Here is a 450,400-nt window from a genome sequence, read left to right as displayed (position 1 = left end):
GAGCGCGAACTTCGGGATGCTCCAAACGTGATCGAAGGCGCTCTGTCGTAGGTGCTTTGAGCAGCGGCTTTGGAGCGAACTGGATGACGGCTCGGGGCCGAGGGCCGTGTGCAAACGCTCGGCTTCCAGTGTGCAGGCCATGACCCGGACGCGGCAAAGTTGCCAACAGCGGTTTGTCCAATCGGCAGTGCTCGGCAAGTGCGCCGGGGTCGTTTGAAGGTTCCGAGCACGTGCTCCACGGTGCATCTTCGCAGCGTCATGGCCATTGGCTTGCGATCCAGGCGTTGCTGGACACGCTCGAGCGCCACTCGATTGGCCTTCGATACTGAAACGGTCCTGGCGCTTTTTGAGCTCCGGCGAGGAGCGATGTCTGCAACACCCTGGAGCCGATCGTTGATTCTGATGTCTTCGCGGCCTCAGAATGTCCGCAGTCAAACTCGCAGCGTGAATTCGCCAAGCGGCCGCGAAGGACAGCAACCGCTGCTCACCCTGCCGCCCTAGCGGGTCGAACACGAAGTCGTTCACGTCCAGGATCCGCGGCAGAAGGCCCGGGGCGACTCGGCTCGCTAGCTGCGCTCGGCCTGCACACCGACGACCTTTGGCAGTTGTTCAACCAGCGCGTCCACCGCCAGCCGCAGGCGCAGCGGCATGTGCGACGAAGAGGGCCAGAGGGCATAACAGTCCATCGCAACGCCGGGCTGGTCGTCCAGCAGGCTGACCAGCGCCCCCGTGCGCAGGCGCTCCCGCACCAGCCATTCGGGCAGCCACGCGAGGCCCAGGCCGGCTGTGGCCGCGTCTGCGATGGCCTCCAGATCGTCGAGCTGAAGGCGTGAGCTGAGCGGCATGTCGGCGATGCGGCCCGTGGCGTCGGGTAGCTGCCAGATATTGACGCGGTCGGCACGCCGGTACAACAGGATGCTGTGTGAGGCCAGTTCGCCCGTGCTCTGCGGTCGCCCTCGTGCGGCCAGGTAGTCCGGCGAGGCGCACACCCGCTTGCGCTGCACTACCAGCTTGCGTGCGCGCAGGCCTTCGCTTTCGTGCCCCAGGAAGCCGCTGCGGACGGCGAGATCGAAGCCTTCGGCCAGCACATCCACAGGCCGGTCGCTGAAGCTCAGGAGCAACTCGAGCGATGGATGCTCGCGCGCCAGCTCCAGCAGGATCGGTGCGACGCAATGGCGGCCGAACAGCACCGGCATGGACACGCGCAAACGGCCTGCGACTTTGTGCCGACCGGACTCCATTTGCGCCTCGGCGGCCTGCAGCTCCGCGAGCGCGCGCAGGCAGTGTTCGTAGTAGATCTGGCCGTCCTCGGTGAGGTTTTGCACGCGCGTGGTGCGATGAAACAAGCGAACGGCCAGGCGAGCCTCCAGCCGCGCGATCGCCTTGCCCACGGCCGAGCGGGTGAGGCCCAGGTGCTCGGCTGCGCGCGTGAAGCCTCCGAGGCGCACGACGTCCACGAACAAAGTCACGCCGTCGAGCCGCTCTTGGCGCTCGGGAAGAGCCTTTACAAAGTGCATTGGTGAATTCAGATCATCTGGCATGGGAATGCACTTCTACATTGGATAGTGTTTTTCTACTTAGTATGCCTGCCGCAAGCGTTGGTGGGAATGCGGGGCAACAAGCTCCTCGAAAAGATTGGTGCCAAAACCTGGCACCAGCGTTGCCTAGACTGAGTTTCTCAGGCAACACAAGGAAAATATCGTGACCCAAGCTAGTAGCGCCGCGCTGGAAATTGCGCGCGTGGTGATCCGGGGCTTCGCTGAATCGTTCGCGAGGAGTAGCCTGCTATGAAACGCATTCAATACGGCATGTACGGTGGTCCGGAGCTGATGCGGCTCGACGACTTCGAGTTGGCCGCGCCGGGTAAGGGACAGGTGGCCGTGAAGGTCAAGTTTGCAGCCATCAATCCCATCGACTGGAAGCTGCGCAACGGCCAGATGAAGATCGTTACGGGCAATGCTTTTCCCCGCGCAATGGGGTTCGATTTCTCCGGCACGATTATCTCCGTCGCTCCTGGAGTGACACGCTTCGGCCCTGGCGATGCTGTCTTCGGGCTTGCGCGCTTCAAGGAAAGCGGCGCGCTGGGAGAAGCCGTGATCGCGAACGAAACTGCCTTGGCAAAGAAGCCCGGCAACATCTCCTTCGAGGATGCGGCTTGTCTAGGAACCCCCGGCGTCACGGCGTGGAACGGGCTGGTCGACAAGGCTAAGCTGACCGCCGGCCAGCATGTCTTCATCAACGGCTGTACCGGGGCCGTCGGCGAAGCGGCTGTCCAGATTGCGCGAACGCACGGGGCCGTTGTCTCTGGCAGTTGCAGCGCAGGAACCGTGGAGCGGGCACGGGCCCTCGGCGTCCAGACAGTCTTCGACTATCGGACAACGGATTTGTCCAGGCTGCGCGAGCGTTTCGACGTCGTCTACGACACGGCCGCCACGATGACGACCGAACTGGGCCTGGCCCTGCTGCGCAAGGAAGGCGTGTTCTTGGACATCGATCCAACGCCGGGCAAGTTCATTCGTTCGATCTTCAACCGACGACTGAAACCGATCGTCTGCACGCCGCGGCCCGACGTTCTCGACAGCCTGGCCCGTGCTGCAGAGGACGGCAAGTTCCGAATGCCGGTCGCCGAGATCGTCCCCCTGAATGAAGCGATAGGCCTCGTCACCGCTCTCGAAGCGGGCCGCAAGCTCGGCGGCAAAGGCCTCGTGGCAATGGCCTGACATGTCGCGAAGCCACCGCTTGTTCGATCTCATGCAGGTGCTTCGCCGGCATCGTGGAACGGTGTCCGGCGAAATACTTGCCCGCGAGACGGGCGTATCGCTTCGGACCATCCGCCGCGACATCGCCACGCTGCAATCCATCGGGGCGCATATCGATGGTGAGGCTGGCGTCGGCTACATACTGCGGCCGGGCTTTCTGCTGCCGCCGCTGTCTTTTACGGAAGAAGAGATCCAGGCGCTCGTGGTCGGTGCGCAGTGGGTCAGCCGCCACGCCGACGAAGCCCTGGCGCTTGCCGTCCAGAACGCGCTCGCAAAAATCGATGGCGTTCTCCCTCCCGAGATGAGAGCGGAGCTGGATGACAACACCGTCTACATCTTTCGCAAAAGAAAAGAAGCATCGGTCTTCGATCTGGCGCAGGTACGGCGGGCAATGCGTGAGCAGCGAAAGATGCGCATCGGGTACGCGGATGACAGCGGGGCGATTTCGCAGCGGACGATCTGGCCGATCATGCTCGGCTTCGTCGAATCGCAGCGTTTGATTGCTGCATGGTGCGAGTCGAGCGGCGACTTTTGCCGTATTCGCACAGACCGCATCGTGACGGTCGATTTTCTGGACGAACGCTACCCGCGTGCACGCCGGCAGCTTGTCAAGGAATGGCGAGAAGGGCTTCCCTGCAACCAGGCCGACAGCACCTAGCGCGGTCCGGCCGCGCGCCACTATGCCTGCGCTGATGGCTACGCACCCATTCCGGGGTGGGCAGCGTTCGACGAGCGCATTGGTGAATTCGAACCTTTCCGCTAGGGAATGTGTTTCTACATTGGGTACTATTTTTCTACCTTAGTATCGAATTCTCGACGAAATCGAGAATTCAGGGACACAAAGTGCGCTCAGAACTCTGTTGGTCTACGACCTTCCTCTCACGCCGCGACTACGGGAATCTTGAAATGGGAAAGACAAATGCTGATTCCGATCTTCCGTGACAGCGGCTGGGGCCACACGGCCAGGCAGGCCCGGAGCGTGGCCGAAGGTTCGCTTGGGGTGGCTGGCGCACAGGTGCACCTGATCGCTGTTTCCGACGGCCCCATTCCCTGGGATGTGCTCGAGGCGAGCGATGCCATCGTCTTCGGCTCACCCACCTACAACGGCTCGCCGAGCGCGCGCTTCAAGCAGTTCTGCGAGGAATCCATCAAGCCCGCCCGGAACGAAATGAAGTGGGGCAACAAGGTGGCCGCCGGCTTCACTAATTCGGGCGCGCAGAACGGCGACAAGCTGCACTTGCTGATCTCGATGGCGCTGTTTGCGGCGCAGCAGCACGGCATGTTGCGGGTGGGCCTCGACCTGAAGCCGGCAACGACAGCAGCCGCGGCAGCGTGCATGACCTCAATCGCCTGGGCAGTTGGCTCGGCGCGATGGCGCAGTCCAACGGCGACCAGGGGCCTGACGACACCCCCATGAACAGCGATCTGGAAACCGCCACCTACCTGGGCCGGCGCGTGGCCGATACCGTTCGCCGACTTCAACCCGCTTGATGAATTTTTTGACCAAGGAGTCTCAATGAAATTTCTTTGCCTCGACATCCCCCAGCCCGGTGCCACCCTGGAAAAGTACCAGCCGCACATGCAGGATGAAGCCCGACACGCCTGGCAGCTCTACAAGGGTGGCGTCGTGCGCGACATCTACTTCCGCCAGGACCGCCCCGGCGTTGCCATCATTGCCGAGTGCGAATCCGTCGATGCCGCCAGAAAAGCCCTGCGCGAGTTTCCGCTGGCCAAGGCCGGTCTTCTCGACTGGGACGTCATCCCGCTCGGACCGTTCCTGAACTGGGAATCGCTTTTCGCACCCGGCAATGCCTGAGACGGCTTGAAGACAGGAACGTACGATCATGACCAAGCAAGCTTCCGAACTCAAGCCCATCCTCTTCGTCGTCAGCAGCAACGCTGTGAAGGGCGCGACGGGTATTCCCACCGGCTACAACCTGGCCGAAGTCACCCATCCGCTGGAAAAGTTGCAGGCAGCGGGCATCCGCGTGGAGTTCGCCTCCATCCTCGGTGGCGATGCGCCGCTGGACGGGCTCGAGGACATGAAGGACCCGGTCATTGCCCGCTACTGGGCCGATGCCGATTTCCGCCATGCCATCTCCCACACGCTGTGCCTCGATGACGTGGACCCCTCGCGCTACTCGGCCATCTTCTTTGCGGGCGGCCATGGCACGATGTGGGACTTCCCCGACAGCGCCGCCGCGCAAAAGGCCATCCGCGAGATAGACGCGGCCGGCGGCATCGTCTCGGCGGTGTGCCACGGCCCGGCGGCCTTGGTCAATGCGCGCCGCGCCAACGGCAGCCTGCTGGTGGCAGGCAAGCGGGTGGCTGCTTTTACCAATGGCGAGGAAGAGGAGGTGCAGTCCACGCATGTCGTGCCTTTCCTGCTGGCGTCCACGCTCGAAGAACGCGGCGCACACCACCAGAACGCCGCCAACTGGGCCGACAACGTGGTCGTTGACGGACGGCTCATCACCGGCCAGAACCCGCAGTCCGCCGCGAGCCTGGGCATCGCGCTGCGCGACGCGCTGTTGGCATGAGCCCACTGAAGCATCCAGGGGAATAGCGTGAAGCTGATCTGTGTCGAAGAGCACGTGCTCGACCGTGCCATCGGTGGGGCCACCCAGGGTCTGGTGCGCGCCGAGGCCCCTTACTTTGCCGACTGGGGCAGCCGGGTGGTGGACGGCCAGAACGTGGCCGATCCGGGCCGCCCACATGTCATTGCGCCCAGCGAGTCCGCTCGCAAAGGGCTGGACATGGGCGCTGCGCGCCTGGCTGACATGGATGCGGCCGGCATCGACATGCAAGTGCTTTCCTATGGAGGCTTCCCCCAACTGCTGCCCGCCGCGCAGGCCATCGACCTGAACCGCGCCGCCAACGACAAGCTGGCCGAAACGGCGCAAGCGCATTCCACGCGCTTCGCAGGTTTTGCAACGCTGCCCTGGCAAGCGCCCGAGGCGGCCGCGCGCGAACTGGAGCGGGCGGTGAAGGAACTCGGACTCAAGGGCGCGCTCATCAATGGCCGCCCCGGAGACACGTTCCTGGACGATGCGCGCTACGAACCGATCCTTGCGGCCTTCAGCGAGTTGAAGGTGCCGCTGTACGTCCACCCCGGTCTGCCTCTGCCCGCCGTGCAGGGTCCGTACTATGGCGGTCTCGAGCGCGAGCTCAGCGCGCGGCTCGCCATGTTCGCCTGGGGCTGGCACAACGAAGCCGGCATCCAGGTCGTGCGCATGCTGCTCGCGGGCGCCTTCGACCGCCACCCCGGGCTGCAGGTCCTCAGTGGTCATTGGGGCGAGATGGTTCCATTCTTCCTGCAAAGGCTGGAGGACTCCATCCCGCAGGAGGCTTCGGGCCTTCGGCGTCCCATCGTGCAGACCTACCGGGAGCATGTGTACGTGTCGCCCAGCGGCATGCTCACACTGCCGCACTTCCAGTTCATACACGCGCTGATGGGGGGGGAGCGCATTCTGTACTCGATCGACTACCCCTACCAGAGCCTGGATGGCGCGCGAGCCTTCATCGATCGCCTGCCCGTCAGCGAAGCGGACAAGGGCCTCATTGCCCATGGCAACGCCGAGCGCCTCTTGGGCCTGTGATCCAACCTCAAGTGAGAACAGCATGATGCAAGGAATCGAAAACAAGGTTGTCGTCATTGCCGGCGGCAGCAGCGGCTTGGGCGCAGAAACGGCGCGACATCTCGTATGGGCCGGCGCCAAGGTTGTTCTGGGCGCGCGACGGCTCGCTCGCCTGCAGGCCCTGGCAGAGGAACTCGGCCTGGGCGCCGAGAGCATCGTGCAAACCGATGTCACCGATCACGCACAGGTCCGGGCGCTGGTGGCTCGCGCCGTCGAGGCACACGGCCGCGTCGACGTGATGCTCAACAATGCCGGGGTGATGCCGCTCTCGCCCCTGGAGATGCTGCGCGTGGACGAGTGGAGCCAGACCATCGACGTCAACATCAAGGGCGTGCTCCATGGGATTGCCGCCGCGCTGCCTCACATGAAAGCGCAAAAGAGCGGACAGATCATCAACGTCTCATCGGTGGCCGGTCACCTCGTAAGTGCCGGCGGAGTGGTCTACAGCGCGAGCAAGTTCGCCGTGCGCGCCATTTCCGAAGGTTTGCGCAAAGAGGTCAAGCCCTACAACATCCGCTCCACCATCCTCTCGCCAGGCGCGGTGGACACTGAACTGCCAGCCTCCACCAAGGCCGAAGGTATGGCGCAGGCCATGCAGACGTTTTACGAGCGCAACGCCATTCCCCCAATCAGCTTCGCGCGCTGCGTGCTGTTCGCCATCAGCCAGCCTGAAGAAGTAGATATCAACGAAATCCTCTTTCGCCCGACACGACAGGAATTCTGAGCATCGATCGCTCAGAAGAAGGAAAGAATCGGAAATGTCAGCAATCAAGATCACGGTAAACGGTAAGACGTCGCAGATCGATGCGGATCCGGACACGCCGTTGCTGTGGGCGTTACGGGACACCATGCAACTCACCGGTACGAAATACGGCTGCGGCATGGGCCTTTGTGGTGCGTGCACGGTGCATATGGACGGCAATCCGATCCGATCTTGCGTAACGCCTGTGTCTACGGTTGCTGGCAAGAAAATCACCACGATTGAAGGCGTGGGCCCTGCACGCGTGGCCAACGCGGTGCAGGCGGCCTGGGAGCGCCTTGACGTCGTGCAGTGCGGCTATTGCCAGTCTGGCCAGATCATGAGTGCCGTGGCGCTGCTTGAAAAGAACCGTAAACCGACAGACGCAGACATCGACGGTGCCATGGCCGGGAATCTCTGCCGCTGCGCGACCTATGTCCGCATCCGGACGGCCATCCACGAAGCTGCCCAGTCATTGGCCTGAGCCGGGGAGACACCATCATGACGAACACCATTCGTATCGAAAACGAAAGTCGTCGCCGCTTCCTGCACGGTGCCGCCGGGCTGACGCTCGCCGTCTACTTGCCTCAAGTGCAGAGCGCTGCGACCGGCGCCGATGCCCAGGCCTTCGAGCCGAATGCCTTTGTTCGCATAGGCATCGACAACACAGTCACCGTGATCTCCAAGCACTTGGAGATGGGGCAGGGCACGTACACGGGGTTGGCCACCATCGTGGCCGAGGAACTGGACGCGGCGTGGTCGCAAGTCCGCGTGGAGGGCGCGCCGGCAGACGCCAAGCGCTACAACAACCTCCGCATGGGGCCGGTGCAGGCCACCGGCGGCAGCACGGCCATGGCGAATTCGTGGGATCAGCTGCGCCGCGCAGGGGCATCGGCACGCTCCATGTTGGTGGCTGCCGCGGCGCAGCAGTGGAAGGTGCCGGCCGAGGAACTCAGCGTTAGCGACGGGGTCGTGATGCATGCGCGATCGAAGCGCAAGGCCAGCTTCGGTCAACTCGCGCAGGCGGCGGCCCAGCAGCCGGTACCGACCGACGCCCGGCTGAAGGATCCAAAGGACTTCAAGCTCATCGGCAAACGCGTCCTGCGCAAGGATTCACGTGAGAAGACCAACGGCACCGCACGCTTCACGCAGGACGTGCACCTGCCCGGCATGCTGACGGCCGTCGTGGCGCATCCGCTGCGCTTCGGCGGCAAGGTCAAGTCCTTCGACGCAACCCAGGCCAAGGCGGTAAAAGGCGTCGTGGACGTGGTCCAGATTCCCAACGGCGTGGCGGTTCTGGCCAAGGACACCTGGAGCGCCAAGAAGGGTCGGGACGTGCTGCAAGTGGAGTGGGACGACTCTGCCGCGTTCAAGCAGGGGTCAGACCAGATTTTTCAGCGCTATCGCGAACTCGCGAAATCGCCGGGCGCCATCGCGCGCAAGGATGGTGAACCCGATGCGGCGTTTGCGGCTCCGGCACGCGTGCTGCGGGCCGCCTACGATTTTCCGTATCTCGCGCATGCGTCGATGGAGCCGATGAACTGCGTCGTGCGCCTGGGCAAGGACGGATGCGAGATCTGGAACGGCGAGCAGGCCCACACGACCGATCAAACCAGCATCAGCGCGCTGCTGGGCCTTAGGCCGGAGCAGGTGACCATCCACATGCTCTATGCCGGCGGCAGCTTCGGCCGAAGGGCCAGCACGGCATCGGACTATGTGCTCGAAGCCGTGAACATCGCGAGGGCCATCGGCGGTCGTGCACCGGTCAAGCTCGTGTGGCTACGCGAGGACGACATGCGGGGCGGCTACTACCGACCGGCGTTCCACCATGCGCTCGAAGCAGCACTGGATGCACAGGGACGCCTGACGGGTTGGCGTCATCGGCTCGTTGGCCAATCCATACTGGCCGGCACACCTCTCGCGAGAAGGATCAGGGATGGCATCGATCCGGTGTCGGTCGAAGGAGCAGCCAACCTGCCGTACGCCATTGCGAACGTCCAGGTTGACCTGCACACGCCCCTCGACATCTCGGTACCGGTGTTGTGGTGGCGCGCGGTGGGCTCGACCCACACGGCCTTTTCGACGGAGACTTTCATCGACGAAGTGGCCGCCGGCGCCGGACGTGATCCCGTGGCGTTCCGGCTGTCGCTGTTGGAGAAGCACCCTCGGCATGCCGCTGTCCTGAAACTCGCCGCTGAGAAGGCCGGCTGGGGCACGCCGCTGGCCCCCGGCGCACCCGGCGATCGGCATGGCCGCGGCGTGGCTGTGCATGAGTCCTTCGGCTCCTGGGTCGCGCACGTGGCCGAGGTGACGGTCAAGCCCGACGGTAGTTTGCAGGTCGATCGCATCATCAGCGCGGTCGATTGCGGCATCGCGATCAACCCCGACAACGTGCGTGCGCAGGTTGAGGGCTCGATCGGCTTCGGGCTGTCGGCGGCCCTTTACGGCGAGATCACGCTGAAAGACGGCATCGTCGCGCAGTCCAACTTCCACGACTATGCGCCAATCCGGATCAACGAGATGCCGAAAGTCGAGGTCCATCTGGTGTCGTCCGCGGAAGCGCCCAGCGGGATGGGTGAGCCGGCCGTCCCTCCTGTCGCGCCCGCCGTCGCAAATGCGATCGCCGCAGCGACCGGCAAGCGGGTGCGAAGGCTGCCGATCCGCGCCGACGAGTTGAAGGCATGACGGCGTACCCAATCGCGGCCCGCAGCGGACGGAAGACTTGATGCCTGGTGTCCGCGCGGCACTGCGTGCCTTAACCCTCGCCGACTTCGTGCTCAGTGGTCGCAGCGTCAGTGTCAGTTCCAACGTCGATCACGGCGCGGTGTCGCATTGCGGAGTGATCCTGAGCCTACAGAGATAGATAGATATCGTGGTCGTGCGCTAGGCCAGGGGCCGCTCCCTCTTCGGTACCGGCGGGCAGATCGAGGCACTATCGCTCGGCAGTTGAAGTGTTGGGGCGGTGGCAGAATGCCGCGTCACCGAACCTAGGATTAGATGACACGTGATTCGATCAGTGACCTGCTGGCCTTCATGGCCGTGGCTCGCGAGCGCAGTTTCACACGTGCGGCTTCCAAGCTCGGCGTGTCCCAGTCTTCACTGAGCCACACCATTCGTGCCCTGGAGACCCGCCTGGGCGTGCGCCTGCTGACGCGCACGACGCGCAGCGTGGCGCCCACCGAGGCTGGCGAGCGCCTGCTGCAGACGGTGGCGCCACGGCTGCTAGAAATCGAAACCGAAGTGGCCGCAGTCAGGGAACTCGGCGCCAAGACGGCCGGCACCATTCGCATCACGGCAGTCGACCACGCGGTGGACACCGTGCTCTGGCCCCGGCTGAGGCCGCTGGTTGCCGAGTACCCCGACCTCAACATCGAGATCAACGCGGACTACCGCATGGTCGACATCGTGGCCGAGCGTTTCGACATCGGCGTGCGCTGGGGCGACCAAGTGGCCAAGGACATGATCGCCGTGCGCCTCGCGCCCGACCAGCAGATGGTGATCGTTGGCGCGCCCGGCTACCTGGCGGAGCGCGGCGTGCCGGCCACGCCGCAGGAATTGCTCGCTCACAACTGCATCACCCTGCGCCTGGCCTCCAGTGGCGGCCTGTACGCCTGGGAGCTCAAAAACGGCACGCGCGAGTTGCAGGTGCAAGTAGGCGGGCAGGCGACCTTCAACAGTGCCTACCAGATGCTGAACGCGGCGCTGAGCGGCTGCGGCCTTGCCTTCGTGCCGCAAGACTTGGCCTGGCCCCACCTGCAGGCAGGCCGCTTGCAGGTCGTGTTGCAGGACTGGTGTCCGGTCTTCCCGGGACTGCATGCCTATTACCCGAGCCGGCGCCAGTCGACGCGGACGCTGGCGCTGGTGGTCGACGCGCTGCGCTACCGCGCCTGAGGCCTCCCGCCTGCGTGCCGCGCGGCGTGCCCAGCAGAGTAGGGCGCACGCGCATGCCCGAAATCCAAACGATTCCGCGGCGCGTGTCGCCGCTCAACCGGGCCCGTCGCGCAAGCGCAGGGCGTCGATGACCATGGCCACCGCCTGCGTCTTCTGACGGCGGCTTGGGTAATACATAAAGAAGCCTGGCGAGGTCGGAAACCATTCCTCCATCACGCAGCGCAGGCGACCCGCCTGCAGGTGCGGCCGCGCCAGGTACTCCGGTGTGAAAGCGAGTCCGCAGCCATCCAGTGCGGCCTGCAGAATCTGATAGATGCCGTTGAACGTGAGCTGCCCCTGCACCTGCACGCGTTCCGCCTGGCCTTGATGCTCCAGCGGCCAGGCAAAGAGGCCGCCGCGCGTCGCCAGCCGCAGCGTGATGCAGTTGTGCTGCAGCAGGTCCTGCGGCGTTTGCGGCACCGGGTGGCTTTCGAAGTAGGCCGGCGCACCGACGATCATGCGCCGGAAGTCCGGCGTGATGCGCACCGACACCATGTCCCGGGCAATGGCTTCGCCGGTGCGAACGCCAATGTCGTAACGCTCCTCGACGATGTCGACCATGCGGTAGCTGGTGTCGATCTCGAGCTTGATGTCGGGGTACTGCTGCAGCAGCGGTGCGAGCCGCGGCCAGATGAACAGGTCCGCTACCGTGTCGACCGCGGTGATGCGCACGGTGCCGGCCGGCTTGTCCCGGAACTCGGCCAGGGCTTCCAGTTCAGTTTCGATCGCATCGAACTGCGGCTCCACTGTCGCCATCAGCCGCTCGCCCGCTTCGGTCGGCACTACGCTGCGAGTGGTGCGGGTCAGCAGGCGCACGCCCATGCGGCTTTCCAGCCCGCGGATCTTGTGGCTCAGCGACGATGGCGAAACGCCGAGCTTGGAGGCCGCGCGCGTAAAGCTGCGCTCGCGCGCCACCGAGAGGAACGCGAGCAGATCGTTGAAGTCGTCGCGCGGCATGCGGCCTCAAGGCGCGGGCGTCAACAGCAGCAGCCGGTCCGGTCCGGCCGAGCGGCTGGCCCGTGGCGAGGTGTTGGTGGTGATGGCATACAACGCATCGCCAACTGGCAGCAAGTCCCTGAGGCGGTCGTTCGAAGAGAAGACCAGCGGCATCGTCTTGTCGGCCACGACCAGTTGGTGCATGCCCCGACTCTGCAGCGCCGCGACCATCAGTTGCCCTTTGAAGAACGCGATGCCAGCTGGTGCCCAGGTTTGGGTACCCGAGTGCACCAGCGGCGGCGTTACGCCGGAGGAGCGCTGGTCGCCCAATGCGCGTGGCCAGCCATAGTTGCCGCCCGGCACGATGACATTGATCTCGTCGTGGCCCGAGGGTCCGTGTTCCGCGACGAACAGTCGGCCGTCCGCGCTCCATGCCAGGCCCTGCGGATTGCGGTGGCCGTACGACCAAACGTAGGAGCCGGCGAACGGGTTGTCGGCCGGCACGCCGCCGTCCAACCGCAGTCGCAGGATTTTGCCGCCCAGGCTGCGCAGGTCTTGCGCATACGCCTCCTCGTGGGCCCAGCCTGTGGCGACATAGAGGTGGCCATCGGGGCCGATCGCGATGCGACCGCCGTTGTACAGCGTGTGTCCCGGGATGCCCTGCAGCAGCACGCGCGTCTCGCGAAAGGTATCGTTCTCGCGTTGCACCTGTACGAGCTTGTTGGCCAGACCCGTGCCGCTGCGGTAGCTGTGATACAGGTAGGCTGTGCCGCTGCGCTCGAAGTCCGGCGCCAGCGCCATGCCCAGCAGCCCGCTGCCGCCCTCGTGCACGATGGGCGAGGAGGTTTGCACGGTGCGCCTGGTGCTTTTGCCGTCGCGCACCGTCACGACGGACCCAGCCACCTCGGTGATCAGCAGCGCGTCGCCGGAGCGCACGATGCTCCAGGGATAGACGAGGTCACTGGCGATGACTCGCTGAACCCAGGTGCCAGTACCCGCAGCCGTGCAAGGCAGGCCCGGCAACGCGAGCAGCAGTGCAGTCAGGTTGCGCAGTCCGAGCAGGAAGTCGGTTTTCATGACGTCAAGTCTAGGCGTGCCCTGGCATCCCGACCAGACTGCTGCGCCGCATGGGCTTATCGTCTCCGTTCATCAATCCGATTCGCCGCCCGGGATGATGTGCCGTAGGAATACCGCTCGCGATTCATGTGCCAGTTTGATAAGTGCATGCAGATCAGGGTGGCTAGTCATTGCGGGTTTGCCCGCTTACGCTTGGTCTCAGTCAACGGCAATGAGGCGCAGCGTCACGATGATCGAGCAAATGGGGGCGACCTCGTGACCGTGTCGTGTGGCAGGCTTGGCTGGAACTGAACGTCGCTCGATGAGGCTACTGCCAACCTGCTGGTGCGCACGGTAGCGCGACCAGGCGCTGCACCCATCAACCTGAAAGGTCTTCTGCATGAAATCATCCTTGTGTTGCGCCGCGATGTGCGCCGTGTCGCTCCAGGCTGGCGCCGTCGAACCGCAGCCCGCTGCCGCCCAGCAGGTCACGCGCGCGGGGAGCCAGCCCTCGGCGGTCGGCCCGGCTGACTACTTCACAGGCCGTGTTCGAGTCGACCCGGTGTGGCCCGCCAATGCGCAGATCAACGCCTCGGGCGGCATGGTGACCTTCGAGCCTGGCGCGCGCTCGGCCTGGCATACCCATCCCGCGGGCCAACGACTGGTGGTGATGTCGGGTGTAGGACTGACGCAGGAATGGGGCAAGCCCGTGCAGGAAATCCGCGCGGGCGACACGGTCTGGTGTCCACCGGGTGTCAAGCACTGGCACGGCGCGGCGCCGACCACCGCGATGAGCCACCTGGCCGTGACCGGCACAGTGAACGGCAAGAACGTCGAATGGATGGAGAAAGTAAGCGATGAGCAATACAACGCACGCTAAGCGCAGCACGGTGGCTGCCATGGCCCTGGCCCTGACTCTGACCCTGGGGCTAGCAGTCTCGGTCAGCCATGCATCTCAGAACCAGCAGGAGCCAGCCAGCATGACCAGTACACCCCAGTCCGAAACCTTGTCGGCCACACACCAGGCCATCGTTCCCATCGCGGCCTTCGCGGCCGCTGGCGACATTGCCAAACTGAACGCGGCTTTGAACCATGGTCTGGATGGCGGCCTGACCATCAGCGAGGCCAAGGAGGTGCTGGTGCAGCTCTACGCCTACGCCGGCTTCCCGCGCAGCCTCAATGCGCTGACGGAGCTGATGAAGGTCGTCGAGGCGCGCAAGCAGCGCGGTGTGCAGGATGCCCCGGGTCGCGCGCCCAGCCGCCCCATCCCAAAGGGTGATGCCCTGCTGGCCGCAGGCACCGCCAATCAAACCAAGCTGTCGGGTGCGCCGGTTCAGGGGGCGCTGTTCGACTTTGCGCCCGTCGCGAACGAATATCTTCGGACGCATCTGTTCGGCGACATCTTCGAACGCGACAACCTCGACTGGCAAAGCCGAGAGGTGGCTACCGTCAGCATGCTGGCCGCACTGCCGGGTGTCGAGTCGCAGCTGCAGTCGCACATCCGCATCAGCATGAACGTGGGCCTGTCGACGCGGCAGCTGCAGCAGCTCGGCAGCGTGTTGGCCGATCGCGTGGATGCAGACAGCGCCCGGCGCGCGCGTGAGGCGCTGGCGCGTCACCTGGCAACCAAGCCGGCAAGTTGACAAGAAGAAGCAAAAAGTGGCGCCGATGAGCCTGACGAATGGGCTTGTTGGCGTTCCGGAAGGATCACGCCGCCCATCCATATCGATGCGCTTGTCCCCTGACTGCGCTCCGAAAGCGGAGTTCGGTGCGTATCGAGATTCCCAAATGACAGGAGCCAACATGGCCGCACCCCACGACATCCCGATCAATCGCCGCGACCTTCTCCTCGTAGGCGTCGGGGCCACAGTGTCGACGCAAATAGCAGCCCAGCCAACCACGCCGGAGCCCGCCCTCGACATGCAGCCCGCCGCGCTGCACAGCGTGCAATTGCGCGTGAACGGCGAGCTCCGAGACCTTCAGTTGGATCCGCGCACCACATTGCTCGACATGCTGCGCGAGCACCTCGCGCTGAGCGGCACGAAGAAGGGTTGCGACCACGGTCAGTGCGGCGCATGCACGGTCATCGTGGATGGCCGCCGGCTAAATTCCTGCCTGACGCTGGCCGTTATGCACCAAGGCTCGAGCGTCACGACGGTGGAGGGGCTTGGAACGCCCCGACGATTGCACCCCATGCAGGCGGCGTTCGTGAAGCATGACGGTTTCCAGTGCGGCTACTGTACGCCTGGGCAGATCTGTTCGGCGGTTGCCGTCCTGGACGAGATCAAGCAAGGCATCCCCAGTCACGCGACAGCCGACCTGACATCGGCACCGTCGCTGAGCGCACAAGAGCTGCGCGAGCGCATGAGCGGAAACATCTGCCGCTGTGGCGCCTATGCGAACATCCTTGACGCCATCACCGAAGTCGGAGGAGCCGCATGAAGCTCTTCAGCTACCAGCGCGCGAGCACTACGGCCGAGGCAGCCACACTGGCCGCCCGGCATCCGGAGAGCCGCTTCATCGCAGGCGGCACCAATCTGCTGGACCTGATGAAGCTACAGATCGAGACGCCCGCGCACCTCATTGATGTCAACGGCTTGCCCCTGGACAAGATCGAGCCTACGCCCGAGGGTGGCTTGCGCATCGGCGCTTTGGTTCGCAACACCGACCTGGCGGCCGACTCGCGCGTACGCAAGGACTATGGCGTGTTGTCGCGGGCCTTGCTGGCCGGTGCCTCCGGGCAACTTCGCAACCGAGCCACGACGGCCGGAAATCTGTTGCAGCGTACCCGCTGTCCGTACTTTTATGACACCAACCAGCCCTGCAACAAGCGCATGCCGGGCAGCGGGTGTTCGGCCATCGACGGTTCCAGCCGATCATTGGGCCTTCTCGGAGTCAGTGAGGCGTGTATCGCCACACATCCGAGCGATATGGCGGTCGCGATGCGGGTGCTCGATGCATCGGTCAACACAGTGCGGCCCGATGGGCGGACCCGCACCATTCCGATAGCCGACTTGCATCGCCTGCCGGGGAACACGCCGCATGTGGAAACTGTGTTGGAGCCTGCCGAGCTGATCACGGCGGTGACGTTGCCCAAGCCGGTTGGCGGCACACAGATCTATCACAAGGTGCGCGACCGCGCCTCCTATGCGTTCGCGCTCGTGGCAGTGGCGGCGATCGTTCAACCGGATGGAAGGGGTCGCGTGGCATTGGGTGGCGTGGCGCCCAAGCCCTGGCGCGTCGAGGCGGCCGATGCCTCGTTGCCGCGCGGTGCAGGGGCCGTGGCGGAACAGTTGCTGGCCGGCGCCAAGCCGACCGAGGAAAACGCATTCAAACTGCCGCTGGCCACGCGCACGATCGCCGCCGTGCTGGCGCAGCCAAGAGGATAAGACCCATGCATTTCGACACGCCTGCGGGCAGCAATCCGATCGACCGCCTCAAGGTGGTGGGCCAACCCGTGAACCGTATCGACGGTTCGCTCAAGACCACCGGCACCGCGACCTACGCCTACGAGCATCGCGACATCGGCGGCAAGCCTGCGTACGGCTTCGTGCTGGGCGCGGCCATCGGCAAGGGTCGGATCTCCAGCATCGACGAGTCGCGCGCCCGGGCAGCGCCAGGGGTTCTCGCCATCGTGACTGCCCGCAACGCGGGAAAGCTCGGCGTCGGGGCGTTCTACGTCGACCGTGCGCTGGCTGGCCCGGCTGTCGACCACTACGGACAGGCCGTCGCCGTGGTAGTCGCCGAAACCTTCGAGCAGGCGCGTGCCGCCGCATCGCTGCTGGACGTACGCTACGTACGCGAGCAAGGCGCGTTCGAGCTGGCTGCGGCCAAGGACCTCGCCGTCATACCCAGGCCTGCGGCGTTCGGGCCACCGCCGCAAAGCGCCATCGGCGACTTCGAGGGCGCCTTCGCTGCCGCGCCTGTCATGCTGGACGAGACCTACACCACGCCGGGCCAGTCACACGCGATGATGGAGCCGCACGCCAGCATCGCCGTGTGGCGAGGCGACCAGCTGACCGTTTGGTGTCCGATCCAGCAGCTCAATTGGGGCGCGCGCGATCTGGGCTTGATCCTGGGAATCTCCAAGGAGAACATCCGCTTGCTTGCGCCCTATATCGGGGGTGGTTTCGGAGGCAAGGGCACCGTGCTGGCCGATACCGTGGCCGCGGCGCTGGCCGCGCGCGCCGTGGGACGCCCGGTGAAGGTCGCATTGACGCGGCCGCTGATGTTCAACAGCACGACACACCGGCCGGCCACGATTCAGCGCATTCGCATCGGCGCGGGGCGTGACGGCAAGATCACCGTGATCGGGCACGAGAGCTGGTCCGGCAACCTGCGTGGCGGCCGCACGGAGGCTGCCACGGCGTCGACACGCTGGCTGTACGCGGGCGCCAACCGCATGACCCGCCTGCGCCTCGCCGTACTCGACCTTGCAGAGGGCAATGCCATGCGCGCGCCTGGCGAGGCTCCCGGCATGATGACGCTAGAGATTGCAATGGACGAGATGGCGGAGAAATTGAGCATCGACCCTGTCGAGTTCCGCATCCTGAACGATACGCAGTTTGCTCCCGAGGAGCCCCAACGGCCGTTCTCCAAGCGGCAACTGGTGGAATGCCTGCGCCTCGGCGCCGAGCGCTTCGGTTGGAGTCGGCGCCAGCCCAGGCCAGGCATGGTGCGCGACGGGCACTGGCTGGTCGGCATGGGCACCGCGGCCGCGATCCGTGGTGCGCCGATCGCCAAATCCGCTGCACGGGTGCGGTTGGACCGCCATGGCGTCATCACCGTGGAAACCGACATGACGGACCTCGGCACGGGCAGCTACACCATCATTGCGCAGACTGCGGCCGAGATGATGGGCGTCGGCCTCGATCAGGTCGTCGTGCGGCTCGGGGACAGCCGCCTTCCGGAGTCGCCTGGGTCCGGCGGCCAGTGGGGCGCAGCGTCGGCGACTTCCGGTGTGTACGCCGCGTGCGTGAAGCTGCGCGAGACCGTGGCGCAGAAGCTGGGTTTCATTGCCGCCGACATCGATTTTACGGACGGGCACGTGCAGTCCGGCGAACGCCGCGTACCGCTGAAGGAGGCTGCCGCGCAGGGCGAACTCGTGGCGCAGGACGAGATGACCTACGGGGACCTGCCCAAGCAGTACGCGCACCAGACCTTCGGCGCGCACTTCGTGGAACTGGGCGTTAATGCGTTCACCGGCGAGATCCGCCTTCGGCGCATGCTTGCCGTGTGTGCTGCGGGCCGCATCCTGAACCCTAAAACCGCCCGCAGCCAGGTGATTGGTGCGATGGTGATGGGCGCGGGTGCGGCGTTGATGGAAGAACTGGTGGTGGACCCGCATGCAGGCTGCTTCATCAACCACGACCTGGCCGGCTACGAGGTACCTGTGCACGCGGATATTCCGCAGCAGGACGTGATCTCCTCGACGAGGTGGACAACACGATGTCCCCGATGAAGGCCAAGGGCGTCGGCGAACTGGGCTTGTGCGGCGTGGCCGCAGCCATCGCCAACGCGGTCTACAACGCGACCGGGGTACGAGTGCGCGACTATCCGATCACGCTGGACAAGTTCCTGGACCGGTTGCCGGGCCAAGCCTGAGTGGCTCGTCGCCGTGACATGGTCGCGACGGTCAGCTTTGCTCGTCATCCTCCATGTCTTGCTCCAGCTTCTGCCGCAATGACGCCATGATCTTTTGCATCGTCTTGATGTCATCCAGCGCAATCCCGTCCGAGAGGCTGTTGATCCAAGGAGCTTGCAAAGCCATGGCGGCAGCATAGGCCTGTCTTCCTCCGTCAGTCAGAACCACAAGTTGCGCTCGCCGGTGGTGAGGGTTGGTCTCGAATGCGACAAGTCCTTCCTTCTCGAGGTCGTTGACGATTCGCTGCACGTTTTGCCGATTGGCGCCCAGATTGCGAGCGAGCCACGCCACGGGCTGCGGGTGCTCGCCCTTGAAGATGGTGCCGAGAATCTGCCAGCGGGCGCTTGTCAGTCCGAGCGGTGCGACAAGCCGATCGCCGGCTGTCAGCAGACGGCTGTTGAGCCTGAACAGTTCGAGCATCAAGCTGCCCATCGCTTCACCGGAAGGGGTTCGCCTTGTTCTTGTCATACGTCTCTATAAAGCGTTGTTGACAACATAGTGTCATATTGGCATCATTTGATCGTACCAGAATGACAGCAGGCAGCCATCAACGGCGAAGGGCCAGGCGTGCCCGTTTCAAAAGACCAGAGCATGACATTGAGCAATAGCACGATCCTCATTACCGGAGGCTCCAGCGGCATCGGATTGGCGCTTGCGCGACGACTTCTTCAGCGTGGCAATCGTGTCATCGTCTGTGGCCGAGGGGCCGAGGCGCTGGCCCGCGCGCAAGCGATCGAGCCGGCGCTGATCACGCGAATCTGCGATGTCACGAACGCCGGGAGTCGAAGGGAGCTGGTCGACTGGATTGCTGCCGAGCACCCGGACCTCAGCGTCGTTTTCAACAATGCCGGAGTCCAATCTCGCCGCAGCTTCACCGGGGATCATGCGTTGGACGACCTGGAACAAGAGGTTGCGATCAACTTCACTGCGCCGGTGCAGCTTATCGGTGAGCTGCTGCCGCTGCTGCGTCGACAACAGCGGGCTGTCATCGTCAACGTCACGTCGGGACTGGCCTTCGCGCCAATGGCCGACGTTCCCGTGTACTGCGCAACCAAGGCTGCGCTGCACTCGTTTACTCTCAGTTTGCGGCATCAACTTCGCCACACCGCAGTCAAGGTCGTGGAAATGGTGCCTCCAATCGTCGACACCGGCCTGGGTGGCGACGCTCGCAGCGACGGTACAAAGAACGCCGGGATGATGAGCCCGGACGCTTTTGCGAGTGAAGCGTTGGCGCGCCTCGACGAAGACCGCGATGAAGTGCTGGTCGGCATGTCGATCAACACCCGCCAGCACGGCGAGTCGCTGTTCCAGCGTATGAATGGGGGTTGAGCCCATCCAGCCACTTCCAAGTCGGTGCGACTCGGCTCCTATGAACTTGGCTCAGTGAACCTCGGCGTCTGAACGGTACAGATCCAACAAGCGCTCCATGTCGCGGCGCGGCGGCGCACCGAACTGCCGGCTGTATTCGCGACTGAACTGTGACGGACTGAGGTAGCCGACCTGGAAGGCAGCGGCGGATGCATCCAACTGCTCTGTGAGCATGAGCCGGCGCGCTTCGTTCAGGCGCAGCAACTTCTGGAATTGCAGCGGGCTCATCGAGGTGAGTTGACGGAAGTGGTGATGAAGGCGGGAGGTGCTCATCTGCGAGAGTGCTGCGAGTTCCTCGATGTGCAGCGGCACTGCGAAGTTTGATTTCAGCCAGTCGATGGCCCGTGCGACCCTACGGCTCTGACTGCCGGCCGAGGCGAGTTGGCGCAGCAACGCGCCTTGATCGCTGACCAGAAGCCGATAGAAGATTTCCTTTCGGATGAGCGGTGCCAGAACGGGGACGGCCGCGGGTTCGTCGAGCAGCTTTACCAGGCGGTCGAACACTTCGAGCAACGCCGTCGTGGTCTTTCCCAGGCTGATGCCCCGGCCACTGGGCGGCTCGCGCGAGGGTCGAGGCAGCTCGGTTTGCAACATCACTTCTGCGATTGCACGCTCGTCCAACCTCAGCACCAGACTCAGGTAAGGGGCCTCGCGACTGGCTTCGACTGTTCGCAATACGACCGGAAGGTCGAGCGACGTAATCAGGAACCTGTGCCTGTTGTATGCAAACACATCGTCGCCGAGCAGCGCACGTTTGGCGCCTTGAATGGTGAGTGCAATGGCCGGCTCGAGCATGCAGCTCATGGCCTCCGTCGGCGCGTCATGCCGGTAGAGGGTAAGGCCTGGGCTGCCAGTGGCGAACTGCTCGACGCCGGCGGTCCACCGGGCGATGCGTTCAGCCAGCGACGACCGCACGGCCTCGAACCGTTCGGCCTCTTCGGAGCGACTTGTTTGCTTCCGCTTGTTCATTCGACGCATGGTAGTGAAGGAACGCCGCCGTAGTGCCCGACCGTCGCATCTTCAGGACGAATAGGCAAGAACACGAGGCAATTGGTCTAGTGCGAAACGAGTGGCGGCGTCGATAATGGGCGCATCGATTTCGGAGGCGTGAAAGCCCATGAATATTAGGCAACTCTTGATGTTGGTCACATCGGCGGCAACGCTGTGCCTTTGTCTATCCGCCGGCGCTCAGGAAGCGCTGGGCCCCGTCGTGCGCTGGGCGGACCTGGAAATCGATCCCGCGCAGCTGGAAGGATTCAGGGCAGCGGCTAGTGAGAATGCGGAGGCGACGCGCAGGTTGGAACCGGGTGTGCTGGCCTTCCATGCGGCGGCTGAAACAGGCAACCCGACGCGCATCCGTGTGTTCGAGGTGTACAAGGATGCAGGCGCATATCGAGCCCATTTGCAGACACCGCATTTCCAGCAGTTTCGCGCCACCACGGAAAAGATGATGACGGCCCGCAAGCTGTACGACACCGTGCCCATCCTGCTCGGTTCGAAGCCGCAGTTGCCCGCCACAGCGCTTGTGCGCATCGCCGAACTGGAGATCGACCCGGCACAGCTCGAAGCTTACAAGACGGCCGTAACGGAGGAGATCGAAGCGTCGATCCGCGCCGAACCTGGTGTGCTGGCCATCTATTCGGTAGCCTTGAAAGACAACCTGTCCCATCTTCGGTTCTTCGAGATCTATGCGGACGAGAACGCCTACCGGCAGCACATCGAATCGCCGCATTTCAAGAAGTATGTGGACCTCACCAAATCGATGATCACGGCGCGCAGGCTTTTCGAGGCCGAATCCATCGCCGCGAGCGCGAAGGCACGGTGAGGCGCGCTGTCACGCCAAGGAAAACTTTCATGAAGTCGAAACGATCTCTGCTGTTCGTGCTGTCGACCGCCGCCTTCATCGGCGGCTTGCCTGCAAAGGCCCTGCACGCTCAGCCGGTTCCCGGAACCAAGCCACCTGCCTACTACATCTCCGAATTCGAGCTCACCGATCCGGAAGGCATCAAGCCCTACGGCGCAGCAGTCGAATCGACCTTCGCGCCGTTCGGCGGACGCTACGTCGTGCGCGGCGGCAAGGTCGCCTCGCTGGAAGGCGAGCCCACCAAGCGTCTCATCATGATCGCGTTTCCGAGCATGGAACAGGCTCAGGCCTGGTACGACTCGCCCAGGTACCGGGAACTGATGCCGATCCGGCACAGATCGGCGAAGTCACGGGTCTTCATCATGGAAGGCTTTGCCAACTAGAGGCGCGCTCGGACGGTCGGAGCTTCAATCCTGCACAGACAGGCGATACACCCGTGCTGCGGTGCGACGGAAAAGCGCTGACTTCTCGTCCGCGGACGCGTCGCGGACTATGTGCTTGAGCGCATTCCACAAGGGGACGAATCCGGCTGCACGGCCATCGGGCGGATAGTTGCTCTCCATCATGCATCGCTCGGGGCCAAAGGCTTCAATCGCGGCCTCGACGTAGGGCTTCCATGCGGCGGCGAGCTCGAGATACCCGACCGGATCGGCCCGCTTCTCGAAGCCGAAGCCCCAGAACGGCAACCCGAGCCCGCCGATCTTGCAGGTGATGTTTGGCCGGCGACCAAGCTCTCGCAGGGAGGCGCACAGCTTCTCGAACACGTCCGCGCGTCCTCGGGCATCCAGGTCCATGGCCATGGCCTGGCCGACATGATTGAGCACGATGCTGCCATCGGGGAATGCATCGGCGAGCTGCGCCACTTCATCGAGCTGATGGTGAAACACGGCGGCGTCGAAGGTCAGGCCGCGGGCGACCACTTCGCGGAACCCCGCGTGGAACTTCGGATGCTTCATGATCCCGCGCGCCGGCCTATTCGTGACATAGCGGAACGGCGCGTCGCTCTCATCCTCGATCGTGATCTGCCGCACGCCGCGAAAGCGCTCGGGTGCGCGTGCGAGCGCCTGGTCGAGGAGTTCGCCGACCTGCTCGCCAAACCGGAGGTCGGCATGGCCGATGATTCCTGCACAGATGCGGCGGTCGCCGTATGCACCACTGGCACTCATTGCGCCGATGCCGTTCGCAAACTCAACCTCGCCCAGCGGCCGGAGCAGCTCCGGTCCGTCGGGTCGGCTGAAAGCGAGCGTTTCGACAAAGATGGACGCCACGATTCGATGGCCCGCGCGGACGTCCGCGAGGTAGTCCTCGAACATATAGCGCAGCGCAGGACGGTCGAACAGATGATGCGCGGAGTCGATGATCGCAAGTTCGGGGTCCAGGATCGGCTCATCGCGACCGGCGTGAAGCTGAGGGTAGGGGTGCAGGTTTGTCATGACAGTGGCTCGGTACGGGCGGTTCAGTTCTTGGTCGCGGCATCTGCGAATCGGATGCCGGCTCTCGCTTCGTACAGCCGCGAGAGTTCGTCGAGGTTGGCATCGCCTCCAAGCTCGTTGGCGCCGGCCTCGACCGTGCTGCGTACGGTGTGCGCGATGAGCATCGGAGCGCCGGCCTCCATGCCGAGTCGGCAAGCGAGGTCCAGATCCTTCACCATCAGCTCCAGCCGCAGCTGGGCCGTCTGGCCGCCGGAGGCGAGGGCGGGCATGATGCGTTCGAAGGCCTGCGTCCATCCCGAGCTCTTGTTGATGACCCGTTCCATGTCGCCGAGCTTCAGGCCGATCTTGACGCCGAGCGCAACGGTTTCGTAGGCGATCAGGCGGTTGCACGCCCCCAGGGTGTTCTTGATCAGCTTTGCCACGTTGCCGCTTCCACTGGGGCCGAAGTACACGACCGTCGGGCCGGTGCGCTGCAGGATCGCACGCACCCGGGCGAAGGCCTGTTGCTGTCCACCGCAGAAGGTGACGATCTTTCCTTCCGCGGCGCCCTTCGGTCCTCCTGAGACGGGTGCGTCGATCATCGCGACCCCAAGGGCCTCCAGTTCAGCGGCCATGGCCCGGGTGGCTGCCGGATCGCCGGTGGTCTGGTCAACCACGATCTTGCCCTTGGACAATCCTTCGCCGAGGCCACCATTGCCGAACAGCACCTTCCGCACAACGGCGGAGGTGGGCACGCAGATCATGATCACGTCGCAGGCCCGTGCCAGCGAAGGCAGGTCGGGAGCGACGACGGCGCCGGCCGCTTCAAGGTCCCGCACAGCGTCCGCGCGAACGTCGTGGATGTGAACCTCGCACGAGCTGTCGAGGAGCCGCCGCGCAATGGCGCCGCCCATGGCACCGAGGCCCACATAGCCGATGACGGGGTGCTGGGCCGACGCGTCGGCGGTGTCAGGCACCTCGACTTGATCGACGTCATCTCTCAGCCGCGTCGCTGCCATCGATTCGATGAGGCCGATCATGTCTTCGAGGCGGGCCTTCGGCCCCACGGTGTTGACGCCGATCTGGAGCAGAGCCCGGGCGACGCCGGCGATCGGGATTGGCGCTCCAGCTTTCATCGACAGGTGGATGGCTTGGTCGACGTCCTTCACCATGAGCGGCAGTGCGAAATCGCTCGAGGGCTTGCCCGCCAAGAGTGCCGGAAGTGCGACCTGAGAGATCCGGCTGCGTCCCGTGCTCTGGTTGATGGCCTCCGTCATCGCGGCCAGCGAGAGGCCTTGCTTCCTTCCCATGGCGACGACCTCAAGCGTTGCGAGGCGGCATGCGGCGTTCATCGCATTGTTGAGCATCTTGATGGCCTGTCCATCGCCCAGGCGCTCGCCGCAGCGCACGACTGTCGGGCTGATGGCGTTCAGGATGGGTGCGACCTGCTCGAAGGCCGAGTGTGGTCCGGACACCATCATCGTGATCCTGCCTTCGTCTGCAGCAGCAACGCCTCCGGCGACCGGAGCGTCCAGCATGAAAACGCCGCGCAAAGCCAACTCGCGTGCAATGGCGCGCGTCTCCTCGGGCACGCCGCTTGTCTGATCGATCACGATGGAGCCCGGCGCAAGTGCTTCTGCCATCCCCTCGGGGCCAAACATTAGCTGATGAACGTCAGAACTCCGGGGCAGGCACAGCAGGACGACCTTGCACTGCCTCGCGACATCTGCGGCGGTCGGCGCCACCACAGCTCCGGCGGCTTCGAACCTGCTTGCAGTCTGAGGGTTGAGGTCCCACACATGCAATCGACAGGTACCGACCAACCTGCGCGCGAGCGCGCCCCCCATGGCGCCAAGTCCGATGTATCCCACGTGCACGGCCGTCATTGCGAATTCCATTCTGATGATTGAAGCAGATACCAGTCTCCCAAGGGACCCTGTGGGAGCAACTGCAAATTGCGTACCGGCCTCTGCACGCTTGCTGCGCCCCGTCCACGCGGACATGTGTGTCCTGCACAAGGACATTGATGTCCTCCGCAGCGGCGCTTCGGGCCCCATCGGCGGCGGACGCGCGTGGCATGAGTGTTGCAGCCGGCGCTCCAGTTGGCATCGGCTCACACACAGACATCAGAGGTAATGCATGAATCACTACGGAATGTTCTACTTGGACGGGCAATGGGTGGAGGCACCAGGCGCCGCTCGCTTCACGCTGGTCAATCCCGCGACCGAGGCTCCCCACGCGACTGTCAGCCTCGGAAGCTCTGACGATGTCGATCGTGCAGTCGGCGCAGCGCGCAAGGCGTTCGCATCGTTCAGCAACACGACCAAGGCCGAGCGCATCGCGTTGCTGGAGCGCGTGGTCAGTGAATTCGAGGCGCGTGAGGACGACATCATGGCCGCGGTCTCCCTCGAGATGGGCGCTCCCCGCGGCATGAAGGCGCACACGCGCACGGGGATCGAAGCCTTCCGCCAAGCCATCGTCACCCTTCGCGAGTACGAGTTCGAGACTCGTCTCGGTACCAACCTCGTCCGGCGCGAGCCGATCGGTGTCTGCGGTCTGATCACAGCATGGAACTGGCCGGTCCAGCTGATCTGCACGAAGCTCTCCGCCGCACTGGCGGCGGGGTGCACCGTGGTGTGGAAGCCCAGCGAATTCACGCCACTGAGCGCCTTGGGTCTCGCAGAAGTCATGCATGCGGCCGGCGTCCCACCTGGGGTCTTCAATCTTGTCAATGGCGATGGCCCGACGGTCGGCAACGCGATCAGCCGGCACGCCGACATCGACCTGGTGTCCTTCACCGGATCCACACGAGCCGGCGTTCTCGTCGCGGAAGCAGCAGCAGCCACCGTGAAGCGTGTGTGCCAGGAACTGGGTGGCAAGTCCGCCAACATCATCCTGCCCGACGCAGACCTCGCGGCCGCAGCGAAATGGAATATCGCGCGGGGCTTCTCCAATAGCGGGCAGTCCTGCCACTCGCCGACGCGCATCCTTGTCCATGAGCAACAGCTTGATGAGCTGAGAGCTCTCCTGGTGGAGGAGGCCGGCAAGATACGCGTCGGCGACCCCCAAGATCCAGCCACGACCCTCGGGCCGGTGGTCAACAAGGCCCAATTCGATCGCGTGCAGAGCTATATCCAGATGGGGCTCGCCGAGGGTGCCGACCTGGTTTGCGGCGGAGCTGGCCGACCCGAGGGTCTGGATGCCGGTTTCTTCATCAAACCGACCATCTTCTCCAATGTGAACCCGAGCATGACAATCGCCAAGGAAGAAATCTTCGGCCCCGTCCTCGCGGTGATTCCCTATGCCACCGAGGCCCAAGCCATTGAGATCGCCAACGGCACACCGTACGGCCTCGGCGGGTACGTCTTCTCGTCCGACCGCCGCAAGGCCTATGACATCGGAGCGCAGCTGCGCGCCGGCCGCATCTTTTTCAACGGCGCGCCCAGCAACTACGTGGCTCCCATGGGCGGGTACAAGCAGTCTGGCAACGGGCGCGAGATGGGCGTATTCGGTCTGGAGGAGTACCTGGAAGTCAAATCGATGATCGGCTTCGACGAACCTGCAGGCGCCTGATCGTGATTGCCCCGAAGGTGGGGGCTCTTCGCGCGGCACGACGTCCAGCACTAGCCTTAGAACCGGCTGGCGCGTGCGGTGTCACCGTGCGAGATGACGGTCGAAGAAGGTCCGCAGATCGGCGAAATGTTGCCGGGTCTCCTGCGCGTCGGCGTTGAACATGTACTGCGCATGGGACATGCCCTCGAACACCACGAGGTCTGCCACGACCCCAGCATCGCGCAGTTTGCGGTGTACGCGCACTGTGTTGCTGAGGAAGAGGTCGCGCGTCCCTGTCGTCAGGAGGGTCGGTGGAAAGCCTGCGAGATCGCCGTACACAGGCGACAGCAGGGGGTCCTTGAGATCATGACCGTTGGCGTATAAGGCGGCGGCGTCGCCGAGCCAACCGTCGTGGCTGACCAGCACGTTGTCGACCATCTCGTTGGTGAAGTAGCTGTCGCCGGTCTTTGTCATATCGGACCAAGGCGTTCCTGGGGCCACGGCGGCGGGCAGCGGCAATCCCTCGCGCTTCGCGCGCAGCACCATCGCCAGTGCCATGCTGCCACCTGTGGAGGTGCCGAAGATCGCCACGCGGCTCGGGTCGGTCGATTTCACGACCTCTCTGTACACCGCCATTGCATCGTCCAACGCAGCCGGGTACGGATGGTCTGGCGGCATGCGGTAGTCGATGGAAACCACCTTGAAGTGGCCGAAGCCGGCCATCAAGATTGCCTCGTTGGTGCCGGCCTCGCCCGGGTTCAGCACATAGCCGCCTCCGTGAACATGGACCAGCACGCGGCGGAGATTTTCCGGCGAGGTCACCCGCGGCGCGACGGTGAACACCTTGACACCAGCGATGACGCTTGGCTCGACCGTCACTTCGAGCTTCTGCCGCAGAGCCGGCAGACCGCGGACAGCCCCTTCGGCGCGCTGCTGCACCCAGGTCCGCCATTCTTCGGTGCCCTTCGGATGCTCGTTCCAGATCGGCGAAGGCCCGCCTGCGATCATCGTGCGCAGTTGCGGACTCACCGTGCCGGGCACCGGCATCAGGCGGGCGGGAATCTGTCGGGCCGCCTTCTGATCGGTTACCGCCGCCACCGGCACCTGCGGACTGCGCACCGGGTCGATTGCGCAACCCTGGCCGGCCAAGATTGCCGTGGCCGCGGCGAACAGCAGCATGCTTCTCTGGAGCCTCATTGGGCTTGTCTCCTTCGTGGTTCTTGCCTCCAGTTCGATCTTTGGAGCGACACGCATGGCGCACCGCACTAGAACGACGGGATGCCCACCGTGTTGCCTCCGTCGACAGGGAGGACTACCCCGGTGATGAAGGCCGCGTCGGCGGAGAGCAAAAAGCAAATCGCTGCGGCAATGTCTTCCGGTTCGCCCGCACGGCCGAGCGGGTGGGCGGCACGAATTTTTCTGACGTTCTCCGGGTCCTCGAACATGGACGAGGTCATCGCGGTGCGAATCATCCCCGGTGCAACTGCATTCACGCGAATGCCCAGCGAGGCCAGCTCCAAGGACATCGACTTCGTGATGCCCGAGACGCCGAACTTCGACGCCGAGTATCCGAGGCGATTGGGAATGCCCACGATCCCGGCGCCGGACGTGATGTTGACTATTGCGCCTGGCGACTTTGCGTCGCGCAGCGCACGTGCGAAGGCCTGGCAGACATTGAACGTGCCATCCAGGTTGATCGACAGCACCCGGCGCCAGGCGTCCGGCTCGAGATCGAGTACGTTGCCCACGCTTCGGATTCCGGCACTGTTGACGAGGCCGTAGAGCTGTCCGAAACGCGCGGCCGCGCTGGCGATCAGCCCGGCGACCTGGTCACGGTCGGTCACGTCGACGCGCGCGGCAAGAATGCGGCCGCCATCGTTGAACTCGGCGGCGAGCTGTTCCACGTCCTCCATGCGCACGTCGGCCGCAACGACCGAAGCGCCTTCCGCAAGAAGGCGGCGAACGCAGGCTGCGCCGATGCCGCTACCGGCACCAGTCACCACAATGGTCTTTTCATCAAAGCGGCTCATCTTCGACTACTCCTTGGTCCAGCCAAGATCGGTGGCGAACTTGTGCAGCCGGGTGGCTTCAGTCCGTATGTAGGCATTGAATTCCGTCGGCGGCATCACCATCGGCTCAGTCGCTTCCGACTGCATCCGCTCGTTCAACTCGACGGTCGCGAGCGCGTCGCGCAATGCGGTCGAAAGGCGATTCACCACATCCGGCGGCGTGCCGGCGGGAGCGAAGAGGCCGAGCCAGTAGTAGTAGCTGAAGCCCGGCAAGCCCTGCTCGGCGAACGTCGCTACGTCCGGCAGCGCCCGCAGGCGAGTCCCCGATGTCACGCCAAGAGCTTTCAGCCGACCGCCCTTGAGGTTGCCGACACTGCTGCTGTAGGCGTCGAACAGCATGCTGACGCGCCCGGCAATCAAGTCCGGCATTGCCGCTCCGTTGCCCTTGTACGGCACATGCAGCAGTTGTACTCCCGCCTGCTGGACGAACATCTCCACCGGGATGTGGGTCGCGGAGCCGACGCCGGCGGAACCGTAGCTCAGCTTGCCCGGTTGAGATTTCGCTTGCGTCACGAATTCCGTCAGCGACTTCTCGCGGCGGTCCGTCGCAACCACCATGATCGCCGGAGAGCGTGCCATGGACCCTACGCCGGTGAAGTCCTTCAGCAAGTCATAGCCAGGATCCTTCTTTACCACCGGCTGAAGCATGATGGTGGCGCCGGTCGAAAGCAGGGTGTAGCCATCCGCGGGTGCGGACTTGACGTGTCGGATGCCCACCAGACTGTCGGCGCCTGGGCGGTTGTCGATGACGACCGGCTGTCCAAGGTTCTCGGACATTCTCTGTGCCACGAGGCGCGTGGTGTTGTCGCCCCAACCGCCCGCCGCGGTTGCGACGACGATGCGGACAGGACGGGTCGGGAACGGGTCTGCTGCAAGGGCAGGTGCCGTCGCGACCATGGCGAATGCAGCTGCAGCCGCGGCTCGAAGCCAATCATTCATGCTTAGTACTCCAGATATGCCGCTGCTGTTTCAAGACGTACCGATCTTCACGGTCTTGCTCAGTTCACGCCATTTGGCGAGTTCGCGCTCGAGGTACTGTCGATACTCTTCGGGTGGGGCGACCTTGGGTCGCAGGAACATCACCTCGCGCATCCGCTGATCGACTTCCGGCATGGCCGAGACCTTGTTGAAAGCCTCGTTGAGTCGCTGCACGATCGGTGCCGGCATGCGTGCCGGTCCCATCAACCCGAAGAACGTGTAGGAACCCATCGACTTGAGTGCCGAGCCGCCTGCTTCGGCAACGCTGGGAACGTTCGGCAGCGACTTGAGCCGCTGCGCTCCGGTCACCGCGATCGCCTTGACCTTCCCCTCATTGACGAGCGGGACGGCGAACTGCGCCGTGATCATCGACAAGTCCACATTGCCGGCCATTGCATCGCGCGTGATCTCCGCTTCGCTCTTATAGGGGATGTGGGTGAAGGACGCGCCCGTCACACTGATCAGATATTCCATCTGGAGGTGGTTGCCTGAGCCGATGCCACCGGAGCCGTAGTTGAGCTTTCCAGGGTTGGCCTTTCCATAGTCGACCAGCTCAGGCAACGAGCTCACCGGGACGCCAGGCTTCAGGATCAGCACGGCTTCCGCTTCGGCAAGCAGCGCAATCGGCGTGAAATTCTTGAGCACGTCGTAGGGCAGGTCCCGACGAACGCCAGGATTCTGCGCAAGCGCTCCGCCGGTCCCGATCCACAACGTGTATCCATCCGGCGCGGCATTCATGACTGGCTGCGCCGCAAGAAGTTCGGAGGCACCTGGTTTGTTGTCGATGACAACGGGCGTGTTGAGGACTTCCTGAAGCTTGGCCGCGTAGAGGCGAGCGAGACTGTCGGTCCCGCCGCCGGCGCCATAGCCGATCAGAATCTTGATCGGTCGTGACGGGAACTGTTGAGCATGCGCACCACCTGCCACAAGGGCGGCAGCGCAAGCCATGGCAAGGGTGCGGACAATCGCCCCCGTGAGTCGAAAGAGCCGAGGAACTATCGCATGGCATTGGATCTTCATTGTCTGTCTCCGGATGCAAAGGTTTGGTCTACGAAAAGGTGTCGGTCTGGTCTGCACGTAGGTAGGACCGGTGGGAACTTCCGCAGCGCTTACTTGGCCGCGGCCTCGAACAGGTCGAGCGCTGCCTTGCCGGCCGCGAGCCCGGCGGGCCAACCGGCGTAGAAGGTCACTTGCACGATCAGGCCGCGCAGTTCGTCGAGCGTGATGCCGTTCTCGAGGCCGCGTCCCATCCATACCTTCATCTCGTCGACCTTGCCGCCAGCGGCCAGCACGCCCAGGGTGACCAGAATGCGGTCGCGGTACGCCAGCTCCGGCTGCTTCCAAACGTCGCCCAGAAGGACCTGTTGGCGGATGCGTGCGAGCTGCGGCACATGTTCATACACGAGGGCGGCATCGGCGGTGGTGGGTTTCAATGTCATTTGATGTCTCGAAAGGGTAGGGATCTGGTCGGCTGTGCTGTGTAAACAAACGGGCGGGCGCTTGCCTCATTCCATGGTGATGCCGTTCTCCTTGACGACGCGGCTCCACCGCGCGTCTTCTTCGCGGATGAACTGAGCGAACTCAGGTCCGTTGCGGAGCTTCACGGTTAGCCCAAGCTTGACGAGTTGCTCGCGGACGCCAGGATCGGCTGCGCCCTTGGTGAACGCCTGATGCAGGCGGTCCCGAACATCCGCCGGCGTCTTGGCGGGCACCATGAATCCGTACCACACGGCCGGGTAGAAGTCCGCGAAACCAAGTTCCGCCATCGTCGGTACGTCGGGAAGGCCCGGCAGCCGCTGCTCCGATGTCACGGCAAGGACCCGAATGCCGCCAGTCTTCACCATCTGCATCCCCTCGAGGCTGGACACGAACATCAGATGAACCCGGTTGGCGGCCACATCCTGAATGGCCGGCGCTACACCTCGGTAGGGGACGTGGGTGCCTTGGATCTTCAGGTCACGCAGCAGACGCACGGGGGCGAGGTGCCCGAGCGACCCCATCCCGCCCGACGCATAGCTGAGCCCACCGGACATGGCCTTTGCGAACGTCACGAGATCAGGAATGGACCGGATGGTTGAGCTGGCCGGCACTGCCAAAAGCAACGGCACTGATCCGACACCGATAACGGGTGCGAAATCGCGCCCCAGGTCGTACGGGACGCTTCGCTGCAGACTGCCCACGATGACGGCGTTGGGAGTCACCTGCAGGATGGTGTATCCGTCCGCCCGCGCGCTGGCCGCGGCCTGAGTGCCTATTACGGTGTTCCCTCCGGCTCGGTTGTCGACGACCATGGACTGACCCAATTCCGCCCCGACCTTTTCTGCAAATACGCGTCCAAGGATGTCGCTGGAGCCGCCCGCAGCGAAGGGAACGATCAGCTTGATGGGGCGCGACGGATAGGTGGCCGTCTGCGCTGCGACGCTGCCCACAAGGCAGGTGGCTGCGACGACAGCCGCCAAGGTACGCGCAATGCGCTTCAATTCGATCATCAAGGTCTCCGCTCTTCTGGATGGGTGCTTCGCGATATGGAGCCTCTGCAAAGCCTGTGCCCGCGCCGTCGAGGCCATGGAAGCACGTAGGCACACCCTGGTGTACGGGCCATGCACATCGCCTGCTTTTGCCAAGGACAGAGTGGTCGGTGGGCGCACATCGCGGGCAGCGCGCGCGGGAGAAGAGGTGGGCTTGCGTGCACCGAGGGGACTGCACAGGAGCCTCTCTGGCATCGCACTTGCAACGGATGTCGCATTCGATGCAAGTGATGAACTTCGAATGAGACAGCCCTGAGCATGCGGAGGTGCAATGAGCAACCAGTCAAGAGGTATCGACATCCCATGAACGCTGTGCAACGCACGATCCTCGCCTGCGTCTTCGCGCTTATCGGCGGCATGGCCACGGCGCAGACTAACTGGCCTGCCAAGACCATCCGCATCGTCGTTCCGTTTCCGGCTGGCGGGCAGACTGACGTAGCTGCCCGGGTGATCGGTCAGGCGCTGGGCGAATCGCTGCAGACAGCGGTCATCATCGAAAACAAGGCCGGGGCGCACGGATTCATCGGTGGCGCGGAGGTGGCCAAGGCGCCTGCGGATGGATACACCTTGCTGATGGCGAGCACCGGAGCCATTGCCATCAACCCGCTGCTGCACGACCGGATGCCATACGACCCGAACCGCGACTTCACGCCCGTCTCGCTGCTGATGACGGTGCCCATCGTCATCATGGCAAACACGCAGTTGCTCCCCCTGCGAAGCGTGCAGGAACTGGTCGCGCATGTGAAGGCGCACCCGGGACAGGTCAACTTCGCCTCGGCTGGCAATGGGGGCTCCTCGCACCTGGTGGCGGAGTACTTCAAGCATCGCACCGGCACCGTGATGACACATATTCCCTACAAGGGGGAGGCTCCTGCGACGGCGGACGTGGTGGCGGGGCAGGTGCACCTGATGTTCAACACCCTGGTAAGCACGCTGCCGCACCTGAAGTCCGGCAAGGTGCGCATGCTTGCGACCACGACGCGCGAGCGGCTGCCGGAGTACCCCGAAGTGCCGACCGTCGCCGAGGCCCTGAACCTCAAAGATTTCGAGGCTTCGTCGTGGGCGGCCTTGTACGCGCCTGCGGCCACGTCACCGGAGATCGTCGCTCGTCTCTCGGCAGAGGTGGACGCTGCGCTCAAGCGCCCCTCGGTCGCGAAGCGCCTCAAAGAGTTGGGCGCCATGCCGGTCGGCGGGCCGCCCGAGCGCCTGGCGGTCCTGCAACGTGTGGAACAGGAAAAATGGGGGCGGGTGATCAAGGCTGCCGGGATCAAGGCGGACTGAGCTTGTCCGTGCAGGGCATGTGCTCGCGCAATGTGTCGGCGGCCGACCTGACTTTCGAACCTGGCTATTCGAACGTTGCTCGCGAATGCCTGACACGCTTGTACTTTCGCGGACATCGAGCCGCCTGCCTGGCAGGCGGACCGCGTCCGCGATTTCCCTTCACGTCAGAAGGCTTGTGTCTGCACCCAAGCCGGTGACGCCAGCTTCAGATCAGAACGCGTGACGGATACCCAAGTCGTATCCCGTCGAGGTTTTCGGAGTGAAGACGCCGCCCGGCGTGTTGAAGAAGGCCGGGCCACCCACGGTCAGGCTTGCGCCGTTCTTGTTGCGCACGCGTGCAACCGTGGCATACAGGGCCGTGCGCTTCGACAGGTTGTGCACGTAGCCGAGGGCAAACTTGTTGGCCTTCGGATCGCCAGCGAACGACAGCGGCAGATTGAAGTCGTACTTGACCTGCGAGTAGGCCACGCGGATCAAGCCAGGCCCCACGGGAACTGTGGCGCCGACCAGGTAGCCGTCGAGGTCGACATCGGGCGTTCCCCCGGGAAGCGGCGTAATGTCGTATTCGGTCTCGCGCTTGGCGCGGGCGACTTCGCCGAAAAGCTTGACGGGCCCGAAGTCGTACGAGGCGCCCAGGGTTGCGACCTTCAAGTAGCTGGTGGTCCCCGCGTAGAAGCTGTCGCCAGTCGTGGTGTTGCCGTAGGCAACTGCGACATCCAACGGTCCATTCTGGTAGCCGAAGCGGCCGCCGAAGTAGCGGCCGGCGCGCGTCGTGGCCACGGTGCCTGGATTCAAGAGACCGGCTGCGGAAATACCGGGCGGTGTAGCGGTGCCAGGGTCGTACTTTGTGTTCTCGTGCAGCGCGTACATCGCCTGACCATAGAAGCCGCCAAGATTGCGAGGCAGAAAATACCCAATGCTGTTGCTGTTGCGAACTGAGCTGTTCCCTGTGACGTTGGTGATTCCGGGAACGGGCGTGATGGTCGGGCCGAATGCTGCAAAAGAGCCGTTGATCACGGTGTGGATCAGGTTGGTACCGGCGCCATTGGTCCCGAATGGATCGAACACGGTTTCGTTCCAGAACGAAGGGGTGTAGTCGCGACCCAGGCGAAGCTCACCGAAACCGCCCGAAAGACTGACGGTTGAACGACGCGCGAAGGTCGAAAGGCCTTGCTGGCCATCGTCGTTCGTGATCGGCGCTTCGAGCCAAAAGCTCGCTGCCAGCCCGCCACCAAGGTCTTCAGTGCCTCGAAAGCCAAAACGGCTGGAGTTGTACGCCGAGTTGCGCAGTTCCGTGCGGCTTGTCTTGACGCTGCCACGGTTCAGGTAGGTCGGATTCAGAAGCGTGGGGCCATTGAGGTCTTCGGCACGGTTCGAAAAACCGCTGACGGAAGTATCGACCACGCCGAACATCACGACGGACGACTGGGCCGAGGCAGCGCCGGCCACGGCCAGGGTGGCCAGGGCCACGAGAGTTTTCTTCATTGCAAGTTTTCTCCAAAGGTTAAACATCGGGCTCCGACGGAATGAGCTCACCGCGACGGGCATTCGTTGCTCCATCGGACCCCTGGGTCAACCTCCTTATGGGAAGCTGTCGCTGTTGCGCATGCGGCGCTGTCTCGGCAGCGCATGTGCGTTTTTCCCTCGCTCCGGCTGTTGGCCGTCCTGCTTCTAATGAATGAAGCGACAGCGGCAGAAGGAGCAAGGGCGATGCCAGCCGTTCAGCGTGCAAATCGCCGGTGAAATGCCTCGCAATCCCGTTGCCGTGTCTCCGGCGAAGGCGCGTGTGTCTTGCTTGCGTACAAGTGCCGTTGATGGACGCAACTGAGCGGTGCGATCACGCTTCGCAAGCTCCGGGGAGCCGCTGGTGGCGGTGCTGGTGCCCGCCTGATCGCCTACTTCTGTTCCCGGAGTGCGGGATAGAGGTTGACGTAGCCGCGTTCCACACGCTTCGCCTGGCTCATGGTGGACCAGGGACCGTAGATCTCCGGGTATTGCATGAAGACGTTCGGCGGGCCAGCGTCGGCGGGGAGCGAGGGAAGAAATGGCATGGGAAACCTCCGCAGGAAGGTAGGTGCCCTGGCGCAGCGGATGCGCGGATGGATCGTGCTACTCGATCGCCTTGCCCATGTCCTCGACCACCTTCTTGGCGTCGCCGAAGACCATCATGGTCTTATCCATGTAGAACAGCTCGTTGTCCAGACCGGCATAACCCGCGGCCATCGAGCGCTTGTTCACGATCACCGTCTTGGCCTTGTAGGCCTCCAGGATCGGCATGCCGTAGATCGGCGTGCCCTTGGTGAGCGCAGCAGGGTTCACCACGTCGTTGGCCCCCAGGATGATCGCGACGTCGGCCTGCGCGAACTCGCCGTTGATGTCTTCCATCTCGAACACCTGGTCGTAGGGCACCTCGGCCTCCGCCAGGAGCACGTTCATGTGGCCCGGCATGCGCCCGGCCACCGGATGGATCGCGTACTTCACCGTCACGCCCTTGTGCGTGAGCTTCTCGGCCAGCTCGTTCACGGCGTGCTGCGCCCGCGCCACCGCCAGGCCGTAGCCCGGCACGATGATCACCGTCTCGGCATTGGAGATCATGTAGGCGGCGTCGTCCGCGCTGCCGCTCTTCACCGGCCGCTGCTCCTTGGCTCCGCCTGTCGCGGCCGCCGCCTCGCCGCCGAAGCCGCCCAGGATCACGTTGAAGAACGACCGGTTCATCGCCTTGCACATGATGTAGGAGAGGATGGCACCCGAGGAGCCCACCAGCGAGCCGGCCACGATCAGCATCGCGTTGTTCAGGCTGAAGCCGATGCCGGCCGCGGCCCAGCCCGAGTAGCTGTTGAGCATCGAGACCACCACCGGCATGTCGGCGCCGCCGATCGGGATGATGATCAGCACGCCCATCACGAAGGACAGGAGCAGCATCAGGAAGAAGGCGGTCCAGCTCTCGGTGGCCATGTACACCAGGCCGAGGCCGATGGTCAGCAGGCCGAGCGCCAGGTTCAGCATGTGCTGGCCCTTGAACTGGACCGGCGCGCCCTGGAACAGGCGGAACTTGTACTTGCCCGAGAGCTTGCCGAAGGCGATGACGGAGCCGCTGAAGGTGATGGCGCCGATGGCCGCGCCGAGGAAGAGCTCCAGCCGGTTGCCCGCCGGGATGGCGAAGCGCGCGAAGCCGTCGATGAGCACCGTGCCCGCGGGCGTGCTGCTGCCGACCACCGCCGGCACCGGCGGCGGCGTGATGCCGAAGGCCCAGGGCTCAACCACCGCGGCCACCGCGATGAAGACCGCTGCCATACCGATCATGCTGTGGAAGAAGGCCACCAGCTCGGGCATCTGGGTCATCTCGACGGTCTTGGCGCGCCAGGCGCCGTAGCCGCCGCCGACCACCAGGCCCAGGAGCACCCAGGCCATGCCGAGCGCCTTGCCGCCGGAGAGCTGCACGATGAGCGCGGCGGTGGTCAGGATGGCGATGGCCATGCCGGCCATGCCGAAGATGTTGCCGCGGATGGAGGTGGTGGGGTGGCTCAGGCCCTTCAAGGACTGGATGAAGCAGACCGAGGCGATCAGGTACAGCAGCGTGACGACGTTCATGCTCATGCTGCATTCCCCTTGTCGGCCGCGGGCGCTTGCTTCTTCTCTTTCTTCTTGAACATCTCGAGCATTCGCCGGGTGACGAGGAAGCCGCCGAAGACGTTGACCGCGGCCAGCGCCACGGCCAGCACGCCCATGGTCTTGCCCAGGCCGCTTTCGGTGAGCGCCGCCGCCAGCATGGCGCCGACGATGACGATCGCAGAGATCGCATTGGTGACGGCCATCAGCGGCGTGTGCAGCGCGGGCGTGACGGTCCAGACCACGTGGTAGCCAACGTAGATAGCCAGCACGAAGATGATCAGGTTGATGACGGTGTGCGAAACGGGATCCATGGTCTTTTTTCCTTCTCTCTCACTTCCGGGTCACTTGGCCGTCTTTGCTCATCAGGCAGGCGGCCACGATGTCGTCTTCGAGGTCGATGTGGAGCGCGCCTTCCTTGTTCAGGATGAGCTTGAGGAAGTCGAGCACGTTGCGCGCGTAGAGGGAGGAGGCGTCGGCCGCGACCAACGCCGCGAGGTTGGTCTCGCCGACGATGGTTACGCCGTGCTTGACCACCGTCTTGTCGGCCTCGGACAGCGGGCAGTTGCCGCCCACGCCGTCAGGGCCCTTGCCGGCAGCGATGTCGACGATGACCGAGCCCGGCTTCATCGACTTGACCATGTCTTCGGTGATGAGCGTTGGCGCCGCGCGTCCCGGGATCAGCGCGGTGCTGATCACGACATCGGCGGCGGCCACGCGCTTGGCGACTTCGACCTTCTGCCGGTCGAGCCAGCTCTGGGGCATCGGCCTGGCATAGCCGCCGACGCCCTGCGCCGCTTCCTTCTCTTCGTCGGTGTCGTAGGAGACGTCGATGAACTTGGCGCCCAGCGATTCGACCTGCTCCTTCACCGACGGGCGCACGTCGCTCGCCTCGATGACGGCACCCAAACGCTTGGCGGTGGCGATGGCCTGCAGGCCGGCAACGCCGACACCGAGGATGACGACGCGCGCGGCCTTCACGGTGCCGGCGGCGGTCATGAGCATGGGGAAGAAGCGCTGGTACTTGTCGGCGGCGATCATGACGGCCTTGTAGCCGGCGATGTTGGCCTGGCTGGAGAGCACGTCCATGCTCTGCGCCCGGGTGGTGCGCGGGGCGGCTTCGAGTGCGAAACCGGTGAGGCCCGCCGTCGCAAGCATTTGCAGGCCGGCGGCATCGAAGGGGTTGAGCATGCCCACGACGACGGTGGCGGGCTTCATTAGCGCCGCCTCGGCATCATCGGGCGCGCGCACCTTGAGCACGATGTCGGCGCCGAAGGCGCCGTTGCGATCGGTGATCTCGGCGCCGGCAGCCTGGAAGGCCGCATCGGTGAGGCTGGCTGCAACGCCGGCGCCGCTCTGGATGCGCACGGTGTGACCCTGTGCAACAAGCTTCTTGGCCGTCTCCGCGGTGACGGCCACTCGGGTTTCGCCCGCGATCGTTTCGGCGGGTACGCCAATTTGCATGATGTTCAGCCCCCTCGAGGAGCGTTGTGGTTGTTGTCGGGAGTTGCGCGCGCTCTGCGCGACTACACACGTTCCAGGATGACGGCGATGCCCTGCCCCACGCCGATGCACATGGTGCACAGCGCATAGCGGCCGCCCTGCTTGTGCAGCTGGTTCACCGCGGTGGTGGCAAGCCGCGCACCGCTGGCGCCCAGCGGATGGCCGAGCGCGATCGCGCCGCCGTTGATGTTGACGCGCGCGTCGTCGTCCTTCAGGCCCAGGAGGCGCAGCACCGCGAGGCCCTGCGCGGCGAAGGCCTCGTTGAGCTCGATGACGTCGATCTGGTCGAGCGTGAGGCCGGTGAGCTTCAGCACCTTCTCGGTAGCGGGCGCCGGGCCGATGCCCATCACGCGCGGCGGCACACCGGCGGTCGCCATGCCGACCACGCGGGCGCGCGGCGTGAGGCCGTACTTGGCCGCATGCGCCTCGTCGGCCAGCAGCAGGGCCGCGGCGCCGTCGTTCACGCCGCTGGCATTGCCGGCGGTCACCGTGCCGTCGGGCCGCACCACGCCCTTGAGCTTGGCCAGCGCCTCGAAGCTGGTATCGCGCGGATGCTCGTCCTTGTCGACCACGATCGCCTCGCCCTTCTTCTGCGGCACGCTGACCGGCACGATCTCGGCATCGAAGAAGCCCGACTTCTGCGCCGCGACGGCGCGCTGCTGCGAAGCCAGCGCCATGCGGTCCTGCGCTTCGCGCTCGATCTTGTAGTCGGTCGCCACGTTCTCGGCCGTCTCGGGCATCGAGTCGACGCCGTACTGCGCCTTCATGAGCTTGTTGACGAAGCGCCAGCCGATGGTGGTGTCGTAGACCGCATTGGCGCGGCTGAAGGCGCTCTCGGCCTTGGGGCTAACGAAGGGCGCGCGGCTCATGCTCTCCACGCCGCCGGCGATCATCAGCCCGGCTTCGCCGGCCTTGATGGCGCGCGCGGCGCTGCCCACGGCATCCAGTCCCGAGCCGCACAGGCGGTTGATGGTCGCGCCGCCGAGCTCCTTCGGCAGGCCCGCGAGCAGCGCCGACATGCGCGCCACGTTGCGGTTGTCCTCGCCGGCCTGGTTGGCGCAGCCATACAGCACGTCGCTGACGGCCTGCCAGTCGACGTCCTTGTTGCGTTCCATCAGGGCGCGGAGCGGCACCGCGCCGAGATCGTCCGCGCGCACGCTTGAGAGAGCGCCGCCGTAGCGGCCGAAGGGGGTGCGAACGGCGTCGCAGATGAAGGCTTGGTTGCTCATGGGTGTGGATCGATGCGAAAGGTTGGGTCAGGATCAGGCCGCTCGGTCGGGGGCGGACAGCGGCAGCGAGAGTCCGGCGCGACGTACCAGCCATGGTGAAGGCCGGTAGCGCTGATCGCCGAAGGTGTCGTAGAGGCCCTGGAGAATCGCGAGGATGCGTTTCGCCCCGATGCGGTCGCCCCATTCGAACGGGCCGGACGGGTAGCCAAGCCCCAACCGCACCGCGGCATCAAGGTCGGACGGCGAAGCAATCCCCTGTTGCGCCATCTCGCACGCGAGATTTACGATGCAAGCCATGACGCGCGGTGCGACGTAGCCGGGGGAGTCCGCAATCACGAAGGAGACGATCCCTTCGGCTGCAAACAGTTGCTCGGCGGCCTGAACGGCCGCTGCGCCGGTCGCCGGCGAGGTCATCAGCGTGACGCCGGTCCGGCCACTGAAGACAGGATCAATCGCCACCGCCTTGGTTGCGTCGATCGCCATGTTCGCGACGGTGGAGGAAAGATCGCGGCCCAGGGGCGCAAGCAGGATCACATCGGCTAGGCGAGGGTCAGGGCAGCTGCGGGCGGACGGCAGCAGCGCGGCAATTTCCGCCGGCAGTGCGCCGGCACCTTCCGTCGGCCACCAAACGACGGCTCCGTCCGAATCGCCTGCGGCGGCCGGCTGGGCTGCCTGCCCCTGTGCCGCGCCGCCACCGTACCGGTAGAAGCCTTCCTTGCTCTTGCGACCCAGAAGCCCCGCGACCATGCGTGTGCGCGCCAGCGCCACCGGCCGATACCGGTCGTCACCGTAATACTGAGCGTGGATGGATTCCATCACCGGCACCGAGACGTCCAGGCCGGTCAGGTCCAGCAGTTCGAACGGACCCATGCGGAAGCCCGCGCAGTTGCGCAGGATCGCGTCAAGTACCGGGTGCTCGGCCGCACCTTCGGCCAGCAGCTTGAGGCCTTCCGTCACGAAGGCGCGCCCGGCGTGGTTGACGACGAAGCCCGGCGAGTCGGACGTCACCACCGCCCGGTGGCCGACCCGTTTCGACAGCGCAACCAGCGACTCGATAACGCGGGAGGCGGTGCGAGGTGCCTGCACGACTTCCACGAGCCGCATGCGTGGTACCGGATTGAAAAAGTGCCAGCCGGCGACGCGCTGCGGCTGCGCGCAGGCTGCGGCGATGGCCGTGACGCTGAGCGACGAGGTGTTGGTCGCGAGGATGCATTCCGGCGAGACGATCGCCTCGAGGCTGCGGAACAGCTGCTGCTTGGGCTCGAGCTGCTCCACGATCGCCTCGACCACGAGGTCGCAGCCACCCAACTGAGCCAGCTCGGTGGCCGCCTGGATGCGCGCGAGTGTCGCGTCGGCGTCCTCCTGCGCCAGCCGGCCCTTGGCCACACCCTGCGCGAGATCATCGCGCACTGCATCGCTCGCGCGCGCCACTGCCGTTGCGGCCATGTCGAAGAGCTGCACATCGCAGCCCGCCGCTGCGCACACCTGCGCGATGCCGCGCCCCATGGCACCGGCGCCGATGATCCCCACTTTACGAATTTCCTGGCCCACCGCTTTGCTCCGTTTCAGATCCGTGTGGTGCTCTGCAGCACCGTCTTGCTGACAAGGTAGGCATCGAGGCTCTCGGCGCCACCCTCGCGCCCAATGCCGCTTTCCTTGACGCCGCCGAAGGGCGCGTCGGCGCCCGGGGTGGCGAAGCTGTTGAGGCTCAGCACGCCGCATTCAAGTTCGCGGCTGATGCGCTCGGCGTCGTGCAGCGAATTGGTGAAGGCGTACGCCGACAGGCCCACCGACAGGGCATTGGCCAGCTCCAGGCCTTCGTTCAGGCTCGCGACTGGCACGCACAGGCCAAGCGGGCCGAAGGGCTCGGTCGTCATGGCATCGGCCGCGAGCGGCACGTCGGCCAGCACGGTGGGTGCGTAGAAGTAGCCGCGCTCGCCGATGCGCTGGCCGCCCGTTGCGACGCGGGCGCCTCGGGCCCTGGCATCCTCGACGAGGGCCTGGATCGCCGCCAGTCGCCGGCCGTTGGCCACCGGGCCCATCTGCACGCCGGGTGCAAAGCCATCGCCGACCAGCAATGCGCCTGCCGCTTCCGCGAAGCCCGCCACAAAATCCTCGTAAACGCTCCGGTGGGCGATGAAGCGCGTTGGCGAGGCGCAAATCTGGCCGGCCATCCGCATCTTGGCGGCCGCCGCCATGCGGCCCACCTTGGCGCCGTCCACGCCTTCGCCGATCAGCACCGGCGCGTGGCCGCCCAGCTCCAGCAGAGTCGGCTTCATCGCCGCACCGGCCAACTGCGCCAGCTGCTTGCCGACCTGCACCGAACCCGTCAGGGTGATCATGCGAATGACGGGCGAGGCTATCAGCGTGGCCGAGATCTTCGCCGGCTCGCCGAACACGAGGTTCAGCACGCCGTGCGGCAGGCCGGCATCGGCGAAGCACTGCACGAAGGCGCACGCGGTGCCGGGCGTCTCCTCTGCGGCCTTGAGGACTACCGAGCAGCCCGCAGCCAGCGCTGCGCTGACCTTGCGGGCCGGCGAACTGAGTGGCACGTTCCAGGGCGTAAACGCCGCAACGGGGCCGACCGGCTGGCGCAGCACCATGCGCTGCTGCTGCGGACCCGAGGGGATCACGGTGCCATAGCTGCGCAGGCATTCCGCCGCGTCCCACTCGAGAAATGTGATGGCCCTGTCAACCTCGGCACGGCCGTCGCCGAAGGGCTTGCCCTGTTCCAGGGTGATGATGCGGCCGATCTCCTCCTGGCGCTCCTTCAGCAGCGCGGCGGCGCGCTGCAGCAGCTGGGCGCGTTCCTGGGGCGGCGTGTCGCGCCAGACCAGGAAACCCTTCTGCGCAGCCTGCAGGGCGTTCTCCAGGTCCTGGAGGCTGGCGCCCGGCACCGGGCCCAGCAAGCTCTCGTCGCTGGGATTGCGCACGTCATGGCAGGGCGGCCGGTCATGGATCCAGCGGCCGTCGATGAACAGGCCGATCCGGGGATAAGTCATGGGTGTCTTTCTTCGCATGCCGCAGCCAGGCGCCCATGTCCGCGGCGGCCACAGTCCGCCGGCCTTGACGAGGACATCGCTGACGAGCGGCGAGGATGTGGCAGCGCTCAGTCCGCCACGTACTTGAGCCAGCGGCCGCCGTCGACGATCAGGTTGTCGCCGGTGATGTAGCCGGCCAGGTCCGACGCCAGGTAGACCGCGGCGTTGGCGATGTCCGCCTTCGCGCCGAAGCGACCGAGCGCCGTCTTCTTCGCTTCCAGGTCACCCTTGCCTGACTCGATGTACATCCGCTTCACCCCTTCGGTATCGCCGATCGGCCCAGGGGAGATGGTGTTGACGCGGATGCCGTCACTGCCCCATTCGACCGCGAGGGTGCGCGACAGAGAAAGGATGCCGCCTTTGGCCGACGCAGCGTGCACGGCGCCTGGCCAGCCGCTGACCCCCAGCATCGTGATGATGCTGATGATGGAGCCGCCGTGCTTCGAAGCCTTCAAATGCGGGTACGCGGCATGACAGCCGTAGAACGTGCCATTCAGATCGATGTCGATGACGGTCCGGAAGCCATTCGGCGACAGCTCGGCGCTGGGGCAGACGAAGTTCCCGGCGGCGTTGTTGACCAGGATGTCGAGCGAGCCGAAGCGTTGCACCGTCGCTTCGACGGCGGCCTTGACCTCGTCGTAGTTGCGCACATCGCATTTCGCGGCCGCGGCCTCACCGCCTTCGCGATTCAGGGCATCCGCGGCGGACTGGACGCGGTCTTCGTCGCGGCCGACCAGCATGACGGCCGCGCCGAGGCGCGCGTAGGCAGTGGCGATCTCCAGGCCGAGGCCAGTGCCGCCGCCGGTGATGAGGGCGGCGCGGCCCTTGAGCGTGTCGTTGGTGAACATGCAGTTTTCTCCGTGTGTGACTGTTCCACTGCCTGCCTTACCGCAATCCATGTGCCAGCACACCGTGTCCCTGGGCGTTGGCGCTGCTGTACCCTGCGGCTCGTTGCTCCGCCTCGACCGGCTGGCAGGGAGCCGCACCCGAGGCCACGCTGCCCAAAGTGTCTTTTGCGAACACGGCGTGTTTTCGAAGAGGACAGAAATCCCGGCCGTAAGACGTGTTTGCCCGTCATCGCGCCGGAAATCCGCGTGGCATGTGGATTGCAGTAGACATCCATCGCTGCAACGGAACGCGGCGCGAAGGATCCAAAAATGAGCAACCAGTTGGTCAAGACGGTCAAAGAAGGCCACGTGCTAGTGGTGCGATTGGACAGCCCCGAGAACCGCAATAGCCTGACCACGGAGCTGCGCCGGCAACTGGGCGAAGCTGTGGCGCAGGCCGACGGCGATCCCTCCATACGCGCGATGTACTTGACCGGCGAGGGCCCGACGTTCTGCTCGGGCGGCGACTTCAAGATGCTGCAGACCCAGGTCGACCCGTGGCCCGTGCACCGGCGCTTCAGCAACCTCAAGAGCTGGCTCATTCCGCTGATCACACTGGCCAAGCCGGTGGTGGTGGGCGTGCGCGGCCCGGCGGTGGGAGGCGGTATGGGGCTGGCGCTGACCGGCGACGTGGTGATCGCGGCCGAGAGCGCGAAGTTCGTGGCCGGATTCTTTCGCGTCGGCACGATTCCCGACGTGGGCGTGATGTACTGCCTGCCCAGGTTGATCGGCATGGCCCGGGCCAAGAACTTCATCTTCAGCAACGGGACCATCCTGCCGCAGGAAGCGCTGGAGCTCGGCTTGGTGGCCAAGGTCGTGCCCGACGACCAGCTGGAGGCCGCCGGCCTGGCCGAAGCGAAACGCCTGGCCGAGGGCCCATCCGACGTGATGGGACTGGCGAAGAACCTGATGGCGCGCAGCTTCGAGACCTCGCTGCAGGACATGTTCGCCTTCGAGGGCCTGGGCGCGGTGCTGGCCATGTCCAGCCCCGAATTCCGTGAAGGCGTGGCCGCTATCGTCGGCAAGCGCGAGCCGGATTTTGCGGCCGCTGCCGGGGCGGCCTCGCACAACGCCAAGTTCACCTGAACGGGCGCAAGCTAAAGAACACAAGGAGAGATGTGATGGACGTATCGGCAGTGTTTCCCGAGTTGTCCCCGGAGATCGAGGCAGTTCGCGACATGGTGAACCGCTTCATGGAGACCGAGATCAAGCCGGTGATGGACGGCTACGAGAAGCGCCGTGAGTTCCCGCGCGAGCTGGTACGCAAGGCCGGCGAGGCGGGCCTCTACGGGGCCGTATTCCCCGAGGCCGTGGGCGGCAGCAACATGGGCTATCTGGCGGCGGCCGTGATCCAGGAAGAAATGGTGCGCAACGACGTGCGCTTTTCCTCCTGCAACAACCAGCAGGGCTCTACCTGTCCGAGCGCGATTTACTTCGGCGGCACGCCGGAGCAGATTGAGAAGTACGTGCCCGACCTGGTCGCGGGCAAGACCATCGGCATGATGTCCCTCACCGAATCAGGTGGCGGCTCCGACGCCGAGGGCAACATGAAGACCTTCGCCAAGCGCGATGGCGACGTCTACCGCATCACCGGACAGAAGATGTGGGCCTCGATGGCCAACGAGACCGATGTTGGCGTGCTGCTGGCTAAGACCGACCGCAACGCCGGCGCCAAGGGCGTGACTGCCTTCATCGTGCATCCCAAGAAGTACCCCGGGTGGAAGGCGACGCCGATCGAGTGCCTGGGTCTGTCGAAGTCCATGCGGACCAACGTCGTCTTCCTGGACGACTTCGTGGTGCCGGTGGAAGACCGCCTGGGCGAGGAAGGCGAGGGCTTCAAGATCATCATGCGGACACTGCAACCCGGCCGCGTCGGCGTCGCGGCCAAGGCCCTGGGCGTCGCGCGCCGCTGCTTCGAGGAAGCGGTGCGCTACTCGAATGAGCGCGAGCTGCGCGGGCAGCCGATCGGCCGCTTCCAGATGATCCAGGCCGACATCGCCGAGATGGCGGTGGCGATCGAGGCCAGCCGCGCGCTGGTCTACAAGGCCGCCATGCTGATGGACAACAGCATGCCGCACAACCGCTTCGCTGCCATCGCCAAGTACCACGCCTCGCAGACGGCCAAGATGTGCGCCGACAAGGCCGTACAGATCTTCGGCGGCTACGGCCTGGCCGAGGAGTACCCGGTGTCGTACTACCGCGCCTATTCCGACATGTTCTTTACCGGCGAGGGCTCGGCCAACGTGCAGAAGATCATGATTGCCGAGGACGCGCTCGGCTACAAGGTTGCCGACCGACACCACGGCAAGACAGGGCTACGCGACATCCGCAAGGACGACCCGGCCAAGCAACGCTAAGGAGGCGCCATGTCCGACCTGCTCAAGTACGACATTGCCGACGGCGTCGCCACGATCACGCTCAACCGGCCGGAGAAGCTCAACGCCTTCACCGGCGAGATGCTGGAGAAGTGGCTGCTGTCGCTGGAAGACGCCCGCACCAACCCCGAGGTGCGCGTCATCGTGATGACGGGCACCGGCCGCGCCTTCACCACAGGCGGCGACGTGGAAGGCTTCAGCGCCAGCGCGAAGCAGACTGCGGCCGGCATCCGCAGGCACCTGGTCGAAGGTATCCAGCGGCTGCCGCGCAAGCTGGCGGAGATCGACAAGCCGGTGATCGCGGCGCTGAACGGATTCGCAACGGGCGGCGGCCTGGATATCGCGCTGGCCTGCGACATTCGCTTCGCTGCCGAGAGCGCGCGCTTCGCCGAAACCTACGCCAAGATGGGCTTGATCCCCGGCGCCGGCGGCGCCTGGCTGCTGCCGCGCATCGTCGGCACGGCCAAGGCACTGGAGCTGTTCTGGAGCTGCGACTGGGTGGAAGCCCCCGAGGCCGAGCGCATCGGCCTGGTCAACAAGGTCTTTCCGGACGCCGAACTGATGGATGGCACTTATGCCTTCGCGCGCAAGGTGGCAGACGGCGCGCCGCTGGCGGTGCAGACCATCAAGCGCGTGGTGCGCCTGGGCTTGGACAAGGACCTGGGAACGGCGCTGGACATCGTGGCCTCCAGCATGCCCATCGTCCGCACCAGCGAAGACCACCAGGAAGCGCTGGCGGCCTTCAAGGAAAAGCGCACACCCCGATTCAAGGGCCAATGAGGACAAGCTGCCTGACGGTGGCTCACACACAGACATGACTGCACAAACCAATTTCTCCAGATTCCTTCAGCCCAGGAGCGTTGCCATCGTCGGCGCATCGCCTCAGGCCGGTACGCCCCGCAACGCCCTGGTGAAGAACCTCCTCAAGCACGGGTTCCAGGGCGCCGTCTACCCGGTGACGCCCAGCCACTCCGAGATCGAGGGCTTGAAGGCCTACAAAAACCTGGGCGAACTGCCCGAAGTGCCCGACGTCGCACTGGTGATCACTCCCGCGCATACCGTCGCCGGCGTGATCGCAGAGTGCGGCCAGAAGGGCATCCGCAACGCAGTGGTGTTCAGTTCCGGCTTCGAGGAGGTCGAAGGCGGCCAGGAGAATGCGCGCCAGCTGGCCGAGGCGGCCAGGACCCATGGCGTCGCGGTCGTCGGTCCCAACTGCAATGGCTTCTGGTCGGTTCGACAGAAGGCCATCATGACCTTCAGCGGCGCGGCGCTCAATATCGAGAAGATCAACCACGCCCCGGTGGCCGTGCTCAGCCAGAGTGGCGCATTGGCGGGCGCCATCGGCAATTCGCTCAACAACGCCGGCATGGGCCTGTCGTACATCGTCAGCGTGGGCAACGAGACCTGCCTCGACGTGCTCGACGCCGCCGATGCGATCATCGAGCAGGACGATGTCCGGGTGGTTGCGCTCTACCTGGAAGGTCTTGACGATGCGAGCCGGATGCTCAGGATCGCGGAGCGCGCACGCGAGCGCGGCGTGCAGATCGTCGCATTGAAAACCGGTCGATCGGCCGTCGGCCAGGATGCGACTGCCTCCCATACCGGAAAGATCGCTTCATCTCATGCCGTGTATGCCGCTGTCTTCCAACAGGCCGGCATCATCGAGGTCGACAGCATTGCCGAGCTGATCGACGCGGTCGAGGTGCTGGCCTTCATGCGGGATCCGCGTGACAGCCAGGACCCGAAGGGTGGCGTTTCGGTCCTGAGCGCGTCGGGCGGTGCCGGCGCATTGCTGGCCGACCACAGCAGCGAGCGCGGCATCACGATGGCCGAGTTCGATGCGTCCACGGTCGAGAAACTCAATGCGATCTTGCCCTCGTTTGCCCGCAAGACGAATCCGATCGACCTGACCGGCCAGGTCAACACGGTGCCAACCATGCTGAGGGACGCCTGCGAGGTCGTCGTGGCGGACTCCAGGACCGAAGCGGTCATCGTCCAGTTTGCCTCCACCGTGCGCCGCCATCTCGTGGCGAATGCGGAGGTTTTCAAGGCGCTGGCGCGCGAAGTGCCGGTGTTTCTAAGCATCATCGGGGAACCCGTCGAACCCGAGTTGGTCAAGGATTTGCGGGATGCGGGCGTGCTCCTGCGCGGCGATCCTTCGGCGGCGATGAGTGCCCTGTCTCTGCTGTACCGGCGCCGCGATGCGATGCGCCTGCCCAAGCTGAAGCCGCGCCAGCCGCTGTCGCAGCGGGCTGTTTCGGGCGACTGGTCGGACATGATGCAGTTCTGCGAGGACAGCGGTGTCACACCGGCCAAGTGGGTGGTGCTGGGGCCCGATGACCGTGCTGCTCAGGCGTGCGCGAATCTTTCCTACCCGCTGGTGGTCAAGGCGCTGCCTTCCGAGGCAGAGCACAAGACCGAGATGGGGCTGGTCAAGTTGCGCGTGGCCTCGCCTGACGAAGTCGATGCGCTGGCCGAACAGTTTCGCCAGCGCATGGGCAAGCCGCGAGCCGGCATCCTGGTGCAGGAAATGGTCGGCGACGGCGTCGAGGTGGTGCTCTCCTGCCTGCGCAACGCCGACTTCGGTCCTGTGATCTCCATCGGGACGGGTGGCGTCGCCATCGAGCTCTATCGCGATGTGGCTTACCTGGCTCTGCCTGTGTCCGAGGAACAGGTTCTTGCCGCGCTGCGCAAGCTCAAGCTGTGGACCCTGCTGCAGGGCTTTCGCGGAAAGCCTGCCGCGGACGTGGAGGCGCTAGCAGGCGCCGCAGTGCGCTTCGGCGACATGTTCCTGGCGAGTGCCGAGGTGCGGGAGTTCGAGATCAATCCCGTGATGGTGAGAAAGAAGGGCGAAGGCCTGGCTGCGGTGGACGCGCTGGTAACCACCGGCCCAGGCAGCGCGCACTGAAACCTCCATGAACCGGGGCGGCCGAGCGCTGGCAGCCCCGCCTGGCGAAGCCCGAGGTGTCCGCTCCGATATGCTAGAACGACGTGGACGTGCCTGTACAAAACAATGGAGCTTCGACATCTTCGCTATTTCGTCGCCGCGGCCGAAGAGGAACATTTCGGCCGGGCGGCCGAGCGGCTTCATGTCACGCGGCCGGCCGTCTCCAAGCTCATCGCCGACCTCGAAAGCGAGCTCGGCACGCCGCTCTTCGAACGGCTGGCGCATGGCGTGAAGCTCACGGAGGCCGGTCAGGCCCTGCTGCCGATGCTGCAGGTGGCGATCACCGACTTGAACGAGGCCTTCGCAGAGGCCAAGCGCGTGGGGCAGGGCCAGCGCGGTTCGCTGAGCATCGGGTACGGATCGCTCACATTGCTGCACCCGCTGTTCCGGATCGCGGTCAAGCAGTTTCGGCAGACCTATCCCGAAGTGACGCTGTCGCTGATCGAGGCGCCCAGTTCCGCCCAGCCCAAGGCGCTCGCTGCCGGCAAGATCCAGGCGGGATTCATGCACTTCGGTCCGCGCGCGGCGGTGCTGCGCAGACAGCGCAGCACCGCGAACCTGGCGCAGGATGAGGCGATGCTGGACTGGTTCCGCATCCAGACCTGCGGCCTGGGCGTGGCGGTGCCCAGCGACCATCCGCTCGCGCGGCGAAAGTCGGTCGCGCTGGAGGCACTCGCCGGCGAAAAGTTCATCGTGGTGCCCGGTTCCAGCCGCAGCCCCGCCTTCGGTCTGCCCCATGACCTGTGCCAGAAAGCCGGGTTCGAGCCGCAGATCGTGCAGGAGGTGAGCACCGTCACGTCTCAGCTGAACCTCATCTCCGTCGGCATGGGCATTGCCTTGATGCCGACCGGCCGCGACTTCGTCTATCCGGCGAGCGTGAGCGTCATTCCGCTGGAGAACGTGACCTATTCCACCTCGTTCATCTTCGGCTGGGTGAAGGGCAGAAGAAGTCCCGCGCTCGACCACATGATCGACATCGTCCAGAACCTGGCGCAGAAGCGGCAGCGCTCCGAGGCCGCCTGATCGACCTGAACTAATACTTCAGCTGGCGCGTGTCCCTCGTTCCCTCGAGGACGCTCAGTTCTCTACCTTGATTGCATTGTCCTGGATGACCTTGCGCCAGCGCGCCGCTTCGTCCTTCAGGAACTTCTCCAGTTCCACCCGGTTCTTCGCCATCACGCTCACGCCGAGCTTGCCGAGGCGCTCCTGCACGCCTACGTCGGCAGTCGCCTTCGCCAATGCCGCGTTCAGGCGGTCTATCGCCTGGGGAGGCGTGCCTGCCGGCGCCAGGTAGGCGTTCCAGGAAGCTGCGTGGAAGTCCGCAAAACCCTGTTCCTTCATGGTGGGCACGTCCGGCAGCAGCGGATGGCGCTTTTCGGCGGTGACACCCAGCAGGCGGAAGTCGCCGGACTTGGTGAGCTCGACGACGTCGGCCACGGTGGCGCAGATGAAGTGGACCTGGTCGCCCAGCAGTGCCTGTACCGCGGGACTGAATCCGCGGAAGGGCACGTGAGTGCCGTTGATCTTGAGTTCCCGCACCAGGCGCGCGGCTGCCAGGTGGCTCACGGAGCCGGCGCCCCCCGACGCGTAGTTCAGGCCGCTGGGCGTTGCCTTCGCCGTCGCCACCAGGTCGGCGACGGTCCGGATGTCCGATCTGGAGCGAACGGCGAAGACCAGCGGCGTGGTCGTGATGCCGAACACCGGCGCGAAGTCCCTGGTCCAGTCATAGGGCACCTGCTGCAGGCTGGGAAGGATCACATGGCCGGTCGCCATGAGCATCAGCGTGTAGCCATCCGCCTTCGACTTGGCCGCGGCCTGCGCGCCGATGATTCCATTGCCGCCGGAACGGTTGTCGATGACAACAGCCTGTCCGAGCTCGGCACTGGCCTTCTCGCCCACGATGCGCGCCACGACGTCTCCGGTCCCCCCGGCGCCATACGGCACGATGACTTTCACCGGCGCGGTGGGGAATGCGTCGGCGGCCATGGCGCCGCCGGCCAGCGCGAGCGCCATGGTCGCGACCGCAAAGCACTTTTTCAGATCAGGCATCGATGTCTCCTTGTGCCTGTGCAGATGCAACTTGCGAGCCAGTGCGCAGCGGCCCAGTTCATGGCGGATCCGACCACAGCGTGCGTGCCATGAACACAAGGTGTTTGTGCAAAACACACCTGTGCGGCGCGTCGGAGCGGCGTGCAGCTCACCGCGTCCGTGGCACGCGGATTGCACCACGTCGAATCCGCCACATGGCGGTGAAAAAGGAAGAGACATGAAACCACGTCAGGCACTCCATAGTGCGGCAGCCTTGATCTGCGCGTCCGCCACCGCTGCGTCGTATGCGCAGATAACGGACGACACCGTGAAGATCGGCGTCATCGTCGACAAGACCGGCGTCTACTCTGCGAACGGAGGAATGGGCGTGGTCCGGGCCGTCGAGATGGCCGTCAAGGACTTCGGAGGCAAGGTCCAGGGCAAGTCGGTCCAGGTCATATCCACCGACTATCAGAACAAGGTCGATATCGCAGCTTCCAAGGCGCGCGAGTGGTTCGACGTCGACAAGGTCGATGTAATCATCGAGTCGACGGACTCCGCCGCTGCAATCGCCATGCAGAAGATCGCCGCGGACAAGAAGAAGCCGATCATCTTTGCGGGCTCCGCGTCGACTGCTCTCACGAACAAGGAATGCTCGGCATACGGCATCCACTGGGTTTATGACACTTACGCGCTGGCGACTGGGACTGGCCGCGCGGTGGTCCGGAACGGCGGCGACAGCTGGTACTTCATTACCGCGGACTATGCGTTCGGCAACGCGCTGGAGGCAGACACCACGGCCATCGTGAAGGCCATGGGCGGCAAGGTCGTCGGAACGGCAAAGCATCCTCTGAACGCCTCGGACTTCGCATCCTTCCTGCTGCAGGCCCAGAACTCGGGCGCGAAGGTCGTCGGCCTGGCCAACGCAGGCAAAGACACGCAGAACGCCATACGCCAGGCGAACGAGTTTGCCATCACCACCAAGCAGACTCTGGCCGCACTCCTTGTCTTCGACACTGACGTCAAGGGTCTGGGCCTCAAGGCGGCGCAGGGAATGGTCTACACCACTGCCTTCTACTGGGACCAGAACCAGGAAACGCGTGAATTCTCGAATCGTTTCCACGCAATTCACAAAGGCATGCCGACGATGATCCATGCCGGGGCGTACTCCGCAGCCATGCATTACCTGAAGGCGATCGATGCGCGCAAGTCGGATGCTGCAGAGGGCGTTCTCGATCAGATGCGCAAGACGCCGGTCAATGACTTCTTCGCCAAGAACGGTGTGATTCGCAAGGACGGACGGATGGTGCATGACATGTACCTCGCGCAGGTCAAGACGCCCTCGGAATCCAAGGGCGAGTGGGACATCGCGAAGGTTCAAAGCACGATCCCGGGCGATCAGGCCTTTGCACCGCTCAGCGCCAGCAGCTGCCCCCTGGCCAAGACCTGAAAAAGCTCAGGCGGCGCGGGCCGCCGGGCGCGACGCACGCATCGACTCAGGGAATTCTGGAGCGCCGACCACTGAGTGGCGGTGGCATTTCGTTGGCCGCAGGGTCAATTGGCGTTACCGGGTCGGTGAAAGCTGGTTACCGTGATCCGCACTAAATGTGTCTTGACCCTGCCGGGGCGCGCATCGACCATTCCTGTATCCAAAGTAAGGCCGACACAGCATGACTCACCCACATCTACCCACCTCCCCCGAAACCGCGGCTGAGGCCTTCCGCAAGTCACCGGTCACGGGCCGCATGTTGATCGGCGGTGAGCTGGTCGAGAGCTCTGGCGGCGCGTGGATCGAATGCGTCAACCCCGCGACCGAGGATTACATCGGCAAGGTGCCGAAGGCCACCGAGGCGGACGTGCAGCAGGCGGTGGAAGCCGCCGAGAAGGCGCAGGTCAAATGGGCGGAGCTGCCGATGCAGGAACGCTCGAACTGCCTGAACCGGCTGGCCGACGCCTTCACCCGACACGCCGACGAACTGCTGATGCTCGAGGTGGCGGACAGCGGCAATGCCATCACCTCCATGAAGCCCGACCTGGCGAACTGCGTCGAGCGGTTGCGCTATTACGCCGGACTAGGCTTCGAGCTGCAGGGCCACACCATCCCTGGAACTTCGGACAAGTTGCACCTGACCCTGCGTGAACCCTATGGCGTGGTCGGCCGCATCATCGCCTTCAACCACCCCATCGCCATGGCGGTCCACGGCATGGCCTCGCCGCTGATCGCGGGCAACACGGTGGTGCTTAAACCATCCGACCAGTGCCCGCTTTCGGCCGTGCGGCTGGGCGAGATCGCCCGTGAAGTGCTGCCCCCGGGCGTGCTGAACGTCGTCACCGGCGACGGCTCTGCCGGCAATGCAATCGTGCGCCACCCGCGCGTGAAGCGTCTGTCCTTCATCGGTTCGGTGCGAACGGGCATGGCGATCCAGCGTTCGGCCGCCGAGGTGGCGGTGAAGAACATCTCGCTGGAGCTGGGCGGCAAGAACCCGTTCATCGTCTTCCCAGACGCGCCGGTGGAGAAGGTGGCTGCCGCCGCCGTTGCCGGCATGAACCTGGGGCTGCAAGGCCAGTCCTGCGGCTCCACCAGCCGCCTGTTCGTGCATGACGCGATCTACGACGCCGTGGTGAAGGCGGTCGCCGAGAAGTACAAGGCGCTGCGGGTGGGCGACCCATTCGACTGGTCCACTCAGATGGGCGCCCTCAACACGCGCGCCCACCTCGAGCGCGTCCAGCAGTTCGTGGCTTCGGCGAAGTCCGAAGGAGCGCGCCTGGTTGCCGGCGGCGAGCGCCCGGCTGGAAAGACCTTTGAGAAGGGCTACTGGCTGCAGCCCACCGTCTTCGCGGATGTCACGCCGGAGATGCGCGTTGCCCGCGAGGAGATCTTCGGTCCGGTGCTGTCCATCCTGCGCTGGTCGGACGTGGAGGAGGTCATCGCCATGGCCAACTCGGTGGAGTACGGCCTGACCGCCGCAGTCTGGACCAGCGACATCACCCAGGCCCTGCGCACTGCAAAGCGCGTGCAGTCCGGCTTTGTCTGGGTCAACGGCGTCAACTCGCACGTGCGCGCCGTGCCTTTCGGCGGCTACAAGAACAGTGGCACCGGCCGCGAGCGCGGCATCGAAGAGCTCTACTCGTACACCGAGGAAAAGTCGGTGCAGGTCTTCCTGTGAGCTTCCCGGCCATGGACAGCAAGCAATCGACGCCGCTCCATGCGCCCGATTTCATCGTCATCGGCTCCGGCTCCGGCGGTGGCGTGGTGGCTGCACGCTTGAGCGAAAGCGGAAAGTACAAGGTTCTGTGCCTCGAGGCCGGCACCAGGGGCGCCGGCTACATCTGGACCCGCCCACCGGTCGGTGGCGGAATGATGATCGAGTCCCCCGGGGTGAACTGGTGCCAGTCCGCGCAACCCAACCCGGATCTCGGCGGACGGCGCGTTTATGTGGCACGCGGCAAGATCCTGGGCGGCTCCAGTGCCATCAACGGCCTGATCTTCAACCGCGGGCAGCGCCTCGACTACGACGCCTGGGAGCGCATGGGCTGCACCGGCTGGTCGTACCGGGATGTGCTGCCCTACTTCAAGAAGCTGGAAAGCACCGACATCGGGACGGACGAATACCGAGGCCGCCATGGCCCGATGAAAGTGACGACGGCCAGCAAGACATCTCCCTTCTACGACCTCTTCATACAGTCCGCGCAGGCCGTAGGCCTGCCGCTCAACCCGGATTACAGCGGGCCCACCCAGCACGGCGTGGCGATGGCGCAGATCAACGTATGGAAAGGCCTGCGCCAGAGCACGGCGACGCAGTACCTGGAGCCCGCGCGCAAGCGGCCCAATCTCACCATCCTCCAGGGCGCGCACGTCACTGGGCTGCTCTTCGAGGGCAAGCGCTGCGTGGGTGTGCGTTACCGCCGCAACGGCGCAATGGAAGAGGTCCGTGCCCGGCGGGAGGTGATCCTGAGCGCCGGCGCCATAGGCTCGCCACAGCTGCTGGAACTCTCGGGCATCGGCAACCCGGCGATCCTTGCCAGGCATGGCATCCCCGTTGTCCATGCGCTGCCGGGCGTGGGGGAAAACCTGCGGGACCACTTCGGCCCATCAGTGCAGTGGAAGTTCAACCGCAAGGGCCTGTCGCTATGCGATCGGGGCCGCGGCTGGGGTCTGGTTCGCGAAGTGTTGTCCTACGTCTTCATGCGCAAGGGCTTCATCTCGCAGGGCCTCGCAACGCTGCGCGTGTTCACCCGCTCGCACGAAGGCATCGAGCAGTCCGACATCGCCCTGCTCGTGAATCCCTTCATGATCGAGGTCAGGAACAAGAAGCGCCTGATGTCGCCCGTCAACGGGTTCTTCGCCTTCGCCCAGATCCAGCGCCCGGAAAGCGCGGGCAGCTCGCACATCCAATCGGCCGACCCCTTTGCGGATCCGGCGATCCACTATCGCTTCCTGGCGACCGAGAGGGACAGGCGCACCGCGGTGATGGCCGTGCGCCGCGCGCGCGAGATCGCCGCCGTTGCGCCGCTGGCGGAGGTCATCGCGGAGGAACTGCAGCCCGGCGCGCAGGTGCAGTCGGACGAGGACATCCTCGCCTTTATCCGGCGGGCCGGTAACACCACTTACCACCCGGTCGGCACCTGCAAGATGGGCCAGGACCCGATGGCCGTTGTCGATCCGAGCCTGCGGGTGCACGGCATCGCAGGCCTGCGGATCGCCGACTGCTCGATCATGCCCATGATCATTTCGGGCAACACCAGCATTCCGGCCATGATGATCGGCGAGAGGTGTGCCGACATGGTGCTGGCCGACGCCGGGCGGCCGGCCTCCCCGGCGGTTCCGGTGGTTCCGGCGACTACGGCAGTTCCGGCGACGCAGCTCACCCCGGAACTCGTGCATCACTGATGACAAGCTGGCGTGCCGCCCAGGCACGTACGCCAGAGGGTCCCGCCCTTGGCTTCTCTCAATAGTCTGGATCGTCGCACGCAGCGATCGCGCCGCCCGAGGCCGAGCAAGGTTCGGGGCTCACGGGAGCAGGCGCGCACGCGGGGCGGTAACGGCAAGTGACCCTGAGGGGCACCAAATGCCACCCCCAAGACGCGTGCGGCGTTCCAGAATTCCAACGACTAAGGAGTGACAGAACCCATGCCTTCACATACGCGCCAGCTTTCCGAATTCGCGGCCAGGCTTCAGCTGTCGGACGTGCCGCCCGAAGTGGTGGCCCGTGCGAAATCCATCATCCTCGACGGCCTCGGCTGCGGCCTCTTCGGAGCGCATCTCAAGTGGACGGAGATGCTCGGCGATGTCGTCCAGCGCCTCGAGCCGCAGGGCGGCTCGGCTTCCATCTGGGGCGCGGGCAAGACGGCCTCCGCCACCAGCGCCGTCCTGGTCAACGGCACCATGATCCAGGGCTACGAGCTGGACGACGCCAATCCCGCCTCGATCCATAGCTGCGCGGCGGTGCTGCCCGTGGTGTTCGCCGCGGCCGAGATGGTCGGTGCCGACAAGGTCGACGGCGAGATGCTGTTGACGGCGATCATCGCCGGCTTCGAAGTGGGCCCGCGCGTGGGCCTGTGCATGAACGGCAACAGGATGCTCGGCAAAGGCTGGCACACGCCGGGCCTGTTCGGCGCGTTCCCCGCGGCCGTGGCGGCCGGCCGTGTGCTGGGGCTCGACAGCGAGCAGATTTTCCAGGCCCTCGGCATTGCCGGGCCGCAGGCCGGCGGCATCCTCGCCACGCAGTTCGGCTCCATGGTGAAGCGCATGCTGTCGGCGAAGGCCGCGCAGAGCGGCCTGTACGCAGCTCTGCTGGCGGCGGAGGGCTTCACCGGCATCGCGGATGTGTTCGAGGAGGAGTACGGCGGCTTCTGCACCACCTTCACCCAGAGCACCGACCAGTTCGATCTGTCCGAACTGACCGACGGACTGGGCACGCGCTGGGAGACCATGCGCATCTCGATCAAGCGACATGCCTGCGTGGGCACCAACCTGTCGACCATGGATGCGATCGAGGATCTGATGCAGGAAGGCCTGAGGGCGGAGGACGTGGAGCGCATCACGGTGAAGATGACCGATGACGCAGTCAAGCACTCCTGGTGGCTGCCCTACGAGCCCGTCGGTCTCACAGCAGCGCAGATGCACCTGGGCTTCTGCATCGCCATGAAGCTGATTGACGGCGAGGTCTTCGTCGATCAGATGGTGGAACAGAACATGGGCCGGCCCGACCTGCTTGCCTTCGCCAAGCGCGTCGATTGCCTGCGCGACGAGTCGCGCGAGCAGAAGGGGCGTTCGTTCGCGCGCGGGACCGATGTCGAGGTGCTCCTGAAGGATGGCCGCGTGATTCACAAGGTCGTCGACCACTTCCTCGGCAGCTGGCAGAAGCCCATGAGCGACGAGCAGATGGCCGCCAAGTACCGTCGCCTCGCCGCCAAGTCGCTGTCACAGCGCAACGTGGATGAACTCGAGCACCTGGTCAGGAACCTGGAGGCCCAGCCCGCAGTGGGAAGTCTCGTCCGGATCCTGCATGGGGACCCGCTGCACATCGCGGCGCAGCACCAGCAGGCCGCACTGGCCAAGTAGATCCAGAAGGAGCGAGACAGCAATGGACGCAGACGCACCCGTCCGGCACCCGGACAAGTTCTTCATCGACGGCCGTTGGACGGAACCGTCCAGCGCGAGCAGGATCGAGGTGACCAACTCCGCCACCGAGGAGCTGTTCCTCTCCGTCGCCGAGGCTCGGGAAGCCGACGTCGACCGCGCGGTGGCGGCGGCCCGCAAGGCCTTCGACCACGGCCCGTGGCCACGCATGGCACACGAGGAGCGCGCGAAGTACATGCGAGCCATGGCGGCGGAGCTGGACAAGCTGGCCGAGCCGCATGCGCGCATCTGGACCACGGAAGCCGGCGCGCTGCACGGGTTCACCAAGGCGCGCTGCGCCGGCATCAGCAACGACTACCTGTCCTATGCCGCGTTGGCCGAGACCTTCCCTTTCCAGGAACGGCACAAGCCCAAGTCGGGCGGCGAAGTGGCGCTGCTGGTGCGCGAGCCGGTCGGCGTGGTGGCCGCCATCGTGCCCTGGAACGCGGCGCCCGGCGCCATCTCCAGCAAGGTCGGCCCGGCGCTGATCGCGGGCTGCACCGTGATCGTCAAGGTCTCGCCGGAGGCGCCCGGTGCCGCCTATATCCTGGCCGAGGCCTGCGAAGCCGCGGGCTTCCCGCCCGGGGTGGTGAACATCCTCACGGCGGAGCGGGAAGTGTCGGAATGGCTGGTGCGCAGCCCTGGCGTGGACAAGGTTGCCTTCACCGGCTCCACCGCGGCCGGCCGACGCATCGCGTCCATCTGCGGCGAGCGCATCGCGCGCTGCACGCTGGAACTGGGCGGCAAGTCGCCGGCGATCGTGCTGGACGACTACGACGTCGCTGCCGCGGCGCAGAACATCGCCTCGCGGGCGATCTTCCTCACCGGACAGGTGTGCGCCTCGCTGACGCGCATCATCGTCAGCCGCAAGCGCCACGACGCGCTGGTCGAGGCCTTGAGCGAGAACTTCCGCAAGGTGAAGGTGGGGGATCCGTTCGACCCCGCCACCCAGATGGGTCCGCTGGCCATGCGTCGCCACCGCGAGCGTGTGGAGGGCTACATTCAGAAAGGCAAGGCAGAGGGCGCAACGCTGGCAACCGGCGGCGGCCGCCCCGCGCATCTGGATCGCGGCTTCTACATCGAGCCGACGGTGTTCGGCCACGTCGACAACAACCACACCATTGCGCGCGAGGAGATCTTCGGGCCCGTGCTGGCCGTGATCCCCGCAGATAACGACGAGCAGGCGGTGGACATCGCCAACGACACCATCTACGGCCTTAATGCCTCGATCTTCACCAACGACCTGGAGCGCGCCTATGCCGTGGCGCGCCGCATCCGCTCCGGCACCGTTGGCCAGAACGGCATGCGCAACGAGGGCAGCATCGCGTTCGGCGGCTTCAAGCAATCGGGCATCGGGCGTGAAGGCGGTGCGGAAGGGCTGCGGTCCTACCTTGAAACCAAGGTCGTGGTCCTCGACGGAATGCCCCGGACGGCGGGTCGCGTCACGGGCTGAGCGCTGCGCCACCGATACCAACATCAGGAGACAAAGACATGACTCACAGCTTCGAAGCCGGCCTGCAGCGCCGGCAGCTGCTCGCCGCGCTCGCCGGAGCCGGCGTGCTGGCAACGGGCATGGCGCGGGCGCAGGCCGCCTGGAAGCCTTCCGGCCCGGTCAAGATCATCGTTCCCTTCCCGCCGGGTGGTTCCTCTGACATCTTGGCGCGCTTCATCAGCGCGGGCGTCGGCGATCGCCTGGGCCAGCCGGTGATTGTGGAGAACAAGCCGGGCGCGACGGGCTCCATCGGCGCCGGCTACGTCTATGGCGCGCCGGCGGATGGAACCACGCTGCTGCTGGGCATCACCGACGTGAACTCGATCTATCCGCACTTGGCGAAGGGCAAGGTGGATGCGACGAAGTTCGTGCCCGTCTCGCCGCTCGCTTCAACCGGCTACGTGCTCCTGGGCCGCCCCGACCTGCCGGCTGCCAACCTGCAGGAACTGCTGGCCCTGATGAAGAAGCAAAACCTCAGCTATGCGAGCGCTGGCACCGGCTCCGGCCCGCAGATGATGGCGGTGGCCTTCGCGCAGGCGGCAAAGGCCGACAACCTGCTGCACGTGCCGTACACCGGCATGGCGCCTGCGCTGCAGGCGCTCATGGGCAGCCAAGTGGACATCATGCTCGTGGCCGTGGGCGGCGCTACGCAGTACCGCTCCAGGCTGAAGTTCTACGGCGTGAGTTCCGCGCAGCGCGTGGCCGCCATTCCGGACGTGCCCACACTGAAGGAGCAGGGGCTGAACGTTGTGGGCGAGGCGTGGATGGGCGTGCTGGCGCCACCCGGCACGCCGGTGGCCGCCACCACGACCCTCGCCGAGGCGATCAACCAGGCGACGTCCACGCCCGAATACAAGGCCAAGGTGGCGGAACTCGGCATGACCACTCTCACCGGTACCTCCGCCGAGTTCGGCAAGCTCTACATGGACGAATACCGCAAATGGGGCGAGGTAGTACGGGCGGCGAACATCAAACTGGAATGACGCAGGTGTACGGCACCGTCATCGTCGGCGGCGGCTCGGCGGGCTCGGTCCTGGCCAACCGGCTTTCGGCCCGTGGGACGCACGAGGTCCTGCTGCTGGAAGCGGGCATCGACACCCCGCCGGGCCACGAACCGCCCGAGCTGCTGGACAGCTACGCGGGCCGGCTGTTCTTCAACCCGCATTTCGACTGGCCCGATCTGCGCGTGACGACGCAGGCGCCCCGGCCCGGCGAAGAGGCGGCAAGCCGGCCGCCCCTGCGCAAGTACACGCAGGCGCGCGTGCTCGGCGGCGGCTCCGCCATCAACGGCCAGCTTTTCAACCGCGGCGCCCCCACCGACTACCGCGAGTGGGAGGCACGCGGCGCGGCCGGTTGGAGCTGGGACGACGTGCTGCCGTACTTCCGCAAGGTGGAGCGCGACCTGGATTGCGACGGCCCCCTGCACGGCAAGCACGGGCGCATTCCGGTCAGCCGCATCCCGCGCGAGCACTGGACGGGCCTGTCGAGCGCGTTCGCAGAGGCATGCAAGGAAGCCGGCTATCCGTATCTGCCCGACCAGAACGGCGAGTTCGTCGAAGGCTACTTTCCCGTGGCCTTCAACAACCAGGCCGAACGCCGCGTCTCGGCGGCAATGGGCTATCTGGACGCCGATGTGCGCCGTCGCCCCAATCTGAAGATCATGACCGGTACGCACGTGACGCGGCTGCTCTTCGAGGGCATGCGCTGCGTTGGCGTGAAGGCGCTGGTGAATGGGCAGGAGCTGGAGTTCCGCGGGCGGGAGGTCATCCTGTCCTGCGGCGCCATCCATACGCCCGCGCACCTGCTGCGCGCAGGCATCGGCCCGGTGGAACACCTGCGGCAGATGGGGATTCCCGTGCTGGCCGCCAGCGAAGGCGTCGGCCGCGGCCTGATGGATCACCCGTCCATCGGACTGTCGTCCTTCTGCCGGCCCGGCGCGCGAATGAACGGCCTGACCCGACGCCACTTCCAGGTCGCGCTGCGCTATTCCTCAGGGCTACCCGGCGTCCCGGCCGGCGACATGTTCTGCGCCGCGCTGAGCAAGTCGGCCTGGCATGCGGTGGGCCAGCGCATCGCCTCGATGCTCCTGTTCGTCAACAAGACCTACTCCGAGACGGGACAGGTGCGGCTCGCCTCTCGCGATCCGATGGCCGAGCCCGAGGTCGCCTTCAACCTGCTGTCGGACCCGCGCGACCTCCGACGACTGATGGATGGCTTCCGCAAGGCGGCCGCGCTGCAGGCGAGCGGTCCGCTGCGCGCGGTGACCGACAAGCCATTTCCGAGCGCCTTCTCCGAGCGGGTGCGCAACATCAGCCAGATCACGGTGAAGAACCGCATCCTCACCAGCATCGGCGCCGCGCTGATGGACGGTCCCGCGCCGTTGCGCCACTACATGATCGACCACCACGTGGTCGACGGCTTCACCTTCGAGCAACTCATGCGCGACGACGATGCACTGGAGGCCTTTGTCCGCAAGGAAGCCATCGGCGTGTGGCACGCCTCCTGCTCATGCCGCATGGGCGGCGAGGACGACCCGCTGGCCGTGGTGGACTCGCAGGGCCGGGTCAAGGGTGTGCAGGCGCTGCGCGTGGTCGATGCATCCATCTTCCCCGTGGTGCCCTGCGCCAACACCAACTTTCCCACGCTGATGGCCGCGGAAAAGATTGCCGACACCATGCTGGCCTCGCCGGAGATTTCGTGAACCAAGACAACACAAGGAAACCCTCATGCCTCATCTCGTCATCCAGCACACACCCAACATCGAGGCCGATTTCCAGGCGCTATGCCTCGCCCTGCTCGAGACCCTGCTTTCCATCCGCGATGCGCAGGGCCAGCAAGTGTTCCCCGAAGGCGGCACCCGCGTGATGACCTATCCCGCCACCCACTATGCGGTCGGCGACGGCAAGGGAAACTACGGCTTCATGTACCTGAACCTGCGCATCTTCGAAGGGCGGGGCGCAGCGGTGGTGAAGGACACCGGCGACAAGCTGATGGCCGTGCTCAAGGACCGTCTGGAGACTGCGCGCAGGGCGGTGCCCATGGGCATCACCTTGAACATTGAAGAAACGCCGAAGGAGAAGCCCGGCACGGTGGTGCTGTCGTACGAGGGCTTCCACAACAACCTGCGTGCCGTTTTCGGCCGCTAGCCTACTCCGGCAGCTTCACCGTCTTGCCGATCTCGCGCCAGATAGCCAGCTGGGCGTCGACGAACTGGCGGAAGCTCGCGGGTGTGCCGGTCACGGGTTCGGCGTTGAGCGTATTGCGCACGCGATTCGCGACGTCCGGAGATGCGGACGTCTTGTTGATCGCCTCGTTCAGTTTCGTCACCACGGCTGGCGGCATGCCCGCCGGGCCTACCAGGCTGGCGAAGGTGTGCGGATCGAGGGCGGTGAGGTTTTTCATCCCCGCTTCGGACAGGGCCTGGACGTCGGGCAGGTAGGGCAGGCGCTTTTCGGTCGTCACGGCGATCGCCCGGATCTGGCCGGCCTTGACGGCCTGCACCGTGTTGAGCGTGGTCATGATGCCCAGGTGCACGTTGCCGCCGACCACCTCCCGAATCACGTCGGCGTCGGCCTTGTAGGGCACATGCGTCATCTTCAGGCCGGTGGCGCTGATGAGTGCCTCGGCGGCCAGGTGGCCTGCCGTGCCGAGGCCAGCTGATCCATAGTTGAGCTTGCCGGGGTTCGCGGCGTCATATGCCACCAGCTCCTTGATGTTGTGGACCGGCAGGGCCGGGCTCACGAAGATCACGCCCGGGTTGGTAACGGTCATGCCGATAAGCGTGAAGTCTTTCAGCGGGTCGTAGGGCAGCCCAGGACGCAGCGCAGGGTTCTGCACCAGCGAGCTGCCGGTGGCTGCGTACAGGGTGTAGCCGTCCGGCGGGGATGCCATCAACGCGCGGATCGCCGTCATCTGGTTGGCTCCGGGCTTGTTTTCGATGATCACCGGCGTGTTCAGCAGCTCGGACATCTTCTGACCATAGAGCCGTGCGATCGAATCGGCGCTGCCGCCGGCGCCGAAGGCGACGATGATCTTGATGGGACGCGAGGGATACGGCTGCTGTGCCCAGGCGGGCAGGGCCAGCAGGGCGGCAACGCCGAGGAGTGCGAGCCGGCGGGTCGGTCGGGGAAGGGTCATGGTTTGTCTCTTGAGTTGGTGATGGTTCTTCAGTCCAGGCGATAGACGCGCCTGGCGGTGTCGGCAAAGAGCTTTCGCTTCTCGTCGGGCGAGTACTTGGCGGTGACCCGCTTGAACATGTTCCAGGTCGCGCCATAGGTCACGCCGGCTTTCTCGACGGGGAAGTTGGACGAGACCATGCAGCGGTCGGCGCCGAAGAGCTCGATGCAGTCCTCGATGTACGGCCGCCAGAGCATCGCGAGCTGCTCGGACGTGGGCGGCGCCTCCGCTTGGCTGAAGTCGAAGTTGCCCAGGCACATCAGCAGCCCGCCCATCTTGACGGTGACGTTGGGGCAGCGCGCCAGCTCCTTCATGCCGGCCAGCCAGTCGGCGTGCACCTGCTTCTCCTGACCCGCATACGAGCCGAAGCCCAGCGGGCTGGCGGTATGGATCACCACGATGCTGGCATCCGGATTCGCTTGCGCGAGCGAGATGACCTCCGGCAGCTGCGGATGAAAGATGCTGGCGTCGAAGGAAAGCCCCATCTTTGTCATCAGCGCGATGCCGCGTCGGAACTCCGTTTCCAGGAACAGGCCGCGCTTTCCCGCGCGGACCGGGCCGGCAACGATGGGGTCTGCATCCCACTTGGCGCGCTGGCGGATGCCGCGCAGGCGGCCGTTGGCGGCCTCGCGATGGGCCTCGAGCGTTTCGCGCAGCAGCCCTTCGTCCAGCGTCAGGTCCGCATAGGCGACGATGCCGGCCGCACCGCGCGCTGCGGTGTACTTTCCGCTGGCGGCCATCGCGGCCATGCCCACTGCGAATTCCGTTTCGCCGACGGCCTTCAGGTGCTCCGGCCCGCCGGCGCGGTACATCGCGTTGCACTCGACGAAGACCGTGGCCTCGATGTTGTGGCCGGATTCCTCGGCGTCGCGCGCGAACTCTTCGACGAAGTAGCGGTAGCCGCTCTTGTGATGCCAGAAGTGCAGGTGCGGGTCGATGATCGGCAGGTCCGGTTCGAGCGTCGGCTCGGGCTTCGCGCGCGCCAGCCACTCTTCGTTTGGCCGTTGCGTTTCGCTGAAGATGGAACCGGGGGAGGAGGGTGTTGCTGGAGCGTTCATGGCCGCACAAGTGCAAGAGCCGTGCCCCCGGGCCGGGAGCCTTCTGCCGCGGGCGTGCAGGCTCTTTGCGTGTCCGGCCCAAGGACACGTGCTTGTACGGCGGACGTAGATGGCGCGGTCGGAGGCACCCGCGCGGAAGTTGGGCGGTCAATCTAGTCAAAGCGTGTTGGCATCGGGCTTGCACTGTTGTTCCTGACGTGAGACACACGGGTAACCCCAGACATCAGGAGATGCAATGAGCAAGCAAGCGAGAGAGCAGACCGTCGCCTTCGTAGGCCTCGGGATGATGGGCGGGCCGATGGCCGAGAACCTGTTGAAGAAGGGCCACCCGCTGGTGGTCTACGACATCGACAAGGCCAAGGTACGGCGTTTCGTGGAGCTCGGGGCACTGGCCGCCAGGGGCCCGGCCGATGCTGCGCGCCAGGCGGGTATCGTCATCTCCATGGTGGACACGACCGCGCAGGCGGAGGAAGTGATTGCCGGTCCGGACGGTTTCATCCAGACGGCCCAGTCCGGCGACGTGGTCATCAGCATGGGTACGATCGACCTGATGGCGCTTCGGCGTCTTCATCCGAAGCTCGCGGCCAAGGGCGTGGAACTGCTCGATTCGCCGGTCACCGGTATGGAGAAGGGCGCGAAGGAAGGGACGCTGAACGCGTACGTCGGCGGCGACGCCGCGGCGCTTGAGAGAGTGCGCCCAGTGCTGCAATCCATGGCCACCAAGATCACTCATTTCGGCGCCATAGGCCAGGGCCTGGCGATGAAGCTGATCAACAACATGCTGTTCCAGGTGAACCGCGTGTTGATCATCGAGGGCCTGGCGCTGGGTGCCAAGGCAGGCCTGGACCCCCAGCAGATGTTCGAAACCATCAGCGGCACCACCGGAAACAGCGTGGCATTCCAGTACTCGGCACCGCGCATCCTGAACCGCGAATTCGACGGCATTCGCATGGACATCACCTTCAAGGATGTCGAGCTTCAGACCCAGCTCGCCAAGTCGCTGGGCATGCCCATGTTCATGGCCAACACGGCACTCCAGGTCTATCAGATGGCCCGGGCGCAGGGCTTGGGCGACAAGGACGGGGTCGCCGTGGTTCAGATGTACGAGCAATGGACGGGTGTGCCCGTCGAAGGACGCAAGTGAGGCCATGACCAGTCCTGCCCTCGGTTTTCAGCACCTCGCAGCTGAACTACGGCTGTATTGCGGCGAGGACAGCCTCGCAGCCTTGGCCAAGGAACTCAAGCGCAGCGGCAGCAAGCGCGCCGTGGTGGTGAGTGGCCGTTCTGTCAGCGCCTCGCCCGCGATGGATTTGTTGCGATCAGCGCTGGGCCCGGTGCTCGTCGGCGAAAGCCAGTCCGTGCGACCGAACAGCCCCGTGCAGGCGGTGGAGGAAGCTGTCCGCGAGCTGCGTGAACAGGAGGCCGATGCGATCATTGCCATTGGCGGCGGCTCGGCTGCCGTCACGGCGCGCGCCGCCGCCATCCTGCTGGCCGAGCAACGCCCGCCGCAGGAACTCTGCACCAGGCGCCTGCCCAGTGGCCAGTTCGACAGTCCTCGACTGGACGCGCCCAAGCTGCCGCAGTTCGTCATCCCCACCACGCCGAGCACGGCCTTCGTGAAGGTGGGCAGCGCGGTTCACGATGCCGATACCGGCCAGCGGCTGGCGCTGTTCGATCCCAAGACGCGCGCAAAGGCGCTGTTCCTGCATCCGGAGTTCCTGCGCACCGCGCCGGCGGACCTGGTGATGAGCGCGGCGCTCAACACGCTTTCCACGGCAGTGGAGGCATTGGAGTCGCCGAAGTGCGACCCGGTCTCGGAGGCGATGCTGACGCATGCGCTACGGCTCGTGGCACGCCACCTGGATCGCATGGCGCCCGAGGACATCGGCGCGCGCGAATACCTCGTCATCGCCGCGCTTCTATGCGGCCGCGGCACCGAGCAGGCCGGCGGTGGGCTTGCCTCGGTGCTCGCGCATGCCATCGGGCACCGCGCCCACGTGTCCAATGGCATCGTGAATGCCATCGTACTGCCGCACACCATGCGCTTCAATGAGCCAGCGACGCAGGCGACCAGCGCGCGCATTGCCGAGAGTTTCGGCCAACCGCCCGCAGCTGCTGCCGCCGACGTGCTGGCGTCTCTTCTCGCGCCGCTGCCGATACCGCATCGCCTGCGCGACATCGGATTGGCCCAGGAAGATCTAGATGCCATCGCGAGTGCGGCGATGTCGGACTTCTTCATCAGCCGCAGTCCGCGGAGCGTGCAGGGCGCAGCTGACGTGCGCGCCATCCTCGACGCGGCCTGGTAGCGGCCGGGGCGCTTCGGGGAAATCCTCAGCCTGCGGGCGCCGAACGCGTGAACTCCTCGTGTGCTTCACGCAGCCAGTCCAGGGCGCGCGCGGCTTCGCAGGCGAGCAGCGATACCCCCACTCCTGCCAGCAGGAGGCCTTCCAGCTGCGCGAGGGAGATCGACCGGGCCATCGCCCGCATCGCATGGACCTTGAAGGGCAGCTCGTGGCCGCGCAGCGCAAGCTGCATCGCGAGCACGGTTTCACAGGTGGCCGCATCGACGCCCGGCGCGGGCATCACCAGCGCGCGCATCTTCTTGTAGCGTGCGATGGCCTGCGGATTCACTTCTGCCAGCCGGACAGTAGAAGGCTTGACATCGGTCGTATTCACGGCAGCTCCTTGCTGTTGGCGCCGCCTGTGACGATGAAGGTACGGCTGTCGAATGTGCTCATGGGCTGTCTCGAAGTTCGTGTTCAATGACGGGCAGCAACAGGCATGCCACGGCAGGAGGGTCTGCTGCAGACATGGCGGGGAGAGCCGTCGGTGCTCCATGTGTCCTCGCTGACGACAGGTGTGTGCAGCAGGGACGCTTGCTGGCCTCATCGGACGCATGTGACAGGGCGCATGGCACGGGATTCGGGCGATGCGGGCATGGCATTCGACTTGCTGTCCATGCTTCGATGATTTCATCGGCGGAGATATGCGACTACATCGAGTCCGCCCTCATACGCCTGTGATCGCCATCGTTCCACCGGAGACCGCCAAAGTGAAGCCCCGAATCACACATACGCTGCTCGCGTTGAGCATGGCGTTCGCCGCAACGGCCGCCGCGGCGGCTGATGCCTTTCCGTCGCGTCCCATCCGCATCGTCGTGAACACGGCGCCGGGCGGCCTGACCGACATCACGACCCGCCTGGTGGCCCAGAAGATGGGCGAGAAGCTGGGCCAGTCGGTGGTCATCGACAACAAGGCCGGCGCCGATGGCCTGCTGGGCATCCGCTACGTGAAGACCCAGCCAGCCGACGGCTACACGTTGCTCGGCACGGCAGGCACCGTGGCTATTCAGCCAGCCGTGAAGCTGGATCCTGGCTACGACCTGGTCAAGGATTTCACGGGTGTCGGACCGATGGTTCGCTCGCCCGTGCTGGTGGTCGAGGGCACGAGTCAGCCGGACAAGACGCTTGCGGATTTCATGGCGCGCGCCAAAGCGACGCCAGACCAGTTGACCTACGCGTCCGCCGGGGTAGGGACGACGACGCATCTGGGCGCCGCGCTGTTCCTGCAGCAGGCCGGCCTCAAGGTGATGCATGTGCCGTACAAGGGCAACGGCGCCGCCATGGCAGACGTGATCGCCGGCCGCGTGACCATGATCTTCGAGGCCTATGGGAGTGGCGCGGGCAAGGTGAAGGCGGGCCAACTCAAGGCCCTGGCGGTGAGCTCGACCAAGCGCTTGCCTGGGCTGCCGGACGTCCCGACCATCGCGGAGCAGGGCGTGCCCGGCTACAGCTATTACCTGTGGCTCGGCCTGATGGCCCCCGCGAGCACGCCAAAGGATGTGCTGGCCAAGCTGTCGGACGCGTTGCACTTCGCGCTGAACAGCAAGGAGTTGAGGCATCGTATGCGGGATGACGGCTCGGAGCCGATGATCATGTCGCCCGACGAATACAACGAGTTCCTCAAGCGTGACGCCGTGCAGATGCAAAAGGTGATCAACGAACTGGGCATCCAGAAGCAGTAAGCGGCCAAGGTGTCCTCCACCCGCAGCGCCCGGCACCTGCGCGCGGCGCTCGCGCCGGTCATCGCCTCGCACATCTGCCTGCATGCCGCGATGACGGGCATGCGCATGGCCGCGCCGCTGTTCGCGTTGGGCCACGGCTTCGGCGAGGCCGCGGCGGGCGTGCTCGTCGCCCTGTTCGCGGTCACCCAGATCTTTCTCTCGCTGCCGGCGGGGCGGTTCGCCGACCGTCGCGGCTTCAAGAAGCCGATGGGACTGGCCGTGATCGCCACCGTGGTGGGTGTGAGCCTCGCCGCGACCTGGCCTGTGTATCCCGTCCTGTGCCTGACTGCGCTGCTGTGCGGCGGCGCCGCCGGCGCGGCGACCATCGCACTGCAGCGGCACGTGGGCCGCATGGCGGCAGGCGCCAGCGAACTGCGTGAAGTCTTCTCCTGGGTGGCCATTGCGCCGGCCGCCTCGAACTTCCTGGGGCCATTCGCGGCCGGCCTGATGATCGACCATGGCGGCTACCGCGCGGCGTTTGCGATGCTGGCTGCCATGCCCCTGCTGGCTTGGGCGCTGCTGCACTGCGTCCATGAAGCGCCCATCGAAGCCACGCCCGGCGCGCAGAAGTCGCCCGCCTGGGACCTGCTGCGCGATCGGGGCCTGCGGCGCCTGATGCTCATGAACTGGTTCATGAACTCATCCTGGGACCTGCATGGCTTCATGGTGCCGTTGCTGGGCCACGAGCGAGGCCTGTCGGCCTCGGTGATCGGCAGCATCCTCGGCGCATTCGCCATCGCCGCGGCCATCGTGCGCCTGATGATTCCAGTCTTCGCCCGCCAGCTGCGCGAATGGGCGTTGATCACTGGCGCCACCGCCGTGGCGGGGCTCATGTTCCTGCTCTACCCCTTCACGCGATCGGCGGCAACCATGGGCCTGTGCTCCATCGTGATCGGCATGGCCCTCGGTCTCGTGCAGCCGATGGTCATGAGCATGCTGCACCAGATCACGCCGAAGCACCGTCATGGCGAGGCGCTCGCCGTGCGATTGATCCTGATCAACCTGTCGAGCGTCGGCATGCCCATGCTATTCGGCGCGGTGGGCGGCGTGCTGGGCGCCAGCGGCGTGTTCTGGGCCATGGGGACGATCGTCGGCGTCGGCAGCCACCTGGGCACGGGGCTACGCGAGCTCGGGGAGGATGCCGCGGAGCACTGAGTGAGAGACGGTGACCGAAGCACCGCTCCCCGCGCTTCAGTCCATCGTGAGAACCAGCCGACCTCTTGACTGGCGTGCGTCGATGCGGCGGAATGCCTCTGCGAATTCCCGCAGCGGCAGTGTCGTGATCAGGCGCGGCCGCAGTGCGCCACGCTGCCACAGCGCCGCGAGCGCCGCATGGGCGCGCTCGACGCGTTGCGGCTGGCGGTCGCGGTAGTCGGTCCATTGCAGTCCCAGTGCGGAGATGTTCTTCACCAGGAGGTGGCCCGCCTTGATCTCCGGAATGCGCCCGGAGGCGAAGCCCACTGTCACGATGCGACCGCACCAAGCCACGGCCCGCAGCGCGGCGTCGAAGGCCTCGCCGCCCAATGTCTCGATCACCACATCCACACCATGGCCGCCGGTAGCGGCATGCACCTGCTCGCGCAGGCTGTTGCGCAGGTCGGGCGCGGAGAGGTCGACCAGACTGCACAGTGTTTCGCCCAGGACAGCACGCGCCCGCTCCAGGTTGCTGGCGGCGGCGAGCACGGTGCCGCCGAGCGCGCTGGCGATCTGCACCGCAGCCTGGCCCACCGCGCCGCTGGCGCCGGTCACCAGCACCCTGTCGCCGGGCTCGAAGGCGCCGCGCTCGAGCAGCGCGAACCACGCGGTCTGCGCGGCGAGACCGAGCGCGACGGCATCGACGAACCCCATGTCCGTTGGCAGCGGCAGGCACTGGTCCTCGCGAGCCAGGGCCTGGGTCGCGAAGGTCCCGTACTCGACGTGGAGCAGCACGCGATCGCCGGGCTTCACCCGTTTCACGTCCAAACCGACCGCGCGCACGATGCCGGCGGCGTCCTTGCCCGGCGTGAAAGGCAGCGGCGGGATCGTCTGGTAGCGGCCGGTCATCACGAGCAGGTCGGGGTAGTTGACCGCGGCAGCCTTGACGTCGACAAGGACCTGGCCGGGAGCGGCCGCGAGGTCGGGCACTTCCTCGACCGCATGTGTTTCAACTGGGCCTGGTTGTCGAACCTGGACGGCAAGCATGATGCGGGCTCCTGCGAGTGGGTGGATGCGCTTACAGGTGCAAGGCCTGTGCCGTCGTCCGCGCGTCCGGTCCGTCGAGGCGTCTCTGCTTGCTTGTGTGTACGCATGACACTTCCTGTACTCGTCACACACACACCGGCGTGCCCGCGCCGTGAGAACATGAGGAGCGCGATGGCACATGGCTTGCAACACCGGGGCATGAACTCGCAAAACTCTTCGGCGCAGCGTGCGCCTCTGGCCGGCGTTACGGTGATCGACTTCAGCACCCTCCTGCCGGGTCCCATGTGCAGTCTGTTGCTGGCACAAGCGGGTGCAGAAGTCATCAAGGTCGAGCGGCCTGGTCGTGGCGACGAAATGCGTTCCTACCAGCCGAAGTTCGGCGACGACAGCGTGAACTTCGCGCTTCTGAATCAGGGCAAGCGCTCGGTGGCGCTGGACTTGAAGGAGCCGGCCGCAGTGCAGCAAGCAATCGAACTGGTACGGCGGGCCGACGTGCTGGTCGAACAGTTCCGTCCCGGCGTGATGGAACGTCTCGGGCTAGGCTACGAAGCCATGCGCGCGATCAATCCCGGACTGGTCTATTGCGCCATCACCGGTTGGGGGCAGCATGGGCCGCTGGCCGATATGGCCGCCCACGACCTCAATTACCAGGCGGAAACCGGCCTGATGGCCCTCACCGCCGGCGCCGATGGCTCACCTGGGCTGCCCAATGTGCTCGCGGCCGATCTGGTGGGCGGGGCCTATCCAGCCATCATGAACATTCTGCTCGCCCTGCGCGCACGCGATGCCACAGGGCTCGGCTGTTTCATCGATGTCGCAATGGCGGACAACCTGTTCCCGCTGGTGTACTGGGGTCTGGGCAACGGCTTCGCTGCGGGCGAATGGCCCACGCCGGGCGGCGACCTCGTCACGGGCGGCACGCCGCGCTACCAGGTCTACCGCACGCGGGATGGCCGTTACCTTGCGGCTGCGCCGCTGGAGCAGAAGTTCTGGGAAAACTTCCTGCGCGTGCTGGAAGCGCCGCATCTGCTGGACGACGGGGCAGATCCCAAGGGCATACGCGAGACTGTTGCCGGCATCATCGTCAGCCGCACCGCGGACGAATGGCTGCAGCGCTTCGCTGGTGTCGATGCCTGCGTGTCGGTGGTGAAGTCGCTGCAGGAGGCGGTCGAAACGCCGCATTTTCGCGAGCGCGGGCTGTTCCAGGCGCGCATCACGAGCGGCGACGGGCGGCAAATTCCATCATTGCCGCTGCCGATCGCGCCGGCGCTGCGGCACAACGTCCACAGCACGGCGCCGGCGCTCGGGGAAGCGACCCCCGCTTCGCTGGCGCGGTAACGATCAGGCCTCGGATTCGGCGCCGAAGCCCATCTGCGCGAGCCGCTTGTACAGATAAGAGCGAGAGATTCCCAGCTCGACGGCGACCCTCTTCTTGTTGCCGTTGAACTTCGCCATCGCTTGGCGGATCATCTGCTCCTCGACTTGCTCGACCGCGCTGCTAACGCGCGTGTGCTCTTGCGGCCCGGCCCCGACGGCGACGGGTGCGCTGTCGGTGGGTCCGGCGAGGGGCGTAGGCAGCGCTTCGCCCGGCTCCAGGTCGATGGTGCCGAAGTCGCTCGGCTCGATCACGTCCGAATCGCTGAAGATCGCCGCGCGCTCCACCGTGTGTATTAGCTGGCGCACGTTGCCGGGCCAGCGCTGGCCCTGCAGGAAGGAGATCGCGTCCGCTGAGAGCTTCTTCGCGCGCTGCCCATGGCGCTCAGCGAACTGCTTCAGCGCCAGATCGACGAGCAGCGGAATGTCTTCCAAGCGCTCGCGCAGCGCTGGCAGGCGGATCGCGACGCCGCCGATGCGGTAGAAAAGGTCCAGGCGGAAGCTGCCCTCGGCGATCATGGCTTCGAAGTTGCGGTTGCTGGCACTGATCAAGCGAAAGTTGGACCGGCGCAGCTCGTTTCCGCCCACCCGCTGGAAGGTGCCGTCCTGCAATACGCGCAGCAGCTTCACCTGCACCTCAGCCGGCATGTCGCCAACCTCGTCGAAGAACAGGCTGCCGCGGTCGGCCTGCTCGATCTTGCCCTTGCGCCCCTTGCGCTCGGCGCCGGTGAAGGAGCCGGCCTCGTAGCCGAAGAGCTCGCTTTCCACCAACGTGGCGGGCAGGGCGGCTGCATTGACCATCACCATCGTGTCGTCGCGCCGCGGACTCAGCTTGTGGATGGCATGGGCCGCCAGCTCCTTGCCGGTACCGCTTTCGCCGGTGAGAAGCACGGGGACATCCAGCGGTGCCACCTTCACGATCTGTTGCTTGAGCCGCTGCATCGCCAGGCTCTCGCCGACCATCTGGTCCAGGCCGTAACTGCGGTTGCGCAGGTCGTCAAGCTCGCGCCGGTAGTAGGCCACCTCGGATTTGAGCTTGGAGACCTCGTTGGATAACGTCTGCAATTGCTCCGGGCCTTTGAACATGATCTGCCCGATGGCGCCGACCAGCTCGCCGCGACTGTTGCGGATTGGGTTGCGCGAGACGACGCGCGTGATGCCACGCATCTCATGCAGCAGGCCGATCTCCGCCTTGCCGCTCTTGACCACCTCATGCAGCCGCGAGTTCTCGATGACTTCTGTTGTGTGGCGACCCACGCCACCGCCGGGCCGCAGGCCGAAGAAGCGCTCGTGGACGGGGCTCATGTAGCGCACGATCGCGTCGCGGTCGACCACCGATAGCGCTTCGAAGGGATTGGTCAGGAAGTGGGCGAGGATGTCGCCGGCGAAGTCGACCGCGCCGACGAATTCAAACAAGGCGTCGCGACTGTCGCGCTCCATGGCGACGAGCACGGTTGCGTCAGGAGATGGAAGCACGACCACGACGATCGGCTGGTTATCGGGTCCATCGATGGTGAACAGACGGCGCTGGCGGCGGCGCGCGTCCTGCCATGCGGTCTCGATGCTGCGCGCCAGTTCCGGCTGCAGCGCGATGCCGTTGGCTGCCAGCTGTTTTCCGTCGGGTCCGAGTACAAGAACGCCGCGCAGGTCATTCAGGGACGCGGTTTCCCCGCTTGTGTCTTGTGTCTCCATTGCGGGCATGATACTTCTGTTGAATACGGGCCTGTCGTCGGTAAAGACACCAAGCCAGTTGGAAATGGGTCAGCGCCGTGGCGAAGGACGCTGGAGCCCTTTGTTTTTGCGGTTTCCCGGGGGACGGGCGATGTGGCACACCGCTTGCACAAAGCAATGCAATGTCCACGCCCGCAACCCAACTTCCACTGAATGGCCTTCCGCCGCGGTCTGCCCCCGCGCTCGACCTGCTCGCAGGCGTGAAGGTGCTCGACCTCACCACCTCGGTCGCGGGCCCCTATGCTGGCCAGCTGCTGGCCGACATGGGTGCCACCGTCGTGAAGGTTGAAAAGCCCAAGACCGGCGACGACGCGCGCGCATGGGGCCCACCCTTCCTGCATGGCGAGTCGCTCTGGTTCATGAGCGTCAACCGTGGCAAGCAGAGCCTCACGCTCGATATCGCTGCGCCGCAAGGCCAGGACATCCTGAGGAAGCTGGTGGCGCAATGCGACGTCATCCTGCTGAACCTGGTGGCGCGCGCGCAGCGCAAGCTGGGCCTGGACGCCATGTCGCTGCGGCCACTGAACCCGCGCCTCGTCCACGCGTCCATCAGCGGCTTCGGCCTGCAGGGCAGCCGTGCCGATCTGCCGTGCTACGACCTGATCGCCGAGGGCTATTCCAGCGTGATGGACCTGACCGGCGAGCCCGAGAACGGCCCGCAGAAGGTGGGCACGCCCGCGGCCGACCTGCTGGCTGGCAGCGACGCGGCAATGGCAGTGCTGGCCGCGCTGCTGCGACGCGAGCGCGAGGGCAAGGGCTGCGACATCGACATCTCCATGGTTGAGAGCATGTCGCGCTTTATGGCACCCAAGCTGATGCCGTATTTGGGCTCCGGCGAACTGGCGCGCCGCGCAGGCGGGCGCGACAGCGTCATTGCGATCTACCAGGTCTTCGAGACCGCCGACAGTCCGATGACGCTGGGGCTGGGCAACGACGCGATATGGAAGCGCTTCTGGGAGGCCGTGGGCCAGCCTGAAGTCGCCGCCGATCCCGCGTTTGCCAGCAACGCCGAGCGCCGTGCGAAGCGCGACGACATCGTGAAGATGATCGGCGAGCTGCTGCGCACCAAGCCGCGCGCGCACTGGCTGGGACTGCTGGGCCGGGCCCGCGTGCCGGCCGGGCCGATCCAGCAGGTGGACGAAGTGGCGCGGGACCCGGCGCTTCACGAGTCCGGCTTCATCTATCGCACCCAGGGCCATGACGGCGACATCCCCCAGGTGGGCCTGGGTATCCGCTTCGACGGCCTCACGGAAGGCACGGGCGCTCCGCCCCCCAAGCTGGGGTCGCACACCGAGCAGATCCTTGGCACGTGGCTCGATTGCGATGCCGCCCACATCGACCAACTCCGCACCCAACAGATCATCTGAGAGGACCACACCATGCAGTTCGAAGAAATCACCTACGCCGAAGACGGCCCCGTCGGCACGATCACGCTCAACCGGCCGCACGACGGCAACATGTTCACGCCGAAGATGTGCCACGAGATTCGTGACTGCATCAACGAGATCAGGCGCGAGACCCGGACCCGCGTGACTGTCATCACCGGCGCCGGCGACAAGTTCTTCTGCATCGGCGGCCGCAAGGAAGGCATGGAGGACACGCTGATGTACGCCGGCGTGCTGCCCACGCTGGAGATGTACGAGGCCATCGACAAGCTGCAGAAGCCGGTGATCGCCTCGGTCAACGGCTTCGCAGTGGGCGGCGGCAACGTGTTGCACGTGGTCTGCGACATGACGATCGCAAAGGAAAGCGCCGTGTTCCGCCAGGTCGGGCCGATGATGGGCAGCTTCGACGGCGGCTACGGCACCTGGTATCTCGAAGACCTGATTGGGAAGAAGCGCGCCAAGGAGATGTGGTACCGCAATCCCAAGCTCAGCGCGCGCGAGGCGCTCGACTGGGGCTTGGTGAACCACGTGGTGCCCGACGCCGAACTGCAGGACTTCACCCGCAAGATCGCCCTGGAGATCGCGGACCGAGGCGCCTTCGCGCTGGCGTCCATCAAGGCATCGTTCAACGCTCGCCACGGTGGCGTGTCGGGGCTGTCGCGCATGGCCCACGATCTGCTGCTGCGCGGCTATCTCGACACCAAGGAGCACGAGGAACTGGCGGCCTCCTTCGCCGAGCGCCGCGCGCCCGACAGCGACAAGTTCGGCCACTGAGCGAACCAGCATGAGAAGGGACCACCATGTCTCACCTGTTGACCTTGCATGACCCGGCCCGAGCGCGCGAGAACTATCTCTCGGGCATCTGGCAAACCGACACGCTCTATTCGCTGACCCGCCGGCATGCGACGGAACGCGGCAGCGCCTACGCACTGCGCGACGGCACGAGGCGTTTGACCTGGAGCGCACTGGCTGCCTGGGTGGACGCCGTGGCCGCGGACCTCCACGCCGCCGGCTTGCGCCGTGGCGACCGGGTGTCGATCTGGCTGCCGAACCGGTTGGAGAACGTTGTCATCCTGCTGGCCTGCTCACGCAACGGCTACGTCTGCAATCCGTCGCTGCACCAGAACTACACCGCGGCAGAAATCGTGACGCTGCTGTCACGCATCGAATGCCGAGCGTTGTTCGCGCAGCCCGGCTGGGGTGCGGACGCAGCCACTGCCGACATCTTCGCGCGTGCGCAAGAGCTCGGGCATATGAAGCGTGTCTATGCGCTGCCGCCCTTGCGCGCGACCGATGCGCAGATGCCGGCCGCGTCGAACCCAATGCCGATGCCTGCGCAGACTCCGCGCTTGGCTGGGCTGGCGCCCAGCACGCATCCCGACCAGATCGTGTATCTCGCCTTCACCAGCGGCACTACGGGCGCTCCCAAAGGCGTGATGCATAGCGACAACACCTTGCTGGCCAACGGGCGCGCCATGGTGGCGGACTGGTCCATGAACGAGAAGACCGTGCTGCTGACCTTGAGTCCGATGAGCCATCACATCGGCACCGTCGCGCTGGAACAGGTGCTGGTCGCTGGCTGCGAGCTCGTCATGCATGATCCGTCCGCGGGCGTTGCACCGCTCGATTGGATCGAGGAAACCGGCGCGACCTATGTCATGGGCGTACCCACGCACGCCATGGACCTGCTCCATGAGCTGAGCAAGCGCGGCGCCAAGCAGCTCGGGGCGGTCAAGGTTTTCTACATGGCGGGCGCGCCGATCCCCACCGAAACCGCGCGGCGGCTGATGTCGCTTGGCGCGAAGCCCCAGAACGTCTATGGCATGACCGAATGCGGCTCGCACCAGTACACGAAGCCGGCAGATCCCATGGACGTGATCACCAGCACGTGCGGCAAGTCGTGCGCCGGTTACGAGGTTCGGCTGTGGCAACCCGACAACCCGGACATGGAGGCGCTGCCCGGCGAAGTCGGCGAGATCGCCGGCCGCGGTGGCCTGCTGATGCTGGGCTACTTCAACAACCAGACGGCGACGGAATCCTCGTTCAACAGCAGCGGCTGGTTTCTCAGCGGCGATCTGGGTCGCTTCGACGAGAACGGGAATCTCGAGATCGTGGGCCGCAAGAAGGACCTGATCATCCGCGGCGGCCACAACATCCATCCGGCGCACATCGAGGAATATGCCCATCGGCATCCGGGCGTGAAGAAGGCCGCCGCCTTCGGCGTGGCCGACGAGCGGCTGGGCGAGAAGGTGTGTCTGGCCGTCATCGCTCAGGACACGCCGCCGGGAGCCGATGAGATCCTGGAGCACTTGGCGCGCGAAGGGCTTTCCAAGTTCGACATGCCCGAGTTCTTCATCGTCGTGCAGGAGTTTCCCCTGACCGCGAGCGGCAAGATCCTCAAGCGCGAGTTGATGCAATGGGTTTCGAGCGGCCGCCTGCAACCCGAACCCGTGCGCTACAAGGCGCCGGCCACCGCGCCATGATCGAACTCAGCCATGACGAAGAGTTCGCCGTCCTCACGATACGGCGTTCGACATCCCTCAATGCGCTCAACTTCGAGTTGCTGGAAGAGATGGGGGAGTACCTCGACCAGCTCAAGGCCTCTAGAGCGCGTGCGTTGATCATTACCGGCGAAGGAGAAAAGGCGTTCTGCGCTGGCGCCGACATCAAGGAACTGCAGCAGCGCGGGCTGGCAGCGCAGCGTGAAGGCGCGGAACTCGGCCAGGGCGTGTTCGCGCTGCTCGATCGTCTCCCGATCCCGTCGATCGCGCTGGTCAACGGCTTTGCATTCGGCGGCGGTTGCGAACTGGCACTGGCCTGCACCCTGCGTATCGCCTTGCCCAACGCTAAGTTCGGCCTGCCCGAAGTGAAGTTGGGCCTGATCCCCGGCTACGGTGGAACGCAGCGCCTGCCGCGGCTGGTGGGGCAGGGCCGAGCGCTGGAAATGGTGATGACCGGCCGAACCGTTGATGCCGAAGAGGCTCTGGCCATCGGCCTGGTGAATCGCATCGTGCAGGCGCCCGGCCTCGCCGCTGCTAAGGCCTATGCCCGCGAGTTCACCGGCCACGGCCTGCGTGCCTTGCAGTTCGCCCGTGAAGCGGTGCAGCGTGCGATGGACGTATCGCTGCACGAAGGGCTGCGCGTCGAAGCGGACCTCTCCACCCTGGCGTACCGCACCCGCGACGCCGAGGAAGGGATGCAGGCCTTTGTCGAGAAACGCAAGCCGGAGTTCCGCGATGAGTGAACGTGAATGCATTGTCGTCACCGGCGCCAGCCGGGGAATCGGGGCCGCCATCGCACTGGCGCTGGCACAGCAGGGCAGGCATGTGGCCTGCCTCTCGCGCTCAGGCGCGCTGCCTGCCAGCGCCGGCGCGGCTGCCGAGGTCATCGAACATTGGATTCCTGCCAAGGCCGACGTGACCGACCCGGTGGCGTTCGCCGCGGCCCTGCGCAAGCTGGCGGACGAAGGCTGGATCATCAAGGGGTTGGTGAACAACGCAGGCGTGCACATCGACGCCTCTTCAGCCGAGATGTCGCTGGAGCAGTGGCACCAGGTGATGGACACCAATGCGACCTCGGTCATGACCGCCTGCCAGGCTGCCTACCCGCACTTGGTCGCCGCAGGCGGCGGGATGATAGTCAACATCGGTTCCTTCTTCGACAAGTTGGGCGTGAAGCGCAACCTCGCGTATTGCGCGAGCAAGGCCGCGGTTGGCGCCATCACGCGCTGCCTGGCGGTGGAGTGGGCCGGCAAGGGTATCCGGGTGATGGACGTCGCCCCTGGCTACATCGTTACCGACCTGAACGCCGATTCGATGACCGAAGGCGGGCCGTTGCGTGCATACCTCGACAAGCGCATTCCGGGCCGCAGGCCAGGCTCCGCTGCCGACGTCGGCGCGCTCGTGGCATCGATGTTTACACCTGCCGGATCGTTCCTTACCGGCGAAACCATCTACGTCGACGGCGGCCAAGCCGTCGCTCACTGAAGCCATGAACATTCTCGAACGACTGGATTCCCGCGTCGCCCTCAACGACGAGGAAGGCATGCTGCTGGACAGCGTCCGGGCCCTGGCACGCGACCAGATCGCCCCTCGCGCCGAGCACTACGACCGCAGTGCCGAATTCCCCTGGGAACATGTGAAGGCCATCAAGGAGCTGGGGTTGAACGCCATGTTCATCCCCGAGGCTTATGGCGGCGCCCAGATGTCGTACACCGCCTACCTGACCTGCGTACGGGAGATCAGCAAGGCCTGCGCGGCCACCGGGATCATCTGGGCCACCAACTACCACGGCATGAAGCCGCTGATCGACTGGGGCACCGAAGAGCAGAAGCAGCGGCTGCTGCCTCGGATCGCGGAGGGCGGCCTGGGAGCGCTCGCCATCACCGAGCCGGGCGCCGGGTCGGACGCCACCGGCATGCGCACCACGTTCCGGGAGGAGGGTGATGAGATCGTCGTCAACGGCGGCAAGACTTTCATCACCAACGGTGACGTCGCCGACCTCTACCTGCTGTTCGGCAAATGGGAAGGCATTGCAGGCGCCAAGGAAAGCATCTCGGTGCTGATCCTGGAGAAGGGCACGCCGGGCCTGTCCGTCGTGCGGCTGGAAGACAAGATGGGCACGCGCGCTTCCAGCACGGCGACACTGGCCTTCGACAACTGTCGCGTTCCGCGTGCCAACCTGATCGGCAACCCAGGCGATGGCCTGAAGATCCTGTTCGCCTCGCTTAACAAGTCGCGCCCCAGCGTGGCGGCGCATGCGCTGGGCATCGCCCGCGGCGCCTTCGAGGATGCCACCGCGTACATCAACGAGCGCAAGCAGTCCGGCCGCAAGATCCTGGAGTTCCAGGGCATCCAGTTCATGCTGGCCGATCTGGCATCGGAGATGGCGCTGGTGGAGAGCTGGCTCTGGCAGGTGGCCCGCTGGGTCGACGCCGGGGAGAAGGATTTTGGCATCGAGGCTTCGCTCTTGAAGATGCGCGCGAGCGACCTCGCCATGCGCGTCACCACCGATGCCGTGCAGTTGCTCGGCGGCTACGGCTACTGCAAGGACTTCCGCGTCGAGCGCCTCATGCGCGACGCCAAGATCACCCAGATCTGGGAGGGGACCAACCAGGTCCACCGCCAACTGATCGGCCGCAGCTTCCTGCAGCGCTGAGCCATTCAAGGAGAAATCATGAGCGAGATCAAGACCATCGGTATCGCCGGCGCGGGCACCATGGGCGCCGGCATTGCCATCGTGTGCGCGCGCGCGGGTTTCCGCACCCGCGTGTTCGACCTGAAGCAGGACGCACTGGACCGCGCCCGCGGCCAGACGGAAGGCTTCCTGCGCAAGAGCGTGGAGCGCGGCAAGCTGGCCGCCGAGAAGCTGCCCGAGATCATGGGCCAGTGGAGCGGTACGACCAGCCTGGAAGACTTCGCCGACTGTGACCTGGTGATCGAGGCCGTGTTCGAGAGCCTGCCGGTCAAGCACGAACTTTTCGGCAAGCTGGACAAGATCTGCGGGCCGCAAGCCATCTTCGCGAGCAACACCTCCACCATCAGCATCACCGAGATTGCCGGCGGCTCGGGCCGGCCAGACCGCTTCGTCGGCATGCACTTCTGCCTGCCGGCGCAGCTGATGAAGTTGGTGGAGATGTCGCCCGGCCTAACCACCAGCGAGGAGACCTTCGCCCGCGCCTGGGCAGCCTGCGAAACCATGGGCCAGAAGCCGGTGAAGACCCAGGACACCCCCGGCTTCGTCCTCAACTATTTCCTGATCCCCTTCAACAACGATGCGATCCGCCTGGTGGAGCAGGGGGTGGCCGAGGCCGCCGACATCGACCTCGCTATCAAGACGGGCATGGGCTATGCGATGGGTCCGATGGAACTGCTGGACCTGATCGGCATGGACACGCAGAAGCTGCTGTGCGAAGCCATGCACGGCGTTACCAACGAACCGCGCGCCGCCTGCCCGCCGCTGGTGAAACGCATGATCGCCGCCGGCTGGCTCGGAAAAAAGAGCGGCCGCGGCTTCCACCGCTATGCAGACAGCAAGATGTACGGAGCCTGATGCCATGACCAATACATACCGCGTCGTCCCGTCGGGCGACAGCCGCTCCTTCCCTGCGACGCACGCCTTCCTTGAGCAGGCCGATGCCCAGGGTGCATCGCGCGTCTTCATCGGCCAGGGTGCCGGCGGCGCCTTCGCCGCCGCCGGCGAGCTGGGCGCCTGTCCCTTCGTCGCCATCGAACTGGGCCAGGAATGCCTCGGCGTGCATACCGGCGAGCAGAAAGGCCACGAAGGGTCCAATGTGGTGGGCTTTGCCCGCTTCCGCCTCGGCTGCGCCGATCCCACGCCGCTCGTGGAACTGGTGCGCCAGCCGCAGACTCGCGACTCCGCCATCACCGCGGCCAAGGCCGCCTTCGAGGCTGCCGGCCTGAAAGTGGCCGTGTGCGGCGATTTCCCGGGCCGCATCATCGACCGGCTGGTCCGGCCGTACCTCAATGCCGCGCTGCGCCGCCTGGACGAGAAGCTCGCAAGCGCCGAGGACATGGACAAGACCCTGTGCCTGGGCCTGGGCTACCCGGAAGGCCCGATCTCGCTGCTGGAGCGTACCGGCCTCGCTGAACACCACGACGTGACCCAGGCCTTGTACCAGGCCCTGGGTCAGGAACCCTATGCGCCGGCGCGCCGTGCCCAGGTGGCCAAGGCGCACGAAGGCCGAGCCTGATTCGAACGGAACATCGATGGACCAAGCCACACTCCCCAAGCCGGTCGCCAACGCCGATTCGAAGCCCTATTGGGACGCCGCTCGCGAACGGCGGCTTGTCATCCGCAAGTGCAAGGCCTGCGGCGAGCTTCACTTCATGCCCCGCTACCTGTGCCCCGTCTGCTGGTCCGACCAGCTGGAATGGGTGGATGCCAAGGGGACTGGCAGCGTGCACAGCTTCACCGTCATCCGCCGCGCCTCCGACCCCGCGTTCGCGCCGCTGGTTCCGTATACGGTTGCACTCATCGACCTCGACGAGGGGCCGCGCATGATGGCCAACATCGTGGGCGCGGACGCGCTCGCGGTAAAGATCGGGGACCGTGTCCAGGTGACCTTCGAGGACCGCGGCGACGGCGCCATGGTGCCGCAGTTCACGCCTGTGACAGCCTGAGGGAGGAACGAGACAATGAAGACGCCCGCATCCCTGAAGAACAAGATCGCCATCGTCGGCGTTGGTGAATCCGACATCGGCAAGGTTCCTCACATGTCGGGCCTGGGCCTCAACGCCCAGGCCGCGAAACGCGCACTGGAGGAGTCTGGCCTGAAAGTGTCGGACATCGATGGCGTGCTCACAGCCTATTCCTTCACCGAACCGTACTTCATGCTCGGCTCGGTGCTGTGCGAATACCTGGGCGTGAAGCCGCGCTTCAATGCATCGGTGGTCTCCGGCGGTGCCAGCCCGGTGGTGATGCTCAAGCATGCGGCCGAAGCGATCGCCTCCGGCCAGGCCGAGACCGTCCTGGTGTGCGCCGGAGAGAACCGCGCTACCGGCCTCACGCGCGACGCCGCGCTTTCGGCACTGCTTGCGGTGGGGCATCCGTACTTCGAGCAACCGTACGGCGGTTCGATCCCGGGCTACTACGCCATGATCGCCCAGCGCCACATGCACGTGCACGGCACGACGCGCGAACAGATGGCGCACGTTGCGGTCAACACCCGTGCCCACGCGCTGCTGCACCCCAACGCGCACATGAAGATGAAGCCGCTGGCGCTGCAGGAAGTGCTGGACGCCAAGCCGATTGCCGATCCTTTGGGCATGCTGGACTGCTGCCTGATTTCCGATGCCGGCGGCGCCTTCATCGTCACTTCGGCCGAGCGTGCGCGCGACCTCAAGGCCAAGCCCGTCTATCTGCAGGGCATCGGCGAATACCACACGCACGAACACCTGATGTGCGCGCCCAGCCTGACCGAGTTCGGCGCCACCGAATCGGGCCGCACCGCCTACCAGATGGCGGGCCTGGGCCCGCAGGACATCGACGTGGCGGAGCTCTACGACTGCTTCACCATCGTCCCCATCATCGAGCTGGAGGAACTGGGCTTCTGCAAGCCGGGGGAGGGCGGCGCCTTCTTCGCCGAGGGTCACGCGCGGATCGGGGGCAAGCTGCCGGTCAACACCCACGGCGGCATGCTCTCGCATGCCCATGCCGGCGCCGCGGGCGGCCTGTTCGGCATCGTCGAGGCCGTGCGTCAGCTGCGCGGCGGCCTGGGCGAGCGCCAGGTGCAGGGCGCCGAGGTGGCGCTGGTGCACAACGAGGGCGGCGTCCTGTCTTCGCACTGCACGCTCATCCTGGCCAATGACAAGGGCTGAGAGCCGATCCATCCAACACACAAGGAGTCATCATGAACATCAATGCCGAGCCGCGCGGCCGCTACTTCGAAGACTTCGAGGTGGGCCAGGAGGTCGTCACCCCAGCGCGCACGATCACCTCGACCGACATCGTCAACTTCGCCTGCCTGACGGGCGACTTCAACGAGGTCCACACCAATTTCGAGTACTGCAGGACCACGCCCTTCGGCGAGCCGGTCGCGCACGGCCCGCTGGTCTACGGGATCATGGGCGGGCTGCAGTACGCCAGCGGCATCAACGACGGCACGCTGATCGGCCTGTTGGGGATTGACGAGTGGCGCATGCTGGGCCCGGTCAAGCATGGCGACACGATCCGAGTGGCGCAGACGGTGGTGGAGAAGAAGGAAACCAGCAAGCCCGACCGAGGCGTGATCACGTTCCTGCGGCGATGCGTGAAGCAGGACGGCTCGGTGGTCCAGGAGATGAAGGCCACGCTCATGTACAAGCGCCGGCCCAGGGCCTGATCAAGCAGTTGACCCGGTTTGGCGCTTGTCTCTGCTTCAGGCCGAGTCGTCAGTATCGGACGGCTGGTCAGGCGCGACGTAGTACTCTGGCCAGAACCGCATCACCATCTCGCGGCTGCGACCGTATGCATAGCAGCTGTCGAGCTGGGGCGGCGGTCCGTCGCCGCTGTGCTTGCGCGCGGCGGCAGGCCGCAGACCGCGAATGCCCTGCATTGCGGTTGTGGCGAGCGGGATCAGCACCTCCATCAGGTGCGTGCAGCTGGCGGCGCCGCGCAGACGCTGCTTGACCGTTGCCGACCAGCCTCGGGCGATACGTTCTCCGATCAAAGCGCGCAAGGTTGTCTCGGCTTCCTTGCAGACCCCATAGGGCGTGACGTCGGAGGCCGCGCAGATGTCCCGCACAACGAAGTCGCCATCGACCGTGAGTCGCACCCACAGATCGTGCAAGGCCTGACCAGGCGGCACGGGCAGCGGTCGGCCAAGGCTTTCGAACAGAAAGGGTTTGGTGTCGATCAGATGGGCTTCGATGTCGTAGAGCCCGTCCTGCCGGGCGTACGCCTGCATGTCGATGACGCGCCGGTGGATGTCACGGCGCGAGGTGGGTGGAGGTAAAGGCATGGATGGACTCCCGGTTTTCACGCCGCCATGAAGCCGCCGTCTACGCCCTGCAGGCTCCCGGTGACGTAGCGGGCGCGGTCCGACAGCAGCCACACGACCAGCTCGGCCACCTCCTCGGGCTGCCCCAAGCGGCCCATCGGAACAGATGCGAGCAAGGCATCGCCCCGCGTCGCCAATGACGACTTGACGAACACCGTATCGATGAAGCCGGGGCACACGGCGTTCACGCGAATGCCCGAGGCGGCGTATTCGACGGCTGCGGTCTTGGTCAGGCCGTTGATGGCATGCTTGCTTGCACTGTAGGCACCCGAGCCGGCGCGGCCGACCAGGCCGGAGACGGATGAGGCGTTCACTATCGCGCCACCGCCGCGCTGGCGCATGTGCTCGAGTTCGGCCCGCATGCACAACCATGTGCCGGTGACGTTGATCTGCATGATCCGGGCGAATGCCTCTTCGCTGATCTCTCCGATCTTCTTGGAGGCTGCACCACACTGCCATTGGGCAACCGCGGCGTTGTTGAATGCGCCGTCGAGCCGGCCTAAGCGCTCGACTGCTGCGCCGACCATGGCATCGACGTCGCTCGATACGCTGATGTCTGCGCGCAGCGCCACCGCCGTGCCACCGGCCCCTGCGATCAACGATGCGGTCTCCTGGGTGCCCTCGAAGTTGAGGTCCGCCACTGCCACGCGCGCACCCTCGCGGGCGGCGGCCAAGGCCGTCGCGCGCCCGATCCCCCCAGCCGCGCCGGTGATGAGGATCACTTTGTCGTTCAACATTTCAGGTCCCTCGTTAACGTAATGTGCGCCGTCATGACCGTCCGGGTCGCGCGAACAGGCGGGTGATCTGCCGGACGTCCTCCACCTCCTCGAGATTCATGAGCAAGCCAAGAGAAGTTCTGGCGGTCTCGTCACCGAAGCTGCGTCCGACGAGGTCCAGGTATTTCTGCTCGATGTCGCACCGGCTCAAGGGGTTGAACGGCGAGCCGAGCGCATAGGCCGTGGCGGACAGGATCTTGCCATCGCGCATGTGCAGCGTGACCTTCCCCTTGGGAATCTGCGTGGCGCATTCCGGGTCGACTTCCAGGCGTACGCGAGCGGCAATGGCGGCCGCAGCCGGGTTCTGGAAGTTGTCAGCCTCGGCGTCCAGATAGGCGCCGACATCGTTGCGACCGTTGACGATGCGCATGGCGATGCCGTACTCGGCGCTGAACTGGGCGCCGACGATGTCCATGGGCCTCGGGCCGGTGGCGCCGGTGTGGACCAGGGTCAGCGGCTCGCAGCCGAGCACCACCTCCTCGATGTCGTCGGGCGCAATCGCCTGCGTCGCCCGAAGCTTGTCGTACGCCGCGAAATGATGGTGGATCAGCGCGCAGGACGCATGGGGCTTGAGCGCTGCGCGCTCGGGAAAATGCCAGTGCGATCCCAGCTGTTCGTGCAGGAAGCGCGCGTCGTGCGCGTTGCAAAATGCCTGCAGAAAGCCGCGCCTGCCTTCGAAGATCGTCGGCGGCCCGCTGAGGCCCAGGCGGGCAAGTCGCGCGGAACGGATGCCACCCGCGGCGCCGATTCCGGCATGGGCGCGCTTCACCTCGCCGCCGCTTTGCGAGTACTCCGTTGTGCCCGACGCGTGGCTTCCCGCGATGCCCAGGGCATTGACAGTGGTCTCGAGGTCGTATTGCTCCAGCATGGCCGTGACCAGCGCAACGCCGAACACACCATGCGCACCTGTCTGGTGGAATCCTCGTTCGAGCAACATCGAGGGCATGGTGGCCAGGGCCAGGCGGATGATGGTCTCGAAGCCCACGGTCGCGGCTCGCAGCAGGCTGGCGCCACTGGCGCCCAGCGTCTCGGCCACGGCCAGGCCGGCGGGAACGACGACGCAGCCCGGATGGGCATAGGCGCCGTTGCCGCCATAGTCATCGATCTCGAAGCTGCTGCCGGCCGTGCCGTTGACGAAGGCGGCGCCTTCCGCATCGGCCTGCAACCCGCTGCCGAGAATCGATGCCGGGCCGCTGCGGCCGAACTGGGTCACATAGGCCTGCGCAATGCGCGGCGCCGGCAGGTCGCAGCAGCTGACCTCGGCGCCGAACTGATCCAGGATATGCAGCTTCACCCGCTCGAGCACGGCGGCGTCGACATCGCGCAGTTGCAGTGCCAGTGCCCATTCGGCGAGCTGCTGCGCTACCGGTGGTATGGAAGAAGGTTCGTCGGTCATGCCTGTCAATTCCTTGGCGGATAAGGGCTGCTTGCTACTCGGCGCGCGCGCCGGATTTCTTGATGACCTGCGCCCAGGTTGCAATCTCGGTTTCCAAGAATGCGGAGAACTCCTGCGGCGTCGAGCCGACGACATCCGAAGAGACCCCATGCAGCTGGCTGACGACTTCAGGGCGACCGAGGATCTTCTTCGCCTCGCGCTGCAATTTGTCGACTACCTCCTTGGGCGTGCCGGCTGGCGCCAACAGGCCGATCCAACCAAGCAGCTCGTAGCCTGGAACGCCTGCCTCGGCCACCGTAGGTACATCAGGTATCAACGGGGATCTCTTCTTGCCGGTGGTCGCCAGGATCTTGAGGCGACCTGTCTTCATCTGGGGAAGCACACCGGGCGGCGACTGGATCGCCACATCGATTTGCCCGGCCAGCAACGCCAATGTCACGGGGCCGGTGCCGTTGTACGGCACATGCACGGCGTCGAATCCCGCCATGGTCTTGAGCAACTCCATGCCGAGATGGTTGCCCTGACCCGAACCCGCGGAGCCATAGCTCAGGTCCGTCTTTTTCGACTTGGCGAGCGCCAGGAACTCGCCCAGGGTGTTGGCCGGCGACCCAGCCGGCACCGCGACTACGAACGAGTTGCTCGTTAGCTGGGAGACTGGCGAGAAATCCTTGACAGGGTGGTAGGCAAGCTTGGAATACAGGTTGATGTTTGTGGCATGGCTCGATGCGGTCACCAACAGCATGTGACCGTCCGCCGGTGCCTTGGCGACGAACTCCGCGGCGATGTTGCCAGCGGCACCCGGCTTGTTTTCGACGACGGCCGGCTGTCCCAACGCCGCAGGCAGGTGCTGCGCGAGCAGGCGAGCAACTAAGTCGATGGTGCCTCCCGGCGGGGTCGACGCGATGATCCGGATCGGCTTACTGGGAAAGGCCTGCGCGATCGCCGATGTGCCGATACAGACTCCGGCTATCAGTGCCAGGGCCAGTCGAGCGAGGGTTGTACCAGTCTTCATCTCAGTCTCCATGTAATCGTTTAATGGCGCTCGAACTGCCTGGCGGCAGGCCGCCATTGGCATACAGAAGGGAGTCACCGCGTCATGGCGCCTGCTTCAGTGATGGGAAGTCCGACCAGCCGTTCCAGTTCCATGTGCGACAAGCCTTCGACGGTGTCGATAAGACGCAGGCCCTGCGGCGAACACTCCAGGGTGGCGAGGTCGGTGTAGATGCGCTTGATGCAGCTCACGCCGGTCAGTGGATAGGTGCAGCGCTCAACGACCTTGCTGACATTGTTCTTGTTCAGCAGATCCATCATCAGCCATGCGGCCTTCGCCCCGATGGCCAGGTCCATGGCGCCGCCCACGGACGGGATGGCCTGGGGGTCACCGGTGCTCCAGTTGGCGAGATCACCCGTGGCCGAGACCTGGAAGGCGCCGAGCACGGCGATGTCCAAATGACCGCCACGCATCATCGCGAATGAGTCTGCCTGGTGAAAGAACGCCCCGCCGGGCAACAGCGTGATGGGCTGCTTGCCGGCATTGACGAGGTCGTAGTCCTCCAAGCCCTCAATTGGCGCGGGACCCATGCCGAGGATGCCGTTCTCGCTCTGCAGGATGACCTCGCGCCCGGCGGGGATGTGGTTGGCAACCAGGGTCGGCATTCCAATGCCCAAGTTGACGTAGGCGCCCTCGGGAATGTCCAGAGCCAAGCGGGCTGCCAGTTGCGTCTTGCTGCGTGCTTGGTATCTCATCGTCAGGCGATCTTTCTAGTGCCAACCGAGGGGGTGGCCATGCGTGGCAGCCGGACCAGGCGTTTCACATGAATGCCCGGAGTCACGATGGCCTCGGGATCGAGTTCGCCCAGTTCCCGGACCTCATAGACGCTTGCCACCGTGAACTTCGCCGCGGCTGCCATCACGGGGCCGAAATTGCGAGCGGCCTTGCGGTAGACCAGGTTTCCCCAGCGGTCGCCGGCTTCGGCCTTGACCAGCGCGACATCAGCAACGATGGGGTACTCGAGCACGTAGTGCCGGCCCTGGATCTCGCGGGTCTCTTTCCCTTTGGCAAGCTCCGTGCCGTAGCCCGTGGGGCAGAACACCCCACCGAGCCCGGCCCCCGCCGCGCGGATGCGCTCCGCCAAGTTGCCCTGGGGCACCAGCTCGAGTTCGATCTTCCCGCTTCTGTACAAGCCGTCGAAGACATGGCTGTCGACCTGGCGCGGAAAGCTGCAGACGACCTTGCGCACGCGGCCGGCCCTGAGCAGCGCGGCCACACCATACTCGCCATTGCCGGCGTTGTTGCAGACGATCGTCAGGTCCTTTGCGCCTTGCTCGAGCAGCCCGACGATCAGTTCGTGCGGGATGCCCGCGGTGCCGAAGCCGCTGATCAGCACGGTCGAGCCGTCCTGTACACCGGCGAGCGCCTCGATCGGTGAGGCCGCGATTTTGTTGATCATTTGGATTGCTTCGCGGAGGTTGGTGACGCTTGCGGCTCAGTCGGCCCCGCCGCGAAGCCGGGGTAAAGATTGACGTAGCCGAGCGCCTTGCGCTTCTGCGCCTTTTTGGCGGCCGCTTCGCGAGACATCGCCTTGAAACCGTATGCCGCGATCAACCGATGCATGAAGGCGCCGCGTGCGGTCACGGCGACGGCGTCATGCAACGCATGTTCGCTCCAGCCCGCCTCGAGCACGGCGTCCACGTCGGCTTGCCCTATCGCGTTCGGGTCGGTCATCAGCTTTCGTACGTACCCCAGCAGCACCTTGAGCCGTGCGTCCACTGCCGCCTTCTCCGGATCCTCCAGCAACTGCTCGACCACCCCTTGCGGGATGCCCCATGCATAGGCCACCTCGGAATGGGCGATGTGCACGAGTTCGCATCCGGCGACCGCGCAAGCGTAAGCAAGGATCAGTTCTCGCTCGCCCTGGCTCAGCGGCGATGGCCCGTTCATCAGGGCTTCGCTCATGGTGGACCACGGTTTGTAGATCTCGGGATACTGGGTGTAGATGCTAGGAGGGCCGGCGTCGGCGGACAGCGATGCGAGAAAGGTCATGGAACTGGAACTCCTTGGAGGGGCGGGCAAAGTGACGCCAAAGACCGGCGAATTCCTGTCGAGGTTTTCTGTGTTCGGCGGTCGCGATGGCGTTATTCTTCAAAAACTATGTATAGCCGTCCAATTGTTATTGGGGAATCATTGATAGTTTTTTGGAATCGTCGGCCACCCTGCGCCGAGGCCATGCGACCACGGAAAGAGCCATGAAACTCCAGTTCTTGAGGTACTTCTGCGTGCTCGCGGAAGAATTGCACTTTCGACGCGCTGCAGACCGCCTGGCAATCTCGCAGCCTCCGCTCAGTACCGCCATCCGCTTGCTGGAGGAGGAGTTGGGCGTGCAACTGCTGCTGCGCAACAGCAAGATGGTCCAACTCACTCCCGCGGGTGCCGCGTTCCTGGTCGAGGCCAGGGAAATCCTCGAGCGCGTCTCGCGGGTCGGCAGCGTGGTGCGCGCGATCGACGGCGGCGCGCATGGGCGGCTGGACATTGGCTTCGCCGGCTCCATGCTCTACCGCGAGACCCCGGCCATCCTGGACCGGTTCAAGCGCGATGCGCCGGCCGTCGACGTGGTGCTGTACGAGCTCTACACCACCGAGCAGATCGAGAAGCTGATGCGCCGACAGCTCCATGCCGCGTTCATCCAAGCCTCCGTGCTGCCGGCACCGCTGGCCTCGATACCGCTGCGCAACGACGTTTTCGTGGCCTGCCTGCCGGAGCATCACCGGCTGGCGGAGAAGGCCAGCGTGGACCTGGGCGAGATGGCGGACGAAGCCTTCGTGATGTTCTCGCGCGAGAGCGCGCCGGCCAGCCACGACCATGTGATCGGCATCTTCAGCCAGGCTGGCATCCACCCCCGCACCGTGCACCAGGCGCGCATCTGGATGACGGTGGTGGCGATGGTGGCCAATGGCTGCGGCATCGCGCTGGTGCCGCAATCGCTGTCGCGCACGAACATCGGCGGTGTCCGTTTCATTCCCCTGGCTGGCACCTCCGCTAGCGCGCCGGCGCTTCTGGCATGGAATCCAAGCATGGTGCCGCTCGCCCTGGAGAAGTTCCTCGCCAGCGCTAGGGTCACGATCCGGCAACAGGCGAAGTCGCCGGCCGGGAAGGCGCACCGCTAGAGAAGGGCAAGCGGCTGGATCGCAAGGATCGATACCGCGCACGCGGCGGGCCGAGGAGATGGACATGAGAACAGATCGTGGCGTGGCTCTTGCTGCCATTTCTCTCATGAATCTCGGCGATGGCAGTCCCGCGTCTCCCTTTCCCTCCGCGACCGTCCTGATGCTGCGCGATGCACCGGCAGGGCTCGAAGTCTTTCTGCTCGAGCGCCATGGGCTGTCGGAGGTGCTGGGCGGCGCCTATGTGTTCCCTGGTGGCAAGCTGGATCGCGCGGATGCGGAGTTGCTTGGCATGCTCGACCAGCCGCCTTCCGCCTTGCCGGTTGCGCTAGGGGAGCCGGCGCTCGACGAGGGCAACGCGGCGGCGCTGTACGTCGCGGCGATCCGCGAAGTTTTCGAGGAGGCGGGTGTGCTCTTCGCCGATATCGGCCAGGATGGTGTGCAGGCGGCGCAGGCGCTGCATCGCGCTGGTCGTGCCTTCCGCGACGTGGCGGAAGGTCTCGGCGTCCCGCTGGCAGCTGCCAGCCTTCTGCCGTGGTCGCGCGGTATTTAAGAATAGTTGGCGATGCGAGATTCTTAACGGTATTTTGGTTCGATATCACGCGAGAAAGTTACGCGGGACCGGTCATCGATACCCCGAAGCGGCGAAGCGTAGACATGATGGCTGTCGCCGCCCGTCCGAGTGATCCCTATGGTGTAGTGCCTGGCCCTTGCTGGTGATCGTTCCGGTACGACGGGAAGGGAAGGGCAGGCCAGGGCAACCGGCGCGCCCAGCACCTCGTGCCGCTCGCGAAGAACGCCCAGGCTGCGCTGGCCACACGGTGGACTGCCTGCAAACCTTTCAGTGCAGGCTCCGCCGCAAACGCAAAGTTCACAACCTGCGGGTAGGGAGGCCAATCCCCTCTCCGTGGACGGCGCCGCATTGCTTGGCGGCGCGATAGAACTGGGACGCTATGTCCAGCATGCGACTAGGAGACGTAAGGTCGTCGGCTGGCATGGGCGCAGTGTATCCAGCCCGAGTGGCTCTCCCGGACGCACGCACAATGCGCGGCATGACCGACATCAGCCCTTCAGAAACCGACGAGGAATTCCGGGAGCGAGTTGTCGCTTCCCTTGAGCGAAATGACGCAGTCACCCGGCCCGAGCGCGCCGAGCGCCACATCTGGCTATCGCAGCACTACGTTCGCGTCGGCGTCTACCTCGAACGAACGGAGACGTCGCGAGTGCTGGAGGAAGCGCGCACCAGCTACATCCACGGCAACAACATCGCGACGCTGGTGCTCGCGCTCGCGTACGTGGAGCACATGCTGAATGATGCGCTGCCGCCGGTCCCCGAGCCCGAGCCCGGCCAAAAGAAAAAGCGCAGCCCGCAGATCACAGATGCGATCGAACAGGCGCGCGCAGCCCGCCTCTTTCCCGACAACCTGCTCGACGGCGCCAAGATTCTGAGCGACTTCCGCAACCCATTCATCCATCGTCGCGATGGTGGCGACCCGGACACCCTGGGGGCGCGCATCGTCAGCAGAAGGACGCACCCGACCACCATCCTTGAGCAGGACGCCAAAGATGCGCTAGAGATCATGTACGCATTCTTTCGCCACTCCCTCAGGCCGTGGCCGTGACCGTACGCGAACCCCGCACCGTCGTCCGCCCGGACTCATGATCATCACGCTCTGCGCGACGGTCAGCGGCAAGCTGCTGCGCATCGGCTGGGTCAGCTTGCAACCCAATGGCGACATATCGGTGGGCTTGAACGACCGGACCTTTGTCGCACGCGAGTTCGCCGCGCAGCAGTTCGTGTGGAGTGCCTTCAATCGGATGCGTGTGGCTTATTTGGTGCCCGACGATCCGAAGGCGGTGAAGCCGATTGATCAGCCGCACCTGACTTTTCACGTGCCGGCATATCTGCATCTGACCAGCAGGAGCAACAAGGTAACCTTTGAGGCGATCGCGGACATAGCGTTCGCTGTCGCTCAGCAGGGCGAGGTACCGTGGGTGCGTTTCACATCGAGGCCGCTGTCCACACTGAAAGAGGCCAAAGGCGGGGCCCGGGATGTTGCGCAGCGGAGTATCCAGTTCGCAGCTACTGCGGCGCATCGATCGATTGAACTAGCGGTGGACTTTGTGAGGCCCGGCGACACAACGGAGCTCCTCGGCGCGTTGCACTGCGAGTGGGTGGATCACGGCCCCTATCGCCTTCGGATCAGCGCGACCGAGCGCGACGCACAGCGACCCATGCTCGCCTGGTTTCACGAAAGCTAGCAGGGCGCGCGACTCCGATCGCGCAAAGACAAACGGCACCCGGAGGTGCCGCTCGCCTGCCTGCAGATGGGAACGCATGGTGCGGTGCAGTTCGTCTGGTCATCGGCCGACCCGCTGGGGGTAGCGCAAACGCTCGGTCGCGCCGGGCGCGCAGGCTAATCGTATCGCGCCACAATCTCGTCGTGCTCGTACTTTTCGCGCCCCGGGATGGGAGAGGCGCCGGAATGTGGATGCGCGTGTGGAAACGTCGGAAAAAAAAGATGAAGAGGGCCTCGCTAATGATTGGGAAACAAGGCCCTCAATGCCTGTAAGACTTGTAGTGGCCCCTCAGCCAGGGCTCGAACCAGAGACCTACGGAATAACACCCGGACACCCGGAGCCCGATCAACTGGCTGCCATTTTTCCGGCGTATCTTGTCGTTTGCGACAAGATATGCCGGAATCGACAACTGATTAAAGCCTGATGAAACTGGCTGATGGCCTGCCCGGAGGGGATCGAACCCCCGACAACCTGCTTAGAAGGCAGGTGCTCTATCCAACTGAGCTACGGGCAGATGGGGGCCGATTTTACGGTGGCGCCCCCGGCGTCGGCGCCGGACGACAAGGGCTCTGGCCTTTGCCTGAGGCTGGGGCGTGTCGCGAAGAGCGAATGTGGAAGCTCCGCATGGAGTTCAATATGAGCAACGACGCCACCCAACCCGCTTCGTCACGCCACCCGACCCTCGACGAGGAACCCGAGATCGGCTTCGAAGAATCGATCCCTTCGGACGGCAAGGACCCGGTGGGCGAAAAGATGATCGATGAACTCGATCAGGCCAAACCCGATCGGACCGAGCCCAAGAAGGAACCGCCGCCCGAACCGATGCCGGAGCAGTTGCCTGTGAGCTGAGGCGGAAGAAAGAAAGTTGGTCGGGGCGAAAGGATTCGAACCTTCGACCCTCTGGTCCCAAACCAGACAGAATTCTCAATTAGATCAATAGCTTAGGCCGATTTTGTCTACGCGATCATCGCCTTTTTGCCCCTCATTTCCCCAATGAAGGGGAATTCGGCGTAGACACTTTTTCAGCGTGTCGCACTGACCTTTTTCGCCTTCTTGTGGCGGATGTAGTCAGCCGTTTGCGCTTGGGTAGAGTGCCCGCCCATCCCTTGTGCTTCCTTGATATCGCGGTGCTCGTCGACGTCTGTCAGCGCCTTGGCGCGGAGGTCGTGGAAGTGAGCGTTTTTGACCCCGGCGCGGTCGCGTGCGCGCGTCCAGGCGGTGCTCGCGCCGTCGTAGGTATAGGGCGCGCCCTTGAGGGTGGTGAAGACGTGCGTGATGCTCATGGGCTTGGCCTTGCCCTTGGTGGTCGGCTGCGGAGGCGGATTCTTCAGGCGTGCGACCACATTGCGTAGCTTCGGCGTCCATTCAATCAGCACGCGCACCTGGGTGCTGTCCTCGAGCTTCGACGGCTCAAACAGGATGCCGTCCTTGCCGATCTGGCTCCATTGCAGGCGCAGCAGGTCGCCGAAGCGCTGGCCCGTCAGGTAGGCCATGTCGATGAAGCAGCACAGCGTGTGACCGGCGCGCGTGCGCTTGCCGTCCGCGCCGTAGTTCGCTGCCACCTTGATGCGGCGCAGCTCGCTGTCTGTGATGTAGCGGGTTCGCGCCTTCACGCTCATCGTCGGGATCGAATCGACCGGATTGCTGCCCGCCTTGCGAAAACCCTTGGCCTCGGCGTAGCGCATTCGCTCGCGCAGCGCGGCCCGATAGGCGTTGTAGCTGCGCGGCTGGGACGCCCATGTCTCGAGGAATGTGCTCACGTCGGGCGGCTCGATCTGATTTGCGCGGAAGTCGCGGAAGGCGTTGGTGATGGCCTTGTTGTGGGTGCGGTCGTCGGCCTGCGTCTTCGCCTTGTGCTTGACGCCCACCTCGAGCATCCAGTTCGCGACCAACTTGGGCATCATGTCCTCCAGGCCCTTCTTGTCGATCTTCAGTTCGGCCAGGGCGAGGTACATCGCTGGCAGGCCCGCCTTCACCCGGCAGAGCTTCGTCCACTTGCGCTTGCCGTCGACCGTGGCGACGTGCCAGTAGGACCCGTGCTTGATCGACACCAGCGGGGGGAGGGTCCGTTTCATCGCGCAGCCCTCACTTGCGGCCGGGCCTGGGCGTCGTTGGCTGGCTTGCCGCCGCCAGCGCAGATGTGTTCGTAGTGCGGCCGCTCCAAGATCACCTTGCCGTCGACCGGCCCGAGGCGCGCGCGGTAGAAACCCTGCGCGCGCAGCTCCTGCAGTTGCTCGGCCGGGCGCTTGTAGCCGGTGATCGCCTCGATGGATTGGGGGGAGAGAGTGTCGTTCACGTCTCGACCTCAGATGGCTGTTCAGGTTCTTCTTCCGGGGGTTCCATGCCGTGGCGGCAATTTTCCCGGCAATCGGCCTCGCCGGGGCCCCCGGGCTCGCCGTAGTCCCAGTCGTCGGAGCGCGCGCAGCGGAAGACCGCTTGCGAACAGTCCTCCCAGCCGATCGGGCACGCGCGGCCGCCAGCGAACTTCCACAGCCACCCCTTGTGCATGCGGCCGTCGTCGTTGCCCGCGATCGCACGCGCATCGCTGATGAGGGCGTCAAGCACACCGGTGCTCACAGCGCGAGCTCCAGATTGCCCGACTTCGCGCGGCGCGTGGCCTGCGCGTTGGCGAGGTGGTGCTGGCGGTCGTGCGCCAGGTGGTGCCGCTGGCAGTAGGCCGCGAGGTTGTCCGGGTCGCAGTCCTCGGGCTGGTGGTTCAGGTGGGCGATCGTGAGCACGATCACGATGGGCTTGGGCGGCAAGCCGAAGCCGGCAGCCCAGTCCTCCGCTGCGATCGCGCGAGCGGCGCTGTAGGTGGCTTGCGGCGCGCCGCACGGGTGCCAGCGGTCCAGCGCCCACGTGCCGGGCTCGTATTGCTGGCAAGTGCAGCCCGGAAATTCGCAACGGTAGCCTGCGCGCTCGAGGATCATGCCGCGGACCTCCGGCCACTTGGCCGGATAGCGGGCGCGGTTCTCAGCCTTAATGGGCATCGCCTTCACCCGTTTCCAGCGAGTCCAACTCGGGCAGCACCACCGCGGGCTCCACGACCCCGGCGCACAGCACCGCGTAGGGCCACTCGCCGAAGACGCGGCCGTAGATCTGCTCGTTGCCCACGATCGAGCACTGGCCGCCGCAGTGCGGGCAGCGCTCCGGTACCGGCAGCGGGTTCTTGACGCGCGCCGTTGCGCTGCGCGACGGGTTCCACGGGGTGATCGGAGCGATTTCAGCGGTCATACTGCTGCTCCACTCTGGAGTTCAACATGCCGAAGAAAGACGTGACACCCGATGAGTACCTTGCGCTGATGAACGCAGAATTGCAGAAGGCGCCCGGCTACGTGGCCGGCATGCGCTTTGTGTACTCCCCCCTGGGGAGCACCGCGGCGAGCGCAAGCGGCACTGACTTTGATCCGCCCGGTGCCTACCCCGCGATGGGCCGGGACATTCAGATTAAGTTCGACCAGCTTTACAACGTCGTGGTCTAGCTGACTCATACCCGCTCCAGCTTCCCGGCGATGGCCATCAGTTCTTCCGACGGGTTTTCGCCGAGCTTGCGCATGAAGGCCATGAGTTCGCGCGCCACGTAGACGTGCGGCTCGACGGCCGGCGCGCGCAGGCGCTCGGGCAGCTCGACACCAGTGGCGGTGTAGGCCTCGCGCACGGTGCTGGGCGAGACGGTCACGCCCACCACGGGGCTCGCGCGATCGGCGATCCACTGGTAGGAATGCGCTTCCTTCAGGTCAGCGGTCTGCAGCCAGGTGCAGAGCTTGAAGAACGAGATTTGGCTGATCTTGTTGATGGTCTTGGCTGGTGCGGTCATGGGTGCTGGTGCTGGTGGAGGTTGGACGGGGGCGGGCGGCGGCGCCGTCAGCTCGAGCTGCGGCGGCGGCGGCGGCGGGGGCTCGAGGTCGATCGTGATTCGCCGGCGCACACGCGGCGGCTCGATGACCTTGGCTTGGGTCAGGGCGAGGCCCAGGGCTGTTTTCGGCGGCTCGACCTTGGGGTTGGCCTTGGCGAAGCGCTTCATGCGCGAACTCTCGTTGAGGTCGCCGCGCACGTCGCTCGTGCTGCCATTCGACAGACTGAAGGTCTGCTCGCGACCGTTGGGCGCCATGCCCTCGCCGCAGATGCGGCCGCGGTGCGAGTAGATCTTTCCGGGCTCCAGGCCTGCGGCGGTCAGGAGCGTGAGCATGTCCTTGTGACGCTTCTCCATCAGATGCCTCCGAGGGTGAAGGGTCGGTAGGCCTGCTGGTGCTGCTGCTGGCCGAGCAGCAGCCCGGCGAAGCTGGGCGCCTCTTCGTAGACCATTTCGTAGTCGTCCAGCATCTGGCGGGCCAGCGCCGCGACCTCGATGAGGGTTTCCGCCTGGGCAACCTGCTGCACCAGGCCGTCGGACTGTTCCTTGATGAGCGAGGCGAAGAGGTTGTCCTCGCCCTTGCACTTCACGCTGCGCAGGCGCCGCGAGAGCTTCTTCTGGCGTTCGTGGTACTCGGAAATGGCGAGGCGAGCCTCGCCCTTCAACCTGTCGATGCAGTCGGCGACGAAAGGCACGATCGGGCTCCGCTCATCCAGCCCCGCACGGAAGAAGCGCACCAGCATGCCAACGGCCTCGGCCTTCTTCTGATCGATGCCGCCATCTGCGCTGCCGGTTGCGTCGTAACGCTTGCGCGCCTCGCGATCGAGCAGCACGTCCTTGGCCTCGTTGATCGCGCGCATGCGGGCCTCGCGGTCGGGCTCCTTGCTCACGTCCGGGTGGTACTTGCGCGCCAGCTTCCGGTAGGCCTTGCGAATCTGGTCCTCGCTGGCCGTCGGCTCGACGCCCAGTGTCTCGTAGTGGGTCATGCGCCCAGTCCTTTCGGTTGTTTCTTCTGCTCAAGCTCCGCGATCGCCCAGCGCAGTGCGGCGATTTCGGCCTTGTCGTGGTCGGCTTGCCGGTCGGGGTTCTCGGCGATGCGCCGCTCAAGGTGCTCGGCGCGGCGGCGCAGCAGCGCCAGCCGCCGCGCGGGCTTGCGGGTTTCGTCGGCGCTGCTGCGTGGCACGGTCAGGCCTTGCCGGTCAAGACCGTGTAGCCGCTCTCGGCGGTGACCTTCGCGACGTACTCCTTGAACGCCGCTTCGATGGCCTGCTCGTGGCGCTCGAGCTCAAACCAGAACTTCACGCTGGCAGAGTGCAGGCGGTACTTCAGGCGGGCGGTCAGCTTGAAGCCGTCACCGTTCTTGAAGAGGCGCAGGCCCAGCGTGAAGGTCTTCGGGATCTTGAATTCCCCGCTGGCGCCAGCCGTGGCGTCAATCGTCTCGTTGTAGACGAGCTGCGTCTGACCGTCCTGCAGGCGCTTGGCGGCCGAGAAGTTGATGCCGCTCGTGGCCTGGATGGTGGTGGCCACCGTCAGCAGGTTGGCGGCGTCCGCACCCTGCAGATCCGCGAAGTTGTCCTCGATGAAGGAGGCAAACGTGGTCTGGTCCATGTGCTGGTTGTTGCCGGCGATCCACTTCGCGGCTTCGGGCGTGAGCTCGGCCTTGAACGTCGCCTTGTGGTCGCGCCAGCCGGGCCCGGCCTTGGCGTCATTGAAGACGGCCGTCAGCGTGCGCGAGTCGACGTCGGCGTAGATGTAGCCGGTTTTCTCCGCGCCTTGGTCCTTGGCGTAGGTGATGAAGCTCGGCACGTCGCCGAGCACCACCGTGCCCTTCTTGCGATACGGCGCCGGCTCGGCCTTCTCGACCTCGGCGGTCAGGTCCAAGCGCTGATAGCGCTCCGGGACGACGACGTGGTGGGTCTTCTCGACTTTGATGGGCTTCAGGCCGGCGACGGCGAGGGCGGCGATGTGTTGCGATGTGGCTTGGTTGAGTGCTTCGGTCATGGTCAGGTCGCGGTCTTGAAGGAAACGGGGGGTTGGGAGGCAACGTCGCGCAGCTCGAGGCTGTGCTGGCGTGGGTGCTGGCGGGTGGTTTCGCCGTCGTCGGTCAGCCAGAAGAAGTCGGCCGGCTGTTCGGGCTTGGGCAGCTCGAGCTTTCGCTCGGCGGTGATGGTCACCTTGTCGACGCCGCCCTGGGTGCCCTTGATCGCGGGTGTGACCTTGATCTTCAGCGTGAGCGCGCCGGCGCGGCCGGTGTTCTGAACGGTCTGAAGGAGCTCCTTCAGGTCGGCAGTGAGCGCGGCATGCGTGCTGCCTTCGTTCAACTCGTTGATGAAAAGGGAGTAGGACTTCACTTCATGGTTTCCTTGGGTTGGTTGGGATGCGTGACAGCAAAAGGGCTTCGGGGGCTTTGTTATTTGTTGGCGGCGCGCAGCGCCCATGTGTTGGCCGCGATGGCGTGCTCGAGCGCGGCATCGGTGGCTAGCCACTCGGCGCTGCCGGGCTTGTGCTGCTCGCGCACCTTCTTGATTTCCAGCACCAGGGCGGCGGCTGCGCGCTTGATGTGAAGCGTGGTACCCGCGTCGTCAGGGCGCTGGTTCACGAGGTCGCGCGCGCCGCGCTCGAGGTCCGGGCGGTAGCTGCCGGCTGCGTCGTAGGTGCTGCCAGGCACGGCGTCCACCTTGTCATCGGCTGGCGGGACGCTCGGCACCGGCTCGGCGGCGGCGGTGGCTTGGAGCGGCTTCTCGCCGGCGCGGGAATTGATCGAACCGAACATGAAAAACACTCCTTCGTAGAGCTGGGTTCGAAAGGGGGTCAGGCCGCGTGCGCGAACTGGGGGTTGTTGGCGGCGGCGAGTGCGCGCAGCGCACGCTCATGGCTGTCGACCTCGGCCTTGAACTCAAGGAGGTCGGCTTCCATGGCGGCGATGTAGTTGTCGTCGCGCTTGATGCGAAGCAGATGCAGCGGGTAGCCGATCGCGCGCAGCGCGGGGCAATAGAAGCCCAGGTGCCACCAGTCGCGGCCGGTCACCCACATGCAGCCCTGCACTTGGTCCAAGACCTCATCGATGTTGTTCAGCAGCAGGACCGGGCGCAGGCTGGCCGGCGAGACGAAGCACTTGTATTCGCTGCCGCCCTTGGGGCCGATCAGGCCGTCGGCGCTGGCGCCGAATACGTTGTCCTCGGTGACCACGAACCCGGCGCGCTCGACCAGCACGCCCTCGAGGATCTGGTGCTCGGCGCGCGCCTCGGGCTCGAGCTCGTGGCCGCGCGACATCTGCCACGTCTCGTAGCCTTCGTCCATCGGCTCGCCGCTGATGCGCTCGAAGGCCACGCGGAAGGCGTAGTTCTTCGCGGTGTCGGAAATCTCGCCCACCTTCTCGCCGTCGAGCGCGCGCTTGACCGTCTCCGAAGTCGGCGCGGCCTTGTATCCGGCGATGACGCGCGCTTCTAGCTCGGACACGCCCTTGCGGATGGCGTCGACATACTTCTGCTGGCGCTCGTCCAGCCCGTTGACGCGCTGGCGGGCAATCTTGAAGTTGCTGGCGGTGATGACGCCGGCGCGGGCCTTGTGCCAGTCCTCTGAACCCTGCTCGCAGGGGATGACGCGGAAACTCATGTTGTTCTCCTGAAGTTGATGGGGATCAGCCGCCGAGCACGGCTTGGCGCTGCTCGAAGAGGGCTTCCAGGGCGGGCACCGCGTTGGCGTCCTGCACGTGGTTGATGAGGTCGGCGGCGATGTAGAGCGCGTCCAGATCCGGTGCGTCCTTCAGGCGCTGCTCGACCGTTGCGGCGGTGAAGACGGGCGCGCCGGTGGGCGCGGCCGCGGCCTGGCTGGGCGCCGGCGCCGCGGTGGGCTTCGGTGCTGGCGCTGGCGGCCGCGTGCGGCCGGTGGGCTTCGCGGGCGCATCGTTGGTCGCGGGCGCGGCGGTGGCCGGCGCAGCGGCGGGTGCCGTGGCTGCCGGCGTCTCGGTGGGGTTCTCGACGGTGCGCTTCGCATCGGCCTCGGCGCAGCGCTTCTGCAGGTCGTTGACTTCGCGCTCGAGCGCGCGGCGCGCCACGGGCAGCAGGCCCTTCCAGAAGTCGGCGAAGGCATCGCGGCCCTTGTCTGCGGCAGCGCGCGCGTCGTCGACCAGATCCTTGGGCGGCTCGGTCTGCGGCGGCACCACGTCGGCCGGGCCCATGAACACCGACGACGAAAGCTCGTCCGGCGTGTAGACGCCCAGGATCAACTCGGGGGTGTGCAGGCGGGCCCAGCGGTTGGTGCAGAGGTAGGCAATCTGCTGCCGCGGGTCTTCGGCCCACAGCGTCGAGTTGCGCGTGCGCGCCTGCGTCATCAGGATGGTGAGCTCACGCCACTCTTCCTCGCCGCGCACGAGGCCGCTCACGGTGACGCCCAGGCCCTGCTCGTCCTCGAGGCGCCAGTCCGGCACCATGTACTTCTTCGGGTTGCCGAAGTCGTCTTTCTTCGTGCGGCTCTCGACCTGCTTGAAGCGGCCGATGATCTTTTCCCACGGGCCGAACCACTGGTACTTCAGGCGCCCCTGCAGCAGGCTGCTGGTGTTGACCACGGCGGCGACGAGCTGCGCCTCGTAGCCCAGGTTGCCGTCGACCACGTAGGTCTTCTTTGCCACGACGAAGGGCGACATGCCCCAGCGCTGGGCCTGGAGCGCGACGGCCATGCAGTCGGCGATGTTGCCTTGCAGATGCTTCGGCACTGTCGCGCGACCCGACGCCATCATTTCGGCGAAGCGGTACATGGCATCCATGGCCGTGCTGTCGATCAGCGAGATACCGCTGTTCACGCGCGCCGGCGCAGGGAAGGAGGGAGCGGGGTTCAGCACTGCGGACAGATCCACGCGCTGGGCGGTTGCGGTTGTCATTTTTGGAATCTCCTGTGATGGGGGAAGGGTCAGAAGGGGAGCGGGTCGCCCGCTTCGGCGGCGACGAGGCGGTTGCCCGCGGCGATCAGGTCCAGGGTCAGCAGCCACTCGATGACCTTGCTTTCGTGCACGCGGTAGTGCAGCGACAGGACTTCGATGAGCTGGTCGTCGGTGGGGCGGAACTCGCGGCGCGGCGCGGCCGACGGGCGCAGCGGCGTGTAGCCGCCGAAGGAGCGCGGCGCGATCGCGGGCGCAGGGGCGGGAGCCGGTGCAGGCGCTTCCACGACGGCGGGGGCGCGCTCTTGCACTTCGTCCTCGTCCAGCAGGGCCTCGAGGCTGCTGGGCCCGGTGATCGTGGGCACCGGCTCGAGCTGCTGCTCGGCCTCGCTTTCCTCTTCCACCGCGGCGGTGAACAGATCCTGCAGATCGGGCAGCACCTGGGCGGTGATGCCGTAGGCCTCGCTGATGCGGTCCCCGTAGTCGTCGGCCTGCAGCTTGTTCAGCCCGTCGATGACCTCGCGCAGCACGGCCGCGCTGCTCTCCACGTGCGTGAGCGGCAGCGCGCGCAGCGCGTCGATCCGGTTGGCGATGCCCTCCCGCTTCGCCAGGGCCGCGGCACGACGGTCAAGCTCTTCCTGCTGGGCCTTCAACTGGTCGGCTAGGATCTTCGCGTTGGCGGCGGCGAGCTCGTTGGCTTCGGCCGAGGCCTGCATGCGCACCAGCCGGTCGCGCGTGCTCTGCCATGCGGTGCGTGCCTCTGCGAGCCGGGCCCCGAAGTCCTCTTCGGTCAGTTCGGTGTTGTCCAGCCACGCGATGGTTTCGCCGATGAACGAGGCCGGCTGCTCGGTGCACGCTTCGATGCGGCTGGTGATGTCGGCCAGGGCCTCATCGATGGCCTTGTTGCGCTCGGCTGCCTCGCGCTCGAGCCGCTCCTTTTCCTCGACGAGGCGCTTTTCTTCCGCCTTCACCTGGGAGTCAATCGGGTCTTCGACCGCTGCAATGCGCGCGATGATTGCCTCGCCGCGAAGTGCGATGGCTGCCTTCAGCGTGTTCAGCGGGCCCTTGGCGTTGGTGATCGCGTTCTGTGCTGCATAACGCGGCTTGCGCACTTCGGCGCGCGCCTCCTTGGCAGCCTTGAGGCCCTTGGAGGTCTGGATGTCGCCGAAGATGACGCCGCGATATTTCTTCTCGAGCGCTTGCAGGCCGGCCTCGACGGAATCGAACTCGGCGATGTTCTTGTTGACCTCGACGAGCGCCAGGGCGGTCGCTGTGGGCTTTGCTTCCACTGGAACGGCCGGTTCGTCTGCCGCAGCAGCAGGCGGGTCGACGTCGAAGGGCGGATCTTCGGCCGGGCGCGCAGTCGTGGAGTCGTAGACCACTTCGCCGTCGTCGTATTCCTGGGTGGCGAGAGTCATGCCAGTGCTCCCGGAGCGATGCGACGAAGGCGCAGCACCATGGCGGCGCCGAGCACCGTCACCAGCGCGCCGGCCAGGCCGTAGCCGCGAGCGGCGGGCACGTCGTACATGAAGGCAACGATGGGGTCGACATAGGCGCCGGCCAGGATGGCGATGCTTGCGAGAAGGGCGGCGAGGCCAATCAGGAGCACGGCAGTGCACAGGAACATCGCCACGTTCCAGTCGGTGCGCCCGTCGCTCGCGAACTCGCGGTAGCGCTGAATGTCGAGGCGTGGCTCGTTCGCTGCGCGGTGGTTGACGGCTACGAAGACGAACTCGCCTTCGCTGTGCTGGAAGGACGGCACCGCGCCCTCGATGGGCTGTAGCTCGAGAGGTTTGCTTTGGGCGTTCATGGTTGGCTCTCAGTGGTTGCGAAATGGGTGTGCTCGATGCGCTCCAGTCGGGCGCGGCTACGCGCGTCGTCGAGGGCATCGGCGGCGGCTTGTGCGGACGCCTGCGCGGCATCGGTTTCGGAGGGGGTTGCGTCGAGGTAGGCGCCAAGGCCGAGCCAAATCGCGAGGAAGAGGATGGCGAGGCAGACGTTCACGACCTGGGTGGCTATGGCTTCGAGGGCGGCTCTCACGGGGCGCCCGTCGAACTCAACACGGTCGGTGTCTTCGTCCCATACCGCGACAGCCATCAGCCGCTGCAGCGCCGTGCAAAGAGCGGCGCTCACAGCAGGCCGATTCCGTGCTGGGCATCCAAGCGCATCGCAGCGTCGGTGCACACGCGGTCATGGATGCCGTTGTTCTTGGCTTCGTTGACGGCGCGGTCGATCGCGAGAAGTTCATCTTCGGTCGACACCAACGCGGCGCGCGGTCCGGTTGTTGGCACTGATCCAGCAGCCCGGGCGCGCGCGCCGCGCGGGATGCGGCGGAACGGAATTGCCATCGTTCACTCCTTACTGCGCCACGGGATGCGGCGTCGGAGTGCAGTTTAGAACAAGCTAAACAGAGAGGTCAAGCAAAACCTAAACAATTGAAGCAAGAGAAAAACCCAGCCGCAAGATGGGCAAAAAAAAGCCCGCTCGCGGCGGGTTTTTGATCGTGTGTTGCTCAGAGGTGTTTGGTATCGGCCTGCACCCGCTCAGAACTGCTCGCTCTTCCAGACAGTGAGCACCTTGCCCAGCACGGCAAAGTCCATGTCTGCGGTGATGTCGAAGGGGTCGTAATCGGGGTTCTTTGATTTCGCCCGTACGACCAAGCCGCTGGCGGTCGGAATGCGCTGGAGCGTCTTGATAAACCCATGCTTGCCGACGCGGAAAAAATACACGGCGTCGGTTTCGCAGACGGTCACGCCGCGGTCGACCAACAGAGGGTCGCCAGGGTTGAACATCGGCCGCATCGATGGGCCGAAGCCCGTGACGATGCAGAGGTTTTGCGGCCCTGTGTGGTGCCGGACATTCTGGCGTAGCCACTCATGGTCTACATGCCAGCTTTTGATTACGCCAGGCTGGTCGTCAAGTAGCAGCTTGCCGCCGCCCATCCCGCCACCGGCGTCGAATTGAGGTATCACGAGGTCACTTGAGTTCTTAGCGATGCTGGGTAGGCCTACGAGCTTCACGGGCGCTGCGCTGTCACTCGTGAACCCCAGCTCGAAATACCGAGGATCGCCAAGTTCCAGCTTGATCGCGATGCGCTTCGCTGAAAGCTCCCCGAAGGAGTCCTGCGGGTCCAGCAACTGGGTGACGCGGCCCTTGGACAAGCCGGCCGCCGCCGCAAATGCTTGTTGATTCCCCAGGTATGGCTTGGCCGAAATGAGCTCGCGCAGGCGCCGCTTACGGTGGAGTGTCATGTCGTCCATGTTGAGCAAAGCATAAACATTCATGGTTTAGGAAAGTCTTGACGTCCGGGTTTAGGCAAAGCTAAACTGCTGGTCATGAACCTCAAAACTTGGCTTGACGAAGAGCGAGGGCGCTATACGGCCCTAGCTGCTCACCTTGGTGTTTCTGTCGGCCGCGTGAGCCAGATGGCCGACAACGGATGCCCGACGAAATTCATGCTGAGCGTCCGCGATTTCACTGGTGGCGGCGTGTCGCTGGAGGAACTCGTCGAGGCGCGCACTCCCGAGCTGGCTCACAGCGACCTCTCCAGGGAGAGCGCGTAGGTGCAGATCAAGCCCATTGCCTCCCTTACCAGCCTCGAGGTCGTCGACCTCGCGCGCCAAGCGGCTGAACGCGGGGAGCGCATCAAAGACGTGAATCCATTTCCCCGGGGGACGCTCCAGCGGCGTGCCTTCACCCGCGCCTACGTCCAGCGCGCCCTCGAGCTGCGGCCGCACGCCGCGCTCTAACCCCTCGTTGTCATCGTCGAAGACGAAAGTACTCATGCCTGAATACTCATTGAGCACGCCTGAAAGGGCCAGAAAGATCGTGACGCACATCCGTCAGGCGGTGCAAGGCGCTGAAAGCCAGAAGGCGCTCGCCACTGCAATGGGAGTGAGCGAAGCGACCGTAAACCGCCTGTTGAACGATCACCTGGACAACTTCGCAGCCGTCCTCGCGCAGCTCGGCCAGAAGGTGGTCCCGGCCGACCACAAGTGCGTCGACCCCTCGACCTACGAGTTTCTGACGCGCAGCCACGCGCGAATCATGGAGCGCGCGCCCCATCTGATTTGGGACGTGGAGGAATGAGCGAGGGGAAGCCCGCAGAGCGGGCCATCAAGGTCGACCAGCCCGCGCCGGGCCCGCGTCCCCAGGTCAGCCTCTACCAGTGGTGGAAGCTGCCCTCCGGCCAGGTCGTGGAACTGCGCCGCATCGCCGGCCAGCACAACCCCGAGGTCACGGTGCGCAACGTCAACGAGAACGGCGAAATGGCGCCCGGCGAGTACGTCCTGACCCTTCGCTTTCTTGTGAACCACGGTCAGAAGGTCAAGGGATGAGGATGACCAACATCAATGGCGGATGGCGCCCGCTCGCGATCGCGCGCGAGAACGCCGATCGCTTTACGCCCGAGTTTCTGGCCTACCTGCCGGAGAACCTGCACGTCTACGAGGCCTTTGAGCGCGAGGCCTTCCGCGTCGTCGCGAAGGGCTTCCAACACTACAGCGCGCGCACCATCATCGAAGTGCTGCGGCACCACGCTGCGCTCGCCGAAGTGGGCGGGCCGTGGAAGCTCAACGACTGGCACACCCCGTACCTGGCGCGCCTGTTCGCGCTCGCGAACCCGGCTCACCGTGACCTCTTCGAGTTCCGCGAGGCGAAGGCGGTGCGCCGGCGTGAAGCCGCCAACGCCGACCACATGCACACCTCCGCAGGAGGCTCCGCATGCTGACCCCTCAGTTCCAACTCGGCCTGGCCGCGGAGCTGGTCGTGGATCTGTTCGCCGGTGGTGGCGGCGCGTCGACCGGCATCGAGCAGGCCATCGGCCGCCACGTCGACATCGCGATCAACCACGACCCGGAGGCCATCGCGCTGCACCAGGCGAACCACCCTCAGACCCGGCACTACGTCAGCGATGTGTTCGAGGTCGACCCGCTGCAGGTGACCGAAGGCCGGCCGGTGGGCCTCCTGTGGGCCAGCCCGGACTGTAAGCACTTCAGCAAGGCCAAGGGCGGCAAGCCCGTGAGCAAGAAGATCCGCAGCCTGGCCTGGGTAGTCGTGAAGTGGGCGAAGGCTGTGCGGCCGCGGATGATCTTCCTTGAGAACGTCGAAGAGTTCCAGACCTGGGGCCCGCTGACCGAGGACGGCATGCCGTGCCCGAAGCGCAAGGGCGAGACGTTCCGGGCGTGGGTCCGCGCGATGGAGCAACTGGGCGGCGTAGTCGAGTGCCGCGAGCTGCGCGCGAGCGAGTACCGGGTGCCGACCATCCGGAAGCGCCTGTTCATCATCATCCGGTTCGACGGCGAGCCGATCGTCTGGCCCGAGCCGACCAGCGCGAAGCCCGACAGCCTGCCGGTGCGCGCGAAGAAGCTGAAGCCCTGGCGCACCGCGGCCGAGTGCATCGATTGGGACCTCCCGTGCCCGTCAATCTTTGACCGCAAGCGTCCGCTGGCAGAGGCCACGCTGCGCCGAATTGCCAAGGGCGTGATGCGCTACGTTGTGGAGGCAGCCGATCCCTTCATCGTGCCGCTGACGCACCAGGGCGGCGACCGCACCGAGGACATCCGCGAGCCGCTGCGCACGGTTACCGGCGCCCAGCGCGGCGAGAAGGCGCTGATCGTGCCGACGCTGGTCCCATTCCTGACCGAGCACGCGAACGCATCGAATCAACGCACCTTTGCCGCCGACGAGCCGCTGCGCACCCAGTGCGCACAGGTGAAGGGCGGCCACTTCGCGCTCGTCTCTGCGTTTCTGGCACAGCACAACAACCACCGCGGCGTGGTGCCGAGTGACGGCCGGCCCGCGACCGCTCCGATCAGCACCATCACGGCCAAAGGCGCGCAGCAGACGCTCGTGACCAGCAACCTTGTGAAGCTGCGCGGCACCAGCACGGCGCAAGGCGTCTACGAGCCACTGCACACGATCAGCGCTCAGGGCACGCACTTTGCCGAGGTGCGCGCCTTCCTGCTGAAGTACTTCGGCACCGACCAGGATCCGCGGCTCGACGAGCCGATGCACACCGTCACAACGAAGGACCGCTTTGCGCTGGTGACCGTGCACGGCGAGGAGTACGCGATCGTCGACATCGGCCTGCGCATGCTGACGCCGCGTGAGCTCTACCGGGCCCAAGGCTTCGACGACAGCTACATCATCGACATCGAGGTCGAGGACCGACTGAAGTCGCTGCTGCTGGGCGAAAAGTTCATGAAGCGGCTCTCGAAGACGGCCCAGGTGCGCATGTGCGGGAACAGCGTGTGCCCGCCGCTGGCCGCGGCGATCGTGGCGGCGAACTATCGCGAGCTCGGGCAGGAAAGGGCGGTTGCGTGACCCTGCCAGTTCCATATCCCGCAGACGTGCGCGCCAAGGGCTGGCGCTTCGAGCTCGACCACGAGCGCATCGAGCAGTCGGACACGTGGGCGCTCGCGCCTCCCGAGCTGCGGCCGTGGCTGCTGATGCTGTGGCTGACCGCGTGGAAGCAGAGCCCGTGCGGCTCGCTGCCCGACGGCGATGACCTGATCGCCGCGCGCATCGGGATGCCGCTCAAGGCCTTCCAGAAGAACCGCGCCGTGCTGCGCCGTGGCTGGTGGCTTGCCGAGGACGGCAGGCTCTATCACGACACCATCATCAGCTTCGTGGTCGACATGATGACGCGCCGCCGCAAGGAGTCCGACCGCAAGGCGCTGGCCCGTGCAAAGACTCTCTCGGATTCCCCCGCCAATCCAGCCGGAGTCCCGCCGTTGTCCCACGGGACAGGCAAGGGACTCCACCCTGAATCCAGCACCGGAACCGGAACCGGAACCAGTACCCAAGTAGATACCCCCCCACCAGATGTTCGCGCGGAGCTGGTGGGGGTTGACGGGCAAAGCCCGACGAAAGCGGGAGCCATCTGCCGCGCCATCAAGGCCAAGGGCGTTGCCGACGTGAACCCGTCCAACCCGACCTTGCTGGCCTACATCGCCCAGGGCGTTCCCCTTGAGGTCTTCGAGGCCGCGGCGCAGACCTGCATCGATGCCAAGCCGCCGAAGGGCATGGCCTACCTGTTGGGCATCGTCAAGCGCCAGCTCGGCGAGGCAGCCGCGATCGCCTCCGGCGTCGGCATGCCCGAGAAGCCGTGGGACGAGAACCGCTCGACGATCGAGGCCAAGGGCGTTGAGCTCGGCCTGGGCAAGTGGGACGAGCACGACCTGAGCGCGAACCGCGAGACGTTCCTGGCCTACACGGCGCGCGTGCGCACTGCCGTCGAAGCCAGGGCAGGGGAGCCGGCGTGACCATGGCCCTCCTTGCCGCGCAGTTGCTGCACTCGCAGCGCCTCACCCACATGGCCGCATGCGCGGAGCGCGAGTTGCATCAGCGCGGCTTCGCCACCTATCGACCCGTGCTCAAGCAGATCGAGGACATCCGCGCGGAGGCCCGCGAGCTCGCCGGCAACTTCGCTGCCTTCGTCGACTATCACCCCGCGGCCAACGATGAGCCGCCATCACCATGACCATCGAAGTCCTAGCCCACTTCCCCCGCGTGAAGCGGGTACCGGTGCAGCTCAACCGCGAGCGCGCGCACCAGATCCTCGACGGCATGACGCGCGGCAAGTACGTCTCGCGCATCATGGTCGACCACTGTCTCCGCGCGACCGGCGACCTGCCGCCCGAGGCCTCCAAGCCGTTCACGCCGCAGCAGCGCCGCTACGCCAACTACGGGCGGACGGCATGAAGCGACAGCAACGAGGCATCAGCCTGATCGAGCGCGCTGTGATCGAGAAGGAGGTCCGCGCAACGTTCACGTCGGCGCAGTTCCACGCGCTGGCCGGCGACAACAGCAAGGAGATGGTCAACAAGGCCGGGCGCATCTTCTTCGTGGTGCTGGGCGCCGCGATCGCCGATGGCCTGGACGCCGACCTGCCCGACATCCGGATCTTGCGCGGCGCCTGCAATGCGATGTACGACCAGGCCGGCGAGACGCTCATCCCGCAGGAGCGCCGCGCGTCAATCGTGTCGGGCCTGATGGCGTGCGAGCGGCTGCTGCGCGAGCTCGACTACGACAGCGTGGTGAAGGAGGCCTACAAGCTGCACGGGCTGCTCAAGACGAGCCATGTGAACTGGCACCACTTCCAGCACCTTCTCTCCGCGGTGGCCGCATGAAGCAGGACGACCGCATTGCCGCCGTGGTGCCAGAGGGCGACAACGGCATCACCGCGCGCGAGGCCGCAACCCTGGCCGGCTTGCCTCCGGACGCCGCACAGAAGGCCATCCAGCGCCTGCTCACTGCCGGCCGCGTGCGCCGTCAGATCCCGCCGAGCTATCCGGCGCGCTACCTGCGCAACCGGGCGCCGGCGCTCGAGGCCTACGTGCCCACCACCACCGTGCAGCACGCGATGCGCACGGTGCCCAACTCCGTCTTCGCGCTCGCCAGATGATCGAGAATCACCCGAAGGACGCACACGGGAACCTGCAGATGTTCCCGGGGGCGCCGGCGCCCGACCAGCGTGCGCACTACGCCGCCACGCTGCAGCACCTGGTGCGCTTCGCCGAGCTCGACGCCGCCTATGCGCGCTGGCGCGCCCGGCAGATGTCGATGAGCGATCCGGAGTGGTTCGCCGCACTGCCTGACGCGCTCGACGCGGAGCTGGGCGCCAGGGGCGTGCGCATCCCCGGCGCCTACGTCGACCCCCGCTCCAAGTTGCCCGCGCTGCCGAAGGGCCCGCGCGGGCTGCCCAAGCACCGCTTCTTCCACGACGCCCTATGACCCTGCACCTTTCGGTCCCCCTCAAGCTCGGCAACGGGCAGAACGATCGCGAGCACTTCCGCGCGCGGCACCGCCGCGTGAAGGCCGAGCGCGATGCCGTGCAGTGGCAGCTCAACGGCAAGACACCGCCCCGCGGACCGGTGCGCGTGCTGCTCGTGCGTGTGTCGCCGCCGTCGGCCACCGGCTGGAAGGGCCTGGACGCACACGACAACCTGCGCGCATCCATGAAGGCGCCGGTCGACCAAGTGGCGCAGTGGCTCGGCCGCGACGATGCGGACCCGAGCATCACATGGGAGTACGGCCAGCGGGAAGGGGAGTGGGGGATGGAGCTTCACGTGGTGCCCCTGCCATGAAGGCGCTGGTGTTCTGTTGCCTCTACGGGGCGCTCTTCCTGGGCGCCTACACCGCCGCCAAGGTGAACCAGGCGCGCAGGCGCGCCGCCAACGCAAAACGGAAAGCACGATGAGAACGTTCACCATCACCCACGGCCGGCAATTCGAGGATCTGGCTCGATCGCTGCTGCCTTCGGTCATCGAAGAGACCCGCGACGGCGGCAAGGTCGAGCTGACCGTCAAGCGGCGCCGCGACACGAAGAGCCGGCTGCAGGAAGAGAAGTACCACGCCATGATCGGCGACATCGCCATGCAGGTCCGCATTAACGGCCGGGTTCTGCTGGCCGGCTCGTGGAAGCGCCTGCTCATCAACGCCTTCAAGCACGACACCCGGGACGACGACGACCTGCGCGAGCACTGGCTGAAGTTCGGTGATGACCTCGAGCTGCTGCCGGCGCTCAACAACGATGGCTATGTGGCGGTGGGGGAGCAAAGCCGCCGCTTCACCATGCCGCTGGGCAGCGCCTTCATCGAGTGGCTGTATGCCTTCGGCGCGGAGCATGACGTGCGCTGGTCGACGCCGAAGGCCTGGGGCCAGCGGCCGGAGCGCTGATGCAGTCGAAGAACAAGAAGGCTCCCGCCGTCGCCGAGAAGCTCCACATCGAGCGCGTGAAGCGCCTGCCGTGCTCGCTGTGCGATGCCCCGCCGCCGAGCGAGGCGCACGAGGTCAAGCAGGGCCAGTGGTTCACCAGCATCGGTCTCTGCCCCGACTGCCACCGCGGCGACCACAACGGCCTGCATGGGCGCCGGCACATGTGGCTCATCATGAAGATGGACGAAACCGACGCCCTGGCGGTGACCATCCGGCGCCTGATGGACGCGGCCAACGATGCCGCGCCAAAGTGGTCACCATGAATTTGGCGTAGAGACCAGGCGCTCATCTATGGCAAGCACACCCTGGCATACCACCGTTCGACCCCCCGACCGCCACGAGTTCCCGGCTAGATCCGGCCGCTGCCGTGGTATCCGTCCACGGTGTCGCGCGCTGGCGCGTGTCGTGAAGGTGTTTGGCGCTGCGCACCCGCACCACGCTTACCTGTTTGCCAATCGCCGGGCCAATCGCATGAAGGTCCTCGTGCAAGATGGCATCGGCATCTGGCTGTTCGCGCGTCGGCTGCACCAGGGCCGATTCCTCTGGGCGGAATACCGTCGTAGCTCGAATCGACCTCGACCAACGGAAGATCGAGGAGTAATAGCGTAGCCGCGCCTCGCGCTTGGCTCCTTCGGGTAGAAGCGCCCGCAGTCGATCAGCGTCTTGTCGGTCCAGGATGCTGTGCCGACGAGGATGGCCATGGCTGTACTTAGTCGGGAATGCTCTGAAGCTCGGCAAGGGTCGCACGAAGCTTGCCGAGCCCCTGCACCGCCGCTGCAAACTCGCCTGCCTCGACGCCTTGCTGGCTTAAGGACTCCAAGACAAACCGCTCGAAAGCATTTCCCAACTCGCCTTCGAGCATCTCATGATCTTCGAGGATGACATTCCCGAGCAGCAGGAGTTCGGCCAACGCTCGTGCTGGCCGGCGGTGCGACCGCTTGAAGTCAGCTCTCAGAGCCGTGATTTCATCACTCGTGACGGTCATGGTCGGCAGAGCTCCTCTGATGCTCAGGAAACTCATTCTGCAGGCTTCTCTACTCAGCTCAACCTACGGCTTGAGCCGCTCGATGACCCGCCTCTGCGGGAGTCGGGGCGATCTGAAGACTTTGGACTTCATGCCGGCATGCGGCCCTACCAGCATGCGCGCTGACCATGGCTGACTTCGCCAAAAACCCACGTTTTCGTTGTAGGACCGAACCCCCAATGCAGATGCGCCGCCCATCACAGCCGTACGATAAGGCCCAAGAGGCCCTGAAGGGGCGCTTCGCAGAATCCTGGGAGTACTAGCGGTTGCCGTGGACCCGATCAACGGCTCGCGACTCCCTTGACGAACAAGGGTAAGGAACTCATGGCCACATCCTCGAGCTCGCTCAATTTGTTGGCAAAGGCGGTAGATACCATTGAGCAGGCGGCCCACGATATTTTGGACAGCGAGCCCGATGTACCGTTCACTGCATCGACCGATCTGCTTTCTCTTAGCCCGAATGAAGCAGAGCGCATCCGCAGCAAGGAGGAGGCAAGCTATCGGACACGGCCCACGCTGTCGGCCATCCATTTCTGCCTGACCTCATCCATGGCAATGCTTGCCATTTGCCAGTCACTGATCGAGCAACCACCGACCCAGTCGCCGCGCGAACGCGAACGGCGGTGGAAGCAGCTGGCCTCTGATGCCAAGACGGCAGGTCGCACCGCCTACCGCGCGGCGCTCGTTCTTTCAGATCCTGCTGCGAATGAGGGCCCCGGGGGTCAAGGTGGTGCGTCCCCTAATGGCACATAGGCTATGCCGAGGTCCGAAACCCCGCGCCGCTCTTCGCGGCCACGCCAAGAGTCCGGTGCCCGGTGAAATCGGAAAGCATTAACGACGTCGCCGTTGACGGCGTCGGGCCGGCCTTCACGATGGCATTCCAGCCGATCGTGGACGTCGAGCGGCGGGAAGTATTCGCGCATGAGGCGCTCGTGCGAGGTGTTCACGGCGAAGGAGCGCTCCAGGTGCTCGGCAGTGTAGAGGCGCGTCATCGGTTTGCCTTCCACGAGGCATGCCGCGTGAAGGCAATCGAAATGGCGTCGATGCTCGGCATGCAATCCAGGCTGAGCCTCAACGTTGCTCCCAACGACGTTGCGGGGCCCACGGAGTGTTTTCATACCGCCATTCGCACGGCCGAGCGGGTCCGCTTTCCCATCGATCGCCTGATACTTGAGCTCACTGAAGGCGAACCCGTCGCCGATCTGCCCGCGCTGGCCGCGACTTTCCGAGCTTTCCAAAACTTCGGGTTCGCCTCTGCCATCGATGACTTCGGTGCTGCTTATGCAAGCTTTGAACTGCTGGCTGCTCTTCAACCGGACATCGTCAAGCTTGATAGGAGCTTTGTTCGAGACATCCATCTCAGCGCCGTGCGGTTCACCATCGTGAAGGGGGTCGTTGCGATATGCGACGAGCTTCGGATCAAGGTGATCGCAGAAGGCGTGGAAACTCCGGAAGAGGTCCAGGTGCTTCGCGGGCTCGGCGTGAGGCTGTTCCAAGGCTTCTTATTTGCCCGCCCCGGCATTGGCATGCTGCCGACTGTTGCCTGGAATGCGGCCTGACCAGACGCCCCTTCGGGGGCGTCTGTCGTTCACCGCCTCGTTGAAGTCACCCACCATCGCGTAGATCCGCTCGGCGATCCGCCGTCCCGTGCTGTTCCTGATCCTGTCCAGGGTGTTGTCCAGCGCTGGCTTCCACACATCCCCATTGGGGCCGAACATTGGACCGCGCCTAGTCAGGGCGAGAAGTATCCCCGACCACTCTTCGCGAATGCTGGGCGGCACCTCGTCTTCGGACAGCATGCGCAGATACCGGTGCGCGCCGCGCAGGCGATCGCGAACGTCTCCTTCCCCAACGGCGAGGCGGTAAAGCGCCGCGTGCAACTTCTCGCGGCATCGTTTGTAGTGGAGCACGGGCGGGAGCATCGTCGTCTTCCTTGCATCTGGTAGGTGGCGCGCACTGTACCCCGACCCCCCTTGCAACCCGCATCGCCGATTGCTGCAATCAGCCTGCGTTTTGCGAGTTGTCTCCTGTGATGTGCCGGCCGACCGGGCATCACCTTCACCCACCGGCTAATCCCCGGTGGGCTTTCTTTGCCACAGAAGAAACCGTCCCCCGCTCAAACCGAGAAAAAGGCACTGCCCCAGCCGAAGGGCAAGCCATCCCCCAAGAAGCCTGTCACCCCCGCCAAGAAGAGCCGCAAAGCCAAGGCACCAGCACCGGCACCAGCCACGCCACCAGCCACGAAGTGGCGAGTGGCGTCCCCACAGCCAGCAGCCTCTGCGGAGCCGCAGCAGACCCCCGAAGTTCCAGGAAAGCCGGAACCAGGGCGGGCTCTGATGGTCATTCCGCAGCCCGAGCCGCTGTCGCCGTGGGCGCAGTTCAAGGCTGACATGCCGGCCAGCTACGACGACTTCATCACCTTCATCGTCAAGGGCGGGCACATGGCCGCTTTCTGCGACGAGAGGGGGATCAACTACACGACGCTTTTGGGGTTCGTGAACGCCGACCCGTCCCGTTCTGAGATGTACGCGCACGCGCGCGAGGCTCGGGCGGACGTGATCGCGGACGAAATCATCGCCATCAGCGACGAGGCGGAAGTGGTCGCGGTGACGCGGGGCAACCGGGTTGAGCTCGTGCTCGATGCGACTGCCGTGGCCCGCAACAAGCTGCGCGTGGACGCCCGGAAGTGGACCGCCTCGAAGCTCAAGCCGCGCATCTACGGGGACAAGATCGAGCTGGGCGGCACGGTCAACCACAAGACCATGAGCGACGAGCAACTCATCGAGCGCCTGGCCGCGTTCGGTGTGCACGTGACCAGCGTCACGCCGCAGCAGCAGGGGCCGAGCGACGATGCTTAGCCTGGCCGCTCCGACGCCGCAGCGCGGCGTATTCGACCTCACGACGCTGACGCCCGACCAGCGCCTGCAGCTCACCGGCCTGATCGATGAGCTCGAGCGCCGGCGCAAGACGCGCCTGATTGAAACGATGTTTCCGGACACGGGCCCGCTTCGCCGCGAGCTCTACCCGCGACACCTCGAGTTCTTCCTGTCGGGCGCGATCAACGATGAGCGCGTCTTCATGGCCGGTAACCGCGTCGGCAAGACCGTTGCGGCCGGCACCGAGCTCTCCTATCACCTGACGGGCAGGTATCCGCACTGGTGGCGCGGCCGCCGCTTCACCCGGGCAATCCGCGCCCTGGCCAGCGGCGACACGCACGACACCACGCGGGACATCATTCAGGACAAGATGCTCGGCGGCACGACCGACGAGACGCTCTACGGCACCGGCCTGATCCCCGGGGATTGCATCGTCGGCTGGACGAAGCGCATGGGCGTGCCTGGCGCCGTCGAGAAGATCACCGTCAAGCACGTCAGCGGCGAGAACAGCGAGCTCTGGCTGCGCAGCTACGTGCAGGGCCGCAAGATCTTCCAGGGCTTCGAGCTCGACGTGTTCTGGCCGGACGAAGAGTGCCCGGAGGACGTGTACGAAGAGGGGCAGGTCCGCCTGTTGACCACGGGCGGCATTTCCATGCTGACCTTCACGCCGCTGAACGGGCTCACGACGCTCGTTCAGGCGCTGACCAGCAACGACCCCGACAAGCCGGCCATCAGCCGCGACGTGATCCAGTGCGGGTGGGACGACGTGCCCCACCTTTCGGAGGTAGCGAAGGCCAAGCTGCTGTCGAAGCTCATGCCCCACCAGCGGGACGCGCGCACGAAGGGCATTCCCGCGCTCGGATCTGGCGCCATCTACCCGGTGCCCGAGTCCGACATCGTGATTCCGGACATGGTGCTGCCGGACTACTGGCCTCGAGCGTATGGCTTCGACGTGGGCTGGAACCGCACGGCAGCCATTTGGGGTGCGCTCAACCGCGAGGCGGACGTGCTGTACCTCTACAGCGAGCACTACCGTGCCCACGCCGAGCCCAGCGTGCACGTGGCCGGCATCAAGGCACGTGGCGACTGGATCCACGGCGCCATCGACCCCGCAAGCCGCGGCCGGCAGCAGAAGGACGGCGAGCAACTCTTCCAGTCGTATACCGACCTGGGCCTGCACATCGCGATGGCCGACAACGGCGTCGAGTCAGGCCTCTACGACGTTTGGGAGCGCATGTCAACCGGCCGGCTGAAGGTGTTCCAGTCCTGCCGGAATTGGATCGACGAATACCGGATCTACCGCCGCGACGACAAGGGCCGGATCGTCAAAGAGCGCGACCACTTGATGGACGCAACCCGCTACCTCGTGAAGACGGGCGTGCAGCTCGCTCGCGTGAAGCCGCGCCCGCGCGATGCCATGCGCAGCGGCTCATGGAGGACGGCGTGACCCCCAGGAAGCCGATGACATGACCGTGAACTACTTCGAGCAACACCTCCGCGGCGAGCCCGCCGTGACCCCTCCCAGCTTTGCAGAGCGCCCCGTCGTGCTGCGCCTGCCCATGCCGCCTATCCCGGTCGACGCGGAGCAGCGCCGGCACGAGGCCAACGAGCAGGAGCAGCGCCGCCGCGAAGCCCTCGCGTGGAAGCTGACCCACAACCGCCTCTTCCCCGGCTGGGCACTGCCCGTTTGACCACCAAGGAGTGCACCACATGAGCGACGTTTCCCTTCTCGGCCCGCGCGGCACGCCCTATGTCGACCTGAGCGGCCAGCGCGCCTGGCGCCAGTACACCAAGGGCGACATGGTGTGCAGCCTGCAGTGGCTCGACCTGCAAGCCCATGACCCCAACTTCCCCGAGGACGGGCCCATCCCCTGCATGGTGCTGCACCACGCCTTCCGGCGCCTCGAGGTGGGCGCGCACGTGATCCCGCAGCGCTACGCCTACCTGTACGGCGCCCGGGACGGAAAGCCCACCTTCCACTTCTTCCGCGGCGTCTGCGATGCCTGCGAAACGCTGGGCTTCGACAAGAACGACCGCCAAGCCCAGCACCGAATGATGGATCTGGTCATCGAGGCCATGCCCGACCTGATCCTCATGCCGCTCGAGCAGCCCCCCGCGCTCGAAATCAAGCGCCACCGCCTCGGTATCGAGGTCACGGCGCGCAACAACGGCAAGACGCTGCACAGCGAGGTCATCTGATGTTTGACGATCTTTCCAGCACCGTCTCCGCTCCCCCCGCCGAAGGCCAAGCCCGCGGCGAGGGCGACAGCCTCACCCAGTCGATAAAGGCCGCGAGCCCGCAGGACGGCACGCCCGACGCCGGCTCGCAGCACCGCCACCACGTGCTCATGGACCTGCTGGAGTACGAAGCGGAGCGCCAGGCTGAAGAGCGCATCCAGATGCAGATCGATGAGGACTACTACGACCATCTGCAGTGGCGCCCGGAGGACGCACGCGCGCTCATGGACCGCGGTCAGGCGCCGCTCGTGTTCAACGAAGCCCGGCAGACCATCGACTGGATTTCCGGCACCGAGAAGCGCATGCGCAAGGACTACAAGGTGCTGCCGCGCGAGCAGGACGACGAGCAGGGCGCCGAGCTGAAAACCAAGCTCATCAAGTTCACCGACGACGCCAACCTCACGCAGTGGCACCACTCGAAGTGCTTCAAGCAGGCCTCCACTGCTGGCCTGTCGTGGATGGAAGAGGGCATCAACCCGGACCCCGAGCAGGAAATCATCTACTCGGGCATGGAGGACTGGCGCAACGTCTACCGCGATAGCCACAGCCGCAACATCGACATGAACGTGGATGCGCGCTACCTGTTCCGGCGCCGCGTCATCGACCTCGACTATGCGATTGCGCTGTTGCCCAAGCACGAGGCCCATCTCCGCGCCATGGCCGGCCGCATGGACGAGGACCAGGAGGGCGATGACATCTGGTACATGGGCCGCAAGCTCACCGGCGCCAGCGAGACGGAGTGGGCGGGCGAGAACCTGAACGGCTTCGGTGATCGCGCGGCCTACATGGCGCGCAACGGCTACTTCGACTATGCGCGCCGGCGCAGCGTTGAGCTGCTCGAGTGCTGGTACAAGGTGCCCCAGCGCGTCAAGGTGTTCGCCGCGACCAAGCTCCAGGGCAAGGTCGTGAACCCGGCCGACCCGACTCACGCGCAGGCGCTGCAGGACAACACGCCGATCTACGAGGCGGTCAAGATGCGCATGCGCGTGATGATCGCCACGAAGGCGGCGCCGCTGATCGACATGGCGAGCCCCTTCCGGCACGGCCGCTTCCTGCTGGTGCCCGTGTATGCCTACCGCCGCGCGCGCGATGGCCTCGCCTACGGGCCGATGCGCGGCATGCGCGACATTCAGGACGACCTGAACAAGCGCCGCTCGAAGGCGCTGTATGCCCTGAGCTCCAACCGCATCGTCATGGACCACGGCGCGGTGGACGACATCGAGGACGTGCGCGTGGAGGCGGCGCGACCCGACGGCATCATCGTCAAGAACGTCGGCAAGGATCTGAAATTCGAGAAGCCGGTGGGCGACTACCAGGGCAATCTCGAGCTGGCGGCGCAGGACAGCCAACTGCTGCGCAACGTAGGCGGCGTGACCAACGAGAACCTGGGCCAGGACACCAACGCGCAGTCCGGCAAGGCCATCGGCCTGAAGCAGGACCAGGGCAGCCTCACCACCGGCGAGCTCTTCGACAACTACCTGCTGGCGAAGCGCCAGGCCGGCCGGCTGCGCCTCTCGCATATCGAGCAGTTCTACACCGAAGAGAAGGCCATCCGCATCGTGGGCACGCGCAAGCCCATCGAGTGGCTGACCATCAACCGCTTCGACCCCGGCACCGGCCAGATCCTCGACGACGTGACCGCGCGCGAGGCGGACTTCCACATCGACACGCAGGACTACCGCGCATCGATGGCGCAGGCCGCGCTCGAGCAGATGTTTGACCTACTCGGAAAGATCGCCCAGTTCGCGCCCCAGGTGGTGCTCAACGTGCTGGACCTGATCGTCGAAACGGCGGATCTGAAGGACAAAGACGAGTGGGTGGCGCGCATTCGCAAGCTCAATGGCCAGCGCGACCCGAGCAAGCCGCCGACGCCGGAAGAGAAGGCCATCGAAGAGGCCACGATCAAGAAGCAGCAGGAGCAGGAGCAGCTCGCCACCGACACGGCCAAGGCCACGCTCGGGAAGATCCAGGCCGATATCGACCTCGTGCGCGCGCAGATGAGCAAGATGGACGTCGAGAGCGTGCTCAAGCGCGTCGAGTCCATGTACAGCGCGCTGCAGGCCGCTCAGATCGTGGCCCAGGTGCCTGGCGTGGTGCCGGCAGCCGACGAAATCTCGAAGAGCGCAGGCCTCGAGGACAAGAACCCTGGCGGCATCCCTGCCTCGGAGGCCATGGCGAGCGCCATCACGCCCCCGCAGCTTCCCGCGCCCGGCCCGACCGACGGCGCACCACCCGACCCCATGGCCCCCAGCCCGCTCGAAGGCGCGCAGGGCGGCATGGAGACGCAGACCGGCGCCGACAACGCGCCCCCACCCGCAGCCATTGACCCGGCCGCACTTCCCCCGCAGTGACACCCGAAAGGCAAGACGCCATGAGCGAAAACAAGGTCATCATCCCCACCATCGGACGCCGTGTGTGGTTCCGACCGCCCACCAACTCGGCGCAAGCCGGCTTCGTGTGCATCGACGAGAGCCAGCCGATGGATGCGGGCATCGTGTTCGTGTGGAGCGAGCGCATGGTGAATCTCGACGTGACCGACCACGCCGGCAATCACCATGCGTTCACCAGCGTGGCCCTGCTGCAGGACGACGACGCCGTGCCCGCACACGGCCGCTACGCCCAGTGGATGCCTTACCAGAAGGGCCAAGCCTCGAAGCCGGACGACATCAAGGCGCTGGTAGCCACCGCTCTCGGCGAGCTGCTGAAGCCCGGCCCCATCGAGCTCATGCCGACCGCTGAGCTGCGCCCCGACGGGATCAGCACCATGTCACTCAGCATGCTGGGCTCTGCGCCGGGCAACCTGTACTGCGGCGACGGCACGGTGGACCGCCTTGGCGACCTCACTTTCGGCCGGGCGATCGCGCTGCTGAAGGCGGGGAAGCGCGTCACGCGCCTGGGCTGGAACGGCAAGGGCATGTTCGTCTACTACGTGCCGCCCGCGTCCTATCCGGTGCAGACCGGCGCCGCCAAGGAGCACTTCGGCGAGGGCTCGATGGTTCCCTACAACGCCTATCTCGCGATCAAGACGGTGGAGGGCCCGGTCAGCACCTGGGTGCCGGGCGTCAACGACTGCCTGGCTGAAGACTGGGTGGTGGTCCTGTGAGCGCGTACCGCAAGAAGGCCGTCGTGATCGCCGCAACCCAGTGGTTCAAGAACGGCGACCACCCCAGCGACTACGCCGATGACCAGCAGGGCCTCGAAGGAGGCGAACTGCGCACTTTCACCGGCGCCGAGCGCAAGGCCAACGGCTGGGAGGGCTCCGTGGTGCGCTACTTCCGGCACCCCGACGTGTCCGGCGAATCGGCGTGCAAGCACTGCGGCGTGCGCATGCACGAGCACGGCTGGATTGACACGCTGGAAGGCGGGCACATCGTCTGCCCTGGCGACTTCATCATCACGGGCGTGAAGGGCGAGCTGTACCCGTGCAAGCCGGACATCTTCGCCGCCACCTACGACCTCGAGCGCGCTCCCCAGCCCGTCACCGAGCAGGAGCTCGCCGCCAAGGCCGTCGCGCCGCGTGTCACCGCCCCAGGCCTGGATGCCGTGATCGTCGCGGAGTACTACTTCACGGCTGCCGACGGCGTGCATGGGGCCGATGAAGTGCCCTTGATCGATAACCACCCGCTTTGGCTACTGACATTCTGCGTGCTGGTGCTGAAGAACGGCTTCACCATCACCGGCCAGAGCGCGTGCGCCAGCCCGGCCAACTTCGACCCGGCCATCGGTCAGCGCCTGGCATACGCCAACGCGAAGGCGAAGATTTGGGATCTGGAGGGCTACCTCCTGAAGCAGCGCCTGCACGAGCAGGCCATCTCCGATCAAGCGCGCGTGGACATCGCCGCAAGCCAGTACGAGGACCGGCAGTGAAGTCGAGCCGCCTCTCCGTCATGCTGGCAGCGGCGGCGATTGCTGCCGTCGCTACCTCGAGCATGCAGCCCTCGGCTGGCTTCACCCGTGGCTCGCACACGACCCGGCGCCGCATCGACCCGGTGCAGCGCCACAAGCCGAGCAACGCCGACATCGCGCGCTGGAACGCAGAGGTCGACCGCCGCAAGGCCGAGCGCAAGGGCCGCGCATAGGTCGCGATGCCCCCATTCCCCCAATCAACATAGGAGCCCAAGATGGCGATTTCTGAAGATGACCTCCGCGGCCTGAGCGCCGTCGAACGTGAAACCCTGCTGGCTGCCGAGGCCGACGACACCGACGGCGATATCGCCCGCGAGCTCGGCCAGCCCGCGCCGCGCGACGACGCAGCGCCGGCCAAGGCCGCAGTGGTGCCCGGCGACGGCGTGGAAGATCCGGACGACGAGGCGGCTGCCGCGGCTGCTGCCGCCGCTCCGGCTGCTGCGCCGGCCACGCAGAAGGAGGGCGAGAAGCCCACTACCGAGCAGCCGACCGAGGAAGAGCTCGAGCCGGACGCACCCCCGCATCGCTCCACGCCGGCCGACATCGACGATCAGCGCAAGGCCCTGCGTGCCGAGAAGGCAGAGGCCATGCAGAAGTTGCTGGATGGCGAGACGACCCAGGCCGAGTACCAGGCAGTCGAAGACCGCGTGCAGGACAAGCTCGACGCCCTGCTGCGTGCCGAAGCTTCCGACCAAGCCGCCGTGAGCATCGACCGCGCCGGCATGATGCGCGACTACAACGCGGATCTGCGCGACACGCAGAAGGAGCTCAAGGCCGCGGGCCTCGACTGCAAGGGCGACGAGAAGCTCAAGAGCGAGTTCGACCGCGCCGTGCGCCTGTTCGCCCAGGAGGCGGAAGAGGATGGCCTCTCCGACGCGCCGGGCAACCTCGCGGCCAGCAAACGCGCGCTGGACGAGGCCAAGGCACTGATGCTGCGCCGTCACGGCAAGGCCGCTGCTGCAGCTCCTGCGCCGGCGCCGGCCGCAACGACCACGACGAAGGCCCCAGGACCGCGCCCGGCCCCCGATCGCTCGAAGCTCCCGCCGACCCTCGCCGCGGTGCCCGTGGCCGGCGATGCGCGCATCACCAGCGAGTTCGCCCACCTCGAGGGCATCACCGACCGAGCAGAGATGGAGCGCGCCCTGGCGAAGCTCACCCCTGAGCAGCAAGAGCGATACCTCGACGCATGAGCCGCATGTCGACCCTCATCCGCAACCTGCGCATCGGCGAGCACCTGTCCTTCGACAACGGGCGCATCGTGCTCGGCCTGGATGGCAATTCGCCGAAGACTGCCCGCCTGCGCCTCACGTTGGCCCAGGATGTGGTGGTTGACAAGCCGCGTGTGTCGGCCAACGATGAGCCGAGGGACGGGCTGTTGCCTTCGGCAGGTGCAACGTGAACGTCGGCTATCGAGATAGGGCGTAGGGCAGCTCTGGTCCCATTACGGTCTTTCGAGCTTGTTGAAACCAGACCTGCAACGTTTGAGCTGAGCCGACCCCGCCAGGCATGGCACCCTGGCGGACCGGTGCAACATGCTGACGCGCGCACCGGGCGGCCAGGGTGTCATGGTCTGACGCAGGAATGGGGTTCAAGACAACTCACCGCGTAACCTCGCAGCGCGAACGATTTCCAACAGCAAGTTACGGGCGACGTTACTTGCCGTCGATCCGCCGACCTGAGTAGATGCGCTATCGTACCCCGTGCTCACTGTTACCACCTTGGACGACACGGTGTACGACCCTGCATAGACCTTTCCGTCAACTTCGACGGAAACCTCTTGCGGCGGCGCTTGGGTTTTTGTTCGTCTCATGGGCAGCCTCAGTCTCGCGGGAGAAGGCCACTCTTCAGGCGTGGCGGGACAGGCACTTTCTTCTCGTTGAGCAGCGCAAGGAGCAGGGATTCGTGGTGCGGAGCCCATCCGTCATGGTTGCCTTTCCAGCAGGGATCGCACGCGAAAGCGCCACCGTACAGGAAAAGCTTGTGCCCTTCGTATCGATGTGGTCCGTGAAGATACTCGTGCCCGCAAACGTCGCACTTGAACTTCAGATATTCGGATGACATGGAACCTCTCACCTGGTGAATGATTGGGCCGGTATAAGGCCTGCGCCGGCGCTGCATCATTGCATATGCTGAATGCTTGGTCTTGGCCGGGTTCAGGCGATTGTGTGCCCCTTGTGGTTCGACTACGTAGTGTCGTCATCCATTTTGGGCCTGTAGTATTTGCCGCTCCCGGTTGCTCGCTCATAAGCATCCCATGCGAGTGCGTGTTCCTTCTTGTACCAGTGTGTGGCTAAGACGTAAGCCACGACTCCAACGCCCAACGCAATGAGCCAGGAGTTTGAGTAGAGATAGGCCGCCAGTGCAGCGAAGCTTGCAGTCGACCAGCCGAGAGATTCCGCGACGCCTAGTTTGGCATCAGCAATTTGGCAATTGGTCTCGAGTTCCGATTCCGTTGACATATTGAACCCTCTACCCCTAAGTGACGGCCCGGGAGCCTAGTGCGCGCGCCTCCAATGGCAGGCATCGACGGAATTCTGGCCGCATCTTGCCAGTTAGGACACGTTGAATCGGCCGCTCACGGACGTTGGCGGCGAGCGTCGACAATCGTCAGGAGGTGAGACGCCAGCAGAATCATCTCCCTTGCTTCTGCGGCCTCCAAGCCGACATGTCGGTGGCTCTGAGGGTTCTTGTAGCTGCCAAGCGCCCCCGTCATGAGGTTCATCAGTGCCTGCCGTTCTCCCGCTTCGGCTTGCAGGTCTGCGAGCTCTCCGTTCTGCGGATGAAATGCTCGCGCGGCCAAATTCGTGCCGATTAACTCCGCGCCCAGTCCTGCGGCGTCGCGGATGGCAATTTCTAGCAAGTGGAACGCTTCAAAAACCGCTAGGTCATAGCGCCCCTGAAGGAACAGGGGTAGCACATCCCTTATAAGGGCTGCGTGAAGAAAGTGTTGAGGAAGTTCCTGAGCAGCCAGCATTGACCGGACGTTCGCGTGGCCTCGGAGTTCTTCACCCTTTCGGGTTGAGATATACCAGTCGTTGTCCTGCTCAGGATGTCGGCAAATGAGCCAGCTCGACTCCAGCCACGACCACGCCTCAGCGCACGCGGCTGCAACTCCGCTGTTCTGGCCGTGCTCGTTCCCGTAGTCCCGGCTTGCCTGCATGCAAAAGTTGCGGCGGTTCCATTGACCGCGCTCCATTGGTCTGAGTGACAGAAGAACTTCCAACATGTACCCACCCAGGTCCGCTGGATGCAGTTGAAGTAGCGCGTGGGCATCAGGAACAAGCTGACGTAGCTGAGGCATTTGATGGTTCTGCGTCTTGATTTGAAGATTGGTCGCGAACAGGGCTGGTCCACCACTGGCAGCCCGTGGCCGCATTCTGCCGTAGCTCTTTGGCCTCCCGTCTTGGACCCTCACGGAGGGCGCTACGGTCGACAAACCGCGCGTGTCAGCCAACGACGAGCCGGACAAGCCCATACCGATGTTTCCCGCTATGTGAGTGCAAGGCCACCATTGGCGCCGCCATAATCGGCGCGCGCCGCTGGTGGCGCGCTCACAGGAGAAGACATGAAGAAGACGCTACTTGCCGCAGTGCTCGGCGTGATCGCCCTCGCGGGCTGCGGCACCACGGGCGTGCAGCCCATCGGCAACGGGATCTACATGAGCTCGAAGCTCGGCAGCATGCTCACGTACAACGGCGGGGAAGTGAAGGCCGACCTGTTCCGCGAGGCCGCGGAGTTCTGCGGCAAGCAGGGCAAGAAGGTCGATCCCGTGAGCTCGAGCTCGCAGGGCGCGGGCATCGGCACCTACGCATCCGCAGAGATTCAATTCCGCTGCGTGTAGCCGCGAAAGTGTTGCAGCGCCCCTCCGAGGGGTGTTGATTTCCGAGAAGTCTGTTATAGGCTTCTCGATGTCGGGCCCGCAGACGCATTGAGTCGGGAGCAGGCCCAGCCACTGGGGGTTGTCCCAGGTTTATGCGCAAGACGCGCTACCTACGCCGCAGAGTCGGCAAGGAGCGTGTCACGTGCGTACCTTGATCGGGGTCAACGACCCTCAAGCAGTCAAGAAGTGGGCCTCGTTGATGGCTGTCGCCATCAACAAAGCGTCCTACTGGTCCAAGAAGTTCGTCGGCGAAGGCAAGGATGCCCGCCTCCCCATCCAGCGCATTGACGACCTCGAGTCCGGCGCGGGTGATGAGGTCACGGTCGACCTGCTCATGCCCATGAACATGGAGCCGTTGGTGGGCGATGAAGTCCTCGACGGCAAAGAGCAGGCGCTGAAGTACTTCACCGACCGCCTGCGCATCGACCAAGTTCGCGGTGGTGCCGACCTCGGCTCGCGCATGACCAAGAAGCGCACCCTGCGCAACCTGCGCCAGGATGCCAAGCGCGTGTCCACCGACTGGTGGAAGCGCCTGCAGGACGAGCTCTACTTCATCTACCTTTCGGGCTCGCGCGGCACGGGCGGCGGCATGATCTGGAGCGCCGGCAACCCGATCTTCTCGGTGAACGCGCCGACCGCTCCGGACAGCATGCACCAGATGTACGGCGGCGCGGCCACGTCGAAGGCCTCGCTGGTTGTGGGTGACACCTTCAAGCTGCGCCTGATCGACAAGGCCGTGGCGAAGGCCGAGACGATGGGCGGCGACGGCTCCGACGAGCTCTCGATGATCCCGGTGTCGATCGAAGGTGGCGACCACTACATCGCCCTGATGCACACGTTCCAAGCGGACAGCATGCGTCAGGACGCTGGCACCGGTGGCTGGCTGGACATCCAGAAGGCCGCAGCGGCTGCCGAAGGCAAGAGCAACCCGATCTTCTCGGGCGCGCTCGGCATGTACAACGATGTCGTGCTGCACAAGCACCGCAACGTGATCCGCTTCAGCGACTACGGCGCTGGCTCCAACGTGAACGCGGCTCGTGCCCTGTTCCTGGGCTCGCAGGCTGCCCTCGTGGCCTTCGGCGACAACGAGACGGGCACCCGCTACCGCTGGACCGAGGAAACCAAGGACCACGGCAACTCCGTCGCCATCGGCACGCACTCGATCATGGGTGTGAAGAAGGCTACCTACAAGTCCAAGGACGGCGCGACTGTCCGCGACTTCGGTGTCATCGCGATGGACACCGCCAACGTCGACCCGAACCCCTGATGACCTGACACCCCCGCGCAAGCGGGGGTGTCGCATCGGCTCGACAGCCTCACCCCACCCATTTTCAGGAGCACAAGATGCCCAAGTTTCTTTCCGAAGTGCTGACCGGCAAGAAGTCGGTTCCGCAACCCGTCGACGCCTCGGTCATGCAAGTGGCCGTCACGCTCGTGATGCCCGCGGCCGCGCCCGTCGCCAACGACCTGCTCGAGCTGCTCGACCTGCCGCCTGGCGTGGATCTTGTCGACTTCGACATCTTCGCGCCGCAGCTCGACAGCAACGGCGCGCCGACCAACGCCTTTTCGCTCGGTAGCGAGAACGCTGGCGGCACCGACCTGGGTGTCGTCTACGAGGCCGGCCTGACCTTCGGCCGCGGCGCCAACGGCTCGGTTTCGCGCGCCTCGAGCGCCGCGCAGCTCGCCGCCGACAAGACCGTGGCTCGCCGCCTCGCTCTGAAGGTGACCACGGGCTTTGCGACCTACGCCGGCGCCGGCAAGACGGTGACCGTCGTCTTGCATCTGCGCGGATAAGCCGCACCGCCCCGGTTCGTGTGCAAGGGGGCCGCAGCGGTGTGGCCCCCTTTTTCTTGACCTCAACCCCCCCCACCCAGGACTGCAAGATGCAAATCCACGCCTACCGCCGCAACGACAAGGCCGTCGTCAATCTGTTCGGCGCTGACCTCACCTTCGTGCCCAACTCTGCCGGCCACGTGGTCGCGGAGGTCACCGACGACCGCGCCGTCGAGCGCCTGCTGTCGATCCACGAGGCCTACATCGAATACACCGGCGTGGGCGTGCCTGCACCGGCCCCGGCCGCGCCCGTGGCTGCCCCCGTGGTTGCTGCCGCGCCCGCCGTCCCGCCTGGTGGCAACGACGACGACGATGACGACACCGACAAGGAATTCGACAAGGTTCTGATCGGCTCGGAAGCGCTGCCGCCGACCTTCGACGTGCTGGGCACCGAGTACACGCAGGCCCAGGTGGTGGATCTGGCTTTCGCCCGCAGCGGCATGAACCGCGAAGAGTGGAACCTCAACGACGAGGACGACCGCGAGGCCCTGATCGAAGGCGAGGTCACGAAGCTCATCGTGGCTGCCGAGGAAGCAAAGGCCAAGGCCGAATCTGCGGCCGCGCCTGCTGCTGCCCCTGCTGCTGCGCCGGCACCGGCTCCCGAAGCCAATCCGCTGGTGCTGACGAACGGCGCCGGCGAGACGATCGACCTGGGCGCCATGAGCGGCCCGAAGGTGCGCGAGTTCGCCGAAGCGAACGGCATCGAGCTCCCCAAGGGCAACAGCGTGAAGGTGGGCGAGCTGCGCCTGCTGGTCGCGAAGGCTCTCACCGCCGCGGCCTGATGCGATGAAGGCCTCCCGCGTCATCACCCAGGCTCGCGTCCTGCTGAACGACCCCGACAAGGTGCGGTGGACGGACGCCGAGCTGCTGGGCTGGCTGAACGGAGGCCAGCTTCAGATCGTGGCCGTCCGGCCCGATGCGAAATCCTCGACCGTCGACCACACGCTGGTCGCGGGTGTCGAGCAGACGCTGGGCGCCATCGGCGTGCGCGTGCTCGACGTAATCCGCAACGTCGGCGGCCGCGCCATCACGCTGGTGCCGCGCGACCAGATGAACGAGTTCGACCCCGACTGGTACTCCGCGCGCCCTGGCCCCGCGATCAAGCACTACATGTTTGACGACAACGCGCCCAAGGCCTTCGAGGTCTATCCGCCTGCGACCGCGGGCATGAAGGTGCGCCTGCTGCAGTCCGTCGTGCCAACCGACTGCACGACCCTCGATTCCGACGTGGATCTGGTCAGCGCCGAGCTCTTCGAGAGCGCGCTGATCGACTTCGTGTGCTACCGCGCATGGGCTAAGGACGGCGACGTGGCACCGGACGCCGAGCGCGCGGCCAACGCGATCGCCACCTTCATGCACGCGCTCACCGGCAAGTCCGAATCCGACAAGGCCACGCGGCCCGCACGCAAATGAAAGCCTGGAGCAGCTTCCTGCGCGACGTGCGCCTCTCCGCGCCCGCCACGCCCGAGCCGATCGCCGAGCACGCTGTGCTGCGCGCCGCGCAAGAGTTCTGCCGCTACACGCGCGCGTGGGTGGTGGAGCTCGACCCGACCATCACCCAGGAGGGTGTGCGCGAGTACGACCTCGAGCTGGAGCAGGGCACCGAGCTCGTGCGCATCGAAAGCGCCACGTTCAACGGCGAGGACTACCCGGTGTGGCGCCCGGGTGAAGCGGCGACGTGCGATCGCTACCTCTTCACGCCCGACGCCCGCGCCATCGCGTTCACCAAGGCCGTCGGCGCCGGGCTGCCGCTGGTGGTGCGCTGCAGCGTGACGCCAGGCGAAACCGCCACTGGCCTCGATGACGTGCTCTTCGCGCGCTACGTGAAGGACATCGCGCTCGGCGCCGTGGCCGAGCTCACCAGCGACGACGCCAAGCGGACCTCCTTCATGAACCGCATGGACCGCATCAAGACGGATCTGTGGCGCGGCAACGCGGCCATCCGCCCGCGCGCTCGAGCGCACCTTTTCTGACCACCACCAAGGGAGCTGCCCATGTCCTTCAACACCACTTTCGCGAATGACCTCTTGAAGCTCATCCTTCAGGCAGTGGCCATCGCCAACCTCGCGGACAACGCGGTCACGTCGCCGCTGACCTCGCTATACCTGGCGCTGCACACGGCCGACCCTGGCGCCGGTGGCACCCAGTCGACCAACGAAATCGCCTACACCGGCTACGCGCGGGTCGCGATCGTGCGCACGGCCGTGGGCTGGACCGTCACCAGCAACACCGCGAGCCCTGCCGCGAACATCGACTTCGGCGAGATGACCGCGGGCGCGGGCGGCACCGTCACGCACGTCTCGGTGGGCATCGCCTCGAGCGGCGCGACCAAGATCTTGCTGCGCGGCACCCTGACGCCGAACATCGTGGTTGCGAACGGCGTCACGCCGCGCGTGAAGTCGACCAGCGTCATCACGGTCCTGACCGCTTAAGGCCTGGGGCATGGCCGCTTCGGTCGCAGCGTATGCGAAGAGGGGACTTTCGGCCGTCGCGACGATCAACACGTCGGACGACCCGAAGAACACCACGACGGGTCAAACCTTCGCGGTGTGGATCTTCTATGGCAACTCGACCGATCCCACTTCTGTCACGGACAACTTCGGCAACACCTACGTCCAGAAGGTAAAGCGGCCCCGCGGCGGACCCTGCGCCTGGCTCTACGTGTGCGAGAACGGCACGGGGGGCACCGGCCACTACGTCACGGTCAACGTCGGCGGCGGGACCGAGTACCCCTCGATCCACTTCGGCGCCGTCAATGGCGTGCTCGCAGCGTCCTACGACCTGAGCAACGCTGTCGAGCGCACCGCTCAACCCTGGAACATTGACACGGGCGTCCCCGGCACGCTGGCCCAGCCGGATGAGATTGTTTTTACCTTCGTCGGTCACGACGGCGACGGCGGTGTCGACCCCTTCACCGAGACCACCGGCAACTTCACAGCGCTCGGGCAGATCAACGACAGCTCGAGCTTCTGGATCTCGGCCCTGGCGTATCGGCTGGTCAGTTCCACCGCAAATGTCGCCTCGCAGTGGACGAACACCTCCAGCAGTGGCAATGCAGCGCTCATCATCGTCGCGTTCAAAGCATCCGCAGGCGGCTCGATCGTGGAGGCGGATGCGACCATCACCGCGGCCGTCAGCGCGGCGATGGAGAGCGCGAAGCTGCTGGGTGGAGTGGGTGCCATCAGCGCGGACGGCACGCTGGCGGGTGATGGCGCCAAGATCCTGGGCGGCGACCTCGCCACGTCCTCGGGTCAGCTCACCGGCGATTTCATCGCCACCGCCGTATCGAGCGCGGTGGCCGCGGTCAGCGGCGGCGCGTCAACCGCCTTTGTGTCCGGCTCGATCCTCTCTGCAGTGTGGGCCGCGACCGCTGACCTGCAAGCCTCCTTCGAGTCCAACTCGATCGCCAGCTCTGAGGCGGATTTCAGCGTCGAAGCGGCCGCTGACGTGCTTTTCGATGGCGGCGCCGTGGGCTCGGCCGTTGGCGCGATCGGCGCCGGCGCAGACCTCGAGGCGATTTCGAGCGCCATCGTCTCGTCCGCCTTCGACATGGAAGCGGCCGCCGACACCGATGCGCTGGGCACGCTGGTCCTGTCCGCTGTCGCCACGGCTGTGCTCGAGCTCTTGCTGGATGGCGTGGGCGAAGCGGTGCAGCAGCCAGGCACCGGTGGCGCGCTCACCCCGGCCGCGCTGCTGCGAGTCATGCGGCGCCCGGCCACCAATCGAACGATGAACCGACCGGCCGGCTCGCGCGTGATGCGCCGCACCGGCTAAGGAGAGAGCACATGGCCATTCTTGGCAAGCAGCGCAAGCAGCCCGGCGAAACCTGGGACTACGACGTCGACTACTCTGACGACATGCCGGTGGGCGATCGCATCGTTGCTGCCAGCGCGGCGGTGCAGTGCATCACCGACCCGACGAACACCGCGCTCATCAGGGGCGCCGTGACCTTCACGGATCTGCGCGCGAAGGTGTGGCTGGCGGGCGGCACCAACGGGCACGACTACAAGGTCACCATCCACGCCAGCACAGAGGGCGAGCGGCAGCTAGAGGACGAATTCATCCTCAAGATCAAGGAGGACTGAGCGATGCAGCTCACCCTCGCAGCGTTCGCCGGCGCCAATCAGGCCGTGCATCCGAAGCTGCTGCCCGACACCCTGGGCGTGCAGTCCCTCAACCAGAAGCCCGGCCGCGGCGACCTGCGCCCGTGGCGCGCGCCAGCGACCGTCGCGACCGTCCCCGCAGGCCGGCAGACCATCTATCGCATGGGCCGCGACGTGGCGAGCGATGCGAACTACTGGTTCTCGTGGACCGGCATCGTGCACGCCATGCGCGGCTTCATCACCGAGGACACCACCGAGCGCACCTTCTACACCGGCGACGGCATCCCGAAGCAGACCGACAACACGATCGCACTCGCCGGCACGCCCTATCCGAATGCGTGGCGCTACCTTGGCGTGCCCGCGCCCACCACGCCCCCGACGCTGGTGGCTCTCACTCCGGGCGTGGCCACGGACATCGAGATTCGCTACTACGTCTACACCTACGTGACCGACAAGGGCGAAGAGAGCGCGCCAAGCCCGGTTTCGCTGCCTGTGAGCGGCAAGACCGATGCCACGTGGACCGTGGACGCCCTGGCGGCGCCACCGGCCGGGCCCTACGGCATCAATCGCATCCGGATCTATCGCACGCAGACCGGGCAGGCCGGCGATACCGAGTTCTTCTTCCTGCGCGAAATCGTGAGCACGCTCACGACGACCACCGACGACGGCCGCAGCCTGGGTGAAGTGCTGCCGACCGACGGATGGCTGGTGCCGGACCCGGACATGACCTACTTGACGCCGATGTGGAACGGCATGGCCGCGGGCATCGTGAAGGGAGCCGTGCGCTACTGCGTGGCCTTCAAGCCCTATGCGTGGCCGATCCCCTACGAAACGATGCCGCCCGACGCGGCGGCCGTGGCGCTGGGCCGCTTTGGGCAGGCGCTGCTGGTGCTGACCACCGCGCGGCCGGTGCTGGTGTCTGGATCCTCGCCCGATGCACTCACCGAGGAACCGCTCGAGTTCGCGGAGGCCTGCATAGCGCCGCGATCGGTCGCGAGCCTGGGTCACGGTGTCGTGTGGGCCTGCGAGGACGGGCTGGCCTACTTCGGCGGCGGCGGGCCCAAGATCATCACCGCAGGCATCATGACCCGCGACGACTGGCAGGCCATCAACCCGAAAACGCTCATCGGCGCGAGCTACGAGGGCTTCTACCTTGGTAGCTATGTCGTCGGCGGGGTGAAGAAGGCCTTCATGATCGATCCGGTCAACCCGACCGGCATCTATTGGCTGGAATTCGGCTACGACGCCCTGTACTTCGATGAGTTGCAGGACGCGCTCTATGTGCTGGACGGCACCAGCGTGAAGAAGTGGGACGCTGGCGCGCTCCTGACCGCCACCTTCCGCTCGAAGGTGTGGCGCACCCGCGATGCGAGCTTCGCCGGCGCGCGCGTGCTGGCCGATGCCTTCCCGGTGACCGTGCACTGGGAGGCGCAGAACCTCGACCCTGCCGTGGTGACTGCGCGCCTCGACGCGCGCCCTGGCGTGTTCACCGCGCCCAACGCGACCACGCTGCGCTACACGAAGACCGTGCAGAACCGCAAAGCCTTTCGGCTGCCGGGCGATGTCCTGGCCACGGACTGGCAGCTCGAGGTGTCGAGCGTGAACGCGGTCCAGTCGGTTGTCGTCGCCACCAGCTACGGGGAGCTCGCCGACGCATGAAGCCCGACACCCGCAAGAGCCTGCCGACTGGCACGTCGGCCAACATCGTCGCCAGCATCCGCGAGGCCGTGCAGACCTACATGGGCCTGCAGGGGGACAAGCTCGACCGCGGCGTGACCGTGCGGGATCTGGCGAGCGCTGGCCTGATCGACGTCAGCAAGACCTACCTGATGGGGCAGAGCCGCAACCCGATCGGCGGCATCAACACCATCATCACGTCACCAGGTGGCGGCGGCAACGTCATCATCCCCGGCGTCACCTACGAGCCGGACCTCACGCCCCCGCCAACGCCCAGCGGCTTCGAGGTCAGCGCCGCGGTCAGCAGCATCTTCATCGAGTGCGCGCCGCAGATCTACACCGAGGGCCACGGCCACGGCGTGACCAACGTCTACGGCGTGAAGCGCACGGGCCCGGCCGTCCCGGTCTTCTCGGATGCGGTGCTGCTGACCAGCTTCGCCGGCACGGTGCACGCCTACCCGACGGACCCCGCGACCACCTACCACCTGTGGATAAAGTGGATGACCAAGGATGGCGTGGAGTCGGCCGCGCCCGCTGGCGGCACCAATGGGCTGGTGGCCACCACGTCTCAGGACGTTCGCACGCTCATCAACGCCCTGACCCAGGCCGCGACGAATTCGGCCGCGCAGTACACCAAGTTCGCGGTGCGCGCCGGCATGTTCTATGTGACCAACGATGCCGCGCCCGACGGCGCGCCGCTCTTCAGCGTCGTCTCTGCGCCTATCACGGTGGGCGGCGTGGTGGTGCCCGCGGGCGTCTACTTCTCCGACGGCTGGATCCAGAACGGCACCATCACCAACCTGAAGGTGGCAAACGGCGCGATCGACAACCTGAAGATCGCCAACGTGAGCGCGGACAAGCTCATTGCCGGCTCGATCGCTGTCGGGCAATACGTTCAGTCGACCGGCTACGTCGCCGCCGTGAGCGGCTGGCGCATCAACGGCCTGGGCAATGTTGAGTTCAACAACGCCATCTTCCGCGGCCAGGCCTTCATCGGCAACGGCTCGGTGGGCGGCATCCTCATCACCGCCACGGCGGTGCAGTCCTCCAACTACGACGGCAACGGCAATGGCTTCCGGCTCGGTGCGGACGGCACGCTGGATCTGCCGGGCGGCTCGGTCAGCGCGCAGCAGCTCAACGTCGGCGCCGGCGCGAACCTGCTGGCGAATTCGACCATGGTGGACCAGTCGGGCGGCGCCATCGCGGTCCCCGCGGGCTGGGAATATGGCTCGAACGAGAGCGTGCAGCGCATCTACCGGCTGACCGCAAGCCTGCCCACGTGGGTGCCCCCGGGGATGGAGGGCATCGGCTTCAACAGCGGAGGGGCCACCGCGAACGGCTACATGCTCATTCAAGCGCCGTTTGCGGTCTTCCCCGGGCGCCGCTACGAGGCGAGCGTCTACGCCGGCGCGCACCGCTGCCAGATCTACACCGACTTCGAGTGGCGCGACGCCAGCAACAACCTCATCAGCCGCACCGCCGACAACCGCATCCTGAACAATCAGGAGGCCGTGGGCGGGCAGCGCCTCGACCTGTTCAAGCGCATCGGCCACTTCGGCGTGGCGCCGCCCACGGCCGCGTCCGGGCGCCTGCGCATCGTCAAGGAGACGACGCTCTCTTCGGCGGACTCTTACGGGATGATCGTGGCGCCCTTCGTCGGCGCTGCCAGGCCGTCGCAAACCGCTTTCAGCGAATACAGCCCCAGCGGCATCGGCACGCGCGTCACGCCCCAGGGGATCAGCACGCCGAGCATCCAGGCGCTGACCGGCGTCCTGGGCGACATGTACGCCGGCAGCTTGCGCGGCGGCAGCTTCGCCGGCTACCAGTGGCCCGGTGACGGCGGCGGCGGCTTCTACCTGGGCCCGCCTGGGCTGCTGCTTGGCAACGCGAACACCGGGCGCTACTTTCAGGTCGACGCGGCCGGCAACGTCTACGCGCCAGGCTTCAATGTCGTGAACGGCGTCATGAGCATCGTGCAGCCCAACGTCATCAGCACGGGCAACATTGTGCAGGGTGCCGTGACGTTCGCGCTCCAGGCAGCGGGCAACAACCACGCCGACATCATCTTCGGCATCCCGGGCGGCGAGGTGTGGAACATCGCCCTGTTCGCCTCCTTCGGCGCGAGCAACGTCGTCGCCGTCGGCCAAGTGGGCGACATCAACGACGCAACGCGAACCATGACCTTGACCGCTGCCGCCGTCAACGACCACCAGTACGTGGGGCAAGTCGTGTTTGGCTACCAGTTCGGGGCCGGCTCCAACCTCTTCGCGCAGCTTGTGCTCGGGCCGGGCACGCATCACCTTCAGGCCCACGTCGCCTATTTCCGATACGCATTCAACACCCCGGTGAACCTGATGGCCTTCATCTTCAAGCGCTGACGCCATGCAAATCTTCCCCTACAGCGTCATCGGCCCGCACGGCGAGGTTCTCGGCACGGGCACCACCACCGACGTGAAGCTCATCCCCGGCGACGTGATCGAGCAGCTCGCGCCGTCGGCGCACTGGTGGGACGCCGCGAGCTCTGCATTCGTGCCGATCGGCCCCCAGCCGACGCCCTATCACACGTTCGACTGGCCCTCGCACCAGTGGGTCAGCCAGCGCACGACGGAGATGCACCGCGCCGACAAGTGGAGGGAAATCAAGGCTGCGCGCGAGGCCTTCATCACGGGTGGCGTCATGCTGCCGGGCCTGGGTCGCTTCGACGCCGACGCCGCGGCCGCGATCAACGTCACCGGGCAATACGCCGCCCTCGATGCGCTGCCCGATGACTGGACTGTCGAGTGGACGCGCTTCGACAACTCGGCCGTGACCCTCAACAAGGAGCAGTTTCGCCGGGTGGCGATGGCGGTCCTGACCCATGCCACCGATGCGCACGCGATCGGCCGTCGGCTGCGCGACCGGATCGAGGTTTCGTCCGGCGCAGCCCTCGAGGCCATCCAATGGGGCCCGTAAGCGGCGGATCGACCCCCCTTTATTTCCGGTTTTCCGTTGGGCCAAATCCACGGATGAACCTTCTTTCGCTGGTCTTGGCAAAGCACGTGGGCGAAGAGCTCACGCTGCCGCTTGCGACCGCGATCGCACGTGAAGTCTCGCCGGCGAGCCCGCTCTCGCCCTCGCTGTGGCCCCGCGGCGAGTTCGGGGACTACATCTTTCAGTGCGAGCGCCTAAACAGCGCCCGCGAAGAGCTCGAGGGCCAACGCATGCGCTACATCGCCGAGACGCGGCCAGGCGAGCGCAACGACCTTACCGACTGGAACCGACTGACTGAGATGCAGCGGCTCGGCCAGCACGTCATCTACACCGCGCGGTACCGACCCACCGGTGCCATCGTCGGCAGCCTGTGGCTTTTCATCGGGCGCGACATCGACAGCGGCGTCTACAGCGTGACCGACGACGTGCTGTACGTGGATCCGAACCACCGCGGCGGGCTCCTGGGCCTGCGGCTGGTGCAGTACGGGGAGCGCTGCATCTTCGCGCTGGGCGTGCGCTCGGCAACCTTCCACTTCCGGCTCGAGAACGGGGCAGACCGCATGGCGCGCTACCTCGGATACGAGCCAGTTTCCACCAGGGTTACGAAGACCCACGCCGGCGATTCGTTCGCCGACGTGCCCACGCGGCACAAGGGGTCTACCCATGATTCTTTCGTTTGAGCAGCGGCACTCTGCCGGCATGCGCCTCACGCCGATGGGCGGTGGCGGGGGCGGCGGCGCCGCGAGCTCGGCGCAGTTGTACACGGCGATGCAGCAGGCCCAGCTCTCGCGCGAGCAGTTGGACTGGGCAAAGCAGGTCTATAGCAACGAGGCGCCCGACCGCGCGGAGGCGCAGCGCATCGGCACCGAGGTGTCGAACGCTCAGATCGAGCAGATGCGCCAGCAGACGGACCTCACGCGGCAGGCCAACGAGGACTACCGGACCACCTACCGGCCGCTCGAGCAGGAAATCGTCGCCGACGCGAAGAACTACGACACGCCCGAGCGCCGCGCGGCAGAGGCGGCCGCCGCGAGTTCCGACGTGGAGCGCAGCATTGCCGCGCAGCGCGGCGCCACGATGCGCGAGATGGAGCGCGCCGGCGTCAACCCGGCCAGCGGCAAGACCGTCGCCATGCAGGGCACGATGGACCTGGGCGCAGCGAGGGCCAAGGCCGGCGCCGCGAATTCCGCCTCCAAGGCGGTGGAGCAGATCGGCTACGCGCGCCGCATGGACGCCGCGAACCTGGGCCGCAACATCGCGAGCTCGCAGGGCACCACGGCAGCGCTCGCGCAGCAAGCGGGCGCCGGCGCCATGGCCGCGCAACAGAGCATCCTGGCAGCCGGCCAAGCCGGCAACGCCAACATGAACGCTGGCTACGCGGGCGCCCAGCAGGGCCTCGCCGGCGCAGGCAACACCTACGGCGCAGTCGCTGGCCAGCAGGGCGCGGCAGCCGCTTCCAAGAACGCGACCACCGCGGCCGGTGTCGGCGCCGTCGCAACCATCGCAGTCGTCATCTGATGAACCTCATTGACCAGTCCCTCGTGGACGAAACCACCGCGCGCGTGCTGGAAAGCGGCGTGCGCGTCTTCAACGGCGCCCTGTTCGGCGACACCGAGGCCGAGCACGTGGCCGTGCTGCTCGAGGCGCTGGACCCGCCCGAGGGCGCGATGGTGCTGGACGCGGGCTGCGGTGTGGGCGAGATGGCCCGCCTGATGCACGAGGCCCGGCCGGATCTGCAATTCCTGCTGGTCAACACCAGCACGGTGCAGCTCGAGCACTGCCCGGAGGACTTTGACCGCCTGCACGCCGACTTCCACGAGCTCCCCGTGCTCGACGGCGTGGCCGACGTCGTGATCTTCAGCTACGCCATCTGCCAGTCCGGAGACTGGCCGCGCGTGCTGCGCGAGGCCTTCCGCGTGCTCAAGCCAGGCGGCAAGCTCTTCATCAACGACATGGCGCGCCTCGAGGGCGACAACGTGGAATTCGAGCGCGTGCTCGGCGCCCACGCCCACACGCCGGAGCAGGTCGAAGCCTGGGCAGCCGAAGCCGGCTTTCACATGGACTTCGCCATCGCGCCGGAGGTCAAGGTCGACCGCATGCGCGAGCTCATGAACGACGACGCGCTGGCGGACACCCTGATGACCGGCGTGGTTCCGACCATCTGGCGCTTCGAGTCCTTCGGTGGCCACCAGCGCACGCTGCACCGGCACAAGGGCCGCGTGGCCTTCCAGTTCAGCGGCGGGCGTGACAGCACGGCCGCGCTCTACGCGCTGCGCGACTTCTGGCCGCAGATCCGCGTCTACCACGTCGACACCGGCGACCAGTTCCCCGAGACGCGCGCCGTTGTCGCCCAGGTGGAGCAGGCGCTCGCCGAGGCCGGCGTGGAGCTGATCCGCATCGTGACCGATGTGAAGGGCAACCACCAGTACGCGGGCTACCCCACCGACCTCATCCCCGTCGACAACACCGCACTGGGCCAGATGGTGTCCGGCGCTCCGCTGCGGCTCCAGGGCCGCTACGACTGCTGCGCCGCGAACCTGATGAACCCGCTGCACGCGCGCATGCAGCTCGACGGCATGACGCTCCTGATCCGCGGGCAGCGCGCCGACGAATACGCATCCGCGCCGCTGCGCAGCGGGGAAGTCGCGGATGGCTTCGAGGTGCTGTACCCGATCGAGGACTGGTCCGCCGACACGGTGATGACGTTCCTGCGCGAGCTCGACCTGCCGGTGGCGCCGTTCTACGCCGCGGGCACGCGCCGCGCGCCGGAGTGCATGGGTTGCACCGCGTGGTGGGACGAGGGCCGAGCGGCCTACATGCGCGCGCACCACCCGAACGAGCACAAGGTTTTCATTCAACGCATGGCCGACATCCGACGCGAAATCGATCGCTCGCTGTCCTGGCTGAACACCGAAACGGAGGCCTGATATGGCTGGTGGATGGGGTCACGCTCTCGCGGCGGGTGTCGACGGCTACCTTCGCGGCAAGCGCATCGTGCGCGATCGCGAAGAGGACGAGGAAAACAAGAAGTGGCGTGACGAGACGCGCTCGCGGCAGCGCAAGGCATGGGCTGAAGAGGACGACCTGAAATCGTCGCTAAAGAACGCCTCGCGCCCGGTCGCGCTCGAGGAAGGCGCGGGCGGCGTGCTCAAGCCCGACTACATGGACAACCGTGACGTCGGGCAGGCCGGCGAGAAGGCGCTGAAGCAGCCGGTGACCGCGGGTGATGCGGCCTCTGCTGGCGCATCGTCGTTCTCAAACGCCATGGCGTCTGCGGCAGAAGGCGAGTCCGATCGCGCGCAGGCCGCGGTGCAGGCGACCAGCCGGGAGGGTGCGCGCATCGAGCAGTCCATGGCGGCGAAGGCCTCCAATGCGGTCGACCAGCAGGCCGCGGCGCAGGATGAAGCATCGGCCCGCATCATGCAGGGCGCCCAGGCCACCGTGCCCGCTGCTGCGCCGCCCCCGCTGGCGCTGCGCGTGGGAGGCAAGGACTTCAGCAACCGCGCGGAGGCAGAGGCCGAGCTCGCGCGGCAAAACTCGCCCGAGGCGCAGACCCAGCGTGTTGCCCAGGCCTATCGCAGTGCCGGCCAGGTCGAAAAGGCGATGGCTCTCGAAAGCGGCGACCGCCAGGGCGAACTGCAGAAGATGCAGTTGGCCGACCAGCGCTGGAAGCGCGACCTGGGCACGGCGATGCGCAAGGGGCACGCCGGCCTCGCGGAGCTCGCGACCAACTCCGAAGCGGGCCCGATGGCCGGCCTGAAGGTTCAGCCGGTCATCAGCGAGGACGGCAAGAGCGTCACCTACGCCGCGCTCGACAAGGACGGCAAGGCCGCGCCGATCCCCGGCCTGCCGCAGTTCAGCAACGACGAGCGCGGGCTGGTGCAGGCCGCGTGGATGCTGGACCGCACCATCGACCCGTCGGCGCGCATGGCGCACTACGACCAGCAGGAGCAGCGCGACCGCGCGCAGAAGAACAGCGATCGCAGCTACGAGCAGAGCGAGCGGCACTTCAATACGACCTCCGCTCGCGCCGACCGCACCGAAGACCGCCAGGGCCGACTGGCGGATACGCAGATCCGCACGGCCGAGCTTTCGCTAAAGGACGCCGAGCGCAGCGCCAAGATCCCGCCAGCCGTGAAGATGCAGGTCGAAGGCTGGCGCAAGGAGGCGGACACGATCAACGCGGCCGTCATCAAGGCGCAGGCCGACGGCACCTGGGACGTGAACAACCCGAACGCCAAGACGCTGATCGAGCGGCAAGCCGTCGTCAACGCGCGCATCAGCAAGGCGCTCACCCCCTATGTGGAGCGCGACACCGGCGCGGCGGACCCCTTCGGCCTCAAGGCGCAGGGCCGCAACGCAGGCGCGAACGGTGGCCAGGGCGGCGGCGCCGGCCGCGGCTCGACCCCAATCAGCTTCAAAGATCCGGTGTGGGACGGCGCCGAAGTGGAGGCCTCGAAGAAGACCGGCGTGCCCACCGAAGTGATGCGCACCATCCGCACCGTCGGCGAGCGCAGCAACAGCGATCAGGTGTCGCCAAAGGGCGCCAAGGGTGTCTATCAGTTCATCCAGAGCACGCGCGACAAGTTCCTGAAGAAGTACGGCGTCGACGCCTACAGCGAAGACCCCGAAGAGCAGGCGCTCGCCGCGGCCTACCACCTGAAGGAAAGCTACGACCGCACCGGCTCGTGGGACAAGGCCATGGCCGGCTTCAACGGTGGCACGTCGGCCGAGAAGGGCACGAACAAGACCCAGGAGAACCGCGCCTACAGCGCGCGGACCTCCGCGGCGCTCGCCGCTCAAGACCCCATGGCAGCGGTCTACAAGAAGCAGGTTGCGGAGCTCAACCGCGGCACGCGCACCGAGCTCTCGCCCGACGTGGCCGCGTGGAAGCAGCGCAGCGATGGCGCGGCTCAGAAGGAGGGCGAGCAGCGCTTCAACGCCGCGCAACAGGCCTACCTGCAGGAAGAAAAGCTCAAGGCGCAGAAGAAGGACAAGGAGCTCGCTGCTTCGACTCGCGCGTCCTGACATCACGATCAATCCAGCACCACCCCTCATGAACATCAACGAGATCCGCGCGAAAGAGCCCGACTGGGCGAACCTCGATGACCAACAAATCGTGCGCGTGCTGCACGAGGTCCACTACCCGGACATGTCTCCGGAGGACATCGCGAAGGCCATCGGGGCGAAGGCCCCCGAGGCGCCGGTAGAGCCGCGCTCGTGGGCGCGTGTGGCCGGCGACGTGGGCATCAGCGCAGCCAAAGGCGTGATCGGCGCCGGCGAGGCGCTGGTGGGCGTGGCCGACCTCGCGACGGGCGGCTACGCGGGCAAGGGCATGGAGGCGGTGGGCTACCGGCCGAAAGAGGCCAAGGCCATGCTGGACGACCTCTATTCGGACCAGCAGAAGCAGGCCTTCAAGAACGTGAGCGATGCGCCGGGCTTCGGCGGCAAGTTCGTCGCGGCCCTGGAGAACCCGTCGGTGATCGGCCACGCGGCCGTCGAATCGGCGCCGAGCATGGTTGGTGGCGCCGGCGTGGGCCGTGCGCTGCTGCAGGGCGCTCCGAAGATCGGCGGCGCGATGGCCGCGGCTGCCGGCGAGGGCATCATGGGCGCGGGCAGCCAGGCCGAACAGATCCGCCAGGAAACCGACGACGGCCTGCTGTCCAAGGGGCAGTCTGCTGCGGCGATCGCCTCCGGTGTCGGCACCGGCGCCTTCGGCCTGCTGGGAAACAAGGTCGCGAAGTCGCTGGGCATCGCCGACGTCGACACGATGCTGGTGGGCGCCGTGCAGAGCACCGCGAAGGCCAAGGGCATCGTCCGGCGCGTGCTCGAGGGCGCGGTGGCCGAGGGCGTGCTCGAAGAGCTGCCGCAGTCGATTCAGGAGCAGGTGCTCCAGAACGCTGCGCTCGGCAAGCCGCTGGAAGAGGGCGTGGACCAAGCCGCAGTACTCGGCATGCTGACCGGCGCCGCGATGGGTGGTGGTGCGAACGCGCTGAGCAAGCCGAAGCTCGTTGCGCCACCGACCCCGCCCGCGCCCGCTGCAGCGCCTGCGCTCGCGCTGCCGGCGCCGACCATCACCGTCGGCCCGGACGGCACCGCGCAGACCGTCGACCAACGCCAGGGCGTGCGCGATGACCTCGAGGCGCGCGCCGGCCAGATCGTGGAGAAGGGTCCGCTGGCCCGCGCCGCGCAGACCGCCACGGGCGAAATCATCGACGTGGAACCCAAGCCTGCGGGCGCACTCGCGAAGGCCGCAGCATCGATCAACCCTGAAGGAGTCCCCAGTGAAAGTGCGAGCGATCAAGCGCCGGCTGATGAAGTCGGCGAACAGCTTCCCGGTCAGAGTGGAGCGCAGCTACCGGACGCTGCTGCCGCGCCTGAGCAATCCGGCCTGGCTGGCGGCATGGCGGATAGCGTGCTGGCAGAAGGGGCGCCCGTCGGCGCTGACCAAACTGCTGAATCTGCCACCGCTGTCCCTGCCGACGTAGACCCGGCCAGCCCGCTCGCCAATGCCTTCCGCGCCGGCGCGATCGGCCCCGATGCAGAGGCCATCCGCGCGAAGGGCAAGCCGTTCGTGGCGCAGGAGCCGGCTGCACCGCAGAGCTTCGCCACCTACGAAGAGGCCGATGCCTACCGCAAGGAGCAGAAGACCCGCGGCGGCAATATCTCCGCGCTGCCCGTGCCCACCGAGGGCGGCTTCACGCTGGCCACCAAGGGCACGCCCGACTACGAGAAGGGCGAGGCGTTGCGCGACGAGCGCCGCGCCGCGAAGGAGCGCGCCGACGCCGGCGTGCTGGACGGCGACATCACCAACTCGAAGGGCATGCCCTTCACCATCAAACTGCCGGCCAGCAACGCAGCGAAGAAGGCCGGCCCCGGCCATGAAGTCGTGCCCGTCAAGGGCGGCTTCGTCGTGCGCAAGTCGGCCGTCCAACCGGAGGTCACCAGTGCGAAAGCCAAACCCCAACCCTCAGCCGAGCCCGCGCGTGCTGCTGCTGAAGCCGCACCAGAAGAAGGTAGCGGAGCAGATGCTGCGGCAAGCGGCGGTGCTGCAGCACTTCGACCAGCCGCTGATGCGGCTGCCGCGCCGGCAGTAGCGCCTGCCGACCGCGGCGAGGTCGTGGAGCACACCACCGGGCGCGGCCGCAAGCTGCGCGGCGTGTGGCGCGCCGACCTGTCGAAGGAGCAGGCCGAGGCCATCGACCCCTCCACGTGGAACGTGAAGGCCAAGGGCTACTTCATCCGTGAGGCCCACCTCGAGAAGCTGCCCCCGCTGAAGAATGCACAGGCGGACGCTCCGGCGCCCGCAACTCCGGCCGCGGTGACCACCGCCGCGGCACCGAAGGGCAAGGCGGATAAGCCCGCGGCGACCGTTGCACCGGCGCCGGAAGCCGCCCCGAAGGCACCCGCCGCTGCGCCGGAGCCGGCTGCCCCTGGCATCGACATCGAAGCCCAAGTCGCTGAAATGATGAAGCCCGGCAGCACGACGGAATCCGTCACGGTGCCGAACGGGGTCGACGTGCCCGAATCGATCATGCGAGCGCAGATGAATCGCCGTGCGGAGCCCGGCTACAGCATGAAGCCCAACGCGCAGGGCGATGTTGTACTGACGAAGAACAAGGCGCCGGGCGCCGCAGCCAACAAGATCTTCACCGAGGATGCGGCGGCCGCCGCGCGGGCCCGCATGAAGGCCAAGCTCGGCACGCTGCGCAGCGGCATCGACCCCGAGCTCCTGCAAGACGGCATCACCCTGGCCGGCTACCACATCGAGCGCGGCGCGCGCACGTTCGCGGCCTACGCCAAGGCCATGCTCGAGGACATGGGCGAGGGCATCCGCCCGTACCTCAAGCAGCTCTATATGGCGCTGAAGTTCGACCCGCGCGCCGCGGCGATCGAAGGCATGGACACCGCAGCGTCCGTCGAAGCTGCGGATTTGGACAGCATTGCACCCGTGGCCCCGGCCGCAGATACTGGAGCACCGAAAGATGGAAATGCAGCACGCGAATTGGATCGCCCAAGCGAGGGCGCACTGGAAGGAGCATCTGCCCAAGATGTTCGCCCGGCTGGAGAAGGCGGGCAAGCTCGAGCAGGCGCTGACGGAAGCCGCGGACGCGACGGCGGCGGGGATTCGGGTGCTGACGACGCAGGGCGCGACGTGGCAGGAAGCGTGGGAGCAGGTTCGCGAGACGTACCTGTTCCCTCCGGAGGAACCGGGGCAGGAGGAAAAGCTGCCAAAAAGCCAGGGCTATCGCGCCCACCGCGACCTGATTCGCGGCCTGACGGAGTTCGACCCCAACAAGCGGGACTGATCCCCGAGGGCGGGCCCAACGAGGCCCCCAACGCGCCCCCCATCGCGGCGCCGCAGATCAAGGCCGACGACTTCACCATCGAGGATGACCTCGGCCTGGGAGAAGGCGGGCAGAAGACCAAGTTCAAGAACAACGTCGCGGCCATCCGCCTGCTGAACGAGCTCGAGGCGAGCGGGCGCCTGGCTACGCCGGAAGAGCAGCGCGTCCTGGCGCAATACGTGGGCTGGGGCGGGCTGCCGCAGGCCTTCGATCCGAAGAATGCCGACTGGGCCGAGGAGCACGCGGAGCTCACCGGCCTGCTGTCCGAGCAGGATCTGGCCGACGCGCGCCGATCGACGCGCTACGCGCACTACACCAGCCGGCCGATCATCGTGGACGGCATCTACGCTGCGCTGCGCCGCTTCGGCTTCACGGGCGGCAAGACGCTCGAGGCCGGAGCCGGCGTGGGCAACTTCATCGGCCTCATGCCCGCGGACATGCGCAGCGCCGGCCGCTTCACTGCGATCGAGCGCGAGCCGTTCTCGAGCGCCATCGCGAAGCACCTGTACCCGCGCCAGATCGTGCAGCGCGCCGACTTCACCGAGTTCAAGGGCAATGACGCCTACTTCGACGCCGCGGTGGGCAATCCACCGTTCGCGAGCGACCCGCAGACCGACCGCAGCGGCCGCAAGCACCTGTCCGGCCTGAGCCTGCACAACTACTTCTTCGCCAAGGCGGTCGACATGCTGCGCGAGGGCGGGGTGATGGCCCAGGTGGTCACCAACTCGTTCCTCGACGCCAAGACCGACAGCGCGCGCAAGTACATCAGCGACCGCACGGTGTTCCTGGGCGCCATCCGGCTGCCGAACAGCGCCTTCGCGAAGAACGCAAATACCGAGGTCACCACCGACATCATCTTTCTGCAGAAGCGCCCGGACTCCGAGATTGGCGGCAAGGCCGCGAAGCAGGACGCCAAGCGCTGGCTGGGCACCGGCAGCTACACCGACCGCCAGGGCAAGCAGGTAGCGCTCAACCAGTACTTCATCGACAACCCGGACATGATGCTGGGCAACTTCGGCGCCTTCGGCACCATGTACGGGCCCGAGTTCCCCGCGCTGGTGGCGCGCGCTGGCCAGGACACGCTCGCAATGCTGCGCGAAGCGGTGGGCAAGCTGCCCGAGGGCGTCTACCAGTCGATCGCCGACACCGGCACGGCCGACAAGACCAAGGCGGCGATCGTCGCCCTGAAGAGCCCGACAGTGCAAGAAGGCGGCTTCTTCCTCGAGGGCGACAAACTCATGCAGCGCCTGCCCGACCTGGGCGGCGAGGCGCGCGGTACCGAAGTCACGCCGGCGAGCCAGTGGACCGAGAAAACGACGCTGGGCGAGGGCGGCTTCGCGCGCATCAAGGCGCTGGCCGGCATGCGCTCGACCCTGCGCGGCCTGATCGCCGCGGAAATGGCCGACGACGACAAGGGCATGGGCCAACTGCGCGCCACGCTGAACCAGCAGTACGACGCCTACCGCAAGGAGCACGGGCTCATCAACGACCCGAGCACCCTGCGCGTGTTCGACGATGACCCGGATTTCCCGCTGCTGGCCTCGCTCGAGCACAACTACACGCCCGGCATCGGCCCGGCCGCGGCGAAGCGCCAGGGCATCAAGCCCACGAAGTCGACCGCGAAGAAGGCGCCAATTTTCGAGCGGCGCGTGGTTGCAGCGCGCACCCAGGTGCGCCGCGTCGACACCGCAGCCGACGCCCTGGCCGTTTCCATGGCCGAGCGCGGCAAGCTGGATGCGGCCTACATCGGCAAGATCCTGAAACGCGACCCGGACGACGTGCTGCGCGAGCTCTCCAGCGGCGACAAGCCGCTCCTGTTCCGCGACCCGGCAACCGATGAGTTCGTGCTGCGGGACGCCTACCTCTCCGGCAACGTGCGCGCGAAGCTGGCGCAGGCCCGCGCTGCCGGCCTCTCGGTGAACGCTCGCGCCCTGGAGGAAGTGCAGCCCGAGGACGTCGGCGCCAGCCAGATCGTGGCGCGCGTGGGCTCGCCCTGGGTGCCTGAGAAGGCCTACGAGGACTTCGCGGCCAAGCTCTTCGGCGACGGAACCAAGGCGCGCGTGCGCTACATGAAGCTCAACAGCAGCTATCAGGTCGACGTCACGCCGGCGAACGACGTGGCCTGGCGCACCACCTGGGGCACGCCGAAGATGAACGGCGGGGAAATCCTGACCGCGCTGCTGAACAACCGCGCAATCAAGGTCACCTACCGCGACGGCGAGGGCAAGACCCACACCGACACCGAGGCGACCGAGCAGGCCAACACCAAGGCGCAGGAAATCCGCGAGGCCTTCGGGGACTGGCTCTTCGCCGATGCCGACCGCTCCGAGAAGCTGGTGCGCGCCTACAACGACACCAACAACAACTACGTCACGCGCGTCTACGACGGCTCGATGATGGAGTTTCCGGGCAAGGTGCCCGACATGCGGGAGCCGGGCGACGGCGGCGTGACTTTCCGCCGCCACCAGCGCAACGCGATCGCGCGCATGGTGCAGGACCGCACCGCGCTGTTCGACCACGTGGTGGGCGCCGGCAAGACCTACACGGTGGTGGCCGGCACGATGGAGCTCAAGCGCACGGGCCTCGCGAACAAGCCGATGATCGCGGTGCCCAACCACCTCGTGAAGCAGTGGGCCGCGGACTTCTATCGCCTCTACCCTGGCGCCAACATCCTGACCGCCACCAAGAAGGACTTCGAGCGGGCCAACCGCCGCAAATTCCTGGCGAAGATTGCGACCGGCGACTGGGACGCGGTGGTGATCGCGCACTCGTCGTTCGGCTTCATCAAGCCCGCGCCGGAATTCGAGGCTGCCTTCAACCAAGCGGAGGTCGCGAACATCGTGGCGACCATCAAGGCGGTGCAGGACGGCGACGGCGACAAGCCGCAGAAGAAGCGCACGGTCAAACAGCTCGAGGCACTGAAGGAGAAGCTGGAAAACCGCATCAAGGCGCTGCGCGACAAGCCGATGGACGACCTGCTGGACTTCGAGCAACTCGGCGTGGACCAGCTCGCCGTCGACGAGTTCCACATGTTCAAGAACCTGATGTTCAGCACGAAGATGCAGAACGTGCAGGGCCTGGGCGACTCGACCGGCAGCCAGCGCGCCTATGACATGTACGTGAAGATCAACCAGATCTTCGCGAAGAACGGCCGGGACCAGGGTTTCGTCGCCGCCACCGGCACGCCGGTGTCCAACTCGCTGGCCGAGATGTACCACATGATGCGGTACCTGATGCCCACCGCCATGAAGGAACTGGGCTTCGAGTCGTTCGATGCCTGGGCCAACACCTTCGCGAGCGTCGAGCAGGTATGGATGCAGAAGCCCAGCGGCGACGGCTTCAAGGCCTCGAGCCGCATGTCCAACTTCGTGAACACCCCCGAGCTCCTGAAGATGTTCGACCAGGTGTGCGACACGGTGACGATGGACGACATCAAGACCGCCTATCGCGAAGAGAACGACGGCGCCGAGTTCCCCCTGCCCAAACTGAAGGGCGATCGCCGCACGCCGGTGTCGCTCGACAAGACGCCGGCGCAAGTGGCCTACATGGAAGAGCTCGCCGAGCGCGCGAAGATCGTTGAGGCCCGCAAGGGCCCGCCCAGGAAGGGCGACGACAACGTGCTGGTCATCATGGGCGACGGCCGCAAGGCTGCCATGGACATCCGGCTGGTGGATCCGAAGGTGATCGAGCGCGAGAAGGGCGGGCGCGTCGACCGCGCCTCCGATGAGATCCTGACGCGCTACCAGCAATACGCCGCGGTCAAGGGCACGCAACTGGTGTTCTCCGACCTGGGCACGCCGGTGAAGCACGCCAAGGCCGAGCTCAAGGAGTACCAGGCGCTGCAGGAGCGCGTGGCTGCCGCCAGCGAGGACATTCAGGCATCGGCCGTGCTCGGCAACGAGGCGGCCCTGGCGATCGTGGAGGACGCCGAAGCAGCCCAGGAAGAGCTCGACGCACGGGGCCCGGACTGGCTCGACGCGGTGAAGGCAGCGGAGCGCGGCTTCAGCGTCTACGACGACCTGCGCGCTGCGCTCATCGAGAAGGGCGTCCCGGCCGCGGAAATCGCCTTCATCCACGACTACAACACCGACGACCAGAAGGCCAGCCTGTTCCGCAAGGTCAACGCCGGCGAGATTCGCGTGGTGGTGGGCTCGACGCCGAAGATGGGCGCCGGCACCAACGTGCATGAGCGGCTCGTGGCGCTGCACCATCTGGATGTGCCGTGGCGCCCGTCGGACGTCGAGCAGCGCGAGGGCCGCATCATCCGCCAGGGCAATGCGCTGATGAACGAGCTGGCCGACTTCGAGGTGGAAATCCTGGCCTACGTGACCAAGGACACGCTGGACATGCGCATGTGGCAGGTTCAGGAGACGAAGCTGAAGATGATTAACCAGCTTCGCACCCGCAAGGTGGGCCGCGAAATAGACAACGCCTTTGAAGACCTCGAGCTCTCGGCCGGCGAGATGCAGGCGGCCGCCACCGGCAATATCGACCTGCTGCACGAGATTCAACTGCGCTCCGACGTGAAGAAGCTCGAGCAGCGCAAGCGCTCCTTCGACGCCAACAAGAACGAGCTCGAGTCGCGCCGGCGCCGCAACGCCGAGCGCCTGGCCGAGCTGCCGCCCAAGATCAAGGCGGGCGAGGCCGGGGCCGCCCAGGTGAACGCCTACAAGGCCGACGCCCAGGCCCGGCTCTCCGGGTTCAAGGCGACCATCGACGGCAAGGAATACACCGACTGGCGCGAGGCCCAGGCCTACCTGCGCGAGAAGGACGACGCCAAGGTGAAGGCCAAGGACAAGGAGGGCAACGACACCGAGCGCGCGGCGCCGATCGACGTGGAAATCAACGGCGAGCGCTACACCGCGCGCGCCGCGATGGCCGAAGCGTTCTCGGATCTGCGCGGCGACGTGGACCCGATCGTGTGGCACGTCGGCGGCGAGGACTACCGCCGCCGTACGCGCATCGGTAGCGCCATCAAGCAGGGGGTCATTGACTCGATCGCCGATCAAGTCGAGAAGCCTGTGGGCACCATCGGCGGCTACGACGTGACCGTGGAAGGCTCGTTGGACAAGGCCGGCACCGTGATGATGGACGTGGTGCTGCGCCAGGACGGCAAGGTGGTGGCCAGCCGCGACTTCTACGTGCAGGACACCGGCAAGGCGCCGGAGCGGGTTGTCGCGCTGGTCGACGCCATGCTGCACAGCATCCCCGGCGAGCAGGACTACCTGAAGAGCCAGCTTGCCCGTGCGCAGAAGGAGAAAGCCGACCTCGATGAGACCGAGGACACCGGCGCGTGGCCCGACCAGGGCAAGCTCGAAGCGGCCCGCCTGAAGCACAAGGAAGTGCTGCAGCGGCTCGCCGGCAAGGGCGACAAGGCCTCCCAAGCGACGGTTGCCGAGGCAAGCCGCTCCGAGTACGATGCGGGCCATGACCTCAACGAGCCCGGCCAACCAGACGACGGAACCGCAAGTGACCTTGCAGGAGCCGGATCTGCCGCCGCTGACGCTCTGCGGGGGCCTGACGGCACCGTACAGCGTCGAGCCGGCATCACCGCGCTCGGGATCGCAGACCGCATCAAGCGCGTTGGATCGCAAGCCCTTGTCGGTCAAACCGTCCGCAGCGCTGACGATCTAGCCGCGCTCGCGCAGGTCTACCGCGACCCGCGCTACGAAACCACCCGCGTTTTCTTTGTCAAGGACGGCACGATCGTCCACGCAACGGGCGTCAGCGCTCGCATGCCCGGCTACTCGCCGCTGATCCCCGCGGACATGACGCGCGACGAGTACTTCGAGCTCTTCGCAGACCAGATGGAGGCGGTTGGCGCCGACGGCTACTACTTGCTGCACAACCACCCGTCTGGCGACCCCACGCCCAGCCAGGCCGACCTCAATGTGACGGAGAACGTCGCACGCGAAGTGCCGGGCCTGCTCGCGCACGTGGTCATCAACAGCAACAAGTACGCGGTCATCGACCTGCGCGACAGCGGCTCTGCAAAGTCGGTCGTCACCACTCGCGAGTTCGGCGAGGACAGGCTGCTGCAGGCCAGCAAGCCCGCGGCCGTGCTCGGCGCCAAGATCCTGAGCACCGAGGCGCTCGCTGTTGTGGCCAAGTCGATGCAGAAGCCCGGATGGATCACGCTGGTGGGCACCGACAGCATGGGCGGCGTCCGCGTGGTCGCGGAGGCTCCGAGTTCGATCCTGACGCGCAACTACCCGTATCTGGCTGCCATGGTGCGCCGCCTGCAACGCAATTCGGGATCGCAAATGATCTTTGCCACGGGCTCGAATGCAGACATGAATTCGGCGCCGGTGCTGGCAGCTATCAAGGCCGGCGTGCTGGTCGACGCGCAGCCGGAAGAGGGCGTGTCCCTGCGCAAGTCGGGCGTGGAGGCAGGGCCGGCAGCGCGCGTGGAAGGCCGCGATGTTCACGAGGACGCCGCAGCTTATGGCGTCAACGACGTGCGCGACTTTCGCGCGAAGGCCTCCGACCTGATGGGCGACCTGTTCAAGTCGCAGGGCGTCGTGGGCTGGTGGCATAAGACCGTCGGCACCATGCACGACCTCGCGCAGCGCCGGCCGGCCTTCAAGCGCGTGTACGACGCGGTGCAAACCTTCCTGCAGGACGTGAGCCTCTACGCCACCGAGGCGGCTGACCTCGCGCCCAACATCCTGCCGAAGCTCGAGACGTTCGCGGATCTGAAGAAGGGCGCGATGTCGCTGGCCGACACCAAGGCGCTTGCCGCTCCGGTTTTCGAGGGCACGCTGACCTATGCCCGTGACCAAGACGGCCGGCTTATCAAAATGGCCGACCTCGAGGCGCGCTACGCCGCGCTGCCGACCGAGGCCAAGGCACAGATGCTGCTGCGCAAGCGCATCGTCACGCCCGAGCAGCTCCAGCGCTGGCAGGCATCGAAGATCGACGTGTACGAGGGCGCCGTACGCAACCGCTTCGAGGCCGAATTCCTGAAGGCCGGCGTGGTGTTCACCGACGCCGAGCTCAAGGCGACCTTCGGCCTGAACGCCGACCAGATTGGCCTCTATCGCGAGTTCCGGGCTGCCGTCGACGTGAGCCTCAACAACCTGGGCAAGGCCGAAATTCTGCGCTTCGGCGGCAAGGACACCGACGCCCTGCGCCAGATGGTGTTCGACGCGCCGACGGCCGACGACGCAGCGGTGCTGCTGCGCGACCACCTGTTGCAGATGGCCGAGGACGACCCGGCGCGCTCTGCCGTGCTGATCGACAGCGCCAACACCATGATTGAGAAGGGCGACAAGATCAAGAGCCTGATCGACCGCGGCTACGCGCCGCTGTCGCGCTACGGCTCCTACACGGTCGACGTGGTGGACGCCGACGGCGAGCGCGTGCACTTCGGGCTCTACGAGTCGCGGCTGGACCGCGGCGCGGCCGCGCGGCGCCTGCGCGAGCAGTTCCCCGGTGCGACCATCACCCAGGGCACGGTCAGCCAGCAGGCCTACAAGCTCTTCAACGGCATCACGCCCGAGACGCTCGAGCTCTTCGGCGAAATGGTGGGCCTCGAGGCGCAGGGCGACGAGGCGCAGCACCAGATGTTCCAGCAGTACCTCAAGCTGGCGAAGAGCAACCGCAGCGCCATGAAGCGCCTTATCGAGCGCAAGGGCATCGCGGGCTTCAGCGAAGACGCTGGCCGCGTCCTGGCGGGCTTCGTCTACTCGAATGCCCGGCTGACCGCGCAGAACCTGCACGCCGGCGACATTGCCCGCGCCACGCAGGAAATCCCGAAGGAGGACGGCGAGCTCAAGGATATGGCCATCAAGATGGCCGACTACGTGCGCAACCCGCAGGAAGAGGCGCAGCAGATCCGCGGCCTGCTGTTCGCGCAATACATCGGCGGCTCGATCGCTTCGGCGATGGTCAACATGACGCAGCCCTTCGCTGTGACCATGCCCTACCTGAGCCAGTACGGCGGCATCGCCAAGTCGGCAGCCCGCATGAAGCAGGCCGTGGCCGACGTGATGAAGTCCAGCACCGGGGATGCCAGGCTCGACGCCGCGCTCACGCACGCCGAGGCCGAGGGCATCGTGGCGCCGCAGGAAGTGCACCAGCTCATCGCCCAGGCCCGCGGCAAGGCCGCGCTGCAGACCGGCGACGGCACGAAGCTGGGCAACGCGGTGGCCACCGCGCGGAATCTCGGCTCGAAGGTCATGGTGGCGTGGGGTAAGCCCTTCAGCCTGGCCGAGCAGTTCAACCGGCGCGTGACCTTCATCGCGGCCTACCGCACGGCGGTGGAGCAGGGCATCTCGAACCCGGCCAAGTTCGCCGCTAAGGCGATCGCCGACACCCAGTTCGTCTACAACAAGGGCAACAAACCGCAGTGGGCGCGCGGCGCGGCCGGCTCGGTCATCTTCACGTTCAAGCAATACAGCATCAGCTACGCCGAGCTGCTGCACCGCATGGCGACCCAAGGCGGGCCCGAGGGCAAGAAGGCTGCGCTCTTCGCCCTGGCCATGCTCTTCCTGCTGTCCGGCGCCGGTGGCATCCCCTTCATGTCGGACACGGAGGACGTGATCGACGGGATCATGCAGCGCCTGGGATACGCTTTCTCGACCAAGCAGGCGCGCCGCCAGTTCCTCATCAACACGCTGGGCGACGGCGGTGCGAACTTCGTGGAGCGCGGTATCTCCGGCTTCCCCGGCGTGCCGATCGACGTCGCCGGCCGGCTGGGCATGGGCAACATGCTGCCCGGCACCGGCCTGCTGGTGAAGAAGCGGGACCACGCCCGTGACGTGGCCGAGCTCCTGGGCCCGGCCGCGGATCTGGTGCAGCGCGGCTATGAGGGCGCCGGCAAGGTGCTGGACGGCGATGTGGTGCAGGGCGGCACGATGATGGCGCCGAAGGCAGCGGAGAACCTGCGCAAGGGCCTCGAGGTCATGCTCACCGGCGAATACAAGGACACGAAGGGCCGCAAGGTGATGGATGCATCGCCGGTCGACGGGCTGGTGAAGGCGATCGGTTTCCAGCCCTCCGACGTTGCCCGCGAGGCAGAGCGCACCTTTACGACGCAGGCTATGGTGGCGCAGAATCGGCTGGCCAAACAGGACTTCGCCGGGGACATGGCAAAAGCCGTGTACGAGAAGGACTTCGAGCAGCAGAAAGCGGTGCGCGATGCAGTGCGCGAGTGGAACCGCAAAAACCCTCACTCACCGATGACCATCGACATGGCCGGCGTCCGCCGCCGCGTGATGGCTATGCGCCAGGACCGCGCTTCGCGGGTTGCTCAGGCAGCCCCCAAGGCCATCCGGCGGGAAGTGAAACGGCAGCTTCAAGAAGGGGCGAACTGATGGCAGCAGCGAGTGTGGTGCTCGGGATCTTGATGGTGGCGACGGTGGACTGGCGCGTAGCGCTGGGCCTCGCCGCCCTTGGCCTGGGACTCTGGCTTTGGGGCCGGCAAGGACGCTAGCGCTGCTGCTGCAGTCTCAAGAGGACTGTCTGCATTCGGATCAACATGCGATGGGCATCCGTGGTGATGGAGTCCAACGTTTCTCGTCGGACTTCACCGAGCAGCTTCTCATAGTTGCTGTTGGCACCCACGACGTCCTGAAAGTCGAATTCCCGCTGCAACGCGATCTTGGCTTTATCGACTAAGTCCTGCCAAAAGTCCACGTCGAGTTTCGCATTCGCAATCTGTCGGGGCGTCGCGGCAGCCATAGTCTCTCCTGCGGTTCGGGAGGGACGAGCCTAGCACGCGAGCCTGGCCTTCAGCATGGCCGGTTGTCGGCGCGGCACAAATCGAGCTCCCGCTACGCAGCGGCCCACTCCACGGGCCCACGTAGGTGTTCAAAGACGCGCTTCAAGAAGTCCAAGTCCGCGAAGGTCATGTGCTCGTACGTGACGTTCACGTCGTGCGCGGTGCCAATGATTTCCCACCAGCCGGCCTCCGGATGTTGGAAGAGCATCGCGATCACAGCTCCGTCTTTCTTTGCACAGAATGTGGGATTCGCCCCTCTCATGCCCGCGTTAGGGTTGCGGAAAATGTGCGGGAGAGGGTGCTTGCTTTGAAAAGCCCCGTCCATGTATCCGTAGAGGGTGTAGAGGTCGAGAACGTTCGCCGAGTCGGCCGCGTTCTTCAGATCGCGCGAAATTGATGACGGGTGATACCAAAGCTGGACGTACATACCCTCCCGAACAACCTGCTCAATCAATGGGCAGAAATCCTGATCGCCTGCAAGGAAGCTGCACAGCGTCATGTTGCGTCGGTGCGTGTGCGAAAGAATGTCGACCGCGATCAATATGTCGACCTCTTTCTGGGTAGCGCCCGTGCGCCTTCGGTGCTTCGCGATTCCTTCGCTCACGTGCCAACCATCGAGAGAGCGCAAGCGTTCGAAATGCTGCTCTTTCGGTGCGCTCCGCTCTTTGTACTCTGCGTCTGACTCGTGTTCCCTCCGTGGGGGAAGACAGTCGTAGTAGAAGATTTTCCGATAGTTCCGACCTATGCCTTTGTAGTCGGGAGTCATCGGGGCGCCGCCGAACCACTCCCTGCTAACGTCCGCTAGAACCTGATCCAAATAGCCGGCATCGATGAAAAGGTATTGCGTTGTCATTGAGCGAGCGTAGCAGCTACCCCCCTTGCTGAGGGGAGGGCGCACGCCTATAAACGGCGAGCACACCTACCGGGGCAGTGCGGTCCACCAAGGACCGACATGCCCACCCAATCCGAGGCGACGGCCTTCTCCGTCGATCCCCAAGCCCTCCGAACGCGAGGGCTTTGTGCATGAGCCGCGAAGCTGTTCAGGCAGCCGTGGCGACCGCGGGCAGCAACGTCACCTACGGTGGCGCCGGCGCTTCCGTTGCGAGCTGGCTCCTGTCCTCTGAGTTCGGAGTGCTCGCCGGCTTGCTGCTGGGCCTCGCCGGCTTTCTGGTGAACCTCTACTTCAAGCGCCAGGAGAACCAGCGCCAGCAAGTCCGGGCCCGGCGCGAAGAGAAAGAGCACCAGGCGCGCATGCGCAAACTCGAGCGCGTGACGTCGCCGGGCTCGCTCGACAGCCGCGAGGCCGACGAATGAGCACGGTCGGCCGCGTCCCTGTGATGACCCTGAAGGTCACCGCGGCCATCGTGGCGGGCTGGATCGCCTACGAAGGCTTCTCGGCCGGCCCGATCATCCCCACCAAGGGCGACGTGCCCACTATCGGCCACGGGTCGACGCACTACGAGAGCGGCGCGCGCGTGACGATGGCAGATCCGCCCATCACGCGGCAGCGCGCGCACGAGCTCGCCGTGAACCTGCTCGAGCAGACCTACGCCAAGTGCGTGCGGGACTCGCTCGGCGACACGCCCATCCACCCCGTTGAGTTCGCCCAGGCCGTCGACTTCGCCGGCCAGTTCGGCTGCTACCGCTGGAAGCAGTCGTCCATGGCGAGCGAGACGAAGGCCGGCAACTACGCCCAGGCCTGCGATGCCTACCTGCTGTATCGCTTCGCCGCGGGCTTCGATTGTTCAACCCCTGGAAACAAGCGCTGCGGCGGCGTGTGGACGCGCCAGCTCGAGCGCCATCAGAAATGTGAGGCTGTCCAATGACTGACGACAACGAAGAGTCCCGTTACGCATCGCGCAAATGGATCTTGGCGATGCTGATCGTGGTCGCCGCCATCCTGCTGCTGCTGGGAGAGTTCATCAAGGAGGTCGCGTTTGTCGACCTCGTGAAGTGGGTCGCGGGCCTGTACTTTGGCTTCAACGTGACGCAGAAGGGCTTCGAGTGGCTCGCGGGCGTGCTGGCGGATATGAAGAAGAAGGGCGGTGCCGAATGAAGCGCCTCGTCATCCTTCTGGCCTTCGTCCTGGCCGCGTGCGGCGGTGGCGGATCTGGAGGCGGCTTGCCATTGCCGCCCGCGGCCGCTGCGCCCCCGAAAGCCGCGGGGCCGATGTATGCCTGCTCCGTCGTGATCTACGGCGACAGCATCCAGGCGCTGCAGGGTGCAAAGGGCGTCATCGAAGCGAAGCGGCCCAAGTGGCGCGTCGAAGACCGGGCGGTGGCGGGCACCACGCTGATGATGCTGTCGCAAACCTTCTTCGCGGAGGCGCGATCGGCGCGCTTCGTGGTTCTCGAAAACGGCGCGATCGACGCATGGCAGGGCGTCCCCATCGGCGTGGTGCTCGACACCTACACGCGCATCGTCGACCATGTGCGCGGCGAGGGACGCACGCCCATCGTGACCGGCTTCACCCACCAGCGGCCGCCGCTGGCGCCGGACGCGATCGCCAGGCGCGACCACTACAACGGCGCGCTCAAGACGCTGATGGCGTCGAAGAACGTGGCCTTCGCCGACTACGGCACCGTGACCTATGACCCGCTCGAGCTGTTCGACGAAGTGCACCCGGGGCCGGCCTACGCGGGGCGGCTGACCGAGCGCCTTATCGAGATCCTCGACAAGGTGGCGCCGGAGTGCAACCCATGATGACCGCCATCTTCGTGCCGCTGTGGTGGCGCCTGTGGCTCGACGCATGGGGCTGGCCCGACCTGCCGGAGCGCGATCAGTGAAAGCCATCTTCGGCGCGTTCAACATGATCCCTGGCGCGCTGTGGGCGCTGCTGCTGGCTGCCGCGGTGGGCTTCGGCCTCGTGAAGGAGGTCCAGGTGCACGCGGCGCGCGAGGCGACGGCGAACGTCCGCACGCAACTCGCCGACTACAAAGCCGCGGCTGCCGAGAGTGGTCGGCTTGCTGCGCGCGCGCGGCTGCTCGAGGTCGAACGCATCAATACCGAACAGAGAAAGGCAGTCGATGACGCTGCAAAAGAAACGCGCATTGCGCTGGGCGATCTTGCTACCGCTCGCGGTGCTGGTGACCGCATGCGCAAGCAAATTGCCCGATATGCCGAAGCCGCCCGCCGAGCAAATGAACGTGCCTCCGCTCTCGAGCGAAGCGCGGCAGGAGCCGATGCCGTCGGAGTGCTTGCCAACGTGCTCGGGCGCTGTAGCCAGCGAGTGGAATTCCTTGCTGCCTACGCTGACCGTGCCCGAATAGCCGGCAACGCTTGCGAGCGCAGCTATGACGCGCTGGGAGGCCCTTGATCCCTGCACTGCCAAGCGACTGGCAGGTTTGGGGCCCAGAGCTGCCTTTCAGAACACGGAATGGAAAGCCAGAAAGCAGTCGCTCAACGTTTGAGATCGGCCGCCCGCGGAGGCCGCAAACCGGGGCGGGTCGGCTGAAGCGAAGGGTTAGCACACAGTATCATTTACTCTTGCAAGAGGCGACGACCTCCAGATTCTCTCTATTGCTCCCCTTTAACATGCCGCTGAGCCCTTCGGTGCATTCCGTAAGCGATGCAGTCTCTAAGTCATAGAGGAAGCCAGCCGCTTTGTTTCGAAGGGTCGCACGGAACGGAAGTGCTTGAGACGCCGTGCTTTCGGTGCAGGCTGAAAACTTGTGGAAGTCTTTACCATCATCGCTTTTAAGCCAAAGCTTCAGGATGAAGGCGCATCCATCTGCAGTTGGAAACGTAAACTGTGCAGATACAACCCCATTCATGGGATTGCGTACTTGCAAGTAGCGTCCGGATGTGCCCCATAAGGAAGGCGGCGATGAGGTGCAGGCAGCGGCAAGGAACGATAGCGCGATGGCTGCGAGAGAGGCAAGTCGCTTCATAGGGGCCCATCGGTGTGATTGCTGGATGCTAACGGTAAAAATAACGGGCGGCCTTTAGGCCGTCCCTGTTGATTGCGTTGCTATGCACAATTACGGAAATGGCTCATCAATGCAGTACCACACACGCAGACCTTCACTCCTCGCAGCATCTGCAAGCTGTTTGTCAGCAGTAATGAGGATTGGCCTTGATTCGTTCTGAAACCTTGAAAAGTAATTCTTTTTCACCGATATAATTTGGAAGGCATCAGAAACATCAAGCTTGTGGCGCCGAGCTATCGTTTCAACCTCGGTGAATACAGTTCTTTCGCTAATCTCAACATCTTCTAATTCAATTGAGTCACAGGCTACGTAGGAAAACAGCTCATCACAAGCAGTAAGATACTGATCCTCAGATAGGGCTCTCCCTTTCCCGCTGTATTTATATTTGAGCAACCCAAGTACTTCGGCAAAGCAAATTGAAGTCGTGTAAAACACAGACTCACTTTCAAAGTACTTACGAAATTCGTCGCTTCCGGGTTCGTTCACGACCAACTTCGCAAGAGCGGAGGCATCAAGGTAATGAACTCTAATTAGATTCACACGGCCTCCCAAACGCAGGGGCATGACTTTGTTATCGGGCGACAGCCTTGCACAACTCGGAGGGCTGTCCCCTAACTCAACTCTACCGACGAACTCGAAACTCGCGGGCATTAAGTTTTTCCGTGCCTGACGCTGGGTTCAACTCGCGAATCTTTCAGACAAAAGCGCCAGCCGATTGATCATGACAGACTTTTCGGCAACTGAGGTTGCCAAGTGGCGGCTTCTGGCCGAGTGCCGGCACTTCGATCTATCCCAGCTTGTCGTCGGAACTTCTTCACGCGCGGGCCTGAAACGTAGACACTCGTCAAAAGCGTAGACAAACGGCTATCAAAGCAAAATGCCGGTAACGACGCTAAGTCATTACCGGCATTTACTTTTTCATGGTCGGGGCGAAAGGATTCGAACCTTCGACCCTCTGGTCCCAAACCAGATGCGCTACCAGGCTGCGCTACACCCCGACGAAGCCTGCGATTCTAGCCTGTGCGAAGCAGGCCTTTCTCAGCGCTTCGCGTATTGCGTCTTGCCAAAGAGGATTTCGCGCTCCTTGTCGCCGGTGATCGGCGTGCGCAGCTCGGCCAGCACCTTGACGCCGCGCTGCACCGCGGGCCGGGCAGCGATGCCCTCGAACCACTTCCTCAGGTGTGGGAACTCGGTGAGCACGATGCCCTGGTTCTCCCAGCTGCGCAGCCACGGGAAGATGGCGATGTCGGCGATCGAGTAGGTTTCGCCGGCGATGAACCGGTGGCTGGCCAGCTGCTTGTCGATCACGCCGTAGAGGCGCCGGGCCTCGTTGCTGTAGCGGTCGATGGCGTAGGCGATCTTCTCGGGCGCGTACATGCGGAAGTGATGCGCCTGGCCCAGCATCGGGCCGACGCCGCCCATCTGGAACATGAGCCACTGCAGCACCTCGTAGCGCGCGCGCTCGCCTTCGGGAAGAAACTGGCCGGTCTTGCCGGCCAGGTAGACCAGGATCGCGCCGGATTCGAACAGCGAGATCGGCTTGCCGTCCGGGCCCTCGGGATCGGTGATGGCCGGGATCTTGTTGTTGGGGCTGATCTTGAGAAAGCCGGCTTCGAACTGGTCGCCCTTGCCGATGTTGACCGGGTGCGCGCGGTAGGGGAGGCCGCACTCCTCCAGCATGATGTGAATCTTGTGGCCATTGGGCGTGGGCCAGGAATAAACGTCGATGGGAGCTTGAGACATGGACTGCGTTCCAGAGGAAAGAGACAGGGCCGGCCAGCATAGCGGCCGGTGGCTTTTCCTGCAGAACGCGGCCTGTTCCGGCCTCAGGCGGCCACGGCGCTCGGTGCCAGGTGCTTGTGGATCAGCGCGACCACGGCAGCGCCTTCGCCGATCGCGCCGCCCACGCGCTTGACCGAACCGGAGCGCACGTCCCCCACGGCGAACACGCCGGCGACGCTGGTTTCCAGCGCAGCCGCGGGCCTGGCAGGAAATCCCCCGCGCGCCGCTTCCCCGGTCAACACGAAGCCATGCTTGTCGACCGAGACGCCGCAGCCCTCGAGCCAGTCCGTTTCCGGCACCGCGCCGATGAAGAGGAAGATATTGCGCGTCGGGCATTGCTCTTCGTCGCCGGTGCGACGGCAGCGCCAGGTAGCCCCGTTCAATCCCGAGGCCGGGTCGCCGTGCAGGCTCACCAGCTCGGTATGCGGATGCAGCTCGATGTTGGGCGTGGCCTCGATGCGGTCGATCAGGTAGCGCGACATGGTGGCTGCGAGCGAAGGGCCGCGCACCAGCACATTGACCTTGGCGGCATGCTGCGACAGGAACACCGCGGCCTGGCCGGCCGAATTGCCGCCGCCGACCAGTGCCACCTCCTGCTGTGCGCACAGCTTGGCCTCCAGCGCCGAGGCCCAGAACCAGATGCCGCGGCCTTCGAATTCGGCCAGGCGCGGCACCTCGGGGCGGCGGTAGCGCGCGCCGCTGGCGATCACGACGGTTCGGGAACGCAGGCGCCGGCCATCGATGAGCTGGACCGTGAGCTCTCCCTTGGTATCGGCTTCGCTGCAGTCCATGGAGGCGACCTCGGCCGGGATCAGCATCTCGACGCCGAATTTCTGCGCCTGAACGAAGGCGCGGCCGGCGAGCGCGCCGCCGGAGATGCCGGTCGGAAAGCCCAGGTAGTTCTCGATGCGCGCGCTCGCGCCCGCCTGGCCGCCGAAGGAACGGCAATCGACCACGATCACGCGCAAGCCTTCGGATGCGGCGTAGACGGCGGTCGCGAGGCCGGCGGGGCCGGCGCCGACCACCACCACGTCGAAAAGCTCGTCGTGGTCGATGGTGTCGACCATGCCGAGGCAGCGCGCGAGTGCGTTGTCGGTCGGATTGACCACGACGGCACCGTCGGGACAGACCACGAGCAGTTCCGCCTCGCCGTACTGTTCGAGCAGTGCCGCCGCATCCGCGTCCTGCGTCGCGTCGACCACGTTGTAGGGATGGCCGTTGCGGCGCAGGAAGTTCTGCAGCCGCAGCAGCGCGGCCGACTGCGGCGGTCCGATCAGCACCGGCCCGCTGCTGCCCGATTCGATCAGGGCCACCCGGCGCAGGATCATCGCGCGGACCAGCCGTTCCCCGAGGTCGGCCTCGGCGATGATCAGCGCGCGCAGCTGCTCGGGCGGCACCAGCAGAGTCTCTACATCGTCCTCGGCGTGGCCGTCAACCAAGGCAGGGCGGCCGGAGAGTTGGGCGATCTCCGCCAGAAACTGACCCGGGCCCTGGCGTTCGATGGGCACCACGCGCCCGAGCCCGTCGCGCTGGGTGATCGCCACGATGCCGCGCAGCACGACGAACATCCCCGGGCCGGGCTCGCCGGCCCGGAAGAGGCAGTCCCCGCGCGCGTAGTGCCGCACGCTGCCGAAGCGCCTGATGCGCTCGATGCAGGCGGCGCCCAGCACGGGAAACATCTGATGACGGCGGGTCTCGACCTCGACCCTGACTTGGACTTCGGCGGCCATGAAAGAACTCCAGTTGGCGAAACGTCGGGATTAGACGCCGAAAGCAGGCGCCAATGGTTGCAAGTCACGCAACTGCCATCGGATTGACACGCGTGTTTCACCGCTGTCTCACAGACTCCGTCCGCAGAAAGGGTCTCGCATGAAAGAACTGCCCACGCCAACGTTTCCGTTCTCGCAGCTGGGACTGCGCGCCGCCCTGTGGCCGGCGCCGAACCCGGCCCGCGCACCGGCTTCGATTCCTGCAGTACCGGCTGCGGCAACCCCTGCCGCCGCCACCGAAGCCGGCGGCATCAGCGTGACCTGGGCACGGCACCAGGACGACGTCCGCGCGGCCCAGCGCCTGCGCTACGAGGTGTTTGCGGGCGAGATGGGTGCCCGCCTCACGACCCCGCTGGAAGGCCACGACATCGACCTGTTCGACGACTTCTGCGAGCACCTGCTGGTGCGCGAGCTGGCGACGAACCAGGTGATCGGCACCTACCGCGTGCTGACGCCGGCCCAGGCCCGGCGCATCGGCAGCACCTACAGCGACACCGAATTCGATCTGACGCGGCTGCGCGACTTGCGCGAACGCATGGTCGAGCTGGGCCGCAGCTGCGTCCATGCGGACCATCGCCAGGGCGGCGTGATCCTCGCGCTCTGGGGTGCGCTGGCCGGTTTCATGAACCGCAACAAGCTCGACACCATGATCGGCTGCGCCAGCATCCCGATGTGGCACAACGGCGTGACCAGCGGCGATGCGGCGGCCAGCATCTGGCGCCAGCTCTCGGCCACCCATATGGCACCGATCCAGTACCACGTGCAGCCGCGGCTGCCGTTGCCGGTGCATCGGCTCGACGGCGAACTCCAGATCGAGCCGCCCGCGCTGATCAAGGGCTATCTGCGGCTCGGCGCCAAGGTTCTGGGCCCGCCGGCCTGGGATCCGGACTTCAATACCGCCGACCTTCCGATGCTGATGCGCATCGAGGACCTGCCGGCGCGCTATCGAAAACACTTCCTGGGCAATTAAGACAGCACGGGAATGTCGTCATACAGTTGTCATGCAACTGTCACAACGGCGGTTGACACTGTCATGATTCCGTCTGCATACACTCCCGTGCCGGTTTCTCCAGAATTATTTTCCTTGTCGCCAGCCCTTTCCGACAGCGCGCCTGTCGCCGCTGAGCCGTCGCTGAGGCTGCTCGACCGCGACCACAGCATCCTGGCCTTCAACGAGCGGGTGCTCGACTGGGCCTATCGGCCCGAGGTGCCGCTGATCGAGCGCCTGCGCTACCTGTGCATCGTGTCGTCCAACCTCGACGAATTCTTCGAGGTCCGGACGGCGCCGCACCTGATCGCCAATGCCGCGGGCGACCGCAAGGGCAACTACACCGTGGAGTCCTTCGAGCGCTTGGCCGAGGTGGCGCATGCGCTGGTGGGGCGGCAGTACGCGCTCTACAACGACGAGCTGATCCCCACCTTCGCGGCCCAGGGCATCCACATCATTTCGCACGGCGAGCGCAACCCGGCGCAGCGCAAATGGGTGCACGACTACTATGAGCGCGAGGTCCAGCCGCTCTTGATTCCGGTGGGGCTGGATCCGGCGCATCCTTTTCCCCAGGTCGCGAACAAGTCGCTCAACTTCATCGTTCGCCTCTCCGGCAAGGACGCCTTCGGCCGCGAGAACCCGATCGCCATCGTCAAGGTCCCGCGCGTGCTGCCGCGCCTGATCCGCATGCCGGCCAAGGTGTCGGGCGGCAAGACGCTGTTCGTCGCGCTGTCGAGCATCGTGCGGGCCCACCTGTCCAGCATGTTTCCGGGGCGCGAGGTGGGCGAGTTCTCCCAGTTCCGCGTGACGCGGCACTCCGACCTGGCGGTGGACGAGGAAGACGTCAAGAACCTGCGCACGGCGCTGCGCCAGGGCCTGCAGCATCGCCACTACGGGCAGGCCGTCCGGCTCGAGGTCTCGGCCAGTTGCGCCGAGTCGCTGGCGAGCTTTCTGCTGGCCCAGTTCAACCTGCCGCCGCAGGCGCTGTACCGCGTGCGCGGCCCGGTCAACCTGGCCCGGCTGACGCAGCTGATCGACCTGCTGGAGGAGCCGCAGCTGCGCTTTCCGCCTTACCAGGCGTCCTACCCGGTGATGCTGACGCCGGGGCAGTCCTTCTTCGAGCGGCTGCAGCAGGGCGATGCCCTGATCCACCAGCCTTTCGAGAGCTTCGACGGCGTGCTGGCCTTCCTGCGCGAAGCGGTGCAGGACCCGCAGGTGCTCGCCATCAAGCAGACCATCTACCGCACCGGCACCGATTCCGAGCTCATGGACCTGCTGCGCGAGGCAGTTCGCCGCGGCAAGGAGGTCACGGTGGTGGTGGAGCTCAAGGCGCGTTTCGACGAGGAGGCCAACATCAACTGGGCCGAGATGCTCGAATCGATCGGCGCCCAGGTCGTCTACGGCGTGGTCGGCCTGAAGACGCACGCCAAGATGCTGCTGGTGACGCGCCGCGAGGGCAAGCAGATGCGCCGCTACGGCCATCTGTCGACCGGCAACTACAACCCGCGCACTGCCAAGCTCTACACCGACATCAGCCACCTGACCGCCGACCCCTTGCTGACCGCCGACATGGAGGCGGTGTTCGTGCACATGGCCAGCCAGAGCCGGCTGCCCAAGCTCCATCGCATGTGGATGGCACCCTTCGACCTGCACCGCAACATGATCGCCCGGGTCGATGCGCTCGCTGCCGCGGCGGCCGCCGGCGAGCCTGCACGCATCGTTGCCAAGATGAACGCGCTGACCGACGAGGCCCTGATCGCCGCGCTGGTGAACGCCGGCCAAAAGGGCGTGAAGATCGACCTGATCGTGCGCGGCGCCTGCACCTTGCCGGCGCGCGTGCCGGGCTTGACCGACAACATCCGCGTGCGCTCGGTGATCGGACGCTTCCTCGAGCATTCGCGCGTCTTCTATTTCCGCCGGGGCGAGGACGAATCCCTGTACCTGTCGAGCGCCGACTGGATGAACCGCAACATGCTGCGCCGCATCGAGCTGGCCTGGCCGGTGACCGATCCGGCGCTGCGCCAGCGGCTCATCGACGAATGCCTGGTGGCTTACCTGCACGACGGGCGGGATGCCTGGGATCTCGGCGCCGACGGCGCCTATCGCCGCGTCGATCTGCAGCCGGGCGCGGATGGCGCCGTCGTTCGCACCGTCGAGGCCCATGGCGCGCAGACCGCGCTGATGGTCCGCTACGCATCGCGAGGTCGCAGCCGCGCTGCCTCTCGGGAATGACGCAACAAGCCATGGATCTGATTTTTTGGCGCCATGCCGAGGCCGAGGACTGGACCGAGGGCTGCGACGACCTGCAGCGCTCGCTGACCCAGCGCGGCGAGAAACAGGCCAAGCGCATGGCGGCCTGGCTCGATCGGCAACTACCCGAGGGCACGCGCATCGTCTGCAGCCCGGCACGCCGCTGCGAGCAGACCGCGCTCGCACTAGGACGCAAGTACAAGCTGCGCAGCGAACTCGCGCCCGACACTACGGCGGATGCACTGCTGGCCGCGGCCGGATGGCCCAACGGCAAATCCGTGGTGCTGCTGATCGGGCACCAACCCTCGCTCGGCGAAGCCATTTCGCTGCTGCTCGGCCTCAAGCACGACAGCTGCCCGGTGCGCAAGGGTGCCGTCTGGTGGATCCGCACCCGCGAGCGCGACGGCGACGTGCAGACCGTGGTGGTCACGGTGCAGTCGCCCGAACTGCTCTAGGCGTCAGCAGCCCTTCAGCTCGAGCCGCCAGGCGGCCTTCTGCCAGGCCAGCACTTCCTCGCGCAGCAAGTGCGCGGATTGGGGGTAGGTCTCGGACCAGCCCGCACGGCACGCGATGGCGAAAAGCTGGCTGTTCGCTCGCCCCAGGCGCAGCCCCTCCAGATCCGGATCGCGTCGCGCATGGCACAGGATCACGGCCAGGCGCAGCGCCAGCAGTTGCGCGACGAAGGTCTCGTCGTTCAGAGAGGCCTCGATCTTGCGCAGCTTGCCGCGATGACCGAGCACCAGCTGGCTCAACCAGTGCATCTCGTTCACCGCGAAGCCCGGCGCGTCGGCGTTGTCCAGGATGTAGGCGCCGTGCTTGTGGTACTCGCTGTGCGAAATCTGGGCGCCGATCTCGTGCAGCTGGGCGGCCCAGCCGATCTTGCGCAGTGCTCGTCCGGCGCGGCTGGTGGTGCTGCCGCCGCGCGCGGCCGGCTCGAGCTGCAGGAACAGCGCAGCGGCGGTCTCGCTGACGCGCCGGACCTGCGCGGCATCGACCGCGAACCGGTTGGCCAGGCGCGCCACGGTGCTGGCGCGCAGATCGGCGACGCTCTCGTCGCGCTCGAGCAGCTCGTAGAGCACGCCATGGCGCAAGGCGCCCTGGGCCACCTTCATTTCCTCGATCTCGAGCAGGTCGAACACGGCGCGCAGCACGCTGACGCCGCCGCCGATCACGGCCTTGCGGTCCTCCCGCATGCCTTCGATGCGCAGGCGATCGGCGTTGCCGGCCTTGAGCAACCGGTCGACCAGCCAATCGAGCCCGTCGCGCGTGATCAGCCCCGGCTCGCCGCCGGCGGCCGCGAGCACATCGCCCACCGCGCCGATCGTGCCCGAGGCGCCGTAGGCCACGTCCCAGCGGTCCGGCACGTAGGTGGCGAGCGCGTCGTCCAGCACCGCCTTGGCGGCGATCTCGGCCGCCTTGAAGGCTGCGGTCGTGAACTGGCCTTCGGGGAAATGCTTCATCGACCATGCGACGCTGCCGACCCGGTACGACTCCATCACCTCGGCCTTCAGGCCTTGGCCGATGATCATCTCGGTGGAGCGGCCGCCGATGTCCACCACCAGGCGGCGCTCCCGGTTCGAGGCGTCGGTGTGGGGCACCAGGTGCGCCACGCCTTGATAGATCAGGCGGGCCTCTTCGCGGCCCGTGATGACATCGATGCCGAAGCCCAGAATGGTGCGCGCCCGCAGCAGGAATTCTTCGCGGTTGCGGGCTTCGCGCAGGGTCTGGGTGGCCACCGCGCGAACTTGCGAGCGCTTGAAGCCCGCCAGCCGCTCGCCGAAGCGGGCCAGCGCGTCCCAGCCGCGCTGCATCGCCTCCGGCGTGAGGTTGCGGGCGCTGTCGAGGCCGTTGCCTTGGCGAACGGTTTCCTTCAGGTACTCGGCGCGGTGGATCTGGCCGTGGTCGACCTGGCCGATCTCGAGCCTGAAGCTGTTCGACCCGAGATCGACCGCAGCGAGGCGGGTTCCGTTTTGCATGGTGAGGAGGAGATGGCGGGCCCCGATCGTAGCGTTTCGGCCGGCGCTGCCGCGCCAAGAGGGTGCCGCAACGAGCGCTCAAGGCTAGGCGTGGCGCATGACGATTGTGTGACAGCGTCACAGAGCGCAGGCCCCTGCGATGGGCGATTTCCCTCTGGAAAAGGGTGTCACACCGGTGTCACACAAGCTTCCTAGAGTCCCTGCCAAGCCCCCTGGAAGGGGTCCTCTGCACATCCAAAAGGAAGCTTCATGAAGATGACGTTCAAGTTTGCTGCCGCCGGCCTCGTCGCCGCGGCCCTGGCCCATGCTCCCGCTTTTGCACAAGAAGCCACCGGCGCCGGCGCAAGCTTCCCGGCCCCGCTGTATTCGAAGTGGGCCTCGGATTTCAACAAGGCCACCGGTGCCAAGATCAACTACCAGTCGGTCGGTTCCGGCGCCGGCATCAAGCAGATCGATGCCAAGACAGTCGATTTCGGCGCTTCCGATATGCCGCTGACCGACGACGACCTGAAGGCCAAGGGCCTGGTGCAGTTCCCCACCGTGATCGGTGGCGTGATTCCGGTGGTCAACATCCAGGGCATCAAGCCCGGCGAGCTCAAGCTCAACGGCCAGGTTCTCGGCGACATCTACCTCGGCAAGATCACCAAGTGGAACGATCCCGCGATCAAGGCGCTGAACGGCTCGCTGGCGCTGCCTGATGCGGCCATCGCACCGGTGCGCCGCGCCGACGGCTCGGGCACCACCTTCTTGTTCACCAACTACCTGAGCAAGGCCAACCCCGACTGGAAGGCCAAGGTCGGCGACGGCACGGCCGTCAACTGGCCCATCGGCGCGGGCGGCAAGGGCAACGAAGGCGTGGCCCAGTTCGTCAGCAAGCTGCCCAACTCGATCGGCTACGTCGAATACGCCTACGTCAAGCAGAACAAGATGACGTACGCCCAGATGCAGAATGCCTCCGGCAGCTTTGTTTCGCCGGACGATGACGCCTTCAAGGCCGCCGCTGCCGGCGCCGACTGGTCCAAGACCTTCTACCAGGTGCTGACCAACCAGCCCGGCAAGGACGCTTGGCCGATCACCGGCGCGACCTTCATCCTGATGCACAAGTCGCAGGACAAGCCGGCGCAGGCCACGACCACGCTCAAGTTCTTCGACTGGGCCTACAAGAACGGCGACAAGACCGCCGGCGACCTCGACTACGTGCCGATGCCTGACAAGGTGAAGGGCGTGATCGCGACCGCCTGGGGCGAGATCAAGGACGCGTCGGGCAAGCCCGTCGCCTTCAAGTAAAGCGGACCGGCGCGTATGAGCACTCCGCTCGAGCACGCGCCGCTTTCGGAGCGACCTGTGTCATCCACTTTTCCCGCTGCTTCCACCTCGCTCGAGCTTCCGGCCGAGCGTGACCGTGCGACCTCGAGCCCGCCGCCGGCCAAGAGGCCGCGCACTGGCGCCGCCACCGACCGCCTGTTCGGCTGGGCCGCCAAGGGCGCCGCGCTGCTGACCCTGGCGATGCTGATCGGCATCCTGCTGTCGCTGCTGGCCGGCGCCTGGCCCGCCATCTCGAAGTTCGGCTTGGGTTTCCTCACCAGCAGCGTGTGGGACCCGGTGCAGAACGAGTACGGCGGGCTGGTGATGATCTACGGCACGCTGGCCACCTCGCTGATCGCACTCGTGATCGCGGTGCCGGTGAGCTTCGGCATCGCGCTCTTCCTGACCGAGATGTCGCCGGCCTGGCTGAAGCGGCCGCTCGGCACAGCCATCGAGCTGCTGGCAGCCGTGCCCTCGATCGTCTACGGCATGTGGGGCTTGCTGGTGTTCGGGCCGATCCTGTCGACCTTCGTGCAGCAGCCGCTGCAGAAACTGTTCGACGGGGTTCCTTACCTCGGCGCGCTGGTGTCCGGCCCGCCTGTGGGCATCGGCATCCTGTCGGCCGGCATCATCCTCGCGATCATGATCATCCCGTTCATCGCCTCGGTGATGCGCGACGTGTTCGAAGTGACGCCGCCGCTGCTCAAGGAGTCGGCCTATGGCCTCGGCTCCACGACCTGGGAGGTGGTCTCCAAGGTGGTGCTGCCCTACACCAAGGCCGGCGTCATCGGCGGCATCATGCTCGGCCTCGGCCGGGCGCTGGGCGAAACGATGGCCGTTACCTTCGTGATCGGCAATACGAACCAGCTCAACTCGCTCTCGGTCTTCGAAGCCGCCAACAGCATCACTTCGGTGCTGGCCAACGAATTCGCCGAAGCCGGCGAGGGCCTGCACCAGGCTTCTCTGATGTACCTGGGCCTGGTGCTGTTCTTCATCACCTTCGTGGTGCTGTCGCTGTCCAAGATCCTGCTGCAGCAGATGAAGAAGAGCGAAGGAACCAAGTCATGAGCACCGCCGAACGCCTGCTGAGCGCCAAGGCGCTCGACGAAACGCGGGCGGCGAAGTTCGCCAGCCGCAAGCGCGTCAACTTCATCGCGCTCACGCTGTCACTCGCCGCGATGGCCTTCGGCGTGTTCTGGCTGATCTGGATCCTCTGGGAAACGCTGCGCCTGGGTGTGGGCGGCCTGGCGCTGGCCACCTTCACCGAAATGACGCCGCCGCCGAATGAATCGGGCGGCATTGCCAACGCGATCTTCGGCTCGCTCGTGATGGTGGCCCTCGCCACCTTCGTGGGCACGCCGATCGGCATCATGGCCGGCATCCACCTGGCCGAGTACAACCCCAAGAGCTGGCTCTCGAACGTCGTCCGCTTCGTCAACGACATCTTGCTGTCGGCGCCGTCGATCGTGATCGGCCTGTTCGTCTATGCGGTGGTGGTGGCGCGCTTCAAGTCCTTCTCGGGCCTGGCCGGCGCGCTGTCGCTGGCGCTGATCGTGATCCCGGTCGTGATCCGCACCACCGAGAACATGCTGCAGCTGATCCCGGCCGGCCTGCGCGAAGCGGCCTATGCGCTGGGCACGCCGAAATGGAAGGTCATCCTGAGCATCACGCTGCGCGCCGCGCGCGCCGGGGTGGTCACGGGCGTCCTGCTGGCGGTGGCGCGCATCGCGGGCGAAACCGCGCCGCTCCTGTTCACCGCGCTCAGCAACCAGTTCTGGACCTCGGACGTGACGCAGCCGATGGCCAGCCTGCCGGTGACCATCTTCAAGTTCGCGATGAGCCCGTACGAGAACTGGCAGCAACTCGCCTGGGCCGGCGTGTTCCTGATCACCGTTGCAGTGCTCGGCCTCAATATCCTCGCGCGGATCCTGACGCGCAACAAACTCTGAACATCATGCCAACCACCATCGCTGCACAGCCGTCGCGCGCCAAGATCTCGGTCAAGGATCTGAACTTCTATTACGGCAAGTTCCATGCGCTCAAGAGCATCAACCTCGAGATTCCCGAGAACAAGGTGACGGCCTTCATCGGGCCGTCGGGCTGCGGCAAGTCGACCTTGCTGCGCACCTTCAACCGCATGTTCGAGCTCTATCCGGAGCAGCGCGCCGAGGGTGTCATCGCGCTGGACGGGGAAAACCTGCTGACCTCCAAGCAGGACGTGGCGCTGATCCGCGCCAAGGTCGGCATGGTGTTCCAGAAGCCGACGCCGTTTCCGATGTCGATCTACGACAACATCGCCTTCGGCGTGAAGCTGTTCGAGAACCTGAGCGCCTCCGAGATGGACGACCGCGTCGAATGGGCGCTCAAGAAGGCTGCGCTCTGGACCGAGGTGCGCGACAAGCTGCAGCAAAGCGGCTCGGGCCTCTCCGGCGGCCAGCAGCAGCGCCTGTGCATTGCGCGCGGCATCGCGATCAAGCCCGAGGTGCTGCTGCTCGACGAGCCGTGCTCGGCGCTCGATCCGATCTCCACGGCGAAAATCGAGGAGTTGATCGCCGAGCTGAAAAGCGAGTACACCGTCGTTATCGTGACCCACAACATGCAACAGGCGGCGCGCTGCAGCGACTACACCGCCTACATGTACCTCGGCGACCTGATCGAATTCGGCGCGACGGAAGAGCTGTTCTTCAAGCCGAAGCGCAAGGAAACCGAGGACTACATCACCGGCCGTTTCGGTTAAACGTTACGGTTAAAGGAAGCACCATGACGGAAAAACATCTCTCCAGCCAGTTCGACAGCGAACTCAACGCCGTCTCCTCGCGCGTGATGGAGCTCGGCGGCATGGTCGAGTCCCAGATCCATCAGGCCGTCTATTCGCTGTCGCAGTTCGATTCCGAGGCGGCCGACCGCGTGATGGAAACCGAGCACCGCGTCAACGCGATGGAAATCGAGATCGACCGCGAGCTGTCCTCGATCATCGCGCGGCGCCAGCCGACGGCGCGCGATCTGCGCCTCTTGATCGCGATCTCGAAGACCACCGCCAACCTGGAGCGCGTGGGCGACGAGGCCAACAAGATCGCGCGCATGGTCAAGTCGATCATCGAAAGCGGTTCGGCGCGCGCCCTGCCTTCCACCGAGCTGCGCATCGCAGCCGATCTGGCCTCGGGCCTGCTGCGCAAGGCGCTCGACGCCTTCGCGCGCCTGGACACGGCCGCGGCGCTGTCGATCCTGAAGGACGACGACCTGATCGACAAGGAATTCGACGGCTTCGTGCGCAAGCTGGTCACCTACATGATGGAAGACCCGCGCACCATCTCGGCGAGCCTCGACCTGCTGTTCCTGGCCAAGGCGATCGAGCGCATCGGCGATCACGCGAAGAACATCGCCGAGTTCATCATCTACATCGTCAAGGGCGCCGACGTGCGGCACACTTCGATGCAGGAAATCGAATCGGCTCTTCAATAGGCCTGCACTTCAATCAATGAAGAAACCCCGCGTCCTGATCGTCGAAGACGAGTCCTCGATCGCCGAGCTGATCGCCGTCAACCTGCGCCACAACGGCTTCGAGCCGATTTGGGCCGAGGATGGCGCGGCAGCGCAGCGCGAGCTCGATGCCTTCCTGCCCGACCTGGTGCTGCTCGACTGGATGCTGCCGGGCCAGAGCGGCCTGCAGCTGGCGCGCCAGTGGCGCAAGGATCCGCGCACCAAGTCGATGCCGATCCTCATGCTGACCGCGCGCGGCGACGAGCCCGACAAGGTGGCCGGGCTGGACGCGGGCGCCGACGACTACATCACCAAGCCCTTCTCGACGCAGGAGATGCTGGCCCGCATTCGTGCCGTGCTGCGCCGCCGTGCGCCCGAGGCCGTCACCGAGCGCGTCGAAATCGGCGAACTCGTGCTCGACACCGCGACGCACCGCGTGACATGGCAGGGCACGCTGCTGAAGGTGGGCCCGACCGAGTTCAAGCTGCTCGGCTACCTGATGCAGCATGCCGAGCGCGTGCACAGCCGCGCGCAGCTGCTGGACAAGGTGTGGGGCGATCATGTCTACATCGAAGAGCGGACGGTCGACGTGCACGTGAAGCGTCTGCGCGAATCGCTCGGCCCGGCGGCGCCGATGGTCGAGACCGTGCGCGGCGCGGGCTATCGCCTGACGGCCCAAGCGACGGTTTGAGGGCGCGCTGGGCCAGGGCCCGGCGGGATAATGGGCCGGAATGCCGTTTCGTATCGCAACTTTTCTGATGGCCTCCTTGATCGGGGGCACTGCTGCCGCGGTGCCTTTCGGCTGGCGCTTTTTGTGGTTGGGCGCATGGCTCGGGGCGGTGCTGTGGCTGGTGCTCGACGCCTGGCGCGCGCAGCAGCTGTTGCATGTGTTGCGCAACGACGCGACGGGCCTGCCGTCGCGCGGCCCCGGCGTCTGGGGCGAGCTGGCCGAACGCATCCGCAAGCTGCTGCGCACGCGGGAGCAGCAGGCCCGGCAGGCCGAAGACCGTCTGCAGGAGTTTCTGGCCGCGATCCAGGCTTCTCCCAACGGCGTGGTGCTGCTCGACGAACAGGGGCGCATCGAATGGTGCAACCAGACGGCCGCCGGGCAGTTCGGCATCGACGCCGATCGCGACCTGCTGCAGCACCTCGCGAACCTGGTGCGCGATCCGGCGTTCGTGGCCTATCTCGCCTCCTGGAACTACAGCCGCGACGTGGTGATCGACGCGCCGTCGCAAGTCGGAATGCATCGCGGCCATCCGATCCGACTGTCGGTGCAGGTCCATCCCTATGCCGGCAATCGCCGCATGCTGCTCACGCGCGACATCACCTCGCTGGAGCAGGCTGAGGCCATGCGGCGCGATTTCGTCGCCAACGTCTCGCACGAGATCCGCACGCCGCTCACCGTGCTCGCCGGGTTCGTCGAGACCTTGCAGAACCTGCCGCTCGATGCCGAGGAGCGCGCCCGCTATCTGGCGCTCATGGGCCAGCAGTCGCACCGCATGGAGACACTGGTCAACGACCTGCTGACCCTGTCGCGCCTCGAAGGCAGCGCGGCGCCGCCGGCCACCCGCTGGACCCGCGTGCGGGCGCTGATGGCGCAGTGCGAGGACGAGGGCCGGGGCCTGTCGAGCCGGCTGGCATCGCAGGGCCATTGCCTGTCCTTCTCGGTGGAGGTCGATTCCGAGATCGCCGGCGCCCCGACCGAGCTGCAGAGCGCGATGTCGAACCTGCTGAGCAATGCCATCCGCTACACGCCCGGCGGCGGCGAGGTGGCGGTGAGCTGGCGCCTCCTGCCCGACGGCCGGGGCGAATACGCGGTGCGCGACAGCGGGCCGGGGATCGCGGCCGAGCACATTCCGCGGCTGACCGAGCGCTTCTACCGCATCGATCGCAGCCGCTCGCGCGAAACCGGCGGCACCGGGCTCGGCCTGGCGATCGTGAAGCACGTCGCGCAGCGCCATGGTGCCGAGCTGCGCATCGAGAGCGCGGTGGGCAAGGGCTCGCGCTTCGCGCTCGTGTTCCCGGTCACGCGCCTGCGGCAGACGGCCGCGCTCAGCGCCGTCGCCTGAGCGTCGACCCGAGCAGCGCGAGAAACAGCGCCGCGGTGAGCGCCAGGGCCAGCGCGCTCATGAGCCAGAACGCCAGCGGCGACTGCATGGCGGGCCAGGGCCCGATGCCGCGATAGGCCAGCAGATAACTGCCGCCGAGCCCCACGCCCCAGAGCAGCGCGCAGTAGAGGACCAGCGGCATCACCGTGACCCGGTAGCAGCGCAGCACGAAGACGCACAGCGTCTGCAGCGCATCCACGAAATGGTAGGCCGCCGTGGCCAGCAACAGCGTGGCGCCGAGCGCCACCACGGCGGGATTGCCGGAATAGACCTCGGACAATTGCCATCGCAGCGTTGCCATGGCCATTGCGAACAGCAGCGCGCAGACAACTGTCAGCTCGAAGCCTTTGACGCATGCGCGGCGCGCCAGCGCGGCGTCGCCGGCGCCGAGCCAAAAGCTCACGCGTGCGCTGGTGGCGATGGCGAGCGACAGGGGCACCATGTAGGCGACGGCCGTGAGATTCGACGCAATCTGGTGGGCCGCCGATGCGGCCGTGCCCAGGCGCGCGATGAACAGCGCCATCAGCGTGAAGGAGGTCACCTCGACCAGCACCGCCAGTCCAGCCGGGATGCCGAGCCGGGCGAACTGGCCGATCTGGCGCCAGTCGGGCGCCTCGATGCGCCGCCAGAAGCGGTACTCGCGGTAAAGGGGCTGGCTGCGCAGCAGCCAGATCGCGCAGGCGAGCATCGCCCAGTTCACCACCAGCGTGGCCCAGCCGCAGCCCACCAGGCCCATCGCAGGCCAGCCGGCGCCGCCGAAGGTGAACCAGATCGACAGCGGCAGCTTCAGACACAGCGAGCCCAGCTGCAGCCAAGTCACGAGCTGGGGCTTGCCCAGGCTCTGGTTCAGCGTGCTGAACAGGCGAAACAGCAGTGCCGGGGGCAGGGCGAAGGCGAGTACGCACAGGTAGGCTTCGACGTCGGCGCGCATGGCCAGCGGCACCTCGGCCCAGCGCAGCAGCGGCGTCGGGTACAGCAGCACCGCCATGCCGAGCACGATGGCGAGGCCGCACAGGTAGAGCGACTGCCGCACCGAGCGGCCGACCTCGGCCGTGCGCTGCGCGCCGTGCAGCTCGGCCCACACCGGAAGCAGGGCCTGCAGCATGCCGATCAGCGAGACGAAGACGCTGATGAAGATCGCCGAGCCCACCGAGAGCGCCGCGAGCGCGCCTTCGGCATAGCGGCCGGCGACGATGGTGTCGGTGACGCCGAAAGCCATCACCGCCAGCTGGCCGACCAGCACGGTTGCGGCGTGCCGTGCGATCACCCGCCGTTCGCTCGTCAAGGATTGATTCTTTGGTAGAGCAGCAGGTCGTCGCTCGCGCTGGTCGGGCGGCGCAGCGTGCCGATGAAGCGCCAGCCTTCGAGGTTCACGATCTTGTGCAGGCGCCCGATCGCCTCCGGGCTCGCCAGCAGCCAGGGGCAGGTCTGGGACCCGGTCAGCGGCTGCAGGTTGAACTGGCCGTGATGGCGCAGCGCCGCGATGTGGGGCCGGCTCAGCGCGATCTCAGAGATGCATACCGGCTGGCCGACCCGTTCCGAAATGGCGCGCACCTGGGGCACATAGCTGCGCGCGTAGTCGAGCACCGGCAGCCACAGCGTCATCAGCAGCATCCAGCACAGCGCCGCGCCGCCGCCCGGCAGTACCAGCGTCTTCCAGAGTGCCGCCCGATGCCGGCCGGTACGCCAGCGGACGAGCCAGGCCCAGGCCAGCGTCGCGGCCAGTGCGAACACGAAGGCGACCGCCGAGAACTCGGGCACGAAGCCGGGCGCCAGTTTCGCCACGTTGGCTGCCGTCTTGGAGGGCACGCCGGTCTGCATCGCGACCCAGATCACCCAGATGATGATCGCCGAGCCGCTGAAGAAAAGCAGCGTGAACCAGTCGATCAGCGCCGCGACGCTGCGCCTGAAGGTCGGCAGTGCAAAGGCCGCCAGCGTCGCGAAGGCGGGCAAGGCCAGCAGCAGCGAGCGCTCGGAAAAACTGGTGGTCCAGGTCGCGGCCAGCGGCACCAGCGCAAACCACAAGGGCAGCGCGACATGGCGAGCCGTAAGCTGCCGGCGCCAGCGCCACAGCGTCCACAGCGCGAGCGGCCAGGCCGGCCAGGTGAACCACAGCAGCAGCTTGGCCTGGCTGCGCAGCTCGCCGAAGACGCTGGTTCCGGGCTGACTCCCTGGCAGTTCGATCTTCCATTGCAGAAGGCCCAGCCAGGCGGCCAGCAGCCCGGCCAACACCGTGGCGCCAAAGATCGACGCGATCGCGCCGGTGGAATACGTGGGCTCGTCGTCCGGCGTGGTCTCCGGGCCACGCCGGCGTTCGGCGGCGAGCAAGACCACGCAGCCGATGCCCAGCGCCAGCCCGACGGTCGGCCCGCCGCCCAGGGTCATGCCGACGCTGCCGATCACCAGCGCGATCAGGGGGCCGACACGGCGGTAGGGCAGCGCTGCGACGCCATAGAACAGGTGCGAGGTGAAGAAAAGCTGGGCCAGCGCAGGCGTGGTTTCATGCCCCAGCTGGGCGAGCCCGAGGCAGGCGATCAGCGCCAGCAGCGCACCGTCCGCGATGGCGCGCGCGTAGTCGGTGGGGCGCGCCTCGCCGCCGAAGGCAAAGGCCACCGGCTGCGCCTGCGTCGTGCGGGCGAGGTAGTAGACCGCATACCAGGTCGCCGTGAAAGTGCCCCAGAGCAGGAGGGCGAAGGCGATGCGCACTGCAAGGTCGGGATGCACCCATGACGGTGCGATCTTGATCGCCCAGGCGCCGATCCAGTAGGGGATCAGGGCGGGCGTCTCGGGCCGCAGCCCGAGCAGCATCGGGTCGAACCAGCGCGCCAGGCCCTCGGCGCTGCGCGCCAGTTCGGCCATGTAGCCGAAGGCGGCGATGTCGGCGCTCTTCCAGGGTCCGCGACCCAGCAGGCCGGGCATCAGGTAGGCCGCGCACAGCAGCAGCAGCGCAAGGCGCGGCAGGCGGCGTACGGCGCTCTGTGCAACGATCGCTGGCGTCGGCTGGTTCAACGGAGGGTGAAGTGGTTGGAAGGAAAGAAAAAGGGCAGCGCGGTAAACCGGGCTGCCCTCGACCTGGAAGTGCCTGCCTTACTTGGAGGCGGCGCCGGTGGTCTTGCCGAAGCGGTTGCGGAACTTCTCGACGCGGCCGCCCATGTTGTCGACCGACTTCTGTGTGCCGGTGTAGAAGGGGTGCGATTCGCTCGAGGTGTCGAGCTTGAAGAGAGGCAATTCGCGACCGTCCTTGGTCTTGCCCATTTCCTTGGTGTTCGCGCACGAACGGGTCACGAACTCGAAGCCGTTCGACAGGTCGACGAACAGAATTTCGCGGTAGTTCGGGTGAATGCCTTCTTTCATGATCTTTCCTTTGGTCGATGCGAGAGCCACGTGAAGTTCCGCTAAGAGTTCGGAAACTCCCCCGGCACGGCGCCGGGCTGCACTTTTCGCTAAGCCCGCAATTATCGCATACTGGGCGTTCATAGTGCCAGACCCCCTTTTCCCATGAACTCCCGCCCCTTGCGCGCCGGCCTCGTCGGCTTTGGCTTCGCCGGCCAGACCTTTCATGCACCGGTTCTGTCGGCCGTTCCGGGCCTCCAGCTGGGCGCGGTGGCCAGTTCCCAGCCGCACAAGGTCCATGCCGATTGGCCCGGCGTCGACGTGGTGCCCGACGTGGCGGCCTTGCTGGGCCGCGCCGACATCGACCTGGTGGTGATCGCCGCGCCCAATGCGCAGCACCACCCGCTGGCCAGGGCGGCGCTTGCCGCGGGCAAGCATGTGGTGGTCGACAAGCCCTTCACGCTCGATGCGGCCCAGGCCCGCGAGCTGGCAGAACTGGCGCAGCGCAAGGGCCGCTTGCTGTCCGTCTACCAGAACCGCCGCTTCGATTCGGACTTCCTGACGCTGCAGGGGCTGCTTGCGAGCGGCGAGCTGGGCCGGCCGGTCTACTTCGAGTCGCACTTCGACCGCTTCCGGCCTCAGGTGCGCGAGCGCTGGCGCGAACAGCCGGTGCCGGGGGCGGGCCTGTGGGTGGATCTCGGTTCTCACCTGGTCGATCAAGCGGTTCGGCTCTTCGGCCGGCCCGACACGCTGCAACTCGACACCGCGGCGCTGCGCGACGGGGCGCTGGTCGAGGACTATTTCCATGCGGTGCTGCGCTACGAGAGTGGCGCGCCCGCGCCCTTGCGCGTCGTGCTGCACGCGACCACGCTGGCGGCCCATGCGGCGCCGCGCTACATCGTGCACGGTACGCGCGCCAGCTATGTCAAACGGGGGGTAGATCCGCAGGAGGATGCATTGCGAATCGGCGGACGTCCGGGCGGCGAAGGGTGGGGCGCAGATGCGCTCGTCGGCGAGCTCACCGTGCCGGCCGATGACGGCCATGCCATGACGCGCAAGGTACCGGCGCTGCCTGGAAACTATGTCGCCTACTACGCCGCGGTGCGCGACGCGATTCTGGGTCAGGGCCCGAACCCGGTGCCGCCCGAGCAGGCGGTCGAGCTCATGGAACTGCTCGACCTGGGCCGCCAGAGCGCCGCCGAAGGACGGGCCCTGGCGGTGGGCTGAAGGGGATCAGCCGCCGCGACGCATCATGTCGAAGAACTCGACATTCGTTTTCGTCGCCTTCATGTTCTTCAGCATGAGCTCCATCGCCTCGATTTCGTCCATGTTGTACATGAGCTGGCGCAGGATGCGGGTCTTCTGCAGGATTTCGGGCGGCAGCAGCAGTTCTTCGCGGCGGGTGCCGCTGCGGTTGAGCTGGATCGAGGGAAACACGCGCTTCTCGTAGAGGCGGCGGTCCAGGTGGATTTCGGAGTTGCCGGTGCCCTTGAACTCTTCGAAGATCACTTCGTCCATGCGGCTGCCGGTATCGATCAGCGCGGTGCCGATGATGGTGAGCGAGCCGCCTTCCTCCACGTTGCGCGCGGCGCCGAGGAAACGCTTGGGACGCTGCAGCGCGTTGGAGTCCACGCCGCCGGTCAGCACCTTGCCCGACGAGGGCACGACGTTGTTGTAGGCGCGGGCGAGGCGGGTGATCGAGTCGAGCAGGATCACCACGTCCTTCTTGAGTTCGACCAGGCGCTTGGCGCGCTCGATCACCATCTCGGCCACGTGCACGTGGCGCGCAGCGGGCTCGTCGAAGGTCGAGGCGATGACCTCGCCCTTCACGGTGCGCTGCATCTCGGTCACTTCCTCGGGCCGCTCGTCGACGAGCAGCACCATCATGTGGACCTCGGGATAGTTGGCGCTGATCGCATGCGCGATGTGCTGCATCATGACCGTCTTGCCGCTCTTGGGCGGCGCCACCAGCAGCGCGCGCTGGCCTTTGCCGATCGGCGCAATGATGTCGATGATGCGGCCGGTGATGTTCTCTTCGCCCTTGAAGCCGTCGCGCTCGAGCCGCATCAGTTCCTTGGGGAACAGCGGCGTGAGGTTCTCGAACATCACCTTGTGCTTGTTCTGCTCGGGCAGGCCGTCGTTGACCTTGTCGAGCTTGGTCAGCGCGAAGTAGCGTTCGCCGTCCTTGGGCGTGCGCACCTCGCCTTCGATCATGTCGCCGGTGTGCAGGTTGAAGCGGCGCACCTGGCTCGGCGAGATGTAGATGTCGTCGGTGCTGGCCGTGAAGCTGGTGTCGGGGCTGCGCAGAAAGCCGAAGCCGTCGGGCAGGATCTCGAGCACGCCGTCGGCGAAAACCTGTTCGCCGGCCTTCGCGCGCTTCTTGATGATCGCGAACATCAGCTCCTGCTTGCGCATGCGGCCGACGTTTTCGATCTCAAGCGCTTCGGCCTGCTTGAGGACTTCGGACACGTGGAGTGCCTTGAGTTCGTTTAAGTGCATGGAATGACCCCGTGCGGGGAAATCTTGTCGGAAAGAACCAGGGGGGAGGTTTGAGGAGAGGCGAGAGATGCCTCACAAACCGGGGAACTCGAACCGGGTGCCTGGAAGGGCCGGTGATCTGCGAGGATTATGACAGGAAAAACGAGGCTGCCGGCGCATTGCGCGCAGGCAGCCGGGAATCAACGCTCAGGCGAGCTGCTGGTCGATGAAGGCGGTGAGCTGAGCCTTGCTCATCGCGCCGACCTTGGTCGCGGCCAGCTGGCCGTCCTTGAACAGCATCAGCGTGGGGATGCCGCGGATGCCGAACTTGGCGGGGATGTCGCGGTTCTCGTCCACGTTCATCTTGGCGACCTGCAGCTTGCCTTCGTAGGTGTTGGAGACCTCGTCGAGGATGGGCGCGATCATCTTGCAGGGGCCGCACCATTCGGCCCAGTAGTCCACCAGCACGGGCTTGCCGGACTTGAGCACGTCGGCTTCGAAAGAAGAGTCGGAGATGTGTTTGATGAGTTCGCTGGCCATGGGTGTGTCCTTCTGCGCTGAAAGTTTCGGTGCAGCTAAAGTGCGGGTCATTGTGACAGAAACCAAGTGCCGGCGTGGTCGGCGCGGACGCTATGGCCTCGATAGCCAAAGCCCTACACCAACATCCGATGCAGTCCTCTGAGCGCCATCCCGCGCACGCGCTTTGGTGCGACCCGGCCGATGGCCTCGTCGGCCGGATCGCGCGCATGCTGGCCGAGCGCGGATTGCATGCCGCGCGCACCGTGGTGCTGGTGCCCTACGCGCAATTGATGCAGGTGGCGCGCGCCATGTGGGCCGCGTGCGGCACGCCGGGCTTCGCACCGCGCTTCGAGACCACGCGCAACTGGGCGCGCAGCGCCGGCGGCTTCGTGCCCGCCGTGGACGACATCGCCTTCGACATGGCGCGCGACCTGCTCACGGCGCAGTCGCTGCTGTCCCGCGCGGGCTTTGCGGCATCGCGCATCGCGCTGGCGGGCCGGCTGGTCGAGATCGCGCTGCAGCTCGCGCCGCTGGCCGCGGCCGAACATCCGGACGAACGCGCGGCCTGGGCCCAGCGCGTGCGAGGCGCCATCGATGCCGGCAGGGGCTCGGAGTGGTTCGACATCGAGAGCGCGTTGAACGGCATCGCGCTCGCCTGGGCTGCCAGCTCCGGTTATGCGACCGACGTGCTGCTGGGCGGCGGCGCGCTGGCCCAGGTCGACCAGTTGATCGTGCTCGACGGCCTGCAAAGCGATCCGCTCACGAACAAGCTCGCGGCGCTGTTCGGCGAGCGCGTACTGCACTTTCCGCTGGCGACGCTGGACGCGCCCGCGTGCACTGCGGCCCTGCATCGCGCGGCCGACCCCGAAGACGAGGCCCAGCGTGCCGCGGCCTGCGTGCTGCGCCACCTGGCCGAGGGGCGTGCGCCCGTGGCGCTGGTAGCCACCGACCGTGCGCTCACGCGCCGCATCAGCGCCCAGCTGGCCGCGCAGGGGGTAGCGCCGCGCGATGAAACCGGCTGGAAGCTCTCGACCACGCGCGCGGCTGCCACCCTGATGAGCGCTCTGCGCGCCTGCGCCCACGATGCCTCCAGCGACCAGGTGCTCGATTGGCTCAAGAGCGCCAGCGTCCTCGACGGCCGTTCGGTCCGGGCGCTGGAGGCACGTCTGCGCGATCGCGGCATGCGCGACTGGCACAGCTGGTGCGCCTTCGTTGCGGCGAGCGAGAAGCCGCAGGACCTGGGCCTGCTGCCTTTCACCAACGACGTCGAAGCCCAACGCTCGGCGCTGGCCCGCACCCGACCGCTTGCCGAATGGCTCGCCTCCACGCGCGCGCTGCTCGAAGCCGGCGGCCAGTGGGCCGCGCTGCATGGCGACGTGGTCGGCATCGAAGTCATCGCGGCGCTCTATCTGGATGCCGACGAAGGGGAGATTCGCGGTGCGCGCTGCACCCTGGCAGAGTTCACCGCCTGGGTGCGCGACGTGCTCGAAGCCGCCAGCGTGCGCCTGCCGTCCGACGCGGATTCGCCGCAGGTTGTGGTCCTGCCGTTGCACCAGTTGCTGGGCCGCACCTTCGGTGCCGTCGTGGTGCCGGGTTGCGACGACCAGCGCCTGCCCGCGTCGCCCGAGCCGCCCGGCGACTGGAATCCGGCGCAGCGCCTCGCGCTCGCGCTGTCGTCGCGCGAAGCGCTGGAGGCCGCCCAGCGCGCCGCGTGGGCCATTGCATTGCGTGCGCCGTACTGCGATCTGCTGTGGCGGCAGTTCGATGCCAGCGGCGAACCCGTGCGCCCCAGCGCGCTCGTGCAGATGCTGCATCTCGACCAGTCGGCGGCCGACGCCGATGACCCGCGCACGCCGGTGCAAGTGGCCGCGCGACCGACACCGCGGCCGCAGCCGCACGGCGATGCGCTCGTGCCCGCCACGCTGTCGTCGACGGCTTACGAGGATCTGCGCCGCTGCCCCTACCGTTTCTTTGCGCTGCGCCAGCTCGGCTTGCGCAGCAGCGACGAGCTCGATGCGGAAGTCGACAAGCGCGATTTCGGCAACTGGTTGCACGCGGTGCTGGGCCATTTCCATGAGGCCTTGAAAGAAGCGCCGACCGCCGAGCTGCCCGCCAGGCTCGCGCTGATGGCCCTCGCGGAGCAGGAGGCGACGCGCGAATTCGGCCTCTCGGAGGCCGAGTTCCTTCCTTTCGCCGCGGCCTGGCCTGCGGTGCGCGACGGCTACCTGGCCTGGCTGGCCGGGCACGAGGCCGGCGAAGGCGCCGTGTTCGTCGAGGCCGAGCCGTGGAAGGAGGTTGCGCTGGGCAGCGTGAAACTGGTCGGGCGCCTCGACCGCGTCGATGCCACGCCCGATGGACGGGCCTTCGTGATCGACTACAAGACCGAGTCCGTCGACAAGACAAGGGATCGCGTCAAGGACCCGATCGAAGACACCCAGCTCGCCTTCTACGCCGCGCTCTTCCCCGACGACAGCCTGCGTGCCGCCTACGTCAACGTCGGCGAGAAAGCCTCCGGCACGCGCACCGTCGAGCAGACCGACGTGATCGCCGCGCGCGACGCGCTGGTGACCGGCGTGATGGACGACCTCGCACGCATCGGCCGCGGCGCCGCATTGCCCGCGCTCGGCGAAGGCACGGTCTGCGAACACTGCACGGCGCGCGGCCTGTGCCGCAAGGATTTCTGGGAGCTGGCGGGATGAGCATTGCCGCCTACGAACACAACGGCGCCCCCGTTGCGCGCGAACGTTTCTACGCGATCGCCTGCGACCCGCGCCGCTCGGTTGCGGTAGAGGCGTGCGCCGGCGCGGGCAAGACCTGGATGCTGGTATCGCGCATCCTGCGCGCCCTGCTAGAGGAAGGAGAGGGCGCCTGCGCGCCGCACGAGATCCTCGCGATCACCTTCACGAAGAAGGCGGCCGGCGAGATGCGCGAGCGGCTGGACCAATGGTTGGAGGCCTTTGCCGAATGTCCGCTGGAACAACTCGTGCCCGAGCTCGTGATGCGCGGCATGGACCGCGCGGCTGCCGAAGCCGGCGCACCGCGGCTCCAGGGGCTCTACCGCGAGCTGCTGTCGAGCGGCCGGCCGGTGCAGTTCCGCACCTTCCATGCCTGGTTCGCCGGCCTGTTGCGCAGCGCTCCGGTGGCGGTGCTCGAACGACTCCGGCTGCCGGCCAACTACCAGCTGCTCGAAGACGATGCCGAGGCGCGCGCGCGCGTTTGGCGCCCCTTCTTCTCGGCCGTGGCGGCGAACGCCGAGGCCTCCGCCGACTACCGCGCGCTGGTTGCGACGCACGGCCGTTCGCAGACCGCCAAGGCGCTCGACGATGCGCTCACGCGGCGCGTCGAATTCGCATTGGCCGACGCGCATCACGCGGTCGACGAGGCCGTGGTGCCGATGGGCGTGATGTATCCGGCGTTCGAGAGCACCGATTCGCCCGACGAGGTTCTGCTTCACGACCCGGCCTCTCGCAGCACACTGATGGCGGCTGCCCGCGCGCTGGGCCGCGCGAGCGCGCCGACCTTTTCGCAGAAGGGCGTCGAGCTCGAACAGGCGCTGACCGAGGGCCGCGCCGCAGGCGTGCTCGACGCGCTGCTCACCCACAAGGGCGAACCGCGCAAGTTCAGCGAGAAGCTCGCGGGCCTGGCGGAGGTGCGTGCGGCGCAGGAGCGCGCGCTGCAGTACTGCGCCGCACGGGCCCAGCACGCCGCCTGGCTGTACCAGCAGCGCATGGCACGGCTGACGCGGCTTCTGATTCGCTGCTTTGCCGAGGTCAAGGCCGCGCACGGCTGGGTCGACATGAACGACGTCGAGCAGGCCGCTCATCTGCTGCTCGGCAACTCGGAACTCTGGGGCTGGGTGCAGGAGCGCCTCGATGCGCGCGTGCGTCATCTGCTCGTCGACGAATTCCAGGACACCAATCCGCTGCAGTGGCAGGCGCTCCATGGCTGGCTCGGCAGCTATGCGGGGGCCGGCGGGCGGCGTCCCGGCGTGTTCATCGTCGGCGATCCGAAGCAGAGCATCTACCGTTTTCGCCGCGCCGAGCCGCAGGTGTTCATCGCGGCCAAGCAGTTCGTCCAGCAGGGCCTCGGCGGCGACCTGCTCAACTGCGACCACACGCACCGCAATGCGCAGGCTGTGGTCGGCCTGGTCAACGCGGTGATGACGGACGCGCAGCAGGCCGGCGAGTTCGGCGGCTTCCGCGACCACACGACCGAATCGCGCGTGTCCGGCGTGGTGCGCAAGCTGCCGCCGATCGCGCGGGACGCGGTGGCTTCCGCCGATGAGGGCAACGGCCTCGACGAGCATGGCGCGCTGCAGTGGCGCGATAGCCTCGACACCCCGCGCGTGCTGCCGGAAGAGCGGCTGCTGCAGAAGGAATGCCAGCAGGCGGCCCGCTGGATCGCCGAGCGCATCGCGGGCGGGCTCGCACCCAGCAGCATCATGGTGCTGGCGCGCCGCCGCAGCCGGCTGGCCGTGCTGCAGGACGAACTGCGCAAGCTGCACATCGCGGTGCAGCAGCCCGAGAAGAACGAGCTCAACGACGCGCCCGAGGTGCAGGACATGGTGGCGCTGCTCGATGCGCTGGTCTCTCCGGACCACGACCTCTCGCTCGCACGCGCGCTGAAATCGCCGCTGTGGAGCATCGACGACGACGCCTTGGTGCAGCTGGCGCTGCGCCAGCGCGCCCGGCCCGCGAGCTGGTTCGAGCTGCTTCAGGCGCCCGACCTGCCCGAGCCGCTGGCCGGCATCGGTCCGCGCCTGCGGCAATGGCAGCAGTGGCTGGCCGCATTGCCGCCGCACGATGCGCTGAGCGCGATCTACCACGATGCCGACGTGCTGGCCAGGTTCGCGGCTGCTGCACCAGCCGCATTGCGCGCCGGGGTGCTGAGCAATCTGCGCGGCCTGGTGGCTGCATCGCTCGAACTCGACGGCGCGCGCTTCGCGACGCCCTATGCGCTGGTGCGCGCGCTGCGCGCCGGCGGTTTGCGTGCACCGTCGATCGCTGCGGCCGATGCGGTGCAGCTTCTCACGGTCCATGGCGCCAAGGGGCTTGAAGCCGAGCTCGTGCTGCTGCTCGACACCGACGCGGCCAGCCAGCGCGCGCAGACCATGGGCGTGCTCGTGAAATGGCCGGGCCATGCCGCGGCGCCCGAGCGCTTCGTGTTCGTCGCAAGCGAAAAGAATCCGCCGGAATGCACCGTGGACGACCTTGCAGAAGAACAGGCTGCCCGGCACCGCGAGGAGATCAACGCGCTCTACGTGGCGACCACGCGGGCGCGGACCGAGCTCGCGCTGTCGGCCGTGACCGCAGCGCGGCCGAATGCCCAGAGCTGGTGGGCGCGCCTGGAGTCACGTTGCGAGCCGATCGCCGACGTGTCGGGCGCAGTGCCCGTCGCTGCTCCGCGCGCGCCCGCCACTTTCGGCATGCTGAAGCTGCCTGCGCTGCTAACTGCAATGGCCGAGCGCACGCCATCCATCGAGCCCATGGTGCCGGCCGCCGACACGCGCGCCTCGGCGTTCGGCCAGGCCATGCACCGCCTGCTCGAATGGTCCCAGCCCGGCGCGCCGCTGCCGTCGGCGCATGTGCGCGCCGCGGGCCGCGAGTTCGGACTCGACGCCGCCGCTGCGCGTGCTGCGGCCACGATGGCGCAACGCATTCGTTCGGGCGCGGGCGCCTGGGCCTGGGACCCCGCGGCGCTCGACTGGCATGGCAACGAAATCACGCTGATCCACGGCGGGGAAACGCTGCGCATTGATCGCCTGGTGCAGCATCGCGAAAGCGGCACCTGGTGGGTGCTCGATTACAAATCCGCTGCCCGCCCGGAGCGCGACGCTGCGCTGATCGCGCAGCTGCAGCGCTACCGCGAAGCGGTGCAGGGCGCCTATCCCGGCGAGACCGTGCGTGCGGCCTTCCTCACCGGGCAGGGCGAACTGGTGACCCTCGAATGACGCAAGAAGAAAAGAAGGTCGCCGTCGTCGGTGGCGGCCCGGCCGGGCTGATGGCGGCCGAAGTGCTGAGCGCGCAGGGCGTGGAAGTGCATCTCTACGACGCCATGCCCTCGGTCGGACGCAAGTTCCTGCTTGCGGGGCGCGGCGGCCTGAACCTCACGCACTCCGAGCCCTTCGACAGTTTTGCCGGCCGCTTCGGCGAGCGCCGCGCGCAGATCGAGCCGCTGCTGCGCAGCTTCGGCCCCGAACAGCTGCGCGAATGGGTCCACGGGCTCGGCATCGAAACCTTCGTCGGCACCTCGGGGCGCGTGTTTCCCACCGACATGAAGGCCGCGCCCTTGCTGCGCGCGTGGATGCATCGCCTGCGCGCGGCCGGCGTGCGTTTCCACATGCGCCATCGCTGGCTGGGCTGGCCCGACGCGGCGTCGCCGTCGACCGCGCTGCGCTTCGCGACGCCAGCCGGCGAGGTCGAGGTGCAGGCCGAAGCCGTGGTGCTGGCGCTCGGTGGTGCCAGCTGGTCTCGACTCGGCTCCGACGGCGCCTGGGTGCCGTGGATCAGCGAGCGCGGCGTGGCGGTGGCGCCGCTCGCGCCGGCCAATTGCGGCTTCGATGCCGTCTGGACCGCGCATTTCGCCGAGCGCTTTGCCGGCATGCCGTTCAAGTCGGTCGCGATCGCCTTCACCGATGCTCGCGGCCGCCGCTTTGCGCGCAAGGGCGAATTCGTCGCGACCGCCACCGGCGTCGAAGGCAGCCTGGTTTACGCGGCCTCCGCGTTGCTGCGCGACGAGATCGCAGCGCAGGGCAGCGCCACCTTGCTGCTCGACCTGCTGCCCGATCGCAGTGCCGAGCAGGTGCGCACCGCCGTGCTGCATCCGCGCGGAGCGCGTTCGCTCGCCAGCCATCTGAAGAGCCGGCTCGGTCTCGAGGGCATCAAGACCGGTGTGCTCCACGAAGTGCTCACGCGCGAGCAGATGCATTCGCCCGAGAAGCTGGCCGAGACGATCAAGGCGGTGCCGCTTCGTCTGCTTGCGACCAGACCGATCGATGAAGCGATCAGCACGGCGGGCGGCGTGCGCTTCGACGCGCTCGATGCCCACCTGATGGGCAGCGCGCTCCCCGGCGTGTTCTTCGCGGGCGAGATGCTCGACTGGGAAGCGCCGACCGGCGGCTACCTGCTCACTGCCTCGATGGCCAGCGGCGTGGCGGCGGCGCGCGGCGTGATGTCGTACCGGAATACGAAACTGAACACTTCCGATTGACGTGCATTTGTTTGCAGGGCCGCGGACAATGCCACGCTCCTTGAACCTGACAAAAAGAACATGTACCCGCAGGTCGACATTCAAAAAATCAGAGAGAGATATTTCAACTACAGCGTGAGCATCGGCAAGTCCGACAAGCGTTATGCCCGGCAGGGCCTGCGGTCGATCGCGGAATGCCTGCACGATGCGGCGACCGCGCTGGGTCACCACTTCCCGATTGCGGCCCTCAGCTACGAGGGGCGCGCGCTGGGCTGCTATCACGTCGCGAACATGGAGCACAAGACGGTGGCGCTCGCCGACACGCTTCTTGCCAAGCTCGCGCGGGCGGAAACCGCCGCCTGAGGGCGATGCGGTTTCCTTGGATGTGAGGTTGACGAGCCTTACCCCCGGCACTGACTACGCAGTTAGGGCTGCTTGGTTCCCCACCTGACCCGGTTGGCCACTTCACCATGCGGGGAGGCCCGTCAACCGAGGATTGTAGGCCAGGGCCCGTTACCCCCATGAATCACCAAACCATCAGCGAAGTCTCGAGCGCTGCGTCGGCGTAGTAAAGACGCACGCCGACCAGGTAGTGGCGGCCCTTTTGCAGGCGCATGCTGACGCGCGCATTGAGGTCGGTGCCGCTGTCGTCGTTGCCGGCGATCTGCACGTTGCCGGCCGGCGTGACCTCGAACAGCACCAGCACCGTGTCGGAGGTGCCGAAGGTGCCGATGCTGTAGGTGCGCGTGCGAGTCGGTACGAGTTCGAAGTTGCGGGTTTCGCCGGCCTTGAGTTTGAGCAGTTGCGAGAGCCCGACCTTGAGTGCCGACACCGCCGGGGCCCTGACGCCGGGGTAGGTCTCCACCACCCAGGCCTTGTCGTCATAGGACAAGCCGCCCTTGGGCACGAGCCCGGCCTGGTACTGCGCCGGCGCATCGATGAGCCCGGGCTCGAACTGGTATTCCATGACCGAGTCCGGATCCCAGGTCGTGCCCTTGACCTCGGCCTGCGGGATCTTGCGCAGGATGTTCCACTCGATCTGCGACTCCTGCCAGAAGTTCGGCGGGCCCTGGAAATAGTCGATCACTGCCTGGCGGTTCCAGGTGATGCCGGCATGGGGGTTCTGATGTTCATGCTCGAGACCGAGCGTGTGGCCGATTTCGTGCAGCGCCGTGTCCTGGCCATAGGGCGTGGTGAGCGGCCAGCCGAAATTCATCGTGCGCTGCAGCGGGTCGCGAATGCCGAGCACATCGCGGCCGACGTAGGACCAGGAGCCGTCCTGCGCATCGAAGCCGATGCGCACCGTCGCGTCTTCCGGCGCCTCGACGCGCCGAAAGGCGATGCCGATGCCAAGCTTGGCCCAGGCCTCGAAGGACTCGTCGACCACCCCCGTGTCCTCGTTGCTGCCCTGCCATGCGGCGGGCACTGCGTCGCCGCGTTTGAAGCAGTAGTAGGTGAGTTGCGTGCCGTTCACCCATTTCTTGCTCGAAGCGATGATGGCGGAGGCGCGGCCCGCGGAGACGCTGCTGTCGAACTGCCGCGGCGCCTGCACCGGCTGGACGCAGTAGCGGCGAAGCCCGGCATCGCCGGACTGTGCTTTCCTGGCCGCGGCAGTGCGCGCGGCCTTGTGGGTCGCAGTGTGCATGTCGGTCTCCTCGAAGGGCCGTTTCATGCTATGCGCGGAACCGCGAAAATCTATAAGTAAAAAGGCCTATGCCTGGTCGGGCGTTGGCCTCCGGTGGGGCCCCTAAAATGCGTCGATGGCCTATCTCGTGCTCGCTCGCAAACACCGCCCCAAGACTTTCAGCGAGATGGTGGGCCAGGAACATGTCGTTCAGGCGCTCGAAAACGCGCTGACCTCGCAGCGGCTGCACCACGCCTATTTGTTCACCGGCACTCGCGGCGTCGGCAAGACCACCGTTTCGCGCATCCTGGCCAAATCGCTCAACTGCCAGGGCCCGGACGGGCAGGGCGGCATCACCGCCACGCCCTGCGGCGTATGCCAGGCCTGCAAGGACATCGACACCGGCCGCTTCGTCGACTACACCGAGCTCGATGCGGCCTCGAACCGGGGCGTCGACGAGGTCCAGGCCCTGCTGGAGCAGGCGGTCTACAAGCCGGTGCAGGGACGCTTCAAGGTCTTCATGATCGACGAGGTGCACATGCTCACCGGCCATGCGTTCAACGCGATGCTGAAAACGCTGGAAGAGCCGCCGGAATACCTCAAGTTCGTGCTGGCCACCACCGACCCGCAGAAGGTGCCGGTCACCGTGCTGTCGCGCTGCCTGCAGTTCAACCTGCGGCCGATGGCGCCCGAAACCGTGCTCGAGCATCTCACGCGCGTGCTGCAGACCGAGACCGTGCCGGCCGAACCGCATGCGCTGCGCCTGATCGCGCGCGCCGCCCGCGGCTCGATGCGCGACGCGCTTTCGCTGACCGATCAGGCCATCGCTTTCGGCAACGGCGAACTGCTGGAGACCGGCGTGCGCCAGATGCTTGGCAGCGTCGACCGCGGCCACGTGTTCCGCCTGATCGAGGCGCTGGCGCAGGGCGACGGCAAGACGGTGGTCGACACCGCCGAGGCGCTGCGCCGCGACGGCATGTCGGCCGCGTCCACGCTCGAAGAAATGACCGCCGTGCTGCAGGCCATGGCCGTGCTGCAGGCCGTGCCTTCGCGCGCAGAAAGCAACGATGCGACGGATCCCGACGCGGCCGAGACCGCGCGCCTGGCGGCATTGATGCCTGTCGACGAAACGCAGCTGCTCTACAGCCTCTGCCTGCACGGCCGCGGCGAACTGGGCCTGGCGCCCGATGAGTACGCAGCGCTCACGATGGTGTTGCTGCGGCTCCTGGCCTTCAAGCCCACCGGCGCGGCCGGCGCGGAAAAAAAAACTCTGAATGAAGCGCCGCGCGCCGCAGCGCCCGCGCCTCGCGCGCCGCCCGTCGAGGCGGTACGCCCTGCGGTGGCTGCGGCCGTGGCGACTGCCGGCCCTGTCGCGCCGCCCGGCCAGCGGCTGCCGGTGCGGGACGAACCCTCGCTCTCTGCAACGGCTGCCTCCAGGCCGGCGGCCGCTGCCGATCCGGCACCTGCCGCGAAGGTCATGGCCATGCAGGTGCGGGTGCAGCCGCCGCCCGGCGCACGCGAAGCACCGCGCGAAAGCGAATCGGCGCCGATCGTGCCCAGCGAGGAGGGCGACTTCTGGCATGCGACCGTGACGCAGATGGTCGCGGCCGAGGCGATCACCGCGCTTGCGCGCGAACTCGCGCTGCAGTCGCAGCTGGTGGCGCGCGATGTCGACCAGTGGCTGCTGCGCGTCGAGCGCGAATCGCTCAACCAGACGAGCAGCCGGGAGAAGCTGCAGGCTGCGCTCGCGGCGCTGGGTCACAGCGTGAAAATCGCGATCGAGATCGGCGCCGTGGTCGACAGCCCCGCGCGCCGCAACAAGCAGGCGGCCGACGAGCGCCAGCGCGTGGCCGAGGAAGCGATCCGCAACGACCCGGAGATTCAGTCGATGATGCGCGACTGGGACGCGAGAATCGTCCCGGGTACGCTCAAGCCCGCCTGAATCTTTTCTTCTTTTTTCATCCAACGATCGACAGGACCAACGATGTTCAACAAAGGACAACTGGCCGGCCTCATGAAGCAGGCGCAGGCAATGCAGGACAACCTCAAGAAGGCGCAGGAAGAACTGGCCACCATCGAGGTCGAGGGCGAATCGGGGGCCGGGCTGGTGAAGGTCGTGATGACCTGCAAGCACGACGTCAAGCGCATCACCATCGACCCGAGCCTGCTGGCCGACGACAAGGACATGCTCGAAGACCTGGTGGCCGCGGCCTTCAATGCCGCGGTCCGCAAGGCCGAGGAGACCAGCGAGCAGAAGATGGGCAAGCTCACGGCCGGCATGCCGGGCCTGCCCCCCGGCATGAAGCTGCCCTTCTAGGACTGAATGGCCGATTCCAGTTCGCTCGAGGCGCTGGTCGAAGCGTTGCGCCGCCTGCCCGGCGTCGGCGCCAAGTCGGCCTCGCGCATGGCCTTTCACATGCTGCAGCACGACCGCGAGGGCACGCAACTGCTCGCGCGCGCCCTGCAGCAGGCGGCCACCCATGTGCGTCATTGCGAACGCTGCAACACCTTCACCGAGGCGCCGGTCTGCAGCGTGTGCCTCGACACGCGCCGCGATGCCAGCAAGCTGTGCGTGGTGGAGACGCCGGCCGACCAGGCCGCACTCGAGCGCACGGGCGCGTTTCGCGGCTATTACTTCGTGCTGATGGGCAAGCTCAGTCCGCTCGACGGTATCGGGCCGAAGGACATCGGCCTGGCGCGGCTGTTCGAGCGCGCGCTCGACGGCACGGTGAGCGAGGTGATCCTCGCCACCAACTTCACCGCCGAGGGCGAGGCCACGGCGCACGTGATCGGCGAAGAGCTCAGGCAACGCGGCCTGACGGTGACGAGGCTCGCGCGCGGCGTGCCGGCCGGCAGCGAGCTCGAGTACGTCGACCTCGGCACCATCGCCCACGCGCTGGTCGACAGGAGATGAACCCACCCGCGTTGACGCTGGCGTACTGGTGCTTGCTGGTCGCGGTGGCCTTGCCCTATGCCGCGGCCTACATCGCCAAGATCGGGAGCTTCAGGCGGCGCGACAACGAGACGCCGCGCGAATGGGCCGCGCGCCAGAGCGGCTGGCGCGCGCGCGCCATGGGCGCGCAGTCCAACAGCTTCGAGGGCCTTCCCTTTTTCATCGGCGCGGTGATCATCGCCCATCAACTCGGTGCGGCGCAGGCGCAGTTGGACCTGCTGGCTATCGCCTATGTGATGCTGCGCATCGCCTATATCGCGCTCTACATCGCAGGCATCGGTACGGCGCGCAGTGCGGTCTGGGCACTCGCGTTTCTGGCCAACATCGCGATCGTGTTCGCCGGCCGCTAGCGGCTTCGTGTTTACGTGAAAACCCGCACGGGGATGTTCCCGATGCAGGCGCTGGGGGGCGCCCCTAAGCTCGATTCGATTCCGAAAGAAACCAAAAGGCCGCGGGTTCACTTCATGCTCAATCGCCGTACTTTCACCGCCGCCGCCACGCTGGGTGCTGCCTCCATCGCGACGCCGCTGGTCCGTGCGCAGGCCAAGCTGGAAAAGTCGAAGATCTCCATCGCCGTCGGCGGCAAGGCCGCGTTCTACTACCTCCCGCTCACCATCTCCGAACAGCTCGGCTACTTCAAGGCCGAAGGCCTCGATGTCGAGATTTCCGACTTCGCCGGCGGCGCGCGTGCGCTGCAGGCGGTGGTGGGCGGCTCGGCCGATGTGTGCTCGGGTGCTTACGAACACACCATCAACCTGCAGGCGAAGAACCAGTTCTTCCAGTCCTTCGTGCTGCAGGGCCGCGCGCCGCAGATCGCGATCGGCGTGTCGACCAAGAACATGGCGAACTACATGACCATCGCCGACCTCAAGGGCAAGAAGATCGGTGTCTCGGCGCCTGGCTCGTCCACCAACATGGTGGCCAACCTCGTGCTGTCGCGCGGCGGTCTGAAGGCCAGCGACGTGAGCTTTATCGGCGTGGGCGTCGCGGCCGGCGCGCTGACGGCGCTGCGCTCCGGCCAGATCGACGCCATCAGCAACACCGACCCGGTGATGACGATGCTCGAACAGAAGGGCGACGTGAAGATCATCAGCGACACGCGCACGCTGAAGGGAACGCAGGAGGTCTTCGGCGGCCCGATGCCGGCCGGCTGCCTCTATGCGCCGACGGAATTCATCCAGAAGCATCCCAACACCTGCCAGGCGCTCGCCAATGCCATCGTGCACGGGCTCAAGTGGCTGCAGACCGCGGGGCCGGGCGACATCATCAAGACCGTGCCCGAAACCTACCTGCTCGGCGATCGCGCGCTGTACTTGGCGTCGTTCGACAAGGTGCGCGAGGCCATCGCCATAGACGGACTGATACCGGCCGAGGGGCCGAAGACCGCGCTCGGTGCCATCGCAAGCTTCGACCCGACCGTGAAGGCCGACAAGATCGACCTCGCGAAGACATACACCAACGATTTTGCGCGGCGCGCGAAGGACAGGTTCAAAGCCTGACCCGAACGTTCTGCAACCCGGCTTCGGCCGGGTTTTTTTGTTTCCACCCCATGTCCAGCTACGCGCTCGAACTCCTCGACATCAGCTGCACCTTCCGCTCGAAGGACGAGCACGGCCAGCGCTACACCGCTGTCGCCGGCACGACGCTGCGCGTCCGTGAGGGCGAGTTCGTCTCGGTGGTCGGGCCCACGGGTTGCGGCAAGTCGACCTTGCTCAACGTCGGTGCGGGCCTGCTCGAACCGTCCTCGGGCACGATCAAGGTGTTCGGCCAGCCGCTCGCGGGCATCAATGCGCGGGCCGGCTACATGTTCCAGACCGAGGCGCTCATGCCGTGGCGCAGCACGCTCGCCAACGTGATGGTGGGCCTGCAGTACCGCGGCGTGCCCGATGCGGAGGCGAGGGCGCAGGCCGAGCAATGGCTCACTCGGGTCGGCCTCACCGGCTTCGGCGATCGCTATCCGCACCAGCTCTCCGGCGGCATGCGCAAGCGCACGGCGCTCGCGCAGGTGCTGGCGCTGGACCCGGACATCATCCTGATGGACGAACCCTTCAGCGCGCTCGACGTCCAGACGCGGCAGCTGATGGAGAACGAGGTGCTCGAGCTCTGGGCCGCCCCGAGCGCCGGGCGCCGGGCTGCGCCAAGGCCGGTGCTCACCCCCTCGGGGGGTGGGCGCGAAGCGCCCGGGGGCCCACAAGGACGAAAAGCGGTGCTCTTCATCACGCACGACCTCGATGAAGCGATCGCGATGAGCGACCGCGTGGTTGTGCTCTCGGCCGGGCCGGCCACGCACCCGATCGGTGAGTTCGCGATCGACCTTCCGCGCCCGCGCGACGTGGCCGAGGTGCGCACGCATCCGCGCTTCGTCGAACTGCACACGCAGATCTGGAACGTGCTGCGCGACGAGGTGCTCAAGGGCTATGCGCAGCAACTGAGGAAGGCGGCCTGAATGAGTTTCAGGCCCCATGAAGGCAATGCGCGCTTCTGGCAGATGGCGCTGCTGATCGTGCTGCTGCTGCTATGGCACCTGCTCTCGCGCGACCAGCAGTTCGCTTTCTTCCTCGGCGAACCGATCAAGGTCGCGGGCCGGGTGTGGAGCTGGTTCCTGCCTTTCGCCGTGCCGCCGAACCTGCTGTTTCCCGACGGGCTGCCGGGCAATGCCGACATCTACCGGCACCTCGGCACCACGCTGCTCGAGACCGTGCTGGCCTTCGGTATCGGCACGCTGCTGGGGCTGGCCTGCGGACTCTGGCTGGCGCTGGCGCCGACCGCAAGCCTGATCCTCGACCCCTACATCAAGGCCGCGAACTCGATGCCGCGCGTGATCCTGGCGCCGATCTTCGCGCTGTGGTTCGGCCTCGGCATCTGGAGCAAGGTGGCGCTCGCGGTCACGCTGGTGTTCTTCATCGTGTTCTTCAACGTCTACCAGGGCGTGCGCGAAGTGAGCCCGGTGGTGCTGGCCAACGCGCGCATGCTGGGCGCCAACCAGCGGCAGCTGCTGCGCACGGTGTACCTGCCGAGCGCGACCAGCTGGGTGTTCTCAAGCCTGCACACCTCGGTGGGGCTGGCTTTCGTCGGTGCGGTGGTGGGCGAGTACCTGGGTTCGGCGCGCGGCGTCGGCTACCTGATCCTGCAGGCCGAAGGCACTTTCGACGTCAACACCGTCTTCGCCGGCATCGTGGTGTTGACGGCGTTCGCGCTGGCGCTCGACGGCATCGTCGGCATCATCGAAACGCGCCTCATGAAATGGCAGCCGCGCAGCGGCGAGACCGAGAAGCTCTGACTCAGCGCTTCTTCTTCGAAGGCGCGCCGCCGCGCTTCTCGCGCACGATCTTGGGCGAAGAAGCCGTCTTCGCCGCGGGCGCGGCCTTGCCGGCACTGGTCTTGACCACGCCGCCGCCGCGTTTGCTGGTCACGATCACCGTGCTGGAGCGGGCGCCCCGGCCCACGCGTTCGGCGGCCGCGGCCTTCACCGGCAGGTAGACCACGACCTGGACGCCGCGCTGGAAGGCGTGGCTGGTCTTCACGTCGTTCCATTCGGCGACGCTGGCCGGGCTGAGGCGGTAGCGGCGCGCGATGCTTGCGACGCTGTCGCTGCGTCCGGCCTTCACGAGCGTGCGGCGCGTGACGATCTCGGGCTGGAAGCTCAGGTGGCCGGTGTCGGCCACCGCTGCATTGACGTCTTCCTGGACGCGCGCGCCGCGCGGCACGATCAGCGTCGAGCCGGCCTTGATGAGCATGCGCGGCGGCACGCTGTTGATCGCGCGCAGGTCGGATTCGCTCATGCCGGCGCGCTGGGCGGCATCGGCCACCGTCATCGTCGAGGGCACGGTCCAGGCGGTCCAGCTCGCGTACTGTCCCTGGGTGTAGGCCTCGAAGTTGCGCTGGAACACGGCGGCGTTGTCCCAGGGCAGCAGGATCTCCGGCGTGCCGGCGGCCAGCAGCAACGGCTTGTGCGCGGAGGGGTTGAGCGCGCGGAAGTCCTCGATCTTCACGTCGGCGAGCTTGGCCGCCAGGGCCACATCGAGGTCGCGCTTGAGCGTGACGGTCTGGAAGTAAGGGTGGTTGGCGATCAGCGGCAGGTCGGCGTTGAAGCGCTCCGGGTTGGCGACGATGTTCTTGACCGCCTGCAGCTTCGGCACGTAGAGCCGGGTCTCGGCCGGCATCGACAGGTCGGCGTAGCCGGTGGGCAGGCCGGCGCGCTTGTTCTTGGCGATGGCGCGGCCGACGCTGCCTTCGCCCCAGTTGTAGGCCGCGAGCGCCAGATGCCAGTCGCCGAACATGCCGTAGAGCTTCTGCAGGTAGTCGAGCGCCGCACGGGTGGAGGCGAGCACGTCGCGCCGGTCGTCGCGGAAGATGTTCTGCTTCAGGTCGAAGTCGGTGCCGGTGGCGGGCATGAACTGCCACATGCCTGCGGCCTTGGCGCTGGAGATCGCTTGCGGGTTGAAGGCGCTTTCGATGTAGGGCAGCAGCGCGAGCTCGGTCGGCATGTCGCGGCGTTCCAGCTCTTCGACGATGTGGAAGATGTAGCGGCTCGAGCGCTCGGTCATGCGCTGCATGTAGTCGGGCCGGGTCGCATACCACTGCTCGCGGTCCGTGACCAGGTCACCCTGCAGGTCCGGCATCTTGAAGCCGCGGCGGATACGTTCCCACATGTCGGCCGGCGGCGCGAGCGTGACGACGGAGCGCGACTTGGTGTCGCCCGAGGTGATGGGCGTGAGCGGTCCGTCGGGATAAACCGGCGCCGCCGCGGGGGCGCCGGAAGCAGTGGGCGAGGTAGGGGAAGCGGAGGAGGAGCTCGTGCCGGTGGTGCTCGCGCAGCCTGCGAGAAACAGGGAGCCTGCGAGGCAGGCAGCAACGATAAATTTCATCGGAAGTCGTTTTTCCATTGGCGCAGTGCGGCGAACACGTCGGCTTCCGCGGCTTGCGCGGAGAGGCCGGCATGAGCGTGGACTGCTCGGAGGACAGTGGCTTCGCGGCTGCGAAGAAAGGGATTGACCAGGCGCTCGGTGGCGAGCTGCGAGGGCAGCGTCGGTTCACCGCGTGCGCGCAATGCCTCGCAATGCGCGGTGTACTGAGTCAGATCGGCGTTGCCGGGTTCCACGGTCTGCGCGAATCGAAGGTTAGCAAGTGTGTATTCGTGGCCGCAGCACACGCGGGTGTTGCCGGGCAGCGCGGCCAGCGCGTCGAGCGAGGCCAGCATCTGCGCGGCCGTGCCTTCGAACAGGCGGCCGCAGCCGGCGGAGAACAGCGTGTCGCCGCAGAAGAGCAAGGGCGCGAGCTCGCCGGCGACTGCGTTGTGCGCATCGGCCGGCAGGAAGAAGGCGATGTGGCCGGCGGTGTGGCCCGGGATGTCGATCACTTCGAAGCGAAGGCCCAGCACCTCGGCACCGTCGCCTTGCGAGAGTCGCGTGAAGGGCGCCGGGATCGTCTCGCGCGCCGGACCGAAGACCCGCGCGCCGGTGGCCGCGTGCAGCGCTGCGACGCCGCCGGTGTGATCGGGGTGGTGGTGCGTGACTAGAATCGCGGCCAGCTGCAGATTGCCGCGCGCCAGTGCTTCGAACACCGGCGCGGCATCCCCCGGGTCCACCACGATCGCGTTGCGACCGTCCTGCAGCATCCAGATGTAGTTGTCGGCGAAGGCGGGCAGCGGAACGAGGGTCATGAGCGGTCAAATTATAGGTTTGCATGATTGGTTCGCGACCGCCCCCGGCCGCTACCTGCTGGCCTGGGAGCAGGCCCAGTTCGACCAGGCCGTGGCCGATGTGTTCGGCTACCACGCGCTGCAGCTGGGGCTGGCCGAGGTCGCCGGGCTGCGCGCCAACCGCATGCCGCATCGCTGGCTGGCGCTGGACGATCCCGCGCTGGCGGCGCAGAGCGCGCTGGTCACCGACTTCACGGCGCTGCCTTTTTCGGCCAACAGCCTCGATCTGGTCGTGTTGCCGCATGCGCTCGAACTCAGCCACGACCCTCATGCGACGCTGCGCGAGGTCGAGCGCGTGCTGGTGCCCGAAGGCCGCGTCGTCATCTGCGGTCTCAATCCGGCCAGCCTCTGGGGCATGCGGCAGCGCCGCGCGCATCTTTACCGGCGCCTCGGCTTCGGCGAGCTGTTCCTGCCCGAGTCCGGCGACTTCATCGGCTATCGGCGCATGCGCGACTGGCTGCGCTTGCTGAGCTTCGAGGTCGAGTCGGGCAACTTCGGCATCTACCGGCCGGCGGTGCGCAGCGAGGCCTGGCTGGAGCGCTGCCGCTGGTTCGACACGGCCGGCGAGCGCTGGTGGCCGATCTTCGGCGCGGTCTATTTTCTGGTCGCGGTCAAGCGGGTGCGCGGCATGCGGGTCTTGAGCGCCGACTGGCGGCGCGCGGCCCAGCGCGCCAGCGCGCCGGTGCCGATCGCGGGCAAGGTGCATCGCGACGCAGTCACCGATCACAACGAGGAAGTCTTTTTTTGAACGAAGTACAGATCTACACCGACGGCGCCTGCAAGGGCAATCCCGGTCCCGGCGGCTGGGGCGCATGGCTCAAGTCGGGTGCTACCGAGAAGGAACTTTTCGGCGGCGAGCTCAACACCACCAACAACCGCATGGAACTCAAGGCCGTGATCGAAGGCCTGCGCGCGCTCAAGCGCCCCTGCAAGGTCGTGCTCTACCTCGACAGCCAGTACGTCCGCATGGGCATCACCGAATGGATCCGCGGCTGGAAGGCCAAGGGCTGGCGCACCTCGACCAACCAGCCGGTGAAGAACGTCGAACTCTGGCAGGAGTTGGACAAGCTGGTGGCGGAGGGCGGCCACCAGATCGAGTGGCGCTGGGTCAAGGGGCACTCGGGCGACCCGGGCAACGAGCGCGCCGACATGCTGGCCAACAAGGGCGTGGAGCGGGCGCTGGGGCGGATCTAGAGAGGGCCGGGCAGGGTGTTGATGCGCTCGGGCTCGTCCAGTGCTTCGCCCATCCGCGCCCGGAACAGCAGCTCGTCGGTGATGCGCAGGCGACGGCTGAGCTCGCGGCCGATGTTCATCTGGATCAACGCGAATTGCTCCGCATCGTGCTCGAACAGGCGCAGCAGATTGTCCGACGTGATCCGGATCGCGCTGCAGTCCTCGTCGGCGCGCACCGAGGCGCTGCGAGGGAACAGATCGAGGAGCGCCATCTCGCCGAAGCAGTCGCCCTGGCCGAGGCGGCGCAGCAGCAGCTGACGGCCCTGCCAGCTTTTCGAGATCGTCACACGGCCGCTTTCGAGCACGTACATGCCGTCGGCCAGATCGCCCTCGCGGCAGAAGAAGTCGCCGGCGGCGACCCGGATCACGGGCGCGGGCTCCAGCAGGAATTCGATGGCCTCCGCGCCGATGGCGCCGAAGATCGGCATCTGCTGCATCAATTCGATTCGCGCTGCGAGCATGCGCATCTCCCGCGCGGACTAGCCCACGCCGTCGAACATCATCACGTCGACCGCGTCGCCCGCGGCCACGCTGCCTTGCTCATGGTGCAGCACCACCAGGCCGTTGGCTTCGACCATCGAGCTGAGCACGCCCGAGCCCTGGTTGCCGGCGATGCGGACCTCGGGCAGCGATCCCGGCACCGCCTCCACCCGGCCGCGCTGGTACTCGGTGCGGCCCGGTTTCTTGCGGATCGCGGCCACGCTCCTGGCGCGCAGCATGGGCGGCGGCGCGCAGCCCGCAGCGTGGCAGCCCATCATCCGCAGCAGGGCCGGACGCACGAAGGCGAGGAAGGTGACCATCACGGCAACCGGATTGCCCGGTAGGCCGAACAGCACGGCCGTGCCCTCGGCTTCGCCTTGCTTGGGAATCAGACCCACCGCCATCGGCCGGCCGGGCCGCATCGCGACGCGCCAGAAGGCCATGTCGCCCAGCTGCTGCATCACGGCGCGCGTGTGGTCGGCCTCGCCGACGCTGACGCCGCCGCTGGTGATGATCGCGTCGGCCTCGCGCGCGGCGCGGCGCAGCGTGTCGGCCAGCGCCGCGGGATCGTCGCGCACCAGGCCCAGGTCGATCACTTCGCAACCCAGGCGCGTGAGCAGGCCGAACACGGTGTAGCGGTTGCTGTCGTAGACCGCGCCTTCGCGCGGCAGCTCGCCCAAGCTCAGGATCTCGTCGCCGGTGGAGAAGTAGGCCACGCGCAGGCGCCGCAGCACCGGCACCATCGGCAATCCGAGGCTGGCGACCATGCCGAGCGCAGCGGGCGAGAGACGCTCGCCGCGTTGCAATGCGGCCTGGCCCTGCATCAGATCCTCGCCGGCCAGGCGGCGGTTGTCGCCGCGGCGCAGCACCTTGGCCGGGAAGCGGACCTGGTCGCCCTCGACGAAACAGAACTCCTGCGGGATCACGGTGTCGAGGCCCGCGGGCATCATGGCGCCGGTCATGATCTTGACGGCGTCGCCCAGGCCGAGCGTGCCGCGCCAGGCGGCGCCGGCCAGCGCCGTGCCGACCACGCGCAGCTTCACCGAGGCATCGCTCGATGCGTCGGCATGGAGCAGCGCGCCGTCGAAGGCGAAGCCGTCCATTGCCGAGTTGTCGTGCGGCGGCACGCTGACGGGCGAGATGATGTCCTCGGCCAGCACCCGGCCGAGCGCGTCGCGCAGTGCGATGCGCTCGCTCTGCGTGACGACGGCCGGTTCGGCGAGGCGAGCCAGGAAGGCCTGCACCGCATCGACGCCCAGGGCTTTCGGGTCGTAGCCGGCCAGGGCAGCGGCGATCTCGGCGATGCGGCTCATCGGTTTTCGAGCGCGTGCAGCTCGGTCAAGGTGTTGGCGTTGAAGAACGCGTCGGGCGCGTCGCCGGGCCGGTCGAAGGGCACCAGCACCGTTCGGTGCTGCGCGGTCCACTTGTCGATCTTGCGGCCGCCGTCCTGGGTGAAGCGCACCAGGCTTTCAAGCAGCGTGGCGCGCAGCAGGCAGAACACGGGCTGCGGGCGCAGCGCCGATGCACCATCGGACTCGGCGGCCATTTCGGGCGCGCTCACCATGGCGATCTCGGCCTGGTCGGCCAGCAAGGCCTCGCCCAATCGGCTCGCCAGGTCGAGCGGAAACAGCGGCGTGTCGCAGGGCACGGTCAGCAGATAGGGCGTTTCGCAGCGTTCCAGCCCGGTCAGGAAGCCAGCCAGCGGCCCGGCGTAGTCGGCCAGGCCGTCGGGCCAGACCGGTGCGCCGAAGGATTCGTAGGCCGACAGGTTGCGGTTGGCATTGACCATCAGCTCGCCGACCTGCATGCCGAGGCGCATCAGCGCATGCATCGCGAGCGGTGTGCCGTTGAAGTTCTGCAGGCCCTTGTCGACGCCGCCCATGCGCGAGCCGCGCCCGCCGGCGAGCACGAGGCCGGTGATCTCGCTGGCGGCAATGGTGGCGAGCGCGCTCATCCGCCGATGTAGCTCATCTCGACGCGGCGCGGCGCGGCCGCATCGGTGTCGGGCCCGCGCAATGCGCGCAGTTCGGAGTAGCGGTCGGTGCGCCCTTGCCAGATGTGGCCGATGGCGGAGGCGATTTGCGCATCGTCGGCATCGCCGCGCAGGAGCGGGCGCAGGTCGTGCCCGCTGCTGGCGAACAGGCACAGGTAGAGCTTGCCTTCGGTCGACAGGCGCGCGCGGCTGCAGTCGTGGCAGAAGGCCTGGGTCACGCTGCTGATGACTCCGATTTCGCCGCCGCCGTCGCGATAGGCCCAGCGCTGCGCGGTTTCGCCGGGCGCGCTGGCTTCGAGCGGCGCGAGCGGGAATTCCTCGGCGATGCGTGCCACCACCTCGGCCGAGGGCAGCACCTCGTCCATGCGCCAGCCGTTGGTCGCGCCGACGTCCATGTATTCGATGAAGCGCAGCACCACGCCGGTGCCGCGGAAGCGGCGCGCCATCGGCAGGATTTCCTGCTCGTTGGTGCCGCGCTTGACGACCATGTTGACCTTGATCGGGCCGAGGCCCGAGGCATGGGCCGCATCGATGCCCGCGAGCACCTGGGCCACCGGAAAGTCGACGTCGTTCATGCTGCGGAACACCGCGTCGTCGAGGCCGTCGAGGCTCACGGTCACGCGATTGAGGCCGGCGGCCTTCAGCGCCTCGGCCTTGCGCGCCAGCAGCGAGCCGTTGGTGGTCAGCGTGAGGTCCAGCGGCGCGCCCTGCGGGGTGCGAATGGCGGCCAGCTGCTCCACCAGCACTTCCAGGTTCTTGCGCAGCAGCGGCTCGCCGCCGGTGAGCCGGATCTTGTGCACGCCATGCGTCGCGAAGATGCGCGCCAACCGCGTGATCTCCTCGAAGCTCAGGAGGGCGCTGTGGGGCAGGTACTGGTAGTCCTTGTCGAACACTTCCTTCGGCATGCAGTAGCTGCAGCGGAAGTTGCAGCGGTCGGTGACGCTGATGCGCAGGTCGGTGAGCGGGCGCGAAAGGCGGTCGAGCAGCACGCCGGTGGCCGGCACGGCGCGCTCCGGTGCCGCCACGCGGCGGGCGCGGCCGATCTCGGAGACGTGGACGACGTGCTTGTTCATGGGAAGGGCAATTTAACGCATAGCCCGGCCGGACGCCTTTTCAAGGCTACTTGACCACGGCGGCGTAGATCATGTTGCGCAGCAGGCTGCGGTAGTGCACCCGGTGCTTGGGCGATTGCAGCATGAGCACCACGAACATCTGGTTCTCGGGGTCCACCCACATGTAGGTGCCGCCGGCGCCGCCCCAGTTGAACTCGCCGGCGGCGGCCGGGTAGGGTGCTTCGCCGTCGCTGCGGCGCACCGCGAAGCCCAAGCCGAAGCCGTAGCCCGAACCCGGCAGGTAGAGCGGCCCGGGCGCGATGCCGGCGCCGCCGTTGGCATGGTCGGACACCATGAGGCCCAGCGTGCGCGGGCCCAGATAGCGCTTGCCGTCGAGCGTGCCGCCGTTCAGCAGCATCTGCAGGAAGCGCGCGTAGTCGGCTGCTGTCGACACCATGCCGCCGCCGCCCGATTCGGCCTTCTGCACGACGCGCGGGTCGCTGAACTCGGCGCCGACGCCGAAGCTGCGGTCGCTCGCCAACGGTTCCGCGATGCGCTGCTGGCGCGGCGCATCGCTCACGTAGAAGCTGGTGTCCTTCATGCCGAGCGGATCGAGCAGGCGGGCTTTTTCGAACTGGTAGAGCGTCTGGCCCGACACCACCTCGACCACGCGGCCCAGGATGTCGGTCGAGTAGCTGTAGTCCCAGGTGGTGCCGGGCTGATAGGCCAGCGGCAGCTTGGCCAGACGCTGCGAGAACTCCGCATTGCTCGGATCGCCGGCATGCAGGTTGGCTGCGTTGTAGGCCTGCTTGACCAGCCCGGGCCCGAAGAAGCCGTAGGTCAGGCCCGAGGTGTGGCGCATCAGGTCGTACACCGTGATCGGCCGGCGTGCCGGCACGGTCTCGAGCACCGGCTTGCCGTCGCTGCCCGGCTTCTCGACGCCGACCGTCATGTTGGCGAACTCGGGCAGGTACATCGCGACCGGGTCGTCGAGCTTCATGCGCCCGTCTTCGACCAGCATCATCGCGGCGACCGTCGTGATGGGCTTGCTCATCGAGTAGATGCGGAAGATGCCGTCGCGCGGCATCGGGGTGCCGGCGGCCGGGTCGAGCCGGCCGATGGGCTCGAACCAGGCGACCTTGCCGCCCCGCGCCACCAGCAATACGGCGCCGGGGATCTTGTTGGCCGCCACGTCTGCTTTGAGCACGTCGGTGAGCATCTGCAGGCGCTCGCTGGAGAGCCCGACGCGCTCGGGGCTGGTGGTCGGCAGCGATTGCGCGGCGGCCAGCAGCGGCCCCGCGAAGAAGAGGCCGGCCGCGATGTGGCGCAGGCAGCGCTTGAATGGCTTCATCATTCTTGTCTCCTCGTTGCGGATGGGATTCGTTCGGGCGGTCTGCGCCGCCTTTTCCCTAGACGCAGCGCGCGCCGTCGACCTCGATGCAGACGCCGCTGATGAAGGACGCCTCGTCGCTGGCCAGGTAGAGCGCCGCATTGGCCACGTCGAGCGCGGTCGAGAAGCGGCCGAGCGGGATGGTGGCGCGGAACTTGGCCTTGCGCTCCTCGGTGATCGGCCCGCCGGCGAACTCGGCGGCCAGGCCGGTGTCGGGGTTGAACACCGGGTTGATGCAGTTCACGCGGATGTTGTCGGGGCCGAATTCGGCGGCGAGCGACTTGCTGGTGGTGATGACCGCGCCTTTCGAGCCGTTGTACCAGGTGAGGCCCGGACGCGGCCGCACGCCGGCGGTGGAGGCGATGTTGATGAAGGAGCCGCCGCCGTTGGCGCGCAACGCCGGCACGGCATGCACGGTCGACAGGTAGATGCTCTTCACATTGACCGCGTAGCAGCGGTCGAACTCGTCCTCGCTCACTTCGAGTGCCGGGCGGTTGCGGTGCGTCCAGCCAGCGTTGTTGACCATCACGTCGAGCTTGCCGTGGCGCTGGACCGCGGCCTCGACCAGCGCCTTGACTTCGGCCGACTTGGTGACGTCGGCGGCGAAGAAAGAGGCCCGGCCGCCGGCGCGCAGGATGGCTTCGACCACCTGTTCGCCGAGTGCGGCATTGATGTCGTTGACGACGACCTGCGCGCCTTCGGCTGCCAGCCGCTTTGCGATGCCTTCGCCGATGCCGCCGCCGGCGCCGGTCACGATGATGGATTTGTCCTTGACGCGCATTCGGTATGTCTCCGGGGAAATAGGAACGCGCAAGTGTAGGCACCTCGCCGGCGGCGCTCTATCGCCGGGATTGAATTTCCTGAAGCATGAACCAGATGAGAATTATTATCATTTGCTCATGGACAACAGCTCATCCCTTGCCAGCGCCGCCAAGCGCCCCGTGCTGCCGCTGCGGCAGTTGGTCGGAATCTCGATCGTGCTGGCCGGCGTGCTGGTGCTGGGTGCGCAGTTCTGGCAGTTCGTGATCAGTCGCCCGGTGGTGCTGCAGGCCTTGACCGGCGGCTCGGTGGCCGCGCTCGCGACCGCGCTGGGCACCTTGCCCATCCTGTTCTCGCAGCGTCTGTCGGATCGCGCGCAGGACACGCTGTTCGCTTTCGGCGCTGGCGTGATGCTGGCGGCCAGCGCCTTCTCGTTGATCATCCCCGGCATTGCCGCCGCGCGCGCCGCGGGTGCGGATGCGTGGGGTGCCGGTGGCATCGTCGGCGGCGCGATCCTGCTCGGCGCGCTCGCGCTGCTGGTGCTGGACCGCGTGCTGCCGCACGAGCATTTCATCAAGGGCGTGGAGGGGCAGAACGCACGCGTGCTCCGCCGCACCTGGTTGTTCGTGTTCGCAATTGCGCTGCACAACCTGCCCGAAGGCCTGGCGATCGGCGTCGGCTTCGCAGGCGGGGATGCGCTGCGCGGCAGCGCGCTGGCGACCGGCATTGCGATCCAGGACGTGCCCGAAGGCCTGGTGGTTGCGGTGGCGCTGCTCGCCGCGGGCTACCGGCGGCCTTTCGCGGTCGGGCTCGGCATGGCGTCCGGCCTGGTCGAGCCGGTGGGTGCCGTGCTCGGCGCAGCGATCGTGAGCGGGTCGGCCGCCTTGCTACCCTGGGGATTGGGTTTTGCCGCCGGCGCGATGCTGTTCGTGATCAGCCACGAGATCATTCCCGAGTCCCACCGCAAGGGCCACGAGGCCTTTGCGACGGGCGGGTTGATGGTGGGTTTCGTGCTGATGATGCTGCTGGACACCGCCCTCGGCTGATGATGATGATCAGCCGTGGCGCACGGCCACGGTCTTCAGCGTGGTGAAGCCGTAGAGCGCTTCGAAGCCCTTCTCGCGGCCATAGCCTGAGGACTTGACGCCGCCGAAGGGCAGTTCGACACCGCCGCCCGCGCCATAGTTGTTGATGAACACCTGGCCGCTCTTCACGCGCTTGGCCATGCGGAACTGGCGCGCGCCGTTCTCGGTCCAGATGCCGGCGACCAGGCCAAACTGCGTGGCGTTGGCGAGCGCCACGGCCTCGTCCTCGTCGCTGAACGCCATCGCGGCCAGCACCGGGCCGAAGACTTCTTCCTGCGCCAAGCGATGCCCCACCGGCACGTCGCGCAGCAGGGTCGGCGCCTGGTAGAAGCCGGTTTCCGGCGCCTCGTCGACCACCACGCCCTGCGCCACCATCGGAATGCCGGCGTGCTGGGCATCGGACAGAAAGTCCCAGACGCGCTGCTGCTGCGTCTGGCGGATCAGCGGGCCGACGTCGAGGTCCATCGCGGCGGGGCCGACGCGCAGCGCCTCGAAGGCATGGCCGAGCCGCTCGAGCAGCGGCTCGTAGATCTCGCGTTCGATCAGCACGCGCGAGCCGGCCGAGCAGGTCTGGCCGGCGTTTTGCACGATCGCGTTGATCAGCACCGGAATGGCGGCGCCCAGGTCGGCGTCGGCGAAGATGATCTGCGGGCTCTTGCCGCCGAGCTCGAGCGTGACCGGGCAGTGGCGCTCGGCCGCGACCTGCTGGATCAGCGTGCCCACTTTCGGGCTGCCGGTGAAGCTGATGTGGTCGATGCCCTCGTGGCGCGCCAGCGCATCACCGACTTCGTGGCCGTAGCCGGTCACGATGTTGATCGCGCCAGGCGGGAAACCGACCTCCGCCGCGAGTTGCGCGACGCGGATCAGCGACAGGCAGGCGTCTTCCGAGGGCTTGACCACGCAGACGTTGCCTGCGGCCAGCGCGCCGCCGACGCTGCGGCCGAAGATCTGCATCGGGTAGTTCCACGGAATGATGTGGCCGGTGACGCCGTGCGGTTCGCGCCAGGTGAAGACGCTGTAGCCCTCCTGATAGGGGATGGTCTCGCCGTGCAGCTTGTCGCAGGCGCCGGCGTAGAACTCGAAGTAGCGCACCAGCGCCAGGGCATCGGCACGCGCCTGCTTGACCGGCTTGCCGCAATCGCGTTGTTCGATGAGCGCCAGCTCGTCGGCGTGCGCGGCGATTCTCTGGGAGAGCAGGTAGAGCAGCCGGCCGCGGTCGGCCGCGCTCTTCTTGTGCCAGTGGGTCTCGAAGCAATGACGCCCGGCGCGCACGGCGGCATCGATGTCGGCTGCATTGCCGCGCTGCAGTTCGTCGAAGGTCTGGCCGTCGGAGGGGTCGATCACCGGTAGGGTGCGGCCGGAGGAGGAAGCGATGTTTTGGTTGCCGATGTAATGGAGTTGCATGGCCGAAATTGTGCGCGAAAGCGGCCGGCCGCCGCCCGCAGCACCCGCTAGCGGCTGGCGGTCGACTTCGCCAGCGCCTTCACGGCATTGAGCATGCGCTCCACGTGCTTGTCGGGATTGAGGTTCTGGTAGTAGTAGGCCACGGTGCCGTTCGGCGAGATCACGTAGGAAAGCCGGTTGGCGAAATCCGGGCGCGTCTGCATCAGCGCATCGAAACCCTGGATCACCGTCTTGGACTGGTCGGAGGCGACCGGGAATTTGCTCTGGCACTGTTTGACCGAGAAGTCCTTCAACGTGTCGACGTCGTCGGCCGAGACGCCGATCACCGTGGCGCCCACCGCCTCGAACTGGCCAATCGCCTCGGCGAAAGCGTGCGCCTCGATGTTGCAGTCCGTGGTGCCGGCCGCCGGGAAGAAATAAACCACCACCGGCCCTTTGGCCAGTGCGTCGGCCAGCGAGTAGCGGAAGGTCTTGCCGCCCAGCGCCGCAGTGGCCGTGAACTTGGGCACCGGGTCGCCGATGTCGAGAGCGGCGAAGGCTGGAGAAAGTGCGAGGCTTGCGAGCGCAGATGCGGCGATACGCGCGAGAATCCAGCGGGTCATGATGTAACTCCGGGGGGGGCATGGCGAATTCTAGAACCCGGACGCGTTGCGCGGGCAGAGGTGAAACCGGCAGGCGTGCGCTGCCGTATTAATAACAGATCAAAGAGGGGAAAGATCATGACCGCACTGGTCCATCTGCTGCGCATCGCGCTGCTGTGCGCGTTGGCCGCTGGGCTCGGCGCCTGCGGCTCGCTGCCGCCGGCCAAGGAGCGGCCCGCGGAGCATGCGGCGCCGGCGGACCCGTCGACCACGCTGGCGAAGATCGTCGCCGCATCCACGCCGCCGGACGAGCATTCCGGCTTTCGCCTGATGCCGCTCGGCGTGTACTCGCTCGATGCACGCATCCAGCTCGCACAGCGGGCCGAGCGCTCGCTGGTGGTGCAGTACTACCAGCTCGAGAACGATGCCGTCGGCCGGCTGCTGATGCGCTCGCTGCGCGAGGCCGCGGCGCGCGGCGTCAAGGTGCGCGTGCTGGTGGACGACCTCTACACGGCCAAGAGCCAGTACCTGCTGCTGGCGCTTTCGCAGACGCCCAACGTCGACGTGCGGCTTTTCAATCCCTTCTGCTGCGGCCGCGACGGTTTCCTTTCGCGCTTCGTCGCCTCGCCGCACGAGATCTATCGGCTCAACCATCGCATGCACAACAAGCTGTTCATCGCCGACGGCGTGATGGCGGTGGTGGGTGGGCGCAACATCGCCGACGAGTACTTCGTGCTCAGCGAAGCGCAGAACTTCATCGACATGGACGCGGTGGTGGTGGGCAAGGTGCTGCCGCAGCTCGAATCCATCTTCGACGCCTACTGGAACAGCGAGCAGGTCTGGCCGATCGAGGACATCGTGCGCGGCGAGGGCGGCCGAACGCCCGGGACGGCGGAGTTCGATTCCTGGATCGGCATGGCCGCGCCGCCGCCCAAGATCGTGCTGCCGCCCGCCGACATCCTCGGCTACGGGCCGATCGCCGAAGAGCTCGACGGCGGCCGCATGGGCCTGCTGTGGGGCTGGGCCAATGCGGTGGCGGATCCGCCCACCAAGCCCGCCACCATGACAGCCGACGAAGCCCTGGCCACCAGCGTCACGATGCGCATGTGGACCATCCTGCTGGGCGCCAAGAACGAGGTGCAGATGACCTCGCCCTATCTGGTGCCGGGCGACAAGGGCATGGCGGCCTTCGAGGAACTGGCCCAGCGCAAGGTCAAGGTCGTGCTCTTGACCAACTCGCTGGCCGCCAACGACGAGCCGCTGGTCCACACGGGCTATGTGCGCTATCGGCAACGGCTGCTGAGATCGGGCGCCGACCTCTACGAGCTGAGCCCCGAACGCACCACCGCGAGCAAGCGCTTCGGCTCCTTCGGCACTTCGCTGGGACGCCTGCACGCCAAGACCGCGGCCATCGACCGCACCCGCCTCCTCATCGGCTCGGCCAACCTGGACCCGCGCTCGGCCACCCAGAACACCGAGATGGGCGTGCTGATCGACAGTCCGCAGCTGGCGCGCGAGCTGCTGCGCGTGATCAACGTCAGCAGGGTGCAGAACTCCTACCGCCTGCGCCTGGCCAAGGACACCGGCGCCGTCGAGTGGCTCACCACCGACGGCGAGAAGGAGATGGTCCTCACCTCCGAGCCGGAGGCGACCTTCTTCCAGCGCTTCTACAACAGGCTGATCGCGCCGATCGTGCCGGAAATGCTCCTGTAGCCTCGCGCGTGGCAGCCACCTTCCAATCCTTGCCCGTCCTGCAGGTCATGCTGTGGGGCGTGGCCTTCTTCGGCAGCATCTACCTGCTCTTCGGCGCCGCCAACTGGCTGCTGACGCGCAGGCTATTGCCCGCGCTGGGCATCGGCCGCGAACTCGACCCGCGGCCGGTGTCGCCTGGACAGCTGCGCCGGGAGCTCGCGCAGTCGGCCGTGTCGGTGCTGGTCTTCGGCATCGGCATGGTGTTCCCATGGGGATTCCTGCAACTGGGCTGGGCGCGGCTCGATGCGAACCCGAGCGGACTGCAGATCGCACTGGAGATCCTCTCGCTGGCGGTCTGGAACGACGTGCATTTCTGGCTCAACCACCGTCTGCTGCACACCCGGCTCCTGCGGCGCTTCCATGGCCCGCACCATCGCTCGGTCGTGACCACACCCTTTGCCACCTACAGCTTTCATCCGCTCGAGGCGCTGCTGCTGGGCAACGTGATCCTGCCGCCGATGCTGGTGCACGACTTCAGCTTCTGGGCGCTGACCTCGGTGCCGTTGTTCAGCCTGTTCTTCAACAACGTCGGGCATTCGAACTACGACTTCTTTCCGAAGGTCTCGTACAACCACTGGTTCGCCGCCAGCCGCCGGCATCATCTGCACCACACCTGCCACAGCGGCAACTACGGCTTCCAGTTCACCTTCATGGACCGGCTGTTCCGCACGCGCATCGCGGCCGATGCGGCCGAGCCGCAGCTGCGCGCGTATCGCGAGCAAGAGAGAAACCGTGGCGTCTCGGCCTGATCGTCCAGCGCGCCTGCCGCGCCTGCGCCATTGGCGCGACTGGCAGAGCCTGGCCTACCTTGCCGCACTGCCTGCGCTGGCGGCCTGGCAATGGGTGCACGGCTTCCACTGGCTGCCGTATGGCGCGATGCTGTTCCTCACGCTCGGGGTCAGCGTGATCCATCACAACCATGCGCACCTGCGTCTGTGGCGCGGCCGCCGGGCGAACCGCTTCACCGATTGCTGGCTGACGCTGCTGCAGGGCCATCCGACCTTCGTGTTCTGGCCGGCGCACGTGGCCAATCACCATCGCCACCGGCACGGGCCGAAGGACGCTGCGCGCACCTACCGCTTCGGTGGCGACACCAATCACCTGCTGGGCTACCTCCTGCATCCGCTGCAGGCCGTGGCCGTGCTCTACCCGGTGTTCGTGGCCTGGCTGGGCCGGCTGCGGCGCCACTGGCCGGGCGCGTGGCGCTACTGCATGGCGCAGTATGTGCTTTGGCTCGGCAGCTGGACCGCGCTGCTGGCGCTCGATTGGCAGAAGGCAGTGCTGTTTGTCATCCTGCCGCAGTTGCATGGCCTGCACTGGCTGCTGGCCACCAACTACCTTCAGCATGCGCATGCGGACGGCCGGCCGCGCCCGGAAGGTGCTTCGCTCGATTACGCGCGCAACTTCGAAGGACTGATCAATCCGCTCCTGTTCAACATCGGCCTGCACACGGCGCATCACGAGAACTCGAAGGTGCACTGGTCGGCGCTTTCACGGCTGCACAGCGAGCACTACCGTGCGCGCGTCGACCCTGCGCTCAACGAGCGCGGCCTCCTCGTGTACATGGGGCGCGTGTTCGTCCTGGGTGCGCTCGTGCCGCGCTTTCGCAGTCGCTCGCTGATGTCTCCGAATTCCAATCCACAGTCCTGATCCATGCCCGTTTCCTTCCAGCGTGTCTATCTCGAAAGTGCCGGCTACTTCATGCCCGGCGCGCCCGTGTCCAACGAACGCATGGATGCCTACATCGCGCCGCTCAACCGGATGTCGGAGCGCATCAAGCGGCGCATCCTGGCCGAGAACGGCATCCGCGAGCGCTACTACGCGATCGACGCCGAGGGCCGCACGGTGCACACCAACGCGCAGCTCGCGTCGGGTGCGATCCGCCACTGCCTGCAGCAGGGCGCGGCCGAGATCTCGCGTGTGTCGCTGCTGGCCAGCGGCTCCTCGGGCGGCGATGCGCTGATGCCGGGCTTCGCCAACATGATCCAGGGCGAGCTCGCGGCACCGCCGATGGAGACGCTCTCGGTGCACGGCATCTGTGCGGCCGGCGTGTCGGCGATCCAGTCGGCGGCGCAGGGCGTGGAGCTCGGCGCGCATCGCTCGGCGCTGGCGGTGGCGAGCGAGATGCCTTCGCGCCTGTTCAAGCGCTCGCGCTTCGCGGCGCGCGGATACGACACCGATTTCGACTCGCACTTCCTGCGCTGGATGCTGTCCGATGGTGCCGGTGCGTTGCTGCTGTCCGATGGTGCGCCAGCGCTGGCCGGCGCGCCGGGCGTGCGCCTGCGCCTCAAGTGGATCCACCAGCGCGCTTTCTCGGGCGACTACCCCGTGTGCATGCAGCTGGGCTTGACCGAGGATCGCTCGCGCGGGCACCTGGACTTCGGCTCCTGGGGCGAGGCCGAGGCCGCGGGCGCCTTGTCGCTCAGGCAGGACATCCGGCTTCTGCCGCACCTGTTCGACATCGGCATCCACGAATACGCAGGGCTGGTGCGCGAGGGCTGGCTCGACCCGGCGCGGGTCGACCATTTCCTGTGCCACTACTCGTCGGAGAAGTTCATTCCCGTGGTCGACGGCCTGATGCACAAGGCCGGCCTCGCCATTCCGCGCGAGCGCTGGTACAGCAATCTGGCCTGGCGCGGCAACACCGGCGCGGCCTCGATCATGATCATGCTGGCCGAATTCCTGCAGACCAAGACCCTGAAACCCGGCGAGCAGATCTTCTGCTACGTGCCCGAGTCGGGGCGCTTCATGGCGGCGTACATGCTGTTCGAGGTCGAAGAGGCCGGCGCCGCTGCTGCCGCGGCGCCTGCGCCGGTTCGCGCGGAGGCGGCGGCCGAGGCGCCGACTGAGGTCATTGCGCCGCCGCACGACCCGGCCGCCGCGCCCGAGGGCCTGGGCGAACTGCTCACCGAGCTGGCCGCGATCTGGCACGACTACCGTTCGCGCGTCTGGCGCACGCCGCTGGTGCGGCAGATCCGCGAGCGCCGCTTCGCGCTCGCCGACTACTTGAACTGGATGGAGAACTGGATTCCCCAGGTGCGCGAGGGCAGCAAGTGGATGCGCGAAGGCGCCGCCTCGCTGGCCGAGCCCTACCAGGCGCTGGCGGCGCTGATCGGCGTGCATGCCGGCGAGGAGCAGGACGACTTCATGATCCTGTTCAACGACTACCGCAAGGCGGGCGGCAGCATCGCAGTCATCGATGCCCTGCGGCGCAACCCGGGCGGTGAAGCGCTCAACGCCTACCTGCATGGCCTGGCCGCGACGCGCAACCCGATCGGGCTTTTGGGCGCGATCTACATCATCGAAGGCACCGGGCAGCGCATCGTGCCGGCGCTGCTGCCGCTGATCAAGCCCGGGCTGAAGCTGCCGCCCGAGGCCTTCCGCTTCCTCGAGTATCACGGCCACAACGACGAGAATCACCTCAATCGCTGGCTGGCCGCGGTCGAGATGGCGATGGCGCTCGATGGCGAGGTCAGGGCCGCGCGCCAGATCGTCGACACCGCGCGCCACACCGCGGCGCTCTACCTGATGCAGTTCGAGCACGTCACGGAACGAATGCAAGCATGAGCACAACTCCGGACTTCCTGGCGCAGCAGCACGATCTGCGCGACCCGAGCCCCTGGCTCGCCCTCTACCTCGACCAGAGCACGCCGCTGCCCGACAAGGTGAAGGCGGCCTGGCTCGCCGATTCGAGTTCGGCCTCGCGCCAGTACCTGCTGCCGTTTTTGCGGCCGCTGGCGCGCGCCGCCATCGTGCTGTTCCAGGTGGTCAAGGTGTTCGTGCCGCGCAAGTGGGCGCATTCGCGGCTGCTGCACCGCCTGCTGGCCTGGGGCCTCCAACGCTTCGTCTCGCCCGAGGCGAATTGGCTGATCCTGCGGCACTTCCACCTGGGTTCGCAGGTGCTGGCCTTCATCGGCGCCAATTCGCCGGTGCCGGTCGCTACCGCGCCGCTGGAGCCGGCCGACATCGACGCGCTGAAGGAGGACATGTTCCTGCAGCACGACCTGAACCTCTTCAATTTCGTGATCCGGCTCAACCAGGCGCTGCGCGCGCAGGGTCTCCAGTTGCGCAAGGCAGAGCAGGTCGATTTCTCGATGATCCGCGAGCCCGCCTTGCAAATCGAAGACATGCCGCACGGCAGGCTCAATTTTCTCGACTTGCAAAGCGCGATCGAGCTGTTCACGCCGCTCTATCAGCTCATGCTGACCGACAACGACTTCTGGCGCGCTGCCAATTCGCTTCAGCTCGACGAAACCATCGGCATCTACGCCGCCACCGTGCTGGATGCGCCCGAGCACCTGATCCTGGTGAACAACAAGCACCCGCTGGTGCCGCTGTCGACCCTGCGCGCGGGGCACCGGCTGGTGATCCACGGCCTGTCCACCGAGATGCTGCACAGCCTCCTGATGAAGTTCCGGGATGCGCGGGCCGCCGCACCCTTGTAATCCGGCGTCCGTGCCCCAGATGCGAGCCATGAACGCTACCAAGACTCCGTCGCCCAAGACCGATCTGGCGGTGACGCACGTGCTGGCCCAGCTCCTCGAGCGGCTCGAGCACAGCGCCGTGCCGGTGGGTGCCGAGCAGTACCGGTCGGTCGTGATGCACCTGGTGGACGAGTTCCGCGAGGTCGAGCCCGGCACCGGCCTCGGGCAGTTGCTGGACGCCTATCCGGCCGCCGCCGAGGTGTACGAAAACCTCAACTACCAGCATGCCGGCCTGTGCCGCTCCGGGCTGGATGCCTCGCTGGCCGCCGAACTGGCTGCCAAGGACGCCATCACGCGCGCCATGCGCCATGCCGAACCCGACGCGACCCATGGCCAAGGCTGATGTCAAGACCGCCGTCGTGGCAGACGGCCTGCGCTACAAGGCCAAGGCGCCGGGCTCCCCGTTTCGCGCCTCGGCTTCGTTCAGTGGCGCGACCATGTCCTGCTTCATGTGCGGCAAGCACCGCGTGCGCTCCCAGATGCGGACCCGGCAGCTGCTGGGCAAGTCGCAAACCGTCTGCGCGCCCTCGTGCAAGGCGCTCGACGAGTTGATCGATCGTGACAGCGTTGCGACGTAGTTGACGAATTCGATTTGCCTCTTTAAATCGGCTACCAAAGCGGCGAATTTCGATCTACAGTTGGAAACAATTGATGCAATTATTTGCCTCAATACCAAAGTTCTAATTGATGGTCGATCAAATGATCCCGCTTAAAACCATTGCCTTCTATTGGTCGGAGCGCGTATGAGCAGGCCGCCCCGCCACGTCATCATGCAGGTCGTCAAGCGCTCGGGTGGCGCCACGCACCACGTCGAATTCAGCATGGACGACAACTTCGCCGATCGCCTGCGGCAGCTGCGCTCGCTGGTGCCGCCCCTCAACGCCCTCAACAAGCAGCGCGATCTCGTGATCGACAAGGTGCGCGTTCGCCTGCCCACCGCCGTATGGCGCTGCGGCGGCGACATCGACAGCCAGGTCGACGGCTCCTGCATCGTCATTGCCGCGGAAGGCTTCTTCAATTGCGGCGGCAAGGACCGCAAGACCAAGGAAAAACTGGTCACCTACACCTTCCCGATCGCACGCCTGATCGAATTGCATGCCGAGCGGCCTGCCGGCGAAACCTTCTACATCCGCGACGGCATCTTCACCAACGACGAGCCCGCCAACTCCGCGGCCGGCCGCTGGGTGGCCTCGCTGCACGAGCTGGAAGAGATGCGCATGCCGGATGCGCCGTCCGACTTCGACACGCTCCAGGGCGTGCCGCTGCGCACCGAGCAAGGCGCGCTGCCGACGCACAGCATCAGCCTGAACTGAGCGCCGCGTACCCCTTACCGAAGCTTCACTTCAACCCGCCGCGCTTCGGCCGGCGGCCCGTCGGCCTGCGTTTGCGCGGGCTTGGCTAGCTCCACCTTGTCGTCGGCCACGCCGGCCAGCCTGAGCGCGGCGCCCACTGCCAGGGCACGCTGCTTGGCGAGCTCGGCATTCCTTTCGGCATCACCGCTGGCGTCGTGGTAGCCGCTCACGAGCACGCGGCCGCCGCTTTGAACCGCCTTGACGATATCGGCCAGCGCGGCGCTCGAGCCTGCGGGCACCTCGGCGCTGGCGGTGGCGAAATAGAACTTGACCACGCCGTTGTCGGTCTTGATCGAGGCGCCCATGTCACCCGAGGCCGCCGGTGCCGTTGCGGGCGCCGGCGCAGGCGCGGTGATCGGAGCAGGCGCTGCAGCGGGCGTTGTCATCGCGGCCGCGTCGCCGGTGTGGAACTTGACCACCAGCGGCACGATCAAGAGCGCCACGATGTTGATGATCTTGATCAGCGGGTTCACCGCCGGCCCGGCCGTGTCCTTGTAGGGGTCGCCCACGGTGTCGCCGGTGACGGCGGCCTTGTGCGCCTCGGAGCCCTTGCCGCCGTGGTTGCCGTCCTCGATGTACTTCTTGGCGTTGTCCCAGGCGCCGCCGCCGGTGCACATCGAGATGGCGACGAACAGGCCGGTGACGATGGTGCCCATCAGCAGACCGCCCAGCGCCTTCGGCCCCAGCAGCAGGCCGACCACGATCGGCACCACCACGGGCAGCAGGCTCGGGATCATCATTTCCTTGATGGCCGCTCCAGTGAGCATGCTCACGGCACGGCCGTACTCGGGCTTGCCGGTGCCTTCCATGATGCCGGGGATCTCACGGAACTGCCTGCGCACTTCCTCGACCACCGAACCGGCCGCGCGGCCCACAGCCTCCATCGCCATGGCGCCGAAGAGATAGGGGATCAGGCCGCCGATGAAGAGGCCCACGATCACCATCGGGTCGCTCAGGTTGAAGCTGATGGCCTGCCCGTAGCTCTCGAGCTTGTGGGTGTAGTCGGCGAACAGCACCAGCGCGGCCAGGCCGGCCGAGCCGATCGCGTAGCCCTTGGTCACGGCCTTGGTGGTGTTGCCCACGGCGTCCAGCGGGTCGGTGATGTCGCGCACGCTGGCCGGCATTTCCGACATCTCGGCGATGCCGCCGGCGTTGTCGGTGATCGGGCCGTAGGCGTCGAGCGCGACCACGATGCCGGCCATGCTGAGCATGGCCGTGGCCGCCACTGCGATGCCGTAGAGGCCCGCGAGCCAATAGGACGCCATGATCGCGATGCAGACGCAGATCACCGGCCAGGCGGTGGAGCGCATCGACACGCCAAGGCCCGCGATGATGTTGGTGCCGTGCCCGGTGGTCGAAGCCTGTGCGATGTGGCGTACCGGCGAGTACTGCGTGCCGGTATAGAACTCTGTGATCCACACCAGTGCGGCCGTGAGTGCCAGGCCGACGAAGCAGGCGCCGAAGAGCTTGAGCTGGCTGCCCGAGGCCGCGATCGCGTTGTCGGGGATGAGCCATTGCGTCACGAACCAGAACGCGATCAGCGACAGGCCGCCCGCCACCGCCAGCCCCTTGTAGAGCGCCGGCATCACGTTGACCATGCCCGGCGAGGCCTTGACGAAGAAGCAGCCGATGATCGACGCGATGATCGATACGCCGCCGAGCGCCAGCGGGTACAGCACGGCGTTGACCGGCGCCGCCGCCACCATCAGCGCGCCCAGCACCATGGTCGCGATCAGCGTCACCGCATAGGTCTCGAACAGGTCGGCCGCCATGCCGGCGCAGTCGCCGACGTTGTCGCCCACGTTGTCGGCGATCACCGCCGGGTTGCGCGGGTCGTCCTCCGGAATGCCGGCCTCGACCTTGCCCACCAGGTCGGCGCCGACGTCGGCGCCCTTGGTGAAGATGCCGCCGCCCAGCCGCGCGAAGATCGAGATCAGCGAGGAGCCGAAGGCGAAGCCGATCAGCGGGTTGAGCAGGTTGGCGAGGTTCTTGTCCGGCGTCAGGTTGCCGTTGCCCACGAGGAACCAGTAGAAGATCGTGACGCCCAGCAGGCCCAGCCCCACCACCAGCATGCCGGTGATGGCGCCGCCGCGGAAGGCGACGTCGAGCGCCGGGCCGATGCCCTGGGTCGCGGCCTGCGCGGTGCGCACGTTGGCGCGCACCGAGACGTTCATGCCGATGAAGCCGCAGGCGCCCGAGAGCAGCGCGCCGACCACGAAGCCGGCCGCGGTGGTCGCATCGAGGAAGATCCCGATCAGGATCGCGAGCACGATGCCGACTACGGCGATCGTGCGGTACTGCTTGGCCAGGTAGGCCGCGGCGCCGGTCTGGATCGCGGCCGCGATCTCCTGCATTCGGGCGTTGCCCGGGTCTTTCGAAAGAATCCAGCTGCGCGCCCAGAAACCATAGCCCACGGCCACGAGGCCGCAGACGATGGCGAGGACGAGAGGGGTGTTGCCGATCATGCCTTGCTTCTCCATTCGTACGTTGTGACTTGTGGAGACGAAAGCACTTAGCCCTGCGCGCAACGCGTACGGGTCAGTGCTTCCGCCGCGTTGCTTCCTCGAAGCCCCGATGCCTTGCAAAAAGCCGGGGCCGATTGGCCAACGCGGCCAATTTACAGGCAAATGCCGGGTTTCGTGCGACCGGGCCGTGACACGGAAAGTAAACTTCGGGTTTGTCCGCATCCCGCGAACACTTTCAACTACTCCAAGACAGACCTATGTCCCTCGGCCAAGTTTCCCCCGGCAAAGACGCCCCCGAAGCCTTCAACGTCGTCATCGAAATCCCGATGAACGCCGACCCGATCAAGTACGAAGTCGACAAGGAATCCGGCGCGATCTTCGTCGACCGCTTCATGACGACCGCGATGCACTACCCGACCAACTACGGCTACGTGCCGCAGACGCTCTCGGGCGACGGCGATCCGGTCGACGTGCTGGTCATCACCCCCTGGGCGCTGGTGCCCGGCGTGGTGGTGCCGTGCCGCCCGATCGGCATCCTGATGATGGAGGACGAGGCCGGCGTCGACGGCAAGGTGCTTGCCGTGCCCACCGACAAGGTGCTGCCGATCTACAGCCACTGGAAGAAGGTCGAAGACGTGAACCCGATGCGCCTGAAGGCCATCACGCACTTCTTCGAGCACTACAAGGACCTGGAAGCCGGCAAGTGGGTCAAGGTGCTGGGCTGGGAAGGCATCGACGCCGCCAAGAAGGAAATCATGGACGGCATCGCCAACTACAAGAAGTAGGAGCGAGCAGGGCCGCCGCTCATTCGGCGGCGATCCCCGCCCGATGCGCCAGCGCGCGATAGCGCGAAATCTCCGATTCCATCAGGCTCCGGAAAGGGGCCGCGCCGATCATCACGGGCTCCATGCCCTGTGCGCGCAGCTGGTCCTGAATCGCCTTGTCAGCCATCGTGGCGCTTACCTCGGCCGCCAGCCTCTGGATCACCGGTGCTGGGGTGCCGGCCGGCGCAGCCAGTCCGTACCAGGCGTCGAAGGTGGCGTCGGGCATCTTGAGCTCGGCCATGGTGAGCACGTCCGGCAGCATGCTGGAACGCGTCGTACCCACGACGGCCAATGCGCGCAGCTTGCCCGAGCGCACATGCGGCGCGACGGCGGCCACGGTGTCGATGCCCATCTCGATCTCGCCGCCGATCAATGCGATCGCGCTCTGGCTGCTGCCCTTGTAAGGCACGTCCTGCAGCTTCACGCCCGCTGCCATCGCGAACATTTCGCCGGCCAGATGCGGGCCGGAGCCGCTGCCGAAGGTGGCGTAGCGGATGCCCTGGGGCTTGGCCTTGGCCGCAGCGGCGAGTGCCGCCACGCTGTGCCAGGGCGAGGCCGCATTGACCACCAGCACGAGCGGCGCTTTCGCGATGATCGCCACCGGCGCCAGGTCCTTCAGCGGGTCGTAGGGCAGTCGCGCACGCAGCGCTGCATTCACGCTGTAGGTGGAAGAACCCGAGACCAGCAGCGTGTAGCCGTCAGGCTGCGCCTTGGCGACCGCGTCGGCGCCGATGATGGTCGCTGCGCCGGGCTTGTTGTCGACGACGACCGGCTGGCCGAGCCGATCGGCCAGCTTCTGACCCAGCGCGCGCGCCACGATGTCGGTGCCGCCACCGGGCGGGAAGGGCACGACCAGCTTGATGGTCTTGGCAGGCCAGGCATCGGCGGCCTGCGCAAGGCCGGCAGCGGCGGTGAAGGCGATGGCGGCAAGGAGTTGGGCGAGTTGCTTCATGCGGCTTTCTGATGGGAAGTTGCAGCGATCGATCCAGCCTGCCAGGGTGTGTTCGCGGCGGCATCGCCGAGATCCCAGTACAGGCCAGCCATGATCTGCAGGCCCTCGCGGGCGAGTGGCGCAAGCAGGTGTTCGTTGGGCGCATGCTGTGCACAGGCCGGGTAGGAGTGGGGCACCCACAAGGTCGGCAGGCCCAGCAGGTCGGCGAAGACATCGTTGGGCAAAGAGCCGGCGAGGTTCGGCAGAAGGTCGGGGCGCTGGCCCGTGCTCGCCTCGATGGAGCGCTGGGCCCAGCCGACCCAGGGGTTGTCGAGGTCCAGACGGGTCGCGGCGCCTTCGAGCGTGACCTGCACCTCGACCTGCCCGAATCCATGTGCGTCGAGATGGGCACGCACGATCGACGCGAGCTCGCGCCAGGGCGTGCCCACCACGAAGCGCAGCTGGCAATGCGCCACCGCTTCACCGGGGATCGCATTGACCGGCCGCTGCGGCGAGCCCGCGCCGAGCGCGAGCACCTCGATGGTGTTCCAGGCCATCAGCCGCTCGGCCGGGTTCAGACCGGGCTCGCCCCAGCCGGCATCCAGCGCGGGGTCGTCCGCGCCGCCGCCGATCTCGATGGCCGCCAGGGCTTCGTGTACCGCGTCCGGGATGCTTCGCGGCCGAAGCGCGTCGACCAGGATGCGGCCCTTGGCATCCACCAGCGTCGCCACCGCATGGCTCAGCACCGTGGCCGGGTTGGCGAGCACGCCGCCCCAGTTGCCGGAGTGATAGCCGCGCGGCCGGGCGCGCAACCGCAGGCTGAAGTTGACCGCGCCGCGCGAACCGAGGAACAGCGTCGGGCGCCGGGCGTTCACGCGCGGCCCGTCGCAGGCGATCAGCAGATCGGCGCGCAGCTTGTCGGCCTGCTGCCTGCAGACCTCATGCAGGCCGGGCGACGCGGCCTCCTCGCCCATCTCGAGCAGCAGCGTCACGTTGTAGCCCAGCCGGCCGTTGCGTGCCCGCAGCACCTGTGCGAGCGCGCCGAGGTTGATGGTGTGCTGCCCCTTGTTGTCGGCCGTGCCGCGTCCGTACCAGCGCTCGCCCTCGATCGTCAGCGTCCACGGCCCGAGGCCTTCGCGCCATTGCGCGTCCTGGCCGCTGACGACGTCGCCATGGCCGTAGGTCAGCACGGTGGGGAGCTCGGCGCCCTCGATGCGGCGCGCAATCAGGAAGGGTCCGCCGCCGGGCGCCGGGTTGTCGATCAGCTCGCAGGCGAAGCCGAGCCGCGTGAGCGGTGCGCTCATCTCCTCGCGCAGGTAGGCGCCGAGCGCGGGCGTCGTGGCGCCGGTGTCGCTCTCGGTTCGGAACGCGATGCGTCGCCGCAGGTCGGCCAGGAAGCGGCCGTCGTCGAAGTAGGCGGCGGCAGCGGAGAGACAGTCGTTGCGTTGCATGGTCGTGGATGCGTGTGATGGCGAGGATGCAAGTAAAAGGCCTGAACAGCATTGCGTGAACCACCGAATTGGCAAGCTACCATTGCCTTCAAGGCAACGCTCGAGAACACGCCAATGACACCCTCGATCCTCAGCATCCCGATGCGCTACTTCATGGAGGTGGCGCTGCACGGGTCGGTCAGCCAGGCGGCGGCCCGGCTTTATGTCGCGTCGTCCGCCGTGAGCCGGCAGATCGCGAAGCTCGAGGATTCGCTGGGGACCGCGCTGTTCGAGCGCAAGGCGCGAGGCATGGCGCTCACGCAGGCCGGCGAGCGCCTGGCCGCCCATCTGCGAACGACGCTGGCCGACACCGAGCAGGTGGTCGAGCAGGTGCGCGGCATCGGCGGCCGGGAAGCGGGCCGCGTCCGCGTGGCTTGCACCGAGGGCTTCGCGGTGGGTTTCATGCCCGAGGTGATGCGCCGCTTTCGTGCGTCGCATGCGCAAAGCCAGTTGCAGCTCCATGTGGGTGCGCCTGACGAAGTCAGTGCCTTGCTGGGGCGCGGCGAAGCGGACATCGCACTCAAGTACGCGGTTGCGCCCGAGCGCGGTTTCCGCATCGAGCACTCGGCGCCCGCGCCGGTGTACGCGCTGATGTCCCCGGACCATCCGCTGGCGCGCCAGCGCGCCGTCAGCGTGGCCGAGGTGGTGCGCCATCCGCTGGCCGTGGGCAGCAAGGGCGTCACCGCGCGGCAGTTGTTCGACCTCAGTTGCAGCGTGCAGGGGCTCAGCTACGAGCCCGCCTTCGTCAGCAATTTTTCATCGGTGCTGCTGCCGTTGGTGCGCGCGCCCGATATCGTCCTCTCCGGCCATCTCACGGCCGTTCACCTGATCGAGAACGGCACGCTGGTTGCACGGCCCTTCGTGGAGCCGCAGATGCACCAGCGTCGCCTGCAGGTGCTGTCGCTCGACGGCCGCACGCTGTCGCCGCTCGCGCGGGCGCTCGTGCAGCAGCTGGTCGCGGCCATCGCCGGCGGCGGCAGGCGCAGACTGGGCCGAGCGCGGAAGATGTAGATAGCAGTGGCCGTTCTCTCGGCACTCATTCGGCATGGCGGAACGGGCTGCGTTCGCCGAGATGGTCGATGTAGTTCTCGATGCCCTCGCCCTCGCGCTCGAGAAATCGTTCCACGGCGTCGGCGAAGGCCGGATGGGCGAGCCAGTGCGCGCTGGTGGTCTTCACCGGCAGCAGCGCGCGCGCCATCTTGTGCTCGCCCTGCGCGCCGCCTTCGAAGCGCTGCACGCCGTGTTCGATGCACCAGGCGAGCGGCTGGTAGTAGCAGGCCTCGAAGTGCAGGCAATCCACGCGCTCGAGCGCGCCCCAGTAGCGGCCGTAGGCGACCGAGGCATCGTCCGAAAGCGCGATCAAGCTGCTGGCGATGGCCTGGCCCCCGCGCTCGGCGACGAAGAGCAGCCAGGCTTCGGGCAGCTTCGTGGCCATGCGGTGGAAGAAGTCGCGGCTCAGGTAGGGCGGGTTGCCGTGCTCGCGGTAGGTGCGGGCATAGCAGCGGTAGAAGAAGTCCCAGTCGGCGTCGCCGATGTCGGCGCCGCGCGACCAGCGGAAGCTCACGCCGGCATCGTGCACCTTGCGGCGCTCCTGCCGGATCTTCTTGCGCTTGTCGTGCGAGAGGCTGGCGAGGAAGGCGTCGAAATCCTTCCAGCCGGTTTCGCCGCCGGGCCGCTCCAAGGCGGAACGCGCCCCCTCGGGGGGCAGCGAGGACACGCCAGTGCCGAGCGTGGGGGCTATGTTGTTCCAGTGGAACTGGACGGTGTGCCTGAGCATCAGGCCCGCATCGGCGCAGGCGGCGATGTCCTCGTCGGCGGCGAACAACAGGTGCAGCGACGAGAGCTCCTCTTCCTTGCACCAAGCCACGAGCGCCTGCACCAGCAGGGCGCGGCTGCCGGCGTCGCGCGCGAGCAGGCGCGCACCCGGCACCGGCGTGAAGGGCACGGCAACGACCGCCTTCGGATAGTAGGCCAGCCCGTGCTGCTCATAGGCATTGGCCCATGCCCAGTCGAACACGTACTCGCCGTAGGAATGCGCTTTGATGTAGAGCGGGCAGGCGGCCGCCAGCTGCCGTCCGCGCCACAGCGTGACGAAGCGGGGCGTCCAGCCGCTGCGGGCCGAGGCGCTGGCGCTCTGGTGCAAGGCGTCCAGGTAGGCATGGCGCATGAAGGGGGAGGGCGCGGCCTGCGTGGCCAGCAAGTCGTCCCAGGCCGCGGCATCGATCTCGGATGCCGCGCCGTGAATGCGGATGACAGGGTTGGTCAAAGGAGCCTCGTCAACGCTTGCGTGTGCCTAGGGTTTCGGCAATGTAGATGCCGCCGAGCACCAGGGCCAGCGCCACCGCGTGATAGGTCGACAGCGCTTCGCCCAGCACGAGGACGGCCAGCAGCGGCCCGAAGATCGGCACCAGGTTGAGGAAGACGCCGGCCCGCGCGGGACCGATCAGGCCGACTACGTGGATGAAGCTGATCTGCGAAATGAAGGAGGGCAGAAGTCCGATGAAGAGGATCAGCGCCACGCCCTTCGGCGTCGGCATGAAGAAGTCGCCCATCGCGATTTCTGCCGCGACCAGCGGCACCGAGACGAGACAGGCCACTGCCGCCGTGGCGGCGAAGAACACGATGGCCGGCACTTGCGGGCGGCGGCGCAGGCCAAGCGCGTAGCCGGCATAGAGCAGGCTGGCGATGATCATCCAGACGTCGCCGATGTTGAAGGCCAGGTCCGCGAGCAAGGCCAGTTGGCCGCGCGAAGCCACCATGGCGATGCCCGCGATGGTGAGCACCACGCCTGCGAGCTGCAGCCAGCTGATCCGGGTACGGAAGAAGAACAGCGTGCCCACCAGCACGAGCACCGGGATGGTGCCTTGGATGATCGCGATGTTGATCGCCGTCGTGTGATGGGCGGCGGCGTAGAACAGCGCATTGAAGCCGGTGAAACCCGCCGTGCCCATGAGGGTGATGTAGCGCCACGAGGGCAGCAGGCTGCGCCAGTGGGCCGCGATCTGGCGGCGCGAACTGAGGCCCAGCGCGATGCAGCAGACGATCCAGCGCGAGAAGGTCAGCATCATGGGCGACACCTCGCCCACCGCGAGCCGGGCGGCCACCGCGTTGGCGCCCCAGATCAGCGTGGTGAATACCAGCAGCGGGTAGGCTTGGCCCTGGAGCCAGGGAAGGAAGGAGCCGAAAAAGCCGGCGGAAGAACCTGAGCGCATCGAGCGCCGAGCGTATCAGTCCCAGTCGCCGGGCGTGGAATGCGTTCGACAAGCCATGGCTTCCGAAGGCGAATGACATAATTTCGCAGCGGGTGGCCTCGCCGGCAACTCGCGAAGACGGCCGATGCGACGGCATCCTGGCACGCTACATGCAGGACGCCGAGAGCATCGACGAGATCGTCGCTGCGGGTTACGGATTGGCGCTACCCTACCAGCAAGTTCAACGAAACCGCCGGAAGAGAGACCGTATGAAGCAAATCACCGCCATCGTCAAACCGTTCAAGCTCGACGACGTGCGCGAGGCCCTGGCCGAGGTTGGCGTCACCGGGCTCACCGTGACCGAGGTCAAGGGCTTCGGCCGACAGAAGGGGCACACCGAGCTCTACCGTGGTGCGGAGTACGTGGTCGACTTCCTGCCGAAGATGAAGGTCGAAGTGGTGGTCAACGAGGCCGATGTCGAACGTTGTGTCGACGCAATCGTGAGCGCCGCCCGCACGGGCAAGATCGGCGACGGCAAGATCTTCGTGACCAATGTGGAGCGCGTGGTACGCATCCGCACCGGCGAAGAGGACGAAGCCGCCGTCTAGGGCGCTCAGAGCATCTCGGCGAGCTTGTCGCCACGCGGATGGCGGCCCGCTTCCTCGACCAGGGCTTCGAGCAGGGCCGGGGCTTCGCCGCCCGCTCGTATCAACCCCATCTGCCATTCGCCCATGAAGCCCTCGCGCACGCTGTGGGCAAGAAATTCGAGCAGGCCGGCGTAATAGCCCGCAACGTTCAGGATGCCGACCGGCTTGTCGTGGTAGCCGAGCTGGCGCCAAGTCCAGATCTCGAACAGTTCCTCGAACGTGCCGATGCCGCCCGGCAGGGCGATGAAGGCGTCGGCGCGTTCGCCCATCATGGCCTTGCGCTCGTGCATGGTGTCGACGACGTGCAGCTCGTCGCACAGTGGGTTGGCGAGCTCCTTGTCGACCAGGGCCTTCGGAATGATGCCCACCACCCGGCCGCCCGCCGTGCGCGTGGCCTCCGCCACCGTGCCCATCAGGCCGGTGCGGCCGCCGCCATAGACCAGTTGGCCGCCGCGTTCGCCGATCCAGCGGCCGACCGCCTGGGCCACGGCCGCGAACTCGGTCCGCTCGCCGGGGCGCGAGCCGCAATAAACACAAATCGAGAAACGAGGAGTCATCCCCCGATCATGCCGCGATCGGATGACGCTCAGCTTGCATTCAGGTCGCGAAACGTTGCCACAACGCGGCCGCCCAGACGCCGCAGCACAGGACGATCGACAGCAGCACCGCGGCGCTGCCCAGGTCCTTGGCGTTCTTGGAAAAAGAGTGCCATTCCGGGCCCACGCGGTTGATGGCGGCTTCGATGCCGGTGTTGAGCAGCTCGACGATCAGCACCAGGATCACGGTCGCGGCAAGCAGCGACACCTCGACCCAGCTGTGGCCGACCCAGAACGCAGCCGGAAGCATGACGATGGCGCACAGGACTTCCTGGCGGAACGCGGCTTCGCCCCAGCCGGCGCGGAAGCCGTCGAGCGAGATCAGGGTGGCATGCCAGATGCGGTCCAGGCCGCGTCGCGACTTCTGCGGATTGACGGGGTCGTTGATGTTGGCGCTCATCTGCGGCTGAGAGGCTTGGAGGGAATCAGGCGGGTACCGGCCCAGGCATCGTGCCAGAACTGGCGCTCGGGGTGGAAGCGCGCGAGCAAGGCCCAGACGATAACCCAGCCGAAGATCAGTACGGAAGATTCGCCGCCGCCGAGGTCGAAGGGTGCGATGGCGGCGAGCGGCGGCAGGAACCAGACCCAGCTCAAGAGGTAGCGCAGCAGCGCGCGGCCCTGCGTGAGCGGTCGGCCGAGCCGGTCCACCACGCGGATGCCCCAGGTTTTCATGGCCAGCGTCTGGCCTTTGGACCAGAACCACACGAAATAGACGCCGAACACGACGAACAGGAAGGCCTGCAGCAGGTGCCGGCGCGAATCCATCGCATCGCGCATCTGGCCGAGGGTGCTGAACAGCCAGCCGGCGACGAACACGACGGCGAAGAGCAGCATGCCCTCGTAGAGCCAGCAGGCCATGCGGCGCCACAGGCTGGGCGCGATCAGGGCGGTGGGTGCGATCGGTGCGGGTGTTTCGGCGAGACGCGGTCGGCCGGGGCCGGACCCCTCGGGAGAACTGGAAGCCATCGACACCTTGAGTCAGGGCGCGGAGGAAGGTTGCTCGGTGACGCGCACCGGCGGCGCGGCAGAGGCGGATGTTTCGGTCGAGGGCGTCGAGGAAGGAGGCGGGATCTGGGCTTCGGCCGAAACGGGCGGAAAGGCAGGATCCGCTGCCGGAGCAGGACGCGGCGCCGGAGCCACGAGCTGCGGACGCACCGGCAACGGCGTGGACGGCGCCAGCTGGATTCGCGGCGTGTGCTGGCCGTCGGGCGCGACTGCGGGAAGCGGCGCGAGCTTCTGGGGCGGCACCGGCCGGAACGTCGCGGCGGCGCCCGGCCGGGGCGTGGCGCGCTCGGCCAGCTTGCGTTTTTCTTCCTCGCTGAGCGCCTGATAGGCCTCCCACTTCGCCTTTCGCTCGTCGACCGGAACCTGCTTGACCTCGGCGAAATTGAACCTTGCCTGCGTTCGCTGGTGGTTGCTCAGTGCGGCCCATTCGATCATGCGGCTGTGCAGAATCTCCTGGTCGGCGGGTGGCAGCGCGGCGTAGTTGCGCGACAAGGCCAGCCATTTGCGCTTGTGGGGCTCGGTCAGGCCGTCCCAGTGGGGGGCCAGCGGCTCCAGGGCGCGCTGCTGGCGAGCGGTGAGGTCGCGCCACAGCGGCTTGGAGACGACTTGTTTCGCGGCCGGCATCGAGGCTACCGGCGGTGTTTCCTTGACCTGCGCCTTGACTGGGAGCGCAGCGAAGCCCGAGGCCGCGAGCAGCAAGGCGGCGCCCACCCAGGCGACTGCGCCCGACGGGATCGGGCGCAGCAGGGGGAGCGCTTTCGCGCAGGAGAGAGGGTGATACGGCATGCGGGGCAGGCGATCAGCGCTCGGACAGGGCCTCGGACTTCAGAAACTGGGCAAAACCGGGATCCGTGTAAGCGGCGGGTGGCAGATCGTCGGTCAGCAGGGCCGAATCGAGCTCTGCCAACTCGTTGGCGCGGTTGTCGTCTTGCATCGCGCTGATGACCAGGAGGCCCGCCACGAGGGCGATCAGCGGGACGACCGAGCCGATGCGCGTCCACCAGCCGGCCCCGAGCGCCGCCGTGCCGCCTTTAGCCACGACCGCCGGTGCCGTACGGAGCTGCCGCACCACTTTGCGGCGCCCAACGGCCTGCATGCGGGCGGCGCGCAGGCGTTCACCGATTTCGTGCGGCAGTTCGAGATTGCCGGCCGAAAGCCGACCGGCCACCCGGCGACCGAATTCCTCCTCGGCCGCTTCAGGGGTGTGCGAAAACGTTGTACTCATAGCGAAATTCCCTTGGCCTTGAGCGCCTTGCTCAAGGCGTGCACAGCACGCGAACAGTGGGTCTTGACGCTGCCTTCGGAACAACCCATGGCGGCGGCTGTCTCGGCGACGTCCATTTCTTCCCAGTAACGCATCAGGAAGGCCTCACGTTGACGACCCGGCAAAGCGGCGATTTGTTCCTCGATCGCATGAAAAATCTGTGCCCGCCGGGTGGTGTCCTCCGCGCTCTCGCTTTCCCGGGAGTCCGTCGGCATCACGAAGTGTTCGAGCAGGTCGAAGTCGCCGTTGTCGTCCACCGCCTCGAAATCGCTCAGGTTGGAGAACAGCGCCCGGCGGGTTTTCTGGCGGCGGAACCAGTCCAGGGTGCAGTTCGAGAGGATGCGCTGGAACAGGAGCGGCAACTCGTTGGGCGGCTTTTCGCCATAGTGCTCGGCCAGCTTCATCATGCTGTCCTGCACGATGTCGAGCGCCGCTTCCTCATCCCGCACGTGGTAGACCGAGCGCTTGAAAGCACGGCGTTCGACGCTTTTCAGGAAATCGGAGAGTTCTTGTTCAGTGGCCAAAGAGAGTCTGGCGCCGGGAAGGCGCCGCATGGGGATGTGTCTCGGGGACGCGTGAGGTTTTTGTCGCCGCGGATTATGCCTGCGCCCCTGTGGCAGCCATGCGTCGCGCGGGGACCGCCAGTCCGGTGTCATAATCCGCGCTGCAAGTCAAAAGGCAAACGGGTCACGGTCCGGCGGTACGACAAGTCCGCCCATGGCTTTGGCCTCAAGTTTCGACGCGGCTTCACAAGAGCTTGCGAAGGAGCACCCAAGGTTTTTCGTTCCCGAAAAAACGCAAAGGTTCATCATGGAAATCTCGAAGGCGGAACTCGCTTCCGCAGCAGCCGTCACCGGCAGTCAAACGCAGGAACTCATGGGCGCCGAAGTGCTGGTCAAGGCACTGCAGGCCGAAGGCGTGAAGTACGTCTGGGGCTATCCCGGCGGCGCGGTTCTCTACATTTACGACGCGTTCTACAAACAGGACACGATCCAGCACGTGCTGGTGCGCCACGAGCAGGCCGCAGTCCACGCCGCCGACGGCTACGCACGCGCGACTGGCGACGTCGGCGTGGCGCTGGTGACCTCGGGGCCCGGCTTGACCAATGCGGTCACGGGTATTGCGACTGCTTACATGGACAGCATCCCGATGGTGATCATCTCGGGCCAGGTGCCGACGGCGGCGATCGGGCTCGACGCATTCCAGGAATGCGACACCGTGGGCATCACGCGGCCGATCGTCAAGCACAACTTCCTCGTCAAGGATCCCAAGGATCTGGCCATGACGATGAAAAAGGCCTTCCACATCGCGCGCAGCGGCCGTCCCGGCCCGGTGGTGGTGGACGTGCCGAAGGACGTGTCCTTCAAGAAGGTCAGCTACAACGGCTACCCCGACAAGGTCGAGATGCGCTCCTACAACCCGGTGCGCAAAGGCCATGGCGGCCAGATCCGCAAAGCGCTGCAGTTGCTGCTGAACGCCAAGCGACCCTACATCTACACCGGCGGCGGCGTGCTGCTCGGCAACGCCACGAACGAGCTGCGCACGCTGGTCGACATGCTCGGCTACCCGGTCACCAATACGCTGATGGGGCTCGGCGCCTATCCGGCGAGCGACCGCAAATTCCTCGGCATGCTGGGCATGCACGGCACCATCGAAGCCAACAACGCGATGCAGAACTGCGACGTGCTGCTGGCCGTCGGTGCGCGCTTCGACGACCGCGTGATCGGCAATCCGAAGCACTTCGCTCAGAACGAACGCAAGATCATCCACATCGACATCGACCCGTCGAGCATCTCGAAGCGCGTCCGGGTCGACATCCCGATCGTCGGCGACGTGAAGGATGTGCTGAGCGAGCTGATCTCGATGATCAAGGAGAGCAACACCAAGCCTGACGCGGCGGCGCTCTCCGGTTGGTGGGACACCATCGAGGGCTGGCGCAGCAAGGACTGCCTCAAGTACGACCGCGGCAACAAGGACGTGATCAAGCCGCAGTACGTGGTCGAGACCCTCTGGAACATGACCAAGGACGCCGACACGTACATCACCTCGGACGTCGGCCAGCACCAGATGTGGGCCGCCCAGTACTACCGCTTCGACGAGCCGCGGCGCTGGATCAATTCGGGCGGCCTGGGCACCATGGGCGTGGGCATCCCCTACGCGATGGGCATCAAGCTCGCCAAACCCGAGTCGGAAGTGTTCTGCATCACGGGCGAAGGCTCGGTGCAGATGTGCATCCAGGAACTCTCGACCTGCCTGCAGTACAACACGCCGATCAAGATCTGCTCGCTCAACAACCGCTATCTCGGCATGGTGCGGCAATGGCAGGAGATCGAGTATTCGGGCCGCTACAGCCACAGCTACATGGATGCGCTGCCCAATTTCGTGAAACTGGCCGAGGCCTACGGCCACGTCGGCATGCTGATCGAACGCCCGCAGGACGTGGAGCCCGCGCTGCGCGAGGCGCGCAAGCTCAAGGACCGCACCGTGTTCATGGATTTCCGCACCGACCCCACCGAGAACGTGTTCCCGATGGTCAAGGCCGGCATGGGCATCACCGAGATGCTCCTCGGTTCGGAAGACCTGTAAACAGACGATAAGCCGATCCGCGATGCGGACCGGCCCCTTCATTAACTTTTTCGGATCAATCTATTGTCCGTCGAGCCTGCGCATTACCGTGTGCGGGGGAGGGCGGCGAAAAGAGGAGTCCTGCTGACATGAAACACATCATTGCCGTGCTGCTCGAAAACGAGCCCGGTGCACTCTCCCGCGTCGTGGGCCTGTTCTCGGCCCGTGGCTACAACATCGAATCGCTGACCGTCGCGCCCACTGAAGACGCGAGCCTGTCGCGCATGACCATCGTCACGGCCGGTTCCGACGACGTGATCGAGCAGATCACCAAGCACCTGAACCGCCTGATCGAAGTCGTCAAGGTCGTCGACCTGACCGAAGGCGCCTACACCGAGCGCGAGCTCATGATGGTGAAGGTGCGCGCGGTCGGCAAGGAGCGCGAAGAGATGATGCGCATGGCGGAAATCTTCCGCGGCCGCATCATCGACGTAACCGACAAGAGCTACACCATCGAGCTCACCGGCGACCACGGCAAGAACGACGCCTTTCTCGAGGCCATCGACCGCGGCGCCATTCTCGAAACCGTTCGCACCGGCGCCAGCGGCATCGGCCGCGGTGAACGCGTCCTGCGCGTCTGACACAAAGCCCGTTTCACATCCACCGAATCTACGAAGGAGCAACCATCATGAAGGTCTATTACGACAAGGACGCCGATCTGAGCCTCATCAAGGGCAAGACGGTCGCGATCATCGGCTACGGCAGCCAGGGTCATGCGCACGCGCAGAACCTCAACGACAGCGGCGTGAAGGTCGTCGTCGGCCTGCGCAAGGGCGGCGCTTCCTGGCCCAAGGTCGAGAAGGCCGGCCTCAAGGTCGCCGAAGTGGCGGACGCCGTGAAGTCGGCCGACGTGGTCATGATCCTCTTGCCCGACGAGCAGATCGCCAACGTCTACAAGAACGACGTCGCTCCGAACATCAAGCAGGGCGCTTCGCTCGTGTTCGCGCACGGCTTCAACGTGCACTACGGCTTCGTGCAGCCGCGTGCCGACCTCGACGTCTGGATGGTCGCCCCCAAGGCCCCCGGCCACACCGTGCGCAGCACCTACACCCAGGGCGGCGGCGTGCCGCACCTGATCGCGGTGCACGCCGACAGGACCGGCAAGGCGCGCGATCTGGCCCTGTCCTACGCCACTGCCAACGGTGGCGGCAAGGCCGGCATCATCGAAACCAACTTCCGCGAAGAGACCGAGACCGATCTGTTCGGCGAACAGGCCGTGCTCTGCGGCGGTACCGTCGAGTTGATCAAGGCCGGTTTCGAGACGCTGGTGGAAGCCGGTTACGCGCCCGAGATGGCCTACTTCGAGTGCCTGCACGAGCTGAAGCTGATCGTCGACCTGATCTATGAAGGCGGCATCGCCAACATGAACTACTCGATCTCGAACAACGCCGAGTACGGCGAGTACGTGACGGGTCCGCGCATCGTGACCGACGAAACCAAGAAGGTCATGAAGCAGGTCTTGAAGGACATCCAGACCGGCGAATACGCCAAGAGCTTCGTGCTGGAGAACGCGGGCGGTGCGCCCACGCTGATCAGCCGCCGTCGCCTGAATTCCGAGCATCAAATCGAGGTGGTCGGCGAGAAGCTGCGCGCGATGATGCCCTGGATCAAGAAGAACAAGCTGGTCGACCAGACCCGCAACTGATCCGGCTTTCGCCTCGACAAGGGCCACCCGCGCGGTGGCCCTTTTTCTTTGATGCCGCGCGAGCTGCTGAACTACACTGCCACCGATCCATGCATGACGACACGCTCCCCGACGAAGTTGCGCCGCGCAAGCGCCGCAAGGGCATCTACATCCTGCCGAACCTGTTCACGCTGGCGGCGCTTTTCGGCGGCTTCTATTCGGTGGTGATGGCCATGAATGCGCGCTTCGATCTCGCGGCGCTCGGTGTGTTCGCCGCCATGATCCTCGACAGCCTCGACGGCCGCGTCGCGCGCATGACCAACACCCAGAGCGCCTTCGGCGAACAGATGGATTCGCTGTCCGACATGGTGTCCTTCGGCGCCGCGCCGGCCTTGATCGCCTACGAATGGTCACTCAAGGGCCTCGGCCGCTGGGGCTGGATCGCGGCATTCGTCTACTGCGCCTGCGCGGCCTTGCGCTTGGCGCGTTTCAACGTCAACACCGGCGTGGTCGACAAGCGCTGGTTCCAGGGCTTGCCCTCGCCGGCGGCGGCGGCCTTGGTGGCCGGCTTCATCTGGCTCATGACCGACTGGGGCAAGCGCGGCGGCGAGGTGCTGTATCTCTCCTGGCATCAGATCACCTGGATCACCTTCGGCTTCACGCTCTATGCGGGCCTGTCGATGGTGACCAACGCGCCGTTCTACAGCTTCAAGGATATCCAGGTGAAGAAGAGCGTGCCATTTGCCGTGATCGTGCTGATCGCGCTCGCCATCGCAGTCGTCAATATCCATCCGCCGACGGTGCTGTTCGGCATCTTCGTGGCCTACGGATTGAGTGGCTACGCGGTCTATGGCTGGCGCAAAGCCAAGGGCCAGCATGTGAGCGTGATCAGCACCTCGACCGACGAGCCCGACGAGCGCGGCCTGCACAAGTGATTCGGGCTGTGCTACATTCCCCGCTCCCATGAACAAGATTTCGCTGGCCCTACTACTGATCCCCTACGGGCGGAGTCGGTAGCGCACGCGCAAATCCCTGACCACGGCCCGTTCGCACCAGCAACGGGCCGTTTGTTTTGGGGTTGCTGGTTGATCCTCCAACCAAGCGAGAAATACCAGATGTTGAAGCAACCCGACCGCAAGTACCGCGCCTTTGCACCCATCGGCCTCAAGGACCGCACCTGGCCCGATGCCGTGCTGACCCAGGCTCCGATCTGGCTGTCGACCGACCTGCGCGACGGTAACCAGGCGCTGGTGGAGCCGATGGACATCGCTCGCAAGATGCGCATGTTCGAGATGCTGGTGGCGATCGGGTTCAAGGAGATCGAGGTCGGCTTTCCTTCGGCCTCGCAGGTCGAGTTCGATTTCGTGCGCAAGCTGATCGAGGAAGACCGCATTCCCGACGATGTGACGATCCAGGTGCTCACGCAGGCGCGCGACCACCTGATCGAGCGCACCTTCGAATCGCTGCAAGGCGCACCGCGCGCGATCGTGCACCTCTACAACGCCGTGGCGCCGGTCATGCGCCGCGTGGTGCTCGGCATGGACGAAGACCAGATCGTCGAGCTGGCGACCACGCATGCGCGCATGTTCAACGAGCTCGCCGCCAAGCAGCCGGCGACCGACTGGACCTTCCAGTACTCGCCGGAAATGTTCTCCGGCACCGACCTCGCTTTCTCCAAGCGGGTGGTGGATGCGGTCATCGAGGTCTGGGCGCCGACGCCCGAGCGCAAGTGCATCGTCAACCTGCCTTCGACGGTCGAGCATTCGACGCCGAACATCTTCGCGGACATGATCGAATGGATGCACCGCCACCTCGCACGCCGCGATGCGATCGTGCTGTCGGTGCATCCGCACAACGACCGCGGCACGGGCACAGCGGCCGGCGAGTTCGCGCTGATGGCGGGAGCAGACCGGATCGAAGGCTGCCTGTTCGGCAACGGCGAGCGCACCGGCAATCTCGACCTGGTGAACGTGGCGCTCAACCTCTACACGCAAGGCGTATCGCCCGGACTCGACTTCTCGAACATCGACGAGATCCGGACGGCCGTCGAGCATTGCAATCAATTGCCGGTGCATCCGCGCCATCCGTACGTGGGCGATCTGGTCTACACCTCCTTTTCCGGTTCGCACCAGGACGCGATCAAGAAGGCCTTCGCCGCGCGCAAGGACGGCGACATCTGGGACATGCCTTACCTGCCGATCGATCCCAAGGACGTGGGCCGCAGCTACGAGGCCGTGATCCGCGTCAACAGCCAGTCGGGCAAGGGCGGCATCGCCTACCTGCTCGAAAGCGAGTACGGGCTTGAACTGCCGCGTCGCCTGCAGATGGAGTTCAGCCAGGCCGTGCAGCGCGTGATGGACGTTGCGGGAAAGGAGCTCACGGCGGCCGACCTCTGGCAGCTGTTCGAGCGCGAGTACCGCATCCAGGGCGAGACGGGCCCGCAGCACCGCGTGCTCGAAGAGCATGGCGAGGGTGCCGACGCGTCCGTGGTGCTGCGCGCCGACCTGCCGTGGGAGGGTGAAACTCGAAAGATCGAAGGCCGCGGCAACGGGCCCATCGATGCCTTCATCCATGCTTTGGCCGGCGCCACCGGGCACTCGATCCGCGTGATCGACTATCACCAGCATGCGATCGGTGCCGGGGCCGATGCGCAGGCGGTGGCCTATCTCGAACTGCGGGTCGACGAGGCGCAGACCCTGTTCGGCGTCGGCATGGACGCGAACATCATCTCGGCTTCGCTCAAGGCGATCGTTTCGGGCCTCGAGCGGGCCCGGGCACAGGGCGCACGCAGCGCACAATCCATGGCTGAAGCCGCCTGACAAGAAGGAGATCCACGATGGCCGACAAACTCATCATTTTCGACACCACCTTGCGCGACGGCGAGCAGTCGCCGGGTGCCTCGATGACCAAGGACGAAAAACTGCGCATCGCGCGCCAGCTCGAGCGCCTGCGGGTCGACGTCATCGAGGCGGGCTTTCCGGCCAGTTCGAACGGTGATTTCGAAGCCGTGATGGCGATCGCCAACGTGATCAAGGAGTCGACGGTGTGCGGCCTGTCGCGGGCCAACGACCGCGACATCTCGCGCGCGGCCGAAGCCCTGAAGGGCGCTGCCAGCGGCCGCATCCACACCTTCATCGCGACCTCGCCGCTGCACATGGAGAAGAAGCTGCGCATGTCGCCCGACGAAGTGTTCGAGCAGGCCAAGCTTGCCGTGCGTTTCGCGCGCAACCTGGTGGGCGACGTCGAGTTCAGCCCGGAGGACGGCTACCGCAGCGACGTCGACTTCCTGTGCCGCGTGCTGGAAGCCGTCATCCACGAGGGCGCGACCACCATCAACGTGCCCGACACCGTCGGCTACGCGGTGCCGGAGCTCTACGGCAACTTCATCAAGACACTGCGCGAGCGCATCCCGAACAGCGACAAGGCCGTCTGGTCCGTGCACTGCCACAACGACCTGGGCATGGCGGTCGCCAACTCGCTGGCGGGCGTGAAGATCGGCGGCGCGCGGCAGGTCGAGTGCACCATCAACGGCCTTGGCGAGCGTGCCGGCAACTGCTCGCTCGAAGAGATCGTGATGGCCGTGAAGACACGAAAGGACTACTTCGGCCTCGATCTCGGCATCGACACCCGACACATCTTGGCCGCCAGCCGCATGGTCAGCCAGACCACCGGTTTCGTGGTGCAGCCCAACAAGGCGGTGGTGGGCGCCAATGCCTTCGCGCACGCGTCGGGCATCCACCAGGATGGCGTGCTCAAGGCGCGCGACACTTACGAGATCATGCGCGCCGAGGATGTGGGCTGGACCGCCAACAAGATCGTGCTCGGCAAGCTGAGCGGCCGCAACGCCTTCAAGCAGCGCCTGCAGGAGCTCGGCGTAACGATGGAGAGCGAGGCCGACATCAACGCCGCGTTCGCGCACTTCAAAGAACTCGCCGATCGAAAGAGTGAAATATTTGACGAAGATATCCTTGCACTTGTAAGCGCCGAGGAGCATTCGCACGTTGCGGAACAGTTTAGTTTTGTATCCTTGTCGCAGCACAGCGAAACCGGCGAGCGGCCCCAGGCGCGAATCGTTTTCACGGTGCATGGCAAGGAGGTCACGAGCGAGTCGGATGGCAATGGCCCGGTTGATGCTTCGCTGAAGGCCATCGAGGCCCACGTGAAGAGCGGGGCGGAGATGGTGCTGTATTCGGTCAATGCCATCAGCGGATCGACGGAGAGTCAGGGCGAAGTCACGGTGCGTTTGCAGAATGCGGGCCGGGTCGTCAATGGCGTGGGGGCCGATCCGGACATCGTGGTGGCATCGGCCAAGGCTTATTTGAGTGCGCTCAACAAGTTACAGAGCCAAGCTGAGAGAGTGGCGGCACAAGGTTAGTTCTTGCGACGGATCCTTTGGTTCTAATGAAGAAAGGGATGCAAGTAACTGATATTGCGTGCCTTTTTTGATTTGGATACACTGCGGTTTCTATTCGTCCCGCTGGAGAGTTTTTGATGCCCGAAGCCCGTTTCTGCCGAGTTTCCAGCCAGCGGTTTCTTCCTGCATTCCGCCTCATCGCCGTCGCGCTCTGCGCCACGGCGTTTTTGCTGCCCGCAGCAGAGGCAGCCAAGAAGCCGCCGGCAGGCAAGAAGGTCCAGCAGGTGAGTGCCGACAGCAAGCGCAGCAGCGCCAAGTCGGCATCGAAACACAGCGTCAAGGATGACGACAAGGCCGACCGCGTCGTGAGCGGCGGGCGCAACGTGGTGGCTTCGATCCGCAAGCGGGGCGGCAAGACGGTGGTGGCGGTGCAGCGGCGGTCGGTGGTGCGTGTGGTCGAGGCGCGGCAGTCTTTCGGCCAGCTGGCCGGCCTGCACAGCACCGAAGATGCGCTCGACCTGAAATCCAGCGTCGCGCTGGTGATCGACCAAGACACGCGCGAAGTGCTCTTCAGCAAGAACGACCACGCAGTGCTGCCCATCGCTTCGCTGACCAAGCTCATGACGGGGTTGATCATCAGCGAGGCGCGCCTTCCTTCCGACGAACTGATCACCATCAGCCAGGATGACGTCGACACCGAAAAAGGAAGCCGCTCACGCCTGACGGTCGGCACCACGCTGCCGCGCGGCGAACTTCTGCACCTGGCATTGATGTCGAGCGAAAACCGCGCGGCGCACGCGCTCGGGCGCACCTATCCGGGCGGCCTCGCCACCTTCGTGAGCGTCATGAACGCCAAGGCCAAGATGCTCGGCATGAAGGACACGCGCTACGTCGAGCCCACCGGGCTCTCGAGCCGCAATCAGTCGAGTGCGCAAGACCTGGCCCTGCTGGTCAATGCCGCCTATGCCGACGCCACGGTGCGCCAGCTCTCCACCTCGCCCGAGTACCAGGTCGAAGTCGGCAGCCGCGTGCTGCAGTACAACACCACGAATCGCCTGGTCAAGAATCCGGACTGGGACATCGGCGTGCAGAAGACCGGCTACATCTCGGAAGCCGGCCAATGCCTCGTGATGCAGACCAAGATCGCCGGGCGCAAGCTGATCATGGTGTTCCTCGACTCGGCCGGCAAGTTCGGCCGCATCGGCGATGCCGAGCGCGTTCGCCGCTGGGTCGAAGCCACCCACAACATGGTGAATCCGGCTGCGCAGCAGCAGGCCGTCGCAACGCACGTTGCGGGCTGAGCCGCGCCGGCCTGGCGATCAGGCCGAAGCGGGCGTGTTCGCGTTGTAGCCGAGCGCGTTCGAGATTTCGTTGGCGGTGGCCTGCAGTTTCGGCAGCCACCCGTCGTCGAGCCGGTCTGCCGGCGCCGAGATCGACAACCCCGCAACCAGCTTGCCCTGATCGTCGTAGATGCCTGCGGCCATGCAGCGCACGCCGAGCTCGAGCTCCTCGTTGTCGCGGGCGATGCCGTACTGGCGCGCCTTGGAAAGTTCGCGCTCCAGCGCCGGCAGCTGCGTGATGCTGTTGCGCGTGTGGCCGGCCAGGCCGGTTCGCGTGGCGTAGCTGCGCACCCGCTGGGGTTCGTCGAGCGCGAGGAACAGCTTGCCGGTGGAAGTCAGGTGCAGCGGCGCCCGGCCGCCGATGGCGCGCACCACCTGCATGCCCGAGCGCTCGCTGTAGGCGCGCTCTATATAGACGATCTCGTCACCCTGGCGCATGCTGAGGTTCACCGGCTGCTGCGTGAGCTTGTGCAGTTCCCGCATCGGCGCCATCGCGGCATCGCGCACGTTGAGCCGACCCTTGACCAGGTTCCCGAGCTCCAGCAGGCGCATGCCGAGCCGGTAGCTGCCGGCCTCCGGCCGGTCGACGAAGCGGCCGACCGCCAGGTCGTTCAGGATGCGATGGGTGGTGGACGGGTGCAAGCCCGTCTTCTCGCTGATTTCCTTCAGAGAGATGGCTTCTTCCCGGGATGCCAAGACGTCGATCAGCGCGAACATGCGCTCGATCACTTGGATGACGGGCACGGCAGGAACGTCTGATTGGTGTTTTCTCATGGGCAACGCGGTGTGGAACCGGCTGCCATTTTACTTGGTGAAATGGGTCGGCGCTTGCCAGCGGCCGTCGATCAGCACTTCATGCGGGGCAAAACGGGCCTTGTAGTTCATCTTGGCGCTGCCCTCGATCCAGTAGCCGAGATAGACGTGGGCGAGGCCCAGCTTGCGGGCCTGCTCGATCTGCCACAGCACGCTGTAGTTGCCGTAGCCCGCGCCCGCCTCGGGCTCGTAGAAGGTGTAGACCGCAGAGATTCCGTCGTTCAGCACGTCGAGGATCGACACCATCTTCAAGGCGCCCGCGCTGCCGTCCGGCCGGGTTTCGCGAAACTCCACCAGCCGCGAGTTGACCCTGCTTTGCAGCAGGAACTGGGTGTACTGGTCGATGCTGTCGTGATCCATGCCGCCGCCGGCATGGCGGCCGTTCTGGTAGCGCAGGTAGAGCTGGTAGTGCTCGGGCACGAAGCAGAGCTTGAGCACGCGGGCCTGCAGATCGGCATGGCGTGCCAAGGCACGGCGCTGGCTGCGATTGGGCTTGAACTCGCTCGCCAGTATGCGCAGCGGTATGCAGGCGCTGCAGCCGTCGCAATGCGGCCTGTAGGTGAACATTCCGCTGCGCCGGAAGCCGGCGAGCACCAGGTCCGAGTACGCGTCGTTGTGGATCAGGTGGCTCGGCGTCGCGACCTGCGAGCGCGCCTGCCTGTCCGGCAGGTAGCTGCACGGATAGGGCGCTGTCGCGTAGAACTGCAGCGTGTGGAGCGGGAGATCCTTGAGGTGCGTCACGTCGTGAAGGAAAGTCGCGCAGGCAGGAGTTCGGACCAGTATACGGGCTCGAAACGCCACGCAGGGCCTGCTTGCAGGCGTGCGTCGGCCACATGCGACAAGAAACGTTCGCGCGGCACCTCGTGTGCGCCCAGGCTGGCCAGGTGGCCCGTGTTCTGCTGGCAATCGATCATCGCGATCCCGTGCCGCCGGCAGAACGAGACCAGGGCCGCCAGCGCGATCTTGGAAGCGTCGGGCCGGCGGGCGAACATCGATTCGCCGAAGACTGCGCGGCCGATTGCCACGCAGTACAGGCCGCCCGCGAGTTCGCCGTCGATCCAGGTTTCGACGCTGTGCGCATGGCCGGCGCGGTGCAGATCCGTGTAGGCGCGCACCATCTCGGGCAGGATCCAGGTGCCGGTCTGGCCGATGCGCGGCGCCTGCGAGCAGGCATCGATCACCGTCTCAAAACGGTGGTCGATGCGGATTTCGCAGCCCGCGGTGGCGCGGAAACGCTCCAGCGTCTTGCGCAGCGAACGGTGGAGCCTGAAGCCGGCGGTTTCGAGCACCATTCGCGGATCCGGGCTCCACCAGAGGATCGGCTGGCCGTCGCTGAACCACGGGAAGATGCCGTTGGCGTAGGCGTGAAGGAGGCTGGCGACATCGAGCCCGCCACCTGCGGCCAGAAGGCCTGGCACGGGGTCGGATTCGCCCCAGGCCGAAGCGGCATCGGGCAGGGGGTCACCAGGGGCAAGCCAGGGCAGTTGCATGGTCGAAGGTATACACGGCTTCCGCAGACGCGCTGTCGTCGCAAGCCGAATTTGCCTGAAGCCCCTATAGTCGTTCCCGCATTCGCAGCCATCGCTCAAAGCAAAAAGGACCACGGTGAGCACAGAAACCAATCCCATGCGCTTCGGCAGCGGCCAAGCCGTTCGACGACTCGAAGATGAAAGCCTCCTGGCCGGCGCCGGGCGTTTCACCGACGACGTCACGCTACCGAATCAGACCTTTCTGGCCTTCGTCCGTTCCCCGTATCCGCACGCGCGGCTGGCATCGGTCGACACCGCGTCGGCCGCCGCCATGCCGGGTGTGCTGCGCATCCTCACCGGTGCGGAGCTGCACGGCGCCGGCGTCAAGCCCCTGCCGGGCGCCGCGGGCTTCACGCGCGCCGACGGCACCGACTGCGCGGCGCCGCCGCGGCATGTGCTGGCGCTCGACCGGGTTCGTTTCGTCGGCGAGCCGGTCGCTGCCGTGATCGCTGAAACCGCGCGCGAGGCGCGCGATGCGGCCGAGGCGGTGATGGTCGACTACGAAGCGCTGCCGATGGTGGTCGACCTCGCCGGCGCGACGGCGGATGGCGCGCCCCTGGTTTGGGACGAGGCCACCGGCAACATCGCCGCCGAGATGCGCCACGGCAGCAGGGAAGCGACGAGCGCCGCCTTCGCCAAGGCCAGCCACGTGGTCGCGCTCGACGTCGTCAACCAGCGGGTGGTCGCGCTCACGATCGAGCCGCGCTCGGTGCTGGCCGATTTCGACGCCGCCTCGGAACGGATCACCCTGCGCATGAGCACCCAGATGCCCTCGGGCGTGCGCAATTCGGTCTGCGACGCGATCGGCCTGCCCAAGGAGCAGGTGCGCGTGGTCGTGGGCGATGTCGGCGGCGGCTTCGGCATGAAGACCAGCGCCTACCCGGAAGACATCGTCGTGGCCTTTGCCGCGCGCGCGGTGCGGCGGCCGGTGAAGTGGGTGGCCGACCGCAGCGAGGAATTCCTTTCGAGCTGGCATGGCCGCGACATCGAGGCCCATGCGGAGCTGGCGCTCGACGCCAGGGGCAAGATTCTCGGGCTGCGCATCAGGACCCTGGCCAACGTCGGCGCCTACGCGGGCGGCACCGGCGTCGTGATCCAGCTCCTGATCGGCCCCTGGGTGCAGACCAGCGTCTACGACATCCAGACCATCGACTTCCATTTCCATGCGGTGCTGACCCATACCGCGCCGACGGGCGCCTACCGGGGCGCCGGCCGGCCGGAGGCGATCTACACCATCGAGCGGCTGATGGACGAGGCCGCGCGCCAGACCGGCATCGACCGCATCGAGTTGCGCCGGCGCAACTTCATCCAGCCGGCGCAGATGCCCTACACGAACCCGATGCAGCAGACCTACGACACCGGCAAGTTCGAGTCGGTGATGGACCAGGCGCTGAAGCTGGCCGATTGGCAGGGATTCGATGCGCGCGCGGCGCAGTCCAAGCGCCAGGGCCGGTTGCGCGGGCTCGGCATCGCGACTTTCCTCGAATGGACCGGCGGCAACGTGTTCGAGGAGCGCGTGACGGTCTCGGTGCAGGCCGACGGCGTCATCGAGGTGTTCTCCGCCGTCAACGCCATGGGGCAGGGCATCGCGACCACGCTGGCGCAACTGGCGGTCGATGCCTTCGGCGTGCCGATCGAGAAAGTGCGCATCGTGCTGGGCGACACCGACCGCGGCGACGGCTTCGGCAGCGCCGGCTCGCGTTCGCTCTTCACCGGCGGCTCGGCCGTTCGCATCGGTGCCGAGCGCACCATCGACAAGGCGAAGGCGCTTGCCGCGCAGGAGCTTGAAGTCGCGCCTGCCGACCTCAGCTACGCGGGCGGCGTTTTCAAGGTCGCCGGCACCGATCTGCAGCTCGACCTGTTCACCCTGGCCGGACGCCAGCCGGATCGGCAGATCTTCGTCGACTCCACCAGCGCCGTCGCCGGCCCGACCTGGCCCAACGGCTGCCACATCTGCGAGGTCGAGATCGACCCGCCCACCGGCGATGTGAGCGTGCTGGCCTATGCCTCGGTCAACGACGTCGGCCGCGTGGTCAACCCGATGATCGTTCGCGGCCAGCTCGAAGGCGGCGCCGTGCAGGGCATCGGCCAGGCGCTGTGCGAGCGCGTGGTCTACGACATCGAAACCGGCCAGCCGCTGACCGGCAGCCTGATGGACTACGCCGCGCCGCGAGCCGACATCATCGCCTCGATGTTCAAGACCGAGATGGACCAGAGCACGCCCTGCCTCAACAACCCGCTGGGCGTGAAGGGCGTGGGCGAGCTGGGCACCATCGGCGCCACGCCGGCAGTCGTCAATGCCGTGGCCGATGCGCTGGCGCGCAACGGCATGGCCGGGCTCACGCCTCGCCTGGACATGCCGCTCACGCCCGCGCGCATGTGGGCGCTCATGCAGCCGGGGCCCTGAAACGCTTCAGAACTCTTCCAGCGGCAGCCCCACGTAGTTCTCCGCCAGCGAGGTCGAGGCGGCGCGCGAGTGCACCAGGTAGTCGAGCTCGGCCTCCTGGATCTTCTGGCCGAACTCCCCGGTTTCCGGGAAGCGGTGCATCAGCGAGGTGAACCACCACGAGAAGCGCTCGGCCTTCCAGACCCGGCGCAGGCACAGGTCGGAGTAGCGGTCGAGCGCCGAGGCGCTGCGTTCGCGGTAGAAGATCTCGAAGGCGCGCGACAGGTAGCCGACGTCGGCCGTCGCCAGGTTCAGGCCCTTGGCGCCGGTCGGCGGCACGATATGGGCCGCGTCGCCGGCCAGGAACAGGCTGCCGAAGCGCATCGGTTCGGCCACGAAGCTGCGCAGCGGCGCGATGCTTTTTTCGAGCGAAGGGCCGGTCACGAGCCGCTCGCGCGCTTCGGGGTCGAGGCGCAGGCGCAGCTCGTTCCAGAACGCCTCGTCGCTCCAGTTCTCCACGCGCTCCTCGACCGGCACCTGCACGTAGTAGCGGCTGCGCGTGGCGCTGCGCATGCTGCACAGCGCGAAGCCGCGCGGCGTGTTGGCGTAGATCAGCTCGTGCGATACCGGCGGCACATCGGCGAGCACCCCGAGCCAGCCGAAGGGATAGACCTTTTCGTAGGTGTGGATCGCCTGGGCCGGCACGCTGGCACGGCTCACGCCGTGGTAGCCGTCGCAGCCGGCGATGAAGTCGCACTCGATCTCGTGCGTGGCACCGTCCTTCTCGTAGCGCACGCGGGGCTTCCCCGTGTCGAAGTCATGCAGGCTGACTGGCGAGGCGCCGTAGATGGTGGTCAGGCCCTCCGCCTCGCGCGCATTCATCAGATCGTGGGTCACCTCGGTCTGGCCATAGACCGTGACCTGCTTGCCGCCGGTCAGGCCATGCATGTCGATGCGATGGCGCGCGCCCTTGAACAGCAGCTCGATGCCTTCGTGCGGCAGGCCCTCGGCCTTGGCGCGCGCGTCGACGCCGGCGCGCTGGAGCAAGTCCATCGTGATCTGCTCCAGCACGCCGGCCCGGATGCGGCCCAGCACGTAGTCGCCGGTCTGGCGCTCGATGATGATGTTGTCGATGCCGGCCTTGTAGAGCAGCTGGCCGAGCAAGAGGCCGGCCGGGCCCGCGCCGATGATGGCGACCTGTGTGCGCATGCGTGTCTCCTGATTGCTTGGCCTCAAGCGTAGGACGATGCGGACTCCCCGGCTCGCCGCGATGCCATCCTCTGTGCGATGATGAGGCGGCCTGCGCGATGATCGCGCAACACTTCGCGCCATGACCATAGCCAAACCCGACTTCATCGAGGGCATCGCCAAGGGCATGGCCGTGCTCGAGAGTTTCGACACCGAGCGCCAGCGTCTCAATGCCACGCTGGCAGCCGAGCGCGCCGGCCTGACGCGGGCCGCGGCCCGGCGCCACCTGCTGACGCTTGCGCACCTCGGCTACCTCGAAACCGACGGCAGCTATTTCTGGATGGCGCCGAAGGTGCTGCGCTTCTCGGGCAGCTACCTCGCGTCGTCGCGGCTGCCGCGCGCGCTGCAGCCCACGCTCAACCGGCTCGCGGCGCAGACGGGCGAATCCTTCTCGGCCGTGGTGCTCGATGGCGAAGAGGTGGTCATCATCGCGCGCAGCGGCAGCTATGGCACGCCGACCCGCGTGCTGGCCTACGGCCTCCACCTCGGGGCGCGCCTCCCGGCCCATGCGACATCGACCGGCCGCGTGCTGCTCGCCGGCATGAGCGCGGCGCAGCTCACGCAATGGCTCAAGGGCCGCAACCTGCCGCGCCTCACGCCGCGCACCATCACCCAGGCGCGCGTGCTGCGCCAGCGCATCGCGCAGGTGCGCAAGGACGATTTCTGCTTTGCCAGCGAGGAACACGAGCTCGGCGTGCAGGCGCTGGCGGTGCCGTTGCGCGACATGCAGGGCCACACGGTGGCGGCGCTCAACGTCGTGCTGTCGGGCACGCGCCACTCCGAAGAGGCGCTGCGCCGCGACATGCTGCCGCTGTTGTTCGAGGCGGCGCGCGAGGTCAGGGCGCTTCTGTGAACGCGCTTGAACTTCGCCGCCGCTACGATCTCGAACCGCCTTTGTGCGGATGAACGACGATGCGACTGCTGCTGCTCGAAGACGACGTGATGATCGGCGAGGCCGTGCTGGACCTGCTGCGCGCCGAGAACTACGCGGTCGACTGGGTCAAGGACGGCGACGCTGCCGACACCGCACTGCGCACGCAGCAGTACGACCTGGTGCTGCTCGACCTCGGCGTGCCGCGCCGCGATGGCCTTGAGGTGCTGCGTTCGCTGCGCGCCCGCAAGCAGCGCATGCCGGTGTTGATCGCCACGGCGCGCGATTCGGTGCAGCAGCGCATCGAGGGCCTGGATGCCGGCGCCGACGACTACGTGCTGAAGCCCTACGACCTCGACGAGCTTCTGGCGCGCATCCGGGCCTTGCTGCGCCGCGCATCGGGGCGGGCCGAGCCGGTCTACGAGCATCTGGGTGTCAGCATCAATCCGTCGACGCGCGAAGTCGCCGTGGGCGGCCAGCCGGTGGTGCTGTCGGCGCGCGAATGGGCGGTGCTCGAACCGCTGATCGCGCGGCCGGGCATGGTGCTCTCGCGCGCGCAGCTCGAAGAAAAGCTCTACGGCTGGAAGGACGAGATCAGCAGCAACGCGGTCGAGGTCTATGTGCACGGGCTGCGCAAGAAGCTCGGCGCCGATCTCATTCGCAATGTGCGGGGGGTGGGCTACATGGTGCCCAAGGAATGAAGTCCTTACGCGCGCGTCTTTTGTGGTTCCTATTGGCTGCCATCGTGCTTGCAGCAGGAACGCAGGCCTTCGTGGCCTATCGCACGGTGCTCAAGGAAGCCGACGAGATCTTCGACTACCACATGCAGCAGATGGCGTTCTCGCTGCGCGCGGGCCTGCCGCCCAGTGCGGCCGTGGGCGGGCTCGGCGGCGGCGAGGAGAACTTCGAATTCGTCGTGCAGATATGGACGGCCGACGGCGTGCGCATCTTCGAATCGGCCGCGCGTGCCGCACTGCCGCAGCGCGCGGTGCTGGGTTTCTCGAACGTGCAGGCGCGCGGCACCACCTACAGGGTGTTCTCGATCCAGAGCGCCGGGCTGGTGATCCAGGTGGCGCAGGACATGGCGGCGCGCCGCACCATGGCGGGAACGCTCGCGCTGCGCACCGTCGGGCCGATCGCGCTGGCGGCGCCCTTGCTGATGCTGGTGGTGTGGTGGGTGGTGAGCCGCTCGCTGGCGCCGGTGGCGCGCGTGCGCAGCCAGGTTGCCTCCCGGCAGGCTGACGACCTCTCGCCGGTCAGCGAGAGCGGCCTGCCCGAGGAGGTACGCCCGCTGGTGCACGAACTCAACCTGCTGTTTGATCGCGTGCGCCGGGCCTTCGAGGCGCAGAAGCATTTCGTGGCCGATGCGGCGCACGAGCTGCGCTCGCCGCTCGCGGCCTTGAAGCTGCAGGTGCAGAGCCTGCAGCGCGCGCCCGACGATGCCGCGCGCGAGCTCGCCGTCGGCCGTCTGGCAGCCGGCATCGACCGGGCGACGCGGCTGGTCGAGCAGATGCTCGCGCTGGCGCGGCACGAAGCCAGCGCCGCCACCGGCGCCAGCGCGGAGCCGGTGGACCTGCAGGAGGTCGCGCGGCTCGCGATCTCCGATGCCATTGCCGCCGCCCAGGCACGCCGGATCGACATCGGCATGGCGCGCGCGGATGCGGCCGAGGTACGCGGCCAGGCCGAGGCCTTGCGCACGCTGCTGCGCAACCTGCTCGACAACGCCGTGAAGTACACGCCCGAGGGCGGCCGCGTCGACGTCGGCATCGCGGCCTCGCCGGACGGGGTGGAACTCAGCGTGGAAGACAGCGGCCCGGGCCTGCCGGCCGAGGAGCGCTCGCGCGTGCTCGACCGCTTCTATCGCTCGGGCGAGCCGCAGGCGGCGGGCAGCGGTCTCGGGCTGGCGATCGTGAAGTCGATCGCCGACCTGCATGGCGCGACGCTGGCTATCGATGGCTCCGGCAGCCTGGGTGGCCTGCGCGTGAGCATGCGTTTTCCCAGAACTGTTTAAGGCGCGCTTAAGCGAGCGGACCGACATTCCTTTCATCGTGTTTCCAACTGACACCTCGAAAGGAACTTCAATGAATGTCCGTCTGAACTCGCCCCGCGCGCTCGTTCTCGCCCTGTCGGCCGCGGGCGTCATCGGCGCCGTCGGCGCGGGCGCCTACACCAGTGCCAATGCCGTGAACACGCCGGCGCCCGCCGTGGCCGCGCCGATGGTCACCATGCCCGATTTCTCGACCATCACCACGCGCAACGGTCCCGCCGTCGTCAACATCAGCGTGACGGGCACCATGAAGACTTCGATGGAGGGTGTGGCCGGCATCCCCGGCATGGATCCCGACGATCCGATGTTCGAGTTCTTCCGCCGCTTCCAGGGCCAGATGGGCCCACGCGGCAAACAGCAGCAGCAGCGCGAGATGCCGGTGCGCGGACAGGGTTCGGGCTTCATCGTGAGCGCCGACGGCGTCATCCTGACCAACGCCCACGTGGTGAAGGACGCGAAGGAAGTGACGGTCAAGCTGACCGATCGCCGCGAGTTCCGCGCCAAGGTGCTGGGCTCCGACGAGAAGACCGACATCGCGGTGCTCAAGATCGACGCGAAGAACCTGCCGACCCTGTCGCTGGGCAACACCAAGGAGCTGAAGCCGGGCGAATGGGTGCTTGCGATCGGCTCGCCCTTCGGTTTCGAGAACACCGTGACGGCAGGCGTGGTGAGCGCCAAGGGCCGCTCGCTGCCCGACGACAGCTACGTGCCTTTCATCCAGACCGACGTGGCCATCAACCCCGGCAACTCGGGCGGGCCGCTGATCAACACGCGCGGCGAGGTGGTGGGCATCAACTCGCAGATCTACAGCCGCAGCGGCGGCTATCAGGGCGTGTCCTTCGCGATCCCGATCGACGTCGCGATCCAGGTGAAGGACCAGATCGTCGCCACCGGCCGCGCCAGCCATGCGCGGCTGGGCGTCGCGGTGCAGGAGGTGAACCAGACCTTCGCCGACTCCTTCAAGCTCGACAAGCCCGAGGGCGCGCTGGTGTCGAACGTGGAGAAGGGCGGCCCGGCCGAGCAGGCCGGCCTGCGCTCCGGCGACGTGATCCGCAAGGTCGACGGCGACCCGGTCGTTGCCTCCGGCGACCTGCCGGCCCTGATCGGCCAGAAGAAGCCCGGCACCAAGGTCATGCTCGATGTCTGGCGCCAGGGCGCACGCCAGGAGCTCAGCGCCAGGCTGGGCGATGCGAGCGAAAAGGCGAGCACGGTGGCGAAGAACGACGAGCGCGCCGGCGGCGGCAAGCTCGGTCTCGCGCTCAGGCCGCTGCAGCCGCAGGAGAAGCGCGAGGCCGCGGTCGAGAGCGGCCTCCTGATCGAGGATGCGGGCGGCGCGGCGGCGCTCGCCGGCGTGCAGGCGGGCGACGTGCTGCTGGCCATCAACGGCACGCCCGCAAAGAGCGTCGAGCAGGTGCGCGAGGTGGTGAACAAGGCCGACAAGTCGATCGCGCTGCTCATCCAGCGCGATGGCGACCGGATCTTCGTGCCCGTGCGCATCGGCTGATGGAAGTCACAGCGGCCGCTGCGGCGTTGGCGAAGGCGCGTCACATGGAGCGCACATCGTGCAAAAGTGCCTTTGTGGATGATTAACCGGCTGTAACAATTCGCCCAAACAAGCTGAATAAGAGGTTTCCCTATGGTGCTTCGCGATCTCGCCCTGACTGTGCTCGAACTCGAGCCCTATGAATTTCATTGGGTTCTGATGGAGGCAGTGCAGGCGGATTCGGAGGAGTGCCTGGTGTACCGGCCCGTCGACTCCTCGACCCAGGGCCTGCCCGATTATTCGGAGGCGCTCATTCAGGGCGCCTCGGCACTGCGCGTACTGCAAAGGCTCGCACCCTTCGGCCGTCCCATGGCGCCGGTGGGCCTCGCAGAAGGCGTGCCGGAGCCGTCCGCCGCAGCCGCATCGACGATGGATGCGGATTCCTGCATGCTCCCCACCGGTCACTCGATGCTGTAAGCCTGGCAAGCCAGGCACAGCAGATCCGTCTATCTATCGAATCTGCGTACCGAAGTGCAGCGCGGTGACAGCGATCACCTTGGCCGCGTGCGCGCGGATCGTTCCCTGCTGCGAGACGCCGCGCAAGACCAGCAAGGGTTGCGCAGGCCCGCTCACGGGCTTCGAGGAATGCCCGTTCTCGCCGGACGCCGCAAAGGAGGCGCGGCATCGGGCTGCGAACTTGAGCAGTGATGGCATGGCCTCGAAGGTAGCTGCTGCGGCGCCATCGGCCAATCCGCCGAAGGTCGCATCATGGCCTGTCCAGGCGGCATAGGTCGGGTGTCGATCGGTCGTCGTCGGCGAAGCAGGCGCGCAAGCTCGCATACAGCGCCTTGAAGCGCGCATGGCGCGCGGCATGGACATCGGCCTTCGTTCCGGCCGGCTCGAAACGCTGCCGCACCGCCGGCCGCAGGCACACCCGGGCTTGCGTGCCGCCGTCCGCCAGCCAGGCAAGCCGGGCCGCACCGAGCGCGCCGCCGGCTTCGCTGCCTTCGCATAGCGCAAGAGGCAGTTCGAGGATGTCGGCCAGCAGCTGGGCCCACCAGGCGCTGCGCGCGCCGCCGCCGACCAGCACCAGATCGCCGGCCGGCCGGGCCAGCGTGTCCAGCCCGTCCCGCAGGCCGAAGCTCACTCCTTCCACCACGGCATAGGCGATGTCGGCCGGCCCGTGCGCATGCGTCAGGCCGAAGAGCACGCCCTGCGCATTCGCGTCGTTGTGCGGCGAGCGTTCGCCTGAGAGATAGGGCAGGAACAGCGGCGCGCGGCGGCGCGCTTCGGCATCGAGCGTGGCAGCCGCGGCAAGCAGCGTCGCCTCGTTGCCCAGGCCGAAGCTGCGCGCGGCCCAGCTCACGGCGCTGGAGGCCGACAGCATCACCGACATCTGGTGCCAGCGCCCGGGCAGTGCATGGCAGAAGGCGTGCACGGCGGCCTCGGGCCTGGGCTCGAAGCGCTCGCCGCAGACGAAGATCACGCCCGAGGTGCCGAGCGAGACGAAGCCCTCGCCGGCATCGACGAGGCCCATGCCGACCGCGCTGGCCGCATTGTCGCCGCCGCCCGCGATCGCGACCTCGGGCGCCAGGCCCCAGCGTCGCGCGAGCTCGGGCTTGAGCCGACCCGCGGTGGCACTGCCTTCCGCCAGCCGCGGCATCTGCGCGCGCGTGAGGCCGCAGGCGGCGAGCAGTTCGTCGGACCAGTCGCGCGCGGCCACGTCCAGCCACAGCGTGCCCGACGCGTCCGACATGTCGCTCGCGAGTTCGCCGCTCAAGCTGAATCGCAGCCAGTCCTTGGGAAGCAGCACGCAGGCGATGCGTGCGAATAGCTCCGGTTCGTGCTCGCGCATCCACAGCAGCTTGGGGGCGGTGAAGCCCGGCATGGCGAGGTTGCCGGCGATCGCGGCGAGGCGCGGCACGCGCGCCGTCAACGCGTCGCACTGGGCGGCGCTGCGGCCGTCGTTCCAGAGGATGGCGGGGCGCAGCACCCGGCCTTGCGCATCCATCGCCACGGCGCCGTGCATCTGGCCCGACAGGCCGATCGCACGCACGGACGACAGGGCGGCAGCGTGATGGCGCTGCAGTTCGGCCATGACGGCTTCCAATGCCTCCCACCATTGCGAAGGCGATTGCTCCGACCACAGCGGCGCCGGCCGGCTGACGCTGAGCGGGGCTCGTGCCAGCGCGACGATGCGGTGATCGTCGGCCAGCAGCAGCGCCTTCAGCTCGGAGGTGCCGAGATCGAGTCCGAGGTACAAGAGGGGGTCCTCACGCGCCGCCGCCAAAGCGATGGTCGCTCTGGCGCCGGAATTCGGTCGGCGTCATGCCCTTGATCTCCAGGAAGCGGCGGTTGAAGTTGGCGACGTTGTTGAAGCCGACCTGATAGCAGATGTCGGTCACGTAGTGATCGGTCTGCATCAGCAGGTGGCAGGCGCTGTTGATGCGCACGCGGTTCACGAAATCGGTGAAGCTGTTGCCGGTGGAGCGCTTGAAGAAGCGGCTGAAGCGGCTTTCGCTCATGCCCAGCTCGGCGGCGATGTCGGCCATCACGATCGGCTCGGCCAGGTTGGCGGTGATGCGGTTGACGATGACGTTGATCTGGTCGACCTCGGCATCGCCCTCCACGCCCTGCATCTGGACGTTGGAGAGAAGGCGGTAGTCGGTGCACTGGGCGAGGTCGGCCAGGTAGTTGCAGAAGAGGGCGAAGCGGCGCAGGCCGCGCGCCGCCTTGACCGCATCCCAGTGTGCCAGAGCGCGTTCCGCGAAGCCGAAGAATTCGATGCCGTGGCGGGCGCGTTCGAGCAGCTGAAGCACCTCGCGCAACTCCGGAATTTCCACGGCCGCGCGTTCGATCGGCTCATGCCGGAACTGGATCACGCGGTCGCGCCCGGCGGCGCCGCCCGCCGGCACATCGAGCGAAATCCAGTTGTGCGGCAGCCGCGGCCCGCACAGCACCAGGTGGCCGGGCTCGAAGGGCCCGATCCAGTCACCGATGAAGGCCTTGCCCGAGGTCTCGGTGATCAGGTGTAGCTCGTATTCTTCGTGGAAGTGCCAGCGCACCAGCGGGCTCGGAAAGCCGTGCGCCAGGCAGCGCACCAGGCCGGTTTCTTCGGGCGCCTCGTAGCCGAGCGAGGGCGAGCGCGTGATGTCGCGCTCGAGCTCGGGCTCCCGGTGGCGGGGGAGGTGGCGGTGGCGCACCGATGTCATGGCCGTGTCCTCGTCAGCTCATGACATTACCACCGTCGACATTGAGCGTCTGCGCGGTGATGTACCGCGCCTCGTCGCTGGCCAGGAACACGGCGGCGCCGGCAATGTCGTCCGGCGTGCCCATGCGGCCGAGTGGCACCTCGAGGCCGACCTGGCGCTTCTTCTCGCCGGGCTGGCGCCCCTCGTACTTCGCGAACAGCGCATCGACATGGCCCCACATCGGCGTGTCCACCACGCCGGGTGCGATGGCATTGACGCGGATGCCGTGCGGCGCCATCGCGAGCGCTGCGCTCTGCGTGTAGCTGATGACGGCGGCCTTGGTCGCGCAGTAGTGCGAGACCAGCGCTTCGCCGCGGCGGCCGGCCTGCGAGGCCATGTTGATGACGGAGGCACCGGCCGTGCCGGCATCGACCATGTGCTGCAGCACGCGCTGCATCAGGAAGAACATGCCCTTCACGTTGACTGCGAACAGGTGGTCGAAGGAGGCCTCGTCGCTCTCCAGCAGCGGCGCCATGTCGAAGACGGCGGCGTTGTTGACCAGGGTGTGGACCGGCCCGTTTGCGGCTTGCGCCGCATCGAGCAGGTGCGCGACCGCGTTCGTGTCGGTCACGTCCGCCGGCAGGTAGACCACGCGCGTCGAATGGGTCCGCTGGAGCAGCGCCACGCCGTCGGAAGGCGCGGGCGAGCGGTCGACCAGCGTGCAGCGTGCACCCTCGGCCAGGCAGGCCTCGGCAATCGCCAGGCCGATGCCGCCGCCGGCGCCGGTCACCAGCACGTGGCGCTGTGCGAGGCGGTCCGTCATGGTCTTACTCCTTCGACGAGTGTTCGAACGCGCGCGCCGGCTTCGCGCACGGCCTGCGTGAGGCGCGTGTCGCCCGCGATATCGCCCCAGAGGCCGGCATCGGCACAGAGCGCTGCAACCGGATCGACCGCGTCGCAGATCGCGTGCGCGGTGGCCTCGTCCATGCCCTGGTCCTGGTACGTGTAGGGCAGGGTGCCCTGATGCCAGCGCCGCAGGAAAGCCAGGAACAGAGCCGGCAGCATCGCCACGCTGGCGATGCGCTCGCCCTGCGCCAGGCGTTCGCGCACGGTCGGCGCGATGAAGCCCGGGATCTTCGAGAAGCCGTCCATCGCCACGCGCTGGTTGGTGTCGCGGATGGCCGGGTTGCCGAAGCGCTCGAGCACCAGGTCGCGGTAGGCCGGCAGGTCGACCGGGCTGGCGTGTCCAGGTGCGTTCAGGCAGGGGATGACGTCGTCCGTCACGTAGTCGTAGGCCATCTGCCGGATCAGCGGGTCCTGCGTGCCTTCGTGGATGAACTCCAGCCCGACCAGCGTTCCGGCCCAGGCGATACAGCTGTGGCTTGCATTGAGGATCCGGATCTTGGCCTCTTCGTAGGGCAGCACCGAATCGACCAGCTGCACGCCGACGCGCGCCCAGTCGGGCCGCCCGTTCGCGAAGTCGTCCTCGATCACCCACTGGATGAAGCTCTCGCCCATGACAGGTGCGGCATCGTTCCAGCCGGTCGCGGCCCGCACGCGTTCGCGCAGCTCGGGCGGCGGCCGCGGCGTGATGCGGTCGACCATCGCGTTGGGGCAGGTCGTGTGCGTGCGCACCCAGCCGAGCAGATCCTGTTCGCCGGCCTGCTCGATGAATTCCAGCAGCCCCTTGCGAAAGCGCTCGCCGTTGTGGCGCAGGTTGTCGCAGTTGAGCAGCGTCACCGGCCCTGCGCCGGCCGCGCGGCGCGCACGCAGGATCGCGCAGACCGCGCCGAAGATCGTGCTGCCGGCTTCGCCGCGCTTCGCGCGTGCGAGGTCTTCGGCGAGTTCGGTGGACGTGAAATCGAGCCGGTCCTGCGGATCGAGGTAGTAGCCCGCTTCGGTCACGGTGAAGGAGATCACGCGCGTGCGCGCATCGGCGCCGCGCGCGATCACTGTGTCGAGCGCTGGGCCGTGGTCCAGCACCTCGCGAATCGATTCGATGCGCTGGTAGCGGTATTCGCCCGCGGGCGACACGGTCTCCAGCGTGTAGCAGCCGCCCTGCGCGCGCAGGGCGGCGAGCACCTCGGCCATGTCGGGCCGCAGGTTGGCACCGGCGATGGACCAGCGCGTGTCGCCGGCCTCGATCAGCTGCTGCAGGTAGACCGCCTGGTGTGCACGATGGAAGGAGCCGAGCCCGAGGTGAAGCACCACGAATTCGGATGGAGTGGAAGATGGCATGGCGTGATGGAACTCAGGCGGCAACGGTGCGGCCTTCACGGTTGAAGAAATGCAGCACCGAGGGATCGAGCTCGACGCTCACCACGTCGCCGGCCTGCAGCTCCGTGCGCTCGTTCTGCCGTGCGACCAGCGGCACGCCGCCGACTTCGACGTGGATCAGGGTGTCGGCGCCGAGGGCCTCGATCAGCTCGACCTTGCCCGGCGCGCCGGCGCCGTGGTCGCGGTGCACGCGCAGGCCCTCGGGCCGCACGCCGAGGAAGCCGTCGCTCGGCAGCCGCCCGCCCGTCTGCGCCGAGAAGCTCGGGATCGCGCGCGCATCCACCATGTTCATCGAAGGCATGCCGATGAACTGCGCCACGAACTGGTTGGCCGGGCGGTCGTAGAGCTCCATCGGCGTGCCGACCTGCTCGATCAGGCCGTCGCGCAGCACCACCACGCGGTCCGCCAGCGTCATGGCCTCGACCTGGTCGTGCGTGACGTAGATGCTGGTGGCGCCCAGCGCGCGATGCAGCTTGTGGATCTCGACGCGCGTGTTGCCACGCAGTGCCGCATCGAGGTTGGAGAGCGGTTCGTCGAACAGGAACACCTTGGGCGCCCGCACGATGGCGCGCCCGATTGCCACCCGCTGCCGCTGGCCGCCGGAGAGCTCCTTCGGCGTGCGCGTGAGGTACTGCGTGAGGTTGAGCGTCTTGGCCGCGTGGTCGACCTTGGTCTTGATCGTGTCCTTGGCCACGTTCGCGAGCTTGAGCGCGAAGGACATGTTGTCGTACACGCTCATGTGCGGATAGAGAGCGTAGCTTTGGAACACCATCGCCAGGTCGCGCTTGCCCGAGGGGATGTGCGTGATGTCCTTGCCGTCGAGCATGAGCTGGCCGCTGGTGATGGGTTCGAGTCCGGCGATCAGCCGCAGCAGCGTCGACTTGCCGCAGCCGGAGGGACCGACGAAGACGATGAACTCGCCCTTGTCGATTTCCAGGTTTACGCCCTTGATGATGTGGGCGTCGCCGAAGCTTTTCTGGATGTTGTCGAGTTGGAGGTATGCCATGGAATGTCTCCGTTCCTTACTTGACGGCGCCGAAGGTCAGGCCCTGCACCAGTTGCTTTTGGCAGAACCAGCCGAAGACCACGATCGGCGCGATGGCCATCAGCGAAGCGGCCGAGAGCTTGGCCCAGAAGAGTCCTTCGGGGCTCGAATAGGAGGCGATGAGGACGGCGAGCGTGCCGGCCTTGGCGGAACTGAGGTTGAGCGCCCAGAAGGCTTCGTTCCAGCTCAGCACCAGGCACAGCAGTCCGGTGGAGGCGAGGCCGCCGACCGAGAGCGGCAGCACCACGTGGCGGAACTCGGTCCAGAGATTGGCGCCGTCCATGCGTGCGGCCTCGAGGATCTCGTGCGGGATGTCCTTGTAGCTGCTGTAGAGCATCCAGACCATGATCGGCAGGTTGGACAGCGTGAAGACGATCGTGAGTGCCGTCAGCGAGTCCAGCAGGCCGGCGGTCTGCGCGATCACGTAGATCGGCACCAGCGCGCCCACGGCCGGCATCATCTTGGTCGACAGCATCCACATCAGGATGTCGCGCGTGCGCTTGGTGCGGAAGAAGGCCATCGAGTAGGCGGCCGGCGCGGCGATCAAGAGGCCGATGATGGTGGAGCCGAGGCTGGTGATCAGCGAGTTGCGCGCGAACAGCACGTAGTCGCTGCGCCGCTGCACCTCTTCGAAGTTGCCGAGCGTGGGCTCGAACGCGAAGAGCGGCGGCACGGCGATCGCCTGCAGCTCGGTCTTGAATGCGGTCAGCACCAGCCAGCCCAATGGAAAGAACAGCAGCAGCGTGACCACCCACGCACCGGCGGCGCGCAAGGAAGTGAACAGAAAAGTGGGTTGCATGCCGTGGCCCTCAGTCGAGGCTCTTGCCGATGATGCGGATCAGGAAGGCCGCCACGATGTTGGCCAGCACCACCGCGAAGAGCGCACCCGCCGAAGCCACGCCGACGTCGAAGTTCATCAGCGACTGCTTGAAGATCAGGTAGGTGAGGTTGGTGCTTTCGTTGCCGGGGCCGCCGTTGGTCGTGATGGCGATCTCGGCGAAGACCGAGAGCAGGAAGATCATCTCGATCATGATCACCACCGCCATCGGCCGCGCCAGGTGGGGCAGGATGAGGTAGTAGAAGCGCTGGAACGCGCCGGCCCCGTCCATGCGGGCCGCTTCCATCTGCTCGCGGTCGAGCGACTGCAGCGAGGTGATGAAGATCAGGCAGGCGAAAGGCAGCCACTGCCAGGCCACCATGATGATCACCGACAGCAGCGGCACGTCGGTCATCCAGTCGATGGGCTCGGCGCCGAAGGCGCGCCACACGTCGGCCAGCACGCCGTAGATGGGATTCATCATCATGTGCTTCCACAGCAGCGCATTGACTGCCGGCATGACGAAGAAGGGCGAGATCAGCAGCACGCGCACGATGCCGCGGCCCGGGAAGGGCTCGTTCACCAGCAGCGCCAGCAGCACGCCGAAGACGACGGTGATCACGATCACGCTGCCGATCAGGTTCAGGGTGTTCGCAACGGAGGCCCAGAAGTCCGGGTCGGTGACGAAGTAGTGGAAGTTGTCCAGGCCCGCGAACGGATGATCGCCGGGCTGCATCAGGTTGTAGGTGACGAACGAGAAGTAGATCGTCATCGCCAGCGGCACGATCATCCAGAGAATGAGCGTGACCACGGCCGGCGCCATCAGCGCCCGGGGGAGGAATCGGTTCATATCATGGCCACCAGGTCTTTAGCTTCGTGAACTGCCGCGGAACCGGCTTTGCCGGGCCGCAGGCAGTGCCCCCTGCTGGGGGTGGCGAAGCGACACGAAGTACGCGCAGCCTGGGGGTTTACTTGTAATACCCGCCCTTTTTCATCTCGCGTTCGGCCGCCGTCTGCGAGGTCTTGAGCGCCTGGTCGACCGTGACCTTGCCCGACAGTGCCGCGCTCATCTGCTGGCCCACCGCCACGCCGATGGCCTGGAACTCGGGGATGGCCGCGTACTGCACGCCGGCGTAGGGCGATTTGGGCAGCGTGCTGTCGGTCAGGTTGGCCGTGTCGATGGCCTTCTTCTCGGACTCGGCGAACTTGGCGACCTTCTGGAACTCGGGATTCGCATAGGTCGACTTGCGCGTGCCCGTGGGCACGGTGGCCCAGCCGTGTTCCTTGGCCACCAGCTTGATGTAGTCCTTGGAGGTCGCCCACTTGACGAAGGTCTGCGCCGCTTCGGACTTGGTCGAACTGGCGGGAATCGCGAGGTTCCAGGACCACAGCCAGTTCGCACCCTTGGGCGTGACCGCGACCGGCGCCTGCGCGAAGGCCACCTTGTCGGCCACCTTCGACTGCTTCGGGTCGCTGATGAAGGACGCGGCGATGGTCGCGTCCACCCACATGCCGCACTTGCCTTCGTTGAAGAGCGCAAGGTTCTCGTTGAAGCTGTTGGCCGAGGCGCCCGGCGGGCCGTAGGCCTTCATGATGTCGACGTAGAAGGTGATCGCGTCCTTCCACGGCTTGGTGTCGATCTGCGGCTTCCAGCTCATGTCGAACCACTGGCCGCCGTGGGTGTTGACCAGGGTCGTGAGGAAGGCCATGTTGTCGCCCCAGCCCGGCTTGCCGCGCAGGCACATGCCGTAGACGCCGGCCTTCGGGTCGTGGATCTTGCCCGCGAGTTCCTTGACCTGCGCCCAGGTGGGCTGCTCGGGCATCTTGAATCCGACCTTGTCGGCCAGGTCCTTGCGGTACATGAGCATCGAGCTCTCGCCGTAGAAGGGCGCGGCGTAGAGCTTGCCCTGGTGCGACAGTCCGTCGCGGATGGCGGGCAGGAGGTCGTCGGCGTCGTAGGCGGCGTCGGTCGCGATCGGCTGCAGCCAGCCCTTCTTGGACCAGATCGGCGCTTCATAGAGGCCGATGGTCATGACGTCGAACTGGCCGCCCTTGGTCGCGATGTCGGTCGTGACGCGCTGGCGCAGCGTGCCTTCCTCCAGCGTGACCCATTTGAGCTTGATGTCGGGGTTGGCCTTCTCGAAGAAGGGTGTGAGCTTCTGCATCTCGATCATGTGGCCGTTGTTCACGGTGGCGATGACCAGTTCGGTCGCGGCGTGGGCGAGGCCGGCGCCCGCGAGCGCGAGCACCAGGCCCGCCTTCAGAAAACGCTTCATGTGATGTCTCCTTGTGGTCGGCGACGAGGCGATCGCCGTGCCCGGATTCTGGAGACTCTTGCTTGCGGAATTGGTACTCGCCAAGCCGATTTCGATACTTGGATGCACTGATTGATCAGTGACTTCCCTAATTTAGGCAAATAGGGATGGATGCGGCGTTCGAGCGAGTGCTAAGGATCGACGATGCCCTCGGCTTGGTCCTGCAGCGCTTTCTTCCCCTTGGGGGTGATGGCCAGCACCTGCGCCGGCTTGTGGCTCTCGCCGCAGGGCAGCGTTTCGGCGGGCGGAATGAAGGCGCTGACGAGTTCGGCGGCGCGCAGCACGCGCAGCTTGTCGATGTCGGCCGGTGCGTAGACCGTGTAGGGCAGCTTCTGGTCTGCGATGTGCCGAAGAAGTTCCATCGGCATGGGGTCTCCTTTCGGACGACGGAGAACTGTCAATTCTGCGCAATCGGACGGCCGGTGCAAGGCCTCAGGACATCTCGGCCGTCGTCCGACTGTCCGCCCATTTCATGGCTTGCTGCTCCGCGTGCCGCAGCGCTTCCGCTTCGGTTCTACAGAGGTCGGTGTCGCCGAGCAGGACAACCGTTTTTTCGCTCGGCCATCCCAGCTGGCGGATGAGCACCGGTCGAAACTGCGCGGGCTTCTCCTTCTCCGCGGTACAGAGAAAGTGATAGCCCCGATAGACGAACACGACGCTCCTTGGCATGGCGCGCTCCGCGCGGCAGATTTCCCACCTCTTACTTCCCGAGATAGTTGCGCACCGCCTGCGCCGAAGTGCCGGCAGCGGCGACGGCCGCCCGGAGCTGGGCCTCGGTGACTCCCAGTTCCTTGGTCCAGTACCGCAGCTCGTGGGTCTCGTTGACGTTCACGCGCGATCGGTCCTGCGGGCCGCGATTGCTCAAGTCATCTGCCATTTGCGCGTCTCCTGAGTCTGTGTGGCCCCAGTGTCGCGCGGCGCGCGTTGGCGAGCGCCGGACGTGGCCGCGATCAAGTGCGGGAATCCGGCTGACATCCGGCGCGGCCAGAACAGTCCAAACTCGCCCCCTCTGGGCCGGCAGGACGGAATACACATCGTGTGCCTTTATTTGGGGCAAAAGAAGGCGCTCAACACGGTAGTGAGACACCATCGTGACTGTCCGATCGCAACACGCAATCGCTACAAAGGATCTGTACCACCATGGCTCTGCCGAACATTGCGCAAGTACGCAAAATTGCCTCATACAAGCCGATGGCTTTCCGGCCGGCGCACGCGCCGCGCCCGTTTCGCCGCGGCGACCTGGCGCTGGTGCTGGGTGGCGGCGATCCGTCGCTCGTCGGGCAGATGGTGGTCGTCTGCATGTCCGACCGCGGCAACGATGGCCGCGACCCGGAGATCGCCGTCCGTTTCACCCGCGGCAGCAGCGGCCATGTGCGCGCGAGCAGCCTTCAGCTGATCGCTGCGGTGGATGCGCACGAGTACGGGCCGGCTTGCGACGATCTTCTCAGCTTCATCGCGGGCTGTGGGCCCGTGGGACTGGCGGATTTGCAGTAGCAGCCAGCGGCTGCCACAACGTTCGAGCATCAGCCGGGTCGACTCGCGGATCTCAAGTCTCGAATCGCGGCCGCTTCCAGGTGCTCGCGCGCCCAAGTCGCCATCGACTTGCGGGCGGCCGCGGCGGCCTCTGCGAACAGCGCTTTTTCACGAGCGCTCACTCGCACCTGAAACATCGCGAAATTCCGCCGCTCGGATGAAGTGTTGGTGGTGTTCTTCATTGGCGCAAGCATGGCCCATGGACCATGGCCCGCCACGATCTGTAGGAAGCAACCACACGCAACGCGCGGCGATTTTCCATTCGCGAAAGAGAAAGGCCCTGCTACCGATTGGATAGCAGGGCCTTTGTGCCTATGCGGCTTGTAGTGGCTCCTCGACCTGGGCTCGAACCAGGGACCTACGGATTAACAGTCCGGCGCTCTACCGACTGAGCTATCGAGGAACAAGCCTCAAATTATAGCGTGGTTTTTGAGGCCTTCCGGCCGGGCTCGATCATGTGATTCGTGACTTCATTGGCGGGTAGCAGCTTCGACAGCAGCCATCAGCCGCGCCGCGGCGGCCTCGGGCTCCGGGTCGGCCACCAGGGCGCGCACCACTGCGACCGAGCCGACGCCGGTGGCCAGCACGTCGGGCAGGCGCGCTTCGTCGATGCCGCCGATGCCCACCTGCGAATAGCCGCGCAGCAGGCGCGCATAGGCGCCGAGCCGCGCCGCGCCCTGCGGTGCGGTCGCCATCTGCTTCAAGGTGGTCGGGTACACCGCGCCCATCGCGATGTAGCTCGGGCTCACGGCATCGGCGCGCAGCATTTCTGCGTAGCCATGGGTGCTGATGCCCAGGCGCAGGCCGGAGGCGCGAATCGACTGCAGCTCCTGCGGCGTCAGCGCGTCCAGGTCTTCCTGGCCCAGGTGCAGGCCGTAGGCCTTGGCCGCGATGGCGGCGCGCCAGTGGTCGTTGATGAAGAGCAGGGCGCCGGTGCCGCGCACCGCTTCGACGGCCGCGTGTACTTCACGCGCAATGGCTTCCGTGTCGTCGGATTTGAAGCGCAGTTGCACCGTCGGCACGCCGGCGCGCGCCATGCGGCCGACCCAGGCGGCGTCGGGCAGCACCGCATAGAGACCCAGCTTCTGGGGACAGGGTGGGAAGGCATTGCGGCGTTCGGTAGGCGGAAAGGGCAGCATGCCGAAGTCCGCCGGCAGTTCGGGCCAGGCATGCGCATCGAAGCTGCCCGTGCGCTGCGTTTGCGCCCGCCAGGCGCGGGCCAGGCATTCGGCATCGACCTCGATGAAGCCGAGTGCGGCGCAGGCCGTCTTGGCGCCGCGATAGACGGCGTCGTCGGACGAGAAGGACGCGGGCGCTTGGGCCGTCTCGCCGAAGCGCGGCGCATGCGCCGCGACGATGGCCTGCGCGATGTTTTGGGGGGCGGTGGTGTTGCTCATGACGGGGTCACTGCGATGCAGCGTGGTGCCAGAACGGCGTGCCGAGCACCGGCGTGCTCGGCTGTGCCGATTCCTGTGCGGCCATCGCGCCCGCAAGGTGGGCGCTGCGGCCGGCCTGCACCGCATCGGCGAAGGCGCCGGCCATCGCGACCGGATCCTGCGCGAGCGCGACGGCGGTGTTGAGCAGCACGCCGTCGTAGCCCCATTCCATCACCTGGCAGGCATGCGAGGGCAGCCCGAGGCCGGCATCGACCAGCAGCGGCACGCTGAGCCGCTCGCGCAGCACCTGCAAGGCATAGGGATTGACGGGCCCGCGGCCGGTGCCGATCGGCGCGGCCCAGGGCATCACGGCCTGGCAGCCGACGTCGACCAGCCGCCGGCACAGCACCAGGTCTTCAGTGCAGTAGGGCAGGACGTGGAAGCCGTCGCGGATCAGCTGCGATGCGGCATCGACCAGATTCAGCGTGTCGGGCTGCAGCGTGTAGTCGTCGCCGATGAGCTCGAGCTTGATCCACGGCGTGTCGAAGAGCTCGCGCGCCATCTGCGCGGTCGCGACCGCCTCCTGCACGCTGTGGCAGCCGGCCGTATTGGGCAGCACGGGCACTTGGAGCCGCCGCAGCAGCTCCCAGAAGCCGTTGTCGCTGCCGGCGCCGTTCGGCGTGGCCGTCTGGCGGCGCAGCGAAGCGGTCAGCATCGCCGGCTGCGCGCGCCGCACGGCGGCTTCGAGCACGTCGGGCGAGGGGTAGCGCGAGGTGCCGAGCAGCATCCGGCTCTGGAAGGCCTGGCCGTAGAGCACCAGCGGGTCGTGGGATGGGGTTGTGGTCATGGCTTTACCTCAGCCGCCTGTCACGGGGCGGATCACTTCGATGCGGTCATCGGGTTGCAAGGCGTGCGACGCGTAGTTCGAACGCGGCACGAACTGGCGATTCACCGCGGCGGCGAAGGGCGGCGTCGCGTGGATGAGGGCCAGCGCGTCGGCCAGCGTCGCGCCGCTCGGCAGCGTCTGCGGTGTGTCGTTGATCAGGATGTTCATGGCAAGACGGTTTCCAGGCTGGGCGCCAGATCGAAACGGCTCGCGAGCGCGGAATGGCCGGTGGCGAGCAGTTCCATCGCGACGTCAAGGATGGCCGGCGCGATCATGAAGCCGTGGCGGTACAGGCCGTTGATCTGCATCACGCCGGGTCGCGGCTGACGGAAGGCCGGCAGATTGTCGGGCAGGGTCGGCCGGCATTGGGTCGCGATCTCGAGGATGCGTGCTTCGGCAAAACCGCTGTGCACCGAATAGGCGGCGCTCAGCAGTTCGAGCGTGGAACGCACGCTGGCCGGCGACATGTCGTCGGACTCGATCTCGGTGCCGCCGATCACGAATACCTGCCCGGGCTTGGGTGCGATGTAGAGCGGGTAGCGCGGATGCACCAGCCGCGTCGGTCGCTGCAGCGCGACTTCGGGAGCATGCACCCGGATGACTTCGCCGCGCACGCCGCGCAGGGCGCCCCACTGCGGGCGGGCGCCGAGGCCGCGGCAGTCGATGACGCGTTCGGGCTGGCCGGTTTCTCCGGCGTCGAAGTCGTCGATGCTGCGCGGTGCCTGCCAATGCAGTTGCACGTTGGGCATGGCCTGCAGCGTGGCGAGCAGTGCGGCGAGCAGTCCGCGGTTGTCGAGCTGGCCTTCTTCCGGCAGCAGCAGGCCGTGCGCGAAGCGCTGGCCCAGTGCGGGCTCCAAGGCGGCGATGCCAGCCGCATCGAGCGACTTCATTGGAGGCAGTTCGGGCACCACTTCGCCGGTGTGGGCCAGCATGCGCGCCAGCCGCGCGGCTTCGGGCGCATCCTGGCGGTGCCACAGCACCAGTGTGCCTGCGCGCTGGAAGAACACGGGCGCCGCCAGCGATTCGAGCAGCACCGGCCAGCGGTTGAGTGCGTAGTGGCCCATGCGCACGACCGAGGGTGGTGCGATCGCAGATTCGGCCAGCGGCGCCAGCATGGCGGCTGCGACGCGCGCGGCCGCGCCGTCGGCCTCCGGCCCGGCGGCGTCGAAGAGCTCGACCTTGCAGCCGGCCTGGGCCAGCGTCACCGCGAGCAGGCGGCCCATGAGCCCGGCGCCGAGGATGACGGCGGAGCGGAAAGGAAGGGTGGCAGCGTTCATAGGCAGATCATTCGGTAAGCTTGCTGGCATGACCCAAGCATTCTCTCGTTACGCCCGCGTGCTCTCGATCGCCGGTTCCGACAGCGGCGGCGGCGCCGGCATCCAGGCCGATTTGAAGACCTTCTGCGCGCTCGGCTGCTACGGCATGACGGCCATCACCGCGCTCACCGCGCAGAACACGATGGGCGTGTCGGGCATCCATGGCGTGCCGCCGGCTTTTCTCAAGGCGCAGATCCAGGCCGTGATCGAAGACATCGGCGTCGACGCGGTCAAGCTCGGCATGCTGCATGCGCCCGAGGTGGTGGAGGTGGTGGCCTGGGCCATCGATCACTACAGGCTTTCCAAGGTGGTGCTCGACCCGGTGATGGTCGCCACCAGCGGCGACCGGCTGATTGCCGAAGAAACCGTGCAGGTGCTGGTGCGCGAGCTGTTCCCGCGCGCCACCGTGGTCACGCCCAACCTCGACGAGGCGGCCCTGCTGATCGGCCATGCCATCGACGGCGTCGACGCGCTCGACGATGCCGCGAGCGAACTGCTCGCGCTGGGCGCGCACGCGGTGTTGCTCAAGGGCGGCCACCTGCCGGGAGACGATGTCGTCGATCTGCTGGCGGAGGCGAGCGGCGAGCGGCTGAGGCTGTCTTCCGATCGCATTGCGAGCCGCAACCTGCACGGCACGGGCTGCACGCTGTCCTCGGCCATCGCTGCACACCTCGCGCTGGGCTACGAACTGGCCGATGCCGTGGAGCGCGCGCGCGGCTATGTCGTGGCCGCCATGGCGGCCGGTGCGGATGTGAAGATCGGTGCCGGCCACGGTCCGCTCAACCACGGCTTTGCGCCAGTGCCGATGGTCCGTCTGCCGTCGCCGGGCGCGTGATCCATGCCAGCACGAAGGTGAGGGCGAGCGTCGGCAGCGCCGACCCGAACTGAGGCGCCCATCTGGCGCAGGCGTGGTAGATGGCGATACCCGCGATCCAGATCAGCGCCGCGACCCAGTCGATCTTGCGCGCGCCCACCGCGACCGCTGCGCCGCCCGTACCCAGCCGTCCGAGGATCACGCCGTAGAGCGGCACGAACACCGAGCTCAGGAGCAGCAGGAAGGGCTCGAGCGAATGCATCGGCAGCACCAGTGCGAAGGCGATGCACGCGACCGCGAGCCACAGGCCCCAGCGCCGCACGCTCCAGCGCGGCTGCAGGCTGTGGGCCGAGACCGAGCCCGAATAGACGTCGCCATACGCGTTGTCGAGTTCGTCGATCAGGATCAGGCCCAGCGCGACCAGGCCGCCCTGCGCCAGCAGCAGCGCCGCCACGAGGTTGGTGCCGGGTTCCGCCACGCTCACCACCATCACGCCGAGCGCGTAGCACCAGATGTTGGCGAGCGCGTAGCCGACCCAGGTGCCGCCGAAAGCGCCGCCGAGCCCGCCCGCGCTGCGCCTGCCGTGCCGCGCGTAGTCGGCCACCAGCGGCAGCCACGAAACCGGCATCGCGATTACCAGGTCGAGCGCGCTGAACATGCCCATGCTGCCGTTGCCCGGGCGCGACCAGAAGGCCTCCAGGCCCTTGGCCTGAAGCTGCGTCGCGAATTGCCAGCTCAGCCAGAGCAGCGAGAGCACCACCAGCGGCAGCCCGAAGCGGCTCACGAAGCGCCGCACCAGCTTGACCATCGAGCCGGCCAGCAGCGCGAGCAGCACCGCGCCCCACAGCAGCGTGGTCAGCACGGTGCCCAGCGTGCCCTCCAGCGACCAGCCGAAGGCCTGCTTGCCGATGGCTTGGGTGCCCTCGCGCATGATCACGATCTCGAAGGTGGTCCAGCCGATCAGTTGCACGATGTTCAGCACCACCGGCAGGCGCGCGAAGGCGCTGCCGTAGGTGGCGTGCATCAGGCCCGCGCTGGCCAGCCCGCTTTCGCAGCCGAGGCGGGCGGTCCAGGCCAGCAGGCCGGCGCCGATCAACGACCCCAGCACGATCGCGATCGCCGCCTCGCGCGTGCCGACCGCCGGCACCAGGTAGGCGCCGACCTGCATCACCAGCAGGCCGACGCCGAGGCTGAACCACAGCGCCATGTGGTCGTGCCAGTGGAAGACGCGGTTGGCGTCGCCGAGTGGCGTCAGCGCCTCGTTGGATTCAGGTGTTGTTGCCATCCATTTGCTCCATTGCAAAGTGTTTGGCAGGTGGGCGAGGCCACGGCGGCAAGACCGGCACGCGAGAAAACGTGGCGGTCGCCGGACCAGCTTCCCTGCGCGAGGATTACCTCAGGCCCACAAAGTAAAACGTCGTGGGACTCCAGTCTTGATCCTCTTGCGACGGCGGTGCGCAAAGAAGATCTCGACCAAACAGGTTCAAAGGGTTTTTTCTCAGCTAGACCGGCAAGCCGACCCAGCACCCCTAGCGAACGGCCATTTTAGGCTCGATAAGGCTGGCTTCGTGCGCCCTTATGCCGTAGGGCAGAATCCGGCCAGAAGCGGTAGTTGGGCCAACTGCTCTAAAGCGGTCAGTGAACGGGTACATGGCCACTCAACAGATACCACAGAGCGGCCGTCATCGGCAGATCAGCATCGCATCCCGCAGGCGCCGAAAGAAATCTATTGCAGCAGCGCGGCCGCGGCGGCGCGCGCATCCGCCACCACGTCGTAGGCATAGAGGCGCTTGCGGAATTCAGCGTGCGCGGCGAGCGCCGCGTCACGGGCACTGAGATCGATGTCGGTCGAGTCGAGACGCAGTCCATTCTGTCGGGCACCAAGCTGAATCTCCGCCACGCGCTTGCGACGCAATCGCTCGTAGGCAAGTAGCGACGCCGGTACTCCCGATGTGTCCACCTGGGCCAGGATCGTGGCGAGCGCCATGCCGTCCTCGATTGCCTGGTTGGCCCCCTGACCCAGATGCGGAAGCATCGGATGTGCCGCGTCGCCGAGCAGCGTCAACCGGCCCTTGGTCCAGGTCGGTAACGGCTCGCGGTCGTAGAGTGCCCAGCGAAATGTCTTGTCGACCTGCTGAAGGACATTGGCGATGCGCGGGTCCCAGCCTTCGAACTCGCGGCGCAGCACCGCTGGATCGCCGGGCGCGGACCACGATTCCTTCATTTCCTCATCGGTCGGCACGAACCCGACGTAGTTGACCATCGTTCCGTGACGAACAGGGAAGACCAGGAAATGCCTGGACGGACCGGCCCACATTTGCCAGCGGTCCATCGGCCAGTTCGGCAGGCGCTCCCGCGAGACCAGACCTCGATAAGAAATGGTGCCGTGAAAGACGGGCTTCGAGGGCGGAAAGACGTAGGAACGCAGTTCGGAATGTATTCCGTCGGCGGCAACCACAACGTCGGCCTCGGCGATGGCGCCGTTGGCAAATTCGACGCGGGCTACGTCGTCGGTCTGCTCGAAGGCGATAGCACGATGGCTGGTATGGACGATCCCGGCGGGCAGGTTGGCAGCGAGGAAATCGACAAAGTCGGCGCGGTGCATGCCAAAGGTCGCGTTCCAGCCGGAGGCATCCAACACCTGCACCGGGGCGATCGGCGTACCGTCGTGGCGAAAGTAGTAGGAGCCGGGACCGACTCGCGCACCCCATCTCTCGACGGCGGGCCCGAGGCCCACACGTTCCAAGTGGCGCACCGCATTCGGTGTCACAAACACACCAGCGCCGATCTCGCCCAGTGCGGACGCCTGTTCATAAACCGAAACACGCAGCCCCTGTCCGATCAGCGCATTGGCGGCGAACAAGCCGCCAATTCCGCCTCCGATGATCAGGACGTTTGGTCGAGATGCCATTTCAACCCAATCGAAAATCCTTCAACAGGGCATTGTGCGAGCGTGACGGGCAGAGGGCAACGGCAATTGACGAGGAGCTGATTCTCGCTATGCCGGGTGAGCGCGACTGAGGTGGGTCGAGAAGATCGCAGATGGCCGCTCTGATCCGCCGCCCTTGACTGTTTTGGGCCCGATGCGGCTGTTCGCTTTTCTCCGAAGCGGACCTTGCTGGTCGGGGTCTCGTGGAGTCCTGTCCTTGTATTACCTCAGTCAGGTTCAAAGGGACTCTCTCAGCCAAGCTGCAACAGGCGTTGCGAGCCGGCACCCCTAGCGTTGCTTCAGGCTGGCGAAGCAGTTCGGATTGTAGAGCCGTGCGCCGGCCGAGTGCGACACGGCGACGTGAAGTCGCCGCGGACCGGGCGGCGCCTCAGTGGTCGATGGCGGCCGACAGTTGCCTCGCGCCCGAGTGGTCGTGGCGAATGAGCGGCAGGACGAAGCGGCGCGCGAGCTGCTGAAGCGTCCAGAACGCGGCAGCGATCCCGCCGGCCAGCAGCAGGCCGGCAGCGATGTCCAGCGGGAAATGCACGCCCACGTAGATGCGCGCCCAGCCCGTGAGGACCGCGATCGCCACGACCGCCAGCCCGGTCTTCCGAAGCGATGCCCGCAGGCAGAACAGCAGCCCGATGGTGAACATCACCGAGGCGTGCGCACTCGGCAGCGAGCCGCGCGCGCCATGTTCGATGTGCGCCGGGCTCAGGCCCACCATGAAGGGGCGCGGCATCGCGATGGCGTCCGCCAGCGCGTGGGCCAGCATGGCCGCCGCGGCCGCGGCGGCGAGCGTCACCACCGCATAGACCCGCTGCGAGGGCCGGCGCCAGGCGACCCAGCCCATGAGGGCGACGCAAAGCCAGGACGCGCCCTCGGCCACGATGGATGCGAGCCACATGATTTCGGCATTCGGGGTGTGGCCAGCGCCAATGGCCTGGAACAGTGCGGTGTTCAACGCGAGCATGCCCGGCATCGTATGGCGATCTCGTGTCGAACGCGTGAATTCGGCGTTCAGCCTTCGTTCAGGGTGGTTGCTTTGTTCTTCAGCCCACGCCGAGCAGCTGGTGCAGCCGCGTGCTGGTGGTGGTGTACTGCAGCGGCACGGCCTTGCCCGGAAACACGATCGCGGTGGCGGCCCAGGCCGCCAGCGTCGCCTCGTGGAAACCGCAGACGATCAGCTTCTTCTTGCCCGGATAGGTATTGATGTCGCCGACCGCGAACACGCCGGCCTCGTGCGTCTGGAAGCGCTCGGTGTCGACCGGCACCTGCTTGCGCACGAGATCGAGGCCCCAGTCGGCCATGGGGCCGAGCCGCGGCGAGATGCCGAGGCAGGCGATGAGGGCGTCGAGCGGCAGCGTCACGGTCCGGGCGTCGGGCGTGGTGATCTGCAGCACTTGGCCGTCGAAAGCCGCGGGCTGGCCCACGGCGAAGCTCAGTGCGCCCTCGGCCACCAGTGCGCGCATGCGGGCCACGAGCGCGTCGTCGGCCTGGAAGCCGTCGCGCCGGTGCAGCAACGTGACCTGGCGGGCCTTGCCGATCAGCGCGAGGGCGGTGGCCAGCGCGGCATCGTCGCCGCCATTGACCACCACGGCCTGGCCGTCGAAGCGCTCCAGCGCCTCGGGGTGATAGAAAAGCTTGGTGCCTTCAAAGCGCTGGATGCCTTCGAGCGCGATGCGCTTGGCGACGAAAGCGCCGACGCCGGCGGCGATGAAGACCGTCTTCGCAAGGAAGGTGGTGCCGGCGGTGGTGCCCAGCAGCAGGCGCTGATCGGCCTGGCGCTCGAGCGTCGCGACCTGCTGCTCGAAATGGAACTGCGGCTTGAGGGGTGCCACCTGTTGCAGCAGCGATTCCGCCAGGCCGCGCCCGCTGGTCGCCGGGACGCCCGGAATGTCGTAGATCGGCTTGTCGCCGTAGAGCTGCACGCACTGGCCGCCCGCGGAGGGCAGCGCATCGACGACGTGGCAGGGAATTTCGAGCAGGCCCAGCTGAAAGGCCTGGAACAGCCCGACCGGCCCGGCGCCGATGACCAGCGCCTCGGTCTCGATGGGTGCCGGCGTCGTGCTCAGCGGACCAACTCCCCGATCTTGTCGGTCTTGTCTTTCCACTCCTCGGCATCGGGCAGCGCGGGCTTGCGCTTGGTGATGCTCTTCCAGCCGTCGGCCACGGCGAGCTCGGCGTTGAGCTTGATGAAGGCGATCTGGTTGGCCGGCAGGTCTTCCTCGGCGTAGATCGCGTTGACCGGGCACTCGGGAATGCAGACCGCGCAGTCGATGCATTCGTCAGGGTCGATCACCAGCATGTTCGGCCCTTCGCGGAAGCAGTCCACGGGACATACGTCGACGCAATCGGTGTATTTGCAGCGGATGCAGGATTCGGAGACGACGTGAGTCATGTTCTTGGCTGGCGGGGAATGATCGGGAAACCGCGAATTTTAGGCTTTTGCGAGAGCGGGCCTTACCAGCACGGCGGCCGAGGTCTTGTGGGAGGCGGTATCGACCAGCACCAGCGAACCCAGCGCACGCGATTGCGTGAAGGGCAGCACGGCCAGCGGCTGCTGCAGCGAGAGCACCACGTCGCCGATCGCATTGGCTTCGAGTCGGTCGGCCGGTTCGGAGTCGAGCGTCGTGATGTTCACGCGATCGACGATGCGCGCCACCTTCGCCTTGACCCAGCGATGGCCCTGCAGCGCCCAGTAGACGCGGCCCGCGACCAGCGGCTCGTCGTCGAGCCACGCGATGGTGGCGGTGATCTCGCGCGCGGGCTCGAAGGCGTCCGGCGCCAGCAGCCAGTCGCCGCGCGAGACGTCGAGCTCGCGGTCGAGCACGATGCCGGCGCTGTGGCCCGCGTGCACCGTCTTCGGCTGGCGCGTGTGGCTCAGCACCTGCGCGACGGTCGCCGTCTGGTTGCTCGGCAGCACCGTGACGCGCTGGCCCGGCTCCACATGCCCGCTGGCCACGCGGCCCCAGAACACGCGGCGGCCTCGGGACGTGTCGGCCGAGGCCGAGAACTTCTCGACCCACTGCACCGGGAAGGCGAAGGGCACGGCTTCGTCTTGCTGGGTGACAGGCAGTTCCTCGAGCAGCTCGATCAGGCTCGGGCCTTCGTAGCCGCACCAGTTGCCGTGGCGCGAGGCCACGTTCCAGCCCTTGAGCGCCGAGATCGGCACGGTGGCGGCGACCTGCACGCCTGCAGCTTCGGCAAAGTCCGCGAGCGCGCCCGAGATGCGTTCGAAGGCGAGATCGGCATCGGCGATCGCATCGAGCTTGTTGACCGCGAAAACGATCGACTGCACGCGCAGCAGGTGGCACAAGAGCGTGTGGCGGCGCGTCTGCGGCAGCAGCTCGCGCCGCACCACTTCGCCGTCTTCTACCTCAGCGGCCCAGGCCAGCTTGGTGGCATCGACCAGCACCACGGCAGCATCGGCGCTCGATGCGGCCGTGACCATGTTGCGCGTGTACTGCTCGTGGCCCGGCGCGTCGCCGATGATGAACTTGCGCCGCGCGGTCGAGAAGTAGCGGTAGGCGACGTCGATCGTGATGCCCTGTTCGCGCTCGGCCGACAGGCCGTCGGTCAGGAGCGCCAGGTCGGTCTCGCCGCCGCGCTGTACGCCGGCCAGCTGGTCCTGCAGCACGGTCTTGCTGTCGACCAGGAGCCGCCCGATCAGCGTGCTCTTGCCGTCGTCGACGCTGCCGCAGGTGATGAAGCGCAAGGCCGTGCCGGTGTCGCCGTGGATCGCTGCCGCTTCGGCGGCGGGGGTGGAGGTGCTCGCACTCATCAGAAGTAACCGTCTTTCTTGCGCTTCTCCATCGAAGCCTCGGATGTCTTGTCGTCCATGCGCGTGGCGCCGCGCTCGCTGACTTCGGCTGCCAGCGTTTCCACCACCACGTCGGCGGCGTCGGCTGCCAGGCTGTCGACCGGGCAGGTGCAGGTGATGTCGCCCACGGTGCGGAAGCGCACGTCGCGCACCTGCACCTTCTCGCCGTCGCGCGGCGGCGTGAGTTCGGTCACCGGTACCAGCAGGCCGCGGCGTTCGACCACTTCGCGCTGGTGCGTGTAGTAGATCGAGGGCAGGGCGACGTGCTCGCGCTCGATGTACTGCCAGACGTCGAGTTCGGTCCAGTTCGAGATCGGGAACACGCGGAAGTGTTCGCCGGGCGCCAGGCGGGTGTTGAACAGGGTCCAGAGTTCGGGCCGCTGGTCCTTGGGCTGCCATTGGCCGAAGGCGTCGCGATGCGAAAAGATGCGCTCCTTGGCGCGGGCCTTTTCTTCGTCGCGGCGCGCGCCGCCGATCAGCGCATCGAAGCGGAATTCCTCGATCGCCTCCAGCAGCGTGACCGACTGGTGCACGTTGCGCGATTCGCCCGGATGGGCGAGGCGCACGGTGCCGCGCGCCATCGAGTCTTCGACGCTGCGCACGATCAGCTCGGCGCCGAGTTCCTGCGCGCGGTGGTCGCGAAAGGCCGTCACTTCGGGGAAGTTGTGGCCGGTGTCGATCATCAAGAGCGGGTAGGGAATGCGGCCGGCGCCGAAGGCTTTCTCGGCGCACTTCAGCAGCACCAGCGAATCCTTGCCGCCCGAGAACAGCAGCGTCGGGCGCTCGAAGGAGGCGGCGACTTCGCGCAGGATGAAGATGGTTTCTTCTTCCAGCGCGTCGAGCTGCGTGTTGGACAGGCGCGCGGGCAGGTGCGTGCCTTGCAGCAGCAGTTCGTATTCGGTGCGGGCGTTCATGAGGAGTATTCGAAGATCAGAAAATGAGGTTCAGGCAATGGCGCGAATCGGAATGACCGACGACACGGCGCCGTCGACATGCAGGCCGCATTCCTTGGCGCTTTCCTGCTCCCACCACCAGCGGCCCGAGCGGAAGTCTTCGCCCAGGGTCACGGCGCGGGTGCATGGCGCGCAGCCGATGCTGGGATAGAACTGGTCGTGCAGCGGGTTGTAGGGCACCTGGTGCGTGGCGATGTAGTGCCAGACGTCGCCCCAGGTCCAGTTCGCCAGCGGATTGATCTTGACGCGCTCCGCCTGCTCTTCGATGAGCTCGACCTCGGCCCGCGCGCCGGACTGCTCGCGCCGCAGGCCCGTGATCCAGCCGCGCTTGCCCGCGAGCGCGCGCTCCAGCGGCTCCATCTTGCGGATATGGCAGCAGGACTTGCGCAGCTCCAGGCTGCGGTACATCGCTTCCTCGCCGTTCTCGGCCACGAAAGCGGCCGCCGCTTCCGCGACGGGGCGATAGATCTCGACCTCGCGGCCGTAGTGGGTCTGCAGGCGTTCGAGCAGTTCGAGCGTCTCGGCATGCAGCTTGCCCGTTTCGAGCACGAAGATGCCGGACTGCACCTGAAAGCGGTGCAGCAGGTCGGTCACCACCATGTCCTCGGCGCCCAGGCTGGAGGCCTGCGTGATCGGCGCGAACTCCTGCGCCGCACCGCGCAGCAGCGCCACGCTTTCGGCGAGCTTGGTCTCGAAATCGGCGGAGGGCTTGGCGTAGAGCGAGATGGCGTTCATGGCGTTCAGGCCGTTTCGCGCTTGAAAAGAGGCGTGGTCTGCACCGCGTCGCCCTGGTAGAAGGCGGAGAAGCGGTCGAACTGGCGCTGCGCGGCGGTGGCGTCGACGCCTTCCCTGAGCACGGCGCTGGAGAAACCGGTGCGTTCCATCTGCACCAGCTGGTCGATCAGCACGTCGCCGGTGGCGCGGATGTCGCCCTTGAAGCCGAGGCGGCGACGCAGCAGGAAGGCCTGGCTGTAGGCGCGGCCATCGGTGAACTTGGGGAAGTTCAGGTCGATGCGGTCGACGTCGTCGAGGCAGACCTCGATGGCCAGCGGGTCGGCGTCGTTGGGCAGTTGCAGAACGTTCGGCTCGCCGTCGTCCACGTGTTCTTCCGCTGAAAGGATGCGCAGCGTCTTGTTCATGCCGCCTCCTCCACCTTGAAGCGCGCACCGTTGGCCGCGGCCTTGAAAGGCTCGATGCCGACGCGGCGCAGCGCGTCGATGAAGCTCTCGCCGCGTCCATCGATCACAAGGCGCGTATCGCGGTAGGTGTTGAGCACGGCCTCGATCACGTCCGGCACTTCGGCCGCCGAGAACGAGGGGCCAACCACCTTGCCGGGCTGCGCCGCGCCCGACAGCGCCGAACCGTCGGAGCCGCCCAAGGTGACCTGGTACCACTCCTTGCCGTCCTTGTCGACGCCGAGGATGCCGATGTGGCCGCTGTGATGGTGGCCGCAGGAATTGATGCAGCCGCTGATGTGCAGGTCGATCTCGCCCAGGTCGTCGAGCTCGTCGAGATCCTGGTAGCGCTCGGTGATGGCCTCGGCGATCGGGATCGAGCGCGCGTTGGCCAGCGCGCAGAAGTCGCCGCCGGGGCAGGCGATCATGTCGGTCAAGAGGTGCACGTTGGCGCTGGCGAAGCCGGCCTCGCGGGCACTGAGCCACAGCGCGTGCAGGTCTTCGGCATGGACCCAGGGCAGGAGCAGGTTCTGGTCGTGCGTGACGCGCGCCTCGCCGGCGCTGAAGCGGTCGGCCAGCCGTGCGGCGGTATCGAGCTGGTCGGCCGATGCGTCGCCGGGCGCCTGCCCGATGCGCTTGAACGAGAGCGTGACCGCGCGCAGGGCCGGGTTCTGGTGCGGCGCCACGTTGCGCTGCAGCCAGCGCGCGAACATCACGTCGTCGGCCGCCTGCGCGCGCAGCTCGGCATCGGTCTCTTCGGCGCTCTGGAACACGCGGGTCGCGAGCGTGGGCGGCACGAAGGAGGCGGCCACGCGGTCGTACTCGGCCTGCGTGATGGTGTGCGGCGCGCCGTCGTGCTCGAGGATCTGCTTGTACTCGGCCTCGACATCGTCGATGTAGCGCTGGCCTTCGGCCTTCACGAGGATCTTGATGCGCGCCTTGTAGATGTTGTCGCGCCGGCCGTAGCGGTTGTAGACCCGCACCACGGCCTCGAGGTAGTTCATGATCTGGTTCCACGGCAGGAACTCGCGCAGCACGGTGCCGATGATCGGCGTGCGGCCCATGCCGCCGCCCACCTGCACGCGGAAGCCGAGCTCGCCGGCCTCGTTCTTCACGAGCTTGAGGCCCACGTCGTGCCAGCCGGTGGCGGCGCGGTCTTCGGCCGCGCCGGTGATCGCGATCTTGAACTTGCGCGGCAGGAAGGCGAACTCCGGATGCAGCGTGCTCCACTGCCGCATGATCTCGGCGAAGGGCCGCGGATCGGCGACCTCGTCGATCGCGACGCCGGCACGCTCGTCGCTCGTGATGTTGCGGATGCAGTTGCCGCTGGTCTGGATGCCGTGCATGTCGACCGAGGCCAGCAGGTCCATCACGTCGGCCGACTTGGCCAGCGGGATCCAGTTGTACTGCACGTTCTGGCGCGTTGTGAAGTGGCCGTAGTGCGTGGGTAGCTTGTGCGTGCCGAGCTTGCCCTGTGTCTTCAGCGCAGTCTTGTAGACCTCGGCTTCGGGCTCGTCGTACTCGCGCGCGATGCGGGCCAGCACGCGCAGCTGGGCGCTGGAGAGTTCGCCGTAGGGCACCGCGACGCGCAGCATCGGCGCGTAGCGCTGCACGTACCAGCCGTTCTGCAGCCGAAGCGGCCGGAATTCATCTTCGGAGAGCTTGCCGGTCTGCCAGCGCTCCAGCTGGTCGCGGAATTGCGCGGCGCGCTGGTGCACGAACTGGCGGTCGAAATCTGTGTATTGGTACATCGTGTGTCAGTTGCTGGAAGGCGGTGCGTCCACGGCCCGTCAACGCGAGCCGGGGAATGTAAAAGCGCGCCTTATGGAAACAAACTATTTTTTGGTTCGCGCCTTATGCGGATAAGCTTATTCGCCAGTCGCCATGCGGGTTGCCGGGCGATGCGTTGCTTATTCGGGATAAGGCCGGCGGCGGTTGCCGCGTGTCGAACACCGGTCGATTCTAGGAAGGCCGGCGGCGCCTTGCCCGGCGCTCACTGAGTGGCCGTGATGCCGCCGTCGACAAAGGGCCGGCTACGGAGCAGCTGGATTTCTCTTTTGCTCTTCGAGAAGTTGCTGCCGGCGCACCGCGGTGCATTGTGCGTGCGCCCTGAACTCTGCCTTCTCGCATTGGGCGGCCATGCATCGGGCTGCCACGACGAAGTTCATGCCCGAGCATGCCTGGCCGGGCGCGGTGGTGGCCGCGCTGCGCGGAGCTTTGACGGACTTCGCCTGTGCCGGCTCGCTTGTCGCCCGGACCGGATCCGGCGCTTTCGTTGGCGCGAGTTGCACTTTTTCGGTCTGTGGTTCCGTGACCATGGCAGGCGCTTCGGCCGTGGCGGCGGGTGAGGCAGCACGTGCCTCCGCCTGCGTCGAAGGGTCCGTGCGAACGGGATGCACCTGTGCCTTGCCCGCCGTGTAGAGATACCAGCCGCCGGCACCCGCCACCAGCCAGCCCGCGGCCCCCACGATCAACGCGACGCTGAGGGCAGCAATGCTGACCCACATCCCCTTGGAAAAAGTTTGCGCTGCCTCGGCAACTGCAGGGGCCGCGCCAACGGCAGCAGGCCCCTGCGACTGCTCGGCTCTCCGCATGAAACCGAACAGGGAATTCGCGGCGCTGGCGCGCGGCGCGTCAGCGCTGGCGAACGCAGTGGGAAGCGTGCCGATGCATTCGATGCAGAACTTGGCGGCAGATCGATTCTTTGTCTTGCATTGGGGGCAGATCAGGGCCATTGCTAAAGGCCCTCAGTGCGCAGTCGCATCGTCGCGTGCTGCTTGTGGAAGCTGCGCCGCGACGAGATTCCTCTGCGCTGCCATGATGAGCGTCGCACGATAGACCGATCGGCTGGCTGATTTCGTCAGCTCAATCAGCGTCTTCCATTCGTGCTCCAGTTCGTCAGGCGCGGCGTCGACACGCGGCGTTCGCATCAAGGAGCGGCTGGCATCCAGCAGCGCAGCGGCCGAGTTGAGACAGATGTGAAGGCTGGACTGCGCGGGACTCGCGCGACTGCCCTCCGCGAGCAGCAGCCGCTCCACGGCGGCCAGGGCGCTTTCGAGAAGGGCGAGATCGGCACTCGAATGGGTCATGTCGCGAGGTTCGCAGACAGCAGCCCGATTCGAGGTGCGAAAACCTCACACTTTTAAGAAATGTTTGCTTTAGATGTACTTCGAGCGTCTAAGACGCCGTCCCGCGCCCGGCATCCAGCAGGTCCTGGATGTCTTCGAGGCCGCGCCCGCGCGTCTCGATGCCGCTCTTGATGAGCATCAGCGCCGCGACCGCCATCGGCACAGCAATCAACAGGGCCGAGACGGTGAAGTGGCCGAACACGCCCAGCACGCCGAAGCCCGCGCCCAGGATGCCGCCGAACTTGGAGCTGGCCGCGATCACGCCCGAGCCCGTGCCGCGCAGGTGCACCGGGTAGATCTCGGCGGCATAGGGGATGAGCATCGCAATCACGCCGCTCGAGCTCACGAGCAGCAGGGCGGTGGTGAGCACCATCGCCAAGGTCGACTGCACCTGCGCCAGGCCAAGGCCGAAGAACACCAGCAGCGTCGCGGTCGTGAGTGCGATGAACAGCACCAGCGCCTTGATGCTGCTCCAGCGGTGGTAGAGCCAGATCACGATCGCGATGCCGGGCAGCGCCAGCAGCGCCGAGCGCGCGAGCAGGGCGCTCGCGGCCGTGGCGTCCATGCCCATGCTGCCGAGGTTGGTCGGCAGCCACAGCAGAAAGCCGAAGTTCACCAGGCCCCAGGCCACGCCGCAGACGATCAGGCCCCAGGTGATGCGCGCATGGCTGCCGCGCAGCAGCTGCGCGATGCCGCCGGCCGGTGGCTCCTGCTCGGCGACGACCACGGCCGCCTGCGCATTCGCTGCCGCCGCTGCGCCCGTGCCGGCGAAGCGCGCCAGCACCGCGCGAGCCTCGTTGTCGAGCCCGGCGTTCGAAAGAAAGCGCGGCGATTCCGGGATGTAGCGGCCCAGGAAGATGATCACCAGGCCGGTCGGCAAACCCAGCAGCCACAGCGCGCGCCAGCTGAATTCCGGCACCAGCAGCGCGGCCGAGCCGGCCGCGAGCAGATAGCCGGCCGAGGTGCCGACGCCGCCCAGCGCCACCAGCAGCCAGCCGCGGTGCGCGGCGGGCACGGTTTCCGCCATCAGCGTGAAGGTGATCGGCAGCAGGCCGCCGGCCGAGGCGCCCATCAGGAAGCACATGGCAAGGTTCCAGCCGAAGGCCGGCATCGCGCCGCAGATCGCGGTGCCGATGAACATCAGCGCCGACAGCAGGATGGCCGCGCGCCGGCCGAAGATGTCGGCCAGCCGGCCCCACACCACCGAACCCACTGTCGTGCCCGTGAGCGCCACCAGCGCCAGCACGCCGGCAGTCTGCTTGCTGATCTCGTACTCGGTGGTCATGCCCGGCATCACGAAGCCCAGCGTGGCCGGCTTCAGCACGTCGACCGCCAGCGCGATCACCAGCACGATCACCAGCTTCCAGTGTTCGCCGTTCAGCGGCACGCCGTCGGCGACATGGAACTGCAGGTGGCTGTCGCCGTGCAGGCTCTTGTGCATCTGCGCGATGCGCGGCATCAGGCCGTACATGGCCAAGAGCACGCCAAGCGGGATCATCGCCATGCCGGTCAGCATGGTGGCGTCCATCTCCATGCCGACCATCTGGTAGCCCGTGTGCCGGCCCATCATGAACATCGGCACGTGCGCGAGCACGCCGCCGATGATGGCGATGCAACCGGCCCAGAACGCGATCGGGTGGTGGAAGGAGAGGTTCTGGCTTTTCATGCGAATGCTTCTGGGCGAGGCATGTTACCCAAGCCCGAAGCACTGCCGCCGCCCGCAAGGCGGCGCGCGTTGCTACAACACGAAGTGCGCCACCGTGACGTAATGGCTCGCGGTGCCGGCCAGCACGAACAGATGCCAGGTGCCGTGCGCATGGCGCCAGCCGAGGGGGTTGCGGTAGAAGATCGTGCCGGCCGAGTACAGCACGGCGCCGGCCATCAGCCAGGCGAGGCCGGTGCTGTCGAGCCGCGCGATCAATGGCACGGCGGCGATCACGCCGAGCCAGCCCATCCCCAGGTAGAGTGCCAGCGAGGGCGCAGGCGGGTTGCCGGGCCGCAGCTCGCGGGCGATGCCGAACAGCGCCGCGCTCCAGGCCGCGATCAGCAGCGCCCAGCCCCAGGCGCCCTGCAGCGTGACCAGGGCGAAGGGCGTATAGCTGCCGGCGATCAGCAGGTAGATCGCACAGTGGTCGACGCGTTGCCAGAACAGCTTCATGCGGCCGCGCGTGCTGTGGAACAGGACCGATGCCGCGTAGAGCGTCACCATCGACAGCGCGAACACCAGCGCGCTCGCCGTCTTGGCCGGGTCGTTGACCGGCATCGTCTTGGCCAGCAGCAGGGCGGAGCCGGCCGTGGCCAGCATCAGCCCGAGCAGATGGCTGTATCCGTTGAAGCGTTCGCCCTGGTACATGGTGGTCACCCTGAATTGATGTGTCGTCGAGTGGGCCGCGACTTTGCTGCGCCGTCATGACATCAGACGCCGATCGGCGGCCTTGCGCATCCACCGTTGGATTTAGGCGTTGGCCGTAGCGCATGCGCGGGATCGCCGGAAGGCCTACCGCCGCGCGGGCCGCCGCCATAGGATCGAATCCACAAGGAGACACCCGTGCCCACCTTCAACACCGTTCTGATCGACAAGGACCCGCAGCACCCGCGCATCGCGCGCCTCGTGCTCAACCGGCCCGAGAAGCTCAATGCCATCGGCAACACCACGCCGGCCGACATCCGCCACGCGGTCGAGTGGGCGCAAGCCGAGGACGAGGTGCACGTGATCGTGGTCGAAGGCGCGGGCCGCGCCTTCTGCGCCGGCTACGACCTGGGCGAATACGCCGAGGGCAAGGCACAGGACGGCACGGCCGACCATCCCTGCAGGCAGGAGAAGACGCCGTGGGACCCGATGCTCGACTACGCCGCGATGAAGGGCAACACCGAGGACTTCATGTCGCTCTGGCGCTGCACCAAGCCCACCATCGCCAAGGTGCACGGCTACGCGGTGGCCGGCGGCAGCGACATCGCGTTGTGCTGCGACCTGCTGGTGATGGCCGAGGACGCGAAGATCGGCTACATGCCCACGCGCGTCTGGGGCTGCCCGACGACCGCGATGTGGACCTACCGGCTGGGCGCGCTGCGCGCCAAGCAGCTCATGTTCACCGGCGACACCATCGACGGCACGCAGGCCGCCGAATGGGGCCTCGCCAACTTCGCGGTGCCGGCCGAAGAGCTCGACGTGGCCACGCTGAAGCTGGCAGAGCGCATCGCCGGCGTGCCGCGCTCGCACCTGATGATGCACAAGCTGGTGGTCAACCAGGTCTGGCTCTCGATGGGGCTGGAGCAGAGCCAGATGTTCGCCACCGTGTTCGACGGCATCACGCGCCACAACCCCGAAGGCATGTGGTTCCGCCGCCAGGCCGAGGTCGAGGGCTTCAAGAGTGCGGTTGCATGGCGCGACAGCGGCCGGCCGATTCCTGAAGGCGACGAGGCGCGCGCCCTGGTGGCCGAACTCGAGGCCCGGGCCGCTTCAGCCCCGCAGCGCTGAGACCGCCTGCCCGGCCAGCACCACGCCGAGCACCAGCATCACCAGGCCCACGAGCGCATCGAGCCAGCGCCAGGCCACCGGCTTCGCGAACAGCGGTGCCAAGAGCCGCGCACCGGCGCCGAGCCCCGCGAACCAGCTCGCGCTGGCCAGCGCGGTGCCCGCCACGAAGGCGCCCTTGCCGAGGCCGGCCTGCTGCGCGCCGACGGCGCCGACCAGGAGCAGCGTGTCGACGTACACGTGCGGATTGAGCAGCGTGAAGGCGGCGGTCTGCGTCATCACGCGGCGCAGCGAGTTCCGGCCCGCACCGCCCGCGGCCGCATGCAGCGCAGCAGGGCGCAGCGCACGCCGCCAGGCGAAGGCGGCATAGACCAGCAGGAACAGCGCACCGCCGACGGTGAGCGCCGGCGCCACGAGCGGCAGGCGGTCGAGCACCTGGCCCATGCCGACCACGCCGACGGCGACCAGCACCGTGTCGGCCAGCGCGCAGAACAGGATCACCGGCCACACATGCTCGCGCCGCAGGCCCTGGCGCAGCACGAAGGCGTTCTGCGCGCCGATGGCGACGATCAGGCCCAGGGTCAGGCCGAAGCCGGTGGCGAATGCGGGGAAGGCGAGGGGGGTCATGCGCCGATGATTGGCGCTGCGGCAGAATCAGTCCAGTTAACTTTTCTGCGGCTGCATTAGGAATACTTCATTGCTCGACTACCTGTCCCTGGCCGCCGTTGCGCAGGTGGTGCGCGAAGGCAGCTTCGAACGGGCGGCGCGCGCGCTGCACGTGACGCCGTCGGCGGTGTCGCAACGCGTCAAGCTGCTCGAAGATCGATTGGGTCTTGCGCTGATCGTGCGCGGCTCGCCCTGCGTGGCGACCGAGGCGGGTGCCTGGCTGTGCCGGCATGTAGAGCAGGTTGGCATGCTCGAGCGCGATCTCCAGCGCGCCATGCCTGCGCTCGGCGCGCTCGACGCCGGCGATCAGCGCGTCACCTTGCGCGTGGCGGTCAACGCCGACAGCCTGGACACCTGGTTCGTCCCCGCGATCGCGGCCTTCAGCGCGAGCGAGCCGGCGCTGCTCGACCTGAGCCTCGACGACCAGGAGCACACGGCCGAGTGGCTGCGCACCGGCGCCGTGCTGGCCGCCGTGACCGCCAGCGCCAAGCCCGGCCAGGGCTGCCGCAGCGTGCCGCTCGGCCACATGCGCTACTTCGCCACCGCGAGCCCGGCCTTCAAGAAGAAGTACTTCGCGGACGGCGTGACCGCGCAGGCGTTGGCCGCGGCACCGAGCCTGGTTTTCAACCGCAAGGACAAGCTGCAGGCGCAATGGCTGCGGGCGGCCTGCGGCAAGCCGGTCGAAACGCCGCGGCACTGGCTGCCTTCGCCGCAGGCCTTCGTGGCGGCCTGCGTCGCGGGCATCGGATGGGGCACGAACCCGGCGAGCCTGGTCGAAGCGCAGCTGCGCGACGGCTCGCTGGTCGAGCTGGTGCCAGGCGTGGACCTGCGGGTGCCGCTCTACTGGCATCACGTGCGCCTGAAGATCCCGATGCTCGACCGTCTCACCGAGGCGGTGGTGGCAGCGGCGCAGACCGGGCTGGAGCCGCTCAGGGCCACCAGTGACGCACGGTGACCGCGATCACGCGCGCCGCATGGCGCCGGATGTCCGTGTGCGGTGAGGGCGCGGGGTTCGAAAGCGGGCGCCGCGAGGTCGGCGTGATCAGGAAGAGACGAGGGACTTGCCGGGGAGCAGGGCTCGGAAGATGAGGGAATGACATGGCCGGGCGCCTTGGGTTTTTCTTGGAGGGCGCCCCATGTTATCTGTATAAAAATACAGTGTCATGACACGCTCCTGCCAAAGTCGAACTTCAGCCCGCGGTGCGCTTCACCTGAACCGTCGCTTCCAGGCCTTCATAGGCTTGCGCCTTGCCATACCAGCTGCCGCTGATCGGCGCGGCCTGCGACGGGTCGCGCGCCACGCCGACGCGGATCAGCTGGCCGCTGCCCATCAGAAGGTTGTTGGTGGGATCGAAAGCGACCCAGCCGGCGCCGGGCAGGTAGGCATGCAGCCAGGCATGCGTCGATCCGGCGCCGGAGACGGATGAGCCCGGCTCGACGCTGCCGGTGTCGAGCGCGGCATCGTAGATATAGCCCGAGACGAAGCGCGTGGCCACGCCGAGCCGGCGCGCGGCCTCCATCATGAGCAGTGCGTAGTCGCGGCAGCTGCCGCTGCCCAGCGCCAGCGTTTCCAGCGGCGTCTGCGTGCCTTCCTCGTCGCGGGCCGCGTAGGTCAGGCTCCGGCCGATGTGCGCATTCATGCGTGCGAGCACCTCGCGCGTGCTGTTGGGCTTGTCGGTGTGGAGAAACTGGTGGGCCCAGCGGATCAGCGTGCCTTCGGGGTCGTCGTGGTGCGGGCGCAGATAGTGTTCGAGGTCGAGCCGCTCCTGCACCGAATAGGCGAAGGGCAGGTACTCGGCGGCCGGTTCCAGCGGCAGTTCGTTCATCGGCGCCGGCACGTGCTCGATGGTGAAGGCGCAGACGATGCGCAACTCGGTCGCCTCGCCCATCGGCTGCACCAGCGCCACCGAATTGGAGTGCGGGTCCTGGATCATGCGCACGTAGGCCTCGGGGCTGACCTGCAGGTCGGTGGCCAGCACGCGCAGGTCGTGGCTGTCGCGCGGCCTGAACATCACGCGATGCAGGCCGAAGCTCACCGGCTGGTTGTAGCGGTAGATCGTGGTGTGGGTGATGTCGTAGCGGATGGGCATGGCGAATTGTCTACCGTGTATGAGGTAGACACCGTCCGTTTGGAGGGCGCTTTCCGCCGAACGACACATTGTGAAGTCGAAGCGCGTCCCTAGACTGCACAGCGAAGGGGGTCCTATGGAAAAGGATTCCAGGTCCGGGCTGGGCGGTCTTTCAGGCAACGGCCTCATCGCGGTGATGCTGCTGCTCGCCGGTGTGTTGTTCGTGCGCGAGGCACCGCTCGAAACCACCCGTCTGCCGGCCGGCGAATCGCGCTTCGCGCAGCATTTCTCGCTGCAGGATGTCGAGGCGCGGCTCTGGCAGGATCCCTTCGGCGCCGTCGCCAAGGGCCGGGTGGAGGCCAGGAAGAACGACGCGAAAAGGGCGGAGGCGGACGACGCGCGGCGCACCGCCGCCGACCTGGCCCGGGAGATCCGGTCCAGGCAGCCGGTGGAGATCCTCGCGGTCATGCTGCCGGGCGGACCCTACTCGGAGAACGTGGAAAGTCGCAGGCGAGGACGCTATGCGGTGCTGGCAGGCCTCAACGCAAGCCGGCTCTCGCCCGTCGATACCGAACATCTGGGCTACTTCTTTCCGCCGGTTCGTCCCGGTCCGTACGCGAGATCGCCGGAGCCCATACCCTACGAGTGGTTCGAACCCACACTGGATGCGCGCGGGAACAACGATGATCTTCGGCGCGTGCTCGTCATGTGGCTTCGGAGCGAGGCTTTCGACAATGCACCGTTCGCGCGGATGGCGGAACTGGCGCGGCCCTTTCTCGAATCCGGCGCGAGCTGGCGCGTCATTGGACCGAACGGTTCGGACGGGCTCAAGGCCATGATCGACGAAGCGGCGAAGTCCAGCCTCAAGGGCAAGGTGCCCGCGCCGCCGATGCGCTTCTATTCGCCGTACGCGACCGTGCCCGACGATGTCCTGCTTCCGGACGCCGAGTCGAGCCTTGCCGACTTCTTCGAGTCCAGGGGCGCGCTGCTGGTGCGCACCATCGGCAGCGACGGAGGTCTCGCCACCAGGCTGATCGATGAACTGGAGCTGCGCGGCCTGAGGCCGCTCACGATCGAGGCGCTGGGGCCGGACCGCGGCGAATCGGATCCGCCCCCGACGCTGACGGCGCAGCAAGAGGTGGAGGCCTACCGGAAAGCCTGCCGTCCGAGCGACGGGGAGAAGCCGGACCCTGCGCCGAGCCATGTCGCCGTGGTGGCCGAATGGGACACCTTGTACGGCCGCAGCCTGCGGCGCGAATTCCGGCCCGCGGCGAACGAGCGCGGTTTCTGCATCAACTCCTTCAACTATGTGCGCGGACTCGATGGCCAACTGCCTGCGGGCGGCCAGGGAGCGTCGGATTCCGCCAGCGGCGGCAAGCAGGCGCCAGGCGACAAGGATGCGACCCGTCGCAAGGACGGTACCTTCATCGAGCGCGCCGAAGGCCAGAGCCAGTTCGACTATCTGCGCCGTCTCGCCGTGCAGATGCGCGAGAAGGACCGACGCGTACGTGCCGCCAGTGCCGACGGCATGGGTCTGCGCGCGATCGGCGTGTTGGGCAACGATGTGCACGACAAGCTGCTGGTGCTGCAGGCGCTCAAGCCGGAGTTTCCGAACGCCATCTTCTTCACCACCGATCTGGATGCGCGCTTCCTGCATCCGCGCGAGCAGGCCTGGACACGCAACCTCATCGTCGCCTCCAACTTCGGCCTGCGCCTCCGGGACGAGCTGCAAGGCGGCGCACCGCCGTTTCGCGACAGCTACCAGGTGTCCACCTTCCTGACGACACGGATCGCCATGGACGACGCGCGGCATCCCACGCGGCCGTTATCGCAGGTGGCCATTGCCCGGTGGTTCAAGACACCGCGGATCTTCGAGATCGGCCGCACCGAGGCCTTCGAGTTCTACGGTCGTCCGGCGAACGAGGGCCCGCAGAAGGCCACATCGAATCCGTGCCGGGGCGAGGGCTGGACCGCATGCGAAGACGTCCATCCGCCCGCATCGGCCCGCTATCCGATGCCGCGGGAGGCCACGCTGGTCCTGATCGCGAGCCTTCTCGTGCTCGCCCTGTGGGCGCCCGCGCTCTTCATCAGCCTCGGCGCACGGCGCTTCCTGGGGCGCTTCGTCGCCCGCGCACCTGACGGCTCCGCGCTGCTCGCGCGCTATTCGGCACTGGCGGTGCTTGCCGTGCTGCTGCAGCTCGAGCTGCCGCTCTGGCTGGCCGCCCACTGGCAGCCCTTTGCCGAGTGGCTCACGCGCGAAGGCAAGCCGCTGACTGCGTTCGAAGGCATCAGTCTCTGGCCGACGGAAGCCATTCGCGTGCTCAATCTGGTGCTGTGCCTGTACCTGCTCTTCCGGGGCTGGGGCGCGCTCACGCGCAGCCTCGACGAGATCACGCGCGAATTCCACCTGGGCCGCACGCGCCGCGAACTGATTGCCGAGCAGCGCGAGGCCCAGGCGCGGCTGCGCTGGTGGCAGAAGCTGGCCCAGGTGTTCTCGATGCGCTTCGTGCCCGCCGCCAGCGGCTCAAAGCAGGCCGCGCACGGCATGTTGGCACCCGCGCTCGACTTCTGGAAGCGCTACGTGGCGCAGAACAGGCTCAGCGCGCGGCTGTTGCGCACCACGGCGTATGTGGCCGCGGCGCTGCCATGGAGCTACCTGATCGTGCTGGCCTTCGACGAAGAGCGCTCCGTGCCGTACCGCGGCGATCTGTCCCTCGCGGTGCACGACGGCCTGCGCATTCCGTCGCTGGTGGCGATGTACTTCCTGGTGTTCTTCGTCGTCGATGCGACCGCCTTCTGCGTCGGCTTCGTGCGCGGCCTGCGCGAGCAGGCCGCGAACTGGCCCGAAGCCACGCTGGATCTGTTCGAGGCGCAGACCGGCATCCCGCGGGCCCACCTGGACAACTGGGTCGACCTGCAGTTCATCGCGCTGCGCACGCGCAGCGTCACGCACCTCATCTACTACCCCTTCATCGTGATTTCGCTGCTGCTGCTCTCGAGGAGCGCGGTGTTCGACCGGTGGACCATGCCGGTGAGCACCATCGTCCTGTCCGTCGGCGGGGCGGTCGTCGCGCTGGGCTGCGCGCTGGCGCTGCGCCTTGCCGCCGAGGCCTCGCGCCGGCATGCGCTCGACCTGGTCAAGGATGCGCTGATGCGGGCGAACGCCAAGGCGCCGGCCGCGCCCGGCGAGGCCACACCCAAGCAGCTCGAACTGCTGCAGTCGCGCATCGAGAGCTTGCGCATGGGCGCCTTCGCCCCGTTCTGGCAGCAGCCGCTGGTCAAGGCGGTGCTGCTGCCTTTCGCCACGCTGGGCGGCTCGACGCTGTTGGACTATCTGGCGCTGGCGAACATCTGAGCGCTGGAACGCTGCGCATCCAGGGCCCGCGCTTGCGATGCCGAAAGCGGCAAGGGCTCGCCGTGCCACTGTGCCGCAAGCAGTTCGGCACACAGCGCGGCGAATGTGAGGCCGCGCGAGCCCATCGCGGTGCAGAGCCACACGCCCTGCGACGATGCCGGGTCGAGTGGGCCGACCAGCGGCCGGCGGTCGCCCGACGCGCAGCGCACGCCGGCCCATGCCTTCGCGTCGCCGCGCTCGAACGCCGACGAGAGCTGCAGCGCAGCATCGGGATGGAGCCTGGCGAGCCGCTCGCGGTTCGATTCGGTGTCGGCGCCGCGTGGCGCGGCATCGCTGCTGTCGCGGTCGAAGGTGGCGCCCGTGAGCCAGAGCGCGCCATCGGCGTCGGGTACATGCGCAATGAGATGGCCGTCGCCGTTGATCGGCACGCGAGGCAGCTGCGTGCCGTCGTCCATGCGCCCCCAGGCGACTTGGCCGCGCACGGGCTGCAGCGCCAGCGCGGGCGCGAACGCACGGCTTTCGAAGCCGGCGGCGATGACCACGCGTTCGGCTTCGGCCAGCAGGGCGCCTTGGGCGTCGTGCAGCGTCCAGCAGGCGAGCCCGGGTTGCGGCGCTTCGATGCGTGCCACGCGCCGTCCGGTGGCGAGTTCGATGGCGGGCTGCGCCAGCCAGGCCTGAACCAGCCGCGCCGGCCGCACCCAGCCGCCGCGCGCATGCCAGAGTGCAGGCGCATCGGCCGGCAGTCCGGTTTCGCGAATCTGCGCGGCCGAGGCGTGCCACGATTCATTGGGGCCTTCGGCCGTCCAGTCGGCGGGCAGGCGATCCTGGCCCGCGGCGCGCCGTTCGAGGACGCCGCAGGCCCGCCAATCCCTGCCTTCCGCCAGCAGCGCCTCGAGCTGCTGCCACGTGGCTCGCACGCCGGCGCGGGTCAGGCGCGACAGCAGCGCGTCGTCGGGTGACACATGCGGCGCGAGCACGCCGACGGGCAGGCCCGAGGCCCCGGCCGACGGGCGATCGCCGGCATCCAGCACCGTGACCTGCCAGCCGCGCCGCGCCAGGCTGGCCGCCACGGCTGCACCGGCCAGTCCCGCACCGATCACCGCGCAGCGCCCCGGCGCCGCGATGGGCGCGGGCAGCGGCGCGCGGCGCCGAATCTGCCAGGCCGGCTCGAACACGCCCTGCAGGCAATCGCGCTTGGGCGGCAGGCCGGGCGCCCTGCGGAGCTGGAAGCCGCGCTGCGCCAGCGCGTCGCGCACCGTCCGCGCGATGGTCCAGCTCGCGATGCGGGTGCCGCGCCGCGCAAAACGTGCCACGGCCTTGAGTGTCTCGGGCGACCACATCTGCGGATTGCGCTCGGGGCTGAAGCCGTCCAGAAAGATGCTGTCGGCCTCGAAGTGCTGCTGCGTGCGCAGCATGGCCTGCACATCGCCGATGCACAGCGTGAGCAGCACGCGGCCTTCGTCGAAGACCAGTCGATGGAAGCCGGGCAACAGGCCCCACCACTGCGCGCCCAACTCGGCGGCCAGCGGGGCAAGTTCCGGATAGGCCGCGGCGGCGCGCAGCAGATCGTCGCGCGACACCGGGTGCGCTTCGACCGAGACGAAATGCAGCAGGCGCGGGCGCTGAGGATCGGCTCGCCAAGCCTGCCAGGCTGTCAGAAAAGAGAGGCCGAGACCAAAGCCGGTTTCGAGAATCCGCCATTGTGGGTGCCCGGCCCAGGCCTCAGGCAAGCCGCAGCCGGCCAGAAACACATGCCGGGCCTGCGCCAGCGCGCCGCTTTCGGAGTGGTAGATATCGCCAAAGCGCGCGCTCTGCGGCACGCCGTCGGCCCGCCAATCGACCGGCTCGGTCATGGCGCGGGCAGGCGATCAGTTCGTCGGGGGAACGTAGCCCTGCGCGACGTCAGCGCCCTCGCCGAAGAAATGCTTCTCCATCTGGCGCGCCAGGTACTGGCGGGCACGGGCATCGGCCAGGTTCAGCCGGTTCTCGTTGACCAGCATGGTCTGCTGCTTGAGCCAGGCGGCCCAGGCTTCCTTGCTGACGTTCTCCCACAGGCGTTTGCCGAGTTCACCGGGGTAGGGCGGGAAATCGAGCCCTTCGGCCTCTTTGCCGAGCTTGATGCACTGGACCATGCGTGCCATTTGGATTGCCTTCGTGTGGGTTGCTTAGTTGATTTCGCTATTTAGAACTGAGAACTCGGTCGTTCCAGTTTCCTTATGCGCTCTTCAGAATTCGCAGCTTCACTGTTATGCCCTCCTGAGCACAAGACCATGAGCTTTCGCCGCGACTTTATCAAGCTTTCCCTCGGCGCCGCCGCTGCCGCCAGCATCGCCCTGACGGCATTGCCGTCGTTCGCGCAAAGCGTGACCTTGCTCAACGTGTCCTACGACCCGACGCGCGAGCTCTACGTCGACTACAACAAGGCCTTCGCCAAGTACTGGAAGGGCAAGACCGGCCAGGACGTGAGCATCAAGCAGTCGCACGGCGGCTCCGGCAAGCAGGCGCGCTCGATCATCGACGGCATCGACGCCGACGTCGCCACGCTGGCGCTGGCCGGCGATACCGACGCGCTGGTCAAGCATGGCGGCCTGGTCAAGGCCGACTGGCAGAAGCGCCTGCCGCACAACTCGGCACCGTACACCTCGACCATCGTCTTCCTCGTGAAGAAGGGCAACCCCAAGGGCCTGAAGGACTGGGACGACCTGGCCAAGCCCGGCGTGCAGGTGATCACGCCCAACCCCAAGACTTCGGGCGGCGCGCGCTGGAACTACCTGGCCGCATGGGAGTTCGCCAAGCGCAAGTACGGCGGCGACGCCAAGGCCCGCGAGTTCGTCGGCAGCCTCTACAAGAACGTGCCGGTGCTCGACACGGGTGCGCGCGGCTCGACCATCACCTTCGTGCAGCGCGGCGTGGGCGACGTGCTGCTGGCCTGGGAGAACGAGGCCTTCCTGGCGCTGAAGGAATTCGGCCCCGACAAGTTCGACATCGTCGTGCCCTCGGTCAGCATCCTGGCCGAGCCCACGGTGACGGTGGTCGACAAGGTGGTCGACAAGAAGGGCACGCGCGCCGTGGCCGAGGAATACCTCAAGTACCTCTACTCCGACGAAGGCCAGGACATCGCCGGCCGCAACTACTACCGCCCGACCTCCGACAAGGCCAAGGCCAAGTACGAGAAGCAGTTCCCCAAGCTCACGCTGTTCACCATCGACCAGGCCTTCGGCGGCTGGGCCAAGGCGGACAAGGAGCACTTCGCGGACGGTGGCTCCTTCGACCAGATCTACACGGCGAAGCAGAAGTAACCAGCTCGCCCCCAGGCTCCCCGCACTTCGTGTCGGTACGCCAACCCCCCAACCGGGGGCGGGCCGGCCGCTTCGGGCGGCCGGGCGCTGCGGCCCCCTGAAAAAGAACCACCTTCGAACGAAAGCAATCGTGACTGTTCTACTGATTGCCGGCAGCCCGTCGGCGCCTTCGCGCTCGGCCGTGCTGCTCGATGCGGTGGCCGCGCGGCTCGCGCTGCGCGACGTGCCGGCCGATCGTCTCGCGATCCGCGAGCTGGCAGCACATGCGCTGCTGCTGGGCGAGGCTTCGCATCCCACCGTGCAGCATGCGGTCGAACAGGTGCGGCGCGCCGACGTGATCGTGATCGCGACGCCTGTCTACAAGGCGGCCTACAGCGGCGTGCTCAAGGTCTTTCTGGATCTGCTGCCGCAGTCCGCGCTCAAGGGCAAGACGGTGCTGCCGCTGGCCACCGGCGGCAGCCCGCACCACATGCTGGCGCTCGACTACGCGCTGCGGCCCGTGCTGCAGTCGCTCGCGGCACGGCACATCCTGCCCGGCGTGTATGCGACCGACGGCCAGGTCACGCTGCAGCCCGAGGGCGCGTACCAGCTGCAACAGGAGCTCGCCCAGCGGCTCGACGATGCGGTGGAGACGCTGGCCAGCGAAGGGCTCAAGCTGCCCGCCACCAGCGGCTTCGAGCCGGTGCCCTTCTCGCGCGTGCGATGTAGCGTCTGAGCCCGGGCCGGCCGGCCCGGCGCGAGAGCGCCTCCCCCTTCTTTTTCCACATTGGTTTTTCGCCGCCGGCGCGCGGCGCGGGACAACTCACGCCTGAAAGACATCCGCCATGAACCCTGTCAGCACCGAAGACCTTGCCATCGATGCGCCGCCGCGTCCGCTGTGGCGCGCGCTGCGCGACCTCGCCGTCAGCGTGGTCGTGGTCGCCGCCATTGCGCTGATCGTCGGCTTCATTACCGCCACCTGAGCCGCTGGCTCCATCCATCGAAAGCATCACCATGACATTGCATTCATCGAAGCGCCGCCAACTGGTCCAGGGCGCCGCGGCCGCGATCGCCTTGCCTTCGCTGGCGGCACTTGCCCAGGCGCCGGCGCGGCAGTTGCGCATCGGCCATCAGAAAGGCGTGCTGAGCCTGCTCAAGGGCCGCGGCACGTTGGAGAAGCGGCTGGCACCGCTCAAGGTCTCGCTCAAGTGGACCGAGTTCACGGCCGGGCCGGTGCAGCTTGAAGCGCTCAACGTCGGCTCGATCGACTTCGGCGACGTCGGCGAAGCGCCGCCGATCTTCGCGCAGGCCGCGGGTGCGCCGCTGGCCTATGTGGCGGCGACCGTGCCGCGCCCGCAATCGGAAGCGGTGCTGGTGCCAAAGGGATCGGCGATCCGTTCGGTGGCCGACCTCAAGGGTAAAAAGGTCGCACTCAACAAGGGCAGCAACGTCCACTACTTCCTGGTCAAGCTGCTGGAGAAGCACGGCCTCGGCTACGGCGACGTGAACCTCGCCTTCCTGCCGCCCTCGGATGCGCGCGCCGCCTTCGAGAAGGGTTCGATCGACGCCTGGGTGATCTGGGACCCGTTCCTGGCCGCGGCGGAGAAGACGCTCGAAGCCAAGGTGCTCGCCGACGCCACGGATGTGGTGGGCAACCGCGCCTACTACTTCTCCTCGCTCGGCTATGCAGAGAAGAACGCCGACGTGATCCGGATCCTGACTGAGGAGATCGACAAGGTCGACCAATGGGGCCAGGCCAACAAGAGCGCGTTCGCGGCCGAGCTTTCGCAACTGTGGGGCATTCCGCAGCCGGTGGTCGACGTCGTGGTGGGGCGCGCGAACTACGGCACGAGGCCGATCACCAAGGCGGTCCTGGCGGAGCAGCAGAAGATCGCCGACACCTTTTTCTCGCTCGGGTTGATCCCCAAGAAGATCAACGTGCTCGATGCAGCGGCCGCCGGTATTGCCTGACAGCGCGCTGTTGCGGCTTCGCGCCGTGCGGGTGCTTCGCACCACGGCACTGGCGTGGGGCCTGCGGCGCTTTCTCTTCGCCATCTGATCGAGATCACACCATGCAAGTCTTCTGGTTTCTTCCCACCCACGGCGACAGCCGCTACCTCGGCACCACCGAGGGCGCGCGCCCGGTCGACCTGGCCTATCTGCAGCAGGTTGCCGGCGCGGCCGACCAGCTCGGCTACGAGGGCGTGCTGATTCCCACCGGCCGCTCCTGCGAGGACCCGTGGGTGATCGCGGCCAGCCTGATCGGCGCGACGCGGCAACTCAAATTCCTGGTCGCGGTGCGGCCCGGGCTGCACCAGCCCAGCCTGGCCGCGCGCATGGCCGCGACCTTCGACCGGCTCTCGGGCGGGCGCGTGCTCGTGAACCTGGTGACCGGCGGCGATCAGTCCGAGCTCGAGGGCGACGGCGTCTTTCTCGACCATGCAGCGCGCTACGAGCAGTCGGCCGAGTTCATCCGCATCTGGCGCGAGATCATCGCGCGCAGCCATGAAGGCCAGAGCTTCGACTACGAAGGCAAGCATCTGAGCGTGAAGGGCGCGAAGCTGCTGTACCCGCCGACGCAGAAGCCTTATCCGCCGGTGTGGTTCGGCGGCTCCTCGGCGGCGGCGCACGAGCTCGCGGCGGAACAGGTCGATACCTACCTGACTTGGGGCGAACCGCCCTCCGAAGTGGCAAAGAAAGCGGCCGACGTTCGCGAACGCGCCGCACGCAAGGGCCGCACGGTGAAGTTCGGCATCCGCCTGCACGTGATCGTGCGCGAGACCGAGGACGCGGCGTGGAAGGCTGCCGAAGAGCTGATCAGCCGCGTCGACGACGCCACCGTGATCGGCGCCCAGGCCGCCTTCGCGCGCATGGACTCCGAAGGCCAGCGCCGCATGGCCGCCTTGCACGCTGGTGGTGCCAGGCGCACGCGGGCCGAGCTCGAGATCTCGCCCAACCTCTGGGCCGGCGTGGGCCTGGTGCGCGGCGGCGCCGGCACGGCACTGGTGGGCGATGCGAAGACGGTGGCGGCGCGCATCGAGGAGTACGCGGCGCTGGGCCTCGACAACTTCATCCTCTCGGGCTACCCGCACCTCGAAGAGTCCTACCGCTTTGCCGAGCTGGTGTTCCCGCTCTTGCCGCGCAAGCGGCGCCCGAGCCTGCCGGGCGGGGCGCTGACCGGTCCCTTCGGCGAGGTCGTCGCCAATCTCGATGCGCCTTCGCGCCTCGTTTCGCAATGCTGATCAAGGCAAAGGACTCTCTTCATGACTGAACAAGTGCAGCCATTGCCGGTCGCGGCACCTTCGCTGGGCTCGGCGCAAGCCTTCGGGCTCGGGGTCGCCAAGCGCCTCGTGCCCTGGCTCGTGCCCGTGGGGTTGATCGTCGCGTGGCAGATCGCCTCGTCGCTCGGCTGGCTCTCCACCCGCGTGCTGCCGGCGCCGATCGACGTGGTCAAGGCCGCGTGGGCGCTGGCCGTCTCGGGCGAACTGTGGACCCACGTGAGGGTCAGCGCCGGCCGGGCCTTGTCGGGCCTGGCCATCGGCGGCGGGCTCGGCCTTGCGCTGGGCCTGCTCACCGGCTCGGTCAAGTTCTTCGAGACCCTGCTCGATTCCACCATCCAGATGGTGCGCAACATCCCGGCGCTGGCGCTCATTCCGCTGGTGATCCTTTGGTTCGGCATCGACGAATCGGCCAAGCTGTTTCTGATCTCGGTGTCGGTGTTCTTTCCGATCTATCTCAACACCTTCCACGGCATCCGCAACGTGGACCCGCAGCTGATCGAGATGGGCCGCACCTACGGGCTCTCGCGCTGGCAGCTCTACAAGGAGGTGATCCTGCCGGGTGCGCTGTCCTCGATCCTGGTGGGCCTGCGCTTCTCGCTCGGCCTCATGTGGGTGATCCTGATCGTGGCCGAAACCATCTCGGCACAGGCCGGCATCGGCTATCTCACGATGAACGCGCGCGAGTTCCTGCAGACCGACATCGTGCTGGTGGGCATCCTGCTCTATGCGTTGCTCGGCAAGCTGGCCGACGTGTTCGCCCGCGGGCTGGAGCGCTGGTGGCTGCGCTGGCATCCGGGCTACCAGGCGGCGAAATGAAGGAGGAGGGCGAGATGACTTCTCTCACTCGGCGCGCCGCGCTCGGCGCATTGGCTTCACTGGCCGGTGGCATGGCCTATGCGCAAGGCGCGGCCCCGTCCACGATCCGCATCGGCTACCAGAAGTCGTCGACGCTGACCGTGGTGCTCAAGACCCAGGGCACGCTGGAGCGGCAGCTCGCGCCGCTGGGCGTCAAGATCAGCTGGCACGAGTTCACCAGCGGCTTGCCGTTGCTCGAAGCGCTCAATCTCGACAACCTCGACTTCAGCGCCGACGTGGCCGACACCGTGCCGGTGTTCGCGCAGGCCGCGGGCGCGAAGCTGACTTTCGTCGCGCAGGAGGCGCCGTCTCCGGCCGCGCAGGCGATCGTCGTGCGGGCCGATTCGCCCATCCAGTCGGTGGCCGATCTCAAGGGCAGGAAGGTCGGCTTCGCCAAGGCGGCCGGCGTGCACTACCTGCTGATCGCCGCGCTCGACAAGGCCGGCCTCTCGTTCAAGGACATCGAGCCCGCGTACCTCACGCCGGCCGACGGCCGAGCCGCCTTCGAGCGCGGTGCGATCGATGCCTGGGTCGTGTGGGACCCGTTCCTCTCCGCGGCGCAGCGCCAGTCGAAGCTGCGCGTGCTGGCGGACGGCACCGGCATCGCGTCGTACCAGCGCTACTACCTGGGCGGAACGCCGTTCGCGAACGCGCGTCCCGACGTGCTGCGCGTGCTCTACGGCGAACTGCACAAGGCCGGCCTCTGGGTCAAGCAGAAGCCCGCGGAAGCGGCCGCCCTGCTGGCGCCAGTGTGGGGGCTCGATACCGCCACGGTCGAGCATGCCAATGCGCGGCGCAGCTACGCGGTGCGTCCGGTGGTGGTTGGCGGCCTGGCCGAGCAGCGGCGCATCGCCGATGCCTTCTTCGCCGAGAAGCTCCTGCCCAAGAAACTCAACGCGCTCGACGTGGCGCTGTTCAACCCCGGAGTCTGAAAAAACATGAGCGCCATCCTCCAGCAAGGCTTTGCCGGCGTGCGGCTCGAAGCGCGCGGTCTCCACAAGCGCTACGGCACGCGCGAGGTGCTGCGCAACACGCAGCTCACGATCGAGCCGGGCCAGTTCATCGCCATCGTGGGCCGCAGCGGCTGCGGCAAGAGCACGCTGCTGCGCCTGATCGCGGGCCTCGAGGAAGCCTCCGAAGGCGGCCTCTACACCGACGGCAAGCCCGTCGACGGGCTGCACGACGACACGCGGATCATGTTCCAGGAGGCGCGCCTCCTGCCGTGGCGCCGCGTGCTCGAGAACGTCACGCTGGGCCTGCCGACGGCGGCGCGCGTGCGCGGCGAAGAAGTGCTCGCGCAGGTCGGCCTGCCCGACCGCAAGGCCGAGTGGCCGGCGCGCCTGTCGGGCGGGCAGCGCCAGCGGGTCTCGCTGGCGCGTGCGCTGGTGCATCACCCTCGGCTGCTGCTGCTCGACGAGCCGCTGGGCGCGCTCGATGCGCTGACGCGCATCGAGATGCATCGCCTGATCGAGAACCTGTGGCAGCGTCACCGTTTCACCGCCCTGCTGGTCACGCACGACGTGCAGGAAGCCGTGGCGCTGGCCGACCGCGTGATCCTGATCGAGGACGGCCGCATCGCGCTGGACGAAAACATCGCGCTCGCGCGGCCGCGCTCGCAGGGCGATCCGGCTTTCGCGGCGATCGAGAAACGCATCCTCGACCGCGTGCTGCAGAAACCCGATGGCGAGCCGGCCAACGACACGCGCTGGGCCGACGGGCCGGCGCACGTCCTGCGCTGGGCGGTCTGATCTTCTTCTTCCTTCTTTTTCAACAGGAGTCCCTCCATGTCCATCCAAGCCATCAACGTGCGCAACCAGTTCAAGGGCAAGGTCCGCGAGATCATCCGAGGCGACGTCGTCTCCGAAGTCGACGTCGAGACCGCCTGGGGCATCGTGACCTCGGTCATCACCACGCGCTCGGTCGACGAGCTGCAGCTCAAGCCCGGCTCCGACGTGGTCGCGCTGGTGAAATCGACCGAAGTGTCCATCGCCAAGCTCTAAACCCTTCCGACGCCGCGTTTGCTCCCGATGCCGCAACAATGTGCGGAAACAAGGAGCAAGCCATGGCCGGATTCGATGTAAGTGAAATCGTCAGCGCGCTGCACGAGGTGCGCGACGAATGGCGTGATTCCCAGAAGCGTTCGCGCGAACCGGGCAGCCGCGAGTTCCCCTCGCGTGATGCGCTGGCCGGCATCGTCGAATCGCTGAAAGGCGCGCTGTTCCCGATGCGGCTTGGGCCGCCCGACTTGCGGCACGAGAGCGAGGACTTCTACGTCGGCCACACGCTGGACTCGTCCCTGCAGTCGCTGTTGACGCAGGCCCGGCTGGAGCTGCGCTACAACGCGCGTCACCAGCCGCGCGATGCGGCCGAGATCGATGCGGAGGCCGGGGAGGCGGTGCGCGCTTTCGCAGCCGCGCTGCCCGGCATTCGCCGCCTGCTCGACGGCGACGTGATCGCCGCCTACCAGGGCGACCCGGCCGCGCGCAGCGTCGACGAGGTGTTGCTGTGCTACCCCGGCATCCTGGCGATGATCCATCACCGCCTCGCGCACCAGCTCTACGACCTGGGCCTGCCGCTCTTGGCACGCATCGTGGCCGAGCTCGCGCACGGACAGACCGGCATCGACATCCATCCGGGCGCGCAGATCGACGCCGGCTTCTTCATCGACCACGGCACGGGCGTCGTAATCGGCGAGACCACGGTGATCGGCAAGCGCGTGCGCCTCTACCAGGCCGTGACGCTGGGTGCGAAGCGCTTTCCGACCGATGTCGACGGCAACCTGCAGAAGGGCCTGCCGCGCCATCCGATCGTGGAAGACGACGTGGTGATCTATGCCGGCGCCACCATCCTGGGCCGCGTGAACTTGGGCAAGGGCGCGACCATCGGGGGCAACGTCTGGATCATCGACGACGTGCCGGCCGGCGCCAGCGTGACGCAGGCGAGCCTGCAGAACGCGCCGCAGCACCGGCTGCCGTGATTGGGCTTTTCCGGAAAAGGTCATAGGCGCTTCGGATAATTCCTGGCGCTTCCCGTCAACCCCGTTCAAAAGGAGTTTTCATGAGCTAGACCCGAATCGCCGTCATCGTCGGCAGCCTGCGCAAGGATTCGTTCAACCGCAAGCTCGCACTCGCGGTCGCGCACCTCGCGCCCTCGGACTTCAATTTCGAGCACCTGCGCATCGACGACCTGCCGCTCTACAACCAGGACGACGACGGCAACCAGGCGCCCGCGGTCAAGCGGCTCAAATCGGAAATCGCCGCGTCGCAAGGCCTCTTGTTCGTGACCCCGGAATACAACCGCTCGTTGCCCGGCGTGCTCAAGAATGCGATCGACAATGCCTCGCGGCCCTACGGCCAGAGCGCCTGGGCCGGCAAGCCGGCCGGCGTGATCGGGGTGTCGGTCGGCGCCATCGGCACCGCGGTCGCGCAGCAGCACCTGCGCAACGTGCTGGCCTACCTCGACGTGCCCACGCTGGGCCAGCCCGAGGCCTTCCTCCAGAACAAGGAGGGCCTGTTCGACGACAAGGGCCACATCGCCGAGGGCGGCACCAAGAAGCTCCTGCAGACCTGGGTCGACAAATACGTGGCCTGAATCAAGAGCCACGCATAGTTCTTCTGCAATGCCTCAGGCGGCGAGGGTGGCGACGTCCTGATTGGCGGCTTCGCCCGCCACGTTGGAAATGTCGGCGCGGGCGGCGCCGAGTGCGGCCGCCTTCGGCGCTTCGCCCATGGCCAGACCTTCGGCGCGCACGAAGCGCACGTCGGTGACGCCGAGGAAGCCCAGGACCACCTTGAGGTAGCTTTCCTGGTGCTCCATCGCCTGGCCGCCTTCGCTGGTCGAGTAGATGCCGCCGCGGGTGATGGCGACGATCACCGTCTTGCCGCCGGCCAGGCCCACAGGTCCCTTCTCGGTGTACTTGAAGGTGCGGCCGACTTGCGCGATGCGGTCGATCCAGGCCTTGAGCTGGCTCGGGATCGAGAAGTTGTAGAACGGCGCGCCGATCACGACCACGTCGGCCGCGAGAAACTGGCTCACCAGCTTTTCGGAGACCGCGTTCTCGTTGCGCTGGCGTTCGGTGAATTCGGTGCCTGCCGGCGCCCGGAAGCCCAGGGAGTGGGCATCGAGGTGGCTGGGGGCGGAAACCGCCAGGTCCAGGTAGTCGACTTCGGTGCCCGCGTGGTTGCGGCGCCATTCGGCCACCACTTCGGCCGTCAATTGACGCGAGACGGAGTTGTCGCCCAGGACGCTGGAATCGATGTGCAGCAGTTTCATGATCTATCGCTCTCTTTCGATGTTGGCGCCGGCACGGAAGCGGTCGGCATGGGAGATAGTCTATTTTTGAGTCGACTGATTGATAAGTCGGCAAAATTGACACAGATCGTCCTGTTAGTAGGACAATCGTGGCCATGCAAGATCTCAACGACATGGTTTTCTTTGCCGAGGTGGCCGAGCGGGGCGGCTTTGCGGCGGCAGGCCGCGCGCTGGGCGTGCCGAAGTCGCGGCTGTCGCGCCGCGTGGCGGATCTCGAGGCGCGGCTGGGTGTGCAACTGCTTCAGCGCAGCACGCGGCGGCTCTCGCTGACGCCGGCCGGTGAGCTCTACCTGCGGCACAGCATCGCGATGCGCGACGCCGCCGAGGCGGCGGCCGAAGCCATCGCGCAGGTGCAGACCGAGCCGCGCGGCGTGGTGCGCATCAGCTGTCCCATCACGCTGGCGCAGAGCGGCATCGGGGTGCTGGTGGCGCAGTTCATCCTCCGCTATCCGGCGGTGCAGATCGAGATGCGCATCCTGAATCGGGCCGTCGACCTGATCGAAGAGGGCATCGACCTGGCGCTGCGCGTACGGCCGGTCATCGAGGACAGCACGACGCTGGTGGCCAAGCAGTTCGCCACTGCCCGGGGCGTGCTGGTGGCCAGCCCGGACCAGCTCCGGCGCCAGGGCCCGGTACGGACGGTGGATGAGCTGGGGCGCCTGGACACGGTCTCCCAGTCGGCCGCCGACGGGCGGGCCAGCTGGTGCCTGGAAGGCCCCGGCGGGGCGATGCACACGATGCAGCACACGCCGCGCTACCTGGCGGATGACCTGCTGACGCTGAAATTCGCGGTGGTGGAAGGCGTCGGCGCCAGCATGCTGCCCGACTACATGTGCAAGGAAGATCTCGAAGCGGGCCGCCTGGTCGAGGTGCTGCCCGGCTGGGGGCCGCCGCCGGGCATCCTGCATGCGGTCTTTCCTTCGCGCCGGGCGCTGGTGCCGGCGATTCGCCAGCTGATCGACTTCTTCGCCGAGCACATCGGTGCCGGGGGCTTCAGGCTCACGGTGTAAGAAGCTCTTATTCACCAAACGCCATATCGAAACAAGTAGATATTCGTTTGTCATCGAAGCGATGCTTTGCAGAATCGGCGCTCCCTTCCATCCACGGAGCGACCATGGCGACCCTGCGACTCGGCGATACGGCCCCCAACTTCACGCCGTCCGGGCGTACCTGCGCCTGACGCCGCAGCCCAACAGATAAGCGCTGCGTGACGAAGCCGACCATCATCATCGTTCCGGGCTGGCGCGACTCCGGCCCCGGCCACTGGCAAAGCCTGTGGGCGGAACGCATGCAGGGCGCGGTGCGGGTGCTGCAGGACGACTGGGTGACGCCGAAGCGCACAGCCTGGGTGGCCGCGCTCGAGAAGCTCGTGCTGGAAAGCCCGGGCCCGGTGGTGATCGCCGCGCACAGCCTGGGTTGCATCACGACCGCGCACCTGTCCGAGGCGGCGGCCGCGCGTATCCGCGGGGCCCTGTTGGTGGCGCCGGCCGACCCGGAGCGCCGCGCCGTGCTGTCCGATTTCGCGCCCGTGCCCTACGCGAGGCTGCCGTACCGCAGCATCCTGGTGGCCAGCAGCAACGACCCTTATTGCCCGGTGCGCCTGGCCGGCGCCTATGCCCGCGCCTGGGGCAGCGAATTCGTTCGCATGCAGAATGCCGGCCACATCAACATCGATTCGGGGCATGGCGACTGGCCTTTGGGCCTGGCTCTGCTCCAATCGCTGACGGACGAGCCCACGCCCCTGATGGCCGGCCGTCCCCAACTCGAAGCAAGACCATGACCTCCAGAACCATCAAGACGATCTTCGGCGCCCTGGCGCTCGCCGCTGCCGGCGCGACCTCGGCCCAGACCCTGCTCAACGTGTCCTATGACGTGGCGCGCGAGTTCTACAAGGACTACAACGCCGCCTTCGTGGCGAACTACAAGAAGACCACGGGCAAGGAGGTCAAGATCGACCAGTCGCACGCCGGCTCCAGCGCACAGGCGCGTGCCGTGGCCGACGGGCTGGAGGCCGACGTGGTGACGATGAACACCAGCACCGACATCGAGTTCCTCGCCAACGCCGGCGTGGTCGCCAAGGACTGGGCCAAGCGCTTCCCGAACAATGCGGCACCCACCACGTCCACCATGCTGTTCCTGACGCGCAACGGCAACCCGAAGGGCATCAAGGACTGGGACGATCTCGTCAAGCCCGGCACCCAGGTCGTGATCGTGAACCCCAAGACCGGCGGCAACGGCCGCTATGCCTACCTGGCCGCCTGGGGCTACGTGAAGAAGAAGGGCGGCAGCGACGCGCAAGCGGCCGAGTTCGTCGGCAAGCTGTTCAAGAACGTGCCCATCCTCGCGCGCGGCGGCCGCGATGCGACCACCGCCTTCCTGCAGCGCAACATCGGCGACGTGCTGATCACCTTCGAATCGGAAGTGGTCTCCATCGACCGCGAGTTCGGCGCCGGCAAGGTCGATGCGGTGTACCCCTCGATCAGCATCCTGGCCGAGAACCCGGTGGCCGTGGTCGAGCGCACGGTGGTGAAGAAGGGCACCGGCGAACTGGCCAAGGCCTACCTCGACTACCTCTATTCGGACGAAGCGCAGGAAATCGCGGCCAAGCACGCGCTGCGCCCGCGCTCCGATGCGGTGCTCAAGAAGTACGCGGCGACCTTCAAGCCGCTGCAGCTCTTCACCGTGCAGGAGCTGTTCGGCAGCCTCAGCGAAGCGCAGAAGGTGCACTTCAACGACGGCGGGCAGTTCGACAAGCTCTATACGCCCGGCGGCAAATAAATGAGCGCCGCGCCGAACCGCTTCAAGCAAGCGAAAGCCCCCTCGGGGGGCAGCGATGACACGTTAGTGCAGAGCGTGGGGGCACGATGAGCAGTGCCATCTCTTCGGCGCTGCCGTCCGCGGCGGCGCCGCTTGCGCGTGCAGGGAACACGGGCGCCTCGCGGCGCGTGCTGCCGGGCTTTCACATCACGCTCGGCTTCTCGATCCTGTACCTGAGCCTGATCGTCCTGATCCCGTTGTCGGCGCTGGTCTTCAAGACCTTCACCCTGAGTTGGGAGCAGTTCTGGGTGGCGGTGACCGCGCCGCGCGTGATGGCCTCGTACCGGCTCACCTTCGGCGCCTCGCTGATCGCCGCGCTGGTCAACCTGGTGTTCGGCCTGCTCGTGGCCTGGGTGCTGGTGCGCTACAAGTTTCCCGGCAAGCGCATTGTCGATGCGCTCGTCGATCTGCCTTTCGCGCTGCCCACGGCCGTCGCCGGCATTTCGCTGACCGCGCTGCTCGCCGGCAACGGCTGGATCGGCCAGTTCCTCGAACCGATGGGCATCAAGCTGGCCTTCACGCCGGCCGGCGTGGTGATCGCGCTGATCTTCATCGGGCTGCCTTTCGTGGTGCGAACGGTGCAGCCGGTGCTGGAAGACACCGAGAAGGAACTCGAAGAGGCCGCGACCAGCCTCGGCGCGACACGGCTGCAGACCTTCACCAAGGTGATCCTGCCTTCGATCACGCCGGCGCTCCTGACCGGCTTCGCGATGGCCTTCGCACGCGCGATCGGCGAGTACGGCTCGGTGATCTTCATCGCCGGCAACATGCCGATGATTTCCGAGATCACGCCGCTGATCATCATCGGCAAGCTGGAGCAGTACGACTTCGCGGGCGCCACCGCGGTCGCGCTGGTGATGCTGGTCATTTCGTTCCTGCTGCTGCTGGTCATCAACGGCCTGCAGGCCTGGCAGCGCCGCAGGGGGGCATCGGCATGAGCGCGGCTTCATCGAGAACGATTCGCCGCGCGCAGGCCGGCACCACCGAATCGGCCTGGGTGCGCTGGACCCTGATCGGCCTGGCGCTGGCCTTCATGTTCCTGTTCCTCGTGCTGCCGCTGGCCGCTGTGGCGACCGAGGCGCTGCGCAAGGGCATCAACGCCTACATCGAAGCGCTCAAGGAACCCGATGCCTGGAGCGCGATCCGCCTCACCCTGATCACGGCCGCGATCGCGGTGCCGATGAACCTGGTGTTCGGCGTGGCGGCCGCATGGGCCATCGCCAAGTTCGAGTTCCGGGGCAAGGCCTTTCTCACCACGCTGGTCGATTTGCCTTTTGCGGTCTCGCCGGTGGTCGCCGGCCTGATCTACGTGCTGATCTTCGGCGCGCAGGGCTGGTTCGGCCCGTGGCTCGCGGCACACGACGTCAAGGTCATCTTCGCGGTGCCCGGCATTGTGCTGGCCACCGTGTTCGTGACCTTTCCCTTCATCGCACGCGAACTCATTCCGCTGATGCAGGCGCAAGGCACCGACGAGGAGCAAGCCGCCATCGTGCTCGGCGCGACGGGCTGGCAGACCTTCTGGCGCGTGACGCTGCCCAACATCAAGTGGGGGCTGCTCTATGGCGTGATCCTTTGCAACGCGCGCGCCATGGGCGAGTTCGGCGCGGTGTCGGTGGTGTCGGGCCACATCCGCGGCCAGACCAACACCATGCCGCTGCACGTCGAAGTGCTCTACAACGAGTACCAGTCGGTCGCCGCCTTCGCGGTGGCCTCGCTGCTGGCCATCCTGGCGCTGGTCACGCTGGTGATCAAGTCGGTCATCGAATGGCGCCACGAACGCGAAATGAAGGCCATCGCCGAACTGCCGCCGGAACGGCCGCAACCCGCCGTCGCGGCCTGAGGAGAAAAGATCATGAGCATTGAAATCCGCAACGTCAGCAAACGCTTCGGCGACTTCCACGCCCTGCGCGACGTGAGCCTCGACGTCGATTCGGGCGAACTGGTCGCGCTGCTGGGCCCCTCGGGCTGCGGCAAGACCACCTTGCTGCGCATCATCGCGGGGCTGGAGACCGCCGATACCGGCAGCATCCTCTTTGCCGGCGAAGACACGACCGACGTGCATGTGCGCGAGCGCCAGGTCGGCTTCGTGTTCCAGCATTACGCGCTGTTCCGCCACATGACGGTGTTCGAGAACGTGGCCTTCGGCCTGCGCGTCAAGCCGCGCGGACTGCGCCCGAGCGAAACGCAGATCAAGACCAAGGTGCACGACCTGCTCAAGCTGGTGCAGCTCGACTGGCTGGCCGACCGCTATCCGTCGCAGCTCTCGGGCGGCCAGCGCCAGCGCATCGCGCTGGCCCGCGCGCTCGCGGTGGAGCCCAAGGTGCTGCTGCTCGACGAGCCCTTCGGCGCACTCGACGCCAAGGTGCGCAAGGAGCTGCGCCGCTGGCTGCGCCGGCTGCACGACGAACTGCACGTCACCAGCATCTTCGTCACCCACGACCAGGAAGAAGCGCTCGAAGTGGCCGACCGCGTGGTGCTGATGAACAGCGGCCGCGTCGAGCAGGTCGGATCGCCGCAAGATGTGTGGGACCACCCGGCGAGCCCCTTCGTCTACGGCTTTCTCGGCGACGTCAACCTGTTCCACGGCCGCGCGCACGAGGGCGAGGTGCATGTCGAAGGCCTGCGCATCGATTCGCCCGAGCACCGCGAGCTGCGCAACGGCAGGGCGCTGGCCTATGTGCGGCCGCACGACCTCGACATCGAACGCTACACCCCGGGCGCCACCGGCATCGTCGCGACCTTGAGCCGCGCCATCGTGGTCGGCCCGATCGCGCGGCTGGAACTCGAACCGGTGGAATCGAATCCAGACAATCCTGGCTCCGGAACCATCATCGAAGCGCAACTCCCTGCGCAACAGTTCCGGGACCTGGCCCTTGCGGAAGGCGACACCGTCGTCGCCAGGCCGCGCAAGGCCAGGGTATTTGTCGAAGATTGGGTTTCTCCGTGATCGATTGGTATTTCGGCGCACCGCGCCGCGCTCTTGCGCTGATCTGCGCCGCCTGCGTGGCGATGCTCGCCTTCGGGCTCTACCTGCAGCACGTGGTCGGCCTCGAGCCGTGCCCGATGTGCATCGTGCAGCGCTATGCGCTGGTGCTGGTGGCGGTCTTCGCGGGGCTCGCGGCCGCCAGCCGCAGCCGGGGCCTGCAGCTCACGGGCGCGCTGCTGGGCCTGGTGATGGCGGTCGGCGGCGCCTACACGGCCGCGCGCCAGAGCTGGCTGCAGTGGCATCCGCCGGAGGTCGTGTCCTGCGGGCGCGACCTCTACGGGATGATCGAGACCTTCCCGCTCAAGCGCGCGCTGCCGATGATCTTCCGCGGCGGCGGCGACTGCACGCAGATCGACTGGACCTTCCTGGGCCTGTCGATTGCGAACTGGTCCTTCATCGCGTTCACGGTCTTCGGGCTGCTGCTGCTGGTGCTGCTGTTTCGCCGCAGCGCTCAGAGCGGCAGCGTGTCGAAGGCTGCGTAAGAGGTCGCCAGCCAGCTCTTGACGCGCTGGCGCTCCAGCAGCCCGAGCGCGTGCTGGCCGTCGCGGTCGTTGACCGCCTTCCAGAAGCTGGTGTTGCGCCCATCGATCTTGCGCATGCTGGCCTCGTGCAGGCGCGGCAGCGCGATGACGCGGGCGCCGTGCGTGGTTGCCTTGCCGAGCGATTGCGAACCGAGCAGCAGGCCGAAGTCGCTGCCGCGGCCGTAGTTCTGCACCACGATGTAGTTCGGCCGGTTGCTGAAGGTGTCGACCAGCGCGCCGAGCAGGTCGCTCGAGTCCTTGCCGTCATCGAGCACGTGCCAGAAGTTGACGGTCACGCCGAGCTCGGCGAACACGTCGAACAGATCGGACTCCTTGATCCAGCGCGCCAGCGGCGCCAGCGTTTGCGCTGCGAGATCGACGATCACGCTCTGCTGCGGATTCGTCTCGAAGCCGTTCACGACCGTGTCGAGGCCTTCGTAGCTGTCCACCACCACCGGCGAGGCGAAGCCCTCGTAGAAGCGGGTGAAGGAGCTGTGCGAGCGATCGGTGTCGAAGCCGACGAAAGGCCGGCTGTGATCGATGAAGTACTGCGCCAAGACCCGTGCCGTGACGGATTTGCCGACACCGCCCTTTTCGCCGCCGATGAAATTGAGGGAGCTCATGAGGTTCCTGGGGATGGAGAAGTGCGAAGCATTCTAGGGGTCGTCGGGAGGGCGAGAGGGTTGGCTTATGGTTGACCGTGTGCTTGCACAATAAAATATGCAATCAATGATATGAGCACTATATTGGGCAAATAAGCTTGACCTTGGTGGCGAACATGCTCAATATGATGTGCATATATAATTTTTGCTCAATGAGTTGAACATGACGACTCTCGCCGAAGTCGGCAGCTTCCTGCGCCAGGCTCGAAAGGATCGCGCCATGACGGCCTCCGAACTCGCCCTGAAAGCAGGTGTCTCCAGAAACACCTTGGGTGCTCTGGAAGCGGGGCGGGGGAACGTGGAACTGAACACCTTGCTCGCCTTGCTCAAGAGCCTGGGCCTCGAACTCCAGTTCGTTCCGCAGGTGGTCGCGGACCTGACCCGGGCCGGCAGCGATACCAAATCCACCAGCCTGCAGGATGAAGTGAGCAGCTTGATGCCGAAACCGGCGAGGCGCGGCAGATGAGCGTCGTACGCTCGCTGCGGATCCGGCTGGGAAGAACGAACGTCGGATCGCTCTTCGGGCTCGACGACGGGCGGGTGTATTTCAGATTCGACGACGAATATGCGAAGAACCCGGCACGGCCGGTGCTGTCGCAGCTCTATGTCGTCGCGCCTGCGACCTCGGGCAGCGCCGAAAGAGTGGCCCAGGCGATCGCCGAGGCCGAAGCGGCCACGGTGGCTCAGCTGCTGGACCCGGCCCTGGACGTCAACCGCGGCGACGGCAATTTCGGGTTGCCGCCTTTCTTCCAGAATTTGCTTCCGGAAGGGCCGCTGCGCAAGCAATTGGTCGGCGACCTGGGCCTGGACGCGAATGACGAACTCGGTTTGCTGGCAGCCTGCGGCGGCGATCTGCCCGGCGACGTCTGGGCGGACGCCGAAACGCTCGACGAGGTCGCGCTCGGCCGGTTGATCGGCCAGAGCCGGGACAGCTACGAAATGAGCTCCGGGCAGGTGCCCACCCCCCAGCAGACCTCGATTTCGGGTGTGCAGCCGAAGGTGGCGCTGGTTCTGGGCGGCCCCGGGCGCTACGTGATGCGGTCCAAGCAATCGGACGAGCAGCATTTCATCGGCAAGCTGCCGACGGGCGAATACGACCGGCTTCCGCAAGTGGAGTACAGCTCGCTGACGCTGGCCGCTGCCGCCGGCGTGAACATCTGCGAATTCCGGCTGGAGCCCTTGTCCGCCATCGCCGACCAGTTGCCCTATGCGCTGCAAAAGGACGAGCGAAGTTTCCTGCTGGTTTCCAGGTTCGACCGCGACGTCGATACCGAAACCAGGCGCCTGCACATGGAGGACTTCGCCCAGGTCACGGGGACACCGTCGGAATACAAGTATTCGGGTACCTACGCGGCCATCGGCCTCCTGCTCAAGCGGCGCTCGGCCAAGGGCGAAGCCGACGTGGCGGAGCTGCTGCGCCGCATCAAGGTCTCGGAGCTGCTGGGCAACTATGACGCGCATCTGAAGAACTTCAGCCTCGTGTACTCGCCCGGCCAACCCAGGCCCGAGCTGTCCAAAGCCTATGACATCGTCGCCTACGGCGTGTACCTCAGCGGCTCGGGACATGGGCTGCCGTTCTTTCCAAACCAGACGCAGCGCACGCTGCTCACGCCCAAGACGCTGCGCGAGCTCGGAAACGCCTGGGACATCCCTGAAAAGCAACTGCGCGAGGTCGTCGCAAGCTGCGTCGAACAGGCGATGAAGACCTGGCCGAGCCTGTTGAAGGCGTTGCCGCTGTCTGCCGCACACCGAACGCGGCTGGCCGAATACATCCAGACCAACCCCAGCGTTGCGTCATGGCGCAAGCGGCATCCGAACGCCGAGTGGTTCGACTAGAAGCTCACTATCGCTGGATCATCGAGAAGAAGGGCACCAGACTGCCGAGCAGCCAGTTCTGGCTGAAGTCGAGCGCGGCACGGCGGTACTTCTCGTCGGCCTGCGCGGCCATCAGATCGAGCCGCGCAACCACCTTCGAAAGCTCGCGATCGACCACCAGGTTGCGGCCGCGATCGCTGATCTCGGTGGCCAGCAGCAGGGGCTGGCCCTCGGGATTCGTCTTGGAGCTGATGAGCCAGAGCGAGATCTCGACGTTGCGCGCGGCGCGGTAGCTGTTTTCCGCGTTCACCGCGTCGAGCATGCTCTGCTCCCAGGTGCCGCCATTGGCCTGCTTGAGCATCGATGCCCATCCGACCACCAGCGCGGCCACGCGGTCGCCTTCGTAAGCCTTGGGTTTGGTTTCGAAAGCCAGCCGGATCGCATCGATGCCGGTGGCGCCTTGCAGGCCCGGCAGGGGACTTTCCTGCGAGATCGCGTCCCAGGTGCGCTGGATGGCGTCTTCCGCGCTCGCGGCCCATTTGCGCCATTCGCGCGGATTGCGGCGGTAGAGCGAGAGCTGCACGCGCCGGATCGACTGCAGGTTGTCGCGCAGCGCCAGGTTGGCGATGCGGTTGGCGCCGGACTGGAGCCACTCGTTGCCGGCATAGGGTTCGGCGCGCTCGGTCGTGCCGCAGGCGGCCAGGCCCATCAAGGCCACGGTGCTGCCCAGCAGCCATACACGAAGCCCGGCGCGGGGGGAAACGGGGAAATCGCTCATGGCTCGCACGTTATCATCGTCGCCTCGGGTGGCCGCCGGTCCTCGAGCTTCGGGCCGGCAAATTTCTCCTTGCAAATCAACACCTTGGCAAATAACCAGGCTTAAGGCCGACCAGTCGTGCGTCTCAATTCCATCAAGCTCTCCGGCTTCAAGTCCTTCGCCGAACCCACCAACTTCCTGCTGCCCGGCCAACTGGTGGGCGTCGTCGGCCCCAACGGCTGCGGCAAGTCGAACATCATGGATGCGGTGCGCTGGGTGCTCGGCGAATCGCGCGCCTCCGAACTGCGCGGCGAGTCGATGCAGGACGTGATCTTCAACGGCACCACCACGCGCAAGCAGGCCAGCCGTTCGAGCGTGGAACTGGTGTTCGACAACGCCGACCATCGCGCCGGCGGCCAGTGGGCGCAGTTCACCGAGATCGCGGTCAAGCGGGTGCTGACGCGCGACGGCAATTCGAGCTACTACATCAACAACCAGCCGGTGCGCCGGCGCGACGTGCAGGACGTGTTCCTCGGCACCGGCCTCGGCCCGCGCGCCTACGCGATCATCGGCCAGGGCACGATCAGCCGCATCATCGAATCCAAGCCCGAAGAGCTGCGGCTCTTTCTCGAAGAGGCCGCCGGCGTCTCCAAGTACAAGGAGCGCCGCCGCGAGACCGAGAACCGGCTCGGCGATACGCGCGAGAACCTCACGCGGGTCGAAGACATCCTGCGCGAACTCAACAGCAACCTCGAAAAGCTCGAGAAGCAGGCCGAAGTCGCCGCACGCTACAACACGCTGCAAGGCGACGCCACGCGCAAGCAGCATCAACTGTGGTTCCTGAAGCGCAGCGAGAGCGAAGCCGATCAGGCCAAGGTCAAGGCCGACGCGGAAAAGGCGATCAACGACCTCGAATCGCGCTTGGCCGATCTGCGCCACATCGAGGCCGAGCTCGAAACCGTGCGCCAGGCGCACTACGCGGCCGGCGACCAGGTCAACCAGGCGCAGGGCAAGCTGTACGAAGCCAGCGCGGAGGTCGGCCGGCTCGAAGGCGAGATCCGCTTCGTGGTCGAGGGCCGCCAGCGGGTGGAGCAGCGGCTGGTCCAGTTGAGCGAGCAGATCGCGCAGTGGAACACGCGCCGCGAAGATGCCGAGGCGGAAATCGAAACCCTGGCCGGGCAGGGCGTGAACGCCGAGGAACAGGCCGAACTGCTGGCGGCGCAGCTCGAGGAACACGACGCACGCATGCCCGGCCTCGAAGAGGCGCAGCAGCGCGCACAGGGTGAAGCCAACGCCCAGCGCGCCAGCGTCGCGCAGGTTCAGCAGCAGATTCAGGTGCTGGCCGCCGACCAGCGCAACATCGAAGAACAAAGCCGCCAGCTCACGCAGCGCGCCGAACGCCTGCGCAGCGACCAGAACGCGCTCGCGGCGCCCGACGAAGCGCGGCTGCACGACCTGCAGGAGCAACTGGCGGCCGCGCAGGAGGCGTCCAGCGAAGCCGACGCGCGCCTGCACGAGCTGCAGGAATCCGTTCCGCAGCTCGACGACGACCGCCGCACCCGCCAGCAGGCCGTCAATACCGAAGGCGCGCGCCATGCCGAACTCTCCGCGCGCCTCGAAGCGCTCAAGGCGCTGCAGGAAAAGGTCAAGACCGACGGCAAGCTCGCACCCTGGCTCGCGAAGCACGGCCTCGAAGGCTTGCAAGGCCTGTGGAGCCGCATCCACATCGAGCAAGGCTGGGAGAACGCGCTCGAAGCGGCGCTGCGCGAGCGTCTCGGCGCGCTCGAAGTCAGCCGGCTCGACATGGTCCGCGCCTTCGGCAGCGATGCGCCGCCGGCCAAGCTGGCCTTCTACAGCCCGCCGGCTGCCGGTGCGCCGCAGGGCCAGAGCGCGCTGCCGCGTCTGTCGGATCTGCTGCGCCTGAGCGATGCGGGCCAGCAGGCCTTGCTGACCGACTGGCTGCATGGCTGCCTGACGGCGCAAACGCTCGAAGAGGCCTTGGCGCAGCGCGACAAGCTGCAGCCCGGCGAGGCGATCTACGTCAGGAGCGGCCACGCGGTCACCGCGCACAGCGTGAGCTTCTATGCCCAGGACTCCGAGCAGGCCGGCCTGCTGGCCCGCCAGCAGGAGATGGAGAACCTCGATCGCCAGCTGCGCGCCCAGACCCTGATCGCCGAAGAGGCGCGCACCGCGCTGGCGCGTGCCGAAGCGGCTTACGGCGATGCGGCTTCGCGGCTCGTCACGGCGCGCCGCGAAGCGGCCGAAACGCAGTCGCGCGCGCACGAGCTCCAGGTCGAAACGCTGCGGCTCTCGCAGCTGGCCGAGCAGACGCGCGCACGCAGCGAGCAGCTTTCCAACGATCTCGGCGAAGTCGAGGCCCAGCTCGAAGACCTGCAGGAAAAGCGCGTGAACGCGGAGGCGCGCTTCGAAGAGCTCGACATGCAGCTCGCCGACAGCCAGGAGCGCCACGCGCAGCTCGACGAGCGCGTGATCGAGGCCGGTCGCGCGCTCACCGCGAACCGCGAGCAGCACCGCAGCCTGGAGCGCCAAGCGCAGGAAGCGACCTTCGCCCAGCGCACTCTCGAAGCGCGCCGCGCCGAACTCAATCGCGCGATCGAAACCGCGACGCAGCAGACCGTCTCGCTGGCGGAGGAAGACGAGCGCGCGCGCGCCGAATTGGGTCGCTTGTCCGACGCGGCCGCGCAGGCGGGCCTGCAGGACGCGCTGGCGCTCAAGCTCGAACGCGAAACCGCGCTCGGCGCCGCGCGCAGCCAGTACGACGACCTCACCCTCAAACTGCGCGCGAGCGACGAGCGCCGCCTGCAGCTCGAACGCGAGCTCGACCCGCTGCGCCAGCGCATCACCGAGTTCCAGCTGAAGGAGCAGGCCGCGCGGCTCGGCTTCGAGCAGTACCAGCAGCTGCTGACCGATGCCGAGGCCGACCTCGAAGCGATCGCGCTGTCGATCGAAACCGACAAGGTGCGGCTCACCGGCCTGCAAAGCGAAATCGATCGCCTCAACCGCGAGGTGGCTTCGCTCGGCGCCGTCAACCTCGCCGCGCTCGACGAACTCGCGGTGGCCAGCGAACGCAAGACTTTTCTCGACGCGCAGTCGGCCGACCTGAACGAGGCGATCGGCACGCTGGAGGACGCGATCCGCAAGATCGACGCCGAAACGCGCGAACTGCTCGGCGGCACCTTCAAGATCGTCAACGAGCACTTCAGTCGCATGTTCCCGGAGCTCTTCGGCGGCGGCAATGCCAAGCTCATGATGACCGGCGACGAGATCCTCGATTCCGGCGTGCAGGTGATGGCGCAGCCGCCCGGCAAGAAGAACCAGACCATCCACCTGCTCTCGGGCGGCGAGAAGGCGCTCACCGCCATCGCACTGGTGTTCGCGATCTTCCAGCTCAACCCGGCCCCCTTCTGCCTTTTGGACGAAGTGGACGCGCCGCTGGACGACGCCAACACCGAACGCTATGCCAAACTCGTGACCGCCATGAGCCGCGAAACCCAGTTCCTCTTCATCAGCCACAACAAGATCGCGATGGAGATGGCCGAACAACTGATCGGCGTGACCATGCAGGAGCAGGGCGTTTCGCGCATCGTGGCGGTCGACATGGAATCCGCCGTGTCGATGGTCGAAGCAGCCTAGACGTACAGCGTCGATGAGCAGCCTCACCGTCGCCCTTGCGATCCTCGGCGGCCTCGTACTGGCGGCCGTGGTCGGCTACAACACATGGATGTCGCGCCGCAATGCGCCGCGGCAGCCCGATGCGCCGCAGGACAGCGCGCCGCCCGAGACCGCGCCTGCGCCGGTCACGCGCGACGAAGAGCCCGTCCTGCACATCGATCCGCACCAGAAGCTGGGCAGCGAACGCCACGAGCCGCTGTTCGACCCCGACCTGCCGGCGCCCAGTGCGTTGCCGGTGCCGACGGCCGAACGCCGCGGCGGCCTCGATCCGCTGATCGACGTGATCGCGCCGATCTCCCTCGACGGCCTGGCCTCCGGCGACGCGGCGATCGCCGGCATGCCGGCCACGCGGCGCGCCGGCAGCAAGCCGGTCGCGATCGAAGGCCTCAACGAGCACACCGGCGAATGGGAGCCCGCGGCACCCGGCCAGCGCTACGGCGCTTTTCAGGCCGGCGTGCAGCTGGCCAACCGCACCGGTGCGCTCAACGAGATCGAGTACTCCGAATTCGTCGTCAAGGCGCAGGCCTTCGCCGATGCGGTGAACGGCGCGCCCGAGTTTCCGGAGATGCTGGACGAGGTGGCGCGCGCCCGCGAGCTCGACCAGTTCGCGAGTTCGCACGACGCGCAGCTGAGCTTCGTGCTGCGCGCGCTGCACGCGGCCTGGAGCCCGGGCTATGTGCAGCAGAACGCGGCGCGGCTGGGCTTCGTGGCCGGCATCATTCCGGGCCGCATGGTGCTGCCCGCGGGCGAAGTGGGGTTGCCGCCGATCCTCGGCCTGTCCTTCGACACCCAGGCCGCGCTGGCCGACGATCCGGCGCAGTCGGCCATCCGCGAACTCACGCTGAGCCTCGACGTGCCGCAAGTCGACCGCGCCGAGCGGCCCTTCGAACGCATGCGCGAAACCGCCGCCACGCTGGCGCGCGAGATGGACGGCATCGTGACCGACAGCGACGGCCAGCCCTTGCGCGAAGACACCATGGACGTGATCGGCGCCGATCTCCAGCAGCTCTACGACACGCTCGATTCACGCGATCTCTCGGCCGGCTCGCCCCTGGCGCGCCGTTTATTCTCGTGAAGTTGACTATTCTTTCTTCCGCCAGGAATACCGCGGAACCGGCTTTGCCGGGCCGCTGGTATTGCCCCCGGCGAGGCGGTGGGCGGCCACACGAAGTGGGCAAGCCTGGGGGTGAGCTGTGACCATGCGCGAAGACGCGGCTCGGGAAGCCGCTGCACTGGGCGAGCAGCTGCGCCGCCACGCCCACCTCTACTACGTGCTCGACGCGCCCGAGTTGCCGGACGCCGAGTACGACAAGCTGTTCCAGCGCCTGCAGGCGCTGGAAGCCGAGCATCCCGAGCTGCGCACGCCCGATTCGCCGACGCAGCGCGTCGGCGGCAAGGTGCTCGAGGGCTTCGCCAAGGTCCGCCACAAGGTGCCGATGCTGTCGATCCGCACCGAGACCGACATCACGCCGGGCGGCGCCAGCGCCTTCGATGCGCGCGTGCGCAAGGAACTCGGCCTGGCCGAGGACGGGCCGCAGGTCGAGTACGTCTGCGAACTCAAGTTCGACGGGCTGGCCGTCAACCTGCGCTACGAGCAAGGCGTGCTGGTGCAGGCGGCGACGCGCGGCGACGGCGAGATCGGCGAGGACGTCACGCAGAGCATCCGCACGGTGCAGCAGATTCCGCTGCGCCTGCATGGCGATGCCCCGCCGGTGGTGGAGGTGCGCGGCGAGGTCTACATGCGGCGCGACGATTTCGAGGCGCTCAACGAACGCCAGCGCGAGAAGATCGCCGCTGGCCAGAAGAACGAGAAGGTGTTCGTGAACCCGCGCAATGCCGCGGCCGGCGCCGTGCGCCAGCTGGATCCGGCGATCGCGGCAAGCCGGCCGCTGAGCTTTTTTGCCTATGGTCTCGGCGAGGTCTCTTCGCCCGAGCAGGGCGGGCCCGACTGCGCGACGCAGTTCGACTGGCTGCAGCAGTTCCACGCCTGGGGTTTTCCCATCGGCGCGCAGACGCAGCGCGCCCGCGGCGCCATCGAGCTGATCGCCTTCCACGAGACCATCGCCCGCCAGCGTGACGCGCTGCCCTACGACATCGACGGCGTGGTCTACAAGGTCGACAGCCTCGAGCTGCAGCGGCGGCTCGGCTTCGTCTCGCGCGAGCCGCGCTGGGCCGTCGCGCACAAGTACCCGGCGCAGGAGCAATTGACCGAGGTGCTCGGCATCGAGGTGCAGGTCGGCCGCACCGGCAAGCTCACGCCGGTGGCCAAGCTGGCGCCTGTGTTCGTGGGCGGTGTCACCGTGACGAATGCGACCTTGCACAACGAGGACGAGGCGCGGCGCAAGGATGTGCGAGTGGGCGACACCGTCATCGTGCGGCGCGCCGGCGACGTGATTCCCGAGGTGGTCGGCGTGCTGCCCGAGAGCGCGGCCCGGCCGGCGGAACAGCGCGGGCCCGTGTTCACCATGCCTCGCAAGTGCCCGGTCTGCGGCTCCGACGCGCTGCGCGAGGAGGGCGAGGTCGACTACCGCTGCACCGGCGGCCTCTTCTGCGCTGCGCAGCGCAAGGAGGCGATCCTGCATTTCGCGGCGCGGCGCGCGCTCGACATCGAAGGCCTGGGCGACAAGCTGGTCGAGCAGCTGGTGGACGCCAACCTGATCCGCACGCTGCCCGATCTCTACAAGCTCGGCTTCACCACGCTGGCCGGCCTGGATCGCATGGCCGACAAGTCGGCGAAGAACCTCGTCGATGCGCTGGAGGCGTCGAAGAAGACCACGCTGCCGCGCTTCCTGTTCGGCCTCGGCATCCGGCACATCGGCGAAAGCACGGCCAAGGACCTGGCCAAGCACTTCGGCAAGCTGGATGCGATCATGGACGCGACCGAGGAACAGCTGCTGGAAGTCAACGACGTGGGGCCCGTGGTCGCGAAAAGCCTGCGCACTTTCTTCGACCAGGCGCACAACCGCGAAGTGGTCGAACAGCTGCGCGCCTGCGGCCTGAGCTGGGAAGAGGGCGAGCCGGCCGCGCGCGCGCCCAAGCCGCTCGCGGGCAAGACCTTCGTAATCACTGGCACGCTTCCTACGCTCAGCCGCGACGAAGCGAAGGACAAACTGGAGACGGCCGGCGCCAAGGTGGCCGGGTCCGTCAGCAAGAAGACCGATTACCTCGTCGCCGGCGCGGAGGCCGGAAGCAAGCTCGACAAGGCGCTCGAGCTGGGCGTGGCCGTGATTGACGAGGCGCGACTGCTCGAAATTCTGGAGAATGGCCTGTGACCGGGCCGGCTGCTTTACCGGGCGTTACGCGACTTCATACAAACGCAGTCAACAAGGCCTACAACCGGACGTTGAACAAGGGTGCCGACCAGGAGTCCATCATGAACAGAATTCGTCTACTCGGAACTTGCTTCGCCCTCGGCGGAGTGGCCCTGCTCGGCGGCTGCGTCGCTTACCCGGCGGGCTCCTACGGCTATTCCGAACCCTACTACGTGGATCCGGGCCCGGCCGTCGTCCAGCCGAACGTGTACATCGACGGCACCTACTATTCGCGGCCTCGCTATCCCTACTATGGCCGTCCCGGCTACTACGACTACGGGCCGCGCCACGGCTATGCGCATCCGGTCCCGGTCCCGGTTCCGCGTCCAGGATTCGGCCCGCGGCCTGGTGCAGGTGCGCGGCCTGATGCGGGTGCGCGGCCCGGCGGCGGCGTGGCCGGCAACATCGTCCCGGTTCCGCCCGGCCGCTCGCCGCGCGAGATCAATCAGATGCTGACCTCGCCGGATTCCCGCAACCAGACGCCGCCCTGAGCTCATTCGCGGCCGCGGTGGCGATAATTGCCTCATGACGGTACGCGAGATTCTCAAGATGGGTGACCCGAGGCTGCTGCGCATCGCGCAGCCGGTTGCCGCATTCGACACCGACGAACTGCACCTGCTGGTGCGCGACATGTTCGAGACCATGCACGCCGTCAACGGCGCCGGCCTCGCGGCGCCGCAGATCGGCGTCGATCAGCAGTTGGTGATCTTCGGCACCGACACCATCAATCCGCGCTACCCGGACGCGCCGATCGTGCCGCGCACGGTGCTCGTCAACCCGGTGATCACGCCGGTCGGCGACGAGGAAGAGGAGGGCTGGGAAGGCTGTCTCTCGGTGCCGGGCCTGCGCGGCGTGGTACCGCGTTTCGCCACCATCCGCTACACCGGCTTCGACTCCTACGGCGATCCCATCGATCGCACGGTGAGTGGCTTCCACGCCCGGGTGGTGCAGCACGAGGTGGATCACCTGCTGGGCAAGCTCTACCCGATGCGGGTGCGCGATTTCTCGCGCTTCGGCTACACCGAGGTTCTGTTCCCGGGCCTCGATGCGGCCGAAGACGACTAACCCCGCCCTTAGTTGTACTTGCCGCCTGTGCCGCCGATGCTGAAACGGCCGGCGCCCAGGAAGGCGACTGCCAGCGCGCCGAACAGGTACATGCCCTGCAGCTCGAGCGCCCAGCCACCTTGCTTGTTGAGCAAGCCGAGCTCCTTCATGTGCACCAGCCAGATCGCCACCAGCATGTTGATGACCATGATCCATGCCGCGGGACGCGTGTACAGACCGATGATCAGCAGCACCGGCGCAACGATCTCGCCGATGTAGACCAGGTAGGCCAATGCGCCCGGCAGACCATGCGAGGCCAGCGAGCTGGACAAGAAGCCCACCCCACCGTTGATCTTGGCGATGCCGTGGAGCAGGATCAGGATGCCAAGTGCCAGGCGCAGAACGAGTTTGCCGGTGTCGTCGGAACGGATCATGTCGAAGCCTTTCTGTTGTTAAAAAACAGGGCGATTGTGGTCGATAAAATTCGTCCCGGCGCCGCTCGGCGGCGGGTTTGCGCGGCCCGCTCAGGCTGCGAGCGCTTCGAGCAACTCGGTTTCGATCGCGAGTTGCGCCCGCTGGCCCTGCAGTTCCGAGCCGCTGATCAGGAAGGTGTCTTCCACGCGCTCGCCCAGGGTCGTGACCTTGGCCAGCTGCAGGTTCAGGTGATGGCGTGCCAGCACGCGCGCCACCGAATACAAGAGGCCCGCGCGATCGCTGGCCGAGATGCTGAGCAGCCAGCGCTGCGCCTTGTCGTCGGGCAGCAGGCTGATGCGCGGCTTGATCGGGAAGCTGCGCACCCGGCGCGATACGCGGCCCTTGCTCGGCGGGGGCAAGGGGCCGGCCTCGTCGAGCGTCTTGGCCAGGCCGGTCTCCACCATGTTGATCAGGTCGCGATAGTGCTCGGGGATGAAGGTGGTGACAACCTGGAAGGTGTCGAGCCCGTAGCCGTTGGTGGCGGTGTGCACCTTGGCGTCGAGGATGCTGAAGGAAGACTGGTCGAAGTAGCCGCAGATGCGCGCGAACAGGTCCGGCTGGTCGGGGGTGTAGACCACCACCTGCAAGCCCTCGCCCACCGGCGAGAGCCGCGCGCGAACGACGGCCGGCGTTTGCGGGTCGACCGGCACGTCCTTGTGCGGCACATGGCGCGACAACTGCATGGTGTGCCAGGCGATCTCGGATGCGTCGTGCCGCATGAAGTAGCCGACGTCGAGCGTCTCCCACAGCGCCTTGTGCGCCTCGAAAGGCTGCGCATGCAGCGCGAGCTGCACCAGCGCCTCGCGCTTGCGCGCCTCGACCTCGGCGCCGGGGTCGGGCATGCGGCCGCCCAGCGCGCGCAGCGTCGAGCGGTAGAGGTCCTCGAGCAGCTTGCCTTTCCAGGCGTTCCACACGCGCGGCGAGGTGCCGCGGATGTCGGCGATGGTGAGCAGGTAGAGGGCGGTCAGGTAGCGTTCGTTGCCGACGCGCTTGGCGAAGTCGCCGATCACCTTCGGATCGCTCAGGTCCTGCTTCTGCGCGACCTGGCTCATCACCAGGTGCTCGGCCACCAGGAATTCGATCAGCTTGGCGTCCTCGCGCGCGATCTCGTGCTGGCGGCAGAAGCGGCGCACGTCGCGCGCGCCCAGCTCCGAATGGTCGCCGCCGCGGCCCTTGGCGATGTCGTGGAACAGGGCCGCGACATACAGGATCCAGGGCTTGTCCCAGCCGGCCGCAAGCTGCGAGCAGAACGGGTATTCGTGCGCATGCTCGACGATGAAGAAGCGCCGCACGTTGCGCAGCACCATCAGGATGTGCTGGTCGACCGTGTAGACGTGGAACAGGTCGTGCTGCATCTGCCCGACGATGCTGCGGAACACGCGCAGGTAGCGCCCCAGCACCGAGGTCTGGTTCATGAGCCTGAACGCGTGCGTGATGCCGCGCGGCTCCAGCAGCATGCGCATGAAGGTCACGTGGTTCACGCGGTCGTTGCGGAACTTGCTGTCCATCGCGTGGCGCGCGTTGTAGAGCGCGCGCAGCGTGCGGGCCGAAAGGCCGTTGACGCCGATGGTCTTCTGGTAGAGCAGGAAGGTCTCGAGGATCGCGTGCGGGTCCTTGAGGTACAGGTCGTCGCTCGCCACCTCGATCAGCCCGGCCCGCTCGAAGAAGCGCTCGTTGATCCGCGTCGCCTCTTCGGCCAGCGGCTGCAGCCGCTCGGCGATGTTGAGCAGGAGGATCTGGTTGAGCTGCGTGACCGCCTTGGCCGCCCAGTAGTAGCGGCGCATCAGCGCCTCGCTGGACTTGCGCTGCGACTCGCCGACGTAGCCGAAGGTGGCGGCGACGGCGGTCTGCAGGTCGAACACCAGCCGGTCCTCGCGCCGGTTGGCGGTCACGTGCAGGCGCGCGCGGATCAGGCTCAGGAGCGCCTCGTTGCGCTTGATCTGCTGCACCTCGAAGGCCGTGGCCAGGCCGTTCTTCGCCAAGTCGTCCCAGCGCTTGCCGAAGCCGGCGGCCTTGGTCATCCAGAGGATGGTCTGCAGATCCCGCAGGCCGCCGGGCGATTCCTTGCAGTTGGGCTCGAGCGCGTAGGGCGTGTTGTCGAACTTCTGGTGCCGATGCCGCATCTCCTGCGACTTGGCGGCGAAGAAGGCCTGCGGGTCGATGGCGGCGACGAAGCGCTTCCGGAAGCCCGCATACAGCTTCTTGTCGCCGGCGATGAGGCGGGATTCGAGCAGCGAGGTCTGGACCGTGACATCCTTCGCGGCCTCGGCCAGGCACTCGTCGACCGTGCGCACGCTGGAGCCGATCTCGAGCCCGGTGTCCCAGCACTGGCCGATGAAGGCCTCGATCCGCGCCGGCTCGATGGCCATCGCGTGGTCCTGCGGCAGCAGCAGCAGCACGTCGACGTCGGAATAGGGGAACAGCTCGCCCCGGCCGAAGCCGCCGACCGCGACCAGCGCGAACTGGCTGCCGAAGCCGGCATCGGCCCACAGCGCGTTGAGCGCCTCGTCGGCCAGGGTGGCCAACTGGCGCAGCACGGTGTGGACGCTGCGCGTGGGCGCGCGCGCGCAGCGCAGCTGGTCGAACAGCGCCAGCTTGTGCGTGCGGTAGGCGTCGCGCAACGATGGAATGTCCACCATGGCAGCCCTCAGAGGCCGGGCCGGCGTCAAGCCGCGGCGTTGACGAAAGCAGGAGGCGGCGGGCTGCCGGCCGAGAGCGTGAGCACCTCGTAACCGGTCTCGGTGACCAGTACGGTGTGCTCCCACTGTGCCGACAGCGAGTGGTCGCGCGTGACGATGGTCCAGCCGTCGTACTGGCCGCCGCGGGCGTCTTCCTTGATGTCGCGCTTGCCGGCGTTGATCATCGGTTCGATGGTGAAGGTCATGCCGGGCTTGAGCTCGTCCAGCGTGCCGGGCTTGCCGTAGTGCAGCACCTGCGGCTCTTCATGGAAGCCACGGCCGATGCCGTGGCCGCAGAACTCGCGCACCACCGAGAAACCGTTGCTTTCGGCGAAGCGCTGGATCGCCCAGCCGATGTCGCCCAGGTGCACGCCAGGCTTCACCTTGACGATGCCGTGCCACATCGCGTCGTAGGTGAAGGCGCACAGCCGCTTGGCTGCGATCGAGGCGTCGCCGACCACGAACATGCGGCTGGTGTCGCCGTGCCAGCCGTCCTTGATGACAGTGATGTCGCAGTTGACGATGTCGCCCTTCTTCAGCGGCTTGTCGTTCGGGATGCCATGGCACACCACGTGGTTGACCGAGGTGCAGATGGACTTGGGGTAGGGCACGCTGCTCGCGCCCATGTAGTTCAGCGGGGCCGGAATCCCGCCCTGGACCTGCGTGATGTAGTCGTGCGCGAGCTTGTCGATCTCGTTGGTGGTCACGCCGGGTTTGACGTGCGGGGTCAGGTAGTCCAGCACCTCGGAGGCGAGGCGGCACGCCACGCGCATGCCGGCCACGCCCTCGGCGTCTTTGTAGGTAATGCTCATCCCGGAATTATCCCATTCACCCCGCTAAAATTCAGGGGTGGCGCGGATGGCCCCAGTCAGCGGCCGCCGTCTCCTTCTCTTGATTCTCAAACGCGGCCGCCCGGCCGATCCGACCGTGACGTTGCCCGTGAACCCGCCTTCCCATCCCGTCGCCCCGGTGGTGACCTTCTTCGAGGGCGGCAGCGCACTCAGCGAATTCAGGGCGCGGCAGCTGTTGCCCCGCCTTTCGTCCGTCGAGCCGCGCATCGAAGGCATTTCCGCCCGTTTCGTGCACCTGGTCGTGACGGATGCGGCACTCGAGCACGCCGAGCGCGACCGCTTCGCCGCGCTGCTGGGCTATGGCGAACCCTTCGTGGCGCCTCCCAAGGCCGGGCCGAGCGTCGTCGTCACGCCGCGCCTGGGCACCGTGTCGCCCTGGGCCTCCAAGGCGACCGACATCGCCCACAACTGCGGCCTGGCGCTGCGTCGGGTCGAGCGCGTGACCCAGTACCACCTGGCGCTGAAGGCGCCGCTGCTGGGCAAGGCACCCACGCTGGAAGGCGACAAGCTCGCCGCGGTTGCCGCACTTCTGCACGACCGCATGACCGAATCGGTGCTGGCCGAGCTCGACCAGGCCGCCAGCCTGTTCGCCGAGCTGCCGGCCCAGCCGATGGCGCACGTCGACGTGCAGGCGGGCGGCCGCGCCGCGCTCGTCGCGGCCAACACGCAGTTCGGCCTCGCGCTGGCCGAGGACGAGATCGATTACCTGGTCGAGGCCTTCACCCGGCTCGGCCGCAATCCGAGCGACGTCGAACTCATGATGTTCGCGCAGGCCAACAGCGAGCACTGCCGCCACAAGATCTTCAATGCCGACTTCATCGTCGACGGCGTGGCGCAGCCGCAGAGCCTGTTCTCGATGATTCGCCACACCGAGCGCCAGAACCCGCAGCACACGGTGGTGGCTTACGCCGACAACGCGTCGATCATGGAAGGCACGCAGGTCGAGCGCTTCGTCGCCGGCTCGGCCTCGGGCAGCTATCAGAAGCAAAGCGCCCAGAGCCACGTGTTGATGAAGGTCGAGACGCACAACCATCCGACCGCGATCTCGCCCTTTCCGGGCGCCTCGACCGGCGCCGGCGGCGAGATCCGCGACGAGGGCGCGACAGGCCGCGGCTCCAAGCCCAAGGCCGGGCTGACCGGCTTCACGGTGTCGAAGCTCTGGCCCGAAGAGGGCAGCTACGGCAAGCCGGCGCACATCGCAAGCCCGCTGCAGATCATGACCGAGGGCCCGCTGGGCGGTGCCGCCTTCAACAACGAGTTCGGCCGACCCAACCTCCTGGGCTACTTCCGCGAGTACGAGCAGGCGATCGAGAGCGACGCCGACACCGTGCAGCGCGGCTACCACAAGCCGATCATGATCGCGGGCGGCCTCGGCAGCATCGACGCGACGCAGACGAAGAAGATCCCGTTCCCCGCGGGCTCGCTGCTGATCCAGCTCGGCGGTCCCGGCATGCGCATCGGCATGGGCGGCAGCGCGGCGAGTTCGATGGCTACCGGCGCCAACGCGGCCGAGCTGGACTTCGACTCGGTGCAGCGCGGCAACCCGGAGATCGAGCGCCGCGCGCAGGAAGTCATCAACCATTGCTGGCAGCAGGGCGCCGCGAACCCGATCCTCGCGATCCATGATGTGGGCGCGGGCGGCCTGAGCAATGCCTTCCCCGAGCTCACCAACGATGCGGGCCGCGGCGCGCGCTTCGACCTGCATGCGGTGCCGCTCGAGGAGTCGGGCATGGCGCCCAAGGAAATCTGGTGTAACGAGAGCCAGGAGCGCTATGTGCTGGCAATCGCACCGGAATCGCTCGTGCAGTTCCGCGCGTTCTGCGAACGGGAGCGCTGCCCCTTCGCGGTGGTGGGTGTGGCGACGGAAGAAAGGCAGCTGCTGGTCGCCGACGAATCTGTCGAGGCGCAACCCGTCGACATGCCCATGGACGTGCTTCTGGGCAAGCCGCCCAAGATGCTGCGCGACGTCAAGTCGGTCGCGCGCCGCTTCAAACCGCTCGACCTCAACGGTGTCGATCTGCAGAAGGCCGCCATCGATGTGTTGTCGCACCCCACGGTGGCTTCGAAGCGCTTCCTCGTCACCATCGGCGACCGCACCGTCGGCGGCCTGAGCCACCGCGACCAGATGGTCGGCCCCTGGCAGGTGCCGGTGGCCGACTGCGCCGTGACCCTGGCCGATTACCAGGGCTTCGCCGGCGAGGCCATGAGCATGGGCGAGCGCACGCCGCTCGCGGCCATCGACGCGCCGGCCTCGGGCCGCATGGCGGTCGGGGAGGCCATCACCAACCTGCTGGCCGCGCCGATCGAACTCTCTCGCGTCAAGCTTTCCGCCAACTGGATGGCGGCCTGCGGCGAGCCCGGCGAGGATGTGGCGCTGTACGAAACCGTCAAGGCGGTGGGCCTCGAACTGTGCCCGGCGCTCGGCGTCTCGATCCCGGTCGGCAAGGATTCGCTGTCGATGCGCACCCAGTGGCAGGACGACGGTGTGCCGAAAAAGGTGACTTCGCCCGTGAGCCTGATCGTGAGCGCCTTCGCCACGCTGGCCGACATGCGCGGCACGCTCACGCCGCAGCTCGACGCCACCGAGCCCGACACCACGCTGGTGCTGATCGACCTCGGCCGCGGCAAGCAGCGCATGGCCGGCAGCATCCTGGCGCAGACGCTGGCGCAGAGCGGCGACACGGTGCCCGATCTCGACGATCCGCAAGACCTGGTCAAGCTGGTGGCGGCAGTGAACGCGCTGCGCGCCGAGGGCAAGATCCTCGCGATGCACGACCGCAGCGACGGCGGCCTGTTCGCCGCGGCCTGCGAGATGGCCTTTGCCGGCCATGTGGGTGTGGCGCTCAACGTCGACCTGCTCGTGACCGAGGGCGACGGCATCAGCGACAGCCGTGCCGAGTACGGTGATGCCAAGAACTGGGCCGGCCAGGTCAGCGCGCGGCGCGAAGAGCTCACGCTCAAGGCGCTCTTCAACGAAGAGCTCGGCATGCTGCTGCAGGTGCGCACCGCCGAGCGCAACGAGGTCATGCAGACCTTGCGTGCGCACGGCCTCAGCGCCCACAGCCACTTCGTCGGCAAGACCCGACCCGCCGCTTCGACCATGGACGCGGGCAAGGGCAAGCTCGAGGTCTGGCGCGATGCCAAGGCCGTCTTCAGCGCCAGCCTGCACGACCTGCACCAGGTGTGGGACGTCGTCAGCTGGAAGATCTGCCGCGAGCGCGACAACCCGGCCTGCGCCGATGCCGAGCACGCGGCCGCCGGCGAGCCGCAGGACCCGGGCGCCCATGTGCTGCTGGCGCCGGGCGCCGAAGAGAACGTGGCCGCGCCCTTCCTGAACCTGGCGCGTCCCAGGGTCGCGATCCTGCGCGAGCAGGGCGTCAACTCGCATGTCGAGATGGCCTACGCCTTCAACGAGGCCGGCTTCGAGTCCTTCGACGTCCACATGACCGACCTGCAGGCGGGCAGGGCAGACCTGGCCGATTTCAAGGGCGTGGTGGCCTGCGGCGGCTTCAGCTACGGCGACACGCTGGGGGCAGGCATCGGCTGGGCGCGCAGCATCACCTTCAACCCGAAGCTGGCCGAGCAGTTCAAGAGCTTCTTCGGGCGCGGCGATACCTTCGGCCTCGGCGTGTGCAACGGCTGCCAGATGTTCGCCGAGTTGGCCGACGTCATCCCGGGCGCGGAGGCCTGGCCGCGCTTCACCACCAACCAGAGCGAGCGTTTCGAGGCGCGCTTGTCGATGGTCGAGGTGCTCGAATCGCCGAGCCTGTTCTTCGCCGGCATGGCCGGCAGCCGGCTGCCGATCGCGGTCGCGCATGGCGAGGGCTATGCCAACTTCAAGCATCGCGGCGATGCCGCCCGCGCCATCGCCGCGATGCGCTTCGTCGACAACCACGGCCAGCCGACCGAGCGCTACCCCTTCAATCCCAATGGCAGCGCCGGCGGGCTGACCTCGGTGACCACCGCCGACGGCCGCTTCACCGCGCTGATGCCGCATCCGGAACGCGTGTTCCGCAACATCCAGATGAGCTGGACTTCGGGTGACAAGAGTGCGCTGAGCCCCTGGATGCGCATCTGGCGCAATGCCCGTAAATGGGTTGGCTGAGGACGCCGACGCCATGAAAAAAGCGGCCCGCGGGCCGCTTTTTCGTTGGAGCACGCAGGCCGGTGTTACTCGACCTTTGCCTTGGCGCGCAGTTCTTCCTGGTACTTCTGCAAACGCTGCTGCTGCAGCTGCTGCACGATTTGCGGCTTGACCTCTTCGATCTTCGGCAGTTGGGCCTGGCGGATGTCGTCGACACGGATGATGTGATAGCCGAACTGCGACTTGACCGGGGCCGACGTGGTCTCGCCCTTCTTGAGCTTGATCATCGCTTCCGAGAACTCGGGCACGAAGCTCGCCGGCGCGGCCCAGTCGAGGTCGCCGCCGTTGGCGCCCGATCCCGGGTCCTTGCTCTGCTTCTTGGCGATGTCCTCGAACTTCTGGCCCTTCTTGAGGTCGGCCAGGATCTTCTGCGCCTGCTCTTCCTTCTCGACCAGGATGTGGCGGGCCTTGTATTCCTTGCCGCCGTTGGCCGCGACGAACTTGTCGTACTCGGCCTGCACGTCGGCGTCCGACACCGCGTTGGTCTTGCGATAGTTTTCGAACAGCTGGCGGATCAGGATGGCCTGGCGCGCGAGTTCGAGCTGGTTCTTGTAGTCGTCGGTGGCGTCCAGGCCCTGCTTTTGCGCTTCCTGCATGAAGATCTCGCGGGCCACCACTTCTTCGCGCAGCTGGCCCTGCATTTCCGGCGTGACAGGACGGCCGGCGGCCGCGAGTTGCTGGGCCAGCACGTCCATGCGCGCCTTGGGCACCGGCTTGCCGTTGACGATGGCCGCGTTCTGGGCGAATGCGGCGGGAATGGCGCCCAGAAGGGCAGCGGCTGCGACGGCCTGCAGGAGTTGTTTCTTCATAAGGGGAGGGTACTTTTGCCGCCCTGGCGGGCGGGAATCAAAGCGCTTCAAAGCGTCTCGATGGCGATGGCGTGAAGGCCCTGTGCGATGAAAACTTGCAGCGCATCATACACAAGCCGATGGCGCGCCACGCGGGCTTTTCCGGCGAAGAGGGGCGAGGCGATGCGCACGCGGAAATGGGTGCCGTAGCCTTCGGCGCCGGCACCCGCATGGCCAGCATGCGCGGCGCTTTCGTCGATCACCTCGAGCAGCGTGGGTTGCAAGGTGTTACGCAGGCGGGCCTCGAGGTCCGCAGAGGTCGGAAGGCTCATGCCGCAGGCTTGTCGGACTTGAGGTAGGGCGAGATGTAGAGCCCTTGCGCCACCAGGAAAACGATCGGGAAGGCATAGCCCCAGAGCTTGAAATTGACCCAGGCCTCGGTGCTGAAAGACGCGGCCACATAGCCGTTGATCGCGGCCATGAACACGCAGTAGGCGATCCATGCGATGTTGAGCCGGCCCCAGATCTGCGTCGGCAGTTCCAGCTGCGCGCCGAGCAGCATCTTGAGAAAGTTCTTCTTGAAGATCCAGAGCGCGACGGCCAGCGCCAGGGCCATCGCGCCGTAGAGCACCGTCGGCTTCCACTTGATGAAGCGATCGTCGTGCAGGAGCAGCGTGAGCGAGCCGAACAGCAGGATCAGCACCAGCGTGGCCTTCTGCATCGGCGCCAGGCGGCGCTCGTTGAACCAGACGATGCCCGTCTGCAGCACGGTTGCCGCCATCAGCACGCCGGTGGCGGTGTAGATGTCGTAGAGCTTGAACGCGCCGAAGAACAGCAGGATCGGGAAGAAATCGAGAAGCAGTTTCATGTTGTTTCGTCTGCGTCACGCGTCGCGCTTGTGGAAGTCCAGCGAGGCCGAGTTCATGCAGTAGCGCAGGCCGGTTTCGGTGGGGCCGTCGGGAAACACGTGGCCCAGGTGGGCGCCGCAATTGGCGCACACATTTTCGGTGCGAACCATGCCGTGCGAACGGTCGGCGATGTTCTTGATGGCGCCCGGCACCGCTTCCTGAGAGAAGCTGGGCCAGCCGCAGCCGGCGTCGAACTTGGTGGCGGATTCGAACAGCTTGGCGCCGCAGCAGATGCAGTGGTAACTGCCGTCTTCCCAGTGCGCCTCGTACTTTCCGGTGAACGGGCGCTCGGTGGCGGCGTGGCGCGTCACCTCGAAGGCGCCGCGCTCGGCGCCTTTTTCGGCCAGGATGGCTTTCCATTCGGCTTCGGTTTTCTGAATGGGTGTGGTCATGATGAGCAGCTGATTTCGATCGTGGAAGCCCAGTCGGGCGGGAAGCCGGCATAGGCCTCGTGGCCGGCATGGTCTTCAAATGGGGTTTCGAGCAGCTTCAGCAAGGTGGCGACGCCCGAGAAGTCTTTTTGCTGCGCCGATTCGATCGCCTGCTGGCCCAGGTGGTTCCGCAGCACGAACTTGGGATTACTCTTGCGCATCAGGTCGGCGGCCTGCGCCGCCGGCGTCTGCGCATGGCGCTCTGCAAAGGATAGCAGCCAGGTGTCGAAACCGGCGCGATCGAGGAACAGGTCGCGCACCGCCTCGGGGCTGCCGCCGGCCATGTGATCGGACAGGCGGCGCCAGAAGATGGTGTAGTCGACTTTCTCCTGTGCCAGCAGCTTGAGCACGCCTTCGATCAGCGCGCGGTCGGCCGGCGCGGCGTCCATCAGGCCGAGCTTGGCCCGCATGCGCGCCTCGAACGCGTCCGGGAACACCGTCTTGTACGACTCCAGCGCGGCGACCGCGACCTCCTGGTCGCCGATCAGCGGCAGCAGCGCCTGGGCCAGGCAGAACAGGTTCCAGTACGCGACATTGGGCTGCTGGTTGAAGGCATAGCGGCCGGCGGTGTCGCTGTGGTTGCAGATGTGGCGCGGATCGAAGCCGTCGAGGAACTGGAAAGGTCCGTAATCGATGGTGAGCCCGAGGATGCTCATGTTGTCGGTGTTCATCACGCCATGGCAGAAGCCGATCGCCTGCCACTGGGCCAGGAGCGCCGCCGTGCGCTCGCTCACCGCTTCGAGCAGGGCCGCATAGGCGTTGCCGTTGAAGTGATCGGTCGTGCGGCAGGCGGGGTAGTAGCGGTCGATGACGTAGTCGGCCAACGCGCGCAGTTCCTCGTCGCGCTGCTTGGCCGCGAAATGCTCGAAGTGGCCGAAGCGAATGAAGCTCGGCGACGCGCGCGTCACGACGGCGGCGGTTTCGAGCTCCTCGCGGCGCACGCGCGCATCCGAACCCGTCACGCCCAGCGCGCGCGTGCTCGGGATTCCTAGCGCATGCATCGCTTCGCTGCAAAGGAATTCGCGGATGCTCGAGCGCAGCACGGCGCGGCCGTCGCCCATGCGCGAGTAGGGCGTGCGCCCCGAACCCTTGAGCTGCAACTCGAAGCCGCGCTCGGTTTCACCCAGCATGATGGCGCGGCCGTCGCCCAGCTGGCCGGCCCAGACGCCGAACTGGTGGCCGCTGTAGACGCTGGCGTAGGGGCGCGTGCCGGCGACCGGCACATTGCCGGTGAAGGCGGCCAGGCCTTCGGCCGAATGCAGCCAGGCTTCGTCCAGTCCGAGTTCGCGCGCCAGCGCGGTGCTGCGGCCGACCCAATAGGGTTCGGGCAGCGGAGTGGGGCGGAGCTCGGTGAAGAAGGCAGGGCCCAGTGCGGAAAAGCCCGGGGTCCAGTCGAGGCCCAGGTCGACGATGTCCGCCTCGTCTGCAAGCATGCTCATGTGCGGATTGTCCCGTACCCGCCTAAACCCCTGGCTGCAGGGGCCATCGCGCGGGCGCCGGAAATTGCTGGACAAGTGTCCTGATTGAAACTAAAGTGCCGCCGTGTCCGGAAGCGGCCACCAGCGAAAAGCACCTATTGGAGACAAGACGATGATGACGCCTGGTCAAAGCAGGATGAAGGCCATCATCCGCGAGACTTCGGCATGAACGCGCTCGCGGTCGATCTCCTGGGGCGTGATCGTGGACTTGAAGAGCAGCTGGTGAATCATGCCGAGCATGAGCGAAGCATCGATTGCGGCGTTGCGGCCGGAGAAACGCCTGATCAGGTTGGCCAGCCGGTTCAAGAGCATGCCCCGATAGGCTTCGATGTGCTGCCTGATCGGCTTGTCCGAACGATAGACGTAGAGGAAGTTCAGCTCGACCGCCACGCCCACCGGGTGCTCGGTCGCCTGGCGAAGAATGAACTCGGCGAGCCGCTGCGACAGCAGCTTGTGCAGCGTGCGGCGCGCGCCCGGCGACAGGGGCCAGGTCGTCGTGCGGCTGGCCATCAGCGCGTCGAGCTCTTCCAGGTGCTTGACGTTGTCGTCGGCCGCCAGAACGGTGAAATGGATGAAAGCCTGCTCCAGCAGGTCCGGCAGGCTCGAGAAGAAGTAGGTGGTGAGCGACTTGGGGACGCCGGCTTCCGCGGCGATGGAGCGATGCGTGATCGAGTAGATGCCTTGCTTGGCGATCGACACCAGCGCCGCATCCAGCAGCAGCTTTTTCGACTGCTCTCCCTTGGTGCTTTTCACGCGCTTGGGTTCGGCAGCAGGCGCTTCGGTGTTCGGGCTCGGATGCCCGGCCTTGCCGGGTCTCGCACTGCGGGTTTCTGTCATTGTGTGATGGGCCGAAGATTGAATGAATCTCGAATCAGGCGGACACCAAAGCCCGCGAAATTTTCGAACTCTATTTGAATAGGAGCTTACAGATGCTGGGTTTGATGCAGGACCAACCGTTGCTGATCTCGTCGCTGATCGAGTTCGCCGAGCGCCACAACGGCGACGCCGAGATCGTCTCGCGGCGCGTCGAAGGCGACATCCACCGCAGCACCTGGCGCCAGATCGCTGCGCGCGCGCGCCGGGTCGCCAGCGCGCTGGACCTCGAGCAACTGCTCTTTTCCGACCGCATCGCCACGCTGGCCTGGAACGGCTACCGCCACCTGGAGCTCTACTACGGCGTGAGCGGCAGCGGCCGCGTGCTGCACACCATCAATCCGCGCCTGCATCCCGACCAGATCGCCTGGATCGCGAACCATGCCGAAGACCAGGTCCTGTGCTTCGATCTCACTTTCCTGCCGCAGATCCAGGCCGTGCATGCCAAGTGCACCACCATCAGAAAGTGGATTGCGCTATGTGATGCCGACAAGCTTCCGGCCGACAGCGGCATCCCCAACCTAGTGAGTTACGAGGCCTGGATCGCGCCTCATTCCGACACCTATGCCTGGCCCAGCTTCGACGAGAACTCGGCCTCGAGCATGTGCTACACGAGCGGCACCACCGGCAATCCGAAGGCCGCGCTCTACAGCCACCGCTCCACGATGCTGCATGCTTATGCGGCCGCCTTGCCGGACGTGATGGCGATCTCGGCGCGCGATTCGGTGCTGCCGGTGGTGCCGATGTTCCACGTCAACGCCTGGGGCATTCCGTACTCGGCCGCGCTGGTCGGCGCCAAGCTGGTGTTTCCCGGCCCCGCGCTCGACGGCAAGTCTGTGTTCGAGCTGATCGAATCCGAGAAGGTGAGTTTTGCCGGCGGTGTGCCGACCGTCTGGCAGATGATGCTGGGCCATATGCAGGCCAACGGCCTCAAGTTCTCGACGCTCAAGCGTACCGTGATCGGCGGCTCGGCCTGCCCGCCGGCCATGATCAACGCCTTCCAGCAGCAGTACGGCGTCGAGGTGCTGCATGCCTGGGGCATGACCGAGATGTCGCCGCTGGGCACCTTGTGCACGCTGAAGAACAAGCACCTCGCGCAGTCGCCCGAGCAGCAGACGGCCATCCGCATGAAGCAGGGCCGCGCCATCTTCGGCGTCGACATGAAGATCGTCGACGGCGACGGCAAGGATCTGCCCTGGGACGGCAAGACCTCCGGCGATCTGCTGGTCATGGGGCCGTGGGTGGTCAAGGAGTATTTCAAGGGCGAGGGCGGCGACCCGCTGGTGCCCGACCAGCAGGGGCGCGGCTGGTTCCCTACCGGCGACGTGGCGACCATCGATGCCGACGGCTTCCTTCAGATCACCGACCGCAGCAAGGACGTGATCAAGTCCGGCGGCGAGTGGATCAGTTCGATCGACATCGAGAACATCGCCGTGGCCCATCCGGCGGTCGCGATGGCGGCGTGCATCGGCGTGGCACACCCGAAATGGGACGAGCGCCCGATCGTGATCGTGGTGAAGAAGCCGGGCGCCGAACTCACGCGCGACGAGCTCTTGGCCTTCTACGGCGGCAAGACGGCAAAGTGGCAGGTTCCCGACGACGTGGTTTTCGTCGACGCCATTCCGCTCGGCGCGACCGGCAAGATCCTGAAGACGCGCCTGCGCGAGCAGCTGCGCGACTACAAGCTGCCCGGGTGCTGAAAAGGCGTCGATCCTACCGGCGGGTAGCACCAGCGCAGTGCGTCCTGTCGCATGAGTGATAGAAACCGCCCCCGCCGCGGAACGCTTACGGGCATTCCCTGACGGGCGGGGTCAGAAAGACTTGTAATCTCGTTGCGCATTGCAGCACAGAACAGGAGACATCGAATGAAATACGCTCTGAAGATCGCCAGCGCGGCCATCCTCGCCGCCACCGCCACCGGCGCCCTTGCCCAGAAGGGCGAGACCGTCCGCATCGCGATGATCGAAGGGCTCTCGGGCCCGTTCGCCAACGTCGGCCAGAACCAGCTCAAGAGCTGGCAGCTGGTCGCGGAGAAGCTCAGCGGCGCCAAGAACGCGGCGGGCGTCAAGTTCGAGGTCATCGGCATGGACAGCAAGAGTTCGCCGCAGGAAGCGCTGAACCTCCTGAAGGCAGCCAGCGACCAGGGCTTTCGCTACGTCACGCAGGGCAACGGCTCGAATGTCGCCGTGCCGCTCGCCGATGCCGTCGCCAAGCACAACGAGCGCAATCCCGGCAAGGAGATCATCTACCTGAACTATGCCGCGGTCGACCCGGTGCTCACGAACGAGAAGTGCAGCTTTGCGCATTTCCGGCTCGACGCCGACACGTCGATGAAGATGGCCGCGCTCACCTCCTTCATGAAGGATCAGCCCAAGATCTCGAAGGTCTACCTGATCAACCAGAACTACTCCCATGGCCAGCAGGTCTCGAAGTACTTCAAGGAAGGCATGGCGCGCAACCGGCCCGACGCCAAGATCGTGGGCGACGATCTGCACCCGCTGGGCCAGGTCAAGGACTTCGCACCCTACGTGGCCAAGATCAAGCAGTCGGGCGCCGACACGATCGTCACCGGCAACTGGGGGCAGGACATGACCCTGCTGATCAAGGCGCTGAACGATTCGGGCCTGAAGCTGCCGATCTACGCCTACTACGCCGGCGTGTCCGGCACGCCGACCGCACTGGCTTCGGGCGGCGAACTAGAGGTCTACCAGATCGCCTACAACCACTCGAACTACACCGGCGAGCTGGGCACCTTGATGAACGAGTTCAAGACCAAGTTCGGCGACGACTTCTACACCTTCTCGATCTACAACGCGATCCTGATGATGGGCGAGGGCATAGCCAAGGCCAAGTCCACCGACCCCATGAAGGTCGCCGGGGCGATGGAAGGATTGAAGTTCAAGGGCTTCAACGGCGAAACCGAGATGCGCAAGACCGACCACCAGCTGCAGCAGGGACTCTGGATCTCCAAGTGGCAGAAGGTCGATGCCAAGTACAAGTACAGCGTGGAGAACACCGGCTACACGTTCGCGCCGGTGAAATACCTCGAGCCCTACATCGCAAGCACGCCGACGTCTTGCGAGATGAAGCGGCCGGCACCGTAATACCGGCACACCAGCGAAACGCCGGTGGGTGATGGAAGTCGCTCACCGGCGCTTTTTTTGACTTCGCCCCTCGCGGCTGCAACGACGACGACGACACCGTGGAATTCTTCGCCATATCCTTGCTGAACGGCCTCAGCTACGGGCTGCTGCTGTTCATGCTGAGCTCGGGCCTGACGCTGATCTTCAGCATGATGGGCGTGCTCAACTTCGCGCACACCAGCTTCTACATGCTGGGTGCCTATTTCGCCTACACCATCTCGGGTGTGCTGGGCTTCTGGACCGCCCTGGTCGTCGCGCCCCTGCTGGTCGGCGTGCTGGGCGCGCTCTTCGAGCGCTACAGCCTGCGGCGCGTTCACAAGTTCGGCCACGTGCCCGAGTTGCTGGTGACTTTCGGTCTGTCCTACCTGATCCTCGAGCTGGTGCAGCTGGTCTGGGGTCGTGCGACGGTGCCGTACGGGCTGCCGGAGCAACTGCAGGGGCCGCTGTTCACCCTGTTCGGGACGCAGTTTCCCAAGTCGAGATCCTTCATCATGCTGCTCGCGCTGCTGATGCTGCTGTCGGTCTGGCTCTTGCTGACCCGCACCCGCATCGGCCTGGTGATCCAGGCTGCGCTCACGCATCCGGAGACGGTGGAAGCGCTGGGCCACAACGTGCCGCGGGTGTTCATGCTCGTGTTCGGCGGAGGCGCAGCGCTGGCTGCGCTGGCCGGCGTGATCGGCGGGAACACCTACGTCACCGAGCCTGCCATGGCCGGGGCGGTCGGGTCGATCGTGTTCGTGGTGGTGGTGGTCGGCGGGATGGGCTCATTGGCTGGGGCCTTCCTCGCATCGCTCCTGATCGGCGTATTGCAGACCTTCGCCGTGGCCATCGACGAGTCCTTGGCGTCCGGGCTGCAGGCCGTGGGCGTCACCGTGACCCCCAGCACCTTCGGGTACGAACTGCTTCAGCTCAGCGTCGCGCAAATCGCTCCGATCCTGCCGTACCTGTTCCTGGTGCTGATCCTGATCTTCCGGCCCAAGGGGTTGCTCGGAAAGCGCGAGGGCTGAAAACATGACGACCCATGCAAGCACTTCTGCGGCGCGCGCCGACGACACGCCGGTGTCCGGCGCCGGTACGCGGAAGACCGCCTACTATCGCTTCAAGCCCTGGAACATCGGGCGCGTGCTGATCTGGACGCTCTTCGCCCTGAGCCTGATCATCGCGCCGCTGGTGTTTCGCAGCAGCCTGGCGCTCACCATGCTGTCGCAGATCGGCTATCTCATCATCATCTGCCTGAGCTACAACATCCTGCTCGGGCAGGGCGGCATGCTGAGCTTCGGCCACGCCGTCTACACGGGGCTGGGCGCCTTCGTCGCGGTGCACGCGATGAATCTCGCCACCAAGGGTGCCATGCCGCTGCCGCTGGTGACGATTCCGCTGGTCGGCGGCGTGGCGGGCGTGCTGTTCGCGATCCTGCTGGGCTATGTGACCACCAAGAAGTCCGGCACCACTTTCGCGATGATCACGCTGGGCATCGGCGAGTTGGTCGCGGCCATGTCGCTGATGTTTCCGGGCTTCTTCGGCGGCGAGGGTGGCGTCACGACCAACCGGGTCTACGGCTCGCCTTTCCTCGGCTTGAGCTTCGGGCCGCAGATCCAGGTGTACTACCTGATCGCGGCGTACTGCTTCGTCTCGACGGCGCTCATGTTCGCGTTCACCGGCACGCCGCTGGGCCGCATGCTCAACGCGGTGCGCGACAACCCCGAGCGCGTCGAGTTCATCGGCTACGACACCCAATGGGTGCGCTACCTCGCCTTCATCATTGCTGGTTTCTTCGCCGGCATCGGCGGCGCGCTGGCGGCCATCAATTTCGAGATCGTCAACGCATCCGACAGCCTGAGCACGATTCGCTCGGGCGGCTACCTCCTGTTTACCTTCCTGGGCGGAGCCACCTTCTTCTTCGGCCCGATCATAGGCGCCGTGTTGCTGGTACTGGCGTCGGTGCTGCTGTCGGAGCTCACCAAGGCCTGGCTGCTGTACCTGGGGCTGGTGTTCCTGTTCATGGTGATGTTCGCGCCGGGCGGCATCGCCAGCCTGATCATGATGAACCTGCGCGTTGCCAAGTTCGGCAAGTTCAAGCGCCTGTGGGGTCTCTACGGCGGCCTGATCCTGACCGGGGCCGTGATGGTGGTCGGCGCGGCGGCGCTGGTCGAGATGATCTATCACGTGCAGCTCAACATGGCGCTGGGCCCGAAGCTCAACTTCATGGGCGTGGAGCTCGACGTCTCCAGCGCGGCCAGCTGGATCGGGGCCGGCGTCGTGCTTGCCGTGGGCGTGTTGCTGGTGGAATGGGTGCGACGCCGCTTCGTGAAGGTCTGGGGCCATATCCAGGAAGAGATCGAGGCCGAGATCAAGCGGAGGGAGCTCGCATGACCCACGCACTCGAATTGAAGGCCTTGCGCAAGAACTTCGGCAAGACCGAGATCATCCGTGGCGTCGACCTGGCGGTAGAAGCCGGCGAGCGCATCGCGATCATCGGGCCCAACGGCGCCGGCAAGTCCACGCTCTTCAACCTCATCAGCGGCCGGCTCGAGCCGACCAGCGGCGAGGTGCTGCTGCATGGCCAGCGCATCGACGGCCACAGGCCCTACGAGATCAACCGCCGCGGCCTTTCGCGCAGCTTCCAGATCACCAACATCTTCCCCAAGCTCAGCGTGTTCGAGAACCTGCGCTGCGGCGTGCTGTGGAGCCTGGGCTACCGCTACACCTTCCTGCGCTTTCTGTCGAAGCTCGACGATGCGAACGAGCGCACCGAGGAGTTGCTGCGCCAGGTGGGACTCGAAAGAAAGCGCGACGTGCATGCGGTGAACCTCACCTATGCCGAACAGCGGGCGCTGGAGATCGGCGTCACCATCGCCGGCGGCGCCAGCGTGATCCTGCTCGACGAGCCCACGGCCGGCATGAGCAAGACCGAGACCGCGCACTTCATCGCGCTGATCAAGCAGGTGACGATCGGCAAGACCCTGCTCACCGTGGAGCACGACATGGGCGTGGTGTTCGGCCTGGCCGACAAGATCGCGGTGGTCGTCTACGGCGAGGTGATCGCCTTCGACACGCCCGCGGCGGTGCGCGCCAATGCGCGCGTGCAGGAGGCGTACCTGGGCTCTTCGGTCGCGGACGCGCAGAGCGGAGGACACTGAAGAAATGCTCAAGCTCCAGGACATCCACGCCTACTACGGCAAGAGCCATGTGTTGCATGGCGTTTCATTTGCGGTCGGTCCCGGCGAGATCGTGGCCTTGCTGGGCCGCAACGGCTCGGGCCGCTCGACCACGGCCAAGGCCATCATGGGCCTGGTGCATGCCGAAGGCGGCCTGCACTGGAAGGAAGAGGACATCCTGCGCCGCAAGGCCTACGAGATCGCGCACATGGGCATCGGCTACGTGCCCGAGAACCGCGACATCTTCCCCAAGCTCACGGTACACCAGAACCTGCTGCTCGGGCAGAAGGGCAAGGGGAAGGGCAGCCGCTGGCAGTTCGACGACATGTACGGCATGTTCCCGCGCCTGAAGGAGCGCCAGCACACCGAGGCCGGCGTGCTCTCGGGCGGCGAGCAGCAGATGCTGACGCTGTGCCGCACGCTGATGGGCGACCCCGACCTGATCATCATCGACGAGCCGACCGAGGGCCTCGCGCCCAAGATCGTCGAGCTGGTGGGCCAGTACCTGCGCACGCTCAAGGACAAGGGCATCTCGGTGCTGCTGATCGAGCAGAAGCTGACGATTGCGATGCAGATCTCCGATCGCGCGCTGGTCATGGGCCATGGCAGCATCGTGTTCGACGGCACGCCGGACAGCCTGCGTGCCGATGCCGCGACCCGCAAGGAGTGGCTGGAGGTCTGACCGCCAGCCAACTTGTCTCGGCAGCGACTGATACCCGGTTGCGGGGTCACGCGAAACGCCTAGAATTTCAAACAAAAAAGAACACTCGTGCTTTTTAACGCGAGGCCCCTTTTTTCGATCCTCCCCCATCCCAAAGGAACGCAGCATGACGGCTGAATACAAAGTGCTCGGCGACGTCGCCGTGATCACCCTGACCAACCCCCCGGTCAATGGCCTCGGTTTCTCGACGCGCATCGGCATCACCGACGGCCTCTCGAAAGCGCTCGACGACGCGGCCGTCAAGGCGATCGTGATCACCGGCGCGGGCAAGGCCTTCTCGGGCGGCGCCGACATCAAGGAGTTCGGCACGCCCAAGGCGCTGCAGGAGCCCAATCTGCTGAGCGTGATCCTCGCGCTCGAGGCATCGACCAAGCCGATCGTCGCGGCCATCCATTCGGTCTGCATGGGCGGCGGCCTCGAGCTGGCCCTGGGCTGCCACTACCGCGTGGCCGCACCCGGCACCAGCGTCGCGCTGCCCGAGGTCAAGCTGGGCCTGCTGCCCGGCGCCGGCGGCACGCAGCGCCTGCCGCGCGTGCTGGGCGTGGAGACCGCGCTCAACATGATCGTGAGCGGCGAGGCCGTCAAGAGCGAGCTGCTCGCCTCGCTGCCCGGCCAGAAGCTGTTCGACAAGCTGGCCGCTTCGCCGGAATCGCTGTTCGAGGAAGCGGTCGAGTTCGCCAAGTCGGTGGCCGGCAAGAGCGGCGAGCTGCCGCTGGTGCGCAAGCTGCCGTGCAAGCATCCGCAGGGCGACGCCTACTTCCAGTTCGCGCGCAACATGGTCGGCGGCATGTCGAAGAACTACCCGGCGCCGCTCAAGTGCGTGGATGCGGTGCAGGCCGCCACGCAGATGAAGTTCGACGACGGCATGGCCGAAGAGCGTCGCCTCTTCACCGCGCTGATGTTCACGCCCGAATCGTTGGCGCTGCGCCACCTGTTCATGGCCGAGCGCGCGGCCTCGCGCATTCCCGACGTGCCGGAAGACACGTCGCAGCGCACCGTCAAGTCGGTCGGCGTGATCGGCGCCGGCACCATGGGCGGCGGCATCTCGATGAACTTCCTGAACGCGGGCATCCCGGTCAAGATCCTCGAGATGAAGCAGGAGGCGCTCGACCGCGGCATCGCCACCATTCGCAAGAACTACGAAGCGCAGGTCAAGAAGGGCAAGCTCAAGGCCGAGAAGTACGAGGAGCGGATGGCGCTGCTGTCCACCACGCTCGACTACAACGACCTGAAGGACGCCGACCTGATCATCGAGGCCGTGTTCGAGGAGCTCGGCGTCAAGGAGAAGGTGTTCAAGGAACTGGACCGCGTCGCCAAGGCCGGTGCCATCCTGGCTTCCAACACCTCCACGCTCGACGTCGACAAGATTGCCGCCTTCACCAAGCGCCCGCAGGACGTGGTCGGCATGCACTTCTTCAGCCCGGCCAACGTGATGAAGCTGCTCGAAGTGGTGCGCGGCAAGGAGACGGCCAAGGACGTACTGGCCACCGTGATGGCGATCGCCAAGAAGATCAAGAAGACGGCGGTGGTCTCCGGCGTGTGCGACGGCTTCATCGGCAACCGCATGATCGAGCAGTACTCGCGCCAGGCCGGCTTCCTGCTGGACGAGGGCGCGACGCCGCAGCAGGTAGACCGCGCCATCGAGAAGTTCGGCTTCGCCATGGGCCCGTTCCGCATGGGCGACCTGGCGGGCAACGACATCGGCTGGGCGATCCGCAAGCGCCGCGCCACCGAGCAAGCCGACATGAAGTACAGCAAGACGGCCGACAAGCTCTGCGAGCTGGGCCGCTTCGGCCAGAAGACCGGGGCAGGGTGGTACGACTACCAGGCCGGCAAGCGCGATGCGATCCCGAGCCAGGTCGTGCTCGACCTGATCGAGAAGCACCGCAAGGACGAAGGCATCACGCCGCGCAAGATCTCCGACGAAGAGATCGTGCAGCGCCTGGTCTATGCGCTCGTGAACGAAGGCGCGCACATTCTCGAGGACGGCATCGCCTCCAAGTCGGGCGACATCGACATGGTCTACCTCACCGGCTACGGCTTCCCGGTGTGGCGCGGCGGCCCGATGCACTATGCCAACCAGGTCGGTCTCTACAACGTGGCCGAGGCGATGAAGCGCTTTGCGAAGAACCCGCGCGATGACGCGGGCTTCTGGCAGCCCGCGCCGCTGATCCAGAAGCTGGTGGCCGAAGGCAAGCAGTTCAGCTGAAGCGACGGCGAGGACGGGCTGTGATCAAGAGGACGTTGCTCGTGCTGCTGCTGGCGCTGCTTGTGCTGGCGGTGGTCATCGCGGGCAACACCTGGCGCACGCCCTCGCGGCAGTTGCAGGTGCCGGCGGTACAGAAGGTCGCGGTCGACGCCAAGGCGGCGGCCGAGCGGCTCTCGGGCGCGATCCCGATCCGCACCGTATCGAGCTTCGAAGGTGGGCAGCAGAACGGCGAGGAGTTCAAGAAGCTCCATGCCTACCTGGCGCAGCAGTTTCCCAAGCTGCATGCGACGCTGAAGAAGGAAGTCGTCGGCGACAACGCGCTGCTCTACACCTGGACCGGCAGCGACCCCGCTGCCTGGCCGGTTGCGCTTATGGCGCACCAGGACGTGGTGCCGATCGCGCCGGGCACCGAGAAGGCCTGGGAGGTCGAGCCCTTCAGCGGCCAGATCAAGGACGGCTTCGTCTGGGGTCGCGGCACCTGGGACAACAAGGGCAACCTGCTGGCGCAGATGGAAGCCATCGAGATGCTGGTGGCCAGCGGCTTCCAGCCGCGGCAGACGGTGTATCTGGTCGCGGGCGATGACGAGGAGGTCAGCGGCCTGCGTGGCGCGAAGCCGATTGCGGAACTGCTGAAGTCGCGCGGTGTCCGGCTCGAATGGGTGCTCGACGAGGGCCTGCTGGTCACCGAAGGCGTGCTCGCGGGCCTCGACAAGCCGGCCGCCCTGATCGGCCTGGCCGAGAAGGGCTACGGCACCTTCTTCCTCTCGCTCGATACGCCGCCGGGCCACTCGTCGATGCCGCCATCCAGCACGGCCATCGGCAGCATGAGCGCGGCGCTCGCAAAGCTCGAAGCGAACCCGATGCCAGCCGCGATCGGCGGCGTGGCGGGCGAGATGTTCGCGACGCTCGCGCCCGAGATGAAGGGCTTCGGCCGCGTGGCGCTCTCCAACCTCTGGCTCTTCGGCCCGGTGGTGCAGGGCCAGCTCGAGAAAGGCGTGAGCAGCAATGCGATGCTGCGCACCACCACCGCGCTGACCATCGTGCGTGCCGGCAACAAGGACAACGTGCTGCCGGGCCGTGCCGAGGCGGCCGTCAACTTCCGCGTGCTGCCGGGCGACACGCTGGCTTCGGTGGAGGCGCACATCCGCAAGACCGTCGCGAACGATGCGATCACGATCAAGCAGTATCCGGGCAACTCGGAGCCCTCGCCGGTGTCGCCCACCGACAGCGCGGGCTATCGGACCATCGCGCAATCGGTGCGCCAGACCTTTCCCGATGCCATCGTCGCGCCGGGCCTCATGATCGCCGCCACCGATTCGCGCCACTTCGCGATCGTGAGCGACGCGGTCTACCGCTTCTCGCCGGTACGCGCGCGGGGCGAAGATCTGTCGCGCTTCCACGGCACCAACGAGCGCATCTCGATCGCCAACTACGTCGAGATGATCCAGTTCTATCACCAGCTGTTGCGCAACACCGTGCAGCAGCCCCAGTAAGCATCACCCCTCTTTTTCAAAGGACCACACCATGACCAGCGCCGTCATCGTCTCCACCGCCCGCACGCCGCTCGCCAAGAGCTGGAAGGGCGCCTTCAACATGACGCACGGCGCCACGCTCGGCGGCCATGCGGTGCAGCACGCGGTGGCGCGCGCCGGCATCGAGCCTGCCGAAGTCGACGACGTGATCATGGGCTGCGCCAATCCCGAAGGCGCGACCGGCGCCAACATCGCGCGCCAGATCGCGCTGCGCGCCGGATTGCCGATCACCACCGCGGGCATGACCATCAACCGCTTCTGCTCCTCGGGCCTGCAGACCATCGCGACCGCGGCGCAGCGCATCATCGCGGGCGAGGGCGAGGTCTACGTGGCCGGCGGCGTCGAGAGCATTTCGTGCGTGCAGAACGAGATGAACAAGCACATGCTGGCCGACCCCTGGCTGGTGAAGCACAAGCCCGAGATCTACTGGAACATGCTGCAGACCGCCGAGCAGGTCGCCAAGCGCTACGACATCGGCCGCGACGCCATGGACGAGTACGGCGCCGCGAGCCAGCAGAAGGCCACCGCCGCGCTCGAGGCCGGCCTCTTCAAGGCCGAGATCGCGCCGATCACCGTCCTGGCCGGCGTGGCCGACCCGGTGCTGGGCCTGCGTACCAAGGAAGTCACGGTCGAGAACGACGAAGGCATCCGCCCCGGCACCACCAAGGAAGGCATCAGCGGCATCCGTCCGGCGATTCCGGGCGGCGTGATCTCGGCCGGCAACGCCAGCCAGTTCTCCGACGGCGGCGGCGCCTGCGTGGTGGTTGACGAGAAGTACGCCGAGAAGAAGGGCCTGAAGCCGCTCGGCCGCTTCCTCGGCTTCGCGGTCGCGGGCTGCGAGCCCGACGAGATGGGCATCGGCCCGGTGTTCGCGATCCCGAAGGTGCTGAAGCGCCTGGGCCTCAAGGTCGGCGACATCGACCTCTGGGAGCTCAACGAGGCCTTCGCGGTGCAGGTGATCTACTGCCGCGACAAGCTCGGCATCCCGGGCGACCGCCTGAACGTGAACGGGGGCGCCATCGCCGTCGGCCACCCGTATGGCGTGAGCGGCCAGCGCCTGACCGGCCATGCGCTGATCGAAGGCAAGCGCCGCGGCGCCAAGAAGGTGGTCGTCACGATGTGCATCGGCGGCGGCATGGGCGCAGCCGGCGTATTCGAGGTACTCTGAGCCTGCTGCGAGGGCCGAACTGAAGACCGGAGGTGAAGGGCGCAGAGCGTCCTTCGCGCCCGGTTTCCGAATTGAAAGTCACGAAATGAGCCTTCGTCCCACCCTCGACTTCCTGCTCTACGACTGGCTCCACGTCGAGTCGCTCAACGAGCGCGCGCGCTTTGCCGATCACTCGCGCGAAACCTTCGATGCCGTGCTCGACACCTGCGAGCGCATCGCGCGCGAGAAGTACGCGCCGAACAACCGCATCGTCGACACCCAGGAGCCGCACTTCGACGGCGACAAGGTGATCCTGCCGCAGGCCACGCACGATGCGCACAAGGCCTTTGCCGAATCCGGCATGCTGAGCGCCGCACAGGACTACGAGATCGGCGGCATGCAACTGCCCTACACCGTGCAGGCGGCGTCCAACAGCTTCTTCGCGATGGCCTCGGTCAGCATCGGCTCCGGCATGCTGACCAGCGGCAATGCCAACCTGCTGATGGTTCACGGCACGCCCATGCAGCAATCGGTGTTCGCGAAGAACGAGTTCGCAGGCCGCTGGTCGGGCACCATGTGCCTGTCGGAGCCGCAGGCCGGCTCCAGCCTCAGCGACGTGGCGACGCGTGCCGTGCCCGACGGCGCCGATTTCCGGGACGATCCGCTCGGGCCCCGCTATCGGCTCTTCGGCAACAAGATGTGGATCTCGGCCGGCGACCATGAGCTGACCGAGAACATCGTGCACATCGTGCTGGCCAAGATCCCCGACGAGAAGGGCAAGCTCATCCCGGGCACGCGTGGCATTTCGCTCTTCATCGTGCCGAAGAAGATGGTCGATGCCGAAGGGCAACTCACCGGCGAACGCAACGATGTCGCGCTCGCGGGCCTCAACCACAAGCTGGGCTGGCGCGGCACCACCAACACGCTCCTGAACTTCGGCGAGGGCAAGTTCCCCGTTGGTGGCAAGGCCGGTGCGGTGGGTTACCTCGTCGGCGAGCCCGGCAAAGGCTTGCACTGCATGTTCCACATGATGAACGAGGCGCGCATCGGTGTCGGCACCGCGGCGACCATGCTGGGCATGGCCGGCTACCACGCATCGCTCGACTATGCACGGAACCGGCCGCAAGGGCGCCCGCCAGGCCCGGCCGGCAAGGACGCGGCCAAGCCGCAGGTGCGCATCATCGAGCATGCCGACGTGCGCCGCATGCTGCTCGCACAGAAGGCGTATTGCGAAGGCGCGCTGGCGCTCGAGCTCTATTGCGCGCGCCTGGTCGACGAGCAGAAGACCGGTGACGCGCAGGCCGCCGACGACGCGCGCCTGCTGCTGGAGGTGCTCACGCCGATCGCCAAGAGCTGGCCCAGCGAATGGTGCCTGGAGGCCAACTCGCTCGCGATCCAGGTGCACGGCGGCTACGGCTATACGCGCGACTTTCCGGTGGAGCAGTACTGGCGCGACAACCGCCTGAACATGATCCACGAAGGCACGCACGGCATCCAGGCGGCCGACCTGCTGGGCCGCAAGGTGCTGATGGAAGACGGCCGCGGCCTGCAGCTCTTGGCCGTGCGCATTACCGACACCATCGCGCGCGCGGCCCGCGTGCCCTCGCTGGCTGCGCATGCCAAGGCGCTGGCCGAAGCGCTGCAGCGCATCGGCAACGCGACCAAGGCAGCCTGGGCCACCGGCAATCCGCAGGAGGCGCTGGCCAATGCCGTGCCCTACATGCAAGCCTTCGGCCATACGGTGCTGGCCTGGATCTGGCTCGACGTGGCGCAGCACGCGCTCGAACGCGACGCGTCGAAGGCGCTGCCGGCCACGGCCGGGCGTATCGGCGCGACCGACTATTTCTTCAACTACGAACTGCCGAAGATCGGTGCCTGGCTCAATGTGGTCGAACGGCGCGACCCGACCTGCGCAGCCCTGCCCGAGGAGGCTTTCTGATGGCCGTCAAACCCCACGCCACGCTCGAGAAATGGATCTGGATCCTGATCTACGGTGGCCTCTTCATGCTGATCCTCGGCATCGCGACCGGCCGATCGGACGAGACCCTCGGCTGGGTCATGGCCGTCCCAGGCGTGGCCGTGGCCATTGTCGGCGTGGTCCTCATCTACGTTCGCTCCCGCCTGAAGGACTGACATGCCCCCAAGCTCACTTCGTTCGCTGCCCCCCGAGGGGGCGCTCATTGCCCTTCGGGCGGCCGGGCGGGCAATGCCATGATCAAGCACATCGTGATGTGGAAGCTCAAGGACCCGGCCAAGGCCGCGCTGTTCAAGGAGAAGCTCGACAGTTGCCGCGGCCTGGTGCCGGGCATGCGCCAGTTCGAGGTCGCGGTGCGTGCGCCGGGACTCGAAGCCAACTGCGACGTTGTGCTGTGCTCGGCCTTCGACGACAAGGCCGCGCTGCAGGCCTACCTGGAGCATCCGCAGCACGTCGAAGTGTCCGCGGTGCTCGGCACACTGCGCGAAGCCCGCAGCGTCCTCGACTACGAAACCCCCTGAACCCTCGGAGACACCCATGACCGCACGCAGCATCCAGAAACTGTTCGACCTCAGCGGCAAGACCGCGCTCGTCACCGGCGGCTCGCGCGGCCTCGGCCTGCAGATGGCCCATGCGCTCGGCGAAGCCGGCGCCAAGATCATGCTGAGTTCGCGCAAGGCCGACGACCTGGAGCAGGCCGCGGCCGAGTTGCAGGCGGCCGGCATCGACGCCCGCTGGATCGCGGCCGATTGCTCGAAGGAAGAGGACACGCGCCGCCTGGCCGACGAGACGCTGGAGCGCCTGGGCGCGGTCGACATCCTGGTCAACAACGCGGGCGCGAGTTGGGGCGCGCCGGCCGAAGACCATCCGGTCGAGGCCTGGGACAAGGTCATGAACCTCAACGTGCGCGGCTACTTCATCCTCGCGCAGCAGATCGCGCGCGGCTACATGATCCCGAAGAAGACTGGCCGCATCATCAACATCGCCTCCATCGCGGGCCTGAACGGCAACCCGCCCGAGATGCAGACCCTGGCCTACAACACCTCGAAGAGCGCCGTGATCGGCTTCACCCACACGCTGGCGGCCGAATGGGGCAAGTACAACATCAACGTCAACGCCATCTGCCCCGGCTTCTTCATGACCAAGATGGCCGCGGGCCTGATCAAGTCGATCGGCGAGGAGAAGATGGCCTCGCATGCGCCGCTGGGCCGCCTCGGCGACGACGAAGACCTTAAGGGCATCACGCTGCTGTACGCGAGCGATGCCGGCAAGCACATCACCGGCCAGTGGCTGGCGATCGACGGCGGCGTGAGCGTGGTGCTCGGAGCTTGAGGTGGACGACATCAACGTCCGCTCCTACACGAGCCAGATCCCGTTTGCGCGGCATCTGGGCTTCGAGCTCACGAAGTTCGAGGGCGGCGAGTCCGAGATCCGCTACACGGCGAAGCCCGAGCATCTCAACACCTTCGACGTGACCCACGGCGGCGCCTGCATGACGCTGCTCGACATCACCATGGCCGCGGCCGCGCGCAGCCAGACGCCGGAGATGGGCGTGGTCACGATCGAGATGAAAACCAGCTTCATGCAACCCTCGGTCGGCCCGCTGCATGCGCGCGGCAAGCTGATCCACCGCACCGCGACGCTGGCCTTCACCGAAGCGAAGATCTACGACGAGCAGGAGCGCGTCTGTGCCCATGCCACCGGCACCTTCAAGTACGTGAAGCGGCGCCTTCCCACCGGCCCCGGCAGCGCCAACGCGATGCGTCCGCCGTCCACAGATTAGGAGACTTTCATGCCCATCAACAGACAACAACTGCTCGACAACCGCCCCGATGGCGAAGCCGTCGCTTCCAATTTCAAGCTCGTGAGCACCGAGACGCCGCCGTTGAAAGACAACGAGGTGCTGGTGCGCCACCACTACATGAGCCTCGACCCCTACATGCGCGGCCGCATGAACGACGCCAAGAGCTACGCGCAGCCGCAGCCGCTGGGCCAGGTGATGCAGGGCGGCACGGCGGGCGAGGTGGTCGAGAGCAAGCACCCCAAGTACGCCGTCGGCGACAAGGTGGTCGGCTTCGGCGGCTGGCAGGAATACAGCGTGGTCGATGCCTCGCAGCCCGGCGCCTTGAGGAAGGTCGACACCGCGTACGTACCGCTCTCGTACTACCTCGGCGCGGTCGGCATGCCCGGCGTCACGGCCTGGTACGGCCTGGTGAAGATCATCAACCCGAAGGCCGGCGAGACGATGGTCGTCACGGCCGCCAGCGGCGCGGTCGGCAGTGCCTTCGGCGCGCTGGCCAAGGCGCGCGGCTGCCGCGTGGTCGGCATCGCGGGCGGTGCGGACAAGTGCAAGTACGTGACCGACGAATTGGGCTTCGACGCCTGCATCGACTACCGGCAGCATCCCGACGTCAAGAGCATGAGCACAGCGCTGAAGGAGGCCTGCCCGAAGGGCATCGATGGCTACTTCGAGAACGTCGGCGGCTACATCTTCGACGCGGTGCTGCTGCGCGCCAATGCCTTCGCGCGCGTCGCGCTGTGCGGCATGATCGCCGGCTACGACGGGCAGCCGCTGCCGCTGGCCAATCCGGCGCTGTTCCTCATCAACCGGGTGAAGCTCGAAGGCTTCATCGTCAGCGAGCACATGGAAGTCTGGCCCGAGGCGCTGGCCGAACTGGGCCAGCTGGTCGCCACCGGAAAGCTCAGGCCGCGCGAGTCGATCGCGCAGGGCATCGAGTCGGCGCCCGAGGCCTTCCTCGGTTTGCTCAAGGGCAAGAACTTCGGCAAGCAACTGGTGAAACTGATCTAGGAAAAGTGCAAGGAGGCCGGCGATGAACACGACGCACGAGGTCTTCAACCAGCCGGCCCCGCTGGCCGGCTACAACCTGTTCGAATCCAACCGGCCGCTGCGCGATGCGCTGAAGTTCAACGCATCGCAGCTGCAGCTCGCGCCGCTCGCGCATCTGGGCGGCGTGATCGGCTCGGTCGAGATGCAGACCCATGCGCGGCTCGCGAACACGAACCCGCCGGTGCTGCACACGCACGACCGCTTCGGCCGGCGCATCGACGAGGTGGAGTTTCATCCGAGCTATCACGCGTTGATGAAGGCGGCGGTGGGTGCCGGCCTGCACGGCACACCGTGGACAGGGGAATCCGCATCCCCGCACGTCCAGCGCGCCGCCGGCTTCATGCTCTTCACCGAGCTCGAGCCCTCGGTGCTGTGCCCGATCTCGATGAGCTACGCCGTGACGCCCGCGCTGCGCGGCAACGCGGCCATCTATGCCGACTGGGGGCCGAAGCTCGCGAGCCTCTGGTACGACCCGGTGCTCAGGTCCGCGCTCGACAAGCCCGGCGTGACCATGGGCATGGGCATGACCGAGAAGCAGGGTGGCTCGGACGTGCGCGCCAACACTACGCGGGCGGTTCGCGTCGCCGGTGATGATTGGGGCGAGCGCTACGAGATCACGGGCCACAAGTGGTTCTTCTCGGCACCGATGTGCGATGCCTTCCTGGTGCTCGCACAGGCGCCAGCCGGTCTGTCGTGCTTCTTCATGCCGCGCGTGCTGCCCGACTGGATGGGCGATGACGTGCGCAACGGCATCCGCATCCAGCGTCTGAAGGACAAGCTCGGCAACAAGGCCAACGCCAGCTCCGAGGTCGAGTTCCATGGCGCGAGCGCCTGGCTGGTCGGCGAAGAAGGTCGCGGCATTCCGCAGATCCTCGAGATGGGCACGATGACGCGGCTCGACTGCGCACTCGGCACCAGCGGCCTGATGCGCCAGGCCTTGAGCCTGGCCCTGCATCACACAGCGCAGCGCCAGGCCTTCGGCAAGCCGCTCATCGAACAGCCGCTGATGAAGAACGTGCTGGCCGACCTCGCGCTCGAAAGCGAAGCAGCGACCGCACTGGCCATCCGCCTCGCGCGCGCCTTCGATCGCCAGCAGGACGAGCACGAGCGCCTGATGGCGCGCCTGCTGACACCGGTGGCCAAGTTCTGGATCTGCAAGCGCGGCAGCCACTTCGCGCAGGAGGCGATGGAATGCCTCGGCGGCAACGGCTACGTGGAGGAGGGCGGCGAAGGCGTGATGGCGCGCGTCTACCGCGAGATGCCGCTCAACTCGATCTGGGAAGGCGCCGGCAACATCATGGCGCTCGACCTGCTGCGCGGGCTTCGCAAGGGCGATGCGGTCGCGGCATTGGCGCACGAACTCGCGCCGGCGCGCGGTGTCGATGCGGCGTTCGACAGCCTGGCCGATGCGCTGCCGGCGCGCATCGAGGCCATGGCCACCGAAGCCGAGGCGCGCCGGCTCGCGCAGGACGTGGCGATCGCGGTGCAGGGCGCGCTGCTCGTGCAGACCGCGCCGCAGGCCGTGGTCGGCGCCTTCTGCGCATCGCGCCTGGGCGGCGACTGGGGCCATGCCTTCGGCACGCTCCGCGCCAGCACCGATTTCGATTCCATCATCGCGCGTGCACGGCCCCAATGACGCGGACATCCAAAGGACCCTCATGGCAGACCTGATCCTCCACCACTACGCGACCTCGCCCTTTTCCGAAAAGCTGCGCCTGATCCTCGGCTACAAGAAGCTAGCCTGGAAGTCGGTGATCATTCCGCAGATCCTGCCCAAGCCGGACCTGATCGCACTCACGGGCGGCTACCGCAAGACGCCGGTGCTGCAGATCGGCGCCGACATCTACTGCGACACCGCGCTTATCTGCGACGTGCTCGAGCACATCTCGCCGCTGCCGTCGATCTATCCCGAGCCGGGCAAGGGCCTGGAGCGCGTCGTTGCCCAATGGGGCGAGACCTCGCTCTTCTGGGCCTCGATGGCCTACAGCTTCAGCGGCAAGGGCGCGGCTGACCTGTTCGGCAAGGCGCCGCCCGAACTGGCCAAGGCCTTCGGCGAGGACCGCAAGGCCATGAGCGTGAACATGGTGCGGCACCGCCCGGGCGATGCCGCGGCGGCCTACAAGTCCTACCTGCGGCGCATGTCCGACATGCTGGACGACACCGACTACCTGCTCGGCGCCTATCCGACGGTCGCCGATTTTGCCTGCTACCACCCGCTGTGGTTCACGCGCAAGCGCACGCCCTCGATGGCCGGCATCCTGCAGTTCACGCCGGCCGTGGGCGACTGGATGGACCGCATGGCCGCGATCGGCCACGGCACGATGGAGACCTTCGATGCCGCGCAGGCCATTGCCGTCGCGGCCGCTTCGACGCCGCACACCCTCTTGTCCGACAGCACCTTCCAGGACGAGCACGGCATTCCGCTCGGGACCCGCGTCACGGTCGCGGGCGAGAGCTTCGGGCCCGAGCCCACCGAAGGCGAACTCATCGCCGCCACCCGCACCCACTACACGCTGCGCCGCACCGACGCGCGTGCCGGGACCGTGCACGTGCACTTCCCGCGCGTCGGTTATGCGTTGAGAAAAGTCGAAGGCTGACGCTCGCAACGGGCACCTTCGCGACTGCATCGTGCAGGTTTCCGTATTTCAATAGCGTCTCCCTCAAGAGACGAAAAGGACACGGGCAATGATTCAGGATTTCAAGGGCACCACCGCAGTTCTCACCGGCGCCGGTTCCGGCTTCGGCCTCGAGTGCGCGCGCATCGGCGCGGCGCGCGGCATGAGTCTCGTGCTGGTCGACGTGCAGCAGGACGCACTCGACCGCGTGCAGGCCGAGATGGAAGCCGCCGGTGCGCAGGTGCTGGCGCGCAAGGTCGACGTCGCCGATGCGCAGCAGATGGAACAGCTCGCCAAGGATGTGCAGCAGCGCTTCGGTGCGCCGCACTTCGTCTTCAACAACGCGGGCGTGGGCGCCGGCGGCCTGGTGTGGGAGAACACCGTGGCCGACTGGGAATGGGTGCTCGGCGTCGACCTCTGGGGCGTGATCCACGGCGTGCGCCTGTTCACGCCGATGATGCTGCAAGCCGCCGCCAGGGACCCTTCGTACCGCGGCCACATCGTCAACACCGCCAGCATGGCCGGCCTGCTGGCGCCACCCAACATGGGTGTCTACAACGCGGCCAAGGCGGCCGTGGTGAGCCTCACCGAAACGCTCTACCAAGACCTGAAGCTCATCACCGACCAGATCGGCGCCAGTCTCCTGTGCCCTTACTTCGTGCCGACCGGCATCACCAGCAGCGAGCGCAACCGGCCCGATGCACTCGCTGCCGGCGAACTCACCAAGAGCCAGCTGATCGGCCAGGCGATGAGCAACAAGGCCGTCAGCAGCGGCAAGGTGACGGCGGCCGAAGTGGCGCAGATGGTGTTCGATGCCATCAGCGCCAACCAGTTCTACGTGTTCAGCCACCCGAAGGCGCTGGGCAACGTGAAGAGCCGCATGGAGAGCATCGTGTCGATCTCGAATCCGGCCGATCCCTTCCTGGAGCGGCCGGAGATCGGCGCCAAGCTGCGCGAACAGCTGCGCGCGGGCTGAGACTCCCCCTTCAACCCTGCGGCGTTTCCTCGATCGCTTCGACGCGGTCGGGATAGAAGGCGAGGTGGTCCTTGATCTGCTCGACGGACGCGTAGGGCTGCTCGTAGGTCCACACGGCGTTCGCCCCTTTCTCACCGGCCGAGGGAATGCTGTAGTAGGCACAGTCGCCCTTGAAGGGGCAGTAGGTGGCGTGCTCGGTGCGCTCGAGCAGCGACATGTCCACGTCCTTGCGCGGGATGTACTGCACGGCGGGGTAGCTCGCTTCGCGCAGCGTCAAGGCTTCGCGCGTGTCGGCGATCACGCGGGCGGCGGCCTTCACGACCACGCGCGCGGGGTTCGCGGCAATGGTGATCGGATGGTCCGGGCCGGGAATCTTCACGGGTTTTTCCTGCATGTGTCTGTCCTTGGTTGAACGGCGGCGGCCAGGGTATGAGCGATCGGATGACACTTCCGGCCTGTCAAGTGTTCCACTGCTGCTTCTGGAGGCAATCCGGGCGCAGGCCCCGTGGGACAACGATCTAAAAAGTTCCCAGTGCAGTTTTCCACAAGCTTGTCCACGGGCGCGGGGGACATGTCGGGATGCCGAGGAGACCGCGGGATGTTTTCCTACACCTTCTTCCAGGGCATCGGCACAAAGTTGCAGGGACTTGAAACTGGCGTCGAGGCCGGCTTATACTGAACCAACAGGTTCTGTGTTTCATCCCAACCCCAAGGAGATTTCGAATGTCCTATGTCGATGGATACGTCGTTCCCGTTCCCAAAGCAAATATCGAGGCCTATCGCGCGATGGCCACCAAGGCGGGAAAGATCTGGCGCGAGCATGGCGCGCTCGAATACCGCGAATGCGTGGCCGACGATGTGAAGTCCGGTGAAGTCACCTCCTTTCCGCAGGCCGTGAAACTGAAGGACGACGAGACCGTGATCTTTTCGTACATCGTGTTCGAGTCGCGCCAGCACCGCGACGAAGTCAACGCCAAGGTGATGAGCGATCCGCGCCTGGCCGACATGATGGATCCCAAGACCATGCCCTTCGACGGCAAGCGCATGTTCTGGGGCGGCTTCAGCCCGCTGGTCGAACTCTGAGTCCGGCCTGGCCGGCGATCCACTGCCACACCGCGCGGACCGCCGGTTCACGCTCGCGCCCTTCGGCGGCTGTCAGGAAATAGCTGCCGGTAGCGAGTGCGGGCCCGAAGGGCTGCAGCAACGCGCCGCTTCGCAACTCCTCGGCGCAGAGCGTGAGGCTCAGCAAGGCCACGCCATGCCCCGCCAGCGTGGCGAGCAGGGCGTGCGTTTCGTCCGAGAACGAGAGGCCTGAGGCAGCGCGTGTCGTGCGCGATTTGCTCGCAGCGATACCGGCCTCCTCGAACCAGCGCGACCACACGGCCGGTGCGCGCGCCTGCGGCTGCCAGTCGCTGTGGATCAACCGGTGCTTCGGCAGATCCTGCACGCGCTTCAAACCCAGGAGCGGACTGCATACCGGCGCATAGCGCTCGGCCATCAGCTCGGCCGTCACCAGGCCCGGCCAGCCGCCGCTGCCGGAGCGGATCGCGAGGTCGGCATCGCCGCGCGTGAGATCGACCAGCAGATCGCTCGCATGCAAGCGCAGCTCGATGCCGGGGCAGGCGGCGCGAAAGGCCGCCATACGCGGCAGCACCCACTTGGCCGCGAAAGCGGTGTTGGTCGTGAGCGTGACCGTGTCGCTCGCCGAGCGCTCGCGCAGCGCATGCACGCCGGCTTCCAGCACGTCGAAGGCTTCGCGCAGCGCATGGAACAGGCGCAGTCCGGCCGGCGTGAGCGCCAGTTGGCGCGTCAGCCTGCGAAACAGCGGCTGGCCCAGCGTGCTCTCGAGTCCGCGCACCTGGTGGCTGATGGCCGTGGGCGTAACCGAGAGCTCGGCCGCCGCGCGCTGAAAGCTCAGGTGCGCCGCAGCCGCCTCGAAGGCGCGCAGCGAGGACAGCGGCGGCAGCCGGCGGGGTCGCCTCACAGGTGAATTCAGCTCATCCATGCAGGAAGAAATCCTCGTTTGTGCAAAGGGTGGCGCAACCCTAAATTGGATACGCCAATTCATTCATTGCCACGCAGGAAAGACCCTTTCATGACCACGCTTCTGCACATCGATGCCAGCGCTCGGCTCGGCCGCTCCGGCATCGATCCCCATGGTTCCCACACCCGCAGGCTCTCTGCGCGCTTCGTGGCGCGCTGGCATGCGGCGCGGCCTGCGGACCGCATCGACTACCTCGATGTCGGCCAGGCGCCGCCCGCGCATGTCACGGGTCCCTGGATCCACGCTGCGTTCACGCCCGCCACGGCGCGCGAGCCGTGGATGCACGAAGTGCTTGCGGAGAGCGACCGTCTCGTGGACCAGCTCATCGCCGCCGACCTGATCGTGGTCGGCCTGCCGATGTACAACTTCGGCGTCCCGGCGCAGTTCAAGGCCTACATCGACAACATCGTGCGCGTGGGCCGCACCTTCGGCTTCGACCGTGCGCGCGGCGAGGTGCCTTACTGGCCCTTGCTGGCCGATGCAGGCAAGCGCCTGGTGCTGCTGGGCTCGCGCGGCGACTTCGGCTACGGCGAAGGCCAGCGCATCGCGCACCTCAACCACACAGAGGCCAGCGTGCGTTCGGTGTTCGGCTACATCGGCATCCGCGAGGTGCACGAGATCGCCGTCGAGTACGACGAGTTCGGCGGCGAGCGGCTGGTGCAGTCGCTCGGCGAGGCCGATCTCGCGGTCGATCGGCTGGTCGATAAGCTCTCGGCCTCACACCTTCAACTCATGATGGAAAACGCATGACCGCCATTCAGCAACCCGCCCGGACTCTACGACCCGGCCCCAACGGCTATTCGCACCTCGCGATCGTCCCGCCCCGAAGCCGGCCTGCACGCTCATTCCGGTGCCGCGGCTGGCGCTCGACGGCATGCTGTTCGAGATAGAGGCCACGGCGGTTGTGCCTGCCTAGGCGATGCCTAGGCGGGATGTGCGGCCTCAGCGGTAGGACAGCACCAGCCCGTGCACCAGCCGCGTCCAGCCGTCCAGCATCACGAACAGCAGCAGCTTAAAGGGCAGGGAGATGGTGGTCGGCGCGATCATCGACATGCCGAGCGCGAGCAGCACGGTGGCGACGATCAGGTCCACCACCACGAACACCAGGTAGATGATGAAGCCGATCTGGAAGGCCCGCGTCAGCTCGCTGAGCGTGAAGCTGGGCACCAGCACCATGAAGTCGTCGGCCTGCAGTTGCTCGGCCCGCGCCTTGGGCCAGATGTTGGAGGCCGACTTAAGGAAGAACTGGCGTTCGCGCTCGTGCGTGTGCTTCTGCAGAAACTCCTTCAGTGGCGCCTTGGCGGCATCGAGCACCGCGACAATGTCGTTCAGCCCTTCGCCCTTGGCGCCGAAGCTGCGGCTGCGTAGCGCGTCGCCGACGTCCATGCCCACCGGCGCCATGATGTAGACCGACAGGATGATCGCGATGCCGTTGAGCACCATGTTGGGCGGCGTCTGCTGCAGGCCCAGCGCGGTGCGCAGGAGGCCGAATACGATGACCAGCTTGGTGTAGCTGGTCACCATCAGCGCCACGAAGGGCGCGACGCCGAACGCGACGATCAGCGCGACCAGCGTCAGAGGTTCGGGGAGTCCGCCTTGCATCGGGATCGCCTGTGGTGAGCGCTCTTCAGACTTCGCCGGGCGCGAACTCCGACACGCGCACGCCGAGGCGGTCGCCCACCGCGACCAGGTAGCCCTTGCCCAGCACGTTGCCGTGCGCGAGGATGCGCACCGGGCTGCGGTTGAGCGGCTGCCCGAGGTCGAACACGTGGCCGGCGCGGATGCTCTTCAGTTCGCCGAGCGTGAGCGACAGGTCGCCGACTTCGAAGCGCAGCGTCACCTCCAGCGCATCGAGTCGATCGATCGGCAGGTTGGCGCTGGCGTCGGCGTCCTGGGGTTGGGCTGCGGGGTCTTGCTTCATGGCGCTGTCGATGGATTGCTGAACGGTGATGCGGGAACCTTCGGCGAAGGCGAAGAGATGGAAGCCCGAGGGACCGCCGAGTTCGGCGTTGACGACGATCGCCGCGCCAGAAGAACTCCATTGCTCGATGCCGATGATGTCGCCGGGCCGGATGCTCGTGATCTCGCGCAGCTGGATCGGCGTGCTGCCGATCCTGAAGCCCAGCGGCAGGCGCAGCGTGTCGAAGGAATGCGTCGCTCGCGCGACGCGCGGCAGGGTGTCGGCGGGCACGAGCGCATCGAAAGTGGCGTCGTCCTCGAACTGCACGAAGCCGCGCAGCGTCGCGCCGTCGTCGGCGGCCGTGGCGACGAAGAAGGCCGCGCGTTCGGGATCGCCCGGCACCGTGTCCCGGGCTTCGGCCTCGGGCGGCTGCCATTCGAAATGCAGTCGCAGCGCTTTCTCGAGCGCGTCGACGATCGGATGCAGCGCGTCGGCCAGCAGGATGTAGCGCAGATCGCGCGGCAGCAGGTCGCTGCGGCGCTCGCCGAGCAGCGCCTGCATGCTGGGCGCGTCCAGCGCGAGGTGGCCGACCTGCGTTCCCATCCTGAATCGATAGCTCTCACGCGCGCCGTGGCCGAGGACAGGGTCGTGGATCCACTGAAGGTGATAGCCGACGTTGCGCAACACCAGTTCCCGCGGCCGCGCGTCGTCGTAGAGCCGATTGAGCGCGCGCACGCAGGCAACCGTTGCGCGAGGCAGCGCAGGCGCGTCGCCGAGCTCCGTCACCGCGTCCTCAGCCCGCGTCGGCATTCACGCTTTCGTTGAACAAATCGCTACGTCCAGTCACTGTCCACATTCCTCGGCGCCACGCGTATGCAGCCCGCATCGGGAGGCGCAGCTTAGCGAAATGAAGGTATTGCAGGTAGTACGCAAATGCGTAGTGCCCTGCGCGCGACAGCGCCCTCGTGCCTACGAGAACTCGTGGTTGTCGTGACCGGATCGCGCCGCTTAGAGTGCGTCGCGACGTGAACAAATTCACGTTCGGTTCAGTTTTCGAAACCTTTCGATTCATAACTCCCAAGAAACCCCACGAGGCCCAGCACGCATGGCGAGCCCCGCGCGACCCCTTCAAACGCCCCGCGGCAGCATGCGCGATCGCCTCGTGAATGCAGGCCGCTACAACGACCTGTTGCTGGCCGGCCTGCTGGTGGTGGTGGTGGCGCTTTTCGTGCTGCCGTTGCCGACGCCGCTCCTGGACTTTCTCATCGCGAGCAATCTGGCGATCAGCCTGGTGCTACTGATCGTGGCGATGTACGTGCCCTCGGCGCTGTCGCTCTCGACCTTTCCGTCGCTGCTGCTCTTTACCACGCTGTTCCGGCTCGCGCTCAACATCGCGTCGACCAAGCTGATCCTGCTGCAGGCGAACGCGGGCCACATCATCGACACCTTCGGCAAGCTGATCGTGGGCAACAACGTGGTGGTCGGCGGTGTCGTGTTTCTCATCATCGCGATTGTGCAGTTCATCGTGATCGCGAAGGGCTCGGAGCGCGTGGCCGAGGTCGCGGCGCGCTTCGCCCTCGATGCGATGCCGGGCAAGCAGATGAGCATCGACGCCGACGTGCGCGCCGGCGTGCTGTCTTCCGTGCAGGCGCAGAAGCGCCGCCAGCTGCTGGAGCAGGAGTCGCAGCTGCACGGCGCAATGGACGGCGCGATGAAGTTCGTGAAGGGGGACGCCATCGCGAGCATCGTCATCGCGCTGGTCAACATCCTGGCCGGCATCGCGATCGGCACGCTGATGCACGACATGAGCCTCAGCGATGCGCTGCAGCGCTACGCCATCCTCACGGTGGGCGACGGCATGGTCTCCCAGATCCCGTCGCTGCTGGTCTCGATCGCGGCCGGCATCGTCATCACGCGCGTCGGCACGGGCGACCGCCGCGATGGGCAGCTGGCCAACCAGATCGGCGACCAGTTGATGGCCCATCCGCGCGCGCTCATCATCGCGGGCCTGGCGGTGGCGAGTTTCCTGGTCGTGCCGGGTTTCCCGAAATGGGTGTTCGGCCTGCTGGCGGCGATCCTGCTGGGCCTGGGCTTCACGATGCGCATGCTGCGCAGGCAGCGCAACACGCCGGACTGGATCTCGCACCGCGAAGGCGTGGCCTCCGAGGAAAGCGAGAGCGACCACGCGATCGCCGCGCCGCTCGCGGTGCGCCTGTCCAGCGGCCTGCGCGGGCTGGTGGACCGCCATGTGCTCGACAGCCACCTGTCGACGGTGAAGACCGCCGTCGAGAGCGATCTCGGCCCGATCTTTCCGCGCCTGCAGCTCGGCTATTGGGACCTGCCCGCGCCCTACGACTACCAGGTACTGGTGCACGACGTCGCGGTGGCGCGTGGCACGCTCAAGCCCGGCTGGCTGATGCTCGATCCGTCGGAGACCGCGGCTGCGCCGGCCGATGCGGAAATTGCCGAGCCCTTCGGACCCTTCGGCCGCGTGCTGTGGGTGCCCCGTGCCGACGCGGACTTGAAGACCTGGAACAACGAAGAGGTCGTCGGCCTCCACCTCGACCACGCGGTGCGCCGCAACGTGCGCGAGCTGATCGGCCTGCAGGAGGTGCAGCGCCTGCTGCACTCGGTGCAGCGCGATGCGCCCGAGCTCGCGGCCGAAGTCTCGCGCGTGGCCTCGGCGCAGCGCATCGCGGAAGTGCTGCGCCGGCTGCTGCAGGAAGGCATCCCGATCCGCAACCTGCACGCGATCTTCGAGAGCCTCGCGATCTGGGCCGCCAAGGAGCAGGACTCGATCGCACTCACGGAACTGGTGCGCATCGACCTCGGGCGCTACATCACCAGCCGCTACGTCGGCGCGAACCGGCAGCTGGAGGCGATCCTCTTCGAGTCCAGCCTGCTGGAGCGCGTGCAGAACGCGGTCGAGAGATCGCCGCGCGGCAACCTGCTGCTCCTGAGCCCCGCGGTCACGCAGGACATCCGGGAGCAGGTGCGCCGCATCCTCGGCTCCACGGCCAACCGCGTGGTGGCTATTGCCTCGTCGGACGTGCGCCGCTACGTCAAGACGTTGATCGAACCGGTGGCGCCGACGCTTCCGGTGCTTTCCTACCAGGAAGTCGACGAAGACGTGGCCCTGCAGCCGGTGGGCTGGGTCACCAATCCGCAAGCCCATTGACCGATGAATCCCGTCTCTTCCGCCGAATCGCTCCATGACCCCGCAGAACATCCTCGACATCACCCGCGAGGCCTTGATGCTCGTGCTCTGGATCTCGCTGCCGGTGGTGGTGGTTTCGACCGTCACCGGCCTCGTCGTCGCCGTGCTGCAGGCCGTCACGCAGGTGCAGGACCAGAGCATCGGCCAATCGATCCGGCTGATCGCCGTGATGGTCGCGATCATCGTCACCGCAGGCTGGCTGGGCGGCGACATGATGCGCTTCGCGGAGCGGGCGTTCCATACGCTCACGGCGCTGCAATGAGCCGAACGCTTCACGCGCTGATGCTGCTGGCCTTGGCGGCGCTCTTCCTCGCCGGCGCGCAGCGGGCGATGGCGGCGGAGCTGCGCTGGAACAACCGCCCGTTCCAGATCGTCGCCAACGAGAAGCCGCTGCCCGACTTTCTGCGGGAGCTCGTGGCCTCGCAGGGCATCACCGCGGTGATCGATCCCAAGGTGACGGGCGTCATCAGCGGAAAGTTCTCGGGGCCGGCGCAGAACATCCTCAACAGCGTCTGCTCTGTCAACGGGCTCACCTGGTACTTCGATGGCGCCTTCCTCTTCATCGACCTCGCGAGCGACGCCAAGAGCGAGGTGCTCCCGATCGCCGCCGACAACGCAGAGCGCATCGCCGAGACGCTGGTGCGCCTGCGCATCTCCGACGAGCGCTACCCGCTGTCGATCAGCGCCAAGGATGCGAGCGTCTACGTGACCGGCCCGCGCCGCTACGTCGAGATGGTGCGCCAGGCCGTGAAGCTGGCCGACCAGCGCAGCGCGATGGCCGACGGCGCGGAGATCCGGCTCTTTCCGCTGAAGTACGCGTGGGCCTCGGACTTCAAGATCAACCGTTCGGGCAAGGAGACCGTGATTCCGGGTGTGGCCAACGTGCTGCGCAGCCTCTACGGCCGCGCGAGCGGCAACCTGTCGAGCGGCGGCTCGGGCGCGCGCGGCACCAGCGCGACGCTTTCGGTCGGCCCCAACCGGCAGATCAAGCTGCGCAGCGGCGAGTCGATCAACGCGCCGAAGGTCGAGATCTCGGGCCTCTCGCCGATCAACGGCGACGGCGCATCCTCGCTCGGCGGCATGCCGGGAGGCATGGGCAGCGAACTGCCGCAGTTCCAGGCCGACACGCGCATGAACGCGGTGCTCGTGCGCGACACGCCCGACCGCATGAACCAGTACGCGAAGCTGATCGAATCGATGGACGTGCGCCCGCGGCTGATCGAGATCGAAGTGACGATCATGGATATCAGCTCCGACACGCTCAGCAGCCTGGGCATCGACTGGCGCCTGCACGGCCGCCATGGCGACTTCCAGACCGGCCGCGGCGATCGCGGTCCGCTCACCTGGGACGGCTCGACCAGCGAGGCCGGCCAGATCGGCGGCGTGAATGCGAACGGCCAGCCGGTCACGCCGCTCGGCGCGATGTTCACTGCGGCCATCGGCAACAGCGCGCGCAACTACCTGCTCGCGCGCGTGACCGCGCTCGCGACCAACGGCGACGCCAACTTCGTGGCGAGGCCCAAGGTCATGACGCTGGACAACACCGAGGCCGTGCTGGAGAACCTGAGCGAGTTCTACGTGCGCGTCGACGGCTTCCAGGACGCGGGCCTCTTCAGTATCACAGCCGGCACTGCGGTGCGCGTGACGCCGCTCATCATCGACGAGAAGGCGGGGCGCGGCGTGATGATGTCCATCGACATCGTCGACGGCGACCTCAGCGCGCAGGCCGTGGACCGCATCCCGATCGTGCGCCGCCGCACGGTCAACACGCAGGCTCTGGTGGACGAGGGCGCGAGCCTGCTGATCGCAGGCTATTCGTCGGAGGAGCGCAGCAATGCGACGACCGGTGTTCCCGTGCTGAAGGACATTCCGGGTGTCGGCAGCCTCTTCAAGTACTCCGACAAGAAGCAGATCAACATGGAGCGCTTCTACCTGCTGACGCCGCGGCTGGTGACGCCCGGCGCCACCGCCGCGGCGCCCTTGCTGCCGTTGCCGCCGACGCCGGCGGCGGGGGGCTGAGGACGTGAACGGAGCCGGTAGCGACCACGGCGCAGAGCTCGGCCACGAGGCCTCCGAGGCGGCTGCGCCGGCCGCGGGCTGGTGCGTGCGTTTCCTCAGCGGCGCGGTCAAGGGCCGCACCATCGCCCTGAAGCCCGGCATCAATGTGTTGGGCTCGGGCGGAGAGTGCGAGGTGATGCTGCCCGGCAGCGACGTGCTGCCGCGCCACCTGGTGTTTACCGTCGGCGAACTGGTGGTGTCGATGCAGCGGCTGGGCACGGCGACCACGCGGCTCAACGGAGAGGAGATGCACCAGCCGCGCCGCAGCGTGGTGGCCGGCGACATCGTGAGCGTGGGCCAGATCGATTTCCAGCTCGACCGCAGCTATCCCGCCGCGGCGCGCGAGGACCGCATGTTCGCGCCGCCGAGCGACGTGCATGCCGGCATGCACGCGGCCGGGCGGGCGCCTGCGCAGCGCGAACGGCTCGTCGGCTACTGGGTGGGCGGCATCGTGGTGCTGTTCGCCGCGATCGCAATGGCAGTAGTGTGGGCCGGCGGCCAGCGCGGCGGAGCAGGCGGCACGCCCGGCCAGGTCAACCTGGCCGAAGTCGAGCGTGTGCTGGTGCCGTTTCCGGAAGTCGAGGTGGTGGCCGCGCCGGGCGGGCTCTTCAACGTCAAGGGCTATGTCGAATCGAAGCAACGGCGCGACACGCTGCAGCGCGCGATGGAGCCCTTCGGCCGCCAGGTGGCCGTCAACGTGCACTCGGCCGACGAGATGGTCGAGCAGGCGCGCCGCTATGTCGGCGACCCGGGCGTGGCGGTCAGCTACACCGGCCAGGGCCGGCTGGTGCTGAGCGGCACGGTCGAGGATTCGTCGGTGCGGCAGAAGATCCGGCGACTCAGCGAAGACCTGCACCCCTCGGTGCTGGTCTCTGACAAGGTGCAGTACCGCGAGAAGGCGCAGCAGGTCGACAAGGACGCCGAGATGCGTGCGAACTGGGATGGGTGGCAGGGCCTGCTGCCGGCCCGCATGGTGAGCATCACCGAAGACGGCAACGGCCTGCGCCATATCCAGCTGTCCAACGGCAACCGCTACTACGAGGGCTCGGTGCTGCGTTCCGGCGCCGAGCTCAAGCGCATCGACGCCGACGGGCTGGTACTGAGCGGCGGCGTTCCCAACAACAAGCCGGCGAGGTGACGAGATGGCACCCGCGCCGACCCGATTTCGTGCAGCGGCTGCGTTCGCGCCGCTGCATGGAATGGCTTCGTCCCGAGGACGAAGCGTCTTTCAAACCCCAGTGAAACAGCAACCCAACCAGGAGTAATCGCATGAGCGCAGTTGACACCTCGATCCAGCAGATGCAGCAGGCCGCGGCCGACAACGCCCGCCTGATGACCGCCAGCATGACCGCCTCCACCGCCATTCAGGGCGCGGCCTCCACCGCGCACACGGTGAACGGCGCGAGCGCTGCCGGCGGCGAAGTGGCGAAGACCACCGGCAACGACATCCGCCAGTCGGCGAAGTCGTCCTGATGGCCGTGCCCGCGCGACGCCGGCGCCGGCCTCGTGCGGGCCTTTTTCCAGGAGTTGAACATGACCGATCCCATCGCCTCGGCCGCCGTCGCAGCGCCGCCGGCTGAGCTTGCAGGCCCCGCGGCCGCACAACAGACGGCGGGGCCGTCGCGCTTCGATCCGGGCGACACGCGCATGTTCGCCAACATGATGAACGGCGTGCAGGCGCCGCCGGCCACCGTGGCCGGGCCCAGCGCGATCGGCGACGCCGCCAAGTCGCTGGCCGCGCAGTTCTCGGGCAACGTGCGCTCCTACGAGGACCTGCGCCGCAGCATGCTCGAGTCCGTCGATCTCTCGGACCCCATCAAGACCATGTTCGTGATGACCGACCACTCGATGGAGGCGCACATGATGTTCGCCAAGATGCACGTCTCCACCGGCCTGGCGAGCGCCGCCACGAGCCTGTTCGGCACGCTTCTGAAGAACCAGCAATGAAACACTTCCGCTGGCTTGCGGCGCTCGCCCTAGTCTTCGCGCTGACCGGCTGCAAGGTCGCGCTCTATTCCAACCTCAACGAGCAGGAGGCCAACGAGATCGTCGCCGCGCTGGCGAACGAGGGCATCGATTCGTCCAAGGCCCGGCTCGAAGGCAGCAACTGGCAGGTCGACGTGGAAGAAGGCCGCCTCAGCCGGGCGCTCGACGTGCTGCGCAACCAGGGCCTGCCGGGCGAGCGCTACTCCAGCATGGGCGAGGTGTTCCGCAAGCAGGGCCTGGTCTCGACGCCGTCCGAGGAGCGCATGCGCTACATCTACGCGGTGTCGCAGGAGCTCTCGCAGACGCTGCGCAACGTCGACGGCGTAGTGGCCGCGCGCGTGCACGTGGTGATCCCGGCCAACGATCCGCTCTCCGAGAAGATCCGGCCTTCGTCGGCCGCCGTCTTCATCAAGCACCGGCCCGACGTCGACCTGCGGCTGCTCGCGCCCGCCGTCAAGGACATGGTGGCGCATGGCATCGAGGGCCTCACGCACGACCAGGTGTCGCTGTCGCTCTTCGAGGCGCGCAAGCTCTCCGTGGCGCCGGCCGCGGACGGCGCACCGGCGCGGCCGGCGGTGCTGGGCCTGTTCTCCACTCAGACCGCGATGGTGCTGCTGGGCCTGCTCGCAGGGGCGGTGCTCTGCCTCATGGCGCTGCCCGGCCTGTTGCGGCGACAGGGCCTGGACTGGCGCAGCTGGACCCGCAGCCAGGTATTCCGGCGATGAAAAGCTCTCCCCCAGGCAGCCCGATGGACCTGGTGCGCCTGGTGACGCGCTTCAACCTGCATCCCGAGCTCGACCTGCACCCGAGCTGGCTGCCCGTGAACTGGCCGGCGCCGCACCGCTTGCCGGCGCGGCTGGGTGAGGGCGGGCGGGCGGTGCTGGCCGGCCTGTTGCAGCGAGGCCCGGGCGCCTTCGCGACGGCCGCCGACTTCAACTTCGATTCGCGCGTCAAGCGCCTGGCGCTGCTGGATGGGGGAGCGCTGCGCAGGCTGGCAGCCTACCTGGGCTTCAGCGTGCACCTGCCGCTCTTCAAGATTCGCGGCGGCGTCGGCTACCAGATCCGGCGCCAGGCCTGCCGCTTCGACGAGGACGCGGTCGACTTCGTGCTCGATCGCGTCCCGCAACTGACCGAGCTGCGCATGAACTACTCCGCGCTCGAGCAGAGCCCGCTGGCCGCCGGCCGCGTGGTGGTCGAACGCGGCTACCGGCTGCTGCTGGGCATGGTCGCGCCGGAGGGCGACTCGCTGCTGCGCCGCCTGCAGTACAAGTTGCCGCGCCGCGTCTGCGCGCTGAGCCTGCCGCAGTTCGAGCCGCCGCAGGCGCGCCAGGTCCACGAGTTGATGCTCTCTTGCATCGTTCCCGAAAGATTGCCCCAATGGGACTGGCTTTTCTGATCACCACCGAGAACCTGCAGCTCCTGAGCGAGCGCAAGGTGCTCAAGGAGAACGAGTACGCGGCCCTGCTCGATGCATCGGCCGTGGTCGAGAGCGCGCGCCAGGAAGCGCGCCGCATCGTCGCGCAGGCGGAGCAGCAGGCCGAGGCCAGCCGGCACAAGGGCTACGACGAAGGGCTGCAGCGTGCGAAGGCCGAGTATGCGAAGCAGCTCGTCTCCGAGAGCATGGCCGCCGAGCGGCAGCTGCAGGCACTGCGCGTGTCGATGGCGCAGCTGGTGGTGAAGGCGGTGGGCCAGTTCATCTCCGACGTCGATCCCGCCATGCTCTTTCGCAGCGCGCTGGTGCGCGTCGAGGCGCTGCTGCGCACCGAGCCCTTCATCGCCGTGCGCGTGGCGCCGGCGCAGGAAGCGACCATGCGCGACGTGCTGCATCGGCTGCGCGCGCAAGCCAACTGGAGCATGACCGTGAATCTCACGCCCGATGCGTCGCTGCCCGCCGGTGCCTGCGTGGTGCAGACTTCGACCGGCGTGCTGGAAATCGGCGTCGATGCGCAACTCGAGGCCTTCCGCCGCGCGGTGGAGCGCGGCGGCCTGGCCTCGCCCGCGGGAGGGCGGCGCTGATGCAGACATCGAGCGACTTCGCCGGCAACGCGATGTCCGATGCCGCCCTCGGCATCGTGGCCGATCTGGAGCAGGCCTTCGGCCGCGTCACGCCGGTGGCCATGCGCGGGCGCGTGAGCAAGGCCGTGGGCATGCTGATCGACGCCACCGGCATCCAGGCCCATGTAGGCGAGCTGTGCGAGCTGGTCACGCCCGGCGAGCCGCCGCTGCTTGCCGAAGTCGTTGGATTCCGCAACAACACGGCCATCCTCACGCCGCTGGGGCCCATCACCGGCATCTCGGCGCTGACCGAGGTGCTGCCGACCGGCCGCGGCCATGCCTGCCCGGTCGGGGCGCCGCTGCTCGGGCGCGTGCTCGATGCGCTGGGCCAGCCGATCGACGAGCACGGCCCGCTCGGCGCCGTGGCGCAGCAGCCGGTGCATCGCGAGCCGGTGAGTCCGCTGGCGCGCCGCATGATCGCGGCGCCGCTGGCCACCGGCATCCGCGCCGTCGACGGCCTGCTCACGCTCGGCGAAGGCCAGCGCGTCGGCGTCTTCTCGCCGCCGGGCGTGGGCAAGAGCACGCTCCTGGGCATGCTCGCGCGTGGCTCGACGGCCGAGGTCAACGTGATCGCGCTGATCGGGGAGCGCGGCCGCGAAGTGAAGGAATTCATCGAGCACAACCTCGGGCCCGAAGGCCTCGCGAAGACGGTGATGGTTGTCTCCACCTCCGACCGGCCCCCCATGGAGCGCATCAAGTCGGCCTACGTCGCCACCACCATCGCCGAGCACTTCCGCGACCAGGGACAGAAGGTGCTGCTGCTCGTGGATTCGCTCACGCGCTTCGCGCGCGCGCAGCGCGAGATCGGCCTCGCGAGCGGCGAGCCGCCCACGCGGCGCAGCTACCCGCCGTCGATCTTCTCGATGCTGCCGCAGCTGCTGGAGCGCGCAGGGCAGGGCAGGACCGGCTCGATCACGGCGGTGTACTCGGTGCTGACCGAAGGCGACGAGGAGAACGATCCGATCGCCGAGGAGGTGCGCTCCATCCTCGACGGCCACATCGTGCTGTCGCGCAAGCTCGCGGCCGCCAACCGCTACCCGGCCATCGACGTGCTGGCCAGCATCAGCCGCGTGATGCCGCTGGTCGCCTCGCGCGCGCACCGCGATGCGGCCGCGCACGTGCGCGGCCTGCTCGCGAAGTACCAGGAAATGGAGCTCCTGATCCAGATCGGCGAGTACAAGCAGGGTGCGGACGCGCTGGCCGACCAGGCGATCCAGGCGCGTCCCGCGATGATCGACTTCCTGTCGCAGTCGCCCGAGAGCCAGGTCGCCTTCGAGCACACCGTGGCTGCACTCGCGCGCTTCGGCGCCGGAGGCCGCCGATGAGCATCGACTGGAAGATGCTGATCGGCGTGCGCGAGCGCCAGAAGACCGCCGCGATGGGCGTGGTCGCGCGCGACCGCGAGGCCGCGGCGCGCAGCCTCGCCGAACTGCAGCAGGCCGAGGAGCGGCATCGGCAGGAGCTGGAGAGCAAGGCCAGCCATTGGCAGGAGTTGCAGGGTGCGTTCGCGAGCGGCCAGTGCAACGTGGCGCAGCTGCGCGTGGCGGGTGCGTGGAGCGGTGCCCTGGACGCGCAGATCGACAAGGCCGGCTTCGCGGCGGTGCAGGCGGGCGCGGCGCATGCGCAGCGCGAAGAGCTGCTCGCCCGAAGCCGCCAGGCGCTGCGCGCCGCGAGCGGCGAGGTCGAGAAGGCGCAGCGCATGCAGCAGCGCGAGCGCGCCGAGCACGCACGCATGCAGGAACTTCGGCAGGAAGACGCGTCCGAGGAGGCCACCACGCAGGCCTGGCTTGCGCGCCGCGCGATCTAGGGAAGAACGGCATGGAAAGCAGCCTCGAACTCGCCGCCATCGAGAGCTTCTTCTCGTCCGTGGTTCTCACGCTGCCGCGGCTGTTCGCGATCTTTGCGGTCGTGCCCTTTCTCTCGGGCGGCATGCTCACCGGCATCGTGCGTAATGGCCTGCTGCTGATGCTGGCGATCTTCATGTCGCCCGCGGCCGGCGAGATGCCGTCGGCGTCGATCGGCATGTGGATCCTCATCACCGGCAAGGAAGCGCTCATCGGGCTGATGCTCGGGCTGGGCTTTGGCATCTTCATCTGGGCGATCCAGAGCGTGGGCGACCTGATCGACTTCCAGACCGGCTCGGCCAACGCCTCTTTTTTCGACCCGGTGGCGGGCCATGAGAACGGCCCCACGGGCGAGTTCCTCAGCTGGATGGTGATCACGCTCTTCGTCTCGGCCGGCGGGCTGCTCGCGATGCTGGGCGTGATCGTCGATTCCTACCGGCTGTGGCCGGTCGGGTCCTTCTTCCCGAGTGTGGGCGCGGTGCTGGAACAGTTCGCGATCCGCCAGGGCGACACGCTCTTCCTGTGGATCGTGAAGCTGGCGTCGCCGGTGATCTTCGTGCTGCTGCTGGTCGAGCTGGGCATGGGCCTCGTGGGGCGGGTGGCGCCGCAGCTCAACGTGTTCGTCATCTCGCAGCCGCTCAAGAGCATCCTGGCCCATTTCATGATGCTGCTCTTCGTCTTTTTCGTGTACGAGTCGCTGCAGGAATTCCTGCGACCGGAGAACAGCGTGCTCGATTTTCTGCGCGCCACGCTCTAGCAGGCCATGGCAGAAAAGAACCAGGACCCGACCCCGAAGCGCCTGCGCGACGCGCGCAAGCGCGGCGAGGTCGTGTTCAGCGCCGACGTCGCGTCGACGCTGGTGTTCGCGGTGGTGATCGTCGCGATGTGGATGGGCGGCGAGGCACTCTACAGCCTGCTGCGCGAACTGTGGCTGCACGCGACCAGCGCCACGCTGCTCGCCAATCCCGACCAGCGCTTCGGCGAGCTGCTGCTGCACACCGGCGAGGCGCTTTTGTGGGGCACGCTGCCAATCACAGCCATCGCCGCCTTCGCCGGCATCGTCGGCTCGCTGTTCCAGGTCGGCGGCGTGGCGGCCTGGGAGCGCATCAAGCCCGACGCCAACCGCATGAATCCGGCTGAGGGCGCGAAGCGCATCTTCTCCACGCGCAACCTCGTCAACCTCGTCAAGATGGTCGTCAAGACGATGCTGCTGGCCGCGCTGATGTACGTGGTGGTGCGCAGCTTCCTCGACACCGCGCTCAACCTCGGCTACATCCGCCCGCCGGCCATCATGAGCGTGTCGGCGCACATGGTGCTGATCGCTTTCGTCTGGGCGATGGTGATCTATGCGCTGATGGCACTGGTCGACTATGCGCACGAGCACTACGAATTCATGAAGCAGCAGCGCATGTCGATCGACGACCTGCGGCAGGAATACAAGGAGGTCGAAGGCGACCCGATCAACCAGTCGCGGCGGCGCACGGCGCACTTCGAGGCCGTGTACGCGAGCCTCGCCGACCGCGTGCGCGGCGCCTCGGCGGTCATCCATTCGGCCCGCACGGCAATCGCGCTGCAGTACCTCGGCGAACACGACCTCCCGCGCGTCATCGCACGCGGCGAAGGCGAGGTCGCGGCGCAGATCCGCCGCTTCGCCGGCGAGGGCCTGGTGCCGACGGAGTTCGAGCCCTCGCTGGCCGATCGCCTCTATGACGAAGTGCCGGTAGACCAGCCGATCCCGCGCTCGCTCTATGCACCGGTGGCGAAGTTGCTGCGCTGGGCGCAGGGCGGGGACGCGGGCGCATGACGCCAGCGAAAACAGAATCGACCTGATAAGGAAAGCGAACGATGGCCCTCATGATGCTTCTGGACGGCGGCGCCGTATCCCGCACGGCGCAGCAGGCGGCCGCGAACCAGACCGCGCAGCAACAGCAGACGCAGCAGCCCGCGAACAGCAATAACACGGGCAGCAGTTCGGCGGCCGATGCCGCGGCGGCGCGCGCAGCGCAGCTGCAGCGGGAGCTCGAAGCCCTGCTGGAGGCGCTGCGGCGCGCCCAGGAGGCGGCCCGCGTGGCGCGCCGGCGCGAGGCCGAAGCGCAGGCTAGGCTGACGCAGGCGCGGCAGCAGCTCGAGGATGCGCAGGAGCAGGCGCGCAACAAACCGTCGGAGGCCAACAACACGGCCGCCCATTCGATGCAGCAGGGCTACGACCTCGCTGAGGCCAATGCGAAGAAGGAAACGGCGAAGCTCGCACTCGAGGACCGGGGCGTCGAGCTCGCCGAGGCGCGGGTCGCGCAGAAGGGGGAGCAACAGCAAAGCCCCGACGGTCGCACATCGGCGCAGACCGACCAGGAACTGAGGAGCGCCGAGGCTGCCTATGGCCGGGCCCAGACCACGTCCACGGCCGCGGACACCTACGCCCGGACGGAGCAGGAGGCCCAGCAGGCCGAGAACCACGCCGCATCGCTGGAACCGCCGCCCGGGCTGCCGGCCCAGGCCTACGGCAAGACGGACTGGGACGAGATCAATGCAGCCAGGAACGAGGCCACGCGCCTGCGCACCGAGGCGGACGCCGCGCGCGGCGAGTACGACGACACGCAGCAGACGGGTCAGCAGACCACGGCGCAGCAGCCGCTCCTGTTCACGACGACGACTGCCGCGACCTTCACGACCAGCTCCGGCACCGACGGCGTCACCAGCCCGACACTGCTGAGCTATGGCAACAACAACCTGCTCGCCCAGGCCTCCTACGGCGACGACGAGCCCGCGCCGCAATACCCGCTCCAGCCGCTGCTGCAGGTGTCGCCGTTCCCGCTGCCGGGTGCGCAAACCGGCTCCGAGAATCCCGTGGAGGGCCTCTATGCGCCGCCCGGCACGGAACAGGTGTCGGACACAGTCGCGGCCATCGCGCAGGGGAAGAGCGTGGAAGAGATCGCGAGGCAGCGCAATGTCAGTACCGACCAGATCATCTCCGAGGCCCGCGAGGCCGGCGTCGAGATCACGACCACCGCGGCGAACTCCGGCAACGGCGACGTACAGACCACCACCCTGAAGCAGGGCGATGTGGAGCTGAGCTACTACCGCGACTACCAGCACGATTCGCTCACCGTGCGCGGAAGCTACGACGACCCGGCCGCGCCCGGCGGCACCCGGACCATCGATGCCATGCAGGACAGCGACGGCCGCATCCATCACACGGTGGCCGACCCGCAGACCGGCGAGGACGTGTCGGTCATCACCGACTACGAGGAGGGCACCGAGACCCGCATCGACTTCGACGAACAGGGGCGGCGCGTCGAAACCACGACCGAGATGGGCGCTGGGCCGGTGACCTACGACGTGAAGCCCGGCGACACGGTCGGCGAACTTGCCCGGGCGCAGGGCATGACCGAGGCCGAGTTCCTGGCGCTCAACCCGAACCTCGAGAATCCGAACCTGATCCATCCGGGCGACAAGCTGGTGGTCGCGACCTCGCCGACGACCGTCCGGGTCTTCAATGAAGACGGTTCCATCCTCGAGACCAGCACGACGGGCGACGGCAAGCAGCAGGTGGTCTACGTCTCGCCAGAAGGCGAGAGGGTCACCCTCGCCGGCGAAAAGAGCGAGCAGGAGACCCAGGTCGAGGACATCCGCAAGAGCATCTTCGAGGATGGCCTCACCGTCGCGCAGGTCGCGGCGAACCTGCAGATGAGCCAATCGCAGGTGCTGGCGCTCATGGAGCCGGGCACGGTGGACGTTCAGGAAGCGACTTCGGACAACGGCGACGTGCAGATTACGACGCTCTTCGATCCGTACAGCGGAGAAGTGGTGATCGAGCGCTACGACTACCAGCACGACAGCATGCAGCGCGAGACGATCGCGGGCGACACGGTCTTCGAGGTGCGCCAGTACGACCCCGAGACCGGAACGTTCTCCACCGTCGAGATGGCCGGCGGCGTCGGCTATGCGCAAAGCCTGGTCGACGACCGGCAGCAGACGGTGAATGGCATCGCGAGCGAGATCAGCGATCTGGACCAGGAGATCCGCCTCTGGCAGAAGATGGGCGAGGACGCCTCCGAGCTGTACGAACAACGCCGGGTGCTCAGCAGCCAGCTGGAAGACGCCCAGGCGGTGGTGGATATCCAGCAGGGCAAGGCGGACGAGGTGGCCACGGCCTCGGACAAGGCCACGGTGATCACGCTGGCGCGCGAGTTCTACGAGATCCAGACGAACACGCGCCCCGGCACCGAGGCGCACACCAAGTCGACCGAGCTCTTGAACGAAGCGCTCGGCCTGATCGACCAGCTCAGCGACATGAGCGTGTCGGCCGACACGAACGTGGACTTCCTAGAGGCCGACCGCGACCTGCAGGACGCCACCGCAGCCCGGGAAGAGGCCGATGCCGAGCTGGAGGCCCAGTACCAGCACTGGAAGGAGACGAGCTGGCTCTGGCCCGGCCTCGACGAAGAGCAGATCAAGGAGTGGAAGGAACAAGGCGCCGTGCCGATGGGCGGCTGGAACCGCGGCTACCGCACCGCGGAGGAAGCAGACGAGGCCGCGCGCAAGGAGTTCGCCCAGGCGCAGGAACTGTGGGACGCGGTGGACGACTCCGATTCGCGGCCGGAGCGGCTGGCCTGGCTGCGGCGCAACCAGGCGCTCGAGGACGAGGCGAATGCGCAGATCGCCTACGACGAGGCGGCGGGCGCCAAGGGCGATGCGGACATCGCGGTCCGGCAGCACGACATCGACGCGCTGCAGGAGGAGAAGGACGCCTGGGTGCGCGAGAACCCGGACGCCTACGCCGACGCGTTTCCGCGCCAGGACGAGCTCGATGCGGCCGAGGACGACGTGACGCAGCTCACCATCGGCGGCCTGCTGGGCCAGGACGACGCGAACTTCCAGCGCTACCTGCTGACCCTGCCCATCGGGCAGCGCGACACCGAGGAACGGCGGCAGGAGGCGCTGAAAACCTACCAGGAAGACAACTGGCGCGAGCAGCAGGAACTCAACAACCGGATCACCACGCTGAGCAATGCCCGCCGCCGTCGGTCGATCGACGCGTCGGCGGCCTACATCGAGCAGTGGGGCGCGAAGCATCCCGAGCTCTGGGCTCAGTACGAGGCGCTGGGCAAGCCCTCGCCGACCAGTTCGGTGCGGGCCGCCGAGCACCGGATGGAGCAGCGCGAAGACATTCTCGCGACACCGGCGGGACAGCTGCTGCGCCCGGCCATCGAGGCGCAGCAGCAAGCCGAGTCCGAAGAGAGACGGATCAGCACCGAGGACCGGGCGCGCATGCAGACCGATCGCGATCGCATCAACAAGGGGATCGACAACCACAGCTTCGTGCGCGACGGGTGGTCGGCGATGTTCGGCGATACCGCCGACGATGCGCAGGCCTACACCGAGGACCAGATCGCGGCGGCGGAGCAGCTCGACGACGACCTGAACGCCGGCCGCATCACGCTGCAGGAGTACGTGGGCAAGCGCGACGCGCTGATGGGCGCCTACAACATCGATTCGGCCGACTGGGCCCAGCAGCTGCGGGATACCGACGAGACCTGGGGCACCATCGACACGGCAGTGCGCACGGTGCTCGCCGCGGGTGCGGCGCTGGGCGTCACGCTGGCGACGGGCAGCATCTTCGCCGGCGCCGCCGCGGGCATGCTGGTCAACGAGGCTTACGACCTGGTCAACGACGTCGGCGCCATGGCGAACGGACAGGCGCTGTCGAACGATGGCCACGTCTCGCTCCTCGGGCTGGGTGCCGGCGCCGTCTTCACAGACGACGTGACCGGCAAGGAAGTCCGCATGGCTCTGAAGGACAAGGTGATCGACGGCGCCACGAACCTGGTCACCGGCGGCGGCGTGATCGCGGGCGTCAAGATGAGTGCGGCCATGACGGGCCGCGTCGTCGCGCGCGGCGGCACCTTGAACCTGGGCCAGCGCGCCGCGATCGGCGCCGGCAGCCAGGTCGTGGGGCAGGGCGTGGACGGTGCCGGGCGCGTCGGCGTCGACACGCTCCAGCTCGCGATCGAAGGCAAGCTCGGTACGCCCGAAGGCCTGGAGCGGCTTCGCAAGTCGCTCGCCAACGCCGGCATCAACGTGCTGTTCGCGCCGCTCGGCGGCAGCGTCTCGGGCGCGATCCGAATGGATGTGCTGCGGCCGGTGACGGGCGTTGCGCTGCAGGCCATGAACGACGGCGCCATGAACCTCGGCATTGCCGAGATTTCCGCGCTGATGCTCGAAGGCCGCCACATGAACACCGGCGAACTGGTGGCGGCCGGCATGGGCACGCTACCCGGCACCATCACCAGCATCGCCTTCCATCCGCAGCGGATGGCGTCGGCGCGTGGCTATGTCGGCCACCTCGGCGCGGACGACGGCGAGGGAAGCGGCGCGCGGCGCCCGTTGCGCGACGACGTCTTGAACGATGCGGCGGACGACACGGTGGTGCCGGCGAGCTTCCGCACGGATGACACGGCCGACGCGACGAACCCGGCCCGCACGGAGGATGCAGCGGACGTGGCGGACGTGGCGGACACGCCTGTGGCCACGTCGACCCCGGAGGCACCCGCTCAGCCCGTGGCACCACCCGATCCGGACATCTCCGCGCCTGCGAGCGTGACACCCACGGCGACGGTGCTCGTCGCCACCGCCGCCGCTTCGGCCGACAGGGTTCTGGCATCTGCAGAGGCGCCGGGCAAGCCGGATGCATCGGACGGCGCCGAGGGCGCCGATTCGGCAGATGGCGCCGACGGACGCAGCGACGCCGATGACGCGGACGGCGCAGACGGCGCGGACGGCGCAGACGGCGCAGACGGCGCCGACGGCGCCGACACGGCGGGCGCCAGCCGCGATGAGCTGAGCGCGCTCGCGGCGAACCGCGGCCGGGGCTTCTGGCGCAGGTCGCGCGGCGTCGACGTCAATCTGATTCCGACCACGCCCGAGTTCAGCCGGCTGCGGCTGGCCATGGAGCGGCTTAAGGGCGTGCAGGATGTTCCGGTGGTGGCAGGCGCCAGCGTCGGCGTGCGCGTTCGCGACCCCGGCACGGGCCAGGAGAGTTCGCAGAACTGGCTGCTCGATGCCGACGGTCACACGCCTCTCGCGCCGAGCGAGGCGGCGCAGCGCATCGAGGCCGCGGGCGGCCTGCCCGAGGACGGATCGGCCGTGCTGATCCTGGGCTGCAATCTGTCGCCGGAATACCTCGGCCTCGTCGGGCAGCACCTGGGGCGCCCGGTGCTGACCAACGCGGAGATGGTGCACGTCTTCAACACCTTCCGCGGCAGCCGCATCGAGACCGGCCCCGCGTTCGAGCCCGGCAACGCGCCGAGCCGCACGCGCGCGAAGTCCATCGACGTGCGCGCTATCCGGCAGCCAGATGGCGAGATCCTGGCCGATCCCGAACTCGTCAGCACGCACGCTCGGCACATGGCCCCTGCAGTGCTCGCCGATGCCGAAGCCGTGCTGAGGCTGTCGCCAGAGGGCGCGGGCATCTACCGCAGCCCCGACGACGGCACCACGATGTTCTGGGACGGCAAGTCGGCAGAGCCGGTCGCGCTCGACCAGGCCATGGATAGCCAGCCGTTCCGATCGGGCTCCGGCGTCGACGTCCATGCGCTGGGCAAGGAATGGTGCGTCCTGGTCGCCAGGGGCGAGCCCGGCGCGCTGCGCGAACGTGTGGCGCTGCACGAGCAGCTGCATGCGATGTTCGAAAGCCACAGGCCCGGTTTCGGCGATGCGCACGTGGTGAAGATGCACGGCCCGATCGTGCTTCCTGACGGCCGCCCGGCGCTGGTCGCGCGGCGCGAGCCCGGCAGCACCCGCGACAGCTCCTACCGCCTGCAGGTCAGCACGCGCACCGGCCCTGATCTCGCGGAGATCATGCAGGTGCTCGACGACAGCGGCATGCAGGTCAGCGACCTGCAGTTCCTGCTGACCCCGGAAGGCAAGGTCATGGTGAACGACCCCCGCGCGATCTATCCGCGGGAAGAGGGCACGCGGCACGTGCGGGAACAGGACTACCGCTTCCTCGCGCGCGCCGTCAATGCGCACAGCGCGTCCTCCAGCCCAAGCTGGCGCGTCGAGCTCGGCGAGGCGCATGGACTCGACGGCATCCATGGCCGAGTCAACACGACGGATTCGATGACGGCTTGCGTGAACATCTCGGTCACGATCGACCGCATGCTGAGCGCACCGGGCACGCGCATGTCTGCCGTGCCTTCGGATGCGAAAACGCTGGCGGATGTGCGCGGCCTCTACGGCGATCCGCCGATCAGGCGCTTCGACGACAGCGCGGCGACCATGGACCATCTGTCGCGCCTGCCGGAGGGCTCGCGCGGCTTCGTGGTGCTGGGCGGCGACGCCGGCGACACCTCGCACATGATCAACTACGTGGTCCGCGACGGCGAGGTGGTGCTGATCGACGGGCTGTCGGGGCGCAATGCGTCGCGCTTCGACGCGCCGGTCGTCCACGTCATCGAGACGCAGAACGGTGCGCACCCCCGGGTGGACCACACCGTTCGCTCGCAGGACGACATTGCACGCGCGCGCGCGCTCGCCGACGAGCCGCTGCCCGAGAGCTGGCCGCAGGATCTGGTGGCCGGGCGCCGGAAGACCCGTTTCGAATCGAACGGCGCGATGCGGCCGCCGCAGGTGGCCGGACCCGACTGGGCCGACGTCGCCGCAGAGGCGCCGCGCCTGATGGCCGACCAGGAGGCCGCAGCCCAGGGCGGGCCGGCCGTGCAGCTGGCGCCGCACGAGCAGGCATGGCGGCAGTCCTTGTCCTCGGCCATGCAGAACAGCGTGTTCGTCGTGTCCCGTGTATCGGGCTACGACGGCGCGCAGGTGCGTGCCAAGCGATCCGACATCTTCGACAACTACACCGACGCGCAGGCCGCGGCGGCGCGGCTCGGCGGCGCGTATGTCCACCAGGTGCTGGCGCCGGCAGGCAGGAACCGGCTCGCGAAGGTCGGCCACGTGGAGCCTGCCGACCGCCGTGGCGCGACCTTCGTGTCGGCGGGAGGCGAAGTCCTCGGCGTCGGCATTCCGAACATCTATTTCCAATGGCAAAGCGCCAATGCGCCAGCCGTTCACGGCGCACAGACAACGACCACGCCGCTGCAACAAGCCGCGGCCACGCCACCGCAGCCGGCCGCGGCCACGCCACCGCAGCCGGCCGCGGCCACGCCACCGCAGCCGGCCGCGACCATGCCACCACAGCCGGCCGCGACCACGCCGCCGCAGCCGGCCGCGACCACGCCGCCACCGCAGGCGGCCGCGACCACGCCGCCCGCGCCTCAGCCACCATCGACCGGCCCGGCACCCGCGTTCCAGGGCTGGCAGGTGACCGCCACCTCGACAGGCTCGGTCGATTTCGACCTCGTCATCGAAGGCAGCCAAAGCTTCACCGCGCCGCGGCCGCATTACGCAGGCCCGGACAACGTGGCGAACTTCGACCCGCGGCAACAGGCGACGCAAGCCGACGCCGACCAGACGGCCTACCTGGTCGGCGCCAACTCGCCCGACGGACACCAGGCGCGCAGCGAGACGCTGCGGTCCAGGCTCGCGAACTACCTGCGGGGCAGGGCACCGTCCGCCTTCGGCGCGCCCGACTACGTCGCGAAGCGCTACGCCATTCCGGATGACGCGAACGAGGTCCTGAAGGGCGGCGCCGACGACAGCTTCGGCGCCAAACACGTCTTCGGCACCTTCAAGGAAGCACAGGCCGCCGCGCAGCAGATGGCGAGCGACAGGGGGCGGGCGCAGGAAGTCGTTCGACTCGTGGATTCCAAGCTCGACCTGGCGGCGGGCGTGCGCAACCAGCGCTTCACCAACGGCCAGACGGACGGGATCGTCTTCGTGAACGCGGACGGCTCGGTGAATCCGGTGAGCATCGCCAACCGCAACACGGCGAACCGGCACATCCCGAGGGAAGGCGACCAGTTCATCGACCCGCGCAACGAGATGAGCGACACCGCCAAGACCTACTCGTTCAAGCAGCGCTGGAAGGTCGGCCTCTTCTCCGCTGCCACGATGATCGGAACCGCCGGCGCCGCCTACACGGCGATGCGCTTCGGCGGCGCCAGCCTCGGCTGGTCGACCGCTGCGGGCGCCTCGGTCGCGACCTACGCCGGCACGCGCGACATGTTCCTGCGCTACGCCTTCGATGCCTTCCTCTACCGCGGGCTGGCCGCGGGCTTCAAGCAGGGGCTGAAGGTGCGCATGCAGAAACATGCCTCGCCCGATCACGACAACACCTTCGCCCTGATCAAGGACATCGCGGATCCCGACAGGCAGGAGGCCGCGCTGACCCAGCTCCGCACGCAGCTGGCCAGCGGCATCGCGCGCCGCGGCGGCATCGGCAGGAGCGACCGGGCCGCCAATCGCGCCGCGATCGAGACCTTGCGCAAGGATCCCAACGATGCCGCCGCACTGGACACCTTGACGGCGGCGGCCTACCGGCGCGCAGGCTTGCCGATGGTCGGCGCGCGCGGCAGGTTCAACCGCATACCGCCGCAGCTCAGGGCCCAGTACGAGCAGGCGATGCAGGACATCCGCATCAAGCCGACCACGCCCGACGAGGTGCAGCGCGTCGCCGACGCCGCGACGCTGCTGGACACTGCCGCGCTGGTGCTGCGCGCGCAGCAGCAGGCCGGCCGGCTGCGCGGAAGCATGTTCGTGCGCAACGTGCCGCACGAGGATCGCCGGCGCTACAGGCAGGCCATCGATGCGCTCGCGCAGAACCCTGCGGACCCGCAGGCCATGCTGACGCTTCAGCTGGTCGGTCTGGACCGGGTCCAGCGGATGGCCACGCACTACCGCGGTTCGTGGCGAGGCATCCACAAGGCCGACCGCCACACGATCGAGCTGGAAGCAGAGACCTTGAGAACGAGGATGACGCAAATCCACAAGGAGCTCGGCGATGCGCTCGAGGCCAGCAGGACGGCCCACGCCAGCGATCCCGCGGCACGCGCGCGCGCCGACGACGCTGCCCACGCGGCCTATGCGCGCGCCATGGACGACCTGAGAACGAACCCGCCGGCCTCGCACCAGGTGCTGGAGGGCATCGGCGACAAGCTCGCAACCTCCAACACGCCCGTGGGCCGCGCGCTTCTGTCGGCGCGCATCGCGAGCTTCGCGTGGAGCAACTCGGGCGCGACGCGCCTGGTGCTGGACCCGATCTACGACACCACCGCCTGGGTCGATGGGCTGACATCGGAGAAGGCGGTCGGGATGCCCGGGAGCATCTATTTCGCCTGGGCCAACAACACCGGCCTCGCCGCCTCGGTGGCCGCGAAGTTCGCGGAAGGCCAGAAGAACCGCCACGGCGTCGACCTGACCATCACGCACGATCCGGAAAGTACGCAGAACCAGGCGCTGCGGAAGCAGGCCCAGCAGCAGACGCCGGCGCAGGGCGCGGCAGCCACGCCGGTACCGGCGCCTTTCGTTCCCGTGGACCACAAAGGCAAGCCCGTCAAGACCTACAGGAGCACCGAGAACCAGAACGTCGTCTGGCGCTGGATCAAGGGGATGGGCAGCGTCGAGGCGGCGACGCACAACGGCCTGGACATCAACGGCAACCCGCTGCTGAAGCCGACCAAGTTCGCGCGCCTCGCGCAATGGTCCTCATGGGGCGATGCCAACGGCCTGATCTACATGACGGCAGGGACCGTGATCGAGGGCGTGCAGGCTGTCTCGAACGGGCAGTATCTCCATGCGGCCCTGGTTGCGGGCAAGCTGGTTGGCGAGGTCATCTCCTTCCGCGGCTTGCAGCAGGACTACCAGGGCGAGCTGAGGAGCAGGCACGGAAAGGGCGCCGACGTCTATCACTCCGACCTCGTGCCGACTTTCAACGCGCCGCTGGGCAATGCCAAGCGTCCGGGGAGCAGCACCGCGGCGCCGGCCACGAATGCAGCGCCCGGCGCGCCAGTGCCCGTGGTAGCGCCGAAGACCAAGCCTGATGCGGTGATCAGGAAAGGATTGCCTCCCATGGTCAAGCTGGCGATCGGCGTGCCGCTGATCGTCGGGTTCGAGGAGTTGTTGATGCTGTTGCGCGAGAAGGAGGACGCCGCGCGCAAGGCCGGGACGCCACCGCCGGTGCCTGCTCCCACGCCTGCACCGTCGCCAACGCCAACACCGAGTCCTACACCCACGCCGTCACCCACGCCGTCACCCACGCCGTCGCCCACGCCGTCGCCCACGCCGTCACCCACGCCGTCACCCACGCCGTCGCCCACGCCGTCGCCCACGCCGTCGCCCACGCCGTCACCCACGCCGTCACCCACGCCGTCGCCCACGCCGTCACCCACGCCGTCGCCCACGCCGTCACCCACGCCGTCGCCGACGCCGTCGCCCACGCCGTCGCCGACGCCGTCGCCCACGCCGTCACCCACGCCATCACCCACGCCGTCACCGACGCCGTCACCCACGCCGTCACCGACGCCGTCACCGACGCCGTCACCCACGCCGTCACCGACGCCGTCACCCACGCCGTCACCCACGCCGTCACCCACGCCGTCACCGACGCCGTCACCCACGCCGTCACCCACGCCGTCGCCGACGCCGTCACCGACGCCCCCCCTGGTCATGCCGCCTCGCTCGACAAGGCAACTGCTCGATGCGTCGTTCATGCTCTCGCCAGGCGCGCAGCCCTTGGCCGTATCGGAGCTGCTTGCGACGACGCCCGAGGCGCCGACACCGCGCAGCGTCGGCTCGCCACCCCACGCCGCGCTGGCGCAGCTTTTCAACCTGGAGGGAAATCCGCGCTCGCCGGCCCCGGCCGAGCTGGCCGATCGCCAGGTCGAGCCGAGTTCGCAGACCCAGGTCGCCTGAGAGCCGCGACGGCCCGGCCGGCTATTCGACGATGCCGTTGCGCGCGGCCAGCGGCTGCAGCGCATCGAACGCCGAGAGCCGCCGGTACTCGCCGGGCACCACCGCGTAGGTGCTGAGGAAAGTCTTGTGCAGGTGGCTCTGGTCGCTGAAGCCGGCCGCGTGCGCCGCGTAGGTAACGCGCGCGCCGCCGGCGATCAGGTCGCGCGCGTACTCGATGCGATGGCCCACCAGCAGCTCGTGCGGCGTGAAGCCCAACGCATTCCTGAAGCGGCGCTGCAGATGCACCGGATGCCAGCCGACTTCGCCCGCCAGGCCTTCCAGCGTGATGCGCTGGTGGAAGCCCGAGGCGATCGTTCGGTAGAGGCGATTCACCCGATCGTCGCCCGCATCGGTGAGCGCGAGTGTTGCGGCGCGCCCGTCGACCAGCGGTGGGTGAAGCGGGATCCATTGCGCGAGCCGGTCACGCACGAGCTGGCGGCCGGACGCAGCGGCATCGTCGCTTCCGCTGCGCTGCGCTTCGCGCAGCAGTGCATGGCACTCGATGAAGTCGCGCGCGGCCGAAGCTTGCGGAAAGAGCGCGATCTCCGCATCGCCTTCGACCGGCAGCGGCTCGCGCGATGTGTCCGGCGGATTGACGCAGCGCGCCACCGCGAAGCTGCAGTACATCGCATCTTCGCGCCAAGGCGTTGTGCGTGCCTCGACCGAGTGCCACACCTGCGGCGCGATGCGCATCAGCGTGCCCGGTGGCACGACCGTCACGCCCCGGCTGGTGCGCAGATGCAGCTCGGTGTCGGATACGGAGAGCGCGAAGCCGAAGTGCCGGTGCGGCCGGATCTGGCCCTGGCGAAAGCGGTTGGCGGTGAACTGCAGGCCCGCGAGCTCAGCGTCGCGCCAGTAGCAGGAGTCAACGAGTTCCATCGAAGGCCGAGTGCATTGCACCTTAAGAATTTACAAGGCGGAAAAGCCGCCCCTTGATAACTTCACAGGCGTCGATTGCGATGCAGTCGATACACCGATTCGAAGTGCACGAAGCATGCCAGTGCCGGACGAATCTGTGAAGCCGCGATGTCCAAAAACCCCCACGTCCGCGTGCCGGTTGCCGACGCTCGTGCGAACTGATCTTTTTTTGAGGACGGAGCAACCAGATGAGATGGAGACAAGGCGGCCTGCGCGGCCTTCTGTGCGCAGCGCTGTTCGCATTCTGCGCGGGCCTCGCGCATGGGCAGGAATTGCGCATCGGGCTGAGCAGCAACCCCAGCACGGTGGACCCGCACTTCTACAACAACGACGCGGTGAGTGCGGTGGTCAACCACGCCTACGAAACCCTGGTGGCGCTGGACCCCGACACCCGGCTGATCCCCGCGCTGGCCGCCTCGTGGCGCACGCTCGACGACACGACGTGGGAGTTCAAGCTGCGCGATGGCGTGAAGTTCCACGATGGCAGTGCATTGACGGCGGAAGACGTGATCTTCTCGCTCGACCGGCCCGCGACCATCGCCAACAGTCCGAGCTCCTTCACGACCTACACGCGCAGCATCACCGGCAAGAAGGCGATCGATCGGCTGACCGTGCAGCTGACGACCGCGACGCCGTCGCCGCTGCTGCCCAACGACCTCACGCGCATCTTCATCGTGTCGAGGAAGCTGGCTGAGAAGGCGAGCACGGGCGACTTCAACCAGGTCAGGCTCGACGCCGGCACCGGCCCGTTCAGGATCGTGAAGTTCACGCCGGGCTCGTCGGTGCAGTTCGCACGCTTCGACGACTACTGGGGCGCCAAGGCCGCGTGGTCCTCGCTCACGCTGCGCATGCTGCCCGCCGATTCCGCACGCATGTCGGCGCTGCTGTCGGGCGACGTGCAGCTGGTGGAGAACGTGCAGGCCAACCTGGTGCCGCAGTTTCGCCAGAACAAGGAACTCGCGGTCTTCGACAAGGTGTCGAGCCGCGTCATGTTCCTCTACACCGACCACCGCGACAGCTCGCCCTTCGTGACCGACAAGGAAGGCAAGCCGCTTCAGAAGAACCCGCTGAAGGACGCACGCGTGCGCCAGGCGATCTCGAAGCTGATCGATCGCAACGTGCTCGCCGAGCGCGTGCTCGACAAGCTCGGCGTGCCGACCGCCAACGTGGCCGCGCCCGGCATGTTCGGCTTCAATCCGGCATTGAAGCCGGAGGCGGTCGACGTCGCGGGCGCACGCAAGCTGCTGGCCGAAGCCGGCTACCCCGAGGGCTTCGGCCTCACCATCTTCGGCCCTAACGACCGCTACATCAACGACGAGCAGGTGGTGCAGACCATCGGCCAGATGCTCACGCGCGGCGGCATCGCGACCAAGGTGCAGGTGTCGCCGATGTCGACCTACATCGGGCGCGCGTCGAAGAAGGAACTGGGCTTCGGCCTGCTCGGCTGGGGCGTCGGCGGCGGCGAGCCCGCCGGCGCGATGCGCGGCCTGCTCGGCACGGCCGACAAGGACAAGGGCATGGGCGCCATCAACTGGAGCAGCTACAGCAATCCGCATTTCGACGCGCTTCTGACCGAAGCCATGCACACGGTCGACAACAAGAGGCGCGAGCAGCTGCTGCAGCAAGCCGCCGAGCTCGCGCTGAAGAAGGACTACGCGATCATCCCGCTCTACAACCAGGTGGCGACCTGGGCGGCGCGCAAGGGCATCGCTTTCGTGCCGCGCGTCGACGAGTTCACGCTCGCGTCGCAGGTCCGGCCGGACTGAGGCGGGCACGCGATGCTGCAGCAACTCGACCATCTGCCTTCCGGCTTCGCCACCGCCTCGGCGCGCGACCTGCATCGCGTGCTGCCGGGCCCGACGCTGATCCACCTGCCGGGCGAAATGCAGCCGCCGCTCTTCGTCTCGATCCTGCTGCACGGGAACGAGGACGTGGGCCTGCATGCGCTGCAGTCCGTGCTGGCGACGCATGCGGCGAAGCCGCTGTCGCGCGCCTTGTCGATCTTCGTCGGCAACGTGGAGGCGGCCAAGGCAGGCGTGCGCCGGCTCGACCACCAGCCCGACTTCAACCGCATCTGGACCTCGGCCCCGCCGGCAACGGAGTTCGAGCACATGGCCGCGGCCGTGCTGGAGGTCATGAAGCAGCGCGCGGTCTTCGCCGCTCTGGACCTGCACAACAACTCCGGCCGCAATCCGCTGTATTCCTGCTTCAGCGCGCTGGACGAGAAGCACCTGCGGCTGGCCCGCTGGTTCTCGCCGATCGGGGTGCTGATCCACGCGCAGTCGTCGCTCGGCGCTGCGTTCGCGCCACTGTGCCCGACCATCACCTGCGAGTGCGGCGAGATCGGCAGCGCGCAGGGGGTGGTGCAGGCCGCGCGCCTGATCGAACGCTGCCTGCACGCCACGCCCGAGAGCTTCGGCGCCGGAGCCGAGGCAGCGCCGCTGGACATCTTCCAGGCCTATGCGGTGCTGAAGATCCCGGAATCGATCACGCTCTCCATCGACGGCGATGAGGCGGACATCCGGCTGCCCGCCGACATCGAGTCGATGAACTTCTGCACGCTGCAGGCCGACCGCGTGCTCGCCACCACCGCCGCACACCTGGCCATCGAGCCGCTGCAGGTGCGCGGCTTCGCCGACGAGCCGATCGAAGGCCTGTTGCTGCGCGACGGCGCCGAGCTCCGGCTGAAGGAGGGCGCCACCGCCGCCATGCTGACGCGCGACGTGCGCGCCATCCGCCAGGACTGCCTGGGCTACCTGATGCAGCGCATCGCGCATCCGCCGGCCTGAACGAACCCACAGGACGCACATGCTCGCATTCGTGATCCGACGCCTGGCGCAGAGCCTGGTGGTCCTCTTCGCCATGTCGATCCTGGTCTTCGCCAGCGTCTACCTGATCGGCAATCCCGCGGACATCCTGATCAGCATGGACGCCGACCAGGCGGAGCGTGCGCGGCTCGTGGAATCCATGGGCCTGGACCGGCCGCTCCTGCTGCAGTACCAGCATTTCCTCTCGCGGGCGCTCCATGGCGATCTCGGGAAGTCCTTCGTGCACGGCGTGCCTGCCATCGCACTGGTGCTGGAGCGGCTGCCCGCCACGCTGGAACTGGCCTGCGTCGCCATGGCGATTGCGCTGCTGATCGGCATCCCGCTCGGCCTGTGGGCCGGTTTGCGGCCCGAATCGATGGCCGGCAAGGCCATCATGACCGGCTCGATCCTCGGCTTCTCGCTGCCCACCTTCTGGGTCGGCCTGATGCTGATCGTGGTGTTCTCGGTACAGCTCGGCTGGCTGCCCGCCGGCGGCCGCGGGCCGACGCGCGAGTTGCTGGGCCTGCAGTTGTCGATGTTCGGCGCCGAGGGCCTGCGGCACCTGCTGTTGCCGGCGGTGAACCTCGCGCTCTTCAAGCTCGCGCTGGTCACGCGCCTCACGCGCGCCGGCACGCGCGAGGCGCTGACGCAGGACTACGTGAGGTTCGCGCGCGCCAAGGGCCTGTCGCCCGTGCGCGTGGTCGGCGTGCACGTACTCAAGAACATCATGGTGCCGATCGTCACGGTGATGGCACTGGAGTTCGGCGCGCTGGTGGCCTTCGCGGCCGTCACCGAGACCATCTTCGCGTGGCCCGGCGCAGGCAAGCTGATCATCGAATCCATCGGCCTGCTCGACCGGCCGGTCGTGGTGGCCTACCTGCTGATCGTGGTGTCGATGTTCACCTTGCTCAACCTGCTGGTGGACATCGCCTACTCGGCGCTCGATCCGCGCGTGCGGTTGAGCGACCAAGCCGCCTGACGCGCGAGGTCCCCCCGAACTCCAACCACACACATCCACCATGAGCACTCAGTTTGCAACCCTGGGCGACGAGATCGACGCACCCGCGCTGCCGGCCACGCGGCCCGCGAGCCCGCCGGCGGACTCGCCGTTGCGCATCTTCCTGCGCCAGTTCGCCGAGTCCAGGCTGGCGCTGGTCGGCGCGCTGGTGCTGCTGCTGCTGGTTGCGGGCGCCGCGTTCGCGCCCGTGCTCGCGCCGCAGAATCCCTACGACCTCGCGCAGCTCGACATCCTGGACGGGCGCCTGCCGCCAGGCTCGCCGAGCGCCGATGAAGCGTCGGGCCGCATCTACCTGCTAGGCACCGACGAGCAGGGGCGCGACATGCTCTCCGCCATGCTCTACGGCCTGCGCATCTCGCTGGGCATCGGCATCGTCGCGACGCTGGCCGCGCTGTCGCTCGGCAGCATGCTCGGGCTGCTGGCCGCCTACGCCGGCGGGCGGCTCGACGCCTTCCTGATGCGCGTGGTCGACATCCAGCTGTCGTTCCCGGCCATCCTGCTCGCGCTGGTGCTGATCACGGTGCTCAAGCCGGGCATCGGCAACGTGGCGCTCGCGCTGGTGGCGGTGCAATGGGCCTACTACGCGCGCACCGTGCGCGCCGCCGCGCTGATCGAGCGCAGGAAGGAATACGTCGAGGCGGCGCACGGCCTGGGCCTCTCGGGCACACGCATCGTGTTCCGGCACCTGCTGCCCAACTGCCTGCCGCCGGTGATCGTGGTCGCCGCGCTGCAGGTGGCCAACGCGATCTCGCTGGAAGCGACCTTGTCCTTTCTCGGCATCGGTGTGCCGATCACCGAGCCCTCGCTGGGCCTGATGATCGCCAACGGCCAGCAGTACCTGCTTGCCGGCAAGTACTGGATGTCGCTGTACCCGGGCCTGATGCTGCTCGTGACCATCCTCGCCATCAACCTGGTGGCCGACCAGCTGCGCGACGTGCTGAACCCGCGCCTGCAGAAGCAATGAGTGCCATGACCTCTCCCACACTGGTCGTCGAGGGTCTCAGGACCGCGTTCTCCACCCGTGCCGGCATCGTCAAGGCGGTGGACGACGTGTCCTTCAGCGTGAAGCGCGGCGAGATCATGGGCCTGGTCGGCGAGTCCGGCTCCGGCAAGTCAATGACCGGCTATTCGATGCTGGGCCTCGTCGATCCGCCAGGCAGGGTGGTGGGCGGCAAGGTGCTGCTCACACAGCGCAGCGGAGAACAGATCGACCTGTTGCAGCTCTCGCCGCGTGCGCTGCAGCGCGTGCGCGGCAACCGGGTGGCGATGATCTTCCAGGACCCGATGATGACGCTCAATCCGGTGCTGCGCATCGACACGCAGATGGTCGAGGCGATCCGTGCGCATCACGACGTGAGCGTCGGCGCCGCGCGTGAACGCGCGGCCGCAGCGCTCGCCGCGGTGGGCATCGCCTCGCCGCACGCGCGCCTGCTGGCCTATCCGCACCAGTTCTCGGGCGGCATGCGCCAGCGCGTGGCAATCGCGATCGCGCTGCTCAACCAGCCCGACCTCATCATTGCGGACGAGCCGACCACGGCGCTCGACGTCACGATCCAGGGCCAGATCCTGGCCGAGATGCAGGCGCTGTGCCGCGAGTCGGGCACGGCGCTGATCTGGATCACGCACGACCTCTCGGTGGTGGCAGGCCTGGCCGACACGGTCTCGGTGATGTATGCCGGCCGCATCGTGGAGCAGGGCGCCGTCGCGGACGTGCTCGAAGCTCCGAGCCACCCTTACACGCGCGGACTCATCGCGAGCGCGCCGTCGCGCAGCGTGCGCGGCCGGCCGCTCGCGCAGATCCCGGGCATGACGCCCTCGCTGCTCGCGCTACCCCCCGGCTGCGCCTTCCAGGAGCGCTGCGGCCGCCGCACCGCGGCCTGCAGCGCCGCACCGCCGCTCACGCAGCTGGGCGAGCGGCAACTGCGCTGCTTCCATCCCTTTCAGGCGGCCTGACGAATGCCAACCACTTCCTCCCTCCCTCTGCTGGAACTTCGCAAGGTCTCCAAGCGCTTCGTGAAGAAGCCCGATGCGGCGGCCCGCCTGGCGGGCCTGCTGGGCGCGAAGGTCGCCGACCAGACCGTGCACGCCGTCGACCTCGTCGACCTCGAGGTGCGCCGCGGCGAGGTGGTCGGCCTGGTGGGCGAATCCGGCTGCGGCAAGTCCACGCTGGGCCGCATGGCGGCCGGCCTGCACGGCCTCACCGAGGGGGAGCGCTGGTGGCAGGGCGAGAACACCGCGGCGCTCAAAGACCGGCTCGGCAGCGCGGCCTGGCGGCGCCGGATGCTGGCCATCCAGATGATCTTCCAGGACCCGTACGCGAGTCTCAATCCGCGGCTGCGCGTTCAGCAGATCATCGGCGAGGCGCCGGTTGCGCACGGGATGATCGACGCTTCGAACCAGCAGGCGCTGGTGGCCGAGCTGATGCAGAAGGTCGGGCTGGACCCGCAGTTCATGCGGCGCTTTCCGCACCAGTTCTCCGGCGGCCAGCGTGCACGCATCGGCATCGCGCGGGCGCTCGCGGTCGAGCCCGCGCTGCTGATCTGCGACGAGGCGGTCGCGGCGCTCGACGTCTCTGTCCAGGCGCAGGTGATCAACCTGTTCATGAAGCTGCGCGACGAGCTCGATCTCACCTATCTCTTCATCAGCCACGACCTCGGCGTGGTGCGGCACATCAGCGATCGCGTGGTCGTGATGTACCTTGGGCGGGTGGTGGAATCCTCGTCGGCAGAGGATGTGTTCGAGGAGCCGTTGCACCCCTATACGCAGGGTCTGCTGGAAGAGGCGCCGCGGCTGGAGGTGCGCAGAAAGACCTATGTCGCGATCCAGGGAGAGATCCCGTCCCCGATGAACCCGCCCCGAGGCTGCCATTTCCATCCGCGCTGCCCGCAGGCCTTGCCGCGCTGCGCGGAAGAAGTGCCGGCGCTGCGGAACGTGACGGCAGGCCGATGGGTGGCCTGCCATCGCGTGCAAGCCGACGAAAGCTGGCATGCCGTCACCCCCCGGATGGCTGCGACCGAGAGGGCGCGGTGAAGATCGTGGTGATGTCCTGGCTCGCGCGCGAGTCGGTGGAGATCTTCCTGCGCAGCAACATCGTCTACCGGCCGGACCTCGCGGCCAGGCCGGCGCATGTGGCAGGCGATGAGCTGGCGCTGCTCGCGCCCGATGTCGTGATCGCGCGCGATGCAGACGGCGAAGCGGTCGCCGCGCTGCAGGCCTTGCTGCCGGACTGCCGCTTCATCGTCTGCCGCCTCGCAAGCGCGGCGCCGGCGCGCGACCTGCCGCAACCCGGCGCGCGCTGTGCGTGGGTTTGCGCCTCCACCTGGGAACGCGCGGAGTACGAGGCCTTCGTCCTGGCCGAAGCGCTTTGCCGCCCGCGGCACCGGCCCCGTCCGCCGGCGACCGGCGGACAGCCGGCGGACGTGATCCTCGTCGGTGCAGGCGTAGTCAATCTCGTGACGGCACTCGTGCTGTGCACGCATGGCTTCGATGTCTCGGTGGTGGAGCGCATGGCCGATCCGCTGGCCTCGGAGCACGAGCGGCCTCGCGGCGCCGGCGCCACCTTCGGCGGCAGGGATGCGCGGATCTTCTCGTTCAACGAGTCGCGGCAGCACCTCGCCTGTTCGCCGCGCTACACGCCGCAGACGCACACGCAGTTCCGCGCCAAGGTGTCGCAGGACGGCTGGCTTTCGCGCGCGCCGGAACATCTTGGCGAGCGCGAGCGCCGATGGATCCGGCAGCTGGAGCAGGTGCCGCCGTGGGCCGCGCTCGCCTACGGCAACGACATCGTCGGCTTCAATCGGCAGAGCGCCGCGCGCTGGCAGGAGATCTTCAGCCTCCATCCCGAGATCCTGCAGGACGCGCACTACATCGGCCGGCTCCTGCGGGTCTATCCGGACCAGGCCTCCTTCGCCGCGGCGCGGACAGCCGAGGCGGAGATCGGCGCGCTGATCCGCACGCTCGACCTGCGGCTCCTGCGCGAGGACGAGCCCGCATTGGCCGATGCCATCGACCGCGGCGCGATCGCGGGCGCGCTTGCCGTGCGCGGCTTCTCGCTCAATATCCAGCGCTTCGGCCGCAACCTGATCCGGCTGCTGCAGGAGCTGGGCGTGCGCTTCTCGTGGCAGCAGCAGCTCACGGCGATCCGGCACGACGGCGCCGGTGCGGTGAGCGGCCTGGTCATCGGCGGACGGCTCTGCCGCGCGCGGCACTACGTGATCTGTCCGGGCGCGCACGGCCGCTCCATCGAGGGGCGCAGCGCGGCGCTGGATGCGATCGGCGCGATGGTCGGCATGTGGGTCACGCTGCCGAACGACGGCATGCCCTTGTCCTCGCCGCTCAAGGTGCGGCGGCGCGGCTTCGGCAGCGGCGCGGCGGCGCAGGGTGCCAACATCGTGCCGGGGCGCGATGCGTCCGGCGCGCCGGTGCTGCATTGCAGTTCGGGCCACGGCTTCGTCGGCGTCGATGCGGCCGACGTGCGCGCAGCGGATCTCGAGGAGCTGGCGCGCTGCGTGATGCAAACGGCCGAGGACTTGTTCGGCGACAAGTTCCACCGCGCGCGCAGCACCGGCCTGATCGGCGCGACGCCGGCATACTGCATCCGTCCCTGGACGCCTTCCGGGCTGGGTCTGGTCGAAGTGCAGGACGCGGGGAGCGGCGGCCGTCTCGTCGTCAGTGGCGGCCACAACACGGGCGGCTTCGCCCAGTCGCCCGAAGTGGCGCAGGCGGTGCTGTGCGCACTGCAGGAGAGGCCGCATCCGATGCACGCGCTCTACCATCCGCGGCGCTTCGCGGACGTGTTCGAGGCGAGCGCATGATGCGCGACGCTGCGGCGCTCGCGGCACCGTCGCTGACGCAGCTGCTGGTCCACGGCTTGCGCCACGGCCATGCCGAGATGCTGGTGCAGGCCGATGCCTGTCGCGTGACGCGCAGCGAGTTCGAGCAGCGCGTCGTCGCGCAGATCGAGCGCTTGCGTGGACACGGCGCCAGGCAGGGGACGCGCGTGCTGCTGCACGGTGTCGCCACGCCGTCGCTCGTCGCGATGCTGGTGGCCTGCCTGCTCGAAGGCTTGGTGGTGGTGCCGGTCGACGCGACGCTGCCCGCGCAGCGCAAGCAGGCGATGGTGCAGGCGGCAGCGCCGGCGCTCAGCTTCGACTCCACGCCGGACGAGGCCGAAGCCTCGTCCGGCACCCCCGGCCTCTGCCTGAGCGACATGGTCCTGCCGCAGGTGGCGCAGGACGCCCCGTGCTACGTCTTCTTCACCTCCGGAACCACCGGCCGGCCGAAAGGCATCGTCGGCCGGCGCGGCGGACTCGCGCACTTCCTGGCCTGGGAGGCGGGGATGCTGGGCCTCGCGCCGGGCGAGCGCGTCGGCATGCTCACGCGCCTGTCCTTCGACGTGGCGCTGCGCGACCTGCTGCTGCCCATCGTCGCGGGCGTCACGGGCTGCGTCCCACCGCAGGGCGAGGTTCAGAGTCCCGCGCAGGTGCTGGAGTGGCTGGCAGACATGCAGGTCAGCGTGATGCACACGGTGCCCTCGCTCGCCCAGAGCTACCTGGCCGCGCGTCCTGCCGGCTTTCGCAACGATGTGCTGCGCCACACGCTCTTTGCCGGCGAGCCGCTCACCGGCGCGCTGGTCGAGCGCTGGCGCGCGGCCTTCGCGCGCAGCGCGGTGCACAACCTCTACGGTCCGACGGAGACGACGCTCGCCAAGTTCTGGGCGTTGGTCCCCCATCCCGCGCCCGAGGGCATCCAGTCCTGCGGCATGCCGCTGCCGCAGACCTCGGTGCGCATCGTCGACGAAGAGGTCGCGCCCGTGCCCGATGGGCAGCTCGGCGAGGTGCTGATCCGGACCGTCCATCGGTCGCACGGCTACCTCGATCCGTCCGAGCCTGCCGCGCGCAACTTCGTCGAGCACGAGGGCGTGCCCGGCTACCTGAGCGGCGACCTTGGCTGGCTCGACGCGCAGGGCGCGCTGCACCTGCGGGGGCGCAAGGACCACCAGCTCAAGATCCTCGGCACGCGCATCGAGCCGGTGGGCGTGGCAGCGGTGCTGCAAGCCCACCCGGACGTGGACGATGCCGCCGTGGTCTGCGTGACGGACGACGCCGGCGATGCGCGGCTGGTCGCGTACTTCACGACCGCATGCGATGCCGAAGCCGTCCGCAGGCGCCTGCGGCCCTACGTGGCCGAGCGATTGCCCGCGGCGGCGGTGCCGAGCCGGTTCATCGCGCTCGACGCGCTGCCCGTCACGGCCAACGGCAAGCTCGATCGATCGCGCCTGCCCGCGCCCGCGAGCGCCTCGCCCGACGCGCAGCCTCCCGAAGACGCGCTGGCGCAGGCAGTGGCCGACGCCATGGCGGCCGCGCTCGGCGTGGGGCAGGTCGGGGCGGCCGACGACTTCTTCGCGCTCGGCGGCGATTCGCTGGCCGCGATGCAGCTGTGCATCGAGCTCGAAACGCGCTCGGCACTGCATCTGCAGCCCGCGGACTTGCTGCATGCACCGTCGCCGAGCGAGATCGCGAACCATCTTCGCGCGCACGGCAGCAAGGCTCCCGAGCGCATTCCGGCCGCGCCGCGCACGACCTGGTTCGAACTCAGCCCGCAGCAGCGCCGCTACTTCCGCACCTTCTGCGCAGGCGGCAATCGCAACTGGTGCAATATGGTCGCTGTCTTCGACCTGCCGCCCGCCACCGGCCGCCATGCGCTGCAGCACGCGCTCGCCGAGATCGCGCTCAAGCACAACAGCCTGCGCCTGCGCTTCGCCCAGGACGAGCGCGGCACCGTGATGCAGTCGATCGATCCGGGCTCTGACTTCGACGTGCGCGTCTGCGATCTGAGTGCCGAAGCGCACGCGCGCCTGGCCTCGACGATCGAAGCCCTGCGCATTGCCGAGGGTGAGCAGGCGATCGCGCTCTTCGGCGTCGGCCCCATGTTCCGCGCCACGCTGCTGCTGCTGCCGGACGATGCGCGCAAGCTCCTGTGGACGGTGCATCACCTCGTGAGCGACGGCACCAGCCAGGGTCTGTTCGCGCAGGAGCTCGCTGCGCAGCTGGCCGGCGACAAGATCGAGGTGCCGCCGTCCTTCAGGGACATGGCAGCATCGGCGCAGTGCAGGCCGGGCCTGGATGCGGCGCGCGCGTACTTCCGTGCGCTGATGAGTCCGCCCTACGCGCACCGCTACGTGCCGCCGGTGGTCGAGTGCGCCGATCCGCAGCGCTGCCTGGCGCTCGAGACATCGCTGGCGGCACCGCTGCGCGCCATGCTGCGCAGCGCAGCGCGCCGGCAGCGCTGCACGCCCTACGTATTCTTCGTTGCCGCGTATTTCCGGCTCGCGGCCTCGCTCGCGCGGCGCGAGGACATCGCCATCGTCACGCCCCTGGCGGGCCGCGCCCATCCGCAGATCGCGCGCGCCATCGGCGACTTCATCAACCTCGTGCCGCTGCGCCTGATGCAGGTTCACCGCATGCCGCCGCGCGAGCTCCTCGCTGCGGTCCGCGCGCAGATCGAAGGCGCCGCCGCGCACCAGGCCTGGCAGTTCGACGAGCTGCTGGACGACCTGGGCATCGCCTTCGACCCGGACCGCAATCCGCTGACCGGCTTCTCGCTCAACTTCATGCCGAACAAGGCCACCGGTTCAGCCGCGACGCTGCGGCATGCCGATCGCGGCTACCGGCTCAAGTACGACCTGCTGTTCCTGGTGCGCGACCACAGCGATGTCACGAACCTCGAGATCCAGTACCGTGCCGGCCTCCTGTCGCCAACCGCGGTGGAGCGCGTGGCCGAGGACTACAGCCATCACCTGGAGATGCTTTGCCATGCCTGAGACAACCAAGCCGCCGCCCGCGGAGTACGCCTTGCTGCTGCTGCTCGCCACGCTCTGGGGCGGCTCGTTCACGCTCATCAAGGTGGCGCTCGCGGATTACCCGCCGGCCTCGCTGGTCGCGCTTCGCGTCCTCATCGGCGGGCTGGTGCTTGCAGCGCTGGCGGCCGCCAACGGCCTCGCGTTCCCGCGCGGCTTGCGCCGCTGGGGCGAGCTCTTCGTGCAAGGCCTGCTGCAGGGCGCGCTGCCCTTCACGCTGATCAGCTGGGGCGAGCTGCACATCGCAAGCAGCCTGGCTGGCGTCATCAATTCGACGGTGCCGATGTTCGCGTTCATGCTGTCGGTTTTCGTGCTCGGCTCGGCGCCCTTCGTGCCGCGCAAGTTCGCCGGCGTCGTGCTGGGGCTGCTCGGCGTGCTCGTGATCGCCGGCGTGGAGGCAATCGGCGCGCTCGAAGGCGCGAACCTGCTCGCGGTGCTGGCCGTGCTCGGCGCGAGCGTGTCCTATGCCTGCGGCGCGGTTTTCGGCCACCGCTTCGACGACCAGCCGCCGCTGGTGACGGCGGCGGCCTCGCTGCTGTGCGGCAGCATGCTGATGGTTCCGATCAGCCTGGCGGTGGACCGGCCATGGACCCTCGCGCCCGGCCTCGAGACCACGTTGGCGGCGCTCGGTCTGGCGCTGCTCACGACCGCACTGGCCAGCGTCATCTTCTTCCGGCTCATCCGCACGCTGGGCTCGGTGGCCACGACCAGCAATGCCTACCTGCGTGCGCTGGTCAGCGTGCTGCTCGGCGTCTTCTTCCTGTCGGAGCCGCTCGGCTGGAACGTCGTGCTGGCCGCGGCGCTGATCCTCGGCGGCGTGGCCTTGATCACCTGGAAGGGCGGGACAGCGCCGCCCGCCGGCGCCGCGCAAGGGCAGGGCGCGCGTTCATGACGATTGAACTCGCCATCGTCGGCGCCGGGCCCTGGGGCGTGGCCGTGCTGGACCGCCTGGTGACGACGGCGCGGCGGCGGCCGGAGCTGCAGGTCGCGGTGAATGTCATCGATCCTGCCGGGCCGGGACCGGGCGTGCACCGGCCGGAGCTGCCTTCGTTTCTGCTCCTCAACACCGTGTCGGGCCAGATCGACAGCTTCAGCGCCTCCCACTTCGGCGAGGCACCGCTGCCCGGCGCCGCGAGCTTCGTGGAATGGCTGCGGGCGGCGCGCGGCATCGATGCCGATCCGCACGGGTTCCTGCCGCGGGCGCTCTTCGGCGAATACCTGCGCCACGTGGTCGAGGTGCTGCAGAGGCAAGCGCCTTGCAACCTCGCGCTGCGCATGGTGCGCGCGTCGGTGTCGGAGCTCTCGCTCGCGGCCAAAGGCCGGGTTCGCGTCGTGCTCGACGACGCTTCTTCGCTGACCGTGGACCACGCATTCGTCTGCACCGGCCACGGGCTCGCGGATTCGCCTGATCCGCCGCCGAGCGTGGCAGCGATCGCCGCCTATCCGGTTGCCGGACTCGAGCGCATCGAGCCCGGGAGCGCCGTGGGCATTGCCGGCATCGGTCTCGTGGCCGTCGATGTCGTGGCGGCACTGACGCATGGCCGCGGCGGGCGCTTCATCGAGGGCGGCGACGGTGCGCTGCGCTACCTGCCCAGCGGCAGGGAGCCCGTGATGTACGTTCACTCGCGCACCGGCACGCCCTTCGCATGCCGCCCCGCGGTGCCCTTGGATCTCTCGACCGTGTATCGCCCGCTCTTCTGCACCGAAGCGCACCTCGCCGTTCGACGCGCGGTGCGGGGCAGGGCGGGCCTGCAGCTCGAAGAAGACGTGCTCGCACCGATCTGCGCCGAGATGCGGTCTGCCTACCTGTTCCGCGCGCTGGCGATCGCGCAGGGCGAGCAGGCCGCCGCGGCGTGCCACGAAGCGTTGTCCGCGCTGGCTTTCTCCGACGTGCGCGAGGCGTGCCTTCGTCGATGGCCGGCGATGGCGTCGTTCTGCCCCGAGCAGCTGCTGATGCCCGACCCGCACGCAAGCTGGGATTCGGCCGCCGCCTTTGCAGCCGGCTTCGAAGAGCGCCTGGACTTCGACGTGGCAGAGGCACGCAAGGGCGAGGCGGGCAGTCCGTACAAGTACGCCTTGGAGATGCTGCGCGTGCTGCGGCCTTTCATTCGCGAGGGCGTGGAGTTCGATGCGCTCGCGCCGGCCTCGCGACGCCTGTTCCACGGCCGCGTCGCGCCGCGCATTCAACAACTGGTGGTCGGCCCGCCGGTGTCGCGCGGCCGGGAGTGGCTGGCGCTGATGCGATGCGGCCTGCTGCGGCCGGAGCTCGGGCCGTCGCCGGCGATCGAGCGCGATCCCGCGCGCGGCTTGTGGCGCGCGCGCAGCCGCGTTTTCGACGTGCCGCTCGTGAGCGTCCTCGAACAGTGGGTGGAAGGCCGCGCCCCGAAGCCCGTGCCGGAGCGCGATGGGCCTTCTCTTCTTTCGGCGATGGTTCGCTCGGGCCTGGTTGCCGCGACGCCCGCGTCACCGGCCTGCATCGACCGGTCGGGCCATCCGATCGATGCGACCGGCCTCTCTGTGCGCGCGATCACGCTGCTGGGCGTGCCTGTGGAAGGCAACAGCTACTTCAACCATTACCTTCCGTCGCCGCGCAGCCGCGCACGTGCTTACGAAAGCATTCAGATCGCCATCGACGAGCTGCTTTCGAGGCAGCCCGCACCCGTGGAAGGCGCGTCGCTCGGCGTCGGAAGCTAAGAATTTACAAGGCGCCGTCACGGGCGTTTGGTAATTTGCGTTGAGGAGAAGAGCTCCGGTTTCGACACGATATCTGGAAGCCCTTGCGGGCTGGATCACCATGAAATCTATTCACGCCGAACGCGCGTCGAGGTGCCACCGATGATTCTTTCGTCGTTGCTGCAGCGCGCCGCCGCTTCCTCGCTCGATCCCGATGCGGATCTCGCGCAGCCCGGGCGCGACCCGCGGCCCGAGCTCGAGGGACCGCAGCCGCATCTCTACGCGGACGAGGACCTGTCGGTGATGCCGTCGATGGCCAGGGGCCGCGCGGAGCCGTCGGGCATCGTCGGCGAGCTGGTCGAGGCGGGCGATGTGGAGGCACGCGCGCGCCTCGTGCGCGGCCTGCTGCACCAGGTCGGCTTCGAGTGGCTGGGCTACGGCGCTGTCACTTTCATGGCGGGGCGCCTGTGGCCGCTGAGTTTCTTCACCAGCTATGCCAACGCCGGGTGGATGCGGCGCTACTTCGCGCACCGGCACAACCAGGTCGACACGCGGCACCAGGATGCGCCGGCCTCGAGCCTGCCGCTGGTCTGGGACGTCGACCAGCTGGAGGCACAGTTCGACCGCTCCGATCGTCCGGCCCAGTGCCGGCAGTTCATCGAGGACCTGCATGCGAGCGGCATCCGCAGCGGGCTGTTCCTTCGCCTCGGTTCGCCCACTCACGTCAACGAGCACACGCTGATCAGCCTCCTGTCCAGCACGCCCGGACGCGAGTGGATCGACGGCGGCGTGACGGGCCGTGCGCTGCTGCTCAGCCTGAGCGTGCATGAGTACCTGTCGCGCCATGCGCGCCTGCCGGCGGCGCCGGCGGCGGCACGCATCGACCTGTCGCAGCTCTCGCCCACGCAGCAGTACATCCTCGAACACCTGCTGCAGGGCCGCAGCGACAAGGAGATCGCCTACCGCATGCAGCTGTCGGCGCACACGGTGGATTACCACATGCGCCAATTGCGACGGCGCTTCTCGGCGCGCAACAGGGTTCAGCTGGTGAAGGCCGCGACGCAATCGCAGTTCGGCGAGAGCAACTTCGGCACGGTCGGATAGGCGGCTCAGACCGGCGCCGGACTGCGCTCCGCGAACTGCCCGTTCCAGTAAGGGTAGTAGGGGTAGGGCGGCGTGACCGCGCTGGCCGCATCGAGTCTCTCGACCTGCTCCGTCGTGAGCTGCCAGCAGAGCGCGCCCAGGTTCTGCTTGAGTTGTTCCTCGTCGCGCGCGCCGATCAGCACGCTGGCCACGGTGGGACGCTGCAGCAGCCAGTTGAGCGCGATCTGCGGCAAGGTCTTGCCGGTTTCCTCGGCCACCTGGTCCATCACATCGACCACGCGGTACAGGCGCTCGTCGTCCACCGGCGGCGCGAAGCCGGCGGTGTCGTGCAGCCGGCTGCCCGCGGGCAGCGGCTGGCCGCGCCGGATCTTGCCGGTCAGGCGGCCCCAGCCCAGCGGGCTCCAGACGATCGCGCCCACGCCCTGGTCGATGGCGAGCGGCATCAGCTCCCATTCGTAGTCACGTCCTACCAGCGAGTAGTAAGTCTGGTTCGCGACGTAGCGCGAAAGGCCCAACCGGTCCGACGCGGCCAGCGACTTCATCAACTGCCAGCCCGAGAAGTTGGAGACGCCGATGTAACGCACCTTGCCCGCGCGCACGAGGTCGTCGAGCGTGCCGAGCACCTGTTCGACCGGCGTCATCGCATCGAAGGCGTGCAGCTGCAGCAGGTCGATGTAGTCGGTGCCCAGGCGCTTGAGCGCGGCGTCGGTGCCGGCGATCAGGTGATGGCGCGAGGAGCCGACGTCGTTCGGCCCGTCGCCCGCGCGCAGCGAGAGCTTGGTCGAGAGGATCACCTTGTCGCGCCGGCCCTGCACCGCGGCGCCGAGGATCGATTCGGAGGCGCCGCTCGAGTACACGTCGGCGCTGTCGAAGAGATTGACGCCGGCGTCGAGGCAGATGTCGACGATGCGGCGCGCGCCGGCGACGTCGGTATTGCCCCAGGCGCTGAAGAGCGGACCCTGGCCGCCGAAGGTGCCGGCGCCGAAGCCGAGGGCCGGCACCTTGAAGCCGGAGTTGCCGAGATAGCGATGTTCCATGACGAGTCCTTGCAGTTGGAATGAATGAGTCAGGTGCGTGCGGGCGCGCAGGCTAGCGGCAGCTCGCGCCGGTCGAGCGCACGGCTCCAGAGCGCGATCGCGAGGCCTGCCAGCGTCAGCAGCGCGGCGACCCAGCCGAGTGCGCCGAGCCCCGGGCCGCGGTCGATCACCATGCCGCCGACCCAGGCGCCGAGCGCATTGCCGAGATTGAAGGCCGCGATGTTGAGGCTGGACGCCAGGTTCTGCCCGGCGCCGGATGCTTTCTCGAGCACGCGCAGCTGGAGCGGCGCGACCGTGGCGAAGGAAGCGATGCCGAGCAGGCCGACGAAGAGCGCCGCCGTCACGCCCGAGTGGAGCGCCGGCTGCATCACGGCCAGCACCACGGCGAGCGCCACCAGCGTGCCCAGCACGGCCGGCATGAGCGCGCGGTCGGCCAGCTTGCCGCCGAGGATGTTGCCCACCGCGAGGCCGCCGCCGAAGAGCAGCAGGATCGGCGACACCGCCGCTTCGGACAAGCCGGTGATGCGGGTCAGCAGCGGCTGGATGTAGGTGAACACCGCGAACACGCCGGCAAAGCCGAGCACCGTCATCGCGAGCCCGAGCAGCACCTGCGGCCGGGCCAGCACCGCGAGTTCGTCGGCGAGCGAGGCGGGGGCCTGCTTGTCGGCGGCCCGATCGCGCGGCACGAAGACCGCGAGCACGGCGAGGGCGAAGACGCCGATCAGCGCCACGGCCCAGAAGGTCGAGCGCCAGCCGAACTGCAGGCCCAGCCAGGCGCCGGCCGGCACGCCGAGCATGGTCGCGGCCGTGAGGCCGGTGAACATGATTGCGATCGCCGAGGCGCGCTTTTCCGGAGCGACCAGTCCGGTGGCAACGACGGAGCCGACGCCGAAGAAGGTGCCGTGCGCGAGCGAGGTGATCACGCGCGCGGCCATCAGCATCTCGTAGCTGGGCGCCAGCGCACAGGCGATGTTGCCGAGCGTGAAGATCGCCATCAGCGCGAGCAGCACGGTCTTGCGCGGCACGCGGCGGGTGGCGATGGTGAGCAGCGGCGCGCCGACCGCGACCCCGAGCGCATAGCCCGAGATCAGCAGGCCGGCGGCCGCGATGGAGACATGAAGATCCGCCGAGACCTGCAGCAGCAGGCCCATGATGACGAATTCGGTGGTGCCTATTCCGAAGGCACCGGCGGTGAGGGCGAGGAGGGCGATGGGCATGATGCCTCGTACTGTGCGGGCATCGGCTTGCCTTGACTAGGATGGCAAATGGACAAGCATTGGTGAGTTGAAGTCACGAATGCGAACTTCGAAGGGCCGTCCTTCCGCATAATGCAAAGCCTGTATGGAAAGGAGCAGATGCCTTATCGAACCGTTGAGCTCCAAGAGGCTTGCAACACCCTGCCTGAGCTCGCATCGCGCGCACATGCAGGCGAGCCCAGTTTGCTCAATCGACACGGAAAGCCCTACGCAGCAATTGTTTCGTCTGATGTACTCATGAAGGCGCGAGCACGCCCGTGTTTCTTGCGCTTGCGCGGTAGCGGCAGGGGGTTCTGGAGCGAGTCTCCTGCGCGAGCTATCGATGCTGCCCGCGCTGAGTGGAACTGAGCGGCTGAGGCTGCTCGAAGAGGAACGCACCTGACATGCCCCGCATCGAGGTCAACCGCTCCGGCGAGATGGAAGCCTTCGTCCAGGTGGTCGACCGCGGCAGCTTCTCGGCCGGCGCGCGCGTGCTGGGCATGACGCCTTCGGCCGTCAGCAAGCTGGTCGCGCGGCTGGAGGCGCGGCTGGCCACGCAACTGGTGCACCGCTCCACGCGCAAGCTGCAGCTCACGCCCGAGGGCCAGAACTTCTACGAGCGCAGCGTCCGCGTCCTGGCCGACATGGACGAGGCCGAGCGCTGCGCCGCGGCCGGCGCCGCGCCGCGCGGGCGCGTGCGCATCAACGCCAGCATCTCCTTCGGCCACCGCCTGCTGATGCCGCTGGTGCCGCACTTTCTCGAACTGCATCCGCAGGTGACGCTGGACATCGTGCTGACCGATCGCGTGGTCGACCTGATGGACGAGCGCACCGACATCGCGATCCGCTGGGGTCCGCTGCCGCCCTCCGACCTGGTGGCGCGCCATCTCTTCGACACGGGCCAGGCCATCGTCGCTTCGCCCGCGTACCTGGAACGCTACGGCACGCCGCGCACGCCGCAGGAGCTGGAAGCGCACAACCGCATCGGCTCCAGCTACCACCGCAGCGCGCCCGACTGGCCGCTCGTGGTCGACGGGCGGCTCGTCGACATGCCAGTGGTGGGCTCGGTGCGCGCCGGCGACGGGGAAACACTGCGCCGGCTGGTGATGGAGGGGGTCGGGCTGGGCCGGCTCTCGCTCTATCACATCCAGCCCGACATCGACGCCGGCCGCCTGGTGCCGGTGCTGGAGGAATTCAATCCGCGCGACATGACGCCGGTGCATGCCGTCTACCTCGGCAAGCCCGGCCGGCTGCCGGCGCGGGTGCGCGCCGTGCTCGACTACCTGTCGGCGCGGCTCGCGGACAATAGCCGTTCACGACCATGAAGGAAGTTCCCGACGCCATCGTCTGCGAGGGCTGCGACGCGGTCTACCGCCGCACGCCGCTGCGCCCGCGCGAAGTCTCGCATTGCGCCCGCTGCGGCACCGAGCTCGACCGGCATGCGGGCGACCAGGGCGCGCGCGTGCTGCCGCTCACGGTGGCGAGCCTGATCCTGTTCGCGATCGCCAACCTGTTTCCGATCGTCGAGATCGAGTTGCGGGGCCTCAGCAGCGAGACCACGCTGGCCGGCGCGGTGATCGTGCTCAGCACCGAGGGCATGTCGGTGGTGGCGCTGCTGGTGCTGGGCACCACCATCCTCTTTCCCTTGCTGCAGCTGTGCATCCTGTTCTATTTGCTGGTGCCGATGGCGCGCGAGCGGCGGCCGGCCGGCTTCGGCGTGCTGGTGCGGATCCTGCAGTCGCTCAGGCCGTGGGGAATGATCGAGGTCTTTCTGCTCGGCGTGCTGGTGGCCATCGTCAAGCTCTCGAGCCTGGCGCAGGTGGTGGCCGGACCGGCGCTGTGGGCCTTCATCGGCCTCACGGTGCTGCTGACGGCGGTGCTGTCCTTCAACCCGCGCACCTTCTGGGAAATGGCCTTCGAGCCGCGGCCGGGGCAGAAGGCATGACGGCAGCGGCGCCGATCAGGACGGCGGCGCAGCTCGGGCTCTTGAGCTGCCACCACTGCGGCACGGTCTGGCAGGGCGCCGCGGAGAGCGAAGCCTGCGGGCGCTGCGGCACGCACCTGCATCGCCGCAAGCCTCACAGCATCAAGTTCACCTGGGCCTTGCTGATCGCGGCCTGCATCATGTACGTGCCGGCCAACCTGCTGCCGGTGATGATCACCAAGAGTTTGCTGGGCACGCAGTACGACACCATCCTGAGCGGCGTGATCTACTTCTGGGTCACCGGCGCCTACGGGCTGGCGGCGATCATCTTCATCGCCAGCTTCCTGGTGCCGTTGTTCAAGCTGACCGCGCTGATGCTGCTGGCTTACATGGCCCAGCGGCACCGCCCCGCCGGGCAACTCGAACGCGCGCGGCTCTATCGCATCCTCGAGGTGATCGGCCGCTGGTCGATGCTCGACGTCTTCGTGGTGTCGCTGCTCGCCGGCCTGGTGCGCATCCAGGGTTTTGCCGAAATCACCGCCGGCGTCGGCATCGGCGCCTTCGGCGCGGTGGTGGTGCTGACGATGCTGGCCTCGCTGAGCTTCGATCCGCGCCTCACCTGGGACAGCGAGGACGTCATGAACGAAACGGAGCCCGCACACGACATGCACGCAAGAAACGAAAGAACCGCATGAGCGCTGCGCCGGGCCGCTCCAAGCAAGCTCGCACCGCAGTGCGAAGCACGAAGATGCTCCAATGAGCGATGAAGACAAGACGTCGGCGCCCTCGCTGGCCGAACCGGTCGTCGTGAAGCGCCGCAACTGGCTGCCCTCGCTGATCTGGCTGATTCCCATCGTGGCGGCGCTGGTCGGCATCGCGCTGGTCGCGCGCATCCTGCTCGATCGCGGGCCCGAAGTGGTGCTGACCTTCAAGACCGCCGAGGGACTGGAGGCCGGCAAGACCGCGGTCAAGTACAAGGACGTGCAGATCGGCACGGTGCAGACCATTCGGCTGGCCGGCGACCGCTCGCATGTGCGCGTGCTGGTGCAGCTCACGAAAGAGGCCAAGAGCTTCACCGCCGAGGACACGCGCTTCTGGGTGGTGCGGCCGCGGCTCGACACCTCGGGCATCTCGGGCCTAGGCACCTTGCTGTCGGGCGCCTACATCGGTGCCGACGCCGGCAGCTCGAAAGAGACGGCCGGCGAGTTCACCGGGCTCGAGGTGCCGCCGATCGTCACGCGCGATGCCTCGGGGCGGCAGTACCTGCTGCGCGCCCGCGACGTGGGCTCGCTCGACATCGGCTCGCCGGTGTATTTCAGGCGCATCAAGGTGGGCCAGCTCGCGGCCTACGAACTCGACGGCGACGGCCGCGGGGTCACGCTGCGCGTGTTCGTCAATGCGCCCTACGACAAGTTCGTCGGCGTCAACACGCGCTTCTGGCATGCGAGCGGCTTCGACGTGGAGCTGAGCGCGAGCGGTGTCAAGCTGCGCACCCAGTCGCTGGCCACCGTGCTGCTGGGCGGCATCGCCTTCCAGGCGCCCGACGATGCGATGGGTCCGGCGGCGCAGGAGAACGCCGCGTTCACGCTGGCCGCCGACGAAACCGCGGCGATGAAGGCACCGGACGGGCCCTCGCAGACGCTGCTCTTGTACTTCAACCAGTCGCTGCGCGGCCTGTCGCCGGGCGCGGTGGTCGACTTCCGCGGCGTGGAGATCGGCGAGGTCAAGTCCATCGGCGTCGAGTTCGATCGCCAGGAGAACCAGTTCAAGATGCCGGTGCTGATCCAGGTCTACCCCGATCGCCTGCGCCGCGGCGCGGGCAACGAGCCGGACGAGTCGCGTTACGCGCAGACGGAGCGCCTGCGCTTCCTGGTCAACAAGGGGCTGCGGGCGCAGCTTCGCACGGGCAACCTGCTCACGGGCCAGGTGTACGTGGCGCTCGACTTCTTCCCGAAGGCGCCGCCGGCGAAGATCAACATCAACCAGAACCCGATCGAGATGCCGACGGTGCCCAACAGCCTGGACGAGATCCAGGCGCAGATCGGCGAGATCGCGAGCAAGCTCAACAAGGTGCCCTTCGAGGAGATCGGCGCCGACCTGCGCAAGACACTGGTCACGCTCAACAAGACGCTCGGCAGCGCCGAGCAGCTTGCAGGCCGGCTGAACAACGATGTCGCACCCGAGATGACGGCCGCCATGAAGGATGTGCGCAAGACGCTCAACGCCGCCGACAAGACGCTGGCCGACGATTCGCCGCTGCAGCAGGACATGCGCCAGACGCTGCAGGAAGTCACGCGCGCGGCCGGGTCGCTGCGCATCCTGACCGACTACCTGGAACGCCACCCCGAATCGCTGATTCGCGGCAAGCCGGAGGACAAGAAGAAATGAGAACGACAAACACCCGGGCGGCGGCCTTGCTCGCTGCGGTGCTGCTGGCGGGCTGCGCCAGCACCGCGCCGCAGTACTACAGCCTGGCCGATGCGACGCCGGGCGCGATGCCCGCGTCGGGCACGGCGCCTGCCTTCGTCGAGCTCGCGCCGGTGGCCATGCCCGAGCGCTTCGCGCGCCCGCAGCTGGTGGTACGGCAGAAGGCCGCCATCGACGGGCCGCAGGTCGACATCCTCGAAGAGCACCGCTGGTCCTCCTCGTTCGAGAACGAACTGCGCGACGCCTTGAGCAGCGGCATCGCGGGCCGCCTCGGCGCTGTCGATGCAACGAAGAGCGGATCGCCGCGCGGCCAGGCCGTGACGCGCATCGCGGTGCAGTTGCGGCAATTCGATGCGGTGCAAGGCAGCCGCGTCGATGCCGGCTTCAGCTGGACCGTGCGCCGCGGCGATCAAGGACCGTCGCTCGCTTGCCAGCGCTCGCTGTCGGAGCCGGTCGAGGGTGCCGGCATCGATGCGCTGGCACGCGGCGCCCAGCGCACTACGGCGAAGCTGGCCGACGCTATCGCACGCAGCGTGACGGCGAACGCCTGCCCGGGTTGAGATGAACGACACCGGTTTCGCACTGTTCGACACTGCCATCGGCGCCTGCGGCATCGCCTGGGGTCCGCGCGGCATCGTCGGCGTACAGTTGCCCGAGGTCGGGGAGGGCGCGACGCGAGCGCGCATGCTGCGGCGTTTTGCGCAGTTGAACGAGACCGAGCCGCCGCCCGAAGTGCTGAGGGCGACGGCCTCGATTCGCGCCCTGATGGCGGGCGAGCCGCTGGACCTGGCGGAGATCGTGCTCGACTACGCGGGCGTCTCCGACTTCCATCGCCGCGTCTACGAGATCGCACGCCGCATCGTGCCGGGCTGCACGCGCAGCTACGGCGAGATCGCCGCCGAGCTCGGCGACAAGGGCCTGGCGCGCGCCGTCGGCCAGGCGCTGGGCCACAACCCTTTCGCGCCGGTGGTGCCCTGCCATCGCGTGCTCGCCGCCGGCGGAAAGCCCGGCGGTTTCTCGGCGCACGGCGGTGCGACGGCGAAGCTCAAGATGCTGATGATCGAAGGCGCAAGGCCGCAGAGCGATACCGCGTCCTTGTTCTGAAATACCGCGCAACTGCCATGGCAAGGCGAGCAGTTGTCCGACATCACATACTGTTGAGGGTGCGACATTTCGTACTAGTGTTCGACTCAAGAGCAGAAGCATTTGTCCGCGTAAGCGGGGGACTCGATGCCGATACGAAGCAAGGACAATTTCTTGATCTTCGGTTCCCCGAAGATCGAAGAGGACGAGATTCTGGAGGTCGAGGCCGTCATGCGATCGGGCTGGCTCGGCACAGGTCCGCGGGTGGCGCAGTTCGAGCATGAGTTCGGCCTGTACCGCGGCGCCGCGCATGCCGTTGCGCTGAACTCCTGCTCCGCCGCCCTGCATCTTTCCTTGCTGGCCTCCGGCGTCGGCTCGGGCGACGAGGTCATCACCACGCCGCTGACTTTCTGCGCAACGGCCAATGCCATCATCCATACCGGAGCGACGCCGGTGCTGGCCGACATCGATCCCGACACGCTGAACATCGATCCGGCGCAGGTGCGCGCCAAGTTGAGCAAGCGCACGCGAGCCATCGTGCCGGTTCATTTTGCAGGGCGGCCCTGCGAAATGGACGAGCTGATGTCGCTGGCGCGGCAGTATGAACTCAAGGTCATCGAGGACTGCGCGCATGCCATCGAAACGCAGTACCACGGCCAGAACGTCGGCACGATCGGCGACTTCGGCTGCTTCTCGTTCTACGTGACCAAGAACGTCGTCACCGGCGAGGGCGGCATGGTCCTGGCGCGCAAGGAGGAGGACGCCGCCCGCATCAAGGTGCTCGGCCTGCACGGAATGAGCAAGGACGCGTGGAAGCGCTTCGGCGACGAGGGCTACAAGCACTACTACGTCGTCGAAGCCGGGTTCAAATACAACATGATGGACCTGCAGGCGGCAATCGGCCTCAGGCAGTTGGCGCGCGTGGAGGTCTACTGGCAGCGGCGCAAGGCCATCTGGAAGCGCTACGGCGACGAACTGGCGGACCTTCCGCTGGCACTGCCCCCGAAGCCGGCGCCGGACACGCGCCACGCGCACCATCTTTTCAACGTGCAGATCGACGCGGCGCGTTGCGGCATCTCGCGCGACGACTTCCTCAACGCCATGACGGCGCAGGGCATCGGCGTCGGCGTGCACTACCTGGCGCTGACCGAGCATCCTTACTATCAGCAAAACTTCGGCTGGCGGCCCGAGGACACGCCGCATGCCACACGCGTGGGCAGGCGGACCGTCTCGCTGCCGATCTCGGCCAAGCTGAGCGATCAGGACGTCGGCGACGTGATCTCCGCGGTGCGGCTGATTCTGGAGCAGCATGCAGCGCTGGCATCGGCTGCGCCGTGTTGATCTCCATCCTCATCCCGGCCTACGCGCGGCCGGAACAGTTGAGTGAGGCGCTGGAAAGCATCGCGCAGCAGGACCGCTCGCTGATCGGCGAGATCATCATCGGCGACGACAGTCCGCGCTCCTACTGGGCAAGCAACCAGGCGGTCATCGCTGCGAGCGGCCTGGCGGAGCTCATCGAATATCTGCCGAGCGAGCCGTCCAAGGGGACCTACCCCAACCAATGGTTCCTGGCTTCGCGGGCGAAGTTCGACCATCTGCTTTTCCTGCACAACGACGACCAGCTTTGTCCCGGCGCGCTGAGCCTGCTGGCGAATGCCTGCGTCAGCGAGACCGATCCGCGCGTGAAGCTGTGGTTCGGCACGCACCTGATCATGGACGCGGCGGGCGTGGTCGACCCCGAGCGATCCGCCGCCAGCGACCAGTGGTTCGGCAGACAGGACCCGGGCGCGACGCGGCCGGTGTGGGAGTGGTGCCTGACGGAATCCATCCCCCCCGATGCCTTCCTGGTGGAGAGGGCGACCTATCTGCAATACATGCGCGGCGAACGCGACGGCAACGTGGGGGACTTGGCCTTTTCGGTGCGTCTGGCCAACAGCGGCGGCTGGGCGCGCTTCATTGGGCAAACCGTGTCCCGCTACCGGGTGCAGGCCGGATCCGTCACGAGCGCCGGGCGCGGCGTCGACGCTCACCGGGCCTACGAGCTGGCGCGCGAGTTGCGCGTGCCCCCCGAAATGGAAGCCGCGAAGCGCAAGCGCTTCAACCGATACATGCTGGTGGTGGCCGTGCGCTATGCGCGGGATGGCGAACGCATGAACGCATGGCGAGCCTTCCTTTCGCCCGATGTTCCCTGGCGGGAGAGATTTTCCCTTCGCGCGGGCCTGGTGCTCTCGATGCTGCTGACGCCGCGGCCGCTCTGGCTCTGGGCGCTGCACTACAAGACCTGAGCGGCGCCATCGCTAGCACAGCGCGCGGCATCGTGCTGCGCAACGCCCATTGCCTCCTTGGAGACAATGAGCGCATGACTTCATCGCGCTTCTTCAAGATCGCGCTCGTGCTGGGCCTCTTGTCGGCCATCGGCCCGTTCGCGATCGACATGTACCTGCCCGCGCTGCCGGAGATCGGCGCGAGCCTCGGTGCCGGCATCGGCCCGGTGCAGATGAGCCTGACGGCCTTCTTCATCTCGCTCGGCGTCGGGCAACTGCTGTACGGTCCGGTGTCGGACATGGTGGGACGCAAGCCGCCGCTGTACTTCGGGCTCGGGCTGTTCGCGCTGGCCAGCATCGGCTGCGCGCTCGCGACCGACATCCAGACCCTGATCGCGCTGCGCTTCGTGCAGGGCCTGGGCGCCGCGGCCGGCATGGCGATTCCGCGCGCGGTGGTGCGCGACCTGCACACCGGCAACGATGCGGCGCGGCTGATGTCCTTGCTGATGCTGGTGTTCAGCGTGTCGCCGATCCTGGCGCCGCTGGCCGGCAGCGGCGTGATCGTCTTCGCCGGCTGGCGCGGCGTGTTCTGGGCCGTGATGCTGGCCGCCGTGGCCGGCCTCGCAATGATGAGCGTGATGCTGAAGGAAACGCGGCCGGCCGAAGAGCGGGTGGAAAGCAGCCTGGGCAGCGCGCTTCGCGCCTACGGTGTGCTGATGCGTGACGCGCACTACCTCGGCCTGGTCTTCATCGGCGCCTTCGCGATGGCCGGTTTCTTCACCTACCTGGCCAACTCCTCCTTCGTGATGATCGACCACTACGGCCTTTCGCCGACGCTCTACAGCCTGGCCTTCGGCATCAACGCCGCTGCGTTCTTCGGTGCCGCGCAGCTCAACGGCGCGCTGTGCGAGCGTTTCGGCATCGTGCGCGTGGTCAAGGCCAGCGTGAGCGCCTGCGGGCTCGTGATGGCGGCGATGTTCGCCTACTACCTGGCCGGCGGCGACCGCCTGGCGGTGCTGATCGTGCTGTACTTCGTTGCCAGCGGCTTCATGGGCTTGGTCATTCCCACCACCTCGGTGCTGGCGCTCGAGAAGCACGGCGCGATCGCCGGCACCGCATCGGCCCTGCTGGGCACGCTGCAGATGCTGACCGGCGCGGTGGTGATGGCGGTGATCGGCCTGTTCACCGACGGCCGGCCCTTGCCGATGGTGACGGGCATGGCCGCCGGTGCGCTGATCGCGGTGGTGTTGACATGGTTCACGCTCGGCGGTCGGCAACCGGCGCCTTATGCAGCGCGCTGAGCCGGTGACCGGCACGCCGACACCCGTGCTCGACGGCCTGCCGCTGCCGCAGCGCCGGCACGCGATGCTGGTGATCATTCTCGGCATCGCGGTCGCGGTGCTCGACGGCACCATCGTCAACCTCGCACTGCCCGGGATCGCGCGCGAGCTCCATGCCGATCCGGCGCATGCGATCTGGGTGGTCAACGCCTACCAGATCGCCACGCTGGTGATGCTGCTGCCGCTGGCCTCGCTCGGCGACCTGGTGGGCTACCGGCGCGTCTACCTGGTGGGCATGGCGCTGTTTGCCTTTGCCTCGCTCGGCGCCGTGCTGGCCGATTCGCTCGCGACGCTGATCGCCGCGCGCGCGGTGCAGGGGCTGGGTGCGGCCGGCATCATGAGCGTCAATGCGGCGCTGGTGCGGCTGATCTATCCCAGGGCGCAGCTCGGCCGCGGCATGGCGATCAACTCGATGGTGGTGGCAACCGCGTCGGTGGCGGGGCCCTCGGTGGCGGCCGCGATCCTGTCGGTGGCTTCCTGGCCCTGGCTGTTCGCGCTCAATGTGCCGCTGGGTGCGCTGGTGCTGGCGCTGGGTTTCCGCGCACTGCCGGCCAATCGCGTGGCGGCCGCGGCCGGCGCGCGCTTCTCGTTCGTCGACGTGGCGCTCAACGTGCTGATGTTTTCGCTCATCTTCATCGGCGCCGACCGGCTCGGCGTGCGCAGCAGCGACGCAGGGCAGGGCGCGCAGCCCATCGCCTGGGCGCTGCTGCTGGCGGGCGCGGCGGTGGGCTTCGTCTACCTGCGGCGCCAGCGCGCGCTGGCCGTGCCGCTGTTTCCGGTCGACCTGCTGCGCATTCCGGTGTTCGCGCTCTCGATGGGCACCTCGGTGGCGGCCTTCTGCGCGCAGATGCTGTCCTTCATCGCGCTGCCCTTCCTGCTGCTCGACACTTACGGCCGCTCGCATGTGGAGGCCGGCCTGCTGATCACCGCCTGGCCGCTGGCGATCGTGGTGATGGCGCCGATCGCGGGCCGGTTGATCGGCCGCTATCCCGACGGCCTGCTGGGCGGCATCGGCCTCGGCCTGCTCGCCGTCGGCCTGACCTTGCTCGCGGCGCTGCCCGCACAGCCAGGCAATGCCGACATCGTCTGGCGCATGGCGCTGTGCGGCCTGGGCTTCGGCCTGTTCCAGTCGCCCAACAACCACACCATCGTGACCTCGCCGCCCGCGCATCGCAGCGGCGCCGCGAGCGGCATGCTGGGCACGGCGCGGCTTACGGGCCAGACCCTGGGCGCCGTGATGCTGGCCGCCATCTTCAGCGTCTGGGGCCCGCACGACGGCAAGGGCCAGGTGATCGCGCTGGGGCTGGCCGCCTGTTGCGCGGCGGTGGCGGCGGTGTGCAGCGCGTTGCGCACGCGCGAACCCAGCGCCCGCCACGCCTGAGCGGCGCTCCCTTGCTTCAGCGCCGCGCAGCGGCCGTGACGATGCGCCCCAGCGTTGCCACCGCCTGCTCGCTGGGCGCATCCCATGGATGCCCGTAGTTGAGACGCAGGCAGTTCGCGAAAGCGCGCTGGGCCGAGAAGATCGGTCCCGGCGCAATGCTGATGCCTTGCGCGAGCGCCTCGCGGTGCACTGCCAGCGCGTCGACCTCGGGCGGCATCTCGATCCAGAGGAAATAGCCACCCGCCGGTCGCGTGGCGCGGGTGCCGGACGGAAAGTGCTGCGCGATGGCCTGGGCGTAGGCGGCCTGCTGGTCGGCCAGCGTGCGGCGCAGCTTGCGCAGGTGCTTGTCGTAGCCGCCTTTTTCGAGGTAGCTGGCCAGCGCGGCCTGCGCCGGTGCGGAGGTGCTGAGCGAAGTGCCCAGCTTCAGGCGGGCGACCGCGCGTGCCAGGCGCCCCGGTGCGGCCCAGCCGATGCGCCAGCCCGGCGCCAGGCATTTGGAGAACGACGAGCAGTGCATGACGATGCCCTGCGTGTCGAAGGCCTTCGCCGGCGGCGGCCGCTTGTCGCCGAAGTAGAGCTCGCCGTAGACGTCGTCCTCGATCAGGAGCACCTCGTGGCGCGCCAGCAGTTCGACCAGCGCCTTCTTCTTCGCATCCGGCATCAGGCTGCCCAGCGGGTTCTGGAAGCCGGTCATCAGCCAGCAGGCCCTGGGCCGATGGCGCAGGATCGCGCGCTCCAGCGCGTCGAGCTCGATGCCTTCGCGCGGATGGGTCGGGACCTCTATGGCCTCCAGCCCGTTGCGTTCCAGCGCGTGCAGCGCGGCATAGAAGGTCGGCGATTCGATCAGCACCGCGTCGCCCGGGCGCGTCGCGGCCTGCAGGCACAGGTTGAGGGCTTCGAGCGCGCCGTTGGTGATGACGATCTCGTCCACGGGAACGTGCACGCCGTCGGCCAGGTAGCGCCGCGCGATCTGCCGGCGCAGGCGCGCATTGCCGGGCGTGAGATCGTCCACCGCGCTCCACGGGTCGAGCTGCTGCGCGCTGGCGGCCATGACCCGGCCCAGCCGCTGCAGCGGAAAGAGCAGGGGACTCGGGAAGGCCGAGCCCAGCGGCACGACTTCGCGCACCATGGTCGATTCGAGGATCTCGAACACGCGCTCGCTGACGTCGAGCGAGACCGCATCGTCCTCGGGTTGCGACGAGGCCTCGGGTTCGGGAGGCCGCTGTCCCGCGCCCGCGGCCACGTAGTAGCCGGAGCGTTCGCGTGCGCGCACGAGCCCTTGCGCCTCCAGCAGGTAGTAGGCCTGGAACACGGTGGAAGAACTCACGCCGCGGCTGGCGCGGGCCTGGCGCACAGAAGGCAGGCGGTCGCCGGGTCGCAGCACGCCGGCGCGGATGGAGTCCGCCATGTCGGCGGCCAATGATTCGTAGCGCTTCATGCCGCTTTGGTTATCTGCATTTCGCATCTATCCTGAGTGTCCTGTTTCCCTGATTGGAGCAGCATCCAAATGAGCGAGAGATACGATTCCATCGTGATCGGGACCGGGCAGTCCGGGCCTTCATTGGCCGTGCGCCTGGCGCAGGCCGGCCGCAAGACCGCCATCGTCGAGCGCAAGCTGTTCGGCGGCACCTGCGTCAACACCGGCTGCATCCCCACCAAGACCTTGATCGCGAGCGCGCGGGTCGCTTACCTGGCGCGCCGCGCGGCCGACTTCGGCGTGATGGTCGAGGGCTTGCGCGTCGACATGGCGCGCGTCAAGGCACGCAAGGACGCCGTGGTGCGGGCCTCCAACCAGGGTGTGGAGCAATGGCTCAAGGGCACGCCGAATCTCACGGTCTACCAGGGACATGCGCGCTTCGAAGGCCCGCGCACGGTCCGGGTCGGCGACGCGCAGCTCGAGGCCGGCGAGATCTTCATCGACGTCGGCACGCGGGCACATGTGCCGGACCTTCCCGGCCTGGGCGAGGTCGACCATCTCACGAACGGCGCCATGCTCGAGCTCGACACCTTGCCCGAGCACCTGGTGGTGGTCGGCGGGAGCTACATCGGCCTGGAGTTCGCCCAGATGTACCGGCGCTTCGGCGCCCGCGTCACCGTCGTCGAGATGGGCCCGCGGCTGATCTCGCGCGAGGACGAGGAGGTGTCGGCGGCGATCCGGGAGATTCTCGAAGGCGAGGGCATCGAGGTCCGGCTCAACGCCAAGTGCATCACCTTGGCGCGGCGCGGCCGCGGCATCGGCGTCGGACTCGACTGCCAGGACGACCCGCACGAGATCGAGGGCTCGCACCTGCTGCTCGCGGTCGGACGCCGGCCGAACACCGACGATCTCGGCCTCGACCAGGCGGGCGTGAAGACGGATGCGCGCGGCTACATCACGGTCGACGAAGAGCTGCGCACCAGCGTGCCGGGCATCTGGGCGCTGGGTGACGTCAACGGCCGCGGCGCCTTCACCCACACCTCGTACAACGACTACGAGATCGTGGCGGCCAACCTGCTCGACAACGACCGCCGCCGCGTCTCCGATCGGGTGCCCGCCTATGCGCTGTACATCGATCCGCCCCTGGGCCGGGCCGGCATGACCGAGCGCGACGTCATGCAGGACGGACGCCGTGCGCTCGTTGCCAGGATGCCGATGAGCCGCGTCGGCCGCGCGAAGGAGCGCAGCGAAACGCAGGGCTTCATGAAGGTCCTGGTGGACGCTTCGAGCCAGAAGATCCTCGGCGCCGCGATCCTCGGCATCGAGGGCGACGAAGTCATCCACTCGATCCTCGACGTGATGGTCGCCGGCGCACCGTACACCGTGCTCCAGCGGGCGATGCACATCCATCCGACCGTCTCGGAATTCATTCCCACGCTGCTGGGCAAGCTGGAGCCTCTGGGAGCGCTCGCCTCATGACGCAGATCGGCAAGCCGCCGGGCGACGACACGCTGATCCGGCACGGCTGCGAAGCGGTGCCGTGCCCGAAGGCCTCCAAGCCCTGGGTGCTGGCCGCGGCGATCGTCGGATCGAGCATGGCCTTCATCGACGGCACGGTGGTGAACGTGGCGCTGCCCGCGATCCAGAACGATCTGCGCGCGACGGCCTTCCAGGCCCAGTGGGTGGTGGAGTCCTATGCGCTCTTCCTCGCCGCGCTGCTGCTGGCGGGCGGCGCGCTCGGCGACCGCTTCGGACGGCGGCGCATCTTTGCCCTCGGCGTCGTGATCTTCGCGCTGGCTTCGGGGGGCTGCGCGCTCGCGGGCAGCGTGCAGCAGCTCATCCTCGCGCGCGCCGTGCAGGGCATCGGCGGCGCCCTGCTGGTGCCTGGCAGCCTGGCGCTGATCAGCGCCTCCTTTCCCGAGAAGGAGCGCGGGCGTGCGATCGGCACCTGGTCGGGTTTCAGCGGCATCACGGCCGCGGTTGGGCCCGTGCTCGGCGGATTCCTGGTCGACCACTACTCGTGGATCTGGGCCTTTCTCGTCAATGTGCCGATGGCCATCGCGGTGCTCCTGATCGTATGGCGTCATGTCCCGGAAAGCCGCGGCGGCGCTGCCGACGGCGCGCTGGACCTCTGGGGCGCGGCACTCGCCACCGTCGCGCTCGGCGGCATCGTCTATGCGTTCATCGAAGCGCCCACGCAGGGCTGGAACTCGCCGGCCGTGCTGGGGGCGCTGGCCGCGGGCCTCGCGGCGAGCGCGGCCTTCGTGGTGGTCGAAGGCCGTGTCCGATCGCCGATGCTGCCGCTTTCGCTCCTGCGCATCGGCAATTTCGGCGGCGCCAACCTGCTGACGCTGCTGCTCTATGCGGCGCTGGGCGGCGGGCTCTACTTCTTTCCGCTCAACCTGATCCAGGTGCAGGGCTACTCGGCCACGGTGGCCGGCGCGGCGCTCCTGCCCTTCATCCTGATCATGTTCGCGCTCTCGGGCTGGGCCGGGCAACTGGTGGACCGCTTCGGCCCGCGGCTGCCGCTGGTGGTGGGCCCGGCCATCGCGGCGGCGGGCTTTGCGCTGTTCGCGGTGCCGGGCGTCGGCGCCAGCTACTGGACCGCCTTTCTTCCGGCCGTGGTGGTGCTCGGCTTCGGCATGACGATCACGGTCGCGCCGCTCACCACCACGGTGATGAACGCGGTCGGGCCGGATTCGGCGGGCATCGCCTCGGGCGTCAACAACGCGGTGTCGCGCGCGGCCGCGGTGCTCGCGATCGCGGTTTTCGGCGTGGTGATGGCCTGGGCCTTCGATGCGATGCTGGCCCAGGGCCTGCGCGAGGCGGGCGCGTCGGCGGAGACCCGCGCCTTCTTCGAAGACCAGCGCAGCAGGCTCGCCGGCGCAGAGATGCCGCCGGGCATCGACGCGGCCGCTGCGGCGGCGCTCAAGAAGGCGGTCGCGGAATCCTTCGTGGCCGGGTTCCGATGGGTCATGCTGCTCAGCGCCGGCCTGGCGCTGCTGAGCGCACTGAGCGCCTGGATGATGATCGGCCGCGACCCCGATCGCGCGGCTGTTCCCGCCTCTGCATCCCGATAGCGGGTTAGCGCGCGGCGTCTTCCATCGGCTTCGGCCTACGTCCTTTGCGTTAGCGCGCATGGCCGATAGGCAAAGCACTACCCCGCATCGACACTGCGCCTCGTGTTTGCCCATTCACCGACGTTGTCGGACGCAGGAGGAATGGCAATGATCCAAAGTTGCTGGGACGCCGCGAAGTTGTTGCCGCTTGTTGCCTGCATGCTTCTCGCGGCATGTTCCGACGCGCCGCGGCCCGGTGAGGTGTTCGATGAGGCGAAGCAAGCCGGCCGCGATGCGGCCTCGTTCCCGCATGCCTCGGAGCCTTACTTCCGCGACATGGACGGCGGCATCGCGCTCTCGCCCGAGGAGGAGAAGGGGCGCAACATGTGGCTGGTCTGGAGCGGCGGCAACGACCGCTTCTGGACCCAGATGACCGACTACACCTTCGGTGCCTTCGACCTGCTGAAGGTGGTCAGCACCCATCCCAGCCTCGGCTACTCGCGCGCCAGCCGCTGGGAATATTTCGGCCTGGTCAACGAGCCCTGTTTCCAGCCTGCCACCGGCCCCGACAAGAACCGCCGCGGCCTGTGGCTCGACATGCGCAGCAAGGACTGCGCGCCCGACCCCTTCGAGAACGAGAGCAAGTACCCCGGCGTTGCGATCGGTTCGCGCGGCAAGCCGCTCGGCGACGGCAGCACCCAGCCGGTGGGCTCCTTCTACGGCTGGGGCACCGGCATTGCCGGCCTGCGCCTCTTTCCCAACCCGGCCTTCGACGGGAAGGCGGCCAAGGAATGGGACGCCGAGAAGTACTACACCGACCCGAACTACTACAACCGCAAGGATCTGGTGCGGCCCTACCGCGTGGGCATGTCCTGCGGCTTCTGCCACATCGGGCCCAGCCCGGTGAAGCCGCCGGCCGATCCGAACAACCCGAAGTTCGAGAACCTCAGTTCGTCCGTCGGCGCCCAGTACATGTGGGTGGACCGGCTCTTCATCTACAACGCCAACAAGCCCGAGGGCCGCAAGAATTACATGTACCAGCTGGCCCACACCTACCGGCAGGGCACCATGGACACCTCGCTGGTTTCCACCGACAGCATCAACAACCCGCGCACCATGAACGCGGTCTACGACTTCGTCGCGCGCCTGGAGATCGCCAAGCGCATCGGGCAGGAAAAGATCGACGGCGGCGAGCTCGACAACAAGCAGTTCAACGACTATGTGACGAGCGGCCCGCTGACCGAATTCTTCAACAAGTCCGAGGCCACGGTTCGCACGCCCCATGTGCTGAAGGACGGCGCCGATTCGGTGGGCCTACTGGGCGCGCTCAACCGGGTCTATCTCAACATCGGCCTGTTCAGCGAAGAGTGGCTGCTGCACTTCAATCCGGTGGTCGGCGGCAAGACGATCAGCCCGATCCCGATCGTCACCGCGCAGAAGAATTCGAGCTACTGGCAGGCGACCGAGGCGGGCACGCCGAACACGGCGCTGTTCTTCCTGAAGGGGGCGAAGCCCGATCGCCTGAAGGACGCGCCAGGCGGAGACAAGTACCTCGCCGCCGGCGAGACCACGCTGGAGCGTGGCAAGGTGGCCTTCGCCGACACCTGCGCGCGCTGCCATTCGAGCAAGGCGCCGTTGCCGCCGCCCACGCTCGAGCTCACGGCCGGGAAATGCGCCGGACCCGGCTACGTCGATTGCTTCAAGCGCTACTGGACCTGGACCCAGACCGACGACTACAAGGCGCAGATGCGCAAGATCGTCCAGGCGCCGGACTTCCTGAAAGACAACTACCTTTCCACCGAAGCCCGCGTTCCGGTGACCCTGCTGCGCACCAATATCTGCAGTCCGCTCGCGACCAACGCGATCAAGGGCAACATCTGGGACAACTTCTCCTCGCAGACCTACAAGAGCCTGCCCTCGGTCGGCACCGTCACGCTGCGCGATCCATTCACCGGCGAGCTGCGGCCCTACGTCATGCCGGGCGGCGGGCGCGGCTACACCCGCGTGCCCTCGCTGATCAGCGTCTGGTCTACCGCGCCCTTCCTGCTGAACAACACGGTCGGTCCCTTCGACAGCAGTCCTTCGGTCGAGGCTCGCCTGAAGGTGTTCGAGGCCTCCATCGAACAGATGCTGTGGCCCGAGAAGCGCGAGCGCGATTCGGAACTCGGCGGCAAGGCGGTCGGCTTCATCGACCGCACCACCGAGCGCAGCACCGTGACCGTGCCGATCGGCTTCGTGCCCGAGGCGATGCAGCCCCTGCAGGGCCGGCTGCATCGCTGGTTCCCGTGGCTGGTCGAGCAGGACGGCGACATCGTGCTCGGGCCGATTCCGAAGGGTGTTCCGGTGGCCTTGCTGGCCAACCTCAAGCTGCGTGCGGAGGGCGATGGCTTCGGCGAAAAGGCCTCGCATGTGCGCGACGTGGGCGAGCTGCTGATCAAGCTCAAGCTCGCACTCAAGAGCGCGCCGGACGGTGCCTCCGACGAGCAGCTGCGCGAACACTTCGCCAGCCTGCGCGGCCCGATGATGGAGCTGAGCAAGTGCCCCGACTTCGTGGTCAACCGCGGCCACTATTTCGGCACCGCGCAGTTCAACCGGCAAGAGGGCTTGAGCGAAGACGAAAAGGCTTTCGGCCGCGAGCCGGAGCTCGGCGACGACGACAAGCGCGCGCTGATCGCCTTCCTCAAGACTTTCTGAACATCACCTGCGCCGAGGCCATGTCCGATGCCGAATCAGCTGCCTGGGACTACGTGATCGTCGGCTCGGGTGCCGGCGGCGGCACGCTCGCGGCCCGCCTGGTCGAGGCCGGCATGCGCGTCTTCCTGCTCGAAGCTGGAGGCGATCCGCGCGCGGCTGCCGAACGCCTGCCCGAGGACTACGATGTGCCGGCCTTCCATGCCTTCGCCTGCGAGAACGCGGCAATGAGCTGGAACTTTCGCGTGCGCCACTACGCCGACGAAGGCCGGCAGGCGAAGGATTGGAAGTACGAAGCGGGGCAGGGCGTGCTGTACCCGCGCGCGGCCGCGTTGGGCGGATGCACCTCGCACAACGCGATGATCTTCATGCTGCCGCACGATGCCGACTGGAACCACGTCGCGCAGCTCACCGGCGACCGTTCCTGGCGCGCCTCGCGCATGCGCCGCTATGCGCGGCGCGTCGAGGACTGCCGCCACCGGCCGGTATGGCGAGCCCTGCGTCATGTGGGGCTCGATCCGACGGGACATGGATGGGGCGGCTGGCTGCGCACCGAAAAATCGATCCCGCTGTCGGTGCTGGGCGACGAGGGCCTGGTGCGCGTGCTGCGCGACACGGCCAGCGTCTTCACGAGCAGCCTGCCCACGCCCTTGCTCAGCACCCTGCGTTGGCTGCGCGGCGGACTGGGCGACCCCAACACGCGCCGCCTGCGGCCGGGCAGCTTCGAAGGCATCTGCTACACGCCGCTCGCCACCTCGGAGCACCGGCGGGCCGGCGTGCGCGAGCGGCTGCTCGACGTGGCGGCCAGGCATCCGGGCCGCTTGCAGCTGGAGCTCGATGCGCTGGCCACGCGCGTCCTGTTCGACGCCGACGGCGCGGCTTGCGGCGTCGAGTACCTGAAAGGCAAGCGGCTGTACCGGGCCCATGCGGCACCCAGCAGCGCAGAAGGCGTGCGGCGCGACGTGCGCGCGCGGCGCGAGGTGATCCTGTGCGGCGGCGCATTCAACACGCCGCAGCTGCTGATGCTGTCCGGTATCGGCCCGGCCGCCGAACTGGAGGCGCACGGCATTCCGCTGCAGAAGAACCTGCCCGGCGTCGGCCGCAATCTGCAGGACCGCTACGAGGTCGCCGTCACGCACCGCATGCGCGAGCCCTGGGAGGTGCTGGAGGGTGCGCGCTTCGATCGCGACGACACGCTCTGGCGCCACTGGCACGAGGAGCGATCGGGCATGTATGCCTCGAACGGCGCCGCGCTCGGCGTGGTGAGCCGCTCGGCCACGGCCGATCGGACCGGACAGGAGCCCGACCTCTTCTGCATGGCGCTGCTGGCAGGCTTCGAGGGCTACTTCCCCGGCTTCTCGAAGCGGGTTCGCGATCAGCCGGACCAGCTGACCTGGGCCGTGCTGAAGGCGCATACGTTAAACCGCGCCGGCACCGTGCGCCTGCGTTCGGCCGATCCGCGCGACACGCCGCTCGTGAACTTCCACTACTTCGAGGAAGGCGACGACCAGGCGGGCGAGGACCTGCGTGCCGTGGTGCAGGCGATCCGCTTCGTGCGCCGGATGACGGCGCCGCTGCTCGCCAAGGGATGGATCGCCGAGGAGCTGGCGCCGGGGGCGGCCGTGCAGAGCGACGAGGCGCTGGCCGACTACGTGCGCAACACGGCATGGGGCCATCACGCTTCGTGCTCCTGCCCCATCGGCCCGCCTGAGAAGGGCGGCGTGCTCGACAGCGCCTTTGCCGTGCACGGCGTGCCGCGGCTGCGTGTGGTCGATGCCTCGGCTTTCCCGCGCATACCCGGTTTCTTCGTGGCGGCCGCGGTCTACATGATCGCGGAGAAAGCGGCCGATGCGGTGCTGCGCACAGCGATGCGCACACCACTTTCGGCAAATTGACGGCCTCCCGACCCAGGGCCGACACTCTGTGAACGACGGGTCTTCAACGAGGGGAAAGCCCATGGCCTATGACGTACAGCAACTGCTCGACATGTCGCAAGAGAAGCTCGACGAGCTCTTTCGCGCCAGCCCGCCGGGCGACATTCCCTCGGGCGAAGCCGAGGGCACCGCGATCATCGCGCCCGGGACCCGCTACACCGAGTCCATCGCCAAGATGATCAACTTCTTCGGATGGCAGGGGAAGGTGTTCGATGCCGAGAAGGGCGTGCTGAAGAACAAGGTCAGCCCCTTCGGCGTGCAGGCCATCGTGGCCAAGGTCTACAAGGGCGACAGCTGGCTGGACCAGAAGGAGTGCATCGTGCTCGACTACTCCGAGACCTCGCTGGTGGCCCACTGGATCCGCGACGAGATCCGCCTGATCTCTCCGGGCTTCTATCTCGGCAAGGTGTACTGGGGCAAAGAGCGGCTGATCGATTTCTGCCTCAAGTTCTAGCGACGCCGATGCGGTGACTCCCCAATCACACTTCATGGTGGTCGCAGCCATCGCCCCCGGCCGCGAAGCCAGCCTCCGGAAACTGCTGGCCACCATGAACGTGAGGCCCGGTGTGGTCGACCCGGGCAATGCGCTGCTGCCTTTTGCTGCCTTCCCGCGATTGCATTTCGCGCGCTTCGCCGTGCTTGGCGATGCGACCATGGCCGACCTCGAGGTCTTCGGCCTGCCGCGGCCCAGGCTGCCCATCTATCTGGTGTTCATGGGCGACTGCGACGGGCCCGGACGGGAGCAGCTGGCCGAGCTGGTGCAGCGCGCCGGCGAGGGTCTGCGCCGCATCTTCTCGCACTGCAAGGCCCTCGATCCGCGCGACGATCTGCTCGACTGGCTCATCGAACACGACCGGCCGGTGGCTGCGCCCTACGTCAACTGGATCGGGCGCACCGTGCAGCAGACCCGCGAAGAGAGCGCATTGCAGCGCGCCTTGTCGGCGCGGGTGCCGCGCGGCGTGACCGACGCCGCCGTCGATCCGCAAACGATGCGGCGCCAGCTGCTGGCCTTCGCGCGCGCCGAGCAGGCCGCCGGACGCCTGGTGCTGACTCCGCCCGCGCAGACGCCGCTCGACTGGCAGATCCGCAATCTCCTCCATGCGATCGGTCTGCCGCTCGCCGGGCTGGTACTGCTGCCGTTGCTGATCGTGCTGCTGCCGGTCTTCCTGGTGCTGCTGCGCCGCCACGAGAAGCGCGACCCCGAATACTGTCCGCGGCCGCGCGCAGGCGCCGTGCGCGAGATGCAGGAGCTCGAAGACCACGACCTGAGCAACAGCTTCACCGCGCTCGGGCCGGTCAAGCCGGGCCTGTTCCGGCGCTGGCTGGTGCAGCTGCTGCTGGTGCTGATCGCCTACGCCTGTCGCCATGTGTTCGGCCGCGGCCACCTGGGGCGCGTGCGCACCATCCATTTCGCGCACTGGGTCTTTCTCGACGACAAGACCCGCGTGCTGTTCGCGAGCAGCTACGACGGCAGCCACGAAAGCTACATGGACGACTTCATCAACAAGGTCGCATGGGGCCTCAACCTGATCTTCAGCAACGGCTTCGGCTGGCCGCGCACCGACTGGCTCATCAAGGGCGGCGCGCGCCATGAGCTGCGCTTCAAGTACTACCAGCGCGGCCACCAGTTGCCGACCCAGGTCTGGTACAAGGCCTACCCCGGCCTCACGCTGGCCGATCTGGACCGCAACCGGCGCATCCGCGAAGGCTTCGAGCGCGTGGAGATGAGCGATGCGCAGGTGCTCGCATGGCTGAGGCTGCTATGAGCATCGAGTTCGAAGACATCCAGGGCCTGGTGCGCTTCGGCTACAAGCACCTGACGCAGGCCTGCTTCCTGCTGCTGCGCATCCGCGATGCCGGGGCCGCGCGTGCCTGGCTCGCGAACGCGCCGGTCACCAGCGCCATCACGCGCAAGCCGCCGCCCCGGACCGCCGTGCAGATCGCCTTCACTTGCGCAGGCCTGCATGCGTTGGGCGCTGCGGAGGACATCGTCGAAGGCTTCTCGGCCGAGTTCCTGGCCGGCATGAGCAGCGACGAGAGCCGCGCGCGGCGGCTCGGCGACCTCGGCGCGAACGACCCCGCGCGCTGGCAGTGGGGCGGCGCGCAGGACCGCATGCCGCACGTGCTGGTGATGCTCTATGCGGTGCCCGGCGAGCTCGACGAGTGGCTGCGGACCATCCGTGCGCAATGCGAGGCGGGCTTCGAGCAGTTGGACTGCCTGAGCACCTCCGACATGGACGGCGTCGAACCCTTCGGCTTCGTCGACGGCATCTCGCAGCCGCGCATCGACTGGGAGCGAGAACGCGCGGCGCACGACGAGGAACAGTTCGAATACACCAACCTGTCGTGCCTCGGCGAGTACCTGCTCGGCTATCCCAACGAGTACGGCGCCTATACCGATCGGCCCCTGCTGGACCGCGCGCGCGATCCCGCGGCGCTGCTGCCGCGCGCCGAGGACGTCGCGGACAAGGCCGATCTCGGGCGCAACGGCAGCTACCTGGTCATGCGGCAACTGCGCCAGGACGTCGAAGGCTTCTGGCGCTTCGTCGACGGCCAGGCCGGCGGCGACGCTGCCTTGAGCGAGAAGCTGGCCGAAACGATGGTCGGCCGCACCAAGAAAGGCAAGCCGCTGGTGGAGGTGTCCGGCGAGACGGACGATCTCAATGCCTTCACCTACGACGGCGATCCCGAAGGCCTGCGTTGTCCCTTCGGTGCGCACATCCGCCGCAGCAATCCGCGCAATGCCGATCTGCCGCCCGGCTGGTCGGATCCGATCTCGCGCCTCGTGCGCAGGCTTGGCTTCGGTTCGGACGCGCTGCGCAACGACCTGATCGCCTCGACGCGCTTCCACCGGCTGCTGCGCCGGGGCCGCGAGTACGGCGGAGCCCCGGGCGAAGACGTGGGACTGCACTTCATCTGCCTGGGCGCCAACATCGCGCGCCAGTTCGAGTTCGTGCAGGGCGCCTGGCTGGCCGGCACCAAGTTCGACGCCCTGCCCGGCGAGGGCGATCCGCTGCTCGGCCATCGCCTGGCGGGGGCGGACGGCATGCCGACCGATGGCTTCTCGATGCCCGCGGCCTCGGGGCCCGATCGGCGCCTGACGGGTCTTCCGCAATTCGTGACCGTGCAAGGCGGTGCCTATTTCTTCCTGCCCGGCATCCGTGCCTTGCGCTATCTGTCAAAGGTGCAGCCATGAATTCGAATGTCAGCCGTCCCGCGCCGCGGGCCAACACGGGTTCTTTGCTGAAGAATTTCATCAGCGATTCGGGCCTGGCCCTGCTGCGGCTGGAACGCAGGTTCGACCCCTTCGTTCGCCCGGCCTTCGACGCGGTGCTGCGCGATCCGCTCGCGCGCCTGACCACGGCGCTGATCAACAGCCGGCGACCCGACGAAGGACTCGCGATCGCGCAAGAGAAGCTCATGGTCGACGAAGAGAGTTTTACCGACTCGATCGTGCGGAGCTTCACCCGGCAGATGGGCGACCTCTGGAAGCCCGGCGGCTTCGAGCGCGGCGGCAACACCAAGACGCAGGGCATTGTGCGCGGCGAGTTCACCGTGCACGAGGACATCCCCGAGCACATGAAGCGCGGCATCTATGCCAGGCCCCAGACCTTCAGAGCCTGGGTGCGCTTCTCGGGGCCCGGCCCCTACATCACGCCCGACATCGACGACGTCGGCTTCATGAGCATCAGCATCAAGCTCCTGGGCGTGCCCGGCCCGAAGCTGATGGAGGAGGAGAAGCACACGCTGGACATGTTCGGCGTCTCCACGCCCACCTTCGTGACGCCCGATGCCAAGGCCAACGCAGCGCTGCAGATCGAAAGCGTGAAGAACGCGCAGATCTTCTACTTCGTCAACTTCCGCGACTCGCACGTGCTGGACCTGATCATGCAGTCGCTCTTCATCAAGACGCAGTCCAGTCCCTTCGAGGCGCCGTACTTCAGTTGCGTGCCCTACCTGGTGGGCGAAGGCCAGGCGATGCAGTACTCGGTTTGGCCGAAGACGAAGAAGCGCACGCCGATCCCGCGGCTGCCGCTGCGCCCACCGGACGACTACCTGCGCCAGGCCATGGTGGCTTCGCTGGCCGAGGGCGACGTCGAGTTCGACATCCGGCTGCAGATGCAGACCGACCCGCATCGGATGCCGATCGAGAACGCCGGCGTGCTGTGGCCCGAGAAGCTGTCGCCGCGCATCACGGTGGCCACGCTGCGCCTGCCGCGCCAGACCTTCGATTCGCCGGCGCAGATGGAATTCGCGAAGAGGCTCTCATACAACCCGTGGCACACGATTGCCGAGCATCGGCCGCTGGGCAACCAGAGCCGCGCGCGCAAGAGGATGTACTGGGAGCTTTCGCAGCTGCGGCACCGGATGAATGCGGTGCCGCATTTCGAGCCTACGGGGGATGAGGTGTTCGAGTAGGCCGCTACTCCAGTCCGTCCTTCTTCATCTCGGCCAGCGCCCAGCCCTTGTGGGAGGTGAAGAAGAACAGCCGCCACTTGCCGCCCTCGAAGCGCCAGCGGCTGAAGCTCGGATCGCTGACGTCCTCGCGCTTGTATTTGCCATCGGTCTTGGGCGGAATCAGGCCGACATGGCGCAGCACGACGCTGGCGGTGCCGTCGGGCATCATGCGCACGCGTTTCACCTCCCATTTCAGGTCGGTGTTCTTGACGTCGTATTCGAAGGTGGTCTTCACCGCCTTCTTGCCTTTCATGCGCTCGTAGAAGTCCTGCGCTTGCGTGAACCAGACGTCATCGGTCATCAGCGCCAGCCAGGCTTTCGCGTCGTGCCGGTTCCAGGCCTTCTCGAACTCGGCGATAGTGTCGCGCAGCGTGGCTTCGGTGCCGGCCGCCTGGGCCTTCTTCGCGGGTTGCGCGCGGGCGCCGCCACCGATCGCCAGCACCGCGGCTAGCGCCCCGATCAGGAGGGTGCGTCGCTTGTTCATGGCCGGTACCTCCTGACGCAAGCATGGGCGAGAGCGCAGTCTTTTTCAACTGGCCGGCCATTGCGGCCGCAGGGCAACGGCGCTAGATTGCATCACGTCGACAACGCGACGTGCGACCTTCGATGAGGAGGCTCACCATGGCGATGCGCTTGGTTCCCGCCCGTTTCCGCCCTCTGGCGGGTGCCTTGCTGGGGCTGACGCTGGGTGCCCCGGCCACGGCCGCCGCGCCCCCGGAGGGTCGTGCGAAGTGCGCGGCCCGTTCGCAGGGCAAGCTTCATGCGTGGTGAACGTCCAGTTCTCGCCCAAGGCCAAAGGCGCACGGGCGGGCAAGCTCGAGTTTCTTTTTGCGCCCCCGCCGCCGGTTTGACGCCGCAGAACCGCGTCACAGCCCTGACCGGCGCAGGCGTGGCGCGCTGATCGCTTCAGGAAACCGGCAGGCTCTGGCCGGGAAAGGCGATGCCGGGCTGTCCGGCCCGCCAGGGCGCGTACTTGGCCATCACCTGCGTGAACACCGGCGCATCGAGCCGCGCGGCCAGCCAGGCCCGCAGCCGCGGCCAGGGCTGGGCCTCGAACCAGGCTGCATCGACCTGCGCGAACTGGCGCACGAACGGCGCGATCGCGATGTCGGCGAGCGCTGCATGCTCGCCGTGCAGACAGCGCGTGACGACAAGCCGGGTCTCGAGCCGCATCAGGAAGAGGGCGCCCTGCGCGCGATGCGCCTCGCCATCGGCGCCCGGATGCCGCTCGGGGTACTTGTAGCCGTCGAGATGCCGCTTGAACTCGCCGTCGCATTCGGCGACGAGCGCAAGCATCTCGTCCAGCGTGGCGCCTTCGGCTTGCAGCCAACCTTCGGGGTCGTTGCGCCGCAAGGCCCACAGCATGATGTCCAGGCTCTGGTCGATCACCATGCCGTCTACGTCGACCAGCACCGGCACCGTGCCCTTGGGCGATGCAGCCAGCAGCTCGGCCGGCTTGTCGCGCAACACGACCTCGCGCAGCTCGCAGCGCTGGCCGCTCGCGGCGATCGCCATGCGCGCGCGCATCGCATAGGGGCAGCGGCGGAACGAATAGAGCACCGGCCGCGTGCTGCCTGCGCTCAGATCAGCCTGCGGATCGTCTTCTTGCGCCATGCGAAGCGGTAGTAGCTGGCCTGCAGCGTCAGCATCGCGATGAAGGCCACCGGGTAGGCGATCCAGATGCCGTTGAGCCCCATGCGATGGCTCAGCCACCAGGCCACCGGCACCTCGATCAGCGCGATGCAGAAGATCGAGATCGCGGTCGGCACCAATACCGAGCCGCTGGCGCGCATGATCCCCGACAGCGCCGCGCCCATGCCGAAGATCACCGTGCTCCACAGCATGATGTGCAAGAGCGTCTGCGCCACCTCGATCACCGGCTCGCTGGTGATGAAGAAGCCCATCAGCGGGCGCGAGAACAAATAGCCCAGCAGCACCAGGCCGCCGGTCAGCACCAGGTTCATCTGCAGCGCGGTGCGCGTGATGGCGCCCAGGCGCTGCGCCTGGCCGGCGCCGATGGCCTGCGCGCCGAGGATCGAGGCGGTGATCGCGATCGAGATTGCCGGGAACTGCACATAGGCCACCACCTGGTTCACCGCGCCGTAGGCCGCGGTGGCGCTCGAACCGTAGGCATTGACGAAGGACAGCAGCGCGAGCTCGGCCAGCGAGACCACGATCATCTGCACGCCGGTGGGCACACCGACCTTGAGCACCGCCTTCAGCAGTGCCGGCCGCACGCGCAGGTGCCGCACGAAGTCGGCGTCCGGCGCGAGCGGACTCTTCGTGCGCCGCAGGTGAAAGGCCAGCCAGGCGGTCGCGACCACGAAGGAAATCACCGTGGCCCAGGCGCCGCTCGCCACGCCGAGCATCGGCAGGCCGAACCAGCCGCGGATGAGCGCAGGCGTGATCACCAGGCCGAGCACCGTCGAGATCATCAGCGTGTAGAGCGGCGTCACCGTGTCGCCCACGCCGCGCAGCATGGCGGTGGAGAGCAGGAACACGAACAGGCCCGGCATCGCGATCAGGATGATCCGCGCGTAGGCCGTGGCATCGGCCAGGATGTCGGGCGGCGTGCCCAGCGCTGTCAGCATCGGCTGCGTGAAGGTGCCGCCGAAGACCGCGACGGCCAGCGCGAACAGCACGCCCACGGTGAGCGTGGTGCCGGCCACGGCGCGCGCCTTCTCGGGCTCGTGCGCGCCCCAGGCCTGGCCGATCAGCACCGAGGCGCCGGCGCCGAGGCCGATGGTGAAGGCGATGAAGAAGAACATCACCGGAAAGAAGCTCGACACCGCCGCCAGCGCGCCGACGCCGATCATCTGCCCCAGGTAGACGTTGTTGAGCGTCCCCGAGAGCGACTGCAGGATGTTGCTGAGCAGCATCGGCGCGAGGAAGAACAGGAAGGTCTTCCACAGCGGGCGCGAGGCCATGGCCGCCGCACGCGGGTTGAGGTGCGGGGCCGGCGGCACCGGTTCGGCGACCGTCGTCGCGGGCGTGTCGCCGTTCATTGGGCGCTCCAGGCGTTCGCCGCCAGCTTGTGCAGATGCAGGCGCACATCCTCGGGCCAGGGCGCGACGAGCTCTTCGAAGCGCGCACGGTCGCCGGCGAACAAGGCGCGCGTCGATTCCTCGAAGCCGGGCAGGTCGCCCGCGATCGCGGTCATGAAGCGGTAGGTGGCTTCGCGCGCCGCGCGCTCCGCATCGCGGTCGGCGTGCACGCGCCGCGCCTCGTCGATCAGCCGGCGCAGCGCCACCGAGGCGCCGCCGGGCTGGCGGTTGAGCCAGTCCCAATGGCGCGGCAGCAGGGTGACTTCGCGCGCCACCACGCCCAGCTTGGGGCGGCCGACGCCGCGCGTCGCGTGTTCATCGTGTTTCGTGTTTTCGGACACGGTATTGGCGGATTCGCGCAAATCGAGATCGAGCTGCTCGCCCGTGCTGTCGTCGAACACGAAAGGCGGCGGCTCGTCGGCGCGCGCACGCAGCAGGGCGATCACCTCGGCGCGCGGGCCGGCAGCGATGCGCCTGAACCCGGCGAAGGCGGTGAGGGTGGATTCGGAAGAAGGCATGGCGGCGAATAATACCCGGACAAAACGAGTTATGCAATCTACCCGGGTGAAATATTCTCAGGCCGTTCGGCGCAGGCTGCGCCACCAGCGGCGGGCGCCGTTTTTCCAGCGCCGGGCGGCGCGCCAGGGCGCGCTCTGGCGCACGAAGCCGAGCACGCGATCCTTCCACTGCTTCCAGCGCGGATACCAGCGTGCGAACAACGGGATGCGCATCAGCGCCGGCTCGACCAGCTGGAACAGCCGGGCCACGACCGCGGTGCCGGCCAGCTTGGCGCCCACCAGCAGCAGCACGGCGCTGGTGGCATGGCCGCGGCCCAGCAGGAAGAGCGCGAGCAGCTTGAGCGGCAGCAGCATCAGCACCGGCACCAGGAACACCAGCAGCGCGCCCCAGGGCGGCAGGGCCTGCACCGCGCGTTCGAGCCGCGCCCACAACGGCAGGCGGGCCAGCCGGGCAGCCAGCGCGGCGAGCGGCTCCCAGCCCCATTCCTCGAACAGCAGCAAGGGGACGAGGAGGGCGGCAGCGAGTGCGCGCAGGAGTTTCTTCAAGATACGCATGGCCGGGGCATTGTGACCCCAGGCCCTATGGCAAACTTCCGCGCTTTACCCGCAAGGCGCCCACGGCGTCGTCAGCCAGGGACCCCCCTCAGACATGCAGAAAATCATTCGCCAGCTCGCGGCCGAGATCAAGGTCGGCGAGCACCAGGTGAAGGCCGCGATCGACTTGCTCGACGGCGGTGCCACCGTGCCTTTTATCGCGCGCTACCGCAAGGAGGCCACCGACGGCCTCGACGACATCCAGCTGCGCGAACTCGAGGCGCGTCTGTCGTACCTGCGCGAGCTCGAAGAGCGCCGCGCCGCGGTGCTGAAGAGCATCGAGGAGCAGGGCAAGCTCACGCCCGAGCTGCGCGCCGCCATCGACGCCGCGCCGACCAAGCAGGAACTGGAAGACCTCTACCTGCCCTACAAGCCCAAGCGCCGCACCAAGGGCCAGATGGCGCGCGAGGCGGGCATCGAGCCGCTGGCCGACAAGCTCTTCGCCGACCCGACGCTGAACCCCACCGAGGAGGCCGCGGCCTTCGTCAAGCCGGCTGCGGACGGGCTGGACTTCTCGACCGTTCAGCTCGTGCTCGACGGCGTGCGCGACATCCTCTCCGAGCGCTGGGCCGAAGACGCGGCGCTGGTGCAGCGGCTGCGCGAATGGCTCTGGGCCGAGGGCCTCTTCAAGTCCAGCCTGATGGCCGGCAAGGATGAGAACAACGCCGACATCGCCAAGTTCCGCGACTACTTCGACTACGACGAGCCCATCGGCCGCGTGCCCTCGCACCGCGCGCTGGCCGTGTTCCGCGGCCGCGCGCAGGACATCCTCGATGCCAAGCTGGTGCTGCCCGTCGAGCCCGAGCCGGGCAAGCCGAGCATCGCGGAGGGCAAGATCGCATTGCACTTGGGCTGGAGCCATGCAGGCCGCCCGGCCGACGACCTGATCCGCAAGTGCGTGGCCTGGACCTGGCGCGTGAAGCTCTCGCTGTCCACCGAGCGCGACCTGTTCACCCGGCTGCGCGAAGAAGCCGAGAAGGTCGCGATCAAGGTCTTCGCCGACAACCTGCGCGACCTGCTGCTGGCCGCGCCGGCCGGCCCGCGCGTGGTGATGGGCCTGGACCCGGGCATCCGCACCGGCGTCAAGGTCGCGGTGGTCGACGCCACCGGCAAGCTGGTCGACACCGCCACCGTGTTCCCGCACGAACCGCGCCGCGACTGGGAAGGCTCGCTGCACACCCTCGGCAAGCTGTGCGCCAAGCACGGCGTGAACCTGATCGCGATCGGCAACGGCACCGCGAGCCGCGAGACCGACAAGCTGGCGGGCGACCTGATCAAGCTGCTGGCCAAGATGGCGGCTCAGGCGGGGGCGCCGGAGATGAAGGTCGAAAAGGTGGTCGTGAGCGAGGCCGGCGCTTCGGTCTACTCCGCGAGCGAATTCGCCTCGCAGGAAATGCCCGACGTCGACGTCAGCCTGCGCGGCGCGGCGAGCATCGCGCGCCGCCTGCAGGATCCGCTGGCCGAGCTGGTGAAGATCGACCCCAAGTCGATCGGCGTCGGCCAGTACCAGCACGACGTGAACCAGAGCGAGCTCGCGCGCACCCTGAGCGCGGTGGTGGAGGATTGCGTGAACTCGGTCGGCGTCGACCTCAACACCGCGAGCGTGCCGCTCTTGTCGCGCGTCTCGGGCCTGTCGGCCGGCGTGGCCAAGGCGGTGGTGCGCTGGCGCGAGGCCAACGGCGCGTTCGCAACGCGCAAGCAGCTGCTCGAAGTCAGCGGCTTCGGCGGCAAGACCTTCGAGCAGAGCGCGGGTTTCCTGCGCATCCGCGGCGGCGCCAACCCGCTCGACCTGACCGGGGTGCATCCCGAAACCTATCCGGTGGTCGAGCAGATGATCGAGAAGACCGGCAAGCCCATCACCGAACTGATGGGCCGCGCCGAGATGCTGAAGACGCTCAAGCCCGAGCTGTTCGCGAACGAGAAGTTCGGCGTCATCACGGTGAAGGACATCCTCGGCGAACTCGAGAAGCCGGGCCGCGACCCGCGCCCCGACTTCAAGGTGGCGCGCTTCAACGACGGCGTCGAGGACATCAAGGACCTGGTCGAAGGCATGGTGCTCGAAGGCACGGTGAGCAACGTGGCCCAGTTCGGCGCCTTCGTCGACCTCGGCGTGCACCAGGACGGCCTGGTGCATGTGAGCCAGCTCTCGCACAAGTTCGTCAACGATGCGCGCGAGGTCGTGAAGACCGGCGACATCGTCAAGGTCAAGGTGATGGAAGTCGACGTGGCGCGCAAGCGCATCGGCTTGTCGATGAAGCTCGATGCGGCGCCGGCGCGGCGCGACGGTCCGCGCGAGAACCGCTTCGAAGGGGCAGGGCGCGGCCAGCAGGGCCCACGCCGCGACAACGCGCCGCAGCCGGCGGGGCAGATGGCCAGCGCCTTCGCCAAGCTACAGGGGCTGCGCAAGTAGCGGGCCGAACCCGAGGAGCCTCATGCCGGACACGCACAACACGGTCGATCGCGCCGGCACGCGCCTGGATGGTGCCGCTGTCCCTGCTGCCACCGCTGCCGCCGCCGGCGTGCGCGACCTGCATGCGGACTGGCTGAAGGCCGCCGCGATCGTGGGGGTCGTCTGCATCCACGCGGGCCTGCCCTTTCACGACGTGTTCCGTTTCGGCGTGCCGGTGTTCGTCGGCCTCTGGGCCTTCTATCTGGAAAAGGCGCTTTCTCGCCGGCGCCCCGAAACGCATGCGCGCTTCCTGGTGCAGCGAATGGTCGAGCTGGCCGTTCCGTACCTCGCGTGGACCTTGCTCTACATCGAGAAGTTCTACGCCTCGCGCTGGTCGGCCACGCCGCTGCACACCATCGTCGGCGGCTGGTTCGGCGGCTATGGATGGTCGGGGCAGTACTATTTCGTCATCCTGTTCCAGCTCACGCTGCTTTTTCCACTGCTGCGGCGCTGCGTGGCGCAGGTGCCGACCCTGCCGGTGATCGTCGCAGGCGTCGCGCTCAACGTGCTCGCCGGGTACTGGCTCCTCGACCACCGGTGGATCGGGGCCGTCGGCGACCGGCTCTTCATCTACTGGATTCCCTATGTGGTCATGGGCATCGCGCTGGCGCGCGGCCAGTTCCGCCGGACGCCGGGGCTTGTCATGGCGGCCGTGCTGTTGCTGCTCGCAGCGCCCTTCGAAACCGAATCTCCCAGCGAACACTCCGCCTACCTGGCGTCGACCGTGACGATCGCTTCCCTGCTGCTTCTGGTTGCCGCCGTTGCGGCCGATCGCGCGGCGCCTGCTCGCTCGAATCCGGGCCTGCTGGCGCGGGCCGTGGCCTTCGTGGGGAGGAATACCTTCGCGATCTTCGTCGGCAACGTCGCGATGCTGGAGGTGCTGAAGAGCACCGGCTTCACCGCCTCCGCGGTGTCGCGTGCGGGCCCCTTCGGTTTGCTCGCGGTGGTCGCCGCGACGCTTGCCGGATGCCTTTGCATCGGCTGGCTGCTGAAGAGGCTGGGCCAGGGCATCCTGGTCGGCAAGCCGTGAAAGCGCTGCGCATCCATGCCGGCCCGCTCGCGCGCGAACACATCGCCCAAAACGGCCTGCATCCGCAGGATGTGCGCACCATCCCCGGCGCGGCCGGCGGTCCCAAGGGCCTGATCCTCGGGCCCATCGATCGCTTCCTGTTCGGCGAGTGGCTGCCGCAGTCGACGCAGCCCATCGATCTGGTCGGCGCCTCGATCGGCGCCTGGCGGCTCGCCAACGCCTGCCTCGACGATCCGAAGACTGCCTTCGAGCAGTTCGAGCACGGCTACATCCATCAGCATTTCGACGTGCCGCCGGGCCAGAAGCGCATGACGGCGAAGCAGGTCAGCGCGCAATTCGGCGAAGGGCTGCGCAACTTCTACGGCGGCCGCGCCGGCGAAGTGCTGCGCCATCCGCGCTACAAGCTGCACGTGATCACCTCGCGCGGGCGCCATATCCTCGGGCGCGAGGGCAGGGCACGCACGCCGGTCGGCTACCTGGGGGCGTTCATCACCAACAGCGTGCACCGCAAGAGCCTGGGCGCCTGGCTCGAGCGCGTGGTGTTCTCCAGCGCCGGTGCGGCGCTGCCTTTCGCCACGCGGGACTTTCGCACGCGGCAGGTCGAGCTCAGCGACGCCAACTTCGAACTCGCGCTGCAGGCCTCGTGCTCGATCCCCTTCATGCTGGAGGCGGTGCACGACATTCCCGGCGCGCCGCCCGGCGCCTACTGGGACGGCGGCATCACCGACTACCACCTGCACTTGAACTACAGCAACACCGACGGCGTCGTGCTGTACCCGCATTTCCAGAAGGCGGTGGTGCCGGGCTGGCTGGACAAGGGACTCAAGTGGCGTCACAAGCCCACGCGTTTTCTCGAACGCACGGTGGTGCTGGCGCCGGACCCGGAATGGGTGCGCAGCCTGCCGAACGGCAAGCTGCCCGATCGCAACGACTTCGTGCGCTACGGCAACGATGCGCCGGCACGCATGAAGGCGTGGAGCACCGCGGCGCAGGAGGCGCGCCGGCTGGCGGACGAGCTGGCCGAGTGGCTGGAGCGCGGCGACGCCGGCTGCGTGCTGCCGCTTTGAGGGCGGCTAAAGTCGGGCTAGCATCAATCCCGGAGGATCCCCCATGAACGTAACCCGCATCGTCGGCCTCATCCTGATCGTCGCCGGCATCGCCGCCATCGGCCTGGGCGGCTTCAGCTTCACCAAGGAAACCCATCAGGCCAAGATCGGACCGATCGAGCTGACGGTGAAGGAAAAGCAGGACGTCAACTTCCCGACCTGGGCCGGCGTGGCCGCGATCGTGGTGGGCGGGGCGCTGCTGGTGTTCGGCGGGAAGAAGGGCTGAGCCCTCAGCCCAGATCCTGCTCGCGCAGTTCGATCGCCTGCCCATGCGGCGTGCGATCGGCCGCGCGGTCCCAGGCTCGCTGGTAGCGCGTCAGTTCATTGGCGGAGCTTGCGCCTTTGCGAGCCACCAGCGTCTCCAGTGCGGCGAGCCAATGACGGTAGTAGGTGTCGCCGAGGTCGGCATCGCCGGCTGCCTGCGCGGCACCGATCTGCTGCGCCAGCGCGTCGGCCCATTCGGGCCAGGTGAAGAGCCCGCGCTGGTGCAGCGAGACGGCCAGCGCAAAGGCATGCGCCTCCCACGGTTCGCGAAACACCGGCTCTGCGCCGTCCACGCGCATGCCGGGCAACGGCGGTGTGGTCGAGGCGCTCATGCGGCCTCCGTCAAATAGCTTTCCCAGGCATCCACCGACACGCGCAGTCCGGGTTCGGCCTCAGCGCCCCACAACTCGGCACCGTCGAAGACCACGGTGTAGAGCCATTGCGGCTGCTCGCCCAGGCCCTGCGCGTGCGCATCGGCGAACACGTGCATGCCGTGCAGGCGTTCGATGGTGCCGAGCTTGCCCTGCACATAGCCGGGCAGGCGAGTGTGGTGGTCGACATGGCCCGCGCGCGTGCGCACCTGCTGGCCGAGGGCGAAGCGCGCAGGTGCAGTCGCCGGGCGCTCGGTTGCGGAACCCTTGGCCAGCGCGGCCGGCACGTCGGCGGCATGCAGCACGCGCCGGATGGGCGCGGCCGCATGCAGCATGCGCCCGGCAGCGATTTCATCGGGCAGGACCTGCGAACGCTCGGCCATGAGCATCTCGAGCGCGGCGAGCCAGATCTGGTAGTAGCTCAGCCGTGCGTAGGCCGGCAGGGTTTCACGTGCGCTGCGGCTGGCGTCGATGTTCCAGGAGCCGGTGGCGCCCATCGCGAGCGTCAGGGCCAGCGCGCGCGGCTCCCAGCCGGCGTGGAAGAGTTCGCCTTCGGGCTCGGGCACGATGGCGCCGGGCATCTCGCGTCCGCCGAGATCGGCATGCGTGGCGTACGTCATGGCGCAGTCTCCGGGCTGCTGGCCAGACCGGTGCCGATCATCGAATCGCGCGTCACCAGATCGGCCAGTGCCTCTTCGCCCCAGCCTTCGGTGCCGGCCGGCCGCTGCGGGATCACCAGGTAGCGCACCTCGGCCGTCGAGTCCCACACGCGGATCGAGGTCGAAGCGGGCAGCTCGACGCCGAACTCGGCCAGCACGCCACGCGGATCCTTGACTGCACGCGAGCGGTAGGGCGCACTCTTGTACCAGGTGGGCGGCAGGCCCAGCACCGGCCAGGGGTAGCAGCTGCACAGCGTGCAGACCACCATGTGGTGCTGCGTGTCGGTGTTGGCCACCGCCACCATGTGCTCGCCCTGGCGGCCGGTGTAGCCCAGCGAGGCGATCGCCGCGGTCGCGTCCTCCAGCAGCCAGTCGCGAAAGGCGGGATCGGTCCAGGCCTTGGCAACGACGCGGGCGCCGTTGCGCGGACCGATCTTGGTCTGGTAGGTGTCGATGAGCACGTCGAGCGCGGTGGGGTCGATGTAGCCCTTCTGCGTCAACACCGTTTCGAGCGCGCGCACGCGCAGGTCCATTTCGCCGAGCTCGCTGTGGTCGTGGTCGTGGTCGTGGTCGTGGTCGTGTGCCATGCGTGCATGCTAGCGCGGAGGGCAAACCCTGAGGGGGGTTGTCGTGGCGGCCTTCCAGAATCGTCGCTCCACCGGAGACCCTTCCATGCCGCAAGCCTCGTTGTCCCGCCGTGCCTTCAATCTGTTGTCCGCTGCGGCCGCGGCGTCGGTCGCGGCGCCTTCTTTCGCGCAAGCCGCCTGGCCGAACAAGCCGATCCGCATCATCGTGCCGTACACGCCCGGCGGCTTCACCGACCAGATGGCGCGGCTGGTGCAAACGGGCCTTTCGACGCGGCTCGGCCAGCCGGTGGTGATCGATAACAAGCCCGGCGCCAACAGCCTGATCGGCGTCGATGCGATCGCCAAGGCGGCGCCCGACGGCAGCACCTTCGGCGTCGTGATCGCGGCCTATGCGGCCAACACCACGCTCTATCCGAAGCTGCCCTACGACCCGAAGAAGGACCTCACCGGCGTCTCGCTGATGGGCATCTCGCCGCTGCTCGCGGCAGTCAACAACGACGCGCCCTTTAAGACCGCGAAGGAGCTGATCGACTATGCGCGCGCGAACCCGGGCAAGGTGAGCTTCGGCTCCTCGGGCAACGGCTCGGCCGCACACCTGACCACCGAGCTGTGGAAGTCGCTGACCAAGACTTACATGATCCACATCCCGTACCGCGGCGCGGTGCCGGCGCTGACCGACCTGATGGGCGGGCAGATCCAGCTCTTCTTCGATGCGCCCACCGGGCTCATCAACCAGGGCAAGGCCGGCAAGGTGAGGCTGATCGGCGTGGCCAGCGACCGACGGCTGCCCGCGGTGCCGGACGTGCCCACCTTCATCGAACAGGGCTTCGCGGGCTTCACCGGCAGCACCTGGGCCGGCATGCTGGCGCCGGCAGGCACGCCGCGCGAGATCGTCAAGCGCATGTCGGACGAGGTGGCGCGGATCATCAAGAGCGACGAGACCCGCGCCAGGCTCGATGCGATGGGCACCTTCCCGGCCGGCAGCACGCCCGAGGAGCTCGATGCCTTCATCGACGCGGAGACGGCCAAGTGGGCCCGCGTGATCAAGACGGCGGGCGTGAAGGCGGATTGAGACGCGGCCTCAGGAGCCCTTCGTCGCCCATTCCGCGGCCACCGCAGCCACGGACGCCAGTGCGCGGTTGCGCACCGCCGCCGGTGCCCTTGTCTGCGTGAGATAGACGGACAGAAGGATCGGCGCACGTCCCGGCGGCCGCAGGATGGCGACGTCGTTGGCGCCGTTCTCGCCCGAGCCCGTCTTGTCCCCCACCTTCCAGTCCGCCGGCACGCCGGCGCGTATGCGCTCGTCGCCGGTCTTGTTGGCGTCCAGCCATTGCAGCAGCTGGGCGCGCGAGGCGGGCGACAAGACATCACCCAAGAGAATCTTTTGCATGCTGCGGGTCATCGCGGCCGGCGTGGTGGTGTCGCGCGGATCGCCCGGCCGGCCTTCGTTGAGCGCGGGCTCGGTGCGGTCGAGCCGCGTGTTCGTGTCGCCGATCGAGCGCATGAACGCCGTCAGGCCCGGCGCGCCACCGAAGCTCGCGAGCAGCAGGTTGCCGGCCGTGTTGTCGCTCAGCGTCATGGTGGCTTCGCACAGTTCGGCCACCGTCATCCCGCCGGCGCCGACGTGCTTCTCGGTCACCGGCGAATAGGTCACCAAGTCGCCCGGCCGAATGACGACGCGGCGTTCCAACTGCTCCTTGCGCCGGTCCACTCGGGCCAGAACGAGCGCAGCGGCCAGGAACTTGAAGGTGCTGTTCAGCGGGAAGCGTTCGTCCTCGCGGTGCCCGGCGCGCCGGCCGTTGGCGGTGTCGAGCACGCCGACGCCGAGCCGGCCGCCGCTGGCTTTTTCGATGTCTGCCAACTGCTTCGAAAGGTTGCTGGCCCCTTCGGCCCGGACGCCGAAGGATGCGGCGGCCAGCGAGACGAAAAGGGTGCTTGTGAATTGCCGTCGATGAATCATGGGTGCTCCTGAAAGGAAGCGACTTTCGGCCATCCGATGCTGCGGCACAAACGATAGTATTTGCTGTCTCGCACAAGAAAATCTTATGGCGCGTACCCATCTCCCTCTCAACGCGCTGCGCGCTTTCGAATCCTCCGCACGCCACCTGAGCTTCACGCTCGCCGCCGCCGAGCTGAACGTGACGCAGGCGGCGGTCAGCCAGCAGGTCCGCGGCCTCGAGGCGCGGCTCGGCGTCACGCTGTTCAGGCGCCTGCCGCGCGGGCTGGCGCTCAGCGACGAAGGCCATGCGCTCTTGCCGGTGCTGGCCGATGCCTTCGGGCGCATGGAGGCAGTCGTCCAGCAGTTCGACAACGGCCATTTCTTCGAGGTGCTGACGGTGGGCGTGGTGGGCACCTTCGCGGTCGGATGGCTGCTGCCGCGGCTGCGCCTGTTCCAGCAGAGCTGTCCTTTCATCGACCTGCGCCTGATGACGCACAACAACGTGGTCGACCTGGCCGGCGAGGGGCTCGATTTCGCGATCCGCTTCGGCGATGGCACCTGGCAGGGCCTGCAGTCCGAGCACCTGCTGGCGGCGCCGCTCGCGGTGCTGTGCACGCCGGCCATCGCGGCGCGCATCGCGCGGCCGCACGACCTCGCGCACGAGACGCTGCTGCGCTCCTACCGTCCCGACGACTGGCCCGGCTGGTTCGCCGCGGCCGGCGTCGCCTGTCCGGCGATCCGCGGGCCGGTGTTCGACTCGTCGCGGCTCATGGTCGAGGCCGCGATGCAGGGCGCCGGCGTCGCGCTCGCACCGGCCTCGATGTTCGAGCGCGAGCTGGGCGAGGGCCGGCTGGTGCGGCCGCTGGCGATCGAGGTGATGACCGGAAGCTACTGGCTCACGCGGCTGCGCTCGAAGGCGCCGAGTCCCGCGATGCAGGCCTTTCGCGCCTGGCTTTCCCGCGCCGTTCTCGCTGGCTAAACGAACGCTTCGCGGCCACACTGGCGCCCGAACAAGCAAAAGAACGGAGGGGCGCCACCGTGATCAAGCCCTGCTCGGCTTTTCGCGCTTCGCGACGTGCTTCGCGCGCAGTGCTCTTCGACGCAGCCTTGCTCGTCGCCGCACTGTCTGCGACTTTCGCGCGCGCAGCCTCCTTGTCCTGGGACTCCAGCGGCCTCGCGGCCACCACTTCGACGGCGACAGATGGCGGCGGAACCTGGGACACCACCACCGCCCGCTGGAACAACAACGCCACCGACCTGGTGTGGAACAACGCGGCGGGCGACCTTGCCATCATCGGCAACAACAATGGCGCCGGGGGCGTCCTGAACCTCGCCACGCCGATCACCGTCGGAGGCCTGGTCTTCAACGCACCGGCAAGCGGCAGCTACACCCTGAGCGGCAGCACGCTCACCCTGTCCGGCAACCGGACCGTCACCACCAACGCCAACGCGACGATCGGCTCGGCGCTCAGCGTGGCCGGCACGCTGACGAAGGACGGTGCAGGAACCTTGACCCTCACCGGCGGTGGCGCGGTGAGCGGAGCGACCACGGTGGCGAACGGCACGCTGGTGTTTCAAGGCCCCACCACCAGCTCGCCGTCCTATGTCATCTCTTCCGGTGCGGTTCTGGAAGCCAACGTCGCTTCTGGACTTCGCGACTGGGCGGTTACCACCTCCTTCAGCGGCACGGGTACCTTGCGCAAGACCGGCGCAGGAACGATCCGCTGGGGCTTGCTGCCGGGTACTTTTGCGCTGGGCCGAGGCGCCCTGATCGACGTTCAGCAGGGGACGTTCATTGGCGGCAGCAACGCCAACGAAAACTGGACGGCCAATCTCTCGGACCTGCGCGTCGCTTCGGGCGCCGTATTCAGCGGCGTGGAAGCCAATGTGCGCGTCAACGTCCTGTCGGGCGCCGGCACGATCATGTCCGGCCTGAACGGTGCGGGCTACAGCCGATTCACCTTCGGCGTGGACAACGGCAGCGGCACGTTCGACGGTGTGCTCTCCGACAACGCTTCTTTCCGCGGCAACTACCACAAGGTCGGCTCCGGTACCCAGGCCTTCACCCAGGCCAATACCTTCTCGGGGCAACTGCTCATTGGCGGCGGCGTGCTCTCGGTGTCTGCCGTCAATCAACTGGGCACCGGCATCAACTACCTGGCGATCCAGAACGGCGCCACCCTGCGCTACACCGGTACCGGCAGCGAGACCTCGACGCTGCGCGACCTGTACTGGAATTCCGGGGCTGCCACCATCGAAGTCACAGCCGCCACCGGGGCCCTGACGCTCGACATCAGCGGCGGTGTGCGCAATCAGGCATTCACCAAGTCCGGAGCCGGTCAGCTCATCCTGAGGAAGACCACCGCGATCAATGAGTTCAAGAACAGCCCGCTGATCGTCAGCGGCGGGATTCTGGAGTTCAACCAGGCCAATCCGGGCGCCATCACCCGTTTCGGGGGCGTGGTGACCGGTGCCGCGGGAACGCAGATCAGCGTGTCCGGCAGCGGCTATGTCGGCAACGACGCGCTGACCTCCAACTGGAGCGCCAACCTTGCGAGCCTGGATGTGGGAAGCGGCGCCTCGTTCGACCTGCGCGGTGAGGGCATCACGGTCGATGCGTTGACCGGAGGCGGCACAGTCGCCAACAGTTTCGTCAGCGGCGTCGAGACCCTGGTGGTCGGCATCAACGGCGGGTCCGGTACCTTCGACGGCACCATCCGTCAGACCGCCCCGACAGGATTCGTGACGACGGGCAATCCGATCGTCGGGCTCACCAAGACCGGCGCGGGCACCCAAACCCTGACTGGCATCAGCAGTTACTCCGGGGGCACGTCCCTGAACGGCGGCACGCTCTCGGTGGCGCAAGACGGCAATCTGGGCGCGGCGGCCGGGGTGCTCAGGTTCAACGGCGGCACGCTCAGGACCACGGCCGATTTCTCCACGGCACGCGCGACCACCCTCAACGCCCAGGGCGGGACCATCGAAACCCAGATCGGCACGCTGACACATGCGGGCCTCATCGGAGGCGCCGGCGCCCTCGCCAAGACAGGTGCTGGAAGTCTGATCCTTACCGGCGCCAATACTTTCGCAGGCGGCACGACGATCACGTTGGGTACGCTGCAACTCGGCAACGGCGGCACCACCGGCAGCATCGTGGGCAACGTGGCGAACAACGCGAAGCTTGCCTTCAACCGTTCGGACACTTCGACCTTTGCCGGCGTGATCTCGGGTACCGGCACGGTGCTGCAGATCGGCGCCGGCACGACCGTGCTGACGTCCGCCAACGCCTACAGCGGCGGCACCACGATCGCAAGCGGCGTGCTGCAGATCTCGAGCGACGCCAATCTCGGCGCGGCGGCCGGGGTGCTCGATTTCAACGGCGGCACGCTCAGGACCACGGCCGATTTCTCCACGGCACGCGCGACCACGCTCAACACCCCAGGCGGGACCATCGAGACCCAGGTGGGCACCCTGACACACACGGGCCTTATTGGAGGCGCCGGTGCCCTTGCCAAAACAGGTCCGGGCGCTCTCATCCTGACCGGCAGCAACACCTATGCGGGCGGCACCACCATCACGGCCGGCACGCTGCAACTGGGCAATGGCGGCACCACCGGCAGCATCGTGGGCAACGTGGCCAACAACGGCGCACTGGTCTTCGACCGCTCGAACGTCCTCAGCTTCTCCGGCGTGATCTCGGGCACCGGTTCCGTCTCCCAGATCGGCACGGGCACCACGGTGCTGGCGGGGGCGAACACCTATACCGGCCCCACCACGGTGAGCACGGGCACCTTGCAAGCGGGTGCGGCCCATACCTTCAGCGCCGCCTCGGCCCACACGGTGGCCGCGGGCACAACCCTCGATACGGCCGGCTTCAACCAGCGAGTGGCCGCACTGGACAACGGCGGCACCGTGAGCCTCGTCAGCGCTGTCGCGGGCAGCACGCTCACGGTCGCCGGGGCCTACCTTGCCCATAGCCTCCTGAGACTGGGCACCGGCCTGGCCGGCGGCACCAGCGTGAGCGACAGGCTGGTGCTCGACGGTCCTGGGGCCAGCGCGAGCGGCAACACCACGATCCAGATCGCGAACCTGGCAGGGCTGGGCGCGCTCACCACGGGCAACGGCATCGAGGTGGTGAGCGGGCGCAACGGCGCGACCACCACCGCGCAGACCACGAAGAGCGCCTTCGGCCTGGCCAACGGCCATGTGGACGCCGGCGCCTACGAGTACCGGCTCTATGCGGCCGACGCGCTGGGCGCGGGCGAGAACTGGTACCTGCGCTCGACCGCACCGGCCGCTCCGCCGTTGGGTGCTGTACTGCCATCCGTGACGCCTACCTCGCCCGCGGTGCAGGTGCCGACCTACCGGGCCGAGGTTCCCCTGCTTGCGGCCCTGCCGGCTCAACTCAGGCAGGCCGATTTGGCGATGCTGGGCAACCTGCATCGGCGCATCGGCGACGAAACCAACGCCTCCATCCGGCGCGCCTGGGCCCGCGCGGTGTACGCCGACCTGGGCATTCAGCAACCCGGTATCGCCCAGGTCCTGACCGATGGCCATGTGAGCGGCCTGCAGGCCGGCACCGACCTGTGGATGAGCGGCGACTGGCGCGCGGGCCTCTATGTGGGCTACCTCGATGGCAGCGCCGATGTCACAGGCAATGCGCGCGCTCTGATTGCGCGGGTGGGCAGCAACAGTTTGCAATCTCGCTTCCTGGGCGCCTATGCGACCTGGATGGATGCGAGCGGCCTGTACGTGGACAGCGTGCTGCAAGCCGGCAGCCAGCGCTACACCGTGCGCCCGGACATCAGCCCGAGCATCTCGGGCAAGGCCAGCAGCTTCGCCGCCTCGATCGAAACGGGCAAGCCCTTCGCGCTCAACGAGCGCTGGAGCATCGAGCCGCAGGCGCAGCTGATCTATCAACGCCTGCGCCCGGACGACACGACGCTCAGTGGTGCGCAGGTGCGCCACGATGCAGCGGACGGCTGGATCGCCCGCCTGGGCGTGCGCGTCAAGGGTGACATCGCGACCGGCGCCGGACGGCTGCAGCCCTACGCGCGACTGAACATGTACCGGGCGAGCTTCGGCGACGACGTGGTCGGCTTCATCGGCCCGGCGGGCACGACGGCGATTGCAAGCGCGGCCGGTTACAGCGCGGCCGAAGCGGCCGCAGGAGCGACGCTGGCGCTGACGCCGGCCACCAGCCTGTACGGCGAGATCGGCCACCTGTGGAACATCGGCGGCGACGCCACCGTCAAGTCCTCCGTGCAGGCCTCCCTCGGCATCAAGCTGCGCTGGTAGCGCAGAAGCCGACGCCCCCTACATCGAGGCTTTGAGCATCTGAACTTCTGATGCACCTCCTGCGACGGTCCGCATGCGCATATCCCGCATCTGTCGCTCCAACGGCACGCACTGCGGCCAAGAAGGCAGACGTCGTATCGAAATTCATTGTTCTTACTCCCTGTGCACAAAACGCTAAAGCAAGATGCGTATGCCGGCGATCGCGAGGAACACCGAGAAAACGCGTTTGAGCGTGTCTACCGGGAGTCTGTGCGAAATCAACGCTCCCAGCGGCGTGAAGGCAAGGCTGCAGATCGATATGCCCAGCCATGCCGGCCAATAGATGTAGCCGACGCTATGAGCAGGAAGATCGGCTTGCCCCCAGCCCGCGACCACGAAGCCGATCATCCCGGCCAGGGCCAGCGGAGCGCCGCAGGCGGACGCTGTGCCAACAGCGGACTTCATGTTCACGTTGCACCAGGCGAGAAAGGGCACGACCATGCTGCCGCCGCCGACGCCGACAATGGCCGATGTCCAGCCGATCAAGCTCGCGGTGGTCGTGGTTCCTAGCACACCGGGTAGCACTCGCTGGGGTGAAGGCCGCAGTGAAAAAGCCATCTGCACCGCGAGGATCAACAAGAAGACGCCGAATGAGATCCGCAAGACCCGCGCCGGGAACAGTCCCGACATGAGCCCGCCGATCACCGCGCCGATCACGATGCCGGGCGCGAGCCTGCGAACCAGATCCCAGCTGACCGACCCACGGCGGTGATGGGAAATCGCAGATGAGATTGAGGTGATGACGATCGTGGCGAGCGAGGTGCCCAACGCCATATGGACCGCAACGGCGGGAGCGAGGCCCTTGTGGTGAAAGATGTAAAGAAGCCCGGGCACCACCACTTGACCGCCCCCGACCCCGAGCATTCCCGACAGCAACCCGGCTCCTATGCCGAGCAGCACATACAGTGTCCACACATCCACTTGTCGCCCTCCCTATTTTTTGGGCGCACTATACCTTTACGAGATCGGGGCGTAACGCGTCATCGCCTTGGCCGCTGGCTGGGCCGGGCCCCCTACATCGAGGCTTCGAGCATCTCGCGGTAGTCCTCGCGCGTCGCGACGCGCGGGTTGGTCTTGTGGCAATGGTCGGCCAGCGCGCCGTCGATCACCTGCTCGAAGATGGCAGGGGTGACACCGACCTCGGCCAGGCCCTTGGGCAGGCCGAGCCGCGCGTTCATGTCGCGGATGGCCGTGCCGAGATCGCCGGCCGAGTCGAGGTGCATGGCCTGCGCCATGCGTTGCAGGCGCTGGTCCTTCTGCACCGATTCCGCACCCGCGTTGAAATGGATCACGGCCGGCAGGAAGAGGGCGTTGAGCGTGCCATGGTGCAGGCGCGGGTCGATGCCGCCCAGGCTGTGGCTCAGCGAATGCACGCAGCCCAGTCCCTTCTGGAAGGCCAGCGCGCCCTGCATCGATGCGCTCATCATGTTGAGGCGCGCCTCGCGGTCGCTGCCGTCCTTGGTGGCGCGCTCGATGTAGGCCCAGGCGCGCTGCAGCCCGTCGAGGCCGATGCCGTCGGCCGGCGGATTGAAGGCGGCCGACATGAAGGTCTCCATGCAGTGCGCGATGGCGTCCATGCCGGTGGCGGCGGTGAGCCGCGGCGGCAGGCCCAGCGTGAGCTCGGGATCGCAGATCGCGGCCTTGGGCATCAGCGACCAGCTGTGGAAGCCGAGCTTGCGATGGTCGTCCACGATCACGATCGCGCCACGCGCCACCTCGCTGCCGGTGCCGCTGGTGGTGGGCACCGCGATGATCGGCGCCACGCGCTCGGTGATCTTCGGCGAGCCGCCTTCGACGGTGGCGTAGGTCTTGAGCGGCCCCTCGTGCGTGGCCGCGATCGCGACGCCCTTGGCGCAATCGATGGCCGAGCCGCCGCCGACGGCGATCAAGCCGTCGCAGCGCCCTTCGCGGTACATCGCGGCAGCGGCGCGCACGGCGGCCTCGGTGGGGTTGGACGGGGTCTGGTCGAACACCGTGACCGGCAGCTCGCCGAGCGCATCGAGCGCTTTCTGCAGCACGCCGGCCGCGCGCACGCCGGCGTCGGTGACGACCAGCGGCCGCGTGATGCCGACGCGCGCGCACTCGCTGCCCAGCAGCTTGACGGCGCCGAATTCGAACTGGATCTGGGTGAGGTACTGGATGAGGGCCATGGGGTGTGAACGGTACGATGCGGGCCTTCCAATTTAACAACTGCCGCCTCTCTTGCCCATGAGCCAAACCCTTGCGCCAACGCTGACTCCCAAGATGGCCGGCGTGGTCGACCGGATGGCGCGTGCCCATCAAGCGCCGTTCTACACCCTGACGCCCGTGGAGGCCCGGGCTGCCTACGAGAAGGGCGCCGGCGTGCTCGAGGTGCCGAAGCCGCAACTCGAACGCATCGAAGACTTCACGCTGCCCGCGCGCGACGGCCATGCGCTGCCGGCGCGGCTCTATGCGCCCTCGCGCGCCGTGCTGCCGGTGCTGCTGTTCTTCCACGGCGGCGGCTTCACGGTCGGCAGCGTCGCGACCCACGACACGCTGTGCCGCGTGCTGAGCCAGAAGAGCGGCTGCGCGGTGATCTCGCTCGACTATCGGCTGGCGCCCGCGCACAAGTTCCCGACGGCGTCGAACGACGCATGGGACGCGCTGCAGTTCGTCGCGAAGCAGGCTGGCGAACTGGGCCTCGACGGCACGCGCATCGCGGTCGGCGGCGACAGCGCCGGCGGCACGCTGGCCGCGGTGTGCGCCATCCTTGCGCGCGACGCCGGCTTGCCGCTCGCCTTGCAGATGCTTTTCTATCCGGGCACGACTTCGCACCAGGACACGGCTTCGCACCGGCGCTTCGCGGCCGGCCCGCTGCTCGACGAGCCGCTCATCACCTGGTTTTTCGCCCAGTACCTGAACACGCAGGCCGAGCGCGAGGACTGGCGCTTCGCGCCGCTCAACGCCGAGGACGTGGACGGCGTCGCACCGGCCTGGATCGGCCTGGCCGAATGCGACCCCGTGGTCGACGAGGGCATCGCCTATGCCGACAAGCTGCGCGCGGCGGGCGTGGCGGTCGATCTGGAGATCTACCGCGGCGTGATCCACGAATTCGTCAAAATGGGCCGCGCCATCCCCGAGGCGCTGCAGGCGCACGCCGACGCGGCCCGCGCATTGAAGGAAGCATTGCAACCATGAGCACCCCATGAGCACCGAGACCCAGCACAAGAAGACCGACTTCCGCTTTTTCCACCGCCTGCGCGTGCGCTGGGCCGAAGTCGACATGCAGAAGATCGTCTTCAACGCCCACTACCTGATGTACTTCGACACCGCCATCGCCGACTACTGGCGCGCGCTGGCGCTGCCCTACGAGGAGGCGATGAATGCGCTCGGCGGCGACCTCTACGTGCGCAAGGCCACCATCGAATTCAACGCCTCCGCACGCGTGGACGACATGCTCGAGGTCGCGATGAAGTGCGTGCGCGTGGGCAATTCGTCGATCGTGTTCCACGGCGGGCTGTTCCGCGGCGACGAGCTGCTGGTGAGCTGCGAGCTGGTCTACGTGTTCGCCGATCCGGCCACGCAGACCTCCAAGCCGGTGCCGCCGCTGCTGCGCGAGATCTTCACCGCCTACGAGGCCGGCGAGACGATGCGCGAGGTCGCGACCGGCAGCTGGGCGCAGCTGGGCGAGGGCGCCGGCGCAGTACGTCGCAGCGTCTTCATCGAGGAGCAGCGCATCCCCAAGGAACTCGAGTGGGACGAGCACGACGAGACCGCCGTGCATGCGGTGGCGCGCAACCGCATCGGCCAGGTGATCGCGACCGGGCGGTTGATCGCAGACGCCGATGGCCTGAGCCGCATCGGCCGCATGGCCGTGCACCGCACCCTGCGCAGCGGCGGCCATGGCGCCGCCGTACTGCGCGCGCTCGAAGAAGCTGCCAAGGCGCGCGGCGACCACGAGGTGGCGCTGCACGCGCAACGCAGCGCCGAAGCCTTCTACACGCGGCTCGGCTATCTGCCGCACGGCGAGCCCTTCGAGGAAGCGGGCATCGCGCACATCGAGATGCGACGCAAGCTCTAAAAAAAGCTTCTCAGCCGTGTACGCCGGCGTACTGGCTCATGATCTCCAGGTCGCCCAGGTGCTCGCGCGGGATCTCGCCGCCGATCTGGCCGCGCTTGATGACCAGCACGCGCTGCGAGACCGCGGCGATGAAGTCCAGGTTTTGCTCCACCAGCACGATGGTGAGCTTCATGCGCTTGCGCAGCGAAGCCAGCGTCTCGGCGATCTCTTCGATGATGGACGGCTGGATTCCTTCGGTCGGCTCGTCCAGCAGCAGCAGGCTGGGCTTGCCGGCCAGCGCGCGCGCCAGTGCCAGCAGTTGCTGCTCGCCGCCGGAGAGCGAGCCGCCCGGCCGGTCGAGCAGCGGCTTCAGGCGCGGGAAGTGTTCGAGCAGGGATTCCACATGCGCGAGCGACTTCTCGCCGGTCTTGACCAGGCCCATGCGCAGGTTGTCCATCGCGCTCAGCGTCGGGAAGATCTGGCGGCCCTGCGGCACGTAGGCCATGCCGAGGCGCGCCCGGACGTTGGGCGCCATGCGGGTCACGTCCTCGCCGGTGAATTCGACCGCGCCCGCCGTGGCGTGAAGCGCGCCGATCAACGTGCGCAGCAGCGTGGTCTTGCCCATGCCGTTGTGGCCGAGGATGCCGATCGACTCGCCGGCTGCGATGGACAGCGTGATGTCGTGCAGCACGGGGATTGCGCCGTAACCGGCGCAGAGACCGCGGGTCTTTAGCATGGGCAAACAGGTCCTAGTGCGGTTTCTTGCCGAGGTAGATCTGCTGGATCAGCGGGTCACTCATGATGCGGTCCGGCGAGTCTTCCTTGATGATCGCGCCTTGGTGCAGCACGGTCACCTTCTTCGCGATGATGCGGATGAAGTTCATGTCGTGTTCCACCACCACGAGCGCGTGGCGCTGGTTGATCTCGAGGATGAGTTCGGCCGTGCGCGCCACTTCGCCGTCGCTCATGCCGGCGGCCGGTTCGTCGAGCAGGATCAACGGCGGGTCGGCGGCGATTACCACGCCGATCTCGACCCACTGCCGCAGGCCGTGCGCGAGCACGCCGGCCAGGGCGTCCTTGTAGGCCGTCATGCCGACGCGCTCCAGCGTCTCGCGGGTCACGCGCTCGGCCTGCCGCGCGCTGTTGACGCGGCGCGCAGAGAGCCAGATGTTCTCCCACACGCTCAGGCCGTTGAACAGGCTGGGCACCTGGGTCTTGATGCCGATGCCCAGGCGGCCCGGGTCGTGGGCGCGCATCCTGGAGATGTCCTGTCCGCGGAATAAGATCTGCCCCGAGCTGGGTTTGACCTGCCCGGTCAGCAGCTTGAAGAAGGTGCTCTTGCCGGCGCCGTTGGGGCCGATCACGCAGCGCAGCTCGGTCTCCGCCAGCGTGAAGTTCACATCACGCGTGGCATGCACGCCGCCGAAGCGCACGTTCAGGTTGCGGGTTTCGATCAGCGGGGTCACGTGCGGGCTTCCTGTGCCTGCGGCAGCGCTTCTTCGCGGTGCGGGCGGCGCAGGCGGTGCTGCAGCAGCCAGTCGATGACCAGGCCGAGGCTAGGCACGATGCCCTTGGGCACCATCAGGACGAACGCCATCAGGATGGCGCCGAGCACCAGGTTGGCGTTGAAGGTCTGCTGCGTGCCGATCTGCGTGGTCAGCCACTGGATCGCGACGCAGCCGACCACCGGGCCGATCAGCGTGCCGAGGCCGCCGACGATGACCCAGATGATGATCTGCGCCGACTGCGCGAGGCCGAAGATCGTCGGGCTGGTGAACGCGCCCCAGTTGGCGAACAGGCAGCCCGCCAGCCCGGCGATGGCGCCGCCCAGCGTGAAGGCGAAGAGCTTGTAGGCGCGGGCGTCGTAGCCCAGCAGCAGCACGCGCTGCTCGTTCTCCTTGCTGGCGATGATCACGCGGCCGATCTTGGAACTGATCAGCACGCGCAGGCCGAGGTAGACCACCAGCAGCGCCGCCATCGACAGGTTGAACATGCCGCGCGGCGTGATGACTTCGTCGAGGTTGCCCGGCGCGTTGAGCGGCGGGATCGCCGGGATGCCGTTGAAGCCGCCGAGCGGCGCGCTGCCGATCTTCCATTCCGGCCCTGCGGTGGAGTTGATCAGGTTGAACAGGATCAGCGTCACGGTCAGCGTGATCACGCCCATGTAGACGTCGGACAGCCTGCCGTAGAAGATCACGTAGCCCAGCAGCGCGGCGAACAGCGCCGGCAGCACGATGGCCAGCAGAAAGGGCACGCTGCTGTCGCCCATGTTGATGACCGCGATCGCATAGACGTATGCGCCCAGGCCGAAGAAGGCCGCCTGCCCGAAGCAAAGGATACCGCCGAAGCCCCAGATGAAGCCCAGGCTCACGCCGAGGATCGACATCACGACGTAGATCGTGACCTGCAGCAGCATGAAGTCGTCCAGCACGCCGGGCAGCCCGAACAGCAGCGCGATGCCGATCAGCAGGCAGGCTGCCGCGCTCACCCACGATTGAGCGAATTTCTGGCTCACAGCGATCCCTTGAAGAAGCGTCCGGTGATGCCCTGCGGCAGCAGGCGCAGCATGACGATGGCGGCCAGCAGCAAAGCCACTTCGCCGATGACCGGCGTGGCGAGGAAGGTGCTGACCTGGTTGATGAAGCCGAACAGCGTGGAGGCGCTCACGAGGCCGGCCAAGATGGCCGGGCCGCCGCCGATCACGGTGATGAAGGCCTTGGCGACAAAGGCCGCGCCCATGGTCGGTACCACGCCGGTCAGCGGCGCCATCAGTCCGCCGGCCAAGCCGGACAGCGCCGCGCCCACCGCGAAGGTCACCGAGTAGACCTTGCTCGGGCTGATGCCCAGCGCATCGGCCATGGCGGGGTTCTGCATGGTGCCGCGCGCGATCAGGCCGAGCTGGGTGCGCGTGAGCACCCAGCGCAGCGCCGCCGCCAGCACCGCGGCCACCGCGATGATCACCAGCGTGTAGCCGCTCACCGAGTAGCTGCCGATCATGAAGCTGCCGAGCGGCGCCGACACTCCCGCCGTGGTGTTGCCGGCGATCGAGGTGACGATGCCCACCAGCAGCAGCGACAGGCCCCAGGTGGCCAGCATCGTGTCGACCATGCGGCCGTACAGGTGCCGGATGAAGAGGCGCTCCAGCACGATGCCGATCAACCCGACCGCGATCGGTGCCACCACCAGCACTGCGATCCAGAGGTTGATGCCGAGGCCGATCGACCAGATGGTGCCGTAGGCTCCCAGCATCATGAATTCGCCGTGGGCCAGATTGATCACCCGCATCATCCCGAAGATGACCGCCAGCCCGGCGGAGACGATCACCAGGCTGGCGACGGCATAGAGCACCTGTACGGCGACGACGGCGACAAGATCCATGGCACTCAGAGCTTGATCACGTACTGCTGGTTGTCCTTCGGGTTCTTCACGAGGTTGCAGACCGCGCTGGTGTCGCTTGGCTGCTGCTGCTCGAACGTCTTGACGATCTCCAGCTGCTTGTTCTTGACCTCGGCGATGCTCACGTTGAGCACGCAGTGGTGGGTGGCCGGATCGAGCGAGACCTTGCCGCTGGGCCCCTGGATCGAGATGCCGGATTCGAGCGCGTCGAGCAGCTTGTTGCGGTCCAGCGTGCCGGCCTTCCTGACGCCCTCGGCCCAGAGCTTGAAGCCCTGGTAGGTGCCCATCGCGAGCTCGGTGATGTTGGGGTAGTCCTTCCCGAAGCGCTTGTAGAAGCGCTCCTTGAAGGCCTTGTTGTCGGGCGAGTCGAGGTTCTGGAAGTAGTTGTAGGAGACCAGGAAGCCGTCGGTTTCGGCCGGCGACAGCACGATGTGCTCGTTGCCGCCGGCAAAGGTGGTGGAGGCCAGCGGAATCTTCTTCTGCAGCCCGGCCGCGGCCCATTGGCGATAGAACGAGATGTGCGCGCCGCCCACCAGCGCCGACACCACCATGTCGGGCTTGGCGGCCTCGATCTTGGAGATGGTCGGGCCGAAGTTGGTCACGTCGAGCGGAAAGAAATCGATGGAAGCCACCGAGCCGCCGTTGTCCTGCACGAACTTCTTCACCCACTGCGAGGTGATCTGGCCGTAGTTGTAGTCGGCCGCGACCACGTAGACTTTCTTGCCCCACTTGGACATCGCATAGGGCACCAGCTTGGCGACCGTCTGCGCCGGCGTCACGCCGGTGCAGAAGGTGTTGCGGTCGCACACGCCGCCTTCGTACTGCGTGTTGTAGAAGTAGACGGTGCGGTAGCGGTCCAGCACCGGGCGGATCACCTCGCGCGAGGCCGAGGTGATGCCGCCGTGCAGCACCGCGACCTTGTCCTTCAGCGCCGCCTGCTGCGCGAACTGCGCGTACATCTGCATGTTCGACTGCGGGTCGTAGCTCATCAGCTTGAGCTTCTTGCCAAGCAGGCCGCCGGCGGCGTTCTGCTCCTCAACGGCCAGCGTCAGGCAGTCCGCCATGGGCTTGCCGTAGATGTCCAGCCCGCCCGACAGGTCGTGGATGCTGCCGATCAGCATCTCGTCGGCGGCCAGCGCGGCCAGCGGAAGCAGGGGGCCGGTGGTGCCGGCCAGGGTCAGGCCGGAGGCCTTCATGAAGGAACGTCGGTCCATGGTGCTTGAACTCCAGGCAATGAGTAAAGAGTGGGAAGCAGGGGGATCAGATCGACTTCCAGTCGCCGGCCTGCTCGAAGGCATAGGCGGCGCGGTAGATCGTGGACTCGTCGTAGTGCTTCGCGACCAGCTGCATGCCGACCGGCAGGCCGTCGACCAGGCCGCAGGGCAGGCTCATCGCGGGGTGGCCGGTGATGTCGAACGCGCAGGTGTTGGGCAGGACCTCGAAGGCGCGCTGGATCACTTCCTCGATCGGCGCGCCCGGCTTCGGGATCGGCGTCGAGGTGATGGGCAGCGTCGGCATCAGCAGCAGGTCGACGTCCGCCAAGGCGGCGTCGTAGGCCTGCGCGAGCTGGCGCGACAGGTTCTGGGCCTTGGCGTAGTAGTGGCCGCGATAGTGCTTGATGAAGTATTCGCCGAGGATCATCGTGATCTTGAGCGTCTCGGACAGCTCGTCGGCACGCTCCTTCCAGCCAGCGTGATGGTCGACCATGCTGGTGACGTAGAGGCCCTTCCAGTTGAAGCCGTGGCCGTTGTCTTTCATCATCTGCTGCGTCGCGCCTTCGGCGGCGATCGGCAGCCAGATGGCCGGACCCACGCTGTGCATCGGCACCGAGATTTCCGACACGCTGGCGCCGAGGCGGGTGAACCATTGGGCGGCCTTGCGGACCTTGTCGTTGACCGCTTCGCTGGATTGCGGCCATCCGAAACCTTCGGTGACGATGCCGATCTTCAGGCCCTTCACGCCTTCCTTCATCAGTTCGGTGTAGGGCTTCGCCGTCTGGCCCGCATGCTGGCGCGGGTCGAGCCCGTCGGGGCCGGCGAGGACTTCGAGCATCAGTGCGTTGTCGCTCACGCTGGCCGTCATCGGCCCGGTGTGGTCGATCGTCAGTTCGATCGGCATCACACCGGTGTAGGGCACCAGGCCGTGCGTGGCCTTCATGCCGTAGATGCCGCAGAACGAGGCCGGCATGCGAATCGAGCCGCCCTGGTCGCCGCCGATCGCCATGTCGACCTCGCCGGCGGCCACCAGTGCGGCCGAGCCCGACGAGGAGCCGCCCGCCGAGTAGCCCGTGCGATGCGGGTTGTGCACCGGGCCGGTGGCGCTGGTGTGGGAGCCGCCGGAGAAGCAGAAGTACTCGCAGACCGCCTTGCCGACGATGGTGGCGCCGGCGTCGAGCAGCCGGGTCGCGACCGTGGCGTCCACATTCGGCACATAGCCTTCGAAGGTCGACGCGCCATTCATCATCGGCACGCCGGCCAGGCAGACGTTGTCCTTGAGCACGACCGTCCTGCCCAGCAGCTTGCCGCTGGCGGCGCCCTTGACGGTGGTCTTCACATACCACGCGCCGTACTTGTTTTCTTCGCCCGTCGGGCGGTAGCCGGGCGTGCGGGCATAGCTCACCTGCGGCAGGAAATCGGGCATCTCGTCGACTACATCGTAGGCGTCGAAGTTGCCTTGCAACAGGGTGTTGTAGGTGCTCAGTTGCTCGGGCGAGAGATGGATGCCGAGATCCAGGGCGACCTGGTCGAGCTGGGCGAGGGTGGGGCGTTTGACTGCCATGGCGGACTCCGTGAATAAGACGTCGATCGGCAGTCAGTGTGGGAGATTTTATTTTCCTGGTCAAGCATTTTGCTTGCCTTGGAAAATAAAAGAGGATCGGAATCCCTCTGTGGCACGTTATTCAAAGGCGCGCGATCACCTTGTAGTGGTGGCCTTCGGCCTGGGCGAGATAGATCGGCACCTTGCAGGCCTGGCCGCCGGCGTACACGGCGCCGCGCGCGCTGCGGTAGTGAAAGGGCTCATCGCCCAGACGGCGGAAATCGGTCCAGGGCGCGGCCTCGCGCCCCAGCAGTTCCGCGAGGAAGTGCACCCCTTCATAGGTCGACTGGCCGAAGGTGTTCAGCGTCGGCGCGCGTTCGCCGAAATGGCCGTAGTAGCGCTCCTTGAATGCGAGGTTGTCGTCGGTGTCGAGCGTGGCGAAGTAGCCGCAGGCGACATAGAGGTTGTCGGTGTTGTCGGCGCCGATTCCCAGCAGTTCGTTCTCGCCGATGGCGCAGGACAGCCGCACCATGTCGCGCGCCAGCCCTTCGCGCCCGAAGGCCCGGTTGAACTCGATCGCGTCCTGGCCGATCAGCGAGAGCAGCACCGCATCCGCACGGCTTCGGCGCAACTGCGACAACACCTCCGCGTAGTCGCTGGTGCCCAGGGGCAGGTACCTTTCGCCCACCACCGTGCCGCCCGTCTCGGCGACGTAGTCGCGGGCCATCGCATGCGACACATGCGGCCACACGTAGTCGTTGCCGATGAACATCCAGCGCTTTGGCCGCTGGTGCCGGCCCAGCCATGCGATGGCCGGACGCAGTTGGCTCGCCGTGGTCTCGCCGATGGCAAACACCCCGGGCGTGTGTTCCCCGCCTTCGTACAAGGGCGTGTAGACGAAGGGTAGCTGTCCGCCGACTGCCGCCAGGATGCGTTGCCGCACGGCGCTGGTGTGCATGCCGATCAGCGCATCGACATCGTCGTTTTCCACCAGCTCCAGGAGCGTGCGCTCGAGGTCCGGCGCATCGTCCGCCGCGTTGATGGTCAGCAGCTGGCAGGCCTGGCCGTTGATGCCGGCGCGCTGGTTGAGCTCGGCGACGGCCAGCCGCGCCGATGCCAGGGCGGAAGGCCCCCAGATGCCCACCGTTCCGCCCAAGGGGACGCACAGGGCGATGCGCAGATCATGCTGCGGTGGCCTGCGCGGGCGTGCGGCGAATCCCATCGGGCCCGGACTTGCGGATATTGACGCCATGAGTTGCTCCAGGGGGTGCACCAAGATGGCGCCGGATGACCAAACGCCACGCAGCATGCACCGATCCTTTCCAAGGAAATAGATCGGTCCTAAAATAAGCGCCTGCGTTCCGACTCGATGCACTAACCATGCCCACTGAAAACATCTCCAGTTACCTGGCATTCCTGCTGGCCTCGGCCAACCGGCAGATGCGCATCGGCCTGGCGCAATCCATCGCCGCCGAAGAAGTGACCGAAGAGCACTGGCGCATCCTCCAAGTCCTGTCGGACGAAAAAGGGCGTTCGATGGGCGAGCTGGCACAGGCGGTGCTTCTGAACCATCCGGCGCTGACCAAGAACATCGACAAGCTGGTCAACCGCGGCCTGGTGCTGCGCGCCGCCGACAGTGTGGACAGCCGCAAGGTCGTTGTCTACATCAGCGATCTGGGCCTGGAGACCGTGGCGCGGCTCAAGGCCAGCGTGGATGCTCATCATGGGGCCATCGAGGAAGCACTGGGCCCGCGCAAGACACAGCAGCTCAAGCGGCTGCTGGAGCAGTTCATCGAGGATTCGGCTTCCTGAGCGGCGCAGACCACGCTGCCGGGAATACCCCGTGGCAGGTGGTCCGTTCACCAACCAATATTCCGGCTTCCTGTTCTTCGAGGATTCAGCATGGCCAATTTCGTTCTGGTTCATGGCGCCTGGCATGGCGGCTGGTGTTGGCGCGAGACGGCGCAGGCATTGCGCGCGGCCGGGCATACGGTGTTCACACCCACGCACACCGGCGTCGGCGAGCGCTTCCACCAGTCGGCGGAAAACATCACGCTCGAGACGCACATCCGCGACGTCTGCGGCTGCATCGAATGGGAAGAGCTGCAGGACGTGATCCTGGTCGGCCACTCGTACGGCGGCATGGTCATCACCGGCGTGGCCGACCGCATGAGCGACAAGGTGCGTTCGCTGGTCTACCTCGATGCCTTCGTGCCCGAGAACGGCGACTCGCTCAACGGCCTGCTGTCGAAGGCGCTCGCGCCCGAAGTGGCGGCGCAGTTCCTGAGCGCTTTTCGCGGTACGGCGCTGTCCGGCAACAGCGGGCTGATGCAGCCGATTCCGGCCGAAGTGTTCAACGTCGTGCAGGCCAACCGCGCCCGCGTCGACCGCCTGTGCCGGCCGCAGGCGCTGGCGACCTTCGAGATGCCGCTGCTGCTCACCGGCGCCGTCGACACGATCGCGAGCCGGCTCTACATCCTGGCCGATGGCTGGGATCCGAGTCCGTTCCGCTATTTCGCGGCCAAGGTCGATGGCGCGCCCGGCTGGCGTGTCCTGAAGATGCCGGTCAGCCACGACGTGATGGTCGACATGCCGAGTGAACTCGCCGCGGAGCTTCTGAAACTGGCTTGAAAGCGCGAGCGACAGGGGTGGTAGTCTTGCCGCCCCATGAATCTCCGCACCAAGATCGTTGCGCTCGCCGTCGCGCCGCTCCTGATCGCGCTGGTGCTGGTGGCGCTCGCAGTGCGCCACCAGGAGCGCGACCTGGCACAGCGTGAACGCGCCCTGATCGAGCAGACCTACATGGCACAGCGGCGCAGCGAACTGCGCAGCTATGTCGAACTGGCCGTCAGCACCGTGCGGCCGCTGTACGACGCAGGGCTGGACGACGAGGCGACGCGCACCGAGGCCCTGCGCCGGCTTGCCGCGCTCGACTACGGCGACGACGGCTACTTCTTTGTCTACGACCTGCAGGGCCGGTCGCTCATGCACTCGCGCCAGCCCGACCTGGTCGGCCGGAACCTGTGGGAGCTGCGCGATTCGCAGGGGCGCTTCACGATCCAGGACCTGCTCGCGCGGGCCCGCGCAGGCGGCGGCTACGTCGAGTACCAATGGCGCAAGCCCTCGAGCGCGCAGACCGCGCCCAAGCTCGGCTACGTGACGGCGCTGCCGCGCTGGAACTGGATGGTCGGCACCGGCCTGTACCTCGACGACATCGAGGCGACGATGCAGACGCTGGACCGGCAGGTGAGCCTCAACGTGACCACCACCATGCTGTGGATCGCCGGCATCGCCGCGCTGTGCCTGAGTGTGGTGAGCGCCACCGGCCTGCTGCTGAACCTGAGCGAGCACCGCATTGCCGAAGCCAAGCTGCGGCTCCTGGCGCGCCAGGTCGTGCAGTCGCAGGAAGAGGAGCGTGGCCATCTCGCGCGCGAGCTGCACGACGGCACCAGCCAGACGCTGGTGTCGGCCAAGCTCTTGATCGAATCGGCCGTCGATGCGCTGGAGCGCGCGCAGCAGAACGCGCCGCCGGCGCTCGGCAAGGCCCTGCAGCGGCTCAACGAGTCGCTCGCCGAAGTGCGGCGCATCTCGCACCGGCTGCGGCCGGCCTTGCTCGACACGCTGGGGCTGCCGGCCGCGCTCGAGCGGCTTGCGGCCGAGTTCGGCGAGGAGGGCGCTGTCCATGCGGCGGTCGCCGTCGAAGGCTTGCCGCGCGAGCTGACGGAGGAAGTGAAGACCGCACTGTTCCGCGTGACGCAGGAAGCATTGACCAACGTGCGCAAGCATGCGCAGGCGCGGCAGGTGCGCATCGCGCTCGATTTCTCGGACGATCGCGTGCGGCTCGAGGTGGCCGACGACGGCGTCGGCTTCGACGTGGAAGCCATGCAACTGGACCCGAAGCGCGGCATCGGGCTGCGTAACATGCGCGAGCGCGTGGCCTCGGTCGGTGGACGGCTCGAAATGCGATCCGGCAGCGGCGGAACGACCATCGTGGCCGATGTGCCGGCGCACAGCCTGGAGCTCGCAT

425 protein-coding genes, 3 tRNA genes, 1 other RNA gene and 6 pseudogenes (2 of these 435 running past the window's edge) are annotated in these 450,400 nt (G+C 66.9%); 261 read left to right on the top strand and 174 right to left on the bottom strand.

All coding sequences use genetic code 11. From position 1 onward, the window contains the following. Positions 1-566 precede the first annotated feature (566 nt). Positions 567-1,517, bottom strand: coding sequence for a LysR family transcriptional regulator (locus tag ACSQ89_RS16420; RefSeq protein ID WP_436295450.1), 951 nt, complete (start codon positions 1,515-1,517; stop codon positions 567-569). Between the two features lie 270 nt (positions 1,518-1,787). On the opposite strand from ACSQ89_RS16420, the gene ACSQ89_RS16415 reads away from it, so the two are divergent. The 10 genes and pseudogenes from ACSQ89_RS16415 to ACSQ89_RS16370 all read left to right on the top strand — a co-directional run bounded on the left by ACSQ89_RS16415 (position 1,788) and on the right by ACSQ89_RS16370 (position 11,027). Further along, positions 1,788-2,720, top strand: coding sequence for an NAD(P)-dependent alcohol dehydrogenase (locus ACSQ89_RS16415; RefSeq protein ID WP_436295449.1), 933 nt, complete (start codon positions 1,788-1,790; stop codon positions 2,718-2,720). Between the two features lies 1 nt (position 2,721). Next, on the top strand, positions 2,722-3,417 hold the full coding sequence (locus ACSQ89_RS16410) for a helix-turn-helix transcriptional regulator (protein ID WP_436295448.1): 696 nt from the start codon (positions 2,722-2,724) through the stop codon (positions 3,415-3,417). 261 nt (positions 3,418-3,678) lie between these two features. After that, a pseudogene (locus tag ACSQ89_RS16405) lies at positions 3,679-4,250 on the top strand (flavodoxin family protein). Positions 4,251-4,275: 25 nt separating this feature from the next. Further along, positions 4,276-4,575, top strand: coding sequence for a superoxide dismutase (locus ACSQ89_RS16400; RefSeq protein ID WP_436295447.1), 300 nt, complete (start codon positions 4,276-4,278; stop codon positions 4,573-4,575). 28 nt (positions 4,576-4,603) lie between these two features. Further along, the gene (locus ACSQ89_RS16395; protein ID WP_436296287.1) at positions 4,604-5,299 is read left to right on the top strand and encodes a type 1 glutamine amidotransferase domain-containing protein; all 696 of its coding nucleotides are present in this window, start codon (positions 4,604-4,606) and stop codon (positions 5,297-5,299) included. A gap of 27 nt (positions 5,300-5,326) precedes the next feature. Then, the gene (locus tag ACSQ89_RS16390) at positions 5,327-6,358 is read left to right on the top strand and encodes an amidohydrolase family protein (protein ID WP_436290111.1); all 1,032 of its coding nucleotides are present in this window, start codon (positions 5,327-5,329) and stop codon (positions 6,356-6,358) included. A gap of 22 nt (positions 6,359-6,380) precedes the next feature. Then, positions 6,381-7,121, top strand: a complete 741-nt coding sequence (locus tag ACSQ89_RS16385; protein WP_436290112.1) for an SDR family oxidoreductase — start codon at positions 6,381-6,383, stop codon at positions 7,119-7,121. A 34-nt stretch (positions 7,122-7,155) separates the two neighbouring features. Continuing rightward, complete coding sequence (locus ACSQ89_RS16380) at positions 7,156-7,620, top strand: (2Fe-2S)-binding protein (protein WP_436290113.1); 465 nt, start codon at positions 7,156-7,158, stop codon at positions 7,618-7,620. Between the two features lie 17 nt (positions 7,621-7,637). Beyond that, positions 7,638-9,821: a molybdopterin cofactor-binding domain-containing protein gene (locus ACSQ89_RS16375; RefSeq protein WP_436296286.1), complete on the top strand. Its 2,184-nt coding sequence runs from the start codon at positions 7,638-7,640 to the stop codon at positions 9,819-9,821. Positions 9,822-10,133: 312 nt separating this feature from the next. Continuing rightward, positions 10,134-11,027: a LysR family transcriptional regulator gene (locus ACSQ89_RS16370; RefSeq protein ID WP_436290114.1), complete on the top strand. Its 894-nt coding sequence runs from the start codon at positions 10,134-10,136 to the stop codon at positions 11,025-11,027. A gap of 93 nt (positions 11,028-11,120) precedes the next feature. Here the strand turns inward: ACSQ89_RS16370 and ACSQ89_RS16365 are convergent, their stop codons facing one another. The 3 genes from ACSQ89_RS16365 to ACSQ89_RS16355 form a co-directional block, all read right to left on the bottom strand. Next, on the bottom strand, positions 11,121-12,023 hold the full coding sequence (locus tag ACSQ89_RS16365) for a LysR substrate-binding domain-containing protein (protein ID WP_436290115.1): 903 nt from the start codon (positions 12,021-12,023) through the stop codon (positions 11,121-11,123). Between the two features lie 6 nt (positions 12,024-12,029). Further along, complete coding sequence (locus ACSQ89_RS16360) at positions 12,030-13,079, bottom strand: PQQ-dependent sugar dehydrogenase (RefSeq protein WP_436290116.1); 1,050 nt, start codon at positions 13,077-13,079, stop codon at positions 12,030-12,032. Positions 13,080-13,277: 198 nt separating this feature from the next. Further along, positions 13,278-13,460: a hypothetical protein gene (locus ACSQ89_RS16355; RefSeq protein WP_436290117.1), complete on the bottom strand. Its 183-nt coding sequence runs from the start codon at positions 13,458-13,460 to the stop codon at positions 13,278-13,280. Between ACSQ89_RS16355 and ACSQ89_RS16350 the strand changes: the two genes are divergently transcribed. From ACSQ89_RS16350 to paoC, 5 genes and pseudogenes are all read left to right on the top strand, one after another. Next, positions 13,459-13,938 carry a (R)-mandelonitrile lyase gene (locus ACSQ89_RS16350; protein WP_436290118.1) on the top strand — a complete coding sequence of 160 codons (480 nt, stop codon included), beginning with the start codon at positions 13,459-13,461 and terminating at the stop codon, positions 13,936-13,938. The two genes, ACSQ89_RS16355 and ACSQ89_RS16350, sit on opposite strands and share 2 nt — an antisense overlap. 100 nt (positions 13,939-14,038) lie before the next feature. Beyond that, entirely contained in the window at positions 14,039-14,701 is a 663-nt protein-coding gene (locus tag ACSQ89_RS16345; RefSeq protein ID WP_436290534.1) for a carboxymuconolactone decarboxylase family protein, read from the top strand. A gap of 160 nt (positions 14,702-14,861) precedes the next feature. Next, the gene (gene paoA / locus ACSQ89_RS16340) at positions 14,862-15,500 is read left to right on the top strand and encodes an aldehyde dehydrogenase iron-sulfur subunit PaoA (protein ID WP_436296285.1); all 639 of its coding nucleotides are present in this window, start codon (positions 14,862-14,864) and stop codon (positions 15,498-15,500) included. Continuing rightward, positions 15,497-16,447, top strand: coding sequence for an FAD binding domain-containing protein (locus ACSQ89_RS16335; RefSeq protein ID WP_436290119.1), 951 nt, complete (start codon positions 15,497-15,499; stop codon positions 16,445-16,447). Before paoA ends, ACSQ89_RS16335 begins: the two co-directional genes overlap by 4 nt. Positions 16,448-16,452: 5 nt before the next feature. Further along, positions 16,453-18,662, top strand: a pseudogene (paoC, locus tag ACSQ89_RS16330) (aldehyde oxidoreductase molybdenum-binding subunit PaoC). A 31-nt stretch (positions 18,663-18,693) separates the two neighbouring features. Here paoC and ACSQ89_RS16325 read toward each other — a convergent pair. Continuing rightward, positions 18,694-19,134 (bottom strand): MarR family winged helix-turn-helix transcriptional regulator, encoded by a 441-nt coding sequence (locus ACSQ89_RS16325; protein ID WP_436290120.1) that lies wholly within the window; start codon positions 19,132-19,134, stop codon positions 18,694-18,696. A gap of 159 nt (positions 19,135-19,293) precedes the next feature. Between ACSQ89_RS16325 and ACSQ89_RS16320 the strand changes: the two genes are divergently transcribed. Beyond that, a complete protein-coding gene (locus ACSQ89_RS16320) occupies positions 19,294-20,031 on the top strand; it encodes an SDR family oxidoreductase (RefSeq protein WP_436290121.1) in 738 nt (245 codons plus the stop codon). A gap of 51 nt (positions 20,032-20,082) precedes the next feature. Here the strand turns inward: ACSQ89_RS16320 and ACSQ89_RS16315 are convergent, their stop codons facing one another. Beyond that, positions 20,083-21,039: an AraC family transcriptional regulator N-terminal domain-containing protein gene (locus ACSQ89_RS16315; protein WP_436290122.1), complete on the bottom strand. Its 957-nt coding sequence runs from the start codon at positions 21,037-21,039 to the stop codon at positions 20,083-20,085. 169 nt (positions 21,040-21,208) lie between these two features. Between ACSQ89_RS16315 and ACSQ89_RS16310 the strand changes: the two genes are divergently transcribed. Both ACSQ89_RS16310 and ACSQ89_RS16305 read left to right on the top strand, forming a co-directional pair. Then, on the top strand, positions 21,209-21,895 hold the full coding sequence (locus ACSQ89_RS16310) for a putative quinol monooxygenase (RefSeq protein WP_436290123.1): 687 nt from the start codon (positions 21,209-21,211) through the stop codon (positions 21,893-21,895). 29 nt (positions 21,896-21,924) lie between these two features. Next, positions 21,925-22,317: a DUF1330 domain-containing protein gene (locus tag ACSQ89_RS16305; protein WP_436290124.1), complete on the top strand. Its 393-nt coding sequence runs from the start codon at positions 21,925-21,927 to the stop codon at positions 22,315-22,317. A 24-nt stretch (positions 22,318-22,341) separates the two neighbouring features. Here ACSQ89_RS16305 and ACSQ89_RS16300 read toward each other — a convergent pair whose 3' ends face one another. After that, positions 22,342-23,367 (bottom strand): amidohydrolase family protein, encoded by a 1,026-nt coding sequence (locus tag ACSQ89_RS16300; protein WP_436290125.1) that lies wholly within the window; start codon positions 23,365-23,367, stop codon positions 22,342-22,344. Between the two features lie 23 nt (positions 23,368-23,390). Beyond that, on the bottom strand, positions 23,391-25,403 hold the full coding sequence (locus ACSQ89_RS16295; RefSeq protein ID WP_436290126.1) for an NAD(P)-dependent oxidoreductase: 2,013 nt from the start codon (positions 25,401-25,403) through the stop codon (positions 23,391-23,393). 82 nt (positions 25,404-25,485) lie between these two features. On the opposite strand from ACSQ89_RS16295, the gene ACSQ89_RS16290 reads away from it, so the two are divergent. Continuing rightward, positions 25,486-26,919: an aldehyde dehydrogenase family protein gene (locus ACSQ89_RS16290; RefSeq protein ID WP_436290127.1), complete on the top strand. Its 1,434-nt coding sequence runs from the start codon at positions 25,486-25,488 to the stop codon at positions 26,917-26,919. Positions 26,920-27,000: 81 nt separating this feature from the next. Here the strand turns inward: ACSQ89_RS16290 and ACSQ89_RS16285 are convergent, their stop codons facing one another. The 6 genes from ACSQ89_RS16285 to ACSQ89_RS16260 all read right to left on the bottom strand — a co-directional run bounded on the left by ACSQ89_RS16285 (position 27,001) and on the right by ACSQ89_RS16260 (position 32,434). Then, on the bottom strand, positions 27,001-28,077 hold the full coding sequence (locus ACSQ89_RS16285; protein ID WP_436290128.1) for an alpha/beta hydrolase: 1,077 nt from the start codon (positions 28,075-28,077) through the stop codon (positions 27,001-27,003). An 86-nt stretch (positions 28,078-28,163) separates the two neighbouring features. Beyond that, complete coding sequence (locus ACSQ89_RS16280; RefSeq protein ID WP_436290130.1) at positions 28,164-28,928, bottom strand: SDR family NAD(P)-dependent oxidoreductase; 765 nt, start codon at positions 28,926-28,928, stop codon at positions 28,164-28,166. Positions 28,929-28,934: 6 nt separating this feature from the next. Beyond that, positions 28,935-29,906, bottom strand: a complete 972-nt coding sequence (locus tag ACSQ89_RS16275) for a Bug family tripartite tricarboxylate transporter substrate binding protein (RefSeq protein WP_436290131.1) — start codon at positions 29,904-29,906, stop codon at positions 28,935-28,937. Between the two features lie 30 nt (positions 29,907-29,936). Beyond that, positions 29,937-30,965, bottom strand: a complete 1,029-nt coding sequence (locus ACSQ89_RS16270; RefSeq protein ID WP_436290132.1) for a Bug family tripartite tricarboxylate transporter substrate binding protein — start codon at positions 30,963-30,965, stop codon at positions 29,937-29,939. A gap of 89 nt (positions 30,966-31,054) precedes the next feature. After that, the gene (locus ACSQ89_RS16265; RefSeq protein ID WP_436290133.1) at positions 31,055-31,384 is read right to left on the bottom strand and encodes a carboxymuconolactone decarboxylase family protein; all 330 of its coding nucleotides are present in this window, start codon (positions 31,382-31,384) and stop codon (positions 31,055-31,057) included. Positions 31,385-31,450: 66 nt separating this feature from the next. Beyond that, a complete protein-coding gene (locus ACSQ89_RS16260; RefSeq protein ID WP_436290134.1) occupies positions 31,451-32,434 on the bottom strand; it encodes a Bug family tripartite tricarboxylate transporter substrate binding protein in 984 nt (327 codons plus the stop codon). Positions 32,435-32,776: 342 nt separating this feature from the next. Here ACSQ89_RS16260 and ACSQ89_RS16255 point away from each other — a divergent pair, with 342 nt between their 5' ends. After that, complete coding sequence (locus ACSQ89_RS16255; RefSeq protein WP_436290135.1) at positions 32,777-33,754, top strand: Bug family tripartite tricarboxylate transporter substrate binding protein; 978 nt, start codon at positions 32,777-32,779, stop codon at positions 33,752-33,754. Between the two features lie 210 nt (positions 33,755-33,964). Here ACSQ89_RS16255 and ACSQ89_RS16250 read toward each other — a convergent pair whose 3' ends face one another. From ACSQ89_RS16250 to ACSQ89_RS16210, 9 genes are all read right to left on the bottom strand, one after another. Further along, complete coding sequence (locus ACSQ89_RS16250; protein WP_436290136.1) at positions 33,965-35,239, bottom strand: porin; 1,275 nt, start codon at positions 35,237-35,239, stop codon at positions 33,965-33,967. Positions 35,240-35,649: 410 nt separating this feature from the next. Continuing rightward, positions 35,650-35,805 carry a hypothetical protein gene (locus ACSQ89_RS16245; RefSeq protein ID WP_436290137.1) on the bottom strand — a complete coding sequence of 52 codons (156 nt, stop codon included), beginning with the start codon at positions 35,803-35,805 and terminating at the stop codon, positions 35,650-35,652. A 58-nt stretch (positions 35,806-35,863) separates the two neighbouring features. Beyond that, on the bottom strand, positions 35,864-37,351 hold the full coding sequence (locus tag ACSQ89_RS16240; protein ID WP_436290138.1) for an NAD(P)(+) transhydrogenase (Re/Si-specific) subunit beta: 1,488 nt from the start codon (positions 37,349-37,351) through the stop codon (positions 35,864-35,866). Continuing rightward, positions 37,348-37,677: an NAD(P) transhydrogenase subunit alpha gene (locus ACSQ89_RS16235; protein ID WP_436290139.1), complete on the bottom strand. Its 330-nt coding sequence runs from the start codon at positions 37,675-37,677 to the stop codon at positions 37,348-37,350. Before ACSQ89_RS16235 ends, ACSQ89_RS16240 begins: the two co-directional genes overlap by 4 nt. Positions 37,678-37,696: 19 nt before the next feature. After that, entirely contained in the window at positions 37,697-38,827 is a 1,131-nt protein-coding gene (locus ACSQ89_RS16230) for a Re/Si-specific NAD(P)(+) transhydrogenase subunit alpha (RefSeq protein WP_436290140.1), read from the bottom strand. Positions 38,828-38,889: 62 nt separating this feature from the next. After that, positions 38,890-40,095, bottom strand: coding sequence for a 3-oxoadipyl-CoA thiolase (gene pcaF / locus ACSQ89_RS16225; RefSeq protein ID WP_436290141.1), 1,206 nt, complete (start codon positions 40,093-40,095; stop codon positions 38,890-38,892). 33 nt (positions 40,096-40,128) lie between these two features. Then, a complete protein-coding gene (locus ACSQ89_RS16220; RefSeq protein ID WP_436290536.1) occupies positions 40,129-41,634 on the bottom strand; it encodes a 3-hydroxyacyl-CoA dehydrogenase in 1,506 nt (501 codons plus the stop codon). 26 nt (positions 41,635-41,660) lie between these two features. After that, complete coding sequence (locus ACSQ89_RS16215) at positions 41,661-43,097, bottom strand: NAD-dependent succinate-semialdehyde dehydrogenase (protein WP_436290142.1); 1,437 nt, start codon at positions 43,095-43,097, stop codon at positions 41,661-41,663. Between the two features lie 107 nt (positions 43,098-43,204). Next, on the bottom strand, positions 43,205-43,984 hold the full coding sequence (locus ACSQ89_RS16210; protein ID WP_436290143.1) for an SDR family oxidoreductase: 780 nt from the start codon (positions 43,982-43,984) through the stop codon (positions 43,205-43,207). Between the two features lie 309 nt (positions 43,985-44,293). Between ACSQ89_RS16210 and ACSQ89_RS16205 the strand changes: the two genes are divergently transcribed. The 5 genes from ACSQ89_RS16205 (at position 44,294) to ACSQ89_RS16185 (ending at position 50,368) form a co-directional block, all read left to right on the top strand. Next, complete coding sequence (locus ACSQ89_RS16205; RefSeq protein WP_436296284.1) at positions 44,294-45,109, top strand: enoyl-CoA hydratase/isomerase family protein; 816 nt, start codon at positions 44,294-44,296, stop codon at positions 45,107-45,109. 35 nt (positions 45,110-45,144) lie between these two features. Beyond that, on the top strand, positions 45,145-46,380 hold the full coding sequence (locus ACSQ89_RS16200; RefSeq protein ID WP_436290146.1) for an acyl-CoA dehydrogenase family protein: 1,236 nt from the start codon (positions 45,145-45,147) through the stop codon (positions 46,378-46,380). A gap of 9 nt (positions 46,381-46,389) precedes the next feature. Next, positions 46,390-47,178: an enoyl-CoA hydratase/isomerase family protein gene (locus ACSQ89_RS16195; RefSeq protein WP_436290147.1), complete on the top strand. Its 789-nt coding sequence runs from the start codon at positions 46,390-46,392 to the stop codon at positions 47,176-47,178. 34 nt (positions 47,179-47,212) lie between these two features. After that, a complete protein-coding gene (locus ACSQ89_RS16190) occupies positions 47,213-49,306 on the top strand; it encodes an acetate--CoA ligase family protein (protein WP_436290148.1) in 2,094 nt (697 codons plus the stop codon). 105 nt (positions 49,307-49,411) lie between these two features. Beyond that, a complete protein-coding gene (locus ACSQ89_RS16185) occupies positions 49,412-50,368 on the top strand; it encodes a LysR substrate-binding domain-containing protein (protein ID WP_436290149.1) in 957 nt (318 codons plus the stop codon). Positions 50,369-50,422: 54 nt separating this feature from the next. On the opposite strand, the gene ACSQ89_RS16180 is transcribed toward ACSQ89_RS16185, so the two are convergent. Then, entirely contained in the window at positions 50,423-51,394 is a 972-nt protein-coding gene (locus ACSQ89_RS16180; RefSeq protein WP_436290150.1) for a Bug family tripartite tricarboxylate transporter substrate binding protein, read from the bottom strand. A 217-nt stretch (positions 51,395-51,611) separates the two neighbouring features. Here ACSQ89_RS16180 and ACSQ89_RS16175 point away from each other — a divergent pair, with 217 nt between their 5' ends. The 8 genes from ACSQ89_RS16175 to ACSQ89_RS16140 all read left to right on the top strand — a co-directional run bounded on the left by ACSQ89_RS16175 (position 51,612) and on the right by ACSQ89_RS16140 (position 62,633). Then, the gene (locus ACSQ89_RS16175) at positions 51,612-52,823 is read left to right on the top strand and encodes an ABC transporter substrate-binding protein (RefSeq protein WP_436290537.1); all 1,212 of its coding nucleotides are present in this window, start codon (positions 51,612-51,614) and stop codon (positions 52,821-52,823) included. A gap of 220 nt (positions 52,824-53,043) precedes the next feature. Next, positions 53,044-54,540, top strand: a complete 1,497-nt coding sequence (locus ACSQ89_RS16170) for an aldehyde dehydrogenase family protein (RefSeq protein ID WP_436290151.1) — start codon at positions 53,044-53,046, stop codon at positions 54,538-54,540. An 11-nt stretch (positions 54,541-54,551) separates the two neighbouring features. Further along, positions 54,552-56,264, top strand: coding sequence for a GMC family oxidoreductase (locus tag ACSQ89_RS16165; protein WP_436290153.1), 1,713 nt, complete (start codon positions 54,552-54,554; stop codon positions 56,262-56,264). Between the two features lie 240 nt (positions 56,265-56,504). Continuing rightward, positions 56,505-57,938, top strand: coding sequence for an MmgE/PrpD family protein (locus ACSQ89_RS16160; protein ID WP_436290154.1), 1,434 nt, complete (start codon positions 56,505-56,507; stop codon positions 57,936-57,938). Between the two features lie 22 nt (positions 57,939-57,960). After that, on the top strand, positions 57,961-59,448 hold the full coding sequence (locus ACSQ89_RS16155) for an aldehyde dehydrogenase (RefSeq protein ID WP_436290155.1): 1,488 nt from the start codon (positions 57,961-57,963) through the stop codon (positions 59,446-59,448). Between the two features lie 38 nt (positions 59,449-59,486). Further along, positions 59,487-60,470: a Bug family tripartite tricarboxylate transporter substrate binding protein gene (locus tag ACSQ89_RS16150; RefSeq protein WP_436290156.1), complete on the top strand. Its 984-nt coding sequence runs from the start codon at positions 59,487-59,489 to the stop codon at positions 60,468-60,470. Beyond that, positions 60,467-62,188, top strand: a complete 1,722-nt coding sequence (locus ACSQ89_RS16145) for a GMC family oxidoreductase (protein ID WP_436290157.1) — start codon at positions 60,467-60,469, stop codon at positions 62,186-62,188. Before ACSQ89_RS16150 ends, ACSQ89_RS16145 begins: the two co-directional genes overlap by 4 nt. Before the next feature lie 25 nt (positions 62,189-62,213). Continuing rightward, positions 62,214-62,633, top strand: a complete 420-nt coding sequence (locus ACSQ89_RS16140; RefSeq protein WP_436290158.1) for a 5-carboxymethyl-2-hydroxymuconate isomerase — start codon at positions 62,214-62,216, stop codon at positions 62,631-62,633. Position 62,634: 1 nt separating this feature from the next. On the opposite strand, the gene ACSQ89_RS16135 is transcribed toward ACSQ89_RS16140, so the two are convergent. Both ACSQ89_RS16135 and ACSQ89_RS16130 read right to left on the bottom strand, forming a co-directional pair. Next, positions 62,635-63,624 carry a Bug family tripartite tricarboxylate transporter substrate binding protein gene (locus ACSQ89_RS16135; protein WP_436290159.1) on the bottom strand — a complete coding sequence of 330 codons (990 nt, stop codon included), beginning with the start codon at positions 63,622-63,624 and terminating at the stop codon, positions 62,635-62,637. A gap of 29 nt (positions 63,625-63,653) precedes the next feature. Further along, on the bottom strand, positions 63,654-64,721 hold the full coding sequence (locus tag ACSQ89_RS16130; protein WP_436290160.1) for an amidohydrolase family protein: 1,068 nt from the start codon (positions 64,719-64,721) through the stop codon (positions 63,654-63,656). A gap of 235 nt (positions 64,722-64,956) precedes the next feature. Here ACSQ89_RS16130 and ACSQ89_RS16125 point away from each other — a divergent pair, with 235 nt between their 5' ends. Together ACSQ89_RS16125 and ACSQ89_RS16120 are read left to right on the top strand one after the other, a co-directional pair. Next, positions 64,957-65,865 carry an NAD(P)-dependent oxidoreductase gene (locus ACSQ89_RS16125; protein ID WP_436290161.1) on the top strand — a complete coding sequence of 303 codons (909 nt, stop codon included), beginning with the start codon at positions 64,957-64,959 and terminating at the stop codon, positions 65,863-65,865. A 4-nt stretch (positions 65,866-65,869) separates the two neighbouring features. Further along, complete coding sequence (locus ACSQ89_RS16120; protein WP_436290162.1) at positions 65,870-67,027, top strand: iron-containing alcohol dehydrogenase family protein; 1,158 nt, start codon at positions 65,870-65,872, stop codon at positions 67,025-67,027. A 25-nt stretch (positions 67,028-67,052) separates the two neighbouring features. Here the strand turns inward: ACSQ89_RS16120 and ACSQ89_RS16115 are convergent, their stop codons facing one another. Then, complete coding sequence (locus tag ACSQ89_RS16115; protein WP_436290163.1) at positions 67,053-67,397, bottom strand: hypothetical protein; 345 nt, start codon at positions 67,395-67,397, stop codon at positions 67,053-67,055. A gap of 376 nt (positions 67,398-67,773) precedes the next feature. Between ACSQ89_RS16115 and ACSQ89_RS16110 the strand changes: the two genes are divergently transcribed. Both ACSQ89_RS16110 and ACSQ89_RS16105 read left to right on the top strand, forming a co-directional pair. Continuing rightward, a complete protein-coding gene (locus ACSQ89_RS16110; protein WP_436290164.1) occupies positions 67,774-68,745 on the top strand; it encodes a Bug family tripartite tricarboxylate transporter substrate binding protein in 972 nt (323 codons plus the stop codon). Between the two features lie 36 nt (positions 68,746-68,781). Then, on the top strand, positions 68,782-69,939 hold the full coding sequence (locus ACSQ89_RS16105) for an MFS transporter (RefSeq protein ID WP_436290538.1): 1,158 nt from the start codon (positions 68,782-68,784) through the stop codon (positions 69,937-69,939). 36 nt (positions 69,940-69,975) lie between these two features. Here the strand turns inward: ACSQ89_RS16105 and ACSQ89_RS16100 are convergent, their stop codons facing one another. Beyond that, positions 69,976-70,965 (bottom strand): NADPH:quinone oxidoreductase family protein, encoded by a 990-nt coding sequence (locus tag ACSQ89_RS16100; RefSeq protein WP_436290165.1) that lies wholly within the window; start codon positions 70,963-70,965, stop codon positions 69,976-69,978. A 93-nt stretch (positions 70,966-71,058) separates the two neighbouring features. Between ACSQ89_RS16100 and ACSQ89_RS16095 the strand changes: the two genes are divergently transcribed. Beyond that, positions 71,059-72,303: a CaiB/BaiF CoA transferase family protein gene (locus tag ACSQ89_RS16095; protein WP_436296283.1), complete on the top strand. Its 1,245-nt coding sequence runs from the start codon at positions 71,059-71,061 to the stop codon at positions 72,301-72,303. A gap of 3 nt (positions 72,304-72,306) precedes the next feature. Here ACSQ89_RS16095 and ACSQ89_RS16090 read toward each other — a convergent pair whose 3' ends face one another. Then, the gene (locus ACSQ89_RS16090) at positions 72,307-74,031 is read right to left on the bottom strand and encodes a sigma-54 interaction domain-containing protein (RefSeq protein ID WP_436290167.1); all 1,725 of its coding nucleotides are present in this window, start codon (positions 74,029-74,031) and stop codon (positions 72,307-72,309) included. Positions 74,032-74,192: 161 nt separating this feature from the next. Here ACSQ89_RS16090 and ACSQ89_RS16085 point away from each other — a divergent pair, with 161 nt between their 5' ends. From ACSQ89_RS16085 to ACSQ89_RS16035, 11 genes are read left to right on the top strand one after another with little or no spacing between them, the layout of a single operon-like run. Further along, on the top strand, positions 74,193-75,437 hold the full coding sequence (locus ACSQ89_RS16085; protein ID WP_436290168.1) for a CaiB/BaiF CoA transferase family protein: 1,245 nt from the start codon (positions 74,193-74,195) through the stop codon (positions 75,435-75,437). 12 nt (positions 75,438-75,449) lie between these two features. Then, on the top strand, positions 75,450-76,229 hold the full coding sequence (locus ACSQ89_RS16080) for an enoyl-CoA hydratase-related protein (RefSeq protein ID WP_436290169.1): 780 nt from the start codon (positions 75,450-75,452) through the stop codon (positions 76,227-76,229). 26 nt (positions 76,230-76,255) lie between these two features. Next, a complete protein-coding gene (locus ACSQ89_RS16075; RefSeq protein WP_436290170.1) occupies positions 76,256-77,938 on the top strand; it encodes a class I adenylate-forming enzyme family protein in 1,683 nt (560 codons plus the stop codon). Next, positions 77,935-78,699 carry an enoyl-CoA hydratase/isomerase family protein gene (locus ACSQ89_RS16070; RefSeq protein ID WP_436290171.1) on the top strand — a complete coding sequence of 255 codons (765 nt, stop codon included), beginning with the start codon at positions 77,935-77,937 and terminating at the stop codon, positions 78,697-78,699. The genes ACSQ89_RS16075 and ACSQ89_RS16070 overlap by 4 nt, the downstream gene beginning before the upstream one ends. Next, complete coding sequence (locus tag ACSQ89_RS16065) at positions 78,692-79,441, top strand: SDR family NAD(P)-dependent oxidoreductase (protein ID WP_436290172.1); 750 nt, start codon at positions 78,692-78,694, stop codon at positions 79,439-79,441. The genes ACSQ89_RS16070 and ACSQ89_RS16065 overlap by 8 nt, the downstream gene beginning before the upstream one ends. Before the next feature lie 4 nt (positions 79,442-79,445). Then, positions 79,446-80,612 carry an acyl-CoA dehydrogenase family protein gene (locus ACSQ89_RS16060; protein ID WP_436290173.1) on the top strand — a complete coding sequence of 389 codons (1,167 nt, stop codon included), beginning with the start codon at positions 79,446-79,448 and terminating at the stop codon, positions 80,610-80,612. An 18-nt stretch (positions 80,613-80,630) separates the two neighbouring features. Beyond that, positions 80,631-81,506 (top strand): 3-hydroxyacyl-CoA dehydrogenase family protein, encoded by an 876-nt coding sequence (locus ACSQ89_RS16055; RefSeq protein WP_436290174.1) that lies wholly within the window; start codon positions 80,631-80,633, stop codon positions 81,504-81,506. Positions 81,507-81,510: 4 nt separating this feature from the next. Continuing rightward, a complete protein-coding gene (locus tag ACSQ89_RS16050; protein ID WP_436290175.1) occupies positions 81,511-82,167 on the top strand; it encodes a 3-hydroxyacyl-CoA dehydrogenase family protein in 657 nt (218 codons plus the stop codon). A 16-nt stretch (positions 82,168-82,183) separates the two neighbouring features. Then, entirely contained in the window at positions 82,184-82,597 is a 414-nt protein-coding gene (locus tag ACSQ89_RS16045) for a Zn-ribbon domain-containing OB-fold protein (RefSeq protein WP_436290176.1), read from the top strand. Positions 82,598-82,612: 15 nt separating this feature from the next. Next, complete coding sequence (locus ACSQ89_RS16040; RefSeq protein WP_436290177.1) at positions 82,613-83,794, top strand: thiolase C-terminal domain-containing protein; 1,182 nt, start codon at positions 82,613-82,615, stop codon at positions 83,792-83,794. After that, positions 83,791-84,297: a MaoC/PaaZ C-terminal domain-containing protein gene (locus ACSQ89_RS16035; RefSeq protein WP_436290539.1), complete on the top strand. Its 507-nt coding sequence runs from the start codon at positions 83,791-83,793 to the stop codon at positions 84,295-84,297. Before ACSQ89_RS16040 ends, ACSQ89_RS16035 begins: the two co-directional genes overlap by 4 nt. A gap of 36 nt (positions 84,298-84,333) precedes the next feature. Here the strand turns inward: ACSQ89_RS16035 and ACSQ89_RS16030 are convergent, their stop codons facing one another. The 7 genes from ACSQ89_RS16030 to ACSQ89_RS16000 form a co-directional block, all read right to left on the bottom strand. Further along, a complete protein-coding gene (locus ACSQ89_RS16030; protein ID WP_436290540.1) occupies positions 84,334-84,915 on the bottom strand; it encodes a DUF2889 domain-containing protein in 582 nt (193 codons plus the stop codon). Between the two features lie 17 nt (positions 84,916-84,932). Then, complete coding sequence (locus tag ACSQ89_RS16025; protein ID WP_436290178.1) at positions 84,933-85,676, bottom strand: SDR family NAD(P)-dependent oxidoreductase; 744 nt, start codon at positions 85,674-85,676, stop codon at positions 84,933-84,935. Between the two features lie 46 nt (positions 85,677-85,722). Further along, positions 85,723-87,126 (bottom strand): MmgE/PrpD family protein, encoded by a 1,404-nt coding sequence (locus ACSQ89_RS16020; protein WP_436296282.1) that lies wholly within the window; start codon positions 87,124-87,126, stop codon positions 85,723-85,725. Between the two features lie 34 nt (positions 87,127-87,160). Beyond that, positions 87,161-88,138: a Bug family tripartite tricarboxylate transporter substrate binding protein gene (locus ACSQ89_RS16015; RefSeq protein WP_436290180.1), complete on the bottom strand. Its 978-nt coding sequence runs from the start codon at positions 88,136-88,138 to the stop codon at positions 87,161-87,163. 74 nt (positions 88,139-88,212) lie between these two features. Then, positions 88,213-88,872: a 3-oxoacid CoA-transferase subunit B gene (locus ACSQ89_RS16010; RefSeq protein WP_436290181.1), complete on the bottom strand. Its 660-nt coding sequence runs from the start codon at positions 88,870-88,872 to the stop codon at positions 88,213-88,215. 2 nt (positions 88,873-88,874) lie between these two features. Then, positions 88,875-89,576, bottom strand: coding sequence for a 3-oxoacid CoA-transferase subunit A (locus tag ACSQ89_RS16005; protein ID WP_436290182.1), 702 nt, complete (start codon positions 89,574-89,576; stop codon positions 88,875-88,877). After that, a complete protein-coding gene (locus ACSQ89_RS16000; protein WP_436290183.1) occupies positions 89,573-90,169 on the bottom strand; it encodes a carboxymuconolactone decarboxylase family protein in 597 nt (198 codons plus the stop codon). Before ACSQ89_RS16000 ends, ACSQ89_RS16005 begins: the two co-directional genes overlap by 4 nt. Between ACSQ89_RS16000 and ACSQ89_RS15995 the strand changes: the two genes are divergently transcribed. The 5 genes from ACSQ89_RS15995 to ACSQ89_RS15975 all read left to right on the top strand — a co-directional run bounded on the left by ACSQ89_RS15995 (position 90,168) and on the right by ACSQ89_RS15975 (position 93,549). Continuing rightward, positions 90,168-90,314, top strand: coding sequence for a hypothetical protein (locus ACSQ89_RS15995; RefSeq protein ID WP_436290185.1), 147 nt, complete (start codon positions 90,168-90,170; stop codon positions 90,312-90,314). The two genes, ACSQ89_RS16000 and ACSQ89_RS15995, sit on opposite strands and share 2 nt — an antisense overlap. A 58-nt stretch (positions 90,315-90,372) precedes the next feature. Continuing rightward, a complete protein-coding gene (locus tag ACSQ89_RS15990) occupies positions 90,373-91,290 on the top strand; it encodes a LysR family transcriptional regulator (RefSeq protein ID WP_436290186.1) in 918 nt (305 codons plus the stop codon). A gap of 106 nt (positions 91,291-91,396) precedes the next feature. Continuing rightward, a complete protein-coding gene (locus ACSQ89_RS15985; protein WP_436290187.1) occupies positions 91,397-91,840 on the top strand; it encodes a hypothetical protein in 444 nt (147 codons plus the stop codon). A 499-nt stretch (positions 91,841-92,339) separates the two neighbouring features. Continuing rightward, the gene (locus tag ACSQ89_RS15980; RefSeq protein ID WP_436290188.1) at positions 92,340-92,909 is read left to right on the top strand and encodes a hypothetical protein; all 570 of its coding nucleotides are present in this window, start codon (positions 92,340-92,342) and stop codon (positions 92,907-92,909) included. A gap of 37 nt (positions 92,910-92,946) precedes the next feature. After that, positions 92,947-93,549 carry a hypothetical protein gene (locus ACSQ89_RS15975; RefSeq protein ID WP_436290189.1) on the top strand — a complete coding sequence of 201 codons (603 nt, stop codon included), beginning with the start codon at positions 92,947-92,949 and terminating at the stop codon, positions 93,547-93,549. Between the two features lie 476 nt (positions 93,550-94,025). Here ACSQ89_RS15975 and ACSQ89_RS15970 read toward each other — a convergent pair. Continuing rightward, a tRNA-Arg gene (locus ACSQ89_RS15970) sits at positions 94,026-94,102 on the bottom strand. 122 nt (positions 94,103-94,224) lie between these two features. On the opposite strand from ACSQ89_RS15970, the gene ACSQ89_RS15965 reads away from it, so the two are divergent. Continuing rightward, entirely contained in the window at positions 94,225-94,437 is a 213-nt protein-coding gene (locus tag ACSQ89_RS15965) for a hypothetical protein (protein ID WP_093108894.1), read from the top strand. A 173-nt stretch (positions 94,438-94,610) separates the two neighbouring features. On the opposite strand, the gene ACSQ89_RS15960 is transcribed toward ACSQ89_RS15965, so the two are convergent. The 5 genes from ACSQ89_RS15960 to ACSQ89_RS15940 are packed head-to-tail and all read right to left on the bottom strand — an operon-like array spanning position 94,611 to position 96,822. Beyond that, positions 94,611-95,663, bottom strand: coding sequence for a tyrosine-type recombinase/integrase (locus ACSQ89_RS15960; RefSeq protein WP_436296281.1), 1,053 nt, complete (start codon positions 95,661-95,663; stop codon positions 94,611-94,613). After that, a complete protein-coding gene (locus tag ACSQ89_RS15955) occupies positions 95,660-95,884 on the bottom strand; it encodes a DUF4224 domain-containing protein (RefSeq protein WP_436296280.1) in 225 nt (74 codons plus the stop codon). The genes ACSQ89_RS15960 and ACSQ89_RS15955 overlap by 4 nt, the downstream gene beginning before the upstream one ends. Beyond that, positions 95,881-96,165, bottom strand: coding sequence for a hypothetical protein (locus tag ACSQ89_RS15950; protein WP_436296279.1), 285 nt, complete (start codon positions 96,163-96,165; stop codon positions 95,881-95,883). The genes ACSQ89_RS15955 and ACSQ89_RS15950 overlap by 4 nt, the downstream gene beginning before the upstream one ends. Then, positions 96,162-96,578 carry a hypothetical protein gene (locus tag ACSQ89_RS15945; protein ID WP_436296278.1) on the bottom strand — a complete coding sequence of 139 codons (417 nt, stop codon included), beginning with the start codon at positions 96,576-96,578 and terminating at the stop codon, positions 96,162-96,164. The genes ACSQ89_RS15950 and ACSQ89_RS15945 overlap by 4 nt, the downstream gene beginning before the upstream one ends. Then, positions 96,568-96,822, bottom strand: coding sequence for a hypothetical protein (locus ACSQ89_RS15940; RefSeq protein WP_436296277.1), 255 nt, complete (start codon positions 96,820-96,822; stop codon positions 96,568-96,570). Before ACSQ89_RS15940 ends, ACSQ89_RS15945 begins: the two co-directional genes overlap by 11 nt. Before the next feature lie 26 nt (positions 96,823-96,848). On the opposite strand from ACSQ89_RS15940, the gene ACSQ89_RS15935 reads away from it, so the two are divergent. Next, complete coding sequence (locus tag ACSQ89_RS15935; protein ID WP_436296276.1) at positions 96,849-97,070, top strand: hypothetical protein; 222 nt, start codon at positions 96,849-96,851, stop codon at positions 97,068-97,070. 5 nt (positions 97,071-97,075) lie between these two features. On the opposite strand, the gene ACSQ89_RS15930 is transcribed toward ACSQ89_RS15935, so the two are convergent. From ACSQ89_RS15930 to ACSQ89_RS15865, 14 genes and pseudogenes are all read right to left on the bottom strand, one after another. Then, on the bottom strand, positions 97,076-97,798 hold the full coding sequence (locus ACSQ89_RS15930) for a hypothetical protein (protein ID WP_436296275.1): 723 nt from the start codon (positions 97,796-97,798) through the stop codon (positions 97,076-97,078). A gap of 437 nt (positions 97,799-98,235) precedes the next feature. After that, a pseudogene (locus ACSQ89_RS15925) lies at positions 98,236-98,427 on the bottom strand (DnaJ domain-containing protein); the annotation flags it as partial. Then, complete coding sequence (locus ACSQ89_RS15920; protein WP_436296274.1) at positions 98,424-98,624, bottom strand: hypothetical protein; 201 nt, start codon at positions 98,622-98,624, stop codon at positions 98,424-98,426. The pseudogene ACSQ89_RS15925 and the gene ACSQ89_RS15920, both read right to left, overlap by 4 nt. A 2-nt stretch (positions 98,625-98,626) precedes the next feature. Then, positions 98,627-99,442 (bottom strand): DUF2303 family protein, encoded by an 816-nt coding sequence (locus tag ACSQ89_RS15915; RefSeq protein WP_436296273.1) that lies wholly within the window; start codon positions 99,440-99,442, stop codon positions 98,627-98,629. Positions 99,443-99,444: 2 nt separating this feature from the next. Beyond that, positions 99,445-99,792, bottom strand: a complete 348-nt coding sequence (locus ACSQ89_RS15910) for a hypothetical protein (RefSeq protein WP_436296272.1) — start codon at positions 99,790-99,792, stop codon at positions 99,445-99,447. A 59-nt stretch (positions 99,793-99,851) separates the two neighbouring features. After that, positions 99,852-100,214, bottom strand: coding sequence for a hypothetical protein (locus ACSQ89_RS15905; protein WP_436296271.1), 363 nt, complete (start codon positions 100,212-100,214; stop codon positions 99,852-99,854). Positions 100,215-100,252: 38 nt separating this feature from the next. After that, the gene (locus ACSQ89_RS15900; RefSeq protein WP_436296270.1) at positions 100,253-101,056 is read right to left on the bottom strand and encodes a lambda exonuclease family protein; all 804 of its coding nucleotides are present in this window, start codon (positions 101,054-101,056) and stop codon (positions 100,253-100,255) included. A 25-nt stretch (positions 101,057-101,081) separates the two neighbouring features. Then, positions 101,082-102,320 (bottom strand): RecT family recombinase, encoded by a 1,239-nt coding sequence (locus ACSQ89_RS15895; protein WP_436296269.1) that lies wholly within the window; start codon positions 102,318-102,320, stop codon positions 101,082-101,084. Between the two features lie 29 nt (positions 102,321-102,349). Next, positions 102,350-103,735 carry a hypothetical protein gene (locus ACSQ89_RS15890; protein WP_436296268.1) on the bottom strand — a complete coding sequence of 462 codons (1,386 nt, stop codon included), beginning with the start codon at positions 103,733-103,735 and terminating at the stop codon, positions 102,350-102,352. Continuing rightward, complete coding sequence (locus ACSQ89_RS15885; RefSeq protein ID WP_436296267.1) at positions 103,732-104,127, bottom strand: hypothetical protein; 396 nt, start codon at positions 104,125-104,127, stop codon at positions 103,732-103,734. Before ACSQ89_RS15885 ends, ACSQ89_RS15890 begins: the two co-directional genes overlap by 4 nt. Continuing rightward, positions 104,124-104,450, bottom strand: a complete 327-nt coding sequence (locus tag ACSQ89_RS15880) for a hypothetical protein (protein ID WP_436296266.1) — start codon at positions 104,448-104,450, stop codon at positions 104,124-104,126. Before ACSQ89_RS15880 ends, ACSQ89_RS15885 begins: the two co-directional genes overlap by 4 nt. Next, a complete protein-coding gene (locus tag ACSQ89_RS15875; RefSeq protein ID WP_436296265.1) occupies positions 104,447-104,665 on the bottom strand; it encodes a hypothetical protein in 219 nt (72 codons plus the stop codon). The genes ACSQ89_RS15880 and ACSQ89_RS15875 overlap by 4 nt, the downstream gene beginning before the upstream one ends. Before the next feature lie 195 nt (positions 104,666-104,860). Continuing rightward, entirely contained in the window at positions 104,861-105,601 is a 741-nt protein-coding gene (locus ACSQ89_RS15870) for a S24 family peptidase (protein ID WP_436296264.1), read from the bottom strand. A gap of 99 nt (positions 105,602-105,700) precedes the next feature. Further along, the gene (locus tag ACSQ89_RS15865) at positions 105,701-106,102 is read right to left on the bottom strand and encodes a hypothetical protein (RefSeq protein WP_436296263.1); all 402 of its coding nucleotides are present in this window, start codon (positions 106,100-106,102) and stop codon (positions 105,701-105,703) included. Here ACSQ89_RS15865 and ACSQ89_RS15860 point away from each other — a divergent pair. The 14 genes and pseudogenes from ACSQ89_RS15860 to ACSQ89_RS15795 form a co-directional block, all read left to right on the top strand. Further along, on the top strand, positions 106,101-106,406 hold the full coding sequence (locus ACSQ89_RS15860) for a hypothetical protein (protein ID WP_436296262.1): 306 nt from the start codon (positions 106,101-106,103) through the stop codon (positions 106,404-106,406). The two genes, ACSQ89_RS15865 and ACSQ89_RS15860, sit on opposite strands and share 2 nt — an antisense overlap. After that, positions 106,403-106,654: a hypothetical protein gene (locus ACSQ89_RS15855; protein WP_436296261.1), complete on the top strand. Its 252-nt coding sequence runs from the start codon at positions 106,403-106,405 to the stop codon at positions 106,652-106,654. The genes ACSQ89_RS15860 and ACSQ89_RS15855 overlap by 4 nt, the downstream gene beginning before the upstream one ends. A gap of 2 nt (positions 106,655-106,656) precedes the next feature. Beyond that, positions 106,657-107,046: a hypothetical protein gene (locus tag ACSQ89_RS15850; RefSeq protein WP_436296260.1), complete on the top strand. Its 390-nt coding sequence runs from the start codon at positions 106,657-106,659 to the stop codon at positions 107,044-107,046. Further along, complete coding sequence (locus ACSQ89_RS15845; RefSeq protein ID WP_436296259.1) at positions 107,040-108,641, top strand: DNA cytosine methyltransferase; 1,602 nt, start codon at positions 107,040-107,042, stop codon at positions 108,639-108,641. Before ACSQ89_RS15850 ends, ACSQ89_RS15845 begins: the two co-directional genes overlap by 7 nt. 26 nt (positions 108,642-108,667) lie before the next feature. Next, a complete protein-coding gene (locus ACSQ89_RS15840) occupies positions 108,668-109,582 on the top strand; it encodes a hypothetical protein (RefSeq protein WP_436296258.1) in 915 nt (304 codons plus the stop codon). A gap of 2 nt (positions 109,583-109,584) precedes the next feature. Beyond that, positions 109,585-109,800 (top strand): hypothetical protein, encoded by a 216-nt coding sequence (locus tag ACSQ89_RS15835; protein ID WP_436296257.1) that lies wholly within the window; start codon positions 109,585-109,587, stop codon positions 109,798-109,800. After that, positions 109,797-110,021 carry a hypothetical protein gene (locus ACSQ89_RS15830; RefSeq protein WP_436296256.1) on the top strand — a complete coding sequence of 75 codons (225 nt, stop codon included), beginning with the start codon at positions 109,797-109,799 and terminating at the stop codon, positions 110,019-110,021. The genes ACSQ89_RS15835 and ACSQ89_RS15830 overlap by 4 nt, the downstream gene beginning before the upstream one ends. Next, positions 110,018-110,449 carry a hypothetical protein gene (locus ACSQ89_RS15825; RefSeq protein WP_436296255.1) on the top strand — a complete coding sequence of 144 codons (432 nt, stop codon included), beginning with the start codon at positions 110,018-110,020 and terminating at the stop codon, positions 110,447-110,449. The genes ACSQ89_RS15830 and ACSQ89_RS15825 overlap by 4 nt, the downstream gene beginning before the upstream one ends. Then, positions 110,446-110,724: a hypothetical protein gene (locus tag ACSQ89_RS15820; RefSeq protein ID WP_436296254.1), complete on the top strand. Its 279-nt coding sequence runs from the start codon at positions 110,446-110,448 to the stop codon at positions 110,722-110,724. The genes ACSQ89_RS15825 and ACSQ89_RS15820 overlap by 4 nt, the downstream gene beginning before the upstream one ends. Then, positions 110,721-111,053 (top strand): hypothetical protein, encoded by a 333-nt coding sequence (locus tag ACSQ89_RS15815; protein WP_436296253.1) that lies wholly within the window; start codon positions 110,721-110,723, stop codon positions 111,051-111,053. The genes ACSQ89_RS15820 and ACSQ89_RS15815 overlap by 4 nt, the downstream gene beginning before the upstream one ends. Beyond that, positions 111,050-111,406: a hypothetical protein gene (locus tag ACSQ89_RS15810; RefSeq protein WP_436296252.1), complete on the top strand. Its 357-nt coding sequence runs from the start codon at positions 111,050-111,052 to the stop codon at positions 111,404-111,406. Before ACSQ89_RS15815 ends, ACSQ89_RS15810 begins: the two co-directional genes overlap by 4 nt. 109 nt (positions 111,407-111,515) lie before the next feature. Next, positions 111,516-111,998: a recombination protein NinB gene (locus tag ACSQ89_RS15805; RefSeq protein ID WP_436296251.1), complete on the top strand. Its 483-nt coding sequence runs from the start codon at positions 111,516-111,518 to the stop codon at positions 111,996-111,998. Continuing rightward, positions 111,998-112,300, top strand: a complete 303-nt coding sequence (locus tag ACSQ89_RS15800) for a hypothetical protein (RefSeq protein ID WP_436296250.1) — start codon at positions 111,998-112,000, stop codon at positions 112,298-112,300. Before ACSQ89_RS15805 ends, ACSQ89_RS15800 begins: the two co-directional genes overlap by 1 nt. Next, positions 112,275-112,535, top strand: a pseudogene (locus ACSQ89_RS15795) (hypothetical protein); the annotation flags it as partial. The gene ACSQ89_RS15800 and the pseudogene ACSQ89_RS15795, both read left to right, overlap by 26 nt. A gap of 49 nt (positions 112,536-112,584) precedes the next feature. Here ACSQ89_RS15795 and ACSQ89_RS15790 read toward each other — a convergent pair. Both ACSQ89_RS15790 and ACSQ89_RS15785 read right to left on the bottom strand, forming a co-directional pair. Continuing rightward, positions 112,585-112,738: pseudogene (locus ACSQ89_RS15790) on the bottom strand (DUF72 domain-containing protein); the annotation flags it as partial. 8 nt (positions 112,739-112,746) lie between these two features. Then, positions 112,747-113,058 carry a hypothetical protein gene (locus ACSQ89_RS15785; protein WP_436296249.1) on the bottom strand — a complete coding sequence of 104 codons (312 nt, stop codon included), beginning with the start codon at positions 113,056-113,058 and terminating at the stop codon, positions 112,747-112,749. 327 nt (positions 113,059-113,385) lie between these two features. Between ACSQ89_RS15785 and ACSQ89_RS15780 the strand changes: the two genes are divergently transcribed. Then, on the top strand, positions 113,386-113,814 hold the full coding sequence (locus ACSQ89_RS15780; protein ID WP_436296248.1) for a hypothetical protein: 429 nt from the start codon (positions 113,386-113,388) through the stop codon (positions 113,812-113,814). Positions 113,815-113,876: 62 nt separating this feature from the next. Next, positions 113,877-114,620 carry an EAL domain-containing protein gene (locus ACSQ89_RS15775; protein ID WP_436296247.1) on the top strand — a complete coding sequence of 248 codons (744 nt, stop codon included), beginning with the start codon at positions 113,877-113,879 and terminating at the stop codon, positions 114,618-114,620. On the opposite strand, the gene ACSQ89_RS15770 is transcribed toward ACSQ89_RS15775, so the two are convergent. Beyond that, positions 114,564-114,983: a hypothetical protein gene (locus tag ACSQ89_RS15770; RefSeq protein ID WP_436296246.1), complete on the bottom strand. Its 420-nt coding sequence runs from the start codon at positions 114,981-114,983 to the stop codon at positions 114,564-114,566. The genes ACSQ89_RS15775 and ACSQ89_RS15770 overlap by 57 nt on opposite strands. A 414-nt stretch (positions 114,984-115,397) precedes the next feature. Between ACSQ89_RS15770 and ACSQ89_RS15765 the strand changes: the two genes are divergently transcribed. From ACSQ89_RS15765 to ACSQ89_RS15720, 10 genes are read left to right on the top strand one after another with little or no spacing between them, the layout of a single operon-like run. Continuing rightward, positions 115,398-115,919 carry a hypothetical protein gene (locus ACSQ89_RS15765; protein ID WP_436296245.1) on the top strand — a complete coding sequence of 174 codons (522 nt, stop codon included), beginning with the start codon at positions 115,398-115,400 and terminating at the stop codon, positions 115,917-115,919. After that, on the top strand, positions 115,912-117,384 hold the full coding sequence (locus ACSQ89_RS15760) for a terminase large subunit domain-containing protein (protein WP_436296244.1): 1,473 nt from the start codon (positions 115,912-115,914) through the stop codon (positions 117,382-117,384). Before ACSQ89_RS15765 ends, ACSQ89_RS15760 begins: the two co-directional genes overlap by 8 nt. A gap of 19 nt (positions 117,385-117,403) precedes the next feature. Then, entirely contained in the window at positions 117,404-117,628 is a 225-nt protein-coding gene (locus ACSQ89_RS15755) for a hypothetical protein (RefSeq protein WP_436296243.1), read from the top strand. Between the two features lie 19 nt (positions 117,629-117,647). Continuing rightward, positions 117,648-118,136, top strand: a complete 489-nt coding sequence (locus tag ACSQ89_RS15750) for a hypothetical protein (protein ID WP_436296242.1) — start codon at positions 117,648-117,650, stop codon at positions 118,134-118,136. Next, the gene (locus tag ACSQ89_RS15745; protein ID WP_436296241.1) at positions 118,136-120,526 is read left to right on the top strand and encodes a portal protein; all 2,391 of its coding nucleotides are present in this window, start codon (positions 118,136-118,138) and stop codon (positions 120,524-120,526) included. Before ACSQ89_RS15750 ends, ACSQ89_RS15745 begins: the two co-directional genes overlap by 1 nt. A 20-nt stretch (positions 120,527-120,546) precedes the next feature. Continuing rightward, the gene (locus ACSQ89_RS15740) at positions 120,547-121,278 is read left to right on the top strand and encodes a DUF2829 domain-containing protein (RefSeq protein ID WP_436296240.1); all 732 of its coding nucleotides are present in this window, start codon (positions 120,547-120,549) and stop codon (positions 121,276-121,278) included. A gap of 23 nt (positions 121,279-121,301) precedes the next feature. Further along, positions 121,302-122,042 carry a Gp49 family protein gene (locus ACSQ89_RS15735; RefSeq protein ID WP_436296239.1) on the top strand — a complete coding sequence of 247 codons (741 nt, stop codon included), beginning with the start codon at positions 121,302-121,304 and terminating at the stop codon, positions 122,040-122,042. Then, positions 122,039-122,254, top strand: a complete 216-nt coding sequence (locus ACSQ89_RS15730; protein WP_436296238.1) for a hypothetical protein — start codon at positions 122,039-122,041, stop codon at positions 122,252-122,254. Before ACSQ89_RS15735 ends, ACSQ89_RS15730 begins: the two co-directional genes overlap by 4 nt. Before the next feature lie 42 nt (positions 122,255-122,296). Next, positions 122,297-123,271, top strand: a complete 975-nt coding sequence (locus tag ACSQ89_RS15725; protein ID WP_436296237.1) for a hypothetical protein — start codon at positions 122,297-122,299, stop codon at positions 123,269-123,271. Further along, positions 123,268-123,480: a hypothetical protein gene (locus tag ACSQ89_RS15720; protein ID WP_436296236.1), complete on the top strand. Its 213-nt coding sequence runs from the start codon at positions 123,268-123,270 to the stop codon at positions 123,478-123,480. Before ACSQ89_RS15725 ends, ACSQ89_RS15720 begins: the two co-directional genes overlap by 4 nt. A gap of 1,176 nt (positions 123,481-124,656) precedes the next feature. On the opposite strand, the gene ACSQ89_RS15715 is transcribed toward ACSQ89_RS15720, so the two are convergent. Further along, the gene (locus tag ACSQ89_RS15715) at positions 124,657-125,382 is read right to left on the bottom strand and encodes a TIGR02391 family protein (protein WP_436296235.1); all 726 of its coding nucleotides are present in this window, start codon (positions 125,380-125,382) and stop codon (positions 124,657-124,659) included. Between the two features lie 264 nt (positions 125,383-125,646). Between ACSQ89_RS15715 and ACSQ89_RS15710 the strand changes: the two genes are divergently transcribed. The 17 genes from ACSQ89_RS15710 to ACSQ89_RS15630 all read left to right on the top strand — a co-directional run bounded on the left by ACSQ89_RS15710 (position 125,647) and on the right by ACSQ89_RS15630 (position 154,209). After that, a complete protein-coding gene (locus tag ACSQ89_RS15710; protein WP_436296234.1) occupies positions 125,647-125,922 on the top strand; it encodes a hypothetical protein in 276 nt (91 codons plus the stop codon). 181 nt (positions 125,923-126,103) lie between these two features. Beyond that, a complete protein-coding gene (locus ACSQ89_RS15705) occupies positions 126,104-127,228 on the top strand; it encodes a N4-gp56 family major capsid protein (protein WP_436296233.1) in 1,125 nt (374 codons plus the stop codon). A 77-nt stretch (positions 127,229-127,305) separates the two neighbouring features. After that, positions 127,306-127,755 (top strand): hypothetical protein, encoded by a 450-nt coding sequence (locus tag ACSQ89_RS15700; RefSeq protein ID WP_436296232.1) that lies wholly within the window; start codon positions 127,306-127,308, stop codon positions 127,753-127,755. 89 nt (positions 127,756-127,844) lie between these two features. After that, positions 127,845-128,576, top strand: a complete 732-nt coding sequence (locus ACSQ89_RS15695) for a hypothetical protein (protein ID WP_436296231.1) — start codon at positions 127,845-127,847, stop codon at positions 128,574-128,576. A 4-nt stretch (positions 128,577-128,580) separates the two neighbouring features. After that, positions 128,581-129,207 carry a phage adaptor protein gene (locus tag ACSQ89_RS15690; RefSeq protein WP_436296230.1) on the top strand — a complete coding sequence of 209 codons (627 nt, stop codon included), beginning with the start codon at positions 128,581-128,583 and terminating at the stop codon, positions 129,205-129,207. Continuing rightward, on the top strand, positions 129,204-129,767 hold the full coding sequence (locus tag ACSQ89_RS15685) for a hypothetical protein (protein WP_436296229.1): 564 nt from the start codon (positions 129,204-129,206) through the stop codon (positions 129,765-129,767). The genes ACSQ89_RS15690 and ACSQ89_RS15685 overlap by 4 nt, the downstream gene beginning before the upstream one ends. A 21-nt stretch (positions 129,768-129,788) precedes the next feature. Then, positions 129,789-130,226, top strand: a complete 438-nt coding sequence (locus ACSQ89_RS15680; protein ID WP_436296228.1) for a phage tail fiber protein — start codon at positions 129,789-129,791, stop codon at positions 130,224-130,226. Between the two features lie 10 nt (positions 130,227-130,236). Beyond that, positions 130,237-131,568 (top strand): hypothetical protein, encoded by a 1,332-nt coding sequence (locus ACSQ89_RS15675; protein ID WP_436296227.1) that lies wholly within the window; start codon positions 130,237-130,239, stop codon positions 131,566-131,568. An 11-nt stretch (positions 131,569-131,579) separates the two neighbouring features. Further along, complete coding sequence (locus ACSQ89_RS15670; RefSeq protein WP_436296226.1) at positions 131,580-131,879, top strand: phage fiber-tail adaptor protein; 300 nt, start codon at positions 131,580-131,582, stop codon at positions 131,877-131,879. A 3-nt stretch (positions 131,880-131,882) separates the two neighbouring features. Then, positions 131,883-133,556: a hypothetical protein gene (locus tag ACSQ89_RS15665; protein WP_436296225.1), complete on the top strand. Its 1,674-nt coding sequence runs from the start codon at positions 131,883-131,885 to the stop codon at positions 133,554-133,556. Next, on the top strand, positions 133,553-135,952 hold the full coding sequence (locus ACSQ89_RS15660) for a phage tail tip fiber protein (protein WP_436296224.1): 2,400 nt from the start codon (positions 133,553-133,555) through the stop codon (positions 135,950-135,952). Before ACSQ89_RS15665 ends, ACSQ89_RS15660 begins: the two co-directional genes overlap by 4 nt. A 4-nt stretch (positions 135,953-135,956) precedes the next feature. Further along, on the top strand, positions 135,957-136,526 hold the full coding sequence (locus ACSQ89_RS15655; RefSeq protein WP_436296223.1) for a DUF4376 domain-containing protein: 570 nt from the start codon (positions 135,957-135,959) through the stop codon (positions 136,524-136,526). A gap of 53 nt (positions 136,527-136,579) precedes the next feature. Continuing rightward, entirely contained in the window at positions 136,580-137,224 is a 645-nt protein-coding gene (locus tag ACSQ89_RS15650; protein WP_436296222.1) for a hypothetical protein, read from the top strand. Continuing rightward, a complete protein-coding gene (locus ACSQ89_RS15645; RefSeq protein WP_436296221.1) occupies positions 137,208-138,062 on the top strand; it encodes a hypothetical protein in 855 nt (284 codons plus the stop codon). Before ACSQ89_RS15650 ends, ACSQ89_RS15645 begins: the two co-directional genes overlap by 17 nt. Further along, positions 138,062-139,471, top strand: a complete 1,410-nt coding sequence (locus ACSQ89_RS15640) for a methyltransferase domain-containing protein (RefSeq protein ID WP_436296220.1) — start codon at positions 138,062-138,064, stop codon at positions 139,469-139,471. The genes ACSQ89_RS15645 and ACSQ89_RS15640 overlap by 1 nt, the downstream gene beginning before the upstream one ends. Before the next feature lies 1 nt (position 139,472). Beyond that, entirely contained in the window at positions 139,473-141,572 is a 2,100-nt protein-coding gene (locus ACSQ89_RS15635; RefSeq protein ID WP_436296219.1) for a transglycosylase SLT domain-containing protein, read from the top strand. Positions 141,573-141,600: 28 nt separating this feature from the next. Further along, positions 141,601-154,209: a PLxRFG domain-containing protein gene (locus tag ACSQ89_RS15630; RefSeq protein WP_436296218.1), complete on the top strand. Its 12,609-nt coding sequence runs from the start codon at positions 141,601-141,603 to the stop codon at positions 154,207-154,209. Positions 154,210-154,324: 115 nt separating this feature from the next. On the opposite strand, the gene ACSQ89_RS15625 is transcribed toward ACSQ89_RS15630, so the two are convergent. Beyond that, the gene (locus ACSQ89_RS15625) at positions 154,325-154,576 is read right to left on the bottom strand and encodes a hypothetical protein (RefSeq protein WP_436296217.1); all 252 of its coding nucleotides are present in this window, start codon (positions 154,574-154,576) and stop codon (positions 154,325-154,327) included. Positions 154,577-154,668: 92 nt separating this feature from the next. Continuing rightward, the gene (locus ACSQ89_RS15620; protein ID WP_436296216.1) at positions 154,669-155,469 is read right to left on the bottom strand and encodes an NYN domain-containing protein; all 801 of its coding nucleotides are present in this window, start codon (positions 155,467-155,469) and stop codon (positions 154,669-154,671) included. Between the two features lie 170 nt (positions 155,470-155,639). Here ACSQ89_RS15620 and ACSQ89_RS15615 point away from each other — a divergent pair, with 170 nt between their 5' ends. The 5 genes from ACSQ89_RS15615 (at position 155,640) to ACSQ89_RS15595 (ending at position 157,932) form a co-directional block, all read left to right on the top strand. After that, a complete protein-coding gene (locus tag ACSQ89_RS15615; RefSeq protein WP_436296215.1) occupies positions 155,640-155,930 on the top strand; it encodes a holin in 291 nt (96 codons plus the stop codon). Beyond that, a complete protein-coding gene (locus ACSQ89_RS15610) occupies positions 155,927-156,442 on the top strand; it encodes a glycoside hydrolase family protein (RefSeq protein ID WP_436296214.1) in 516 nt (171 codons plus the stop codon). The genes ACSQ89_RS15615 and ACSQ89_RS15610 overlap by 4 nt, the downstream gene beginning before the upstream one ends. Next, positions 156,439-156,672: a hypothetical protein gene (locus ACSQ89_RS15605; RefSeq protein ID WP_436296213.1), complete on the top strand. Its 234-nt coding sequence runs from the start codon at positions 156,439-156,441 to the stop codon at positions 156,670-156,672. Before ACSQ89_RS15610 ends, ACSQ89_RS15605 begins: the two co-directional genes overlap by 4 nt. Next, a complete protein-coding gene (locus tag ACSQ89_RS15600; protein ID WP_436296212.1) occupies positions 156,669-157,319 on the top strand; it encodes an SGNH/GDSL hydrolase family protein in 651 nt (216 codons plus the stop codon). Before ACSQ89_RS15605 ends, ACSQ89_RS15600 begins: the two co-directional genes overlap by 4 nt. A gap of 79 nt (positions 157,320-157,398) precedes the next feature. Beyond that, positions 157,399-157,932: a DUF2514 family protein gene (locus ACSQ89_RS15595; protein WP_436296211.1), complete on the top strand. Its 534-nt coding sequence runs from the start codon at positions 157,399-157,401 to the stop codon at positions 157,930-157,932. A gap of 160 nt (positions 157,933-158,092) precedes the next feature. Here ACSQ89_RS15595 and ACSQ89_RS15590 read toward each other — a convergent pair whose 3' ends face one another. The 5 genes from ACSQ89_RS15590 to ACSQ89_RS15570 all read right to left on the bottom strand — a co-directional run bounded on the left by ACSQ89_RS15590 (position 158,093) and on the right by ACSQ89_RS15570 (position 162,057). After that, positions 158,093-158,506 (bottom strand): hypothetical protein, encoded by a 414-nt coding sequence (locus ACSQ89_RS15590; protein ID WP_436296210.1) that lies wholly within the window; start codon positions 158,504-158,506, stop codon positions 158,093-158,095. A gap of 90 nt (positions 158,507-158,596) precedes the next feature. Continuing rightward, complete coding sequence (locus ACSQ89_RS15585; protein ID WP_436296209.1) at positions 158,597-159,109, bottom strand: type II toxin-antitoxin system VapC family toxin; 513 nt, start codon at positions 159,107-159,109, stop codon at positions 158,597-158,599. A 357-nt stretch (positions 159,110-159,466) separates the two neighbouring features. Next, a tRNA-Pro gene (locus tag ACSQ89_RS15580) sits at positions 159,467-159,543 on the bottom strand. 40 nt (positions 159,544-159,583) lie between these two features. Continuing rightward, entirely contained in the window at positions 159,584-160,288 is a 705-nt protein-coding gene (locus ACSQ89_RS15575; RefSeq protein WP_436290190.1) for a glutathione binding-like protein, read from the bottom strand. 83 nt (positions 160,289-160,371) lie between these two features. Further along, positions 160,372-162,057 (bottom strand): FAD-dependent oxidoreductase, encoded by a 1,686-nt coding sequence (locus tag ACSQ89_RS15570; RefSeq protein WP_436290191.1) that lies wholly within the window; start codon positions 162,055-162,057, stop codon positions 160,372-160,374. 139 nt (positions 162,058-162,196) lie between these two features. Between ACSQ89_RS15570 and ACSQ89_RS15565 the strand changes: the two genes are divergently transcribed. The 3 genes from ACSQ89_RS15565 to ACSQ89_RS15555 are packed head-to-tail and all read left to right on the top strand — an operon-like array spanning position 162,197 to position 165,789. After that, positions 162,197-163,066 carry a GNAT family N-acetyltransferase gene (locus tag ACSQ89_RS15565; protein WP_093108891.1) on the top strand — a complete coding sequence of 290 codons (870 nt, stop codon included), beginning with the start codon at positions 162,197-162,199 and terminating at the stop codon, positions 163,064-163,066. Between the two features lie 12 nt (positions 163,067-163,078). After that, positions 163,079-165,316 (top strand): polyphosphate kinase 1, encoded by a 2,238-nt coding sequence (gene ppk1 / locus ACSQ89_RS15560; protein ID WP_436290192.1) that lies wholly within the window; start codon positions 163,079-163,081, stop codon positions 165,314-165,316. 11 nt (positions 165,317-165,327) lie between these two features. Further along, positions 165,328-165,789: a SixA phosphatase family protein gene (locus tag ACSQ89_RS15555; RefSeq protein WP_436290193.1), complete on the top strand. Its 462-nt coding sequence runs from the start codon at positions 165,328-165,330 to the stop codon at positions 165,787-165,789. A gap of 3 nt (positions 165,790-165,792) precedes the next feature. On the opposite strand, the gene ACSQ89_RS15550 is transcribed toward ACSQ89_RS15555, so the two are convergent. Then, positions 165,793-167,310: a Ppx/GppA phosphatase family protein gene (locus ACSQ89_RS15550; RefSeq protein WP_093108888.1), complete on the bottom strand. Its 1,518-nt coding sequence runs from the start codon at positions 167,308-167,310 to the stop codon at positions 165,793-165,795. 249 nt (positions 167,311-167,559) lie between these two features. Here ACSQ89_RS15550 and pstS point away from each other — a divergent pair, with 249 nt between their 5' ends. From pstS to phoR, 7 genes are read left to right on the top strand one after another with little or no spacing between them, the layout of a single operon-like run. Continuing rightward, positions 167,560-168,597, top strand: coding sequence for a phosphate ABC transporter substrate-binding protein PstS (gene pstS / locus ACSQ89_RS15545; RefSeq protein WP_436290194.1), 1,038 nt, complete (start codon positions 167,560-167,562; stop codon positions 168,595-168,597). Between the two features lie 15 nt (positions 168,598-168,612). Beyond that, positions 168,613-169,683: a phosphate ABC transporter permease subunit PstC gene (pstC, locus tag ACSQ89_RS15540; RefSeq protein WP_093108886.1), complete on the top strand. Its 1,071-nt coding sequence runs from the start codon at positions 168,613-168,615 to the stop codon at positions 169,681-169,683. Continuing rightward, positions 169,680-170,564 (top strand): phosphate ABC transporter permease PstA, encoded by an 885-nt coding sequence (pstA, locus tag ACSQ89_RS15535; protein ID WP_093108885.1) that lies wholly within the window; start codon positions 169,680-169,682, stop codon positions 170,562-170,564. Before pstC ends, pstA begins: the two co-directional genes overlap by 4 nt. Positions 170,565-170,569: 5 nt before the next feature. After that, a complete protein-coding gene (gene pstB / locus ACSQ89_RS15530; protein ID WP_093108884.1) occupies positions 170,570-171,352 on the top strand; it encodes a phosphate ABC transporter ATP-binding protein PstB in 783 nt (260 codons plus the stop codon). 23 nt (positions 171,353-171,375) lie between these two features. Next, positions 171,376-172,077 carry a phosphate signaling complex protein PhoU gene (gene phoU, locus ACSQ89_RS15525; protein ID WP_093108883.1) on the top strand — a complete coding sequence of 234 codons (702 nt, stop codon included), beginning with the start codon at positions 171,376-171,378 and terminating at the stop codon, positions 172,075-172,077. 16 nt (positions 172,078-172,093) lie between these two features. After that, entirely contained in the window at positions 172,094-172,786 is a 693-nt protein-coding gene (phoB, locus tag ACSQ89_RS15520) for a phosphate regulon transcriptional regulator PhoB (RefSeq protein WP_214702839.1), read from the top strand. Positions 172,787-172,826: 40 nt separating this feature from the next. Beyond that, positions 172,827-174,167 (top strand): phosphate regulon sensor histidine kinase PhoR, encoded by a 1,341-nt coding sequence (gene phoR, locus ACSQ89_RS15515; RefSeq protein ID WP_436290195.1) that lies wholly within the window; start codon positions 172,827-172,829, stop codon positions 174,165-174,167. Here phoR and ACSQ89_RS15510 read toward each other — a convergent pair. The 3 genes from ACSQ89_RS15510 to ACSQ89_RS15500 form a co-directional block, all read right to left on the bottom strand. Continuing rightward, positions 174,151-175,491 carry an MATE family efflux transporter gene (locus tag ACSQ89_RS15510; protein ID WP_436290196.1) on the bottom strand — a complete coding sequence of 447 codons (1,341 nt, stop codon included), beginning with the start codon at positions 175,489-175,491 and terminating at the stop codon, positions 174,151-174,153. The two genes, phoR and ACSQ89_RS15510, sit on opposite strands and share 17 nt — an antisense overlap. Next, positions 175,488-177,215, bottom strand: a complete 1,728-nt coding sequence (locus tag ACSQ89_RS15505; protein ID WP_436290197.1) for a hypothetical protein — start codon at positions 177,213-177,215, stop codon at positions 175,488-175,490. Before ACSQ89_RS15505 ends, ACSQ89_RS15510 begins: the two co-directional genes overlap by 4 nt. Positions 177,216-177,293: 78 nt before the next feature. Further along, on the bottom strand, positions 177,294-177,560 hold the full coding sequence (locus ACSQ89_RS15500; protein WP_436290198.1) for a type B 50S ribosomal protein L31: 267 nt from the start codon (positions 177,558-177,560) through the stop codon (positions 177,294-177,296). Between the two features lie 144 nt (positions 177,561-177,704). Between ACSQ89_RS15500 and ACSQ89_RS15495 the strand changes: the two genes are divergently transcribed. Further along, the gene (locus tag ACSQ89_RS15495; protein ID WP_436290199.1) at positions 177,705-178,766 is read left to right on the top strand and encodes an oxidoreductase; all 1,062 of its coding nucleotides are present in this window, start codon (positions 177,705-177,707) and stop codon (positions 178,764-178,766) included. Positions 178,767-178,772: 6 nt separating this feature from the next. Here the strand turns inward: ACSQ89_RS15495 and rho are convergent, their stop codons facing one another. Together rho and trxA are read right to left on the bottom strand one after the other, a co-directional pair. Then, positions 178,773-180,038 (bottom strand): transcription termination factor Rho, encoded by a 1,266-nt coding sequence (gene rho / locus ACSQ89_RS15490; RefSeq protein ID WP_093108876.1) that lies wholly within the window; start codon positions 180,036-180,038, stop codon positions 178,773-178,775. Between the two features lie 186 nt (positions 180,039-180,224). Continuing rightward, positions 180,225-180,608, bottom strand: a complete 384-nt coding sequence (trxA, locus tag ACSQ89_RS15485; RefSeq protein WP_436290200.1) for a thioredoxin TrxA — start codon at positions 180,606-180,608, stop codon at positions 180,225-180,227. A 77-nt stretch (positions 180,609-180,685) separates the two neighbouring features. On the opposite strand from trxA, the gene ACSQ89_RS15480 reads away from it, so the two are divergent. The 4 genes from ACSQ89_RS15480 to ACSQ89_RS15465 are packed head-to-tail and all read left to right on the top strand — an operon-like array spanning position 180,686 to position 188,087. Beyond that, positions 180,686-183,235: a PD-(D/E)XK nuclease family protein gene (locus ACSQ89_RS15480; RefSeq protein ID WP_436290201.1), complete on the top strand. Its 2,550-nt coding sequence runs from the start codon at positions 180,686-180,688 to the stop codon at positions 183,233-183,235. Then, complete coding sequence (locus ACSQ89_RS15475) at positions 183,232-186,486, top strand: UvrD-helicase domain-containing protein (RefSeq protein ID WP_436290202.1); 3,255 nt, start codon at positions 183,232-183,234, stop codon at positions 186,484-186,486. Before ACSQ89_RS15480 ends, ACSQ89_RS15475 begins: the two co-directional genes overlap by 4 nt. Then, positions 186,483-187,745, top strand: coding sequence for a TIGR03862 family flavoprotein (locus ACSQ89_RS15470; protein WP_436290203.1), 1,263 nt, complete (start codon positions 186,483-186,485; stop codon positions 187,743-187,745). The genes ACSQ89_RS15475 and ACSQ89_RS15470 overlap by 4 nt, the downstream gene beginning before the upstream one ends. 60 nt (positions 187,746-187,805) lie before the next feature. Continuing rightward, positions 187,806-188,087 carry a hypothetical protein gene (locus tag ACSQ89_RS15465; protein ID WP_436290204.1) on the top strand — a complete coding sequence of 94 codons (282 nt, stop codon included), beginning with the start codon at positions 187,806-187,808 and terminating at the stop codon, positions 188,085-188,087. A gap of 27 nt (positions 188,088-188,114) precedes the next feature. Here the strand turns inward: ACSQ89_RS15465 and ffs are convergent. Both ffs and ACSQ89_RS15455 read right to left on the bottom strand, forming a co-directional pair. Further along, an RNA gene (ffs, locus tag ACSQ89_RS15460) (signal recognition particle sRNA small type) lies at positions 188,115-188,211 on the bottom strand. Between the two features lie 39 nt (positions 188,212-188,250). After that, positions 188,251-189,369 (bottom strand): M12 family metallopeptidase, encoded by a 1,119-nt coding sequence (locus tag ACSQ89_RS15455; protein WP_436290205.1) that lies wholly within the window; start codon positions 189,367-189,369, stop codon positions 188,251-188,253. A gap of 115 nt (positions 189,370-189,484) precedes the next feature. Between ACSQ89_RS15455 and dnaX the strand changes: the two genes are divergently transcribed. From dnaX to ACSQ89_RS15420, 7 genes are all read left to right on the top strand, one after another. Continuing rightward, positions 189,485-191,290 carry a DNA polymerase III subunit gamma/tau gene (gene dnaX / locus ACSQ89_RS15450; RefSeq protein WP_436290206.1) on the top strand — a complete coding sequence of 602 codons (1,806 nt, stop codon included), beginning with the start codon at positions 189,485-189,487 and terminating at the stop codon, positions 191,288-191,290. A 42-nt stretch (positions 191,291-191,332) separates the two neighbouring features. Then, a complete protein-coding gene (locus ACSQ89_RS15445; protein ID WP_012747441.1) occupies positions 191,333-191,665 on the top strand; it encodes a YbaB/EbfC family nucleoid-associated protein in 333 nt (110 codons plus the stop codon). 6 nt (positions 191,666-191,671) lie between these two features. Continuing rightward, the gene (gene recR, locus ACSQ89_RS15440; protein ID WP_093108868.1) at positions 191,672-192,262 is read left to right on the top strand and encodes a recombination mediator RecR; all 591 of its coding nucleotides are present in this window, start codon (positions 191,672-191,674) and stop codon (positions 192,260-192,262) included. Then, positions 192,259-192,651 carry an MAPEG family protein gene (locus tag ACSQ89_RS15435; RefSeq protein WP_436290207.1) on the top strand — a complete coding sequence of 131 codons (393 nt, stop codon included), beginning with the start codon at positions 192,259-192,261 and terminating at the stop codon, positions 192,649-192,651. The genes recR and ACSQ89_RS15435 overlap by 4 nt, the downstream gene beginning before the upstream one ends. Positions 192,652-192,765: 114 nt before the next feature. Then, the gene (locus ACSQ89_RS15430) at positions 192,766-193,800 is read left to right on the top strand and encodes an ABC transporter substrate-binding protein (protein WP_093108866.1); all 1,035 of its coding nucleotides are present in this window, start codon (positions 192,766-192,768) and stop codon (positions 193,798-193,800) included. A 50-nt stretch (positions 193,801-193,850) separates the two neighbouring features. Continuing rightward, entirely contained in the window at positions 193,851-194,747 is an 897-nt protein-coding gene (locus tag ACSQ89_RS15425) for an ABC transporter ATP-binding protein (RefSeq protein ID WP_093108865.1), read from the top strand. After that, complete coding sequence (locus tag ACSQ89_RS15420) at positions 194,748-195,581, top strand: ABC transporter permease (RefSeq protein ID WP_093108864.1); 834 nt, start codon at positions 194,748-194,750, stop codon at positions 195,579-195,581. 1 nt (position 195,582) lies between these two features. Here ACSQ89_RS15420 and ACSQ89_RS15415 read toward each other — a convergent pair whose 3' ends face one another. Together ACSQ89_RS15415 and gloB are read right to left on the bottom strand one after the other, a co-directional pair. Beyond that, positions 195,583-197,169, bottom strand: coding sequence for a transglycosylase SLT domain-containing protein (locus ACSQ89_RS15415; RefSeq protein ID WP_436290208.1), 1,587 nt, complete (start codon positions 197,167-197,169; stop codon positions 195,583-195,585). Further along, the gene (gene gloB / locus ACSQ89_RS15410) at positions 197,166-197,963 is read right to left on the bottom strand and encodes a hydroxyacylglutathione hydrolase (protein ID WP_436290209.1); all 798 of its coding nucleotides are present in this window, start codon (positions 197,961-197,963) and stop codon (positions 197,166-197,168) included. The genes ACSQ89_RS15415 and gloB overlap by 4 nt, the downstream gene beginning before the upstream one ends. On the opposite strand from gloB, the gene ACSQ89_RS15405 reads away from it, so the two are divergent. Together ACSQ89_RS15405 and rnhA are read left to right on the top strand one after the other, a co-directional pair. Further along, positions 197,962-198,750, top strand: coding sequence for a class I SAM-dependent methyltransferase (locus ACSQ89_RS15405; RefSeq protein ID WP_244503932.1), 789 nt, complete (start codon positions 197,962-197,964; stop codon positions 198,748-198,750). The genes gloB and ACSQ89_RS15405 overlap by 2 nt on opposite strands. Further along, positions 198,747-199,196, top strand: a complete 450-nt coding sequence (gene rnhA / locus ACSQ89_RS15400) for a ribonuclease HI (protein ID WP_436290210.1) — start codon at positions 198,747-198,749, stop codon at positions 199,194-199,196. The genes ACSQ89_RS15405 and rnhA overlap by 4 nt, the downstream gene beginning before the upstream one ends. On the opposite strand, the gene ACSQ89_RS15395 is transcribed toward rnhA, so the two are convergent. The 6 genes from ACSQ89_RS15395 to ACSQ89_RS15370 are packed head-to-tail and all read right to left on the bottom strand — an operon-like array spanning position 199,193 to position 204,931. Continuing rightward, positions 199,193-199,663, bottom strand: a complete 471-nt coding sequence (locus ACSQ89_RS15395; RefSeq protein ID WP_436290211.1) for a Crp/Fnr family transcriptional regulator — start codon at positions 199,661-199,663, stop codon at positions 199,193-199,195. The two genes, rnhA and ACSQ89_RS15395, sit on opposite strands and share 4 nt — an antisense overlap. Before the next feature lie 51 nt (positions 199,664-199,714). Continuing rightward, the gene (moeA, locus tag ACSQ89_RS15390) at positions 199,715-201,028 is read right to left on the bottom strand and encodes a molybdopterin molybdotransferase MoeA (protein WP_436290212.1); all 1,314 of its coding nucleotides are present in this window, start codon (positions 201,026-201,028) and stop codon (positions 199,715-199,717) included. Continuing rightward, positions 201,025-201,669: a molybdenum cofactor guanylyltransferase MobA gene (gene mobA / locus ACSQ89_RS15385; protein WP_436290213.1), complete on the bottom strand. Its 645-nt coding sequence runs from the start codon at positions 201,667-201,669 to the stop codon at positions 201,025-201,027. The genes moeA and mobA overlap by 4 nt, the downstream gene beginning before the upstream one ends. Beyond that, a complete protein-coding gene (moaA, locus tag ACSQ89_RS15380) occupies positions 201,666-202,781 on the bottom strand; it encodes a GTP 3',8-cyclase MoaA (RefSeq protein ID WP_436290214.1) in 1,116 nt (371 codons plus the stop codon). The genes mobA and moaA overlap by 4 nt, the downstream gene beginning before the upstream one ends. A 46-nt stretch (positions 202,782-202,827) precedes the next feature. Next, positions 202,828-204,111, bottom strand: coding sequence for a serine hydrolase domain-containing protein (locus ACSQ89_RS15375; protein WP_436290541.1), 1,284 nt, complete (start codon positions 204,109-204,111; stop codon positions 202,828-202,830). Positions 204,112-204,169: 58 nt separating this feature from the next. Next, on the bottom strand, positions 204,170-204,931 hold the full coding sequence (locus ACSQ89_RS15370; protein ID WP_093108856.1) for an SDR family oxidoreductase: 762 nt from the start codon (positions 204,929-204,931) through the stop codon (positions 204,170-204,172). 118 nt (positions 204,932-205,049) lie between these two features. Between ACSQ89_RS15370 and ACSQ89_RS15365 the strand changes: the two genes are divergently transcribed. Further along, positions 205,050-205,955 carry a ZIP family metal transporter gene (locus ACSQ89_RS15365; RefSeq protein WP_436290215.1) on the top strand — a complete coding sequence of 302 codons (906 nt, stop codon included), beginning with the start codon at positions 205,050-205,052 and terminating at the stop codon, positions 205,953-205,955. Between the two features lie 9 nt (positions 205,956-205,964). On the opposite strand, the gene ACSQ89_RS15360 is transcribed toward ACSQ89_RS15365, so the two are convergent. Beyond that, positions 205,965-207,398, bottom strand: coding sequence for an aldehyde dehydrogenase family protein (locus tag ACSQ89_RS15360; protein ID WP_436290216.1), 1,434 nt, complete (start codon positions 207,396-207,398; stop codon positions 205,965-205,967). A gap of 47 nt (positions 207,399-207,445) precedes the next feature. Continuing rightward, the gene (locus ACSQ89_RS15355; protein ID WP_436290217.1) at positions 207,446-208,000 is read right to left on the bottom strand and encodes a peroxiredoxin; all 555 of its coding nucleotides are present in this window, start codon (positions 207,998-208,000) and stop codon (positions 207,446-207,448) included. Between the two features lie 117 nt (positions 208,001-208,117). On the opposite strand from ACSQ89_RS15355, the gene ACSQ89_RS15350 reads away from it, so the two are divergent. The 8 genes from ACSQ89_RS15350 to ACSQ89_RS15315 all read left to right on the top strand — a co-directional run bounded on the left by ACSQ89_RS15350 (position 208,118) and on the right by ACSQ89_RS15315 (position 215,528). Then, entirely contained in the window at positions 208,118-209,692 is a 1,575-nt protein-coding gene (locus ACSQ89_RS15350; protein ID WP_436290218.1) for a phospholipase D family protein, read from the top strand. A 47-nt stretch (positions 209,693-209,739) separates the two neighbouring features. Continuing rightward, positions 209,740-210,480 carry a sterol desaturase family protein gene (locus tag ACSQ89_RS15345; protein ID WP_436290542.1) on the top strand — a complete coding sequence of 247 codons (741 nt, stop codon included), beginning with the start codon at positions 209,740-209,742 and terminating at the stop codon, positions 210,478-210,480. Then, complete coding sequence (locus ACSQ89_RS15340; protein ID WP_436290219.1) at positions 210,464-211,381, top strand: fatty acid desaturase; 918 nt, start codon at positions 210,464-210,466, stop codon at positions 211,379-211,381. Before ACSQ89_RS15345 ends, ACSQ89_RS15340 begins: the two co-directional genes overlap by 17 nt. 3 nt (positions 211,382-211,384) lie before the next feature. Next, on the top strand, positions 211,385-213,298 hold the full coding sequence (locus ACSQ89_RS15335; RefSeq protein ID WP_436290220.1) for an iron-containing redox enzyme family protein: 1,914 nt from the start codon (positions 211,385-211,387) through the stop codon (positions 213,296-213,298). Next, positions 213,295-214,176: a DUF6999 family protein gene (locus ACSQ89_RS15330; protein ID WP_436290221.1), complete on the top strand. Its 882-nt coding sequence runs from the start codon at positions 213,295-213,297 to the stop codon at positions 214,174-214,176. The genes ACSQ89_RS15335 and ACSQ89_RS15330 overlap by 4 nt, the downstream gene beginning before the upstream one ends. Before the next feature lie 19 nt (positions 214,177-214,195). Beyond that, on the top strand, positions 214,196-214,558 hold the full coding sequence (locus tag ACSQ89_RS15325) for a hypothetical protein (RefSeq protein ID WP_436290543.1): 363 nt from the start codon (positions 214,196-214,198) through the stop codon (positions 214,556-214,558). Beyond that, complete coding sequence (locus ACSQ89_RS15320; protein WP_093108846.1) at positions 214,545-214,793, top strand: hypothetical protein; 249 nt, start codon at positions 214,545-214,547, stop codon at positions 214,791-214,793. Before ACSQ89_RS15325 ends, ACSQ89_RS15320 begins: the two co-directional genes overlap by 14 nt. 165 nt (positions 214,794-214,958) lie before the next feature. Beyond that, positions 214,959-215,528: a hypothetical protein gene (locus ACSQ89_RS15315; RefSeq protein ID WP_436290222.1), complete on the top strand. Its 570-nt coding sequence runs from the start codon at positions 214,959-214,961 to the stop codon at positions 215,526-215,528. Between the two features lie 14 nt (positions 215,529-215,542). Here the strand turns inward: ACSQ89_RS15315 and ACSQ89_RS15310 are convergent, their stop codons facing one another. Next, entirely contained in the window at positions 215,543-218,032 is a 2,490-nt protein-coding gene (locus tag ACSQ89_RS15310; protein ID WP_436290223.1) for a sodium-translocating pyrophosphatase, read from the bottom strand. A gap of 257 nt (positions 218,033-218,289) precedes the next feature. Between ACSQ89_RS15310 and ppa the strand changes: the two genes are divergently transcribed. Continuing rightward, a complete protein-coding gene (gene ppa / locus ACSQ89_RS15305; protein ID WP_093108843.1) occupies positions 218,290-218,817 on the top strand; it encodes an inorganic diphosphatase in 528 nt (175 codons plus the stop codon). A gap of 19 nt (positions 218,818-218,836) precedes the next feature. Here the strand turns inward: ppa and ACSQ89_RS15300 are convergent, their stop codons facing one another. Both ACSQ89_RS15300 and ACSQ89_RS15295 read right to left on the bottom strand, forming a co-directional pair. Next, the gene (locus ACSQ89_RS15300; RefSeq protein ID WP_093108842.1) at positions 218,837-219,808 is read right to left on the bottom strand and encodes a Bug family tripartite tricarboxylate transporter substrate binding protein; all 972 of its coding nucleotides are present in this window, start codon (positions 219,806-219,808) and stop codon (positions 218,837-218,839) included. Further along, the gene (locus ACSQ89_RS15295; RefSeq protein ID WP_436290224.1) at positions 219,805-221,238 is read right to left on the bottom strand and encodes a M20 family metallopeptidase; all 1,434 of its coding nucleotides are present in this window, start codon (positions 221,236-221,238) and stop codon (positions 219,805-219,807) included. Before ACSQ89_RS15295 ends, ACSQ89_RS15300 begins: the two co-directional genes overlap by 4 nt. 114 nt (positions 221,239-221,352) lie before the next feature. Here ACSQ89_RS15295 and ACSQ89_RS15290 point away from each other — a divergent pair, with 114 nt between their 5' ends. Then, the gene (locus ACSQ89_RS15290) at positions 221,353-222,288 is read left to right on the top strand and encodes a LysR family transcriptional regulator (RefSeq protein ID WP_436290225.1); all 936 of its coding nucleotides are present in this window, start codon (positions 221,353-221,355) and stop codon (positions 222,286-222,288) included. 25 nt (positions 222,289-222,313) lie between these two features. Here ACSQ89_RS15290 and ACSQ89_RS15285 read toward each other — a convergent pair whose 3' ends face one another. Next, the gene (locus ACSQ89_RS15285) at positions 222,314-223,543 is read right to left on the bottom strand and encodes a GNAT family N-acetyltransferase (RefSeq protein WP_436290226.1); all 1,230 of its coding nucleotides are present in this window, start codon (positions 223,541-223,543) and stop codon (positions 222,314-222,316) included. 10 nt (positions 223,544-223,553) lie between these two features. Further along, positions 223,554-224,489, bottom strand: coding sequence for a DMT family transporter (locus ACSQ89_RS15280; protein ID WP_436290227.1), 936 nt, complete (start codon positions 224,487-224,489; stop codon positions 223,554-223,556). A gap of 248 nt (positions 224,490-224,737) precedes the next feature. Between ACSQ89_RS15280 and ACSQ89_RS15275 the strand changes: the two genes are divergently transcribed. Then, positions 224,738-225,076 carry a P-II family nitrogen regulator gene (locus tag ACSQ89_RS15275; protein ID WP_126835134.1) on the top strand — a complete coding sequence of 113 codons (339 nt, stop codon included), beginning with the start codon at positions 224,738-224,740 and terminating at the stop codon, positions 225,074-225,076. Between the two features lie 5 nt (positions 225,077-225,081). On the opposite strand, the gene ACSQ89_RS15270 is transcribed toward ACSQ89_RS15275, so the two are convergent. The 6 genes from ACSQ89_RS15270 to ACSQ89_RS15245 all read right to left on the bottom strand — a co-directional run bounded on the left by ACSQ89_RS15270 (position 225,082) and on the right by ACSQ89_RS15245 (position 228,504). Then, positions 225,082-225,672 (bottom strand): TIGR00730 family Rossman fold protein, encoded by a 591-nt coding sequence (locus ACSQ89_RS15270; protein WP_093108836.1) that lies wholly within the window; start codon positions 225,670-225,672, stop codon positions 225,082-225,084. Between the two features lie 40 nt (positions 225,673-225,712). Then, positions 225,713-226,111 (bottom strand): diacylglycerol kinase, encoded by a 399-nt coding sequence (locus ACSQ89_RS15265; RefSeq protein ID WP_093108835.1) that lies wholly within the window; start codon positions 226,109-226,111, stop codon positions 225,713-225,715. After that, positions 226,108-226,569 (bottom strand): RDD family protein, encoded by a 462-nt coding sequence (locus ACSQ89_RS15260; protein WP_244503937.1) that lies wholly within the window; start codon positions 226,567-226,569, stop codon positions 226,108-226,110. Before ACSQ89_RS15260 ends, ACSQ89_RS15265 begins: the two co-directional genes overlap by 4 nt. Before the next feature lie 120 nt (positions 226,570-226,689). Continuing rightward, entirely contained in the window at positions 226,690-227,502 is an 813-nt protein-coding gene (locus ACSQ89_RS15255) for a DUF3106 domain-containing protein (protein ID WP_436290228.1), read from the bottom strand. 13 nt (positions 227,503-227,515) lie between these two features. Then, positions 227,516-227,941 (bottom strand): DUF3619 family protein, encoded by a 426-nt coding sequence (locus ACSQ89_RS15250; RefSeq protein WP_436290229.1) that lies wholly within the window; start codon positions 227,939-227,941, stop codon positions 227,516-227,518. Continuing rightward, positions 227,938-228,504, bottom strand: coding sequence for an RNA polymerase sigma factor (locus tag ACSQ89_RS15245; RefSeq protein WP_436290544.1), 567 nt, complete (start codon positions 228,502-228,504; stop codon positions 227,938-227,940). Before ACSQ89_RS15245 ends, ACSQ89_RS15250 begins: the two co-directional genes overlap by 4 nt. Positions 228,505-228,790: 286 nt before the next feature. Between ACSQ89_RS15245 and ACSQ89_RS15240 the strand changes: the two genes are divergently transcribed. From ACSQ89_RS15240 to ACSQ89_RS15210, 7 genes are all read left to right on the top strand, one after another. Then, entirely contained in the window at positions 228,791-230,566 is a 1,776-nt protein-coding gene (locus ACSQ89_RS15240; RefSeq protein WP_093108830.1) for an acetolactate synthase 3 catalytic subunit, read from the top strand. 128 nt (positions 230,567-230,694) lie between these two features. After that, on the top strand, positions 230,695-231,186 hold the full coding sequence (gene ilvN, locus ACSQ89_RS15235) for an acetolactate synthase small subunit (RefSeq protein WP_093108829.1): 492 nt from the start codon (positions 230,695-230,697) through the stop codon (positions 231,184-231,186). Positions 231,187-231,233: 47 nt separating this feature from the next. Then, positions 231,234-232,250 (top strand): ketol-acid reductoisomerase, encoded by a 1,017-nt coding sequence (gene ilvC / locus ACSQ89_RS15230; RefSeq protein ID WP_093108828.1) that lies wholly within the window; start codon positions 231,234-231,236, stop codon positions 232,248-232,250. A gap of 89 nt (positions 232,251-232,339) precedes the next feature. After that, positions 232,340-233,164: a CDP-diacylglycerol--serine O-phosphatidyltransferase gene (gene pssA, locus ACSQ89_RS15225; protein WP_093108827.1), complete on the top strand. Its 825-nt coding sequence runs from the start codon at positions 232,340-232,342 to the stop codon at positions 233,162-233,164. 180 nt (positions 233,165-233,344) lie between these two features. Next, positions 233,345-235,048 carry a 2-isopropylmalate synthase gene (gene leuA / locus ACSQ89_RS15220; protein WP_436290230.1) on the top strand — a complete coding sequence of 568 codons (1,704 nt, stop codon included), beginning with the start codon at positions 233,345-233,347 and terminating at the stop codon, positions 235,046-235,048. A 17-nt stretch (positions 235,049-235,065) separates the two neighbouring features. Beyond that, on the top strand, positions 235,066-236,604 hold the full coding sequence (locus ACSQ89_RS15215; RefSeq protein WP_436290231.1) for a 2-isopropylmalate synthase: 1,539 nt from the start codon (positions 235,066-235,068) through the stop codon (positions 236,602-236,604). Positions 236,605-236,720: 116 nt separating this feature from the next. Further along, complete coding sequence (locus ACSQ89_RS15210; protein ID WP_436290232.1) at positions 236,721-237,884, top strand: serine hydrolase; 1,164 nt, start codon at positions 236,721-236,723, stop codon at positions 237,882-237,884. Positions 237,885-237,902: 18 nt separating this feature from the next. Here ACSQ89_RS15210 and ACSQ89_RS15205 read toward each other — a convergent pair whose 3' ends face one another. From ACSQ89_RS15205 to aat, 3 genes are read right to left on the bottom strand one after another with little or no spacing between them, the layout of a single operon-like run. Further along, positions 237,903-238,697, bottom strand: coding sequence for an IclR family transcriptional regulator (locus tag ACSQ89_RS15205; RefSeq protein ID WP_093108823.1), 795 nt, complete (start codon positions 238,695-238,697; stop codon positions 237,903-237,905). Positions 238,698-238,727: 30 nt separating this feature from the next. Further along, positions 238,728-239,477, bottom strand: coding sequence for an arginyltransferase (locus ACSQ89_RS15200; RefSeq protein WP_436290233.1), 750 nt, complete (start codon positions 239,475-239,477; stop codon positions 238,728-238,730). Further along, positions 239,474-240,226 (bottom strand): leucyl/phenylalanyl-tRNA--protein transferase, encoded by a 753-nt coding sequence (gene aat / locus ACSQ89_RS15195; RefSeq protein ID WP_436290234.1) that lies wholly within the window; start codon positions 240,224-240,226, stop codon positions 239,474-239,476. Before aat ends, ACSQ89_RS15200 begins: the two co-directional genes overlap by 4 nt. 115 nt (positions 240,227-240,341) lie before the next feature. Between aat and ACSQ89_RS15190 the strand changes: the two genes are divergently transcribed. Then, a complete protein-coding gene (locus ACSQ89_RS15190) occupies positions 240,342-242,672 on the top strand; it encodes a xanthine dehydrogenase family protein molybdopterin-binding subunit (RefSeq protein WP_436290235.1) in 2,331 nt (776 codons plus the stop codon). Positions 242,673-242,678: 6 nt separating this feature from the next. Here the strand turns inward: ACSQ89_RS15190 and pobA are convergent, their stop codons facing one another. Further along, positions 242,679-243,860, bottom strand: coding sequence for a 4-hydroxybenzoate 3-monooxygenase (gene pobA, locus ACSQ89_RS15185; protein ID WP_093108819.1), 1,182 nt, complete (start codon positions 243,858-243,860; stop codon positions 242,679-242,681). Between the two features lie 121 nt (positions 243,861-243,981). On the opposite strand from pobA, the gene ACSQ89_RS15180 reads away from it, so the two are divergent. From ACSQ89_RS15180 to ACSQ89_RS15160, 5 genes are all read left to right on the top strand, one after another. After that, the gene (locus tag ACSQ89_RS15180; protein WP_093108818.1) at positions 243,982-244,752 is read left to right on the top strand and encodes an IclR family transcriptional regulator domain-containing protein; all 771 of its coding nucleotides are present in this window, start codon (positions 243,982-243,984) and stop codon (positions 244,750-244,752) included. Positions 244,753-244,811: 59 nt separating this feature from the next. Next, positions 244,812-245,471: a response regulator gene (locus tag ACSQ89_RS15175; protein WP_093108817.1), complete on the top strand. Its 660-nt coding sequence runs from the start codon at positions 244,812-244,814 to the stop codon at positions 245,469-245,471. Further along, positions 245,468-246,781, top strand: coding sequence for an ATP-binding protein (locus ACSQ89_RS15170; protein ID WP_093108816.1), 1,314 nt, complete (start codon positions 245,468-245,470; stop codon positions 246,779-246,781). Before ACSQ89_RS15175 ends, ACSQ89_RS15170 begins: the two co-directional genes overlap by 4 nt. A gap of 70 nt (positions 246,782-246,851) precedes the next feature. Next, positions 246,852-248,321 (top strand): Do family serine endopeptidase, encoded by a 1,470-nt coding sequence (locus ACSQ89_RS15165; protein ID WP_436290236.1) that lies wholly within the window; start codon positions 246,852-246,854, stop codon positions 248,319-248,321. A 132-nt stretch (positions 248,322-248,453) separates the two neighbouring features. Continuing rightward, a complete protein-coding gene (locus tag ACSQ89_RS15160) occupies positions 248,454-248,777 on the top strand; it encodes a hypothetical protein (RefSeq protein WP_436290237.1) in 324 nt (107 codons plus the stop codon). 33 nt (positions 248,778-248,810) lie between these two features. Here ACSQ89_RS15160 and ACSQ89_RS15155 read toward each other — a convergent pair whose 3' ends face one another. The 12 genes from ACSQ89_RS15155 to ACSQ89_RS15100 form a co-directional block, all read right to left on the bottom strand. After that, the gene (locus tag ACSQ89_RS15155) at positions 248,811-249,014 is read right to left on the bottom strand and encodes a hypothetical protein (RefSeq protein WP_436290238.1); all 204 of its coding nucleotides are present in this window, start codon (positions 249,012-249,014) and stop codon (positions 248,811-248,813) included. Between the two features lie 52 nt (positions 249,015-249,066). Next, the gene (gene xylB / locus ACSQ89_RS15150) at positions 249,067-250,563 is read right to left on the bottom strand and encodes a xylulokinase (protein WP_436290239.1); all 1,497 of its coding nucleotides are present in this window, start codon (positions 250,561-250,563) and stop codon (positions 249,067-249,069) included. A gap of 10 nt (positions 250,564-250,573) precedes the next feature. After that, positions 250,574-251,512, bottom strand: coding sequence for an AraC family transcriptional regulator (locus ACSQ89_RS15145; protein WP_436290240.1), 939 nt, complete (start codon positions 251,510-251,512; stop codon positions 250,574-250,576). 13 nt (positions 251,513-251,525) lie between these two features. Next, a complete protein-coding gene (locus tag ACSQ89_RS15140) occupies positions 251,526-252,314 on the bottom strand; it encodes an L-iditol 2-dehydrogenase (RefSeq protein WP_436290241.1) in 789 nt (262 codons plus the stop codon). Beyond that, a complete protein-coding gene (gene dalD / locus ACSQ89_RS15135) occupies positions 252,311-253,729 on the bottom strand; it encodes a D-arabinitol 4-dehydrogenase (RefSeq protein ID WP_436290242.1) in 1,419 nt (472 codons plus the stop codon). The genes ACSQ89_RS15140 and dalD overlap by 4 nt, the downstream gene beginning before the upstream one ends. A gap of 13 nt (positions 253,730-253,742) precedes the next feature. Next, positions 253,743-254,774, bottom strand: a complete 1,032-nt coding sequence (locus tag ACSQ89_RS15130) for an ABC transporter ATP-binding protein (protein WP_436290243.1) — start codon at positions 254,772-254,774, stop codon at positions 253,743-253,745. A 16-nt stretch (positions 254,775-254,790) separates the two neighbouring features. After that, a complete protein-coding gene (locus ACSQ89_RS15125) occupies positions 254,791-255,612 on the bottom strand; it encodes a carbohydrate ABC transporter permease (protein ID WP_093108809.1) in 822 nt (273 codons plus the stop codon). Positions 255,613-255,622: 10 nt separating this feature from the next. Beyond that, a complete protein-coding gene (locus ACSQ89_RS15120) occupies positions 255,623-256,480 on the bottom strand; it encodes a carbohydrate ABC transporter permease (protein WP_093108808.1) in 858 nt (285 codons plus the stop codon). 118 nt (positions 256,481-256,598) lie between these two features. Further along, complete coding sequence (locus ACSQ89_RS15115; protein WP_436290244.1) at positions 256,599-257,906, bottom strand: ABC transporter substrate-binding protein; 1,308 nt, start codon at positions 257,904-257,906, stop codon at positions 256,599-256,601. 170 nt (positions 257,907-258,076) lie between these two features. Continuing rightward, a complete protein-coding gene (locus tag ACSQ89_RS15110; protein ID WP_093108806.1) occupies positions 258,077-258,313 on the bottom strand; it encodes a hypothetical protein in 237 nt (78 codons plus the stop codon). Positions 258,314-258,377: 64 nt separating this feature from the next. Then, positions 258,378-258,614, bottom strand: a complete 237-nt coding sequence (locus tag ACSQ89_RS15105) for a hypothetical protein (RefSeq protein ID WP_093108805.1) — start codon at positions 258,612-258,614, stop codon at positions 258,378-258,380. Between the two features lie 31 nt (positions 258,615-258,645). Next, entirely contained in the window at positions 258,646-258,822 is a 177-nt protein-coding gene (locus ACSQ89_RS15100; RefSeq protein ID WP_093108804.1) for a DUF3606 domain-containing protein, read from the bottom strand. Between the two features lie 263 nt (positions 258,823-259,085). Between ACSQ89_RS15100 and ACSQ89_RS15095 the strand changes: the two genes are divergently transcribed. Continuing rightward, entirely contained in the window at positions 259,086-259,439 is a 354-nt protein-coding gene (locus tag ACSQ89_RS15095) for a hypothetical protein (RefSeq protein ID WP_093108803.1), read from the top strand. 29 nt (positions 259,440-259,468) lie between these two features. On the opposite strand, the gene ACSQ89_RS15090 is transcribed toward ACSQ89_RS15095, so the two are convergent. From ACSQ89_RS15090 to ACSQ89_RS15065, 6 genes are all read right to left on the bottom strand, one after another. Then, the gene (locus ACSQ89_RS15090) at positions 259,469-259,660 is read right to left on the bottom strand and encodes a hypothetical protein (protein ID WP_436290245.1); all 192 of its coding nucleotides are present in this window, start codon (positions 259,658-259,660) and stop codon (positions 259,469-259,471) included. A 145-nt stretch (positions 259,661-259,805) separates the two neighbouring features. Continuing rightward, positions 259,806-259,881: transfer RNA gene (locus tag ACSQ89_RS15085), tRNA-Asn, on the bottom strand. 67 nt (positions 259,882-259,948) lie between these two features. Next, positions 259,949-260,875, bottom strand: coding sequence for a thiamine phosphate synthase (locus ACSQ89_RS15080; RefSeq protein ID WP_436290246.1), 927 nt, complete (start codon positions 260,873-260,875; stop codon positions 259,949-259,951). Between the two features lie 7 nt (positions 260,876-260,882). Then, a complete protein-coding gene (locus ACSQ89_RS15075; protein ID WP_093108801.1) occupies positions 260,883-261,701 on the bottom strand; it encodes a thiazole synthase in 819 nt (272 codons plus the stop codon). A 9-nt stretch (positions 261,702-261,710) separates the two neighbouring features. Further along, positions 261,711-261,908 (bottom strand): sulfur carrier protein ThiS, encoded by a 198-nt coding sequence (gene thiS / locus ACSQ89_RS15070; protein WP_093108800.1) that lies wholly within the window; start codon positions 261,906-261,908, stop codon positions 261,711-261,713. Then, entirely contained in the window at positions 261,905-263,017 is a 1,113-nt protein-coding gene (locus ACSQ89_RS15065; protein WP_436290247.1) for an FAD-dependent oxidoreductase, read from the bottom strand. Before ACSQ89_RS15065 ends, thiS begins: the two co-directional genes overlap by 4 nt. Positions 263,018-263,045: 28 nt before the next feature. Here ACSQ89_RS15065 and thiD point away from each other — a divergent pair, with 28 nt between their 5' ends. Further along, positions 263,046-263,891, top strand: a complete 846-nt coding sequence (thiD, locus tag ACSQ89_RS15060; RefSeq protein WP_436290248.1) for a bifunctional hydroxymethylpyrimidine kinase/phosphomethylpyrimidine kinase — start codon at positions 263,046-263,048, stop codon at positions 263,889-263,891. Here the strand turns inward: thiD and ACSQ89_RS15055 are convergent. The 14 genes from ACSQ89_RS15055 to trhA all read right to left on the bottom strand — a co-directional run bounded on the left by ACSQ89_RS15055 (position 263,836) and on the right by trhA (position 278,231). Further along, positions 263,836-265,155, bottom strand: a complete 1,320-nt coding sequence (locus ACSQ89_RS15055) for a purine-cytosine permease family protein (RefSeq protein ID WP_436290249.1) — start codon at positions 265,153-265,155, stop codon at positions 263,836-263,838. The two genes, thiD and ACSQ89_RS15055, sit on opposite strands and share 56 nt — an antisense overlap. A gap of 441 nt (positions 265,156-265,596) precedes the next feature. Next, positions 265,597-266,781, bottom strand: coding sequence for an FAD-dependent monooxygenase (locus ACSQ89_RS15050; RefSeq protein ID WP_436290250.1), 1,185 nt, complete (start codon positions 266,779-266,781; stop codon positions 265,597-265,599). 406 nt (positions 266,782-267,187) lie between these two features. Continuing rightward, entirely contained in the window at positions 267,188-267,772 is a 585-nt protein-coding gene (locus ACSQ89_RS15045; RefSeq protein ID WP_436290251.1) for a phosphatase PAP2 family protein, read from the bottom strand. 79 nt (positions 267,773-267,851) lie between these two features. Then, positions 267,852-268,913, bottom strand: coding sequence for an NAD(P)/FAD-dependent oxidoreductase (locus ACSQ89_RS15040; protein ID WP_436290252.1), 1,062 nt, complete (start codon positions 268,911-268,913; stop codon positions 267,852-267,854). Then, complete coding sequence (fdxA, locus tag ACSQ89_RS15035; RefSeq protein WP_093108794.1) at positions 268,871-269,200, bottom strand: ferredoxin FdxA; 330 nt, start codon at positions 269,198-269,200, stop codon at positions 268,871-268,873. Before fdxA ends, ACSQ89_RS15040 begins: the two co-directional genes overlap by 43 nt. 39 nt (positions 269,201-269,239) lie before the next feature. Next, complete coding sequence (locus ACSQ89_RS15030) at positions 269,240-270,583, bottom strand: sulfate adenylyltransferase subunit 1 (protein WP_436290254.1); 1,344 nt, start codon at positions 270,581-270,583, stop codon at positions 269,240-269,242. Beyond that, positions 270,583-271,536 carry a sulfate adenylyltransferase subunit CysD gene (cysD, locus tag ACSQ89_RS15025; RefSeq protein WP_436290255.1) on the bottom strand — a complete coding sequence of 318 codons (954 nt, stop codon included), beginning with the start codon at positions 271,534-271,536 and terminating at the stop codon, positions 270,583-270,585. The genes ACSQ89_RS15030 and cysD overlap by 1 nt, the downstream gene beginning before the upstream one ends. Before the next feature lie 30 nt (positions 271,537-271,566). Continuing rightward, complete coding sequence (locus ACSQ89_RS15020; protein WP_436296208.1) at positions 271,567-272,310, bottom strand: phosphoadenylyl-sulfate reductase; 744 nt, start codon at positions 272,308-272,310, stop codon at positions 271,567-271,569. A gap of 5 nt (positions 272,311-272,315) precedes the next feature. Further along, positions 272,316-272,714, bottom strand: coding sequence for a DUF934 domain-containing protein (locus ACSQ89_RS15015; protein WP_093108790.1), 399 nt, complete (start codon positions 272,712-272,714; stop codon positions 272,316-272,318). Continuing rightward, the gene (locus tag ACSQ89_RS15010; RefSeq protein WP_436290257.1) at positions 272,711-274,501 is read right to left on the bottom strand and encodes a nitrite/sulfite reductase; all 1,791 of its coding nucleotides are present in this window, start codon (positions 274,499-274,501) and stop codon (positions 272,711-272,713) included. Before ACSQ89_RS15010 ends, ACSQ89_RS15015 begins: the two co-directional genes overlap by 4 nt. A 282-nt stretch (positions 274,502-274,783) precedes the next feature. After that, on the bottom strand, positions 274,784-275,257 hold the full coding sequence (locus ACSQ89_RS15005) for a hypothetical protein (protein WP_436290258.1): 474 nt from the start codon (positions 275,255-275,257) through the stop codon (positions 274,784-274,786). A 240-nt stretch (positions 275,258-275,497) separates the two neighbouring features. After that, entirely contained in the window at positions 275,498-275,788 is a 291-nt protein-coding gene (locus ACSQ89_RS15000; RefSeq protein ID WP_436290259.1) for a hypothetical protein, read from the bottom strand. 139 nt (positions 275,789-275,927) lie between these two features. After that, positions 275,928-277,544 (bottom strand): MFS transporter, encoded by a 1,617-nt coding sequence (locus tag ACSQ89_RS14995; protein ID WP_436290260.1) that lies wholly within the window; start codon positions 277,542-277,544, stop codon positions 275,928-275,930. A 72-nt stretch (positions 277,545-277,616) separates the two neighbouring features. After that, a complete protein-coding gene (gene trhA / locus ACSQ89_RS14990) occupies positions 277,617-278,231 on the bottom strand; it encodes a PAQR family membrane homeostasis protein TrhA (RefSeq protein ID WP_093108785.1) in 615 nt (204 codons plus the stop codon). Positions 278,232-278,426: 195 nt separating this feature from the next. Here trhA and ACSQ89_RS14985 point away from each other — a divergent pair, with 195 nt between their 5' ends. Next, positions 278,427-279,356, top strand: a complete 930-nt coding sequence (locus ACSQ89_RS14985) for a crotonase/enoyl-CoA hydratase family protein (RefSeq protein ID WP_436290261.1) — start codon at positions 278,427-278,429, stop codon at positions 279,354-279,356. Here ACSQ89_RS14985 and ACSQ89_RS14980 read toward each other — a convergent pair. Further along, positions 279,339-279,980 carry a LysE/ArgO family amino acid transporter gene (locus ACSQ89_RS14980; RefSeq protein WP_436290262.1) on the bottom strand — a complete coding sequence of 214 codons (642 nt, stop codon included), beginning with the start codon at positions 279,978-279,980 and terminating at the stop codon, positions 279,339-279,341. The two genes, ACSQ89_RS14985 and ACSQ89_RS14980, sit on opposite strands and share 18 nt — an antisense overlap. 70 nt (positions 279,981-280,050) lie before the next feature. Between ACSQ89_RS14980 and ACSQ89_RS14975 the strand changes: the two genes are divergently transcribed. Next, on the top strand, positions 280,051-280,974 hold the full coding sequence (locus ACSQ89_RS14975) for a LysR family transcriptional regulator ArgP (RefSeq protein WP_093108782.1): 924 nt from the start codon (positions 280,051-280,053) through the stop codon (positions 280,972-280,974). Positions 280,975-281,209: 235 nt separating this feature from the next. Here ACSQ89_RS14975 and ACSQ89_RS14970 read toward each other — a convergent pair whose 3' ends face one another. Next, entirely contained in the window at positions 281,210-282,109 is a 900-nt protein-coding gene (locus ACSQ89_RS14970; RefSeq protein WP_436290263.1) for a transglutaminase family protein, read from the bottom strand. A 115-nt stretch (positions 282,110-282,224) separates the two neighbouring features. Here ACSQ89_RS14970 and ACSQ89_RS14965 point away from each other — a divergent pair, with 115 nt between their 5' ends. Next, complete coding sequence (locus tag ACSQ89_RS14965) at positions 282,225-285,443, top strand: hypothetical protein (protein WP_436290264.1); 3,219 nt, start codon at positions 282,225-282,227, stop codon at positions 285,441-285,443. On the opposite strand, the gene mnmC is transcribed toward ACSQ89_RS14965, so the two are convergent. Together mnmC and ACSQ89_RS14955 are read right to left on the bottom strand one after the other, a co-directional pair. Beyond that, entirely contained in the window at positions 285,419-287,296 is a 1,878-nt protein-coding gene (gene mnmC / locus ACSQ89_RS14960; protein ID WP_093108779.1) for an FAD-dependent 5-carboxymethylaminomethyl-2-thiouridine(34) oxidoreductase MnmC, read from the bottom strand. The genes ACSQ89_RS14965 and mnmC overlap by 25 nt on opposite strands. A 15-nt stretch (positions 287,297-287,311) precedes the next feature. After that, entirely contained in the window at positions 287,312-287,584 is a 273-nt protein-coding gene (locus tag ACSQ89_RS14955) for an oxidative damage protection protein (protein ID WP_093108778.1), read from the bottom strand. Positions 287,585-287,713: 129 nt separating this feature from the next. Between ACSQ89_RS14955 and ACSQ89_RS14950 the strand changes: the two genes are divergently transcribed. The 11 genes from ACSQ89_RS14950 to ACSQ89_RS14900 all read left to right on the top strand — a co-directional run bounded on the left by ACSQ89_RS14950 (position 287,714) and on the right by ACSQ89_RS14900 (position 296,448). After that, positions 287,714-288,742 carry a sulfate ABC transporter substrate-binding protein gene (locus ACSQ89_RS14950; protein WP_436290265.1) on the top strand — a complete coding sequence of 343 codons (1,029 nt, stop codon included), beginning with the start codon at positions 287,714-287,716 and terminating at the stop codon, positions 288,740-288,742. A gap of 130 nt (positions 288,743-288,872) precedes the next feature. Further along, on the top strand, positions 288,873-289,457 hold the full coding sequence (ssuE, locus tag ACSQ89_RS14945) for an NADPH-dependent FMN reductase (RefSeq protein WP_093108776.1): 585 nt from the start codon (positions 288,873-288,875) through the stop codon (positions 289,455-289,457). Between the two features lie 109 nt (positions 289,458-289,566). After that, positions 289,567-289,704, top strand: coding sequence for a hypothetical protein (locus ACSQ89_RS14940; protein ID WP_170855655.1), 138 nt, complete (start codon positions 289,567-289,569; stop codon positions 289,702-289,704). A 31-nt stretch (positions 289,705-289,735) separates the two neighbouring features. Then, entirely contained in the window at positions 289,736-290,692 is a 957-nt protein-coding gene (locus ACSQ89_RS14935; RefSeq protein WP_436290266.1) for a sulfonate ABC transporter substrate-binding protein, read from the top strand. Positions 290,693-290,793: 101 nt separating this feature from the next. After that, entirely contained in the window at positions 290,794-291,963 is a 1,170-nt protein-coding gene (ssuD, locus tag ACSQ89_RS14930) for an FMNH2-dependent alkanesulfonate monooxygenase (protein ID WP_436290267.1), read from the top strand. Positions 291,964-291,984: 21 nt separating this feature from the next. Then, complete coding sequence (ssuC, locus tag ACSQ89_RS14925) at positions 291,985-292,818, top strand: aliphatic sulfonate ABC transporter permease SsuC (protein WP_436290268.1); 834 nt, start codon at positions 291,985-291,987, stop codon at positions 292,816-292,818. A gap of 14 nt (positions 292,819-292,832) precedes the next feature. Beyond that, on the top strand, positions 292,833-293,789 hold the full coding sequence (locus ACSQ89_RS14920; RefSeq protein WP_436296207.1) for an aliphatic sulfonate ABC transporter substrate-binding protein: 957 nt from the start codon (positions 292,833-292,835) through the stop codon (positions 293,787-293,789). 6 nt (positions 293,790-293,795) lie between these two features. After that, the gene (locus ACSQ89_RS14915) at positions 293,796-294,605 is read left to right on the top strand and encodes an ATP-binding cassette domain-containing protein (RefSeq protein WP_436290270.1); all 810 of its coding nucleotides are present in this window, start codon (positions 293,796-293,798) and stop codon (positions 294,603-294,605) included. Positions 294,606-294,641: 36 nt separating this feature from the next. After that, positions 294,642-294,857 (top strand): TOBE domain-containing protein, encoded by a 216-nt coding sequence (locus ACSQ89_RS14910; protein ID WP_028250350.1) that lies wholly within the window; start codon positions 294,642-294,644, stop codon positions 294,855-294,857. Positions 294,858-294,919: 62 nt separating this feature from the next. Beyond that, complete coding sequence (epsC, locus tag ACSQ89_RS14905; protein WP_436290271.1) at positions 294,920-295,834, top strand: serine O-acetyltransferase EpsC; 915 nt, start codon at positions 294,920-294,922, stop codon at positions 295,832-295,834. Positions 295,835-295,929: 95 nt separating this feature from the next. Then, positions 295,930-296,448 (top strand): NADPH-dependent FMN reductase, encoded by a 519-nt coding sequence (locus tag ACSQ89_RS14900; RefSeq protein WP_436290545.1) that lies wholly within the window; start codon positions 295,930-295,932, stop codon positions 296,446-296,448. 33 nt (positions 296,449-296,481) lie between these two features. Here ACSQ89_RS14900 and ACSQ89_RS14895 read toward each other — a convergent pair whose 3' ends face one another. After that, positions 296,482-297,129 carry an FMN-dependent NADH-azoreductase gene (locus tag ACSQ89_RS14895; RefSeq protein ID WP_436290272.1) on the bottom strand — a complete coding sequence of 216 codons (648 nt, stop codon included), beginning with the start codon at positions 297,127-297,129 and terminating at the stop codon, positions 296,482-296,484. A gap of 134 nt (positions 297,130-297,263) precedes the next feature. Between ACSQ89_RS14895 and ACSQ89_RS14890 the strand changes: the two genes are divergently transcribed. From ACSQ89_RS14890 to ACSQ89_RS14860, 7 genes are all read left to right on the top strand, one after another. Beyond that, on the top strand, positions 297,264-298,178 hold the full coding sequence (locus ACSQ89_RS14890) for a LysR family transcriptional regulator (RefSeq protein WP_436290273.1): 915 nt from the start codon (positions 297,264-297,266) through the stop codon (positions 298,176-298,178). A 197-nt stretch (positions 298,179-298,375) separates the two neighbouring features. After that, the gene (locus tag ACSQ89_RS14885; protein ID WP_093108767.1) at positions 298,376-298,948 is read left to right on the top strand and encodes an RBBP9/YdeN family alpha/beta hydrolase; all 573 of its coding nucleotides are present in this window, start codon (positions 298,376-298,378) and stop codon (positions 298,946-298,948) included. Next, positions 298,945-299,946, top strand: a complete 1,002-nt coding sequence (locus tag ACSQ89_RS14880; RefSeq protein WP_436290274.1) for a sulfate ABC transporter substrate-binding protein — start codon at positions 298,945-298,947, stop codon at positions 299,944-299,946. Before ACSQ89_RS14885 ends, ACSQ89_RS14880 begins: the two co-directional genes overlap by 4 nt. A gap of 86 nt (positions 299,947-300,032) precedes the next feature. Continuing rightward, positions 300,033-300,923 (top strand): sulfate ABC transporter permease subunit CysT, encoded by an 891-nt coding sequence (cysT, locus tag ACSQ89_RS14875; protein ID WP_436290275.1) that lies wholly within the window; start codon positions 300,033-300,035, stop codon positions 300,921-300,923. Further along, positions 300,920-301,825: a sulfate ABC transporter permease subunit CysW gene (gene cysW, locus ACSQ89_RS14870; RefSeq protein WP_093108764.1), complete on the top strand. Its 906-nt coding sequence runs from the start codon at positions 300,920-300,922 to the stop codon at positions 301,823-301,825. The genes cysT and cysW overlap by 4 nt, the downstream gene beginning before the upstream one ends. 12 nt (positions 301,826-301,837) lie before the next feature. Continuing rightward, positions 301,838-302,932 carry a sulfate/molybdate ABC transporter ATP-binding protein gene (locus ACSQ89_RS14865; protein ID WP_093108763.1) on the top strand — a complete coding sequence of 365 codons (1,095 nt, stop codon included), beginning with the start codon at positions 301,838-301,840 and terminating at the stop codon, positions 302,930-302,932. Beyond that, positions 302,929-303,453 (top strand): disulfide bond formation protein B, encoded by a 525-nt coding sequence (locus ACSQ89_RS14860; RefSeq protein ID WP_093108762.1) that lies wholly within the window; start codon positions 302,929-302,931, stop codon positions 303,451-303,453. Before ACSQ89_RS14865 ends, ACSQ89_RS14860 begins: the two co-directional genes overlap by 4 nt. Here the strand turns inward: ACSQ89_RS14860 and ACSQ89_RS14855 are convergent. Beyond that, positions 303,423-304,115, bottom strand: a complete 693-nt coding sequence (locus ACSQ89_RS14855; protein WP_093108761.1) for a mobilization protein — start codon at positions 304,113-304,115, stop codon at positions 303,423-303,425. The genes ACSQ89_RS14860 and ACSQ89_RS14855 overlap by 31 nt on opposite strands. 202 nt (positions 304,116-304,317) lie before the next feature. Here ACSQ89_RS14855 and ACSQ89_RS14850 point away from each other — a divergent pair, with 202 nt between their 5' ends. Together ACSQ89_RS14850 and ACSQ89_RS14845 are read left to right on the top strand one after the other, a co-directional pair. Beyond that, complete coding sequence (locus ACSQ89_RS14850) at positions 304,318-304,620, top strand: helix-turn-helix transcriptional regulator (RefSeq protein ID WP_093108760.1); 303 nt, start codon at positions 304,318-304,320, stop codon at positions 304,618-304,620. Beyond that, positions 304,617-305,990 carry a type II toxin-antitoxin system HipA family toxin gene (locus ACSQ89_RS14845; RefSeq protein WP_436290276.1) on the top strand — a complete coding sequence of 458 codons (1,374 nt, stop codon included), beginning with the start codon at positions 304,617-304,619 and terminating at the stop codon, positions 305,988-305,990. The genes ACSQ89_RS14850 and ACSQ89_RS14845 overlap by 4 nt, the downstream gene beginning before the upstream one ends. A 7-nt stretch (positions 305,991-305,997) precedes the next feature. Here the strand turns inward: ACSQ89_RS14845 and ACSQ89_RS14840 are convergent, their stop codons facing one another. Further along, positions 305,998-306,747, bottom strand: a complete 750-nt coding sequence (locus ACSQ89_RS14840) for a hypothetical protein (protein WP_093108758.1) — start codon at positions 306,745-306,747, stop codon at positions 305,998-306,000. A 117-nt stretch (positions 306,748-306,864) separates the two neighbouring features. Here ACSQ89_RS14840 and smc point away from each other — a divergent pair, with 117 nt between their 5' ends. The 5 genes from smc (at position 306,865) to def (ending at position 314,795) form a co-directional block, all read left to right on the top strand. Next, positions 306,865-310,380, top strand: coding sequence for a chromosome segregation protein SMC (gene smc, locus ACSQ89_RS14835; RefSeq protein WP_436290277.1), 3,516 nt, complete (start codon positions 306,865-306,867; stop codon positions 310,378-310,380). Between the two features lie 13 nt (positions 310,381-310,393). Then, positions 310,394-311,494, top strand: a complete 1,101-nt coding sequence (locus tag ACSQ89_RS14830; RefSeq protein WP_093108756.1) for a cell division protein ZipA C-terminal FtsZ-binding domain-containing protein — start codon at positions 310,394-310,396, stop codon at positions 311,492-311,494. A 124-nt stretch (positions 311,495-311,618) separates the two neighbouring features. Next, complete coding sequence (gene ligA / locus ACSQ89_RS14825) at positions 311,619-313,691, top strand: NAD-dependent DNA ligase LigA (RefSeq protein WP_436290278.1); 2,073 nt, start codon at positions 311,619-311,621, stop codon at positions 313,689-313,691. Between the two features lie 101 nt (positions 313,692-313,792). After that, positions 313,793-314,221, top strand: coding sequence for a hypothetical protein (locus ACSQ89_RS14820; protein WP_436290279.1), 429 nt, complete (start codon positions 313,793-313,795; stop codon positions 314,219-314,221). A 34-nt stretch (positions 314,222-314,255) separates the two neighbouring features. Next, positions 314,256-314,795, top strand: a complete 540-nt coding sequence (gene def, locus ACSQ89_RS14815) for a peptide deformylase (RefSeq protein WP_436290280.1) — start codon at positions 314,256-314,258, stop codon at positions 314,793-314,795. Between the two features lie 8 nt (positions 314,796-314,803). Here the strand turns inward: def and ACSQ89_RS14810 are convergent, their stop codons facing one another. From ACSQ89_RS14810 to map, 3 genes are all read right to left on the bottom strand, one after another. After that, on the bottom strand, positions 314,804-315,208 hold the full coding sequence (locus ACSQ89_RS14810; protein ID WP_436290281.1) for a DoxX family protein: 405 nt from the start codon (positions 315,206-315,208) through the stop codon (positions 314,804-314,806). A gap of 90 nt (positions 315,209-315,298) precedes the next feature. After that, the gene (locus tag ACSQ89_RS14805) at positions 315,299-317,887 is read right to left on the bottom strand and encodes a [protein-PII] uridylyltransferase (RefSeq protein WP_436290282.1); all 2,589 of its coding nucleotides are present in this window, start codon (positions 317,885-317,887) and stop codon (positions 315,299-315,301) included. A gap of 26 nt (positions 317,888-317,913) precedes the next feature. Beyond that, on the bottom strand, positions 317,914-318,738 hold the full coding sequence (map, locus tag ACSQ89_RS14800; protein WP_093108751.1) for a type I methionyl aminopeptidase: 825 nt from the start codon (positions 318,736-318,738) through the stop codon (positions 317,914-317,916). A gap of 127 nt (positions 318,739-318,865) precedes the next feature. On the opposite strand from map, the gene purL reads away from it, so the two are divergent. Further along, positions 318,866-322,882, top strand: coding sequence for a phosphoribosylformylglycinamidine synthase (gene purL, locus ACSQ89_RS14795; RefSeq protein ID WP_436296619.1), 4,017 nt, complete (start codon positions 318,866-318,868; stop codon positions 322,880-322,882). 65 nt (positions 322,883-322,947) lie between these two features. On the opposite strand, the gene ACSQ89_RS14790 is transcribed toward purL, so the two are convergent. The 6 genes from ACSQ89_RS14790 to ACSQ89_RS14765 all read right to left on the bottom strand — a co-directional run bounded on the left by ACSQ89_RS14790 (position 322,948) and on the right by ACSQ89_RS14765 (position 327,363). Further along, complete coding sequence (locus ACSQ89_RS14790; protein ID WP_093108749.1) at positions 322,948-323,730, bottom strand: peptidylprolyl isomerase; 783 nt, start codon at positions 323,728-323,730, stop codon at positions 322,948-322,950. Positions 323,731-323,777: 47 nt separating this feature from the next. Further along, entirely contained in the window at positions 323,778-324,041 is a 264-nt protein-coding gene (locus ACSQ89_RS14785; protein WP_093108748.1) for a BolA family protein, read from the bottom strand. After that, the gene (locus tag ACSQ89_RS14780; RefSeq protein WP_093108747.1) at positions 324,038-324,577 is read right to left on the bottom strand and encodes a septation protein A; all 540 of its coding nucleotides are present in this window, start codon (positions 324,575-324,577) and stop codon (positions 324,038-324,040) included. The genes ACSQ89_RS14785 and ACSQ89_RS14780 overlap by 4 nt, the downstream gene beginning before the upstream one ends. A 15-nt stretch (positions 324,578-324,592) precedes the next feature. Beyond that, positions 324,593-325,009 (bottom strand): peptide-methionine (R)-S-oxide reductase MsrB, encoded by a 417-nt coding sequence (gene msrB / locus ACSQ89_RS14775; RefSeq protein WP_436290284.1) that lies wholly within the window; start codon positions 325,007-325,009, stop codon positions 324,593-324,595. Further along, positions 325,006-326,487, bottom strand: coding sequence for a protein adenylyltransferase SelO (locus ACSQ89_RS14770; RefSeq protein ID WP_436290285.1), 1,482 nt, complete (start codon positions 326,485-326,487; stop codon positions 325,006-325,008). Before ACSQ89_RS14770 ends, msrB begins: the two co-directional genes overlap by 4 nt. A 165-nt stretch (positions 326,488-326,652) precedes the next feature. Next, complete coding sequence (locus ACSQ89_RS14765) at positions 326,653-327,363, bottom strand: TetR/AcrR family transcriptional regulator (protein WP_093108744.1); 711 nt, start codon at positions 327,361-327,363, stop codon at positions 326,653-326,655. A 92-nt stretch (positions 327,364-327,455) separates the two neighbouring features. Between ACSQ89_RS14765 and ACSQ89_RS14760 the strand changes: the two genes are divergently transcribed. The 18 genes from ACSQ89_RS14760 to ACSQ89_RS14675 all read left to right on the top strand — a co-directional run bounded on the left by ACSQ89_RS14760 (position 327,456) and on the right by ACSQ89_RS14675 (position 347,723). Next, complete coding sequence (locus ACSQ89_RS14760) at positions 327,456-329,099, top strand: 3-(methylthio)propionyl-CoA ligase (RefSeq protein ID WP_436290286.1); 1,644 nt, start codon at positions 327,456-327,458, stop codon at positions 329,097-329,099. Positions 329,100-329,264: 165 nt separating this feature from the next. Next, complete coding sequence (locus ACSQ89_RS14755; RefSeq protein WP_093108742.1) at positions 329,265-330,503, top strand: branched-chain amino acid ABC transporter substrate-binding protein; 1,239 nt, start codon at positions 329,265-329,267, stop codon at positions 330,501-330,503. Positions 330,504-330,601: 98 nt separating this feature from the next. Beyond that, on the top strand, positions 330,602-331,549 hold the full coding sequence (locus ACSQ89_RS14750) for a branched-chain amino acid ABC transporter permease (RefSeq protein ID WP_093108741.1): 948 nt from the start codon (positions 330,602-330,604) through the stop codon (positions 331,547-331,549). Positions 331,550-331,553: 4 nt separating this feature from the next. Continuing rightward, positions 331,554-332,915 (top strand): branched-chain amino acid ABC transporter permease, encoded by a 1,362-nt coding sequence (locus ACSQ89_RS14745; protein WP_093108740.1) that lies wholly within the window; start codon positions 331,554-331,556, stop codon positions 332,913-332,915. Next, complete coding sequence (locus ACSQ89_RS14740; RefSeq protein ID WP_093108739.1) at positions 332,912-333,682, top strand: ABC transporter ATP-binding protein; 771 nt, start codon at positions 332,912-332,914, stop codon at positions 333,680-333,682. The genes ACSQ89_RS14745 and ACSQ89_RS14740 overlap by 4 nt, the downstream gene beginning before the upstream one ends. A gap of 4 nt (positions 333,683-333,686) precedes the next feature. Beyond that, positions 333,687-334,382 (top strand): ABC transporter ATP-binding protein, encoded by a 696-nt coding sequence (locus tag ACSQ89_RS14735; protein ID WP_093108738.1) that lies wholly within the window; start codon positions 333,687-333,689, stop codon positions 334,380-334,382. Between the two features lie 145 nt (positions 334,383-334,527). After that, on the top strand, positions 334,528-336,630 hold the full coding sequence (locus ACSQ89_RS14730) for a 3-hydroxyacyl-CoA dehydrogenase NAD-binding domain-containing protein (protein WP_436290288.1): 2,103 nt from the start codon (positions 334,528-334,530) through the stop codon (positions 336,628-336,630). Between the two features lie 20 nt (positions 336,631-336,650). Beyond that, a complete protein-coding gene (locus ACSQ89_RS14725; RefSeq protein WP_436290289.1) occupies positions 336,651-338,123 on the top strand; it encodes a M20 family peptidase in 1,473 nt (490 codons plus the stop codon). 31 nt (positions 338,124-338,154) lie between these two features. Continuing rightward, entirely contained in the window at positions 338,155-339,330 is a 1,176-nt protein-coding gene (locus ACSQ89_RS14720) for an acetyl-CoA C-acyltransferase (RefSeq protein ID WP_093108735.1), read from the top strand. An 85-nt stretch (positions 339,331-339,415) separates the two neighbouring features. Next, complete coding sequence (locus ACSQ89_RS14715; RefSeq protein ID WP_436290290.1) at positions 339,416-341,248, top strand: acyl-CoA dehydrogenase; 1,833 nt, start codon at positions 339,416-339,418, stop codon at positions 341,246-341,248. After that, the gene (locus ACSQ89_RS14710) at positions 341,248-341,442 is read left to right on the top strand and encodes a hypothetical protein (RefSeq protein ID WP_093108733.1); all 195 of its coding nucleotides are present in this window, start codon (positions 341,248-341,250) and stop codon (positions 341,440-341,442) included. The genes ACSQ89_RS14715 and ACSQ89_RS14710 overlap by 1 nt, the downstream gene beginning before the upstream one ends. 78 nt (positions 341,443-341,520) lie before the next feature. Beyond that, entirely contained in the window at positions 341,521-341,805 is a 285-nt protein-coding gene (locus ACSQ89_RS14705; protein ID WP_093108732.1) for a Dabb family protein, read from the top strand. A gap of 16 nt (positions 341,806-341,821) precedes the next feature. Beyond that, entirely contained in the window at positions 341,822-342,616 is a 795-nt protein-coding gene (locus tag ACSQ89_RS14700; protein WP_436290291.1) for an SDR family oxidoreductase, read from the top strand. A gap of 1 nt (position 342,617) precedes the next feature. Further along, positions 342,618-343,067 carry a PaaI family thioesterase gene (locus tag ACSQ89_RS14695; RefSeq protein ID WP_093108730.1) on the top strand — a complete coding sequence of 150 codons (450 nt, stop codon included), beginning with the start codon at positions 342,618-342,620 and terminating at the stop codon, positions 343,065-343,067. A 9-nt stretch (positions 343,068-343,076) separates the two neighbouring features. After that, positions 343,077-344,093, top strand: a complete 1,017-nt coding sequence (locus tag ACSQ89_RS14690; protein ID WP_093108729.1) for an NADP-dependent oxidoreductase — start codon at positions 343,077-343,079, stop codon at positions 344,091-344,093. 22 nt (positions 344,094-344,115) lie between these two features. Next, complete coding sequence (locus ACSQ89_RS14685; protein ID WP_436290292.1) at positions 344,116-345,768, top strand: isovaleryl-CoA dehydrogenase; 1,653 nt, start codon at positions 344,116-344,118, stop codon at positions 345,766-345,768. Between the two features lie 22 nt (positions 345,769-345,790). Further along, positions 345,791-346,729, top strand: a complete 939-nt coding sequence (locus ACSQ89_RS14680; RefSeq protein WP_093108727.1) for a glutathione S-transferase family protein — start codon at positions 345,791-345,793, stop codon at positions 346,727-346,729. 88 nt (positions 346,730-346,817) lie between these two features. Next, the gene (locus tag ACSQ89_RS14675) at positions 346,818-347,723 is read left to right on the top strand and encodes an SDR family oxidoreductase (protein ID WP_093108726.1); all 906 of its coding nucleotides are present in this window, start codon (positions 346,818-346,820) and stop codon (positions 347,721-347,723) included. Positions 347,724-347,733: 10 nt separating this feature from the next. On the opposite strand, the gene ACSQ89_RS14670 is transcribed toward ACSQ89_RS14675, so the two are convergent. Next, entirely contained in the window at positions 347,734-348,117 is a 384-nt protein-coding gene (locus tag ACSQ89_RS14670) for a DUF427 domain-containing protein (RefSeq protein ID WP_436290293.1), read from the bottom strand. Between the two features lie 329 nt (positions 348,118-348,446). Between ACSQ89_RS14670 and ACSQ89_RS14665 the strand changes: the two genes are divergently transcribed. Then, positions 348,447-348,806: a DUF1428 domain-containing protein gene (locus tag ACSQ89_RS14665; RefSeq protein WP_093108724.1), complete on the top strand. Its 360-nt coding sequence runs from the start codon at positions 348,447-348,449 to the stop codon at positions 348,804-348,806. Here the strand turns inward: ACSQ89_RS14665 and ACSQ89_RS14660 are convergent. Then, on the bottom strand, positions 348,784-349,728 hold the full coding sequence (locus tag ACSQ89_RS14660) for a LysR substrate-binding domain-containing protein (protein ID WP_436290294.1): 945 nt from the start codon (positions 349,726-349,728) through the stop codon (positions 348,784-348,786). The genes ACSQ89_RS14665 and ACSQ89_RS14660 overlap by 23 nt on opposite strands. Before the next feature lie 90 nt (positions 349,729-349,818). Here ACSQ89_RS14660 and ACSQ89_RS14655 point away from each other — a divergent pair, with 90 nt between their 5' ends. Both ACSQ89_RS14655 and ACSQ89_RS14650 read left to right on the top strand, forming a co-directional pair. Further along, positions 349,819-350,517, top strand: coding sequence for an FMN-dependent NADH-azoreductase (locus tag ACSQ89_RS14655; protein WP_436290295.1), 699 nt, complete (start codon positions 349,819-349,821; stop codon positions 350,515-350,517). Between the two features lie 73 nt (positions 350,518-350,590). After that, positions 350,591-350,683, top strand: a pseudogene (locus ACSQ89_RS14650) (RidA family protein); the annotation flags it as partial. Positions 350,684-350,709: 26 nt separating this feature from the next. On the opposite strand, the gene sctR reads toward ACSQ89_RS14650, so the two are convergent. Continuing rightward, a complete protein-coding gene (sctR, locus tag ACSQ89_RS14645; protein WP_093108721.1) occupies positions 350,710-351,369 on the bottom strand; it encodes a type III secretion system export apparatus subunit SctR in 660 nt (219 codons plus the stop codon). A gap of 25 nt (positions 351,370-351,394) precedes the next feature. Next, positions 351,395-352,477 (bottom strand): type III secretion system cytoplasmic ring protein SctQ, encoded by a 1,083-nt coding sequence (sctQ, locus tag ACSQ89_RS14640; protein WP_436290296.1) that lies wholly within the window; start codon positions 352,475-352,477, stop codon positions 351,395-351,397. Between the two features lie 295 nt (positions 352,478-352,772). Between sctQ and sctV the strand changes: the two genes are divergently transcribed. The 14 genes from sctV to ACSQ89_RS14570 all read left to right on the top strand — a co-directional run bounded on the left by sctV (position 352,773) and on the right by ACSQ89_RS14570 (position 375,634). Next, positions 352,773-354,845, top strand: coding sequence for a type III secretion system export apparatus subunit SctV (gene sctV / locus ACSQ89_RS14635; protein WP_436290297.1), 2,073 nt, complete (start codon positions 352,773-352,775; stop codon positions 354,843-354,845). A 34-nt stretch (positions 354,846-354,879) separates the two neighbouring features. Continuing rightward, positions 354,880-355,146, top strand: coding sequence for a type III secretion system export apparatus subunit SctS (gene sctS, locus ACSQ89_RS14630; RefSeq protein ID WP_436290298.1), 267 nt, complete (start codon positions 354,880-354,882; stop codon positions 355,144-355,146). After that, positions 355,143-356,903, top strand: a complete 1,761-nt coding sequence (gene sctC, locus ACSQ89_RS14625) for a type III secretion system outer membrane ring subunit SctC (protein ID WP_093108717.1) — start codon at positions 355,143-355,145, stop codon at positions 356,901-356,903. The genes sctS and sctC overlap by 4 nt, the downstream gene beginning before the upstream one ends. A 4-nt stretch (positions 356,904-356,907) precedes the next feature. Beyond that, positions 356,908-358,080, top strand: coding sequence for an FHA domain-containing protein (locus tag ACSQ89_RS14620; protein WP_436290299.1), 1,173 nt, complete (start codon positions 356,908-356,910; stop codon positions 358,078-358,080). A gap of 131 nt (positions 358,081-358,211) precedes the next feature. After that, positions 358,212-358,415 (top strand): hypothetical protein, encoded by a 204-nt coding sequence (locus ACSQ89_RS14615; RefSeq protein WP_093108715.1) that lies wholly within the window; start codon positions 358,212-358,214, stop codon positions 358,413-358,415. A 60-nt stretch (positions 358,416-358,475) separates the two neighbouring features. Beyond that, complete coding sequence (locus ACSQ89_RS14610) at positions 358,476-358,889, top strand: hypothetical protein (RefSeq protein WP_093108714.1); 414 nt, start codon at positions 358,476-358,478, stop codon at positions 358,887-358,889. Continuing rightward, on the top strand, positions 358,886-359,653 hold the full coding sequence (gene sctJ / locus ACSQ89_RS14605; RefSeq protein ID WP_436290300.1) for a type III secretion system inner membrane ring lipoprotein SctJ: 768 nt from the start codon (positions 358,886-358,888) through the stop codon (positions 359,651-359,653). Before ACSQ89_RS14610 ends, sctJ begins: the two co-directional genes overlap by 4 nt. Next, positions 359,650-360,324 carry a SctK family type III secretion system sorting platform protein gene (locus ACSQ89_RS14600; protein WP_436290301.1) on the top strand — a complete coding sequence of 225 codons (675 nt, stop codon included), beginning with the start codon at positions 359,650-359,652 and terminating at the stop codon, positions 360,322-360,324. The genes sctJ and ACSQ89_RS14600 overlap by 4 nt, the downstream gene beginning before the upstream one ends. Continuing rightward, entirely contained in the window at positions 360,306-360,944 is a 639-nt protein-coding gene (gene sctL / locus ACSQ89_RS14595; RefSeq protein WP_093108711.1) for a type III secretion system stator protein SctL, read from the top strand. Before ACSQ89_RS14600 ends, sctL begins: the two co-directional genes overlap by 19 nt. Before the next feature lie 32 nt (positions 360,945-360,976). Beyond that, positions 360,977-362,308: a FliI/YscN family ATPase gene (locus ACSQ89_RS14590; protein ID WP_436290546.1), complete on the top strand. Its 1,332-nt coding sequence runs from the start codon at positions 360,977-360,979 to the stop codon at positions 362,306-362,308. Further along, positions 362,305-362,790: a serine kinase gene (locus ACSQ89_RS14585; protein WP_436290302.1), complete on the top strand. Its 486-nt coding sequence runs from the start codon at positions 362,305-362,307 to the stop codon at positions 362,788-362,790. The genes ACSQ89_RS14590 and ACSQ89_RS14585 overlap by 4 nt, the downstream gene beginning before the upstream one ends. 11 nt (positions 362,791-362,801) lie before the next feature. After that, positions 362,802-363,584 carry a type III secretion system export apparatus subunit SctT gene (gene sctT, locus ACSQ89_RS14580; RefSeq protein ID WP_093108709.1) on the top strand — a complete coding sequence of 261 codons (783 nt, stop codon included), beginning with the start codon at positions 362,802-362,804 and terminating at the stop codon, positions 363,582-363,584. A 6-nt stretch (positions 363,585-363,590) separates the two neighbouring features. Then, a complete protein-coding gene (locus tag ACSQ89_RS14575) occupies positions 363,591-364,631 on the top strand; it encodes an EscU/YscU/HrcU family type III secretion system export apparatus switch protein (protein ID WP_093110043.1) in 1,041 nt (346 codons plus the stop codon). A 41-nt stretch (positions 364,632-364,672) separates the two neighbouring features. Further along, positions 364,673-375,634 carry a LysM peptidoglycan-binding domain-containing protein gene (locus ACSQ89_RS14570; RefSeq protein WP_436290303.1) on the top strand — a complete coding sequence of 3,654 codons (10,962 nt, stop codon included), beginning with the start codon at positions 364,673-364,675 and terminating at the stop codon, positions 375,632-375,634. Positions 375,635-375,655: 21 nt separating this feature from the next. Here the strand turns inward: ACSQ89_RS14570 and ACSQ89_RS14565 are convergent, their stop codons facing one another. Next, positions 375,656-376,552 (bottom strand): helix-turn-helix domain-containing protein, encoded by an 897-nt coding sequence (locus ACSQ89_RS14565; protein ID WP_436290304.1) that lies wholly within the window; start codon positions 376,550-376,552, stop codon positions 375,656-375,658. 227 nt (positions 376,553-376,779) lie between these two features. On the opposite strand from ACSQ89_RS14565, the gene ACSQ89_RS14560 reads away from it, so the two are divergent. The 11 genes from ACSQ89_RS14560 to ACSQ89_RS14510 all read left to right on the top strand — a co-directional run bounded on the left by ACSQ89_RS14560 (position 376,780) and on the right by ACSQ89_RS14510 (position 392,051). Further along, complete coding sequence (locus ACSQ89_RS14560) at positions 376,780-378,357, top strand: ABC transporter substrate-binding protein (protein WP_436290305.1); 1,578 nt, start codon at positions 376,780-376,782, stop codon at positions 378,355-378,357. Positions 378,358-378,369: 12 nt separating this feature from the next. Then, entirely contained in the window at positions 378,370-379,380 is a 1,011-nt protein-coding gene (locus ACSQ89_RS14555; RefSeq protein ID WP_436290306.1) for a M14 family metallopeptidase, read from the top strand. Positions 379,381-379,399: 19 nt separating this feature from the next. After that, positions 379,400-380,377 (top strand): ABC transporter permease, encoded by a 978-nt coding sequence (locus ACSQ89_RS14550; RefSeq protein ID WP_436290307.1) that lies wholly within the window; start codon positions 379,400-379,402, stop codon positions 380,375-380,377. 40 nt (positions 380,378-380,417) lie between these two features. Next, positions 380,418-381,380 carry an ABC transporter permease gene (locus ACSQ89_RS14545; RefSeq protein ID WP_436290308.1) on the top strand — a complete coding sequence of 321 codons (963 nt, stop codon included), beginning with the start codon at positions 380,418-380,420 and terminating at the stop codon, positions 381,378-381,380. 5 nt (positions 381,381-381,385) lie between these two features. Then, a complete protein-coding gene (locus tag ACSQ89_RS14540) occupies positions 381,386-382,369 on the top strand; it encodes an ABC transporter ATP-binding protein (protein WP_093110050.1) in 984 nt (327 codons plus the stop codon). 3 nt (positions 382,370-382,372) lie between these two features. Next, positions 382,373-383,446 carry an ABC transporter ATP-binding protein gene (locus ACSQ89_RS14535; protein ID WP_436290309.1) on the top strand — a complete coding sequence of 358 codons (1,074 nt, stop codon included), beginning with the start codon at positions 382,373-382,375 and terminating at the stop codon, positions 383,444-383,446. Continuing rightward, a complete protein-coding gene (locus ACSQ89_RS14530) occupies positions 383,443-385,230 on the top strand; it encodes an FAD-dependent oxidoreductase (protein ID WP_436290310.1) in 1,788 nt (595 codons plus the stop codon). Before ACSQ89_RS14535 ends, ACSQ89_RS14530 begins: the two co-directional genes overlap by 4 nt. Beyond that, entirely contained in the window at positions 385,227-388,238 is a 3,012-nt protein-coding gene (locus ACSQ89_RS14525; protein ID WP_436290311.1) for an AMP-binding protein, read from the top strand. The genes ACSQ89_RS14530 and ACSQ89_RS14525 overlap by 4 nt, the downstream gene beginning before the upstream one ends. Beyond that, positions 388,231-389,166, top strand: a complete 936-nt coding sequence (locus ACSQ89_RS14520; RefSeq protein ID WP_436290312.1) for a DMT family transporter — start codon at positions 388,231-388,233, stop codon at positions 389,164-389,166. The genes ACSQ89_RS14525 and ACSQ89_RS14520 overlap by 8 nt, the downstream gene beginning before the upstream one ends. Further along, a complete protein-coding gene (locus tag ACSQ89_RS14515) occupies positions 389,163-390,968 on the top strand; it encodes an FAD/NAD(P)-binding protein (RefSeq protein WP_436290313.1) in 1,806 nt (601 codons plus the stop codon). Before ACSQ89_RS14520 ends, ACSQ89_RS14515 begins: the two co-directional genes overlap by 4 nt. 141 nt (positions 390,969-391,109) lie before the next feature. Then, positions 391,110-392,051, top strand: a complete 942-nt coding sequence (locus ACSQ89_RS14510; protein ID WP_436290314.1) for an autoinducer binding domain-containing protein — start codon at positions 391,110-391,112, stop codon at positions 392,049-392,051. A gap of 5 nt (positions 392,052-392,056) precedes the next feature. Here the strand turns inward: ACSQ89_RS14510 and ACSQ89_RS14505 are convergent, their stop codons facing one another. Further along, positions 392,057-393,088, bottom strand: coding sequence for an aldo/keto reductase (locus ACSQ89_RS14505; protein WP_436290315.1), 1,032 nt, complete (start codon positions 393,086-393,088; stop codon positions 392,057-392,059). A gap of 29 nt (positions 393,089-393,117) precedes the next feature. Next, positions 393,118-394,305 (bottom strand): MFS transporter, encoded by a 1,188-nt coding sequence (locus ACSQ89_RS14500; RefSeq protein WP_436290316.1) that lies wholly within the window; start codon positions 394,303-394,305, stop codon positions 393,118-393,120. Positions 394,306-394,727: 422 nt separating this feature from the next. On the opposite strand from ACSQ89_RS14500, the gene ACSQ89_RS14495 reads away from it, so the two are divergent. From ACSQ89_RS14495 to ACSQ89_RS14450, 10 genes are all read left to right on the top strand, one after another. Next, a complete protein-coding gene (locus tag ACSQ89_RS14495) occupies positions 394,728-395,648 on the top strand; it encodes a LysR family transcriptional regulator (protein WP_436290317.1) in 921 nt (306 codons plus the stop codon). Next, a complete protein-coding gene (locus tag ACSQ89_RS14490) occupies positions 395,645-396,268 on the top strand; it encodes a paraquat-inducible protein A (RefSeq protein WP_093110059.1) in 624 nt (207 codons plus the stop codon). Before ACSQ89_RS14495 ends, ACSQ89_RS14490 begins: the two co-directional genes overlap by 4 nt. Further along, complete coding sequence (locus tag ACSQ89_RS14485) at positions 396,265-396,942, top strand: paraquat-inducible protein A (RefSeq protein WP_436290318.1); 678 nt, start codon at positions 396,265-396,267, stop codon at positions 396,940-396,942. The genes ACSQ89_RS14490 and ACSQ89_RS14485 overlap by 4 nt, the downstream gene beginning before the upstream one ends. A 61-nt stretch (positions 396,943-397,003) precedes the next feature. Further along, the gene (locus tag ACSQ89_RS14480) at positions 397,004-398,635 is read left to right on the top strand and encodes an intermembrane transport protein PqiB (protein ID WP_436290319.1); all 1,632 of its coding nucleotides are present in this window, start codon (positions 397,004-397,006) and stop codon (positions 398,633-398,635) included. Continuing rightward, positions 398,632-399,234 carry a PqiC family protein gene (locus ACSQ89_RS14475; protein ID WP_436290320.1) on the top strand — a complete coding sequence of 201 codons (603 nt, stop codon included), beginning with the start codon at positions 398,632-398,634 and terminating at the stop codon, positions 399,232-399,234. Before ACSQ89_RS14480 ends, ACSQ89_RS14475 begins: the two co-directional genes overlap by 4 nt. A gap of 1 nt (position 399,235) precedes the next feature. After that, positions 399,236-399,778 (top strand): methylated-DNA--[protein]-cysteine S-methyltransferase, encoded by a 543-nt coding sequence (locus tag ACSQ89_RS14470; protein ID WP_436290321.1) that lies wholly within the window; start codon positions 399,236-399,238, stop codon positions 399,776-399,778. A 153-nt stretch (positions 399,779-399,931) separates the two neighbouring features. Beyond that, complete coding sequence (locus ACSQ89_RS14465; protein ID WP_436290322.1) at positions 399,932-401,098, top strand: DegT/DnrJ/EryC1/StrS family aminotransferase; 1,167 nt, start codon at positions 399,932-399,934, stop codon at positions 401,096-401,098. Continuing rightward, positions 401,092-402,042 (top strand): glycosyltransferase family 2 protein, encoded by a 951-nt coding sequence (locus tag ACSQ89_RS14460; protein WP_436290323.1) that lies wholly within the window; start codon positions 401,092-401,094, stop codon positions 402,040-402,042. Before ACSQ89_RS14465 ends, ACSQ89_RS14460 begins: the two co-directional genes overlap by 7 nt. A 74-nt stretch (positions 402,043-402,116) precedes the next feature. Continuing rightward, positions 402,117-403,322, top strand: a complete 1,206-nt coding sequence (locus tag ACSQ89_RS14455) for a multidrug effflux MFS transporter (protein WP_436290324.1) — start codon at positions 402,117-402,119, stop codon at positions 403,320-403,322. Continuing rightward, positions 403,309-404,742 (top strand): MFS transporter, encoded by a 1,434-nt coding sequence (locus ACSQ89_RS14450; RefSeq protein WP_436290325.1) that lies wholly within the window; start codon positions 403,309-403,311, stop codon positions 404,740-404,742. The genes ACSQ89_RS14455 and ACSQ89_RS14450 overlap by 14 nt, the downstream gene beginning before the upstream one ends. Positions 404,743-404,758: 16 nt before the next feature. Here ACSQ89_RS14450 and ACSQ89_RS14445 read toward each other — a convergent pair whose 3' ends face one another. Then, positions 404,759-406,180: a PLP-dependent aminotransferase family protein gene (locus ACSQ89_RS14445; RefSeq protein ID WP_436290326.1), complete on the bottom strand. Its 1,422-nt coding sequence runs from the start codon at positions 406,178-406,180 to the stop codon at positions 404,759-404,761. Between the two features lie 69 nt (positions 406,181-406,249). Here ACSQ89_RS14445 and ACSQ89_RS14440 point away from each other — a divergent pair, with 69 nt between their 5' ends. The 8 genes from ACSQ89_RS14440 (at position 406,250) to ACSQ89_RS14405 (ending at position 418,262) form a co-directional block, all read left to right on the top strand. Further along, a complete protein-coding gene (locus ACSQ89_RS14440; RefSeq protein WP_436290327.1) occupies positions 406,250-407,638 on the top strand; it encodes an FAD-containing oxidoreductase in 1,389 nt (462 codons plus the stop codon). Then, positions 407,635-409,239 carry an MFS transporter gene (locus ACSQ89_RS14435; protein WP_436290328.1) on the top strand — a complete coding sequence of 535 codons (1,605 nt, stop codon included), beginning with the start codon at positions 407,635-407,637 and terminating at the stop codon, positions 409,237-409,239. The genes ACSQ89_RS14440 and ACSQ89_RS14435 overlap by 4 nt, the downstream gene beginning before the upstream one ends. A gap of 147 nt (positions 409,240-409,386) precedes the next feature. After that, on the top strand, positions 409,387-411,912 hold the full coding sequence (locus ACSQ89_RS14430; RefSeq protein ID WP_436290329.1) for a hypothetical protein: 2,526 nt from the start codon (positions 409,387-409,389) through the stop codon (positions 411,910-411,912). A gap of 20 nt (positions 411,913-411,932) precedes the next feature. Further along, positions 411,933-413,804: a GMC family oxidoreductase gene (locus tag ACSQ89_RS14425; protein ID WP_436290330.1), complete on the top strand. Its 1,872-nt coding sequence runs from the start codon at positions 411,933-411,935 to the stop codon at positions 413,802-413,804. Between the two features lie 61 nt (positions 413,805-413,865). Then, positions 413,866-414,297 carry a hypothetical protein gene (locus ACSQ89_RS14420; protein ID WP_093110073.1) on the top strand — a complete coding sequence of 144 codons (432 nt, stop codon included), beginning with the start codon at positions 413,866-413,868 and terminating at the stop codon, positions 414,295-414,297. A gap of 34 nt (positions 414,298-414,331) precedes the next feature. Beyond that, positions 414,332-415,609 carry a hypothetical protein gene (locus ACSQ89_RS14415; protein WP_436290331.1) on the top strand — a complete coding sequence of 426 codons (1,278 nt, stop codon included), beginning with the start codon at positions 414,332-414,334 and terminating at the stop codon, positions 415,607-415,609. Next, the gene (locus tag ACSQ89_RS14410) at positions 415,591-417,039 is read left to right on the top strand and encodes a Dyp-type peroxidase (protein ID WP_436296206.1); all 1,449 of its coding nucleotides are present in this window, start codon (positions 415,591-415,593) and stop codon (positions 417,037-417,039) included. Before ACSQ89_RS14415 ends, ACSQ89_RS14410 begins: the two co-directional genes overlap by 19 nt. Further along, the gene (locus ACSQ89_RS14405) at positions 417,036-418,262 is read left to right on the top strand and encodes a catalase family protein (RefSeq protein WP_436290333.1); all 1,227 of its coding nucleotides are present in this window, start codon (positions 417,036-417,038) and stop codon (positions 418,260-418,262) included. The genes ACSQ89_RS14410 and ACSQ89_RS14405 overlap by 4 nt, the downstream gene beginning before the upstream one ends. Before the next feature lie 4 nt (positions 418,263-418,266). Here ACSQ89_RS14405 and ACSQ89_RS14400 read toward each other — a convergent pair whose 3' ends face one another. The 5 genes from ACSQ89_RS14400 to ACSQ89_RS14380 form a co-directional block, all read right to left on the bottom strand. Further along, a complete protein-coding gene (locus ACSQ89_RS14400; protein WP_436290334.1) occupies positions 418,267-418,785 on the bottom strand; it encodes a nuclear transport factor 2 family protein in 519 nt (172 codons plus the stop codon). A 422-nt stretch (positions 418,786-419,207) separates the two neighbouring features. After that, complete coding sequence (locus ACSQ89_RS14395; RefSeq protein ID WP_436290335.1) at positions 419,208-419,915, bottom strand: glutathione S-transferase; 708 nt, start codon at positions 419,913-419,915, stop codon at positions 419,208-419,210. After that, a complete protein-coding gene (locus ACSQ89_RS14390) occupies positions 419,882-421,228 on the bottom strand; it encodes an MATE family efflux transporter (protein WP_436290547.1) in 1,347 nt (448 codons plus the stop codon). Before ACSQ89_RS14390 ends, ACSQ89_RS14395 begins: the two co-directional genes overlap by 34 nt. A 74-nt stretch (positions 421,229-421,302) precedes the next feature. After that, complete coding sequence (locus ACSQ89_RS14385; RefSeq protein ID WP_436290336.1) at positions 421,303-421,863, bottom strand: DUF2239 family protein; 561 nt, start codon at positions 421,861-421,863, stop codon at positions 421,303-421,305. A 57-nt stretch (positions 421,864-421,920) separates the two neighbouring features. Next, positions 421,921-422,418, bottom strand: coding sequence for a hypothetical protein (locus ACSQ89_RS14380; RefSeq protein ID WP_436290337.1), 498 nt, complete (start codon positions 422,416-422,418; stop codon positions 421,921-421,923). A gap of 94 nt (positions 422,419-422,512) precedes the next feature. On the opposite strand from ACSQ89_RS14380, the gene ACSQ89_RS14375 reads away from it, so the two are divergent. The 4 genes from ACSQ89_RS14375 to ACSQ89_RS14360 are packed head-to-tail and all read left to right on the top strand — an operon-like array spanning position 422,513 to position 427,268. Further along, a complete protein-coding gene (locus tag ACSQ89_RS14375; RefSeq protein ID WP_436290338.1) occupies positions 422,513-424,867 on the top strand; it encodes a Tex family protein in 2,355 nt (784 codons plus the stop codon). Positions 424,868-424,889: 22 nt separating this feature from the next. After that, a complete protein-coding gene (locus ACSQ89_RS14370; RefSeq protein ID WP_093110081.1) occupies positions 424,890-425,936 on the top strand; it encodes an acyltransferase family protein in 1,047 nt (348 codons plus the stop codon). Then, positions 425,933-427,003: a patatin-like phospholipase family protein gene (locus tag ACSQ89_RS14365; protein WP_093110082.1), complete on the top strand. Its 1,071-nt coding sequence runs from the start codon at positions 425,933-425,935 to the stop codon at positions 427,001-427,003. Before ACSQ89_RS14370 ends, ACSQ89_RS14365 begins: the two co-directional genes overlap by 4 nt. A gap of 43 nt (positions 427,004-427,046) precedes the next feature. Beyond that, a complete protein-coding gene (locus ACSQ89_RS14360; RefSeq protein WP_093110083.1) occupies positions 427,047-427,268 on the top strand; it encodes a hypothetical protein in 222 nt (73 codons plus the stop codon). Between the two features lie 4 nt (positions 427,269-427,272). Here ACSQ89_RS14360 and ACSQ89_RS14355 read toward each other — a convergent pair whose 3' ends face one another. From ACSQ89_RS14355 to nthA, 3 genes are read right to left on the bottom strand one after another with little or no spacing between them, the layout of a single operon-like run. Then, entirely contained in the window at positions 427,273-427,638 is a 366-nt protein-coding gene (locus tag ACSQ89_RS14355) for a nitrile hydratase accessory protein (RefSeq protein WP_436290339.1), read from the bottom strand. Then, entirely contained in the window at positions 427,635-428,297 is a 663-nt protein-coding gene (gene nthB, locus ACSQ89_RS14350; RefSeq protein WP_093110085.1) for a nitrile hydratase subunit beta, read from the bottom strand. Before nthB ends, ACSQ89_RS14355 begins: the two co-directional genes overlap by 4 nt. After that, a complete protein-coding gene (gene nthA / locus ACSQ89_RS14345; protein ID WP_436290340.1) occupies positions 428,294-428,923 on the bottom strand; it encodes a nitrile hydratase subunit alpha in 630 nt (209 codons plus the stop codon). The genes nthB and nthA overlap by 4 nt, the downstream gene beginning before the upstream one ends. Before the next feature lie 85 nt (positions 428,924-429,008). On the opposite strand from nthA, the gene ACSQ89_RS14340 reads away from it, so the two are divergent. Next, positions 429,009-429,995: a tripartite tricarboxylate transporter substrate binding protein gene (locus ACSQ89_RS14340; protein WP_436290341.1), complete on the top strand. Its 987-nt coding sequence runs from the start codon at positions 429,009-429,011 to the stop codon at positions 429,993-429,995. 9 nt (positions 429,996-430,004) lie between these two features. On the opposite strand, the gene bla is transcribed toward ACSQ89_RS14340, so the two are convergent. Next, complete coding sequence (bla, locus tag ACSQ89_RS14335) at positions 430,005-430,883, bottom strand: class A beta-lactamase (RefSeq protein ID WP_436290342.1); 879 nt, start codon at positions 430,881-430,883, stop codon at positions 430,005-430,007. 85 nt (positions 430,884-430,968) lie between these two features. Between bla and ACSQ89_RS14330 the strand changes: the two genes are divergently transcribed. Both ACSQ89_RS14330 and ACSQ89_RS14325 read left to right on the top strand, forming a co-directional pair. Further along, positions 430,969-431,841: a LysR family transcriptional regulator gene (locus ACSQ89_RS14330; protein ID WP_093110089.1), complete on the top strand. Its 873-nt coding sequence runs from the start codon at positions 430,969-430,971 to the stop codon at positions 431,839-431,841. Between the two features lie 173 nt (positions 431,842-432,014). After that, on the top strand, positions 432,015-436,160 hold the full coding sequence (locus ACSQ89_RS14325; RefSeq protein WP_436296205.1) for an autotransporter outer membrane beta-barrel domain-containing protein: 4,146 nt from the start codon (positions 432,015-432,017) through the stop codon (positions 436,158-436,160). Positions 436,161-436,334: 174 nt separating this feature from the next. On the opposite strand, the gene ACSQ89_RS14320 is transcribed toward ACSQ89_RS14325, so the two are convergent. Beyond that, complete coding sequence (locus ACSQ89_RS14320; protein ID WP_244504000.1) at positions 436,335-437,120, bottom strand: sulfite exporter TauE/SafE family protein; 786 nt, start codon at positions 437,118-437,120, stop codon at positions 436,335-436,337. A gap of 92 nt (positions 437,121-437,212) precedes the next feature. Further along, on the bottom strand, positions 437,213-438,349 hold the full coding sequence (locus ACSQ89_RS14315; protein ID WP_093110092.1) for an iron-containing alcohol dehydrogenase: 1,137 nt from the start codon (positions 438,347-438,349) through the stop codon (positions 437,213-437,215). 58 nt (positions 438,350-438,407) lie between these two features. Here ACSQ89_RS14315 and ACSQ89_RS14310 point away from each other — a divergent pair, with 58 nt between their 5' ends. Together ACSQ89_RS14310 and ACSQ89_RS14305 are read left to right on the top strand one after the other, a co-directional pair. Further along, positions 438,408-439,358: an alpha/beta hydrolase gene (locus ACSQ89_RS14310; protein ID WP_436290344.1), complete on the top strand. Its 951-nt coding sequence runs from the start codon at positions 438,408-438,410 to the stop codon at positions 439,356-439,358. Between the two features lie 7 nt (positions 439,359-439,365). After that, positions 439,366-440,241, top strand: a complete 876-nt coding sequence (locus tag ACSQ89_RS14305; protein ID WP_436290345.1) for a YbgC/FadM family acyl-CoA thioesterase — start codon at positions 439,366-439,368, stop codon at positions 440,239-440,241. Between the two features lie 10 nt (positions 440,242-440,251). Here ACSQ89_RS14305 and ACSQ89_RS14300 read toward each other — a convergent pair whose 3' ends face one another. The 7 genes from ACSQ89_RS14300 to ACSQ89_RS14270 all read right to left on the bottom strand — a co-directional run bounded on the left by ACSQ89_RS14300 (position 440,252) and on the right by ACSQ89_RS14270 (position 447,625). After that, a complete protein-coding gene (locus ACSQ89_RS14300) occupies positions 440,252-440,956 on the bottom strand; it encodes an ABC transporter ATP-binding protein (protein ID WP_436290346.1) in 705 nt (234 codons plus the stop codon). Between the two features lie 13 nt (positions 440,957-440,969). Continuing rightward, positions 440,970-441,686 carry an ATP-binding cassette domain-containing protein gene (locus tag ACSQ89_RS14295; protein ID WP_436290347.1) on the bottom strand — a complete coding sequence of 239 codons (717 nt, stop codon included), beginning with the start codon at positions 441,684-441,686 and terminating at the stop codon, positions 440,970-440,972. Continuing rightward, positions 441,683-442,735 (bottom strand): branched-chain amino acid ABC transporter permease, encoded by a 1,053-nt coding sequence (locus ACSQ89_RS14290; RefSeq protein WP_436290348.1) that lies wholly within the window; start codon positions 442,733-442,735, stop codon positions 441,683-441,685. The genes ACSQ89_RS14295 and ACSQ89_RS14290 overlap by 4 nt, the downstream gene beginning before the upstream one ends. After that, positions 442,732-443,598 (bottom strand): ABC transporter permease subunit, encoded by an 867-nt coding sequence (locus tag ACSQ89_RS14285; protein ID WP_436290349.1) that lies wholly within the window; start codon positions 443,596-443,598, stop codon positions 442,732-442,734. Before ACSQ89_RS14285 ends, ACSQ89_RS14290 begins: the two co-directional genes overlap by 4 nt. Before the next feature lie 5 nt (positions 443,599-443,603). Next, on the bottom strand, positions 443,604-444,830 hold the full coding sequence (locus tag ACSQ89_RS14280) for an urea ABC transporter substrate-binding protein (protein WP_436290350.1): 1,227 nt from the start codon (positions 444,828-444,830) through the stop codon (positions 443,604-443,606). A 46-nt stretch (positions 444,831-444,876) separates the two neighbouring features. Further along, positions 444,877-446,394, bottom strand: coding sequence for an amidase (locus ACSQ89_RS14275; protein ID WP_093110100.1), 1,518 nt, complete (start codon positions 446,392-446,394; stop codon positions 444,877-444,879). Between the two features lie 121 nt (positions 446,395-446,515). Next, positions 446,516-447,625, bottom strand: coding sequence for a substrate-binding domain-containing protein (locus ACSQ89_RS14270; protein WP_244504002.1), 1,110 nt, complete (start codon positions 447,623-447,625; stop codon positions 446,516-446,518). Between the two features lie 128 nt (positions 447,626-447,753). Here ACSQ89_RS14270 and ACSQ89_RS14265 point away from each other — a divergent pair, with 128 nt between their 5' ends. Next, complete coding sequence (locus ACSQ89_RS14265; RefSeq protein WP_093110101.1) at positions 447,754-448,185, top strand: MarR family winged helix-turn-helix transcriptional regulator; 432 nt, start codon at positions 447,754-447,756, stop codon at positions 448,183-448,185. Between the two features lie 90 nt (positions 448,186-448,275). Continuing rightward, a complete protein-coding gene (locus ACSQ89_RS14260; RefSeq protein WP_093110102.1) occupies positions 448,276-449,004 on the top strand; it encodes an alpha/beta fold hydrolase in 729 nt (242 codons plus the stop codon). Positions 449,005-449,040: 36 nt separating this feature from the next. Beyond that, positions 449,041-450,400 carry the 5' portion of a cache domain-containing protein gene (locus ACSQ89_RS14255; RefSeq protein ID WP_436290351.1) on the top strand. The gene runs 2 nt beyond the window's last position, so 1,360 of the gene's 1,362 nt are visible here — the first part of the coding sequence; it begins with the start codon at positions 449,041-449,043; its stop codon straddles the right edge of the window (only 1 of its three bases is visible, at position 450,400). Beyond that, on the top strand, positions 450,399-450,400 hold a 2-nt sliver of the coding sequence (locus ACSQ89_RS14250; protein ID WP_093110104.1) for a response regulator transcription factor. It continues 628 nt past the right edge of the window; just 2 of its 630 coding nucleotides fall inside the window; its start codon straddles the right edge of the window (only 2 of its three bases are visible, at positions 450,399-450,400); its stop codon lies off the right edge, out of view. Before ACSQ89_RS14255 ends, ACSQ89_RS14250 begins: the two co-directional genes overlap by 4 nt.

Source organism: Variovorax sp. LjRoot175 (genome assembly GCF_964253805.1).
In the GTDB taxonomy this organism is placed as follows: domain Bacteria; phylum Pseudomonadota; class Gammaproteobacteria; order Burkholderiales; family Burkholderiaceae_C; genus Variovorax.
Note: the sequence above shows the minus strand (reverse complement) of the source record. Positions and strands in the feature narration are given on the sequence as shown.

Bases quoted from the DNA above. Each gene is read 5' to 3' on its own strand.
- ACSQ89_RS16420 (WP_436295450.1), bottom strand. From the start codon at position 1,517: ATGCACTTTGTAAAGGCTCTTCCCGAGCGCCAAGAGCGGCTCGACGGC.
- ACSQ89_RS16415 (WP_436295449.1), top strand. From the start codon at position 1,788: ATGAAACGCATTCAATACGGCATGTACGGTGGTCCGGAGCTGATGCGG.
- ACSQ89_RS16410 (WP_436295448.1), top strand. From the start codon at position 2,722: ATGTCGCGAAGCCACCGCTTGTTCGATCTCATGCAGGTGCTTCGCCGG.
- ACSQ89_RS16400 (WP_436295447.1), top strand. From the start codon at position 4,276: ATGAAATTTCTTTGCCTCGACATCCCCCAGCCCGGTGCCACCCTGGAA.
- ACSQ89_RS16395 (WP_436296287.1), top strand. From the start codon at position 4,604: ATGACCAAGCAAGCTTCCGAACTCAAGCCCATCCTCTTCGTCGTCAGC.
- ACSQ89_RS16385 (WP_436290112.1), top strand. From the start codon at position 6,381: ATGATGCAAGGAATCGAAAACAAGGTTGTCGTCATTGCCGGCGGCAGC.
- ACSQ89_RS16380 (WP_436290113.1), top strand. From the start codon at position 7,156: ATGTCAGCAATCAAGATCACGGTAAACGGTAAGACGTCGCAGATCGAT.
- ACSQ89_RS16375 (WP_436296286.1), top strand. From the start codon at position 7,638: ATGACGAACACCATTCGTATCGAAAACGAAAGTCGTCGCCGCTTCCTG.
- ACSQ89_RS16370 (WP_436290114.1), top strand. From the start codon at position 10,134: ATGACACGTGATTCGATCAGTGACCTGCTGGCCTTCATGGCCGTGGCT.
- ACSQ89_RS16365 (WP_436290115.1), bottom strand. From the start codon at position 12,023: ATGCCGCGCGACGACTTCAACGATCTGCTCGCGTTCCTCTCGGTGGCG.
- ACSQ89_RS16360 (WP_436290116.1), bottom strand. From the start codon at position 13,079: ATGAAAACCGACTTCCTGCTCGGACTGCGCAACCTGACTGCACTGCTG.
- ACSQ89_RS16350 (WP_436290118.1), top strand. From the start codon at position 13,459: ATGAAATCATCCTTGTGTTGCGCCGCGATGTGCGCCGTGTCGCTCCAG.
- ACSQ89_RS16355 (WP_436290117.1), bottom strand. From the start codon at position 13,460: ATGCAGAAGACCTTTCAGGTTGATGGGTGCAGCGCCTGGTCGCGCTAC.
- ACSQ89_RS16345 (WP_436290534.1), top strand. From the start codon at position 14,039: ATGACCAGTACACCCCAGTCCGAAACCTTGTCGGCCACACACCAGGCC.
- paoA (WP_436296285.1), top strand. From the start codon at position 14,862: ATGGCCGCACCCCACGACATCCCGATCAATCGCCGCGACCTTCTCCTC.
- ACSQ89_RS16335 (WP_436290119.1), top strand. From the start codon at position 15,497: ATGAAGCTCTTCAGCTACCAGCGCGCGAGCACTACGGCCGAGGCAGCC.
- ACSQ89_RS16325 (WP_436290120.1), bottom strand. From the start codon at position 19,134: ATGGGCAGCTTGATGCTCGAACTGTTCAGGCTCAACAGCCGTCTGCTG.
- ACSQ89_RS16320 (WP_436290121.1), top strand. From the start codon at position 19,294: ATGACATTGAGCAATAGCACGATCCTCATTACCGGAGGCTCCAGCGGC.
- ACSQ89_RS16315 (WP_436290122.1), bottom strand. From the start codon at position 21,039: ATGAACAAGCGGAAGCAAACAAGTCGCTCCGAAGAGGCCGAACGGTTC.
- ACSQ89_RS16310 (WP_436290123.1), top strand. From the start codon at position 21,209: ATGTTGGTCACATCGGCGGCAACGCTGTGCCTTTGTCTATCCGCCGGC.
- ACSQ89_RS16305 (WP_436290124.1), top strand. From the start codon at position 21,925: ATGAAGTCGAAACGATCTCTGCTGTTCGTGCTGTCGACCGCCGCCTTC.
- ACSQ89_RS16300 (WP_436290125.1), bottom strand. From the start codon at position 23,367: ATGACAAACCTGCACCCCTACCCTCAGCTTCACGCCGGTCGCGATGAG.
- ACSQ89_RS16295 (WP_436290126.1), bottom strand. From the start codon at position 25,403: ATGGGGCCCGAAGCGCCGCTGCGGAGGACATCAATGTCCTTGTGCAGG.
- ACSQ89_RS16290 (WP_436290127.1), top strand. From the start codon at position 25,486: ATGAATCACTACGGAATGTTCTACTTGGACGGGCAATGGGTGGAGGCA.
- ACSQ89_RS16285 (WP_436290128.1), bottom strand. From the start codon at position 28,077: ATGCTGCTGTTCGCCGCGGCCACGGCAATCTTGGCCGGCCAGGGTTGC.
- ACSQ89_RS16280 (WP_436290130.1), bottom strand. From the start codon at position 28,928: ATGAGCCGCTTTGATGAAAAGACCATTGTGGTGACTGGTGCCGGTAGC.
- ACSQ89_RS16275 (WP_436290131.1), bottom strand. From the start codon at position 29,906: ATGAATGATTGGCTTCGAGCCGCGGCTGCAGCTGCATTCGCCATGGTC.
- ACSQ89_RS16270 (WP_436290132.1), bottom strand. From the start codon at position 30,965: ATGAAGATCCAATGCCATGCGATAGTTCCTCGGCTCTTTCGACTCACG.
- ACSQ89_RS16265 (WP_436290133.1), bottom strand. From the start codon at position 31,384: ATGACATTGAAACCCACCACCGCCGATGCCGCCCTCGTGTATGAACAT.
- ACSQ89_RS16260 (WP_436290134.1), bottom strand. From the start codon at position 32,434: ATGATCGAATTGAAGCGCATTGCGCGTACCTTGGCGGCTGTCGTCGCA.
- ACSQ89_RS16255 (WP_436290135.1), top strand. From the start codon at position 32,777: ATGAACGCTGTGCAACGCACGATCCTCGCCTGCGTCTTCGCGCTTATC.
- ACSQ89_RS16250 (WP_436290136.1), bottom strand. From the start codon at position 35,239: ATGAAGAAAACTCTCGTGGCCCTGGCCACCCTGGCCGTGGCCGGCGCT.
- ACSQ89_RS16245 (WP_436290137.1), bottom strand. From the start codon at position 35,805: ATGCCATTTCTTCCCTCGCTCCCCGCCGACGCTGGCCCGCCGAACGTC.
- ACSQ89_RS16240 (WP_436290138.1), bottom strand. From the start codon at position 37,351: ATGAGCATGAACGTCGTCACGCTGCTGTACCTGATCGCCTCGGTCTGC.
- ACSQ89_RS16235 (WP_436290139.1), bottom strand. From the start codon at position 37,677: ATGGATCCCGTTTCGCACACCGTCATCAACCTGATCATCTTCGTGCTG.
- ACSQ89_RS16230 (WP_436290140.1), bottom strand. From the start codon at position 38,827: ATGCAAATTGGCGTACCCGCCGAAACGATCGCGGGCGAAACCCGAGTG.
- pcaF (WP_436290141.1), bottom strand. From the start codon at position 40,095: ATGAGCAACCAAGCCTTCATCTGCGACGCCGTTCGCACCCCCTTCGGC.
- ACSQ89_RS16215 (WP_436290142.1), bottom strand. From the start codon at position 43,097: ATGACTTATCCCCGGATCGGCCTGTTCATCGACGGCCGCTGGATCCAT.
- ACSQ89_RS16210 (WP_436290143.1), bottom strand. From the start codon at position 43,984: ATGTTCACCAACGACACGCTCAAGGGCCGCGCCGCCCTCATCACCGGC.
- ACSQ89_RS16205 (WP_436296284.1), top strand. From the start codon at position 44,294: ATGAGCAACCAGTTGGTCAAGACGGTCAAAGAAGGCCACGTGCTAGTG.
- ACSQ89_RS16200 (WP_436290146.1), top strand. From the start codon at position 45,145: ATGGACGTATCGGCAGTGTTTCCCGAGTTGTCCCCGGAGATCGAGGCA.
- ACSQ89_RS16195 (WP_436290147.1), top strand. From the start codon at position 46,390: ATGTCCGACCTGCTCAAGTACGACATTGCCGACGGCGTCGCCACGATC.
- ACSQ89_RS16190 (WP_436290148.1), top strand. From the start codon at position 47,213: ATGACTGCACAAACCAATTTCTCCAGATTCCTTCAGCCCAGGAGCGTT.
- ACSQ89_RS16185 (WP_436290149.1), top strand. From the start codon at position 49,412: ATGGAGCTTCGACATCTTCGCTATTTCGTCGCCGCGGCCGAAGAGGAA.
- ACSQ89_RS16180 (WP_436290150.1), bottom strand. From the start codon at position 51,394: ATGCCTGATCTGAAAAAGTGCTTTGCGGTCGCGACCATGGCGCTCGCG.
- ACSQ89_RS16175 (WP_436290537.1), top strand. From the start codon at position 51,612: ATGAAACCACGTCAGGCACTCCATAGTGCGGCAGCCTTGATCTGCGCG.
- ACSQ89_RS16170 (WP_436290151.1), top strand. From the start codon at position 53,044: ATGACTCACCCACATCTACCCACCTCCCCCGAAACCGCGGCTGAGGCC.
- ACSQ89_RS16165 (WP_436290153.1), top strand. From the start codon at position 54,552: ATGGACAGCAAGCAATCGACGCCGCTCCATGCGCCCGATTTCATCGTC.
- ACSQ89_RS16160 (WP_436290154.1), top strand. From the start codon at position 56,505: ATGCCTTCACATACGCGCCAGCTTTCCGAATTCGCGGCCAGGCTTCAG.
- ACSQ89_RS16155 (WP_436290155.1), top strand. From the start codon at position 57,961: ATGGACGCAGACGCACCCGTCCGGCACCCGGACAAGTTCTTCATCGAC.
- ACSQ89_RS16150 (WP_436290156.1), top strand. From the start codon at position 59,487: ATGACTCACAGCTTCGAAGCCGGCCTGCAGCGCCGGCAGCTGCTCGCC.
- ACSQ89_RS16145 (WP_436290157.1), top strand. From the start codon at position 60,467: ATGACGCAGGTGTACGGCACCGTCATCGTCGGCGGCGGCTCGGCGGGC.
- ACSQ89_RS16140 (WP_436290158.1), top strand. From the start codon at position 62,214: ATGCCTCATCTCGTCATCCAGCACACACCCAACATCGAGGCCGATTTC.
- ACSQ89_RS16135 (WP_436290159.1), bottom strand. From the start codon at position 63,624: ATGACCCTTCCCCGACCGACCCGCCGGCTCGCACTCCTCGGCGTTGCC.
- ACSQ89_RS16130 (WP_436290160.1), bottom strand. From the start codon at position 64,721: ATGAACGCTCCAGCAACACCCTCCTCCCCCGGTTCCATCTTCAGCGAA.
- ACSQ89_RS16125 (WP_436290161.1), top strand. From the start codon at position 64,957: ATGAGCAAGCAAGCGAGAGAGCAGACCGTCGCCTTCGTAGGCCTCGGG.
- ACSQ89_RS16120 (WP_436290162.1), top strand. From the start codon at position 65,870: ATGACCAGTCCTGCCCTCGGTTTTCAGCACCTCGCAGCTGAACTACGG.
- ACSQ89_RS16100 (WP_436290165.1), bottom strand. From the start codon at position 70,965: ATGCTTGCCGTCCAGGTTCGACAACCAGGCCCAGTTGAAACACATGCG.
- ACSQ89_RS16090 (WP_436290167.1), bottom strand. From the start codon at position 74,031: ATGGAGACACAAGACACAAGCGGGGAAACCGCGTCCCTGAATGACCTG.
- ACSQ89_RS16085 (WP_436290168.1), top strand. From the start codon at position 74,193: ATGTCCACGCCCGCAACCCAACTTCCACTGAATGGCCTTCCGCCGCGG.
- ACSQ89_RS16080 (WP_436290169.1), top strand. From the start codon at position 75,450: ATGCAGTTCGAAGAAATCACCTACGCCGAAGACGGCCCCGTCGGCACG.
- ACSQ89_RS16075 (WP_436290170.1), top strand. From the start codon at position 76,256: ATGTCTCACCTGTTGACCTTGCATGACCCGGCCCGAGCGCGCGAGAAC.
- ACSQ89_RS16070 (WP_436290171.1), top strand. From the start codon at position 77,935: ATGATCGAACTCAGCCATGACGAAGAGTTCGCCGTCCTCACGATACGG.
- ACSQ89_RS16065 (WP_436290172.1), top strand. From the start codon at position 78,692: ATGAGTGAACGTGAATGCATTGTCGTCACCGGCGCCAGCCGGGGAATC.
- ACSQ89_RS16060 (WP_436290173.1), top strand. From the start codon at position 79,446: ATGAACATTCTCGAACGACTGGATTCCCGCGTCGCCCTCAACGACGAG.
- ACSQ89_RS16055 (WP_436290174.1), top strand. From the start codon at position 80,631: ATGAGCGAGATCAAGACCATCGGTATCGCCGGCGCGGGCACCATGGGC.
- ACSQ89_RS16050 (WP_436290175.1), top strand. From the start codon at position 81,511: ATGACCAATACATACCGCGTCGTCCCGTCGGGCGACAGCCGCTCCTTC.
- ACSQ89_RS16045 (WP_436290176.1), top strand. From the start codon at position 82,184: ATGGACCAAGCCACACTCCCCAAGCCGGTCGCCAACGCCGATTCGAAG.
- ACSQ89_RS16040 (WP_436290177.1), top strand. From the start codon at position 82,613: ATGAAGACGCCCGCATCCCTGAAGAACAAGATCGCCATCGTCGGCGTT.
- ACSQ89_RS16030 (WP_436290540.1), bottom strand. From the start codon at position 84,915: ATGCCTTTACCTCCACCCACCTCGCGCCGTGACATCCACCGGCGCGTC.
- ACSQ89_RS16020 (WP_436296282.1), bottom strand. From the start codon at position 87,126: ATGACCGACGAACCTTCTTCCATACCACCGGTAGCGCAGCAGCTCGCC.
- ACSQ89_RS16015 (WP_436290180.1), bottom strand. From the start codon at position 88,138: ATGAAGACTGGTACAACCCTCGCTCGACTGGCCCTGGCACTGATAGCC.
- ACSQ89_RS16010 (WP_436290181.1), bottom strand. From the start codon at position 88,872: ATGAGATACCAAGCACGCAGCAAGACGCAACTGGCAGCCCGCTTGGCT.
- ACSQ89_RS16005 (WP_436290182.1), bottom strand. From the start codon at position 89,576: ATGATCAACAAAATCGCGGCCTCACCGATCGAGGCGCTCGCCGGTGTA.
- ACSQ89_RS15995 (WP_436290185.1), top strand. From the start codon at position 90,168: ATGGAACTGGAACTCCTTGGAGGGGCGGGCAAAGTGACGCCAAAGACC.
- ACSQ89_RS16000 (WP_436290183.1), bottom strand. From the start codon at position 90,169: ATGACCTTTCTCGCATCGCTGTCCGCCGACGCCGGCCCTCCTAGCATC.
- ACSQ89_RS15990 (WP_436290186.1), top strand. From the start codon at position 90,373: ATGAAACTCCAGTTCTTGAGGTACTTCTGCGTGCTCGCGGAAGAATTG.
- ACSQ89_RS15985 (WP_436290187.1), top strand. From the start codon at position 91,397: ATGAATCTCGGCGATGGCAGTCCCGCGTCTCCCTTTCCCTCCGCGACC.
- ACSQ89_RS15980 (WP_436290188.1), top strand. From the start codon at position 92,340: ATGACCGACATCAGCCCTTCAGAAACCGACGAGGAATTCCGGGAGCGA.
- ACSQ89_RS15975 (WP_436290189.1), top strand. From the start codon at position 92,947: ATGATCATCACGCTCTGCGCGACGGTCAGCGGCAAGCTGCTGCGCATC.
- ACSQ89_RS15965 (WP_093108894.1), top strand. From the start codon at position 94,225: ATGAGCAACGACGCCACCCAACCCGCTTCGTCACGCCACCCGACCCTC.
- ACSQ89_RS15960 (WP_436296281.1), bottom strand. From the start codon at position 95,663: ATGAAACGGACCCTCCCCCCGCTGGTGTCGATCAAGCACGGGTCCTAC.
- ACSQ89_RS15945 (WP_436296278.1), bottom strand. From the start codon at position 96,578: ATGCCCATTAAGGCTGAGAACCGCGCCCGCTATCCGGCCAAGTGGCCG.
- ACSQ89_RS15940 (WP_436296277.1), bottom strand. From the start codon at position 96,822: ATGACCGCTGAAATCGCTCCGATCACCCCGTGGAACCCGTCGCGCAGC.
- ACSQ89_RS15935 (WP_436296276.1), top strand. From the start codon at position 96,849: ATGCCGAAGAAAGACGTGACACCCGATGAGTACCTTGCGCTGATGAAC.
- ACSQ89_RS15930 (WP_436296275.1), bottom strand. From the start codon at position 97,798: ATGGAGAAGCGTCACAAGGACATGCTCACGCTCCTGACCGCCGCAGGC.
- ACSQ89_RS15915 (WP_436296273.1), bottom strand. From the start codon at position 99,442: ATGACCGAAGCACTCAACCAAGCCACATCGCAACACATCGCCGCCCTC.
- ACSQ89_RS15905 (WP_436296271.1), bottom strand. From the start codon at position 100,214: ATGTTCGGTTCGATCAATTCCCGCGCCGGCGAGAAGCCGCTCCAAGCC.
- ACSQ89_RS15900 (WP_436296270.1), bottom strand. From the start codon at position 101,056: ATGAGTTTCCGCGTCATCCCCTGCGAGCAGGGTTCAGAGGACTGGCAC.
- ACSQ89_RS15895 (WP_436296269.1), bottom strand. From the start codon at position 102,320: ATGACAACCGCAACCGCCCAGCGCGTGGATCTGTCCGCAGTGCTGAAC.
- ACSQ89_RS15890 (WP_436296268.1), bottom strand. From the start codon at position 103,735: ATGACTCTCGCCACCCAGGAATACGACGACGGCGAAGTGGTCTACGAC.
- ACSQ89_RS15885 (WP_436296267.1), bottom strand. From the start codon at position 104,127: ATGAACGCCCAAAGCAAACCTCTCGAGCTACAGCCCATCGAGGGCGCG.
- ACSQ89_RS15875 (WP_436296265.1), bottom strand. From the start codon at position 104,665: ATGGCAATTCCGTTCCGCCGCATCCCGCGCGGCGCGCGCGCCCGGGCT.
- ACSQ89_RS15870 (WP_436296264.1), bottom strand. From the start codon at position 105,601: ATGAATGTTTATGCTTTGCTCAACATGGACGACATGACACTCCACCGT.
- ACSQ89_RS15860 (WP_436296262.1), top strand. From the start codon at position 106,101: ATGCCTGAATACTCATTGAGCACGCCTGAAAGGGCCAGAAAGATCGTG.
- ACSQ89_RS15865 (WP_436296263.1), bottom strand. From the start codon at position 106,102: ATGAGTACTTTCGTCTTCGACGATGACAACGAGGGGTTAGAGCGCGGC.
- ACSQ89_RS15855 (WP_436296261.1), top strand. From the start codon at position 106,403: ATGAGCGAGGGGAAGCCCGCAGAGCGGGCCATCAAGGTCGACCAGCCC.
- ACSQ89_RS15850 (WP_436296260.1), top strand. From the start codon at position 106,657: ATGACCAACATCAATGGCGGATGGCGCCCGCTCGCGATCGCGCGCGAG.
- ACSQ89_RS15845 (WP_436296259.1), top strand. From the start codon at position 107,040: ATGCTGACCCCTCAGTTCCAACTCGGCCTGGCCGCGGAGCTGGTCGTG.
- ACSQ89_RS15835 (WP_436296257.1), top strand. From the start codon at position 109,585: ATGGCCCTCCTTGCCGCGCAGTTGCTGCACTCGCAGCGCCTCACCCAC.
- ACSQ89_RS15830 (WP_436296256.1), top strand. From the start codon at position 109,797: ATGACCATCGAAGTCCTAGCCCACTTCCCCCGCGTGAAGCGGGTACCG.
- ACSQ89_RS15825 (WP_436296255.1), top strand. From the start codon at position 110,018: ATGAAGCGACAGCAACGAGGCATCAGCCTGATCGAGCGCGCTGTGATC.
- ACSQ89_RS15820 (WP_436296254.1), top strand. From the start codon at position 110,446: ATGAAGCAGGACGACCGCATTGCCGCCGTGGTGCCAGAGGGCGACAAC.
- ACSQ89_RS15815 (WP_436296253.1), top strand. From the start codon at position 110,721: ATGATCGAGAATCACCCGAAGGACGCACACGGGAACCTGCAGATGTTC.
- ACSQ89_RS15810 (WP_436296252.1), top strand. From the start codon at position 111,050: ATGACCCTGCACCTTTCGGTCCCCCTCAAGCTCGGCAACGGGCAGAAC.
- ACSQ89_RS15805 (WP_436296251.1), top strand. From the start codon at position 111,516: ATGAGAACGTTCACCATCACCCACGGCCGGCAATTCGAGGATCTGGCT.
- ACSQ89_RS15800 (WP_436296250.1), top strand. From the start codon at position 111,998: ATGCAGTCGAAGAACAAGAAGGCTCCCGCCGTCGCCGAGAAGCTCCAC.
- ACSQ89_RS15785 (WP_436296249.1), bottom strand. From the start codon at position 113,058: ATGAGTTTCCTGAGCATCAGAGGAGCTCTGCCGACCATGACCGTCACG.
- ACSQ89_RS15780 (WP_436296248.1), top strand. From the start codon at position 113,386: ATGGCCACATCCTCGAGCTCGCTCAATTTGTTGGCAAAGGCGGTAGAT.
- ACSQ89_RS15770 (WP_436296246.1), bottom strand. From the start codon at position 114,983: ATGCTCCCGCCCGTGCTCCACTACAAACGATGCCGCGAGAAGTTGCAC.
- ACSQ89_RS15765 (WP_436296245.1), top strand. From the start codon at position 115,398: ATGGTCATTCCGCAGCCCGAGCCGCTGTCGCCGTGGGCGCAGTTCAAG.
- ACSQ89_RS15760 (WP_436296244.1), top strand. From the start codon at position 115,912: ATGCTTAGCCTGGCCGCTCCGACGCCGCAGCGCGGCGTATTCGACCTC.
- ACSQ89_RS15755 (WP_436296243.1), top strand. From the start codon at position 117,404: ATGACCGTGAACTACTTCGAGCAACACCTCCGCGGCGAGCCCGCCGTG.
- ACSQ89_RS15750 (WP_436296242.1), top strand. From the start codon at position 117,648: ATGAGCGACGTTTCCCTTCTCGGCCCGCGCGGCACGCCCTATGTCGAC.
- ACSQ89_RS15745 (WP_436296241.1), top strand. From the start codon at position 118,136: ATGTTTGACGATCTTTCCAGCACCGTCTCCGCTCCCCCCGCCGAAGGC.
- ACSQ89_RS15740 (WP_436296240.1), top strand. From the start codon at position 120,547: ATGAGCGAAAACAAGGTCATCATCCCCACCATCGGACGCCGTGTGTGG.
- ACSQ89_RS15725 (WP_436296237.1), top strand. From the start codon at position 122,297: ATGGCGATTTCTGAAGATGACCTCCGCGGCCTGAGCGCCGTCGAACGT.
- ACSQ89_RS15720 (WP_436296236.1), top strand. From the start codon at position 123,268: ATGAGCCGCATGTCGACCCTCATCCGCAACCTGCGCATCGGCGAGCAC.
- ACSQ89_RS15715 (WP_436296235.1), bottom strand. From the start codon at position 125,382: ATGCCTCAGCTACGTCAGCTTGTTCCTGATGCCCACGCGCTACTTCAA.
- ACSQ89_RS15710 (WP_436296234.1), top strand. From the start codon at position 125,647: ATGAAGAAGACGCTACTTGCCGCAGTGCTCGGCGTGATCGCCCTCGCG.
- ACSQ89_RS15700 (WP_436296232.1), top strand. From the start codon at position 127,306: ATGCCCAAGTTTCTTTCCGAAGTGCTGACCGGCAAGAAGTCGGTTCCG.
- ACSQ89_RS15695 (WP_436296231.1), top strand. From the start codon at position 127,845: ATGCAAATCCACGCCTACCGCCGCAACGACAAGGCCGTCGTCAATCTG.
- ACSQ89_RS15690 (WP_436296230.1), top strand. From the start codon at position 128,581: ATGAAGGCCTCCCGCGTCATCACCCAGGCTCGCGTCCTGCTGAACGAC.
- ACSQ89_RS15685 (WP_436296229.1), top strand. From the start codon at position 129,204: ATGAAAGCCTGGAGCAGCTTCCTGCGCGACGTGCGCCTCTCCGCGCCC.
- ACSQ89_RS15680 (WP_436296228.1), top strand. From the start codon at position 129,789: ATGTCCTTCAACACCACTTTCGCGAATGACCTCTTGAAGCTCATCCTT.
- ACSQ89_RS15675 (WP_436296227.1), top strand. From the start codon at position 130,237: ATGGCCGCTTCGGTCGCAGCGTATGCGAAGAGGGGACTTTCGGCCGTC.
- ACSQ89_RS15670 (WP_436296226.1), top strand. From the start codon at position 131,580: ATGGCCATTCTTGGCAAGCAGCGCAAGCAGCCCGGCGAAACCTGGGAC.
- ACSQ89_RS15665 (WP_436296225.1), top strand. From the start codon at position 131,883: ATGCAGCTCACCCTCGCAGCGTTCGCCGGCGCCAATCAGGCCGTGCAT.
- ACSQ89_RS15660 (WP_436296224.1), top strand. From the start codon at position 133,553: ATGAAGCCCGACACCCGCAAGAGCCTGCCGACTGGCACGTCGGCCAAC.
- ACSQ89_RS15655 (WP_436296223.1), top strand. From the start codon at position 135,957: ATGCAAATCTTCCCCTACAGCGTCATCGGCCCGCACGGCGAGGTTCTC.
- ACSQ89_RS15650 (WP_436296222.1), top strand. From the start codon at position 136,580: ATGAACCTTCTTTCGCTGGTCTTGGCAAAGCACGTGGGCGAAGAGCTC.
- ACSQ89_RS15645 (WP_436296221.1), top strand. From the start codon at position 137,208: ATGATTCTTTCGTTTGAGCAGCGGCACTCTGCCGGCATGCGCCTCACG.
- ACSQ89_RS15640 (WP_436296220.1), top strand. From the start codon at position 138,062: ATGAACCTCATTGACCAGTCCCTCGTGGACGAAACCACCGCGCGCGTG.
- ACSQ89_RS15635 (WP_436296219.1), top strand. From the start codon at position 139,473: ATGGCTGGTGGATGGGGTCACGCTCTCGCGGCGGGTGTCGACGGCTAC.
- ACSQ89_RS15630 (WP_436296218.1), top strand. From the start codon at position 141,601: ATGAACATCAACGAGATCCGCGCGAAAGAGCCCGACTGGGCGAACCTC.
- ACSQ89_RS15625 (WP_436296217.1), bottom strand. From the start codon at position 154,576: ATGGCTGCCGCGACGCCCCGACAGATTGCGAATGCGAAACTCGACGTG.
- ACSQ89_RS15620 (WP_436296216.1), bottom strand. From the start codon at position 155,469: ATGACAACGCAATACCTTTTCATCGATGCCGGCTATTTGGATCAGGTT.
- ACSQ89_RS15615 (WP_436296215.1), top strand. From the start codon at position 155,640: ATGAGCCGCGAAGCTGTTCAGGCAGCCGTGGCGACCGCGGGCAGCAAC.
- ACSQ89_RS15610 (WP_436296214.1), top strand. From the start codon at position 155,927: ATGAGCACGGTCGGCCGCGTCCCTGTGATGACCCTGAAGGTCACCGCG.
- ACSQ89_RS15605 (WP_436296213.1), top strand. From the start codon at position 156,439: ATGACTGACGACAACGAAGAGTCCCGTTACGCATCGCGCAAATGGATC.
- ACSQ89_RS15600 (WP_436296212.1), top strand. From the start codon at position 156,669: ATGAAGCGCCTCGTCATCCTTCTGGCCTTCGTCCTGGCCGCGTGCGGC.
- ACSQ89_RS15590 (WP_436296210.1), bottom strand. From the start codon at position 158,506: ATGAAGCGACTTGCCTCTCTCGCAGCCATCGCGCTATCGTTCCTTGCC.
- ACSQ89_RS15585 (WP_436296209.1), bottom strand. From the start codon at position 159,109: ATGCCCCTGCGTTTGGGAGGCCGTGTGAATCTAATTAGAGTTCATTAC.
- ACSQ89_RS15575 (WP_436290190.1), bottom strand. From the start codon at position 160,288: ATGTCTCAAGCTCCCATCGACGTTTATTCCTGGCCCACGCCCAATGGC.
- ACSQ89_RS15570 (WP_436290191.1), bottom strand. From the start codon at position 162,057: ATGGCCGCCGAAGTCCAAGTCAGGGTCGAGGTCGAGACCCGCCGTCAT.
- ACSQ89_RS15565 (WP_093108891.1), top strand. From the start codon at position 162,197: ATGAAAGAACTGCCCACGCCAACGTTTCCGTTCTCGCAGCTGGGACTG.
- ppk1 (WP_436290192.1), top strand. From the start codon at position 163,079: ATGTCGTCATACAGTTGTCATGCAACTGTCACAACGGCGGTTGACACT.
- ACSQ89_RS15555 (WP_436290193.1), top strand. From the start codon at position 165,328: ATGGATCTGATTTTTTGGCGCCATGCCGAGGCCGAGGACTGGACCGAG.
- ACSQ89_RS15550 (WP_093108888.1), bottom strand. From the start codon at position 167,310: ATGCAAAACGGAACCCGCCTCGCTGCGGTCGATCTCGGGTCGAACAGC.
- pstS (WP_436290194.1), top strand. From the start codon at position 167,560: ATGAAGATGACGTTCAAGTTTGCTGCCGCCGGCCTCGTCGCCGCGGCC.
- pstC (WP_093108886.1), top strand. From the start codon at position 168,613: ATGAGCACTCCGCTCGAGCACGCGCCGCTTTCGGAGCGACCTGTGTCA.
- pstA (WP_093108885.1), top strand. From the start codon at position 169,680: ATGAGCACCGCCGAACGCCTGCTGAGCGCCAAGGCGCTCGACGAAACG.
- pstB (WP_093108884.1), top strand. From the start codon at position 170,570: ATGCCAACCACCATCGCTGCACAGCCGTCGCGCGCCAAGATCTCGGTC.
- phoU (WP_093108883.1), top strand. From the start codon at position 171,376: ATGACGGAAAAACATCTCTCCAGCCAGTTCGACAGCGAACTCAACGCC.
- phoB (WP_214702839.1), top strand. From the start codon at position 172,094: ATGAAGAAACCCCGCGTCCTGATCGTCGAAGACGAGTCCTCGATCGCC.
- phoR (WP_436290195.1), top strand. From the start codon at position 172,827: ATGCCGTTTCGTATCGCAACTTTTCTGATGGCCTCCTTGATCGGGGGC.
- ACSQ89_RS15500 (WP_436290198.1), bottom strand. From the start codon at position 177,560: ATGAAAGAAGGCATTCACCCGAACTACCGCGAAATTCTGTTCGTCGAC.
- ACSQ89_RS15495 (WP_436290199.1), top strand. From the start codon at position 177,705: ATGAACTCCCGCCCCTTGCGCGCCGGCCTCGTCGGCTTTGGCTTCGCC.
- rho (WP_093108876.1), bottom strand. From the start codon at position 180,038: ATGCACTTAAACGAACTCAAGGCACTCCACGTGTCCGAAGTCCTCAAG.
- trxA (WP_436290200.1), bottom strand. From the start codon at position 180,608: ATGACCCGCACTTTAGCTGCACCGAAACTTTCAGCGCAGAAGGACACA.
- ACSQ89_RS15480 (WP_436290201.1), top strand. From the start codon at position 180,686: ATGCAGTCCTCTGAGCGCCATCCCGCGCACGCGCTTTGGTGCGACCCG.
- ACSQ89_RS15475 (WP_436290202.1), top strand. From the start codon at position 183,232: ATGAGCATTGCCGCCTACGAACACAACGGCGCCCCCGTTGCGCGCGAA.
- ACSQ89_RS15470 (WP_436290203.1), top strand. From the start codon at position 186,483: ATGACGCAAGAAGAAAAGAAGGTCGCCGTCGTCGGTGGCGGCCCGGCC.
- ACSQ89_RS15465 (WP_436290204.1), top strand. From the start codon at position 187,806: ATGTACCCGCAGGTCGACATTCAAAAAATCAGAGAGAGATATTTCAAC.
- ACSQ89_RS15455 (WP_436290205.1), bottom strand. From the start codon at position 189,369: ATGCACACTGCGACCCACAAGGCCGCGCGCACTGCCGCGGCCAGGAAA.
- dnaX (WP_436290206.1), top strand. From the start codon at position 189,485: ATGGCCTATCTCGTGCTCGCTCGCAAACACCGCCCCAAGACTTTCAGC.
- ACSQ89_RS15445 (WP_012747441.1), top strand. From the start codon at position 191,333: ATGTTCAACAAAGGACAACTGGCCGGCCTCATGAAGCAGGCGCAGGCA.
- recR (WP_093108868.1), top strand. From the start codon at position 191,672: ATGGCCGATTCCAGTTCGCTCGAGGCGCTGGTCGAAGCGTTGCGCCGC.
- ACSQ89_RS15435 (WP_436290207.1), top strand. From the start codon at position 192,259: ATGAACCCACCCGCGTTGACGCTGGCGTACTGGTGCTTGCTGGTCGCG.
- ACSQ89_RS15430 (WP_093108866.1), top strand. From the start codon at position 192,766: ATGCTCAATCGCCGTACTTTCACCGCCGCCGCCACGCTGGGTGCTGCC.
- ACSQ89_RS15425 (WP_093108865.1), top strand. From the start codon at position 193,851: ATGTCCAGCTACGCGCTCGAACTCCTCGACATCAGCTGCACCTTCCGC.
- ACSQ89_RS15420 (WP_093108864.1), top strand. From the start codon at position 194,748: ATGAGTTTCAGGCCCCATGAAGGCAATGCGCGCTTCTGGCAGATGGCG.
- ACSQ89_RS15415 (WP_436290208.1), bottom strand. From the start codon at position 197,169: ATGAAATTTATCGTTGCTGCCTGCCTCGCAGGCTCCCTGTTTCTCGCA.
- ACSQ89_RS15405 (WP_244503932.1), top strand. From the start codon at position 197,962: ATGAGCGGTCAAATTATAGGTTTGCATGATTGGTTCGCGACCGCCCCC.
- gloB (WP_436290209.1), bottom strand. From the start codon at position 197,963: ATGACCCTCGTTCCGCTGCCCGCCTTCGCCGACAACTACATCTGGATG.
- ACSQ89_RS15395 (WP_436290211.1), bottom strand. From the start codon at position 199,663: ATGCCGATCTTCGGCGCCATCGGCGCGGAGGCCATCGAATTCCTGCTG.
- moeA (WP_436290212.1), bottom strand. From the start codon at position 201,028: ATGAGCCGCATCGCCGAGATCGCCGCTGCCCTGGCCGGCTACGACCCG.
- mobA (WP_436290213.1), bottom strand. From the start codon at position 201,669: ATGAGCGCGCTCGCCACCATTGCCGCCAGCGAGATCACCGGCCTCGTG.
- moaA (WP_436290214.1), bottom strand. From the start codon at position 202,781: ATGAACAAGCACGTCGTCCACGTCTCCGAGATCGGCCGCGCCCGCCGC.
- ACSQ89_RS15375 (WP_436290541.1), bottom strand. From the start codon at position 204,111: ATGAAGCCATTCAAGCGCTGCCTGCGCCACATCGCGGCCGGCCTCTTC.
- ACSQ89_RS15370 (WP_093108856.1), bottom strand. From the start codon at position 204,931: ATGCGCGTCAAGGACAAATCCATCATCGTGACCGGCGCCGGCGGCGGC.
- ACSQ89_RS15365 (WP_436290215.1), top strand. From the start codon at position 205,050: ATGGACAACAGCTCATCCCTTGCCAGCGCCGCCAAGCGCCCCGTGCTG.
- ACSQ89_RS15360 (WP_436290216.1), bottom strand. From the start codon at position 207,398: ATGCAACTCCATTACATCGGCAACCAAAACATCGCTTCCTCCTCCGGC.
- ACSQ89_RS15355 (WP_436290217.1), bottom strand. From the start codon at position 208,000: ATGACCCGCTGGATTCTCGCGCGTATCGCCGCATCTGCGCTCGCAAGC.
- ACSQ89_RS15350 (WP_436290218.1), top strand. From the start codon at position 208,118: ATGACCGCACTGGTCCATCTGCTGCGCATCGCGCTGCTGTGCGCGTTG.
- ACSQ89_RS15345 (WP_436290542.1), top strand. From the start codon at position 209,740: ATGCTGTGGGGCGTGGCCTTCTTCGGCAGCATCTACCTGCTCTTCGGC.
- ACSQ89_RS15335 (WP_436290220.1), top strand. From the start codon at position 211,385: ATGCCCGTTTCCTTCCAGCGTGTCTATCTCGAAAGTGCCGGCTACTTC.
- ACSQ89_RS15330 (WP_436290221.1), top strand. From the start codon at position 213,295: ATGAGCACAACTCCGGACTTCCTGGCGCAGCAGCACGATCTGCGCGAC.
- ACSQ89_RS15325 (WP_436290543.1), top strand. From the start codon at position 214,196: ATGCGAGCCATGAACGCTACCAAGACTCCGTCGCCCAAGACCGATCTG.
- ACSQ89_RS15320 (WP_093108846.1), top strand. From the start codon at position 214,545: ATGGCCAAGGCTGATGTCAAGACCGCCGTCGTGGCAGACGGCCTGCGC.
- ACSQ89_RS15315 (WP_436290222.1), top strand. From the start codon at position 214,959: ATGAGCAGGCCGCCCCGCCACGTCATCATGCAGGTCGTCAAGCGCTCG.
- ACSQ89_RS15310 (WP_436290223.1), bottom strand. From the start codon at position 218,032: ATGATCGGCAACACCCCTCTCGTCCTCGCCATCGTCTGCGGCCTCGTG.
- ppa (WP_093108843.1), top strand. From the start codon at position 218,290: ATGTCCCTCGGCCAAGTTTCCCCCGGCAAAGACGCCCCCGAAGCCTTC.
- ACSQ89_RS15300 (WP_093108842.1), bottom strand. From the start codon at position 219,808: ATGAAGCAACTCGCCCAACTCCTTGCCGCCATCGCCTTCACCGCCGCT.
- ACSQ89_RS15295 (WP_436290224.1), bottom strand. From the start codon at position 221,238: ATGCAACGCAACGACTGTCTCTCCGCTGCCGCCGCCTACTTCGACGAC.
- ACSQ89_RS15290 (WP_436290225.1), top strand. From the start codon at position 221,353: ATGACACCCTCGATCCTCAGCATCCCGATGCGCTACTTCATGGAGGTG.
- ACSQ89_RS15280 (WP_436290227.1), bottom strand. From the start codon at position 224,489: ATGCGCTCAGGTTCTTCCGCCGGCTTTTTCGGCTCCTTCCTTCCCTGG.
- ACSQ89_RS15275 (WP_126835134.1), top strand. From the start codon at position 224,738: ATGAAGCAAATCACCGCCATCGTCAAACCGTTCAAGCTCGACGACGTG.
- ACSQ89_RS15270 (WP_093108836.1), bottom strand. From the start codon at position 225,672: ATGACTCCTCGTTTCTCGATTTGTGTTTATTGCGGCTCGCGCCCCGGC.
- ACSQ89_RS15265 (WP_093108835.1), bottom strand. From the start codon at position 226,111: ATGAGCGCCAACATCAACGACCCCGTCAATCCGCAGAAGTCGCGACGC.
- ACSQ89_RS15260 (WP_244503937.1), bottom strand. From the start codon at position 226,569: ATGGCCTGCTGGCTCTACGAGGGCATGCTGCTCTTCGCCGTCGTGTTC.
- ACSQ89_RS15255 (WP_436290228.1), bottom strand. From the start codon at position 227,502: ATGCCGTATCACCCTCTCTCCTGCGCGAAAGCGCTCCCCCTGCTGCGC.
- ACSQ89_RS15250 (WP_436290229.1), bottom strand. From the start codon at position 227,941: ATGAGTACAACGTTTTCGCACACCCCTGAAGCGGCCGAGGAGGAATTC.
- ACSQ89_RS15240 (WP_093108830.1), top strand. From the start codon at position 228,791: ATGGAAATCTCGAAGGCGGAACTCGCTTCCGCAGCAGCCGTCACCGGC.
- ilvN (WP_093108829.1), top strand. From the start codon at position 230,695: ATGAAACACATCATTGCCGTGCTGCTCGAAAACGAGCCCGGTGCACTC.
- ilvC (WP_093108828.1), top strand. From the start codon at position 231,234: ATGAAGGTCTATTACGACAAGGACGCCGATCTGAGCCTCATCAAGGGC.
- pssA (WP_093108827.1), top strand. From the start codon at position 232,340: ATGCATGACGACACGCTCCCCGACGAAGTTGCGCCGCGCAAGCGCCGC.
- leuA (WP_436290230.1), top strand. From the start codon at position 233,345: ATGTTGAAGCAACCCGACCGCAAGTACCGCGCCTTTGCACCCATCGGC.
- ACSQ89_RS15215 (WP_436290231.1), top strand. From the start codon at position 235,066: ATGGCCGACAAACTCATCATTTTCGACACCACCTTGCGCGACGGCGAG.
- ACSQ89_RS15210 (WP_436290232.1), top strand. From the start codon at position 236,721: ATGCCCGAAGCCCGTTTCTGCCGAGTTTCCAGCCAGCGGTTTCTTCCT.
- ACSQ89_RS15205 (WP_093108823.1), bottom strand. From the start codon at position 238,697: ATGAGAAAACACCAATCAGACGTTCCTGCCGTGCCCGTCATCCAAGTG.
- aat (WP_436290234.1), bottom strand. From the start codon at position 240,226: ATGCAACTGCCCTGGCTTGCCCCTGGTGACCCCCTGCCCGATGCCGCT.
- pobA (WP_093108819.1), bottom strand. From the start codon at position 243,860: ATGCGCACACAGGTCGCCATCATCGGCGCGGGCCCGGCCGGCCTCTTG.
- ACSQ89_RS15180 (WP_093108818.1), top strand. From the start codon at position 243,982: ATGACCATAGCCAAACCCGACTTCATCGAGGGCATCGCCAAGGGCATG.
- ACSQ89_RS15175 (WP_093108817.1), top strand. From the start codon at position 244,812: ATGCGACTGCTGCTGCTCGAAGACGACGTGATGATCGGCGAGGCCGTG.
- ACSQ89_RS15170 (WP_093108816.1), top strand. From the start codon at position 245,468: ATGAAGTCCTTACGCGCGCGTCTTTTGTGGTTCCTATTGGCTGCCATC.
- ACSQ89_RS15165 (WP_436290236.1), top strand. From the start codon at position 246,852: ATGAATGTCCGTCTGAACTCGCCCCGCGCGCTCGTTCTCGCCCTGTCG.
- ACSQ89_RS15160 (WP_436290237.1), top strand. From the start codon at position 248,454: ATGGTGCTTCGCGATCTCGCCCTGACTGTGCTCGAACTCGAGCCCTAT.
- ACSQ89_RS15155 (WP_436290238.1), bottom strand. From the start codon at position 249,014: ATGCCATCACTGCTCAAGTTCGCAGCCCGATGCCGCGCCTCCTTTGCG.
- ACSQ89_RS15145 (WP_436290240.1), bottom strand. From the start codon at position 251,512: ATGACATCGGTGCGCCACCGCCACCTCCCCCGCCACCGGGAGCCCGAG.
- ACSQ89_RS15140 (WP_436290241.1), bottom strand. From the start codon at position 252,314: ATGACGGACCGCCTCGCACAGCGCCACGTGCTGGTGACCGGCGCCGGC.
- dalD (WP_436290242.1), bottom strand. From the start codon at position 253,729: ATGCCATCTTCCACTCCATCCGAATTCGTGGTGCTTCACCTCGGGCTC.
- ACSQ89_RS15130 (WP_436290243.1), bottom strand. From the start codon at position 254,774: ATGGCATACCTCCAACTCGACAACATCCAGAAAAGCTTCGGCGACGCC.
- ACSQ89_RS15125 (WP_093108809.1), bottom strand. From the start codon at position 255,612: ATGCAACCCACTTTTCTGTTCACTTCCTTGCGCGCCGCCGGTGCGTGG.
- ACSQ89_RS15120 (WP_093108808.1), bottom strand. From the start codon at position 256,480: ATGAACCGATTCCTCCCCCGGGCGCTGATGGCGCCGGCCGTGGTCACG.
- ACSQ89_RS15115 (WP_436290244.1), bottom strand. From the start codon at position 257,906: ATGAAGCGTTTTCTGAAGGCGGGCCTGGTGCTCGCGCTCGCGGGCGCC.
- ACSQ89_RS15110 (WP_093108806.1), bottom strand. From the start codon at position 258,313: ATGCCGATGGAACTTCTTCGGCACATCGCAGACCAGAAGCTGCCCTAC.
- ACSQ89_RS15105 (WP_093108805.1), bottom strand. From the start codon at position 258,614: ATGCCAAGGAGCGTCGTGTTCGTCTATCGGGGCTATCACTTTCTCTGT.
- ACSQ89_RS15100 (WP_093108804.1), bottom strand. From the start codon at position 258,822: ATGGCAGATGACTTGAGCAATCGCGGCCCGCAGGACCGATCGCGCGTG.
- ACSQ89_RS15095 (WP_093108803.1), top strand. From the start codon at position 259,086: ATGGCTCTGCCGAACATTGCGCAAGTACGCAAAATTGCCTCATACAAG.
- ACSQ89_RS15090 (WP_436290245.1), bottom strand. From the start codon at position 259,660: ATGAAGAACACCACCAACACTTCATCCGAGCGGCGGAATTTCGCGATG.
- ACSQ89_RS15080 (WP_436290246.1), bottom strand. From the start codon at position 260,875: ATGAGCAACACCACCGCCCCCCAAAACATCGCGCAGGCCATCGTCGCG.
- ACSQ89_RS15075 (WP_093108801.1), bottom strand. From the start codon at position 261,701: ATGACCACAACCCCATCCCACGACCCGCTGGTGCTCTACGGCCAGGCC.
- thiS (WP_093108800.1), bottom strand. From the start codon at position 261,908: ATGAACATCCTGATCAACGACACACCGCAGACGCTGCCGAGCGGCGCG.
- ACSQ89_RS15065 (WP_436290247.1), bottom strand. From the start codon at position 263,017: ATGAACGCTGCCACCCTTCCTTTCCGCTCCGCCGTCATCCTCGGCGCC.
- thiD (WP_436290248.1), top strand. From the start codon at position 263,046: ATGACCCAAGCATTCTCTCGTTACGCCCGCGTGCTCTCGATCGCCGGT.
- ACSQ89_RS15055 (WP_436290249.1), bottom strand. From the start codon at position 265,155: ATGGCAACAACACCTGAATCCAACGAGGCGCTGACGCCACTCGGCGAC.
- ACSQ89_RS15050 (WP_436290250.1), bottom strand. From the start codon at position 266,781: ATGGCATCTCGACCAAACGTCCTGATCATCGGAGGCGGAATTGGCGGC.
- ACSQ89_RS15045 (WP_436290251.1), bottom strand. From the start codon at position 267,772: ATGCTCGCGTTGAACACCGCACTGTTCCAGGCCATTGGCGCTGGCCAC.
- fdxA (WP_093108794.1), bottom strand. From the start codon at position 269,200: ATGACTCACGTCGTCTCCGAATCCTGCATCCGCTGCAAATACACCGAT.
- ACSQ89_RS15030 (WP_436290254.1), bottom strand. From the start codon at position 270,583: ATGAGTGCGAGCACCTCCACCCCCGCCGCCGAAGCGGCAGCGATCCAC.
- cysD (WP_436290255.1), bottom strand. From the start codon at position 271,536: ATGAACGCCCGCACCGAATACGAACTGCTGCTGCAAGGCACGCACCTG.
- ACSQ89_RS15020 (WP_436296208.1), bottom strand. From the start codon at position 272,310: ATGAACGCCATCTCGCTCTACGCCAAGCCCTCCGCCGATTTCGAGACC.
- ACSQ89_RS15015 (WP_093108790.1), bottom strand. From the start codon at position 272,714: ATGAACAAGACGCTGCGCATCCTTTCAGCGGAAGAACACGTGGACGAC.
- ACSQ89_RS15010 (WP_436290257.1), bottom strand. From the start codon at position 274,501: ATGTACCAATACACAGATTTCGACCGCCAGTTCGTGCACCAGCGCGCC.
- ACSQ89_RS15005 (WP_436290258.1), bottom strand. From the start codon at position 275,257: ATGTGGGTCAGCATTGCTGCCCTCAGCGTCGCGTTGATCGTGGGGGCC.
- ACSQ89_RS14995 (WP_436290260.1), bottom strand. From the start codon at position 277,544: ATGAAAAGCCAGAACCTCTCCTTCCACCACCCGATCGCGTTCTGGGCC.
- trhA (WP_093108785.1), bottom strand. From the start codon at position 278,231: ATGTACCAGGGCGAACGCTTCAACGGATACAGCCATCTGCTCGGGCTG.
- ACSQ89_RS14980 (WP_436290262.1), bottom strand. From the start codon at position 279,980: ATGACCCCCCTCGCCTTCCCCGCATTCGCCACCGGCTTCGGCCTGACC.
- ACSQ89_RS14970 (WP_436290263.1), bottom strand. From the start codon at position 282,109: ATGCCCATCCGCTACGACATCACCCACACCACGATCTACCGCTACAAC.
- ACSQ89_RS14965 (WP_436290264.1), top strand. From the start codon at position 282,225: ATGGAAAAGGATTCCAGGTCCGGGCTGGGCGGTCTTTCAGGCAACGGC.
- mnmC (WP_093108779.1), bottom strand. From the start codon at position 287,296: ATGACCGAGCCGGTCGATTGGCGGGCCGACGGCGTGCCGCAGAGCGCG.
- ACSQ89_RS14955 (WP_093108778.1), bottom strand. From the start codon at position 287,584: ATGGCACGCATGGTCCAGTGCATCAAGCTCGGCAAAGAGGCCGAAGGG.
- ACSQ89_RS14950 (WP_436290265.1), top strand. From the start codon at position 287,714: ATGAGCTTTCGCCGCGACTTTATCAAGCTTTCCCTCGGCGCCGCCGCT.
- ACSQ89_RS14940 (WP_170855655.1), top strand. From the start codon at position 289,567: ATGAACCCTGTCAGCACCGAAGACCTTGCCATCGATGCGCCGCCGCGT.
- ACSQ89_RS14935 (WP_436290266.1), top strand. From the start codon at position 289,736: ATGACATTGCATTCATCGAAGCGCCGCCAACTGGTCCAGGGCGCCGCG.
- ssuD (WP_436290267.1), top strand. From the start codon at position 290,794: ATGCAAGTCTTCTGGTTTCTTCCCACCCACGGCGACAGCCGCTACCTC.
- ssuC (WP_436290268.1), top strand. From the start codon at position 291,985: ATGACTGAACAAGTGCAGCCATTGCCGGTCGCGGCACCTTCGCTGGGC.
- ACSQ89_RS14920 (WP_436296207.1), top strand. From the start codon at position 292,833: ATGACTTCTCTCACTCGGCGCGCCGCGCTCGGCGCATTGGCTTCACTG.
- ACSQ89_RS14915 (WP_436290270.1), top strand. From the start codon at position 293,796: ATGAGCGCCATCCTCCAGCAAGGCTTTGCCGGCGTGCGGCTCGAAGCG.
- ACSQ89_RS14910 (WP_028250350.1), top strand. From the start codon at position 294,642: ATGTCCATCCAAGCCATCAACGTGCGCAACCAGTTCAAGGGCAAGGTC.
- epsC (WP_436290271.1), top strand. From the start codon at position 294,920: ATGGCCGGATTCGATGTAAGTGAAATCGTCAGCGCGCTGCACGAGGTG.
- ACSQ89_RS14895 (WP_436290272.1), bottom strand. From the start codon at position 297,129: ATGAAACTGCTGCACATCGATTCCAGCGTCCTGGGCGACAACTCCGTC.
- ACSQ89_RS14890 (WP_436290273.1), top strand. From the start codon at position 297,264: ATGCAAGATCTCAACGACATGGTTTTCTTTGCCGAGGTGGCCGAGCGG.
- ACSQ89_RS14880 (WP_436290274.1), top strand. From the start codon at position 298,945: ATGACCTCCAGAACCATCAAGACGATCTTCGGCGCCCTGGCGCTCGCC.
- cysT (WP_436290275.1), top strand. From the start codon at position 300,033: ATGAGCAGTGCCATCTCTTCGGCGCTGCCGTCCGCGGCGGCGCCGCTT.
- cysW (WP_093108764.1), top strand. From the start codon at position 300,920: ATGAGCGCGGCTTCATCGAGAACGATTCGCCGCGCGCAGGCCGGCACC.
- ACSQ89_RS14865 (WP_093108763.1), top strand. From the start codon at position 301,838: ATGAGCATTGAAATCCGCAACGTCAGCAAACGCTTCGGCGACTTCCAC.
- ACSQ89_RS14855 (WP_093108761.1), bottom strand. From the start codon at position 304,115: ATGAGCTCCCTCAATTTCATCGGCGGCGAAAAGGGCGGTGTCGGCAAA.
- ACSQ89_RS14850 (WP_093108760.1), top strand. From the start codon at position 304,318: ATGACGACTCTCGCCGAAGTCGGCAGCTTCCTGCGCCAGGCTCGAAAG.
- ACSQ89_RS14845 (WP_436290276.1), top strand. From the start codon at position 304,617: ATGAGCGTCGTACGCTCGCTGCGGATCCGGCTGGGAAGAACGAACGTC.
- ACSQ89_RS14840 (WP_093108758.1), bottom strand. From the start codon at position 306,747: ATGAGCGATTTCCCCGTTTCCCCCCGCGCCGGGCTTCGTGTATGGCTG.
- ACSQ89_RS14830 (WP_093108756.1), top strand. From the start codon at position 310,394: ATGAGCAGCCTCACCGTCGCCCTTGCGATCCTCGGCGGCCTCGTACTG.
- ligA (WP_436290278.1), top strand. From the start codon at position 311,619: ATGCGCGAAGACGCGGCTCGGGAAGCCGCTGCACTGGGCGAGCAGCTG.
- ACSQ89_RS14820 (WP_436290279.1), top strand. From the start codon at position 313,793: ATGAACAGAATTCGTCTACTCGGAACTTGCTTCGCCCTCGGCGGAGTG.
- def (WP_436290280.1), top strand. From the start codon at position 314,256: ATGACGGTACGCGAGATTCTCAAGATGGGTGACCCGAGGCTGCTGCGC.
- ACSQ89_RS14810 (WP_436290281.1), bottom strand. From the start codon at position 315,208: ATGATCCGTTCCGACGACACCGGCAAACTCGTTCTGCGCCTGGCACTT.
- ACSQ89_RS14805 (WP_436290282.1), bottom strand. From the start codon at position 317,887: ATGGTGGACATTCCATCGTTGCGCGACGCCTACCGCACGCACAAGCTG.
- map (WP_093108751.1), bottom strand. From the start codon at position 318,738: ATGAGCATTACCTACAAAGACGCCGAGGGCGTGGCCGGCATGCGCGTG.
- ACSQ89_RS14790 (WP_093108749.1), bottom strand. From the start codon at position 323,730: ATGAAGAAACAACTCCTGCAGGCCGTCGCAGCCGCTGCCCTTCTGGGC.
- ACSQ89_RS14785 (WP_093108748.1), bottom strand. From the start codon at position 324,041: ATGAGCCTTCCGACCTCTGCGGACCTCGAGGCCCGCCTGCGTAACACC.
- ACSQ89_RS14780 (WP_093108747.1), bottom strand. From the start codon at position 324,577: ATGAAACTGCTTCTCGATTTCTTCCCGATCCTGCTGTTCTTCGGCGCG.
- msrB (WP_436290284.1), bottom strand. From the start codon at position 325,009: ATGACCACACCCATTCAGAAAACCGAAGCCGAATGGAAAGCCATCCTG.
- ACSQ89_RS14770 (WP_436290285.1), bottom strand. From the start codon at position 326,487: ATGAGCATGCTTGCAGACGAGGCGGACATCGTCGACCTGGGCCTCGAC.
- ACSQ89_RS14765 (WP_093108744.1), bottom strand. From the start codon at position 327,363: ATGACAGAAACCCGCAGTGCGAGACCCGGCAAGGCCGGGCATCCGAGC.
- ACSQ89_RS14760 (WP_436290286.1), top strand. From the start codon at position 327,456: ATGCTGGGTTTGATGCAGGACCAACCGTTGCTGATCTCGTCGCTGATC.
- ACSQ89_RS14755 (WP_093108742.1), top strand. From the start codon at position 329,265: ATGAAATACGCTCTGAAGATCGCCAGCGCGGCCATCCTCGCCGCCACC.
- ACSQ89_RS14745 (WP_093108740.1), top strand. From the start codon at position 331,554: ATGACGACCCATGCAAGCACTTCTGCGGCGCGCGCCGACGACACGCCG.
- ACSQ89_RS14740 (WP_093108739.1), top strand. From the start codon at position 332,912: ATGACCCACGCACTCGAATTGAAGGCCTTGCGCAAGAACTTCGGCAAG.
- ACSQ89_RS14735 (WP_093108738.1), top strand. From the start codon at position 333,687: ATGCTCAAGCTCCAGGACATCCACGCCTACTACGGCAAGAGCCATGTG.
- ACSQ89_RS14730 (WP_436290288.1), top strand. From the start codon at position 334,528: ATGACGGCTGAATACAAAGTGCTCGGCGACGTCGCCGTGATCACCCTG.
- ACSQ89_RS14720 (WP_093108735.1), top strand. From the start codon at position 338,155: ATGACCAGCGCCGTCATCGTCTCCACCGCCCGCACGCCGCTCGCCAAG.
- ACSQ89_RS14715 (WP_436290290.1), top strand. From the start codon at position 339,416: ATGAGCCTTCGTCCCACCCTCGACTTCCTGCTCTACGACTGGCTCCAC.
- ACSQ89_RS14710 (WP_093108733.1), top strand. From the start codon at position 341,248: ATGGCCGTCAAACCCCACGCCACGCTCGAGAAATGGATCTGGATCCTG.
- ACSQ89_RS14705 (WP_093108732.1), top strand. From the start codon at position 341,521: ATGATCAAGCACATCGTGATGTGGAAGCTCAAGGACCCGGCCAAGGCC.
- ACSQ89_RS14700 (WP_436290291.1), top strand. From the start codon at position 341,822: ATGACCGCACGCAGCATCCAGAAACTGTTCGACCTCAGCGGCAAGACC.
- ACSQ89_RS14690 (WP_093108729.1), top strand. From the start codon at position 343,077: ATGCCCATCAACAGACAACAACTGCTCGACAACCGCCCCGATGGCGAA.
- ACSQ89_RS14685 (WP_436290292.1), top strand. From the start codon at position 344,116: ATGAACACGACGCACGAGGTCTTCAACCAGCCGGCCCCGCTGGCCGGC.
- ACSQ89_RS14680 (WP_093108727.1), top strand. From the start codon at position 345,791: ATGGCAGACCTGATCCTCCACCACTACGCGACCTCGCCCTTTTCCGAA.
- ACSQ89_RS14675 (WP_093108726.1), top strand. From the start codon at position 346,818: ATGATTCAGGATTTCAAGGGCACCACCGCAGTTCTCACCGGCGCCGGT.
- ACSQ89_RS14670 (WP_436290293.1), bottom strand. From the start codon at position 348,117: ATGCAGGAAAAACCCGTGAAGATTCCCGGCCCGGACCATCCGATCACC.
- ACSQ89_RS14665 (WP_093108724.1), top strand. From the start codon at position 348,447: ATGTCCTATGTCGATGGATACGTCGTTCCCGTTCCCAAAGCAAATATC.
- ACSQ89_RS14660 (WP_436290294.1), bottom strand. From the start codon at position 349,728: ATGGATGAGCTGAATTCACCTGTGAGGCGACCCCGCCGGCTGCCGCCG.
- ACSQ89_RS14655 (WP_436290295.1), top strand. From the start codon at position 349,819: ATGACCACGCTTCTGCACATCGATGCCAGCGCTCGGCTCGGCCGCTCC.
- sctR (WP_093108721.1), bottom strand. From the start codon at position 351,369: ATGCAAGGCGGACTCCCCGAACCTCTGACGCTGGTCGCGCTGATCGTC.
- sctQ (WP_436290296.1), bottom strand. From the start codon at position 352,477: ATGCCGACGCGGGCTGAGGACGCGGTGACGGAGCTCGGCGACGCGCCT.
- sctV (WP_436290297.1), top strand. From the start codon at position 352,773: ATGGCGAGCCCCGCGCGACCCCTTCAAACGCCCCGCGGCAGCATGCGC.
- sctS (WP_436290298.1), top strand. From the start codon at position 354,880: ATGACCCCGCAGAACATCCTCGACATCACCCGCGAGGCCTTGATGCTC.
- sctC (WP_093108717.1), top strand. From the start codon at position 355,143: ATGAGCCGAACGCTTCACGCGCTGATGCTGCTGGCCTTGGCGGCGCTC.
- ACSQ89_RS14615 (WP_093108715.1), top strand. From the start codon at position 358,212: ATGAGCGCAGTTGACACCTCGATCCAGCAGATGCAGCAGGCCGCGGCC.
- ACSQ89_RS14610 (WP_093108714.1), top strand. From the start codon at position 358,476: ATGACCGATCCCATCGCCTCGGCCGCCGTCGCAGCGCCGCCGGCTGAG.
- sctJ (WP_436290300.1), top strand. From the start codon at position 358,886: ATGAAACACTTCCGCTGGCTTGCGGCGCTCGCCCTAGTCTTCGCGCTG.
- ACSQ89_RS14600 (WP_436290301.1), top strand. From the start codon at position 359,650: ATGAAAAGCTCTCCCCCAGGCAGCCCGATGGACCTGGTGCGCCTGGTG.
- sctL (WP_093108711.1), top strand. From the start codon at position 360,306: ATGGGACTGGCTTTTCTGATCACCACCGAGAACCTGCAGCTCCTGAGC.
- ACSQ89_RS14590 (WP_436290546.1), top strand. From the start codon at position 360,977: ATGTCCGATGCCGCCCTCGGCATCGTGGCCGATCTGGAGCAGGCCTTC.
- ACSQ89_RS14585 (WP_436290302.1), top strand. From the start codon at position 362,305: ATGAGCATCGACTGGAAGATGCTGATCGGCGTGCGCGAGCGCCAGAAG.
- sctT (WP_093108709.1), top strand. From the start codon at position 362,802: ATGGAAAGCAGCCTCGAACTCGCCGCCATCGAGAGCTTCTTCTCGTCC.
- ACSQ89_RS14575 (WP_093110043.1), top strand. From the start codon at position 363,591: ATGGCAGAAAAGAACCAGGACCCGACCCCGAAGCGCCTGCGCGACGCG.
- ACSQ89_RS14570 (WP_436290303.1), top strand. From the start codon at position 364,673: ATGGCCCTCATGATGCTTCTGGACGGCGGCGCCGTATCCCGCACGGCG.
- ACSQ89_RS14565 (WP_436290304.1), bottom strand. From the start codon at position 376,552: ATGGAACTCGTTGACTCCTGCTACTGGCGCGACGCTGAGCTCGCGGGC.
- ACSQ89_RS14560 (WP_436290305.1), top strand. From the start codon at position 376,780: ATGAGATGGAGACAAGGCGGCCTGCGCGGCCTTCTGTGCGCAGCGCTG.
- ACSQ89_RS14555 (WP_436290306.1), top strand. From the start codon at position 378,370: ATGCTGCAGCAACTCGACCATCTGCCTTCCGGCTTCGCCACCGCCTCG.
- ACSQ89_RS14550 (WP_436290307.1), top strand. From the start codon at position 379,400: ATGCTCGCATTCGTGATCCGACGCCTGGCGCAGAGCCTGGTGGTCCTC.
- ACSQ89_RS14545 (WP_436290308.1), top strand. From the start codon at position 380,418: ATGAGCACTCAGTTTGCAACCCTGGGCGACGAGATCGACGCACCCGCG.
- ACSQ89_RS14540 (WP_093110050.1), top strand. From the start codon at position 381,386: ATGACCTCTCCCACACTGGTCGTCGAGGGTCTCAGGACCGCGTTCTCC.
- ACSQ89_RS14535 (WP_436290309.1), top strand. From the start codon at position 382,373: ATGCCAACCACTTCCTCCCTCCCTCTGCTGGAACTTCGCAAGGTCTCC.
- ACSQ89_RS14525 (WP_436290311.1), top strand. From the start codon at position 385,227: ATGATGCGCGACGCTGCGGCGCTCGCGGCACCGTCGCTGACGCAGCTG.
- ACSQ89_RS14520 (WP_436290312.1), top strand. From the start codon at position 388,231: ATGCCTGAGACAACCAAGCCGCCGCCCGCGGAGTACGCCTTGCTGCTG.
- ACSQ89_RS14515 (WP_436290313.1), top strand. From the start codon at position 389,163: ATGACGATTGAACTCGCCATCGTCGGCGCCGGGCCCTGGGGCGTGGCC.
- ACSQ89_RS14510 (WP_436290314.1), top strand. From the start codon at position 391,110: ATGATTCTTTCGTCGTTGCTGCAGCGCGCCGCCGCTTCCTCGCTCGAT.
- ACSQ89_RS14505 (WP_436290315.1), bottom strand. From the start codon at position 393,088: ATGGAACATCGCTATCTCGGCAACTCCGGCTTCAAGGTGCCGGCCCTC.
- ACSQ89_RS14500 (WP_436290316.1), bottom strand. From the start codon at position 394,305: ATGCCCATCGCCCTCCTCGCCCTCACCGCCGGTGCCTTCGGAATAGGC.
- ACSQ89_RS14495 (WP_436290317.1), top strand. From the start codon at position 394,728: ATGCCCCGCATCGAGGTCAACCGCTCCGGCGAGATGGAAGCCTTCGTC.
- ACSQ89_RS14490 (WP_093110059.1), top strand. From the start codon at position 395,645: ATGAAGGAAGTTCCCGACGCCATCGTCTGCGAGGGCTGCGACGCGGTC.
- ACSQ89_RS14485 (WP_436290318.1), top strand. From the start codon at position 396,265: ATGACGGCAGCGGCGCCGATCAGGACGGCGGCGCAGCTCGGGCTCTTG.
- ACSQ89_RS14480 (WP_436290319.1), top strand. From the start codon at position 397,004: ATGAGCGATGAAGACAAGACGTCGGCGCCCTCGCTGGCCGAACCGGTC.
- ACSQ89_RS14475 (WP_436290320.1), top strand. From the start codon at position 398,632: ATGAGAACGACAAACACCCGGGCGGCGGCCTTGCTCGCTGCGGTGCTG.
- ACSQ89_RS14470 (WP_436290321.1), top strand. From the start codon at position 399,236: ATGAACGACACCGGTTTCGCACTGTTCGACACTGCCATCGGCGCCTGC.
- ACSQ89_RS14455 (WP_436290324.1), top strand. From the start codon at position 402,117: ATGACTTCATCGCGCTTCTTCAAGATCGCGCTCGTGCTGGGCCTCTTG.
- ACSQ89_RS14450 (WP_436290325.1), top strand. From the start codon at position 403,309: ATGCAGCGCGCTGAGCCGGTGACCGGCACGCCGACACCCGTGCTCGAC.
- ACSQ89_RS14445 (WP_436290326.1), bottom strand. From the start codon at position 406,180: ATGAAGCGCTACGAATCATTGGCCGCCGACATGGCGGACTCCATCCGC.
- ACSQ89_RS14440 (WP_436290327.1), top strand. From the start codon at position 406,250: ATGAGCGAGAGATACGATTCCATCGTGATCGGGACCGGGCAGTCCGGG.
- ACSQ89_RS14435 (WP_436290328.1), top strand. From the start codon at position 407,635: ATGACGCAGATCGGCAAGCCGCCGGGCGACGACACGCTGATCCGGCAC.
- ACSQ89_RS14430 (WP_436290329.1), top strand. From the start codon at position 409,387: ATGATCCAAAGTTGCTGGGACGCCGCGAAGTTGTTGCCGCTTGTTGCC.
- ACSQ89_RS14425 (WP_436290330.1), top strand. From the start codon at position 411,933: ATGTCCGATGCCGAATCAGCTGCCTGGGACTACGTGATCGTCGGCTCG.
- ACSQ89_RS14420 (WP_093110073.1), top strand. From the start codon at position 413,866: ATGGCCTATGACGTACAGCAACTGCTCGACATGTCGCAAGAGAAGCTC.
- ACSQ89_RS14415 (WP_436290331.1), top strand. From the start codon at position 414,332: ATGGTGGTCGCAGCCATCGCCCCCGGCCGCGAAGCCAGCCTCCGGAAA.
- ACSQ89_RS14410 (WP_436296206.1), top strand. From the start codon at position 415,591: ATGGCTGAGGCTGCTATGAGCATCGAGTTCGAAGACATCCAGGGCCTG.
- ACSQ89_RS14405 (WP_436290333.1), top strand. From the start codon at position 417,036: ATGAATTCGAATGTCAGCCGTCCCGCGCCGCGGGCCAACACGGGTTCT.
- ACSQ89_RS14400 (WP_436290334.1), bottom strand. From the start codon at position 418,785: ATGAACAAGCGACGCACCCTCCTGATCGGGGCGCTAGCCGCGGTGCTG.
- ACSQ89_RS14395 (WP_436290335.1), bottom strand. From the start codon at position 419,915: ATGGCGCAAGAAGACGATCCGCAGGCTGATCTGAGCGCAGGCAGCACG.
- ACSQ89_RS14390 (WP_436290547.1), bottom strand. From the start codon at position 421,228: ATGGCCTCGCGCCCGCTGTGGAAGACCTTCCTGTTCTTCCTCGCGCCG.
- ACSQ89_RS14385 (WP_436290336.1), bottom strand. From the start codon at position 421,863: ATGCCTTCTTCCGAATCCACCCTCACCGCCTTCGCCGGGTTCAGGCGC.
- ACSQ89_RS14380 (WP_436290337.1), bottom strand. From the start codon at position 422,418: ATGCGTATCTTGAAGAAACTCCTGCGCGCACTCGCTGCCGCCCTCCTC.
- ACSQ89_RS14375 (WP_436290338.1), top strand. From the start codon at position 422,513: ATGCAGAAAATCATTCGCCAGCTCGCGGCCGAGATCAAGGTCGGCGAG.
- ACSQ89_RS14370 (WP_093110081.1), top strand. From the start codon at position 424,890: ATGCCGGACACGCACAACACGGTCGATCGCGCCGGCACGCGCCTGGAT.
- ACSQ89_RS14360 (WP_093110083.1), top strand. From the start codon at position 427,047: ATGAACGTAACCCGCATCGTCGGCCTCATCCTGATCGTCGCCGGCATC.
- ACSQ89_RS14355 (WP_436290339.1), bottom strand. From the start codon at position 427,638: ATGAGCGCCTCGACCACACCGCCGTTGCCCGGCATGCGCGTGGACGGC.
- nthB (WP_093110085.1), bottom strand. From the start codon at position 428,297: ATGACGTACGCCACGCATGCCGATCTCGGCGGACGCGAGATGCCCGGC.
- nthA (WP_436290340.1), bottom strand. From the start codon at position 428,923: ATGGCACACGACCACGACCACGACCACGACCACGACCACAGCGAGCTC.
- ACSQ89_RS14340 (WP_436290341.1), top strand. From the start codon at position 429,009: ATGCCGCAAGCCTCGTTGTCCCGCCGTGCCTTCAATCTGTTGTCCGCT.
- bla (WP_436290342.1), bottom strand. From the start codon at position 430,883: ATGATTCATCGACGGCAATTCACAAGCACCCTTTTCGTCTCGCTGGCC.
- ACSQ89_RS14330 (WP_093110089.1), top strand. From the start codon at position 430,969: ATGGCGCGTACCCATCTCCCTCTCAACGCGCTGCGCGCTTTCGAATCC.
- ACSQ89_RS14315 (WP_093110092.1), bottom strand. From the start codon at position 438,349: ATGGCCCTCATCCAGTACCTCACCCAGATCCAGTTCGAATTCGGCGCC.
- ACSQ89_RS14310 (WP_436290344.1), top strand. From the start codon at position 438,408: ATGAGCCAAACCCTTGCGCCAACGCTGACTCCCAAGATGGCCGGCGTG.
- ACSQ89_RS14305 (WP_436290345.1), top strand. From the start codon at position 439,366: ATGAGCACCGAGACCCAGCACAAGAAGACCGACTTCCGCTTTTTCCAC.
- ACSQ89_RS14300 (WP_436290346.1), bottom strand. From the start codon at position 440,956: ATGCTAAAGACCCGCGGTCTCTGCGCCGGTTACGGCGCAATCCCCGTG.
- ACSQ89_RS14285 (WP_436290349.1), bottom strand. From the start codon at position 443,598: ATGGATCTTGTCGCCGTCGTCGCCGTACAGGTGCTCTATGCCGTCGCC.
- ACSQ89_RS14280 (WP_436290350.1), bottom strand. From the start codon at position 444,830: ATGGACCGACGTTCCTTCATGAAGGCCTCCGGCCTGACCCTGGCCGGC.
- ACSQ89_RS14275 (WP_093110100.1), bottom strand. From the start codon at position 446,394: ATGGCAGTCAAACGCCCCACCCTCGCCCAGCTCGACCAGGTCGCCCTG.
- ACSQ89_RS14270 (WP_244504002.1), bottom strand. From the start codon at position 447,625: ATGGCGTCAATATCCGCAAGTCCGGGCCCGATGGGATTCGCCGCACGC.
- ACSQ89_RS14265 (WP_093110101.1), top strand. From the start codon at position 447,754: ATGCCCACTGAAAACATCTCCAGTTACCTGGCATTCCTGCTGGCCTCG.
- ACSQ89_RS14260 (WP_093110102.1), top strand. From the start codon at position 448,276: ATGGCCAATTTCGTTCTGGTTCATGGCGCCTGGCATGGCGGCTGGTGT.